Origin of the sequence: Nocardia cyriacigeorgica (assembly GCF_010868145.1) — a bacterium.
In the GTDB taxonomy this organism is placed as follows: Bacteria; Actinomycetota; Actinomycetes; order Mycobacteriales; family Mycobacteriaceae; genus Nocardia; species Nocardia cyriacigeorgica_D.
On the sequence record NZ_JAAGUY010000001.1, the window covers coordinates 113,917 to 575,289 of the forward strand.

Below are 461,373 nucleotides of genomic sequence, written 5' to 3' on the forward strand. Positions count from 1 at the left end.
GCGGACATTGAAGGAGTTGGCCGAAGCCGAAGCCGCGGCGTCCTCCTGAGCGGGCTCGATCGTCGAATCCGGGACAGCCCGGCCCACTTTCGCCGATCCACTGAATTCCTCGTTCGATGTCGTGCAATGATGTCACCCGGAAAAGCGGCCGCTGCGGCGCGGTGATCGAGATGCCGTCGGCCATGACCGGAGCACACATCGGGCTTTTCCTCGTCACACCGATCGACACTGCTCGACCACGCACCGTCGCAGACCTGATCGATAGCTCGCCGAGTCGCGCCACGCCGACCGTTCGCACTATGTACGGGACCGTGCGCTGACCACTGTTCGGGTCTGCTTCCGGAGCATGTCAACCGTTCGAACGTGGAAAGGACTGTGGCACGTGCACTACCTGGATTCATGGCCGGACGCGGCATCGAAGGCCGGTGGTCGTTCGTGACGGCCGCACACCAGATTCTCGAGTTGACCGACGATTTCTATCAGGACCCGCACGCCGTCTACCGGACGTTGCGTGAACGCGGTCCGATCCATCGGATCAGGTTGGACGGCGTCGTCGGCTGGCTGGTCGTCGATCATGAGGTCGCCAAGCAGGCCTTCGTCGAAACGAACATCAGCAAACGCATCGGGTCGCCGGAAGGTCAAGCGGTACTGGCCAAGCACGGCGCGGCCGGGATGTTCAATGCCGCGATCAACGACAACATGCTCTTCGCCGATCCACCGCAGCACACCCGGCTGCGCAGGCTGGTGTCCAAGGCGTTCGCCGGCCGCGCCATTCGCGGCCTCGGCCCGCGGATCACCGAGATCGCCGACACCCTGCTCGAAAATATGGCTGGGCGGGAGAGTGTCGACCTGCTCGACAGCTACGCCTTCCCGCTGCCGATCGCGGTGATCTGTGAACTGCTCGGCGTACCGGACGACGACAAGGACGATTTTCGTTCGTGGACAGCGGTTCTGGTGAACGAGTCGGCGCCCATCGAAGACCGCACCAGCGCCGGGATCAGCTTCTTCACCTACCTCACCGAGCTGATCGCCACCCGCACCGACGATCCGCGTGAGGATCTGCTGTCGGAGCTCATCATCGCCAAGGACGACGACGACCGGCTCGACCAGACCGAACTCATCGCCATGCTGTTCCTGCTGCTGGCGGCCGGGCACGAGACCACCGTCAACCTCATCGGCAACGCGGTGCTCGAGCTGCTGCGCGACCCCGCCCACGCCGAGCGGCTACGGCGCGATCCGGAGGCGATTCCGGCCTTCCTCGACGAGGTGCTGCGCTGTCAGGGCCCGGTGCACCTGGCCACGGCACGCTATACGACCGCGCCGATCACGTTGGGCGGCCAGGACATCGACGCAGGCGAATTCATCATGATCTCCCTCGCCGCCGCCAACCGCGACCCTCGGATGTTCGCCGATCCCGACCGCGTCGACCCCGCCCGAACCGACCACCGCCACATCGCCTTCGGCCACGGCATCCATTACTGCCTCGGCGCGGCCCTCGCCCGCACCGAAGCCACGATCGCCCTCACTCGTCTGCTCGACCGCATCCCGGATCTGTCATTGAACGCCGAGCTCGGCGAGCTGACCTGGCGGAAGAGTTTGCTCATCCGCGGGCTCGCCGAGCTGCCGGTGCGATTGGGTGTTTCGGAACCGGCCGCGTCGACGGTGGGAGATGGCGCGCAGTATTCGATGAACTGAACGGCCGGTGACGGGCCGATGCCTCGCCATCGGCCCGCATCCCGGGAATAGTTCCCGATTCGGAGGGCTTGGACTCGGTTATGACCAGTGCTGACTTGTTGATCGACGGGTTCGGCCGGATCCGGGAGAACGTGCACGGGGCGGTCGCGGGGTTGAGTGGTGCGGAGTTGGGGGCTCGGCTGGATGCGGAGGCCAGCTCGATTGCGTGGCTGGTGTGGCATCTGACGCGGGTGCAGGACGATCACATCGCGGATGTGGCTGGTGTCGAGCAGGTGTGGACCCGAGATGGGTGGGTGCGCAGGTTCGGGTTGCCGTTCGGTGAGGCGGACACCGGGTACGGGCACACCGCTTCCGACGTCGAGAAGCTCGTAGGCGTTTCGGCGGAGCTGCTGCTCGGGTATCACGATGCGGTGCATACCCAGACCGTCGAATACGTCTCCGGGCTCACCGATGCCGACCTCCCGCGGGTGGTCGATACGCGATGGGATCCGCCGGTGACGTTAGGTGTTCGCTTGATCAGCGTCATCGACGACGATATCCAGCACTCCGGGCAGGCGGCGTTCATTCGCGGCATGCTTCTTCGTCGGCGGTAGCTCGGCCGAGTCGGAGCCGGTGGGTGTGAGTGGCTCATTCGGCGGCGCGTGGCGATTACGGGCCCGCGAGATCGGGGATGGGGGAGCGGGCCGTCCAGCGGTTGTGGGCGCGATCGACTTCGACCGGATGATCGAAGGTCGCCGAAATCGATTCGGTGGTGATGGTGTCCTCGGCGGTCCCGCGAGCGACAATGCGGCCGGCGGCGATCAACAGCGCATGCGTCGTGGTGCTCGGCAGTTCCTCGAGATGATGGGTGACCAGGATCGATGCGACCTCCGGATGCGTTCGGTCCAGTGCGTCGATGGTTTCGAGCAGCTGTTCGCGAGCCGCGACATCCAGGCCGGTGGAGGGTTCGTCGAGCAGCAGCAGGCGCGGTTCGGCGATGAGGGCGCGGGCGATGAGGGTGCGGCCGCGTTCGCCGTGTGACAGCGTCGGCCACACCTCGTCCGCCTTGCCGGACAAACCGACGGTCTCGATCATCGCGTGGGCGCGATCCAGGTCGGCGGCCGAAGGATTCCAGCGCATCGGGGTGTCGACGGTGCCGGTGATTCCGGTGAGGACGACGTCGCGGACGGTCAGCGGATAGCGCAGCGGATGCCGCGGGTTCACATGTCCGATCGATCGCCGCAGCCGCTGCAACTCGACCCGGCCCAGCTGTTCGCCAAGGACCCGCACAGTGCCGGAGGTGGGATGGGTGACCGCGCCGCAGAATCCGAGCAGCGTGCTCTTACCCGCCCCGTTGGGGCCGAGTAGTGCCCAGTGTTCGCCGGCGCGCACAGTGAGCGAGATGCCGTCGAGGATCTGTTTGCCCTCGCGGCGGAAGGTCACCTCGGTCAGGTCGAGTACGGGCTGGGTCACGCGAAGGCCTCCTTCAGGGCAGTCAAGTGGGAGCGGCTGAGTTCGGCTGCCGCCGTAGGATTCCGCGCCGCGATGGCGTCGGCGAGTTGCTCGTGCGCCGCGTGATCGGCCCGTTCGGACGGGACCGGCCGGATCTCGAGCATGTCGATCATGGCCAAGCGTAGGCGCGGCAGGAAGGCGTCGAAGAGCTGCACGAGGATGTCGTTGTGCGCCGCGAACAGCACCGCGCGGTGGAATTCCATATCGGCGTCGACATGCTCGGCCACCGTCTGTCCCTCGACGGTGCGGGCGACCAGTGCTCGCCGCAGTGCGCGCAGGTCGGCGGGGGTGCGCCGGTGCGCGGCGAGCGCGGCGGCCTCGGCTTCGATGGCGATGCGCGCCTCGATCACCGAGGCGATGGTGGCGCGACGCAGCACGATGTCCCATTCCTCGGTGACATCGAGCGCGGTGACGAACACGCCAGCCCCCTGACGGCTCGCCAGCACGCCCTTACCGGCCAGTTCCCGGATCGCCTCCCGCACGGTCGAGCGCCCGACGCCCAGTTGCGCGGCCAACGTCGTCTCGCCGGGGAGCCGATGCCCCAGCGGCCATTCGCCACCGCGGATACGGCCGAGCAGCAATTCGGCCGCCTGCTCGGCCAACGGGTGACGCCGCACCTGGCTATCCATCGACGAACCTCTCTACTTGTCTGAGGAGTTGTGTATAGTCTAGGCCATGCTCGTGCGCAGCCTGCTTCTCGTCCGCCACGGCGGGGCCTGACCGATCGGCCACCCCGCCGTGGGGTTACGTCGTCGGCCGGTCACCTCATTTCGTGACGGCCGCACGGCCAGGAAGCAGACCCATGACATCGCGTGCATTCCCCACCATCCACACCCCGCAAGGCGATACCGCCGGCAACGCTCCCGCGTGGAATCGCCAACGGCATTCCCGGATGCCGTCGCATCGCTACCGCACCGTGTACGACCGCGTGGAGGTGCCGCTCGTCGATCGTGGCTGGCCTGACGCACGGATCACCCAGGCGCCGCTGTGGGTGCCGGTCGACCTGCGCGACGGCAACCAGGCATTGGCCGAACCCATGGATCCCGAGCGCAAACGCCGGTTCTTCGAACTGCTGGTCGCCATGGGGTACAAGGAGATCGAGGTCGGCTACCCGTCGGCCTCGCAGACCGATTTCGACTTCGTGCGCTTGCTGGCCGACACCGATATCGCGCCGCCGGACGTCACGATCGTCGTTTTCACGCCGGCCCGGCGGGATCTGATCGAACGAACCGTCGCCTCGGTGCGTGGAATGCGCAACGAGGTGGTGATCCACATGTACACCGCCACCGCGCCGGTATGGCGAGAAACAGTGCTGGGCAAGGACACCAGTGAACTCCGTGAGCTGATCCTGGCGGGCGGACGCGATGTGCTCGAATTCGCAGGCGATCTGTCGAATGTGCGGTTCGAGTTCTCGCCGGAGGTGTTCAACCTGACCGAACCGGGTTATGTCCGCGACATCTGTGACGCGATGACGGAGCTGTGGGATGCCACACCGCAACGTCCGGTCATTCTGAACCTGCCCGCCACGGTGGAGGTGGCCACGCCGAATGTGTACGCCGATCAGATCGAATACATGCACCGCACATTGGCTCGACGCGACAGCATCATCCTGTCGGTCCACCCGCACAACGATCGGGGCACCGGCATCGCCTGCGCCGAACTCGCGGTGCTGGCGGGTGCTCAGCGGGTGGAGGGCTGCGTATTCGGCAATGGTGAACGCACCGGCAATGTCGATATCGCCACGCTCGCTTTGAATCTGCATGCCCAGGGGGTGGATCCGATGATCGATTTCTCCGATATCGACGAGATCCGCCGCACCGTCGAATACTGCACCCGGCTGTCCGTACCGGAACGCCACCCCTACGTCGGCGATCTGGTGCATACCGCGTTCTCCGGCACCCACCAGGACGCCATCAAGAAGGGTATGGCCGAACACCGCGCCCGAGCACTCGATTCGGGACGTCATGAGCGCGAGATCGAGTGGCAGGTACCGTATCTGCCGATCGACCCCGTCGATATCGGCCGCAGCTACGACGCCGTGATCCGAGTGAACTCCCAGTCCGGCAAGGGTGGGATCGCCTACCTGTTGCAGACCGAGTACGGCATGGATCTGCCGCGGCGGCTGCAGATCGACTTCGCTCGCCACGTACAGCACCACGCCGACGGAAGCGGCGGTGAAATCACCGCAGCCGAACTGCGCGAACTGTTCGACCGGACCTACCTGGACGCGATGTCGGACGCGGTAACCCTTGACCACTGGCAGACCGGCGAATCCACAACCACCGTCACCCTGACCGCCGAAAGCCGCACGCACACCAGCGAACACCGCGGTGTCGGACCGGTCGATGCGCTGACAGCCGCGCTCACGGAGCTGGGCCGGCCCATCGAGGTGCTGGCCCTGCACCAGCAGTCGCTCGGCTCAGGTAACGACAGCTCGGCGATCACCTACCTCGAATGCCGGATGAACGGCCGAACCGAATGGTCCTGCGGCCACAGCGACTCCGTACTCACCGCGACCCTGGCAGCGGTCGTCCGTGCAGCGAACACGGTGGTGCCGTCGGCGGTGTGAAGGTGTGCGGTGCGGTGATCGATCGCGGTTGCCGCACCGCCAACTTCGGTTGGTGCCCGTGCCACCCGGGGTGCAGTGGCCCCGGTTCGGAGAAACCGAGCGAGTTACTGGCCCGTGCGTCCGTCGATGCGTTCGCGGAGGAAGTCGGCGTGGCCGTTGTGGCGGGCGTATTCCTCGATCATGTGGAGGTAGACCCAGCGGAGGGTGTATTCGGTCCCGGTCACGGGGTGGTGGCAGCGGTGGTCGAGGGGGAGGTCGGCGACGGCGGCGTCGGCTAGTTCGGTTTCGAGCCGGTAGGTGGTGAGGTCGGTGGCGGGGTCGGCGTCGGGGACGTCGTCGAAGTCGCCGTCGGGGTTGGATTCGGAGCAGTAGAGGTAGTCGAGGGAGTCTCCGGCGGCGGTGACGCGGAACCAGCCGCGCTCGTTCTCGGTCAGGTGCCGGAGCAAGCCGTGTAGCGACATCGTCGACGGTGCAACGCAGCGCTGAGCGAGTTGCGCTGGGTCGAGGCCCGCGCATTTGAGCAGCAACGTCTGGCGGTGGTAGTCCAGCCAGGACTGCAGCATCGGCCGTTCATCGGCCAGGGACAACGTCTCGATCCGATCGATCTCGGGTGCGATCCACGCCACCGGGCGACTGTACCGTGCCGTATCCGGGACGCCGGGTGATTTTCGGCCGAATTCCGCGTATCGACGATTCGAGCAGTTGAACGCTCGCGCGCACCGACAGGGGGTGTCGGTGCGGCGATGACGCAGAATGCTCAGCTCGGTCTGACACTGAGCTGAGCACGGACCAAGCGCTACCGTGCCGCGCTGAATCGGTCTGCCACCGGCCCGTGCAGATGACCGGCGGGTAAAGTGCGCCCGCACAGCACCATCAGCAGGTCCTGGGCGCGTCCGGTGAGTGGCGTGCCGGTGCCGTAACTCCAGTCGAGATCGTCGGCGCGCAGCTGGATGCCATTCAGGTCGACGCCGAAATACTTCACCTGTTTCGGCCGCACCGAATCGAGCACGAGCAGCAACCGGTCCGCTGGAACGCCCTGGTCGAGGCCGAGACCGACGGTGATGTCGAGCCCGTGGATGACGTCATGGCTGAGCGCGCCGACGAACCCACCGCCGGGTGGCTTCCACGGATGGTTCACGTTGTTGCGCAGTGAGGCGAGCAGCTGCTCCGAGGTGAGGTCGGCGGCATCGGCGCGGGCACTGCGGTCGGCCATCCGATTGAAGTCGCCGCGCGCCTTGATCATGCCGAGGACGAACCGGGGTAGCGAGAAGCGGAACGGCATCGTGATATGTGCGACGACCTCGCGTACCCGCCAGCCCTCGCAGAGTGTCGGCGCATCCCAGCCGGCGTCGTCCAGCCCGGTCAGCACGTCGGCCAGGTATGTGCGCTGCGCGGCGATCGCGGCCCGGACATCGCTGTCGGTCATCGTCAACTCCTCACCATTCGACACATGGACAGGTGGGTACACCAGCCCCTCGTGAATAGGACGTGGCGAAGCCCCGGAACTCATCGCCGACCGGCCAGTGAATCCGGCGGCCGCCACTTTGCCGCCGGTTCCGCCGATCCGGCTGGCCAGGACTCTGACCTGGCCTCCACCTCGCGCCGCAGATGGTCGTTGCGGTGATCCGAGGACGGCGCGGATCGGTTATGGTGTGCGGCAGTTTGCGTGGTGGAGGGAATTCGGGTGGATCGACGGCTGGCGCCGGGGCAGGAGTTCGCCGGATATCGGATCGACCGGCTGCTCGGGACAGGCGGGATGGGGGAGGTGTATCTCGCCCGGGATCGTGATCTGCCGCGGCCGGTAGCGTTGAAGCTGCTCAGCCCGGTGATCGGTGACGACGGTGAGGTGCGGGCCCGGTTCCTGCGGGAGGCCGATACAGCGGCGCGGCTGGCGCACCCGAATATCGTCGCGGTGTATGCCAGGGGGCAGGAGCAGGACAGGCTCTGGATGGCGATGCAATACATCGAGGGCACCGATGTGACGACCGCCCTGCGCGAGGGTCCGATCCGGCCAGGTGATGCCGTGCGGATCACCGTGGAAACCGCGAAGGCCCTGGATCACGCACACCGATCCGGTGTGCTGCACCGAGATGTGAAGCCGGCCAACATCCTGCTGGAATGGGGTCCGCAACGGCAGGTCTATCTCACCGATTTCGGTATCGCCAAGGCGCTGGACCGTGCCGACGGCCTGACCAGGACCGGAGAGTTGTATGCGAGTTTCCAGTACGCGGCACCCGAACTATTCGAGATGCGCGCCGATACCGATCACCGCGCCGATGTCTATGCGCTCGGCTGCACGCTCTACTACATGCTCACCGGAGTACTCCCGTATCCGGGAGATTCGACCGGTCAGCTCATCAATGCCCATCTCAATGCGCCGATACCGCGTCCGAGCGAACACGATCCGGCTGTGCCGTCTACCTTCGACGAGGTCATCGCCCGCGCCATGGCCAAGAACCGCGGCGACAGGTTCGGCAGCTGTGGCGAACTGGCGGCGGCCGCGCGGCGGGCGCTGACCACCGTTCCCGCGGCACCACATCCCGAACCGGTATCCCGGTGGCGCCGCGCCCGCACGCCGATCGCTGCGGCGACGGCCGCGATCGCCGTCTTCGTCTCGGCCGCCGTAGCAACAGTGGTGCTGCGCGGCGGCGATTCGGAAGCAAGCACCCCGCCCGCGGGCGCGCAGGCCGCGGCGGAGCAGGCGGCCTGCGATTACAGCAAGCTGATGGGCACCTACGACTACGACGATCCGGCCGGGTGGGAACGTAGCGTCCACGACGGCGCCACCGGGGAATGGGCGACGCAGGCGGCCGGCATCCTGCCAATGGTCGGCATGCTCGTTGGCTCCGACCCGGTCCGTTCCCGCGCCTCCGACGCCGAATGCACCGCGACCATGAGCGAGGCCGATACAGTGGCCGACGTCGATGTCCTGCTCACACAGGTCAACTCGCCTCCGGGTAAACCGGACGAGACCGAGCAGATCACCATGTCCACTCGCATGGAGCTGGTCGACGGGAAGTGGCTGTGCAGCCGACTCGTCACGCCACTGCTGCCCAATTGAGATCAGGACCGACTTCGAACATCGACACTACGGAGTCTGCTGTGCTGATATGCGCGAGCGCGGCTGAGCGGGCGTCGGTCCTCATGCCACCACGCTGTGGTTTGTGATGGTTGTCTCGACCGGCCGAAACCTTGCCTCCACCGGAGTGCCCGCTTCTAAGCTGTACGCGCTGCACAATGGAGGTTTCATCTTGACGGTCGAGGTGCCGATTCACCCTGGGGCAGGTGCGTTACGGACCGGCCAGGATCCGGCGCCACGCCACGAGCCTCCGGTATCGATGATCGAGCGAATGACGCTGATCCTGGACGCTTTCGACGGTGCGACGCCGATGCTCACGTTGCACCGGATCGTGGAACGCACCGGACTGCCGCGCTCGACCGTGCACCGCATTCTCGATCAGATGATCCGCCTCCGCTGGCTGGCCCACGCACCCGGCGGCTATCGCCTCGGGTTACGCGTGCTCGAGCTCGGCGGACTGGCCGCCGGGCACAACGAGATCCGCGATGCGGTGAGCCCGCTGCTGCACGATCTGTGCCGGCGCAGCGACCTGGATCTCGTCGGGCACCTCGGAGTTCTGGACGGCCGCGAGGTGCTGTATCTGGACAAGGTAGGCGGCAGCCAGACCGCGAACGTGCCGACTCGACTCGGCGGCCGGATGCCCGCACACAGCACCGCACTCGGCAAGGCGTTGCTCGCCGCGCTGGAGCCGGGTGTTGTGGACGCCTCGTTCCGTGACCGGCTGCCGCAGTTGACCTCGCGGACGATCGGCGATCGCGTCGAACTGCACCGCGAACTCACCCGCATCCGGCACCGCCAGGGTGTCGCGGTCGACAACGAGGAGTCGGTGCCTGGCATCGGCTGCGTCGCAGTTCCGGTGCGCAGGCGCGGGACTGCGGTGGCGGCGCTGTCGCTGAGTACCCGGATCGGGGCGGACCGGTCGGCTACCGATCTCAGCAACCAGGCCCGGATGTTGATGAGTCTCGCGCGCGAAGCGGCCGATCTACTCGCTGCCCGTTTCTGAGCGGTCAGATCCGGCGTCCATGCTCTTTGCCGGCAGATCCGGGCCGATGGCTGTCACGTCGGGGCCGGTCCGGGTGTGCCGGTCCGGCCCCGAACCATGTCAGCCCAATTCAGCGGCGATGGCGCGTCCGGCCGCGCGCCCGGAGAAGATGCATCCGCCGAGGAAAGTGCCCTCCAGCGCGTTGTAGCCGTGCACCCCGCCACCACCGAATCCGGCGACCTCACCCGCGGCGTACAGGCCGGGCAGCGGATCACCGTCCGGCTGCATGACCCGCGACTTCAGGTCGGTTTGCAGGCCGCCGAGCGTTTTACGAGTCAGGATGTTCAACCGGACGGCGATGAGCGGTCCCGCTGCCGGATCGAGGATGCGGTGCGGTTTGGCGACGCGCCCGGCCTTGTCGCCGAAGTACTGGCGAGCGTTGGTCATCGCCATCAGCTGGGCGTCCTTGGAGAACTTGTTGGCCACTTCCCGGTCGCGGGCCACGATCTGGCGTTCGAGGTCGGCGTGGTCGAGCTGGGGTCCACGGGCGATCTTGTTCATTCCGTCCACGAGTTCGCGCAACGTGTCGGCGACGACGAAATCGGCGCCGTGCTGCTTGAACGCCTCCACCGGCCCCGGTGCGCCCTTGGCGACGCGGCTCTTGAGGGTCAGCTTGAGGTCCTTGCCGGTGATATCGGGATTCTGTTCCGAACCCGAGAGCGCGAACTCCTTCTCGATGATCGATTGCGTCAGCACGAACCACGAATAGTCATGGCCGGTGGCCAGAATCGCTTTCATGGTGGTGTTGGTATCGAAGCCGGGGAAACACGGTGCTGGCAGCCGCTTGCCATTTGCGTCGAACCACAGCGACGACGGGCCGGGAATGATTCGGATGGCGTGATCGGGCCAGATCGGATCCCAATTCATGATGCCCTCGGTGTAATGCCACATGCGGTCGCGGTTGACGATGGCGCCGCCCGCGGCCTCGCTGATCCCGAGCATGCGGCCGTCCACATGCGCGGGGACACCGGAGATCATGGTCTCCGGGCACGGTCCCAGCCGTTCGGCGGGCCAGTTCTGGCGAATGAGATCGTGGTTGTGGCCGATACCGCCGGAGGTGACGACGACCGCTTTCGCGCGGAATTCGAAATCGCGGACCACCGTTCGCGACGAGGCCTTGCCGCGGTCGAGATCGGTCGGCTCGAGCACGCTGCCGCGCACGCCCGTCACGGCGCCGTCCTCGACGACGAGTTCGTCGACGCGGTGCCGGAACGCGAACCGAACCAGGCCCTTTCGCTCGCCCTCCAGCACCGGTTCGGCGAAGACCCGCACCACTTCGGGACCTGTGCCCCAGGTGAGGTGGAACCGGGGGACGGAGTTGCCGTGCCCGTCGGCGGTGGCGCCGCCGCGTTCGGCCCAGCCGACCAGTGGCGTCACTCGCAGGCCGAGCGCGTGTAGATAGTCGCGCTTCTCGGTGGCGGCGAATCGTACATACTCCCTGGCCCACTGCCTGGCCCAATGGTCTTCGTCCTCGCGGTCGAAACCGGCGGATCCGAACCAATCCTGGAGTGCGAGTTCGTAGGAATCCTTGATGCCGAGGCGGCGCTGCTCGGGACTGTCGACGAAGAACAGGCCGCCGAGCGACCAGAAGGCCTGGCCGCCCAGATTGTTGCGGTTCTCCTGATCCAGGACCAGTACCCGGCGGCCGGCCCGGACCAGTTCGTAGGTGGCGACCAGGCCGGCGAGACCTGCGCCGACGACGATGACCTCGGGTTCGTCGAGAGATGCGGACACGTTCATCCTCCGATGTCGGTGCTGTAGGCCAGCACGATGTGGCAGAAAAGGTCGATGCGCCGTGCGCGCACCACGGGGTTGTCGGGCTCCAGCAGAATCTGCACGGAGGTGCCGTCATGGGCGGCGACCAGGGCGTGGCCGAGTGCCGCGGGATCGGGCACGGTGCGGCCGACGCGGGCGAGCGCGGTCGCGATACTCGGTACCAGTGCGGCGACGATCGCCTCCTCCCGCGCCGCCATGACCCGGCTCAGTCCGGGAGTGCGCAGCGCGTGCGCGGTGAATTCGGCGGTGATGCGGTACCAGCCGTCATCGATGGGGACGGCGTCGGTGAGGCGCTCGACGGCCGTGCGCACGTCGGCGACGTCGTCGATGCTGATCTCGTCCAAGGTGGCGCGGACGTCGTCGAGCATGGTTGCGGCGCGCTGCTCCCACATGGTCAGGAACAGCTCATCGAGCGAGCCGAAATTGGAGTAGAACGCACCTCGGGTGAACCCGGCCGCCTCACAGACCTGCTCGACGGTGCTGCGACCGAATCCGACCGCGGCGAAGACCTCATACGCGGCTTCGAGTAGACGGCCGCGGGTGGCCGCGCGACGTCGCGTGACCCGTTTGGCCGGGGTTTGCGCCGTGGACGATGACACTCGGAACCTTCCGTCACGCTCTGACCGATACATCTTTGTATTCGATACGGGAATGTATCAGAACCAACCCTCCGAGTGGGGCGATTCGGAAGAGTAGGGTCCAGGCACAACCCGCAGCGCTCGCCGTCGACAAGGGGAAGTGACATGGGCGAAGCAGACCGCGAACAGGCAGCCCGGATGCGGTGTTGGCGGGTGCGCGCGCCCGGGCCGATCAGTGGCCGTCCGCTGGAATTCACCACGGCCACGCGGCCGGAGCCCGCGGCAGGGGAGTTGCTGGTGCGGGTGCTGGCCTGCGGGGCGTGCCGCACCGATCTCCACGTCGCCGAGGGTGATCTGCCGGTGCATCGGGACCGGGTGGTGCCGGGCCATGAGGTCGTCGGTGAGGTGGTCGGCGTCGGTCCATCTCGGCCACCTGATGAGGCCGTCGGCCTCGACGTGGATTTCGTGCCGGGCGACCGGGTCGGGATCGCCTGGCTGCGCCATACCTGCGGCACCTGCCGATCTTGTCGCCGCGGAGCCGAGAACCTCTGTCCCCGTTCGCGTTATACCGGGTGGGACGCCGACGGTGGCTACGCCGAATATGCCGTGGTCCCGGCGGCATACGCCCTGCGGCTACCCGACGGCTACAGCGACACCGACACGGCGCCACTGCTGTGTGCCGGGATCATCGGCTACCGGGCGCTACGCAGAGCTGCACTACCTGCCGGCGGACGGCTCGGCATCTATGGTTTCGGCGGCAGCGCCCACATCGCCGCCCAGGTGGCGATGGCCGAGGGCGCCGAAGTGCACGTCATGACTCGCGACCGAGAAGCCCGAGAACTCGCTCTCGCGCTCGGTGCCGCCTCTGTCGACGGTGCGACGGATCCGCCACCGGTGGCGTTGGATTCGGCCATCCTGTTCGCACCGGTCGGCGAGCTGGTCCCGCCCGCGCTGGAAGCGCTCGACAGCGGCGGGGTGCTGGCGGTCGCGGGCATCCACCTCAGCGATATCCCGGCGCTGAACTATCAACGGCACCTGTTCCGGGAACGCGAGATCCGCTCGGTGACCGCCAACACCCGCGCCGATGCACGCGAATTCCTGGCTTTCGCAGGGCGCCACCGTATTCGGCTGACCACCCACGCGTATCAGCTCGGCGCCGCCGATCATGCGCTCGCCGACCTGGCAGGCGGACGTTTCGCCGGCGCCGCGGTTCTGGTGCCATGACGGGCCAGCACACGAATAGGCGTTGAGTCGATATCGGTTGGTACATCTCGCTTGACCCGGCCTTCCCGCATTCGTACCTTCGCGGATACAGCCGAGCCGGTGGTGCCGACACCGGGCTCCCGGCAGGCACTTTCGGGTGTGGACGGCGGTGATCACGATGGCCGGACGACGGCTACGGATTGATATCCGTTATGCGGCAACGCTATTCGCGGCAGTTCTGCTCGTACTCGGAATCGGATCCTGGTGTGGCAGCGGGCATACGACGTGGTGGTCGGATATTCGCAGGGTGCGGTCGTGGTGCACGGCGCGCTCGGGACCGGGGTCATGGTCGCCATGCCCGGAATCCGTCAGCTGCCGCCGATGTCGGCGCCGCGGATCGCTGCCGTACTGCTCTTCGGTGACCCGCTGCGCCTCAACGCCTGGTCGGTCGCGGATATGTACGCGGGCCGGACCAGGAACTATTGCGCCCCTGGTGATCCGATCTGCCAACTCGGTGCGACCAACCCCGACGCGCATGTCGGCTACCGCGACACGATCGCCGCGGCAGCCGACTTCGCGGCCCTCATGCTCTGAATGCCGGCCCTACCAATGCAGGCCGGGAACAACCCTCGCCATCCTCGCCGCCGGCCCGGGCAGCGCCATCAATGGCAGCAGTACCGGCGACAACACCGTCAACGGACTGCGCGCGGGTTCGGCGAGCTGGTCCGCGGTCGCGGCTCCCGGACCCTCCGGCCGCAGCGTCGCGCCCGAGGCCGCCTTGGATTCGCCGAACATCCGATAACCCTGATGCATGATCGTCCGCTTGACCGATGGCATCAGCAGCTCGACGGCCTGAGCGAAGGTGCCGACCGGGGTATCGATGCGATCGGGGCGATCGACCAACGCGCGCACCACGATGGCAGCCGCCTGTGCCGGATCCGGCACAGGCAGTGAGCGGTACAGATCGGTCGGCGCGATCATCGGCGTCCGCACCAGGGGCATCCGCACCGAGGTGAAGGTGATGCCCGCGTCGCGGTTCTCCACGGCCGCGATCTCACTGAAGTTGTCCAGCGCCGACTTGCTGGCGACATAGGCGGCGAAGCGGGGCACCTTCGTCTGCACCGCGATGGACGAAATATTGACGATATGGCCGAATCGGCGTTCCCGCATCGACGGCAGCAGTGCCAGGATCAACCGGACCGCACCGAAATAGTTGACCGCCATGGTCCGTTCGAAGTCGTGCATCCGGTCGGTGGAGTTGAGCACCGAGCGACGGATCGACCGGCCGGCATTGTTCACCAGGTAGTCGACTCCGCCGTGGTCGGCGAGCACCGTCGCCACCAGAGCGTCGACGGCGTCGGCGTCGGTGATATCGCACGAGTAGGCATGGGCGTCGCCGCCGTCGGCGCGCACCGCCTCCGCCGCGGCCTCGAGTTCTGCGCGTCCGCGCGCCACCATCAGAACCGTCGCGCCACGGCGCGCCACGGCGTGGGCGGTGGCAAGTCCGATTCCGGAGGACGCGCCCGTGATCAGGACGATGCGCCCGGTAAATGTCTCCTCGGAGGAAGCAGGTCGGTGACGATCCGGATCGAGGTTGGTCCGCCAGTATTCCCACAGACGTCCGGCGTAGCTGTCGAACTCGGGCACCGTCAGACCACGCAGCAGCGCGCGGGTGGAGTCGGAGACGAACTCGGCCGAGAACGACACATGCGGCGCCACGGCGGCAGGAATTCCCAGACGTTCGAGCAGGAAATCGCGGACCGTCGGCACACCGGGCAGATGCGACAGACCGCTCAGTGCGCGTCGGCTACCTGGCAGCAGTCCGACACCCGCGGGAGCGCCTGCGGCCGTCGCGAGGGCGCCGTAGATCTCGCCGAACGGCTGTGGACGCGGATTCACCAGGTGGAAGGTGCGCCCGTCCAGCCCTGGCCGACGCACGAGCTCGACCATGGCGGAAGCGACGTAGTCGACCGGAACGACATTGGTCGCACCGAGATCCGGCAGTGGGATCGGCAGCTCGGCCGGCAGTCCACCGAGCGAGGCGATCGCGGGGAAGAAGTAGTAGGGACCGTCGATCTTGTCCATTTCGCCGGTGCGCGAATCACCGACAACGATGGCCGGCCGGTACACCCGCCATCGCACGTCGCGCGATTCCCGCACCATTTTCTCGGCGGCGAATTTGGTGCGATGGTACGGCGAGGTCAGTTGCTGGCCGAGATCGAAATCCTCCTCGAAGAACCGGCCGCGGTGATCGCCCGCCACCGCCACCGAGGAAACGTGATGCAGTATTGCGTCGAGTTGTTGTGCCAGTGCCAGAACAGAATTGGTGCCGCGCACATTGGCGGCGTGTGCGGTGTCCTCATCGGCGGTCATATCGTAGACGGCGCCGAGATGGATGATGTGTTCGGCGGGGGGTGCGGGCTCGGTCAACCCGAGTCCATCCGCGGTGAGGTCGCCGACCAGCGGGACCACCCGTTCGCTGCCACGCCACCGGGTGGCCAGCGCATCGAACTTCGTCAGCGATTCCGCGCGCACCAGAATGTGCACGGTCGCGTCCGGCTCATTGTCCAGAATTCCTTGCACGACACGGCGACCAAGAAAACCGGTACCGCCTGTCACGATAAAAGAAGCCACCGTCTTACCCCTGCTGTTCACTCGAAGCCGTTGTCGCACAGAGTTGCCCGGCATGCTGCGGTGAATGCGGACATCGAAAGATTTCGACCCCCGAAGAATCCGTCGGGTCGAGAGTAGGAACATCATCGTCCTGACTGACCGGAACATTAATGGGGGTTACCCGCCGGTAGCAAGCTGGACCGGCTGGGAAGCGTTGTGGGAATGGTCACGAAACGGTCGGTGGGGTTTTTGTGTGTTACAACAGTTTTCAGGTAATGAATATGCAACTCGCGGTGACAGATAATGGCCTTAGCGGGTATCCGGCCGCGTTCGACACCGCAGCGGACCTTCGCGCGCGGGCCGCGGTTGGTAGGTATCGGCAGCGCGGCCAGGACAGAGCCGGCCGCACTGCCATCAAGACGGGCGGCGCGTCGGGAATTCTTCGGCGAGTTCCTCGAAGACGGCGGTGTTCATCGCGAAGGCGCGCTGCCCCTCATCGAGGACGCGGCGGCGCTCGAGATCGTCGAGCGGCATGCGATCGAGCAGTGCACGATATTCCCGCTTGAACGCGGCCGGGTTACCGACCGCGTCGAAGACGTAGAACCGCACACCATCACCGCGATGGGGCAGGTTCCACAGCTTCTCGGCGGTCCCGCGGATGACCTGCCCGCCGGACAGGTCGCCGAGGTAGCGGGTGTAGTGGTGGGCGATGTAGCCGCCGGGCCAGTCGCGGGCGCATTCGTCGATCCGGGCGGCGTATGCGGCGGTAGCGGGCAGCGGTTCGAGTCCGTCGCGCCAGCCGGGCCCGGCCAGATGCGCGAGATCGCGTTCGAGTTCGGCGGTGCGGGCCAGCTCGGGACGGATGAACGGCCCGGCGATCGGGTCCTCGGCCAAACTGTCCCAGCGACCTTCCAACGCCCGGTAGACGAACCACAGCTGCCCGGTGTAACGCAGGTAGGACTCGACGCCGAGTTCGCCGCCGAGCATGTCGGAGATGAACGAGGAGTTCTCCGCCTCTTCGTGCTGTCGGGCGGTGGCGCTGCGAATCTGCGCGGAGAACGGTAAGGGCGCCGCCGGCGCCGCGGTGGCGTATTCGGTACTCGACACATCCGGACCATGCGACATATCCGAAACCACCTCACCATCACTGGGACCGTCGTGCGCAACGGGCCTTGGCCCGAATGCCGTGTGCGGCCCGTGTACTCCCGGACCGATCGTCTCGACGATACCGGCTCACCAGGGATCCTGCGATGGGCTCACTTCGGCTTGCGGAGGTTGGGCGGGAACTCCTTGCGCAGGTAGGGCGGGATCCCCACCGGACGACGCCTGCGCCGCACGATCGGCCGCTTCAGGCTGCCGAAACGGCGCAGCACCGGTGGCCGGACCACCGTCCGGTCGAACCATTCACCGAGGGTGACACCGGCGGCGAGCGCGCAGCCGACACCCAACGCGGCCAGGAGCTGATTGGCCCCGATCAGCAGTTCATCGTTGAGGGTGCCGTAGAGGCCCCGGTAGACACTGAGACCGGGCAGCAGGGGCGTGATGCCCGCGACCGCCACGATCAGCGGCGGAGTCAGCGCACGCCGCGCCATCAGACCACCTGCGAGGCCGATGATGGTGGCGGCGGCACCGGAGGAGACGACAGGGCCGAACCCGGCATGCTGGATCAGTAGATAGACGACGGTGCCCGTCGCGCCGCTCAGCGCCGCGGCGGCAAGGGCCCGGCGCTCGGCGTAAGAGGCCAGCGCGTAGGCCAGCGCCGCCACCGCGCCGGCGAGCAGCTTGACCGGCAGATCGGTGAAGACCCGCGCGGGTGTCAGATCCAGCGGTGGTGAGGTCGCTCCGAGGATCTGGCCCACCCGCAACGCCAGTGCGATACCGGCGACGATGCCGCCGGTCATCATGATCAACTCGAGCATGCGCGCGGCGGCGGTGATGGGGCTGCCGGTAATGGCATCCTGTACCGAGCCGACCAGTTGCAAACCACTGAGCAGCACCGTGATGCCCGCGGCGATGATCAGGGTCGGGTCGACGTTCATGCCGAGTGGTTCGGCCAAGGTTGCCAGCACGATCGCCGGTGTCGCGGCGATCGCGCCGCCGACCATGTGCTGAAAGAAGAACGGTAGCCCGTACCGATTGAGCACCCGATTCACTCGGTCGATCGCCGCGGTCGCGGCGAAACTGATCACCGCGACCAGGACACCGCCGCCGAGCAGGACTGCGATGGCGGCGGCCAGCAACGACCAGCCGAAGGTGGCCGTCCAGCGTGGATAAGGGTGCGGCGCCGAGGTGATGGCGTCGAGCGCCGCGCGCGCGTCCTCCGGGTCGACGATCTGGGTGCGGATCCGGCGGGTCAAGCGGTCCACCGCGGCGAGCCGGGTGAAGTCCATCCCGCGGTAGTGCACGACGCGCATGCTGCTGGCGGGCGGCAGCGATCGACCACGGTCGGCGTAGATGCGGATCGAGTCGAAGGTGACGTCGACGTCGCAGCGAGCCAGACCATAGGTGGCGGCGATGAACCGGACCGTGGTGGTGGTGTCGTTGACCGACGTCCCGGACGCGAGCACCACCTCACCCATGCGAACCGCGAGGTCGAGCACCTCGGCGACCTTCGCGTCGTCGGTGAGATCGATCGGCTGTAGCGGCGTCGGGGCAGCGACGATGGTGTCGGCGGTCGCCTGACGATCGCCGACCAGACGTCCGAATGCCTGCGTGACCACGGGCAGCTGAAGGATCCGGCGCCGTCGTGGACCGCGCGTCGCGAACTCTTCGACCGGTGGTTCGCCGGTGTCTCCTCCCGAGGGCGCGCCAATAGCCATAGCCGTGAAGGTAGTCACCTTCACCGCCCTCGCGCATCGTGATCCGCGCAACCGCGCTCACGCGGCGCATGTGCCGTGGTGACGCTGCCTTTTCCAGGGCGGCGATCAGCTGATGAATCGGCGCCGGGTGACCGATCTCGCGCCGCGATCCTTCGGCCCGCCGCGCGCGGTTGCGGCTAGGGTCGGGTCATGGCTACCGGCAGCGTATCGACGGCAGATCATCTTCGGGCGGCACTGGACGGACCGTGGGGCGCGGTCCGCGAACAGGCCAGGGAGCAACTGGCGGGGGACCGGTTCATCGGCGACCCTGATCTCGACTATCGCGCGGCGCGCGCCCGGGTTCTCGAGCAGATGCGGGCGCTGGGCGGGCTTGGTCTGGCCGAGCGCGGATTCCGCCGGGAGAACGGCGGCACCGGAGAACCCGGCGCGGCGGTGGTCGGCCTGGAGATGCTGGCCTATACGGATCTGTCGCTGTGGGTGAAGTCCGGCGTGCAGTGGGGTCTGTTCGGCGGTGCAGTGGAAAACCTCGGCACCGACCGGCACCGTGACTTCATCAAGCGGCTCATCTCGCTGGACCTGCTCGGCTGTTTCGCGATGACCGAGTCCGGACACGGCAGCGACGTCGCCAATATCGAGACCACCGCGACATACGATCCGGCGACCCAGGAGTTCGTCGTCCACACCCCGACCCCCTCCGGGCGTAAGGACTACATCGGTGGCGCCGCCGAACACGCCAGGATGGCAGCGGTTTTCGCGCAGCTCATCACCCCCGAGGGCAATCAGGGCGTGCATTGCCTGCTGGTGCCCATCCGCGATGAGCAGGGTAACGACCTGCCCGGCGTCACCACGTCCGACTGCGGGCTCAAGGGCGGGTTGCCGGGCGTCGACAACGGCCGCATCGTCTTCGACCAGGTGCGCATCCCTCGGGAGAACCTGCTCAACCGCTACGCCGATGTCGCCCCCGACGGCACCTACAGCTCCGAGATCGAGAACCCGAGTCGCCGCTTCTTCACCACGCTCGGCACCTTGGTTCGCGGCAGGGTCAGCGTGGGTGGCGCCGCGGCCGCGGGCGCAAGGGTCGCGCTGAGCATTGCCGGGCGGTACGCGTTGAAGCGTCGCCAGTTCGGCGATCCGGACGACGGCGGCGAGATTCTGCTGCTGGACTACCGCAACCATCAGCGCAGGCTGCTGCCGCTGATCGCGCGTTCCTACGCGCTGGCATTCGCGCAGAACGACCTGGTCCGGCGCATGCATCTGGTGCAGACCGGCCAAGATCTGGATCCGGGCGCCCAACGGGCACTGGAAAAGCGTGCGGCCGGTCTCAAGGTGGCCCAGACCCGTCACGCCACCCGCGCGATCCAGGAATGCCGCGAAGCATGCGGCGGCGCCGGGTATCTGACCGAGAACCGCCTGGTCACCCTCAAGGCCGACACCGACGTGTTCACCACCTTCGAGGGCGACAATGTCGTGCTCACCCAGCTGGTGGCCAAAGAGCTGCTGACCGCTTACTCCGACGAGGTGCGCGATCTCGACGCACTCGGCTGGGTGCGTTTTGCCGCCACCATGGCGGGAGATGTGGTGCGCAAGCGCTCGGGTGTGCGTCAGCTCATCCAGACCCTGCGCGATCGCGGCGACGAATCCGTCGATGAGGGCGATCTGTCCAAGCGGGCGGTCCAGCTCCAGCTGTTCGCCGACCGGGAGGACTACCTGGTCCGCACCGCGGCGCACCGGCTGCGGGCCCGGGCGGAGGAGACCAGCCCGTTCGAGGCGTTCAACAATGCGCAGGACCATATCCTCGCCGCGGGTTCGGCCCATATCGACCGCCTCGTGCTCGAGGCCTTCATCGAGGGCATCGCCGGGATCGAGGACACGGACGCGCGGGCGCTCGCGGAAACGGTCTGCGACCTGTTCGTCTACGCCACCCTCGAGGAGAACCTGTCCTGGTTCATCATGCACCGGTTCATGTCGGTGGAAAGGGGCAAGGCGGTGCGTCGCGGGGTGAACGAGCTTGTCGATCGACTGCGTCCGGACGCTCTGACACTGATCGAGGCCTTGGGGGTGCCGGAATCCATGCTGCGCGCGGCCATGCTCGAGGACGCGAGCGTCTACGAACGCAGCTGATGCGGTAGCCGAGGCCCGCGACGCCGGGGCGGGCAGCTGATTCAGTCGGCGCCGGCCATCCGCTGCCGTACCTGCCCGCCCGCGGCGCACAACAGCACCGATAGCGCGATCGCCGCGCCCGCGCCGCCGATGATGTCGGTGGCGTGGTGATAGTCCAGCGCGATCATGCCGACCGCCGCGCAAATCCACGCAGCCACCGTGCAGCAGGCGATCACCAGCCGCGCCCTGGTGGACTCGATCAGCACGACGAATGTCGTGGCGACGGCCACCAGATGCACGGTGTGTCCGCTGGGGTAGGCGAGGTAGTCGTGCAGCGGCCGCCCCCAGAACGGTTTCAGCGCCCACGTATTGAGGCCCGCCGCGACCTCCGGGACCACGACCATGGCGGTGGCGCACCACCAGCGATGCTGCCAGCCGAACCATGCGGCCCCCGCCAGCATCAATGAGATGACCACCCAGGTGTTGCTCGGCAGTGCGAGCACCTCGGCGATCCAGGGGCGCGAATCGAGGGCGGCGCTGATCGGGTCTTCGACGCGCTGATCGAGCGGGGTGGGGCCGCCGTCGGGTGGGAAGGTCAGCGGAATTGTGGCGGTGACCGTGCCCGCGACGGCCGCGGCGCCGAGTGCGACGGCCTGATCGGGTGGCGCCGGGTCGTGCGAGAGATCCGGTCCGCGCGCGGCGGGTTCGCCCGTTCCGGGAGCTGCGATCACTGCAACGACGATAGTCACCGACCGCGGCGGCCGCCTACGGCCCGTAGGTGAGGATCGCGGTGATGACCATCCACAGCACCCAGACGAAGGCGATGACCATGCCGGCCGCCAGGGTCGTCCGCATGAAGGCGCGCCCGAAATCGACGTCGCCGGTCTCGGGCGGATACAGCTTCCACGGGCTGTACCAGGGCGCCTGAATCACCTTCGACGTGTTCGCTTCCCGTTCGGCCTGGGCCAACTCCTCGGCATAGGCTTCGGCCTGCGCCTGGGCCGGGCCTCCGTGCCACAGCGTGATGTCGATCGGCCCGAGGAATCCCTCGTTCAGCAGCTCCTGCGGCGCGGGCAGATACGGAAGGATGCCGAGACCGCGGAAGGCGACCGCGATGTCGTTGGCGGTCCACAGGTGATTCTCCTGCTCGGCCAGGGTGTCGAAATAGTGCCGCAACCGCTGCGGATCGTCGCCGAGGATGGCGTCGAAACTGGGGTCGCTCCAGGCCTGTTCTATCTCGAGCCTGGCACCGCGCAACGGCACGATCAGGGCGACCCCGTGCACGGCCCGCTGGCCGAGCCCACGTGCGGCCAGCCAGTTCTGTAGCGCGAAGGTGTGATCGCGGGAGCGTTCCAGCGGGGTGCGCCGATCCTTGTTCTCCAGCGCGGCCTGCTCACCCGACACCGTCCACGAGCCGTTGAGCGGAATCTGGAGCACGCCCTCCTGGCGTGACATCAGCGCTTCGGCCTCGATCACCACACAGCTGGTCGGGGTCCAGATCACCGCGTCGAACTGATGCAGCTTGTCCTGATGGAACAGGCTGCAGTTGATGGTGGCCACGCCGTGTGGGCTGCCCGGGTCCTTCCATGTGCGCAACCAGTCGAGCAATGCCCGTTCGGCATTGGTGCCTGCGCTGTTCTGCACTCGCACGAGCATTGGCGACCGCCCTTCACGTCGACACCCGGTACCGGAAAGGATACGAGGCGGGTCCGCGCCGACCCGAGATTTCCGCACCCGCGCTGTGTCCGATGGTGGACGCGCGCGGTGCCGGACCGAAGGCTACCCGTCCGAGGGCTCCGCGGGTAGTTGTCCGGAACGCACCGCCGCGACGAGCGCGGCGTGGTCTGCCTCGGTCTGATCCGCGTAGCGCACCGCGAAGTCCGCGACGGCCTCCTCGAAACGTTCGTCGTCGCCGAGGTATCCGGCGGTCAGGCGAGGGTCGAGCGAGCGAGAATGGGCACGCGCGAGCAGCGCCCCCGCGAGCCTGCCGTAGTCGTCGAGATCCTCCGAATCCAGTTCGGCAGGGTCGATTCCGCCCTTGAGATTGCGGAACTGGCGCACCACGAACGGCAGCTCCTGCGCGGGCTCGGTGTCCGTGGCGGGCACGCGCATGCTCGTCCAGCCGAGCAGGATATCTGTTTCGGCCTGAACCAGCCTGGCGCCCTGCACGATTCGCTCACCCTCATGCCGCGGCGGAGTGTGCGACACGAACGGCGTCAGTGCGGAGGGCCTGGCCTGTTTCAACTGCAATACCAGGACCTCGCCGTCATTGCCGTAGAGCAGGGCGACGTAGCTGTGCAGGCCGACGCTGCCGGTGCCGACGATGCGAAACGCGATGTCGGACACCGAGAACCGCGCAAGCAACCCTTGGCGGGACTCGCGCAGCGTGCCCGCATAGTTCTCCAGCGCATCGATGGCCGCCTCGGTGACCGCCTCATCGACATGGGTGAGAATCGGCGGATCGTTGACGAAACGATGCCTGCGGATACCGGTTTCGTGATCGTCGAGATGTTCGGTCCATTTCGCGACCACTTTGGCGCTGGTGTTCTTACGCGCCTTCTTCGCGGCCTTCTTGAAGTCGTCGAGCAGATCGTCGGCCTTGGCCTTGCCGATCATCGACTCATCCGGAAGGGCGGTCCAGGATTCCATGAACGGCATATCGGCGAGTGCGGCGATGGTGCGGCGGTAGGACCGGACGGCGTCGCGCGCGGCATCACGGCAGTCGTCCTCGCTCGACCCGCCCTCCCGGCCCGCAAGTACCAGGCTCGCGGCCAAACGCTCGAGGTCCCACTCCCACGGGCCGGCGATGGTTTCGTCGAAATCGTTGATGTCCATGACGATGTCGCCCTGCGGGGTGCCGTAGAGGCCGAAGTTGGCCGCGTGCGCGTCGCCGCACAGCTGCGCGGTCACACCGGTGTCCGGGCCGACGGCCAGATCGGCGGCCATGAGTCCGGCCGCGCCGCGGTAGAAGGTGAACGGCGAGGTGGCCATCCGTCCGATCCGCAGTGGAATCAGATGGTCGAGGCGGCCGGCATTGCTTTCGGTCACGAACCGCACCACATCGGGTCGGTCGGGGGCCGCGGCGCCGCGATCGCGGGCGCTGAAGGGCACCTGCTCGCGCAGCGCGCTGCCACGGGCCCTGACGTCCTCGGCGGGGATATGGCTACGGAGGTCGATTCCACTGCTCATCACCGCGTACGCTACCGACTCTTGCGCAGGGTACGGGTGCCCGGTACGGGCGGATGAACACTGATGCCCCACGCGCTGGCGGTGTCGAGACGTGGGCGGACACCCGCACCTTTGACGTGCCGGGCCCGGATGGCGCCGCGGGGTGCGGATGCGGTATGCACGGGGCTGTGACAAGCGAATCGGGGACGACCGAATCCGGCCAGGGGACCGGGCGCGAACTGTTCGGTGGCGTCTTCGCCGACCGGATCCTGACCGTGCCCAACGCGCTGAGCGTGCTGCGGTTGATCGGCGTCCCGGTGTTCCTGTGGCTGATGCTGGTCGAGAAGGCCGACGGCTGGGCATTCGCCCTCCTCGTGGTCAGCGGGATCACCGACTTCCTCGACGGCAAGCTGGCCCGGCTGCTGGACCAGTCCTCCCGCCTCGGCGCCCTGCTCGACCCCTTCGTCGACCGGCTGTATCTGGTGACGACGCTGGCCGCCTTCGTGATCCGCGGGTTGATCCCCTGGTGGGTGGCCGCCATCCTGATCGGCCGCGACCTGCTGCTCACCCTCACGCTGTCGGTGTATCGACGCCGTGATCTGGACCCGCCCGAGGTGATCTACCTGGGTAAGGCCGCGACCTTCGCGCTCATGTCGGCGCTGCCGTGGCTGCTGGCCGGGCAGATGGACTGGCCGCTCGACGGTTTCGGCCGGGCCTTCGGCGGGGCACTACTGGTCTGGGGTACCGCGGTCTACGTCTGGACAGGGGCGCTCTACGCCGGGAAAGCCATCGCCGTAGCACGGGCGATCCCGCCTGCGAGCGACCACTGACAGGCGCCCGGGTCGGCGTTCGCTATAGAGTTGCGTGCACCGTGCACAACGAAAGGATGCCTTTGTGACCCAGACTCCCGAGGATCTGCGCTACACCGAAGAGCACGAATGGGTGCGTCGGATCGGTCCCTCCAGGGTCCGGGTCGGCATCACCGACTACGCCCAGTCCCAGCTCGGCGATGTCGTGTTCGTTCAGTTGCCTGCCGTCGACACCGATGTCGCGGTCGGTGACAGCATCGCCGAGGTCGAATCGACCAAGAGCGTCTCCGACATCTATGCTCCCCTGAATGCGAAAGTTGTTGGGGCAAACCAGGAATTGGAGAGTGCGCCGGAGACGCTGAATGCCGATCCGTATGGGTCGGGGTGGCTGTTCGAGCTCGAGGTGAGTGATGCCGCGGGGCTGGACACCGCACTCGGTGAACTGCTCGATGCCGCAGGTTATCAAGGAGTTATCGGGGGCTGAGGCGGCCTTCCCAGTTCTCCCTGCACGGGCCCGCCCCGGCAGGGTACGGTCAATGCCAACGGATGTGCTGCCGGCCGCTGGTGGGTTGTGCGGCCGCGACTCGAGGTCGCGGCGGTCGAGGCAGCAGCTGCCTGCATGATTATCAGGTTCGAGGAGGAGAGAAACGGTGAGCGAGAACAAAGACCCGGGTTACGGGGAGACCGCGGCCGAGACGACGTCGGTCTTCCGCGCGGATTTCCTGAACGAGGTCGACGCGTCACGCTCCGGAGAGGCGACCGGCGAGCAGCCGGTCCAGGGTGTCGAGGGACTGCCCGTCGGTGCGGCCCTGTTGGTCGTCAAGCGTGGTCCGAACGCGGGTTCGCGTTTCCTGCTGGATCAGCCGACCACCTCGGCCGGACGTCACCCCGACAGTGACATCTTCCTCGACGACGTGACCGTCAGCCGCAGGCATGCCGAGTTCCGTCAGGACGAGGATTCCTTCCAGGTGGTCGATGTGGGCAGTCTCAACGGCACCTACGTCAACCGGGAGCCGGTGGATTCCTCCGAGCTGCAGAACGGTGACGAGGTCCAGATCGGCAAGTTCCGCCTGGTATTCCTCACCGGCCCGCGTGCCCAGACCACCGATTCGGCGGCGGGTGCGGGCAGCTTGTGACAGACGGTGCGCCGATACTCGTGATCGGCGCTCTCACATGAAAGACTCGGTGTCATGACGGGCGCGGCGCAGTGGGCACGCGGAGGCATGTCGATCGGCTCCGTGCTCGACCTACTGCGGCCGGATTTCCCCGACATCACCATCTCCAAGATCCGCTTCCTGGAAGCGGAGGGGCTGATCCGTCCGGAACGGACGCCGTCGGGGTACCGCCGGTTCTCGGTGGCCGACTGCGAGCGGCTGCGGTTCGTACTCACCGCACAGCGGGATCAGTACCTCCCGCTGAAGGTGATCAAGGAGCAGCTCGAAGCGATCGACAGTGGTGCGGCGACGCTCGGTGTGCGGGAAGCCCGCGCCCGAGCGCACTCCGTGCGCCCCGACTCCGAACGCCTCCCCGGTGAGGGCGAGCGTGCCGCGACGGGGGAGCGTGCCGCCGCCCCGCGCAGGCTCGGGGTCGTTCCCGGTGAGATCTCCCCGGATGAGCTGCGCTTCGACCACGAGGTCCGGCTCACCCGTGCCGACCTGCTCGACCAGGCCGGTATCGACGAGAAGTTCCTCACCGACCTCATCCGGGCCAATCTGATCACCCCTGGTGCCGCCGGATTCTTCGATGCCGACGCAGTGACACTGGCCAAAACCGCCCGCGCCATGTCGGAGTTCGGTTTGGAGGCACGACATCTGCGGGCCTTCAAGCTCGCCGCCGACCGTGAGGCCGCCCTGGTCGCCCAGATCGCGGCCCCCATCGCCAAGAGTCGCGACGCGGGCGCTCGGGCCCGCGCCGAGGAGACCGTACGTGAGCTGGCGGCGTTGTCGCTGACCCTGCACACCAGCTTGGTGAAGGCATCGGTGCGGGCCTCGCTCGGCAACTGATTCGCTCGCGTTCTGGCCGTGACCAACACGCCGCAACGCCGTGAACTCAGCCATCGCGGCACCGTCGGGAATTCGCTTAGACTCGTGTTACGGCGAGCTCGGTAGGGACACGGCGGGCTGTCGGCGAGTATTGGGAGGCAGTGCGATGAGCGAAATGCGCGTGATCGGCATCCGTGTCGAGCAGCCACAGAACCAGCCCGTGCTGTTGCTCCGGGAGGTTTCCGGTGACCGGTATCTGCCCATCTGGATCGGGCAGGCCGAAGCCACCGCCATCGTGCTGGAGCAAGAGGGCGTCACTCCGATCCGCCCGCTCACCCATGACCTGATCAAGATCATGATCACCGACCTCGGGCACACCCTGAAGGAGGTCAGGATCGTCGATCTGCAGGAGGGCACGTTCTACGCCGATCTGGTGTTCGACAACGATCTGCGGATCTCGGCGCGCCCGTCGGATTCGGTGGCCATCGCGTTGCGCGTCGGCTGCCCGATCTATGCCGAGGAAGCGGTCCTCGACGAGGCCGGCTTGGTCATGCCGGACGAGCGCGAGGACGAGGTGGAGAAGTTCAAGGAGTTCCTCGAGTCGGTCTCGCCCGACGATTTCAAGGCCACCGACAGCTGAGCGCGGCAACTATTTTTTAGACCTTAACTACAGGTCGAGACTCTTACCGCGCGTCGCGTTTGGCCGGACGAGACTGCTCCCGAGACAATCGAGAAGAGTAATCTCGATAGTTGGGCCACGTCCGTTTCGGCAGGGTCGCCCCGGGGTACCGGTGCTCGATTCGTGGCTGTAACGGAACCGGGTCATCGATGAGGCTGAGAACGCGTCGGCGAAACAAGGGAGTGGTCAGTGGCAGAGCATTACCAGGGCGAGGTACAGCCAGGACTGTTCCCGGACGACTCGGTGCCCGACGACCTGGTGGGTTACCGCGTGCCGAGCGCGTGCCAGGTGGCCGGTATCACCTACCGGCAGCTCGATTACTGGGCGCGCACCGGTCTGGTCGTACCGTCGATTCGTGGCGCGGCGGGCTCGGGCAGTCAGCGTCTCTACTCGTTCAAGGACATCCTGGTCCTCAAGATCGTCAAGCGACTACTGGACGCGGGTATCTCGCTACAGAACATCCGCATCGCGGTCGACCATCTGCGCAGCCGCGGCGTGCAGGATCTGGCGGGTATCACCCTGTTCTCCGACGGCACCTCGGTCTATGAGTGCACCTCGCCCGAGGAGGTCGTCGATTTACTGCAGGGCGGGCAGGGAGTCTTCGGTATCGCGGTCAGCGGTGCCATGCGTGAGCTGACCGGCGCGATCGCGAACTTCCCGGCGGAACGGGCGACCGCGGCCACCGACCGGCCGGAAGACGAACTCGCGTTTCGGCGCAAGGCGCGGATGAATCGCAAGACCGGCTGACTATCGCACGAGTGTGATGAGCGCGACCGTACTCTCCAGCACGTAGTCGCGGTCCACATTGTCCGGCTCGAGTACTGCGTGCTGGGCGAAACCGGTGACCAACGCATCGACGGCGGGTGCCAGGCGGCGAGCCTGGTCCGCCGTCGTCGTGTGTGTGCCGACGGGGTCGATGCGGCGGTCGGTGCACAGCGTGATCAGGGTCGGTAGTCTGCGCGGAACTTCGGCGGCGATATCGGCTCGCAGCTGGGGGTCCCGCAGCGCGGCGCCGAGCATGTCGAGTTCGAACGCGAACACCTGGTAGCCCTGCGCACCGCCCGCCGAGCCGAGTGCGGCGTCGGCGTAGCCGCGCAGAACCTCGGCCAGGTCCAGGCTGGGATCGTCGAGGAGCGATGCAAGCGATTGCTGAAAATCCGCCATCAAATGCTGAATGGCGGCGATCATCAGCGCCTTCTTGCTGCCGAATATCGAGTAGATCGCACCGGTCGTCAGCCCGACCTGGTCGGCGAGCTCGCTCAGTCGCGTCGATTGATGGCCGCGTGCTGCGATGGCGGCAATGGTGGCCTCCAGCAGGGCCTTTCGGTTGTTCAACTGTAAGTCGGCACGGCGCACCTGCTGATGATAACGTCGTTATTGAAATAACGTGATTATCTGATCTTGATCACAGGAGGTTTGGCTCATGGACGACATCGGTGCGATCGTCGGATCGGTCGACCGGATCGACGGGTTCCCAACGGTCGATCAGCTCGCCGTTTTCCTCGCCGAGCTGGCCGCGGCACGGCCTGATCGCGTGCGCCTCACCGATATCGGACGCTCGCGCAACGGTGAGCCGATCCGCGCGGCACGAATCGGAACGGGTGAACCCCACATCATTGTGCTGGGCAATCCGCATCCCAATGAGCCACTCGGGATGGCGACGATCCGGCATCTGGTGCGCCGGCTCGTCGAGGACGAATCCGCAGTGCTCGGAGCGAGCTGGCATATCGTGCCATGCCTCGATCCAGACGGCACACGACTCAACGAAGCCTGGTTCGGTGGCCCGATGACCAGGACCGACGTAGCGCGCGGGTTCTATCGTCCGCCGAGCAGCCAACAACCCGAATGGTGTTTCCCCGTCGCCTGGCGCGGCACCACGATCGGAACACCGCTGCCCGAGACGACGGCGCTCATGACGCTGATCGACCGAACGCGTCCCGCGCTGATCGCTTCCCTGCACAATGCCGATTTCGGCGGCGGCTTCTTCTACTGCTCCGGTGGTGACCAGAGCTATTGGGCGGCCCTGACCGGGCTACTGGAAGCGGCTCAGGTCCCGGTGTACCGGGGCGAGCCCGATGCGCCCGGCTCGCGAGCTGTGGCGCCTGGAGTCTTTCGCTTGCCGAGCTTCTCGACCATGGCCGAGGCCCTTGCCGCGGCCGACGCCGATCCTGCGACAGTGCTCGGCGGTGGCGGAAGCTTGGATTATGCCGGGCGTTACGGCACAGCGGTGCTCGTCAGTGAGCTGCCGCTCTGGGTTGATGCACGCATCGACGACGATTCCCCGAGCCAACAGTGCAGCGCCGAGGTGCTCGACGCGGTGGCCAAGGCCTATCGAGAGCTCGTCGCGCTCATCGACGGCGCAGTGGAGCTGTGCCCAACGCCCGGCCGCGCGCCAGGGCCGTTCGAGCAGGCCCTTCGTGCGATGCGCACAGACCTGACCGCCATGGCGGCAGCGAAGGAGATGGGCGCCGCCCGAGCCGGCGAGCGAATCGCTACGCGTGGGGAGGTGTTCGTCGAGAATTACGTATGGATCGCCATGATGCGGCTGCGTGTCTGCGGCATGGCGCTGCGCCTGCTCGGCTCCGAGGTCCGTGACGGGACGCCGGCGGTCGCCCGCGAGCGAAGTCGGTTCGGCACGCTGTTCGACCGGTGGTCCGGTGAGATCGAGGCGGTGGCGCCCGGCGTCGTGGTGCCGCTCGAGCATCTCGTCAGGGCGCAGGCCGGTGCCATCGTCCTCGCGGCCACCCGGGTGTGTTCGGGGCTAGCGGTCTGAGGCCCATATCCGTGGTCGATGGTCGGGGCCTCTGGTACGTCGAGCGTATGCGGGTGATGAGAACAACACCTTGGCGACGGGGTCGGTGGTGCCACCGTGGCCTGAAGCCGAATAGACTGATCTGCGCGTCGCCGCCGTGCGGGAGAGTTCCGGGCCTCGAGCCCGGGCGCCGAAGGAGCAGCACCTCCCCGTCAATCTCTCAGGCAACAGGGACCGTACGGGCTTCGGCGCCTCTGGAAAGCGGTGGCTGCGGGCTGCCCGCCCATGGGGAAAGGGGTTCGGCTCCGGCCGTGACCACCGAATCTCTCAGGCGCCACGACAGAGGGGGAGGGCTGGACCCGTCGACCGCGTGGTCGATCCGCCCGACCTGGGAGTATGTTGTGAGCCGCACCTTCGCCGACCGTCACATCGGACCTGATCGCGCCGAACTCGATCGGATGTTGCCCGTCGTCGGCGTCGGTTCGCTGGACGATCTGGCCACCGCCGCGATTCCCGCCGGGATCCTCGACGATTCCGTGCTGGCGGCGCTGCCTGCCGCGGTGAGCGAACATGAGGCGCTGGCCGAACTGGCCGCCCTCGCGCATTCCAATACCGTCGCGACCTCGATGATCGGGCTCGGCTACTACGACACGCTGACCCCGCCCGTGCTGGTGCGCAACCTGCTGGAGAATCCGGCCTGGTACACCGCCTACACCCCGTACCAGCCCGAGATCAGTCAGGGCAGGCTCGAGGCGCTGCTCAACTTTCAGACCATGGTGTCGGATCTGACCGGCATGGAGGTCGCGAATGCGTCCATGCTGGACGAAGCCACCGCCGCCGCCGAGGCGATGACGCTGCTGCGGCGCGCGAACCGCTCAGCCTCTGCTCGCCTGCTGATCGATACCGACCTGTTCCCGCAGACTCGGACCATCCTCTACACGCGTGCCGAACCGCTCGGCATCGAGATCGTAGAAGCGGATCTGTCCGGCGGGCAGGTGCCCGACGGCGAGTTCTTCGGCGTCCTTGCGCAGGTCCCCGGTGCGTCCGGGCGGATCGTGGACGTGGCGCCGATCGTCGAGGCCGCACATGAGCGCGGTGCGCTCGTGGCCGTCGGTGCGGACCTGCTGGCACTGACCTTGATCACGCCGCCGGGTGAGCTGGGCGCCGATGCCTGCTTCGGTACCACCCAGCGGTTCGGCGTGCCGATGGGTTTCGGCGGTCCGCATGCCGGATATCTGTCGGTGCACGCCAAGCATGCCCGTCAGCTGCCGGGGCGTCTGGTGGGTGTCTCGGTCGACGCCGACGGCGCGCCCGCCTACCGGCTCGCTTTGCAGACCCGTGAACAGCACATCCGCCGGGAGAAGGCGACCTCCAACATCTGTACCGCGCAGGTGCTGCTCGCCATCGTCGCCGCCATGTACGCCAGCTATCACGGCGCCGACGGCCTGCGCGCCATTGCGCGGCGAGTACACGGGCACGCAACCGCCATCGCAGCTGGGCTGGACGGTGCGGTGGTGCACGAGCGGTTCTTCGACACCGTGCTCGCGCATGTGCCCGGTGGGGCGGAAGCCGTTGTGGGCAAGGCCAAGTCGCGCGGGATCAACCTGCGGCTGGTCGACGCCGATCACGTCGGTATCGCCTGCGATGAGGCGACGACCGATGCACATGTCGCAGCCGTGCTCGAATCCTTCGGCACCGCACTGCCTTCGGAGAAGCGGGACGCCGCGCCGGTGTCGATCGAGAACCGCACCTCGGAGTTCCTGACCCATCCCGCCTTCACCCGCTACCGCACCGAGACCGCGATGTTGCGCTATCTGCGCAGGCTCTCGGACAAGGACATCGCCCTGGACCGCAGCATGATTCCGCTCGGTTCATGCACCATGAAACTGAACTCGACCGCCGAGATGGAAGCGATCACCTGGCCGGGATTCGCGCGGGTGCACCCATACGCGCCGGTCGAGGACGCGCCGGGCCTGCTGCGGCTGATCGCCGACCTGGAGGGGTGGCTGTCGTCGATCACCGGCTACGACTCGGTGAGCCTGCAGCCCAATGCGGGGAGCCAGGGTGAGTACGCGGGCCTATTGGCGATCCGTCGCTATCACCTCGATCGCGGTGACACCCACCGCGATACCTGTTTGATCCCGTCGAGCGCGCACGGCACGAACGCGGCCTCGGCCGCCATGGCGGGTCTGCGGGTCGAGGTGGTGGCCTGCCGCGACAACGGCGACGTCGATCTGGACGATCTGCGTGCCAAGATCGCCGATCACGCCGACCGGCTGGCCTGCATCATGATCACCTACCCGTCCACGCACGGGGTGTACGAGCACGAGGTCGCCGAACTGTGCGCGTTGGTGCACGACGCCGGCGGTCAGGTCTACATTGATGGCGCGAACCTGAACGCGCTGGTCGGGCTGGCGCGGCCGGGCCGATTCGGTGGCGACGTCAGCCATCTGAATCTGCACAAGACCTTCTGCATCCCGCACGGCGGCGGCGGTCCCGGTGTGGGACCGGTGGCCGTGCGCTCGCATCTGGAGCAGTACCTGCCGGGTGATCCGCTGGAGTCAGGATCACATGCGGTGTCGGCGGCGAAGTACGGTTCGGCGTCGATCCTGCCGATCACCTGGGCCTACATTCGGATGATGGGCGCAGACGGGCTGCGTCGGGCGACCCTGTCGGCGATCGCCTCGGCCAATTACATTGCCCGCCGTCTGGACGAGCATTTCCCTGTGCTCTACACGGGCGAGAACGGCATGGTCGCCCACGAATGCATCCTGGATGTGCGCGAGATCACCAAACAGACCGGCGTCACCGTCGACGATGTGGCAAAGCGCTTGGCCGACTACGGTTTCCACGCGCCGACCATGAGCTTCCCGGTGGCGGGCACGCTGATGGTCGAGCCGACCGAGAGCGAAGACCTCGCCGAACTGGATGATTTCATCGAAGCGATGATCGCCATCCGCCGCGAGATCGATCAGGTCGGCGCGGGTGTGTGGCCGGTGACCGACAACCCGCTGCGCGGCGCCCCGCACACCGCTGCGAGCCTGGTCGGGGAGTGGGATCACCCCTACAGCCGCGAAATCGCCGTCTACCCGCGCGGGCTGGACCATTCCCGCGCCAAGGTGTGGCCGCCGGTGCGTCGTATCGACGGAGCCTTCGGTGACCGCAACCTGGTGTGCTCCTGCCCGCCGCTGGATGCCTACACCGACTAGAACTCGCGACCTGTGCCGCCTCGGTCCCCTCGGCCGAGACGGCGCAGCCGTTTCGGGGTAGTTCGACCGCTGGGCCGGTGGTGGTGGCGCCGCTGAACGCTGACGGTACGTTGTCGCGTATGCGGTAGCGGCGGATTGTTCCTTCTTCAGAGGGCTCCGGCGCGGGCGGCCGCAAGGGCGGCGCGGGCGGCGGCTGCGGCATCGGCCGCGGTGGCAGGTTCATGCGAGATGAACAGACGGTAGTAGATCGGGGCGATTGCGCATCGGATCACTGCTTCGGCGTCGACATCGGCGGAGAGTTCACCGCGGGCGACCGCACGGCGGATCACTTCCGCCGACTGATGGAGGCGCCCGGTGAAGAAGGCGTTCAGCGCGCTTGCGGCAGCGGGATTCTGCATGGCGGCGGCGATGAAGGCCGTGGCGACCGGGCCCGCCTCCGGGTCGGCGAATCCGGTGCGCACCAGTTGGGTGATGGCGTGCAGGTCCGCGTCGACGCTTCCGGTGTCCGGGACCGGCCATGGTTCGGTGGCGGCGAGTTCCAGCGCGTCCGCGATCAACCCTTCGGGGCTGCTCCATCGCCGGTAGACGGTGGTTTTGTGCACTCCGGACCGCTTGGCCACGTTCTCCACGGTCAAGCCTTGATAGCCGTGTGCGACGAGTTCGACGAGGGTTGCTGTGCGCACGGCGTCGCGGACACGTGCACTCCGTCCCCCGGGCCGCCTCTGAGCCTCCAAAGACAACTCCTGTTGCGTTAGATCCGCCAATTCGATAGCTTAAGGCTACACGGGTTGCGATTGCAGTTCGGCTGTGCGGTCGAACCACGCCGCGATGTCGTCGCATGAACAGAATCGAGAAGGGAATCGGCGAGCTTGGCTGACACTATTCATTCGATCGAGGTTCCGGGCGCACCGTACGGGGTCGCGATCGCCGGCGCCGGTGCCCTCTGGTTCACCATGGCGACAACCGGGGCGGTCGGCCGGTACCACGATGGCCGGGTGGACATCTTCGCCCTCGATCCCGTGGACGGGCAGCCGACCGTGATCGTCGCCGGTCCGGATGATGCGCTGTGGTTCACCGAGTTTCGCGGCAACCGGATCGGTCGGATCACTGCGGACGGCAACCGGTCGAGCATCGCGGCAGACGCGCCTTACGGACTGTGCGTGGGCCCGGACGGAGCATTGTGGTTCACCGAGTTGCACACCGGCCACATCGCCAGGCTCGGCGACGAGGGGGCGATCACCCGCTTCCCGGTCGAGGGCATGCCCTCGATGATCGTCGCGGGACCCGATGAGGCGCTGTGGTTCACCCTCAATCTCGGCAATGCGATCGGGCGGATCACCACCGCTGGTGCGATCACCGTGTACCCGCTGCCCACCGAATCGGCCAACCCGGTCGGTATCACCGTGGGCCCCGACGGTGCGCTGTGGTTTGTGGAGATCGGTGCGGGCCAGATCGGCCGCATCACCACGACCGGTGAGATCGACGAGTTCGACTTGCCCGACCGCAACGCGCGACCCCACGCCATCATCACCGGACCGGATGGTGCGCTGTGGTTCACCGAATGGGGCGCGGCCCGCCTCGGCCGGATCACCACGGCGGGCGAGATCAGTGGGATCGACCTACCCGGCGCCGAACCTCACGGACTGGTCGCGGGACCGGATGGAATCATCACGGTAGCAATGGAATCAGGAGTGCTCGCCCGCATTCCTGTCGATGAATCGGTCTGAGGCGCGGGACAGATTCCGCTGGCCAGCGGATCGCGCCGGCCCGCGCGTTCGGAGGCGAAGAACATTCTCGTCGCCGGACGGGCGGAGAGGCGAGACGCCTGCGGAGGGACGGTAAGTCCTGCCGCCCAGCGGAAGGCACGTCCCTGTGAAACAGGAACCCACCGAGAGCGCCCGTTAGGGCGCTGGCAGGAATCTCGCCCTTCAGGGGCGAGGTCGTCAAGTCGTGGTGAGGGCCTGGACCATCGCGGTACCGAAGCTGATGTCGTTGGACGTGGGCACGCGGGTGTAGGTGCCGCCGGTACGTTCGGTGACCGCGCGCAGCGTGTCGGTGCCCTCCCCGCCGACGACGATGACATCCACACGGACCGGTGTGGCGGCGTCGGTGGCGGCGGCGAGGTCGGCGAGTAGTTGCGTTCCGGTGAGTGCGGAATCGTCGTCGGGGCCGTCGGTGATCAACAGGACCGAATTGGTCCGGCCCGTGGTGTATTCCGCGACCGCGGCGCGGTAGGCGGCCAGCAGTGCGGTATAGCACTGATCGGCTTTCAGGTCGGTCGGGCGGATGCTGTCCAGCGACTCGGTGACCGCGGTCCGGTGTTCGGCGGCCAGCGGTGCGGTCGCCGCCCGCACTCGGTAAGGAGTGGTCCCGTCGAGGTTCTTGCCGAAGGTCCACACGCCGAGACCGAATTCCGGCGGCATGACGTTCATCGTCGAGCGCAGCGCACCGAGGGTGTTGGTCAGCCGAGGGGTGGAGCCGTCGTTGCCGCCCATCGACGCCGATACATCGATCAGGACGGTTGCCGAGACCCCGAGCACGGGATCGGCGAGAGTAGCGCGGACCTTGTCCAGCGCGGCGCGCGTCGGCACCGGTGCGGTCGTGGCGGGTGCTGGGCCGAATCCCACGGCGGCGAAATCCGCGGCCTGCTCGGGAGCGCGCAGGTAGTCGGCGAAAACACCGGCGACCATGTTCTGAGTGGTGTCGACCCAGTGACCGGTCATCATGGCCGCGGGATAGTCCGCGACGGGACCGGTGCCCGCCGGGACGAATGCGGTGAGTCCGCCGTGCGCGTTGACTTGCTGCTTGGTAGCGGCCACCGCGTGGAGGGTGGCATCGGCGGGCGGCGTCGAGGTGAGAGCGCCGAGGGCGGCGGCGGTATCGGGGACGTCGGGTGCGCTGGCCGCGAGGGCCGACACCGCAGCGACGGCCTGTCCTGAAAGTGCGGCCTCCTCGGTGAGCGGGTCGACGCCCGACACCCCGGACGCGACCGCAGTGGCGGCGGCCAGCGTCGCATCACCGGGCGGCACGGCCATCCGCAGCCCGCCCCAGGGCAGTTGCAGCTCGTCGAGCGAACCGCGTTGCAGGCGAGGCAGATCCGCCCAAGTGATCCCGCCACGCTCCAGTGCCGCACCCAGTTCGCCGGGCACCGCCAACGCTATCGGGCTGACCGCCACCGAGGCCGGTACGCCCTGGATGAGTCCGGGAACCCGCACCGATTCGATCTGGCGCATCGACTCGGGAATCCAGAGCGCGGGCTGTGGGCCCAGCGCCGGATCCCACGACGTATTGCTGGTGAACGCCGCGACCATCGCCGCGGCGGGCTGCGCCTCGACCTGCACGGTCACACAGTGATCGCCGACGATCGGTTCGCTGGCGTTGTACCGATCGGCAATCGTCCGCACCGTGGCGGCCAGCGACGGATCGACGGTCACATTGAGGACCGTGTCACCTTCCACGCACTCCGCGGCCGCCGCACTGGTACTACTGCTGGAGCGGTCGCGTAACTGGAACCACCCGAACACCGCTGCGACGAGTAGTAGCACAGCCACCACGGTGATAACGGGACCTTTGCTGATGCCCCGGGACCTGGAACGGCTGCGATGTGTACCCACGAGGCACGAGTGTATGCGTGTGTGGACCGCCACATACCGGCTGTGGCCCGGCGTCGATGAGACGACGACGGGTCACAGCGGGCGGATCACTCGCGGATCACCCGCCCACGGTCGAACTCGTGGCCACCCCACACGCCGGACTGGCCGGTGCGCTCGGCGAAGCCCCCGCAGGCTGCCCGGATCGGGCAGCCGCCGCAGACCGTGCGGGCATAGGCGAAGTCCTGCGACGGGTAGGGAAACCACGCCTCATGGTTGGGGTCACCGCGGCACGCGGCGCGATGCCACTCCCGGCTGTCCGACAGCGGGAGCAGGTCGGTCAAGGTAGTGACGGTCATGGCGATCCTCTCCTTCCTGCGGATCTGTTCAGGTGGTGGCGGCGAGCTGCTTCCAGATGCGTCGCTGATGCTTGGCCAAGGGATCGGGCGCCTTGGGCTCCCACAGCAGCCGCATACCCGCCTCTTCGGGGGTGCGGTCGGCCTTGGTCGTGTTGCACGGCGCGCAGCAGGCGATGAGGTTGGCCCAGGTGTTGGGCCCGCCCCGGCTGCGCGGACGGATGTGGTCGACGGTGCGCGCCCACGCCGCGCAGTAGCCACACCGGTGCTTGTCGCGGCGCAGGACGCCGGCCAGGGTGGCCCGGCTCTCGTCCCGCACTCGGGTCGCGTGCTCGAGGTAGACGTAGCGCAGCAGCCGGATCGTTTCGGGAAGCACGATTTCCAGGTGCTTGGACCGGATGGGGAAGTGCGGGTCCCGATCGGCGATCGATTCGGCGGCACCGCTGAGCAACAGCACCACCGCGCGGTCGGCGGCGATCTCGTCGATCGCCTCGTAGCTGGCGTTGAGCACCAGCACCGGGGTGTGTATCCAGTTGTCGGCAGACGGAGCCACCGCAGCGGTGGCATGGCGTATCAGCATGGGAATCACCATGTTTCGGAAGAGCGAGAAGGAATTGTCAGTGACGTGAGGATGGAGCAAGGGCTGGAATCAGCAGCCGTCCTGGAGGCGGCCGGACTCGAGTTCCGCGCTCGCGATGCCGGCCATCAGCCGCGGCTGGGCGAATACGGCCGGAGCCCACTGCTCCCACGGATTCTTCGAATGCAAAGCCACCTCCTCCTCTCCTGAGTTCTCGTCGATCACCGCCGGATGCGGTCGATCACCGAAATCATGGTGGCACACCGGATGCCGTGTTGTCGGGCCATTTTTCGGCCGGTGCGCGCCTGCGATCACGCCTGCTGGAGGACGGCCGCGCCGAACGAGACGTTGAACCGGTCGCACCAGATGGACACGCTGGTCAGCTGTGTCAGGTCGACCTCGGCCGGAATCGGATAGTTCTGGTTGCCTTTGTTGCCCCGGAGTTGGCCCAGATCGACATAGGCACCGTCATCGAAGACGCCCCAGCCGTCGCGCCCGGACAGCACCGGTGCGTCCGACAGCCAGACGTGCAGGTCGGGCCCGTCGGAGGTGTCCAGGTTCTCCAGCCGCAACACCCGGCTACCGTCGGGAAATCCGAGGACGGCGACGGTGCCGGAGGTGCCGTGCTCATGCGAGATGAGGGTGCCCCGGGCCAGCAGCTGCGGGTGCGGAGCCGGTGCACCGGGGGAGACGGACACCGCGACGGTGGGCACCGCCTCGTTGACGGTGGTACTGGTGAACAGCCGCCACGGCTGGAAATAGGCAAGGCCGATGCCGAGGCCGGTGGCAACGATCAGCGCGAGTACCCAGGTCAGCGGCGAACGTGCGATCCGTTTCACGGCCATCTCCTCGTCCTCATGGCCACGTCCGCGGAAGGCGCCCGGCCCGCCGCGGGCCCTGTGACCATTGAACTCCGTCCCTGACGTCTGCGGCACCCCGGAGATCAGAGGTTGCCGACGATGTGCTCCAGACGCTGGGCGATGTGCTCACGGGCTTGCTCGCGCAGGGCGGGCCGATACCCGGACGGGTACACAGGGTCGCCGGGCGCGTAGTCCTTCAGGACCTCTTTCGCGAGGGTGATCTTGTGGACCTCGGTTGGCCCATCCGCGATGCCCATGACCTCGGCGTAGTTCATCATGTCCACGAACGGCAGATCCTGGCTGACGCCGAGCGCGCCGTGCAGATGCAGCGCTCGCTGAGCGATATCGTGCATCACCTTCGGCATCGCGACCTTGATCGCGGCGATGTCCTTGCGCACCTTCAGGTAATCCTGTTCCCTATCGATACGCCAGGCTGTGCGCAGTACCAGCAGCCGGAACTGTTCCATGGCGATCCAGCTGTCGGCGATGCGCTCCTGGGTCATCTGGAGCCCGGCCAGCGGGCCCTTGCGCATCGGACGTGACACCGCGCGTTCGCACATCATGTCGAAGGCCTTACGCACTAATGCGACCGTGCGCATGGCGTGATGTACCCGTCCGCCGCCGAGGCGGGTCTGCGCGACGACAAAGCCCTGGCCTTCGGCGCCGAGCAGATGATCTGCCGGTACCCGGACATCGGTGAACCGCAGATGCCCCTCGTGCTCGCTGAAACCGTGCACATGGAAGTTCTTCACTATCTCCAGGCCGGGAGTGTCGGCGGGCACGATGAACATCGACATGCCCTGATACGGGCTGACATCGGGGTTCGTCACCACCATGACGATGTGGAAGGCCGCGAACTTGGCGTTGGAGTTGAACCACTTCTCGCCGTTGATGACCCAGTGGTCTCCGTCGCGCACTGCACGGGTCTTGAACAAAGTCGGATCCGATCCTCCCGTGGGTTCGGTCATCACATAGCAGGAGCCGATCTCGCCCGCCAGCAGCGGCTCGAGGTACTGCTTCTGCTGCTGTTCGGTCCCGTAATGCGCCAGGATCTCCGCGTTCCCGGAATCGGGCGCCTGACAACCGAAGACCGACGGCGCCCAGACCGACGTGCCGAGGACTTCGTTGAGCAGCGCGAGCTTCATCTGGCCGAATCCGGGACCCCCCAATTCCGGGCCGAGATGGCAGGCCCACAGGCCCTGCTCCTTCACCTTCTCCTTCAGCGGACGCATGAGCGCCATGGCCTCGGTGTCGGTGCGGTCATACGGGTTCGGGTAGACCAGATCGAGTGGCTCGACCTCGGTGCGGACGAACTCGGCGGCCCAGTCCAGCTTTGCCTGGTACTCCGGATCGGTCTCGAAATCCCAAGCCATGGTCGGCCTTTCGTCGGCTTCGGTGCTGCGGCCCGGATGGCCGGGGATCGCAGGTGCTGTTGTTGAGCACACTATCCACCGCCACATACCTCATCAAGGGTCTCGCGAACTCCCGGATGGCCCGCGATGCGCGGTAAAAGGCCCGGTAGGGTCGGTGGAGGCGGGAACAGACCGGTCGCTGCCGGTGTTGACCCCCGACGCACGGTCGTAGCACTACCGGCGGGTAACATGGCTGCGACTTTTCCTACTCGTTTCTCGACAAGTGAGGCTTAGATGACAGAGCGGATTCAGGTCGGCGGGCTCCAGGTGGCCAGTGTTCTCCACGAGTTCGTAGAGAACGAGGCGCTTCCGGGTACCGGCGTGGATTCCGCCGCGTTCTGGGCCGGCGCAGAGCGGGTCATCAACGATCTCGCCCCGCGCAACCGTGCTCTGCTGGCCGAACGCGACGAGATCCAGGGCAAGCTCGACGCCTGGCACGGCGAGAACCCCGGCGCGAACTACGACAAGGCCGCCTACAAGAACTTCCTGTCCGAGATCGGCTACCTGCGCCCCGAACCGGCCGAATTCCAGATCGCCACCCAGAACGTCGACGACGAGATCGCGACCACCGCGGGTCCGCAGCTGGTGGTTCCGGTGATGAACGCGCGTTTCGCTATCAACGCCGCCAACGCGCGCTGGGGTTCGCTCTACGACGCCCTCTACGGCACGGACGCCATCTCCGAGGCCAAGGGCGCAGAGAAGGGCACCGGCTACAACCGCGTGCGCGGCGACAAGGTCATCGAGTGGGCGCGCAACTTCCTCGACGACTCGGTCACCCTGATCACCGGCTCGCACATCGGCTCCACCTCGTACAAGATCGTCGACGGTGAACTGGAGGTCGGCCTCGAGGACGGCACCGAGATCGGCCTCGCCGATGCCTCCCAGCTGGTCGGCTACCTCGGTGACCCGGAGTCGCCGACCTCGATTCTGCTGAAGCACAACGGGCTGCACATCGAGATCCAGATCGATCCCGAGTCGCCGATCGGCAGCACCGACAGCGCGGGCATCAAGGATGTCGTGCTCGAGTCCGCCGTCACCACGATCATGGACTTCGAGGACTCGGTCGCCGCGGTCGACGCCGAGGACAAGGTGCTCTGCTACCACAACTGGCTCGGCCTGATGAAGGGCGATCTGTCCGAAGCGGTCAGCAAGGGCGGCAAGACCTTCACCCGCACCATGAACCCCGACCGCGTCTACACCGCGCTCGATGGTTCCGAGCTGGTGCTGCACGGTCGCTCGCTGCTGTTCGTGCGCAACGTGGGCCATCTGATGACCTCCGACGCGATCCTCGACGCCGAGGGCAACGAGGTGCCCGAGGGCATCATGGACGGCCTGATCACCTCGCTGATCGCCAAGCACGCTCTCAGCGGTGACACGAAGCTGAAGAACAGCCGCACCGGTTCGGTGTACATCGTGAAGCCGAAGATGCACGGACCCGACGAGGTCGCCTTCACCAACGAGCTGTTCGGCCGGATCGAAGACGTCATCGGTGTGGAGCGCAACACCCTCAAGGTCGGCATCATGGACGAGGAGCGCCGCACCACCGTCAACCTGAAGGCCTGTATCGCGGCCGCCGAGAACCGCGTGGTCTTCATCAACACCGGCTTCCTCGACCGCACCGGCGACGAGATCCACACCTCCATGGAGGCCGGCGCGATGGTCCGCAAGGCCGATATGAAGGCTCAGCAGTGGATCGCCTCCTACGAAGACTGGAACGTCGACACCGGTCTGGCCACCGGCCTGCCCGGCAAGGCGCAGATCGGTAAGGGCATGTGGGCCATGCCGGATCTGATGGCCGACATGCTGGTCCAGAAGATCGGCCACCCGAAGGCGGGTGCCAACACCGCCTGGGTGCCTTCGCCCACCGCCGCCACCCTGCACGCCACCCACTACCACCTGGTGGATGTGTTCAAGCGGCAGGCCGAGCTGGCCAAGGGCGGCGCCCGCGCCACCGTGGACCAGATCCTGGAGATCCCGTTGGCCGCCGACACCAACTGGTCGGCCGAGGAGAAGCAGCAGGAGCTGGACAACAACTCCCAGTCGATCCTCGGTTACGTGGTGCGCTGGATCGACCAGGGCGTCGGCTGCTCCAAGGTGCCCGACATCAAGGACGTCGCGCTGATGGAGGACCGCGCCACCCTGCGCATCTCCAGCCAGCTGATGGCCAACTGGCTGCGTCACGGCATCGTCTCCGCCGACGACGTGGTGGCCAGCCTGGAGCGGATGGCTCCGGTGGTCGACCGCCAGAACGCAGGTGACGCGAGCTACCGGCCGATGGCGCCCGACTTCGCGGGCAGCGTCGCCTTCCAAGCCGCCAAGGAGCTGATCCTGGAGGGCACCAAGCAGCCCAACGGCTACACCGAGCCCATCCTGCACCGTCGTCGCCGTGAGGCGAAGGCGCTCGCTGCCAAGTGATCTCCAGTGAGTGAAAAGTAGCTCCCAGGAGCTATTTCGGCGGAGGCCCCGTACCGGAGACGCCCGGTGCGGGGCCTTTGTCGTCACCCGAGATCAGCTCCCCATGGTTCGGCAATGCCAGTTGTCGGTGAGGGTGCTGGACACCCGCAGCCTCTCAGACGATGTCCTCGAGAGAGGATGTCTGTGTCGACGGGTACTGCATCCCCTCGGACTCAGCGGTGCGTGTGAGCCGGACCTGGCTTCCATCGCCCGGCTGACGGTCCCCGGTGGAGGAGGGGGACGAGCAGGCCTTTAGGCATTGATCTCGACCTCGGGGTCCGGGCCGGGGGCCGGGCCCGTCTTGCCTGATCGGCCGAACGTCCGCAGTTTGCAGCGAACGCCCCGGCCGTCCGGCCCGAATCCGGGTGGTGCGTACAGGTGCTGATCTGCTTCAATGAAGCGGTGTGCCGATGGATGGCGTACTCGGGCGAGCCGATCCTTGCCGAGGATCTGCTGTTCCGGCCGGTGCATTCACTCATCGATCAGAGCCTGCACTCACGCCTGGGCGCCACCACGACCAACGGCGACGGTTTCGGGATCGGCTGGTATGGAGCGGGGGCATCGCCCGCGGTGTTCAAGAACATCGAACCGGCCTGGAACGATCGGAATCTGCGCGAAATCGCCGGCCAACTGCGAACCCCGTTGTTCTTCGCGCACGTGCGCGCATCGACCGGAACCTCGGTGCAGCGCAGCAACTGCCATCCCTTCCGGCATGGGCGCTGGTTGTGGATGCATAACGGTGCGCTGCGCGGTTTCCGCGATATCGAGCGAGAACTGCTGCTTGCGGTGGACCCGTCCCTGTTCCCGGATATCGAAGGCTCCACTGACTCCGAGGTGCTCTTCTTCCTTGCCCTGACGTTCGGCCTGCTCGATGATCCGATCACCGCCGTCGCACGCGCGGTCGGGTTCGTCGAGGATGTCGGCCACCGTCACGATATCGACCACCCCATCCAGATGACGGTGGCGACAACCAACGGCGAGTCCATCTGGGTGTTCCGCTATTCGAGCGAGGGGAAGTCACGGACGTTGTTCTTCTCCACCGAGATCGCGAAGCTACGTGCCCTGCATCCAGAGGTTCCGGTTTTGTATCAGCTCGGTGACGAGACTCGCTTCGTCGTCTCCGAGCCCCTGCGCGATCTCGCGGGAGCATGGAACGAGATCCCGGAATCAGCGGTCGCACTGGTTCACGCCGGACACGACGACCTCCGGAGGTTCGAACCCATCAGCCCCACCTGAGATCACCGCGCGGTTCGCGATTGGGACGACGCGTCACTGGCCTTCGCCGGCGCTGCCGGTTGGCTGCGAAGCCCCCGATCCGACGGCCTTACGTGGCAGTTGCCTGGTGGCGAACAGTGCGGCGACCGCGAGCAGCGCGGTGACCGCGAAAGCCATCCGAAGGGCATCCAATCTGGCATCGGCATTCACCTCGACGATCTCGTCGGCCGCCGATTCGTCGACTCCGGCATCGACCAGGGCGCCCTGCAGGTGTGTGGTGGATACGAACGGGACTCCATCGGCCAGCTCGATGGCCGCCTGCTGCTGTACGGCGGCAGGAACGTTCGGGTTGTCCGCCAGTCCGCCGATCACCGAGCTGGTCAATGTCGCGATCAGCACAGACCCGATCAACGCAGTTCCCAACGAGGCACCGAGATTGGTTGCCGTGTTCTGCAATCCGCCCACCTCGGCGCTCTGTGAATCGTCCACCGCGGAGACGGTGATCGCACCCAGCTGTGAGGATAGTGCGCCCAGTCCGAAACCCAGAAACACCATCGGAATCATCACGACTCGGGCGTCGGCGCCGGGGTCCATGCCCGCGACGAGGATCACGATCCCGATGATCATCGATCCCAGACCGATCCGCACCACGCGGCGCGGATTTGCTCGGGGGCGGATCTTCGGTATTCCAGCCGCTGCCAGCACCAGCGCCGCCGACAGCGGCAGGATGCGCACCCCGGTCTCCAGCGCACTGAGTTCGAGGACCACCGACAGGAACAGCGGCACCGAGAAGAAGACGCCTGCCTGTACCAGAAACTGGGCGAAGAACATGCTGAGCCCGCCGTTCAACTGCCGATTGTGCAGCAACGCGGGGTCGATCAGTGGATCCTTGCCCGCATCGGCCAGGTGATGTTGCCACAGGATGAACACGTAGAGCACCAACAGCCCGGCCAAAAGCAGCCAGATCACCGGAGATGCCCCCATGATCTGTGGTCCGCCCGGTGTGGCTCGGACCCAGCCCCATTCGCCGGACCGCAGCACTGCGAACACGATCATGCCCAGCGCCACCACGGACAACACCGCGCCGAGCAGATCTATCCGGACATCGGCCGGTGCGACATCGGCGATCCGGCGCAGCGCCGCCAGGATCAGCACGACAATCACCACCTCACCGGCGAAAACGAGCCGCCAGGACGCGAAGGTTGTGACCGCGCCACCCAACAGAGGCCCCACCGCGACCGCCATCGCTCCGGCGGCGGCCACCATGCCATAGGCACCGGCGCGGCGGGCGGGAGTGAAATTCGCCGCGACCAGCGACACGATCGCTGGCATGATCAGGGCCGCGCCGATACCTTCGAGCACCGACCAACCGATCAACAACACCACCAGGTTGGGGGCAAACGCCGTCGTCAACGATCCGGCACCGTAGACGATCAGACCGATACCGAATGCCCGTCGGCGACCCAGCATGGCTCCGACCTTGCCGCCGGTGATCATCAGTGTGGCCATCACCAGGGTGTAGAGGGTGATCGCGGTCTGGATGCCGGTGATGGTCGTTCCGACATCCGTGGCCACCGAGGCCATCGACACATTCATCACCGAACTGTCGAGCGTCATCAGGAATTGACCAGCGGCCAGCACCGTCAGCACCAACCCGGAACCTGTTTTCGTGACAACCGGATCTCGTGTCATACCGCGCCGCCTCCTGAAGAACGTCTACCAGTAGTCGGTTCCATCAGAAGGTCTCCCTTCTGCCACCTGGACGGAATGTGCCGGACGACCGGGCAGCTTCGCGGCGCCCAACGGGCGCACCATTGTCGTACAAGGCTCGGCCATGACCGATGCTGGTAAGCAGCGTCGACCAATTGCCCTCGGTAGCGCGGCGAAAACCTCGCCGATGAATCGTACGTGCGGGTCCGGCGATCTCGAGTGTTTCCCGCGAGTAGATCGTCGTGTGGTGTGCTGTCATTCGTCGACGTCGTTCACCCGAATGTGCGTACGACATCGGGGAGTGCGACGGCGAGCCGGTCCACGTCCTCGACCGAGGTGAATTGTGCCGGTGTGACCCGCACGCAATCACCTCGCGCTACTCCGCCGCGTCGGACGGTGAAGATGCCGCGTTCGTGCCGCAGGTACTCCGCTATGGCTTCGTTGTCGGCCCGTGAGACGCGGCGCCGGATACGGAACGATGTGATTGCCCCGTACATCGCTCGATCTTGCGGGGTCAAGATCTCTACCGCAGGGATGTCGCGCACCCGCTGAACCCAGTAGTCGCGCAGGTACTGGAGGCGAGCCTGCTTCACCGGCGCTCCGAGTGCCGAGTGGGCGTCCAGGGCGGTGGTGATCGTCAGGAACGCGGCCGCGTTCACCGTGCCGGAATGTACCCGGGCGCGGATATCGTCGGCGGGATAGCTCTGGTCGCCGAACGCTGTGTCGATATCGTTCATTCGTTGGTTTCGGATGTAGAGGAAACCGGTGCCGAGCGGGGCGTTGATCCATTTGTGCAGCGAGAATCCGATGAAGTCGGCACCCAGATCGTCGATGGTGAAATCGAGTTGCCCCCAGGAATGGGCGACATCGACGATCACATCCACACCCTGTTGCCGGGCCATGGCGACGATCTCGCGGACCGGCAGAACCAGCCCGGTGCGGTTGTTCATGTGACTGAGCAGCATCAACTTCACTCGGGGATGTTCACGCAGCGCAGCGGAGTAGTGGTCGAGCACCGATCGGTGGGTGGCCGGCTCGGGGACGGTGGTCGTCACGATTTCCACGCCTCGTCGGCCGCGAAGCGAATCCACGGCGTACTGGCAGCTGTGGTAGTCCAGGTCCGCGTACATGACGGCGTCGCCGGGCCGCAGCTTGTTGTACCCGGTGATGAGGCTCTGCAGGGCCTCGGTGCCTCCGCGAGTCAGGGCGATCTCGTCCACCGCCGCGCCGGCGGTCGCGGCGAGCTTTTTCCGGATGTCTTCCAGCTCGGTCTTGTAGGTGGTTCTCAGCAGATATGAGCTGGACTCGTTGAGCCGGTCGGTGTTCGCCAGATAGGCCTGGCGTACCGGCGCCGACATGATGCCGTAGTAACCGTTCTCCAGGTTGGTGATCCGCGGTGTCCTCGGGAACTGGTTCGCGACTGCGGCCCAGAATTTCTCGTCATCGGCGAGGTCCTCGGGTGTGCGGCCCACGGGCGCCGCGATGATGGCCGGTGCGGGTGGATCGGACCGCGGGCGGTCGGCATACACCAGGCCGGCCGCAAGCACTCCGGCTCCTGCTCCGAGTCCGGCCAGCAGACCGCGTCGTGAGCTGATCATCTCGAAATCCTTTCGGGTGACAGTTCGGTTTTCCCGGTGCTGTCGGGTCGGCGTGGCCGATCGGAGCGGTCGAGCAGATGCAGGCCGTAGGCGGCAGCGAGGCCGATCCCGAGCAGCCCTGCCCAGATCGTCCACTCCGCGCCCGCGTCCCGCGCGGCTCCGAACACGGCTCCGGTGCCGAGATTGCCGATGAGGATGCCGATCCCGACGATGGTGTTGTAGAAGCCGTAATGGGTGGCGACGCGGCTGCCGTCCGCCAGGGAGACAACGGTGTCCATCTCGAACGGGAAAACCGCGGCAGTGCCGACAGCCAAGAGTGCTGCCGAGATCAACACCACGGCCGCGGCTACCGGTATCCCGAATCGGTCCGAGTTCGGCACCACCATCAGAGGTACGAAAGCAGCAGCCAGGATGGCCATTCCCGCCACCAAGCTCCGGCCGGTACCCCATCGGGCACGGAACCAGGCGGTGATCCGGAGTTGTCCGGCCACCGCTACGACACCGGACACCACGAACACCCCGGATACCAGGAGCTGTGAGTTCGCGCCGGCGACCGATTCGGCTTGCAGGGGCAACGCCAGATACACCTGAAACGACAGCACATACGAGCCGATCATCACCAGCGCGAACATCAGGAAACGGCGGTTGGCGACGATACCGCGCCAGTCCTGCAGCACACTGGTTCGTTCGGTCGGAGCCTCGGCCCGGCGGGCAGGAAGCGCGAACAACTGGGCGACCGTCAGCGCCGCGAACACCACCGCCGCCGAAGCTGCCGCGACCTGAAAATCGACCGCCATCAATGCCAACCCGACGAGTGGGCCGGCCAGGATTCCGGCCTGGTAGAAGATATTGAACACGGCGAAGGCTTCGACGCGTCGCGCACCGGTATCTGCGGCCAGGTAGGCCCGCACCGCGGGGTTGAACAGCGCGCCGGCGAACCCGGTGGCCGCGGACGCGATCAGCAGACCTGGCAGCGAGGTCGCGAAAACCAACAACGCGAAACCGCCGGTGCGCAGCAGACATCCGACCACGATCAGCGGTTTGTAGCCCAACCGGTCGGCCAGAGTTCCACCGATCAAGAACATGCCCTGCTGGGAGAAATTCCGCACCCCGAGAACCAATCCCACCGCCCATGCCGCCAAACCGAGCGGACCGGCCAAATATCCGGCCAGGTAGGGCATGAGCATGTAGAAGCCGAGATTGATGCCGAACTGGTTGATCATCAGCAATCGTGCGGCGGTGTCGAGCTGCGGAACTTCGCGACCACGCTCACTGAACCGACTCGTGCGCTGTAGTGATGAACGTGCGCGGATCCAACACGGTTGTGGTGCGCGTCCAGGACTCGACCACGCGCTCGGCCGGATGTGCGATGACATCGGGTTCGACCGGCTGGGTGGTAGTCAGCAGGCCGTGTTCACGGAGGTAGTCATCGTTGTAGACGGTGTCGAAATAGCGGTGGGGGCCGTCGGGGAACACCGCGGCGATCGTGGTGTCCCGGTCGTGGTGGCGTGCTGCCCACCCGGCGACCAGGCCGACGGCGCCGACGCTCCAGCCACCTGACACATGCTGGGTTGCGGCGAGGGTACGGGCAGCCCATACGGCTTCCGCTGGTGCCACCCAGTGGACTTCGTCGAAGGCCGCATAGTCGATATTGACCGGATAGATGCTCGAGCCCAGGCCGCGCATCAGTCGTGGACCCGCCGGCTGGCCGAAGATCGTGGAGGCCACCGTGTCGACGCCGATGAGCTTCAGGTTCGGGTTGGTGCGCCGCAGGACCTTCGCCACGCCGGCGGAATGCCCTCCGGTGCCGACCGCGGCCACGAGAACGTCGACCTGCCCCAGCTGCTCGATCAGTTCGAGCGCCAAGGACTCGTAGCCATCGACGTTGTCGGGATTGTTGTACTGATCCGGGGACCACGCGGTGGGGTTCTCGACGAGTAGTTCGGCGACTCGGTCCCGACGGGCCTGCTGCCAGCCGCCGACCGGATGTGGCTCGGTCACCATGTCGACCTCCGCACCGTAGGCGGCCAGCATGCGGGCGACGATGGGTTCCAGGCCGGGGTCGGTGACGAGGGTGACCGGGTGATTGTGCACGTGTCCTGCTAGAGCAAGGCCGAGTCCGAGTGTGCCGCTGGTGGATTCGATGATTCGCGCACCGGGGGTCAGGTCGCCGCGCGCTCGTGCCCGGCGCACCATGTGCAGTGCCGGGCGGTCCTTCATGCCGCCGGGGTTGAACCCTTCCAGTTTCGCCCAGAAGCCGCGACCTGCCGGCGCCAGCGGCGCCTCGATACGGATCACCGGCGTGGCACCGACCAAGCCGTCCGGGTGGGACACCGGCTCGGGGGTGCCGTCGAACGCGGCGGGGACGTTGGTTGGTGCGTCGAGCACAACCTTGTTCATGACAGTCATTCCTGTTTCGGAGCGGCCCTGTGGGGCGGGGAGCGTGAGTGGCGGCGAATTACCGGCGGATGGTTGTCAGTACCGCGCGGTTCCGGTCGTGGTGGAGGCGGCCGTCAGGGCGACGCCGCGCCCGCATGCTTCATCAGCGCCGTGGGTGAGATGTTGGGAGTGGTTGGTGGCGTTCATATCTGGCTCCTCTGGGCGAATCTGTTCGACACTCGAGAGGTTATACCCCTAGGGGGTATCTAGCAAGTCGCCGTACTCGCGGCATGTGGATCGATGCCGAGTCGCGGCCGCGAGCGCGATGTGAACACGGTCGTGGCCATGCCGATCTGGGCCAACGGTCCCTTTGGCTGGAGTTTCGGCGGACGGTCGGGCCGGCGGTGGCATCAGGCGGCATGAGATGTCGCTGTGCTCCGACTGTGGCGGACCCGGCGACGGACGATCGAATGCTCGGTTCTCCGCCCGGTACATCTAACCTCCCAAAGTTGGGAAGTGCGCAAGTTGTCGCGTTCGACCGATTCGTGCATAGTCGATCGACCGTGGTGCGGAATATGGCGAGACCGCGCTGTTCGGTATTTTCTTGCCTCGAATTCACGCGAGGCCGATCCAACGCATGGATATTCATGTCCGGGACAGACTTGCTGGATGTCATCGGGAAATCATCATCTGTTCTATGTGGCGCCACCGGACGTGCTGCTAGTTGTCATGGCTATGTCAAATAACGTTGCCGTTCGGGAACTCTCGAAGCTGTCCCCGCCGAGTGCGAGCAAACTTCGGGATCGGCTACCAGTTGCGAGATATCTATTCGAATGGCAAGCTCAGCTACCAGTGAGCAGCTCGGCTGCTCGCGGTTGTGGCACGGTGAAGAGAAGTGAGGAATAGGTGCTGGGTTCTTCCTCTGAATGGGAAGTGGGGGGCACTGACGGCGGGTGGATGACGCGTAAAATACGAATACCCGCGTACCTTTTCGTCACGGCGAAAAGGTAAAATTCACCTGGATGTCATTCGATGAACGTCGGCCAGTCCGGTTCGTGTATTCGACGGGCGCCTGAGTCGCGTTCATAGAACCCTTCAGTGGCGAACCGCGGACCCCGCGCATGTTGTGCCGATCAGGTCGACGCACCCCATTGAGCTGCCCGGTCCGACGCCCGCGGCAGGCGTGGTAACAACGCCTGCCGGGTGTGGCAGCCGATGCGATGCTACTGCCGCACGCCGCTGAGTCGTGCCGTCGGCACCACCACCGGATACCCGGCCGAACACAACGGAATTCACCGATCCCGCCCGCGCGCGGGACTCTTCGACGACCTTGCGACACCCCTGGATGTGAACGTGAATACAAGTGCCGGTGATTCATCCGAGCGCATGCTGGAGTACCTGAAGAAGGTCACCGTGGAACTCATGGCGACCCGCGAGGATCTGACCCGGCTGCGGGAACGGATCAGCGAGCCGATTGCGATCGTCGGCATGAGCTGCCGCTATCCCGGCGGCGTCGAATCACCACGCCAGCTCTGGGATCTGGTCGCCTCCGGTACCGACGCCGTCGGCGGGTTCCCGGCCGACCGTGGCTGGGACGTGGCCGAGCTCTACGATCCCGATCCCGACCGGTTCGGCAAGTCCTACACCCGCGAAGGCGGCTTCCTGCGCGGAGCAGGGGATTTCGACGCGGCATTCTTCGGGATCGGCCCGCGCGAGGCCGCCGCGATGGATCCACAGCAGCGGCAGTTGCTCGAAGTGTCGTGGCAGGCGTTGGAGGACGCGGGTATCGAACCGGCGTCGTTGCGGGGCAGTGATACCGGTGTGATCGCCGGGGTGATGTACGAGGACTACGGATACCTGGCCAGGGAAGCGGGGCCGGCGGCCGAAGGGTACGCGGGGACCGGCTCGGCGAGCAGTGTGGTGTCCGGGCGGGTGGCGTACACACTGGGTCTGGAGGGTCCGGCGCTTACCGTTGATACGGCGTGTTCGTCATCGTTGGTGGCGATCCATCTGGCCTGCCAGTCGCTGCGCCGCGGGGAGACCTCGCTGATGCTGGCGGGCGGGGTGACCGTGATTTCGACGCCGGGCCTGTTCGTGGAATTCTCCCGCCAGCGGGGCCTGTCGCCGGATGGGCGATGTAAAGCATTCTCCTCGGCCGCCGACGGTGTGGGATGGGCCGAGGGCGTCGGGATGGTGGTACTGGAACGGCTGTCGGACGCACGCCGCAACGGCCACGATGTGCTGGCCGTGGTGCGAGGTAGCGCAGTCAATCAGGACGGTGCGAGCAATGGACTGACCGCGCCGAACGGTCCGGCGCAGGAACGGGTGATCGCCGCAGCGCTGGCGGACGCGGGCTTGACCGCGGCGGACATCGACGCGGTGGAGGCACACGGCACCGGAACACCGCTCGGCGATCCGATCGAGGCCCAGGCGCTGCTCTCGGCCTACGGGCAGGACCGAGCCGAACCCCTGCGGATCGGATCGCTCAAATCGAATATCGGACATTCGCAGGCCGCCGCTGGTGTCGGCGGGGTGATCAAGATGGTGCAGGCGTTGCGGCACGAGACGCTACCGCGAACCCTGCACGTCGAAGCGCCGTCACCACATGTGGATTGGTCGGCCGGATCGGTGCGATTGCTGACCGAGGCACAGCCGTGGCCCGCGGGGCCGCGGGTGCGCCGGGTGGGTGTGTCATCGTTCGGAATCAGCGGCACCAACGCCCATGTGATCGTGGAGGAGGCGCCCGCGGTGGATGCCGCCACCGACGAGCAGGCCGCGGGGCCGCCCCGGGTCACCCTAGAGTCGGCGGATGCGCTGCCGGTGCTGGTGTCGGCGAAATCGGCCGACACGCTGCGCGCCCAGGCGGACCGATTGCGGCAGTGGCTGCTCGACGATCCGGATGCCGACCTGTGGAGCCTGGCGTCGTCGCTGGTCGACACTCGAACGCACTGGGACCGGCGCGGTGCGGTGGTGGCCCGCGACCGGGAGCAATTGATGACGGGGCTGGCGGAACTCGCGGCGGGCGCGCCGGGCACCGGTGTGGCCACGGGGACGGTCGTCGTCGGTGGCACCGCGTTCCTGTTCACCGGACAGGGGGCGCAGCGGGCCGGTATGGGTGCGCGGCTGTATCGCGCGTTCCCTGTCTTCGCGGACGCGTTGGACGAGGTCTGCGCGGCGTTCGATCCGCACCTGCCATCCGCGCGGCCGCTGCGGGAGGTGATGTTCGCCGATCCGGACGGTGTGCTCGATCGCACGGAATGGACGCAACCCGCGTTGTTCGCCTTCGAAGTGGCGATGTACCGGCTGACGGAATCGTTCGGGATCACCCCGGATGTGCTGGCGGGACACTCCATCGGGGAGCTCGCCGCCGCCTATGTGGCGGGGGTGTGGTCACTCGAGGACGCGTGTCTGTTGGTGGCGGCGCGGGGACGGCTGATGGGTGCACTGCCGCCGGGTGGGGCGATGCTCGCGGTCGCCGTCACCGAGGCGCAAGCCGTCGAGATCCTCGCGGAATACGGGGATCGAATCTCGGTCGCGGCGGTGAACACTCCCGCCGCCGTGGTGCTGTCCGGTGCCGTGGACGCCGTCGATGTGCTGGAGAAGCAGCTCTCCGGTGCGGGAAAGCGGGTCGCGCGATTGCGGGTAGGCCATGCGTTTCATTCGGTGCTGATGGAGCCGATGCTCGCCGAATTCCGTGCGGTGGCCGAAGGTCTGCGCTACCGGCCGCCGTCGATCCCGATCGTGTCGAACGTATCCGGTGCCGCCGGTACCGAGGTGACCGAGCCCGGGTACTGGGTGGACCAGGTCCGGGGATGTGTGCGCTTCGCGGCGGGCGTGCGGACGCTCGTCGAATCGGGGGTACGGCGCTTTCTGGAGATGGGGCCGGACGCGGTACTGGCGGCGATGACGCAGGAGTGCGTGGCCGGGCAGACGGACCCCGGATCGCCTGCGATGGTGGCAGCTGCGGCACGACGATCGGCCGATGAGGTCACCCAGTTCGTGACGTTGCTGACGCAAGCCCATATCGCCGGCGTCCCGGTGAGGTGGGAGCCATTGTTCGCGGGCAGGCAGACCCGGCGGGTTCCCTTGCCCACCTATGCGTTCGCACGTCAGCGCTACTGGCTTGCCCCCGGAGTCGGAGCGACGGGCGCGGCGGACCATCCGATCCTCACGAGCGCGGTGCCGGTGGCGGGCCGCGACGAATGGCTGTTCACCGGCAGGCTTTCGGCGCGGACGCATCCCTGGATCGCCGATCATGTGGTGTTCGGGTCCGCACTGCTGCCCGGTACCGGGTTCGTGGAGCTGGCGTTGTCTGCGGGCGCCCGGCTGGGCGCCGGCGTGATCGAAGAACTGGTGCTGGAATCGCCGTTGCTGCTCGATGCCGATGCGTCCGTCGATATTCAGCTCGGCGTCGAGGCGGTCGACGGTGCGGGTCGCCGTCGTTTCTCGGTGCATTCCAGGACCGTGCTCGAAACGGATTCCGTTGAGGCGGAATGGGTTGTGCACGGCACGGGTGTGCTGGCACCGCTCACCACCACCGGGGATATGGGCTGGAATGAGCGCACCTGGCCACCGACGGCTGCCGAACCTGTCGATGCCGCGCGGCTGTACGAGCGATTGGCCGGGATGGGATTCGGATACGGTCCGGCCTTCCAGGGCGTACGGGGTGCCTGGACGCGCGGTGCGGAGGTGTTCGCGGAGTTGTCGCTACCCGAGGGGGCGGACGTGCGGCGGTTCCGGATCCATCCAGCGCTGCTCGACGCCGCCTTCCACCCTGCCATCGACCGTCTTGATGCCGATGCCGATGCCGATGCGGGACGAGTACCACTGCCGTTCGCCTTCACAGGTGTTCGCGTGTACCGGGACGAGACCACCACACTGCGCGTGCGCGTCGGCCGAGATGGTGTCGATCGCATCCGAGTCGATGCCGTCGACACCACGGGCGCGCCCGTACTCGCCATCGACGCGCTGACCGCGCGCCCAGTCGATGCCCGCATGCTGCATCGTGATCGCGCCGCGCATTCCCTGTACACCCTCCGGTGGACACCGATGCCCACAGCGGCCGCTCCCGCCCGGCAGGCAGTCGCGGCCCTGGGTGGGGTGGCACTGCCCGGCGCCGATGCCGAATACGCGCAGCCCGGCGATCTGCTTGCGGCGCAATCCGTTCCGCGTATCGCGGTCTGGCATTCCGAGGACGCATCCGCTCCGCCGGATATGGCCGCGGCCGCCCGGCACCGGGTCCATACCGCCCTGCCGGTGGTGCGGGACTGGCTGGCCGATCCACGATCCGAGCACACCACGCTGGTCGTGGTGACCCGGAACGCTGCCGAGATACCAGGGAAGTCCTGCGATCCCGCGGCGGCGGCCGTCTCCGGCCTGATCGCCTGCGCGCAGTCGGAACATCCCGGACGGATCGTGCAGATCGATCACGACGACGCCACCGTGCTGACGGCAGACGCTGTGTTGCGGGCGGTCGCGCTCGGTGAGCCGCAGGTGGCGTTGCGCGATAACGGCATGCTGGTCCCGAGGCTGGTCCGGGCCGCCGCGCCCGATGCGGGGCCGCTGTCGTTCGGCAGCGGAACGGTCCTGATCACCGGCGGCACCGGCGGATTGGGTGCGCTCACCGCGCGACATCTGGTCACGACACACGGTGTGCGGCGACTGCTCCTGGTTTCCCGGCGGGGTCCGAATGCCGAGGGCGCCCGGGAACTCGCCGCCGAACTCGAAGACATGGGCGCCCACGTGCGGGTAGCGGCATGCGATGTGGCCGATCGCGACGCCCTGTCCCGGCTGCTGCGCACCATCTCCGCAGACCGCCCGCTGACCGCCGTGATCCACACCGCCGGAGTACTCGACGACGCCACTATCGAGGCAATGACCACCGAACAGGTGGATCGGGTCCTGCGCCCGAAAACCGATGCGGCGCTGAACCTGCACGAATTGACCAGCGATCTGGATCTGTCGGCTTTCGTGTTGTTTTCCTCTGCCGCGCCGCTGCTCGGTGGTCAGGGCCAGGGCAATTACGCGGCGGCCAATCGCTTCCTCGACGCGCTGGCGCACCACCGCCGGGAAGCGGGCCTGCCCGCGCACGCACTGGCGTGGGGACTGTGGACGCTCGGTATGGCGGACGCGGTCGCCGAGCCGGGCGGAGAACATATCGCCCGCCGGATCCGCACCCGCCTCGGACTGCTTCCGATCACCCCGGAGCCCGGCCTTGCGCTGTTCGATCGGGCGCTGGCCGCAGGGCACGCGTTCCTGATGACCGCGATACTCGACATGTCCGCGCTCACCGCGCTGGCTCGCTCCGGGATGCTGCCCGCGGTGCTGCGCGATCTGGTGCGCGTACCCGCGGCGGCGCGACCGGAGCAGACGAGCGGTTCGCTGGCCGAACTCCTGGCGAGGTCGCCGGAGACCGACCGCTACGACATCATCCTGCGCGAGGTCCGTTCGCTCGCCGCCGTCGTGCTCGGCCACAGCTCGGCCGAGGCCATCGACGCCGAGGTGCCGTTCGCCGAACTCGGATTCGATTCGCTGGGCGGGGTTGAGTTCCGCAACCGCCTCGCCGCGGCCAGCGGACAGGTATTGCCGTCCACGGTGGTGTTCGAATATCCGACCGCCGCCGCTGTCGCCCGGATGCTGCACGCGCAGCTGGGCGGAACGCAGGCCCCGGCGCAGGCTCCGCCCGCCACGACGGGCGTGCGGGGCACCCTCACGGAACTGGTGCTGGCCGCGCACCGGCGTGGCGAGGTGGCCGCCACCCTGCCGCTGTTGGTCGAAACCGCGAAACTGAGCGTCGACGGCGAACGCGCCGCACCGCACGGTTCTTCGGCACCGATGCTGCTGGCGCGCGAGGGCACAGGTCCCACCCTGATCTGCATTCCGTCATTCCTGGTCGGCAATGGACCGCATCAGTTCGGGCGGTTGGCGCGCGAACTCGGCGGGGAACTCGGTGTATCGGCACTGTGGTTGCCGGGCACCCGTGCGGGGCAAGCGCTGCCGTCGAGCTGGGATGCGCTGCTGGATGAACTGGCCGCCGTCACCGCCGAAGCCACCGAGGCGCGTCCCTTCGCTCTCGTCGGCTATTCGATCGGTGGCGCGCTCGCGCACGCGCTCGCCGGACGGCTCGAGGAGCACGGCCGTGGACCGGTAGGTGTCGCACTGCTCGACACCTATGCGCCAGATGGCGATGAACTCATGCGTCATGTGTTCGCCCGCGCGCTCGGCCTGGTGCTCGATCGCGGCCACGAGCTGATCGACGTCGACGACCATGCCTTGGTCGCGATGGGTAACTACGTGCGGATCTACCATGAGCGCCGCAACCGGCCGATCGCGGCGCCAACGCTGAATCTGCGCGCCACCATCGGCCTGCCGGGTCTCGAGGTCGCCGAACCGGTGCCGGGATGGCAGCACCGAGGCGACACGATCGAGATCGAGGCCGATCACTTCTCACTCATCGAAGAGCAGATCCCCGCCGTGGCGCGAGCCCTGCGGCAATGGCTCCAGTCGGTGGCGAACCCCGCCGCGAGCGTGTCATGACCCGGATCGGCGATTTTCCGCACTGCGTAGTGCGTAGCAGTTGACAAGGCGAGACAGAGGAAATCCCATGGTCGAATCGGCGAACGAGATCGCCATTGTCGGAATGTCGTGCCGGCTGCCGGGCGCTGCCGACCTGACACAGTTCTGGCGGCTGCTGCGCGATGGGCGCGAGGCCATCGGTTCGGCTCCGGCCGATCGCCCCGGTGTCGATGAGACGGCCGGATTCCTCGACACCGCCACCGAATTCGACGCCGACTTCTTCGGCGTGCCACCGAACGAGGCGCGGTCGATCGATCCGCAGCAGCTACTCGGTCTCGAATTGAGCTGGGAGGCCCTGGAAGACGCGCGCCTGCTCGATCGGCACGGAGCCCGCGCCGGAGTGTTCCTCGGCTCCACCGGCACCGATTTCGCTGAAATCGTCGCCGCGCAGGGCCGATCCGGTCTCGGCAGGCATACGCTCTCGGCCGTCGGCCGGGGGATGGCGGCCAACCGGATCTCCAACTACTACGGGTTCACCGGTCCGAGTCTCGTCGTGGACAGCGGGCAGTCGTCCTCCTTGGTCGCGGTGCATCTGGCCTGCGCGTCCTTGCGTAGCGGTGAATGCGATATCGCCCTCGCCGGTGGGCTGAATCTCATCCTCTCTCCGTTGAGCGGTGAGCGTTATGAGCACTTCGGCGCCCATTCGCCCTCGGGTAAGTGCTACACGTTCGATGAACGTGCGGACGGCACCGTCCGGGGTGAAGGCGGCGGCGTCATCGTGCTCAAACCGTTGGCGCGGGCGGTCGCCGACGGTGACCGGATCTACGCGGTGATCCGGGGCAGTGCGGTCGACAGCGGAAACGAGCGCCGGGTGCTCGGTGCACCGAGCACGGCCGCGCAGACGTCGGTCATCCGGGACGCGCTCACGGCGGCAGCCGTCGATCCGGCCTCGGTGCACTATGTGGAGCTGCACGGGACCGGCACACCCGCTGGTGATCCGGTGGAGGCGACCGCACTCGGGGATACCTACGGCGCGACGCGGTCCGCGGACTCGGCGCTGATCGTCGGTTCGGTGAAAACCAATATCGGGCATCTGGAGGGTGCGGCGGGAATTGTCGGTCTGATCAAGACCGCGTTGTGCCTGCGGCATCGAGAACTGGTGCCGAGCCTGAACTTTCACACTCCGAACCCGCGGATTCCGCTCGCCGCGCTCGGTCTGCGGGTCGCCACCGCGACCGAACCCTGGTCCGCCGCCACGCTGCGGCGAGCGGGCGTGTCGTCGTTCGGTATGGGCGGTACGAACGCGCATGCGGTGCTAGAGGAAGCGCCGGTGCCCGCTGCCGGCGAACCGGTGACCGCAGCGGAGCGGACGCGGCCGGTGGCACTGGTGCTGTCAGGGCAGAGCCCGGCGGCATTGCGGGCCCAGGCGGTGCGGTTGCGGGAGTGGCTGGCCGAGCATCCAGGGGCCGATGCCACCGAGGTAGCCCATTCGCTACTGCGCTCGCGCACTTCGCTGGAATGGCGGGGCGCGGTGGCGGGGCACCGGATCGAGGCGTTCGATGCCGGGCTGGCGGCATTGGCCGATCCGGCCGGAGCCGATGATCGCCTCGCGGTGATCGGCAGGGCGGCGAGTCGGCAGGCCGTGTTCGTGTTCCCGGGCCACGGCAGTCAATGGGCCGGGATGGGGGCGCAGCTGCTGGCCTCGGACCAGGTATTCGCGGCCGCGATCGTGGAGTGTGAGGCGGCGTTGGCACCGTTCGTGGACTGGTCGCTGACCGCGGTGCTGCGCGGAGCGGAGGGGGCGCCGTCGCTGGAACGCGAGGATGTCGTGCAGCCGGTGCTTTTCGCGGTGTCGGTCGCGCTGGCCCGGGTATGGCGCGCGAGCGGGGTCGAACCCGCCGCGGTGGTCGGCCATTCCCAGGGCGAGATCGCGGCGGCGGTGGTGGCCGGTGGATTGTCCTTGGCGGACGGGGCCCGGGTCGTCGCGGTGCGTTCGCGTGCGCTCACCGAGGAACTGTCGGGATCGGGCGGTATGGCGGCGGTGGCGCTGGCGGCCGATGCGGTGCTCGCGCGCATGAGGCCGTTCGGTGACCGGTTGTCGATCGGTGCGGTGAACGGCCCGGGGCAGACCGTGGTGACCGGCGAGCTCGACGCGCTGACGGAGTTCCTCGACGGATGCGCCGCGGCGGGGGTGTGGGCGAAGCGGATACCGATCGACTACGCCTCGCATTCGCCCGCGGTGGAGCGGATCCGCGACCGGCTACTGGCCGGGTGGGCGCCGATTCGGCCGAAAAGCGGTACCGTGCTGTTCTTTTCGACGGTGACCGCGAACTTCGTCGATACCGCTGACCTCGATGCCGGGTACTGGTACCGGGGCCTGCGCGAACCGGTGCGGTTCGCCGACGCGGTCGAAGCACTGCTGCGTGCCGAGCTGAACGCTTTCGTCGAGACCAGCCCGCACCCGGTGCTCACCGCCGCGATCGAGGTGACCGCGGACGCGCTCGGGAAAACCGGCCAGGTGGCCGTGCTCGGCACCTTGCGGCGCGGTCAGGGCGGCCCGGAGCACGTCACCGCCGCGCTGGCACGTGCCTATTGCGCGGGGCTCGAGGTGGCGCCGCAGATGCTTGCGCCGCACGCCCCGATGGTGGACCTACCGGTCTACGCGTTCCAACGGCGGCGCTGCTGGACGCCCGGAGTCGGTGCGGGCGCGGAATCGGGCGATGCGCGCCAGGCGGCACTGCTGCCGGAAGCCCCTCCAGCCGCCGATACCGCTGCGCAGATCACCGACTCGGGCCCGCTGGCGCCGCGGCTGTTCGCCGCGCCCGAGCCCGAACGTGACGCACTGGTGCTCGCGGTCGTGGCCGAACAGGCGGCGTTGATCCTCGGTCACGATTCCCCCGATGCGATACACCCCGAACTCCCTTTCACCGCAGCAGGATTCGATTCGCTGAGCGGACAGCAACTGCGGAATCGACTGGTGGCGGCCACCGGCGTGCAGCTGCCCGCGACACTGGTATTCGACCATCCCACCCCGGCCGCGGTGGCCCGGCTGGTGCGTTCGCGGCTCGAAGGCGTGGATCCGGGCATCCGGCAGGCGACGCGGCGCGTACATTCCACGGAGCCGATCGCGATCGTCGGAATCGGCTGCCGGTTTCCCGGCGATGTGGCCTCGGCCGAGGACCTGTGGGAGCTGGTCGCGGCGGGCCGGGATGTGATCACGCCCTTCCCGGCGGACCGTGGCTGGGATCTGGAGCGGCTGTTCGACGCCGATCCGGACAAGCCGGGCACCGTTTACACCCGGGAAGGCGGATTTCTTTCCGCCGCCGGCGTTTTCGACGCCGATTTCTTCGGCATCGGCCCACGTGAGGCCGCTGCGATGGATCCACAGCAGCGACTGATGCTCGAGGTCGCCTGGGAAGCCCTCGAGCACGCGGGCATCGACCCCACCGGATTGCGCGGCACCGATGCGGGTGTGTACGTGGGCGCCAGCTCCTCCGGATATGAGCGCGGGGTGACCGGGGGATACGAGGGCTATCGACTCACCGGGACCTCGCACAGCGTGATATCCGGCCGGGTGGCCTATGTTCTCGGCTTGGAGGGGCCCGCGGTCACGGTGGACACCGCGTGCTCGTCCTCGCTCGTCGCGCTGCACCTGGCCTGCCAGGCATTGCACGAGGGCGAAACCGCACTTGCGCTCGCGGGCGGGGTGAGCGTGGCGGCGAGCCCGGATCTGTTCATCGATTTCGCCCGCCAGCGCGGGCTGGCGCCGGACGGACGGTCGAAGGCTTTCGCCGCCGCGGCGGACGGCGTCACCTGGGCCGAGGGCGTCGGCGTCCTGGTGCTCGAACGGCTGTCGGATGCCCGCCGCCACGGCCACGACGTACTGGCCGTGGTGCGTGGTAGCGCGATCAATCAGGACGGTGCGAGCAACGGCCTGACCGCGCCGAACGGTCCATCGCAGGAGCGGGTGATCGCGGCGGCGCTGGCCGCGGGCGGTCTGGCGCCCGCCGATGTCGATGCGGTGGAGGCGCACGGGACCGGGACCACCCTTGGTGATCCGATCGAAGCGCAGGCGTTGATCGCCGCCTACGGCTCCGGACGGGACGAGCCGTTGCGGATCGGATCCGTGAAATCGAATATCGGTCATGCGGTCGCCGCGGCCGGTATCGGCGGCGTCATCAAGATGGTGCAGGCCCTGCGTCATGAAGCGCTGCCGAAGACCCTGCATGTGGACTCCCCGACACCGCATGTGGACTGGTCGGCGGGATCGGTGCGATTGCTGACCGAGCCCGAGCCGTGGCCCGCCTCGGACCGGGTGCGCCGGGCGGGTGTCTCGTCGTTCGGGATCAGCGGCACCAATGCCCATGTGATCCTCGAAGAAGCACCGGCGGCCGTCGCGGTCGAGGTCTCCGGTGGTGCGGATCGGCCCGCCGCGATCCCGCTGCTCCTTTCGGCGAAGACCGACGCGGCGCTGCGTGATCAAGCGGAGCGCTTGCGACAGTGGATATTCGCGCGTCCCGACGCCGATCTCGGCAGCGCCGCGAAGGCGTTGCTCGAAACGCGTGCACAGTTCGTTGTGCGCGGTGCCGCCGTCGGCACCGATCGGACGGAGCTACTGGCCGGACTGACCGAACTCGCCGCCGGAACCGGAGCCTCCGCGGGCCGGGTCACGGCCGGGAAGACCGCGTTCCTGTTCACCGGTCAGGGGGCGCAGCGGGCCGGGATGGGCGCCGAACTCTACCGTGCGTTCCCCGTCTTCGCCCGCGCCTTGGATGAGGTATGTGCCGAGTTCGATGCCCATCTGGGCGCGGTGGATCCAGCGCCGGGCCGGGACCGCGCACTGTCGTTGCGGGAGTTGATGTTCGACGACGCCGAAGGGCTGCTCGATCGGACGGAGTTCACCCAGCCCGCATTGTTCGCGTTCGAGATCGCGCTGTTCCGGCTGATCGAATCATTTGGTATCACCCCGGATCTGCTGATCGGTCATTCGATCGGCGAACTCGCGGCCGCCCACGTGGCCGGTGTGTGGTCGCTGGCCGACGCGTGCGCGCTGGTGGCCGCCCGTGGCCGGTTGATGGGTGCGTTGCCGGTGGGCGGGGCCATGCTGGCGGCGGCGTGCGGTGGCGAACGCGCGTCCGGTGCCATCGAGGATTTCCCCGGCCGGGTGTCGATCGCAGCGGTGAACGGACCGGCCTCGACCGTGCTGTCCGGGGACGCCGATGCCATCGGTGAACTGGAGCGAACCCTGGCGGCCGCCGGGATCAAGACCACTCGGCTGCGGGTGAGCCACGCGTTCCATTCGGCGCGGATGGATCCGATGCTGGCCGAATTCCGGTCGGTGGCCGAGGCGGTCGACTCCCGCCCGCCGAATATTCCGATCGTGTCGAATGTGACCGGTGACCTCGTCGGATCCGATCTGACCGACCCGGAGTACTGGGTGCGACAGGTGCGTGATCGCGTCCGTTTCGCCGAGGGGGTGGACGCTCTCGTCTCGGCGGGTGTGCGCCGGTTCGTGGAGGTCGGGCCGGACGCGGTACTCGCGGCGATGGTTCGGGAATGTCTTGCCGAAACCCCGGACGCCGAGGCGGCTGCGGTGGTGATCGCGGCCGCGCGGCGTACCGAAGTGGAGCCGACCAGGTTCGTCTCGGCGCTCGCTCAGGCCCATATCGCCGGTATCGAGGTGAAGTGGACGGAGCTGTTCGCGGGTTCCGCGGTATCGCGAGTGTCTCTGCCGACGTATGCGTTCCAGCATCAGCGGTACTGGCTGACACCCACCAGGACAGGTGATGCCAAGACCATCGGCCTCGACGAGCTTCGGCATCCGCTACTCGGTGCCGTGGTCCGGCTGCCCGAGTCGGAAAGCATGGTGGCGACCGGCCGGATATCGCTGTCGAGTCATCCCTGGCTCGCCGATCATGTGATCGGCGGTGCCGTTCTGGTGCCGGGGACGGCATTCGTGGAGTTGGCGTTGCACGCCGGTGCGATGACCGACACAGCGCATCTGGCCGAGCTGGTCGTCACGGCACCGCTGGTGCTCCCGGCGACGGGCGCCGTCGAACTGCGCGTCATGGTGGACGGGCCCGATGAGTCGGGGTCCCGGGCGGTGTCGGTGTACTCGCGTCTGCAAAGCGAGCCCGCGCCATCGGCGGTGGAGTGGATTCGTCATGCGACGGGAACTCTTGTCGCACAGTCGCTGTCGTCTGCGTCCCTCGAGGTCCCGGAGATCTGGCCGCCTGCGGGCGCCGACCCGGTCGAGATAGCGGGTGGTTACGAAGAACTGGCTCGGCGTGGCTACAGTTACGGCCCGCATTTCCGCGGTTTGGCGGCACTGTGGCGGCGCGGCGACGAGATCTTCGCCGAACTGACCCTGCCGGAGCAGGCGCATGGCGCGGCGGAGCGGTTCGGGGTTCACCCGGCATTGCTGGACTCGGCCCTGCACGCGGTCCTGCTCGGCGCCATGACCGAGCCCGTGGCACCGGGCGAGATCCTGGTTCCGTATTCGTGGGAGAACATCGCCCTGCACGCGGTCGGCGCCACCTCCGTGCGGGTGCGATCGGTACCGGCTGGAACCGGCGCCGATCGGCGCATCACGCTGACCCTCAGCGATGCACGCGATGAACCGGTCATCGAGTTCGGCGCCGTGACGCTGCGTCCGGTCTCGATCGACGCGCTCGCGGCCGCTGAGGAACGGACGGAGGCGGCACAGCTGTTCCGGCTGCGATGGGAGCCGGTGGGCCGCAGCGACTCCGCCGCCCCGGTCATGGCCACCCTCGCCGGTGGTGCCCTGGCCGGGATCGACGTGGACTTCGCATCGGTCGCCGATATCTCCACGGCCCATATCGAGGTGGATGTCGTGGTGTGGCGGATGCCCGAGTCCTCGGCGGAGGGTCCGGCGGCGGTGCGACGCACGGTGCACGACACCCTCCGGACGGTGAAGTCCTGGCTCGCGGGCGAGCACGGTGCCGAGGTCCGGCTCGCGGTGATCACCACCGGAGGAGCGGGGCTGCCCGGCGAGGTCCAGGACCCGGCCGCCGCCGCGGTGTGCGGGTTGGTCCGCAGTGCGCAATCAGAGAACCCGGGGCGGTTCGTTCTGGTGGACGAGGATCCCGCGCAGCCGTTGGATGCCGAACGCCTGGCGATGGTGCTCGGATCGGGTGAACCACAGGTGGCCGTGCGCGGCGGACAGGTACTTGCGCCGCGATTGGTGGGCGAACCGGCACCCGTCGACACCGAGGCGCCGTCGTTCGGTAACGGGACCGTGCTCATCACCGGTGGTACCGGTGGTCTCGGCGCGTTGTTCGCTCGGCATCTGATCTCCGAGCACCGGGTACACAGTCTGGTCCTGACCTCGCGCCGGGGGCCGGACGCGCCCGGCGCCGCCGAACTGGCCGCGGAGCTGACCCGGGCAGGCGCTGAGGTCCGAATTGTGGCGTGCGATGTGTCTGATCGCGATGCGGTGCGAAACCTGCTGGACACCATCGACTCACAGGGTCGGCTGAGTGCTGTCGTTCATACGGCGGGAGTCCTCGACGACGGCACCGTCGAGACCATGACCGGCGAACAGGTGGATCGGGTCTTCGCGCCGAAGGTCGACGGTGCATGGCATCTGGACGAACTGACCCGCCACCGCGATCTGTCGGCATTCGTACTGTTCTCCTCGATCGCGGGCATTGTCGGGTCGGCCGGACAGGCGAACTACGCCGCCGCGAATACCGCCCTTGACGCGCTGGCCCAACGGCGACGGGACGCCGGGTCGGCCGCCACCTCGGTGGCATGGGGGCCGTGGAACCAGGACAGTGGGATGACCGGCGAGCTGGACCGGGTCGCCCTCGCCCGGTGGGAGCGGTTGGGTCTGGGCCAGATCGGCGACGGTGAGGGTCGGCGTCTCTTCGACGCTGCCCTCAGCCGGTCGGATGCCTGCCTGGCCGCGATCCGATTCGACGCCGGTGTGCTACGCCGCACCGCCGACATCGAAGCGGTTCCCGCCGTACTGCGCGGATTCGCGCCGCGCGCCACGACGCTGACACGAGCTGCGGCAGCGGATGGTTCGCTCGGCGCCCGGTTGGCCGGATTGCCGGAGGCACGCCGTGGATCCATCGTGCTGGATGTGGTGCGCGAGCAGGTGGCCGCCGTACTCGGCCACGCGTCACGAGAACTGATCGGGGCCGACCGGCCGTTCAGCGAGATGGGTTTCGATTCGCTGGGCGGGGTGGAGTTCCGTAATCGGCTGGACAAGGCGACCGGTGTGCGACTGCCGTCGACGCTGGTGTTCGACCATCCGACACCGGCGGCTGTGGCCACACTGGTGCTGTCGAAACTCGTACCGGCGCAGGTGGAAACGGCTGCGAAGGCCGTGCGTCGGGTGCGGGCGGATGAACCCATCGCGATCGTCGGGATGGCCTGCCGGTACCCGGGCGGGGTTGAATCACCGGACGGGCTCTGGGATCTGGTCGCCGCGGGAACGGACGCGATCAGCGAGTTCCCGGCCGACCGCGGCTGGGACCTGGAGCGGCTGTTCGATCCCGACCCCGCGCATTCGGGGACCTCGTATGTGCGTTCGGGTGGATTCCTTCGGGACGCGGCTGATTTCGATGCCGGATTCTTCGGTATCGGACCCCGCGAGGCCATGGCCATGGATCCGCAGCAGCGGCTGCTGCTCGAGGTGTCCTGGGAGGCATTGGAGCACGCCGGAATCGATCCGGTGTCGTTGCGCGGCAGCGATACCGGCGTCTACACCGGCGTGATGTACCAGGACTACGAAACCGTGATCCGCCAGGCCGGACCCGAGGTGGAGTCCTATGCCCTGACAGGATCGCTCGGCAGTGTGGTGTCGGGCCGGGTGGCCTACGCGCTCGGTCTGGAGGGCCCCGCGCTCACCATGGACACCGCGTGTTCCTCCTCGCTGGTCGCCCTGCATGTGGCCTGCCGCGCTCTGCGTCAGGGGGAGAGTTCGCTGGCCCTGGTCGGCGGTGCGACCGTGATGACGACGCCCACGGTGTTCGTGGACTTCTCTCGCCAGCGTGGGCTGGCCAAGGACGGCCGGTGTAAATCGTTCTCGGCGGCCGCCGACGGTGTCGCCTGGGCCGAGGGTGCGGGCGTACTGGTGATGGAGCGACTGTCGGATGCGCGGCGGCTCGGCCACACCGTCCTGGCGGTCGTACGCGGCAGCGCGATCAATCAGGACGGTGCGTCGAACGGCTTGACCGCGCCGAACGGCCCGTCGCAGGAGCGGGTGATCGCCGCGGCGCTGGCGGACGCCGGATTGCGCGCGGCGGATGTGGATGCCGTGGAAGCGCACGGCACCGGGACCGCGCTGGGTGATCCGATCGAGGCGCAGGCATTGCTCGCCACCTATGGCCAGGAGCGGGCGGAGCCGCTGCGTCTCGGATCGCTGAAATCGAATATCGGGCATTCGCAGGCCGCCGCAGGAGTGGGTGGCGTGATCAAGATGGTGCAGGCTCTGCGGCACGAGATGATGCCGAAGACACTGCACGTGGACGAGCTGTCACCGCATGTGGACTGGTCGGCCGGATCGGTGCGGGTGCTGACCGAGGCGCAGCCCTGGCCCGCCGGTGGCCGGGTACGGCGGGCGGGTGTGTCGTCCTTCGGTATCAGCGGAACGAACGCACACGTGATCGTGGAGGAGGCGCCGCGCCCGGCGCCTGCTGGAGCCCGAGCGATTCCGAGCGGTTCGGGCGGACCGAATGGATCGAACGAATTCGACGGATCAGCCGGTACGGGGGAATCAGCCGAACGCCACGCCGAGGTGAGCGTCTGGACACTGTCGGCGGACAGCCCGGAGGCATTGCGCGGCCAAGCCGCTCGGCTCTCCGCATGGGTGGACGCCCACCCGGACGCGAACCTGACGGAGGTGGCGTCGACCCTGCTGCGCCACCGCGCCCAGCTGGAGTGGCGCGGTGCGGTGGTCGGCCGGGAGCGTGCCGATCTCACGTCCGGGCTGGCCGGTCTGGCCGAGGCGGTGGCACAACCGCCCACCGGCAACGCGACGTCGGGTCGCGCGACCACGGAGCGCCGGGTGGCCTTCGTCTTCCCCGGCCAGGGAAGCCAGTGGCCGGGTATGGCGGCGGAACTGCTGGCCGCGGGCGGGCCCTTCGCCGAGGCGATCGAGGAATGCGAAGCGGCGCTGGCGCCGTTCATCGATTGGTCGCTGACCGCGGTACTGCGTGGCGAGCCGGACGCCGCGGCACTGGAACGAGTCGATGTGGTGCAGCCCGCGCTATTCGCGGTGCTGGTGTCGCTGGCCCGGGTGTGGCGCGCGAGCGGCGTGGAACCGGCCGTGGTAATCGGGCATTCGCAGGGCGAGATCGCGGCCGCCGTGGTGGCGGGCGGGCTGTCGCTGGCCGACGGTGCGCGAATCGTGGCGCGGCGCTCCCGGATCGTTGCCGAGGAACTGGCGGGCGCGGGCGGTATGGCCTCGGTGAACCTGTCCGCCGACGCGGTGACGGAACGGCTGGCCCGGTTCGGGGACCAGCTGTCCGTGGCGGCTGTGAACGGCCCAGGACAGATCGTGATCTCGGGTGCCGCGCAGGCCGTGACGGAATTCCTGGACGAATGCGCGGCCGCCGGCGTGTGGGCGAAACGCATCCCGGTGGATTACGCTTCGCACTCCCACGCGGTGGAGTCGATCCGCGATCGGGTGCTGGCCGAACTGGACCAGGTGTCACCGATGACCGGTTCAGTGCCGTTCTTCTCGACGGTGTCCGCCGACTACGCCGATACCGCGACGCTGGACGCGGGGTATTGGTATCGCGGACTGCGCGAGCAGGTGCGTTTCGCCGAATCGATCGAAGCCTTGCAGCGTGCGGGAATCAACGCCTTCATCGAGGTGAGCCCGCATCCGGTGCTCACGATGGGGATCGAACTGACCGTCGAATCGATCGACCTGGCCGATCAGGTGGCCGTCCTCGGCACGCTGAGACGTGAGCAGGGCGGCCGGCAGCAGTTCGCCGCTGCGCTGGCGGGCGCGCACTGCGCCGGTATCGAGGTCGCGGCACAGGCGCTGGCTCCGGCCGCCGCTCGATTGGAGTTGCCGACGTATGCGTTTCAGCGTCGGCGCTACTGGCCGAAACCGGTCGGTGTGCCGACCGAACAACGGTCGGGTCTGGATGCCGTCGAACATCCACTGCTCGGTGCGATGGTGCGGATGCCGGATTCGCGGGATGTGGTGTTCGCGGGCCGGGTGTCGGCGGCTGATCAGCCGTGGCTGACCGAGCATGCGGTGGCCGGGGTGGCGCTGCTGCCCGGCACTGCCATGGTGGATCTGGTGATGCAGGCGGGAACGTTGCTCGGCTGTCCGGAAGTGGCGGATCTGACGATCGAGGCACCGTTGCCGGTGCCGTCGGCCGGATCTGTCGATCTGCGGGTGGTCGTGGCAGCGCCCGATACGCGAGGCGCACGATCGGTGTCGTTGTATTCGCTGCCCAGTCAGGATGATTCGGACGGATGGGTGCGGCATGCGAGCGGTACCGTCACCTCCGAACCGGCGACGGTACCCGCCGCGGATCTGGTCGAATGGCCGCCCACGGGCGCGGTGGCGATGCCGATCGAGGACGCCTATGCGGAGCTGGCCGACCAAGGCTACGAGTACGGACCCCTGTTCCGCGGCTTGACCACGCTGTGGCGGCGCGGTGACGAGGTGTTCGCGGAGGTGGCGTTGCCGGAGGCGGCCCGGTCGGAGGTCACCGGCTTCGGTATCCACCCCGCGCTACTGGACGCCGCGCTGCACGCGATCCTGCTCGGCGGGCTGGCTCCCGCCACCCCGGACGGAGCGATCGCCGTCCCGTTCTCCTGGGCGAACTTCACGCTGCACGCGACGGGCGCGACGGCACTTCGGGTACGCGCGGCCAGGACCGACGTCACGACCGGAAACGACCAGATCGCACTCACCCTCGCCGATCCCGCGGGACTGCCAGTGGCCGAACTGGGCGCGTTGACATTGCGGCCCATGCCGATTCACACTCTCGGCGCGGCGGGCGGACGGCCCGACGCGGTCGGCTACGCCGTGGAATGGCTCGCGCTGCCCGCACCGGGTACCGACGACACGGCGGACGCTTCCTGGGCACTCACCGCCGAGGCCGAAACCGTCACGGTCGCGGGACAGGCGGCGACGGTGCTGCGCCTGGACGAGCCGTCCGGTGCGGGCGATCTCCCCGCACTGGTACGAGACTCGGTGACCGACCTGACCGCGCGGATGCAGCGATTACTGCAAGCAGACGAACTCGTGGTGGTCGTGACCCGGCAGGCGATGGCAGTGCATCCCGGCGAACCCGTGGATCTGCCCGGCGCTGCGGCCTGGGGTCTGCTGCGCACCGCGCAGAGCGAGAATCCGGGACGGATATTCGTCGTCGATGTCGACGAATGGACGGACTATCGGCGCGGTGCGGAACTGGCAGTGACCACCGGCCGCGAACCGGAACTGGCGGTGCGCCGTGGCGTGGCGTATATGCCGCGGTTGCGGCGCGCCAGTGGGGGCATCGCCGGGGCCGCGGCGGCTCTGCGGTCACCGGGCTTGGCATTCGGTGACCGCGGTCAGGGCACGCTGGACGAGGGCAATTTCGTCTTGGCCGATGATCCGCGCGCACGGGAACCGCTGCGGCCAGGACAGGTCCGAGTGGGTGTGCGGGCGGTCGGGCTGAATTTCCGGGACGTGCTCGTCGCGCTCGGGACCTATCCCTTCCCGGACGCCAGGATCGGCGGTGAAGCGGCGGGAATCGTGCTCGAGGTCGCCGACGACGTCACCGAATTCGCCCCCGGTGACCGGGTTTTCGGCTTCCTCTGGGGCGTCGATTCGGTGGCCGTCGCCGACCGCAGGCTGCTCGCCCGGATGCCTCGCGGCTGGTCGTTCACCCAGGCCGCCGCGGTGCCCGTGGTGTATGCGACCGCCTACTACGGACTGGTCGACCTCGCCGCCGCGCAGCCGGGCCAAACCCTCTTGCTGCATGCGGCCACCGGCGGCGTCGGCATGGCGGCGGTGCAGCTCGCGCGGCATCTTGGGCTACGGATGCTGGTCACCGCCAGTACCCCGAAGTGGGATGTGCTGCGGGGGATGGGATTCGACGATTCCGTGATCGGCGATTCGCGCACGCTGGAATTCGAACGGAAGTTCCTCGACGCCACCGATGGTCGCGGCGCCGATATCGTGCTGGACTCGCTGGCCGGTGAATTCGTGGACGCATCGCTGCGCTTGCTACCGCGTGGCGGCCGGTTCGTCGAGATGGGCGTGCTCGATCGGCGTGATCCCGCCGAGGTGGCTGCCGCCCATCCCGGCGTCGACTACCGCAGTTTCGTCCTGCTCGATGTGGACCCGGACCGGCTGCACGAGATCCTGACGACATTGGTCGGCCTGTTCGACACCGGGGCGCTCGCGCCCTTCCCGACCACCGCATGGGACCTGCGGCAGGCGCCGGAAGCCTTCCGGCACCTCGGCCAGGCCCGGCATATCGGCAAGAACGTGCTCACCGTGCCCACGCCGCTGCGCTCGGAAGGCACCGTACTGATCACCGGCGGCACCGGGGTGCTCGGCGCGCTCGCGGCACGGCAGCTGATCACCGAATACGGTGTGCGGCGGCTGGTGCTGGCGGGCAGGCGTGGTCCGGAAGCGCCCGGTGCGACCGAACTGGGTGCCGAACTCACGGCATTGGGCGCGCAGGTCGACATCGTCGCCTGCGATGTGGCCGACCGGGCCGCGGTGGACGCGATGCTGGCGACCATCCCGCCCGAGCATCCGCTGATCGGTGTCGTCCACACGGCGGGCGTGCTCGCCGACGGGCTGTTCACCGCGATGACACCCGAACAGATCGCGACCGTACTGCGGCCGAAGGTGGATGCCGCATGGAACCTGCACGAGGCGACCAAGACGCTGGATCTGTCACTGTTCGTGCTCTACTCCTCGCTGACCGGAGTCATCGGTACCCCCGGCCAGGCGAACTACGCCGCGGCCAATGTCTTCCTCGACGCGCTGGCCCAGCATCGGCACGTACACGGCCTGCCCGCGACGTCGGTGGCCTGGGGGCTGTGGGAACAGAGCACCGGGATGACCGGCGACCTCGGGGCAGCCGATCTGGCCAGATTGCGGCGTGAAGGCATCCTCGCCCTGCGCGCCGAGGACGGTATGGCGCTGTTCGACGCGGCGCTTGCGACCGGTGATGCGGCGTTCGTGGCCGCACGGATCGACCGGGCGGCGCTCGCCGACACCGACGACGGCGAGGTCCGCGCGATGATGCGTGGACTGTCCGGGCCACCGCGGCGGCGCAGAGCCGCCGAGCAGAACGAATCGTCCGGTCTGCTGCCGCGAGTGGCAGGCCGGTCGGCGGCCGAGCAGGACCAGATCATCCTCGAGGTGATCCGGACCCAGGCGGCGAACGTCCTGGGGCATACCGGTGCGGAATCAGTGCTCGCGGACAAGCCGTTCACCGATATCGGATTCGATTCGCTCGGCGTCATGGAGTTCCGCAACCGGCTGCGCTCGGCCCTCGGCGTCCAGGTGCCCGCGACCGCGATGTTCGACTATCCGACGCCGGAGGCATTGGGCGCGTATCTGCGGCAGCAGATCGTGCCGGACGACGATCCCGCCGAGCGGATCGCGGCCGAGGTCGAATCGCTGGCACGCAGCTGCGCCGCGGCCGAGCTGTCGGCCACCGACCGTTCGGAGATCGCCGCCCGGTTGGCGGCCCTGCTGAGCGAGCTCGCTGACCAGGACACCGAGACGATCGACCTGCCAGGTTCCGTCGACGGCCTCGACAGCGCCGACGACCGCGAACTCTTCGAATTCATCGACCACCTATAGCTGAATCAGCACGATCAGGAGCCCCACCGATGGCCGATAACGACGAACTGCGCCGGTACCTCAAGAAGACCGCGAAGGAGCTGTACGAGACCAAACAACAACTCCGCGCGCTCACCGACCGGTTACGGGAACCGGTCGCCATCGTCGGTATGGCCTGCCGCTATCCGGGTGGCGTGCGATCGGCCGATGACCTGTGGCGAGTGGCCGCCGATGGTGTCGACGCCATCGGCGACTACCCCGCTGATCGGGGGTGGGATCTGGAGCGGCTGTACGACCCGGACCCGGATGTACCGGGCACGGTCTACACCCGTGCGGGTGGATTCCTGGACGCCATCGGCGATTTCGACGCGGCCTTCTTCGGCATCGGCCCCCGTGAGGCGGCCGCGATGGATCCACAGCAGCGGATGCTGCTGGAGGCGTCGTGGGAGGCGCTCGAGGATGCCGGTATCGATCCGGTGTCGTTGCGCGGCAGCGAGACCGGTGTGTTCGCCGGTGTCATCCACCAGTACTACGGGCCGCGGGTGGGCTCCCCGGAGATCAGCGCCGAGACCGAAGGCCATGCCTACCTCGGTGGTTCGGACAGTGTGCTGTCCGGCCGGATCGCCTACACGCTCGGTTTCAAGGGGCCGGCCATCTCGGTGGACACCGCGTGCTCGTCCTCCTTGGTCGCTGTGCATCTGGCATGTCAGGCCTTGCGGCAGGGGGACACCACGCTCGCGCTGGCGGGCGGTGTGACGGTGATGTCGGATCCCTCGCTACCGATCGCGTTCGCCCGCCAACGGGCGATGTCCACCGACGGACGATGCAAGGCATTCGCGGCGGCCGCGGACGGCACCGGGTTCTCCGAGGGGCTCGGGGTGCTGGTGCTGGAACGATTGTCCGACGCGCGACGGCTCGGCCACACCGTGCTGGCGGTGATTCGTGGCAGCGCGATCAATCAGGACGGCGCGAGCAATGGCCTGACCGCGCCCAACGGTCCGTCGCAGGAACGAGTCATCCGGCAGGCGTTGGCCAATGCCGGGCTGGATCCCTGGGATGTGGACGCGGTCGAGGCGCACGGTACGGGCACCATGCTCGGTGATCCGATCGAGGCGCGGGCCTTGATCGGTGTCTACGGCGGACGCCGGGAAGGCGCCCCGCTCGGCCTCGGTTCGCTGAAGTCGAATATCGGTCACACGTCGGCGGCTGCCGGTGTGGGTGGTGTGATCAAGATGGTGCAGGCGATGCGGCATGGTGTGTTGCCGAAGACGTTGCATGTGGATGCGCCGACGCCGCATGTGGATTGGTCGGCGGGTACGGTGCGGTTGCTGACCGAGGCTCAGCCGTGGCTGGCGGGGGAGCGGCCGCGACGGGCGGGTGTGTCGTCGTTCGGGGCCAGCGGCACCAATGCGCACCTGATTCTCGAAGAGGCTTCCGGCGATGCGGTCGCTACGCGGCCCGGCGATCAGCCGGGGCCGGTCGGGGGGCCCGATACATCGGGCACCACCACGCCGGGTGCGGCGGACTCATTGCATGGCACGCCGGATTCCGCGCGAGAGGGGGCAGGTGCCGCGCCTGGCACACCGGATGTAGCCGCACTGGTGCTGTCGGCCAGAACCGAGGATGCGTTGCGGGCGCAGGCGGATCGGCTGCGACAGAGGCTGCTGGACGATCCGGCGGCGAGCGTATGGGATGTGGCGTATTCACTCACAACCTCGCGGGCGCTGCTGGATCGGCGGGGCGCGGTCATCGGCCGGGACCGGGACGAGGTGCTCGCGGGGCTGGCCGAGCTTGCGGCAGATGGACCGGGCGCCATCGAGGCGGCGGCGAGCGCGGGCAAGACCGCGTTGCTGTTCACCGGTCAGGGTGCCCAGCGCGCGGGGATGGGGGCCGGGCTGTACGCGGCGTTCCCTGCGTTCGCGACGGCATTGGACGAGGTGTGTGCGCACATCGATCCACGGCTCGGACGGTCGTTGCGGGCGTTGATGTTCGATGGGCCCGACGAGGTGTTGGCCCGGACGGAATTCACCCAGCCCGCGCTGTTCGCCTTCGAAGTGGCGGCGTTCCGATTGGTGGAGTCGTTCGGCGTCGTGCCTGATGTCTTGATCGGACATTCGATCGGGGAATTGGCGGCGGCCCATGTGGCGGGTGTCTGGTCGCTGGCGGATGCGTGCGCGCTGGTGACGGCACGCGGCCGCTTGATGGGCGCGTTGCCGAGAGGCGGGGCGATGCTCGCGGTGGCGGTCGAGGAGCGCCGTGCTGCCGCTCTCGTCGCGGGCTCGGGCGATCGGGTGTCGGTCGCGGCGGTCAACGGTCCGTCCTCGACCGTGCTGTCCGGCGATGACGACGCCATCGCCGAGATCGAGCGGCAATTGTCCGCCGAGGGGGTGAAGACCACCCGGCTGCGCGTCAGCCACGCCTTCCATTCGGCGCGGATGGAGCCCATGCTGCACGAATTCCGTTCCGTGGCGGAATCACTCGACTACCGGCGGCCCACCGTACCGATCGTGTCGAACGTATCCGGTGTGTTCGGCGGTGACGAGCTGACCGACCCGGACTACTGGGTGCGCCAGGTGCGCGGCTGCGTGCGGTTCGCGCCGGGTGTCGCCACTCTGGTCGAGGCGGGGGTGCGGCGGTTTCTCGAGGTGGGGCCGGATGCGGTGCTCGCGGCGATGACCAGGGACTGCCTGGCGGCCGAATCGACGCCGGAGGCGGCGACCCGGGTGGCCGCGCTGACCCGCCGATCGGCCGATGAGGTGCGACAGTCCGTCACCTCGCTGGCGCAGGTCCATGTGGCGGGTACGCCTGTCGACTGGGAGCCGCTGTTCGCGGGCCGGACAGCGCGCCGGATTGCCCTGCCCACCTATCCGTTCCAACGCAAGCGCTTCTGGCTGCCCTCGACCCCGCCCGGCACCTCGGCCGCTGCGGACCATCCGATCCTGACCGGCGTCGTGGGCCTGGCGGGTACCGACGAGTGGCTGTTCACCGGCCGGTTCTCGCTGCGCACCCATCCGTGGATCGCCGATCATCAGACCTACGGTGTGGTGGTGGTACCCGCTGTGGCGCTGATCGAGTTCCTGCTCGTCGCGGCGGGCCGCATCGGTTGCCGGACGGTCGAGGAACTCACCTTGCAGGCGCCGATCCTGCCCGGCGCCGATGACGAGGTGGACCTCCAGGTACTGGTGCAGGCACCCGATGACTCGGGGCACCGCCGATTCGAGATCTACTTCCGCACCTCACCCGACGCCGAATGGGTGCACAACGCCACCGGCGCACTCGCGGCCGGACGCGACGATGACGACGATCTGGTGTCGCGACTGCGCGAGGAGCAATGGCCACCCGCCGATGCGGAGGTCATCGACGCCACAGCACTTCCGGACCGGATCGCCAAGGACACCGGACTGGAATTCGGTCCCGCCTTCCTCGGTGTGCGGGCAGCCTGGCAGCGCGACGACACCGTCTTCTCCGAGGTCGTGCTGAACACCGACGCCGCACCCGAACCCGGACGGTACGACCTGCATCCTGCGCTGCTCGATCTGGTCATGCACGCGGGTCTGTCCCGGGTGATGTGGCGCGGGGAGGATGCCGATCCCGAGACCGGCTGGCTGCTGTTCCGCTGGGGCGGTGTGCGTCTGCACAAGCCCGCACCGGCCGGACAGACCGAGCTGCGGGTCATCGCGGTCGCGACAGGTGCGGATACGGTCTCCGCCGCGGCGGTCGACCCGGACGGCACGCCGATCGTGTCCGTCGACGCGGTGGTCATGCGCCCCTACGACGTCAAGGAATTCCGCGGCGCCCTCTCGGGTGACGATGCCGGGCTGTACGAAGTGCGCTGGGAGCCCGCCGCGGCGGCGTCCGAACACCGGCCGGGACCGTCGATATCGGTACTCGGCGGCACGATTGTCGCAGGGATCACCACGGCGCACGCGTCGGTGGCGGAGGTCGTCGCCGGTGACAGCGTTCCCGAAGCGGTGGTGTGGCGGCCCGAGCCGTGCACCGATGATCCGGCGGGCGTCCGGCAGGCGGTGCACGAAACGCTGAACGTGGTGCGGTCGTGGCTCGCTGAGGAGCGCTCGGCGAACGCTCGGCTCGTGGTGCTGACGGCAGGAGGGGTGGAGCTGCCCGGTGCGGTTCCGCACGCCGCCGCCGCGGCGGTATGGGGTCTGATGCGCAGCGCGCAGTCGGAGCATCCGGATCGGTTCACGATGGTGGACGAGGATCCGGCGAATCCCCTGGACGCCGATCGGCTCGCGGACGTGGTGTTGCTGGCGGAGCCGCAGCTCGCGGTCCGGGACGCGTCCGTGCTGGTGCCGCGGTTGGTGCGTCTGCCGGAGGAGCCTGATGGTGCGCTCACCGATCGGCCAGGCCCGCACAGCGTTGCCGGTGGTGCGGTTCGCCGACGTGAATTGGTAAATACAGGCCGCACAACATCATTCGGAGAAGGAACCGTCCTGATCACCGGGGGCACCGGCGGTCTCGGTGCCTTGCTGGCCCGGCATCTGGTAGCCGAACACGGGGTGCGCAGGCTGACGCTGACCTCTCGGCGCGGCCTCGAATCCTCCGGTGCGACCGAGCTGATCGCCGAGCTGACCCGGCTCGGCGCCGGCGTCGAGGTGGTGGCCTGCGATGTCACCGACCGCGACGCGCTGCGAAACCTGTTGGACGCGATCGAGTCCGACGGCGGTCTGACCGGTGTCGTGCACGCGGCCGGTGTACTGGACGACGCGACCGCGGCATCGCTGACCGCCGAGCAGACCGAGCGGGTGCTCGCGCCGAAGGTGGACGGTGCCTGGTACCTCGACGAACTGACCAGGGACCGTGATCTCGCGGCGTTCGTGGTGTTCTCCTCGCTCGCCACGGTGCTCGGGTCGGCCGGGCAGGCCAATTACGCCGCGGCGAACGGGTTCCTGGACGCCTTGACGGCACGGCGGCGAGCGGCCGGGCAGACCGCGATCTCGCTGGCATGGGGGCCGTGGGAGCAGCGCAGCGGGATGACCGGCGCCCTGGATCGTGCCGCCGTCGCGCGCTGGCAGCGGCTGGGTTTGGGACAGCTAGAGGAGGGCGAAGGTCTGCGCCTGTTCGATGCGGCATTGGCCAGGGGCCGAGCCCATGTGGTGCCGATTCGATTCGATCCGGGTGTCTTGCGCCGTGCCTCCGATATCGACGCGGTGCCCGCGGTGCTGCGTGGATTCGTCCGGCGGCCTATGCGGGTGGCGCAATCGGCGCCGGTGCCCGCGCATGGTCGGCTGGCCGGGGTACCGGAGGCACAACGCGGTGAGATCGTGCTGGACATGGTGCGGGCCCAGGCGGCCGCGGTGCTCGGACATGATTCGGGCGAGGACATCCGGCCCGATCAGCGCTTCGACGAGATCGGCTTCGATTCGCTCGGCGGGGTGGAGTTCCGTAATCGGCTGAGCAAGACGACCGGTGTGCAACTGCCGTCCACGCTGGTGTTCGACCATCCCACCCCGGCGGCGGTGGCGGCGCTGGTGCTGTCGAAGCTCGCGCCGCCGGTGGCCGCGCCGACCGGGAAGACCGTGCGGCGGGTGCGGGCGGATGAGCCCATCGCCATCGTCGGGATGGCCTGCCGGTTCCCCGGCGGTGTCGAATCGCCGGACCAGCTGTGGGATCTCATCACCGCGGGCACCGATGCGACCGGTGAATTCCCGTCCGATCGGGGCTGGGATCTCGACCGGCTGTTCGACCCGGACCCGGACGCGCCGGGCACGGTGTACACCCGTCGCGGTGGGTTCCTCGGGGGTGCCGCCGATTTCGATGCCGGTTTCTTCGGCCTCGGCCCACGGGAGGCCTCGGCCATGGATCCGCAACAGCGTCTACTGCTCGAGGTGTCCTGGGAGGCACTGGAACAGGCGAATATCGACCCGATGTCCCTGCGCGGCACCGACACCGGTGTGTACGCCGGGGCGGGCTACTCGGGGTACGCCGAACGGGTGGGCGGCGATCTGGAGGGCTACCGGCTCACCGGTACCACTAGTAGCGTGCTGTCCGGGCGGGTGGCCTACGTCCTCGGGCTCGAAGGGCCCGCGGTCACAGTGGACACCGCGTGCTCATCGTCTCTGGTCGCTGTGCATCTGGCCTGCCAGGCGCTTCGCCAGGGGGAAAGTTCACTGACGTTGGCGGGCGGTGTGACGGTCGCGGCCACCCCGCACCTCTACGTCGACTTCGCCCGTCAGCGCGGGCTGTCCCCCGACGGCCGGTGCAAGGCGTTCTCGGCCGCGGCCGACGGCGTCGCCTTCGCCGAGGGCGTCGGTGTCCTGGTGCTGGAGCGGCTCTCCGATGCCCGCAGGCTCGGCCACCGGGTACTCGGCCTGGTGCGCGGAACGGCCGTGAATCAGGACGGCGCAAGCAACGGTTTGACCGCGCCGAACGGTCCCTCGCAGGAACGACTGATCGCGGCGGCACTGGCGAACGCGGGCCTGCGGCCCTCGGATATCGACGTTGTCGAGGCGCACGGAACCGGGACGACACTGGGAGATCCGATCGAAGCCCAAGCGTTGATCGCCGCCTACGGGCGTGACCGCGCGGGCCGACCGCTGCGGATCGGGACGGTCAAATCGAATATCGGGCATACCGTCGCCGCGGCCGGTGTGGCCGGGGTGATCAAGATGATCCAGGCCATGCGCTATGAAACCCAGCCGAAGACACTGCACGCGGAGCTGCCAAGCCCACATGTGGACTGGTCGGCGGGCGATGTCGAACTCTTGACCGCGGCCCACCCGTGGCCGATGGGTGACCGCAAACGCCGGGCAGGGGTGTCGTCGTTCGGTGTGAGTGGCACCAACGCCCACGTCATCCTGGAGGAGGCGCCAGCGCAACGGGAACCGGCGCCGCCGCAACCCGAGGACGAACCGCGAACCGGCGTCGCCTTCGCCTGGGTGGTGTCCGCGAGCACCGAAGCGGGCCTACGCGCGCAGGCGGATCGGCTGCGGCAATATCTGATCGGCGAACCCGATCTGGATGTCATGGACATCGCGCACACGCTGGCGACGGCACGGGCCCGATTGGATTGGCGCGGTGCGGCCACCGGCCGTGACCGAGACGAGCTACTGGCCGGTCTGGCCGCGCTGGCCGTGGGTGCGCCGGGCACCATCGAAGCGGTCGCGGACGCGGGGAAGACGGCATTCCTGTTCACCGGCCAGGGCGCGCAGCGACCAGGTATGGGTGCGCAGCTGTACCGCGCGTTCCCGGCCTTCGCCGCCGCGCTGGACGAGGTGTGCGCCGAATTCGATCCGGTGCTCGGCGTTTCGCTGAAGGACGTGATGTTCGACGCGGAGAACTCCGGCGGCTCGACCACACTGGACCGGACCGAATGGACGCAGCCCGCGCTGTTCGCCTTCGAGGCGGCGATGTTCCGGCTGCTCGAATCCTTCGGTATCACACCGGATCTGGTGATCGGTCATTCGATCGGCGAGCTTGCGGCCGCCTATGTGGCCGGGGTGTGGTCACTGCCGGACGCGTGCAGAGTGGTCGCGGCACGGGGTCGGCTGATGGGCGCGCTGCCCACGGGCGGAGCCATGGTGGCGGTGGCGGTGTCGGAGGAACGCGCGCTCGCGGTGATGGCGGATATCGGCCGAGAGCACGTCGGGCAGGTGTCGGTGGCGGCGGTGAACGGTCCGGGATCGGTGGTGCTGTCGGGCGCGGAAGCCGCGATCGACGCCCTCGCCGCGGCCTTCGTCCTCGAGGGTGTGCAGACCTCCCGGTTGCGGGTCAGCCATGCCTTCCATTCGCCGCTCATGGAGCCCATGCTCGATGAGTTCCGCACGGTGGTCGAGAGCGTGACCTACCATGAGCCGTCGCTGCCGATCGTGTCCAATGTGTCGGGCACCCGGGTCGGCGATGAGCTGTGCGATCCGGGCTACTGGGTCGCGCATGTGCGTGCGTGCGTGCGGTTCGCGCCAGGGGTGGACACCATGATCGCCTCGGGCGTGCGGCGATTCGTTGAACTCGGCCCGGATGCGGTGCTGGCCGCGATGGTCCGGCAGTGCCTGGCCGCGACGCCGGATATCGAGGCGAGATCGACGGTGATCGCGGCCGCCCGGCGGGCCACCGACGAACCCGGCCAATTCGTCTCGGCACTGTCGTGGGCCGGTGTCTCGGGCTCGCCGGTGGACTGGGCGCCGCTGTTCGGTGATCGCCCGGTCAGCCGGGTGCCATTGCCCACCTACGCGTTCCAGCATCGTCGGTACTGGTTGGAACCGATGGCCGAGGTAATTCGAAGCGCGACGGGTCATCCGGTACTGACCGGTGCGGTGCCGCTGGCGGGCACCGGTGAATGGATGCTCACCGGCACCCTCGCGCGCCGGAGTCATCCGTGGCTCGCGGACCACACAAGCTATGGCGTGCTGGTGGCGCCGAGTACGGCGCTGGTGGAGATGCTGCTGGTCGCGGCGCCTCGGTTGGGCTGCGCGGGCCTGGAGGAGCTGACCCTGGAGGCTCCGGTCCTGCCACCCGAGGAGGGTGCGCTCGAATTGCAGGTGCTCGTCGACCGGGCCGACGAGACGGGCCGACGGCATTTCACCTTCCACTATCGGATCGCCGGTGACGGTGACGACAGCTGGGTCCGCAATGCCAGCGGCATCCTGTCCGGCGAGCGACCAGCGACCGAACCGCTGCTGGACCGGCTCCGTGCCGAGCCGTGGCCGCCGAGCGATGCCGAATCGGTCGATCCGGAATGGATCCCCCGGCATATCGAGGCCGCGTCGGGTCTGGAATACAGCGGTTCGTTCCGCAGTACCGAACGGGCCTGGCGGCGCGGCGACACCGTCTTCGCCGAGGTCGCCCTCGACGAGTCCATCGACCCGGGCGGCTTCACGCTGCATCCGGGCTTGATGGACGCGGTCGGCCACGCCGGGCTCGCGTGTCTGATGTGGCCGGAACACGGTGGCGATCCGGAGATCGGCAAACTGCTCTTCCGCTGGGGCGGTGCACGATTCCATGGCAGCGTGCGGCCGGAGAGACTGCGGGTGATCGCCGTGTCGAAGGGCGAGGACGCCCTCGCCATCGCGGCGATGGATGCCGCGGGTAATCCGGTGCTGTCCTTCGACGAGGTCGTCATGCGGTCCTACGACGTCTCCCAGCTGCGCGGTTCAACGGTGGGTGGGGACGCCGGGGTATACGAGACGCAGTGGACGCACCTGGCCGCCCTTCCCGCCGATCCCACGCGGCGTGTGGTCGCGGCACTGGGTTCGGTCCCGGTGTCCGATGCGCGGGAGCGATATCCAGATCTCACCACCCTGGCCGGGTCCGCGGATGCGCGAGCGGAGGTGGTGGTGTGGTCGGTCGCCGCGCAGGCGCTCGCGGGCGACGGCGATATCACCGCCGCGGTGCACGAGCAGACGCGTTCGACGTTGCGGTTGCTCCAGAAGTGGTTGGAGCTGGGCGCCATGGAGTCCGCGCAGCTCGTCGTCGTCACCCATAACGGCGCCGCACTACCCGGCGAGACACCGAACCTCGCCGCCGCCGCCGTCTCCGGCCTGGTCCGCAGCGCGCAAACCGAACATCCCGGTCGGATCGTCCTGCTGGACTGGCAGCTCTCCGACACCGAGCAGCCGCTATCGGCCGATGCGGTGTTGCGAGTGCTGGCCACCGGCGAGCCGAACGTCGCCGTTCGCGGCGACACCATGCTCGCGCCACGGCTGGCGCCCGCGACGGTATCCGGCGAGCGGCGCCCGACGTTCGGTTCCGGCACCGTGCTCGTCACCGGAGGCACCGGTGGGCTCGGCGCGGTACTGGCCCGGCATCTGGTCACCGAACACGATGTCCGGCGGTTGCTGCTCGTCTCCCGCAGTGGTGAGAAAGCCAGTGGTGCGAAGGAATTGGCGACGGAACTGAGTGAACTCGGCGCACATGTCCGCATCGCGGCGTGCGATGTCACCGAACGCGCGGCGGTCAGGGCGCTGCTGGATTCGATCCCCGCCGAACGGCCCTTGACGGGCGTGGTCCATGCGGCTGGTGTTCTCGACGACGCCACGATCGGCACTCTCAGCGCGAAGCGGTTGCACCAGGTGCTCGCGCCGAAGGTCGATGCGGCCTGGCATCTGCACGAGGCGACGCGACAGCTGGATCTCTCCGCCTTCGTTCTCTTCTCCTCGATCACCGGGGTGCTCGGGCCCGCCGGGCAGGCGAATTACGCCGCCGCCAATGCCTTCCTCGACGCACTGGCAGCCCGCCGCCGGACCGAGGGTTTGCCCGCCATGGCGCTCGCGTGGGGGCCATGGGCACAAACCGGCACGGGATCGGGCGGTATGACCGATCACCTGGACGAGGCGGCGGTGGCGCGGCTGGCTCGGCTGGGCCTGCGCCCACTGTCGCATCCCGACGGCCTGCGGCTGTTCGACGCTGTCGCGGGCAGCGCGGCGGACCCGAGGGGCCCTGCGGTGCTGGTCCCGGTGTCCTTCGATGTGCACGCCCTGCGCCGGGAGGCACGGGCGGGTGTCATTCCCGCCCTGCTGCGTGGGCTCGTCCCGCGTACCGAACCGGCCAACGGGCCGGGTCGGCGAGCACAAGGGTTCGACCTGACCACGGTGCCCGTCGTGAAACGGGAGCGGGCCGTGCTCGACCTGGTTCTCGAACACGCCGCCGCCGTACTCGGGTACTCATCGGCCGAAGAGATCCGCTCCGACAAGGGATTCGACGAGATCGGCTTCGACTCGCTCGGTGGTGTGGAGTTCCGCAACCGGTTGTCGAAAGCCACCGGTCTGCAATTGCCCTCGACGATCGTTTTCGACTACCCGACAGTGGCCGATCTGGCGGGTTACCTGCACGAGCAATTGGCCGCGACGGTCGAAACGGCGCCGTCCACCGCCGCCGCGGCACCCGGCGACCTCGATCGTCTCGCCGCAATGCTCGACCACGTCCTCGCCACCGCGGGCGACGACGACGCCACGGTCACCACACTGCTCGCCCTCGGTGACCGGCTGCGATCCCACCTCGGAGACAGCGGGCGGACCGACGAATACGACGATCTCGCCGCGCATTCCACCGACGAGCTGTTCGACCTGATCGATGAGGAGTTTGGCCGGCCATGAGCACTGACAACGAGGAACGCCTCACCCGGTACCTGCGGAAGGTCACCGGAGATCTGCGCTCCGCCAACAAGCACATCCAGGACCTCGAGGAGCGGGCGCGGGAACCGATCGCGATCGTCGGCATGAGCTGCCGCTATCCGGGCGGTGTGGAGAATCCGGCACAGCTGTGGGATCTGGTCGCTTCCGGCACCGATGCGGTGGGCGGATTCCCGACCGACCGTGGCTGGGATCTGGAGCGGCTGTACGACCCCGATCCGGGAGTCCCGAACACCGTCTACACGCGCGAGGGCGGATTCCTGTATTCGGCCGCCGAGTTCGACGCGGGCTTCTTCGGTATCGGGCCGCGCGAGGCGGCGGTGATGGATCCGCAGCAGCGGTTGATGCTGGAGGCGTCCTGGGAGGCGATCGAGGATGCGGGCATCGATCCGGTGTCGTTGCGCGGCAGCGAGACCGGGGTCTTCACCGGGGTCATCCACCAGCATTACGGTCCGCGTGTAGGGTCCCCGGCTCTGTCGGCCGAGGCGGAAGGCCACGTCTACATGGGTGTGGCGAACTGTGTGGTTGCGGGGCGGGTCTCCTACACGCTCGGTTTCAAGGGCCCGGCGATGTCGGTGGATACCGCCTGCTCGTCATCGCTGGTCGCGGTGCATCTGGCGTGTCAGGCATTGCGGCAGGGTGAGGCGACACTGGCGTTGGCCGGTGGTGTCACGGTGATGTCAGATCCGGCGCTGCTGATCGCGTTCGCGCGCCAGCAGGGACTCGCACCCGATGCCCGCTGCAAAGCGTTCGCGGCGGCGGCCGACGGCACCGGCTTCGCCGAAGGGCTCGGGGTGCTGGTGCTGGAGCGGCTGTCGGACGCGCGCAGGCTCGGGCACACGGTGCTCGCCGTCATCCGGGGTAGCGCCGTGAACCAAGATGGTGCGAGCAAGGGCCTGACCGCACCGAACGGCCCGTCCCAGGAACGCGTGATCGCGCAAGCACTGGCCAGCGCGGGGCTGAGCCCGGCGGACGTGGACGCCGTCGAGGCGCACGGTACGGGCACCATGCTCGGCGATCCGATCGAGGCGCGGGCGCTGATCTCGGCGTATGGGCGGGAACGGGATACACCGCTGTGGCTCGGTTCGCTGAAGTCGAATATCGGTCACACGTCGGCTGCTGCCGGTGTGGGTGGTGTGATCAAGATGGTGCAGGCGATGCGGCATGGTGTGTTGCCGAAGACGTTGCATGTGGATGCGCCGACGCCGCATGTGGATTGGTCGGCGGGTACGGTGCGGTTGCTGACCGAGGCTCAGCCGTGGTCGGCGGGGGAGCGGGTACGCCGGACCAGCGTGTCCTCGTTCGGCGCCAGCGGCACCAACGCGCATCTCGTACTCGAGGAATCACCCGCTGATCCGGTCGTTGCGGAACAGCAGGGCTCGGAAGCGGACGCGCCGCGCGCGACAGCGGCGGAACCGCTCACGGTCCGGGGGCCGGGCACCGCGACGCCGGCAACAGTCCAGGATGTCGTGCCATGGCTCGTCTCGGCGAAATCGGCAGCGGCATTGCGGGCGCAGGCGGATCGCCTGCGGCAGCGGCTGATGAGCGATCCCGACGCCGATATCTGGGATGTGGCGCATACGCTGTCGACCGCCCGGGCCCGGCTGGACTGGCGCGGTGCGGTGGTGGGCCGCGACCGGGCCGAGCTGGTGGCCGGTCTGGCGGCCCTGGCCGACGAGTCGCCCGCCGATCGCAGCGGTGTGGTTCGTGGCGTGGTCGGCACCGGCCGCACAGCCTTCCTCTTCACCGGCCAGGGCGCGCAACGGCCGGGGATGGGTCGGGAGCTGTATGCGGCGTTTCCGGTTTTCGCGGCGGCGCTGGACGAGGTGTGCGCCCAGTTCGACGCGGTGCCGGGCCGGGGCGCTGCACCGTCGTTGCGAGAGGTGATGTTCGCTGACGATACGGCGTTGCTGGACCGGACGGAGTTCACCCAGCCCGCGCTGTTCGCGTTCGAGGTGGCGCTGTATCGGCTGGTCGAATCGTTCGGCGTGACCGCCGATGTGCTGCTCGGGCATTCCATCGGTGAACTGGTGGCGGCGTACGTCGCTGGAGTCTGGTCGCTGCCCGATGCCTGTGCCCTGGTGGCGGCCCGCGGGCGGTTGATGGGGGCCTTGCCCACGGGTGGGGCGATGCTCGCGGTCTCGATCGCCGAGGACGAGGCGAACGCTCTGGTACGCGATCACGACGGCCGGGTGTCGGTCGCGGCGGTGAACGGCCCGTCCGCGATCGTGCTGTCGGGCGATACGGAGGTCGTCGATGACATCGAACGGCTGCTCGGCGAGCGCGGACACAAGACGACGCGGCTGCGGGTCAGCCATGCCTTCCATTCCGCAAGGATGGAACCGATGCTCGCGGAGTTCCGTTCGGTGGCAGCAGGATTGACCTATCGGATGCCGACGCTACCGATCATCTCCAACGTGACCGGCGAGCCCGCCGAACAAGAACTGACCGATCCGGAGTACTGGGTGCGCCAGGTCCGCTCGGCTGTGCGGTTCGCGCCGGGAATCCGGGCACTGACCGACTCCGGCGTGCGCCGCTTCCTTGAACTCGGTCCGGATGCCGTCCTGGCGGCGATGACCCGCCGATGCCTGGCCGAGGAACCCGATATCGACGCGCGCTCCGTGGTCGCCGCGACGGCGCGGCGCGGCACCGATGAGTCCACCCAGTTCACCGCCTTCCTGGCCACCGCGTTCGCCGCGGGACTCACCGTGGATTGGCGGCCCGTCTTCGAGAGCCGGTCGCCGCAACGCATCGCCCTGCCGACCTATGCGTTCCAGCGTGCGCGGTACTGGCTGCCTGCCGGCGGCGACCAGGGAGATGTGCGCCGTGCCGGACTGCTCCCGCTCGAACACCCGCTGCTCGGCGCCGCGATCTCGGTCGCGGGCAAGGACGAGTGGCTGTTCACCGGAAGCCTCTCCACCCGATCGCAGTCCTGGATCGCCGATCACACGGTCTTCGACGGAGTGCTCTTCCCCGGCACCGGATTCGTGGAGCTGGCACTGGCCGTCGGAGCACGGGTGGGCGCCGAGGTCGTCGACGAACTGGTACTGGAATCGCCATTGCGATTGGACGAGGGAGCCGAGGCCGCCGTTCAGATCCGCGTCGAAGCGCCGGAGGCGGGCGGGCGGCGACGATTCGTCGTCGCGTCGCGGGTAACCGATGCCGGGACCGGCGAGGAATCCGACATCACGCACGCGCACGGCATTCTCGCGCCGGTTGGGGAGATCGACCCGCCCGACACCGGCGCCGAACTCCCGGCACCGGACTATGCCGCCTCCGGTTCATCGCTGTACGACGAATTGGCCGCGCTCGGGCTCGGTTACGGACCTGCGTTCCAGGGCGTGCGTCAGCGATGGCAGGACGGTGATGACCTCGTCGCCGAGGTGAGCATGGCCGCCGACACCGGAACCGACGCCGCTCGGTTCGGTATCCATCCCGCCCTGCTGGACGCCGCCCTGCACGCCGCCGTTCCCGCAATGACCACCGACCTGCCCCCGGACCACGTGCCGCTGCCGTTCTCGTTCAATGGCGTCCGATTGTTCCGGCCCGGTGCGGCGGCGGTTCGAGTTCGGCTGCGCCGCAACGGGTCTGACGGCATGCGGCTGGAAACCGTCGACGCGTCCGGTGCGCCGGTTTTGACCGTCGATACATTGCGAGCGCGTCCGGTGAGCAGCCGGGCGCTGCGCGATGACCGCTCCGCGGACCGCCGTCGGCTCTATGAGATCAGCTGGATACCAGTCGAATCCGGAGCTCGCGGCGGCTCGTCGGCGCGGCGATTCGCCGCCGCGGGCTCGTCATCGGCGCCTGGGTTCGGCGATACCTACCCGGATCCGGGCGCTGTGCTCGAGGCCATCGCCGAACGCGGTCCCGCCGCAGGCGCCGTCAGACCTACCGGTTCCGCCGCAGTTGCCGCGACCGCCGCTGCCGTCGCAGACGGTACCGCTACCGATGCCGCCGCCGAACCTTCGCGTTTCGACGCGGTGGTGTGGTTCGCCGACGAGATCGGCGCGACGGCATCGAGCACCCCCGAGTCGGTGCACAGCAGTGTCCACACGGCGTTGACGATCATTCGCGCATGGCTGCGCGCCCCCGCCACCCAGGACACCCGGCTGGTCGTCGTGACGCGCGGTGCGGCCGGTCTGCCGGGTGAAACCCCCGCTCCGGCCGCCGCGGCGGCACTGGGACTGCTGCGCAGCGCACAGTCGGAGCACCCAGGGCGAATCCTGTTGATCGACAGCGATATCGACAGTGCGGTGACACCCGACGTGGTGTCGGCAGCCCTGGACGCCGACGAAGCGCAGTTCGCGGTCCGTGCTGGCGCACTGCTCGTCCCGCGGCTGACCCGATCCGACGCGCCCGCGCCCGCGCCGGACTTCGGGATCGGTTCCGGCACGGTACTGATCACCGGCGGCACCGGCGGGCTCGGTGCACTGGTGGCCCGACACCTGGCCGAGGCGCACGGTGCGCGTGATCTGGTGCTGGTGTCCCGGCGCGGCGAACAAGCCGGCGGCGTGGCCGCTCTGGTGGCCGAACTGGCCGAACACGGGGCACGAACGCGGGTGCTCGCATGCGATGTGAGCGATCGCGCCGCCGTCGCACGCCTGCTCGACGACATCGCCGACGGACCAGGACTGACGGCCGTGGTGCACGCGGCAGGCATCCTCGCCGACGGCACCATCGAAACGCTCACACCCGACCAGATCGACCGGGTACTCGCCGCCAAGGCCGATGCGGCGCTGCACCTGCACGAGCTCACACTCGATCAGAATCTGTCGGCCTTCATCCTGTTCTCCTCGATCGCCGGAATCCTCGGCTCGCCCGGCCAGGGCAATTACGCGTCGGCGAACTCGGTGCTCGACGCCTTGGCGCGCCACCGCGCGGCCGCCGGACTCCCGGTGACATCGGTGGCCTGGGGGCCATGGAGCCCGGCCGGTGGGATGACAGCGGAACTGGGTGCGGCGGACCTGGCACGCCTGTCCCGGATGGGTGTTCGCCCCTTGGCCCACACCGATGGGCTCGCCCTGTTCGATCTGGCAGTGGGTACGGGCCGGCCGTGCACTGCCGCGATCGATGCCGATACGGCCGCGTTGTCCGTGCAGGCGCGCGCCGGTCTGCTCGCCCCGCTGCTGCGGGCACTGGTGCCCGCGGCGCGGCGCTCCGAAGGCGGTGGTGACCTCGCCCGGCGGCTCGCGGCGGCGACGCCGGACAAACACGACGGGATCGTGCTGGCCTTCGTACGCGACCAGGTCGCCGCGGTGCTCGGGCACCCATCGGGCGAATTGATCGACGCCGACAAGGCATTCAGCGAACTGGGATTCGACTCGCTCGGCGCGGTGGAGTTCCGCAACCGCCTCGCCGAGGCCACCTCCTTGCGGCTGCCCTCCACCCTCGCCTTCGACTATCCGACATCGTCGGCACTGGCCGCGTACCTGCGGACCAGGGTCGCCGGTTCCGCGGCGAACACCGGCGGGGTTCGCCGCCGGGCGCGCGCCGACGAACCGATCGCGATCGTCGGTATGGCCTGCCGTTATCCCGGCGGTGTCGAATCCGCGGACGGGCTGTGGGATCTGGTGTCCTCGGGAACCGATGCCATCAGCGAATTCCCCGCCGATCGCGACTGGCCGCTGGATCGCCTGTTCCACCCCGACCCCGACCATCCGGGTACCTCCTACGCCCGGGAAGGCGGATTCCTCACGAACGCGGCCGATTTCGATGCGGCCTTCTTCGGCATCGGCCCACGCGAGGCGATCGCGATGGACCCACAGCAGCGCCTGCTGCTCGAGGTGTCCTGGGAAGCGCTGGAACATGCCGGTATCGACCCGACCTCGTTGCGGGGCAGCGATACCGGCGTCTACACGGGCGTGATGTACACCGATTACGAGACCGTGGCTCGCGCAGCGGGGTCCGAGGTCGAGGGGTATCTGGCGACCGGTGCCGCGAGCAGTGTGGTGTCCGGGCGGGTCGCCTACGCGCTTGGGCTGGAAGGCCCGGCGCTGACCGTCGATACGGCCTGCTCGTCATCGCTGGTCGCGCTGCACGTGGCCTGTCGCGCCCTGCGGCAGGGAGAGAGTTCGCTCGCGCTGGTCGGTGGCGCGACAGTGATGTCGACGCCGACCTTGTTCGTGGACTTCTCCCGGCAGCGCGGTTTGGCGCCGGACGGCCGGTCCAAAGCATTCTCCGCATCCGCCGACGGTGTCGCCTGGTCCGAAGGCGCCGCCGTGCTGGTCGTGGAAAGACTGTCCGACGCACAGCGTTTGGGTCATAACGTGCTCGCCGTTGTGCGTGGCACCGCTATCAACCAGGACGGCGCGAGCAATGGCCTGACAGCACCGAACGGCCCATCGCAGGAGCGGGTGATCGCGGCGGCGCTGGCCGATGCGGGCCTGGAACCGGCGCAGGTCGACGTGGTGGAGGCGCACGGCACCGGTACGGCCCTCGGGGATCCGATCGAGGCGCAGGCACTGATCGCCGCCTATGGTCAGAATCGGGACCGGCCACTGCGGATAGGTGCGTTGAAATCGAATATCGGCCACACCCAGGCGGCATCGGGTGTCGGCGGTGTGATCAAGATGGTGCAGGCGTTGCGTCATGAGACCCTGCCGCGAACCCTGCATGTGGATGCGCTGTCACCACATGTGGATTGGTCGGCCGGTGCGGTGCGAGTGCTGACGGAGGCCGAACCGTGGCCCGCGGGTAGACAGGTGCGGCGTGCGGGCGTGTCGTCGTTCGGGATCAGCGGGACGAACGCCCACGTGATCGTGGAACAGGCTCCGGACCAGATCACCGAACCCGAACCCGCCACGACCGGCCCGCACCCCGAGGTAGTGCCACTGGTCATATCGGCGAAATCGGAGCATGCCCTGCGCGGGCAGGCGGGCCGATTGCGGAGCTGGCTGGCCGGGCATCCGGAGGCGGACCCGTGGACGATGGTTCGGACGCTGCTTGACTCGCGGGCGCTGCTGGATCGGCGTGCGGTCGTGGTCGGCAGCGGGCGCGACGAACTGCTCGCCGGGTTGGCGGCCCTGGCGGCGGGGACCTCGTCGGCGTCGGTGGTGACAGGCGTGCCGCGCATCGGCACGACCGCGTTCCTGTTCACCGGTCAGGGCGCGCAGCGACAGGGTATGGGCGCGGCGTTGTCGGTCGCATTCCCTGTCTTCGCGGCGGCATTGGACGGGGTGTGCGCGGAGTTCGATCCATTGCTCGGACGGTCGTTGCGTGCGGTGATGTTCACCGACCCCGAGGATGAATTGGGCCGGACCGAATGGACCCAGCCCGCACTGTTCGCCTTCGAGGTGGCGATGTTCCGGTTGCTGGCGTCCTTCGGTGCGGCACCGGATGTGCTGGCCGGACATTCCATCGGTGAACTCGCGGCGGCCTACGTCGCGGGCGTGTGGTCGCTGCCGGACGCATGCGCCCTGGTGGCCGCGCGGGGCAGGCTGATGGGCGCGCTGCCCCCTGGCGGTGCGATGCTGGCCGCGGCGATCACCGAGGCCGAGGCGTCGGCGGTCATCGCCGAGTACTACGGCCGGGTATCGCTCGCGGCCGTCAACGGACCCGCGTCGGTGGTGCTCTCCGGTGCCGCGGACGCTCTCGCCGAGATCGGCGGGCAACTCACGGATACCGGTCGCAAGAACACCCGGCTCCAGGTGTCACATGCGTTCCACTCCGCCCTGATGGAGCCGATGTTGGACGAATTCCGTAGCGTGGCAACGGGGTTGACCTATCGGGAGCCGTCGATTCCGATCGTCTCGACTGTTACCGGCGCACCGGCCGGTACCGAGCTGCTCGACCCGGAGTACTGGGTGGCGCAGGTGCGCGAATGCGTGCGATTCGCACCATCGGTCGACACCCTCAGCGCATCGGGTGTACGGCGATTCGTGGAAGTCGGCCCGGATGCGGCGCTCGCCGCGATGACTACCGAATGTCTCGCCGAACATTCGGAGGGCGCGGCAAAGTCGATGACAGTGGCATCGTCGCGACGCTCGACCGACGAGGTGGTCCAATTCGTCTCGGCCCTCGCACACCTGCTCACCGCGGGTCTGCCGGTAGATCTGCGGCAGCTGGCCGCAGGCCGCGCCACCGGCCGCGCGCAGCTACCGACCTATGCGTTCCAGCATCAGCGGTTCTGGGTGCGGCCCGCCGCCGAACCGGTGACCGGAACGTTCGGGCATCCGCTCACGGCGAATGCGGTGCAGCTCGCGGGCCGCGACGAATGGCTGTTCACGGGCCGGTTCTCGGTACGCACCCAGCCTTGGATCGCCGATCACGCGGTGTTCGGTTCGGTCGTACTGCCGGGAGCCGCCTTTGTGGAATCGGCGTTGGCCGCGGGCGCGCACCTGGATCTCGACACCGTCGAGGAATTGCTGCTGGAAGCACCACTGGTGCTCGACGGCACCACTGCGGTCGAACTGCAACTGACCGTCGAAGCGCTCGACGACGAAGGTCGCCGCGCCTTCACGATCCACTCCAGGCCCGCACCGGATTCCACCGACCCGACCCCTTGGGTGCTGCATGCGCGCGGCGTACTGGCCGCCGCCGCGAACAGCACCCCGGCCCGCCCCGACCCGGCCTGGCCGCCCGCTGAGGCGGAGCAGCCCGATCACCGATCGCTCTACGATCGCCTGGCCCAGTTGGGATTCGACTACGGTCCCGCCTTCCAGGGCGTGACCGGGATATGGCGGCACGACGACCGGACCTTCGCCGAGGTCTCCCTCGATGACGCGGTGCGCGGTTCGGCCGCCGCATTCGGAATGCATCCGGCGTTGCTCGATGCCTGCCTGCACGCGGGTGTCGAGGAGTTGATCGACGAGCTGCCCGCCGGACAGCTGCCGTTGCCCTTCGCCTTCACCGGCGTCCGGTTGTGGCGTTCGGGCACGGAGGCGGTGCGGGTCCGGCTGATCCGCCACAGTGGCGGGCAGCTGGGAATCGAGGCCGTCGACCACTCCGGTTCGCCGGTATTGAGCGTAGACGCGGTCCGCGCTCGCCCGATCGACGCGGACCTGCTGTCCGGCGCGCGCGCAGCGGGCCGCCGGACGACACCGCTGCATCTGCAATGGATCGAATCGGCGCTGCCCGCCGTCTCGCCCGGCGCGGCCGGTGTGGTGGCGACCTTGGGTTCGGTCCGGGTCGGCGGTATCGCCCACAGCTACGCCGATACGGCCGAACTCGTTGCGGCAGAGTCGGTTCCGGACGTGATCATCTGGTCTCTCGCCGATCTGGGGGATATGCCATCACCCGAACGCGCCGCCGCTGTCCGCAGCTCGGTCCGCACGGCGTGGATGGGACTGCGGTCCTGGCTGTCCGCCGAGCGGCTGGCGGACACCCGCCTGGTGGTGGCGACCCGCCGCGCGGTGGGGCTGCTGCCCGGTGAATCGGTGGGCCCCGCCATGGCCGCGGTGGCCGGTCTGGTCCGCTCCGCCCAGTCGGAGCACCCCGGCCGGATCGTGCTGCTCGACCATGACGGCGAACTGTCCGGCGATCTGGTGCGGAGGGTGCTCGACTCGGCGCAGGCACAGGTGGCTGTCCGCGATACCAGTATGTTCGTGCCGCGGCTGGTCGAGGGCAGGGCTCCCGAGCCCACCGAGCCGAGCGCGGCATTCGGCAGCGGCACGGTGCTGATCACCGGTGGCACCACTGGTCTCGGCGCGGTGATGGCCCGCCATCTGGTCGCCGCGCACGGTGTGCGGCATCTACTGCTGGTGTCCCGGCGTGGCCCGGCGACACCGGGCGCGGCGGAACTGGCCGCCGAACTCACCGCCGCCGGAGCCGAAACCCGCGTGGCCGCCTGCGATATCGGTGACCGGGCGAGTGTCGCGACGGTGCTGGCGTCGATCGGCACCGAACATCCGCTGACGGCGGTGCTGCACTCGGCGGGTCTGGTGGACGACGCCACCATCGAGAAGCTGACCCCCGAACAGCTCGATCGCGTTCTCATCCCCAAAGTCGACGGCGCCTCGCATCTAGACGAACTGACTCGCGGCCACGATCTCGCGGCCTTCGTCGTGTTCTCCTCGATCGCGGCGATGTTCGGTGCGGCGGGGCAGGGTAACTACGCTGCGGCGAACTCGTACCTCGACGGCCTCGCCCACGCACGCCGCGCCGAGGGCCTGCCCGCGCTTTCGGTGGTATGGGGCCCGTGGCATCAGGACGTCGGCATGACGGGGGCCCTCGACCGGTCGGCCGTGACGCGGCTGGAACGGTCCGGTGTCAAGGTTCTCGACACCGCCGCCGGTGTCGCTTTACTGGACGCCGCACTCGCCGCCGACGAGGCCGTGGCCGCTTGCGTCGAATTCGACCGGACGGCGCTGTCGGCGCAGGCCAGAGCCGGGCTACTGCCGGAGATGCTCGACGGCCTGGTTCCGGTACGAGCACGCCGGGCCGCTGGCGCCGGTGCCACCGGCGCCGAACTGGCCGCACGGCTTGCCGCGACGCCGGCCGAAGAGCGCGATGAGCTGCTGCTCGGCCTGGTCCGCGAACACGCCGCTGCTGTGCTCGGGTACCCATCCGCCGCTGCCATCGATCCCGAAACACCGTTCAATGACATGGGATTCGATTCGCTCGGTAGCGTCGAACTGCGCAACCGGCTGGCGGAGGCAGCGGGGACGAAGCTGCCATCGACACTGGTGTTCGACTATCCGACCGCGACCACGGTGGCGACATTCCTGCGCTCCCGGCTGGAGGTGGCTCCGGCGGCCTCCGCCGCCGACGAGCAGATCGCCGCGCTGCGAACACTTTTCGCGAGTCTGTCCGCCACCGGGGACAAGGAACGGCTGGCCGCGCGAATCCGTGCGACATTGTCCGAAGCCGTGGCGGAACCGGCGCCCGCTGTTCGCAGTGATCGCGCCGCGGTGGAGGCGGCGGGTGTCGATGAGCTCTTTGCGCTCATCGACCAGCAGATCACCGCACCGTGACAACCATCGAGTGAGGAAGAACATGACATCCAATGACGTGGCGACCATCGAAATCTCCGGCGGCGCACGGACCCTGCATATGGAATGGGACGATCCTGCCATCGCCGTACTCGGTCTGCTCGGACTGTCGAGGGAAGAACTGCTGGCACAGCTGCGCAGCGGTGAACTCGCCCAGCCGCCGCTGGCCCGTCTGCTCAACATCACGCTCGTCGACGCTGAACCGGGCCGCATGACCTTGAGTCTCACCCCGGACGAGAGGCATGTGAATTTCATCGGGGTGATCGGCGGCGGCATCGTCGCCACCGCCCTCGATATCGCCATGTGGGGTGCGGTCCATCTGTCGCTGGAGGACAAATCCATGGTGTCGACCATCACCATGAACACCACCATGGTCCGGCGTATCTCGCCCGACCAGGGGCCGCTGCGCGCGATCGCCCACGCGGTCCACGTCGGCCGCAGCACCGCGGCGGCCGAGGCTCGGCTCGTCGACTCCGCCGACAAGCTCTACGCCACCTCGACCGCAAGCTTCGCGCGCCTGGGCGGGGATCGGTAAGCATTCCGGTGCCGACACCGAAGCCGTGCACCCGCCTACCGTCGTCCACACGACGGAAGGCGGGTGGGCTTCGCATTGCGGGCCACCAACGCACTGCCCGGGCGGATACCTACGTGCGCCGGCGGTGCTGCAGCACACCGGATCATCCGGTGCGGCGACGCCGGTAGTAGGCGAAGGTGACGGCAGCCAGTAGTGGGCCCCACAGCAGGAGCGGGGCGTAGCAGAGGTAGTAGATGGCCGCCTCCCAGCCACCGGCTAGGGAAGGGTAGTCCGCGGGAGTGGGGTCGCCGCGCAGTGTGACGCCGGAGAAGTCGCAGAGGAAGGCGGCGGTCCACATGATCGTCAGCGTCGCGGCGCCGAGAGTAGCGGGGATCACGGCGACCGGTGTCGGGATTCTTCGCCCGTGTAGTCGTGGAATCCACCGCGGGAACCACTCGCCCCAGGTCGCGACCAGTCCGACGGCGGTGAACGCCAACAGTTCCGAAAGGATCGACAAGACGATTACGTACAGCTCACCAGGCATCCAGGACGGGAGATCCCCGCGCTTGCCCGAGGCTTCGTCGTCGAGGAAGGCCACGCCGATCCGCCACAGACTGGCCGGTAGCGCCGTCAACGGAACAGTGAGGGCAGCGATCCTGGCCCACCGCGGAACTCCCGCGACCGGAGTATGAACGGCCCGCCATGCGGTACGGAGCCCTCCGGTGAGCACCGGCGGATCGGCTACAGCAGTCACCTCCGCCACTCCATCACCGCGGTGACTGCACGAATGTGCCGCGTGCGCAACCGGCACTGAGCCAGCCAGGTGTCGAACATAATGGCCTCCATTACGAAAGTGTTGGTCTCGTAATCATAGTTACACACACTTGGCCACTCCGCGCGGTCCGGTTGGCGGACGGTGCGGGTCGGCCACGATCAGCGCCTCTTCAGCGCAGCATTCAGCGGCGCGGTTGGGGGGTCAGTAGTCGGTGCAGGGCGGTGGGGGTGTGGCCCAGGTGCTCGCGGACGGTGCGGGTCAGGTGTGCCTGGTCGGCGAAGCCGAGGCATGCGGCGAGGTCGGCGAGGCTGGTTTCTCCATCGGTGATGTAGTCGAGAGCGTGCCCGACCCGTATCCGGTTCCGGTAGCGGGTCAGCGACACTCCCATGTGCTGTGAGAACACTCGGCTCAGCCGGTACGGCGAGACCTTCAGCAGGACGGCAAGGGAGCGCAGCCCGGCGGACTCGGGTGTCCCGTCGATGATCGCCTCGCGGGCTGCAGTGACCAGCACACGGTCGGCGGGTCGCGGCGGCGGGATCGGCCGTCCGGCGGCGAGGGCGACGAGCCGGACCAGCTCCTCGGTCACCGCGTAGTCGATATCGCCGCCCGCGGCCGCGGTGAGCATGCGGCGGTGTGCGAGCTCGATACGCGCATCGACGTAGACCGCCTGCGGGCTCAGCGCTCCTTCCAGGAGGCCGGGATCGATCGTCACCGCGGTGCAGACGTCGCCGCCTGCGGGGTGGGCGAACCCCTCCTCTTCACTCGGTGCGCCGATGTATCCGACAGTGCGGTCCAGGTCGACGAGTTCGCTGTTGGCCTGTCGCCGAAATCTGCCCCGGCGCACGAGCACGAGCCGATGGTCGTCGCGGACTTCCGGAGCCGAGAAGTGGGTGTGGTCGGAGTGGCAGGTCACGGTGGTCACGGTGAACTCCGGCCGGGTCGCGAGGGTTGTAGCGGACAGCACTCATGGACCGTACGCCGGAGGTATGACACCAACGGCGCGCAAAAATCTTCAAGACGTGTGCGGTGCCTGGCATGAATGCTGAGACGGCAACATCGACTACACCAGGGAGAAAACGAAAAATGACCGTCCACGCGAACCTCGCCGCGATCATCATCGACTGTGCCTCACCGAAGGCTATGGCGGAGTTCTACCGCGAGGTCACCGGCTGGAAGATCACCCATACCGACGACGATTCGGCCTACCTCGGTGAGGGCCCGATCCAGCTCGCGTTCCAGCGGGTCATGGGCTACGAGGGTCCTGGCTGGCCCGATACCGCTAAGCACGCCCACCTCGACTTCACCGTCGCCGATGTACCGACCGAAACCGAGCGGCTGCTCGCGTTGGGCGCGACCGTACCCGACTTCCAGCCGGGGCAGGGTCAGTGGACGGTTCTCGCCGATCCTGAAGGCCATCTGTTCTGCATCGCCGCAGCCTGACAGGGAGGACACCATGGCATCCATTCACAAAGAATTCGTCGTCGACGCCAGCCCTGAACAGGTCTGGGAGGTCTTGGCTGATTTCGGCGCGGTGCACGAGCGTCTGGCCCCTGGCTTCGTCACCGATACGCGCCTCGACGCCGACACCCGCACCGTCACCTTCGCCGAAGGCACTATCGTCGCCGAACGACTCGTCGATCTCGACCCGGAGAGCAGGCGTGTGGCCTACTCGGTCGTCGGTGGGCACCTGCACCCTGCCCATCACCACGCATCGATGCAGGCCCTACCCGCCGAGAACGGCACAACCCGGTTCGTGTGGCACATCGATGTCCTGCCCGATGCTCTCGCCGCACCGATAGCCGAGTTGGTCGAGCAGGGATCGCCCGTCATACGACGGGCACTGCGGCGATGAGATAGCGCGAGCCATCCCGAAGGTAGGCGTTGCTTTCTGAAGTGAGACGGAGTGCTGTCGGACAGCGGGAAACGTCGTGTCAGGACGACCTTGGTCGATGTGGGCGAACTCTTCGAATTACCCGACCGCCGAAGCATGAGCGGCAACGACCCGCCAGCCACGCGAGTCGTCGTGCGCCCAGGCGCGGGTATAGCGCATCCTTGCCGCGAATGGTGATCCATGAACGGTGCCCTCGACGATGCCGAGGAACCAAGTGACCCCGGTCGTCCCTTCCACCAGTACCGTCAGCTGTTCTTCTTCGAGCTTGCTCACGATCTGAGCCCGAGTGCGGTGCAGCTCGAGATCATCGGCCTTGGTGAACGTGTCCGAGCCGAAAGTGAAGATCAACCGGTTATCGAGCAACTCGTCCAGCGCCTGGACATCCCCGGCCAGCTGTGCAGCCTGGAGTCGCCGCTCGGCCTCCCGCAAGTCATTCTCCATGGCACTCACCATGCCAGCTGAGTGCCGGTCCGGCCCTCGCGTTTCGCTCACAGCAGATCGACAGTTTCGCGCGGATTCCGGATCCGACAATCACCACAGCGCCGTCGACCCCCTGCCCCGACGGTCACCGTGAATGCGTCGTTCCCGACCGACCACGGCGCATCTACACGTCACCGCTTCGCGATGTGTACGACAGCGTGCTGGCCGGATGTGCGCCAGTTCGGCTCGATGCTGTCGAGCCCTGTGACGATGGTGGCGTCGATTCCTGCGGCGACATCGGATTTGAGTGTGCGTAGAGCGATGACGGTCGACGGGAAATAGCCTACGAGTGCGTCGAATCGGGTGGTCGGGTGCCAGTGCCGGTCTCCGACGAGGCGGCGGTAGTTGAGGTCGCCTTTCATGATCACAGTGTCGGCTTGGGCGAATTCGGCTCTCAGGTCGGCTGGCATGTCGTGAAACGGTAGGGGAGCGCAGTAGAACTCGGGCGTTCGCAGGATGAGCCTGCCACTGCGGAGGGCCGAGGTGAGGTGCTCGGCCGTCGCGTTCGCTGGTCCGGGTATGCCCCGGAGACGATTGAGGGTGGCGAGCAGGTCGGTGGTTGTGGCGTCGGATACGTAGTAGGGATACGGCTTCAGATGCAGTTGCACGGTGAGTTCGGGATGGAGCTGCAGGAGATGGTCCAGCAGTAGTAGATCGGGGATCAGTTCGCGACCCGCGTTGTCGGCGACCAGGCAGAGTGTTCCGGTCGAGTGGGCGTGAAGGTGTTCGACCGCCGGGGTGGTGTGGTCGGCGATGATGTCAACGGTCGGTGCGTCGGCGGCTGCGGGGTTCGACAGGTGGAAGCCCAGGTCGGCCCGATTGCCCCACAGCGCCTTATGTATCAAGTCGGCGGTGTGCTGCTCCAGCCCAGCGGCCGGTCGATCCGGGAGGCCGGTCAGCTCGTCTTCGAGAGCGGGATCTGCCAGTTCGATGTGCTTCTGGACGAAGGGGTCGATCCCGCACCATGGGCCCGGCGTGAAGTAGCCGATTTCTTCCAGAAGCAGGCGGTAGAAATAGCTTTCCGCCCAAAGGAAAGGCACATCGAGCCACTGTCGTCCGTATACGCCGGCGCCCCAGCGATCCCATTGACTCTTTCCGGCGGCCAGATCCGGCAGCGCCCGAATGCTGCCGGCGATCTGATTTCTCAGCGCGTCGAGCCGGTGTCGGGTCTCGGGCGGGTAGGGGTGAGCGGCGGCGACCTGGCCGATCAACGCGGGGTGACGCTGGGTCAGGACTGTCCACGCGAACGATCCGGGGGCGTTGGACAGGATGGTCTGCGCATCGGTCGTATTGGTGGACATCATTCTCCGAACCGAGGTCGATGGCGAAGGCCATCAGGACAGTGGCCCCGCGGCACCAGCAATCGTGACACAGGGCGTAAGCAATCGTCCGGGCCTCGTCGACTGCGTAGACGCTTGTGCCCCACCCTTGCTCGGATGCGCCTTGGCGCCACAGGTCCGAGGCCGGACCATTCGGAGGCGGTAAGGCACGATTGGCCGTCCGCTTTCGTTGTTCGAGCGATCGGGTCACCGCCGACGCGTATCTGTGCTGGATCCCAGGTCAAGCCAGGGAATCCACACAGACGGCTACGCCGAGCCCATCCTGCGCCGTCGTCGTCGAGAGACGAAGGCGCTGGAAAGAGCCCAGCGAATTCTTCACGGCAGTCGTAGCGGACGCTGACCAGCGGCTTCGCCATATCCGATCGAGCGGGTGCAGGAACTGAGGAAGCGCGGCGGTCCTAGTCGGACGCGCAGATCGTTTCATAGGATGTCGGTGGTCTCCGAGGTGAATCTGCGCAAGGAACTGCCTGCCTCGTCGAGGACCCGCAGCACGAAGGGCTCGGGTTCGATGCAGTCCTGTGGCCCGACCAGACCTCGGGTGGTGATCATGCCGGACAGGATGTCGTCGATCGCGACGGCGGCGGTGTGTGCCGCGAGACTGTGGTTGTGCCCGGCGAACCCGCCGAAGACGACGCGGGTGGCCCGGCCACCGGCCTCGCCCCGGGCGACGACCTGCCATGTCGACTCGGTGCGTGCGGCTTGCCCGGGCAGACATCGGTGACCGCGTGTTTTCCGGATCGCGATCTCAGGGGCGGAATCGAAAGACTGAGCGGCCCATCCGGCGATGAGATCTGTGAGTCCTGGACTGAACCCGATTCCCATCAGCACGGTGACGCCCGCGGCCCGGGCTGCGCGGTCCAATCCCGGCCCGTGAACGAGGCGGTCGGCGCCGTGGCGGCCATCGGCCGCGTCGACGTAATGCGCTCCGGCGGCGATGGTCGCGCCGGCGACGCGAAGTATGTCGGCGTCGCGGGTGGTCAGGGTGTTGAAGGCGAGGTCGGCTCCACGGCACAGTCGGCCGATCTCGCCGGCCGAGTACGGGTCGAGGTCACACGTGCGAGCGCCGATCTCCTCGGCGAGCGTCCGGCACCGTCGCGGGTCGGCATCGGCGATGACGACCTCGTGGTTTGCGGGGCTGCGGCAGATCAGCCGGGCCGCTTCGGCGGCAAACGCGCCGGCCCCGATGACAACGACCTTCATCGCCTGGCTCCTCTTTCCGCGTCCCGATCGAGTTGTCCCGCCGCGTCTTTCTGAAACAAGACATTGAATGTGTACTACGTATACATCGCTGAACAACTGCTATTGACTTGTATTAGTGTATACAACGTATATGCTTGTCCGGTATAAGTCACTAGTCGGAACACGGAGGACCTCGTGAAGGCACCGCTGACACGGACGACCCTGGCCCTGGCCGGCATCGCCATCGCTGATTCGGAAGGGCTCAAGGCGCTGACGATGCGGCGGGTGGCGAGCGTGCTCGACGTGTCGGGCATGGCGGCCTACCGCCACGTCGACGACCGTGACGATCTGCTGGTCGCGATGGTCGATGTGATCACCCGGGAACGCCGCGCGGACCTGGCCGTCGACAGCGGATGGGATGTCGCCCTTCGTGCTGTCGCCCAAGCGGATTGGGACTCGTTCGCGCGCCATCCGTGGTTGATCGAGGTGTGGTCGACACCGCGGCGCCGTGTCGATATGGGGTCCTTCGATCGGCTCGAGCATCTGCTCGACCAGCTGGCAACCGCGGGTGTTCCGAATGAGCTGTGCCTGTCGATCGTGCTCGGCGTTCTCGGAATGACGCTCGGGATGGCGGCCATGGCGATCGAAGACGCCGGCGCGACGTCGGATCCGGATCTGTCGGAGTTCTGGACGGAGTCGGCCAGAGGCATGGGGCCGGAGTTCGCTCGAAGCCACCCACGCTCGACCTGGTTCATGACTCATCTGAACGACAGCGGAGGACACGCGGCATTCGCCGATGCCCTCGACGCGTTCCTGCACGGTGTCGCCGCCCGGCACGGACTACCAGTCACCGCGAAGGCATAGCCGTCGACCGCAATGAGTCGAGAGCGGACAGCGAGTCGCTCCGGCGGCTCGAGTGAGGAATGAACAACTGTGAGTAGAGGATTCGACGACCGCGTCGCGGTGGTCACCGGCGGCGCGTCGGGAATGGGCGCGGCCTGTGCGCGTGCGATGGCGGCCCGCGGCGCGCGGGTGCTCGTCGTCGACGTGAACGGCGAAGGCGCCAGCGCGGTCGCCGAGGAGATCGGCGCGGCGGCGATATCGTTCACCGCCGATCTGGCCGATCCCGCGGCCGCCGAGGCGATGGTGGACACCGCGATGCGGGTCTACGGGCGTCTGGACATCGCGGTGAACGCCGCCGGGGTCAGCCAGAGCCCATTCGCGAAGGTCGCCGACCTCGATCTGGAGGCGTGGCGCCGGGTGATCTCGATCAACCTCGACGGCATGTTCTATGCCCTGCGCGCCGAGATCCCGGCGATGCTCGGCACCGGCGGCGGCTCCATCGTCAATATCGCCTCCACGATGAGTGTGGTGGCCAGCAGCTCAGGAATCGGCGCCTACGCCGCCGCCAAACACGGCGTCCTCGGACTGACCAGGGCAGCGGCGCTCGAGTACGCCGAGCACGGCATCCGGATCAACGCCGTCGGCCCCGGAGTCATCGAGACTCCGATGACCGAGATCTGGGACACGAAGAAGAAGGCCGCGCAGATCGCGCAGCACCCGATCGGCCGGTTCGGCCGGGTCGAAGAAGTCGCGGCGCTGGTCGGCTTCCTCTGCTCGAACGACTCGGCATTCATCACCGGCGCCTACTACCCGATAGACGGCGGATTCACGGCCAAGTAGTGCCGCCGGCGCAGCTACCACGGCGACGCGTCGCCGAACAACGGAGAGGACAACGAGAAATGACCCTGGATATGGGTGCGCCCGGCACCGGAGTTGTAGTCACCGGCGGCGCGTCCGGCATCGGCCGGGCCATCGCGCTGGCGTTGGCGGAAGTGGGCAGACCGGTATCAGTGTGGGACATCGACAGTGATGGTGCCCGAGCGACCGCCGAGGAATGCGCCACCGAGTACGGCGTCACCACGCACAGTGTCGGCATAGACCTGCGTCAGCGCGCTGCGATCCGCACAGCCGCACCGACAGCGGTGGCCGCGCTCGGCACCGTGGGTGGCATCGTGCACGCCGCCGGAATCGTCGGCGCCGATCTCACCGACGCGCTGAGCACCGACACCTGGGACGACGTGCTTGCGGTGAACCTGCGCAGCCAACTCGACCTGATCAAGGAACTCCTGCCGGCCCTGCGTGCCGCTGGTCCCGGCTCGGCGATCGTCGGCATTTCCTCTGTCGAAGGACTCATCGGCAACGGCAACATCACCGCCTACACCGCCTCCAAGCACGGTGTCGTCGGCCTGACGCGCTCCCTGGCGCACAAACTGGGACCCGAAGGCATCCGGATCAACGCCGTGTGCCCTGGATACATCGAAACGCCGATCATCGCCGAGACATTGAAGATCGCCGGCGCCCGCGAACAGATGAGCCACCGCGCCCCGATGCAACGGCTGGGCGAGCCTGCCGAGGTCGCCGCCACCACGCGCTTCCTGCTCAGTACGCAGGCGTCGTTCGTCACGGGCGTCGCCCTTCCGGTCGACGGCGGCTGGACCGCGGCCGGCGGCCACGGCACCCAAGGCCTCTGAGATTCTGGGAGGCGCTGGCCGCTGAGAACGGCTCGTAAGCGGGTCTCGCACAACTGAATCCCAGGGAACCCCGGTCGGATCGACCGGGGATTCTTGGCTTTTCGAGGGGAGGATCTACTGATGCGGTCTGTGGCTCGGGGCCGGAACGGGCAAATCCCGGGATGGCATGCTCGGTTTGCATGGCTCACAGTGAGTCTCGTCACGCCTCGTGGGTGCCCGCGCTGCGTTCGAATGGATGTGCGGCTAGCTTGGACGGGATATCGAGAGCATGTCGGGGGTGCGCAGTTCATCCCTGCCTGATGGAGGGGAACCCTTGCGCGTCCTGCTAGTCGCCAGCGCTTTCAACAGCCTCACTCAGCGCGTTCACACCGAGCTGCGCGACCTTGGGCACAAGGTGGGGGTCGAACTGGCGCTCGGCGATGATCTGCTGCGAGCGCGGGTGGCCCATTTCCACCCCGATCTCATCGTTGCGCCGATGCTCACCACCGCTATCCCGCAAGACATCTGGACCGAACACACCGTCCTGATCGTGCATCCCGGCCCCAAGGGCGATCGCGGACCGTCCTCGCTCGACTGGGCCATCGCGACCGGCGCCCGGGAGTGGGGTGTGACCGTCCTGCAGGCCGTCGAAGAGATGGATGCGGGCCCGATCTGGGCTTCGGTGCCGTTCGCGGTGCCGGACTGCGGTAAGAGCGAGCTATATCGAAACGAGGTGTCCGACGCAGCCGTCGAGGCAGTGCTGCTCGCGGTCGAACGGTTCGCTGACGGTGGATTCGAGCCCGAGCCGCTGGATTACAGCCGCCCGGACGTTCAGGGACAACTGCGCCCCTATCACTCCCAGCGGTACCGCCGGATCGACTGGTCGACCGACAGCACCGCCGAGATTCTGCGCAAACTGCGTGCGGCGGACTCCCAGCCGGGTGTGCTGGACGAGCTGTACGGGCGTGAGTATTTCGTGCACGGCGGCCACGCCGAGGACCAGCTGCGCGGGGCGCCGGGCGAGGTAATCGCCACGCGTCACGGCGCGATCTGCCGGGCCACCGTGGACGGTGCGGTGTGGTTGCCGCAGCTGCGCTCGCGCCGGGTGCCCGGCGGTCCGGCCACGTTCAAACGGCCGGCCGTCGATGCGCTGGGCGCCGACCTGCCCGCGGGCGTTCCCGAGGTGTCGGTGACGCCTGCCGAGGCGGCGGTGCGCGATACCTGGTCCGAGCTGCGCTACCGCGAGGACGGGTCGGTGGGCTATCTCGAGTTCGCCTACAGCGGCGGTGCGATGAGCACCCGGCAGTGCGAGCAGTTGCTTGCCGCCTACCGCCACGCCTGCGCCCGGCCGACGAGTGTGCTCGTGCTCGGACCGGCACGGGACTTCTTCTCCAATGGGATCCACCTCAATGTCATCGAGGCGGCCGAGGATCCGGCACTGGAGTCCTGGCACAACATCAATGCCATGAACGACCTTGTGGAGGCGATCCTGACCACCACGGACAAACTGGTCATCTCGGCGCTGGCCGGTAATGCCGCGGCCGGTGGCGTCATGCTCGCCCTCGCTGCCGACGAGGTGTGGTGCCGGGAATCGGTGGTGCTCAATCCGCATTACCGGCTGATGGGTCTCTACGGCTCGGAATACTGGACGTACTCGCTGCCGCGGCGGGTCGGTGAAACCGAAGCCGGACGACTCACCCGCGAGACGCTGCCGGTCGGCGCGAAGGCCGCCGCGCAGATCGGACTGGTGGACCGGGTGGCGCCCGGCAGTACCGGGGCGTTCCGGGAGTGGGTGCGTCGTGAGGCTGCGGTGCTGGCCGATTCGACCGAGCTGGAGGGCCGCCTGGTGGCCAAGAAGCAGCGCCGCGAAGCGGACGAGGTGGCCAAACCGCTGGCCACCTACCGCGCCGAGGAATTGACCGAAATGCGCCGCAACTTCTACGCCGACGGCGAGCCGTACCACCGGCTGCGAAACGAGTTCGTCTACGGTGCCGTCCCCGCCGCTACACCCACGTATCTGCTCGGGTGAACGGCCCGAGGGAGACATGGCGCAGTAGAGACACCGATTGGCGACGCTCGTCGCATCCGTGGTGAACTTTTCATCTTGAAATCCTCATTTCGGTGGTTCGCACACTCGTGCACCCGATCGCGGATCGGAAATCGACTAGCTACATCGGAGTACACGTGCATCTCGAGCACTTCAGCAGTGGGTGGGTAACCCCTGTCCTGGCCTATCTCATGTCGTTCATCGGATCGGTCCTCGGCCTGCGGTGTGCGGCGCACGCTCGCACGGCGAAGTCACCGGCCGGATGGCTGGTTGCGGCGGCTGTCGCGCTCGGCGGTGCGGGGATCTGGGTCATGCACTTCACGGCGATGCTCGGGTTCGCCATCGACAGCGTCGATATTCGCTACGACGTGCCATTGACGCTGTTCAGCGCCGCCATCGCGGTGGTCGTCGTGCTGATCGGCCTGGCGATCGTCGTGCGTGGTCATCGAGAGGTTGTCGCCCTGCCGCTGGGCGGCGCGATCACCGGATTCGGTGTCGCGGCGATGCACTATCTGGGCATGGCCGCGATGAACACCGGCGCCGAGATGGAGTACGACGCCGGGTTGGTCGCGTTGTCCATCGTGATCGCGGTGGTCGCCGCGACCGCCGCGTTCTGGTTCATGGTGCACGTGCGCGGTTGGGCCAACACCGCCGGTGCCGCGGTGATCATGGGTCTCGCGGTCTGCGGCATGCACTACACGGGCATGATGGCGCTCAGCGCCGACCACGGCAACCACACGGGCACACCCGAGGGTATTGCTCCGGTGGAACTGCTCACCCCGCTGATCACCACCGTCTCCTTGGTCATCGTTGGCCTGGTCGTGCTGGTCGGTGTGGCCGAACTCGAGGTCCGCAGCATCGCCGCCGCCAACAATTTCGAGCCGGAGCAACGCGAGACCACCACGTTGGCCAGTACGGACCCGGCCACCCTGGTCAGCAGTGGCCGGGAATGGCCGCGGCAGATGGTCGACAACTGACCCCACGTGCCGCCGGTCAGGGCAGTGGTTGCGCGTCGCGCTGACCGAGCATGGCCGCCATCACTCCGGACTCCTGGGATTGGCCGTGAATCATCGAGCGGGCGGTTTCCTTGACCGGCCCGGACTCGATGAGCTGATCGGCCGCCTGCGCCATGGCGACACCACCGTCGTGGTGGCGCAACATGAGCTGCAGGAACAGGATTTCGGCTGCTCGGCCGCGTGCGGCGGACAAGGTATCGAGTTCGGCCATGGTCGCCATTCCCGGCATGCTGTGGCCGGTCGGATCGTGCACGGCGGTCGCGGGGCCGCCGTGCTGATGACCGGACTCGACGCCCGCATCACGCATCCACGCCATCGGCTGCGGCGACAGCGGTGACGCGTTGGCAAGGCGCAGCCAGCCCAGCATGGTGCCGATCTCGAGGTTCTGAGTGTCGGCGAGTTGGCGAGCCAGCCGCGACACCGCCGGATCGACCGCGGGATCGAGGCGCTGCACCATCATCAATGCCTGCTGGTGGTGGGCGGTCATGTCCTGGACGAAACCGATCTCGACCGGGTCGAGAACGGGATCGGCGGGCCGGTCGTCAGTGATGACCAGCGGACGCAGTGCGGCGCCGAGCACCACCAGCAGCGCCGCGACCGCCGCGTATCCGGCGAGCCGCATCCCACGCGGCATGTTCACGATCCCACGATCGAGGACTGGTTCTGCGGCGGCGTGTAGACGCCATTGTGCAGCTCCAGCACCATGAAGCCGTTGTCCGAACAAGCCACATACAGCTGATTTCCGCGCCATTCCGGTGGCGAGAAGCACCAGTCGGTGGAGACGTCGCCGAAGGCCAGGCGCCCGGTACGCGGGGTCAGTGCGTCCATCGGATCGAATTCGCCCTCGAGGACCGCGCGCACCGCGTTCGGCGCGCTCATCAACGGGACACCGATGATCGACGCCAGCGCGTGCGGCGAGTTCCACAACTCCAGATTGCGGCCGGTGCGGGCGGGCGGATTGAAGTAGGCGATCTCGCGGATATTGCCCGGATCGCGGACGTCGAAGACCCGGATGCCCGAGGAGATCCATCCGCAGGCGAGCGCAGTGGGGTTCTCCTGCCGGTCGGCGGCGCAGTAGTGCGATTCGTAGGCGAAGGCCGAACCACCCATCGATGACCCGATATTGCTGTCGATGTTCTTCGGCAGGTTGATCTCGAGTTTGAGTTTGGCCGCCACCTTCGGGGCGGTGTCATCGGAGATATCGATCAGCTTGACTCCGCCGGAGCCGCCCTCGTCGACGGTGTACAGGTAGGGCTTGCCGTCATAGCTGACCGGGACGCTGTGCTGGGTGGCCCAGCCATCGGTCCAGAACACCCGGCCGATGTGATGCACCTGCGGATTCGGATCGCGACGCTGGACAGCACTGATATCGAGTACGGTGAATCCGCCGAGCGCGGAGATGTACATGCGGTTGCCGTCGGGGCTGACGCCGAAGCCGTGTGCCTCGATACCCGTGAGGCCCTGCCAGACGACATGTGGATTCGCCGGATCGGTGAGATCGACGGCACTGACGAAACCGGGCGCGATACCCGAGGCCCAGTAGGTGCGGCCGTCGGGGGAGAAGCCGCCCTCGTGGGTCGTGATCGGCAGCGGCATGGCCAGATTCGTGCCCGGCCCCGGGTTCAGCAGCCGCGGATGCGCGCAGTCGGAGATGTCGTACACCGACAGGTAGCCGACGCCGGTCCCCACCGGAACGCCGGTCCCGACCAGCAGTTTGCGCTCCTTGTTGACCTTCAGGCTTTCCCAGGTCCCCGCGAGCATGGCCGGTTCGGTGAGGTTGGCCGTTGGGCGCGGGTTCGCCGGATCGGATACGTCAAGGACCTGTACGCCGCGGCCTTCGCTCAGGATGTTGCCGGGGAAGAACGAGCCCATGTAGGCGCAGTGCTCGAAGCTGGTGGAGGTGATGCCCGCGCCGCGCCCGGCGAACTGTCCGACCATCGACATATTGCAGCGGTAACCCTGGGTGCTGCGTCCGTTGTCACGATCGGCGGCCGGAACATCACCCTGCAGACCGGGTTCGGGCATCGAGCCGGGGCCGCAGTCGGCGCGCGGGACCGACGTACGGCCGACGTCGAGGAATTCGCGGACTCCATTGGCGATATCGGATTGCAGATCGGCCGACGCACCCGCGGGCAGCATCATCGTGGCGATCAGTGCGACAGCGGCCAGGGCGAACGGCCTGGCACGGCGCAGCTTCATCGGACGCCTCATCGCATCCCCCAACTTCCTTCGTGTCCGGTACGCGCCGCCCCGTGAGACTTGTGTCCCAGACACTGGGGTGGGCGTTACTGAACGGAGCTTAATAGGGGTGTGGAAAGTCGGCGGTGTTTTCGCGGAATTGTCGTGCGGCACTGTGGGCTGCACTCGCGTGAACGGCTCTGACCACGCGAAATATCGCGAAACAGGGGTGGATACGGTGTCTATGGGTGTGCTGATCGACTGGATGCTGGTACGTGTGAGCAATCGGTGCAGGTGCGCTCAGCTGTCTGGGCCGTGAATCACTCGAACCGAATCTTCCGGTCTCGCTCGCGCTCAATGCATGGGCGTCGAGGCTGCCGCGAGCAACCCCTCGCATGCCTGCAGCAACTGCGCACGCAACGGCGTTGCGCGCTCGGCGAGCGCGGATTGGGCGCGCGCATACTCGGCCCGCCCGGCCGGGGTTTCGATCGCGACCGGTTCGTAGCCGTAGTCGGTGAGGTCGTAGGGGCTGGCGCGCATATCGAGTTCGCGTGCGGCGCAAGCGAGTTCGAAACACGCCATCAGCAACTCCGAACTGATGAGCGGGACGAGTTTGAAGCCCCACTTGTACAAATCCATATTCGCGTGCAGGCAGCCAGGTTGTTCGCGCAGTGGCTGATCGTCGCGCGTCAGAGCCTGGGCGTTCCGGCCGACGGCATCGGGGGTGAAGAAACGGTAGGCATCGAAATGGGTGCAGCGCAACGACATCGACTCGACGACCGCGTCGGTCCCTGAACGGCCCAGCCGCAACGGGACCGAATGCCGCACCTCGTCGGAGCGGTACACCATCGCCCATTCGTGCAGCCCGAAGCAGGACAACTGGGCAGGCCGGGTCGCAGTCGCCCGCAGCAGCCGCGCCACGAACTCGACCGTGTCGCGGCGCTTGGCCAGAAATGCCGGGTCGGCGGACGCGACGACGCTGCCGTCGGCCACTGTGCGCAGGTGATAGCCACGCGCCCCGTCGTAGCCGGCCGCTTCGGCAAGCCCCACCCCGAAACCCGGATGCCAGCGGCGCAGCTGCGCCGGTTTGTGCCCGTAGTACGTGAACAGGAAGTCGATGACCGGATGCGTCGACCCCGCAGCCCTGCGCCGCAGGTATGGCCCGACCAGTTCATCGATTCGATCCCGATGCGCCCGCGCCCGCGCCCGCCACTCGACTGACGGTAATACCCGCAGGTCGAGGGCGTGCTGGAGGTCGGCGTACGTGGTCACTCGGATATTCTCCCGCACCGGTTCGTTGTCGCCGATTCGCCCGGAGAATGGCGGCGGATGGTCGACGCGAAATTTCGCCGCTCGTCATCGGTGGTGTGCGCCATCTGGTCCGCGACGAGCCCGTTTGGCGGGTTCCGAAGCCGTCTTCCCGGCGGCGCTTCCGGCCCTCGGCATCGCCACGCACGAATGGCATCTGGCATGCGCTTTCGGGCCGCGCAGGTGGACCGTCGCGGAGTCGCGACACTGGCTCTCGAAGCCGCGAGCTCCGGATGGCTCTGCCCCTCGGCGGGCTTCGCCTCGGCGTGTCCTCGGTTGCCGTTCGGTGCCCGCCGCGGAGAATCGGAACCGAGCACACCGCTGGCTGATCAACCTCCGGGGAAGGAATGCTCATGCCGGATTCCAGGATCGAGTGGCCGCGTCTGCCGGTGGCGGAATGGGCCGATACCCGCGACACGCTGCATATGTGGATGCAGGTGGTGGGGAAGGTGCGTCTCGCGCACGCACCATTGCTGAATCACTGGTGGCAGGTGACGTTGTATGTCAGTGCGCGCGGCCTGACAACATCGGCCATCCACTACGACGAGGAAGTCTTCGACATCGAGTTCGACTTCGTCGATCACCGGCTGGTGATTCGCGCCGGCGGCGGTAGCACGCGGATGGTGGATCTCGCACCGAAGTCGGTAGCCCGGTTCTACGAGGAGATCATGCGGGCACTCGATGACCTCGGGCTCGGTACCTGGATCCAGGCACGGCCCAATGAGGTCGACCCATCGATTCCGTTCGCCGAGGATGTGGACCACCGCTCCTATGACCCCGCGGCCGTGCACGCGTTCTGGCGCCAGCTCGTGCACGCGAACAGGCTTCTCAACGAATTCCGATCCGGGTTCGTCGGCAAGACCAGCCCCGTACATTTCTATTGGGGAGCGATGGATCTGGCGTGCACGAGATTCTCCGGCCGGACGGCGCCCGAGCATGCGGGTGGTGCGCCGCATTGCGCCGACTGGGTCATGGTCGAAGGCTATTCGCACGAGCTGAGTAGCTGCGGGTTCTGGCCCGGAGGTGGTGAAGAAGGCGCGTTCTATGCCTACGCCTACCCGGAACCGAAGGGATACGCCGAGCGCCCGATCCGTACTCCGGATGCGTACTACGACCAGGGGCTCGGCGAATTCGTTCTGCCCTATGAAAAGGTGCGCACCTCCTACGACCCCAGCGGCACCGTGTCCGGTTTCCTCCGCGACACCTATGAAGCCGCGGCGGTTCTCGGCGACTGGGACCGCACCGCGCTCGAATGCGATCCATCGCGATGGGCGCATGAGCGTGCCGCCGCACGCTGGTCACAGCGCTGACCGTGCGTACCCAAGGCGACTGAGAGGGCCGGCGACCTTACTTGCCCGACTTCGATGGACCCTGAGTCGAACCGGACACGGGGCGGCGGTCGTCGGTCAGGCCGCGCCGGGCAGGTAGTCGACTCGGGCGACGGCGGGCGCGGACACGATCTGCACCGCGGCTTCGGCGGCCTGTTATGCCCGATTGTCTCGCTGAGCTCGGCGTCATGACACCGTGTCCGCGGATCGCGGTGAGTAGCTCGTCGTCGACTCGGCCACGTGAGTGCGGCACCTCATGAGCGAAACGGAGCACCGCGTCGATGCGCGGGTCCTCGGCGCGCGCGTTCCTGGTGTCGGCGATTTGCTATCCCGGCAGGCCCATTCGGCCCCGCGCGCATCATGTGGGCCATGTGCGACGGCGCCTCGTGCCGGTCACCAGGGGAGCGGAGAATATGTCCTTCCGCTCCCATGGCGGCTGTCACGGCTCGATCGGCAGGCCCGCTGCGGTCCAGTCGTCTATGCCGTCCCGATACTTGCGAATGTTGGTGTATCCCAGGCTCTCCAGTTTGGCGGCGACCTGCTCGCTGTTGGGGCATGCGGCATTCGAGCAGTACGTGACGATCGCCGCATTTTTGTCGGGAAGAAGGTGTGGGACTTGGGTTTCCACCTCTGCGGCCAGTAGTGCCACCGCTCCGGGGAGATGCTGCTTCGCGTAATAGTCGCCACCCAGTGCGTCGATCACTGTCACCGTGCCCGCCGCGATCTCCGACGCCAGCTGTTCTCGGGTGATCAGTTCGGTCATTGCTTCTATCCTTATCGGGAGGGAAAGTATGTGCGTGTGCACGCTACTAGTTGCGTGCACACGCACGCAATAGGGTTAAGCTTGGCCGTGCCGAAATCACCGACTCGCTCCCATCCGGCCGTCGGCGCCTGGGCTGCCTTGCTTCAGGTTCATGCACGGCTGGTGCCCGAGCTCGACGCCGAACTACGTCGCGCCACCGGCCTGCCACTGGTCTGGTATGACGTCCTGCTCGAACTCGACGGCCCGCGACAGTTGCGGATGAGCGATTTGGGATCACGGGTGGTGCTGAGCCGGACCAGGGTCAGCCGCCTGGTCACCGAACTCGAGGTGCAGGACCTGGTGCGGCGGGATGCTAATCCCGACGATGGCCGCTCGGCTTTCGTCAGCATTACCGAGGCGGGCCGCACGCGGCTGCGCGAGGCGGCGCCGCACTATCTCGCCGGTATCGAGCGGCGCTTCGCCGGCCTGTCGGTCCAGCAGCTCGAGGTCCTCACCGGAGCATTGCGTACGGTACTCGGCCCGGCAGAACTACCGGACCCGCAGGCAGGGGCCTGAGATAGCGCGCGCCGCCACCACTATTCGATCACCCGGTGGGTGCCGTCGCGGACGGTGCCGACGAATTCTTCCATCAGATCTTCGAGCGCGACGATGCCGATCGTGTTGCCGCGGTTGTCGACCACCCGGCCGAGGTGGCTGTTGGTGCGGCGCAACCGGGCAAGGGCTTCGTAGAGCGGTGTGCCGGCCAGCACGGTCGGCAGGGGCCGGATATCGGTGCGGGGGATCGGGGTGCCTGGACCTGCGGTGTCGTCGGCGACCAGATCGAGTACGTCCTTGACGTGGAGATAGCCGACCAGCGAGCCGTCGTCGGCGCGGACCGGGTACCGGGAGAACCCGGTTTCGGCGACAGCGGATTCGATATCGCCGAGGGTGGTGCCGTTGCCGCGCAGCGGCACCGTTCGGGTTTTGCTCAGCGGTACCATCACATCGCCGACCACCCGTTCGGAGATGCCGAGGGCCTGGGTGAGCCTGCGGTGCTCTTCCTCGTCGAGCAGGCCCTCCGAGCGTGATTCGCCGATCATCTCGGCGAGTTCGACGCTGGAGACGGTGGCGTCGAGTTCGTCCTTCGGCTCGATCCGCAGCATCCGCAGCGACAGGTTCGCCGCCAGGTTGTACACGGCGATGAGCGGACGCGCCAGCCGCAACCACATGAGATGGATCGGAACCAGCAGCAGCGCCGACCGCTCCGGCCCGGCCAGCGCGATGTTCTTCGGAATCATCTCGCCGAACAGGATGTGCAGGATCACCACAATGGCCAGGGCGACGGTGAACGCCACCGGATGCAGCAACTGATCGGGCAGGCCGACCAACTCGAACGGCCCCTCGAGCAGATGCGCCACCGCGGGCTCGCCCACCCGGCCGAGCAGGATGGAGCAGATGGTGATGCCCAGCTGCGCCGCCGCCAGCATCATCGACAGGTTCTCACCCGCCCGGATGACGGTGTTGGCGTTGCGTTTGCCCTGTGCGGCAAGGGCTTCCAACCGGTCGCGGCGTGCCGAGATCAGCGCGAACTCGGCGCCGACGAAGAAGGCGTTACCGGCGAGCAGTACGACGGTGAGTGCGACGGCGAACAGATCACCCATGGTCGGCCTCCTGCCCGTCGAGCATGTGGGCGGTCACCGGAATCAGCCGCACCCGGTCCACACGCCTGCCGTCCATCCGCTCAACCCGGGCCAGCCACCCTCCGTTGCCGTCGCCGGGACGACGCTGATGTACATGCGAATCGGGCAGCACGACGACGTCGCCGGCCTCGGGGATCCGGCCCAACCGGATCAGCACCAGACCGCCGAGAGTTTCGTATTCACCTTCCGGCGCTTCGTAACCGGTGGCCCTGGAGACCTCGTCGATGCGCATCAGCCCAGAGCAGTCCCAGCCGTCGGAGACCCGGCGCACGTCACGTTCCTCTTCGTCGTGCTCGTCGCGCACATCGCCGAGGATCTCCTCGATGACGTCCTCCATGGTGACCAGGCCCGCGGTGCCGCCGTATTCGTCGACCACCAGCGCGACCTGCATGCCGTCGGCGCGGATACGTTCGAGCACCTCGTCACCGTCGAGACTGGCGGGCACGATCGGGACCGGCCGGGCCAGCAGATGCAGTGCGAGCCCACGCCGGGATTCGGCGGGAACGGTGAACGCCTGCTTGACGTGCACCACGCCCAGGGTGTTGTCCAGATCGCCGTCGATCACGGGGAACCGGGAAAACCCGGTGCGGCCCGCGGCGGCGATGAGATCGGGAATGGTGTCGGACTTGTCGAGGGATTCGATCTTCACTCGCGGCGTCATCAGTTCCTCGGCGCTGCGCTCACCGAACTCGAGGGAGCGATCCATCACCTGTGCGGTGCGCTGGTCGAGTGCGCCGCGCTGGGCGGACGTGCGCACCAACGAGCCGAGCTCCTGCGGCGAACGCGCGGAACGCAGTTCCTCGGCCGGTTCCACCCCGAGGCGGCGCACCACCCAGTTGGCGCTGCCGTTGAGGAAATGGATCAGCCACTTGAACACGACGGAGAACGCGACCATCGGCCCGGCGGTGAACCTGGCGGTGGCCAGCGGGGCGGCGATGGCGATGTTCTTGGGCACCAGTTCGCCGTAGATCATCGACAGCGAGGTGGCCAGGACCAGGGCGAGCGCCAGCGAGATGCCGCGCGCGGCACTGTCGGCGACTCCGATCGCCGAGAAGACCGGGGTCAGCAGCCGCGCCAGGACGGGTTCGGCGATATAGCCGGTGATCAGCGTGGTGATGGTGATGCCGAGCTGGGCGCCCGACAGCTGGAACGACAGCGTGTGGTGGGCCCTGCGGACCATGCGAGCGCGCACGTCACCGTCGCGGGCATGCGCTTCGACGGTGCTGCGTTCGAGGGCGGTGAGCGAGAATTCCGCGGCCACGAACAACGCGGTCCCCGCGGTGAGTGCGATGAAACCGATCAGGCTGAGCACGGTGAGCACGACGGACACGGTCAGCACCACCCGGACCGGTGGCTGAGTGACACGGTCGTACGTGCGGCGGTGTGCTGGACGGCTGCGGGAAGGAGGACGCCGGGTCGGTCACCCGGCTCGATAGAGGAGCCCTCCTGTGCGGCGTCCTCGGACGCGGGTGACAACTGGTTCCTTTCGCATGGGAATAGGTGCCGACGGTGTCGGCAACCCTCATGCTACCGGCCCACGCGCGCGGTGGCGTTGGCCGGTCCGGCGTCGATTCACCAACCGCTCGGCAGTGGCCGGCCCTCGGCGAATCCGGCGGCGGACTGTACACCGAGCACGGCCTTGTCGTGCAGTTCGGCCAGTGAGCGGGCACCGGCGTAGGTGCAGGCGCTGCGAACACCGGAGCAGATGTGGTCGATGAGGTCCTCGACACCGGGACGTTCCGGGTCCAACCGCATCCGCGAACTGGAGATGCCCTCCTCGAACAGCGCCTTGCGGGCACGGTCGAAGCCGCTGTCGCCGGCGGTCCGTGCGGCGACAGCACGTTTGGACGCCATACCGAAGCTCTCCTTGTAGGCGTTGCCGTCGCGATCGACGCGCAGATCGCCCGGAGATTCGTAGGTGCCTGCGAACCAGGATCCGATCATCACGTTCGCCGCGCCCGCGGCCAGCGCAAGTGCGACGTCACGGGGATGGCGAACGCCGCCGTCGGCCCAGATGTGCACCCCGATCTCGCGTGCGGCGGTGGCGCATTCGGCGACGGCGGAGAACTGCGGCCTGCCAACACCGGTCATCATGCGGGTGGTACACATCGCGCCGGGGCCGACCCCGACCTTGATGATGTCCGCGCCCGCCTCGGCCAGATCGCGAGTGCCCTGGGCGGAGACGGTGTTACCGGCGACCAGCGGCACACCGAGCCCCAGATCCCGGATAGCGCGCAGGGTTTCGAGCATCTTGACCTGATGGCCGTGTGCGGTGTCCACCACCAGGAGGTCGGCGCCCGCGTCGACCAGTGCCTTCGCCTTGGCAGGCACATCGCCGTTGATGCCGACGGCGGCGGCGATGCGCAGCTTGTCTGCCGCGTCGACGGCGGGAGTGTAGATGCCGGTGCGGATGGCGCCGGTGCGGGTGAGTACACCAGCGAGGGTGCCGTCTTCGGCGATCAGCACGGCCAGGGTGGCGTGCGCGGCCTCGAGCAAGTCGAAGATCTCGCGCGGCTCGGCGGTGACGGGTGCGGTGACGAAATCGGTGGCGACGACATCGCGCAGACGAGCGAACCGGTCGACATCGGCACAGGCGGCCTCGGTCACCACGCCGACCGGGCGTCCGTGCTCGTCGACCACCACCGCGGCGCCGTGCGCGCGCTTGTGGATCAGAGCGACGGCCTCCGACACCGACTGCTCCGGGCTCAGGGTGACCGGCGTGTCCGCGGTGAGCGAGCGACTCTTGACGAAGGCGATGGTCTCGGAGACCGCGTTGTTGGGCAGATCCTGCGGCAGGACCACGATCCCGCCACGGCGGGCCACGGTTTCGGCCATGCGGCGCCCGGCCACGGCGGTCATATTGGCCACGACGAGGGGGATGGTGGTGCCCGACCCATCGGTCGTCGACAGATCGACGTCGAACCGGGACGCGACATCCGTCCGGTTCGGGACGAGGAAGACGTCGTCGTAGGTCAGGTCGTACGGCGGCTGATGTCCAGGGAGAAACTGCACTGCACCGATGGTAATCGCGCAGCGACGAACGTGTGCCGTTCTCGCGTCGGTCCCTGCTGCACCCGGTGACGCCCGGCCCCGGCGGGTCGCGAGCTCCCTTGCCCGGTCCGAGTCGGTCGTCGACGGCGGAGAACCGGTTCCGGTGTAACTCCGACGGCGACCACCTACCCTGCGCTGGGGCCAAGGCCGCCACGCTCGCGCCAGTGGTTGCGCCGCACGGCCTCATAGGTGATGGTCGATCCGGGCTTCGTGCCGCCGTGATATGCCCCGCCCGGAGCTGAGGAAAGGAGCCATCGCCATGGCGTTCACCGAGGACGAACTCGCTTACCTGGCGTCGCAACCGGTGGCCAGGGTCGCCACGCTGGGCGAGGACGATCAACCCGATCTGGTGCCGCTGTCGTACGAATACGACGGGACCTACTTCTGGATCGGCGGAGTCGGCGCAGCCGTCCTGGACACGCGCAAGTTCCGCAATATCCGGGCAGGCCGCCGCAAGGTGGCGCTTGTGGTCGACGATCTGGTGTCGATCGATCCGTTCATCGCCCGCGCGATCCGTGTCTACGGCGAGGCGGGCGACCCGGTCGAGCGAGTCGGCATGGTGGGCCCCGGCGTGTTCGTCCCCATCACGCCGACGGTGTCGTGGAGCTGGAACATGGCGGGCGAACCTGCGGGGGAATCCTGGTATCCGGCGCGGAAGACGGACCACCGTCGGGCCGACTGAGCGCCGCGGCCGGGGTACGTGGGGCGCACGTCTGTCGCCGGCTCCATCTGGTCGTATGAGTCGCGGGCATGGCGTGGAAGCCGCTGCGACCGAGCTGCCGTTGGCTCCGGCCGGGCCGATTGCCGTCCGCGCAGCCGGCCGAAAGTGCACACTGTGCCGGTTTGCTCGCGCGGCGATTCGCGCCGCCGCGACATCGCAGGCAGGTGTCCATCAGAAGCGGGCGGGGTCGACGAGCTGACGCGGCCGTCGGCGCGGATGGCGGTGCCGGGGCGAGCAGATCAGTTTGCGCGGCGGTTGCGGCGTGCTCCTGACCGGGTCGAATCTCCGGTGTGGCGTCGTGATTTCCCGGGCGTGTCGCGGGGGCGCCCTTGGCGTCGTGGCTTGGCGGACGCCGCCGATGCGGCCGTTGTGGGCGCGGGCGCGGGGATCGGGACGCCCGGCGGTGTGCGGGCGCCGGTGAGGCGGCGAAGGAGCCGATCGCCGGGCGCGACGGTGACTTCCGCGGCGTCGATGCCGGCGCGGCGGGTGAGCGCCGTGACTTCAGCGCGCTGGTCTTCGGTCACCAGGGTGACGACCGTCCCGGTGGCGCCCGCGCGGGCGGTGCGGCCCGCACGGTGCACATAGTCCTTCGCCTCGGCGGGCGGGTCGACGTGCACCACCAGCGAAATGGCGTCGACATGGATGCCTCGGGCGGCGACATCGGTGGCCACCAGCACCGGCACCGAGCCGTCGGCGAATGCGGCCAGCACGCGGTTGCGGTTGTTCTGGGTCTTGCCGCCGTGCAGCGCCTGGGCGACGATCCCGGCCTCGCGTAGGCGTCCGGTCAGTTTGTCAGCGCCGTACTGGGTGCGCACGAACAGCAGGGTCCGGCCGTCGCGGGCGGCGATCTCGGCGATCACCTCGCGTTTGTCGGCCTTGCGTAGAAAGAGCAGGTGGTGGGCCGCAGCGGGGGCGACGGTGTCGATCTCGGGCGCCGGGTCGGCGGAATGGGCGACCGGTTCACGCAGGTAACGGCGCACCACCTCGTCGACGGCGTCGTCGAGGGTGGCCGAGAACAACAGGTGCTGGGCATCGTCGGGCACCCGATCGACCAGCTCACGCACCTGCGGCAGGAAGCCCAGTTCGGCGAGATGATCGGCCTCGTCGATGGCGCAGACGCGCACCGCGTCCAGCGACAGCGACTGCTGGGCGACCAGATCGGCCAGCCTGCCGGGGGTACCGATCAGCAGGTCGACGCCGCGGCCGAGCCGCTCGGCCTGACGTTTGATCGGCAGGCCACCCACGGCGGTCCCGAGCCGAAGTCCCAAGGCCAGGGCCGCCGGATCGAGTGCGCTCTCGATCTGCGCGGCCAGTTCGCGGGTCGGCGCCAGCACCAGCCCGCGCGGCCGTCGCGGAGCCGACGGCGCACCGGCCAGCCGCACCAGCATGGGCAGACCGAAGGCCAGAGTTTTGCCGGAGCCGGTGGGGGCGCGGCCGAGAACATCGCGTCCGTCGAGCACATCCGGGATGGTCGCCGCTTGGATCGGGAACGGCGTGTCGATTCCCTCGCGGCCCAACGCGTGCACGAGCACGACCGGCAGTCCAAGGGCGGCGAATGTGGCCGGGGCAGTGGCGGGTTCAGGCACGGAACAGCCGCGTCAACTCGACCAGCCACGGAATCGCGACGGCAAGCGTCGGCACCACGAGGATGGCCAGCGAACCCAGATAGGCGGCGGCGGCGATCTTCATATCGCCGAGCGGACCGGACAACCGCTGGATGCGGATCAGTGTGCTGGGCCCGCCGACGGCAAGGGCGCCCTGCGGGGCGGAGGACTTCGAGCACGCCACCAGCGCCCGGGCCAGCGGCTTGGGCCCGGTTACCTTGACCGCTGAATCATCGGCGAGCAGCTCGATCAGCAACTTCACCGAATCCAACGCGGATTTACTGCGCACGAAACGCGGGAACGCCTCATGCGCCGCGGTGAACGCCTCCAACACCAGATCGTGGCGCGCGCGCAGATGCGAACGCTCATGACTGAGGATCGCGGTGAGCTCACGCTCATCCAGATTGTCCAGTGTGCCCGCGCTCACCACGACACGCTGGCGCAGTCCGGGCAGGCAGTAGGCGATCGGCTCGGACGCGGCGAGCACCCGGATATCGGCGGCACGGCGTTCGGGCCCGCTCTGGTCGAGCAGGTCCACCAGCATCCGATGACGGGCCCGACGGCGCCGGGTGTGCACGCCGACGCGAATGGAGGCGTAGATCAGGCGCGCACCGACCATCAACGTCAGCGCGAACACGAACACATAGGCCAGCCACAGGGGTAGCCCGAGCGCATCGATCTCATCGGTCGGCGAGGTGGTGGGCCGACCGTCCTCGCCGGGCACCAACAGCTCACTGGCGATCGCCAGTCCCGAACCGAAGGCGCTGAGCACGGCGGCCAGCGCGATGGCCTGCCACAGCACGAGCGCTGCCCGCGGGGTGCGATAGGTCCACTTCGACCGGGCGAGCAGGGCTGGGGCAGGCCCCGCGAGAAGCAATGCGAGACCGGCGAAGACCGGCGCGGTTGCGTTCATCGACTCAGCTCACTGCGTTGTGGGGCCAGGGGTCGAAGACACTGCGGTCACGGAGACGGTGGTGCGGTGTCCTCATCTGCTTCGAGCTTAGCGAGTGCCTCACGCAGCGCTGCAGCCTCGTCCTTACCGACCTGTTCCACGAAGTGCACCAGGGCGGCCGCACGGCTGCCCGCTTCCTCGGCCTGCTGCAATGCATCGACCATGAGGCCGGCCACCAGCTCGTCGCGGGTGTGGACCGGAGCGTAGCGGTGGGCGCGGTCATCGCGCCGCTGAACGACGAGGTTCTTCTTCGCCAAACGCTGCAACACCGTCATCACCGTGGTGTACGCGAGCTCGCGGCGCGCCGACAGCGCTTCGTGCACCTGCCGGACCGTTTGCGGTTCGTCGGTCGACCACAGTTGGTCCATGACCGCTTTCTCGAGTTCACCAAGTCCTGCCATTCCACAATTTTACGGACTCAACGACACTGATGCGTACTACAGGGTGTCGTAACTGGCTGGTAGCCGGTGTGGTATTGGTCATACTCCGTCGGCCGGCGCGTCGACACGGGCCGGTCCGCCCACCGTACCGACGACATGCCTGGCGCCGATCGGTACGATCATCGGCCGCCCCGACATCGGATCTTCCAGCACGGTGGCCTCGAGTCCGAATACCTCGCGCAGCAGCTCGGCGTCGATGATGTCGGCCGGCGCGCCTGTCGCGATGATTCGTCCGTCGCGCATGACGATGAGCTGGTCGCTATAGCGGATGGCCAGGTTGAGATCGTGCAGCACCATCACCACGGTGCGGCCGAGTTCGTCGTGCAGCTGGTCGACCAGATCCAGCACCTCGAGCGAATGCGCGAGATCCAGATACGTGGTCGGCTCGTCGAGCAGCAGAATGTCGGTGCCCTGTGCCAGCGCCATCGAGATCCAGGCCCGCTGGCGCTGACCGCCCGACAGCTCGTCGAGCGCACGATCGGCCAGATCGGCGATACCGGTCTGTTCGAGGGCGGTGAGCACCTCGGATTCGTCGGTGGCCGACCACTGCCGGATCCACGACTGATGCGGATGACGCCCGCGCGAGACCAGATCGGCGACGGTCAGTCCTTCCGGCGCCACGGGAGTCTGGGGCAGCATGCCGACGATGCGCGCGACGTCCTTGGTCTTCATCGACGAGATGGCCTTGCCGTCGAGCAGGACCTGTCCGTTGCTCGGCTTCAGCAGCCGTCCCAGCGATCGCAGCAGGGTCGATTTGCCGCAGCCGTTCGGGCCGATCACGGTGGTGATCACGCCGGGGGCGATATCGAGGCTCAATCCGTCGACGATGACCCGTTCGCCGTAACCGAGCGTGACGCCGTCGGCTGCCAGCCGATGTGAGCCGTTGGGTGGTGCTTCTCCGGTCTTCACAGCGTGGCCTTCCGATTCAAACGAACGAGCAAGAACAGCAGGAACGGGCCGCCGATAGCCGCGGTCACGATCCCAACCGGCAGTTCCACCGAGAACAGCGTGCGCGAGACGATATCGGCGCCGACTACCAGGATCGCACCGATCACCGCCGAACCGATGAGCGGTTCACCGGGTGTGCGCAGCACGCGGCGGGCGATCTGCGGGGCACAGAGCCCGACGAACGCGACCGGCCCCACCGCGGCGGTTGCCACGGACGCACCGATGACCGCGGCACCGATCAGCACTGCCTGCTGGGTCTGGATCCGTACACCCAGCACGCGGGTGGTGTCGGTGCCCAGCCGCAGCGCGGCCAGCGTCCTGGCCGACCCGACGGCCACCACCAGCACCACCAGCAGTGCGATCGAGGCCGGAATCAGCTTGGAATCGTCGGCGGAATTGAGCGAACCGGTCAGCCACAGCTGGGCGCGGGCGGCGTCTTCGAGGCTGGCGCGGGTGAGCATCCAGTTGATCGCTGCCAGCAGCAGCGCGTTCACACCGACTCCGATGAGCACCAGTCGCATCACGGTCACGCCGCTTCCACCGAGCGGATTACGTCCCCAGGCCAGCAGGTAGATCACCGCGGCGGTGCCGAGCCCGCCGAGCATCGCGGCGATCGGTGTGCCGAGCGAGATGGCCAGACCGGTGGTCGCGCCGCCGGTCCCGACCATCACCGCGACCGCGCCGAGAGCGGCGCCGGACGTGATACCGAGGAAGTCCGGCGCGGCGAGCGGATTGTGCAGGATCGACTGGGTGATGGCGCCTGCGATCGCGAGGGCCGCACCGACCACCACCGCCGTCATCGCGCGCGGGAGCCGGGATTCGAACACGATGAAGCGCTGGGAGCGGCTACCGCCACCGGCGAGCACGTCGAGCACCTTGCCGAAACCGAGATGCGTTTCTCCGATGGCGATGTCGAGGCAGAACAGGCCGAACAGTGCGACAGCGAGCACCGCGATGATCACGACCATGCGCGGGCGCAGCACCAGCGAGATCGGGCCGACGCGGACCGCCGCACGCAATCGCGGTGCGGAAGTCTCGGCGGTCTTGGTCAGGGAGACCGTCATACGCTCACCAGCTTCCGTCGCCGAACCAGCGCGATGAAGAACGGCGCGCCGACAGCGGCCAGCATCACGCCCACCTGGAGCTCGCCCGGCCGCGCGACGACCCGGCCCGCGGTGTCGGCGATCAGCAGGACGAGTGCGCCGAACAGTCCCGAATAGGGAATCAGCCAACGATTGTCGGGACCGGTGAACACGCGCGCGATATGCGGAACCACCAGCCCGATGAAGGCGATCGGCCCGACCGCCGCGGTCGCCGCCCCACACAGCAGCACGACCGCGAGCAGCCCGAGTGCCCGGCTGCGGCCGATGTGGACGCCGAGACCGCGCGCCACATCCTCGCCGAGGCTGAGCAGATTCAGGCTGGGCGCGGCGATCACGGCAAGCACCGCCCCGGCGGCCAGGAACGGCAGCACCTGCCAGAAGACCTCGGCACCCCGCCCGGCGACCTCGCCGACCACCCAGAACCGGTAGCTGTCGAGCGCGCTCGTGTCGAGGGTGACGATGGCATTGGTCAGCGCCTGCAGAAATGCCGTGACCGCGGCGCCGGCGAGTACCAGGCTCAATGGGCTTGCCGAACCCGCGCCGATCGATGACGCGCCGAACACGATCACTCCGGCGATCAGTGTGCCCGCGAACGCGAACCAGATGTACTGCTCCGGCGCCGTGAAGGCGAACAGATACATGCTCAGCGCCGCGAAGAAGGCCGCGCCCGCGTTCAGGCCGAGTAGTCCGGCGTCGGCCAGCGGGTTGCGGGTGTAGCCCTGGATGAGAGCACCGGCCATACCGAGCGCGAGCCCGGTGACCAGGGCCAGTGCGGTGCGCGGCAGGCGCAGCCCGCGCACGATCTCCTCCTCGGTGGACAGTGCGGAACAACTGAACGGTCCGTCCGAACAGGACAGGGCGTGATCGAGGGCGTCGTAGACGGTGGATGGGGCCAGCGATCGGGTACCGATCGCGACGCTGGCGATCAGCGTCACCCCCAGCAGCGCGGTCAGCAGCAGGAGACCGGTGATACGACGCCGCCTCATGGTCGCAAGGGCGGTCACGGCGGCGGAAGACTCCTCACTGTGTTCGAGGCAATACTTGCCAGGTCTGGTAAGGCTAACCTATCTTCCGAGTGTTACCGCGACGGAGTCCACCCCGAGGAGGTTCGATGCCCGAACTTGCGACTACTGGCACGTGCCGTACCACCCAGCCTGCCTTCGGGCGCGCCTGTCACCGGCTGCGGGCGTTGCAGCCGGAGCATCCGAGAGTGTATGCCGTCGCCGCCATGGCGGATCAAGGCAAACGTCGCTGGTGGCGGCTGGCGGACGGACTGCGTGAGGGTCGGATCGAGCTGATGTACAGGCGACATGCCGCGGAGATGATCAGCGCCGATACCGCGGCCGAAGTCGTTGCCACCGCGCTCATTCACGCCGTGATCGGCCGGGTGGTCGCGCTGCTGGTCGCCGAGGGGCGGGCCTGGGACCCTGGCCTGGAGAACCTCTGGATTCATACCGACAACGACGGCGGTATCGACTGGGCGGGCCTGGTCGACACCACCATCCGCGCGCTCGACGAGGATATGAGCGTGGGGGAGCGGGGCGTGGTCGGGCTGCCATGTGAGGAGGCGATGTTCGTCTGGCTGGCCCATCGCTGCGAGCCGTCTTTGACCCTGATCCAGGAGTGCTTGACCCGGTGTGCGGGTCTGAGTGCGCGACGGTTCTGGGGTCTGGTCGGTGAATCCGTCTCGGGCGCTGCGACATACGTGCCCGATCTGGCGCGCACCGACGCGGCGGTCGGTATGCGTCGAGGTCAGGGCCTGCTCATGGCGCTGGAGGAGCGCGGGCTACCGGTGCGCCGCGCAACGGGTGTCCTGGTGAGGTGAGTCCGCTATCGGGCAGAGGCCGTTCGGTCGAGGGTCGCAGGGCCGACGGCGGCCTGCATCGCGACCCCGTCCACATAGGAATGCTTCTCCTTGACCGCGCCGTCCTCGACCAGCACGAAGTCCGCGAGATCGACGGCCACCGGATTGCCGGTCGCGGATGTCCCGGTCAGGTGCCACTGCACCACCCAGAAGTCTTCGCCCACGCGCAACGAGACCAGACGGAAGGTCAGGTCGGGTACCAGAGCGAACGTACCCGCCGCGGCCTGGCGGATGGCGGCCCGGCCCCGTGCCGGTTCCTGCCCCGAATGCAGGTGGAAGATCGAGTCCTCGGCGTGAAACTCGACAATGCGGTCCGGGTCGCGGTCGGCCCAGCAGGCGTGATAGCGGTCGAACAGATCGCGGGTTGCAGCGCTCATATGGATGAACTCCTGTCCTGGTGTCGGGCCGGCGACATCGGCGATCGGCCCGGAAATCGGTTGTCGGTCGCTGGAATTCGACACTGATCGTGGACATCGAGTGTCTCCGGCGCCTGGCCTCCGTGGCGACGGGCGGCTGCCTCTGCTTCGCCCATTCCGTTGTGCGCCCGCACAACGGAAATTAGACTGGCTCGAGTGACCCGGGACCTACCCGCCGAGCCGACCCCGTTGCTGTGGGGGCTGCGTGCGGACTTGGCGGAAATCTCCGAAAGGGTCACCGCCAGAATCAACTACGACGACCAGGACTACAGCGCTGCCGCGTTGGATCACGACGAACTGACAACCGTCGTGTCCGACAATCTCGCTTCCATGCTCGACGCCATCGCCGGCGCACCATACTCACTCGAGCCCGCCCGCCGCACCGGTCGTCTCAAGGCCGAGCGTGGGGTCTCGCTTGACAGTCTGCTGCACGCCTTCCGCCTCGCCGGATTGGCGTTCTGGGAGATCATCGTCGAACGGGCCGACCAGGCCGACGGCCCCGCGCTGTCGCGGCTGTCCACCGTGGTGTGGGCGACGGTGGACGAGTACTCGGTCGCGGCGGCCGACGCCTACCGGCACATCGTGGCCGCAGGCGATGAACGGCCAACGCCACGGATGTTGCGAGCGTTGCTCGATCCCGACCTCCCTCCGGCGCAGCGAGCGCGCCTGTGCGAACGGCTTGGTCTGCCGGCTCGGGGCACGTTCATCATCCTGGTCGGCGATATGCGCCTCGATGTGTCCGGTGTGACGACCATCCGGACCGTCGTCGCCGACGATCCGGTGACCCTGGTCGCCGCGCGGTTTCCCGGCGAACTCGAGGACGCTCTGCGCGCGGTGCGGTCTCGGGCGGGTGCCAGCAAGCCGTTCGGCGATATCGCTGCCGCGCCCGTCGCGCTCGACCAAGCGCGCCTGGCATTCCGGTGCTTGGGCCCGGACGATGCCGACATCCACCGGTACGCGTCATCGCCGGCGCGTGCCTTGATCGCGGCTCACCCCGAACTCGCCACCGATGTTCTCTCCGAGACGATTACCGCATTCGACGGCCTCCGTCCTGACGATGCCGACGATCTGGTCCGTACCGTGTCGGCCTGGTTCGAACTCGCGGGCTCGACTGCGGCGGTCGGGGAGCGTCTGCACCTGCACCGCAATACGGTCTTGCACCGTCTCAAGCGCGTCGAACGGCTTACCGGTGTCGTGCTGGCGGTACCGGCCGACGCCACACTGCTGTATTTGGCCTTGCAGGCCCGGCTGCTCCGGGCGTCCGGCGGCCCGCCATCATGATTCCCGGAGCACCACAACGTGAGCCGTTTCGAGGGGCGACGCGCAACGGGTTGCCTAGTTAGGTAAGCCTGACCTATACTCGGTTCCGGCGTACGGATCGAGCGAGTGTCCCGAGGGCTGCGGTGACCCCCGATCCATTGCCGCGACGGGCTCCACTTCGGTGGGGCCCGTCGCTATGTCTTCCGGCTCCGCTTCCGGGAGGTGGCGCGGCCGGCTCGTTCCGGTGGGTGTAATGGTTGATCCATGACGCAACAGCAGACCCACGCGCCCGCCTCGCTGGCCGACATCACCCCCGAACTCATGACCAAGTACAGCGAAGGCACGTTCACCGATGTGATCGGGTTGCGCTATACCGCCGTCGGCCCGGATCTGGTCCGCGGCGAATGGGAGGTCACCCCGAAGCTGCACCAGCCCGCGGGCATCCAGAACGGCGGGGTGCTGTGCACTGTCATCGAATCGCTGGCCAGTGTCGGCGGCGGCGTCTGGTATGGCGACCAGGGCAATGTGGTCGGCGTGAACAACAACACCGACTTCCTGCGCGCGGTCCGCGAGGGCACGCTCGTCGGCGAGGCCACACCGCTGCATCAGGGCCGGCTCCAGCAACTGTGGCAGGTCGTGATCACCGACGAGACCGGCAGGCAGGTGGCGCGCGGTCAGGTGCGGTTGCAGAACCTGCCCAAACAGCCCTGATCGCCTGCGCGGCTGCGGCGATGCCGCGATGCCGTGGTCGAGCGACCGATCGTTCGCCTGGCTAATTTGTAGCGATCGTGAACCGCGGTCGGGGAGCGGATGGAAACTCTTCTCGCTCAGCGGCTTTGCAGCGCGGGTTGTTACGATCGCGCGGGCGTCGGCCGAGGCGCCCGGTGGCCGATGTCACCCGAAGTGAACGTGAGAAGGGTGGCGCCCCACCGGGTGGGCGCGGCCGCGCGGGAGTGAGGGAAAACGCTGTGTTGGGACTGACCAGGCGGCGCAGCCGGCAGATTCTGGCCGTGTTCGCGGTGCTCGCACTGGCCATGGGGATGCTGAGCTCGACCCTGTTCGACAAGGTGCAGGGCGGCGGATACATAGCGCCCGACAGCGAATCCAGTCGGGCCACCGAGGCATTGGCGGACACGTTCGGCCAGGCGCCGCCGAACCTGGTCCTGCTCGTCGAAGCCGACCGGCCCATCGACGATGACGAGGTCGCCACCGCCGCGACCGAGCTTGTCGACCGGCTGAAGACCGAACCAGGCGTCACCGGCGTTGGCTCCTACTGGACCGACAAGACACCGGCCATGCGCAGCGCCGATGGACGCAAAGGCCTTGTCGTGGCCAGCATCCTGGGCGACGAAGCCGAAGTCGACCGCCGCGTCGGCGATATCGCCGAACGTTTCGAAGGCACCCGCGGCCCGGTCGAGGTGCGCATCGGCGGCTACGCCATGCTGCTGCGCGAAACCGTGCAGCAGAGTGAAAAAGATGTGGTGATGGGCGAATCCATTGCCTTCCCGATCACTCTGATCGCGCTGCTGTTCGTCTTCGGCGGACTGGTCGCGGCCAGCCTGCCGCTGGTCGTCGCCGTGGTCACCGTGATGATCACCATGGGAACCCTGTGGTTGCTCGCTCTCGCCACCGACCTCGCCGCGACCGCGACCAATGTCGCCACCCTGCTCGGGCTCGGCCTCGCCATCGACTACAGCCTGCTGATGATCAACCGATTCCGCGATGAACTGGTCGCGGGCACCGACCCCGGCCCTGCGGTAGCGGCCACCATGCGCTCGGCCGGGCGCACCGTCGCCTTCTCCGCGGCGACCGTCGCTGTCGCGCTCGCGGGGCTGCTGTTCTTCCCACTACTCGCGGTCCGCTCGATGGGATACGCCGGCCTCGCTGTTGCCCTGATCGCCGCCACGGTCTCCCTGACCGTGCTGCCCGCGATCCTGTACCTGGTCGGCACCCGCATCGACAAAGGTCAGCTCGGCTGGTTCTTCCGTGCGCCGCGGCCCGCCCCCGGCGAAGGCTTCTGGCATCGGCTGGCCACGGCCGTCATGCGCAGGCCTGTGCCGATCGGCCTCGCGGTGGCCGCGCTGCTGCTGGTGCTCGGTGCGCCGTTCCTCGGCATCAAACTCGGCTTCCCCGACGAACGTTCGCTGCCCGAGTCGATGAACAACCGCCAGGTCACCGAAGCGATCCAGCGTGATTTCACCATCACCGAGCAGAGTGGTCTGTTCATCGTGCTGCCCGAGGACAAGTCCGGCCTCGACAGCTACGCGCGGGCGATCTCCGATATCGACAACGTGCAGCGCGTCGACACCGCGACCGGCAGCTACGCCCACGGCGGGCTGCTGACCCCGGCCACCGACATCCACGAACAGTTCGCTGCCGAGCCCGCCGCCTACCTGTCGGTGGTGCCGGATACGACGGATCCGGGGGCACTGGATCAGATCGTGCAGGACGTCCGCGCGGCCGAGGCGCCCTCAGCGGTACTGGTCGGCGGTGTGGCCGCTGCCAATGCCGACGCCATCGACGAGGTGATCTCGACCCTGCCGATCGCGCTCGGGTTCGTCATCCTGGTGATGCTGGTGGTGCTGTTCCTGCTGACCGGCAGCGTGGTGCTGCCGCTGCTCGCGGTCGTGCTCAGCTTCCTCAGTCTCACCGCGACCTTCGGTGCGCTGGTCTGGATCTTCCAGGACGGGCATCTGTCCGGCCTGCTCGATTTCACCGTCACCGGTGATCTGCCCGCCACGGTGCCGGTCATGCTGTTCGGTGTCGCGTTCGGCCTCGCCATGGACTACCAGGTGTTCCTGTTGGCACGGATCCGCGAGGAGTACGACCAGACCGGCAAGAACGAGGTCGCCATCGCAGTGGGCCTCGAACGCATCGGCCGCATCGTCACCGCCGCCGCGGTGCTGATCTCACTGGTGTTCCTCGGGTTCCTCGCCTCCGACATCACCTTCATGAAGGCCTTCGGTATCGGCCTGCCACTGGCGGTCCTGGTGGACGCGACGCTAGTGCGCGGGTTCCTGCTGCCCGCGGCGATGAAGGTGCTCGGCGACTGGAACTGGTGGGCGCCCGGTCCGTTGCGGCGCCTACACGATCGATACGGCTTGGACGAGGGGCCGGCGTTACCGTCGGCACCCGTCGACAGGGACGACTGGCGTCAGCCGGTCGGGGTCTGAACACGACGGTGGTGTCCGCGCGGACGCGGACACCACCGAATCGCTGGATCGATCTCAGATTCCGCCAGTGGACAGCAGACCGCCGTCGACCCGCACGGTCTCGCCGGTGATCCACCCGGACTCCTCCGACACCAGGAACGCGATCAGCCGCGCGACATCCTCGGGCGCGCCAAGTCGCTTCAGCGGATACACCTTCGCGGCGGCCTCTTCGTCGGCCGAGTAGAGGGCATCGGCGAAGGAGGTCTTCACGACGCCGGGAGCCACCGCATTCACCCGGATCTTCGGGCCCAGCTGCCAGGCCAGTTCCTCGGTGAGGCGGATCAGCGCGGCCTTGGACGCGCCGTAGGCGGCGATCACGCCGGTGGACCGGATACCGGCCACGCTGGCCACATTGACCACAGAACCGCCGTGCTCACCCATCCACGCCCGGTGGGCCTGCTGGATGTAGCCGAGCGCAGCGACCACGTTCACATCGAAGATCTTGCGCACGGCATCGAGGTCGGCCTCCATGAGCGAGCCGTACACAGGATTGATGCCGGTGTTGTTGATCAGGATGTCGAGCGACCCGAATTCGGTCACCGCGCGGTCGACAGCGGCCGCACGGGCATCGGCGTCACCGGAGTTGCCCGCCAGTGCCACGACCTCACCCTGATGGCCGAGTTCGCGCAGTTGCGCGGCCGCCTGCTCCAGCGGCTCGGCCTTACGCGCGGTGATCAGCACATTCGCGCCGCGGCGCAGCAGCTCGGCGGCCACCGCGTGACCGATTCCGCGGCTGGCTCCGGTCACCAGCGCGCTCTTGCCCAACAGATCCGTAGTCATGTGATGTCACGTTACTTCAGTCGCTGCCCGGTGGTGTGGGGCTGTGGCCAGGGGCCGGCGAGCTCGGTGGCGGACTCGTGCCGGGTGGTGGTCATGGGCGACATACCAGCTGCTGCGCTCCGAGGTGCTGGGCGGTACAGAGCCAAACCGTCGCATGCGCGGCGAGGGTAACGGCTCTCACGTCCGCCGGGTGTCCGGACGGCGGGGTACGGCAGGTAAAATCGGTGGTTCGTGTGCGCATCGCATCGCACAATCGAGCAGCATCCCCACCACGCACCTAGGAGACATCTGTGATCACCGCGACCGACCTGGAGGTCCGGGCCGGAGTCCGCACACTGCTGTCGGCCCCAGGGCCGGCCCTACGCGTGCAGGCGGGCGACCGGATCGGGCTGGTCGGGCGCAACGGTGCGGGCAAGACCACCACACTGCGCATTCTCGCAGGCGAGGGTGAACCCTATGCGGGGAAGATCCTGCGCTCGACCGATGTCGGCTATCTGCCCCAGGACCCGCGCGAGGGCAACCTCGACGTCCTCGCTCGCGACCGCGTCCTGTCGGCGCGGGGCCTGGACACGCTGATCCGCGATATGGAGAAGCAGCAGGCGCTGATGGCCGAGGTGGCCGACGAGACCGAACGTGACCGCGCGGTCCGCAAGTACGGGCGGCTCGAGGAGCGTTTCTCGGCGCTGGGCGGATACGTCGCCGAGAGCGAGGCGGCGCGCATCTGCAACAGTCTCGGCCTCCCCGACCGCGTGCTCGGCCAAGCGCTGCGCACCCTGTCCGGTGGTCAGCGTCGCCGCATCGAGCTGGCACGCATCCTCTTCGCCGCCTCCGACGGCAGCGGCGGTCGCTCCGACACCATCCTGTTGCTCGATGAGCCGACCAACCACCTCGACGCCGACTCCATCACCTGGCTGCGTGGGTTCCTGCAGAACCACGAGGGCGGGTTGATCGTGATCAGCCACGACGTCGAACTGCTCGCCGACGTGGTGAACAAGGTGTGGTTCCTGGACGCCGTGCGCGGTGAAGCCGACGTCTACAACATGGGCTGGCAGAAATACCTCGACGCCCGCGCCACCGACGAACAGCGCCGCCGTCGCGAACGAGCCAACGCCGAGAAGAAGGCCTCGGCGTTGCGCGCTCAGGCCGCCAAACTCGGTGCGAAGGCGACCAAAGCCGTTGCCGCGCAGAACATGGTCAAACGCGCCGAGCGGCTCATGTCCGAGCTCGACGATGTGCGCGTGGCCGACAAGGTGGCGCGGATCAAGTTCCCCGAACCCGCGGCCTGCGGCAAGACGCCGCTGATGGCGGAGAACCTGACCAAGGTCTACGGCTCGCTGGAGATCTTCACCGGCGTCGATCTGGCCATCGACCGGGGCAGTCGAGTCGTGGTGCTCGGCCTCAACGGTGCAGGCAAGACCACTCTGCTGCGATTGCTCGGCGGGGTGGAGAAGCCCACCGCGGGCGGACTGGTCGCCGGGCACGGGCTGAAGGTGGGCTACTTTGCTCAGGAGCACGACACCCTCGACGACAACGCCACGGTGTGGGAGAACATCCGCCACGCCGCCCCGGATGCGGGCGAACAGGAGCTGCGCGGCCTGCTCGGCGCGTTCATGTTCACCGGCCCGCAGCTGGACCAGCCTGCGGGCACCCTGTCAGGTGGTGAGAAGACCCGCTTGGCGCTGGCCGGTCTGGTCTCCTCGGCTGCGAATGTGCTGCTGCTCGACGAACCGACCAACAACCTGGACCCGGTCTCGCGCGAACAGGTGCTCGACGCGCTGCGCACCTACGCGGGCGCGGTCGTGCTGGTCACCCACGACCCTGGCGCGGCCGAAGCGCTCTCGCCCGAGCGGGTGATCCTGCTGCCGGACGGCACCGAGGACCACTGGTCGGCCGAGTATCTGGAACTGATTCAGCTCGCGTGATTTTCATCACCCGAATCCGTTGATCACGGACCGTGGAGTGCTTAGCCTGGAATGACGCTGCTCGGCGACTCGGAGGAAGCCATGAGCGACAGGCCGGCACACAGAGCCACATCGGGAAAGACCACGTTGGGTAAGGGCACACGCGTCACGGGAAAGTCGCGCGACCGCCTGCAATCGCAGTTGAAGAAGCAGTATGAGGCGGGGGCGAGCATTCGTTCGCTGGCGCGGTCCACCGGCCGCTCCTACGGCTTCATCCACAACGTGCTGGTGGAGTCGCACGTGCAGCTCCGCAGCCGTGGTGGGGCGAATCGGCGTAAAGCCCGGTAGCGAAGGTCCCGCTGCGATATCGGCATCGGCTCCGGTATCGCGGCGTTTCCGCATGCGCGAGGTCGGCGGCAGCCCTCAGCTGCCGGTGACCGATCCATCGCCGTGCACCAGCAGGTTCGCGAGACTGGTGAAGATCGGCAGTCCGGTCTTGATCTCCAGATACGCGAACTGACCCTGCGGGTTGACCTCGAGGAAGTAGTACTCGCCGTCCACGCCCAGGCGCAGATCGAGCACACCGAAACTCAGGCCGAGCGCACCCATGAGCATTGCCAAGGATTTGCTGACCGATGCGGGCAGCTGGGCGGGTGCGAACTCGACCGAGGTGTCCAGTCGCGAATCGACCCGCCCCGCCCCCGCCTGCGAATCGATGCGCACCGTCCAGGCGACGCCGTCGACCCACACCACCCGCAGATCGCATTGCGCGACGATGTAGTCCTGGAAGATGGTCGGTGCAGACCGGATTCCCGCGAGTCGGGTCAGGTCGGATTCACCGACGATCCTGGTCTCGGCGAATTCGGCGCGGCTGGTGCCGGTGCGCTTGTAAACGACTGCGGCGGGCCGTGATTCGACGAAGCTTCGGGCTTCGTCCGGATCGTTGGTGATCAGGGTCTCCGGTATCGCGAACCCGGCCCGGTGAGCGGTCTCGAGCTGCACGATCTTGCGGTTGGCGGTGCGATCGTTGCCGGGGTCGTTGACCCACAGCGCAGGGATCGACCACAGCAAGCCTTGGATGAACCCATCGCATTCGGCCTGGCGGAAGGCGTCGTCGGTGGCGCGCACCCCCGCGGGTACCTGGCTCGGATGCGGCCGACGCCACCACACCGAGCGCACCTCGTCGAGGCCGATGAGATGCGACATCGACCGCGAGGTGCCGAGCCGGTCGAGCCGGAAACTACCGGACTCGCGGGGAAAGTCGCGCACATCCAGCTGAATCGGGTTGACGCCGTGGTGTTCTCGCAGCGTCACCGCCATGGCGGTCGCGTGCAGATCGTCGGATTCGGACACGATCAGTACCGAGCCCGTCCGGGGTGCGGCCACCTGCCCGCCGCTCAGTCGAGGCTGTCGCAGTTGATGCCGTCGTCGCTGCCCGCATGCGATTTCGTCTGGCAATAGGTGAAAGTGGCGCCGGTGCCGGGGGCGTCGAGCAGCTGGAGCTCGTCGGCCCAGGATTCGGTGAGCTCGCGTAGTAGATCGTCACCGAAGGCCGGTGAGGGTGGTGCGGCCAGTGTCATGGGCCGGTCGACCACGTCGATGCGCAGCCTGCGAGTGAAGTCGGCGGTGGCGCCGGGACGGATGTCGACCAACACCGGACGACCGGGTGCGGCCGCCGAAGCATCGGATTCGAGTACCCGCAGCACATCGGTGCGCCGGAAGGTCCACGTTCCCTCGGCGACCCGGACGGTGATATCGCGTTCCGACTGGGCGACGAGCATGCCCTGCAGTGCGGGAACACGATCACCGGTCGCCGCGGCGCCGGGGAAGTGGATGGCATCGGTCATGATGGAACTCCGATCTGCTCACAATTTGCCAGGACCCCCGAGCGTGCTCCGAATCATATCGCGCGCGGGGTTGTCCACGGCCCGGATCGGGAGATTTACCGCGCCTCCGGCAAACCAGAATTATGTGCGGGAACCGCTTGCGCCGAAAGATTTTCGGTGCCGGGGCGGATACGGGCGCGCAACCGTACGGCTATCGCAGGTGGGTGGTGTCCCGCCGAGAGGTATTGCCCGAGATTGGCGTGGGGCCGCGAGGCGAGGGCGATCAGGCCCGTGAGAGTTTCAGAAAGAGCCGGCAATCCGTGACGCGCCCGGGCGCGCGATGACCAACACGCGCGTCGGCCGGCGCAGTGTCAGATCCCGAGTAGATCGGCGCGATCGGCGAGCGCGCGGAACCGGTCACGCGGATCGGCCACGAGCTTGCGTGCGGTGAGGTCGAGCAGACCGCCGGTGACCCGGAACTCGGCGGAGACAGTGCCGTCGAGCTTGCGGATCTGCTGGCGCATGGTGAAGACCTTGCCGTCCTGCCACTCGAACTCGCAGGTGATATCGACTTCGTCGCCGCCGCGCAGTTCGCGCAGATACTTGATGTTCTGTTCCAGCACGACCGGGCCAACGCCGCTGGCGATCAACTTGTCCTGGGCGACCCCTGCTGCGCGCAGCAGCTCCCACCGAGCATGTTCCGCATACTGCAGGTACACCGCCTGATTCAGGTGGCCCTGGGTGTCGAGCTCGTATCCGCGGACGACGACGGGGACGGAGAAGGTCATGCCTTGGCGAACCCCGTCGCGGCTCCAGATGTTCCCGCCGGCCGGTGATACGTGTGTCACAGCCGGTGTGTCAGTCGCGACCCGCGGTCCGTTCGCGCCACCAGTGCGGTGCGTCGACGAAATGGTTGTCGAACTCGTCCTGGGAGGCGCCGAGGTCGGCAAGGGTGGCCTCGCCCTTCGCGATCCGGTCCAGCAGGCGGAAGTATTCGAACCGTTCCACGCCCGGCATGAGGGCGATCAGGATGCGGGTCCCGGTGTCGGGGGTCGCGCCGAAGGCGTGCGGCATGAGCCGGGGGACCAGGATTGATCCGCCCGCGCCTACGGTGACGATCTCGTCGCCCGCCAGCAGTTGCAGTTCGCCGTCGGCGACGTAGAACAGCTCGTCGGAGCGGGTGTGGTAGTGCGGAGCCGCCCCGTCGGCGCCCCGGCTCATGGTGACCTCGACCGTGCTGACGGACCCGCCCGCCTCATCGGAGTCGATGAGCAGCCGCACCTGTGTGGCGTCGGTGCCGACTCGCTCGGCGTCCTGGGGCCGGCGGATGGCGGCTGTGCGGTCGGTGGTCGGCATGGCGGCTCCAGTCATTCGTTAGTCGATAATTCGCTACCGAACTATATCCTAGCGAATAGAATGCTGTCCATGACCGATTCGACAACCGACGCGGTGGACGCGATCGCCGCCCAATGGCGCCGCGAACGGCCCGACCTCGATCTGGAGGCGATGGCGGTACTCGGACGCCTGGCACGGCTGGAGGCCGTGGCCCGGCGGGAAGTCGAAGCGGTATTCACCGCGCACGGACTGCAACGCGGTGAATTCGATGTGCTCGCGGCATTGCGGCGGGCCGGGGACCCGTTCGAATTGAACCCATCCGTACTCGCCGACACACTCATGCTGTCGCGGGCGGGGATGACCGGACGGCTCGACCGGCTGGAATCGGCCGGGCTGGTACGCCGCATCGCCGACGCCGCCGACCGCCGGGCCATCCGGGTAGCGCTCACCGAGGCCGGCCGCACACTGATCGATACCGTTGTCACTGCCCACACCGCGAACGAAACCCGGCTGCTGGCGGTGCTTTCCGCCGCCGACCGGCGCGAACTGGACCGCATCGTCCGCATATTGCTCACCGGATTGGAATCCGATACCCCCTGATCCTGGGCTCGTTGCGGGCACAATGGGAGTAGCTCGCTGTTCGGGCCCCGGTCTCGGCCCGGTCATACCGTAGGGTGCCCGCGTCGATTCATCGGCGGGGCCGGTGAGGAGGGATTTCGATGATCGACATCATCACACTCCGCGGCACCGGGGAGCCGCGCGATCCCGGCGGCGCTCCAACGGGCATGCTGCGCGACGTCACGAAACTGCTGGATCCGCAGCGGTTCCGGAGTTTCGAACCGGACTGGCCCGCCTCGGTGGGCCCGTCGCCGGACGTCTGGGGCCCCTCGCTGGAGACATCGATCCGTCTCGGCACCGCAGCCGGTGTCGCGGCGATTCAGCAGTCACCGAATGTGTGTGGGCTGCTGAGCTATTCGCTGGGGTCGATCTGTGCGAGCCGGATTTTGGAGGGGGTGCGGGCCGGAACATATACCAATACCGATGGCAGCCCGCTCGAGATCGCGTTCGCGGTGAACTTCGCCAATCCACTTCGCCGCGCGGGGGAGTCGGTGGGTCATTTGTGCCCACCCGATACTTTTGGCCTGCACGGACAGCGCGGCGAGTGGCCCGACCTCGAGGTGCGTGAATATGCCAACCCGGGTGACATCATCACCTCGGTGCGCGCGGATTCACCGCTACGCATCATCGATGTCGGGATCTCGCCGTTCTCGTTCGTCGAGGGCGCGCGGATCGGGAATGTGGCACCGCTGATCTTCGCCGAACTCTTGCGCTTCCTGTTGGCCGACCCACTCGGTAATGCGGCCCGCTACGCCGAGGCGGTGCACGGCGTCATCGGCTATCTCACGCCATGGCCCGACGGTCAGCACGTGCGCTATTCGGGCCATGACATGCCAGGCACCGGTGTCCTCTGGACGACCCACGCCGCGAACTATCTCAACGCGACATTCTGAAGATCACTCCCTGCGGCGCACCGAGGCCTCGACGAGATCCAGTACCGCCGAAAGATTCTCGTTCGTATGACCCGAGGCGATTCGCGCGATGAGGCCGTCGAGCACCAGGTCCAGATAGCCGAGCAATACATCGGTCGGCACGTCGTCGCGCAGCGCGCCCGCGGCCTTGCGTCGCTCCAGACGAGCCAGCGTGGCAGCGGTCAACTCGGCCGAACGCTGGGTCCAACCGGCCCGGAATTCGGGATCGGTGCGTAGTCTGCGGGCGATCTCGAGCCGGGTGCCGAGCCAGTTGAACTGCTCAGGGTTGGCCAGCATGTCTCGCATGACCTGCACGATGCCCTGATTGGCCGCCACATCGGCCATCCGCTCGGCGTCTTCCTGGGCGAGGGCGAGGAACAACGCGTCCTTGTCCCGGAAATGATGGAAGATCGCGCCACGCGATAGCCCGATGGCGTCTTCCAGGCGGCGCACGGTGGCGCCGTCATAGCCGAATTCGGCGAAGCAGCGCCGCGCACCATCGAGGATCTGGCTGCGCCGGGCAGCGAGGTGATCGTCACTGACCTTCGGCATGGGGCGAACTCCCTTGGAGTCGGGTGTGAAACGAGACGGATCGAGTCGGACGAAGTGCGAAGGTCCGCGCACCGCGGATACGGTGCGCGGACCTCACTCTGCGCTACGAACCGGCTGTCAGCCGCGAATCATGTTGCGCAGCACATACTGCAGGATGCCGCCGTTGCGGTAGTAGTCCGCCTCACCGGGGGTGTCGATCCGGACCACCGCGTCGAAGGTGATCTTCTCACCGTCCTCCTTGGTGGCGGTGACCTTCAGCGTCTGCGGGGTGACACCCTCGTTGAGCTGGGTGATGCCCTCGATGTCGAAGGTCTCGGTGCCGGTCAGGCCAAGGGTGATGGCCGACTCGCCCGCCGGGAACTGCAGCGGGATGACGCCCATACCGATCAGGTTCGAGCGGTGGATGCGCTCGAAGGACTCGGTGATGACGGCCTTGACGCCGAGCAGGCGGGTGCCCTTGGCGGCCCAGTCACGCGATGAGCCCGAACCGTACTCCTTGCCACCGAGCACGACCAGCGGAATGCCGGCCTTCTGGTAGTTCTGCGAGGCGTCGTAGATGAACGCCTGCGGGCCACCGTCCTGGGTGAAGTCGCGGGTGTAGCCACCCGAGACATCGTCGAGCAGCTGGTTGCGCAGCCGGATGTTGGCGAAGGTGCCGCGGATCATCACCTCGTGGTTACCGCGACGCGAGCCAAGGGAGTTGTAGTCCTTGCGCTCAACACCGTGCGCATCGAGGTACTGCGCCGCCGGAGTGCCCGGCTTGATCGGACCGGCCGGGGAGATGTGGTCGGTGGTGACCGAGTCGCCGAGCAGCGCGAGCACGCGCGCGCCCTTGATGTCCTCGACCGGGGCCGGCTCCATCTCCATACCGTCGAAGTACGGCGCCTTGCGGACGTAGGTCGAGTTCTCGTCCCACGCGAAGGTGTCGCCCTCCGGGGTGTTCAGGTTCTGCCAGCGCTCATCGCCCTGGAAGACGGTCTCGTAGGACTTGGTGAACATGTCCCGGCTGATCGCCGACTTGATGGTGTCGTCGATCTCCTGCGGGGACGGCCAGATGTCCTTCAGGAAGACGTCGTTGCCGTCGGTGTCCTGACCAAGGGCGTCGGTCTCGAAGTCGAAGTCCATGGTGCCCGCGAGCGCGTAGGCGATGACCAGCGGCGGGGAGGCCAGGTAGTTCATCTTCACGTCGGGGGAGATACGGCCTTCGAAGTTGCGGTTACCGGACAGCACCGCGGTGACCGACAGGTCGTTGTCGTTGACCGCCTGCGAGATCTCCTCCGGCAGCGGACCGGTGTTACCGATGCAGGTGGTGCAACCGAAGCCACCAAGGAAGAAGCCGAGCTTCTCCAGGTAGGGCCACAGGCCGGCCTTCTCGTAGTAGTCGGAGACGACCTGCGAGCCGGGCGCCATGTTGGTCTTCACCCACGGCTTGGACGACAGGCCCTTCTCGACGGCGTTGCGGGCAAGCAGCGCGGCACCGATCATGACCGACGGGTTGGAGGTGTTGGTGCAGGAGGTGATACCCGCGACCACGACGGCGCCGTGGTCGAGCACGAATTCACCGCGCTCTTCGGACTTCACGCGCACCGGCTTGGACGGACGGCCCTCGGAACCATTGGCGGCCGACGTCACGTCGATCGCGCCGTCGTCGGCGAAGGACAGCTCGGCCGGATCCGACGCCGGGAACGACTCTTCGATCGCCTCGTCCAGCTGCGTGTGCGGGGTGGCGACGGCATCGTCGGTGTAGTTGTAGATGTCCTTGCGGAACGCGATCTTCGACTCGCTGAGCAGGATGCGGTCCTGCGGACGCTTCGGACCGGCGATCGAGGGCACCACGGTGTTGAGGTCCAGCTCGAGGTACTCGGAGTAGGCGGGCTCATGGGCCGGGTCGTGCCACATGCCCTGTTCCTTGGCGTAGGCCTCGACCAGCGCGAGCTGCTCGTCGGTGCGGCCGGTCAGGCGCAGGTAGTTGATGGTCTCCGCATCGATCGGGAAGATCGCCGCGGTGGAACCGAACTCGGGGCTCATGTTGCCGAGGGTGGCGCGGTTGGCCAGCGGAACCTCGGCTACGCCGGCACCGTAGAACTCGACGAACTTGCCGACCACACCGTGCTTGCGCAGCATGTCGGTGACGGTGAGCACGACGTCGGTGGCGGTGACGCCCGGCTGGATCTCACCGGTCAGCTTGAAGCCGACCACGCGCGGGATCAGCATGGAGACCGGCTGGCCGAGCATCGCGGCCTCGGCCTCGATACCGCCGACGCCCCAGCCGAGCACACCGAGGCCGTTGACCATGGTGGTGTGCGAGTCGGTGCCGACACAGGTGTCCGGGTAGGCCTGCCCGTTGCGGACCATGACGGTCGGGGCCAGGTATTCGATGTTGACCTGGTGCACGATGCCCATGCCAGGGGGGACGACCTTGAAGTCGTCGAAGGCGCCCTGGCCCCAGCGCAGGAACTGGTAGCGCTCGCCGTTGCGTTGGTACTCGAGGTCGACGTTGCGCTCGAGGGCGTCGGCGCGGCCGAAGACGTCAAGGATCACCGAGTGGTCGATGACCATGTCGGCGGGGGAGAGCGGGTTGACCTTGTTCGGGTCGCCGCCGAGGGTGGTGACGGCCTCACGCATGGTGGCGAGGTCGACCACACACGGAACACCGGTGAAGTCCTGCATGATCACGCGGGCCGGGGTGAACTGGATCTCGACGTTCGGCTGAGCCGAGGGATCCCAGTTCGCGATCGCGCGGATGTGATCGGCGGTGATGTTGGCGCCGTCCTCGGTGCGCAGCAGGTTTTCCGCGAGGACTTTCAGTGCGTAGGGGAGTTTTTCGGTACCGGGCACGGCCGAGAGCCGGAAGATCTCGTAGGAGTTGCTTCCGACCTCGAGGGTGCCTTTGGCGCCGAAAGTATCGATACTTGTCGTCACGTCAGCTCCACTCGTCTGTGAGGGTTGCCGTCGGCGGGGCTGTGCCGACGGCCTACGTCTTCGGAGGGCAGCCCGCACCGTCTGGTGCTGGTTCCTCGCGACTGCGACTCTAACAGTACGCTTGTCCTATGAACGCGCCGGGGCGTACGTCCGGCGCCGGTCGGCGTGGCGAGTGGCGTCGGTGCGACACTGCGTCGCGTACTGTGCCTCGTGAGCTGTCGGGGCGGCCGGTCCGGACGGACGGCCCCTTCGGCGTGCTCATCCGCAGTGTAGGAGACCCCGTCGCCTCGCGTACCGATGCGGCTCGACAAGACCGGATGGAAGATGACCCTCTCGCACACCTGGGCTTTTTCTCTCGTCGCCACGGAACTACCGGACAACACCGATCTCGGTGATATCCGCGCCGACCTGGCCGACGACGGCGTTGCCGCGCCCGAGGGCAAGGATCAGTCCGAGCTGGCCGCGATCGTGGCCCAGGCGCGGGCCGATGGCATCCCGCTCAGCGTGGTCGTCATACAGGGCAATCCGTGGCACGACTCCAGCCTGCGTGATCTGGCGACCGAGGTCGGCAAGTTCCAGCACGGCACCGTCGCGGTCTTCAGTGACGACTGGATGGGCACCTACAGCGATTCGATCAGCCGGGTGCATCTGGAATGGGCCGAGGACGCCGCGAAATGGAAGGGCGGCAAGTCCGAGGAATCGGTGCAGATCTTCACCGACCGGCTGCAGCAGCAGGAATCGGTGCCGTGGACCGCATTCACCAGCGTGCTGCTCGCGGGCACCGTCCTCGCGGTCGGCGGTCTGTACTGGGTGAAGCGGCGGCGGGCCGCGTCCACGACGGCCACCGCCGATTCTGCTGACGACTCGGCCGCAGCGTCCGTCTGAGCCCGCGCCCTTCGGTGCGCCTCGATCCGAGGCGCATTTCCTGACGGTCGGTTTGTTTTTCACGGCCGAACCCTGTGCCGCATCCGGCTAATTCCGAGCAAAGCGCAAATTACCCGTCTGTGATTCCGTTGCTGTAGTTCCGGACGTGACGGAAGTGTCGTACGGTTCGAGTGATCGCTGTTGGGGAAAGAGTGTTAACAGGGCAATTTGCCGACCACAGTGCTGCGTGGGTCGGCTGGTGCTCGTGATGCCACACCGCAGTCGGGTCGTCTGGAGGTGCGATGCGCAACACGCGAGGGGTCCGTCATCGTCGTCCCGTGTCGATCGCTCTTGGTTTGCTGGTCTCGGCGGCGATCGTCGTCACCGGCGCGCCGTCGACCGCGGTACCGCCGCCTCCGCCCAATCCCAGTGACGGTGAACTGGCCGACGCCGGGGCCAGAGTCGACGCCGGCATCGGCCAGGTGGGTGTGCTGATCAATCAGGTCGCCGCCGTCGACGAGCAGGTCCGTCAGCTCGACGACGCGGTCGCGCTGAAGCGCGAACAGGTCAACAAGGCGCTCGTCGATCTGCAGAACGCGCGTGATGCCGCGGACGCGGCCGCCGACCAGGTCGCCACCACCCAGCGTGAACTCACCGACGCAGGCGTCCGAGTGGACCAGGCGCGCACCAACTTCGACGAGTTCGCCACCCAGGCCTACACTCGGCCCGGCACCGGCTCGATGATGACCTACCTCTCGGCCGCCGACCCCGACGCCGCACTCGACCGCGCCCAGATCATCGGCCTGGTCACCAAGAATCAGCAGCAGGTGATGGACGGCCTGCGACGAGCCCAGATCGATCAGGGCAACAAGAACGCCAGTGCCCGCCAGGCCAAGACCGCCGCCGACGCCGCGGCCGCCGACGCCGAGCAGAAGAAGACCGCCGCCGAGAACGCGGTGAGCGCGGCGACCGCCGAGCTGAACCAGCAGACCGCGGTCCGCGACGATCTGCTGCGCCAGCGTGCTGATGCCCAGGCCCGCCTCGACGCGGCCAGGATGAACGTCACCGGGCTACAGGGCCAGCGCGACGCCTACCAGGCCTGGGATCAGCAGCGCCGCGCCGAGGAGGCTGCGGTCCTTGCCGCGGCCGCGGCCGCCGCTGCCCGCGCCGCCGCCGATCAGGCCGCCAGGGATCGCGCGGCCCAGCTCGGGGCGGGTAAACGGCCGCACACCCAGCTGGAGGATTCACCGCGCACATCCAAACCCAAGCCGAAACCCGGTGGTGACGAGGATGAATCCGAATCCGAATCCGAGGAAGAGGGTAGCGACGTCCCCTCGGTCACCGGCAGCGAGGCGATCGAGATCGTCGTCGACCGGGCCATGTCACAGCTCGGGGTCACCTACGCCTGGGGCGGTGGTGACGAGGACGGCCCGACCCTCGGTATCCGTGACGGTGGTGTCGCCGACAGTCATGGTGACTACAACAAAGTCGGTTTCGACTGTTCCGGGCTGATGATCTACGCCTTCGCCGGAATCGGCGTCTCCCTGCCGCATTACAGCGGATATCAGTACAACGCGGGCACTCGGGTGCCGGTGGATGAGCGTGAACGTGGGGACATGCTCTTTTGGGGGCCGAACGGAAGTCAGCACGTCGCGTTGTATCTGGGCGACGGAAAAATGGTCGAGGCGCCACAGTCCGGTGACGTGGTGAAGGTTTCCCCGGTGCGGGAATCGGGCATCATGCCCTACGCGGTACGCATCGTCACGTAACGGTGCCGTCCGCCTGCAGTCAGCGCGTGGCCGAAGCGTTTGCGGAAGTTCGGCCTCCAACTACGGTGGACGACATACCGCCGTCGGCCGGGCTCCTGCGCCCGGAATCCGGCGCCGAATCCCGGCATATCGGGTCCGGTTGCGGCGAATGCGGTCATTACCTGGAATAGTTGTGGCAACACGCACAAGACCAAGGCGAAAGCGGGGATGTTGGTGACTTCGACGGACGGTGTGAGCGGGGCAAGTTTGGCGAAAAAGGCGCCTGCACCCGGGTCGAGCACCCTCGAGCGTGATGTCCAGACTCTCGAGAAGGCGATCTACGAGGTCAAGCGGGTCATCGTCGGACAGGACCGGCTCGTCGAGCGGCTGCTCGTCGGCGTGCTCGCCCGTGGCCATGTGCTGCTCGAGGGTGTACCGGGTATCGCGAAGACCCTGGCGGTGGAGACCTTCGCCAAGGTCGTGGGCGGCTCGTTCTCCCGCGTCCAGTTCACCCCCGACCTGGTGCCAACCGACCTCATCGGTACCCGCATCTACCGGCAGGGCCGCGAGCAGTTCGACACCGAACTCGGCCCAGTGGTCGCCAACTTCGTCCTCGCCGACGAGATCAACCGCGCGCCCGCGAAGGTGCAGTCGGCACTGCTCGAGGTGATGGCCGAACGGCATGTCTCCATCGGCGGCAAGACCTACCCGATGCCGGATCCGTTCCTGGTCATGGCGACCCAGAACCCCATCGAGAGCGAAGGCGTGTACCCGCTGCCCGAGGCGCAGCGCGACCGCTTCCTGTTCAAGGTCGTCGTCGACTACCCCTCGGTGGAGGAGGAGCGCGAGATCATCTACCGGATGGGTGTCAGCGCGCCGGAGGCCAAGCAGATTCTGGAGCCGGCCGAGCTCATCCGGTTGCAGCAGCTGGCCGCCAACACCTTCGTCCACCACGCGCTGGTCGATTACGTGGTCCGGGTGATCGCCGCGACCCGCACGCCCGCCGAATTCGGCATGAACGACGTCGCCAACTGGATCTCCTACGGTGCCTCCCCGCGCGCGAGCCTCGGCATCATCGCCGCCGCACGCGCGGTCGCGCTGATCCGCGGCCGCGACTATGTGGTGCCCCAGGACGTGGTCGAGGTGATCCCGGACGTGCTGCGTCACCGTCTGGTGCTGTCCTACGACGCCCTCGCCGACGAGATCAGCCCAGAGGACGTGATCAAGCGCGTGCTGCAGACCATCGGTCTGCCGCAGGTCGCACCGCAGGCCGTCGGCCAGGGTGCACCCACCGCGCCCGCGCCTTCCCCGGCCAACGGCGTCCAGGCCAACGGCCCCGCGCCGCAGCAGGCCGCGCCCCAGCCGCCGGTGCCGCCGCAGCCGCAGGCAAGCCAGGTGCCGCAGGCCGCCGGCAACAGCCCGTCCAAGTGACGGCGACGCCGGAGCCGGTCGACCGAGTACCGATGTCATCGCACGCACCACCATCGTTTCGAGCGGGAGAGCTGACCGACCCGAAGTTGTCGGCGGCGCTGAAGACCCTGGAGCTCACCGTTCGCCGTCGCCTCGACGGTGTCTTGCACGGTGACCACCTCGGCCTGATCCCCGGCCCCGGTTCCGAACCGGGCGAGGCCCGCGCCTACCAGCCGGGTGACGATGTGCGCCAGATGGATTGGTCGGTCACCGCACGTACCACCCATCCGCACGTGCGGCAGATGATCGCCGATCGCGAGCTGGAAACCTGGATGGTGGTCGACCTGTCGGCCAGCCTCGACTTCGGTACCGCGGCCTGTCAGAAGCGCGATCTCGCCATTGCGGCAGCCGCAGCCATCACGCATCTGACCAGCGGCGGCGGCAACCGCATCGGTGCCGTCGTCGCGACCGGCGAACACCTCACCCGGATTCCCGCGCGCAGCGGCCGGGTGCACGCGCAGTCGCTGCTGCGTGGGATCGCCACCACCCCGCACGCCCGCGACGGTGTGCGCGGTGATCTGCGCAGTGCGATCGAATCGCTGCGTCGTCCGCAGCGCAAACGCGGTCTCGCCGTCATCATCAGCGATTTCCTCGGTGACATCGATTGGCAGCGTTCGCTGCGCGCGATCTCCGCGCGTCACGATCTGCTCGCGGTGCAGGTGCTGGATCCGCGCGATATGTCGCTGCCGGATATGGGCGATGTGGTGCTGCACGATCCCGAGACCGGCCGCACCCGCGAGTTCAGCGTCACCCCGGCGTTGCGGGCCGACTACGCGGCCGCGGCACGGCAGCACCGAGACCAGGTCGAGCAGGCGCTGCGCAGCTGCGGCGCGCCGGTGCTCACCTTGCAGACCGATCGAGACTGGATCGCCGACGTGGTCCGGTTCGTGTCCACCCGGCGCCACAGCCTCGGCGCCCCGACCGGGCGGGTGCCACGTCAGTGAGTATTTCGCATTTCACCGCGCAGATCTGGCTCGGCTTCCTCGCCGTCGTCGCGCTCATCGCCCTCGGTTATGTGCTGGTGCAGCGTCGCAGGCACCGGCACATGCTGCGGTTCAGCAATATGGAGCAGCTGGAGAAGGTCGCCCCGTCGCGGCCGAGCCCGCTGCGTCATGTTCCGGTCGCGTTGATCCTGGTCGGCCTGGTCTTCCTGACGATCGCGGCGGCAGGCCCGACCATGGCGCAGAAGGAGCCGCGTAACCGGGCGACGGTTGTCCTGGTCATGGACGTGTCGCTATCGATGGAAGCCACTGACGTCGAACCGAACCGCCTCGAGGTCGCCCAGAAGGCCGCGAAGAATTTCGCGGAGGGCCTCACCCCGGGGATCAATCTCGGACTGGTGGCGTTCTCCGGTACCGCCTCGGTGCTGGTCTCGCCGACGACCAACCGTGAGGCGGTCAAGGCCGCCATCGACAACATCAAGCTCAGCGAGCGCACGGCCACCGGTGAGGGCATCTTCGCCGCGTTGCAGTCGATCGAGACGCTGGCCTCGGTGCTCGGTGGTGCCGAGACTCCGCCGCCCGCGCGGGTCGTGCTGATGTCGGACGGTAAGCAGACCGTCCCCGACGATCAAGATGTCGACGACCCGCGGCACGCGTTCACCGCTGCCAGGCTCGCCAAAACCAGGAACATCCCGGTGTCGACCATTTCCTTCGGTACCGAATGGGGCGTCGTCGAGATTCCGGACGAGGATGGTGGCAGTCCGCAGCGGGTCCCGGTTCCGGTGGACGACGATTCTCTGCGTGAGATCGCCAAATTATCCGGTGGGGATTTCTATACCGCGTCGAGTCTGGCCGAACTCACCGCGGTATACGACACCCTCGAACAGCAGATCGGTTATGAGATGACCATGGGCGACGCCAGTAGGCCCTGGTTGTTGTTCGGCCTGGTATTCATCTCGGCGGGCGTGGTCACCGGGTTGGCATACCGGCAGCGCTTGCCGTAGTCGTGACGTGTACCAGGGGCCGTGCGGTCCCTGGTACACCTCGGTCGCGGTGCTGCCAATAATGTCGTGACGAAAACCGCGGGCAATTGTGTGCGTATTCGCCTGCGACGTCGAACGCGGTCTGCTATTGCTTTCCCCTGCCTTTCGGCAGACGTTCTGTGAGATACGACAGCCGGTATGTGCCCGGTCCTGGCATACGCATACCCCGGGCCGTTCACGAGCACAATTGTCCTCGACTCCGCCGACCCGGCCGTGTTTTTCGTGACCGGAACCATCAGCTAGATTGTCCGCATGTCGAACTCTGTCGAGGACAGTCGTAAGTCGGAATCGCAGAACGCGGAGCGGGCATCCCGGTCGGTGCTGGTGACCGGTGGTAACCGTGGCATCGGTCTCGCGGTCGCGCAGCGCCTCCTCGCCGATGGACACAAGGTCGCCGTCACCCATCGCGGCTCGGGCGCACCGGACGGGCTGTTCGGGGTGAAATGTGATGTGACCGATAGCGAATCGGTGGACCAGGCGTTCGCCGAGGTCGAGGCGCATCAGGGTCCGGTCGAGGTGCTGGTGGCGAATGCGGGCATCACCGACGACACCCTGCTCATGCGGATGACCGAGGAACAGTTCGAGAAGGTCATCGACGCCAACCTCACCGGTGCCTTCCGATGCGCCAAGCGCGCCAACCGCGCCATGCTGCGCGGGCGCTGGGGCAGGATGATCTTCCTCGGCTCGGTCGTCGGTATGGCCGGACAAGCCGGTCAGATCAACTACGCCTCGTCCAAGGCCGGCGTCATCGGCCTTGCGCGGTCGGTGACCCGTGAGCTGGGCTCGCGCTCGATCACCGCGAATGTGGTCGCCCCCGGCTTCATCGAAACCGATATGACCAAGGATCTGCCCGACGATCTGCGTGACATGGCCAAGAAGTTCATCCCGCTGCAGCGTCTCGGCAAGGCCGAGGACGTCGCCGCGGTGGTCAGCTTCCTGGCCTCCGAGGATTCGGCCTACGTCTCCGGCGCCGTGATCCCGGTCGACGGCGGCATGGGTATGGGCCACTGACCGGCTGTTAGTACGTCGCACATATCGAAAGCCGCGCTAACGAAATAAGGCGCGGAGCCGACAGTCTCACCGGACGCGGCACACGACATCCACACTTCAGGGAGAACCGAGAACTCATGGGCGGACTGCTCGACGGTAAGACCATCCTGGTCACCGGCATCATCACCGACGCGTCGATCGCGTTCCACGCGGCGGCGATCGCACAGGAGCAGGGTGCGAAGGTGATCATCACCGGTATCCCGGAGCGCCTGCGACTGATCGACCGGATCGCCAAGCGGCTGCCGAAGGAGGTGCCTCCGGCGATCGGTCTCGACGTCACCAGCGAAGACGACCTGGCTCAGCTGGCCGACAAGATCCGTGAGCTGGCCCCTGAGGGCCTTGACGGTGTGCTGCACTCCATCGCGTTCGCACCGCGCACGCTGATGGGTCCTGAGGCCAAGCCGTTCCTCGAGGGCCCCGGCCCGGACGCGGCGAAGGCCTTCGAAATCTCGGCCTGGAGCTACGCCTCGCTGGCGCGGGCCGTGCTGCCCGCCATGAACGAGGGCGGCTCCATCGTCGGCATGGACTTCGATCCGCGCACCGCGATGCCGTACTACAACTGGATGGGCGTGGCCAAGGCGGCGCTGGAGTCGGTCAACCGCTACGTCGCCCGCGAGGTCGGCGAGGCGAAGAAGATCCGCTCGAACCTGATCGCGGCGGGCCCGATCAAGACTCTCGCAGCCAAGGCCATCGCAGGCACCGCGACCGACGATGCCGCCAAGTTGAACCAGCTCAACACCTACTGGGATGGCGCCTCGCCGATCGGCTGGGATGTCGACGACCCGACCGTGGTCGGTAAGTCCGTGGTCGCGCTGCTCTCGGATTGGCTGCCCGGCACCACCGGTTCGATCATCTACGTCGACGGCGGAGCGAGCCACAACACCTGGTTCCCGGAGAACATGCCGGTCAACTGACCGTTCATGCACGACAGAGGAGGCACAGTGGGCCGCACGGCCGATGCGCTGCTACTGCTGTCGTTCGGTGGCCCCGAACGCCCCGAGGACGTGATGCCGTTCCTGGAGAACGTCACTCGGGGCAGGGGTGTGCCGCGCGAACGTCTCGCCGAGGTCGCCGACCACTATCTGCACTTCGGCGGGGTGTCGCCGATCAACGAACTCAACCGGCAGATCATCGCCGCGGTGGAGGACGAATTGTCCGCCGCCGGAACCGATCTCCCGGTCTACTTCGGTAACCGCAACTGGCATCCCATGGTCGAGGACACTCTCGCGCAGATGACCGCCGACGGTGTGCGTTCGGCGTTGGTGTTCCCGACCTCGGCCTGGGGCGGCTATTCGGGCTGTCTGCAGTACCAGGAGGACATTGTCCGGGCGCGCGGCGCGGTCGGTGACGGTGCGCCCGAACTGACCAAACTGCGCCAGTACTTCGACCACCCGCTGTTCATCGAGTCGTTCGCCGACGCGATTCGCGCTGCGGTGCAACAGATCCCGGCTGATCGCCGGGACCGCATCCGGTTGGTGTTCACCGCGCATTCGATCCCGATCTCGGCCGACGTGAGCGCGGGCCCGCCCGCTGACGGCGGCAGGCTCTACAGTCGCCAGGTCTCCGATGCGGCTCGACTGTGCGTGGCGGCAACGGGTTTCACTGACTACGACCTGGTCTGGCAGTCGCGGTCCGGCCCACCGCAGGTGCCGTGGCTCGACCCCGACATCGTCGACCATCTGGAAAACCTTTCTGGGAAAGGGGTCGATGCTGTCGTGGTGTGTCCGGTCGGTTTCGTCTCCGATCACCTCGAGGTGATCTGGGACCTGGACAACGAGGCCGCCGAGAAGGCCGCCGAACTCGGTATGGCCTTCGCCCGGGCGGGCACACCGGGCACCGACCCGCGTTTCGCGCAGCTGGTTGTCGAGTTGATCCGCGAACAGATGGACGACGCCCCCGCGCGATGCCTCGGGTCGGTGCCGGGATACGGCGGCACCGTCAATGGGCAAGCCTGCGCTGTCGACTGCTGCAAGCCCCCGGCGCGGCCGGGCCGCTGATCACCAGCGCGTCCGGCTGGACGCGCACGCCGCGGCTGCTCGGGCGGGGGCTCAGCCGGAAGGCGACCCGGGCCTGAACGGGCACCCGGCGGGCGCCGACGTGATCAGTGTCCGCGCGCCGAAGCGTGCACGGCGACCAGCCTGGCCGCTCGGATGGCATCCCACAGCGGGCGCAGCAGCGATTCGTGTTCGGTGACGGCGCTGGCGGAGGTAGGGGAGGAGGCCGGTTCGCGCTGTGCGACGGTGAGGATGGCGGCGACGTGGTCGGCGCTGTCGAGGATGCGGCGGGCGCGCAGCGGGATCGACTCCGGATAGTCGTGGCGGGTGTAGTCGGCAAGTTCGGCTTCGATCAGTTCCCGAGGGTCGGCGTCGCCGGAACCGAGCCCCGTTGTATGCAGGCGCATGAGGGCGTCGGCGGCGTCGCGCACCGCTTCGCGCATCGCGAATTCCGCTTCACCCAGCGACATGTCGATTCCCGTGGTGGCCGGGATGGGTGTGCTGTAGACGGTCCATTGGAGGGTGTGCTCGCCCTCCCACTGCGGAATCAACCCGGTGCCCTCCGCACCGGGAACCCCGATGAGGATCCCTTCGCCGGCCTCGATGGCATCGGCGGCGAAAGCCGTGCCGACCGGCAGGCCGCGCACATCGCCGGGGACCGGCAGCACCAGCCGCAGGTGCGTGCCCGGCTCGGCCATGGCTTCCCGAATCACCTTGAGCAGCGGCATGACTCCGGTGCCCTGCGGGCTGCCGAGCGAGGACCACGGTAGGTCGGTGCGGGCGCCACTGAACGGATCGCCAGCGGCGATGGTGTGGCGCGGGGCCCAGGCGTGCAGCGCCTCCAGTACGTCGTCGGGCGCACTGGTACCGGCCAGCCAGGAGCCGGCCCACACCGTCAGCGTGGCACTCGGGGAGCACATAATCTTCGAGCATAAAGGGTCGCCGCGAGACGTGGACACCGGTGGCCCAGCACGATACGGACGCGCTGCCCGACAATGATCACCCGGCGGTGTTGCACCCCTGTGACGGATCGCCGGATGCCGACGGCGGCAGCTGGATCAGACAGCGGACGAGATCGAGCAGCGCGGGCGCGAGGTCGGCCGAGCTGGTCGCGACGGGTGTGCGGTGCTCGGCAAGTGGGGCCGCGCTCGCGGCCGGAGCCGACCATGCCGGCAGGGTCGACGCGGCGGCTACCAGCAGTGCCGCCAGCGGCTTCGCGGACATGTCCACCTCCATACCGGGGCGGCCGGGCGGTCCGGCCGAGACCGATCGCGCAGCCGCACCGATGCGACACGCATGGCCTTCCCTGAACGGCGGACGCTACTCCGGTTCGGTGACGAAATCGATGAGCCGTTCGACCGCTCCGATGAGCGGTGGTTCCAGGTCGCGGAACGAGTCGACGGCGTTGTAGACCCGGCGCCACCCTTCCTGCGGGGTGCCCCAGCCGAGGCGGCGGCATACACCGGTTTTCCAGTCCTCCCCGCGGGGCACCTGGGGCCATTCCTGGATGCCGACGGCCGCGGGGCGCACCGCCTGCCAGACGTCGATGTACGGATGCCCGGTGACCAGCACATGGGCACCAAGGCCGGTGGTGAGCTGGGATTCCTTCGATCCGGTGACCAGGTGGTCGACCAGCACTCCGACCCGCCTGCCCGGCCCAGGGCCGAACTCGGTGAGTCGTTGCCCCAGGTTGTCCAGCCCCTCGAGATGCTCGACCACCACACCTTCGACCCGCAGGTCGTGGCCCCAGACGCGTTCGACGAGTGCGGCATCGTGCACACCCTCGACCCAGATACGACTGGCGGCGGCGACACGGGCACGCAGCCCCTCGACGCGCGTGGAACCCGATGCACTGCGGGTCTCGCGCTTCGGTGCCGCCGCGGTCGGCCGGACCAAGGTGACCGGTGCGCCGTCGATCAGGAAGGCCGCTTCCCGCAGCGCGAACAGCCGGACCGCGCCTCGCCCGTCCTCGAGTTTCACGAACTCGCCGTCGTAGCTGCGGTCGAATCCGACAACGGCGCCGCAGAATCCGCTGGCCGCGTCCTCTACTACGAGATCCCGTTCGGCCTGCACCCGCGGAACCGTGCGCTTGGTGGAGCGGGTGTGCCCGGAAAAGATGTCACCGCCGTACATGTCACGCGAACTCACCCGGCCGAAGCTACTGCAACCGCGCCGGATCGTGGCCGCGGCGCACCGTCGAATACCCGGCTCGGCGACGCATCACAGCCTCGAGAATCGTTCCCGGCCATTACAGTGGAGACGTGGCCGCAGTTTTCTGGCTGGTCGTGGGCATCCTGCTCGTGGCGGCCGAGATGTTCGTCGGTGAGCTGACGTTGTTGATGCTCGGTGGTGGGGCACTCATCACCGCGGGCATCAGTTTCGCCGCCGACACCAGCGTCGTGGCCGATGCGATCATCTTCGCGATCGTGTCCGTCGCGCTGATGCTCGGTGTCCGCCCGATGCTGTTGCGGCGCTTCGCGACTCCGCCGCCGACCCTCACCAATGTGGATGCGCTGCCGGGGAAATCGGCGCTTGTGCTCGAAGCGGTCGGCGCGCACAGCGGCCGGGTGAAACTCGGTGGTGAGGAGTGGACGGCGCGGCCGTTCGATCCGGCCGAGGAGTACCCGCAGGGAACCACGGTGTACGTGATGAAGATCGACGGTGCGACGGCCGTCGTCTGGAAAGGGCCGTAATGGCTGTATTGATCGTGGCCGCAGTGCTGGTGCTGCTGGTCGTGGTGGTGGTTTTCAAATCGATCGCGCTGGTACCGCAGGCCGAGGCGGCGGTGATCGAACGACTCGGCCGATACTCGCGCACAGTGTCGGGCCAGCTGACCTTCCTGGTCCCCTTCGCCGACCGGATCCGGGCGAAGGTGGATCTGCGTGAGCGGGTGGTCTCGTTCCCGCCGCAGCCGGTGATCACCCAGGACAACCTCACCCTGCAGATCGACTCGGTGGTGTATTTCCAGGTCACCAGCCCGCAGGCCGCGGTGTACGAGATCAGCAACTACATCGCCGCGGTCGAGCAGCTGACGGTCACCACGCTGCGCAATGTGGTCGGCGGCATGACGCTGGAGGACACGCTGACCTCCCGCGATCAGATCAACAGTCAGCTGCGCGGTGTCCTCGACGAAGCCACCGGACGCTGGGGGCTGCGGGTGGCGCGAGTCGAGCTCAAGGCCATCGATCCGCCGCCGTCGATCCAGGAGTCGATGGAAAAGCAGATGAAGGCCGATCGCGAAAAGCGGGCCATGATCCTCACGGCCGAGGGTCAGCGTGAATCCCAGATCAAGACCGCCGAGGGCGCCAAGCAGGCGCAGATTCTGTCAGCCGAGGGCGCGAAGCAGTCGGCGATCCTGTCGGCCGAAGGTGAACGGCAGAGCCGTATCCTGCGCGCGCAGGGTGAACGTGCCGCTTCGTATCTGCAGGCTCAAGGTCAGGCAAAAGCAATCGAAAAGGTATTCGCAGCAATCAAATCTGGTAAGCCGACACCGGAACTGCTGGCCTACCAGTACATGCAGACACTGCCGATGGTCGCACGCGGAGATGCCAACAAGGTGTGGCTGGTGCCAAGCGATTTCGGTAAGGCGCTCGAAGGTTTCGCCAAGAACTTCGCCACCAAGGGCGAGGACGGGGTGTTCCGGTACGAACCACCCGCCTCCGACGGCAGCGAAACCAAGCCGGAGGACGACTCGGAGGATGTCGCAGACTGGTTCGATACCGCCCCTGATCCGGCGATCGAACGGGCCGTGCGCGCGGCCGAGGCGACGGCACGCACACCTGTCGAAGGGCTGGTGCCGGGCGCGCCACCGGAGCCGGCGAACATGAACAAGCCCGTACCCGCGGCACCGCAACCACCTGCGCGAGAAGAGCTTCCGCCGCAGCAGCCACAACACCCCGGTGCGGGCGATATCCACGGCAGGCCCTGGCAACCGCCGGGTGCGCAGTACTGAGCCGGTTGCCTTCGACGGATCACTGATGAAGCGTGCGGCCGTGGTCGACGACCCGGCCGCCGTGCTGTCCGCGCGCTTGCTCGAGCTCGCGCGAAGACACGGTCGACTGGTGCCACGAGTACATCGACGCTGGTATTCCCGGCGTACCTGTCGGATTGTGCACAGCAGGCGCGGAATTGACGGACGGCGTCCGAGGTTGACTGCTGCGACCGACCAGCGGACGGCAGGTCGGGTGAGTGAGGGAACCAGATGAGCGCGTGGACGAGGCGGCGGGCGACGCCCGGGCAGACGACAACGACCGGCAGACGACGCGGCACAGTGGTGGCGGCATTGCTTGCCACGATGGCGCTGGTGCTCGCCGGTTGCTCCGACGACTCGGACGCCGGACCCGCGGACACCTGGTCCGACAGCTGGGTCACCGCACAACAGCCCGCGGTCGATATCTGGTCACCGAACTGGTCGAAGAGTGGATTCGCCGATCAGACCGTCCGGCAGGTGATCCGGCCGACGCTAGGTGGTGACGAGGTACGGATCAAGTTCTCCAACCTGTTCGGTGAGCGCCCGCTGCCGATCACCGCCGCGACGATCGCCGAACCGGGTGACGGTGCCGCGGTCCGGGCGGACAGTGTGCGACCGCTGCTGTTCGATGGTGCTGCGTCCACCGAGATCGCCGTGGGCGCGGAAACCAGCACGGATCCGGTCGGATTCACCGTCACCGCATTGCTGCCGGTGACGGTGACGATCTACCTCGCCGAGGAAACCGGTCCGGCCACCTTTCACCAGATCGCCAACGCCACCACCTACCGGGCGAACGGCGATCATGCCGCCGACCCGGCAGCGACGGCGTTCGCCGAAACCAGCAGCTCCTGGTACTATCTCGCGGACCTCGAGGTGAACAACGCAGGCTCCGAAGGTTCGGTCGTGACCTTCGGCGACTCCATCACCGACGGCGCCGAAGCCACCACCGACGCCGACAACCGCTACCCGGATGTGCTGGCCACCCGGCTGGCGGCCGACGGATCGGGCCGTGCGGTGCTCAATACCGGCATCAGCGGTAACCGGGTGCTCACCGACTCCGACTACACCGGGGAGAGCGCCACCACCCGGTTCCGACGTGATGTCCTCGACCGGGACGGCGCGAGCACCGTCATCTTGCTGGAGGGCATCAACGACATCGGGGCAAGCGAGCTCGACGAGCCCTGGGTGAAACCCAATCCCGAGGTCAGTGCCGACCAGCTCATCGCGGGCTATCGGGAGCTGATCGGTGTGGCCCGCGCGGACGGCCTGCGGGTGGTCGGCGCGACGCTGACCCCGTACAAGGGCGCGCCGTACTTCAGCGAACGGGGCGAAGCCGTTCGTGACGCCGTGAACGTGTGGATCCGGTCCTCGGGTGAGTTCGACGCCGTTATCGACTTCGAGCGTGCCCTGGCCGCCCCCGACGACCCGGATGCGTTCGCGCCTGCCTTCGACAGCGGCGACCACCTGCATCCCAGTCCGGCCGGCTACGCCACCATGGCTCAGGCCATCGCCCTCGCCGACCTCTGACCGGTCTCGCTGCGGCGCCCACCAGCAGATCTGCTGGTGGGCGCCGAATCATCTGCTACCTCCCGAGGCGATCATCGTCTCGATTGCGCTTGCGGTGAACATGCTGCGCCGGGCCGTGCCGCTGGGCATCCTGGAGGTGGCGCAGGCGCGGAGCAGGGTGGTGATCGGCATGGACGATGCCGCGATGGATGCGTACTCGCGAACGGTGATCGCGGTGGCGGCCTCGGTGACACCCCATGTCGCGAGCGTGCGGGCGCGGCGGGGGAGCGGTTCGGCGGTGGTGGTCTCCGCGGACGGGTACCTGCTGACCAACGCGCATGTGGTGGGCGGCTCCCGTGGAGGTGAGCTGGTCTTCGCCGACGGTTCGGAAACCCGGTTCGATGTGGTCGGCGCCGACCTGCTGTCCGACCTGGCGGTGCTCCGTGCCCGCGGCGGCGCGCCCGGCGCGGTAACTCTCGGCGATGCCGACACCTTGGTCGTCGGGCAGTTGGTGGTGGCCGTCGGCAGCCCGCTCGGGCTGGCGGGGTCGGTGACCGCAGGTGTGGTCAGTGCGCTCGGGCGTGCCGTACCGGTGGCCTCGCGTCGGGCGGGGCGGGTGATCGAGGACGTCATCCAGACCGACGCCGCGCTCAATCCGGGCAATTCCGGTGGCGCGCTGGCCGATTCGGCGGGACGCGTCGTTGGTGTGAACACCGCTGTCGCCGGTATCGGGCTGGGACTGGCGATCCCGATCAACGCCACCACCCGCATGATCGTGCGGACCTTACGGGCCGATGGCCGGGTCCGCCGGGCCTACCTCGGGCTGGTGGGGGTGCCCGCTCCGTTACCCGCGGAGGTCGCTGCCCGCACCGGCCAGGACGGCGGTGTCCGCATCGTGGAGGTGATCGGCGGTGGCCCGGCCGATCACGCCGGTCTGCGCCGCGGTGATCTGGTGCTGAGTGTCGCGCGCACCGAGGTCAGGGACGCGCAGGGTATCCAGCGTCAGCTGTTCGCCGACGCGATCGGCTCACCTCTGCCGGTCACGGTGTTGCGCAACGGGGCGATGGTCGATGTGATCGCGGTACCGAGTGAACTGACCGTCGACTGATCGACGACGCGTGATCCGCCCCGACGCTTCGTCAGTCGGTGGCGGGTACCGACGCGGCGTCGTGCTCGCGAGGCGCGGGTTTCCATCGCGCATCGACGGCCAATCCGACCACGCCGATCGCCAGGCAGATTCCGGAGATGACGACCATCGCGGGATGACTACCTCCGGTCAGCGCGTCCGCGAGGATCACAGTGGCGACGGTGCCGGGGAGCGAACCGATGATGGTGGCGATCAGGTACGGCCAGAACCGGATCGAGGACAGCCCACAGCAGTAGTTAACCACCGAGAACGGCGCGATCGCGATCAGGCGCAGGGAGCCGACCGCGAGCCAGCCGCGTCGCTCGAGCCGATCGTCGATCGCGCGTACCGCCGGATGAGTGAGCCGGGAGGCGACCTGGTCACGGTCGAGGGCACGGACCAGCAGCAATGCCAGCGCCGCCGCGACCGCTGTTGCCGACAGTGCCACGGTGACTCCGAGTCCGGACCCGAACAGCACCCCGCAGCTCACGGTGAGCACGGTCCGGGGCACCGGTGCCACGGCAACCAGGGCATACCCGCCGAAGAAGACCAGCGGGAAGAGGGGACCGACGCTCTCGGCCCAGTCCTGGATCTGTGCCGGATCCGGCAGCTCGATCAGCATCGCGACGACGAAAAGCGCGCAGATCCCGAGGATCAGCGCGACGGTACGCCGGTCTCGGAGCAGTCGACTCACCCGCGCAAGGTTACCGGTTGGTAGCGGTGGCCTCGGTCAAGTGCGTATTGGCGTCCCGCTAGCATCAGAGGAAACGAGCCGAATACTCGTTAACCAAAGTGTCCGCTGAGCTGGGCGGATGCACAGGTATGGGCGTGCAGGAGTGGTGCGCCCGTACTCGAATGGAAGAGGGAAAGCAGCGTATGCCGATAGCTTCAGAGCCGGTGCCCGAGTACGCCGCCTGGCGTAAGGGCGTGGCGGGTGTGCTGGCCAAGGCCCGCCGGGTCGATGCCGCGGAGCTTCCGGACGAACCCGAGAAGCTGCTCGAGGTCACCACCTACGACGGCCTCACCATTGCCCCGCTGTACACCAGCCGTGATGAGCTGCCCGAGCAGCCGCTGCCGGGACAGTTCCCGTTCGTGCGTGGCCGCGACGCCACCCGTGACGTGCACCGCGGCTGGTTCGTCGGTGACCGTTTCGCCGGCGCCGACGGCGCGAGCGTGAACCAGGAGATCCTCGCGCGCCTGGAAAACGGCATCAGCGCGGTCTGGCTGGGTGCGGGAGAGCGCGGTGTGCCGGTTGCGCAGATCCCGGCGGCCCTGTCGGGTCTGCTGTTCGAACTCGCGCCACTGACCCTGGACGCGGGCGCGGCGACGGTGCACGCCGCCGAGCAACTGTTCCAGGTGCTCGATGGATACAACACCCCCGCACGCGGCGATGTCCGGGCTTCCCTCGGTGCCGCGCCGCTGACCAGCCGGTTCGCCGGCCTCGATGATCTGGACCTCGCCGACACCGTTGCGCTGGCAGCGCAGGCGTCCGGCCGCGCCGAGACGGTGCGCGCGATCACCGTTGACGGCCGCGTCTTCCACGACGCGGGCGCCGCGGACGCCCAGGAGCTGGGCGCAGCGGTCGCCGCCGGCCTCGAATACCTGCGCGCTATGACCGGCGACCTCGGTGTGGTCGCTGCGCTCGGCCAGCTGGAGTTCCGGTTCGCCGCCACCGATGACCAGTTCGCGACCATCGCGAAATTCCGTGCCGCGCGCAGGCTCTGGGCCCGCGTCGCGCACGTGTGCGGTGCACCCGATGCCGGTGGCGCTCCGCAGCACGCGGTGACCTCGGCGGCCATGATGAGCCGCCGCGATCCGTGGGTGAACATGCTGCGCACCACCCTCGCGGCGTTCGGTGCCGGAGTCGGTGGCGCCGACACTGTGACGGTATTGCCGTTCGACGCCGCGCTGCCAGCCGATGAGCTCGGGGTCTCGCGGTCGTTCGCCGACCGGATGGCACGCAACACCCAGCTGTTGCTGCTCGAGGAATCGCATCTGGGTCATGTGCAGGACCCGGGCGCCGGTTCCTGGTACGTCGAGGACCTCACCGCCGAACTCGCCGCCAAGGCGTGGGCATTCATGCAGGAGATCGAGGCCGCGGGCGGATACCTGGCCGCGCTGGAATCGGGTCTGCTCGCCGAGCGGATCGCCGCGACCAAGGCCACCCGTGACGCCGACGTCGCGCACCGCAGGACCGCGGTCACCGGCGTCAACGAATTCCCGAACCTTGGCGAGAAGCCGCTGTCGGAAGCCGCACGCACCCAGATCGGGGTGGCGAGCTACGGCGCCGCGTTCGAAGCGCTGCGCGACCGCTCGGATGCCTATCTGGCCGCCAACGGTAAACGGCCGATCGCGCTGCTGGTTCCGCTGGGCACCGTGGCCGAACACAACGTGCGGGTCACCTTCATCGCGAACCTGCTGGCCTCCGGTGGCATCGAATCGGTCAACCCTGGGCCGTTGGACATCGACGCGATCGCCGCGGCGGCTGCCGAATCCGGTGCCGACCTCGCGGTGCTGTGTGGTTCTGATGCCCGGTACGGCACCGAGGCCGGCGCCGCCGCGCAGCAGCTGCGGTCGGCGGGCATCGAGACGGTGCTGCTGGCCGGTCCGGAGAAGGCGGTCGCCGACCTGGACGGCGCACAGCGCCCGGACGGATTCCTGACGGCGCGGATCGACGCGGTCGCCGCCCTGTCGGGGCTGCTGGAGAAGGTGGGAGCCTGATGACGACACCCGATATCGAGCACCTGATCGGCAGCTTCGCCGACGTGCCGCTCACCGAGCGGGCGCCCGAGCCCGCCGCGGTCGATGCCGCGCAGGTCGCCGACTACGTGCGCACGGCCGCACAGGCCAACAACTACACGCCCGAACAGCTGGTGTGGTCGACACCCGAAGGTATCGACGTCGCACCGGTGTTCACCAAGGCCGACCGGGATGCCGTCGCGGAGGCGGGCTTCCCCCTCGACAGCGTTCCTGGTACCGCGCCGTTCGTGCGCGGTCCGTATCCGACGATGTATGTCAACCAGCCGTGGACCATCCGCCAGTACGCGGGTTTCTCCACCGCGGCCGACTCCAATGCCTTCTACCGCCGCAACCTGCAGGCCGGTCAGAAGGGTTTGTCGGTGGCCTTCGACCTGGCCACCCACCGCGGCTACGACTCCGATCATCCACGCGTGCAGGGTGATGTCGGTATGGCCGGTGTGGCCATCGACTCCATCCTCGATATGCGTCAGCTCTTCGATCACATTCCGCTGGACCAGGTCAGCGTCTCGATGACGATGAACGGTGCGGTGCTGCCGATTCTCGCGCTGTACGTGGTCGCCGCCGAGGAGCAGGGCGTCACGCCCGAACAGCTGGCCGGAACGATTCAGAACGACATTCTGAAGGAGTTCATGGTCCGCAACACCTACATCTATCCGCCGAAACCGTCGATGAGGATCATCTCCGACATCTTCGCCTACACCAGCGCGAAGATGCCGAAGTTCAACTCGATCTCCATCTCCGGCTACCACATTCAGGAAGCCGGTGCGACGGCGGATCTGGAGCTGGCTTACACCCTCGCCGACGGTGTCGAGTACATCCGCGCCGGTATCGACGCGGGCATGGAGGTCGACAAGTTCGCGCCGCGGCTATCGTTCTTCTGGGCGATCGGCATGAACTTCTTCATGGAGGTGGCCAAGCTGCGCGCCGGCAGGCTGCTGTGGAGTGAGCTGGTCGCGAAGTTCGAGCCCAAGAGCGCGAAATCGTTGTCGCTGCGTACTCATTCGCAGACGTCGGGCTGGTCGCTGACCGCGCAGGACGCCTACAACAATGTGGCGCGCACCTGCATCGAGGCCATGGCCGCCACCCAGGGCCACACCCAGTCGCTGCACACCAACGCCCTCGACGAGGCGCTGGCGTTGCCGACCGACTTCTCGGCCCGCATCGCCCGCAACACCCAGCTGCTGATCCAGCAGGAGTCGAACACCACCCGCCCGATCGACCCGTGGGGCGGCTCGTACTACGTGGAATGGCTGACCCATCAGCTGGCCGACCGCGCCCGCGCGCATATCGCGGAGGTGGAGGCGCACGGCGGTATGGCGCAGGCGATTTCGGAGGGCATTCCGAAGCTGCGGATCGAAGAGGCCGCCGCCAGGACCCAGGCGCGTATCGACACCGGGCAGCAGCCGGTGATCGGCGTGAACAAGTACCAGGTGGAAGAGGACCACGAGGTCGAGGTTCTCAAGGTCGAGAACTCGCGCGTGCGCGCCGAGCAGATCGAGAAGCTTCGGCAGCTGCGCGCCGACCGCGACCAGGCCGAGGTCGAGCGGGCGCTGAACGAATTGACCCGTGCCGCAGGTTCTTCCGAGGTCGGTATGGAGAACAACCTGCTGGCGCTGGCCATCAATGCCGCTCGCGCCAAGGCCACCGTCGGCGAGATCTCCGATGCGCTGGAGAAGGTGTACGGCCGCCATCAGGCCGAGATCCGTACCCTGTCGGGTGTGTACCGCGACGAGGCAGGCAAGGTCACCAACATCACCACCGCCGGTGATCTGGTCGAGGAGTTCGCCGAGGCCGAGGGCCGCCGCCCCCGCATCCTGGTGGCCAAGATGGGCCAGGATGGCCACGACCGCGGTCAGAAGGTGATCGCCACGGCCTTCGCCGACCTCGGGTTCGACGTCGATGTGGGCCCGCTGTTCCAGACCCCCGAAGAGGTGGCGCGCCAGGCAGCCGACAACGACGTGCACGTTGTCGGCGTGTCGTCGCTGGCGGCCGGCCACCTCACGCTGGTGCCCGCCCTGCGGCAGGCGCTGGCCGATGTCGGTCGCCCCGACATCATGGTCATCGTCGGCGGTGTCATCCCGCCCGGTGACTTCGAGGAGCTGTATGCCGCTGGCGCGGCGGCGATCTTCCCGCCCGGCACCGTGATCGCCGACGCGGCGATCGATCTGCTGAAGAAGCTGGCGGCCGAACTCGGGCACGAGATCGGCGCCTCGGTCGAGGCAGACAGCGCCGAATGACCAAGCGCGTCATCGATGTCGACGCGCTCGCCCAGGCGGTCCGCCGTAACGAGCGGGCCGCCTTGGCGCGGGCGATCACCCTGGTCGAATCGACGAGAGCCGATCATCGGGAGCTGGCGCAACGGCTGCTGCTGCAGCTGACTCCGGCAACCGGTGCGGTGCTGTCGAACCGGGTCGGTATCACCGGCGTGCCCGGCGTCGGTAAGTCGACCTTCATCGATGCGCTCGGCATGTACCTCATCGGGCGCGGGCATCGGGTCGCGGTGTTGGCCGTTGACCCGTCCTCGACCCGTACCGGCGGTTCGATCCTCGGTGACAAGACCCGGATGGCGCGGTTGTCGGTGGAGGCGGACGCCTACATCCGGCCTTCGCCGACGGCAGGCACCCTCGGCGGTGTCGCCAAGGCGACCCGCGAGACGATCGTGCTGCTGGAAGCGGCAGGCTATGACGTGATCCTGGTGGAGACCGTCGGCGTCGGCCAATCCGAGGTGACGGTCGCCAACATGGTCGATGTGTTCTGCTTCCTGACGCTGGCCCGGACCGGAGATCAGTTGCAGGGCATCAAGAAGGGCGTGCTCGAGCTCGCCGATCTGGTGGCGGTCAACAAGGCCGACGGCAAGCACGAACTCGAGGCCAAGAAGGCCGCACGGGAACTGGCGGGCGCACTGCACCTCATCCATCCGCACGATGCGCTCTGGCGACCACCGGTCCTGACCATGAGCGGTCTGGAAGGCGTCGGCCTGGAGAAGTTCTGGTCCACGGTGCTCGAGCATCGCCGCGTGCTGACCGATGCGGGCGAATTCGACGAGAAACGCCGCCGCCAGCAGGTCGACTGGACCTGGACCATGGTGCACGACCAGCTGCTACGCCGCCTCGCCGACAACCCTCGGGTCAAGGCCCTGCGCGACGATGTCGAGAAGCAGGTTCGCGAAGGCGGCCTCACCGCGGCCCTTGCCGCCGAAGAGCTGTTGCGCGCCTTCGACAACGACTGATCGCGCCGCTTCGGCACTCGGTTCACGCGTCGTCGACCGGCGCGATGTCCGGCAGGTCGAACAGGCGCGCGGCGTTGTCATGGGAGACGGCGCGCAGCCAGTCATCGCCGAGGTCGAGGCGCTCCAGTGCCGCGACGGCGTGGTGGTACGGGTACGGGATGTTCGGAAAGTCGCTGCCGAACAGGATGCGGTCGCCCAGATCGCGCAGTCTCGGCTGGTCGGCGGTGGGGAAGGGGACCTCCTCCTCGGAGAAATCGGTGAATGCCATGGTGGTATCCAGGTGGACGCCGGGATAGCGGTCGGCCAGGTCCATGAACTCGGAATACTCGGGCATCCCCATATGCGCGACGATCAACCGGAGCTGCGGGTAGCGGCGCAGGACATCGGCCATCGGGCCCGGCCCGGTGAATTCACCGGGCGCAGGACCGGAACCGCAGTGAATGAGGACCGGCGTGCCCGCCTCGGCGAGCAACCCCCACACCGGGTCGAGGAGCGGATCGACCGGCGAGTAGGCGCCGACCTGGATATGCGCCTTGAACACTCGCGCGCCATCCGCCAGCGCGGTGGCCACATAGTCCGCCGCGCCGGGTTCGGGATAGAAGGTCGCAGTGTGCAGGCAGTCGGGGACCTCGGCGGCGAATTCGGCGGTCCACGAGTTGAGCCAGGCCGCCATCTCTGGCTTGTGCGGGTACACCAGCGAGGTGAACGCACGGACACCGAAGTCGCGCAATGTCTTCAAGCGCACCGCTTGATCGTCGCGGTAGGTGATCGGCCATTCCCGCCCGGTGAGCGGGCCCGCGGAATCGAAGTACGCCCACACCTTGCGCATCACCTGGTCCGGCATGAAATGGGTGTGCACGTCGACGATGGCGGGCAGACCGAGGCGTCGGCGGAACCCGGCGAGGTAGGTGGTGGTGTCGTCGATCATGGCGCCTCCTGAGCGTTCGCGGGGACCAGCCGGCCCACCGGGGGATATACCGCGGCGGCGAAATCACCGACCCGGCCGATCAGCCGGTCGAAGAACAGTTCCGGGTCGGTGCCGATCACGATGTCGGCATTGGGTTCTCGCCCCCACATGCCCGCCCAGTCCGCCACCGTCGTGGCGCGGGTGAGGGTCCCCGCGAGCTCGACGTCCACCGTCGCTGCACGCGTGCGCGCCAGCGTGGGGTCGAGGGCGACCGCCGCGGCGAACGGATCATGCATATGCGCCAGGTATCCGAGGTCGAACGAGTGATGGAAGTCGAAGTAGAAGCGCACCGCGTCGGTGAGATGGCGGATGATCGGATTGCTGGTGGCGGACCGGGCCTGCGGCGGGTCCGCGGGCGACACCGCTTCGGCGGGTGTACTTCCCGCGCGCTCGGCGAGCCGGACCAGATGCTCGGGACGCATCTCGATCGTCTCGGTGATGTCGAGTGCGCAAATCAGCGGGCGCCGGTCCGGTGGCGCGGCGGAGAAGGCGTCGAAAACCTCTTTGGCCGCCTCGGGATCGAGATGCACGTTCCACTCGTTGGTCGGCGTCGTATTGCCCGGATGGTTGAACGCGCCACCCATCACGACCAGGCGGCGCAGTAACCGCGGCAGCGCGGGTTCCCGCCGCAGGGCAAGCGCCAGATTGGTGAGCGGGCCCGTACACAGCCCGACGATCTCACCCGGGTGCGCGCGTGCCAGATCGACCCATAAGTCGGGAGCAGGGCGCTCCGATACCGCCCGATTCGGTGCCGGCAGCTCCGCGTATCCGACGCCGTGGGGTCCGTGGGTGTCCTCGGTGGTCCGCAAGGCGATGGCGAGCGGTTCCGCGGAGCCGAGCGCCACCTCGATATCAGGTGCCCGGCACAGGTCGAGCCAGGCGAGATTGTTGACCGCAACCTGCGCGGCGCCCACGTTGCCCGCGGTGGACGCGATGCCGAGGATCTCGGCTTCGGGGCTGGCCAGCAGGTAGAGCAGTGCCAGCGAGTCGTCCACCCCGGTATCGACGTCAACGATGATCTTCTGCCGCACACCCCGAGCCTATCGAGGCGGATTCCGGCGGCTGCGGCCCGGTCGATCACATGCGGTGCGACGGCGCCGGTGACGACCAGGTCGGCTGATCCCACCCGTATCGTCGCGCCGGTGCCGGGTAGTCGGGGTATTCGGCGAGTGCGGGGATGGCGGTGGTGACGTTGCCGTGGGCGAGGGCGTACTGCGGATCCGGTTCGGTGGCCGCAGGGTGGCGCAGTGTGCGTTCGGGTGCGGCGAGTAACCAGGACGCGGTGCGCGCCAACGACACCCGGATATCGCGGCCGATGCCGTCGGCGGCGCGGGCGACGAGCGCATCGATCACCCCGGCGGCGAGCAGATAGCCCGAGGCGTGGTCGAGCGCCTGCGCAGGCAGCGCGCTGGGGACCGCAGGTGCACCTTCGATGATGGCGATGCCGGTCGCGGCCTGCACGATGCTGTCGAAGCCACGGCGCATTCCCCATGGGCCGGTATCGCCCCAGGCGCTGACCCGCCCGTGTACGAGGCCCGGCCGGATCGTCAGCCCGGCGTGTTCGAGCGCACCGGGCCGGTAGCCGGTCACCAGGACATCGGCGGTGTCCAACAGTGCGTCGATACGCGTGCGGTCGGTGCGTAGATCGAGCACGGTGGACCGTTTTCCCTGGCAGGTGTCACGGAACTGCCACGGAATCTCTGGCAGACCGGGCGGGTCGATTCGCAGGACATCGGCGCCGAGCAGAGCGAGCGTGCGGGTCGCCACCGGACCGGCGATCACCCTGGTCATATCGAGTACCCGGACACCGCGCAGCGGCAGAAACGGCGTCGCCCCGTCCGGGAGACCGATGCCGCGTGCGTCGGCTCGGGCGGTCGAAGAAACCACCGGCCCTGCGGCGGCGGCCCGTGCCTGCGGGGTGGCCGCCCATTCGCGTTCGGTGCGCACCCGCACCGCGATGGCGCCGGTGGCAGCCGCCGCGTCCTCGATATCGGTGGCGCGGCTCATCGCGATCTGAGCTACCGCGAGGTCAAGGGGAGCGTTGGCGGGTAGGTTCAGCGCCGCCAGCAAGCGGGCCCGGTGATGCGGATAGTTGGCGTGGGTGCGGACCCAGCCATCGAAGGTCGGGAAGAAGCCCGACAGATCGGCGAACATCCCCACCGGCGCCCCATCGATGCGCAGCAGCCGTTCACTGGCGAATGCGGCCGCGACGCGCTGCGGGTCGATCCGGTGCCGTACGGGGTCGAGCCCGTGCGCAACGCGCAACCGGTTCGCCGCACCGATGACAGCGGCGATGGCGCCGGCGGCGAGCCCGGCCACGGGGAGCGCCGCGGCGAGCGCGGTACCGAACTCCGGCGCGGGTGTGACGGAATGATCCTCGACACCGATGCCATCCTGGTAGTCACGGACCAGCCGCTCGTGCACACTCACCGCACCCAGCGTAATAGCCATCGACCGGAACGGATTCCGACGTGAGCAGAACCATCACCCCCACCGCATGGCTGCGTGTGCTGCGCCCGGATCCGGTCGCGCGCCACCATGTGCTGTGCCTGCCACCGGGCGGCGGATCGGCCACCGCGTACCGGGCGCTCGCCGAGCAGCTCGGCCCCGGCTATGTGGTGGCCGCCGTGCAGTATCCGGGACGGCAGGATCGGCTGGCCGACGCCGCGATCCCCGATATCGGTGAGCTGGCCGACCGGATCGCGGCCGAACTGCTGGCACAGCCGCGGATCGAGCACCTATCACTGTTCGGTCACAGCATGGGTGCCACGGTGGCGTTCGAAACCGCGCGCAGGCTCCAACGCGACGGTCGGCCGCCGCAACTGCTGTTCGTCTCCGGCAGGCCAACCCCCGATCACCGCGAGCCCGCCCGCCTGCACCTCGGTCCCGACGACGGGCTCATCGACGACCTCGAGCGGCTGGCCGCAGATCCGGGGCCCGTCCGGATATTGCGTAACGAACCGGGGTTGGCCGACCTCGTTCTTCCGGCCGTGCGCAACGACTATCGCGCGGTGGAAACCTATGCCTACCAACCCGGCCCGGCCCTTACCGTCGATATCACCGCGTTCGTCGGCACCACCGATCCGACCACCTCGGCCGCGCAGCTGGACCGCTGGCGAGAATTCACCACCGGCGACTTCACCAGTTCGCAGTTTCCCGGCGGCCACTTCTATCTCGACGATCGGCCGACAGAACTGGCCGCGGCCATCATCAACCGACTCGACGGTCAAGCCGCCCACCGGTAAACCCGTGTCACGCGGACGATCCGGCGACCGATAAAAGCGAAATGCACGATCGCGGTGGCATCCGCAAATCGCCGGTACAGCACGCTTCCGACTCGAAGCCGCACAGCTGGTGCGAGATCACCAGGGGGAGGGCCGGTAGTCCTTGAGGAAGCAGCCGTACAGATCGTTGCCCTGCTCGCCCTGCACGATCGGGTCGTACACACGTGCAGCGCCGTCCACCAGATCCAGCGGCGCCCGGAACCCCTCGTCGGCCAGCCGGATCTTGGTGTAGTGCGGGCGTTCGTCGGTGATCCAGCCGGTATCGACGGCGGTCATCAGAATCGAATCCGCTTCGAACATTTCGGTGGCGCTGGTGCGGGTCAGCATGTTCAACGCCGCCTTGGCCATATTCGTATGCGGATGGCCCGCGCCCTTGTACGCCCGCCCGAACTGGCCCTCCATCGCCGAGACGTTGACGATGTACTTGCGCCGTGCCTGCGCCGCCGCCATCGCCGGCCGCAACCGCGATACCAGGATGAACGGTGCGACCGAATTGCACAGCTGCACTTCGAGCAGCTCGGTGGGATCCACCTCGCCCACGGTCTGCACCCAGCTGTTGGTGTGCGCCAGATCGGGCACCAGGCCACCGGCATCGATGGCGACACCGCGGGAAATGCGCTCCGGCGTCGCCGACCCAGCCACCAACGCCAGCTCGGCCACGTCGTCGGCGGACAACGTGGGGGTGAGCGAGGCGGTGAGGGCGCTGGGATGGGCCTGCATCGTCTTGCCGAAGGTCACCACATCGGGCAGTTCCCCGGCCGGCAGCGGCATGGATTCGGCGTCGACCAAGGCACTGTAGGCGCCGGCCGAGCGACGCACCGTCTGCGCGGCATTGTTGATCAGGATGTCGAGCGGGCCCCGGGCGGCGACATCGTCGGCCAACGCCACCACCTGCGCCGGGTCACGCAGATCGATGCCGACGATGCGTACTCGGTGCAACCAATCCGCGCTGTCGGGCTGGGCGGCGAAGCGGCGGATGGCGTCGTTGGGGAATCGCGTCGTGATGGTGGTGTGCGCGCCGTCGCGCAGCAGCCGCAAGGCGATGTACATGCCGATCTTGGCGCGTCCACCGGTGAGCAGTGCCCGCTTGCCGGTGAGGTCGGTGCGTGCATCGCGGCGGGCATGGCTGTCGGCGGCGCAGTCCGGGCACAGCTGGTGGTAGAACGCGTCGACCCGGGTGTAGCGCTGTTTGCAGATGTAGCAGGGCCTCGGCCGGATCAGCGTGCCTGCGCTGGCGCCGGTGGCGGTCGAGCTGATCGGGATGCCCGCGGTCTCGTCGTCGATCCGCTGGGGAGAACCCGTGGCGGTGGCCGCGACGACCGCGCGATCGGCGTTCGACACCGCATCCCGTGCCGCCGAGCGCCGCCGCTGCTTGAGCTTTTTGAACATATGCCCGACTGCGCGCTGCACCGCCACCGAATCCGGATGATCCTTGTCGAGCTGTCCCGCCTGCTCCAGCACCCGCAGACAGGTGGCGAGCGAGTCCGGATCGATCGTGGTTTCGGTCATCGGAAGTGGAGACATCCTTCATGAGCTGGGCGAGTGTCGCGCCCATTGTCTCAAACAGGGTCCGGTGACCAGCCGCTCACCTCCACCCTTGGCGGCCGATGAGGACGCGCGGTTCAGTTGCGCAGCGCGGCCAAGGTGGACTTGGCGGACTCGGTCAGCTTGTCGATGACCTCCGATTCCGGCAGGGCCCTCGCCGAACTGTTCGACGATGATGACGCGGACAGGTACTGCGACCAGGTGAAGCGGCCGATGATCCAGCCATCGCGGACCATGATCGTGACCGTGGGGGCGGGATCGCCCGCCTTGTCGGGCTCGACGGTGACATAGGCTTCATCACCGACCCCGGAGACCTTCTCGACCCGGCCCTCGGCACCCGAGTCGGCATACGGGTTCTCCCAGGTATCGAATCCAGCGATGAACTCGGGACCCGGATCGGTCTTCTTGTGGATCGTCACGCTGGAGTACAGAGACGCGTCCTCGTAGTCGTCTTCCCGAGCACCGGGGGCGAGAAGCCGTTGGGCGCAGAACATTGTGTCCCTCGCGGCGTGCTCGGTACCTGTGAAGTTCGGGTAGTCGTTCATGCCCGACATGCTCTTCGTGGAGATCGTGTAGCCGGATTCGGTGAACGGTTCGGTGTCGGCGAGGTCGCAGAAGTCATCGGAATAGGCGTAGCCGCGCAGATCCGGTTCGCCTGGCGCGACTGCGCTCGAGCCGCCGCCGAATCCGCCGAACGCGAGAACCGCGCCACCCCACACCACCGAGGCGACGACGATGCCGCCCACCCCCCACAACCAGCCCTTACCGGAGGTACCGGCGGAGGCCGGGCCACTGCCGGAACCCATCGGGCCGAACGACGGTGCGGGCTGGGCGAAACCCGGTCCGCCCGGTCCGTATCCACCTGGCGCGAATCCTTGTTCCTGCGGTGCGAAACTCTGCCCCTGCGGCGTGAAGCCCTGCCCTTGCGGTGCGAACCCCTGGCTCTGGGACGTGAACCCCGCGCCTTGCGGAGCGAATTCCTGGCCCGGTGGCGTGAAGCCCTGGCCCGGCAGGGCGGCCTGGCTCTGCTGCGCGAACCCCTGACCCTGCTGCGGTGAGAACTGGCCATATGGCGCGTTGGGCTGGGCGAAACCGGGGCCGGACTGCTGCTGTGCCGACGACCCGAAACCGGGAGCGGGTTGCGCGAATCCTTGGTCCGCCATCGCAGGACCGTACGGCGGGCCGGGAGCCACGCCGGTCGGCGGCGGTGCGGGTGCGAATCCACCCGGGGGCTGATCGAAGGAGCGCAGCAGCGTCGGATCGTGCTGCGGGTCCGGTGCACCCGGCTGGCGCAGCACCGTCGGTTCGCCGGGGGAGACCGGCGGGTGCTGAGGCACCTCGCCCGTCGGGTTCGGCTGATCGCCTTGTGCGCCCGGCTGATTCGAAGATTCCCCCGATGTCGTCATGGCGGGGAACGTACCACTGCCGCCGCCTGCGCGCCCATCCGAGCCGCACGCCGGGTGACCGGTGTTCTCGCCGGTCGTTACCCGCGCGCCAGCGCCTCGGTGACTTCCGTCGGCGCATCGGGTTCGTTCGCCACCAGGGCGGCAACGAACGACCGCGGCTCGGCAGGTAGATGCCTGGTCAGCGGCAGCATTTCCAGCCACAGTCCCTCGGCCGCAGCGATATCGACGCACGCGCCGAGGAACTGCTCGTCGTGCACCGCGGGTCGTGCGGCCAGCGTCGCGAGGGTCGCCGAACTCATGGCGCTGGTCACCGGCATCAGCGTGGCCAGCGCGTCGAGTTCGACTGCCGCCGCGATCAGTCCATCGAGTACATCGTCACCGAGTTCGGCGCAGATATCGCCCAGCCTGGCCTTGTTCGCGTCGTTCACCGTGGCGAGCAGGTCGAGGCCCTGCGCCCACAGCCGTTCGGTATGGGCGGCGCGAATGATCCCGGGCAGCCGGTCGGCGACGATCCCCATCAACGTGTCGATGGAACTCTTGTCCTCCATCAGGAATCCGATGCGCAGCAGATCGGCGTCGCCGGTGACCGCAGCGGCCGCCCGCAGTGACGGCTCGGGCACCACGCCGACGAAACGGCCCATCGTGACGTGTTCCTCGCGCGCGAGCAGCTCGGTCGCGACCGCAGCGACCTGCCGGGGCGGCACCTTGGCGATCACGTCGGCGGTGCGCCGGGGATCCAGCGCGGTCGCCGCCTCCGCCAGGAACGGTGCAGGCAGCGCGGCCGCGATATCGACCGCGCGCCGCGGGTCGACCGAGGCGGCGACGGCCGCACACAGCACCGGCCCGAAGGCATGGCCGGCGATCTTGGCGCTGATCGCCACCGGCACGAGATTGGCTGCGGCGGCGACCCGCGCGAGCTTCGATCGATCACGGTCGAACAGCATGTCGGTGCTGCGGTCCCGGAATTCGCGGATCGCGTCCGGCGGCAGATCTGCGAGGAAGTCGAGTGTGCCGGTCTCGACGCCGAGAAGCCGGGCCAGTTTCGTGGTCTCGGCGAGCGCCAACAGATGGTTGCTCATAGTCCGAGAGCCTTCTTCACCGCGGGACGCATCAGGCGCGGGATCAATCGCAATCCCGACTCGAACGCCTCGCGCATCTGGTCGGCACGACGAGCCGACGCGCCGTGCAGCATCTGGTCGAGCTGCACGAGTTGTGCGTCGGTGAGATCGGCGAAGGCCGCGGGCAGGGGAACGCCCAACGTCCGGGACAATGTGTCGGCTGCGGTGGTCATGGTGCCTTTCATCGCGAATGGCCAGAGCGCCCGGCACGGCGCCGGGTGCGGTTCAGTGCGTGGTGCGGAAGGCGGGATCGCTGTCGGCACGCAGGTCGTTGACGAAGTTGGCGATCGCTTCGCCGACCAGCAACGGTTCGGTGACCGGTAGCCAGTGGTCGGCGGGCAGTGTGTAGCACCACAGCCGATCCACGCGTTCCTGCACCGCGGCGCGCATGCCCGGGCGTGCGGCCGGGTCGGCGGCATCGAGCAGCAGCTGGACCGGGACGGCGGTGTGCTGATCGCGCGGATGCCGCAGGTGATGGCCGAGGTTGGCGCGGGCGATGCGCAGGCCCGCGACCAGATCGGCGCGCCAGGTCGGCGCGATCGGCGCATCCGCGCGGGGCGACAGTCGTGTGGCCCGCCGCAATCCGGCACGCACGCGCGGCTGATAGGCCACGCGACGTAGCAGCGACGGCGACGAATGTAGCGTCGCCCGCGCTTCGTCGAGCGCCGAGGCCACCGCAGTGGGTCGACGTCGTGCGATGCGCCGAGTGGGAGCGGGCGGTTCCGCAGAGTGGCGGCCGAGATCTGCGCGCCCGATCGTGTCGTGACGATGTGGCGCCACAACTTCCGGGCGAGACGCGCACCCGCCGCCTGCCCGCTGCGATGTCGCGAACCGGCGCACCGTGCGCGATTGCATCCGCTGCACGCTGCGTTGGGTGCGATGCCGCAGCTGATGCAACCACAGGCCGACATGGTCCAGATGCGGCGCCGAGAGCGCGGTGAACGAGGCGATACGGGTGCCCGCCCGCGGATCGGCCACCGCTTCCCATCCTTGCATCGCACCCCAGCCGTGCCCGGCCAGATGCACCGGACGACCGGGGGAGACGCTGTCGAGGACCGTGTAGAGGTCCTCGGCGAGGCGATCGAGGCGATAGGCGCCGAGACCGCTCGGGCTGCCGGAACGGCCGTGCCCGCGCACGTCATAGGTGATGACACGGAATTCGTCGGCGAGCGTCGCGGCCACCCGCGCCCAGGTCCGGTGCGTATCGGAGGCGCCGTGAACGAGCACCAGCGGATCGGCCGCCGGGCTGCCCCATTCGTAGCCGGCGATCTCGATGCCGTCGACCTCGATCGTCCACCGGCGGTCGGGCGCAGGTCCGTACATCGGGGCGCGGCGGGAGTCGCGCGGTTCGGTCATCACGTCACCTCGTTCAGCGTACTGGCGGTACGGTTGACGATACTGACAGTACGAGCCGTCGTAAATCCGCGCCGACCAGGTAGATGCTGATGTGTGATGGATCACTGAAATTTGAGGTTTGCCGAAGAAGTGTTCTGTTCGAGTAGTGCGTACCGTCAGTACGTGTATGCTCTGCCAGCAGGGTCGGTGGTGTTGCATCGAGGGGTGAACGCCGCCGCACTCGCCAACGTCTATTTCGCCGCTACGTCACCGGCCAGTCGGAGATGAACCCATCGTGAACCGCACCACCGTGCGCACCGCGCCGCGGTCCGTCGGCCGCGACGAGATCGTCGACGCGGCCATCAGGGTGATCGACCGGGACGGTCCGCGCCCGAGCATGGACGACATCGCGCGCGAGGCGGGCATCACCAAACCGCGCCTGTATCGGCGCTTCGCGGACAAGGCCGACCTGTTCACCGAAATCGGCAATCGCATGGCGAAGTCGGCATTCGCGGCCGCCGGCAGCGACCTGACCCTGATCCTGCAACCGCCGCGGGCGGCGTTGAGCACCGTGCTGACCGCCTATGCCGACGGCATCCTCGAACACCCGAACGTCTTCCGCTTCCTCGGCCAGGCGCAGACCGGCCATGATCGCGACGGTTCGGTCGTACAGGTCGACCTCGGGCGACAGGTCGCCGGGCGTCTGGCGAAGCAAGCGAGTGCCGTGGCCGGAGCAGTACCCATCGATGACAGCGGCATGGACTATCTGGCGCGCGCCATGACCGGGGTGGTCGTCTCGATCACCGATCTGTGGCTCGGCGGCGACGATCCCGGCCGGGACGTCGGCGAATTCGTGGATCAGACCACCGAATACGTCTGGGGGCTGATCGACAGCTTCCTGCGGCGCCGCGGCATCGACGCCGACCCGGCCACACCCATCTTCACCACCCTCGCCGCGGTCGACACCGACCACTGAACCCGTCCGCACTCTCTTCGGTCATCCGTGTGCACGGCTTGTTGACAGAATGCCAATAGTGCGCGAATCTGAGACAGGATGCCCGGGCATGCCGGGTGGAGTTCGAACAGAGGATGCGACGATGGCACGCCCGATATGGAGTGACGACGAGGTCGAAGCGGTGCGGGATCTCGCACGCAGCTACTTCGAGCGCGAGGTCGTTCCGCATGAGGAGAAGTTCGTCGAGCAGGGCCATCCCGACCGCGAGCTCTACCGCACCGCGGGCAAGCTCGGTCTGCTGTGCGCCGCGCTGCCCGAACCCTTCGGCGGGGGTGGCACCTTCGCCCACGAGGCCGCGATCATCGAAGAACAGGTCCGTGCGGGCGACGGCGCCATGGGCATGCCCGTGCACAGTGCGATCATCGCGCCCTACCTCGCCGAATTCGGCTCCGAGGAACTCAAGCAGCGGGTGCTACCACGGGCCGCCAGCGGTGAGATGGTGCTGTCGATCGGAATGACCGAACCCGGTACGGGCTCCGACCTGCAGAACATCAAGACCCGCGCGGTGCGCGATGGCGACGACTACGTCATCACCGGTTCGAAGATCTTCATCACCAACGGCTGGCTGTGCGACGGCATCATCATCGCCGCCAAAACCGATCCGGAACAGGGTGCCGCAGGCGTCTCGCTGCTCTTCGCCGAGGTCGGCGACGACACACCGGGTTTCACCAGAGGTCGCATCCTGTCCAAGATCGGCGGTAAGGGCCAGGACACCGCCGAACTGTTCTTCGACGGTCTGCGCGTCCCCGCGACGAACCTGCTCGGTGGGGTCGAGGGGCAGGGCTTCTATCAGATGATGCGGATGCTGGCCCAAGAGCGCCTGGTGACCGCCATCATGGCCGTCGCGATGATGGAACGCGCCGTCGAGCTGACCGTCGAATACACCAAGGGCCGCGAAGCGTTCGGCAAGCCGCTGTTCGCCATGCAGAACACGAAATTCGAACTCGCCGAGTGCGCGACCTTGACCACGGTGAGTCGCACGTTCCTCGACGAGTGCATCGCCAAGCACCTTCGTGGCGAACTCGACATTCCCACCGCTGCGATGTCGAAGTACTGGTTGACCGACCAACTGGGTATCGTGGTTGACCGCTGCCTGCAACTGTTCGGCGGCTACGGCTACATGACGGAGTACCCGATTTCCCAGCTCTACACCGGCGCCCGTGTGCTGCGCATCCTGGCGGGCAGCAACGAGGTGATGAAGGATCTCATTGCGCGGTCTCTCTGATACCCCTGCCTCCGCCGCCGACGGGCAACCGCGCCGTCGGCGGCTCGAGCCCGACGAGCGGCGGGCCCAGATCCTGGCCCAGGCCATCGAGATGTTCGGTGAGCGGCCCTATGCCGCGGTATCGACGGCCGAGCTGGCCCAGCGTGCCGGCGTGGCGCGCGGCCTGATCAACCACTACTTCGGTAACAAGCGTGACCTGTACTTGGCCGTGGTGCGCCGGATGGTGACGCTGCCGCGGCTCGACGACATGGTCGTGCCCACCGGAACCGAACGCGAACGGGTCGAGGCCAGCGTGCACTGGCTCCTGGACACCATCTCCGAGCATGGCAGCACCTGGGTCAAGGTCACCAGCCACGAGGGCGTCGGCGACGATCCCGACGTGCAGCAGATCCTCGATCAAGCCGACGATGTGGCCGCCGAACGGCTGCTGCTGATGATCGGTCTGGCCGATTCGGCACACAGTGCGTCTATGCGCGCGATGGTGCGTGCCTACGGCGGCTTGGTGAAAGTGGCCGGACGTGAATGGATCACCCGCGGCACCCTGTCCCGCGCGCAGGTCAACGGCCTGCTGGTGGACATGCTGCTGACCCTGGTCGCGGAGTCGCTACCGAAGGTCGATAGCGGTCACTGACGCTCGCCGCGGATCAATCGTGCTGTGTTCGTTACGGATAAGCCGGACATGCCGGCTTGCTATCGGGTAATGCGATCCGGGCATTCACAGGACGATTCGGCGACGGGGCTCTATCCTTCTCGGTGTCGGGGCGGGGCCGGATCTCCGGGGTTTCCGCGCGACGGTTAGTGGGAGAGGGACCTCGAATGGCAGATTCGCAGCGCTGGGCAGATGAGCGCTGGCCAGAAGTTCGGCACGACACCAAGACCGCGGCCCGCCGCGGACGAGGCGCCGTTGTCGACGACGCGCACGACGACGAATACGACCAGGACTGGCCCCACCGCGCCTACGACGAGCCCGACGCCCGCCGAATCGTCAACCCCTATGCGGTGATTGCGCTGGTCGCGGCCCTGCTGCTGCTGATGCCCGTCGCGATCGTGTTCGGGCTCATCGCTTTCAGTCATCCCCGCGGCCGTGTCATGGCGTTGTTCGCAGTGCTGATGGGTTTGGCCGAGGCGGCGATCATCGCGGCCCTGATCGTGGCGCCGGGCGACCTGCTCTCGGATGTCGCGTCGCGGACCGAGGAGCTCGCATCGACACAAACATCGCAGACCGTCGTGGCCACACAGGCTTCGGCGACCGGCCCGGGCGCCCTCGCACCGGGGGAGAACGTCGGGCCGACCGAGGCGGCGCCCACCGGCGCACCGGCCTCCGAGGCACAGCAGGCTCCCACCGGGGCGCCCACAGCCACCCTTCGCACCGCATGCCCCGAGGCCGGCCTCATCGGGACCGCCGCTGACGGATCGACACTGCTGTGCCTGACCGCGGCAGCCTCGACCACCGGCTTCCAGTGGAAGGGCCCCTACACGGTGTCCGAGGTCGTCGGTGAGGGTGGCACCAGCTGTACACCGGGAGTCGCGGCGACGGCCCGGACCGCGGACGGGCGTGCCCTGGTCTGTGAAGGGCAGGGCCGCGGCGCCACCTGGGTGCTGTGGACCGCGTGACCCACCAGTAGCGTCCGACCGGGTGATGTCCGAATGTGACAGAGACTCGTCATTGCCGTCATAGGCGGCAGCGGCGAGGATGAATGCGTGTCCATCACCCATCGAGTCGTCATCGCGGTGTTTCCTGAGGTCGATCTCCTCGACGTCACCGGCCCGGCCGAGGTATTCGCCCTGGCCAACCGGGAAACCGCGGGTCGTGCCGGGTACCAGGTACGCCTGGCCGCCCCGACGGCCGAGGCTGTGACGACGTCGGCGGGCGTGCGGCTGCTGCCGGATCTGACCTTCGACGAGGTCGACGGAAGAATCGACACCCTGCTGGTACCGGGCGCGGTCGAGATGACCGATGACGGCCCCATCGCCCGGATCGATGACGATGTGGTGGCGTGGCTGATGTCGACAGCACCACGCGCCGAGCGGGTGGCCTCGGTATGCGTCGGCGCGCATCTGCTCGCCGCGGCGGGGTTGCTCGACGGTAAGACCGCCACCACGCACTGGTCCACCGCCGCGCAGCTCGCGGCCCGCCACCCCGAGGTCACCGTCGATCCGGATCCGATCTTCGTGCGCACCGACCGCGGCCGATTGTGGACCGGCGCGGGCATCAGTGCCTGCCTGGACCTGGCGCTGGCGTTGGTCACCGAAGACCTCGGCGAGCAGACCGCGCTGGGGGTGGCGCGCCAACTGGTGATGTACCTCAAACGGCAAGGCGGACAAAGTCAGTTCTCGGTTCCGCTGAGCCGACCCGCACCCGCCCGCCGTGACATCGACGAGTTGCGGTTGTGGATCGCCGATCATTTCGACCAGGACCTGTCGACAGAGGCACTCGCGGTCCGGATGCGCCTGAGCGAACGCCATTTCGTCCGTGTGTTCAAAGATGAGATGGGTATCGGGCCGAGCGCCTATGTCGAAGCGACCCGCGTGGAGGTCGCACGACGACTGCTCGAGACCACCGACCGCAGCCTCGACCAGGTAGCGACGAGCTCGGGACTCGGCTCGGTGGAGACCTTGCACCGCGCCGTCAAACGCCAACTCGGCACCACCCCGGCGGCCTATCGCCGCCGCTTCCGCACTCGGACGGCCTGACCGCCCGAACCAACGACCTCCCCTCGGCATTCGTGCGAGGAGGGGATTCGCCATGCCCATTTCCCTTGAAAGGCTGTTCCATGACCACAACCCACTCCTCGGAATCCCTGCGCACCGTCGTCGGATTGGACAACCGGGCGCCACGGCTGGGTGAATCCGCGCTGATCATGATCGATTTCCAGAACACCTACCGGACCGGTGTCATGGTCTTGGACGGCGCGGAGGAGGCCATCGCCGCCGGCGCACGACTGCTGGAACGCGCACGCGCCGCGGGTATTCCTGTCGTGCACATCGTCAATGACGGCGGCGAGGGAACGCCCTACGATATCCGCGCCGAGATCGGCTCCATCAGCGCCGAGGTGGCACCGGTCGAAGGTGAACCGGTGGTCGTCAAGCAGTTCCCCAACGCCTTTCACGCCACCGCACTGGAGCAGACCCTGCGCGACGCCGGTGTCGAATCCGGGCGGGATCTGGTGCTCGCCGGTTTCATGACACATATGTGCGTCGGCTTCACCGCACAGGGCGCGTTCAACCTCGGCTACCGGCCGACCGTCGTCGCCGAAACCACCGCCACCCGCGCCCTCGCCGCACCCGACGGCACGGTTGTGCCCGCGGCCGCACTGCAGGCAGCGGCCCTGACGACCGTCACCGACCTGTTCGGCGTCGTGGTCCCGACCGTGGACAGGCTCGAGGACTGAGCCGACGGGTGTGCGGCCGGGGATCCGCCCCCACACCCGAATCAGTCGGCTTTCTTGGCGCGGCTCGGCTGTACCCGCGGCGGCTCGTTCGGCATCTTCGGATACTGCGGCGGCCACGGCGCATCCATGAGTCCGGCCGCCATATCGCGTCCCGACATCTCGAGCAGCGGCTCGATCGACTGCGCAGACCGATCGGCCCACGGGTCGCCGCGCTCGGCGAGCCGTTCCGGCACCGTCGCGATGGTCAGCTCCTCCGGCACCACCGAGTCGAGTTCGTCCCAGGAGATCGGTGTCGACACCTGGGCACCGACCTTGGGACGCACACACCAGGCACCGAAAACCGTTTTGTGCGGTGCATTCTGGTTGAAGTCGACGAAGACGCGGCTGCCGCGTTCTTCCTTCCACCATTGGGCGGTGATGTGTTCGGGGTGCCTGCGCTCCAGCTCACGCGCCAGCGCAACGGCCGCGGCGCGCACCTGGTATCCGTCCCATTTCGGTTCAAGCGCGACATACAGATGCAGCCCACGTGACCCGGATGTCTTGACGCGTGCGTCGATACCGAGTTCGGTGCACAGCTCCCGGGTGCGCACCGCGGCCTCGCGCAGATCATCGAAGCCGATACCGGGAGACGGGTCGAGGTCAACGCGCAGTTCGTCGGCGATACGCAGATCGTCGACGTGGTTGGGCCAGACGTGGAATCCGAGACAGCCCTGGTTGACCGCCCACAGGATATGGGCCAGATCGTGGGCGACGAGCGCGTCGCTGGTGGTGCCATTGGGAGTGGACACCTCCACCGTGTGCAGCCAGTCCGGTGCGGATTTCGGCACCCGCTTCTGGAACCACGATTTCCCCGAGGCGCCGTCGGGATAGCGTTCCAGCAGCAGCGGCCGATTGCCGATCACCCCGAGTAGCGGCTCGGCCACGGCCAGGTAGTAGCGCACCAGATCCAATTTCGTCTCACCGCGCTTGGTGAAATACACCTTGTCCGGGTTGGAGATGGTGACGCTGCGCCCGTCGACCTCGATATCGACCGATTCGCTCACCGGGCCACCTCGGAACCGAAGATGGCGGCCAGTTCGGCGGGGGCGACCTCGTCGAGCTGGGCGTAGGTGCAGGATTCGGGGGTGCGGTCGTTGCGGAAGCGGACCAGCCTGCCGCCGTGCCGGAACCGGCCCGACTGCACATGTTCATAGCGGACCTCGGCGACCAATTCCGGACGCAAGGCCTCCCAGGACAGGTCCTTGCCGCCGGTCCACCGGCTCACCCCGCCGGGCATTTTCCCGTCGGCCCTGGCCTGCGCCGCGGCATCGGCCCAGTCACGCCACGGATGATTGTCCAAGGCGCCCGCACGCCACGGTTCCAGCTCACCGATGAGCTGTTTGCGTTTGGCGGCGGTGAAGCTGCTGGCGACGCCGACATGATGCAGATTGCCCTCGTCGTCGTAGAGGCCGAGCAGGAGCGAACCGATACCCTCGCCGTCCTTGTGCCAGCGGAATCCGGCGACGACGCAATCGGCGGTGCGCTCATGCTTGACCTTGAGCATCACTCGCTTGTCCTGCAGATACCGCTGATCATCGGCCTTGACCATGACGCCGTCGAAACCCGCGCCCTCGAACCGGGTGAACCAGTCCTCGGCCACATCGGGATCGGAGGTGATCGGCGTCAGATGCACCCGCGCGAGCTTGGTGTCGAGAATGGTCTCGAGCAGGCGCCTTCGCTCCCGGAACGGTTCGCCCGTCAGATCGTCGTCGCCGAGAGCGAGCAGATCGAAGGCGACGAAGCTCGCGGGGGTTTCCGCGGCGAGCTTGGCCACCCGCGAGGCCGCGGGGTGCAACCGCAACTGGAGGGTGTCGAAATCGAGTCCGGCCTCGGTGACGATGACGATCTCGCCGTCGACAACGCACCGTGGCGGCAGCGCCGTGGCGAGCAGGTCGGCGACTTCGGGGAAATACCTGGTCAGCGGTCGGTCGTTACGGGATCCGAGCTCGATATCGGCGCCGTCGCGGAAGACGATGCACCGGAATCCATCCCATTTGGGTTCGTAGCTCAGGCCCGGCTCACGCGGCACCGCGGGCGCGGATTTGGCGAGCATCGGGCGCACGGGTGGCATCACCGGTAGGTCCACGCGATCCTCCTCGGGGTCGGTCCTCACCGATGTCGACGTCGCGGCCGACGAGGAATCATCGGTGCCGCGATCGTATGCGGCGGCACCGACAGCGTGGGGGATCCACGACAACGGCGGCGGGCGCGTCGACCGGCCACGCAGGCGGTGAGCTCAGTCGTCGAGCCAACCGTGCTCGTCGGCAAAGGCGGTGAGCCGTTCGCGAATGGTCACGATCTCGCCCGCGGTGAGCGCCGGGCTGGCATCGAGCAACAGCTCGGTGACCAGCCGGGTGTGCTCGGCGGCGCTGAGCACGACGACGCCGGACCGATCCTTGGTCCGGCCACGGGGAGCGGGCACCGGCGCGCCGCCTGCGGCGGCCAGATTGACCGCCTTCGGGCCGCGATCACCCTCGGTGATCTCGAACTCGAACACCCGGCCCTGGCGCAATTCGTCCTCGTCGAGACCGATGTCGTTCACGTGCACGAACACATCCGGGCCACCGTCTTCCGGACGAATGAATCCGAATCCACGTGAGCTGTCGAACGACACCAATTTCCCGATGGACACCACACCCGCTCCTCGCCGCCGACGCTACCGGGCCACTTTAACCCGCATTTTCTCCATCGTTGGAGGAAAGCGCCTTTTGCAGCGAACTGAACACCGTCAGTCCCTGACCGACCATTCCGTTGACCAACTCGGAGACCCCGTCGGGCCCGTTGAGCACGGTGAGGTTGGCATTGGACAACCCATGGGAGGCCTGGCGAACGATTTCGGGCAACTGCTCGATGAGCAACTGGTCCAGCGCGATCCGGTTGTTGGACGCGGCTGCCTCGGCCTGAATCCTGGTCCGGTCGGCCTCGGCCTCGGCCAGAATGCGCACCCGCTCTGCCTCGGCGGCCGCCGGTTTCACGACCTCGGCCTGCAGTTGCTGCTCGCGCAGTTCGGCTTCCTTACGGGCCTGTTCGGCCTTGGCGGTGAGTACCTCCTGCTGGGCCAGCGCCTGGGCCAGCGGTCCGGCCGCCGCGGCCTCGGCCTGAGCCTTGTCGATATCGCGTTGGTACTCGGCCTTGAGTAGCGAGGTTTCGCGTTCGTATTCGGCCTGTCGCCGCAGCGACTCCTGCTCGGCCTCGGCGGCGCGTTGCGCGGCCTGGGACTGCGCGATCTGGGCGTCACGCTGGACCGCGGCGTTATGCGGTGCGGCGAGGGCGGAGATATAGCCGAGGTTGCCGTCATCGATGGACATGATCTGGAACGAGTCCACCCACAGTCCGATGTTGCTCATCTCGACCTTCGACGCCACCAGCACCTCATCGGCGAGGCGCTGACGCTCCCGGATGATCTCCTCAACGGTCATCGAACCGACGATGGAGCGCAGGTGACCGGAGAATATCCGCCCGGTCAGCATCGACATCTCCCGTTCCTGCTCGGACAGGAATCGTTGTGCGGCATTGACGATCGACGGGGTGTCGTTGGCGACCTTGAACGCGATGACCGCACGCACATCGAGCTGAATCGCCTGCTTCGTCTCGCAGCGCTCTTTGATCTCGGCCTCGAACATCGCCAGCGACAGATACCGGACCTTGCGGAAGAACGGCACCACCCAGGCGCCGCGCCCGATGATCACCTTGAACGGCGCATTGTCCTTGCTCTTGGCGCCGCTGACCAGCATCGCCTCGTCCGGATCAGGAACGTGGTAACCCAGCACGTATGTCTCCCTTGCTGTTTCAAACGTCAGTCCAGCGGATCCGGGACGAGCGGAACCCACGCCACCACGTCGGCGATCCGGCCGGAGTCGACAGCGATGATCAGCACGGTCGCCCCGGCTTCGATCGGCTCGGTGGCACGCGCGATGTAGAGCTCGGTTCCCCCTCGGATAGCGACCAGGACCTCACCCAGCGTCCCGGCCCCCCGGATCGGCGACATCAGCGTACCTGTAGAACCCACCACCGCATCGGTCAACGTTCGAACCTCCTACGCTCACGTTACGTTTCGCGGGTGGTGGTCGGAACGAGGCGTCGTGCGCTCAGTCCTGGTACAGCCTGCGGTAGGCGGTGATCATGGCAACGAGGTGGTCGACGATCTCGTCGCGGTCGGCGCGCAGCGATCCGCCGAGCCATGCCGAGAACATGCCCGCGTTGCCGCTGGCCATGGTGACCGCGGCCAGCCGGCGGCGTACCGGATCGTCGATCTGGGAGAACAGGTGATCCTGGATGAGTCTGGTGAACGCGGGCATGACCGCGATGGTGGTCTGACCGAGCCCGGTGCTGGAGTACGGCTCAACAAGGAACAGACGGGATTTGCGCGGGTCCTCGAGCACCTTGTCCACCAGCACTTCGGACAGGCTGCGGTCCCTGGACGGATCATCGGCGACCGCGAAGGCGGTCATCGGCTCCAGGAACTCCTCGGCCACCTGCCGGTAGAGCACATCGAGCAGCTCGTCGCGGCTGGCGAAGCTTTCGTAGAAGTAGCGGTCGGTGAGGTTGGCCCTGCGGCAGACCGCCCGCATGGTGACTCCGGCTGCTCCGGATTCGCCGATCAGATCCAACGCCGCCTCGAGTAGCGCCGTCCGCCGCACCTGCTTGCGTTCGGTGAGTGTGGTTCCGCCCCAGATCCGGGGTCCGGAGAGTGGATCCGCGTGCGGGTGGTCTGAGTCCTGGCCTGTCTGCACCGTTCCACCCTAGTGCCGACCCGCTTGCGGCTCGGTCACACCGTCCGATCGCCGACCCGCCTGCTTCATGCGGCGGTAACCACCGATTAACTCGCCGTGGATAAGGTCCACGCGATGTCGGGCGCGTTGGTGAAGGTGTAGGTGCAGATGGACTCCGCTTCGGGGATCTTGGCGGGGGGAATCGGGAACGACAGATTCGGTACGGGTCCGCTGCGGGTGGTCGGACGCGCGATGGCACCGGTGGCGCGTCCACCGGTGCTGATGCGTCGTCCTCGTCCGGATCATCTCCCGCTGGCTCCCGCACAGGAGCGAATGTGGCATGCGGCGCGGATCGGTCGGTCGGCGGAGTGGAATGTCTCGCGCGCGGTCCGCATCCGCGGAGGCTCGGCCGACCTCGATGCGCTGCTAGCCGCGATCGGTGACGTCGTCGCCCGGCACGAACCGTTGCGCACCTGCTACCCGGCCACCGAACACGGGCCAGCCCAGGTTGTCGTCCCGTTCGCCGATGTCGAGGTGGACGTCCGCGTCTGCACCGTCGGGGAGCACGATCTGGCTGCGCGGCTGGCCGAGTTCGCCCAGCGCGAGTTCGACCTCGCGAACGATCTGCCGCTGCGTGCCCGGGTGTATGTCCTCGGCGCCGATGACGTCGTATTGCTGTTGGTCGGGCACCACATCTCGATCGACGGTCGCTCGCTCGCCCCGCTACTGCGTGATCTCGGTGCCGCGTACACCGCAAGGGCCCGCGGCCTGCCGCCTGTCCTGGCTCCGCTACCGATCGACTACGCCGACTACACCCTGTGGAAGCACGCTCAGCTCGGTGATTTCGCCGACGAGTCGAGCCGCGCGACCCAGCAGTTGCGGTATTGGGCCAATACACTCGCCGGACGGCGCGCGTTGTTGGAGTTTCCCGTCGATCGTCCGCGCCAGGTGGTGTCGTCGTCGGAGGGCGCGATCATTCCCGTGTGTTTCCCCGTGCCCGTGCATGCGGCACTGCTGGATCGCGCACAGCACGGCCGGGCGAGTCTGTTCATGGTGTTGCAGGCGGCGTTCGCGTTGTGTGTCGGCTGGTTCGGACGCAGCGCCGACGTCACCGTGGCGACCGCGGTGAGCGGACGCGACCATCGTTTGCTCGACGACCTGGTCGGCAACTTCGCCGATGATGTCCTGCTGCGGGTCCGGCTGGACCGTGCCGCGGATATGGACGAGCTCATCGACCAGGTCCGCCGGGTGGCGCTGGCCGCCTTCGCGCACCCGGACACCCCCAACCCGCGGTTGAAGCGGTGCCTGCTCCAGGACGCCGCCTGCCCGCTGTTCCAGGCCACCTTGATCCTCGAACGCGGCACCCTTGCTCCAGGGGCGACGACAGGGTCGGCACCGACCGTGACCGACATTCCGACCGGCGCTCTGCGTGCCAAACACGATCTGGAGTTCGGGCTGACCGAACGGTACGACGACGCAGGCATGCCGGGCGGTGTGGACGGCGTGTTCCTCTATCCCACCGCACTGTTCGACCCCGATACCGCGGAAGCGTTCGTCGGACGGTTCACCGCCGTGGTCCGTGCGCTGGCGGCCGGGTATCGAGGGCCGCTCACGGCTCTACCTGCCCTGCGTTGACCGCGCCGCGCGTTGGCTCGAGCCGCTTGACCGTCAAAATGACTGGGGCGCCACAGTATTCACAAACATGACGTCCAGTCTGTTTTGGTCGGTACTTTGGATGACGTCCAGCAGTGCGGGTACGAGCGGAAAGGACCCGGCCCCTTGGCAATCGGTGTGCTGGTCCTATCGGATCGAAGAATTCATTCGAGGCGCGCCGGCGTGCGTAGCGGAGTCCAGGCGCACGAGGTCGGCTGATGTTCACACGCTGGGGCGAACTCGTATTTCGGCTGCGGTTCGCCGTCATCGCCCTGGTGGGTGCGGCACTGCTTGGACTCGGTGTGGTCGGAATCGGCCTCGACGACCATCTGACGTCGGGCGGACTGGACGATCCGACCTCGGAATCGGCGGTGGCCGCGCGATTGTCGGATCGGGCGTTCGGTCGCAACCACGACGTCGACGTGGTCGTGCTCTACACCGCACCGGACGGTATTACGGTCGACGACCCCGAGTTCGCGCGCCGCGTGGTGGACAATCTGAACAGCCTGCCCCGCGATCATCCCGACGAGATCCTCGGCATCAACGCCGCCTACTGGCCGACCGAGACCGGAAGATTGACGGGCGCGCAGGCGGCGACCGACGACCGGAAGCATGCCGTCGCGGCCATTGCCATTCGTGGCGAGACCGACACCGAGATGGTGCAGAACTATCGGAAGGTCAAGGACGCCTTCTACATTCCCGGCATCGACGCGCAGGTCGGCGGCCTGCAAGCGGTGGCGGGGACATTGAACGACACCGCCGCCCACGACACCCGCAGGCTCGAACTGCTGGCAGTGCCCGCGGTCGCGGTACTGCTGTTCTTCATCTTCGGCGGTGTGGTGGCCGCAGCTCTGCCCCTTATCGTCGGCGGGCTCACGGTATTCGGCGCCTACGGAATCTTGCGGCTGCTCACCACAGTCACCGACGTGAATTCGTTCGTGTCGCCGGTGGTCTCGATGATCGGCATCGGACTCGCCATCGATTACGGATTGTTCGTCGTCAGCAGGTTCCGTGAGGAACTCGCCGCCGGATACGACACGCAGGCCGCGGTGCGGCGGTCGGTGATGACGGCCGGGCGAACAGTGGTGTTCTCGGCGACGATGATCATCGCAAGCCTCGGCGGCATGCTGCTGTTCCCGCAGGGTTTCCTGAAGTCCATGGGCTATGGCGCCATCGCGACGGTGTCGCTCGCGGCGCTGACCTCGATCACCCTGCTGCCTGCCATGCTCGCCGTTCTCGGACCGCGGGTGGACCTGCTCGGCTTCGAGCGGTTCCGCCGTACCAGGAGCGCCGCGGAAGTGGAGAACGGGTTCTGGGCCCGTACCACCGATTGGGTGATGCGGCACCCGCTGAAGATCAGCGTGGCCCTGTGTATCGGCCTGCTCTTGCTGATTCTGCCGATGCGCAACCTCGTGTTCGGCGGTTTCAGCGAACGCTATCTGCCGCCCGATGATCCGACCCGGGGGGCGCAGGAGACGATCGACACCCTGTTCCCGGTCCGGAAATCCGATCCGCTGGAGCTGATCTTCGTCTCGGACAACAGCACTGCGGTGGGCGAGCTCTGGGATCAGGCGAATGCGGCGCCGGGTCTGGAGGGCAGCTTCGAGATACCGTCACGGTCGACGGTGCAGGACGAGGTGTATCGCACCAAGGCCACACTGATCAACTCTGCCGAAGCGGGGGAGACCATCGAATACCTCCGGGCACTGGATCAGCCCGACGGGGTGACGATGCTGGTCGGCGGTGTCCCCGCCATCCAGAAGGATTCGATCGACGCGCTGCTGGTGCGGATACCGTTCATGATCGCGCTTGTCTTGCTGGTCACGACGCTGCTGATGTTCCTGACCTTCGGCTCGCTGATACTGCCGATCAAGGCCGCGTTGATGAGTGCGCTCGGTCTCGGGTCCACGCTCGGCATCCTGACCTGGATCTTCCTCGACGGCCACGGCGCGGGCCTGCTGAACTTCACCCCGCAGCCCATCCAAGCCAACATGCTGGTGCTGATCATCGCGATCATCTACGGCCTGTCCACCGACTACGAGGTGTTCCTGTTGTCTCGGATGGTGGAAGCCAGATCGCGGGGCGCCTCCACCACCGAGGCGGTGCGGACCGGCACCGCGCACACCGGCCGCATCATCACCGCCGCCGCCTTGATCCTGCTGGTGGTGACGGGTGCGTTCGCGTTCTCGGACCTGGTGATGATGCAATACATCGCCTTCGGCATGATCGCCGCCTTGATCATCGACGCCACGATCCTGCGCATGATGCTGGTCCCGGCGACGATGAAGCTGCTCGGTGACCGCTGCTGGTGGGCGCCGGAATGGATGAAGCGCATCCAGCGCCGCATCGGGCTCGGCGAACCGTTACTTGCCGACGAACCACCGGAGCGCGCCCGAACCGGGTAGCCGTGCGGTCGGCGGCACTGTGGATCGGTGAGGGCAGTGCGGACTGGGCGAGGTCGGCACGGTTACGCGTGGGCTTCGTCGGCGCGATCCTGGTGCCAGCAGACGAGCCGATCACCCTGGCGCAGCGCGCATCTCGGTACTCACCGACCTGCGGCAGTACCCGCAGGTCGGGGACGGATTCGGCGACAGCGACTAGACTCCGACAGTGCCGCGGCCGGTCCCGGCGGCCCGGTGAGAAGCGAGGTAAGCGGTGAGTGCGGTGGACCGGTGGCTGATTGCGCGCAGTGCCGATATGCGGGCGACAGCGGCGGATCGGGTGTTGCTTCGGCTGAGCTGGATGGCCGATCACAATCTGTTGTGGGTAGCCGCTGCTGCGGCGATGTACCTGGTCGGCGACCGCGCACAACGTCGGGCTGCCGTGCGTGGACTGCTGTCGGTGGGGCTGGCCAGCGGTATTGCCAACGGGATCGCCAAACCGATACTTCCCCGCCGTAGGCCCCCGGACGCGTCGGTTCCGTTCGTGCGCAGGCCGATGAGACCGCCGTACTCCTCGTCGTTTCCGTCGGGGCATTCGGCATCGGCGGCGGCGTTCGTCACCGGCGTCGTGCTGGAAGACCGGCGCGTGGCGGTGGCCGTGGCGCCGGTCGCCGCCGCGGTCGGGTATTCGCGGGTCCATATCGGAGTGCACTGGCCGTCGGACGTCGTCGCCGGTGCAATGCTGGGTTCCGCCCTCGCGTTGGCCACTCGCCGCTGGTGGGCGGTGCGCGCCAGGGCATCGGCCACGATGGGACCCACCCGAGCCATCGCGCCGGTACCAGGGGGTGCGGGCCTGTTGGTAGTGGTCAACCGGTCATCCGGGCTCGGCAACGGCGTTCGAATCGACGCATTGCGTGACAAGCTGCCCGCGGCGCGAATTCTCGAGTTCGATCCTGGCACCGACCTCGGCGCTCAGATCGCCGAGCGAGTCGACGCGGGCGGTGTGGTGGCCCTCGGCGTCCTCGGTGGCGACGGCACCGTCTCGGGTGTGGCCGGATCGGCGGTGCGCCACGATCTGCCGCTCGCGGTGTTCGCGGGCGGCACACTCAACCATTTCGCCCGCGATCTCGGTGTCGACGACCCGGCCGCGACAATGGCGGCGCTCGCATCGGGTGAGGTGATGCGAACAGACACCGCGCGGGTGAGCTTCGGCGCCGACGGCGAGCGCACTTTCGTCAATACCGCGAGCCTCGGCGGCTACCCGGATTTCGTGCGACTGCGCGAGAAGCTCGAACCCCGGCTCGGAAAATGGCCTGCGGCGGCGGTCGCACTGTTCCGGGTGCTGGCCCGGGCGCAGCCGTTGCACGTCATCATCGACGGCGAACGGGTCGAGATCTGGATGCTGTTCGTCGGCAACGGCACCTACATGCCCGGCCACCAGGTCCCGACCGCGCGGCCGCGCCTGCATGGCGGCACCCTCGACGTCCGATACCTGCGCGCGGATCTTCCGCTGTCGCGGGCCCGGCTGATCTGGTCGACCATCACCGGCAGCCTGGAGCATTCGCACACCTACGTGCACCGCCGCGTTGCCCAGATGCGGGTCCAGGTCGTCGGGGCAGATGTCTCATTGGCGACCGACGGCGAGGTGAACCGCCGGGTGAAGGACCTGACCATCACCAGTGAGGCCGGTGCGCTCGGCGTCTTTCGGCCGTCGGACCCCGGCGTGATTCACGGCAACGGGCGGCGCTGACCTACACAGGCTTGGCGGCAGGCCCGGCATATGTCTGTGCTCGGTGTGGTCCCTCCAGCTCGTGCCCGGCCCGGCAACGGATCACCACGTCGACGGGTTCGTCGCAGTCGCGGTGGTCGACAATGAGCGCCGGTCCTTCGGGATCGGCGCAGTATTTGTCGCCCCACTGCAGTAAAGCGAGCAGGATCGGGTACAGGTCTCTGCCCTTGTCGGTGAGCCGGTACTCACGGCGAGTCCGGCTGCCCGCGTCCCGATAGGGGACCGCGGCCAGGACACCGGCGTCGACAAGCTTGCCCAGTCTGTTGGACAGCACCGACTCCGAGATGCCCGAATGCTGCCGGATCTGTTCGAAGCGACGCACGCCGTTGAACAGCTCGCGCAGCACGATCATCGTCCACCGGTCCCCGATGACGTCCAGTGTGCGCTGAACCGAGCAGTTGGCGGTGCTGAACTCGAGCCACTCCATCGGACAAGGGTATCTGCCTTTGGGCTTGACAGTCAGCCTGTCCGGATGGCTAGCTTTGATATCGAAAGCCAGACGTCGAACTCCAGGAGCATCGCATGACAGAGACCTCAACCACCTCGCTGCAAACGCCGAGCGTGGATCTCGCCGACGCCAGCCGGTTCGTCGCCGGAAGCGGATTCGTGGTCGAGGAGCTGTCGGGCACGAGCGTGTCCGGTCACGTCGATCTCGGCACCGATCACCACACGCCGTGGGGAGTGGTGCACGGCGGTGTCTACGCGACGATCGTGGAGACCGCGGCCAGCATCGGCGCCAGCGCCGCGGTCGCCGACCGTGGCGAATTCGCGGTCGGCGTGCACAATGCGACCGATTTCCTGCGACCGGCGACCGAATGCCGAGCATCGGTGGCGGCCGAGCCTCTCCATCAGGGCCGGACCCAGCAGCTGTGGCAGGTGGTCATCACCGACGACGCGACCGGCAAAACACTCGCCCGCGGGCAGGTGCGGCTACAGAACGTGCCGTTGCCGAGCTGAAACCACAGACCTCGCCAACCCCGGCACGGCGCTCGACATTCCGGCGGCGCATATGGTGGTCGGATGCTGTGGGTGGCGGTGGTACTTGCGGCGTCGGCGATTGCGCTGACCTGGTTCGTCGTCGTCGGCGACGCCGAGCGGCTGGTGGACGTGCCCATCATGGACTGGGTGGTCGACCACCGCGTCGACGCCCTGACACCGGTGGTCGAGGTCATCACGCACAGCGGCGGCACCATCGCCATGTGGTCGGCGGCGTTGATGGCGTGCGCGGTACTCGCCTGGCGTCGACAGTGGCCGGAACTGATGGTGGTCGCCGTGGCGGGAGCCGGTTCGGCGGTGCTGATTCCGTTGCTCAAATCCGTGATCGATCGCGAGCGCCCACCCGTGGCGGACCGTCTGGTGACGGTCACCAGCCACTCTTTCCCGTCCGGGCACAGCCTCGGTTCGGCGGTCGTCGTCGGTGTGATCGCCGCCGTTATCGTGGTCGGACTACGCGGGGGCGGGCTGCGCTGGGCGGTCGCGGGAGCTGCGGCGACCTTCGTTGTTCTGGTCGGCCTGTCCCGCGTGTACCTCGGCGTGCACTGGCCCACCGATGTCCTCGCCGGCTGGATGATCGGGCTGCTGTGGCTGACCATCATGCTGGCGGGCTACCTGCGTTATCGCCACACCCAACCGGGGGATGAAGAGGAAGCGACGGTTTCTCCGACGCCGTCCCATAGCGATTCGGTCTGACGCGGTATCGCATCGGTTCGGTGCGTCGTTGTTGCGAGCGTCGACTATCCGGCGACCGACTCGCGCAGCGCCGCGTGTAACCAGCGCTGCGCGCTTCCGGTCGTGTTGGTGGTGCCGAGGATGTCTGCGGTGAGCGTCCAATATCGGGTGGTCGCCGGATGCAGGTCAGGAATTCCGGTGGCCAACTCGCGGCGAAACGCCGAGGTGTCGGATCGGCCGCGGACCTCGGCGTGCGCGGCGACGTATCGATCGAGTTCGGCGCCCGCGGTAGGCCGATCGTCGGCGAGCACTCGTTCGGCCACCGCTGTGTGCGCCTCGGCCAGTCCGAGGACCAGGGCGCGTTTGTCACGGATCTGATCGGTCTCCGATCGCCAGAGCTGCCGGGTGACGACCCGGCCCAGTTCCGGTGTGCTGACCAGCTGAGCCAGCTCGGCGAAGACGAGGACTTGATCCGGTGTCGGATTCGCCGGTATCCGCGGAACGTCCATCTCGACGAATCCATCGAACATCTCCGCAGGCATGGCGGCGAGTACGCGACGCCAGAAGTCGATGATCGTGCCCCGGACGGCAGTCCGATCCGCGGCGTTCGCCAGTAGCGCGATCCTGGTGGCGCGTTCGGCGGGCGGGGCCTGTTCGATGGCGAGCAGTGCGGCGTGCCGCCACGACAGCGCGTCGAGTTCGGCTCGCGCGCGTGCCCGTTCCTCAGCCACCGCGTCCTCGATGGCCAGCGCCCCCGAGGCGATTGCGGTGATCGCGTCCAATCCCAGCCCTAGTGCCCGCAATCTGCGGATGGCCAGCAATCGGTCGACGACGTTCGGTTCGAACACGCGGTGTCCGCCCGAGGTGCGCCGGGACGGCAGAACTCCCTCGTCGCAATAGAACCGGATGGTGCGCACCGACACACCGGTGCGCCGGGACAGTTCACCGATGCCCAGCAGATCACGGTGATGTGTGTCGTGCGTCACGGTCACTGGAACCTCCACCCGGCTGGAGTTTCTACGGTACCGGTAGCCACTCACACAGGAGGAACACCGATGGCACAGGCCCACAACCCGTCTGACGAGCAGGTATGGCAGGCGATCGCCGCGGAACGAAGGCGCCTGGTGGAGCTGCTCGCCGCGCTCCCTGACAGCGACTGGAACCGGGATTCGCTGTGCGCGGGATGGCGGGTGCGCGAGGTCGTCGCCCACGTGGTGATCAGCTCCGGTTCATCGACGAGTTGGTTGCTGTGGCAGCTTGTCCGGGCCCGCGGCAGTATCGATCGGCTCAACCACGACACCGCCGTCCGCCTCGCCCGACAGGTCAGCACCGCCGAACTGCTTGACCTGCTCCGCGACCGCATCGATACCCGGTTCACGCCGATCCGTACCACACCCACCGATCGCCTGATGGATCTGCTGGTCCACGGCCAGGACATCGCCGTACCGCTCGGCCTGTCTCACGAGATCCCGGCGGAACCGGCTCGCTGGTCGTTACACCGGCTCTGGACCATGGGATGGCCGTTCCACGCCGAACGACAGCTTGCCGGGTATCGACTCAGCGCCACCGACACCGACTGGCGGGTGGGGGAGGGCACGCTGATCGCCGCTCGAGCGTCGACCCTGTTGCTCCTGCTCACCGGCCGAATCACGCCGACGGTTCTGGTCGGCGACTGACCATCCGCTGCTCATGCGGTACGTCTCAACTGCCGCGTTCCAGCGGTAGACCGGCATCTCGCCACGCGATCAATCCACCAGCGAGGCTGTAGGAGCGGTGCCCGGTGCGGCGGGTAGTGGCGGCGAAGTGGCGGGACAGGTCGCCGGTGGGACAGATGAACACCACCGGTCGCGAAGCGGAGAACGGGGTGCCGTGGGTGAGCAGGTCGCCGAGATGGTCGTCGGGGATATTGAGTGAACCGGGGACGTGCCCGATCCGGTAGGCCATGGCGCCCCTGGTATCCACCAGGATCGGATGCTCGGCGGTAGACAGTTCGGCGAGCTCGGCGGGAGTGAGCACCGGCACCTCCGCCAGTTCTGCGGGGGTCGGCGCGTGCCGCCGCTGGGTGCCGCCGAACAGGTCAGGCCTGCGCTTTTTGATGTAGGACAGATACGGTTCGATCCGATCGCAGACGACGAGCACCGCAACGATCGGCTCCGGGCCCGAACGATCCAGGGCCGCAAGCGTATCCACTGCTGCCGCGTAGGCCGCGCCGCTGGTCGGGCCAGCGAGAACTCCGTATCCCGAGGCCAAGGCAAGTGTCGCCTCGACCGCGCGGGTCGAATCCACGGTGACGATGCGGTCGTAGAAGTCGGGCTGGAACAGTCCCACATCCCACATCTCGTGCTCGGAACGGATACCAGGGATGAAATCGGATCGTTCCGACACCACCGCGATCGTGTGTAACTCCGGATGGTGTTTGCGCAAATAGGTGGCGGTACCGCGGGTCGATCCGGTGGTGCCGAGCCCGCCGATCAGGTAGTCGACACGATCGATGCCCGCGGCGGCCAGGTCGTCGTGGATCTCGCGTCCAGTGCCGTCGTGGTGGGCCTGCACGTTCTTGTCGTTGGTGTATTGCGAGGGGTGATGAAAGGCGCCGGGACGCTCGGACATCGTTGATTCGATCACCGAGTACACGTCGTTCGGTGTGGTCGGGTCCGGGCATTCGGAGAGCCCCGGCAATTCGACGATCTCGGTGCCGAGCAGCCGCAGCAGATCTCGGACCTCCTCGACCTTGATCCGATTGGTCACCGCCCGCAACCCGATACCGTGCACCGCACCGAGCACCCGCAGCGCCTTGGCGGTGTTGCCGCTGGAGGCTTCGATGAGAGTCCGGCCCTCGGCTCCGATATCGGTGATCTCGTCGCGGATCATCGCCCACGCCACCCGGTCCTTGACCGAGCCGAACGGGTTGTGTGACTCCAGCTTCGCGTACAGCTGGACTCCGTCGAGTCCGTGCACAGCGGGGTCGAGGCGCAGCAGGGGAGTGTTGCCGATGAGTTCGGTGATGTGGTCGTAGGGCATCAGGTCAGTGCACCTCCGATAGCCCGGCGGTCGAGGTGGCCCGGAACTCGGCATCGGCGCACGTCCGGAACCCGTCGGCGTCGCCGATGACGGCGACCTTGGCCGGTGGTGGCCGCATCGATGCGGACGCCGCCGATAGATCCATGTGGTAGGCGGCGGTATTCGGGAAAACCACCAGATCACCCGGTCGCGGCAACCAGGGCAGGGCCACCACACGGTTGGTGATCAGATCCCGCTCGAGGCACAGTCGCCCGGCGAAATACACCTGTGCCGGAGCATCCACCACTGCCCGCCCGTCACCGGGCAGTACCAGCGGATCGACCATGACCTCTTGATCGGCCGGTGTCACCGCGTCCCGGCTGATATCGAGATCGACCAGGGTCGTGCCATCGGCGGCCTCCTTCACCACCTCGACCGTGGCCACCGTGACGCCCGCATGATCGACCAGCGCCTTGCCGGGTTCCAGCCACAGCTCGAGCAGGTTGTCGGCGGCGACCTGCGCGACGGTCCGCCCACCGTGTCGCTCCAATGGCGCATCCAGCAGTTCGGCCAGCATCCGATCGGCCGCAACGGTATTGCCGTACTTGTGGAACACCGGTACACCCCGCACCGACCCGCCCTCCACGTGGAAACCGAAGGTGGTGTTCCCCCAGCTCATCGGCGCGCCGTCGCCGGCAAGCGAGGCACGCAGCGCCTGCACATACTGTTCGAAGCCGGCGGCGTCGGCTGTGAACACCTGCCGCAGGCCGCCGCCGATGTTCAGCACCGATGGGGACAGGCCCAGCTCGTAAGCGCGCTCGGTGAGGGCGAGGCACCGGTCCACAGCGCGCACCCGTTCGCCGACGTCACCGGAATCGAGGTGGAAGGCGAACCCGCGGAAGCTGATCCGGTCCCGATGCGCGGCCGCTGTCGCCAGTGCGCGGTCCACCCGGGCCAGTGGTATCCCGAATCGACTCACCCGGCCCGCGTCGAGGCCCGATACCCGCAGCAGCACCGGCACCGGTGCGGACCGGGCGGCCAGCTCGGTGATGGTGTCGAGCTCCCACTGGTTGTCCACGTTCACCACGACACCGTCGCCGATCAGCTGCCGCAGGAAGGTGGCGCCCTTCGGTCCGGTTGCCTCGATCCGTCCGGATGCGAATCCTGCGCCCCGCGCGCTGTCGAGCTCGCCGACGGAGGCCACATCGATGCCGATCCCCGCGCTCGCCGCGGCATGGACGAACGACCCCGCCTGGTTCACCTTGTGCGCGTAGCAGATTCGATATCGCGCCGGTCGTTGCTCCAGTTCGGCTCGTAATCGGGTGAGATTCTGTGCGAATACCTCGGGGAACACCAGATTCAACGGGGAGCCGTACATCGCCAGCGCGGCATCGAGCGCCCTGCGCTCGTCGAGGAATGCCCGCACCATCGGATCGATCAGTGCGGGCAGAGCGGGTGCGGTCATCGGGTGGATTCCGCTGAGAAGGTTGCCTGCTCCTTGTTCGCGCCCGACGCGGCCTCCGTCCGCACCGGCGCCGCCGACGGGTTGTATCCGCCGTCGCGGATTGCCTCGAATGCGCGGGCCCGATTGCGTGGGCTGCGGAATTCGGCCACCACCCGCTTGCTGACCAGATCGATATCGGCCACTCGGATACCCATCGACTCCAACACGCCGCCGATCGTGCGCACGCAGTGCTTGCAGGTCATATCGGACACGTAGAAGACCTGATCGTCGGCGGCGATCGGACCGTCGCTGTCCGGCCTATCCACGTCGCCGGACACCGGTGTGACGACGAGACCGGCGTGGATCGCCACGAAGGCGGCCACGAACCGCTCGGCCACCACCGGAAGAATGCTGTAGTGCTCGTCGGCGATTCGGTGCGGCATGGCCGCCAGGCACGCCGGCCGCGCGCCGGAGGGCAGCAGCGCGTACTGGCGGGAGATGAGATCGAGATCATCGTGGTACTTCTCGATCGCTGCGGCCACAGTGAGACCTTCGGGCCCGGTGGCGCGCCGCATCACCGTATGCGCGTCGGCGATCGTGGCATCCTTCATCGCCCGCAACACCGCCACCGTCTCCGCCGAGTACCGCACCGTCGCGTCGGGCTGGGCGAGCAACGTCACCGGGATCATGCCGCGCCGATAGGTGGAGGCCTGCAATTCCCAGTACCACCGTGTCGCCACTGCCGCGAATATCCCGGAATCGAGTATCCCGCGCGCGAATTCGGCGGCGTCGCGATAGGGCGTCTGGCGGGCCAGCAGGGCATGCTGAGCCAGAGTGCGCCCGGTAGCCTCGACACCGACGCGGAAGATTTCGACCGGATCGTGGTCGGTAGTGGTCCCGGCCAATAGCGCGTGTGCGCGGCCATCGAGCTCGGCGGCGCGCTCGGCGAGCAGGCTGTTGGCCGCCAAGCCATCCCAGAGCTCCAGGACGGCCTCGCGGGCGGCGATCGGCACGGAAGGGCCGAGGCCGTCGTCGCGATAGTGGCCGGTATTGGGGATGCCTTGGCTATCGGTCCAGGTGATGCGATGACTGGCGCTGGTGACCTGATCCTGGCGGCATGGCTGCATGAATCGCTCCAGGTACAGCCGTTGCGAGAGGGTGAGGCGACGGCCGGGCTCGGGCGTCAACGGAGTGCTGGTGTATTCGAGACGCCGGGTGCGCGCTGCCGCCGCTTCGGCGAACAGGCCCGGCTGGGCGAGCTCGGCGAGGACCCTGGAGGCAGCGCGCCGGTCGTAGCGGGCGGTGCCGCCGGTGCTACCGGCTGTCGATGCTTCAGTCATAGGACCTCCTCGGCGACCTGCCGGACGCAGTCGGTGAAACGATCGATCTCCGTACGCGTGTTGTAGATCTGGGTGCTGACCCGCACCGACTCGATGTCCGACGTCGATCCCGCCGGATCGCCGGGCACACAATGTGCCCCGGTGCGGACCATGAAGCCGGATTCGGCGAGGACGAAGCCGAGGTCGTCGGCCGAGATCCCGTCGAGGGTGAACGAGACGATGCCGTATCCGGTCACACACGGCGCATGCGCGGGCCCGGGCAGGAATCGCACACCGGGGACCGTGCGCAGGCCGTCGAGGAGCCGAACGGTGAGGTCGCGGTTGTGCTCGGCGATTGCGGACAGGCCGAACGAATCCAGGACGTCGAGTGCCGCGCCGAGCGCCAGCAACGCTGGGATATCGGGTGTCCCGCCTTCGAGCAGACCTGGCATCACGGCCCGGCCGTCGCCGGTTGTCCGGCCACCGGAATGGCCGCCGGGCAGGAACGGAATCAGCTGATCGTGCACGCGGCGATGGCAGTACAGGACCCCTGCGCCTGGTGCGCCGAACATCTTGTGCGCGGCGAACACCGCGAAGTCGGCGCCGAGTTCGGCGACGTCGACGGGCAGATGACCGGCACTCTGGCTGCAATCGAAACACAGCAGCACGTGCGGCGGGATCCGCCCGCGTAGCTCCTCGAGCGTGGTGACGGCGCCGTACACATGGTGCAGGTGGCTGGTGGTGATCAGCCGGGTCCGCGGGCCGATCTTGTCTGCGATATCGGCGATATCGGCCTCACCGAGGTCGGTGACCCGATATGGCACCAGTTCGATGTGGCTACCGAACCGGGCCAGGATCTCGCGCAGATGATGCCAGGGCACCACATTGGCGGCGTGATCGTTCGGGTTGAACAGGATCTGATCGCCGTCGGCGAGCGCAGCCAGACCCCACGACAGTGCGACGGCATTGAGGGCCGCGGTGGCGCCCCCGGTGAACACCACCTCGTCGGTGTGGCTTGCACCGATGAAGCGCGCCATCCGTGTCCGCACCTCGGCGATCCGGCCGGCCAGTTCGGTGGACCACCGATACGCACCGCGCCCGGCGTTGGCGGTGCGCGCGCGGTGATAACCGGTCACCGCGTCGATGACCGGCCACGGTTTCTGTGTGGTTGCGGCGCTGTCGAGGTACACCTCCCTTGTGTCCTCGAGCGCAGGGAACAACGCGCGCGCCGTGTCGATGGCGCGATGAGCGGGCGCGAAGGGATGTGCGTTGTTCGGCACCGATACCGAGTGCGACGCTTGCGCAGGTGACCCCACCGTGACGCTCCCTCCGCCGGACGCGCTGGATAACGCCCAACGATACGCACAAACCGCACAACCTTCGAACTTTTCTCCCACCCAACAGTTTTCACACTCGTTGGGGGTGTCCGGAGAGCATCGCGCGGTGCCGTGGCGCAGCGAATACGTCGGTGGCCGGGCGTAGGGTGCCGACCAAGCCCGTCACCCGCGTCGAGCCGATGACCGAGGCGGACAACCGGGAAATGGCCGCCTTGTTCCTGCCCGCCGAGAACGTGGAGGGCTATGTGCGCGCGTCAGGACGCTTCGGGGCGCAGATCGTGGTGTTCATGCGCCCCGTGCACTGGCCGTCCGCGGATCTGGGCGATACCGCCGAGTTGTCGCGAACTCAGTAGGTGCCCTGCAGGTAACCCACCAGATGTTCGCGTTCGGTCGCGAGCTCGGAGATCGCGCTCTTGACCACATCGCCGATGCTGACGATGCCGACCAACCGGCCATCGCGCACCACCGGCAGATGCCGGACGCGGTGGTCGGTCATGGTGCGCCGCAGGCCCTCGACCAGATCATCCGGGTCGCAGGTCCGCACGTCGGCGGTCATGATCTGCGATACCGGGGCGTCGAGCAGATCGGTGCCGAGCAGATGCAGGCTGCGCACAACGTCGCGTTCGGAGACGATGCCGGTGATACCGACACCATCCGAGGAAACGACCACCGCGCCGATATTGTGCGCGGCGAGGGTCGCCAGCAGCTCACGCACCGTCGAGTCGGGCCGGACGGTCGCTACCTCACTGCCTTTCCTGCGCAAAATTTCCGCGATTCGCATAGTTCACCATCCAAGAGGGACACTCCGCCTATTAGGATCCCTCTTCGGCGACGTCGTGACCAGCACGAATCGGCATCGCCTAGGGGCGGGCGGCGGAACCGCGATCCAAATCCCGCGCCAGCAGCGCGATAGCGGCCTGCGAAATGCCGGCCGAAGTCGCGAGGTCGACGGTGGTGAGCTGGGCGATCCGACGCAGCCGGTAATCAACGGTGTTCGGATGCACATACAGCTGCCGCGCGGTGAGCTGGCGGTTCATATCGTTGCGCAGATACGCCCGCATGGTCGCGAAAAGCTCCGGATGGTCGTCGAGCGGTTCCAGGATGGTCGCGATCCGCCGGGTGGCCGGCCCGCCCCTGGTGAGCTGGTATTCCACCGCGAGGTCGGTCATCTGATACAGGCCCGCCGGACGTTCACCCGCCCGCACCAAACCGAGCAGTTCATGGGCCTGATCGGCGGCCTCGGGTACTTCACCGGTGGTACTGGCCACCATCGCGGCGGTGACCGGCACCTCGGCGGCGGTCGAGAGCCGGACCAGGACGTCGTCGGTCAGTTCGACCTCGCCGTCGAGGGGGATGAGCAGCGTGCCGCCCTGCGGGCTGAGCAGGGCCAGTACCGTCGATTCGAAAACGACAGCCAACTCCGATTGCACCCGGCGCAGTTTGCGCCGCGCCGCCACCCGGGTATCGACGCGCAGGTCGCGCTCATCGGGATGCGGCGGAATGAACAGGGCCACTACCTGATAGCGCTCGGCGACGGGGATCCCGGACTGCAGCGCGAGGGCGGCATGCGAGCGGCCGCTCAGCAGCGCCGAGGCAAGGGTTTGGGTGGCAGTCTGATGTTCCCGCGCGACCAGCTGTTGTTCGTGGGCATAGGAATCCGAGACCGCGACGGTCAGGGCTTCGAGTAGTTCGAGGATCAGATCAGTGGCAGCGATGACCTCGTCCACGTCATTGGCCGCGGCACGTGCGGTGACGAGACCGAAGGCGATGCGCACTCCCTCGTGATACGCCCGCACGATGGTGCCGAGCGGTACACCTTCGCGCGCCCATTGCGCGGCGGCCGAACGCACCTCGGTGAAGGCCTTGTCCTCGGGAAGGGTGCGCCGGTCGAACATCTCGGCGATCAGGGCGAGACAGTAGCGGGTCACCTCGGTGACCTCACCCCGCATTTGTTCTCCCGGGAGCGTGCGGCACGGCGCGACGCAGGTGGCGAAGTAGTCGACCATCCGGGACGCGACCCGGTCGGTGTTCTGTAGTGGCACCGATGCCGGCTGGCCGCCGATCTCGAGAACCGTGTCGTTATCGCCGACCGAAAGGTCGAGCGCGGAAAAGCTCATGTAGTTCGCTCCGTTGCCACCTCGGATGCCAACCCGCAGCATCCGGTTCGTTCGCCTCACTATACGAGTGGACGGACGTCCAGAAAGGGGTTCGTCTCAGATCGGCCGAACCGGTGGCGACGCATTCGATTTCGTCGGCGGGCGGTGACTCACTCGTCGTCGAGGCCGGCCGACAGGTACGCGGCGGCAGCGAGCCATTGCCGGCAGCGCGGGCCGTGCACCTCGTGTACCCGCAAGATTTCGCGTGCTTGGCGATAGGTCAGGCCGGGTGGCTCGGAGCCGCAGTCACCGGTCACGGTCTCGGGTGCCGGGAAGTGGCTCAGGGCATCGGGAAGGTGCCGCAGGGCCTCGACACCGGCGGAACCGGTGACCGCGACTCGGCGGGGAGTTCGGAATGGCTGGCTCATTTCGACCGCCCCTCGCGTCAGAACGTGGGGGGAGGTGTGATGGCAACGCCGGTGTGAACTCCGGCGTACCTCCCCGACTCTCATGATCGAGTTTAGGGCTCTGTAGCTTGCAAATGCAAGTACATTTGTAGCTTACATTGAAAAGAACATCTCGGAGCCGACGAGCCGATCGACCGGTGATCACCGCTGTGCCGCATGCGGTTTGCCCGATCGCTTCCGCCCTGGTGCGAGACCCAGTCATACACAAGTAATAGCCCACCGTCGCCGATCTGTGCGTGCGTCCTCGTTTCGTGACCGAGATGACGCCTGCCGGCGATCAGTCGTCGATATCCGGCCGGGTTCTGGCCGGTCGGATCGCGTGGATTGTGAAAAGTCGACCCGCCGTGGCCTGTATGCGGTCACTGTGTCGAGGGGGAGCTTGGCGCGGATCTGCTGTTTCCCTGCCACGGCGGCCGCACCCCCGATGTCGAAGACCGTGTTGCCCGCTACTCGATGCGGCGCCTCATTGATCACCGCTGAATAGATATTTCATTGCAGCAGAGTGCGATTCGGCCCGATGGCGCAAGCGTCGCGGGACACTGACCGGATGCGGCCTCGCCGGTGTCGCAACTGCTGGTCGCACGGGTTGCGCCGAGGTCGCGGAAGGGTGCGAATCCACAGGCGCGAACGGTCGCGCATCGTGCTATGGTCCAGATGAGGGTGCAAATGCAAGAACATTTGCGTGTGCATCTGCAAACACTGCGTCGCAAGTAACGTCGTAACCGAGGAGTGGGTCCAATGGCGGAGTCAGTCACCAATCACGTCGCCGGAGCATGGCGCAAGAGCACATTCAGCAATCCGAGTGGTAACTGCGTGGAGATGGCGGAGGCCACCAACAACCTGGTCGCCGTGCGGAATTCGCGCGAGCCCGAGACGGGGATCCTGTTCTATACCCGTCCGGAGATCGACGCGTTCATCCGCGGCGCGAAGGCCGGAGAGTTCGACGATCTGGCTAGCTGAGAGGTAGCATGGGCCGTCGGTGCGGTGTGTTCGCGGTCTCGTTTGTGACACACTGTGGGTAATTCCCGAGTATCGGAGACGACTCCATGATCGCAGAGCCCGATGACGATGGTCGTGTGCAATCCGTTGTCGCGGAACGTGGTCCGACAGTGCTGCGGATCGCGCTCGGTGGCCAGCTACGCAAGCTGCGGGAGGGTAAAGGCATCACCCGCGAGGCGGCAGGCGACGCCATTCGCGGATCCCACGCCAAGATCAGCCGCCTCGAGCTCGGCCGCACCGGTTTCAAGGAACGGGATATCCGGGATCTGCTGACCCTCTACGGTGTCCACGATCCCGAGGAACGCGAGACCTTCCTGGAGCTCGCGCGTAAGGCAAACGAACCGGGATGGTGGCATCGCTACAGCGATCTGCTGCCATCCTGGTTTGGTACATATCTGGGGCTGGAGCAGGCCGCCACGAAGATCCGCACCTATGAGGCCCATTTGGTGCCGGGCCTGCTGCAGACTCCGGAATACACGCGTGCGGTGGTCACTCTCGGCTACGAGGACGCCAATACCGATCGCCGTGTCGCGGTGCGTCAGCGCAGGCAGGAGATCCTGCATCGGTCCGATCCGCCGATCGTCTGGGCGGTCATCGACGAGGCAGCGCTGCATCGTCCCGTCGGCGGCGCAGACGTGCATCGCGCGCAGATGGCTCATCTCGTCGAGCTGTCGCGGCTGCCCAACGTCACCATCCAGGTGGTGCCGTATTCGGCGGGTGAGCATGCCGCAGCAGGCAGTTCGTTCAGCATCCTGCGTTTCGCCGAGGCGGAGCTACCCGACATCGTCTATCTCGAGCACCTGACCAGCGCGTTGTACCTGGACCGGCGCGAGGATCTGGCGTTGTATCTCTCCGTGATGGATCGGCTCAGCGTGCAGGCCGCCCGTCCGGAACGTTCGGTCGAGATCATCAGCGACTACGCGAAGGGCCTGTGACCAGGCTCCCCATCCCACGAATTCGGCCGTGAGCGCTTGCCTTGCAAGCGATCACGGCCGGTGTTGTGTCGGGGTTCGGAGTGCCGCCGAGCGGGCAAGCGTCATCGCGGGCGATGCCGCGACCGGAGTGGGCCCGGCTACTCCTTGATGAAGCTGGACGCGACGCGCCAGAAGGTGGCTCTCTGCAACCCGGTGAAATCCCAATCATCGGCCAGCGCGTGTACGGTGGTCACGATCTGGTCGATATCGAAATCGTAACGTGTTGCCGCACCGGTGGATTCGACCGCATCGATCACGAATGCGACAGCGTTCTCTCTGGTATGGGTGCGGATTCGCCGGCCGCCGGTGGCCGAGATAGTGCTCATATCAATACCGTTCGCCGACCGGGCGGCCGTGACGGTATCGGCAACTGCGAACCGGCCGCTTGGTAGTGGTTGTTGCATGAACGCCCCTCATGGTCAGGCGGCAGCGAACCGATGGTGATCTCAACCGCCGGCGCGCTTACGCGGCCTTCGTGGTTGTCCCCTGTAAAAGCGTCGTAGGACCGAGTTTAAGTTGATGAACCTTTCAGATGCAAGCACATCTGCACGATCTAATGAACGCGCTCGCTTCGGTTTTGGCAGGGCAAACCTTCAGCGTTCGAGGGCTGCCACCGCGGCCGCGACGGGGGTGTCGCCGCCGACCAGCTCCAAGGTCATGCCCGCGGTGTGGCGGGCGGGAAGCAGTTCGGCGAGCACCGCGGCGACATCGGCCCTGGCAATATCGCCGCGCGCGAGCCGTGGCGGTGCGAGCGTGACCTTGCCGGTGGCACCGTAATCGGTGAGCACGCCCGGGCGCAGGATCGTCCAGTCGAGGTCGCGGGCCCGCAGATCGTCTTCGGCCTGGGTCTTGGCATCGATGTAGGCAGCCCAGACCTCGTCGCGCCCTGGGGCAGGCGGCAATCCGGCACCCATCGTGGAGATCTGCAGGAACCGGCGTACACCCGATGCCTCGGCAGCGTCGGCCAGCAGCACCGAACCGTCGCGGTCGACGGTGTACTTACGTGCTGCAGTGCTGCCGGGCCCCGCGCCCGCAGCGAAGATCACGGCGTCCGAACCCTGGACGGTCGCGGCGAGATCAGCGACGTCGGCGCGTTCGAGATCGATGACGACCGGCTCGGCGCCGACGGCGTACACCTCGGGGGCGTGGCCGGGATTACGGATCAGCGCGGCGACGCTGTGTCCGCGCCCGGTGAGCAATTCGGCCAGCAGCAGCGCGATCTTGCCGTGCCCACCTGCCATGACGATGCGCATGATCGTGTCCTTTCCATCACCGTTCCGGTCCACCAGGATTGCAGCGCGCCTCGACGACGGCCAGGTAGCCGACGTCGGGTCGCCAGGGTTCCAGGTTCCAGCTGGGCTTGTCCGGCGCGACGATGCGTGCCCAATCCCAGTGGCAGATGAACTGATCGCGCATACCGGGGCTGCCCGCCTCGGGGGATTGGGCCAGCACCTCCTGCCAGGCGCGTTCGTCGGAGCCGGGGTAGGTGGTCTTGCGACCGGCGACGGTGGGGTGGACCAGCAGGCGAGGACCGTCGATGTTCTCGGTCCAGACGACGTGGTCGATCAGAGGTTGGCCGGCATACGGGTCGACGGTCGGCGCCGAGGCCAGCGGTGTTTCTGCGGGGGCGCCCGGGGCCGGGGCCGCGGGTGTCGTCGTAGCCGGCAGCGTCGTGGTGGATGCGGCGATGGTGGTGGTGAGCTGGGCGGCGGGGGAGTCGTCGGATCCGCAGCCTGCCAGCGCGAGCGCGGCGGGTAGAAGGAGCGCGCAGACCGCCCCTGCGGTTCGTCGCCCCATATGCCGATCCTCCCGAGCTCGTCGACGGCACCACCTGCCGTCCGATCGAGCTTAGTAGTTGCCGCGGCGAATGGCCCGATCGCGACCCTGCCGGCCCCACCGATTGTGGTGTCTTGCCCGAGGGGCCGCGCGGTGGCGATAGTCGGTCGGTGAAGCGGACTCGGATCATGACGGCGACAGCGGGGGCGGTAGTCGCGGTGACTGTCGTCTTGGCGAATCCGGTGGCCGCGGCCCAGCCGGAAGCGCCGGGCACGGTCACCGGATCGGTGACGCTCTCGGGGCGGTTGCTGGTGCCCGAGGCGGCGTCGGCGCAACGGCTGACCTACTGGTCGCGTGGACCGCGCGGGCCGATGCAGAGTACTGCCGCGGTGTATCTGCCCCAGGGTTCGCCGCCTTCGGGTGGCTGGCCGATCGTGGCGTATGCGCATGGTTCGGTCGGTATCGCCGACCACTGCGCGTTCACGCTGAACCCGCGTGACTACTATCTCGACACCGTCTATCCGCTGCTGCTCGACGCCGGCTACGCGGTAGTGGTCTCGGACTATGTCGGACTCGGAACACCGGGCATCCACCCCTACCTGGACGGTCCGTCGCAGGCGCGCAGTGTGGTCGACGCGGTGCGGTCCGCGCGGACCGCGGTGGCCGACCTGAGCACGCGGTGGGCGGTGCTCGGTCAATCCCAGGGTGGGCAGACCGCCTTGTTCACCGCGCAGCTGGCACCTGCCGATGCGCCGGAACTCGATTTCCGCGGTGCCGCGGCGACGGGCGCGCCGTCGAATCTGGAGCTGGCGGTGCCGCTGGCCGGTCCATGGATTCCGCAGCTGCCGTTGCGCCGGACCACCACCTACTTCGGTCTGCTGCTCGCCGGGCTGCGGGTTACCGCGCCCGAGCTCGATATCGACGGCTATCTGACCCCGGTTGGGCAGGACGTGCTGCGGATCGTGGAGTCCGAATGCGTGAGCGAAGCCGATGAGCGGGTCAAAGACATCGCCATCGGCGCGATGCTGCGCCGCCCACTCGACGATCCGGCGCTGTTGGCCGCCGCCGCGATGACGCGGATCCCGACCTCGGGATATTCCACACCGTTGTTCGTGGCCCAGGGCCTCGCCGACTTGGAAGTGCCCGCGGCGTTGAGCGCGAAACTCATCGCCGAGCTGCGATTGTCGGGCACCGACCTGCAGGTGGAGGTCTATCCGGGCGGCCATCTCGAGGCAGCCGATCAAGCGTTCCCCGCGGTGCTTGCTTTTCTGCACCGGATCCTCGGCCGGGCCTGAATAGGCAGGGCAGCGGCGCGGTCAATGCCACAGCGAACTGCACGGCAATCGGCGCAGTCCGGGCCGGACCATTCCGTCGACGGTGACGGTGAGTCCGGCGTGTACCGCGGCCGAGGTGAATTCCCATGCCTCGGTGTTGGTTGCGGCGTACTCGAGGATCAGCGCGTCGTCCGGCGTCGGACCGTCGAAGTAGACGGTGACGCGCCGCGTCGGCGCCTCCACGTGGCGGGTGCGGTAGGCGAATGCCTGTGCTGTGCCGTCCATATCACCGTCTCCTTCCGCGGCGTCGGCATCGGCGCCGGTAGGTGTGACGGTAGGTCCTCACCATTGCCGAGAACATGTTGCAGCGAGCGTGCTGGACAATTCACAGCGGCACCCGTGGCAGTGTCGGAGATTTTCACCAGGGGCCACCACCGTCGATCACAGGTGGAGCGGCTCACACTTGTGAATTGTCAAAAGGGCTGCCCGGTAACAAGCCGGAGCGGGCTGCCACGACACAGCATGTTCACAAAACTGATCGCGTATTTCGGGAGGCTCGACGTCGATGTGGCAGGCCAAACCTTCGACTGGAAAGGGACGGCCGCGTCGGCGGCTGCTGCGTGCGGCGGGCGCGTTGGCCGTCGGTGTGATGATGGCCGTAGGCACGGCCGTACAGGGGAACGCCGCACCGCTGTATCCCGCTCCCGACCCTGATCCGTTCTATGCCGAACCGCCAGGGCTGGCCGACAAGCAGCCGGGCGACGTTCTCGCGGTACGTCAGATGCCGCCGCTGGCGATCTTCCCGGATGCGACGGTGACCGTGGTGCGGTTCCGCTCCACCAATTCCACCGGTAAGCCGATCGCCGCGACCACCACGGTGCTGACCCCGCGCGCGCATCGCAAGGACGGGCCGCTGCTGTCGATGCAGCACATCATCAACGCGCTCGGAGCCCAGTGCTCGGTGTCGCGGGTGCTGTACACGACCGATCCGGACCTGATGGTGCGTGAGGCACCCGCGTGGAACATGCTGCTGCAGCGCGGCTGGAGCGTGGCGCTACCGGACCACCTCGGTCCGCAATTCGCCTACGGTGCGGCGAAATTGGGTGGGCTGGTGACCCTGGACGGAATCCGTGCGGTCAAGCAGGTGCGCGAGCTCGAGGTCGAGCACAGCCCGGTGTCGATGGTCGGCTACTCCGGTGGCGGAATGGCGACCGCATGGGCCGCGGCACTGCAACCCAGCTACGCCCCGGAGCTGAAGATCGCCGGGGCCGCGATGGGCGGCGTGCCGATGAACCTGGTGAAGATGCTCGAGGGACTCGGCCTCGGATCGCATCCGGTGTTCGGGCTGGCCTTGGCGGCCGGACTCGGCTTGGAACGGGAGTATCCGAACCGCTTCCCGCTCAGTGAGCAGCTCAACGCACGGGGCCTGGCCGCACGAGCCGCGATAGCCAACAGTTGCACCAATGGCATTCTCACCACGGGTGCAGGCCATGGAGCGCTGGATTTCGCCAAGACGACGTCGATGATCGACGATCCGCGGGCGCGCGGCGTGGTCGAGAAGAACAGCCTCGAGCTCTATGACGGCGCCCCGACGATGCCGGTCTTCGAATGGCACTCGCCGATCGACGGCCTGGTTCCGGTCGACTCGATCGTGAACACCAATCGGCGCTGGTGCGCGTCCGGCACTAAGGTGCAGGCCGAGACGGTGGCCGTACCGGACCACCTGACCGCGGCCGTCCTCGGCCTTCCCGCGGCGCTGGTCTGGATCGATGCCAGATTCCGTGGCGAACCCGCGCCGAGCAATTGCTGAGGCCGGGCACCGAAAATCGCTGGGCGACCTCGTAACCGCACTGATCGTCACGATCCGGCGTCGCGAAGCACACAACTCGGGCACGACGCGGTGTCCGGGTGTGTGCTGCCGCGTAATCTGGTCCTCCGGCCCTGGACCAGAAGGGGGTTTCGGGGGTTCGACAACCGCATCTCCGGGCGCCGGCGTTCGACGTCGCTGCAAGAGGCGGGTGCCATGAGATCCTTACGAGCCGCCGTCGTCGCGGCCTTGGTCGCGGGGCTACTCTCGACCGGGCCCGCGATGGCCCAGCCGCCTGTTTCCGCTCCGCCGCCGGCCGCGCCCGCGTGGGGTGTCCCGTTGCCGCGGCCACCGGCGTTACCCGATCCGGCGACGATCCTTCCCGGCATCCAACAGTGGATCGACCAGGTGATACCGCCACCGCCCATTCCCGCACTGCCGTCGAGCCCGGTGCCGGGGGCCGCACCGGCGCTGACATCCCCGGAGCCGGCGTCGCCCGCGTTGGCGGCGCTGTATCAGGCGGTGTTGCCCTCGCCGGTGGGCGATCCGATGTTCGATATCTGGCCAACGGACCTGGCAGCCCACTCCAACGGCCAGGTGCTCGCGGTGCGCGATATCACCGCCACGGCCGCACCACTGCTGACCGTGCCGATCGCCAGGGCGCAGCTGGTGAAGTACCGCACCGAGGACGCACACGGCCGCCCGTCGTTCGCGACTGCGACACTGGCGGTGCCGGCCGCTGCGTGGACCGGCCAGGGAACGCGCCCGGTGGTGGTGAACAACTTGCCCATCGATGCCCTCGGCCGCGACTGCACACCGGGATACACACTGGCGCACGGCTTCTCGCCGCATACCGCACTGACCGATTTCATTCCGCCGACCTCACAGTTGGCGCTGCTGCGTGGCTACGCGCTGCTGATCCCCGATCATGAGGGTCCGCGGATGGCCTACGCCGAACCCTATGTGGCAGGCCACGCCGTCCTCGATGCGATTCGCGCTGTCCGTTGGCACGCCCCGCAGGAGTTCGGGACGAGCCGCTTCGGCATCACCGGCTATTCCGGCGGTGCCATCGCGACACACGGCGCGGTGAAACTCATCGACGGCTACGCCCCGGAACTTGCGCCGGTGATCGTCGGTGCCGCACTGGGTGGTGTGCCTGCCGACTACGAGGTGCTCGCGCGCAGCATGAACGCCAATCTGGCCTCGGGGGTGTTCATGGCCGCGGTCTTCGCCATCGGCCGGGAACGCCCAGAGATCCTGGACCGGATGAATCATCTGGCGCAGTGGGTGGCCACCTCGCCGATGAAGGACCAGTGCGTGTCGGTGTTCGCGCTGCCGGGCATCCTGCATCTGCCGATCGATATCGCCGCCGATATGGCCGATCCGCTGCGTTCCCCACTTGCCGCCGATATCTATCGGGTGACAAGGATGACGGGCACGCGTGCGGGTACCCCGCTCTACATCTATCACGGTGAACAGGAGTTCTGGCTGCCCGCCGACGCGGCGAAAGCACTGTTCGACGAACAATGTGCGCTCGGTGCCACGGCCGTCTACCGCAGCGTCTTCGGTGAGCACATCGTCGCCGCCGGGCTCGGCTATCCGGAAGCGATGCTGTGGCTGGACGAGCGACTGCGCGGTGTACCTGCGGTCAGCGAGTGCTGAAGGGCAGCGTGTGATCGTCGACGACACCGGTGATCGCTGGTTGTCGTCGTGCCCAGTGCCGCTGGTTCGAGTGCGGGCACCCGGGCGATGGCTCTTTCAGGAGGACCCCGGCGGCGATGTCGGTCGAGGCGGGTATCGGAGTCTGATACCCGCCGCTGACAGGTCGTGCCGGAGCGTGCCTATCTCGAGTAGTTCGTGGATCCATGTCGGCGCGGAGAACGGGCGGCGTGCCACCTCCCGGACCGTGGTAGCGGCGACTGCTGCCGTGGCCAGGGATTGTCCACGGCCGGTGGCCCACCGTATTGGTCCATTGGTGGGTCGGGCGAGGACCACCCATCTGTCGCTGCCGGGCATTCGCCGTGGAGCCAGCGCCCGTAGCGCAGGAGCCCATGTGAGAGCGGCCAATCCGGTGGTGGCGAGACGGGAGTCCAATCTCAGATAGGCGCGGACGGGGACCGCGTATTCGTGGGTGAGCCGGTGTTGGTCGGCGAAGTCGGCGCGCAGCGCGGGAAACGGTTGGTATCCGGCTTGTTCGGGAATCGTGAAGTGCGCGGGCTTGGTGAAGTTGCGAACAATGGCACCGCTGGGGTCGGCGAAGTGCTGTCCCATCAGCCGGTGGGTCCAGGCTGTGGCCGCGGGGCCGTGGTGTTCGCCGGAACCGAGCCCGATCATGATGTCGACCGGGCCGGGGTCGCCCGAGAGCGCGTCGACAGCGAGCAGCGTCGTCAGGCCGGGCGCCAAACCGACACCGAGTACTACCGGCCCTTCGACGTGCTGTAATGCCTGCACGTAGTCGGACGTTGCCGAGATCTCGACGAACACCACCCCGCGGCGGGTGCACTCCTGGGCGAGCCGGACGTCTTCGACGCCCGCGCAATTCACCACGATCGACACCCCGGTCAACGCCGTTGTGAAACTGTCCATCGCGGCGACATCGACCACCCGGTCCGCGCGGGCGGCATCGCGCCCGGCCGCAAGTACCGGGATACTGTGCGCGCGCAGCAATCGCACCAGGTGAGCACCGACGGCTCCGTATCCGCCCAGTACCAGCACACTCATCGAACGTCCTCCAGTGTGGGCACTCCCATGGAGTCCAGCGGGACCCTCCTGGCGGGAGCAACGGCAGAGTGTGGGCGTCGGTGGCCCAGGATTCCCACTTGGCATCGGTCCAGCCGCGTTCGTGGACGAGTAGGCGATAGGTCTCGGGCGCCAGTATGGCGAGAGCGATGTCGGGCGCGTGGGCGGCGGGGAGGCCAGCGCACGGCGGCGTCTTGGCGGCGAGGGCCTCGGCCAGGCGAAGTTGGACCAGGTGACGCTGGGCGATGTTGGTCTGCCAGAGCTCGGTGAGTTCGGCGTCGCCAGCGATCTCGAGGTCGAGTAGTTCGGACAGGATCGCGCGCTTGGTCGCGAAGATGAAGTACAGCGTCTGCGCTGTCGTGTCGGCCTGATCCGCGATGGCCTTCATCGTGGTCGGTGTATAGCCGCGGGTGGTGAACAGTTCCTGTGCCGCTGCCATCATTTTGCTCGTTCGGCCGTGGTCTTGGCCGCCCGCACACCGGTGTTTTGCCTGTCATGCCACGGATACTACTTGACTAGAGTAGAACTCTAGTGAATTCTGACTGTAGTGATGCTCTAGCGAAAGGTTGTGCTCATGCAGAGCACAGGGTGTACTCGGGGCGAGGGGCCGTTCTGCTGCTCGCCGATGTGGTGGCCAGGCAATCCGCAGCAGCCGACGCCTACCGGACTGAACCTCGCATTCGCGGCCGCCGCCCTGGCCGCGACAGGCGCCGTGCTGACCGTCGCCCTGCTGCGCACCAGTCCGGCGCCGGCCCCGGAGCCGAAGTACGAAACCCCAGCCGCAGTACACAATTGATGGGAGAACCCTGATGACAACCGACAAGCGTGGCTTGAAATGGATTCGCGCCGAGATCGAACGACTCGATCCCGAGGTAGACAGCGAACGGATCGTGAGATTGACCAGCTGCCAGCTCCTACCGAAGAGCCTGCTCGTGGTGCACCTGTTCTACACCGTCGGATTCGTCCGCTTCGCCGGTCCACCTGTTTCGGCGGAGTCGGTGGACCGCAACGGCACCGGGATGCTCTATGACCACGGAATCCGACGCGCCGACGAGACCATGTTCCACCTCTTCGCGTGGGTCGATGACGGAGTGTCCAGCCCCGCCAGCATCGAAAGCCTCGAATACGTTCGGAATTGGCACTCCGGCGTCGCCCGGAACTGGCCGATGCCCATGCACACCTTCCAGCACAGTGCCGCAGTCTTCACCCTCATCTACGACCGGCTCCTGCGACATGTCGCGGGTGCTCCCGGGCTGAGCGACAATGAGCGCCGCGCCCAGCTCATCCACTGGCGAAACGTGTCCGAACGCCTCGGCGTCGCCGATATCCCGGACACATGGCAGGACATGGAACAGCTCCTCGAATCCTACGAATACGGCGCAGACTTCGCGTATTCGCCGGCCGGCCAACGGCTGGCGAACGCGCTCATCGACCAGTTCGCGACCCGCTGGTTCCCGCGGCCACTGCGCTGGTTCGGACGTTGGCTGGCGCTGGCATTCTCCGAAGAACACGTTATCGACACCTTGCGTATCCCGCGGCCACCGGCCGCGTTCAGTTACGCAGTGCGCCGCCTGGCCCGAGTCGCCGTATTCGCCCAACGTCACCTGCTCCCGGATCCACGTGAGGTGTTCCGGCTCAGCGACATCATCACCGAGCACAAGGAGTCGGCACTGGTCAAACCATCCACTCCGGCATCTGAAACCACACGGAGAGGACGATGATCCAGCACTGGGTCCCCGCGCGGTATGCGCGGACTGCCGAATACCTGTTTCCCGCGTCGCAGCGGGCGGTGGCAGGATTGGGGCTGCGTCACGGTGATGTTCTGCTGGATAGCGCTACCGGTACGGGAAACGCTGCCGTGGTTGCTCTTCATCATGGGGCACGAGTTATCGGTGTGGATTCCTCACCCGCGCAGATCGCCGCGGCCCGTGAACGACTCCCGACCACGGATGCCGAGTTCGTCGTGGCCGATGCCGAAGATCTTCCGTTTCCTACCGCGTATGCCCACGCCGGGGTATCGGTATTCGGGATCATCTTCGCGCACGATCCAGCACATGCTCTCTCGGAGTTGGTGCGATGCGTGCGCCCCGGTGGACCAGTAGCGTTCACGACACTCAGTGCGGATGGGTGGCCGAACGAGGCACGGCGGATACTCGCCAACGAACTGAATGCGCCACCACCGCCCTTCCCGAGCGTATGGCGCGATCCCGAAGCCGTCGGGGAAGCTGCGGCGAATGCCGGGCTGGAAACGATCGAGGTCCGATCCCACTCGTTGCGATTGCGGCTGGATGATGAGCGCAGCCTCGCTGACCAAGTCGCCGAGCGGATGGGCGGCCTGGCGGCCATGCGAACGCAACTGGAGACCCTTGACCGGTGGCATCAAGCGAGCGCCCGGCTGAGCGAATATCTCTATGCCTGTCCACATTTCGACACCAACACTTCCGAATTGGTCGACCCCTATCTCTTGGTGACAGGGCGCAAGCGCCGAACGGAGTAGAGACGCGCTTGTCCGTAGATTTGACCCTCCTGGACGCCGCACCGGCGGCCAGGGACGGCGCCGAACCTCGCCTCCCGTCCTCCGCCGTGTGCGTCAACTGACTGTGGCGAAGCTGGTGCAGCGTGCACGGCTCGCGCGTGAAGTCGGCGGTGACGCACTATGGCGTCCGGTTCGCAGGTTTCGCCCCGATCGAGCCCGTGCGTGCCGGGGTGATCGCATTCACGGCCGTATCGCGGCGCCCGATCCGCGCCGACGGTGGCGATCACCGCGAGATGCGGTGGTCGCACATTATTCGGAAGGGCCACCGCCGAGGTGCTGCCGTGCTGATAGGCCCCGGTGAACCGCTCGGATACCGTTACGCGCGAATGTTTTTCGTGTCGGTGCGCACCTGGATCCGTGGGAGACTCGAAGGATGGGTGCCTCGCAGCTACGTTCTGTCCCGGCCGACGTTCCACGGGGAGCAGGGGAGCGGACCCCCGCGATCGACGGCGGGCCGACGGTCTTACGGATGGTGCTCGGCGGCCGGTTACGGCGTCTGCGCGAGGCGGGCAACTTCTCCAGGGAGGCCGCAGGCGAGCACATCCGTGGCTCGCATTCCAAGATCAGCCGGATCGAGTTGGGCCGTACCCCCATCCGCGAACGTGACCTGGTGGATCTGCTCGACCTCTACGGCGTCACCGACCCGGCGGAGATCGACGAATTCCGACGGCTCGCCCACGAAGCGGGTACCTCTGGGTGGTGGCATCGCGACAACGATTGGCTGCCCAAATGGTTCGACATGTACCTGGGGCTCGAGCAGGCCGCCTCGATGATCCGCGGGTACGAGCCGCGTGCGGTACCGGAACTACTGCAGACCGCCGAATACGCGCGCGCCCTGATCCGACTCGCCCATCCGGCCGAATCCGAGGACGCCATCGAGCGCCGGGTCGCGCTGCGGATGCGGCGCCAAGAGATCCTCACCCGTCCTGACCCGCCCCAGTTGTGGCTGATGGTGGAGGAGGCGGCGTTGGGCCGCCGCATCGGCGGGTCGGCGGTGTGGAACGAACAGCTCGACCGCGTGATGGCGGCCGTGGAGCAGCCCAACATCACCGTGCAACTGCTGGCCGACCATGTGGGCGGCCCCGCGCTCACCGAGGGCGCGTTCACCGTCCTGCGCTTCGCCGAGTCCGATCTGCCCGACATCGTCTACATCCAGCAGCTCACCGGCGCACTGTACCTGGACAAACGCGCCGACCTCGATGCCTACCGTGCGGTGGCGAATCAGCTGTTGGTCCATGCGACACCGCCGGAATGCACCCCCGGCCTGCTCCGGGGGTTGCGCCGGCGTCAGCCGCCGATTTTGCGGCACCCGAGCGAGGAATCGTAACCACCGAGGGGAGTGGCGTGCCCGACGAGCAAGGGTAGGGAACGAACTCGCCGGGCAGGCCGTGCGCCCGGTCGACGCGGCGAACGAGAACCGGGCACGGCACCGACGTTAGAGGAACCCGGGCCCTGCGGCATCGCCCGGCGCATGTTCTCGGACATTCTCCTGCGGCCGACGGAAACGGTTGTGAGTGAACACAACTGGCCTACACGGGGAACAGGCTGTGCTTGCGCGGATCGTGTTCGGCGACCGTGCCTTTGTCGCGCAGCAGCTGCAAAGCGCGCCGGATCTCGAGCCGGGTGTCGGCCGGCTCGATGACGGCGTCGATGTAGCCGCGTTCGGCCGCGATCCACGGCGTGGCGGTGGTGGCGTTGTACTGGTCGATCATGTAGTCGCGTACGGCCTCACGCTGATCGGCGGGCACCATCGATAGCTGTTTGCGACCGACGATGCTCACCGCGCTCTGCGCGCCCATCACGGCGATGCGCGCGGTCGGCCAAGCCAGGCTGATGTCGGCGCCGAGCTGTTTGCAGCCCATCACCGCGTACCCGCCGCCATAGGCCTTGCGGACCACGACCGTCACGATCGGCACCGTCGACTCGAGCACCGCGCGGAAGAAGCGTCCACCGCGCTTGATGACTCCGCTGCGTTCTTCTTCCACCCCCGGCAGCACACCGGGAGTGTCGACCACGAACACCAGCGGCAGGCCGAAGGCATTGCACAGGCGGATGAAGTGGGTCGCCTTGTCCGAGCATTGGGCGTCGATGGCGCCGCCGAGCGCCATCGGCTGATTGGCAACCACGCCGATGCTGCGTCCGTCGACCCGGGTGAACCCGGTGATCAGATTCGGTGCGGTAGCGGCGCTGATTTCATGGAACTCGCCGTCGTCGAAGATCCGCAGCAGGATGTCGTGCATGTCGTAGCCGTGCGTATCGGAGTCCGGGATGATCGAGTTCAGCTCGACGTCGGAGGCGGTGCGCTCGGGTTCGAGACCGGGGTTGACGATCGGAGGCTGCTCCAGGCAGCTCGACGGCAGGAAGCTCAGGTAGTTGCGCGCCCAGTCGAAAGCGTCCTGCTCGGTTGCCGCGACATGGTGCACGGTGCCGTTGGCGGCCTGCACATGGGCGCCGCCGAGCTCCTCCATGGTGACCTCTTCGCCGGTCACCTCTTTGATGACCTCGGGGCCGGTGACGAACATGTAGGACTTCTCGGTCGCGATCAGCACATCGGTGTTGACCGGGGCGTACACCGAACCTGCCGCGCATTTGCCCAGCATGATCGAGACCTGCGGGACGAAACCGGACAGCTTGCCCTGCCTGCGGCTCATCAGCGCGTACCAGGCCAGGGAGGTGACCGCATCCTGGATGCGGGCGCCGCCGGAGTCGTTGATCGCCACCACCGGGCAGGCATTGTCGAGGGCGAAGTCGAGCGCGGCGGCGACCTTGCGGCCGAACATCTCGCCCACCGACCCACCGAACACGGTCTGATCGTGGGCGACGACCACCACCGGCCTGCCGTCGATACGACCGCGGCCGGTGACCACGCCGTCGCCGTACATGGCGTCGGTGGTCGCCGGCTGGCGCACAAGTGCCCCGATCTCGACGAAGCTGCCCGGATCCAGCAGTGCGCGGACTCGTTGTCTGGCGCTCGGAATGCCCTTCTGTTTGCGCTTGGTGATACCGGCTTCGCCGGCGGGTTCCTCGGCGAGCTCCAGGATGCCCTGCAGCTGTTCCAGCTTTTCTCGAGTTCCGCTCATTATCTGTGGATCCAGCCCTTCACACTCGCCTGCGGCGGATAGCTATCGCGCGGCCGAGCCGTGCGGTGGCGTGGTTCTCGATGCTAGCCCGGTGGAGGGCGCGCGCACAGAGGCGGTACCGATCTCATGGGACTCCTCACAGCGGACAGGTGTGACTCTCGATCCGACCACGCCAAGAATCCCTCGCGGCCGGTCGGATTTTGTGTGTGATCCCTGACCGGGAAGGCGGCGCTGGTGATCGTTCCCGAAGGCGGTGCCGACCGCTGTCACCTGCGGCTGCGCGGCCGTACAGTGACCGCGACGCGGCGCCGGGAAATGCGCGGCCGGCGCCGTGTCCCATAAATTCCCCGGCCCTGTGCCGCTGCCCGCGCGGGCCATCGTACCCGTGCCCCGTTATCTGATTGTGATTCCACCCAACAGGTCACTATTGCCCTCATGACTTATCCGATTCCCCTCCGCTGTGGGCAATTTCGGCGCGGATCACCGATATCGTCCGATAGTCATGATGGGCACACAGGCCGGCACGGATATCTCGAGCCCGGAAGCGAAACTCGTGCGATTCCTGATGCGCCGAAGACGGGGTACCAACGGTGCCGACATCGCGGCAACGGTGCGCCACTGCTTGGCCGAAGCCGTGCAGCAGCTGCAACCGTGCGGCGCGCGTCCGGGCGCAGGCGCGGACGCTGTGGCGGGATCGGCGGCGCGCTGGGCGCGTGAAGGCGTCGCGCTCGAAACGGTGCTCGGCGCCTATCACGAGGGGATTCGCCAAGGGCTCGAATTCCTCGCCGACCACGCCGACGGCAACGACGGTGCGGCGGCCGAGCTGCTCGCCGGGACCCAGCTCATGGTGCGGGTCCTGGAATTGGTGACGGTGACCGCGTCGGCGGCCTACCTGGACGAGCACCGCCTCGTCGCCCGCGAGCACCAAACCGCCGCGCAAACACTGGTATCGGCGCTGCTGAGCGGTCACGGGGTCAGTGCGCTCGCCCGGCGTACCGGTATCGCCGTGGCGCCCGCGTACCAGGTGGTGGCGCTGGCGATACCGCCGCATCCGGAGGAGCGCGGCGCCGGGATCGGCGCGGTGTCGGCGGGCAGGCGCAAGCTGCGACGGGTGCAGGCAGCGCTGGCGGCGCCACTGGGGTCACGGTCGTTGTCGCTGTTGTCGGCCGACGGTGGAACGGTGCTGATCCCGCAGGACGCAGCGTCTGCGTTCGCGCCAATGCCCACGATGACCGGCGAGGTACTCGAGGTAGTCGGCGAAGCCGCCGAGGTCCACCTCACCGCCGCGGTGATTTGTGGCTCGACCGAGCGGATCCCGGAACTGGCAGGCCGCGCCCACGACGTGCTCGACCACATCCGCGGCTCGGGTCACCCGCCGGGGCTCTACCGGATCACCGACGGCAGCGAGACCGGCGGCTGTGACTGTGCCCAGATGCCCCACCGCCCGGTAGTCGATGCCCCCAACGACGTGCGAATCGGCCGATCGGCCTGATCACCCACGCATATCGTCGACTTCGCCCGGGGGACGGGCGGGACAGGAGAACGTTGTGACCACCGCGCTGACCGATCGCGACATTCTGCGTGAATTGGCACCCATCGCCGAACGCCAACTCGCTTGTCACGAACCGATCGTGGAACGTATGCTCCAGCGAATCGCCGCCGACGAAAACCTGCACATGATCTTCTATCGCACAATCAGTGGCGCCGCCTTGGATTTCGCGCCCGACGATATGGTGCGCGCCATTACCGACGTGGTCACCCGTTTCCAGATGACCGGGCTGACCCAGCCGGATTTCCGGCGTAACTCGGTGGTACTGGCCAAGAACCAAATCTTCCACCTGCGCCAGCACGTCGATGTGGTGGTCCGGCCGGTGCTGCGGGCCACCCGGTTCGAAGAACGATGCGAGGCGGCGGCCGCGCATCGTGCGGAACGGACCGCCGCGGCCGGATGAGAGTACGGATACCGGTGACGGCGGCGGCGATGGCGATGGTCGCCGCCGTCTGTGCGACCCCAACGGCGGCCGTACCCGTCGCGCCGATACTGCGGGCGCCAGGGGGCACACCAACGGCCGAATCAGCCTTCACCCGAACATCGTTGGTGCGCATCGAGGTTCTCGGCAAGCAGCGCATCCGGCTGCACATCGCGTCTGCGGCTATGCGGCGGGTCATCGCGATCGACACCCTGATCGGCACAGGTCCGGCACCCCGCCCCACGCTGTACCTGCTCGACGGAGTCGATGGTGAAAAGACCTCGGGCTGGCTCACCAAAGGCGGTGCCGACGAATTCTTCGCCGACAAACCCGTCGACGTAGTGCTCACCACGGGCGGCACCGGCAGCATGTACACGGACTGGGTGCGCACCGACGCCGCGCTCGGGCTGAACCGGTGGGAGACTTTCCTTACCGAGGAACTGCCGCCGTTGGTGGAAACCTATCTCGGGGGCACCGGTACACGCGCGATCGCCGGCGTGTCGATGGGCGCGCAGGCGGCGATGATGCTCACCCAGCGTCACCCGGGGATGTACCGCGCGGTCGCGGGGATGAGCGGATGCTATTCGACTTCGGACCAGTTGGGCCGCGCGGTCACCACCATCACCGTCGCCTCGCGCGGTGGTAACCCGGAGAACCTGTGGGGCCCGCCCTCCTCACCGGAATGGGCCGCCCACGACAGCCTGCTCGGTGCCGACAAGCTGCGAGGGACGGCGATCTATCTGTCGGCCGCCACGGGCGCACCGACCGGAGTCGACCTGGCGGAGGTGGCGCGGGCGCCCGATATCGTTGCGGCGCTGGGGGACATGGGCGGTGGCGCGGCGCTGGAAGCCGGTGCGCGCGCATGTACCGAACGACTCGCCACGCGGTTGGCGGAACTCGGCATCCCGGCCACAGTGGACCTATTGTCCGAAGGGATGCATACCTGGCCGGACTTCCGGGCTCAGCTGCCACTGACCTGGCCGACCCTCGCGAAAGCGCTCGGCCTCCCGGGCCCGGCGCCGCGCTAGCCCTCAACCGCCCGCATTCGGCGGCTACGCGGCAAACCGCACGTCGGCGGCCGCATAACCGAAGAGTTTGCGGCCGTGTGAACTCGCCTCGATGGCGACGGTGCCGCGACGCCGCTGCGTGTCCAGAGAGGTGACCCGGCCGCCGAACTCGATCGGGCAGGACGCCAGCGCGGGAATCCGCAGACAGTGCGTGTAGTGGGCGAATTGGGCGCGTAGGCGGGTCACCGCGGCCGGGTCACCGAGCCATGAGCTCAGGTATCCCGCGGCCAGACCCAGTTTGAGCATGCCGGGCGCGACCACCGTCGGCAGATCGGGCTCGATCGCGGTGCGTTCATCGAACAGTGCCGGGTTCGCATCGCCGGTGACGCCCGCGTAGTTCACCAGATCGCCTCGGGACAGGCGCAGCGTCGTCGGCGGTAGCGCGGCGCCGACCCGCAGGGTGGCGGGATCGACCGCGACGCGCGGGGTATGGCGCGGATGCATGACGGTCACCGGCTCGGTGGCCGCGGCGGTCACTGTGCCAGGCAGGGGTTCGGCCGGGCAATCGGACATCGCCACCCGGCGGACCGCGTCACCGAGCCGAGCGGATTCGCCGGTGCGGGCGAGCAGAGCGGTGGAGCCGGTCTGGACCACATCACCGCCAACGTCGGTGAGCAGGCTCTTGATCGCCACCACGTCGTAATCGGCGAAATGGCGAAACGATTCGAAGTAGATGTCGCAGGTGAGTTCGTCACCGGCGATGAGCGGCCTGCCGATGTCGATCACTTGATCGGCGTGCAGAATCCGGGCCGGGTCGTAGCCGGTAAGGACGGTGTCCAGAATTTCGCGGTGCACCCGCAGCAGAATGATCGAGGCGAACGTCGAGGGTGCGATCAGCCCGGGATATCCCAGTGCCGCCGCGTCCGGTTCGCGCCAGTGCGCCGGATGCCGGTCCTGCACGGCGCGGGCGAATTCGCGAATCTTTTCCCGGCCCACGGTGTACCGGTGCGCGGAGCGGTACCGGTGGTCGAGCAAGGCCCTGACCTGATCGGCGGGGGCGAGGGTGGTGGCTGTCTCGAGCATGTTCGCTCCTTGATTGCGCTCGGATCGGAATTCATGACGCGAGTGTCAGCGCATCGGCCCGAATACCCAGGCAAAGGCGGGAACATGGTCGGGGGTGACGGCGGCAGCGACCGCAACACCAGCGGCGACGAAACTGGCGACGGCGCGATCGATATGGTCGGCGGAGGTCACCACGACCGCGTCGGTGACACCGATATCGTGCATGATCCGCGCGGAGTGCTGAGCGTTCTGGACCGTGTCGACCGCGGCCGGATCGAGGTGAACGCGGTGGGCCGGAATCCCGTGCCGGACGAGCCAGTCCGCCATCACGACCGCCTCACTCACGCCGTTTCGTGGGTTGCCGCCGGTGACGATGATCGGCGAGGCCGGTGCCAGCAGGGCCTGGACGTATCCGGCGTGTAGCCGGTCGATGAGCTCGGGCCGCATGGTGCCGTCGGGTAGTAGTCCGTAGCCGAGGACGACGATCGCGGTACCCGGCCCGTGGACCTGTGCCAGTGGCCCGGACACGAACTCGGCCGAACCCGTCGAATCCGCGGTCGCAGCCGGCGCGTGCAGACCTGCGCCGACCATGGTGGCCGCGCCGAGCACAGCGAATGCGGTGAGCCGCAGGATCGGTCGCCTGCGGCGGGCCCTTGCGCAGGTACGTGGATGGGTCGGCGATGCCATCGAGTCGAACATGGGCGCTCCCAAGAGTTTGCCGGGCGGTGACCACCGGAGGCGGGAAATGTATTGCTCCATGATTCGGCACGCATCGGCACATATGTCGTGATTTGTTGGTTATCTGGAGGATTCACCGATTCCCTGCGCCCGATGTGGTGTCGGCCCACGTCAGGTTGTGATGCGGGACCTGCCGCCTGGTTGCGGGACTGTGAGATTCACCGTGCGGGGTTCCGTAGCCGGCGGATGTGTCGGGTCGCAACGCATCCGGCCGTTCGGTGGGCATGCGGCGTTTCGGCTGCCAGCTTTGGCCATACCGCAGTGGCCGAACGCATACGATAGTGACAGGTGTAGCTGTCAGTGATTATTGCGGGTACGCGCGAGAAAAGAATTGTGGATAGCTACGACTAATTCGCGGAGTCCGGCTGAAGAATACGAATTCGGCCTCGGAGGGGGCTGCGGTTCGAAATATCGTGTTCTGATGGGGTGGTCCCGAACCTGGGATGCGTTACAAAGCACAACCGAGGATTACCTTATGAATTCCAGAATCATCCGTCCGTTCGCCATCGCCGGGCTCGTGCTGTCTGCCACCACACTGGGTGTCGGCACCGCCTCCGCGGAGGCGGGCACGGCCGCGCCCGTCTCGGGCTCTGTTGAGGTGTGCGCCCCCATTCCGATCGGGCCGCTGGAGCTCAGCCTCTGCCTGTAGTCGGCGGGCCAGAATCGTCTGCGGCGGTGGTGAACTCGCACGGGTTCGCCACCGCCGCGTGGCTCGCCCTGACGTCGCCGCCGACCAGACGTTCTGGCACGTTGTTGGAAACCATAAGCGATTCCGCTATCCGTTCCTCCTTGTCACAATCGAAGGTCCGGACTGCACGATCCGTCCTCGCGGTAGCGTGAATCCCTGCCCCAGTGGCCTGTGGGTGGGAAGGAATCACCATGTCTGTCGCAACCTCCGCCGAGCCGTTTCTCACCGCTTCGGGTGGCCTGGTATCCACCCCGCTGAAGGACGTACGGACCATTTCCCGCCAGATGGTGGGCCATTTCGTCGAGAACGTCGTGCCGTGTGCGACATTGCCAGGAGAGGCGCTCGACGGGGATATCACCGCAATAACAAGGGTGTGCTTGGAATTGACCAAGAGCATGCTCGACGGGCGGGATCTGCCGGGTCGTACCGAGCGGGTGCAGGACGCCGCCGCCGACTGGGCGCGCGAGGGCATCCCGATCGATACCATCCATCACGCCATCCACGAAGGGTTCAAACTCGCCTTCGACCTCCTGCTGGTGAATGGCACACCCCATGATCACGCCACCGTCGTCGGCGTCGCCCGGCGGTTGATGGACGCCCTCGAGATGATCAGCGCGTCGGTATCGGTCGCCTACGTGCGCGAACTACGTTCTGCGGTCAGCGAACACCACACCGCCGTGCACACCTTGACCTCGGCGCTGCTGGGTGGCCAGAGCACCTCGACCATGGCAAGGGAGTGTGGCATCGAGGTCGCCGACCGCTATCACGTCGTGGCCCTGGAACTCCCGCCGCATCCGGAGGAACTGGACTCCGCCCTCGATGCGAAAGTGGTTGCGCGACGGAAGTTGCGGCGAGTTCAGGCAGAACTCGCCGATCGGTGCGGTGGAAAAGTGCTGTCACTGATGAGTGTCGACGGCGGGACGCTGCTGCTGCCCGATTCGGAGTTCGCCGATCCGGATCTGGACGGGCTGATCGCGCATCTGTCCGCAGCGGCGGAAGTGCCGGTCCGGGCGGTGGCGATGGAGGCGGCGCCTGCGGAGATCCCGCGGGTCGCCGAACAAGCCCATGAACTCGTCGATATCGTCCAGCGGATCGGCGGCGAGACCAAGGTGTATCGCCCACACGAACTGGCATTCGAGTACCAGCTGACCCGACCCGGACCGGCCCGCGACTACCTGAGCTCGGTGCTCGATTCTCTCGAAGCCCATCCGGACCTGCTACAAACACTCGAAGTGCATATGTCGACGAACATGCAACGCTCCCGCTCGGCACGGAAACTCTACGTCCACACCAATACGGTCGATTACCGATTGAAACGGATCGGACAGATCACCGGATTCGACCCGAACGACGTCACGGGTCTCTGCTACCTTCGAGCCGCGCTACTGATCCGAGCCCATCGCGGAGGGAACACCGCCGAGGTGGCGCGTCGCGCGAGTGAGGCCGGAACCTACGCGGTCTGATCGAGGACGGAGCGGCGCCGATCCTTCGAGATATCGCCGACGATCACCATGATGACGACGGCGTTCCGGCCGGTGACCATCGGCCCTCGATCAAGGGCCTGAAGCCCATAGGCGCCGCGCGGCGGCGGGGCAACACTGGAGCCATGATGGACAGCAACGCCCACGTGGCGACCTTGGCGCCGGATCTGCCGACCGTCCGAGCGGCACTGCGACGAGCCTGCCGTGCGCCCTCGGTGCACAACACGCAGCCATGGCGGTGGGAGTTCGACGGGACGACGCTGAGCCTGTCCCGCGACGACGACCGGCGATTGGCCGCTGCGGACCCGACCGGACGTCAGCTGGTGATCAGTTGCGGCGCGGTGCTGCACCACCTGCGTACAGTTCTGGCCGCGGGTGGATGGCGAACCGACGTGGAACGTGCGCCGGACCCTGCGCGTCCGGATCTGCTGGCTCGCCTGACCTTCCGGCGGTGGGCCGATCCTCCGGACGCAGTGGTGGCCCGTGCCGCCGCGATCGAAGCGCGGCGCACCGATCGGCTACCGCTGGCAGCGCCCGCCGGGTTCGAGGAGGTGGCGCGGTCGGCGCGGATGCTGGCGAGCCCCCATGAGATCGAGGTGGACGTTCTCGATGACCGCGCGCGGCCACTGCTCGCCGAGGCCTCGCGGGAGGCCGATGCGAAACGGCGGTACGACATGGATTATCACGCCGAACTGCATTGGTGGGCGGGGCATTCACCGGACCGCGACGGTATCCCACACACCGCATTGCCTTCCGGCGCGGAAGCCGGCCACGTACCGGTTGCGCGCACATTTCCTCCGCCGGCGCATTCGGAGCGCCGCCGCGACATCGACGACCAGGCGAAACTCGTCGTACTCAGTTCGGCGGGCAACAGCCTGACCGATTGGCTGCGTGTCGGTGAAGCGCTGTCGGCAGTCCTGCTGGAATGCACCCGGGCAGGCCTGGCCACATGCGCCTTGACCCATATCACCGAGCTGGTCGGTGCCCGCGCAACACTCGAAGGGCTCATCGCCTGCGACGGGGTGTCTCAGGTGCTCCTGCGCGTCGGTGCCGCGCCGGCCGACCCCGCTCCCGCACCGCCGACGCCGCGTCGGCCGGTCGGCGAGATATTGACGATTCTCCCGCCGATGGCCAGGGATATGGACTGACAGCCGCCGCAATGCCACCCCCGTCGACCGGATCCGCGACATGCCGGACGGTCGCCGGCGCCGGAATCCCGCCGGACTCGTCGGGGCATGGTTTCCTGAGATGGTGACCGTTTCCGTTACCGACCTCGGTAAGCAACGGGGGTCGAACCTAGCGCTCGCGACCTGGGTGTCCGCGATCAATTTCTGGGCCTGGAACATGATCGGCCCACTGTCCACCACATATGCCGGCGATCTGTCGCTGAGCAGTGCCGAGACGTCGATGCTTGTCGCCACGCCGATCCTGGTGGGTTCGCTGGGCCGGATCGCGGTCGGCGCCCTCACCGACCGGTTCGGCGGGCGAGTCATGTTCATCGCCATCTCGGTCGCATCGATCCTGCCCGTGCTCGCCGTCGGCGCGGCGGGGGCGGCCGAATCGTATCCGCTGCTGCTGGTCTTCGGTTTCTTCCTCGGCATCGCTGGCACGATCTTCGCCGTCGGTATCCCGTTCGCCAACAACTGGTACGAACCGTCCCGACGTGGTTTCGCGACCGGTGTGTTCGGTGCCGGAATGGTCGGTACCGCGCTCTCGGCGTTCTTCACACCCCGGTTCGTGAACTGGTTCGGTGTGTTCCCGACCCATGCGATTGTGGCGGTGGCACTGGCGATCACCGCGGTGGTGTGTGTTCTGGTGATGCGGGACTCCCCGGAATTTCATCCGAACACCGATCCGGTGGTTCCGAAATTGGTTGCCGCCTTGAAGCTGCGCGTGACCTGGGAGATGTCGTTCCTGTATGCGGTCGTGTTCGGTGGTTTCGTCGCCTTCAGTAATTACCTGCCCACCTACATCAAGACGATCTATGGGTTCTCCGCCGTCGATGCCGGTGCGCGGACGGCGGCCTTCGCGCTGGCCGCGGTGATCGCCCGCCCGATCGGCGGGGCGCTGGCCGACCGGATCGCGCCGAAGTATGTGGTGCTGGTGTCGTTCGCAGGGACTGCGGTGATGGCGTTCATCGCGGTGTTCCAGCCGCCGCCGGATGTGTGGTCGGCGACCGATTTCATTCTGCTGGCCATTTTCCTCGGTATCGGCACCGGTGGTGTGTTCGCCTGGGTTGCGCGCCGTGCGCCCGCCCGGTCGGTGGGGTCGGTCACCGGCGTGGTGGCCGCCGCAGGTGGTCTCGGTGGCTACTTCCCGCCGTTGGTCATGGGCGCGACCTACGATCCGGTCGACAACGACTACACCGTTGGGCTGCTTCTGCTCGTCGCGACGGCGATCATCGCCTTGATCTACACGGCCACGAAATTACATGCGAGAGAGCAGGTTCCAGCCGAAGTGCGATAACAGGCCGCGGGCGTCATGGTCGCGGTCTAGACGTCGGGGCCGGACCGGGTGCTCCCACCCGTCGCCCGTCCCAGTGTCGCCCTGCCCTACGGACGCCGGCGCCCCACCAGAAAAGCCGCAATGCGGCGGCGATGTAGAGCGCAACCGCGCAGTACACCAGGGGAGCGCCGTAGTCCGCGGCCCATCCACGGATCTGGCCCCCGGCCACGACCGCGGCGGCGAACAAGAGAACGGCGATGACCATCGCTGGAGCGCCCAGCGGCGCCGCGGGGTCAGGTGCTGCGTCGGAGTCACCGAGGGCCGCGCTGTCGGACATGGCGTGACCTTCCTGCCTCATCGGCTCCGTTCGGCCTGATGTCTGAAGGCTAGGCAGGATGGCGTGCCGCTCGCTGCGGTCCTAGGTCACCGCTGTCGAGGACCAATGGCAGTTCGTCGGACCTCGGCTGCCGGCAGGTCTTGGGGCACCTACCGGCGCATCGAACCGCTTCCGGAACCGCCGCGACACCCAGTCGAGGAACGATTGTTGCTACTCGATGTGGACTGAACGGCCGTGCAGGATCATCCGTGGGTTGTCGAAGGCAGGTGTTGGGCGCAGATCGCCTCGACGAACTCGCCGACGGTCTGATCGGGGAGCCTGCGGGCGAGGTCGGCTTCGGTGATGATGCCGACGAGTCTTCCCTGCTCGGTCACCGGCAGCCGGCGAATCTGGTGCTGCTCCATCAGCGCGATTGCCTCGGTGATGTCGGTGGCGGCGTCGACGGTCAGCAGGTCATCGCCTTGGGCGAGCTCGCCCGCGGTGGTGGTTTTCGGGTTTTCGCCGAGCGCGATGACCTTGATGATGATGTCGCGGTCGGTCACGATCCCGACGGGGCGTCCTTCGCCGTCACAGATCGGCAGCGCACCGACGTCGAGTTGGCGCATGCGTTGCGCTGCGGTCTCCATCGTGTCGCGAACGGTAATGCAGGCCACGTCGGGATGCATTACCGCCTCGGTATTCGTCATTAACTGCACCTCCGTACTCGTGGTCGACACTCCCTGCCGGACCCATCATCCGCCTGCAGCGGCCTCGCGACCAGGGGCATCACGAGGATTCTGTGCGGACCATTCGTGTGGAACCTGGACATCCGATGACTATCGACCCCCTACGCGGAACCAGTGCCCGTCCATGCGGCCGCATCCCGATATCCCCGGCTACGGCGGTGGCGGTACCTGAGGCAACGGCACGGACCAGCGAAGGATCGTGCCACCGGAAGGATTCGGTTCCACCCCGAATGTTCCTCCGGCTTCCTCGGTGCGTGCCGCCATATTCGCCAGGCCGCTGTGGCGTTCGATGATGTCAGGGAGACCGACGCCGTCGTCGATGACCTCGAGGACGACGTCGTCGCCGATCGTCAGCTTGACGGAAACAGCGCTGGCACGTGCGTGCCGGACAACGTTGCTGAGACCTTCTCGGAGCACGGCCTCCACATGGTCGAACATGGTGGGGCTCAGCACCGATACGGGTCCGGACAGTCTGATGGACGTGCGGAGGTCCGTTTCTGCGGTCATCTCGCTGACGAGGGCGTGTAGCCGTTTGCGTAGGACTGGTGTCTCGGCGGTCGAACCAGCGTGCAGGTCGAAGATCGAATGCCGGATGTCTTGCACGATCGACTGGATGTCATCGATGGTGTCGGCGAGCCGGGATTTCACCTCGGGTGCGCGTGCACGCTGCGCTGTTCCTTGCAGGGACAGGCCAACGGCGAAGAGGCGCTGGATAACGTGGTCGTGCAGGTCGCGTGCGATCCGATCGCGTTCTGAGACGACATCGAGATCACGCATCCGTCGCTGTGTATCGGCGAGTTGCAGTGCGAGGGCGGCTTGGTCGGCAAAGGCGGTCATCATTCTTCGCCCGGTCGAATCCAGCACTGCCATGTCCGCCGGGCGCACCGTGACCAGCACTCCGATGACCGAGTGTCCTGCTCGTAGTTGCGACGTTTCCGTCGACGCGCCCGCGGCATCCGATACGGGTGGCAGGTCCTCGGCTGCGGGCGAGTCGGCAATGCGCTGGAACCTCAGGTCCGCCGCCGACCAGCGAACCGGGATGCGCTGTCCTATCATGTCGGCGTCAGCACCCGCCGCCGACATGACCACGAGCTCGGTGACCTCCTCGCTCGGTGTGTCCGGGTCCTCGGGGAGAGCGAGGTAGGCCGCGGCCGACCGCGTCAATGCCAGTGCGCGCGCGGTGATCAGTTGGAGAACATCGATGGGATCTGCATGGGCGAGGACAGCGGTGGCGACCTCCTGCGTCGCCTCCAGCCACTGCTGGCGGACTCGGGACTCCTCATAGAGGCGGGAGTTGGCGATCGCGATGCCTGCCGCGGCCGCCAAGGCCTGGACGACGACCTCGTCATCCGCGGTGAATTCTTGGTCGTTGGCTTTCTCGGTCAGGTACAGATTGCCGAAGATCTCGTCACGAACCTGAACGGGAACACCGAGGAATGTGCGCATCGGTGGATGGTGCGGGGGGAATCCGACCGACGACGGATGCTGGGACAGATCGGTGAGCCGGATCGGTTTGGGCTGTTCGAAGAGGAGACCGAGGACACCGTGGCCCTGGGGTAGGTCGCCGATCAGAATGCGGGTGTGGTCGTCGATGCCTTCGTAGATGAATTCGGACAGTCTCGTGGAGCTCTTGTCGGCTTCCTTGACGCCGAGCGCGCCGAAACGGGCGTCGACCAGCTCGATGGCGGTGTGCACGATCGATCGCAGCGTGTTGTCCAAATCCAGGCCGGCGGTAATGACCAGCATGGCCTCGATGAGCCGGTCCATCTGGTCGCGCACACCGATGATCTCGGAGATGCGATCTTGCACCTCGTTGAGGAGTTCGCGCAGTCGCGTTTGGGCCAGTGTCTCGATCACCGGGGGTCGGTCGTTCTGGCTGGAACCCGCCGAAGGACCATCCATACCCGCATTCTGGCATTCAGAATCCCGCCGAGCGGAGTGATGCTCGGAATGAGCGCGGCCCGCGCCGCTCAGGGCGTGTCCTTTCGTGATGGATCGAGCTTGGATGCCAGCAGCGCGGCCTGTGTGCGGCGCTCAACGCCCAGCTTGGTCAGCAGCCGGGAGACGTAGTTCTTCACCGTCTTCTCGGCCAGGAACATCCGTGCGGCGATCTGCCGGTTGGTCAAACCTTCGCCCAGCAAGGCCAGCAGCTTCCTTTCCTGTCCGGTCAGACCGGCGAGGGGACCCTTCTGTTCTTCCGCTTCGGTTCTGAGCTTGGCCATCAGCGCGGCGGCGGCGCGATTGTCGAGCAAAGATTTCCCCGCGCCGACAGCACGGATGGCGTCGACGAGATCGGTCGTACCGATGTCCTTCACGACGTATCCACTCGCCCCGGCAAGAATCGCATCGAGCATGGCTTGCTCATCGGTGAACGAGGTCAGGATCAAGCATCGCAGATCGTTATCGTGAGTGAGCAGCTCGCGGCACAGCTCGATGCCGTTACCGTCAGGCAGCCGGACATCCAGCACAACGACCTCCGGCCGGGTGGCGGGGATGTGGGCCAGCGCATGATCGACGGTGCCTGCCTCACCGACGACCTCGAGGTCGGGTTCGGCGCTGATCAGGTCGCCCACGCCGCGTCGCACGATTTCGTGATCATCGACCAGGAATACTCGGACCATCGGCCGACTCCTTTCACCGATGCCTCCAGCTTACGAAGAATGCAGGTCACAGAGGTATCGCCGAGTCGTGGACGTGACTTCGCTTAGTGCGCAGCGTCGTCCTAGGCGCCTTCTTCGATGTCATCGAGTTCGGCCTCGAAGCCCTCTTTGAGCTCCTTGAGACCCTCACCCGCGCCGATTACGGCTATCAGACTGCCGAGGATGACATCGATCCATCTGAGCCAGCGTTTGAGGGGGCCTGGCGCCGGGGCTGCGCGGCCTGCTCCACGAGCGTTGCTCCACCCTGCACGTTTGAACGCCAGTTCAGCACCGGAGAGCCCTGCTCCGTCGAGTCTTTCGTCGTAATCCCCGCTGTTCACCGCCGCTATCAAACGACCGATGTCGTCGCGTTGCTGCACTGCATGCCAAGCCGGCCACAGACTCTCCACGATCACGCCAGGCATATCCCGACCGCCCACATCGAAGATCATGGACAGGTCGTCGGATGTTGCGTTCAAGAACTGGACGAGAAACTCACGATCCGCGGAGTCCATAGATCGAAGCTACCCGCGTTCCACAGGGAAGGGCAGGGATTTCGGCGGGTGTCTTCGCCGGCGTTTCACCTTGCGGCTGTGGGAATTCGGGCTTACCGACGAGCTGCCCGGGAACGACGAACCATCGTTTCAGATGGAGCTCAGCGCCGCATCGAAAGGCTCTGACCTCGGTATTTACCCGCGAGGTGTCGGAGTAAGGAGCGTAAAGTAGTCCTGGCCCGAGGTGTGTCTGCCGGTCGCGAGGATCGCGTGAGACCGTCGCTGGGCGTGCCGAAGTATGAATCGTCGGTCACGGATGCGCCCCGGAACCGGACGTCCGCGGATGAACGGTCGTCCCTATTCCCTGATGATTGGTCCGTCGGTTCGGCGGACCGGTCCAGTGAGAGGCGGAACGCTATGACAGGTCGGGTTGTGCACTTCGAAATCCCCTATGACGACGGTGACCGCGCGCGAGATTTCTATCGTGACGCGTTCGGCTGGCAGGTCAACGAAGTGCCGGATATGGACTACACGCTCGTCATGACAGGGCCGCTCGGCGCGGACGGCATGTCGTCGGAGCCGGGCTACATCAACGGAGGTTTGACCGCGCGTGGTCAGGTGGCGGCGCCGGTAGTGACGGTCGATGTCGACGATATCGACGGCGCTCTTGACAAGATCCAATCACTGGGCGGCAAGATCGTCGGCCCGAAATTTCCTGTGGGGGAGATGGGTTTCGCGGCGTACTTCGCCGATCCTGAAGGCAATGTCGTCGGATTGTGGGAGTCGGCTCAGGAAACGTGAGAGCAGGTCGTACGTCGAAGGTCTCCTGTTCGCGCCTCGCGCGAGGCGGCGGAGACAACGCACGACGCTGTCAACAACCTGCCGCAACGCGCAGTGGCGGGATGCTTGTGCTGTGTCTCTAGACGTGAACGCGGGCGTTGGTGATGTGTCCAGATCCGATCTTGTTCGTCCGGTGATGTGCTCGGCGGGTTCTAGGTTGGTGCTGATTCCCCCGCAGTCGACCAGCTGGAAGGTGCAGGGCGCGAGCTGCGGCCAAGACAGGAGCTTCACGTCTCATGATCGGATCCGAAACAGCCCGCCGGACGGTGGCGATCGCGGTGGCCGTGGTGGGCGCAGCGTCGGGTGTGGCCGCGGTGACGCCGAATGCGACGGCCGAGCCGACCTCATCGATCACCGGCTCGTGGGCCGTGGACGAGCGCACGGTGCAAGTGCGGGTGCATTCGGCGTCCATGGACACCGACATCATGGTGGACGTGTTGCGGGCGGCGGATCGGTCGAAGCCTGCCCCGACGTTGTATCTGCTCAACGGCGGTGGCGGCGGAATGGACAGCGCGACCTGGCAGCAGAACACCGACGTGACGGATTTTCTGGCCGACAAACAGGCGAATGTGGTGCAGCCGATCGGTGGGCGCTGGAGCTACTACACCGATTGGCGTGCGCCGGATCCGAAACTGGGTGTGTACAAGTGGAAGACGTTCCTCACCGAGGAGTTGCCGCCGCTGATCGACGCCGAATTCGGTACCACCGGTGTAAACGCGATCGCGGGTCTGTCGACCTCGGGTACCTCGGTATTGCAATTGCCGATCGCGAAGCCGGGCTTGTATCGCGCGGTGGCCGCCTACAGTGGGTGCGCGCAGACCAGTGATCCGATCGGTCAGCAGTTCGTGAAACTGGCGGTGGAGTCGTGGGGCGGTGGCGATACCGAGAACATGTACGGGCCGCCGGGTGACCCGATGTGGGCGGCCAACGATCCCTATGTCAACGCCGAAGGGCTGCGTGGGCTGAAGCTGTTCATCTCGACCGGGACACGCGTTCCCGGGATGTATGACACGTACAACGGTGAATATGCGCAGCCGGGCCCGCGGGGTTTCGCCAATCAGCTGGCGCTGGGTGGGTTGATCGAGGCCGCCGTGAACTGGTGCACGCACAACCTACAAGGCCGGCTGCAGCAGCTGGGCATCCCTGCCACCTTCGATTTCCAGCCGACCGGTACCCATTCCTGGGGATATTGGCAGGAGGCGATGAAGAACTCCTGGCCGGTCCTGGCGGAAGGCCTGGGGTTGCCGCGATGAGCGGGCGCGCACGGGTGGTCCGCGGGTGATCGATATGGGTAGCATCGTCCCGGCCGAGTCGGCCCGGGAAACCCGGGTCTTGCCCGGCCCGTGCCTTGCGCTGGATGGTGTGCTGGCCGCACCTGCCGGGTTCGGCGCGGCCACAGCGATGAGAAACCGATAGGGGCGCCGAGATGCAACCGGCACTGCGATGTCTGGTCTGGGAACTGGACAACACGCTGTGGGACGGCGTCGTCTACGACGGCACCGTCGGGGCACTGGATCATTCAGCATTGCGCACACTGCGCATTCTGAGTGAACGTGGGATGTGGCATGCCGTGGCCAGCCGCGGCGATCGCGGCCGCACCGCGGATATGCTGCGCAAGCACGGATTGCACGAGATGTTCTCGGTGGTGGAGATCGGTTGGGGTCGTAAGTCGTCGGCCATCGTCAGGATCAGCCACACTCTCGGCCTGCGCTTGGACTCGATCGGGTTCGTCGACCCCGAGCCCGTCGAACGTGCGGAGGTCGCACGGGCACTGCCGCTGGTGCGCTGCTACGCCGCCCGTAACGCGGGGAGCCTGCTGAATCACCCGGACTTCCGCCCGGTGGTTCGCCCCGACCGCGACCTCACCCCGCCACTCGGGTTCGCGAGGGTGCCTGCGCGGTAAACCCTTGGGGGAGTAGGTCAGCCGACTCGGTCACTCAGCTGCACGCGCCGATGAACACCTCGCACTACCGTCAGGTCGACAGCACCCGCGGCGTACCCTTCGACCGGACCGGCACGTCAGGCGATGGCGGAGAAGACCCGCCCTCGATGCGCGTTGAGGTTCGGCGCTTTCGAGGGCGGGCTGTGAATCTCAGCGGTGTTTGCCGCGCCGAATGAAGGTCGCCGCCTGTTCACCGATGAGGACCGACGGTGCGTGCGTATGTCCGCGCACCAGGACCGGCATCACCGATGCGTCGGCAACGCGCAGACCCTGCACACCACGCACCTCGAGCTGAGGGGTGACGACGCTGGCGGAATCGGCGCCCATCCGGCACGTGCCCGCCGGGTGGTACAGGGTGTGGGAGTAGCCGTTGAGCGCCAGCGCCAAGGTGTCCTCGATATCGGCGGGAGCCTGCGGCGGGTAGATGATCGGTCCGAGTACCGATTTCAGTGCCGGGGACTCCGCCAACCGGACACAGGTCCGCAAGCCGGACAGGAGCGCTGCCCGATCGGCACCGTCGGCGTCCGACAGATAGCGGGGGTCGATGATCGGCTTGGCCGCCGGATCCTTCGACGCGAGGTTGATCCGGCCCCGGCTGTGCGGGCGCAACAGCACCGTCGCCAGCACCACACCGTGCTCGGTGGGTTCGCGCAAGCCCTCGTAGAAGAACGGGGCGGGCGCGAAGACGAGCTCCAGATCGGGCAGCTCCAGCTCGGGGTTGCTGCGCAGGAAGCCGTACGCCTCACCGACATTGGAGGTCAGCATCCCGCGGTGACGCAGCAGATAGTCGAGCAGCTGCCGTGGCTTCTCGGCCGCGAAGAGGGAATCGCCTCCGACTCCGTACCCGACCGCGGTGACCAGATGGTCCTGGAGATTGGCCCCGACCTCCGGCGCGTGATACACGGTCTCGATGCCGTGGCGGCTCAACTCCTCCCGGTCGCCGATGCCCGACAGCATGAGCAGCTGCGGGCTGTTGATCGCCCCGCCACACAACACCACCTCGCGGCGCGCGTTCGCGGTGACCGTGGCCTCGCCCTGCCGGAATTCGACGCCGGTGGCGCGGGTGCCGTCGAACCGCACACGCGTGGCAAGCGCCTCCGAGCGGACGATCAGATTCGGCCTGCGCAGCGCCGGTCGCAGATAGGCGTCGGCGGTGCTCCAGCGCCTGCCACCGTGCTGGGTGACCATGGTCTGGCTGAAACCTTCCGGCTCCGGCCGGTTCGCGGGCTCGACCCGGTAACCGGATTCGCGCACCGCCTCCAGATAGGCGGCGGTGACCGCGCGCGGGCTGCGCTGATGAGAGATGTGCAGCGGGCCGTCGGTTCCTTGGTCGGGATACTGGGCGTCCTCGACGTTCTCGATGCGCCGGAACTGCTCGACGACCTTGGCGAAACTCCAGTCCTCTCCCGCCAGCAACGCCCACTCGTCATAGTCGGCGCGGAACCCGCGCACCCACATCATGGCGTTCATCGACGACGACCCACCGAAGGTCTTACCGCGCGGCCAGTAGATCTGCCTGCCGTCGAGCTCCGGTTGCGGTTCGGTCAGATAGTCCCAGTCCACTTCGCTGCGGAACAGCTTGGAGAAGCCGGCCGGAATATGGATGAACTTGTTCTTGTCCCGCGGCCCCGCCTCCAACAGCACCACCGTGGTATCCGGATCGTCACTGAGCCGCGCAGCCAGCGCCGCACCCGCCGACCCCGCCCCGACGATCACATAGTCCGCAGTGACCTCACCAGTTCCCACTGTTCATCTCCGATCTCGCTATGTACGGCAAACATACGAGCACGTGGCGGCCACCGGGCCGGATTTCCGGCATCTGGCCGGATCGTGCGCGGCCGGCAGCGCACGATCCGTGTGCGCCCCGCAGACCAGGGCCTGCGGGGCGCACACGGGACGATCGATCAGCCTGCCGCTGTGGTGCTGTCGCGGCGGGCGGGGATGGTCGGCAGCTTCAGCGCGGTGGGAGCGTTGGCGGGGACGACCGGGTTGTGCGGAGCGATGGGGGCGATGCGCTGGTAGGGGTTTCCCTGCGCGGGGCGCTGGTCTTGCTCGCCTTTGTTGGGCCAGTAGGCGGCGGCGCGCTCGGCTTGGGCGGTGATGGTCAGCGACGGGTTGACGCCGAGGTTGGCCGAGACGGCGGCACCGTCGACGACGCTGAGCGTGGGATAGCCGTAGACGCGGTGGTAGGCGTCGATGACGCCGGAGTCGCGGTCGGCGCCGATGGCCGCGCCGCCGAGGAAGTGCGCGGTGAGCGGAATGTTGAATACCTCGCCCCAGGTGCCGCCTGCGATGCCGCCGATCTTGTCGGCGACCCGGCGGGTGACGTCGTTACCCGCGGGAATCCAGGTCGGGTTGGGTTCACCGTGCCCCTGCTTGGAGGTGAGTTTGCGCCCGAACAGTCCGCGTTTGGTGTAGGTGGTGATGGAGTTGTCCAGATGCTGCATGACCAGCGAGATGATCGTGCGCTCACTCCAGTTGCGCACGCTCAGGAAGCTCAGCAGCGTCAACGGGTGCAGCAGGGCGATGCCGAGGAAGCGCAGCCAGCGCGGGACACGTCCGCCGCCGTCCACCATCAGGGTCTGCAGCAGGCCCATCGAGTTCGATCCCTTGCCGTAGCGGACCGGTTCCATATGGGTGTCGGGGGTGGGGTGGATCGAGGACGTGATCGCCACGCCCTTGGTGAAGTCCCGTCCCGGCGTGACCTTCTTGGTCGCCGCGCCGACGATGGATTCGGAGTTGGTGCGGGTGAGCACACCCAACTGATCCGAAACATCGGGCAGCACGCCCCGATCACGCATCGCATGCAGCAGTTTCTGTGTGCCGAGGGTGCCAGCGGCGAGCACCACATGGCCCGCGGTGTAGGTGGCGGGGCTCTTGCGCACCCATGCTCCGGTCCGTTCGGTCGATACCTCCCAGGTGCCGTCGGCCTTGGGGAGCAGCGCGGTGACCGTCGTCATCGGAATCACCTGTGCGCCCGCCTTTTCCGCGAGGTACAGGTAGTTCTTCACGAGCGTGTTCTTAGCGCCGAACTTGCAGCCGACCATGCAGTCACCACATTCCAGGCAGCCGGTGCGATCGGGACCGACACCACCGAAGTAGGGGTCTTCGACGGTCTTGCCCGGCTCTCCGAAGAACACGCCGACCGGTGTCTGGACGAAGGTATCGCCGACACCCATGTCCTCGGCGACCTGTTTGAACACCTCGTCGGCCGGGGTCATATGCGGGTTGCGCACGACGCCGAGCATCTTCTGGGCCTGCTCGTAGTACGGGGTCAGCTCATCGCGCCAGTCGGTGATATCGCGCCACTGGGCGTCCTGGAAGAACGGCTCCGGCGGCACATACAGGGTGTTGGCGTAATTGAGCGATCCGCCACCGACGCCGGCGCCGCCGAGGATCAGCACATCACGCAGCGGGTGGATGCGCTGGATGCCGTAGCAGCCGAGCTTGGGCGCCCACAGGAACTTGCGCAGATCCCAGCTGGTCTTGGGCAGTTCGTCGTCGGCGAAGCGGCGGCCTGCCTCGATGATGCCGACCTTGTAGCCTTTCTCCACCAATCGCAGCGCCGTAACGCTGCCGCCGAATCCGGACCCGACGATGAGTACGTCGTAGTCCGTCGCGTGCTTGGACATGGGGTAACTCCTCGGTCGGCGTCGGCAGTGACGCCGGTTACGCTAATGACGACAGTTGGAACTGTCAACGAAGGGTGCGCTTGGTATCTATGCTGGTCGAGTGTCCCGATACAGCCGCACCCAGCTGGCCGAACTGAGTGGCGTCCCGGCGCGAACGATCCGCTACTACCATTCGCTCGGTTTGCTCCCCAAGGCCGAACGGGTCGGCAAGGAAGCCCTCTACCGCGACGAACACGTCGACCGGCTGCGCGACATCCTCGCCATGCAAGCCCGCGGGCTGCGCCTGGACGCGATACGTGAAGTGTTCGCCGCCGAGGCCGGACAGGGCACCGCCGACTGGCGTGCGGTGTTCGATCCCCGCCAGCCCGGCCCGTCTGATCAATCCGCCGTCCTCGATGACGACGAGCTCACCGAACTCCTCGGCGACCGCCGCCCCGAGATTCTCGACGAGCTGCTGGCCGCGCAGTATCTGGAGCGGCGCGGCAACAACTGGGCGATCCCGGACCTGCCGATGCTCAAAGGGGCTCTGATCCTCTACGACGTCGGCACCGACGTCACCCTCAGTGGCGCGTTGCGCAAGGTGATCCGGGCGCGCATCGCCGAACTGGCCGACGAAATGGTGCGCACCTTCCGTGACGCCGCCGCGACCAGCTATGGCGGTGAGGGTATCGGCAGTGACCTCAGCCGATTCCGGGAACGCTTCCGTGCCGCCGCCTGGGAGGTCGGTGGCGCGACATTGGCCGACGAGATCGAACGCGCGGTCGCCGAACTCGACGAATCCGGTCGCTGACGCTCGATCACGGGGGAGCGGTGATCACTATTGTTGACATCGCTCTCTGAAATGCGCCAGGGTGACACCCATGACCACACCCCGAGCACGTGCCCGCGCCCAGACCATGGAGGACATCAAACGCATCGCGCGCACCCAGCTGGCCACCGAGGGTGCCGCGGCGCTGTCGCTGCGGGCCGTGGCGCGTGAACTCGGCGTGGTCTCCTCGGCCGTCTACCGTTACGTCCGCAGCCGCGACGAACTGCTGACGCTGCTGGTGGTCGACGGCTACGACGCGCTCGGTGACGCCGTCGACGCTGCGATCGTCGCAGCCCCCGCCGACCCGGCCACCCGGCTGCGTGCCGCCGCGCACGCCGTCCGGGACTGGGGCCTGGCCGAACCCGCCTGGTACGGATTGCTTTTCGGCACCCCCGTCCCCGGATACGCGGCACCCGCCGACCAGACAGTCACGCCGGGCACCCGCGTGATCGCGACGCTGCTGCGCAGCATCGAAACCGCCCACCGCGACGGCGCACTCACCGCACCTGCCGCATCACCCCCGATCTCGCCCGCCACGATCGCCGACTTCACGCGTATCCGCGATGAATTCGACATCGAGCTGCCGGATCAGCTGTTGGCGCGTGCCCTCGTCCTGTGGAGCGCACTGTTCGGCGCAGTCGGCTTCGACGTGTTCGACATGTACGGGTCGGACACCTTCACCGACCGCGCCGAGGTGTTCGACCTGCAATTGACCGGCTGGCTGGAACTACTGGGCCTCCACTAGGCGCCTGTTCCTGGGCGCAGACCACCGCACAGGATGAGCGCCGTACGGGTGAACAGCGGTGCCAGCTCCGGCAATTCCGCGGCCCCTCGCTCGGAGAGGCAGGCCACGATGCGATCCCCGATGCCGCCGATGAGCATATCGATCAGTTCGGGCTCCGGCTCGGCGGGAATCTCGCCGCGCTCGGCACCGATCCGCCCGACGGCCGTGATGTGCTCGGCGAACAGGCGATGCACCCGCGCCCGATGCTGCATCAGCGTGGGACCGGCCGCCAGGATCTCGATGTAGAGCGCACGCGTGGCAGCCGGTTGTGCGGCCAAGATTTCGAGAAAGACCCGGAACGAGGTGTGCACTCGATCGGCGAATGCCGTGTCCTCGCTCAGTGCGATGGTCTCGGCGAGCTTGCGCAGGCAATCGGCCACTGCGTTGTCGTACGCGGCGGCGAAGCATTCCTCCTTGCCGCCGAACAGCGCGTAGAAGGTTCGCCGCGCGACCCTGGCCCGGCCGACGATCTCGGTGACCGTCGTTGGCGCGTAGCCCAGCTCGCCCACCGCCTCCAATGCGGCCGCGCACAGCCGCAGGTACTGGGAGTTCTCGACCTCCTCGCGGGTGAGGCGGTGCGGGCCATGGGGCAGCCGATCAGGTGCTCCTTCAGTCAGCACGGTCATATGTTCAGGATATGAGGCGAGGCGACACCGAACGCCGTTCGTATCCTCGATCCTGGTGAGACTCAGGCCATAGTTGCCACCAAATGTGATCCATCCTATGGTTACCCGAGAGTCAGGAACGACGAAGTTCCGCTCTGTCGGGATGAGGGACACATGATCAGATATCGACGTCTCGTCCGGAGTGTCGTGGCATGCCTGGTGAGTATCGTCGCGGTCACTACCGCGCTGGTGGCAGCCCAGACCGGCCAGGCGCAACCGGACGGCGGCGCGCTCGGCGCACACTGGACCGCCACCCACGACGGGCCACGCGCCTATCCGAACGTGCACATCGACTGGGACGTGCCGATCACCATGAGCGACGGCACCGTCCTCAAAGGCAACGTCTACCGTCCGGCGGACGCCGCGGGCAGGCCCATCGAGGACAAGACGCCGACCATCGTCAACCTGACCCCGTACACGAAACTCGTCGGCAATATCCTGGACTCGGCACTCACCTTCCCGGTGCTCGCCGACGCCCTCACCGAGATCTTCAAGACCTTCGACCTGTCCGCCTTCGGCCTCGGCGGCCTCACCGAAATCACCAAGGCCATGCCCGCGGGCACCCTGCGTTCCTTCGGCGTGGACCGCGAACTCGTGCAGAGCGGCTACACCCAGGTCGTCGTCGATGTCCGCGGCACCGGGTTCTCCCAGGGCACCTGGCAGGTCTTCGGAGAACGCGAGCAGCTCGATGGTGTGGAAGTGGTCGACTGGGCCGCGGCCCAACCCTGGTCCACCGGCAAGGTCGGCATGACCGGCATCTCCTACTCGGCCATCAACCAGCTGCACACCGCCGAACGCAAACCCGAAGCGCTACAAGCGATCTTCCCGATCGTGCCGGGCAGCGACCTGCTGCGCGACATCGCCGCCACCGGCGCGGGCGTCGGATTCGGCTTCCTGCCCGCCTGGCTGCTCGCCGTCAACACCTCCAAGCTGATTCCCGACGTCACATCGATGGTCGATGGCACCTTCGACTGGAAATGGCTCGCCGACCGCGTCCAGGACCCGATGACGTTCTTCAACTACTTCCTGGCGGCACTGACCGTGCCGAGCGTCGACGCCATCCCGCCGCATCTGATGGAACTCATCCAGGACGACAGCCCTATCCGGAAATCCTGGCTCGGCCACCCCGACAAGGTCGACATTCCGACCTTCGTCTACGGCGGCTGGCACGACATCTTCACGTACTCCTCCCCGCGGGTCTACAACGCCGTCGATGTCCCCGACTCGCAGAAGAAGCTCATCATGGGCGACATCTACCATCTGACCACCGGCAGCGGAAACGGCCTTCCCGGCGCGCCACCGCGGTTGGATGTGCTGCAACGCGCCTGGTTCGACAAGTGGCTCAAGGGCATCGACAACGGCATCGACACCTACGACAACGTCACCCTGTGGCAGCAGGGCGGCGGCTGGACCAGCACAACCGCCTTCCCGCGCCCCGGCATGGACTATCGCCGCATGTATCTCGACGCCGCCCCCTCCGGCACCGTGGCAAGCGTCCACGACGGAAGCCTCACCACCGCCCCCGGCGCACCGGCTCAGCTCACCGTCGCACCCGGGCTCGCGACCCTGTGCTCGCGCGATTCGGCCACCGGCACCGCGGGCATCACCGGGATCCTCGACGCCTGCGCCAAGGATTCGCGTATCAGCGAAACCAGCGCACTGACCTTCACCAGCGCACCCGTCCAGGGCGCGACCCAGATCTCGGGTCCGATCAACCTGCACCTCAACGCCGTTCACGACGCGACCGATGGCTACTGGTCGGTCACCGTCAACGATGTCGCACCCGACGGCCGCTCCACCGTGCTGACCAGCGGCCAGCTCACGGCCTCGCTGCGCAAGGTCGACGAGGGCAAGGCGAGTCGCTCCGCCAACGGTGACTACACCGATCCGTACCCGGTGCTCACCCTCGACACCAGGCAGCCGCTGGTCCCCGGGCAGCCGACCATCATCGATATCGGACTGACCGCGACCGACGCCATCCTGCAGCCGGGCCACCGGCTGCGGGTGGATGTCTACGCCATGAACTTCCCCCGTGGTCTACCACTGCGCCCGCTGCTCAACGAAAGCGAGCTCAAACCGCAGCATGTGCGCCTGGACCCGGCGCAGCCGAGCTGGATCAACATCCCTGTCTCGGGCACACCAGGCTGGTGACCCGGCACGGTCGGGATCGATCAGTTCAGCCGAACCCGGTGCTCCCGCCGCATCTCTGTGCGGCGGGAGCACCGGATCGTGCGTCTGGCTCGGCCAGGACGATTCCGCGAAACCAGCACCATCGGTCGCGTGGTCGATGATCGTTGTCCCTCGGTGGAACTTGCCGCAATCGACGACGCTGTGCTGGAAAGGCTCATCCGGATCGCGGTCACGGATACCGCCGCAGCCGAGGTGACGCCACCGATCAGGCACCGTCCGCGCGGAACGTCGCCGCACGCCGTCGTCGACGGCCGATCCGGACGGCGGCCATCCATATCCGTCGTGCTCAATCCGTCGCCGGCGTGAGATCCGATCCTGTGTTCTCGGGTGGTGTGGTCACCACATCGATCTGCTCGCCCACATAACGAATCACCACCGCGACCACTGCCGCCACCGGCACCGCGAGGAAGGCGCCGGTGATTCCGTACAGCGCGCCACCACCGGTCACCGCCAGCAACACGATCACGGCGTGCAATTTCATGCTGCGGCTCTGTAGCACCGGCTGCAGCACATTGCCTTCCAGCTGCTGCACCGCGATGATGATGCCGAGCACGATCAACGCGGTGGTCACACCATTGGCCACCAACGCGACCAGCACTGCCAGCGCGCCTGCGACGAATGCACCCACCATCGGAATGAACCCGCCGAGGAAGGTGATCACCGCAAGCACCAGGGCCAGCGGAACGTCCAAGATCACCAGTCCGAGTCCGATCAGCACCGCATCGATGAGACTGACCAGCGCCTGGGTGCGGATGAACCCTCCGAGCACGACCCACACCCGGGCCAGGACCTCCTCGAGATGCCGCCCGCTCGAGGAGCCGACCGTGCTGTGCAGCCACGGCATGAAACGCGGCCCGTCCTTGACGAAGAAGAACGACAGGACCAGCACGAGGAACAGCGTGATCAGCGCCGACGTCGCGGCACTGACACCGCTGAACACACCGGTCGCGATCTGCTCGGCACTGGACTGCAGCCGTGATACCAACGCCTCGACCGCCGAATCCAGCTGCTCATCACGCACATTCAACGGCGGACCCTGCAACCAGTCACGCACCTGGTTGATGCCCTCGGTCGACTTGTCGGCCAGCGCGGGCGCCTGATCGACCACCGATGGCACGATCAGCGCGATCACTCCGGACAACACCGCGAGGAATCCGATCACCGTGATGGACGCGGCCGCGGCCGGACGTAACCGGTGCTGGATCAGCCAGCGAGTCGGTGGCCACAGCACCGTGGCGACCACGATCGCCAGCAGCACCGGCAGCAACACCACCCACAGCTTGGCGGCGATGTACCCGATCACCCAGATACCCGCCGCGATCGCGACGATGCACAACGACCACTTCGCCAGCCACAGCACGCCGACACCGATGACATCGCCGCGATCCTGCGTCGGAACGCGGTCGGTCTCGCTGGTCTCGGTCTTACCCTCGTTCGGCCCGTTCACGCCGCCAGTCTTACATGGATCCGGCGACCGGACCGTGTGCGACAACCGCCGCGGTCACCCGACCGTGCCGACGAGGTGCGAACAACGACCGGCCACCGGACAGCGGCGCCGCGCCGAGCTTCTCCGGTGCCGTGCCGGTCAGCGCGGCACCGTCACCGGATCGACACAACTGGCGACGGCATCGACGAATGAACATGAGGCAGGGCCGCGGGTCGGACGATAGCCGGGGGAGACCCCGCCCGCGCGAGTGATCTCGGTGTAGGCGGGAACAGCGTCGGTGGGGCGGCGTGTCAGGGTGGGGTCGATCAGTACGTCGACGGTGTATAGCCCGAACCTCGGGGTGTAGGAACCCCACTCGTAGTTATCGGTGAGGCTCCAATAGTTGTAGCCCATCAGATTCATACCGTCGGCCTTCGCTCGCTGCAGCCAGTACACGGTGTCACGCAGCAGATCGGCACGGGTGTAACCGTCTGCTCTCGGGTGCCCGTTCTCGGTGGGCATGCCGTTTTCCACGATGTAGAGCGGACGGCCGGGGAATTGGCGCGCGTAATGCCGCAGGGCGTAGTAGATGCCTTCGGCCTGTAACGGCATCGTCCACAGCTGCTCGATATTCGGCAACCCCGCGAACAGCGACTCGGGGGAGAAGCCGTAGTAGTAATCGATGCCGATGTAGTCCAGGTTGGCGCCGATCCGGTCGATGAGTGGTTTGTTCACCACATTCTCGGCGGTGGGGATATAGGCGACATTGCTGGAAACCATGGCACCCGGGTGAACGCTGTGGATGTGGTCGTAGATCGTGTTGTGTGCCTGGGCGATACGGTCCTGCATGGCGGCCACGTCGCCGAGACCGATGCCGCCATGCCGGAGCTCGTTCACGATGTACATCGCCGGCTCGTTGAAGGTGATCCACAGCGGATCGTGGGCGGCATAGCGGTCGACGACTGTTCGGGCGTTGGCCAGCCAGTCGGTCACCATCTCGGGGTTGCGCCAGCCGCCGCGGTCGACTTCCCAGCCCGGATACACCCAGTGGTCCAAGGTGAGCATGGGGCGCATACCGGCAGCCTCGATCGCGGCGATGACGTTGTCGTAGAACCGGAATCCCGCGGGGTCCCATTCACCCGGTCGCGGCTGCAACCGAGCCCATTCGATGCCGATGCGGTAGACCCGCACCCCCAGCCGCGCGGCGAGCGCGATATCGGACTGGAAACGACCAGAGAAGTCGATGGAATTCAGATAGGGGTCCTGCGTCTTGCCTGCCGCGATATAGCGCATCCAATTGCTATCGGGCGCATTGCCTTCGGACTGGAAGCCGGATGCCGCGACACCCCAGAGGAAATTCTCGCCCAGCGGAGCGACGGTGTGCGGTGCGGGCGGACGGGCGCCGGCGGGAACGCCGAGCAGTGTGGTGACGCCCGCCGCGGCGAACCCGGCGAGAACCTGGCGGCGACTGGGTGATCGCATCGAACTCCTGCTCGTCAGGTGACCAGTGCTCGTGGACCCGCGGTGCGCGAGCGCGGGGGAGGGCGGACCACGCGATCAGCCTAGCGACCGATTGGGCGGCGGGGTGGGGAAGTGGGCCTGGAAAGTCGAGTCGGTTGGGTGGGGCAGTAAGGGATTCGGGACGGAGAACAGCGGGAGCGCGCACTCATACGCCCGAGTTCCAGCGTGGATCTCCGGAGACCTCGGCCGAACAGCAATGCCGATACGTAGATATGCGCATCTAACTATGTATCTCACCTTTACCTCCAAAAGTCCTGTTCAGGACCGAACCGCACCTACCAGCGCATTACACGGAAAGGGAAGGGACACGAGTACTCAGCGCCTCCTCGATCGGGGCCGGCGGCGCAGCGGCTGTGAGGCGGCGGGTAGGGGATTGCCGGGTGACCCACTTCACCCATCCACGTTGTCAGGAATTCGGGCGCTGTCTCGTTCAAGGTGCACGCGAACCAGACAGGAGCGGATCATGAAGCATCGAATCGTTGTCCTCGGAGCGGGGTACGCGGGAGCGTTCTCCGCCGGATATCTCGCCCGCAAACTTCGTTCCGACGACGTCGAGATCACCGTTGTGAACGCCGAACCCGATTTCGTCGAGCGGCTGCGCCTGCATCAACTGGCTGCCGGGCACGTTCTTCCTCACCGCCCGCTCACCGAGGTGTTCGCGGGTACCGGGATCGTGGTTCGTATAGCGCGGGTGACGGGGATGGATGTCGCACGTCGGACAGTCGAGATCGCCGACGGCGGGGCTGTTGACCTGCTCGAATACGACACTCTCCTGTATGCGCTCGGCAGTACTGCCGCCGACCACGGCGTTCCTGGCGTCGCTGAGCACGCTTTCCATGTGGCCGCACGGCCGTCGGCGTTGCGCCTGCGTGCCCGTCTTGCGGAGCTGGGCGAGGGCGGGAAGGTGTTGGTGGTCGGTGGCAATCTCACTGCTATCGAGGCGGCCACCGAGATCGCGGAGGCTCACCCGGAACTTCGGGTCACGATTGCGACGAGCGGAGAGCTGGGTGGCTGGCTGGGGCCGAAGGCGCGCGGTCATCTGCTGCGCGCCTTCGATCGGTTCGGCATCGCCATCCAAGAACACACTGGTATCGCGCGGGTGGAGGAAACGGCCGTACTCTCGGCCGACGGCGCGATCTTCGCCGCGGACGCTACGGTGTGGGCCGCGGGTTTCGCCGTCCATCCGATTGCTGCGGCGAGCGGCCTGCACACAGAGCCCGATGGCCGGATCACGGTCGACCGGCAGATGCGGTCGGTCTCGCATCCGAATGTGTATGCAGCCGGTGACAGCGTTTTCGTGATCGGCGCGAACGGTCAGCCCTTGCCGATGTCCTGTGCCTCGGCGGGTTACACCGGTACGCAGGCGGCAGCCGCGATCGTCGGCGACCTGACCGGGCGCAAGATCAAGGCGACCACGCTGAGCTATGTAGGCAACCACATCAGTCTCGGTCGCGAAGACGCGATCTTCCAGTTGGTCGACGGTGATGCGCGCGCGAAATCCGGTGCCCTGTGTGGTCGGCCGGCCGCCCGGGTGAAGGCTGCCATTGTCGGGATCAGTGGTTGGGCCGTCGGTCGGCCGACCTTCGGGTTACCGAGTCGCCACTACCGTTTGGTCCCTGTTCGGCGGCAGTCATCCCAGGTTGTTGCGGCCTAGAGTCGTGCTCATGGACTCTGCCACCGTGGCGCGTTTCGAGGCCAGCCGCGATCGGCTGGCCTCGCTCGCCTATCGTCTGCTCGGTTCGGCCGCCGATGCCGAGGACACGGTGCAGGATGCGTTCCTGCGGTGGCAGGCAGCGGACCGGGGCTATGTCGAGGTGCCGGAGGCGTGGCTGACCAAGATCGTCACCAATCTGGCGCTGGACCGGCTGCGTTCGGCCCAGGCGCGGCGTGAGCGCGCGGTGGGTGCGTGGATGCCGGAGCCCCTGTTGGACGGTGATCCGATGCTCGGTCCGTCGGAGACGGTCGAGCAACGCGAATCGGTGACTCTGGCCGTGCTGACGTTGATGGAGCGGCTGTCGCCGGTGGAACGGGCGGTGTACGTGCTGCGTGAGGCGTTCGCGTACAGCCACGCCGAGATCGGTGAGATTCTTGGCGTCAGCGAGGCTGCCAGTCAGCAGCACGTGCACCGGGCGCGGCGTCGGATCACCGCCGTGCGCACCAACCTCGATATCGATCGTGCTGCCGCCCGCCGGATCGTGGAGGCGTTCGTCGATGCGGCCGCTTCGGGGCGGACCGAACGTTTGATATCACTGCTCACCGTTGACGCGACCGGTGTTTCCGATGGCGCAAGGGGATCGGCGGCGCAGCTGATCAGGTTCTCGACGCCGCAGCGGCTGGCGGAGGCGATACGGGCCGGCTTCCGGCCGTCGGCGGCGAAACGGCGGCTGGCCGGTGGTTCGCCATCGATTCATGCCGTGGTGGTGAACGGCTGTCCAGCGGTGTTGTTCGCGCTCGAGGATCGGGTGCTCGGCGTCGCGATTCTGGAGATCCGCGACGGCAAGATCGCCGGCATGCGCAGCATCGCTGCCCCGCATCGGCTGGGCCGGCTCACCGTACGGTGGCTGGGGCGTGAGCATGACGCGGCGCTGGTCGACTCGTGGTAGCCGGGAGTTCGGGCGTCCGGACTGTGTGATGAGGTCCGGCGTGAGTGCCGGGGCGGCGGTTCCGGGCGCATCGACTTCGTTTGTCACGGCGATTCATCTCGGTGGATTACCTGGTGTGGAATCAGCCGAGCATATTGTTGTTGTCAGCGGAATCGACTGATTGCGTAGTCGTGACCAAGCCGCATTGCGTCCACGCGGTATTCGTTCTTCAGGGGTGCGGATGGACGCGTGAATTCGGGGAGACGAATGCGGCCGGATAACCAGGTCGTGCGATGCGGCTTCGGTCGGGTGCGGTGGGTCAGGCGTCGAATGGGGCGGGGTTCGTATGGCCAGTGCCAGGGTTGCGGCAGCGATGAATATCGCCGCTTCGTAGATGAGCGTGTGTCCGAAAGCGGTCGCGGGTAACGCGGGGACGGCGAAGTAGCACAATCCGGCGAGTGTGATGCCGACGGTGCCGCCGAGTTGCTGGGCGGTGGGTAGGAGGCCGGACACCGAACCTGCGGCGGAGTCGGGCGCTGTCGCGAGGATTATCCCGAATACCGACGCGGTGAAGATCCCGAACATGCCACCGCCGACCGCCAAGATCGGCAGCCACGTCCACAGGGGTGCCGCGGTGGTGACGAGAAGTGCGAGCGTTCCCATCACCGCCGCGAGTGACAACGCCGCAGCGGCCAACACGCTCGCGCGGTAACGATGCGTGAACCAGGGTGCGGAGCGGGCGCCGAGAATCGCTGCCCCGAGCGGCCGCAGACCGACACTGGACTGCAGATAGTGCATGAGCAGCAAGGTGAACGACGGCACTGCGGCATTGAAGACGAAGACAGCGGCCAACCCGCGACGAACCATTCGTGCCCGCAGGACCCGTGGGTCGAGCAGCGGGCGGCGCCCCCGAACTTGGGTGCCGACGAATCCGGCCAGCAGCCCGGCTGCGGCGGTGAGGCACCCGGCGGTCCACGTCGGCCAGCCCAGTTCGTGTCCCACCGCGAGCGGATAGATCAACAGCGCTGCGCCGGCCACGATCAGTGCGGCACTCAGCAGGGGGATCGGGCGTTGGTCGGCGCCCGCCGTTATGGGTATCCGCCTGCTGCGCACCAGGGTGAACAATCCGATCGGGAGGTTGACCACGAACAGCAGCCGCCATCCCAGACCTGCGGCATCGACGGCGAGCAACAGCCCACCGGCGATCGGGCCGAGCAGTGACGCTATTGCCATGGTGGACCCGTACCAGCCCATCGCGCGGGGCCGCCGCGTGGCGGGTAGCGCCGTCTGGATGATCGACAACACTTGCGGCGCAAGTACGCCGCTCCCGAGTCCTTGTAGCACCCGGGCGGCGATCAGCATGGTGATCGTCGGCGCCGCACCGGCGGCAAGGGAGCCGAGTGTGAACACGCCCATGCCGATGATGAACATTCGGCGGTACCCGTACCGATCACCTAGTCGCGCCGCCGGAATCATGATGCACGCGTACGGCAGGGTGTAACCGGTAATCACCAGTTGTGCCACGCCGCCGGTGGTGTCCAGTTCATGTTGCAGCACTGGGAGTGCGACCTGCACGATCGTCACGTCGAGCAGTTGGACGAAGGTCGCGGTCAGGACGATGGGCAGCACTACGCCCACCCGTCGAGTGCGGCGAGGAATCGGTTCACGTTGTCGGTGTGGATGAAGTGGCCGGTGCCCGGCACGGTCCGGGTCTCGAAACCGGCCGCGCGATACTGCGCTGCCCGCTGCGGAGGAATCAGAGCGCTCGGGTCGGCCATCAGAATCCGTGAAGGCACCAAGGGAAGCACTGGGGCGTAGGCGGTTTCGAGGTAGCTCATGCGGGTCGTATCCGGATCCCATGCGGCCAGTTCGTCGAGCCGCGCCCGCACGCTGCCTTCGCTCCAGTGCGGCGCTGCTGCCCCGGATGTCGTCGGCGCTCCACTGTTTCGCGGAGGGTTCGATGTGCCGGTAAGTATGTCGACGTTGTCGCACCACCTGAAGGTGCTGCGGGAAGCCGGTCTGGTCCGGGTCAGCCCAGAGGGCAGCCACCGCCGGCACGAACTCCGTAGCGACGAGTTGGAGGGCCGGTACCCTGGCGTGCTCAGCAGCATCATCTCCGCCGCTGGTAGCGAATAATCAGCCCTGCGGGATCCCGGTAGTAGCCGCCGAAATACACGCCGATATTTCGCCGGGTAGGGGCTGCCGACCTACACCCACGGCGTGGCACAGGTGATTTCGGGCTCTTCGACCTGCTGGGGATGCAGCTCTCGCCACGGATCCGGGACCTGGGCCGGATCACCCTGTACCGGCCGTTCGGGGCGTAATCGGCTATTGCATCATCTGGATGTGTGGGTGCCCAGATGATGCCGGGCAGACTCGGATGATTTCAGCGTTGTTGTCGGAGACACAGATCCGGGTCGGACTTTTCGGGCCGCCCTGGACAGGACCCCACGCGAGGTCGGCGGCCTGATCCTCGTACGGGATCCAATGCTGGACTCTGGAGTTCCACTCACTGCCGGATATCGTCAGCAGCGGCTCGGTCGGGGTGGCGCAGGTGGGGCAGGGGTTCGGATATGGATCTGTCATGCCCCAATTGATGTAGCCGCCGACCTTGAAGCCGGGCGCGATACACAAGTTCGAGTACTCGATGCCGAGCTCGTCGATCGCCCACTGGTCCAGTCGTTCCCGTATCTCACGCCCGAGTTCGAGCGAGCTCGGGTATTCGGTCACCTGTTCCGGATGGATGAAGCACGGCTCGGGTACGTAGTCCGCGCCGTCCACGGCTGCCGGTTGCGGTGGGGTGAGCAGGATGTCGGTCACCGCAGCCGCGGACCGCCAGAACACTGCGGTCGTGGGCATTCCGTCGGCATGAAATTCGAACGGGCACCACAACACCTGCAGTAGATCCGCACCCTCGGGTGGCTGTAGACCGGGCACGTCACGCAGATACAACTGGGCGATCGGCAGCATCGCGATGGGGCCCTCGGGGACGTCCGCCTTCTCGATCCGTTCGAGGAGCGCCCGCTCCTCAGTGGTGTATCCCCATTCCGCCCTGCTTTCTCCGGCCAAGTCGATACGCCGCCGCAGCCTGACCTCGGCCAACGAGATCGGCGGGATCGGTCCCGCGTTGTGGCCGTCCTCGGAACAATGCGGCCATGGCTCGCTCGCCGGCCACAACAGTGGGCCGCCGATCGAACTGTCATGGGGCGAGGGGGCTCCCGGACGCGGGTGCAGTCGAGTCGCGGTGCGGGCCAGTGGCGCCAGCTCAGGAAAGACGGCCGCGAGATCGGCCGGACGGGGCGGGGTGGTGCGAGTCATGCAACGACCAGCTCCTCGAGACCTCTGCGCGAGATACATTCCTCGCTCCACAACGCCAACCACGCTCTCCAGTTCATTCCGCGAACCCTACGACCGGCCACCGACAAGTTCGGCATGCGTGCAGGCCGAGAATTGGTGCGAGCAGCTACTTCTCCGGCTCTGCTTCGACACCTCCGTAAATGCCGCGAAGTGCGTATTCGGCCATTGCCCCAAAGCCCCTGTTACTCCGATAGTGGCCTGTTATCCGGGCGATCATGGGCATCGACTTGGGGCGGACCGCCGTTATGGTGACACGAAGCGCCCCTGTTGTCCGGGACAAGGCTGAGCTGGTGCCGCGGTGCCGGCCACGCTGAACATGTCCTCGAGACCGTGTACTGGCACGCCGGAACCGCTCGGCTGCCACCCCGGCTCATCAAGGGCCGCATCCGGCGGGCGTGATCGGGCATGCCACGGGCTGTTGTGCCAGAACTCGGCAACGCAATCAGCCGAGTTCTCTTGTTAAAGCCCGAGTTTGGTGACGGCGTTGTCGTCCAATGGGTTTGCGGTGCGGATATAGCGGTGCACGGTGCGGGGGTTGGACCAGCGGCCCTGACGCATGATTTCGCGGTCGGCGGCACCGCCGAGGGCGGCTTGGGTGGCGAAACCCGCGCGCAGAGAGTGGCCGGAGAACAGGGCGGGGTCGAGGCCGGCGCGGGCGGCGTAGCGTTTGACGAGTTCGGCGATCGCGCGACCGGACACGGGGGTGGCGCCGATGCCGCCGTGGCGGGTGATGGCGGGGAAGAGGGGATGGTCGGCGCGGATGGTGTGCGGGGCGGCGCCGAATCCGTGGCAGCGGTGGATTTTCGGGTCGGGTGGGGCTGTGATGGCAAGTTGTGCGCGGACGGTGTGTGGATCGGTGGCGTGCAAGTGGAGTAGTTCGATCCAATCGGCGAAGGCGCAGACCGGGCAGGTGTGCGGGCGGTTGCCGCGGGGGAGCGCGACACGCTGTTCGGCGATGCCGGTGGCGTCGGTTTTGCTGGTGGGCAGATGAATGAGAAGTACCGGCTCGCCGGTGGTGTGATCTTGATCGACGTGGATGTCCTGGATGCGCAGGGCGGCGAGTTCGCTGCGGCGCAGTGCGCCGGCGAAACCGACGAGCAGGGCGAGGGTGTCGCGGCGGCGGGCAGGTTCGGTGGGCCATTCGGGCGCGGGAAGTTCGGCTAGGAGTTGTTCGAGGGTGTGCAACAGGATGGGGCGTTTGCGGATCGGCCGGGTGCGGCGGGTGCGGCGGATGCCGCGCAGCGTCAACCGGACGACATCACTGCGGGTGGGTGCGGGCAGGCCGTTGGCGGCGTGCACGGCGGCGATGGCGGCGGATTTGCGTTCGATGGTGGCGGGGCGGAAGACGAATTCGCCGTTGCCGCGGCGTGCGTCGGCGGCTGAGGCGAGGTAGACGGCGAGGTCGAGCGGATCCGCGGGAAGCGCCTGTCGGCCCTCTGCGCCACACCAGGCCGCCCAGGCGATCCAGTCGCTGCGGTAGGCCCGCACGGTGTTGTCCGATTGCGATGCTTCGAGGTAGCGGCCGAGCGTGTCGGCCTGGTCGTCGGTGAATCGTTCGCGGACACGGCGTAGTGCGGCGGCGTCGATGAGGACGCTGCCGACGCCACGTGTCAATTGCGCCCGCACCGGTTCGGGGATGGCGAGGGCGGCCTCATGGTGGGCGTTCGGCTGCTCGGCCATCGGTCCCCGTTCGGTAGAAAGGATCTGAGCACGATCGAATGTATCCGGCGGCTGCGCGGGCGTCCGGTTCGACACCGAATCGGATGCAGTGCTGACGAACTCGGATTGTCGTCGGGTGGTCCCGCGGAGGCCCACCTCTGTCCGAGGGGGCCGTTGGGCGCCGGCGTCTACCTGGCTCGCGTGCAGCGCAGGACACGCCGCGCGAGTAGCGAGATCGCAACGGTTGATCTACTGGCCCAGCGTGATCGGGTTGACGTCCAGCGGTGCAGTGACCATGTGGTCGATATCGAGGGTGAGTTTCAGCGCGTCCATTGTGCTGTCCGGGGCGATGTGGTTGTCGGCGTCGCCACGGAGGACCGCCAGGACGTGGTCGATCATCGCGGTGTACTGGTCGGCGGGCGGCAGGTTCAGGTGGTGGGCGCCGTCGGCGGTGTAGGCGGTGACGGTGGCGGTGGGCTTTCCGTCGAATCCCATCGTCGAAGTGGATTCGAGGACCCCGTCGGTGAAGGTGGCGGTGTATCCGCCGCGCGCGCCCCAGGACATCGGCATCAATGACGACACCGAGTCGCGGGCGATGGCGCCGTCGAAGTGCAGTGTCGCTTCGATGGATGCACTGTCGGCGTCGCGCGCGAGGGTGGTGACCTCGATCGACCGCGGCAGGCCGAGGGTGCGGGTGATGATGTCCATGTCGCTGTGCATGGCTTCCACTGGCAGTGTCATCAGGCCGAGGGAAACGCCGGGCCACAGGTGCGCGGTGAGGTTCCACATGCTCAGCTGCTCCAGCCGCCCATAGGTGCCGGTGCCGACGGCCTCGACCAGGGCTCGGTCGGCCGGGATGAATCGTTCGAACATGTCGACGAACACGTGCCGATCGCTGTGTGCTGCGGCGTCGACGACCCGCTGCGCGTCGGCCAGGTCGGCTGCCAGTGGCAGCTCGACGAGGGCATGCTTATCGGCCGCGAGTGCGCGCAGCACGTGGTCGGCGTGCAATGGGATCGGCAGGCAGATATCGACCAGGTCGATCGAAATGTCGTCGAAGGCGGCGTCGATATCGGTGCTGGATGCGAACCCGAACCGGTCGGCTACCGCTGCGGTTTTGTCGGGATCGCGACCGAAAATTGTCACTTCGACGTCGTCGCGGGCGGCGTAGACGGCGGCGTGCGCCTGCCCGAATCCGGTGCCAAGCAGTGCGATCTTCACGGTGACTCCTCGGTGCGCGACCCGCCGAGTGCCTCAGGTAGTCACCCGGTCATTTCCTACGCTAGAACCCTTTGCGGTCAGATCCTGGCCGCAAATCAGCGTGTGGTCAGGCGGTGACGGCGGGGGCGAAGATGCTGGTGATCACGAGCCCGATTTGGGTGACGGCGCGATCAATGGGGCCGGTGGGCTGGAACAGGTGGCTCAATGCGAGCCGGACGACGGCCTCGACCATGGTGTCGAGGTCGTCGTCGGCGATGTCGTGGAGGCCGTATTGGTTGCGGACCACGGCGGTGAGGGCGGGGATGGCGCGGCCGAGCACGGGTTCGGGCTCGGTCATCAGGACGGGCAGCAGGCTGGTGTCGGCGCTGGAGCGTCCGGCGAGTACGGCTTTGAGCAGCGCGTTATCGGCGCCGGTGCGCAGGGTGTATTCGACAGCGGCGGTGAGGCCGTCGATGACGTCGTCGGCCTGGGTTGCGATGGTGTCGGCGATGCCGGTGAGGAAGGTGTCGAGTTCGTTGGCGATGACGACGTCGGCGAGGTCTTGTTTGGTGCCGATTTCCTTGTAGAGCACGGGTCGGCTGACGCCGACTTCCTTGGCGACGCGGGACATGTTGACCGCGCCCCAGCCTTCGGTGCAGACCAGGTTGCGTGCGGTGTCGATGACGCGGGCGCGCAGGACCTGGCGCATCTCGGTGTGAAAGTTCGGCGCTTCAGCCACGAAAGTCATCGTACATGAATGGCCGTAACGTTCCATCGTTGACAATTATGGCTCAAGTGTTTCTAATGAATACACATCGCGACAAAGTGTAAACGCGCCTGGTCCGGTCTATGTGCGGGCCGTTCGCTCACGAAGCAAGGAGAACGACGATGACGACGTCTCGGATGGGGGAGCGGGCCGATGCGGCGACACCGCAATGGCGTGATCGCAAGCGCTACCTGTGGCTGTTCGGGCTGATTCCGCCGACCGCGCTGGGATTGGCGGCCGCGCTGGTGTGGGCGTTCAACCAGCTGGGCTGGCAGCAGGTCGCGCCGGTGTGGTGGTGGATCGGGCCGCTGCTGGTGTATGTGCTGCTGCCGATCCTGGACCGGTTCTTCGGCCCTGACGGGCAGAACCCGCCCGATGAGGTGATGGAGTATCTGGAAAACGACCGCTACTACCGCTACTGCACCTACGCCTACATCCCGTTCCAGTTGGCGAGCCTGGTATTCGCCGCCTACTTGTGGACGGCGACGGATCTGTCGTGGCTCGGCATCGAGGGCGGACTCGGTCTGTGGTCGAAGATCGGCGTGGCGTTGAGCATCGGTGTGATGGGCGGTGTCGGTATCAATACCGCGCACGAACTCGGGCACAAGAAGGACGAGCTGGAGCGCTGGCTGTCGAAGATCACTCTCGCCCAGACCGGATACGGCCACTTCTACATCGAGCACAACCGCGGCCACCATGTGCGTGTCGCGACACCCGAGGACCCGGCCAGCTCGCGGTTCGCCGAATCCTTCTGGACTTTCCTGCCGCGCAGTGTGTGGGGGAGCCTGCGTTCGGCGTGGGAGCTGGAGCGGACCCGGTTGCAGCGGATGGGCAAGGGCCCGTGGACCCTTCGCAACGATGTATTGAACGCGTGGCTGATGACCGTCGTGCTGTGGGGTGGTCTGGTCGCGGTATTCGGTCCTGGTGTGCTGCCGTTCCTGCTGATTCAGGCGGTGTACGGATTCTCGCTGCTGGAGACGGTCAACTATCTCGAGCACTACGGTCTGCTGCGGCAGCGGACCGCGGGCGGGCGATATGAGCGGTGCACGCCCGAACACAGCTGGAACTCCGATCACATCGTCACCAATATCTTCCTGTACCACTTGCAGCGACACAGCGACCATCACGCGAATCCGACCCGGCGCTACCAGACCCTGCGCAGCATGGACGGTGCCCCCAACCTGCCCAGCGGCTACGCCAGCATGATCGGCCTCGCCTACTTCCCTCCGCTGTGGCGCAAGGTGATGGATCATCGTGTCCTGGCCCATTACGGCGGCGATATCAGCCGCGTGAACATCCAGCCCGCCAAGCGGGATCAGGTGCTGGCCCGCTACGGGGTGGCGTGATGGCCGTCTACAGCTGCCCGGTGTGCGACTACTGCTACGACGAATCGGCCGGTGCGCCCCGCGAGGGCTTCCCGGCGGGCACGGCGTGGTCGGCGATCCCCGACGACTGGTGCTGCCCCGACTGCGGGGTGCGCGAAAAGCTCGACTTCGACCCCGTTTCCACGACGACAGGAGCATGAGATGAACACCGACTACAAGCTGTTCCGTTGCGTGCAGTGCGGTTTCGAATACGACGAGGCAGTGGGCTGGCCCGAGGACGGTCTAGCCGCTGGCACTCGCTGGGACGATATCCCCGAGGACTGGTCGTGCCCGGACTGCGGTGCGGCCAAGGCGGATTTCGACATGGTCGAGGTCAGCCGGGCATGAGGGGACGCATCGTCATCGTCGGCGCCGGGGTCGCCGGGGCAAGCGCGGCGCGCACGTTGCGCAAAGAAGGCTATTCCGGGCAGATCGTCGTGCTCGGTGGGGAAACGATGCTGCCGTATCGGCGGCCCGCGGTGTCGAAGGAGGTGCTCGCGGGGACAGCGGTCGAAGCGCGGTTGCTGATCGATTCCGCCGAGACGTGGCGTGCGGCCGAGGTCGAGGTGCGGACGGGTACGTGGGTGGAGGCGATCGAGCCCGAGCATATGCGGGTGCGGTTGGGCGATGGCGGTGTCGTCAGCTACGACAGCTTGTTGTTGGCGACGGGGGCGCGGGCACGCACACTGCCCGGTCAGCATCCGTCGGCGCGGACGGTGCGGTCGATCGCTGATGCGCAGATGCTGCGGGCGTTGGTGTTCGATGGCGGTTCGTTGCTGGTGGTCGGCGCCGGGCTGATCGGCTGTGAGGTCGCGGCGACTGCGCGCGGTCTCGGTGCGGCGGTGACCGTTGTGCATGCGGCGTCGGCGCCGTTGGAGCGTGTCGTTCCCTCGGTTCTCGGTGCGCACATGGAGCAGATTCATGCCGGCCATGGCGTCGCGATCCACAACGATGTCACCCTTGACAATCTCGAGCACCATGACGGCGGTGTGACGGCCACCGCGAGCGACGGCCGCAGCTGGGGCGCGTCGTCGGTGCTGGTGGCGATCGGTTCGGTGCCGGAGACCGCGCTGGCCGAGACCGCAGAAGTGGAGGTCGACAACGGGATTCGCGTCGACGAGCACTACCGGACGTCGGTGTCGGGGATCTATGCCGCAGGCGATGTCGCCAACCGCTACACCCCCGAAGTGGGTGCGTTCGAGCGCAGCGAGCACTGGAACAGTGCGCAGGCCCAGGGTGCTGCGGCGGCGCGGTCGATGCTCGGCGCCGCGCCCGTGGAGGCCGAGGTGCCGTGGGGTTGGTCCACCCAGTACGGGGTGAATCTGCAATTCGCCGGTCGTATCGCGTCCGCGGATGAGCTCGTTGTTCGTAATGGGGGCAGTGAGGCGCCCGCGGTGCTGGCGTTGCGTGCGGGCAGGCTGGTCGGTGCGGCGGGGGTGGGGTGCCCGGCCGACATCCGGGCCGCCCGCGGCCTGATCGCGCGCCTGGCGTACCTCGACGCCAAGGCGTGCGCACAGGGGCGGCTCGAATCCGCGGTCTGCGCTGTCGAATAGGCCTATCGGGTCCAGCGACGATGAGGGTCGCGATGGGTTGTGCCGCCCCGCGACTACTTGACTAGAGCGCAACTCTAGTTAATTCTCGTTGTAGTAGCACTACAGTGAGAGGCGTCGCTCATGGCGGGTATAGGCGTACGAGAAGCGAGAGGCCGGTTGATCGCGGTTGGCGAGCCGGATGTCTTCCTGGGCTCGACCGTGCCCAATGTGGCGTTGACCTGCATCGGCGCGGCCGTGGTTCGCCCTCCTCGGCCGACCTCGCTCGCCACAATCTTCCCTGCCTTCGACGTGCGGAATCGCACCTTCGAGGTCGAGCGCCATGGGCCTGCGGGTGCAGCCGTCGGCACCGGGGACCACTCACCAACCCGTTCGGCCGGCCGGCGATCGCGCCCGTACCCCAGAACTCCACGGCAGCCGACACCGGTATTCGATACCCCAACCGCAGCATATGAGCGACGGAGGCTCTGATGGCAACCAGCAAACGACACTTCAAATGGATTCGCGCCGAGATCGAACGACTCGATGCCGAGACCGACAGCGAACAGATCGTCCGACTGACCAGCTGCCAGCTCCTACCGAAGAGCCTGCTCGTCGTACACCTCTTCTACACGGTGGGATTCATCCGCTTTGCGGGCCCACCAGTCTCGGCCGAGTCGGTGGACCGAAACGGCACCGGGATGCTCTACGACCACGGCATCCGCCGCGCGGATGAGACCATGTTCTACCTCTTCTCGTGGGTCGACGACGGCGTGTCCAGCCCCGCCAGCATGAAAAGCCTTGATTACGTGAGGAACTGGCACTCGGGTGTCGCCCGGGGCTGGCCCATGCCAATGCACACCTTCCAGCACAGCGCCGCAGTCTTCACTCTCATCTATGACCGACTTCTGCGAGGCATCGCCGGGGCTCCCGGACTGAGCGAGAACGAGCGCCGGGCCCAACTCATCCACTGGCGCAGCGTATCCGAACGCCTCGGTGTCGCCGATATCCCTGACACTTGGCAGGAGATGGAGAACCTTCTGGAATCCTACTAACACGGGAGGGAATTCGCCTATTCGGTGCCAGGGCAGCGCCTGGCAAACGCGCTCCTCGACCAATTCGCGGCCCGGTGGTTCCCGAAGCCACTGCACTGGTTCGGTCGCTGGCTGGCGCTGGCGTTCTCCGAAGAACACGTTGTCGACACCCTCGGCATCACGCGGCCGCCGACCGCATTCAGTTACGCGGTACGCCGCCTGGCCCGAGTCGCGGTGTTCGCCAAACGACACATACTGCCGGATCCGCGTGAGGTGTTCCGGCTCAGCGATATCATCGCCGCGCACAAGGATTCAGCGCTGGTCACATCATCGACTTCGGCGTCTGCGACATCGCGGAGCCGGAGATGAACCAGCGCTGGAACCCGACGCGGTACGCACGGACCGCCGAGTACCTGTTCCCAGCATCGCAAGTAGCGGTCGCAGCGTTGGAGTTGTGTGAAGGTGCGGTGCTGCTGGACAGCGCCACAGGTACCGGAAACGCCGCCGCGGTGGCCCTTGCTCATCGAGCACGAGTCGTCGGGGTGGATTCATCGCCCGAGCAGATCGGTGAGGCCCGTGACCGACTCCCGACTGCCAATTTCGTCGTGGCCGACGCGGAAGATCTTCCCTTCCCGACAGCGTCTTTCGACGCTGGCGTGTCGGTATTCGGGGTGATCTTCGCCAATGATTCGATACGTGCTCTCTCGGAGCTGGTGCGATGCGTGCGTCATGGTGGACAAGTCGCGTTCACCACACTCAGCGAAAACGGCTGGCCGAGCAAGGCTCGGGTGATACTGGCCGACGAACTGGATGCACCGCCGCCGTTCTTCCCGAGTCGGTGGAGCAGTGCCGAAGCGGCCGGGCAAGCAGCGGCGCACTCCGGGCTGGAAACGATCGTGGTTCGAACCCACACATTGCGATTGCTACTGGATTCCCAACGAAGTCTCGCCGACCAGGTCACCGAGCGGATGGGTGCACTCGCTGCCATGAGAACACAACTCGAGGCGCAGGACCGGTGGCACCGGGCGCGCGCCCGACTGGACGAATACCTCAATGTGTGTGCACATTTCGATACCAACGGTCCCACGCTTTCTGATCCCTATATCGTGGCGACCGGGCACAAAGCCCGGACCTGAGCAGAGAAAACGCTCATTCGTAGGTGATTCTGCCCGGGCAGAAGGTAGCGGAACCAGACTCGACACCACAGGACATGGCGAAATGCGCGGCTGGGCACTATCAACCGCGTATTTCGTCGGTTACTTCAGGCGATGTCCGGCCTAGGTCTACCAGTAGCCGGCGACCAGGACCAGCTCACCGGTGACCGGCGTCGGCGCGCGCCGAGCGGACGAGATTGTCGAAGGTCTGGGTCGGCGGACCGAGCATCTCACTGATCCTCGTCCTTCACGGAAGCTGTGGCTAGCATCTGACGGCGTAAGCCACGTTGTTCGATCGGATAAGCCGGGGTGAGACTCGGCGCGGGAGGGGTGGGATGCGCCAGATCCTGTTCGCGGCGATGATCGCACTGGCGGTGTCGATCATCTTGACGCCGATGCTGATCAAGGTGTTCGCGCGCCGCAGGCTCGGCCAGGAGATCCGGGTCGAGGGCCCCCAGAGTCATCAGTCCAAGCGCGGTACGCCGACCATGGGGGGGATCGCGATCTTGGTGGGACTGTGGGCCGGCTATGTGGGTTCGCATCTTGTCGCGATGGGGGAGGACGGACAGGGGATCACGGCGTCGGGGCTGTTGGTGCTCGGGTTGGCCACGGCGCTGGGTGTGGTCGGTTTTCTCGACGATTTCATCAAACTGAGCAGGCGACGCAATCTCGGGTTGACCGCGACCGGGAAATACGTCGGCCAACTCGGAGCTGCGGTGATCTTCGGTGTGCTGGCGTTGCGGTTTCCCGACAGCGCGGGGTTGACCCCGGCGAGTAAGCAGCTGTCCTATGTCCGGGATGTCGCGTCGGTGACGTTGCCGTTGATCGTGTTCCTGCTCGTGGCGTGTTTCCTGGTGGTGGCCTGGTCGAATGCGGTGAACCTCACGGACGGTCTCGACGGGTTGGCGGCCGGGACCATGAGTTTGGCGTTGGGTGCGTATGTGATTATCACGTTCTGGCAGTACAGCAATGCCTGTTCGACGGAACCGGACGTCGGCTGCTACCAGGTGCGTGATCCGCTGGATCTGGCGATCGTGTGCGCGGCGGGTGCGGGAGCATGTGTCGGGTTCCTGTGGTGGAATGCCGCGCCTGCGAAGATCTTCATGGGTGACACCGGTTCGCTGGCGTTGGGTGGGTTGCTGGCAGGGTTGTCGATGACCAGCCGCACCGAGTTCTTGATGGCGGCCGTCGGTGCGGTGTTCTTCGCCGAGATCCTGTCGGTGTTGTTGCAGATCGCGGTGTTTCGCACCACCCGTCAGCGGTTGTTCAAGATGGCGCCTTTCCATCACCATTTCGAGCTCAGTGGCTGGGCTGAAACGACGGTCATCATCCGTTTCTGGTTGCTCGGTACTATCGCCGCAGCGGTGGGGCTGATGCTGTTCTACGGCGAGTATCTGTCCGCTGTCGGATAGCGCCCATACTGGTGATCACCGCAGGGTGAGCGCGGTTTCGGCGTCGAGGTGGGTCAGTTTCTGCGGGTTGAGGACGAAGTAGATGCCGGTGATGCGGCCTGCGGTGACAGCGAAAGCCATCACGCCTTCGACTGCGCCGTCCACGCACATCAACAATGCCGGGTGGCCGTTGACGGTCGTGGGTTCGCAGGTGAGTGCGGCGCCGAGTTTGTCGATGCCGCTGAGGATGTAGCGCACGACCTTGTCGACGCCGATGACGGGGCGTTGCGCGGCGCGTTTGATGCCGCCGCCGTCGCTCATGAGCACGACCTCGGGGGCGAGGACGTCGAGCAGGTGTTGCGGGTCGCCGGTGTCCATCGCCTGCCTGAATGACTCGACCGCCGCGCGGGTCTGGTTCGCCGACACCGCTGAACGTGGGCGGCGTGCGGCGACATGCGCGCGGGCGCGGTGCGCGATCTGGCGCACCGCGGCCTGGCTTTTGCCGACTGCGTCGGCGATGTCGTCGTAGCCGACGTCGAATACCTCACGCAGCACGAACACCGCGCGCTCGGTCGGTGCGAGGGTTTCGAGGACCAGCATCAGTGCGATCGACATGCTCTCGGCCAGCTCGACGTCCTCGGCGACGTCCGGTGCGGTGAGCAGCGGCTCGGGCAACCAGGGACCGACGTAGGCCTCTTTGCGGCGTTTCATGGTGCGCAGCCGGTTGAGCGCCTGCCGGGTGGTGATCCGCACCAGATAGGCGCGGTGATCACTGACTTGGCCGGTGTCGACCTGGACCTACCGCAGCCACGTCTCCTGCAGCACGTCCTCGGCGTCGGCGGCCGAACCGAGCATCTCGTAGGCGACGGTGAACAGCAGGTTGCGGTGGGCGAGGAACATGTCGGTTGCCGGGGCGGTGGTGTGGTCGCTCATCTGTGGCTTCTGTCTGTGGTCCCTGGTTGTCGAGGCTGCCGCTCATGCTGCCGGTTGCGCCTCGGTGGGGGTCCGGCGGCGCTTCGCTTCGAGCAGCTGCCTGCGCTTGCCGCCTCCGGAGACGCGGTGCAGGCGATACGAGCCGGGCTTGTGCGCTTCCTCGGCCAGTTGTCCGACGATGCCTCGGCAGATGTATTCCTTTATTGTCGCGCCGGGCCGTCCGCCGATATGCAGCCACACGGCGACGTCGTAGCGGTGCGCGAACTGGAAGATGCCTGCCTTCCGGCCCAAGCTGATGCATTGGCCGGCGAATGCCTGGTTGAGGGTGGCGGGTTGTTCACCGTCGATGTGGCTCAGGACTGTGTCGGCGGCCCGCGCGCCCAGTGGGATCGCGGCCTGGCAGCTCATCCGCAACGGCATATCCGAGGGTGCCGCCGAATCGCCGGCGGCGACGATGTGCGGATCGTCGATGCTGGTCAGGGTTTCGTCGGTGAGGAGGCGGCCCGCGGCGTTGGTGCTCAGTCCGCTGCGTGCGGCCAGATCGGGTACGCCGAAGCCTGCGGTCCAGATGGTGAGGTCGCTGCGCAGGGTGTGCCCGCCGCTGAGCCGGACGGTGTCGGCGGTCACGCCGGTCACCTCCGCGTTCGGGCCGTCGAGGACGGTGACCCCCAGCGCGGTCAGCCGCTTGGCAACTGAACGCCGCCCCCGGGTGTGCAGGTACGGTCCGAGCATCGCACCGCACACCAGGGTGACGGTGCGGCCCAGTTCGGCCAGTTCGGCGGCGGTTTCGATGCCGGTCGGGCCGGCGCCGACTACCGTGATCGAGTCGGTCGCGGGTGTGGTGTCGAGGATCGTCCGCAGCTGTTGCGCGGCTTCCAGAGTGGCAAGGGGATAGGCGAATTCGGCGGCACCCGGCACCTGCGGGTCGGCGCTGCCACTGCCCACCGCATAGATCAGGTAGTCGTAGCCGACGACGCCGCCCGAGGCCAATGCCACGCTGCGCTCGGCGGCGTCGATCCGGGTCACGGAGTCGACCACCAACTCGATGTCCTCGGCGAGTACGTCGCGGTAGTCGACGACCGCGTCGCCGGTTCGGCCCACCAGTTGATGCAGGCGGATCCGCTCGACGAAACTCGGCCGCGGATTGATCAGGGTGACGGTGAGGTCGTCGCGCTGAGTGAGGCGGTTGGCCGCCATGACGCCGGCGTATCCGCCGCCGATCACCAGCACATCGGTGTGCGCGGTCATGGTGTTCTCCTTCGTTCGAGGGGTTCGTGCACAAGACACCGACCGGCCCACCACTGTGACAGTTATATGAGGTGGATCACACAACGGAGTGGTGTGGGGATGTCGAGAATCGGCGCGCGGCGCCGTCCCCTGGGTGAATGCGGCCACAATGGGCCGTACCGACCAAGGAGAACATGATGGCCAAGTACCTGCTGCTCAAGCACTACCGTGGCGCACCGGCATCGGTCGAGGATGTGCCGATGGATCGGTGGACGCCGGAGGAGATCTCGGCCCACGTGCAGTACATGCACGACTTCGCCGCACGGCTGGAGAGCACCGGCGAGTACGTCGACTCGCAGGCACTGTCGCCGGAAGGCACGTTCGTCCGCTACGACGGCCCAGGGCGCCCACCGGTCACCGACGGCCCCTTCGCCGAAACCAAAGACCTGATCGCCGGATGGATGATCATCGACGTCGACAGCTACGAGCGGGCGTTGGCATTGGCCGGCGAGTTGTCCGCAGCTCCCGGCGCGGGCGGTAAGCCGATCCACGAATGGCTCGAACTGCGTCCGTTCCTGAACGAGCCCCCGACCATCACGGAATGACCCACCGTGGATGAGGCGCTGCTGCGCACCCTCACCCCCGCGGTGATCGCGATCCTCGTCCGCCGCGGAGCCGATTTCGCGGCAGCCGAGGATGCCGTGCAGGAAGCCCTGATCGAGGCGGTGCGGGTGTGGCCGGACGATCCACCGCGCGACCCGAAGAGCTGGCTGGTGGCCGTGGCCTGGCGCAAATTTCTCGACACCACCCGCGCCGACACCTCCCGGCGACGCCGCGAGATCCTCGTGGATGCCGAGCCAACGCCCGGTCCCGGTCCGGTCATCGACGACACACTCCAGCTGTACTTTCTGTGTGCGCACCCGTCGCTGACACCGGCCTCGGCGGTCGCGCTCACCCTGCGCGCGGTGGGTGGTCTGACCACACAGCAGATCGCGCAGGCCTACCTCGTGCCCGAGGCGACCATGGCCCAGCGCATCAGCCGGGCCAAACGGACCGTGGCCGGCGTCCGGTTCGACCGGCCAGGTGATCTCGCCACGGTGCTACAGGTGCTCTACCTCGTGTTCAACGAGGGCTACACCGGCGAGGTCGACCTCGCCGCAGAGGCGATCCGGCTCACCCGCCAACTCGCGGCCCACACCGACGATGAAGAGGTGGCGGGCCTGCTCGCACTGATGCTGCTGCACCACGCCCGCCGCCCAGCCCGCACCCGCCCCGACGGCAGCCTCGTGCCGCTCGCCGAGCAGGACCGCAGCCGGTGGGACACGCGCCTGATCGCCGAAGGCGTCGACATCCTCCAGACAGCGCTCGGCCGTGATCGGTTGGGGGAGTTCCAGACCCAGGCCGCGATCGCCGCGTTGCACGCCGACGCCCGCACGGCCGGCGAGACCGACTGGGTGCAGATCGTCGAGTGGTACGACGAGCTGCTGCGCCTCACCGACAACCCCGTGGCGCGCCTCAACCGCGCCGTCGCGGTCGGTGAGGCCGACGGCCCGCGCGCCGGGTTGGCCGCCCTGACCGAACTCGACCCCACCCTGCCCCGCTACACCGCCGTCGCCGCCTACCTGCACGAACGCGATGGTGACCCGGCCACCGCCGCGGGGCTCTACACCGAAGCAGCCCGCGTAGCGTCCAACCTGCCCGAACGCGACCACCTCACCCGCCAAGCAGCACGACTCAACGCGCAACTGCGCCGTTGACAATTACGTTGCCGTCGGCAGCTCAGCACAACCGCGCCGTCGCCACCCAGGCCAACCGGCGCATCCAGACCCGGATCGACGTCATCGACCAGACCAGCGTGCGCTGCACGGCCCCGACGAAGTCCGCCAGGCCGTGCGGTATCGAGCCGCTCGCCGGCCGCAACAAGTGTCATGTGCACGCGCCGGACCGGCAGCGTGGTGCGACGAACATGTCCGCATCCACGGCAAGGGCGGTTCGGTGCGCACCGTGCTGCTCGACGACCGCGGCTACGCATCCACCGAAACCACCCAGATCTACACCCTGCTCGCCGACAAGGTCGCCGACGACGAACGGTTCTGCCGCCGCCTAGGTGCACGACAGTCGGATGCCCCAGGGGCCGAATGGAAGCCCCGCGGGTGCGCCGGGTTCGGCGTGCGAGTGAGCCTTTCGCTCTTATCGAGGACCGGTGCGGGAATTAGATCAAAGCCTGGTACAGGCGTGGTCGCGATCGAACGAGCCGGCGCTTCCGGTGCCAGTGGGGAGATTGCGGGTGGCGTCTGCGACTGCCTCCCCTGGGGTCGGCCCTTTACCGAAGCCCACGATCGGGAACCCTGCGACGATAGCGAGCGGACTCGTCACGACTGCACCACAGCCGTTCGCGAACGTCACCATCGCCCGACAGTCGATGATGCCTTGACCCTTGCACGCTCGGTCTGCGGCTCGAATAGCGTCGGCTTCCGTCGGGTGGTTGACCGAAAACGCGTAGACGTTGCCCCACACGCTGAGGGAAACGGCGCCCCAGTTGACCGGGTCGGCGGTGGCGGGCGGTGCCGCGAGGATGGCAGCGGCGCTCACCGAGAGCACGGCGGCAGCAAAGGACTTTTTGAACATGTGGAGCGTCTTCCTGTTCGCGCCGGCTAGTGCGGCGATCGCATGGAAGATACCGCAGTGCATGGACGCGAGGTCACTCCAAAAGTCTTGGGTCACGACAAAGATCCCCGTCTGAGGACGGTGGCCGTTCGTTGAGCTGGGGGTGCTGGTGACACGATCCCTACCAGCACCCCCATAGCCGGAGGTCGGCAGTCGCGCCACCCCGGGAACTGTCACGCTTGCACCAGCACTGGCCCACACCAACCGACATGCAAAGAGAAGACGATGGCTCCTGTAATCACTGGTCTGAGTCGAAGCAGCGCCTTACAGAAGGGCGGTGAACAGCTCGTCGTGACCGGCTCCGGCTTCCGCGGCACCAACCACGTCTATGTCATCGTCAACGGCCAGAAGTCGACCACGCCGTTGGTCGCAACCGTCGTTCCCGACGGCGACAAGCTCAGTTCCGCAGGGACACAAGGAGTCACCTCGACAACCAAGCTGGGCGAGAACAACCGCATTCAGGTGGTGGAGGACTACCTGCGCAGAGAGATCGACGTCGAAGATGAGGACGGATTCATACAGACCATGTATCTCACCGAAGAGGAACTGCAGGTGATGCTCGACGAAAGATCATCCTAGCGACCCTCCGGCCGAGCCGTGGCGGCGGAAACCTCCCCCGCCACGGCGGCGTAAATCGTCGTCGGCTGGATCAGCGGAAACGGCACCATGTCCGCGACATTCGGATGCTCTGCTGGCCGAGGAACGACGCCGCGATGGGTGGGTCAGGGGCGCAGGAAGGCCTCGGCGATCAGTCCGGCGGTGTAGCGGCGTCCGGTGATGGTGGGGTGGTAGGCCAGGGCTTCATCGCCCGGGCCGACGCCGGTGATCGAGACGTGGCGTTGCCCGTCAGCGGCGCAGACGGAGTTGGCGCCGTCCTGCCATCTGTTGACCATGACGAACCCGGCGCGTTCGGCGGCGCGGGCGACTTCGTCGTTGAGCCGGCGCTGGATGCGGTTACCGAAATCGACGACGTCTTGGCCCATGGTCATCTCGACGATGCAAGCCGCGGCGCGGTCGGGTAGCAGCCGCAGGTAGCCCAAGACGACGATTGTGGCGTTGGGGGCCGCGGCGCGGACGGTGGCGTAGGTGCTGTCGAGGCGGGCGCCGAGGCGGTCGAGTTTGTCGTCGGCTTCCTGGCGAGCCTGGGCGGTGCAGTTGGTTGCGGTGATGAAGCAGTTCTGCAGCAACCCCATGTAGAAGTCCTCGTTGTTGCCTCCAGTCGAGATCGACACGTAGCGCGTGGCCGGGGAGAGCGCGGCCGAACTCTTCTCCACCAGGTCGGCGGTGGTGCCGCCGCAGGCCAGATCGGTGAACCCGACCCCGGGCAGTTGCGCGGCGACCAGGTGGCCCACATCGTCACTGGCTTGGGCACAGTCGGAGGTCATCGAGGTGGTCAGGTAGGAGCCGACCGAGATGAACGAATCTCCCAGCGACACATACTCCGAGCCGCTGGCCGGTGCCGGTTGCGCCGACGCGACGGCGCTGGCACTCAGGCCAAGGACCAGCGCAGCGGTGGCGAGTCCGCGGGTAGTCGGAAGACATTTCATGGACAGCTCCTCAAAGAGATGGTGGTGCGGGGCGCCGCCGACGAGGCGGCGCTGGTGATGACCCGGCCGAGTGAGGGCACGGGTGATCGCCGGCCGTGCAGGCCGGTGGCTTGCGGAGCGCGCGTGAACCTGCCGGGGCTCAGGCCTCCCGGTCCGGGCGCTGCGGCCGAGTTCGGGCGAGGACGGTCTGGACGCGGCCCAGGCGATCGGCGAACTGCGCAGGGTCCAGTGGTTCGGGGGCATCGATGATCCACTGAGCGAACGACATCGTTGTGCCGGCGGTGAAGTAGGCGCCGATCTCGGCGGCGAGGTGGTCGTCGAGGTCATCGAAGAGCTGCCGGGCCGCGGCCTGGCTGAACGGCGCGAACAACTCACCGACTTGCCGGTGCGCCGCATAGGCGCACGAGCCGGTCAGTAGCGCGCGGTAGAAGCGGCGGTGCGCGGCGAAGTGAGCAGCGAACTCGGCGATCGGCACGGACTGCTCGCCGGCTGGTCCGGTCGTGGCACGGGCCAGCTCGATCATCGCCGGGGCCAGCTCGCGCGTCATCAGCTCTACCGCTGCCGCGACCAGCAACCCGTCCAGATCACCGAAGTGCTGATACAACACCCGGCGGCTCACCCCGGCGGCATCGGCGAGCTCGGTCACCGAGAAATCCGTGGAGCCGTGCGCGGTCACCACGGTCACCGCCGCGGCCAACAACGCCGCTCGGGTGCGGCGCACGCGGGGATCAGAGCTCGTGTCGGGATCGGTGTTGTGCGGCGGTTCACTCACACCATGATAATGCACAACTGTTACTAAAATGACAAGTGTTACTTAATTTGGCTCGGCTGGTTCGAGGCGATCGAGACAAGCTTCCGATTCATAGCCTGATGCCCTGGAACGCCGGTCAAGGTTCCAGAGCATCGGCCGGTATAGGGGTGCTACCGGCTGAAACCGCGCCACTGCCTGCGGTAGCTATCCCGGCCGGTCAGGCCCTCGAACAGGTGGCCGGGGATCGGTTGCGACACGCGAACTGGCGGACGACGGCCTGCTGAGCGACCCAAACCGGCCCAGTCTGACGCCATCGGCAAGCGGGTCCGGCGCGCCTGCTGTCGCTCAGCTTCGGAAAGACGCATCAGGTTGTGCATGAGTTCCATTTCCTCTCTGCGGGAACCCCGCTCGGCCACTGCTCGCAGTACCGCTCGCTGCATGCGCAGGATCCGGATCTGGACGTCGAGAGCCTCGGCGTGAGCCGTGGCGACAGCGGTCACAGAGGTCTCGTGCGCCAGCACCGGGCCACGGTAGACAGACCGATCCCCAGTTCGCGCAGGGTGCGCACCAATTCCAGGCGTGCGGCGGCATCGGCGTCGTAGAGTCGGTAGCCGGTCGGGCTGTGGGCGGTCGGCGGCACGATCCCCTTGTCGGAGTAGAACCGAATCGTCTTGACCGTCAGCCCGGTCCGCTCGGCCAGGGCCCCGATCGTGAAGAGCATGTCGTCGTCCATTCCCCAACCTTCCCGTCTCCCCTTGATGGAGACTCGAGCTCGGGCGTGAGCTCGTGCGCGAGCCGGTCGTAGGTTCCCGCTGTGCCTGCTCGTGGGCGTGAGCCATATGTTCCACCAGGACCTCGTTGTCCATTCGGAACACCTGACGACGGGCCTGCGGATGAACCCGTCGCGGCGGGTGCCCGTCGTGCCATTCGGTCGCAGATACCCTGCGCAATGCCCTCGGCGGAAGCCGAGAACACCACCGCCGCCGACGGTTTGCCACCTGCCAGGCGTGTGCTCACAGGAGGCGACGCACGGCTTCGACGATCGCGCGGCGGCGGTCGTCGGTGCTCTCGGTCGCGGAGGCGGGCATGCTGGTGGCGTTGCTCGGGTTCCACGCAAGAGCAATGCTCAGGACGAAGGTCAGCAACGCGGTGGGGGAGAAGTCGGAGCCTGGGCCGCCCTCCTTCTGCACTGCGGCAAGCGCCTCCAACTTGGCCTCGCGCGGCGGCGATGTGCCGGCAGGGTCCCGGTCGCCACGCTCGAGGCGCTGCCACGTGGCTAGTCGGATGACCTCGGGGTGCTGCTGGCAGTAGTCGAAGATCCGTCCCGCGTATTCGGGGAGGTCGTCGGGGGTGAAGGGGACCGAGTTCAGGCCGTGGGTGACGTGGGCGTCGAGGACCGCGTCGAAGAGTTGCTCCTTGTTGCAGAAATAGATGTAGATGAGGTTCTTGTTGGCCGCCGCCGTTTTGGCGATCCGATCCACCCGGGCTCCGGCGATTCCGTACGTGGCGAACTCGTCGGTGGCGGCCTGGAGGATGCGGGCCTTGGTGGCGTCAGCTCGGGACATATGGGCCATCGTAATTGGGACTAACTAGTTAGTTGCGCGCTCGTTGGCGGCCCCGCCGGCCCGCCGTGTCAGCCGATCCCGAAGACGGCGAAGGCTGCATCCGACGCGAAGAGCAGCACCGTGCACCACAGGGCGATCCCGGTCATCAGCGAGCGGATCAGCCGCCAGCGGGGGATGCCAAGCGCGGCACCGAGCAGCGCTGAGCCCCAGGTGCCGAAGAGTGCGGGACCCGCGATACCGAAGCCCACCACGCCGTACCGGTCGAGGACTCGCCGTGCCCGTCGACCCGCGCCGCCCGAGAGGCGGGCATCGCCGGCGGGCGCCTTTCCGGGACCCGCACTGACGGCGACTGCCGCGCCCTTCGCCGAACCGCCTGGTAGCGCGGCCGAGTTCCATCGGACACGCCAGGACCGCCAGTGCAGCCGGACGCGTTCCATGGCGAACACCGCGAAGACGACACAGCACGCCGCCCCAAGCAGCACTGCGAACATTGCGACCGGGCCGGGCAGGGAGAGCGAGAGGCCGATGGGGACAGCGGGGGTACCGAGTGCAAAGCCTGCGAGCAGAGTCCAAACGAATCGCCCCATACGGATTCCTTCCAGCTGCATCGTGCGCTCCGCTGAGCGGCTCCAACGACCATGTACCTAACTAACTGGTTAGTATATGTCCATGGAACACATCGACACGGCGCTGAGCGAGTTGGCGGCCGGCAAGTACCTACTGCTCACCACATTCCGCCGGGACGGTAGGGCGGCCCCCACCCCGGTCTGGGTGATGCGCGACGGCCAGGCGCTGGCGGTGTGGAGCGCGGCGGACGCCGGCAAGGTGAAGCGGATCCGCAACGGGGGCCGGGTCACGGTCGCCTCCTGCGACTGGCGCGGCAAACCGCTCGGCGCCTCGATGCCTGGATTCGCCGAAGTGCTTGCGCCGGACGCAAGTGCGCACTTCATCGATCTGATGAAGCGCAAGTACGGACTGGTCGCTCGGGTCGGGCTGCTGGGCAGCGCGCTGCGCGGGGGCTCCGAGCGCATGGCGGGCATTCGGATCCGGCTGGACGGGTAAGCGAGTGCTGCTCGACCCCGGTCCAGCAGACCTGCCTCGGTTGCCATGCGTGCGCCCGGCGGTATCCGTTCCGCGGATCCGCGCGACCCGATCCCGGCTCAACGCTTTGCTGGTGTCCGGCGGCGCGGGCGGGCTCGCAGCAGGACCAGGGGATCATCGACCAGCCGCTGCTGCTCGCGCCAGTAGGGTGCCGTTAACAACCGTGTCACCCAATACATGAAGCCGCGGTGGGCCTGGTAATCGCTACCTCACTCCTGTTCGGGCGTCGGTGTGCGGTAGCGGTGCAGTGATGCCTTGGGGATGCTGGTCCTGCTCGTGATCTCGCCGAGGCAGCTTCCCTGCTTGCGGATCAGCCGGGCGTAGTCGATCTTGTCGTCGGGCCAGGCGACGGGTCGGCCGCCACGGCGGCCCTTGGATTCGGCGACGGCGCGGGCGTGGGCGGCGCGTTCGGCGGTGAAGGTGCGTTCCATCTCCGCGAACAGCGCAAGGAGTAGGAAGGCGATGCTGGCCATGATTCGTCGGACTCGGCGGGTCAGTGCGTGATCGTGTCCGGGAAGCCGAACATTGCGACCAGCGCCGGATCGTGGAACTTGATCACGTGGGAGACGCCGGTGGCTGTGGGTGCCAGGACCACAACTCCGTCTGCTCGCAGCGTGCCGTCCGCGTCTCGGTGATACACGACGGCTGCCGGTTGACCGTTGGCGGTGGTCGCGATCATCCGCCAATCGCCGGGCGTGCCCAGCACGTACGCATCGAGTATGTGGATGCACATCGCCCGGCCCGACTGCCAGTCGCCGAACGGCGTCGCCTCCAGGGTGGCGTCGATGCGCAGCACCTGTGCGAGCAGGCTCGCATCGGAGCGCTCGAACGCCGCGATATAGCCGTCGAGCAGCGCCCGCGCCCGCTGGTCGGTCGGCTCGAGCAGTTTCTCCGGCTCGGGCTCCAACTCGTCCAGCCGGGCGCGGGCCCGCTGCAGGCCGCTCTTGACCGCCGCAGTGGTGGTGCCGAGGATCTCTGCGGTCTCGGCCGCCGAGAACGCGAGCACCTCACGCAGGATGAGCATCGCTCGCTGGCGGGCAGGCAGATGCTGCAGACTCGCGATGAGCGCCAGCCGCAGCGCTTCGCGTTCGACCACCACCGCGGCCGGATCGCCATCGAGTGGTGCGATCTGTGCGTCAGGAAACGGCTCCAGCCACGAGACCTCCCCCGGCGCAACGGGACTCGGCGCACGATCAGGTCCGTCGTACGGGCCGGCCAGACCTGACGGCAACACCCGAATTCGACGCCGCTTCAACGCCTTCAGACAGACATTGGTGGCGATCTTGTAGAGCCAGGAACGAATCGACGCTCGGCCCTCGAATCCGGAGTAGGACCGCCACGCCCGCAGATAGGTCTCCTGCACCAAGTCCTCGGCGTCGTGCGCCGAGCCGACCATGCGGTAGCAGTGCGCCAGCAGTTCCCGGCGGAACCGTTCGGTCTCGACGGTGAACTGGTCTCGATCCGGTGCCGCCCGCAGATGCGATGTCACGCCGCCAGCCTAGTGATCAGACTTCGTTGAGCTGCAGAACCACGCCGCGAAAGGTCGCGTAGAGGGCCAGGTTCGCTCCGGGGTCCTCGGCAGTACATCGGCCGACGGCTGATCCGAGCGCGGCCTCCGAGGCAGTCATATCGTCCCAGTCCAGCATCACGACCATTTGGCACGGCTCGCCGATCGCGGCTACCGGCTCGTCACCGCGCGTGTACCGGCGTAGGCCCGGATACTGTTTCGCCAACGGGATGTGGACATCGTTGAAGTGACGTTCGAATGCGTCGATGTCGGTGCGAGTGTCATACATCACGACGAATCGGGCCTTCTGTTTTCTGGCCGGTCCACGGGTTGCGGTCATCGGTCTTCAACTCCTGTCATGGGCATTTTCCGGTGCGGTATAGCACGACAACGGCACTGGTCATCGTGATGGCCTCCAAGCCGACTCGGCGGGTCCGTCCCGGAGCCGGCAGCAGTCGTCGTCTTCGGCGAACCGGTACTGTCGCCCAGCTCTGCTGCGTACCTGGTGACCGAGCCGACACGACCTCCACCACCATGACATTCAAGCTTTCAGGGCAGCAGTGCCAGCTTGCCGACGGTGGCCCTGCTCTTTAATTCCGCCAACGCTTTCGGTCCGTCGGCCAAGTCATAGGCGGTGGGCTGGGCGGGGGCAAGCACACCGGCGGCTATCAGCATGGATAGCTCGCCCATGACCTCGCCGAAGATCTGCGGTGCGGCGTGGATCAGCACGCCGATGTTGAGACCGATGAGATGGACCTGATGCTTGTACACAAGATCCCAGTTGGTGATCGCGGCTTCACCGCCCGCCAAGCCGTAGACGACGACCCGACCGGTGACCCGCTTGGCTGCGGCCAGACTGGCCTCGAAGGTGGCGCCGCCTGCCGATTCGAGCACCACATCGACGCCGGCTCCACCGGTCCGCCTCAACACCTCGGCGGCGAGGTCGCCGCGGACGGAGTTCAGAACGTGGTCGGCGCCCAGAGCCAGCACTGTCTCATGCTTGGCCGGCGAGGCGGTGGCGACAACTGTCGCGCCATAGTGCTTGGCGATGGCGACCGCGGCCTGGCCGGTCGCGCCCGCCGCGGCCTGGACCAGCACGGTCTGCCCGGCGGTGATGCCGCCCAGGGGCTTGAGTGCAGCCAGCGCGGTGGGCCAGTTGACCATCAGCCCCAGCGCCTGTTGCTCCGTCCAGTTGGGTGGCACGGGCACCGCCGCGGCCGCGGGCAGCACCATGTACTCGGCGAAAGCGCCGTCTGCGACACCGACTACACGAGTCCCCGGCTGCGGGCTTGTCACCGCCTCGCCTACCGCGACAACCTCACCGGCGGCCTCGAAACCCGCCAGATACGGTGGCCGCGGGCCGTCCCCGAACGTGCCGTGGGATTTCGAGATGTCGGCGAAATTGACACCGGCTGCGGTGACGCGGATCAGAACCTCGCCCGGACCGGGGCTCGGTACCGACGCGTCGGTGATCAGACGCATGTCCTGCGGGCCATTGAGGGAGGTCTGCTGCAACGCGCGCATGGTCGCGGGAATGCTCATCGGCGATCAGCCTTTCTTTCTCGGCATACATGATCGAGACCGGCCTGTCGCGCGGGCCGCGCCTCCACCATGTAGACCCCGGCCACCGTAGAAAGGAATCGACAGCTCCCCAACCTCAGTTAGCTTCCGCTGGGGGTGAGCCGGCTGGTCATGTTGAGCTTGACCTCGCCGTAGGCCAGGACGTGTTCCCAGAACAGTGGTGGCACCCCGCGTTTGTCGGCCGCTGTGACGAGAACCTCGCCGGTGTGGGGGTCGTCCATCAGGTCCTGGATCATCAGGGTTTGACGTAGACCAGCGAGGCTTGCACGCCCGGTTCCTGCTCGTCGGCCCGGTTGGATGACAGTTCGCCGGTCTTGCCGTAGTAGATGACGCTGGTTGGCGCGGTGACACGACTCGATGACGTTGAGCCCTCCCTCGACCTACCGCTGAAGTTCTCGGCTGCGCAGGTACCGGCACCGAAAGATTGTCTTCTGTGCCCGGCCGGGCGCGTCATCGCCGGTGCGAGACCTGGCCACAGCCCGGGTTCGCCGGCTGCGGGCCGGTACAACTTGCACTCTCATGAACGCTCTCGGACCCCCGGGTCTGATCCCGCCATAGAATTGGTACGTCTGTACCAGCGGCCACAGTTTTCCTTCCGGCCCCCATTGCCGTATTCGGCGTTGCGTGGCGACTGAATCCACCCCAGCGCGACGATCTTCATCGGAAGGGGCGCATAGTCCTGACCACCGATAAGGTTCACTTATCGGCGGTCAGGAAGTAAGGGTTCATCAAGAGTCTCACCAGGTTTCGTTTCCGTAATTGCGTCGCCACAAACGAAACAAACGCTACGATTCTCGGATGGCGAACGTATGCAACTATCCAAGCTGTGCCCGACCGGTGGTCAAGGGCGGCGGTCCGGGCAGGCCGTCGGAATACTGCGATCTGCCCGAGCACACGCGGTGGCGGGCGTGGCGGGAACGTCAACGGCAACAAGGGGAGTCGACGGCACCGGGGGATTCCGTCACTGTGACGCAGCCGGGTCCGGCGGTGGCCGCGCGTGTGCGTGCCGATGAGCTGCTCGAACAATTCCGCGGGCTGGCCAAGCAGTTGGGTGCGACAGTCGATGCGGCCGTCGCCGAACTCGCGACCCTGGCCGATCCATCGGTGGCCGAGGTGCAGATCCAGCAGATCCAAGCCGACGCCGCCCGCCGCATCGCCGACGCCGAAGTGGCCACCGCGGATGCAGAACAAGCGCGCCGCGACGCCGAGGAGCGGCGCAAGCGCGCGGAAGAAGCCGCCGAAGACGCCATCGCGGCCACGGAAGCGGCGGAGGCGCGTATCGGCGCCGCCGAAGCCACGGCCTCCGAGGCGGCGGTCGCGCGCGATGACGCGCTGCGGGAAGTCGAATCGGTGACCACCCGAGCCGCTGATGACGTCTTCGCCGCCCGCAGCGCCGCCGAAGCCGAGATCCGTGCTGTCCGTCAGGAAACCGCCGTCGAAATCGAGCGTCTGCGCGAGCAGGCCCAGGAAGAGATCGACCGTGTGCGCAGTGCCGGTGCCGCCGAGATCGAGCAGATCCGCCGCACCGCAACCCAACAGGTGACCGCGGCCGCCGCCGAACGCGACCTCGCCGTCCAACGGTTCGCCGATGCCGAACGTTCCGCCGAACGCTCCGAACGCACTGCCGCCGAACGCGCGGAAGCGATCAAGGACACCCGCTCGGAACTGCATCGTGTGCGCACCGACCTCGATCGCAGCCGCGCCGAGCTCGACCGGGTACGTTCCGACCTCGCGGACACCCGCCTCAGCACGGCCGCCGACCTCGCCGCCGCCCGTGCCGAGGCCGCCGCGGCGATCGAAAAGGCCGCGGACGACACCGCGCAACGCATCGCCGCCCTCGACGACGCCCGCGCCCAGACCTTGGCGCGCGCCGAACGTGCGGAGCGTCAACTCGACGCACTGATCGGGACCGGCGCACGACCACGGGAGTAGAGGGGTCGCTAAGTCGGCGCGGGGCCTCAGCGTCGGCGGCTACTTCTTTACTCCTCCGAAGGGGCACTACCCCTGCTGACGGGTCGACCGAGATACATAACAGACCTGTGTCGGGGTTCTACATCGCGCTAGGAAATCTCCTCGAGCTCGCTTGGGCGCCATTGCTTGTCGAACCAGGGCTGAAGTGGTCCATACAGGCGCAGTATCGGGAACCAGCTCTTACCGGGAAGTGTCTGGATCCAGTTCCGTTCCTTGCCGGCAGGTGCGGTGGGGCCGAACCAGAGCGCGATCGATCCGTCGGGCTCTTTCTGGACAGTGCCACTGAGGCTCATCAGACTCGGATACGGATTGTCGGTCTGCAGGAGGGATCTGGTTTGGGTGTCGTAGACGTCAACGGACCAGAAGTTCTTCGCTGGAGGGTTGGCCGGCAGCGTCAGCTTGTAGGTCGTGGAACCGTCGAGAATGCGGCCCTGACCGTCCTCGGCGGTGTAGGCGTAGGCCGAACCGGCACCGACCTGGGCGTGGGCCATCGCCGGTGTGATCACGGTGGCGAAGTAGTGGAACTGAGTGCGGGCGTCGAGCAATCGCGCGTGTTCATGGAGGAACTCGTAGCTGCCGCCGACAAAGGCTTCTTTCCATGACGACCCATCGAACACGAAGGCCTCCGGATCACGGGGGAAGTAGACGAGGGCGCGGCTCATGCCGGCGGCCGTCTTCGCCGCCGCGTCGAGGATGCCGCGGAGTCGCTCGTCGGGCTCGAATCGCTTCCCGTGCACGATCCCAATGGCGGCCAGTTGACCGGCCCGCTCCGGATCGAGTGCGGTCGACGGCTCCTCCTGGACCAGTTCGGCGATCTCTTCGAAGAAGCTGAAGTCGTTGGCGTGCACGGTGTTGAAATTCTTGTCCGCGACGTTGACGAAGTTCAGGGCTGGCGGGTTCTCGGCATCGGCCAGCGGATAGACGCGAGTGTGCTTGACCGACTCGACCCCACCGAGCGTCCTGAAGACCACCCAGTTGGTGAAGGTCGCAGGCCGGTACACAAAGTATCCGTCGGGGACGTCGCCGCCGTACCCGGGCGGTAGGTACAGGTACTTGCCGCCCTTGCCCTGGTCGGGTCCGGCGATGCCCATGTCCGCGACGTAGCGGAACCAGAAGTCGTCGACGACGCACAGCGAGTCCGTGGGTGGCTCGATGACCACCGGGCCGATGCGCAGGTCGATGAACATCGTCGCGTAGGTGGTCTCGGTGTTCGGGGTCAGGAAGTAGCTTCTCGAGTTCGCCCGGGGTTCGGTGTAGGCCACCGTGTTCAGTCCGTCGAGCCCGATGCTGCGAAAGCCCCGCCGCATCGCCACCAGCGAGGCGCCGGGTACCGCGTTGAGGAAGACCTTCACACCGCGGAGGAAGTCCAGGCCGTCGTAGAGAGTACGGACTGTGTCGGGAAGCGGCACGCCATCGAAGAAGTCGAACGTGCCGATCGGGGTCGACACGTGATCGGGAATGCCGATCCGGGTCAACTCCTCGGCGAGCGGGGTGTCGGTGTTGCCCATGGTAATTCCTTACGAGTCGGCAGGTCTGGGTGGGGGTGCGAGGTCAATCCGCCGGCAGGATTTCTGAAGGCGGCCGGCTTCGGTCGAAGAACTGTGGGGTGCGGCTGTAGAAACGCAGGATCGCGAACCAGCCGCGACCTGGCCCGGTCTGGATCCAGTTGCCCCGCGCCACACCTGCTGGCTGCTCGGGTGCGAACCAGAGGACCGTCGAGCTGTCGGCTTCAGCCACCGCGGCCGGCGTGGGATAGGCCTGTGACCCGGCCCGGGGGAACCGCTGGTCGGTGACGAGCATCGAACGGGTCTGATCGTCGTAGAGGGTCATCGACCAGAACTTCGCCGCGGGTATCCCAGAAGGAAGAACCAGCTTGTAGGTCGGGAGCCATCGAGTTCGGGGTGGTCAACCCCGCTGAAACATTCGGGCCGATCTCGCTCGCCATGGGCGCCCCTATCAAGTCGCGCGTTGCCTCGTCTCGATCTACTCTGGTCGCCGTCAGAAGCGACCGCATCACCCGCAGGGGGTGGTCTCGCCCGGCTCACTGAGCCTTTGACCACGATGGCGCTGCACGGGCGCGGTGAAAGACTTCTACCGCTGGTCACCCGGAGTGCGCATCGCAACGATCGTCACCACACCGCCTTTCGACACGTCACCGCGCCGGTGAACGGGGCGCCGGGGACCAGGTCGAGTCGGGTGACCGGGCCTTGTTCGGGCGGTGACAGGTCGAGGATCCAGTCGCCGAAGCGTCGGATGGTGTGGGTGAAGTCCGGGGAGATCGTGGCAAGATCGTCGGGGCGTGCGGGTTCGCGAACGGGTCCACCCCGGCCACGGCGATATCGGCCCGAGCGCAACTCGGCGGCCAGATGGGAGAACACGCACACCTCCAGATGGCGGCGCACCAGGATCCCCGGACGGTCCGCGGCGCGGAGGATCGGCTCCCTGCTGGGCCCGGCGTAAGGCACGGCCCGCTCGATCGCTGGCTATGACCACGGCCCGTTGACGGCGAGCGGCGGCCCGGTCAGGGACAAACGTGGCTCGCCGCAACCGATCTGGAGCCGATACCGGTTGCCGAACGTCCTCGTGACCTGACGAAGACTGACATCGCACAGTGGTTCCCTACTCGTGGATACGAGGTGAACGCCATGTGTCGGTTCGGGGTCGAGCGTCTCGATCATCCTGTCGACCACCAGCTTCCGTGTTGATGAGCGAAACCGTCTCCTATCAGATCGAGCCGCCCGCCCGCTCGAAGAATATTCCCTAGGATGAGAATTCTGTTCCGATTGACAGGCGTACCACCTGTCGATACTGTCTGCTTTGTTACAGCACGTAACGTAATGTCAGACGAGGAGTAGTTCGACACCGATCGGGAATTCATCACCCACTGAGCATCCACCTTCCCGGTATCGCGGTTCATCCGCGCTCGATGCTGCGTGAACGTCGACAATGGTTTGTCCGTTCTCATTCTTCTTTCTTACTTCGTTGATAAACAGCTATTCTCATCAGCTTTCTCTGATCGAGTTGAGATAGATCGCGAGCTCATATGGCGCCCCCAGGCCAGGTTGGTTTCGAGAAGAGAAATGCCGAGGAACCGATAGCCGTCACGGTCGTCAATGACACGGCGGGCTCGAGATCGATTCCCGCCGAAGTATGGTTCGCCTCGATTGCCGCATTCCTCAACCGGACGACAGGGTTCCTGGCACTATTTTCGGCAGTCTTCTATAAGTCGATGGAACTGAGTGCTTCGGCGATATCGTTGGCACTGCTGGCGGTGGGAGTTTCCGGTGTCCTCGGCTCGCTGGCAGGTGGCTGGTCGGCGCTGCGGTTCGGGCCGTTGAACGTGATGATCGCCGGTTCCGTCCTCAACGCGCCGCTGCTGTTCTCGCTCGCGTTCGTGCCGACGGAACCCATGATCACCATCGTCATCGCCTCGCTGAGCGTGGCGGTGACACAGTCATTCATCGGACCCGCCGCGACCGTTGTGACGGAGTCGACTTATGCGGGCAGCACGCTGACGGCATTCGCCTTCTACCGCATCTTCTTCAACGTCGGAACGATGGTCGTTCCGGCCGTCACCGGTATCGTCGGCACGCACAACTTCGCGCCGATCTTCGTCCTGTCGTCGATGGGATCGCTGGCGACGGCGATCATGCTGTCGCGTCAACGGTCGCGAATCGCGGCAGCGATGGGGTATGCCGGGCGGCGGCGTAGCCGTGAGTCGACCTCGGCGTCGGAGCCGGACCGGTCATACGATCCCTACCGTCGGGTACGACTGTGGGCCATCGTCATCGTCTTCGGCATCGCGATGCTCATTCATGCCACCAGCCTGAGCAGTATTCCGCTGTCGGTTCAGAGACTGGATCAAGGTGACCGGCTCTATACCATTTTGTTCCTGATCAACCCGGCCGTCATCATCTTTCTGGAACTGCCACTGAGTTTCCTGGTGGCCAAAATCAGATGGAATCATGCCTTCGGGCTCGGGGTCTTCATCAACGGCGCCGGACTCGCCCTGTGTGGCATCGGGACCGACTGGGCCGTCTGCATCATCGGATTCGTAATCTTCTCCATCGGTGAAGCTATTTTCGTCCCCCTGGTGAACGCATCCGTGGCGAACATTTCATCCGGTTCCGAGAACACGCGTTTCCAAGGTTATCTGTCCGGTGCGCAGTCGATCGGATTCGCGACCGGACCTGGCATCGGGGCCTTCGGCGTTCTGCACAGTCCGTCGATTTTCTGGATCGCCATCGTGCTTTTTTCGCTGTTCGCCGGAGTGGCGGCGACAGTATCGGGAATCAAGATGCGGAGTAACCATGTCGAATAACTCGGTCGCGAGCTACATTTCCCCGACGGCCACGATGAATGCGCGGTCGTGTATCGGAAAGCGATCCGGGGTGGACTGGGTGAGCCTGTACGACGACGTCGACGAGTGCGCCAGCCGTTTTCCCGAGGCGCCAGGTCTGATCTCGTGGATCGAGGACTATCTGATCCGCCCGCACCAGAGTCTCGGCCGCACCGGCGCGGTGTGCCCCTTCGTGAAGCAGGCCGTTAAGGGACACACCATCTGGACCGCGTTCGTCTCCGGCGACACCGATCCGACCGTGGAGGCCATGCAGGACATGGTCGATGACGCCATGGACATCTACATCGATCTCATCGACACCGACAACAACACACCGCTGCACACCGTGGTGACGATTTTTCCGGATCTGACCGACTGCCGCCTGATCGAAGCGGTGCAGTCTGCCCGCAAGTCGCAGTTCGTCCAGCGGGGACTCATGCTCGGTGAGTTCTATCCGGGATGCCAACAAACCGGGTTGTGGAACAAGGACTTCTTCCCGCTGGACTCGCCCATGCCGATGCTGGTGGTTCGGAAGATGATGAAATCGGATTTCCCGTTCCTGGCCAGCAGTCCGGAATGGCTTTACGCCTATCTGTCGCAGTACGCCCCGGACCTTCCGGCCCGGTTGCGCCGCGCCATCGCCGAGCGGCTCCACGTGCACGGCGACCTGACCGAGGCGATCGCTGAACTCCGCATCCACGAAATCAACCAGCGACTGGACTAGACACGGCCAGGCTGGTGTCGGATCTGAGTCGCATGATTCCGTGCAGCGGCGATAGCTCCCTGACCGGGCGATTGTGGCAATTATTCGGCAAACGATGTGTGCCGGCCATATCATGTCGCTATGCCCACCTACGAGGATTCGGGTCCGGTGTCGGTGTTGGGTCGCGGTGTGCGGCAGACGGTCCTGGTGATCGGTATCTGCTCGGTGCTGCTCGGGGTCGCGGTGATGATGTGGCCCGATAAGTCGGTGAAGACCGTCGGGACTCTGGTGGGTGTGTATCTGCTGTTGGGAGCGGTGCTGCAGTTGACGATCGCGTTCGGGTCGCGGTTGGGGCGTTTTCCGAGGTTCCTGATGTGCGTCGGGGGTGTGGTGTCGGCCGTCTCGGGTGTGTTGGCGTTCCGCAGCGGGGACTGGGTGCTGCTGGTGGCGATGTGGCTGGGCGTGGCCTGGGCGGTGCGCGGTGTCGTGCATGCGATCGCCGCGGTCTGGGACGAGGACGACACCCCCGGGCGCGTCGTGCAGGAGATCATCGGACTGTGCACGCTGACCGTCGGCATAGTCGTGGCGATCGTTCCGTTCGATTCGGTCGACATCCTGGCCGCCACCGCCGGTAGCTGCATGATCGCTCTCGGTATCACCGAGATCCTCACCGCCCGTAAGGCACCGGCCGACGAACCGCCCCATATGGAACCGGTGCCTGCGCCACCGCCGCCACCTCGGTCCGCCTCCGATACCACCATCGTCATGCCACCCGGCAGCGGACACGCCATCGGGCACTGAATTGCCGAACTGCTGGCGGGCCGGCCGCGCAGCGGGTTGACTTGCCGCATGGGATCACCAGATCAGCGTCGTAATTCGCTCGGGCCGTCCGGCTTCCGGCCGCCGCCACGCACTCCGGCCGAACTGGTCGTCGTCACCCATGGCGCCGCCACAGCCATCGACACTGCCGCGCTGCGCGAGACCACCTCGACCGAGACGCGGCTGGGGGAGCTGCTACCGAATGCGGCGTTGACCCGGGTCTTCGGGCCCGCGCGGCGCCTGGAGCATCGGTTGGTGGGCACCGCGCAGGAACCCGGCGGCGGCGAGCTGCTGAACTATTTCACCGTCCGCGGCGTCGAGGGCGATCTGGATGCCGAGGCCGACCGGTTGCGTGCCGATGATGCTGTCGCGGCCGCGTATGTGAAACCGCCGGCCGAACCGCCCCTCGCGCCGCCGATCAGCAGCACCGTCGCTGATGTGGCTGCTCGCACCCTCACCGAACCGCCAGCGGTGACACCGGATTTCGGGCCACGGCAGGGCTATCTGGGAGCCGCACCGGAGGGGGTGAACGCGCAGTGGGCGTGGACGCGTCCCGGTGGGCGCGGCGCAGGTGTCCGTGTCATCGATGTCGAGGGCGCGTGGCGGTTCACCCATGAGGATCTGCTCGACAATCAGGGCGGGGTCATCGGTGGCAGTCCATCACCGGATCTGGGGTGGCGCAATCACGGCACCGCTGTCGCGGGGCAGATCAGTGGCGACGTCAACGGATTCGGTGTCACCGGCATCGCGCCGGAGGCGGGGATTCGGGCGGTGTCGGTGTTCGGCGGTGGTGGGTCAGCGGCGGCGATCCGTTCTGCGGCCGACGCATTGGGTGCCGGTGACATTCTGCTGATCGAGCTGCATCGTCCGGGGCCGCGCCACAACTATGCCGGGCGGCCTGATCAGCGCGGCTACATCGCGATCGAATGGTGGCCCGATGACTGGGCTGCCATACGCTACGCCGTGGGCCGCGGGGTTGTCGTGGTGGAGGCCGCGGGCAATGGTGGTGAGGATCTGGACGCGGCGCTCTATGACAGCAAGCCTGCCCAGTTCCCGTCGTCGTGGCGCAATCCGTTTCGTGGTGGCGCCGCCGATTCCGGCGCGATCGTCGTCGGGGCGGGCGCACCACCGCCGGGCACCCATGGCCGCGATCACGGTCCGGCGCGCTCGCGGTTGGACTTCTCCAACTACGGCACCCGCCTCGACGCGCAGGGCTGGGGCCGTGAGGTCACCACCACCGGCTATGGCGACCTGCAGGGCGGCGCCGACGAGGACCTCTGGTACTCCGATACCTTCAGCGGCACCTCCAGCGCCTCACCCATCGTGGTCGGTGCGCTCGCCTGCTATCAGGGCCTGCTCGCCGCCGGCCCCGGCCGTCATACCCCAGCGCAGCTGCGTGATCGGCTGCGCGCCACCGGTTCCGCGCAGGCCGAGGCGCCGGGGCGGCCGGCGAGTCAGCGCATCGGCTCGCTGCCCGATGTGCGCGCGTTGATCGGAGATTCCGCGGCGGATTCGTGACCGTCGTCGGCGCGTGACGTGACCGAGATCAACTATACGGTGGCGTATGGATGGGGTTACATTCTTTCTGTACGCCACCGGATAGATCGGCAGCGCCGACCGGCCGAGGAGGCCACATCATGGACAACCAGCCACGCACCGACCACATCGAGGCCCCCGAACAGTCCGGCGACGGCCCAATCGCGTTCCAGGAACACGAGATTCCCACCGACATCCGCGCCCTCTTCGCGATCGCCGACCCCGATTACACCGACCTGTTCATCCTGCCCACCGACGCGACGTCGGCGGGCACGCCACATCAGTGGGCTCGCGCAGCGCTCGACGACGTCGCCGGGCGTGCCGGACAGTTCATCTGGCGTGTGCTGCTCGGGCTGCGATTGTCGTCGAGACGATCACCGACCCACATTGCCGGGTGGCCGATCGTCGGCAGCGGCGAGAACTGGCTGGTTCTGCAAGCGCGCTCCTGGATGCTCACCGGAAACCTGGTGATCTATGTCGATGCCACGCAGTGCGCACTCGCCACCGTCATCCGCTACGACCGGCGAATCGCCGAACCGATCTGGAATACCCTCTCCGCCAAGCATCGCAGCCTGGCCCCCGCACTTCTTCGCGACGCGTGGGCAGTCGTGCACCACTGAGCGCGAGACCCACCCATCCGCTGCGATCGGCGAACAAGCAGATTCCGCCGCCGGCCGCCGCGCAGTCACGCCATTCAGGGGCCACCCTGACCCGTTTTGGGGGACGATGCCGGATGTGTGGGCGCACTGGCGGTCGTAACGTCGGCCGTATGAGGTCAACCACGATGCCACTTGCAGCCATCGGCACCTATGCGACGGTTGCCAGTCTCGTTTTCGCGGTCACTGCCGCCGAGACGATCTTCTTGTATCCGAACATGTTTCGAGACATACCGGAGTCGCTGGCGCTGTCCGAAGAGTTCATGACCGTGGTGGATATCGGAGCTGTGATGCGCCCGATGGGCGGGGTGATGACACTGTGCGCGATGATCGCGATCGTGGTCGCGCTGTGGGCGCGGCAGGCGCGGGGGTGGATCACCGCATCGCTGGTATTCCTGGTCGGTAGTCAGTTCCTGTCGATCCTCTACCAGTGGCCGCGGGCGAGCATCTTCGGCGAACGAGACGAGCACACCCTGCAGGAGGTCGAGAAGGCGGCGACGGAATTCCTCGTAGGACACGGATTCCGGATCGCCGCATCGCTCGCGACAGCGGTATTGGCGATAGCTGCGGTGTTCTCGATCTACCGTGCCCGCGTGCTGGCGGAGGCGCGAGCGAGTTCCTCGGGCGAGCATGCCCTCGTGAGTTGATCTTCAACCACCGGGTTTGCGCAGATTGCGGTGGCGCGGGCGTTCTGGTCCGCGATCACCGGTCGAACTTGCCAAGCCGCAGCTGTGTGATCGTCTGCGCGCCACCGGTTCTGCACAGGCCGACGGAGCCCGACCACCCGGGCACCTGGTCGGGGCCGGTGGTCGGGCTCGGCGACTTCGACCAGCAACTATTCATCGACGCCGCGAACACACCGGCCCTGCACGCCGCCTTCGACACCCTCGTCGGACCACAACGGTGGCGGCCACGAAACGATCTCGGCGGCTTCGTGATCCGATTCCCCGCCGACTACACCGCCGTCCTGGACGGCTGGCACGTCGATGTCAGCTATCCCGGTGCCGAATCCGCCCCAACCGACTACCTCACCTGGCGTGCCAACATCGCCTCCCGCGACCGTGCCCTGTTGATGCTGTTCCTGTTCACCGATTCCGGTGAGCAGGATGCGCCGACCCGCCTGCGTATCGGTTCACACCACGACGTCGCACAAGTCCTCGCACCCGCAGGCGAGGAAGGTCTCGACGCCCGCACCCTCGCCGCCCGCGCCGATGCCGCCTCCGTCCATCGCGAGGTCACCTATGCCACCGGCGCCGCAGGTGACGTCTACCTGTGTCACCCGTTCCTCGTCCACGCCGGTCAACCCAACCGTGGCTCGGCGCCCCGCATCCTCAGCCATCCCAAACTCGCTCCTGCCGAACCACTGCGCCTCGGTGGACCCGAAGGGCATGTTCACCGGTCGAACTCGCCATCCGGCGAGCGTTACGCCGCTGACCAGGACTGTTCGGATATTCTGCGACGATGGCGACCAGTGCAACCGTGCGGATCTCCCGTTTGCGCGCGCTCATCGAGCACCCCAACACCGGCGACGGTGAACGCGCCACCGCCCAGCGCATGCTCGACCGGATCCTGGCCAAGGCCGGGCACGAGCCCGTGGGTGATCGCACCTACGGCAATCGGCACCACCGTGTCGGCCGGCACGCCGATATCGACCGTATCGCCGATATGATCCGCGACGACATCGTCCTCGCCCGCGCCACCTTCGCCCCAGGCGCCACCCGCCCGGGTGAACCCGCCCTGCGCGACCCGCTCGGTGATGCACCATCCCAGATCACCTACACCGTCGACACGCCCCATCACAGCTGCATCGACGTCACCATCGACAACATCCCGCCGGACTGGGGGTGGGTGCACGAGGACGGCATCGACATCATCAGCCCCGCTCTCCAAGAACTCGCCGACGAGCTGGCCGAGATCATGAACGGCTACAACCGCGATGGCAGTGATATCGACAAACGCTTCTTCGGTCGCGTACGGATCCCGCATTTGACCCTGGTCTGGTAGGCCGGACCGCCCACCGGCGGAGCGAAGTCACGCGATCAGCAGACCGGCGCGCATCACCCCTTGTCGAACACTGGTGTACGAGTTAGGCTCGTTACTCGTACGTTGTAGTACGGGTTTCCGGAGGAGGCGGAGATGACGCACACGACGAAACCCACCGCGCCGGAATCGGAATCCGTTGCGGGCGTGGTGAAGGGATTCGTACGCCACTAGGCGATGGCTGACTGATTCGACGAGCACCCGAGGAGGGCAACATGACCGTGACCTACACCTTCGACGTCTTCTCCAGTCTCGATGGCTTCGGTGCCGCGGGCGGTGATTGGACCGGCTACTGGGGCAAGCAGGGCCCGGAGTTGCTCGAGCATCGAGCCGGGCTGTTCGATGATGCGCAGCGGATGGTGCTCGGCGCGAACACGTATCGGTTGTTCGCACAGATGCTGGCGGCGAGCACCGAGGACTCAGAGGTGCGCGACCCGTGGGTGACCCGGATGGTGAACATGCCGGCGACAGTGGTGTCATCGACATTGACCGGGCCACTCGACTGGCCGGATGCGACCATCGCCAGCGGTGACGCGGTCGATGTGGTGGCCCGGCTGAAACAGGAGTCGACGGTGCCGTTGCGGTCGCACGGCAGCTTGTCGATGAACCGGGCATTGATGGCGGCCGGGCTGGTCGACCGCGTGCAGGTGACCCTGTTCCCAGTGATCACCGGCGCAACCGGACTGGCGCCCATCTTCGAAGGCGCAGCCGATTTCGACCTCGACCTGATCGATACCCGTACCCTCGACCACAACATCCAAGAACTCACCTACCGACCCACCCTCCACCCCTGACCCGCGAGGGCCTACGGGTCGTTCGGCGGCGCAACGGCGAGAATCGACTGCACGGTGGCAGTGACGACGCGGTTGGCCTCCGAATCCTTCAGCCTGCCTGCCCGCAGGTCCTCGGCGGCACCGTGTAGGACGTGGTGGACGACGTCAACCAGCCAGGTGATCGGGAGGTCGGTGCGGAACACTCCTTGGCCCTGGCCACGGCCGATCAGATCCTGGATCCGAGCCGCCGCCGCCCCGTGCAGTTCGCGCACGCGCCCGGCCGGTAACACACCCTGGGCCGCGGTGGCCAAGGACGCGGACTCGGCGACCAGCGTCCAACTGGAGTCCAGCAGCCGGGCCAACGCCGCGCGCGCGTCTCCGCTGAGGTCGACGGCAGCCAGCGCCTGCTCACCGACCCGGAACGCCTCGACCAGCGCTGCCTCGACCAGTTCCGGGCGGGTACGGAAGTGTCCGTACAACGTCATCCGTCCTACCCCGGCAGCCTTGGCGATCTCGTCGGTCGTCGCGTCCGGGTTGCTGCCGAGGGCGGCACGCGCGGCGGCGACGATCCTGGCGATGTTGCGTTCGGCGTCGGCGCGCCGACGCGGGCTGGAAACAGTCGACATACCACCACCCTATCTCGTACAGGAGTGTATGGGTTAGCTCGGGAGATGGCGCGGCGATTCACCACACCCCGGCGGATCGGGCATGGCATCGTGGACGCCACCAGCATCGAGCGGGAGGCATGCGATGAAGGCTCTGCAATACGCGACGGTCGGGGCAGAACCCGAGGTCCGCGAAGTCACCACGCCGCAGCCGGGACCAGGCCAGATATTGCTGAAGGTCACCGCTGCCGGGGTGTGTCACTCCGACGACTTCGTCATGTCACTGCCTGCCGAGGCCATCGGATTCGAACTGCCGCTCACCCTCGGGCACGAGGGCGCCGGCACCGTCGCGGCAGTCGGGGCCGGTGTCACCGGGCTCGACATCGGCGACGCCGTCGTCGTCTACGGACCGTGGGGGTGCGGCACCTGCTGGCACTGCGCACAAGGCGCCGAGAACTACTGCTCGCGGGCAGCCGAACTGGGAATCTATCCACCGGGTCTCGGTGCGCCCGGCGCCATCGCCGAATACATGATCGTCGATTCGGCACGGCATCTCGTCCCGATCGGTGACCTCGATCCGGTCGCGACGGTGCCGCTCACCGACGCGGGCCTCACCCCGTACCACGCGATCAAACGGTCACTGCCCAAACTAGTTCCCGGATCATCGGCGGTGGTGATCGGCAGTGGGGGACTCGGACACGTCGCCATCCAACTGCTGCGGCACCTCTCACCCGCGCGAGTGATCGCCTTGGACGTCAACGACGACAAACTGGCCTTCGCCAAGTCGGTCGGCGCACACGAGGCCGTGCTCTCCGACGCCTCGGCCGCCGACAACGTCCGCAAGATCACCGGACCGAGTGGGGCGAGATTGGTGCTGGACTTCGTCGGCTACCAGCCGACCGTCGACACCGCCATGGCCGTGGCCGGCGTCGGTTCCGATGTGACGATCGTCGGACTCGGTGACGGAAAATCCGCCGCCAGAGTCGGATTCGGAATCAGCCCCTACGAGGCGACGGTTACCGCACCATACTGGGGCTCACGCAGCGAACTTATCGAACTCATCGACCTCGCCCACGATGGCGTCCTCGACATCGCCGTCGAACGGTTCACCCTCGACGACGCCCCCGAAGCCTACCGGCGCCTCGCCGCGGGAACACTGCGCGGCCGCGCGGTCATCGTGCCCTGAGGTTTCGGCTATACCGGGTCGCTGATGGCGTGCCGGAACAGGCACGCCCCTCGTGTCAACCGCGCGAAGCGACACCCGCGCCGTGAGCGGGGGAGTCGGCGACCGGCCCGAGAGCCGGTCCCCGACCCGCCATCACTTCAGATCGAACCGATCCGCATTCATCACCTTGTCCCACGCGGCCACGAAATCGCCGACGAACTTCTGCTCCGCATCATCGGTGGCATACACCTCCGCCAATGCCCGCAGCTGCGAATTCGAACCGAACACCAAATCGACCCGGCTCGCAGTCCATTTCGGCGCACCCGAAACCCGGTCGGTACCCACATAGCTGCCGTCATCGGCAGGCGACGGCTCCCACTTCGTGCCCATATCCAGCAGATTCACGAAGAAATCGTTGGTCAATGACCCCGCCGCCGAACCGAACACACCCAGCTGCGACTGCTTGTGATTCGCGCCGAGCATCCGCAACCCACCGACCAGCACCGTCATCTCCGGAGCCGTCAAGCCCAGCAGATTCGCCTTGTCGATCAACAGATACTCCGCCGAGAGCTGATTGCCCTTGCCGTAATAGTTGCGGAACCCATCGGCATTCGGCTCCAACACCGAAAACGACTCCACATCCGTCTGCTCCTGCGTGGCATCGGTGCGCCCCGGCGCGAACGGCACCTGAACCTCGACACCGGCATTCTTGGCCGCCTGCTCGATTCCCGCACAACCACCGAGCACCACCAGATCGGCGAACGACACCCGCTTGTTGCCGCTCTGCCCGGAATTGAACGACTCCTGGACACTCTCGAGCACGCGCACCACCTGTGCCAGCTCATCGGGCTCATTGACCTCCCAGCCCCGCTGCGGCTCCAGCCGGATACGTCCGCCATTGGCGCCACCACGCTTATCGGTGCCACGGAACGACGACGCCGCCGCCCACGCCGTCGACACCAACTGCGCCACCGACAGACCCGACGACACAATCTGCGACTTCAACGCCGCGACATCACCGGCATCGACCAACTCATGGTCCACCTCCGGCACCGGGTCCTGCCACAACTGCGGCTCCGGAATCCACGGACCCAGATACCGCGACACCGGCCCCATATCGCGGTGCAGCAACTTGTACCAGGCCTTGGCGAACTCCTCGGTCAACTCCTCCGGATGCTCCAACCAGCGACGCGTGATCCGCTCATACACCGGATCCAGCCGCAACGACAGATCCGTCGTCAACATCACCGGCGGATGCGACTTCGACCGATCATGCGCATCCGGAACCGCATCAGCCGACGCACCATCCTTCGGAATCCACTGCCACGCACCGGCCGGGCTCTTGGTCATCTCCCACTCATGCCCGTACAAGGTCTCCAAGAACGAGTTGTCCCACTGCGTCGGCGTCGGCGTCCACGTCCCCTCCAAACCACTGGTGATCGCATCCCCACCGACACCCGAACCGAAGCTGCTCTTCCACCCCAGCCCCTGATTCTCCAACGGCGCCGCCTCCGGCTCCGGCCCCACGTTCTCCTCCGCCGGACCCGCACCATGAGTCTTACCGAAGGTATGGCCACCCGCGATCAACGCCGCGGTCTCCACATCGTTCATCGCCATCCGGGCAAACGTCTCACGAACATCGCGCGCAGCGGCAATCGGATCCGGAACACCATTGGGCCCCTCCGGATTCACATAGATCAAACCCATCTGCACCGCCGCATACGGCTTGGCGAGATTACGGTCACCGCTGTAACGCTCATCGCCGAGCCACGTGTCCTCCGGACCCCAGAACACCTGATCGGGCTCCCAGATGTCGTCCCGACCGAACGCAAAACCGAACGTCCGGAAACCCATCGACTCCAACGCACAGTTACCGGCGAACACCAACAGATCAGCCCACGACAACGCGCGGCCGTGCTTCTGTTTGATCGGCCACAACAACCGGCGCGCTTTGTCCAAACTCGCGTTATCGGGCCAGCTGTTCAACGGCGCGAAACGCTGCGACCCCTCGCCACCGCCGCCGCGCCCATCGGCGATCCGATACGTGCCCGCCGCATGCCAGCTCATCCGGATGAACAGCGGACCATAGTGACCGTAATCGGCAGGCCACCAATCCTGAGAGGTCGTCATCACCTCGAAGACATCGCGCTTCAACGCCTCGACATCCAGCGACGCGAACTCGCGCGCATAGTCGAAATCGGCGCCGAACGGATTCGACAACTCCGAATGCTGATGCAAGACCTGCAGATCCACCTGATCCGGCCACCAGTCCCGATTAGACCGCGGCCGACTCGCCTTGGGGGTAGGCGAGGGGATTGCCGGGCTCTCGCTTTCGCTGACGCTCGCAGTGTGTTGCTCAGTGGTAGACGACTTGTCTGACACAACGATCCTTTCGGGAAGGGGTGAATCGGGCTGCGATCACCGGTGTGAGGGCAGGGGAGGAGGCGAAGGTGAACAATCAGGGCACACACCCCAATAGATGACCTCGGCCTCATCGAGCACGAAACCGTTGTCATCGGATGCGGTCAGACACGGCGCCTCGCCGACAGCGCACTCCACATCGGCGATCGCACCGCACGACCGGCACACGAGGTGATGATGGTTGTCACCCACCCGCGTCTCGTAACGCGCCACCAACCCCATCGGCTGGATACGACGCAACAGACCCGCAGCCGTCAACGCACGCAACACGTCATAGACGGCCTGATGCGACACCGAACCGAGCATCTCGCGCACCAGGCCGAGGATCGAATCGGTATCAGCATGCGGATGGCGATGCACCACGCTCAGTACAGCCACCCGCGCAGCCGTCACCCGCAGCGACGCCCCGCGAAGCATCCGCTCGAAGTCCGAGGTGGTGGACACATTCCGAAGTATGACCCATTCAAGTCTCGACCGGGAGGGGTTCGCGAAACCCGATGCCCCTGCCCGCCGCGCCGCCCCGGAACCACCCTGCATGCTCAGCGACTCACCGCGATCTCCTGCTCCATCCGCGACAACTTCTCCGGATTGCGCACCGAATACAAACCCGTGATCAGCCCATCGTCGATCCGCAATGCCATCACACTGTCGAGCTCCCCATCCAGCCGCAAAATCAACGCCGGACACCCATTGACCTGCGCGATCTCGAACGACGCCGCAGCACCCACCCGATCCCAGGTCACGGCGAACAACCTGGCCACCGGCGTTGCCCCCACCACCGGCCGCGGCAACGCCTGCTTGACCCCGCCACCATCACCGAGCAACACAACATCCGGCGCCAACATATCGAGCAACCCCTGCAGATCACCCGTCTCCACCGCACGCTGAAACGCCTCCAGCACACTGCGCGTCTCCGCAGGCGACACCACCCCGCGCGGACGGCGCGCAGCCACATGCTCACGGGCACGATGCGCGATCTGACGAACCGCCGCAGGACTCTTGTCCACCGCATCAGCGATCTCGTCATAGGCCAGCGCGAACACCTCACGCAACACGAACACCGCCCGCTCGGTCGGCGTCAACGTCTCCAACACCAGCAGCATCGCCATCGACACACTGTCGGCCAACTCCACATCCTCGGCCACATCCGGCGCGGTCAGCAACGGCTCCGGCAACCACGGACCCACATAGGACTCCCGGCGACGACCCAACGTACGCAACCGCGACAACGCCTGCCTGGTGGTGATCCGCACCAAGAACGCCCGCTGATCCCGCACCGTGCCCAGGTCGACACCCGCCCACCGCAGCCACGTCTCCTGCAGCACGTCTTCGGCGTCGGCAGCCGAACCGAGCATTTCGTAGGCGACGGTGAACAGCAGGTTGCGGTGGGCCAGGAAGGTCTCGGTCGCCGCGTCGGGGCGGTCGCTACCCGGCGGTGTACTGGTCATGAGCGGCTCCTGCTTCTCATTCTCGACTGTGTCACCCCACAAGACGCTCGGGCCCGTCGATATGTGACACAGAGACCGCGACGCGGGGGAGCGCTCCATGAATCCGGGACATGAAGAGACCCGGCCATCAGTGAGGCCAGGTCTCGGGTTGACGCCCGTGAAGGGGCGGACTCAGATGCAGAAGCTCACCGACACCGAGCCGAGCGGAATGTTGAGGCAGATAACCACCGGGCCGAGTGCGGGGGTCGTCTCGGGCGACGGCGCGGCTGATGCGGTGGGTGCGGCGATGGTACAAACGGACAGCGAGATCACAATTGCGGCGACCGCCGCGGCAGCCTTGGCAAGCATTTCAAGGGTCCTTTCTGAGATGACAACGACAACAACCGGGGCTTGCTACGATCGTGCGCCGCCGCGACGGCGGAGACAAGGCCTGCCGGCACATTGCGCGGGTACCCGGTTGGCTCGGCGTTTCAGCGCGGCGACCGTCACGAGGGCGAAGAGTCGTCCGGGGAGGGTGGGTCTGATTCATCTGATGCAATACCCAGCCTTGTACTTAACATAATGTTGATTATCGGTAGTTATACGGTGGCGCCGGAAGGGGCTGGGATCCGACGCGGCGAATGCGCCACATTTGCCGCCCCCGAGGTATCGGGGCGGCCCGATGTCTGAGCCCTTCTGAGCCTTGTGGACGCAACATTCGGTGCAGGGACGCACGGACTGCGCCAACGGTAGCCGCGCCAAAACGCCCTCATCGTTATGTCAGGTCGGCCCGGTGTCAGCTTCGGATTCGGGTCGTGTCACAGCCCCGCGGATGTCACACGACTTATCTGCGCCTCGATGCAGGGTTGCACACGCTGCCACCGCGGGCGAACGCACAGCCGTAGCCTCGATCCTCTGATACCTGCTTACGCCACCCGCGCCCACTCCCCTCTCGCCCGGGCACCCTCCCGCAATACGTCACAGTGACGTATTGCGGGAGGGTGCCCGGGCGACGATGTGACGGCATTTTCGGAACGTGAACCCGACCCGTCCAACTAATACTTCGGCGCCGTACCACTAACGCGTGTCTGCTGCGAGATCGGGCGCAATATCCAGCACCAACAGCGCCGCGGCGACGTGCGTGGGGTTGTCTTCCACCTTGACCACGGAGAGTTCGTTTGCGCGCGAGACTCGGCGCTCGACGGTATTCCGGTGGGCGTAGAGGTTGGCCGCCGCCCGAGTGGTGTTGAATCCGCACTGTACGTAGGTCAGCAGCGCCTGGCGTAATGCTTCGTCGGCTTCGGCCAACGGACCGAGGGTCTTGGTGACGAACCGTTGCGCGCCGGCCCGGTCCTTGGTGAGGGTGTCGATGAGCTCGACGTCCGCGTACGCCGTAAAGCGCCGGGCGGATCCGAGTCGGATAATCATTGCCTGGGCCGCGAGGGCGTCTTGGTGCGTGGACCTGAAGCCCTCGAGGCCGCGTCCAGGCCTGCCGACAGCTGCTCGAACGTCCTCGGGCTTCGATACGACTTTCTCGACGTGATGCAGGTCCGGGGCCGCTGCCCCGGATAGCCAGATCCAACGCGACGTCGCGCTTGCCCGAGCGACGAGGGCGCTCCCCTCGCTCGACGCAGCGCGCACGGCCGCGACGACCTCGTCCAGGGCGCCGGCCTGCTGCGGATTGTCGGTCCACAAAACGAGTCCTACGTGCGAGCGCGACATCCGGTACCGCAGGCGCCCCTCCGCGAGGTCCTCGGTCACCCGCGCTCCACTGGCGATCATTTGGATCAGTGCGATCGCGTCGGCGTCCGCGTTGCCCATCGCGGCCGCCAGGCTCGCCTCGCGCAAGGCTGTGACCGAGTCGAGGGCGTATTGCACCAACGACGTTCCCGACACGTCGAGGACAGCGACGAGGAGAGCAGGGTCTGTACAGTGCGCCACGCATTCTTCGAGCCAGCGGCGCCAGCCGATACCGAGTGCCGCCCGCCAGCCGCCGGCGAAGTCGGGCGCGATACCGCGAGAGACGAGATCGCTGATGTACGCGGCTATCCCCGGGCCGATATAGGGCTCCACCCTTTGCCCCGGATGCTGGATGTTCGAGGTGAGCCACTGGACGAGATCGGAGCGGTTGAGCAGCCGGTCCCCCTCCACCAGCGATGCATCCGGAAGCAGATCGGGACCGTATTGCACCACGAGGGCTGCCCCCGCGATCGCTTCGGCCAAGGCGTCGGTGTCCTGTAGCAGACGCTGGCACACTGACCGGATCGCCTCAGCGACCTCGCGGTCGGGCAGGGGCCACAGTTGCTCCATATCGACAGTCTTCCCTGAACCTGCGGGAACGGAGTGCCTTATGCCGAGGCTCGTTGCTCGGCGGTGGACAGGTGGCCGATGTGTTCGGCGGCTCGCAGACCGGTCGCGATGGTGGCTTTCATGCAGCGGCCCTACGATATTTCGACATGGTTTCCGCCTCCGCTCACGCGGGCCGCGTGTTGCGAAATGTAGCGGGTGATGGGGTCGACCAGGGCTGCTGGAATGTGATGGCCCATGCCGGGAATGACCACGTGCTGGGCCGAGCGGATTGCGGCGACCGTTGCGGTGCCGCCACTCGGGTTGACCATCAGGTCACGATCGCCGTTGATGACCAGCGTTGGGGCGACGATCCTGCGCACTTGGGCAGTGCGGTCTCCGGAGGACTGGATTGCCTGAATTTGGCGAGCCACGCCGGAGGCCTGGTCTCCCCGGCTGCGATCCCAACCGCGCGCCGCGATGGTGGCTTCCTCGGCGTCATCGATGGGGTATGCCGTGCCCGCGATGTGCTTGGTCAATTGCAGGTGGTTGCGCACGGCTGCTGTTCTGTTCTTGGGTGGCGAAGCGACGAGCAGCCCCATCGTCGACAGCGCCGGCTGGCCGACGTTGCTCGCCCCAGTGGTCGAATAGATGGACGTCAGGGACAGCACTCGCTGAGGTTCTGTCGCAGCGATCGTCTGAGCGATCATTCCACCCATCGATCGTCCGACCAGGTGAATCTGCGCGATCCGTAGATGGTCGAGCAAGCCGACACAGTCGCTCGCCATGTCCGACAGCGAGTAGGCGTCGCTGCGGGGGCGACCGATCACTTGACGCCACAGCGCGGGCGCCGGAGTAGCCGCGAACGTGGATTGACCAACGTCGCGGTTATCCATCACGATGACCCGAAATCCTTGGGCGACTAAAGATTCGATGAACGAGTCGGTCCAGAAGGTGAGGTCCTCGCCTAGCCCGGCGATGAGCAGGATCGCGGGATCGGCTTTGTCACCGGAGTCGCGGAAGCAGATCGTCGTCATGGACGAGAGGGTGGCGTACTGGTCAGACATGTGCCCGCTGCCTTTCGTTTCGGTGGATGCCGAACTGGAGGTTCTCGTCGGCGACCGGACCGCGCAGTGCCTTGGCGTCCTCTTGGTATGACATCGCCATCCGCCACGGCGCCGTCGGCCCCTGTTTGGGCAGCATTTTCGCGCCGCGCTTGGCGTAGCCGGACTCGAGGTCCATCACTGGCCTGCGGTCCATTCCCGGAAGCGGGATCGGGACCGCCCGGTCGTATCCGTGAGCATCCATGTGCTTGACCAGGTCGATGAAGTAACGGCACATCAGGCTGATCTTCAGAGTCCACGACGATGTCGTGTACCCGATGGCCATCGCCCAGTTCGGGATTCCGCTCAGCAGCATCCCGCGATAGGCGAAGGATTCTGCGATGTCGACCTTCTGCCCGTCGACCACGATCGGCATTCCGTCGAAGAGCCTCATGTTCAACCCGGTCGCGGTCACGATGATGTCGGCTTCGAGTTCCTCGCCCGACTCGAGCACAATTCCGCGCTTGCTGAATCTCGCGATCGAGTCGGTGACGACGGAAGCGTTGCCGGAGCAGATCGCGTCGAAGAAGTCGCCATCAGGGGCCGCGCACAGCCGTTGGTCCCACGGGTTGTAGGGCGGGTTGAAGTGCTTGTCGACGTCGAATCCGTTGGGAAGCCGTTTGACGTTCTCGCGCCGGATCAACCACCGGCCTGTCTTCGGGAACGTCCGAAGACCCTTGACGATCGCCCGTTCGGTCCAGATGTTCTTGAACCTTGTCGCCGCATATCCGCGTGTGGCGCCGAGAATGTTCGTGAGCGCGACAGCGACTCTGTCGACGCGAGGAATCGGCATGATGTAGGTCGGAGTGCGTTGGAGCATGGTGACGTGTTGGGCCGCACCAGCGCCGGTCGACATCGCCGGTACCATCGTGACCGCGGTCGCGCCGCTGCCGATGATGACGACCTTCTTGCCGCTGTAGTCGAGGTTCTCGGGCCAGTGCTGCGGATGAACCAGCAGACCTTCGAAATCGTCGCGGCCCGGAAACTCCGGGGAGAACCCGTGGTCGTACCGGTAGTAGCCGGTGGCCGCGAAAACCCACCCGGTGCGGATCGTCTTCGTGAGGGTCGAGCCGGTGACGGGGTCTGTCGCTTCGACAGTGAGGGTCCACTTCGAGTCCGCTGAGGACCATTCCGATCGCACGACTCGGTGACGGAACTGGATCAGACGCGCCAGGTTGTTCTCGTCGATCGTCTCCTGCAGGTACTCCCGGATCAGGTGCGCGTCCGCGATCGCCGACTCGTGGCGCCACGGCTTGAACTCGTATCCGAAGGTGTGCAGGTCGGAGTCGGAGCGGATTCCGGGGTAGCGGAAGAGATCCCACGTGCCGCCGATGTTGTCGCGGCCCTCCAGAACGATGAGGGACTTGTTCGGAAGCTTGCGGCTGAAATACGTTGCCGCACCGATTCCCGAGATTCCCGCTCCGATGATGACGACGTCGAACTCCGCGACCCCGCTCAGTACCTCAGCTGTCATGGCTGCCAACTCCTCGTTCTTCCCGTCTTGATGGGTCCACTGTCGCCAATCCGAGACCTGGGTCACAACGACAGCGCGCACCTCCTTTCGGCCGATCGGGTGCAGCGTGCACCCGGGGGTGCATGTTGCACCGCCGGCGACTCGAACAGGTGCGCAGTGTCGTTGTGACCGCAGTCACTGGGTGGCGACAGTTGGGCCACCTGAATACGAAAGGGGCCAAGGCAATGAAGGACCTGCTTTTCCTTGTGGCCGATGTCTGGTTATTGGTCGTCGGCTTCTGCTTCGGATGGAAGTTCATCCGCAAGTACGGCAACTACATGCTCGGCCTGGAATGGATCGTCGTCGGGGTATCAGCCAGCAACTTCCTCGTGGGGTCGCTTCTCGGCGCCGATGAGGGCGGCGTCCCCTACTCCATTGCTTACTTCCTCGACGCGTTCTCACGATCATTCGGTTTCACGCTCGTCCTCGTGTTGGGCCTGATGGCTGTGACCCATCGGTATAAGCCGCCCCTTGCCGTCGAGATCGGCGCGTTCGGGCTCGCCATCGTGGGCGGCCTGTACCTGGGGCGGTTCCATGACGAGACGCTGCATCTCGGCCCGGCCACGTTCTATCTCGTGGTCAACCTGCTCACGACGCTGTTCTTGGCCTACTTCGCCAAGCGGCTCTGGGGTATCGGTGCCAGACGGCTTGCCATCTGGACGGCGTTGGTCACCGCTGCGGCGACCACCATCGCCATCACTTACGACTTCTTCCCCTTCCCCTTCGACGACGAAATGCGCACGGTGTTCTACACCGCGGCGCTGGCGACGTGGGGAGCGCAGGGCTTGGTCTACTACTTCGCGTACCGGGCGCTGCACGCCAACAACGCGGCTGCCGACGCACATCGGAGGGTCGGACTCATCATCGGCAGGCGGGTGCCGGATTCGGGAATGCGGAAGTAACGACCTTTGGCAATGCGTGTGGGCCAGAACGTCACATCGTTCTGGCCCACACGATTTTCAGTTGGTAGTCGCCGAATCCGAACGGAATGTCTGTAACGTCAGAGGGCGAGGTAGTCGGCGAGTTCGCTGTAGTCGACCTGCCACAGTCCAGGCGAGCCGGTCGGGTACTGCGAGCGGAATCCGATGAGACGCTGAACGCGGGGTGGGAGTGATCGTGCGAGTTCGCGGTCGACCAGGAACGGGTACGCCTCCTCGCCGACAAGGAAACCCGGGTTGAGTGCGAAGCTGACCGCACGGCGGTACTCGTCGGAAGTGCGGTTCGCGCCGCCGCCGTGGGCGGTCTTGCCGCTGAAGAACAGTGCATCGCCTGCGCTCATCTCGGCGGCGACGGTCTGTTCGGGGGTGCCGCGGTCCTCGAAGTCTTCCCACTTGTGGCTGCCAGGGATCACCCGGGTAGCGCCGTTCTCCTCGGTGAAGTCGGTCAGGGCGATAAGGAAGTTGACGGTCACTTCGGGCCCAGCCGGGCCCATGCCGACGAACGGAAACCAGTTCTCCAGATCGCGGTGCAGCATCTGGGCGGCGTTGCCCGGCCCGATCTCGATCACCTGAGCGGTCGTCATCCAGTAGGTTCCCGATTCCTCGAGAAACACCGCGTCGGCGAGCGCATGGACGAGGTCGTGATCAATCACATCGCGACGGAACGTCTCGCTCCGGCTGACGAGGTTGGTGAGCCTCTTGGTGTTGCGCCCGTGGAATTCGGCAACGATCTCGTTGTCGTGCTTGGATCCGGCGCTCAGCTCTTGCAGGGCCGGCTCGACCTCGGTGTTGAAGCGTGCGACCTGATCCGGCGTGAGCAGTCCCTTGACGATCACGCCGCCATCCTCGCGGACGATCGACAGAATCTCGTCGATGGGAGCAGTACTGGCGATCGCGCGCAGCTTCGTGGTGGCAGTTACAGACATGGCGGCGATACTTCCTATCAATGGTTGGTGTGATCTGGGTCTCCACAATGGGCGAACCTCGGCGTGCGCGACTACACCATCCGGTCGCAGATTTCGGTGGTTGGTGTGCAGACTGCACTCCCCGGAGGGCCAATGGGAGGCGGTTCTGTGGAATCCGGCAGACGCCATCGTTGACCTCCCCCATCGCGCATCAAAGCACTCGCCATCACACGGGCGTCGGGACGGTGGTCCTGAGCAGCCTGGCCACCGTCGCGCGGTTTTGCCAATGTGTTGTGGGTGCAGGTATAGGGTCCCCGGCGCGTTAGCTGCGACATTCGAGGATGCACATGAGACCCTGACTGGATGGCTCGTCACCGATGTGACGTTCGAGTCCACCGGATTGCGGTGTGTCGCCACAGTCGGCGAGGAGACCGAATGACCACGATCGAATCAGAAGCCGCCGAGATGTCCGTCGCGTGGAATCGGCTCGCACGCACAGCCGGATACTCGAGCCGTCCGAGGTTGTCACGGCTCACACTTCTCGCGGGAGGTTCCTGGTGTCTGTGGTGGTTCGAGGTCTCGGATGGTTCGCGCTGTACGTAGCGGTTGCCGTGGTGCCACTCGTTTTCGCCGTGATCGGACCCGTCGAAGGCGGCCGTGGGTTCTGGGTGGAGTTCTCGGTGGCACTCGGGTTCGTCGGAATGGCCATGCTCGGCACCCAATTCGCGCTCGTCGCCCGCTTCCGTGCCATGGCGGCACCGTTCGGTGAAGACGCGCTCGTGCAGTTCCACCGCCAGGTCTCCTATGTGGCGCTCACGTTCATCCTGGCCCATCCGGTCCTTCTGCAAATCGGCGGGATCGACATCGTCGCTCTGCTCAATCTGGCCGAGGCGCCGTGGCGTGCCCGCTGCGCGATCGCATCGACCGTGCTGCTGTTGACCGTGGTCGCGACCTCGGTGTGGCGGCGGCGGTTGCGGATCCGCTACGAGGTGTGGCAGTTGCTCCACGGTGCACTGTCGGTGGCGGTGGTGGCGCTGGCGTTGGCGCATATGCTGCTGGTCGGCTACTACGTCGATACCGTGTGGAAGGTGTGGCTGTGGACGGTGATGACCTCAGCTCTGGTCGGCCTGCTGGTGTGGGTACGGGTCGTCGCGCCGCTGCGGCGACTGCGGCGGCCGTGGAATGTCGAACGGGTCACCGCCGAACGCGGTAACGCTCACACGCTGACGTTGACCCCCGCTGGGCACGATGGTTTCCGTTTCGAACCGGGACAGTTCGGCTGGCTGACCGTCGATCGGTCCCCCTTCGCGGTCACTGCTCACCCGTTCTCCTTCTCCTCGAGCGCCGAGGATCACGACCGCATCGAGATCACCATCAAAGCGCTCGGCGATTTCACCTCCACAATCGGCGACATCACCCCGGGCGCCCGCGCCTTCCTGGACGGCCCACATGGGGTGTTCACCCCCGACCGTCATGAAGGGCCCGGATTCGTGCTCATCGCCGGCGGAGTCGGCATCACTCCGATGGTTTCGATCCTGCGGACCATGGCCGATCGTGGTGACCGGCGCCCATTTCTGCTGTTCTACGCGGTCCGCACCATCGCCGAGCAGACCTTCGACACCGAAATCTCGGCCTTGGCGAAGCGTCTGGACGTGACGACGGTGCTCGTACCGCAGGACCCGCCGGTGGGCTGGGACGGCGAAGCTGGGTTCGTCGACGAGGCATCGCTGCAGCGACACCTTCCGTCCCGGTACCGGCGCTGGCAGTACTTTCTCTGTGGCCCCGCACCGATGGTCACCGCTGTCGAGGACGCTCTGGCCGGCCTGGGGATCCCGGCGGAGCGCGTCCATACCGAACGCTTCACTTTCGTCTGAACCCTGGAGATCCCATCGTGCGACACACGTACACCACTCGCGCCGTCTGGATGATCACGCTCGTTCTGCTTGCCTGTTGCGCCTGGTTCGCTCTGGCGCTGGCCTGACCCGTTTCGGGCCGCGATTCTTCCGGAGGTTGTTGCCGCTCTGATTCGACCGCCCCCGCGCTTGCGTGGGAATCAATTCCGCTGAATCCGGCTCGCACCACCGACAACCACTCCCCTCCCAGTCCGTATCATGCGCGACCCATGGTCACATCCAATTGGGCGATATGGAATCCCATGGAGGTCACCTCGACGGAGGTGTCGGTGAAGCGATGTGCGCCCAGCGTGTTTCGGATGAAGTCGCGGACGGCGGCGGATTGCCCATCCGGGTCGGCGAGTATGTCGGCGGGTATCTCGATCGTTCCGTCGAAACGGCGCGGCTGGTCGGAGATTCCCAGCTGCTGCGGAGTCTGGCGTAATCCGTCGACGGTGTGCAGGATCAGGTCCAATTGGGTGCCGTCGCCGAAAAGTATGTGCAGTGGTGTCGGAGTGACCGCGACGTCGAAGGTGTCTATCCGCGCGCTCCAACCATACGTGGACTTGCCGGCATAGTTGTACGGCGATGGAGCTGCCAGTGTGTCCAGTGAGCGGTCGGTCGATGGATTCTCCAGCCGAGTCCCGATCAGCGGCTGATCGGTGTGGACGAACGTCCAGGACTCAGCCGTGAGTTGTTTGACCCAGTAGCCATTTCGGCCTCCGTCGCGCCCTTCGACGCGCAACTCGCGGGCCTCGGAACTGGGGCCGGTGCGGTGGATGGAGATTCGGTCGGTGATCTCACCCGGAACCTTCGGCTGGCGCACCCAGTCGGGCGCGGGCAGTTGGATGGCGGCGTAGCGGGGGTCGATGCGTTCCGACACCATGTCGGGAGCCTCGGACAGGTGGCTCTGGTCGTCGTAGGAGTAGCGGAAGAAGACCTTGTCGGCGCCGGAGATGTCGAAATCGTAGAGACGCGTGTAGAAGTCGCCGAACCGGTTGACGATCAGTGAGGTCGAGGCGCTCGTGGACAGTGCCACGGCCTGGAAGCGGCCCGCGTGCGGTGTGGCCATCTCGTAGCTGTGGTCCACGGGCAGCCAGGGGTCGATGTAGCGGATGCGGTGACCGCCGTGGGTGAGGGTGAAAACGTGGGAGACCTTCGCACCGCCGACGGGGTGATCATTGCCCGCAGTGTCGCGCCAGAGGTGATCTTCGCTGGGTGAGAGCACCGACCAGGACCAAGTTCGGGTGTCGGTGGGCAGGGTGTTGCCGGGGCCTGTCCACAAGGGCGTGCCGTAGCGGCTGCTCCAGTTCCAGTCTCGTGGCGCGCTGAGCGCGTGATCCATGGTGAAGAATCGGCCGTCGCGGTCGATCATCATCACTTCGTCGTCATCTGCGGAGAGGCCGGTGATGCGGCCCGCGAGGCATCCGGGGAGGGCGACGGTGCGCCAACCTCCCTCGGCGGCGGTTTCTTTGACGTAGACGTGCCCGTCGCGGGTGGCGAAAGTCCAGCGTCGGTTGAACGACTCGGTGGTGGTGCGGAAGTAGATCCGGTCGGGGAGGTCGATGGTGGCCGGGGTGAAGTTTTCCAGCCCGGCATCCGATTCGTCGACGGTCACTTCGGGGGTGCCGACGGTGCCGATGAGGGTGCAGCTCGGCTCGGCGGTGGTCATCGCATCGGTGGTGATGCCGGTGATGACGAGTCCGGCGGCGGCGATGAGCGCGGTTCTCCGCATGGTGTGGGCGCGCATCACAACCATCCTGCGGCGCCGAAGGCGATCAGCGCGACGGCGTTCACGCCGAAGATCGCGCCGACGGTCCATGCTTTGGCGCGCACGGTGGGCAGGTCGTGGACGAAGAAGCAGACGGCGAAGAACGGTACGTAGCCGATGAGCCAGATGAGGAAGGGGAAGCCTGGCTGCCACCATGACCATTCCCAGCTGAGTACTCCGGCTTTGTTGAGGAGCACTTCGACGCCGACGGCGGCGGCGGAGTTCGCGGCGATGAGGATAGGCCGGTTGGGTAGGCCGAAGATGCGGGTGTCGCGGGGTGGCAGCATTTTTGCTGCGGCGATGCCCATGATGGCGAACATGAAGCAGATCTCGATATTGAGGCCGATGAGAATCTGATATGCGGTGGGTCCGATGGCCGCCCAGACGGGTGCGCGTCCGGTGGCGTGGAAGACCAGGGCGTTCCAGATTTCGTTGAACCAGTCCATGCCCCACAGTGCTAGCCCGGCGAACAGGACATTCCAGTTCCGTCGTTCGACTTCGACGGAGTAGATGTAGATGACGATGAGCAGCAGTGGGATGACATACCACTTGAACTGGCTCGCGTCGCGGAGAAGTTCAACTGCTACTTGGGCGTTGTCTGTCAACGGCGGTACCTGGCCTCTCGTGTCGCCGGGGCCAGGCGAGTATGACATGTAGACACTGAATGTAACGCTGTATCGGGTACTTGTGGTCGTGGGTAAGAAGTCCGCGGCGGGCGACACTAACTGTGCATGATTGGTCATCTGCCGCCGCAGGCGTCCCGCGGAGGAGTTCGCGGGTTCTCGGCCGAAGTCCGGGCCTGGCGTCGTCGCTGGCTCGTGGAGTCCGGTTTCCCTGCGCGTTTGGCAGACGCTGTGGTCGCCGATCCCGGGTTCGATCTGCATGCGTTGTTGCAGCTGGTGGATAGGGGCTGCCCGCCGGAGTTGGCGGTCCGCATTCTTGCGCCGATGCCGTCGCGGGAGGGGCTACTGTGAGCACTGTGAACCCCACGACCTCCGGCGTGGCGCACCCGCGGGCCGATGAGCAGTGGCAGGCCGATCTGTCCGGCGACGGTCCCGCCGGTCGTGACGCGGTGGCGCGTTTGCGTGAGGTATTGCTGCGGGCGACCCGGCATCAGGTGTGGCGGCTGCGTGATCAGCTGCCCGGTGTGGGTGCCGGAGATCTGGAGGATCTGGCTCAGCAATGTGCCGATGACGCCGTGGTCGCCGTGCTCCGCCAGCTCCCCACGTTCGAGGGACGCAGTCGTTTCACCACATGGGTCTACAAGTTCGGGGTTCTGCACGCCGGTGTCGCTGTTCGTCGCCAGGCCTGGCGGCATCGCGAAATCCCGTTACCGGACGCGCTGACTTCTGTTGCCGACGGGTCGGCGACCCCGGAAGCAGTGCTGGGTGCCACCGAGCTCGCCCATGCGGTCGAGGCCGCGATTGCCAGGGACCTCACCGCGCATCAGCGGCGGATCCTGGTGGCGTTGGTGGTGGAGCAGGTGCCGATCGACGTGTTGGCCGACCGATTGGGTAGCACCCGCAATGCCCTCTACAAAACGTTGCACGATGCCCGTCGTCGGCTGCGGGCCGCCCTCATCGACAGCGGGCATCTCGATCCCCGCCCCGACCGGAGCACCTCATGACCGATCCGACAGCGGCTTCGAACGCTGAGATGATGGCGGGCTTGTTGGCCGACACCAGCCCGTACCTGTCCTGCGACGACTGCTTCGACCGACTTGATGAGTATGTCGAACGCCGTCTCGATGACCCTCGGTACGAGGATCTCGCGATGCAGACGCATCTGGCCGGTTGTGGTGCCTGCGCCGATGAGGCGCAGGCGTTGCAGGAGCTGCTCGATCAGCAGCCCGAGCAGTAGCGATAGCGCCCGCCGAACGCGACTAGTGCTATTCGGCCGGTAAGACCTTCGCCGACACGGCCACTAACAGTGTGACCGTCAACGTCGAAGGAGAAAACAGATGACTGTGCACACCGACCGGAGCGGGCATGCGGCGTCGCTCGCCGATCCCGGTTACCAGGCTTTTTGGGCGCTGCGGCTCGGCTTTGGTGTCCTGCCGATCCTGTTCGGGCTCGACAAGTTCGTCAACGTCCTCACCGACGACTGGACCCGCTATCTCGCCGACTTCTTCAACGACCTGGTTCCCGGCGATGCCGCCGCCGCGATGAACGTTGTCGGCGTCGTCGAGATCGTGGCAGGTATTGCTGTCCTCGTGTTTCCCCGCCTTGGTGCGCCCCTGGTTGCCGCCTGGCTCGGCGGCATCATCATCAACCTGTTGCTCGTCGGCGGGTACGGCGATATCGCATTGCGTGACTTCGGTTTGATGGCGGCAGCGCTCGTGCTGACCCGTCTGGCGTGGGCTTACCCGAACGGAATGCCTACGCGGCAACCCTGATTCGGGCGGGGCGGTGCTGGTTGAGCAGGCGCCCGGCTCGTTCGCAATGGTCTGGAAGTCCTCGCCATGGGCGCTGAAGCGGTGCACTCCCCCAGTGTTGGGGGGGAGTGCACCGTCGGGCTCAGGCGCCCACGTAGGTCGCGAGGTGTTCGCCGGTGAGGGTGGAACGGTCGGCGACGAGGTCGGCGGGAGTTCCTTCGAAGACGACCTTGCCGCCGTCGTGGCCTGCGCCGGGTCCGAGGTCGATGATCCAGTCGGCGTGTGCCATAACGGCTTGATGGTGCTCGATGACGATGACCGACTTGCCCGCCTCGACGAGCCGGTCGAGCAGGCCGAGCAGATTCTCGACGTCGGCCAGGTGCAGTCCGGTGGTCGGTTCGTCGAGGATGTACACCCCGCCCTTCTCACCCATATGGGTAGCCAGTTTCAGGCGCTGGCGTTCGCCGCCGGACAGCGTGGTCAGCGGCTGGCCGATGGTGAGGTAGCCGAGACCGACGTCGGCGAGTCGCTGCAGGATCTTGTGGGCGGCCGGTATCCGCGCGTCACCGGAGCCGAAGAACTCCTCGGCCTCGCTGACGGGCATGGCGAGTACTTCGCTGATGTCGCGGCCGCCGAGCTTGTAGTCGAGCACCTCGGCTTGGAAACGCTTGCCTTCGCATTCCTCGCAGGGGGTTTCCATGCTCGCCATCATGCCGAGGTCGGTGTAGATGACACCGGCGCCGTTGCAGGTGGGGCAGGCGCCTTCGGAGTTGGCGGAGAACAGTGCGGGTTTGACGCCGTTGGCTTTGGCGAACGCTTTGCGGATCGGTTCGAGCAGGCCGGTGTAGGTGGCGGGGTTGGAGCGGCGGGAGCCCTTGATGGCACCCTGGTCGATGACGACGACGCCGTCGCGTCCGGCGAGGTTGCCGTGGATGAGTGAGCTCTTGCCCGACCCCGCGACGCCGGTGACGACGGTCAGGACGCCGGTGGGGACGTCGACATCGACGTCGACGAGGTTGTTCTGTGCGGCGCCGCGGATTTCGAGTGCGCCGTCGGGTGTGCGGACCGATTCCTTGAGTGTGGCCCGGTAACCGAGGTGGCGGCCGGTGTGGGTGTCGCTGGCGCGCAGGCCGTCGATGTCGCCTTCATAGCAGACGGTCCCTCCCCCGGTGCCTGCTCCGGGTCCGAGGTCGATGACGTGGTCGGCGATGACGATGGTTTCGGGTTTGTGTTCGACGACGAGGACGGTGTTGCCCTTGTCGCGCAGGCGCAGCAGCAGGTCGTTCATGCGCTGGATGTCGTGCGGGTGCAGTCCGATGGTCGGTTCGTCGAAAACGTAGGTGACGTCGGTGAGGGCCGAGCCGAGGTGGCGGATCATTTTGGTGCGTTGGGCTTCACCTCCCGAGAGGGTGCCTGCGGGGCGGTCCAGTGACAGGTAGCCGAGTCCGATCTCGACGAATCCGTCGAGGGTGTGGCTCAGGGTGGTGAGCAGTGGTGCGACGGAGGGTTCGGCAAGGTCGCGCACCCATTCGGCGAGGTCGCTGATCTGCATCGCACAGGCGTCGGCGATGCTGATGCCGTTGATCTTGGAGGAGCGTGCGGCTTCGCTGAGGCGGGTGCCGTCGCATTCGGGGCAGGTGGTGAAGGTGATGGCGCGGTCGACAAAGGCGCGGATGTGGGGCTGCATCGCTTCGCGGTCCTTGGCGAGGAACGATTTCTGGATGCGTGGGATGAGGCCTTCGTAGGTGACGTTGACGTTGTCGACCTTGATGCGGGTGGCTTCTTTGTAGAGCAGGTCGTTGAGTTCGCGTTTGTTGTATTTGCCGATGGGCTTGTCGGGGTCGAGGAATCCCGAGCCCATGAAGATGCGCCCGTACCAGCCGTCCATGCTGTAGCCGGGGATGGTGAGTGCGCCTTCGGCGAGTGATTTGGTGGCGTCGTAGAGCTGGGTGAGGTCGAAGTCGGAGACTTTGCCCATGCCTTCGCAGCGCGGGCATTGGCCGCCGGTGATGTGGAAGCTGCGGCGTTCTTTGACGGCGCGACCGGCTTTTTCGATGGTGACCGCGCCGGCGCCGCTGATGGAGGCGACGTTGAAGGAGAAGGCTTGCGGTGAGCCGACGTGGGGTGTGCCGAGGCGGCTGAACAGGATGCGCAGCATGGCGTTGGCGTCGGTGGCGGTGCCGACGGTGGAGCGGACGTTGGCACCCATGCGTTCCTGGTCGACGATGATCGCGGTGGTGAGTCCGCCGAGGGCGTCGACGTCGGGGCGGGCCAGGTTGGGCATGAAGCCTTGAACGAAGGCACTGTAGGTCTCGTTGATCATCCGCTGCGATTCGGCGGCGATGGTGGAGAAGACCAGTGAGCTCTTGCCGGAGCCGGAGACGCCGGTGAAGACGGTGAGTCGGCGTTTGGGGATGTCGACGCTGATGTCTTTGAGGTTGTTCTCGCGGGCGCCTTGGACGCGAATGGTGTCGTGGCTGTCGGCCAGGTGCGCGGCTGCTGGTGCGGTGGCCTTCGTCGTGGCCGGGCTCATGGTGTCTCCATCTGTGGGCGGGGCGCGGTCGCCGTGGTCGTGGTGTGATCGGGTTTTCGGTGTCGAGCGCGATGTTATTCGTCGCCGCGGGTCGCGCGTGTACGAACGGGTCCCCGCCAGCGGTGGTGCGTGGCGTCGGCGGGGACCCGGTCGCGGAATCGTTGCCGGTGGTTGGCTGGGTCAGCTCGCCTGCTGGATGCGCAGCAGGTTGCCCGAGGGGTCGCGGAAGGCGCAGTCGCGGACGCCGTAGGGCTGGTCGGTGGGTTCTTGGACGACTTCGGCGTCGCCTGCTTGCAGGCGTTCGAAGGTGCCGTCGACGTCTTTGCTGGCGAGCACGATGCTGGCGTAGGTGCCTTTGGCCATCATTTCGGCGATGGTGGCGCGTTCGTCTTCGGTGAGGCCGGGGCTGGCTTCGGGCGGGTAGAGGACGATGGCGGTGTCGGCTTGGTCGGCGGGGCCGACGGTGATCCAGTGCATGCCGTTGTAGCCGACGTCGTTGCGGACTTCGAAGCCGAGGGTGTCTCGGTAGAAGACGAGGCTGGCTTCGTGGTCGGTGTGCGGGAGGAAGCTTGCGCTGATGCTGATATCCATGCTGATCAGGCTAATTGCGGATCGGCGGGCTGCGCTTCTCGATTCCTGATCGGTCTGGTGACCTGTTTGGCCACGCAGGAGGGCATCCCTGCGGTCGCTTCGGCGGCGTCGCGACGGTACACGCTGGGTGGCGTGCCGACAAGTTCGGTGAAGCGGGTGCTGAAGGTGCCCAGTGACTGGCAGCCGACGGCGAAGCAGACTTCGGTGACGCTGAGTTCACCGGCGCGCAGCAGCGCCATGGCGCGTTCGATGCGCCGGGTCATCAGATACGAGTAGGGCGATTCGCCGTAGGCCTGTTTGAACTGGCGGCTGAGGTGTCCGGCGGACATGTGGGCGTCCCGGGCGAGCGCTTCGACGTCGAGGGGTTGGGCGTATTCGCGGTCGATGCGGTCGCGGACACGGCGCAGTCGCGCGAGGTCGCGCAATTGTTGCTCCGTGGGTGTGCTCACCTTGCCGATAGTGCCATGTCGGGCGCGGGTTGCCCAGCGGCAGCGGCGTCCGGTGAGTGTCCGGAAGGGGGTGAACATTATCGACGACCATGCTGTCGGCCAAGGTGCGCTGGGGTATAGGAGTCGGTGCGGGTCTCGCTCTGGTGCCAGGCGGCAGCGACGGCCATGTAGTGCCGGTCGTCCTCGGCTGCGGTCACACGGAGAGCGGGCAGGTTCGGCCGCGTGCCGGCCTCGATGGCCCGGATGTCGCGCTCCTGCGCGCGGCTGCCCGATGGACTCGGCGAGAGCCCAGACAGTGACGGCGCCGGTGCGCTCCGCACAGGCCGCCACGAAGGCGCCGGCCTGCTCGGGGGAGGCCGAGAAGGCAAAGCCTGTCACCCTCTCCGACAGCTCCACGTGGCTCACCTCGCTCCTGCTTCCATCCTCGATGTCGCCGGGGCCCACAACTTAGAAACGGACTCCGGGAGTCGGCCCGGCTACAACGGTGGCGGTTCGACGTCGCAGCTGCCGCGACGGCGGGCTGTGGCCGCGTGACAGTCGGGGTGGTCGGCGCCGAGGGCGCGGGGGTAGCGGTCGAGGGTGTCGGCTTCGAGTTCGTCGGCCTCGGCGTGGCGGCCGAGGGCACGCAAGTCAAGGGTGAGGTTGACCGCCGTTTGCAGGGTGTAGCCGTGGTCGGCGCCGCGGATGCGGCGGCAGCGGTCCAGCACGGTGGCGCCGAGTTCGACGGCTTCGGTGAACCGTTCGAGGCCTGCGAGGTCGGAGGCGAGTCCGGTGTGGGCGGCGAGGGTGTAGGGGTGTTCTGCGGAGAGCCGTTCGGTGAAGATGTCGACGGCCTCCTGGTCGAGGGTCAACGCGTGCTCGTAGCGGCCGTGGGCGCGCAGCGCGGCGGCGTAGTTGACCGCGCAGGCGGCGGTGTACTGGTGGGTGGGTGATCCGGACGAGCAGCGCCGATACGCTTCGGCGGCGTGTTCGAGTGCCTGGTCGTGGTCGCCGGTGAGGCGGTAGTCGTTGGCGACGTTGGTGCGGGCGGCGATGGATTCGGGATGGTCGGGGCCGTAGACGTCGACATGGTCGGTGAGCACATCGCGTTGCATGTGCAGGGCGTCGGTGTAGCGGCCGGCTTTGCGGTAGGACACTGCGAGGTTCTTGCGGGCGCGCAGGATGTTTTGTTGGCGTGGGCTGCCGAGCAATTCGATGAAGTCGGCGAGCACACGTTCCTGCAGCGCGACCGAGGCTTGGTAGTTGCCGAGTTCGCGGTGGTTGCGGGCGACATTGTTGACGCAGTGCAGTCGCAGGATGGGGTCGTCGGCCAGCATCGGATCATTGCGGAACCGTTCGTAGTTTCCCGCGTCGAGTTCCATCGCGGCCGCGAATCGGCCCATCACCCGGTAGGACACGGCCAGGTTGTGGGCGGCGCGCACGGTTTCGATGCTGCCTTCCCCCAGGCATTCCTGTGCCCACGCATGCGATTGTTCGTTGAAGGCGACCGCACCGGCCCAGTCGCCCGCGGTGCGCATGCACGCGGCGATCAGGTCGCTGGACCAGACGTATTCCTCCGGGTAGGTGCCGCGGACCTGCTCCACGCCGGACAGTGCGGCCATGGCCGCATCGCGGGCGCGGGCCCAGTCGCCGAGCTGCCACAGGGCGTTGCCGGTCACGATCCAGATCCGGATGACGCCGATATCGGTGTCGCCGAGTATCGGAGTCCATGCTTCGGCGGCATGCACCCCCAAACCGGCGGCCGCGGTCAGTTCGCCCTGCACCCGCAGTGCTTCGACGACGTGGCGGATCAGTTCCGGCAGTTGGGCGCAGGGGTCGCCGGGGTGGGCGACGTGGGTGCAGGCGAGAACCTCGGTGTGGGCGATCTGCTGCCACAGCCACAGGTATCGGCTCCACAGTGCGGGCAGGTCGGTGCGTTGCGGGTCGGCGTCACACAGCACTTGGTGGGCGATGTGGCGGTTGGTGTCGGCGACGGTGGTGGGAAGGAAGTCGCGGATCCCGTGCCAGGGCACGGCGTGGATCTTCAATGCGCGCCCGCGTTCGGTGAGGGGATCTGCGCAGACCTGGGCGACCGAATCGCGGGTGATGAGGTCGAGGACGTTGCGGCGGCGATGTTCGTTGGCGAGGGCGTCGGCGAGCTGGTCGGGCAGCCGCACGCCGGTGCGCCGTTCCGAGCCGGGCAGTGTCGAGGTCAGCAGGGCCAGCGAGATCGCCTGGTCGGGGCCGAAACTGGTGAGCAGGCGCAGCAGCTGTCCCGCTGCCCACCCGTCCGAGCCGGCGGGTTCGTCGATCAGGGGGCGCACGGAGTCACCGATGATGGAGGCGGCCCGCTTGTAGGAGGCGGTGAGTTCTTTGTCCAGCAGCGTGAACGGTGTCGAGCGCATCCGGCGCAGCAGGGCGTCGTCGACGGTGTCGATGCCGCGGGATCCACGGTGGGCCAGTGCATTGAGCAGGACGGGGCTGCCGTCGACGGCGTCGCTGAACTGGCGTGCCATCGGTTCGGCCATATCGTCGACGTGACGGCGCAGGAAGTCGGCGCCTTCGGCGGTGGTGAACATGGGCACCGTGAGCGGTTGCGGGTGGTCCCAGTCGGTCACCTTCGAGGTGAGCAGCACATGTCCTGGACCGTCCCAGGGCACCATGTCCGACAGCAGCGCCGGTTTGCGTGGCAGTGGCAGGTGTTCGCGGCCGGTGCGGAAGCGGTCGGGGGTGACGTTGTCGTAGACGAGCAGGTAGCGGGTGCCGGATCGGCGCAGCGCGTCGACGACCTCGAGGTGGCGGGTGGCGCGTGGCAGCGATTCGGGCAGCCCGAGGGGGCCGGCGAGCTGGCCGAGTTCGGTGCGCATCACCGCGCCGTTCTCCCCGGAAATCCAGGCGATGAGGTCGTATTGGGAGCGGAAGCGCCGCACATAGGCGGCCGCGAGCCAGGTTTTGCCACTGCCGGCGATACCGGCCAGGACGCAGGCTCCTGCGGTGTCGAGTTGCCGGCGGAGGGTGTCGAGTTCGTGTTCGCGGCCGTAGAACCATTCGGGTTGATGCTGCGGCATCGTTTTGGACTGGTAGCCGACGAACATTTGCTGGCTCGGGTAGCGCACCCGCATCTGGTTCGCGCGTTGCAGAGTGTGTGGCGCGGTGGCGGTGTCGTTGTGGCCGAGCGCGTGCAGGATCTTGGTGCGGGCCTGGGTTTCGTCGGGCAGCAGACGCAGATCGACGGCGCGGAGGTGCTCGGCGTCGGCCGGGATGGTGGCCGTGGCGACGATGACCGCGAGCACCGCGTCTGGGGTGGCGACGTAGCGGGTCCAGTCGTGCGCGGCAGTGTGGCGCATGAAGTGGTCGCTGATCACCAGGACGAGCATGCGGCCGGAATCCGGTTGCGGCAGTGCGGTAGCGGTGTCGACGCGGTGCAGGCGCAGGTCGAGTCCGGCGTCGGTACCGATCTGCTGTAGCCACAGCGCCCAGACCGCGTCTTCACCGGCGTGGGCGACGACGATCGGTGCGGCGGTCGTCGAAGGCGGAGGCGTGGCAGCCACGTTCGCTACTCCTATCGCAGGGTCGCTGCGGCCGGGTGGCCGTCGCTGTCGGTGAGGGCGGTGTGCCGCATCAGGGTCACGAAATGGCGTCCGGCCGCGGTCAGCCGGTCGGTGTCGAGCAGGGTGTCGCAGGCGGTGAGCGTTTGCCGGCGGACCGGATCGGCGGCGGGAACGGAGGTGGCGGTGGGGTGCCCGGTGGCGCGGTGCCAGAACCGGGCGACCGCGAGGTGGGCGTAGACGCCGTGCAGCAGGGCACTGGGTGGGCGGAGTTCGGTGCGCCACGGTGAGGGCAGGTCGGCGGGGCCGTCGGTGCTGATCAGCGGACGCATCTCCATCAGCACGGCGAGTTTCGAGTGCTGGAATTCGTGCAGCAGACCGGTCGCTGCCGCCACGGGGTCGGCGGGCAGCACCATGGCGGTGGCGCCGAAAGCGTCGACGAGGGTGGAAGTGCGGAAGGCACTGACCACCCGGTCGCGTGGCAGTACGGCGCGCAGGCCGTTGGTCAGTGGTGTGGCGAGTTCGGGCACGACCTGGGCCAGTAGCCGCATCGCCGCGCCGAACAGTTGCTGCCAGCTGCGGTATTCGGTGTCACTCCACGGTGTCCAGCGGGTGCCGGGCCCGGGTGGCGGCAGGTCGGGCCAGGCGGACGGAGTGGCAGGCAGGTCGTCGAACTCGACGTCGATGCGCCCGGCGGGCAGCTGCGCCGACAGTCTGCGCAGCGGCGTCCAGTGCCAGCCGTCCAGGTGTGCGGTGTCGGTGCCGCGGTAGCGAATTCGTGGGTCGGTGGCCGCGGGCCCGGTCCAGCAGCCGAGCCCGGGCACGACCACCGCGTCGCCGACGCGTGGCAGCGCCAGATCGAAGTCCATCCGTGCGCGTATCGCGGCGGCGGCGGCGAACGATGCCAGATGTGCCTGCGGATCGGCGGCATCGGCTGCGGACTCGACCGCGCAGACGGCGGCCCACGCCCCGAATCGGGGATGCTGCAAGATCTCCCGCGCGGCCTCGGGGGCACGACGCTGCACCTGCACCAGCAGTTCGAACCCTGCCCGCGCCTGCGGTGTCAGACTGCTGGCGCCGCCGCGCAGGACTGCGGCGAGGAAGGCGATGTTACGGCTGAGACGGGCGCGCCGCAGCACCGCCAAGGTGCCGGGGTGGTCGGTGAGGGTGGCGAGGGCATCGAATTCGAGGCCGGAGACGGTCAATTCACCGGCGGCGGCAGCGGGGTGGGTGTGCGGTGGTGGGGTGTGGGAGGTGTCGATCACGCGCCTCCGCCCGCATTGTGGCCGGCGAAAATGATCCCGACGGCGGCTCTGCGGCGGCGCGCGGTGTGGAAGGCGTGCGTCACATCGGGACGACGATCGCCGAGCAGATCCTCGAGCGGTGTGTCGGTCAGGTCGGGTAGTCCCCGGGTGTCGTCGGATTCCATCGGGTCGTCCCCCACTGCTGAGCCGGGCTGATTCGGTCCACCGGAGCGTATGGCGTCGTCGGTGCGTCTCGTGCTCGGCGCTTTGTTCATGACAACTGATTTCAACATATCCGACACATCCAATTGCTGGTAACGCCTTGACAATTGGTTCGGTTTCTGGCTGGGGAACAAGGTGATGTCGCGAGTGCAGGCGGCGGCGATGATCACCGCGAGCACCAGACCCAACGGCGGCAGGTGATATCCGGCGACCTCGGCCGTGAACACGATCGCGGCCAGCGGTGCGCGAACGGCCGGGCCCAGACATGCTGCGAGCCCTGCCAGCGTGCACGCCGCCGCGGGGCCCGGCGCCAGGCCCGCGTCGGTGGCCAGCCGCCAGCACAGTGCTCCGGACGAGGCTCCTATCACCATGGCCGGCCCGAACACCCCGCCGACTCCCCCGGCGTGCAAGGTGACGACGGTGGTCGCGATTTTGACCAGCGGCAAGGCGAGCACCATCCACAGCGGTAGCATCGCGATTCCGGTGGAGGTCAGTTGCAGTGAGACCGTCCCGTAGCCGGTGCTCAGCGCCATCGGCACGAATATCCCGACGATTCCCACCCCGGCACCCGCCACGGCCGCGGTCACGAAGGGGCGGCGGCGTGCCGGGGCGAGCAGGCGGCCGACGCGGTGAAAGCTCACCACATACAGTCGCGTCGTCACCGCACAGACCACGCCGACACCGACAAGTACTGCGGTCCCGGTCGGATCCCACCACGCACCGAGGTCCTTGACCCCGAACATGGGCTCATATCCATACAGTGCGATGAACACGCCGAACGCGATCGGTGCTACGGGCAGCGCGAACAGCAAGGCCTGCCAGTCGATTCCGCGTCGGCGCAACAGTTCCGCGGCCAGCAGCGCACCGCCGATCGGGGCCTGGAACAGTGCTCCGACACCGGCGCCGAGCGCGGCGGTCACCACCAGGGCGGCCTCGGCGTCGGCCAGCCGCAGCCGCCGGGTGAGCATCGCGCCGAGCGAGGCCGCGATCTGGGCGACGGGGCCTTCGGTGCCGCCGGACCCGCCCGAACCCAGTGTGACCGCGGTGCCACCCAATTTGACCGCCGCACCCCGCACGGTCAGCCCGGTCAGGTCGCGGGTGTTGACCGCCGCGATGACGCCGTCGGTCCCGTTGACCTGCCGCCCACCCCACCGCGACAGCAGCGTCGCGCCCATCATGCCCGCCGCGACCAGCAACGGCACCAGCAGGACATGCTCACGCAGCGGTCCGACCGGGGTGCGCCATTGCCCGTCGGTGACCGCGATGAGTTCGACGACCGAGCCGAGCAACATGTGGGTGGCCGCATCGAGTACGAAACGCAGTGTGGCGGCGCCGAGTCCGGCCGCGACCCCGGCGAGCAGCAGCGCGGCACCCACCGCACCCCACCGGCCGACGCGCCGACCGTCGGCGGTCATGGGCCGTCGCTGCCGTCGACGGCAGCGAGGACCCGTCCCGCCTCGAGCGTCACCGGGCTGTGTGCCGCAGCGGGCAGGGTCGCCAGGATGGCGGCGAGTTCCGGTGCGAGCCGAGCAGGCAGGGCACCTGTCTGGATGGCGGGCGCCACTCGAGTGGCGGTGTCGAGCAGGGCCGCAGCGGCGATGTCGGCCGGTGCGCCGACCATGCGCGCGACCGCATGCCGGAACTGTTCGACGATCTGGCCTTCCAGCTCGCTCGGCGGATGTTCGGACAGGGTCGCGATATCGAGGTAGGCGCGGGTGATCTTGAACATCAGGACCGCGTCACGGTCGGTGGCCTCCTCGTCCTGTCCCGCCGCCACACACAGGTCGATCGCCTCCCAGGCGTAGAGCGGTTCACCGGTGACCTCGCTGCGGCGCAGCAGGGCGTCGGCGAGGCGTTCGGATAGCTGCGCCAGGCTCGCATCGTCGGGTTCGGTGGCGTCGAGCGCGGTGCGCAGCACGCGCGTTGCGTCGGTGAGGAAGTCGGCGCCGCCTGCCACGTCGAACCGGTGCAGCAGCAGCTCGCCAAGGCGGGTCAAGCCTGCGGCGCCCGCGTCGGTGTCGTCGAGTTCGGCGAGTGCGGTTTTGGCGATGGCGATGGCTTCGTCGAGGTCGCCGGTGTCGCCGCTGTATTCCCAGCGCCGCCGCAGCAGTGTGGTGAGCTGGTCGAGCAGGCCGGTCCGCTGCGGGTGCGCGACCGGCAGCGTTTCCAGTGCGTGTCGTGTCGAGGCCAGTGCGGCCTCCACGTCACCGTCGCGCATGTCCGCGGCCGCCGCACCCACAGCCTCGGCGTAGCGGCGTTCGTCGTCCGCGCTCGGTGGCCCGGTGGGCGGGTCGGGGAAGTTGGGGGCGATGCGGCGCAACGTTTCCGGCGACAGGTAGGCGAACGGGGCGCCTGCCCCGGCGGCCGGCTGGGAGACCGCGGCCCGGAACACCGGCCCCGGCACGTCGTAGCGTTCGGCGATGAACCGGGAGGTGGCGGCCAGGACCTGCGCGGCGTCGCTGCGGGGGATCGCCTCGCGCAGAACTTCGGCGACATCGGGCCGGAACGCGAAGACGCGGCTGTCCTCGGGAACGGTGTAGGGCGGTGCGGTGCCTGCGTCGGCGTCCTCGATCAGACCGCCGGCCAACACCTCGGCGAGCACACTGCGTTTGCTGCCCGGCAACACCGCCTGCTGCACCAGCCGCATGATCGGCAGCAACAACGGCACCTGGGCCAGGCTCGCGGCCAGCCGGAACGCCTCCGGTGAGGACGCCGCGCGGAAGCGCCGCACCCGTTCGATCGCACTGTGGCCGAGTTCCTGGTTCTGGCGTACCGACAGAGGTTGCGATCGTTGGCTGGTCGGCGGTTGCGCGCGGCGCAGCAATGGATAGCCGGCCGAGCGGCGTTCACCGGCCAGCAACTGGGCCCACGGCCGGATCCAACCGCGGGTCAACTCGAGCACCGGGATGGCTGTGGTCGTCGCGGTCGCGGGTGAGAGCACACGCAGGGGCGAGGGGCGGTCGGGGATCACCGCTGTTATTCGTCCGTGGCCCCAGTCCAGACCGGTCCGGCGCCATAATTGGTTCGGTAGTGGCTGCACGATCGCCACCGGAGAGCGTGCGGCGAGCCGTTCCAGTTCGGTCGCCGCGGTCCCCCACGCCCATGCATCGCCGAGGCAGGCGCTGAACACCATGATGACGCGGCGTCCGGCCGGGTCGCGCAGCACCGACAGCGGCCGGTCCGGTGCGCCGTGCGCGTGGGTGGCCAATCGCAGTGCGCCCGTCTCGTCTTCGTCGAGGTACCACTCGGTGACGCGGCGAAAGCCCACCGAGTCGACCAGTGTCCGGATGGCTGCGCCGAGCCCGCTCCAGGCCGCCATCGACGGATGCCGGTCGAAGACCAACGCCACTTCGCGTTGACGCACCAGCGCGGGTTTGGTCGCGGGCCACGCGACCGCGGTGCGGGCAACGCGATCGACGGAGGCGTCCTCGTCGAACACCTGTCTGCGCGCGTCGGGCACCTTACGTGCCAGGGGCCGCAGTTCCCCCAGCAGATCGGCGCCCGAGTCGAGCGGTGACGGTGCGGGTACCGCGACCTCGGTGCGGTAGGGCCACACGGTGTGCGGTCCGGGTAGCGACCGGGCGGGCGCTTCGCGCGGCAGCAACGGTTGCATGGTGGCGGTGTCGGCGGCCGGGGCGCCGGAGTCGGCGTCGAGTGCCGGGTCCGGTGTGTGGGTGGGGGGTGGAGCGTGGTTCGGATGATCGTCGATATGGCCGGCAAGCCAGAGCGCCTCGGCGACGGTGCCACCGTCGACATCGAGTTCACGCAGTGCGTCGAGGAGTTCGGACAGGCCGGACATGATCAGCCTCCGGTGTCGGTGGGCTGCATGAGCCGCTCCGCCAGTCGCTGGCGGTCCACCCGGTCGGCGCCGTCGACGAGGGTGGCTTGGGTCAGCACGTGCAGGGCGATGAGCAGCCGGTCGGTGGGCAGGGCGCCCAGTTCGTTGCGGCGGCGCAGATAGTTGTCGATGATGTCGCCGTACTCCTCGGCGACGCCGGTCCCCAGGTGGGCGGCGACCACTCGTTCCAGCTGCGGGCGTTCGGGTTTGTCCAGCTGCAGTTGCAGACAGCGCCGCAGAAACGCCGGTGGGAATTCCCGTTCGCCGTTGCTGGTCATGATGACCACCGGGAAAGCGTTGCATTGGACGAAACCGTCGCGGACCTCGACCCGTTCGCGGCCCTCATGGGTGAACACGTCGACCCGCGGCCGGTGCGCGCGAATGCGGCGCAGCTCATCGATCTGGTATTCGCCGTTTTCGAATACGTGCAGCAGGTCGTTGGGCAGATCGATATCGGCCTTGTCGATTTCGTCGATCAGCAGCACCCGCGGCCTGCGGTAGGGCAGCAGCGCGGTCCCAAGGGGTCCGAGGGTGATGTAGTCGGCCAGATCCGCAGACCCGCCCTCGGATCCGGCGGTCTCACGCAGCTGTGCCTCTTCGAAACGGCGCAGCGCGTCGTAGTGGTAGAGGCCGTCGTTGAGCCCACTGCGGCTGGTGATCGGCCAGTGCAGCACCGGACCCAATCCCAGTTCGCGGGCGATCAGATAGGCCAGCGACGATTTGCCGAGCCCGGGCGCGCCGGTCACAAGCAGCGGCCGCCTGCACAGCAGGGCGGCATTGATGACGTCGAGGTCCTCGGTACGCAGCTGGTGGGCGCCGATGCCGTCGCGGCCCAGTTTGCGGTCCATCTGGGCCGGTTGGTCGGGCTGTGGGTGCGGCGGCCCCAGCGTCGGAAACCCCGTGAAGGTGCGGGCGATCATCGGTGCAGGCACCGCATCCCACGCATCCGGGCGCGGCTCACCCGAGCCGCGGAACACATGCCATCTCGGCGTTGTCATAGCCACTCCCGTCTCATGGCCCCCGGCCCGGCGAGCGGAGGCGGGCGTCGTCTGCTCTGTCCGGGAACGTCGAGAACGCAGATGATCTTGCGCCAGAACAGATCCCGCTCCTCGGAATGTTCGTGTTCGCGCTGCTCGTGCCAGATCGCAGAGTACCAATCGGTCGGCGGATGAGGCGCCAAACGTGCAGCAAGTGCGGTGCGGAACACGCTGCCGTCGCACTCCGGCGCCTCGCCGGGGTGGGTGGGGCAACCCTCGGTGCGCCACAGGGTGATCGGCAGCGCGTTGGACGCCGACGCGGTCAGCACCTCGGCGGTCGGTGGTTCGGTGACCGCGACACCGTCGGGTGGGTCGGCGTCGGCGAACAACCCTTGCAGGGTGGGAAGGGCTCGGGCGCGTGGATCGGCGCACCCCAACCAGACCAGGCTGTCGGCGCCTTGGCTGCGCAGCCGGTTCCAGCGTGCGTCGAGTTCGGCGATCTGTTCGCTGCTCTTCTCCCAGGTGCTGCTGCGTCGCAGCCGCATCCGGAACTTGCTGAAGGGGCGTTCGTCGGTACGTCGCCACTCGAACAGTGGGTCCTCGCCGAGTCGATCATCGGGCAGCGCGACAACGATTTCGACGGCGTCGCGTGGTTTCTCGATAGTGCTCAACGCGACGTCGAGCGCGTATTTCAGTTCTCGTTTGGCGTGGTCGTAGCTGGCGCAGCGGCCTGCGGGCTCGAGGGTGATGATCTCCTGGTCACCGGATTTGCGTGCCAGTTCGTATCGGTGCGGTATCGGGGCGCGCTCGTCCAGACGTGGCCCTTCTTCGGGCACGATGATGCCGAACAGCACGGTGACTTCGGTGCTGTCCTGTTGCGTGGACAGGAAACGTCGCTCGAATTGCGGATAGTCGCGCGGCAGCAGCATCTTCTTCGGCAGCTCGCGTAGCCCTTGCGCGACGGCGGGGTCGACGGGCAGATGTTTCGGTGCCAGCGCACAGAATCTGGCCAGGTCGAAGGTCGGGTTCTGACTTTCGGTGCCGAGGTATTCGGCCAGGTCGCGCAGCGTGAGCAGATCGCCCATATCGGGCAGGAACGAGTCGCGGAACAGTTCATCGACCAGCCCGACCGGTACCCGCCGCTCGGCTGCGGTCGCGATCTCGGCCAGCAGCCCTTGCAGTTCGACCAGCCACCGCCGCACGGGTGCTTCGGCACCGACAAGGCGATCGACCCAGGTGTGATCGGCGTGATGGTAGGCGTCATGCGCGGTGACGATCTCGTCGTACAGCGTCCGCGCACCCACGCGCAGACCGTCGAGCAGGTAGGCGATCGCTCCGCCTTGGGCGGAGTCGAGGTTCTCACTGGCCTTGACGAAACCGACGACGCCGCCGTGGGGTACCGACCACACCGGCGCACCCGACATCCCCTGGATGACGGAGCGGTCGCCGTCGATGGTGAAGAACCGTTGATGCATATCGCGCACCCGGTACCCGTGGTAGATCTCCGTCACCCGGTCGACGTAGGTGGGGTTCAGTGCGCAGACGAGTAGTTCGTCCTTGGCGGTGAGCACGGGTTCGGCCATCAGCACGCACGGTGCCCCCACTCGGCTCGGCTGGTCGATGCGCAGCACCGCCAAATCGTCGAACCCCCACCGTGAACCCTGCGCAGGCGGCGGGGACGCGACGACGACGTCGGCGGTGCAGGCACTGTCCTCACCGAACACCAACCGCACCCGACCACCCGCAGCGTGCGCGACATGGGCTGCGGTGACCGCATAGTCGGGGGTGACGCGGAAGGCCGTGCCGATCCGCTCCGCGCCGGGCCGGTCCGCCGAGACCGCTGCGGCGGCAGCGCGCAGCAGATCATCGATATCGGCATGGACCGGCATGGCGCTGTTGCTCTTTCGCTACCGCGGCGTGCAGGAGCCGCCGAGGTCCACGTTGATATGCGCCATATCTACCCCCGCATTGTCGTTCGGCCGCAGATCTACCATACGGGCTGCTCACCGCGTGCGCTGAACGAATGCGTGAGCGCAGCCCGCGCTCGCCCGGTGGCGGGTCTCCCCCTCCGGAACATCCGGCACGCTATCACCGAGTCCTGTTGGGCGGCAATGAGTCCTGTGCCGCATACGCTGTTGTGCCGGACTGGCCCGGCACAACCGGCGCGAGGGATCGCGGTCAGGCGAACGATTCCTCGACCGCGCGTCCGGTGCGTGAATCGGCGACGGTGCGGCGTACGGAGTCGGCGGTCGCGTCGTCGAGGTAGCGGTGGGCGTCGCGTTCGGCGGCGACACGGGCGGTGTAGAGCTCGATTTCGCGGGCGATGTCACCGGCATCCCAGCCGAGGTGCGGTGCGACCAGTGCGGCCACCTCGGCGGCCACGGCGGTTCCTCGGTCGGTGGTTTCGATGGACAGGCGGGTGCGGCGGGTGAGGATGTCGTCCAGATGCAGTGCACCCTCGTGGGTGACGGCGTAGACGATTTCCGCGCGCAGATAGGGCGTGCCGTCCAGTGGCTGCGCTAGTCGCGGGTCGGCGGTGATGAGTTCGCGCAGTTCGGTGAGGGCGCTGCCGTATCGGCCGAGCAGGTGCTCGATCGTGGTCGCGGGCAGGCGCAGCTCTTCGGCCAGGCGTGAACGCGACAGCGACAGTTCGGAATAGCCGTGCGCCCCCACCAGTGGCACTCGGTCGGTGCGGGAGGGCCCGACCCGGCCGGGCAGGTCGGCGACGGCTGCGTCGACGGCGTCGGCGGCCATCACCCGGTAGGTGGTGTATTTGCCGCCTGCGACCAGGACCAGCCCGGGAACCGGTGTGACGACGGCGTGTTCACGCGAGAGGGTGCTGGTCTGGTCGGAGTTGCCTGCCAGCAGCGGACGCAGCCCGGCGTAGACGCCGACGATGTCGTCGTGGCCGATCGGATGCTCGAGCAGCCGGTTCACCTGGGTCAGGATGTAGTCGATATCGGCGCGGGTGGCGGCCGGATGAGCCAGATCGTGGTCCCAGGGGGTGTCGGTGGTGCCGATGATCCAGTGCGCTTGGCTCCACGGGCAGGGGATGACGAACAGCAGGCTCTTGTCGGTTTCGGTGATCAGACCGGTCGTGGCGTCGATGCGGTCGCGCGGGACGACGATATGGACACCCTTGGAGGTGCGGATCCGGAACTGCGGGGTGGCGTCGAGCATGGCCTGGATCTCATCGGTCCACGGCCCGGCGGCGTTGATGATGCGCTTGGCGCGGATGTCGAGATGCCGTCCGGTTTCGAGATCTTCGACGACAGCGCCGACGATGCGGTCGCCCTCACGCAGGAAATCCACCACCCGAGTACTCGATGCGCACAGTGCGCCGTGGGTGGCGGCGGTGCGGGCCAGCATCATGGTGTGCCGTGCGTCGTCGAGCTGGCCTTCGTAGAAGCTCACCCCGCCGCGCACGCGCCCGCGTTTTGCGCCGGGGAATCGGGCCAGGGTGCCGCGGCGGCCGAGGTGGCGGTGATGGGCGGGCACACCGCGGCCAGCGCCGAGCACGTCGTAGACGCCGATCCCCGCGCCCGCCCACGCACGGTCGAGCAGCGGACGTTCCAGTGGGTAGACGAATTCGACGGGTGTCGCCAGGTGTGGGGCGAGGGTGTCGAGGATGAGCGAGCGTTCCCGCAGCGCTTCGAAGACGAGCCCGAAGTCGAGTTGTTTGAGGTAGCGCAGCCCGCCGTGGACGAGCTTGGAGGAGCGGCTCGAGGTGCCCGAAGCGTAGTCGCGGGCTTCGACCAGGCCGACACGCAGACCGCGGGTGACGGCGTCGAGTGCGGCGCCGGCGCCGACCACGCCCGCGCCGATGACCAGGACGTCGAGTTCGGTGGTGGCCATGGTGTGGAGGGCGTGCTCGCGGGTGGTGGGGCTCAGCGGCAGCGGTGTGGTGAGCGAACGGCCGGTCATGGAATGTCCTTGTGTCGAGGGTGTGGTCAGGGGGTGGCCCAGTCGAGGGTGCGGCCGACGGCTTTGGTCCAACCGGTGTAGCCGTCGGTGCGTTGGCGTTCGGTCCAGGTGGGTTCCCAGCGGATGTCTTCGCGCCAATGCCTGCGCAGTTCGTCGGTGTCGCGCCAATAGCCGGTGGCCAGGCCCGCGGCGTAAGCGGCGCCGAGGGCGGTGGTTTCGGTGACGACGGGTCGGCTGACGGGCACGCCGAGGATGTCGGCTTGGATCTGCATGCACAGGTTGTTGGCGGTGACGCCGCCGTCCACGCGCAGCACCTGCAGTCCGACACCGGAGTCCTGCGACATGGCGTCGGCGACGTCGCGGGTTTGGTAGCAGATCGCTTCGAGGGTGGCGCGGGCGATATGCGCGTTGGTGGCGTAGCGGGTGAGCCCGACGATGGCGCCGCGGGCATCCGAACGCCAGTGCGGTGCGAACAGCCCGGAGAAGGCGGGCACGAAATAGACGCCGCCGTTGTCGGCGACTTGGGCGGCGAGGGATTCGCTGTGGGCGGCGCCGGAGATGATGCCGAGTTGGTCGCGCAACCATTGCACCGCCGACCCGGTGACCGCGATCGACCCTTCGAGGGCGTAGGCAGGGGGTTGGTCGCCGAGCTGATAGCAGACGGTGGTGAGCAGGCCGTTGGCCGAACGCACCGGGGTGGTGCCGGTGTTGAGGAGCAGGAAGTTGCCGGTTCCGTAGGTGTTCTTGGCTTGGCCGCGGTCCAGGCAGACCTGGCCGATCATGGCGGCCTGCTGATCGCCCACCGCCGCGGTGATGGGTACCGCGGCGGCAAAGGGGCCGTCGGCGCTGGTGTGGCCATATCGGGTGGGGTGGGAGGAGGCGGCGATCGCGGGCAGCATGGCGCGCGGGATGTCGAGCAGGGCGAGCAGTTCCTCGTCCCAGTCGAGGGTGTCGAGGTCCATGAGCATGGTGCGGCTGGCGTTGGTGACGTCGGTGAGGTGCAGACCGCCGCGGGTGCCGCCGGTGAGGTTCCACAGCAGCCAGGTGTCGATGGTGCCGAACAGGGCGTCGCCGCGTTCGGCGGCGGCGCGCAGTCCGGGCTGGTTGTCCAGCAGCCAGGCGATCTTGCCGCCGGCGAAGTAGGTGGCCGGGGGTAGTCCGGTGCGGTGGCGTACGAGTTCGCCTGCGGTGGAGTCGAGTTCGGCGGCGATGTGGTCGGTGCGGGTGTCCTGCCAGACGATGGCGTTGTGGTGGGGGCGTCCGGTGTGGCGGTCCCAGACGACGGTGGTTTCGCGCTGATTGGTGACGCCGACGGCGGCCAGGTCGCTCGCGCGCAGGCCGTGGCGGCCCAGTGCGGTCTGGATGACCGCGCAGCTGCGTTCCCAGATCTCGACCGGATTGTGTTCCACCCATCCCGGGCGCGGCAGTATCTGCTCGTGTTCGAGCTGGTGGCGGGCGATGACGGTGCCCGCGTGGTCGAAGACCATGAAGCGCGTGCTTGTCGTGCCCTGGTCGAGGGCGCCGATGAGGTCGGTCATCTGGTCTCCGTTGTCCGGCTCGCCGGTCCCTCGGGCGAGCTGCCACTGCCGAACCTAGAAACCCGGCCCGCCACCCACAACGGTGCGCGTTCGACAATGTCGAACGATTTCGCGGGTACGGTGGGTGGATGCCAGGGCCCATCCAGTCGATCGAACGCGCCGCCGCGATCATGCGGCTGGTGTCGCAAGCGCCCTTCGGCATCGGGGTCAGCGAGCTCGCGGGGGCGTTGAGCCTGCCCAAGGCCACCGCGCACGGTCTACTGCGCACCTTGCAGGGGGTGGGTTATGTGGAGCAGGACGCGCACACGGGCAAGTACCGGATGGGTATGGTTGCCGCCGGCCTCTCGGTGGCCCGGATGGACACCAATGTGCTGCGCTCGTATGCGATGAACTGGGCCGACACCCTGGCTGCCCGTTCGGGGGAATCGGTGCGGATGGGAGCGGTACACGACGACGGCGTACAGATCGTGCATCACGTCTTCCGGCCCGACCGCTCCCCGCAACGGCTGCGCGTGGGTGTGGTGTTGCCATTACATGCGACCGCGCTGGGCAAGGTTGTGCTGGCACACACCCCCGGCCTCGGTGAACGCGCCGCGGGAACCGACCTGCTCGCCTACACCCGCCGCACCACCACCGCATCACGGGCACTACAGGCGGAAGCAGCGCAGGTGCGAGCACGCGGGTTCGCCACCGATATCGGCGAATTCAGCGCCGAGCGGGCCTCGGTCGCGGCACCGGTCCGCGACCCGGGGGGACGGGTCGTTGGCGCCATCGGCGTCGTTGGCGCGGTGGACCGGATCATCGCTGGTGCGGCCGTGCGGACGCCGATCGTCGAACTGGTGCGCTCGGCAGCGTCATCGATATCAGCCGATCTCGCTGCCGACCGCACACGGGTGCGGCGATGAGCGCGGCAGGGCGGTCGACGAACCGGTATGTGCTGGCCATCGATCAGGGCACGACGTCGAGCCGCGCCATCGTCTACGACGCCGCGGGCCAGCTGGTCTCGGTGGCCCAGCGCGAGCATCGTCAGCTGTATCCAGCGGCCGGGCACGTCGAACACGACGCCGCCGAGGTGCGCCGTAATGTCGAAGGGCTGATCGGGCGGGTCATCACCGCCGCCGGAATCCAGGCACGGCAGGTCGTCGGCCTCGGGATCGCCAACCAGCGCGAGACGACTGTGCTGTGGGATCGACACACCGGGCGGCCCGTGCGCAACGCCATCGTGTGGCAGGACACCAGGACCGAGGACTTGGTGGCACGCCTGGCGCAGCGGCCGGACGCGGACGAGGTGCAGGTCCGGTGCGGTCTGCCAGTGCTGAACTACTTCGCCGCACCGCGCATCCGATGGTTGCTCGACAGCGACGAACGTCTGCGTGCGCGCGCCGAACGCGGCGAGGTCCTGTTCGGCACCATGGACAGCTGGCTCATCTGGAATCTCACCGGCGGCGCCAACGGCGGAGTGCACGTCACCGACGTCACCAACGCCGGGCGCACCCTGCTGATGAACCTGCACACCCTCGACTGGGACGAACGGCTCCTCGAGTTCTTCGAAATACCGCGCGCGATGCTGCCCGAGATCCGATCCAACGCCGAAATCTACGGGTACACCGCGATCGAGCCCGCCGGTATCCCGATCGCAGCCGCGCTCGGTGATCAGCAGGCGGCACTGTTCGGTCAAACCTGTTTCGCCGCCGGCGAAGCCAAATGCACCTACGGCACCGGAAGTTTCCTGCTGTCGAACACCGGAACCGCGCCCGTGCGGTCCGGGCACGGCTTGCTGACCACCGTCGCATTCCGCATCGGCGACGAACCCGCCCACTATGCGCTCGAAGGATCGATCGCCTCCACCGGTTCCCTCGTGCAATGGCTGCGTGACCGGCTGGGGCTCATCGAATCCGCGCCCGAAATCGAAACCCTCGCCGCCACCGTCACCGACAACGGCGGATGCTATGTGGTGCCCGCGTTCTCGGGCCTGTTCGCGCCACGTTGGCATGCCGAAGCACGTGGCGTCATCGCCGGACTCACCTCATACATCACCCGCGGCCACCTGGCGCGGGCGGTGCTGGAAGCCACCGCATGGCAGACTCGCGAAGTGGTCGAGGCGATGAACGCCGACACCGGGCAGAGCTTGCGGGAACTGCGCGTGGACGGCGGAATGACCTCGAACAATCTGTTGATGCAACAGATCAGCGACGCCCTCGGCGTCCCGGTGGAACGCCCACTGTTCGCCGAAACGGTGTCCCTCGGCGCCGCCTACGCCGCGGGGCTCGCGGTCGGGTTGTGGCCGGATATGGAAGGGCTGCGCCGCAACCGCCACACCGCCGCCCGGTGGCTCCCCGCGCTGACCGCCGCCGATCGGGACCGAGAATACCGGCATTGGAGCCGGGCGGCGGCTCTCAGCTACCACTGGACCACGGAAACCGGCTCGGCCCCAGGCGATGAGAGGCTGCGGCCGCCGTATACGGTCCGCACCACAGCCTCGTCCGACGCGCCTGCGAGCGACCGGCCCTAGAGGCTGCCGCCGCCACCGAGCAGCCACGGGTTGAAGGTGCACACCAGGCTCGGATGGGCGCCCGGATCGAGGGCGCGCAGCACCATCGATGTCGCGCGTGGGGAGTACATCATCGTCAGGTGGTCCGACAGGTCTTGTTCGCAGCCTTCCTGCAGGGTCAGGTTGGTGACGGTGGCACCGGGGCCGGGCTGTAGGAAGGTCCAGTCGTACGGGTTGACGATCTCGTCCCAGCGGGTGCCGATCACGGTGTAGTCGACCCCGGGGATCGTGTCACCCTCGGCGTTGAGCCGCGTGAGGAACGGCGAACCGAAGACCTGCTCGATATTGGCCGGGCCGACGAACAGCTGGTTGAACCCGAGGATGTCGAGCCCGAGGTTGTTGATGGCGCGTCCGAGCGCGGCGATCCCCAACAGGCTGGTGCCGTGGTGGGTGGCACCGAGGGTGACCAGCTTGGTGACCTTGCCGGCGCCACCATCGAACTTCAGGTACTGGTCCGACACCGCGCCGCCCTGGGAATGGGCGACGATGTCGACGGAGTCGGCGCCGGTCGCCGCCAGCACGACGTCGACGAAATCCGCGAGCTGACGCGATGATTCCGCCATCGGCCCCACCGCATTGCGCCCCGGCAGCAGTGGACCGAGACCACCACCCTCCAACACACCTGCCTGCCCGTAGTTCATCGCGAACACACAGAAACCGGCGCGCTTTATCCGCGGAGACAGATACGCGAAATTGTCGTAGGCATTCATCCAGGAACCGTGCATCAACACCACCGGACGCGGATGCTGCGGTGTGGGACGGCAATTCCAGTCATTGGCGCCCGGTGGCGCCGCATTCGGATGCAACAGTCCGTAACCGAATGCCGCCAGCGCCGCCGTCACCTCCGGGCCCTCCCCCGCCGCCACCGTCGACCGGCTACCCGCCGCACCCGCGCTGCCGGTCGCCGTCACCGCGGTCGCGCGACCCGGATGCGTCGCGACCTGGCGGCCGGCGTTGATCTGGTCGACCAGCTGCTGCTCGCTGACCGGTGCCCCAGGATCCGCGTGCACGCCGCCCACCGAGCCTCCCGCGACGAGCACCGCCGATCCCGCGGCCACCGCCGCGGCCAGTGCGGCGCGTCGTATTCCCCAACCCATGTCATGCCCTCTCACGCACACCGGGCGATCCACCATGATCAGCAGAATTCGCGGTGATCGCGCCGGCTTTCTTCTTCGAAATTCGTGGCGACGCTATGGGTTCTCGTGGACGGTGCGGAACATTTTCGCGGTGAATCCGAGCATTCCCACCGCAACACCGGTCGCCGGTTGGAGGAAAGCACAATCGAATCCGGGTGGGCAGTTCGCGCTCCGGTTCCGGCTCGGATCGAGCCGGTACTGTCGTCGGAGAGGACGTGGGACATGACCAATCAGGGGCGATCATGAGCGTGGACACCACGCACATCGTGGGTCGGGCACTGCTGAGGCTCGCCGAACCGGCCGGGCGGGTCGACCCTTATCTGCTGTATGAGCAGTTGCGTGCCTGCGGGCCCGCGGTAGGCGCCCCGGACGGGACGATCGTGGTGACCGGGTATCGGTTGGTGTCGGCATTGGCACGCGACCATCGGCTGGTCAAGAAGCCGCAGACGTCACTGGTCGCCAACGGGTTCCCGGACTGGCGGGACCGGCAAGGGCTGCGGCTGATCTTCGGCAGCATGCTGGTGGCCAACCCACCTGAGCACACCCGGCTGCGGCGGCTGGTGTCGGGTGCGTTCACCACCCGCCGCGTCGCCGGGTTGCGACCGGCGATCGAACGGCTCGTCACTCAACTGCTCGACCGAATGGACACCGCCGGATCGGACGGCGACATCGACTTCATCGACGAATTCGCGTTCCCGCTGCCTGTGACCGTGATCGGCGAACTACTCGGCATCCCCGAGTCGGACCGCATGCGGTTCCAACCGCTGGTGCGGGACTGGACCGCGGTCCTGGACCGGCTCGACGAATCCACCGTCACCGCCGCCGACGCGGCCGCCGACACCATCACCGACTACCTGGCGGACCTCATCGCACGACGACGCAGCGACCCTGCCGACGATCTGCTGTCCGCCCTCGCCACACCCGAGGACGGTCTGCCCGACGACGAACTGATCACTATGGCCGCCCTGCTGTTCGCCGCCGGATTCGAGACCACCACCGGCCTGCTCGCCAACGGGCTCGTCGCCTTGCTCGAGCACCCCGAGCAAGCGAAACAGTTGCGCGAACAACCCGAACTCGCCACCTCCGCGGTCGAAGAGCTGCTGCGCTACAACTCCCCTGTGCAGCTGCTCACCTCCCGCACCGCACCTGAAGCCATGGAGGTCGGCGGGCTCGGCCTGTCCGCAGGCCAACGGGTCATCATGCTGCTCGGCGCCGCCAACCACGACCCGGACGTCTTCCCCGACCCCGACCGGCTCCAACTCGACCGCGACGGCGAACCACCCCTGTCCTTCGGTGGCGGCATCCACTACTGCCTCGGCGCACCCCTGGCCCGACTCGAAGCCCAGGTCGCGTTCCCCGCACTCCTACGCCGATTCCCCGACCTCACCCTCGCCGCCGACCCGGTCCCCCGCGACGGGCTGGCCCTGCACGGCCTCGTCTCGATGCCGATCCGCACCACCTGACCCGTCCACCTGCTCCGCACCGCTGTCCTCCGAGGACTGATCCGGCGCGGACCGGGTCAGAAGCTCCAGCGGGCGATCCGGGCCAAGCGGCGCAGTGGTGGGATGAAGCGGATCAGACAACCGGTCGAAGTCGTAATCGATACGGCTCAGCGCGTCTTCGGCGGCCTGATCACCAAGGATCGGATGCGGCCTGCGGTTGTGCGCACGGCGATCGGGCGACCTGATGGTTGTCGCCATGGTAGTGGAAAACCCTTGGCTGCCAATGCTCTTGGAAGACGCCAGTGCGCAAGCGTTGCGGGATGATCCGTCCGCCCAGGGCAACACTCCACCTCGCCGGTCGACTTGACCTGAAGAATAGTTGAGCTTCTATGGTCGGTTCCGTGAATGTGCATGAGAACGCAGAACAAGTGGCAGTCGCGGTACTGGGGCTGGGCGAGATGGGGTCGGCGCTTGCCGCCACCCTTGTCGATGCCGGCTATCCGGTCACCGTGTGGAACCGCTCGCAGAACAAGGCCGACCCGCTCGTGGCCAAGGGTGCGCGGCGGGCCGCAACGCCAGAGGCGGCCATAGGTGCGGCCGAGGTTGTGATCATCAACGTCAAGGGCGGCGCAGTGGCGGCGGAGCTGCTGCGCGCGGCAGGGTCGGTGTTGCCGGGACGAACCGTCATCGATCTGACCGACGGATCATCCGAACAGTCCAGGGCCACAGGGCAATCGGCGATCGAGCGCGGCGCAAACTATCTGCACGGCCAGATCATGACCATCGCCCCGGCGATCGGCTCGCCGGACGCAGTGGTGTTCTACGGCGGCCTCCGCGAAGTGTTCCACCGACACGAAGCCCTGCTGCGGGTCCTCGGTGGGCGTGCCACGCACGTCTCCTCGGACCCGGGCGCGTCCGTGCTGTACGGGATGGCCGTCCACGACATCATGTGGGGCCTGCTGAACGGCTACCTGCACGCCGCGGCACTCCTCGGCAATGCCGGGATCTCGATCGGAGACTTCAGCCGGCAGGCGGAGCCCTCCTTGGCGGCACTGCCGTCGCTGTTTCCGATGCTTGCCGAGGAGATCGATCGCGCGGAGTTCGCTACCCAGTACGGCGCACTCGAACATCACCTGCCCTCCATCGACGACCTGATCGCCGAAAGCCGAGCCCGTGGCATCGACGTCGAACTGCCCACCTACACCAGAAATCTCGTCGCCAAGGCACTCGACGCAGGTCATGCCCATGACAGCTATGCCAGGCTGGTGGAACGCTTCGGTGTCGGTGAAGAACACGGATAGGCTCGCGCTGGGCGGGGCCTCCCAACCACCGACATCGCATCGCGACGCGATCGTCTGGGGCGGATATGTCGAACTCGGGTAGACGAATGGCTCGGCACCGCTCAGGAGACGGCGAACGAGTAATTCGCCGCTGAGCGCACCATTATCCGGCGAGGGTCTTCTCGACCAAATCCAGGAAGGCATCGACCTCGTGTTCGTCGTACCCACGCTGACCGAATCGAGGTCGACGGAACGCGATGTCGCGGACTTCGGACGCGGTGAGCCGGTCGGCGCCGCGCAAGGTGGCTTCGACCCGGTCGAGGAAGGCATCGACCTCGTCCTCTCGATAGCCGCGCGCGCCGAATGGCGGCCTGCTGAATGCGATCCCGCGTACGTCGTCTGCGCTGAGACTCATCGGTGCCTCCTCGGGCGGCTGATCGGTCCATTGTCGTCGCCCCGCCGCCGCTTCGCGGTGCGTTCGGAGAGACGGTCGCGGGCCAGGATATGCGTGGGGTTGTCCGGATCCGGTTGCGGCGGCACCGGTTCCTCAGTCACCACACCTTCTCCTTCGCGTCTTCTCGGTTGACGGTGCGGTAGACGGTAAGCCGGGAGATGCCGAACAGCTCGGCGAGGTCGGTGAACGAGTAGTCGCCGGTGTCGTGCATCCGGTGCAGCTTCGTCCGCTGCTCGGTCGACAGCGTCGAGTCGGAACAGTCTTCTGGGTTGATGTTCGACCAGAACTGCGGCGTAAGCGCACGGCGCTCTGGTCCCGATCATGTCCGTCCGCGATCCACGCCAATGGCGGGGACGTCTACAGCGCCGAGGAAGCCACCGACTGGCTCCACGCCACCGGCTGGCGCTACCTCGATCGACAGCCGCTGGCCGGGCCGATCAGCGTCATCGTCGCCGAAACCGCGTGAACGAAGGAGCGTGGTCATGAGCTCGTACCAGGTCGCCATCATCGGCGCACGCACCTCCGGTGTGTCGGCGGCCGTGGCTCTCGCCGATCGTGGCGTCGAGCCCCTGGTCGTCGACCGGGCCGACCAGGTCGGCTCGTCGTGGCGCAACCGCTACGACCGACTGCGGCTGAACACCGGCAAGCAGTTCTCGCATCTGCCGAACCGGCCCTACTCACCGGGAACACCCACCTTTCCCACCCGGAATCAGGTGATCGACCACCTCGAACGACACGCCAACGAAGACGGCATAGAGCTCCGTCTGGGCTGCACGGTTGAACGGCTCGACCGCGCCGACGATCGTTGGCGGCTGACCACCTCCACCGGCGTCGTCGACGCTCCCGAGGTGGTGGTCGCGACCGGCTTCGATCACGACCCCTTCCAAACAGGCCCGACGCGCCGCCAAGGCGATTGCCCGGGAGCTGCGCAATGACAGCCGGCAGCGCATCTCGAAACCGATCGACCGCAACCCCGGCCGTGTCGACGGGTGAACCCGACGCATGCAACAGATCGTCAACGCGCGGCAGCGGCAGACCGAGCAGATGGGTGTCTGACCGTGGTTACCAATGCGATCGTGTGCTGGGCCACCGAAAGGGTTCCTACGCCGTATCCTCACGAGGGTCGGCGAAGGCAACGTCGACCCCAGGCACACCCGCCATGTCGGCCAACACCTGGGCGGCACGCCCGACCCGCAGGCGAAAAGTAGCGGTGGGCGCGCCGAAACCGGTCACCGTGACCAGGTTCTCATCGCGCCGATAGCGCCAGATGCCCACCACCTCACCGGCATCGAGCACCGCACCGGGAGACACCGGCCGCCATACCAGTCTGCGATGGGCGGTATCGGGCACGAGCAGAACCCGATCGGTGTGGCGTAAATACGGATCATGCGCTGGCACAAGGACGGTGCCCATCGCCGGAGGTGCCGCGAGCAGGTCGTCGGTGCTGGCGGCGGGCAGGCTGTAGCGGCGGCCGTCGACGGTGACCGGCACGAGATCGGCTGCCTTCCACACGGTGTCGATATCGACCGGCTGCACACCGAGCCACTCGGCGAACAAGGCTCGCGTGGTCGGACCGTTCACACGGAAGAAGGTGTCCAGCAGGGTCGCGCGCGGCTGTCGCGGACGTTCGCGTGCGTGCGCGGGCGCGGGCGACAATAGGGTGCCGCGCCGTTCGTCCGGGCCCACCAGGATCTGGGCTCGACAGCCCGCGGTCCGGAACAATCCGTCCGGGACATGCCGTGCCCGGCAGCGTTCGCACCACGTCACCAACTCCGACGGCACGCGTTCGGTAACACGAGTGCTGGCTTCGGACTTGGCGATCGGGCGGGTGACCACCGCGCGTAAGGCTGCGGCGACGGCATCGACCGCGGAGACCTCGTCCGCGCCACCGGTGTCGGAGGGTAGTGGCGTATTGGCCGCGCTGACGAAGTCGAGTCGGTCGAGTCGATGCACGTGCGGTGCACCGCGCATCGACCACATCGTCACCAGTGGTCCGTCCGGGCCGATGGTTGCGGGTGCCGACCTAGCTCTCAGTGACCGCAGTGCACCGTCGGGCCGCCCGTCCTGGACACCGAGCAGGAGCAAGTCGTCCAGGTACGCTTCGCCGCCGGAGAAGCCGTGGCGACACCAGCGGTGACCCAGCCACCGCTTCCGGTCGACGACGAGCGCACCCGCCATGGCCCCACTCTAGGAGTTGGCGGCCACTCGCCGGGTGTGGGTGTAGATGAGGCGCGCGTACTCGGTGAGCAGCCGGTCCAGCCCGATCGGCTGCTCACCGGTCGCGGTCTGCTGGTACCCGATCAGCATCGCCATGCCCAGTTCGGTGACCACGGCGGCGGTGTCGTCGTCGCCCACTACACCCTTGATCGCCTTGTGCACGGTGCGTCTGCGGGATTCGTCGACCCGTTTGACCGCCAGGTTCACCGATTCGTCGTTGGCCGCCCATGCGCGGATGGCGGCTTCGGCGGCGTGATGCAGACCGAGTGCCAGATCGGACATGGCGCGCACGTCCTCATCGGGGTGACCCTGGTTGAAGTTGAGCGTGCGCAGGATGAGGACCTGGCGGTTTTCCCAGTGTTCGAGCAGAGCGTCGACGAATCCCTGCCAGCTGCCGAAGTGGTGATAGAACGAGCCGCTGGTGACACCGAGGCGCCGGCACAGCACACCGATATTGAGGTTTTTGAAGCCGAGTTCGGCCAGGACTTCCAGTCCGGTGTGGAAGTACTGCTCCTTGGTGACCACTCGTGACATACGGCGCCGTTCTTTTGGTATGGACTGGGTGGAAGGGCCGAACGGTACCCCATCGTGTCGTCGGCTGGCCCGAGGGTAGCGGAGTCGGCTCCCCGATTACAGAGTGTCGTCAGGTATCAGTTACTAGTCGAAACATTAAGTGCCGTAAGGCGACAGAGTCGCACCCGGCGCCCGTACACACCTTCTCGAATAACAGAGCATTTGCTCTGTTATGGTGGTGCCATGCCACGCCCACGGACCCACGATCCCAACGCCGTCCTCGACACCGCCGAGAATCTGGCGGCGCGGTCGGGACCCGCGGCGGTCACCATCCGTGCCGTCGCTGCCGCCACCGGCGTCTCCAATGGCGCGATCTACCATTCCTTCGGCTCCCGCGCCGAACTGCTGGCACGCACCTGGCTACGCGCCGCGCACCGGTTCCTCGCCCTGCAGACCGAACTGGTCGATGCGATCCTCACGCCCGGGCAATCCGCGAAGATCGGCTCCGAGACCAGCGTCGACGCTGTTGTCGCCGCCGCGGAAACACCGGCGGTGTTCGCACGCAGACACCCGGACGCCTCGACGTTGCTGCTTGCGATCTCGCGCGATCAGCTACTCGGCGACGACCTACCCGACACCCTCACCGCGGAACTCGCCGACACCGACCGCGCATTGGTGAGGCTGATGATTCGGCTCGCGCAAGCGATGTGGGGCCGCCGCGACGGACGCGCGGTCGCCGTCATCACCACCTGCCTGGTCGATCTGCCAACCGCGATCCTGTTGCGGCGCAATCAGATCGATTCGCCGCACGCATTGACGCAGTTACATGCGGCGGTGCGGGCGGTCCTCGCCGTCGGACCACCCGACTGAAACCAGAGAAAGAAGAAGGAGCTCCGATGCCCACCCTCGACTACCACGACAAGATCGCCGTTCTCGACCTCGGTGACGGCGAGAACCGCTTCTCCCCCACCTTCCTCGACGAGATGAACACCCACCTCGATGCCGTACTCGCCGACGGCGCACACGCGCTGATCACCACCGCGAGCGCCAAGTTCTACTCCAACGGCCTCGATCTGGACTGGCTCTCGGCCAATGGTGAGCGCGCCGACTGGTATGTCGACCAGGTGCACGGCCTCTTCGCGCGGGTGCTGACCCTTGGCGTACCGACCGTCGCGGCCATGCCAGGGCACGCGTTCGGGGCCGGTGCGATGCTCGCCATCGCCCACGACTACCGGATCATGCGCGCTGACCGCGGCTATTTCTGTTTCCCGGAGGTCGATATCCACATCCCGTTCACCCCGGGGATGGCGGCACTGATCCAGGCCAAGCTGACCCCGCAGGCCGCGGTGGCGTCGATGACGACCGGACGTCGCTGGGGCGGTGTGGACGCCGCGGCGGCGGGCATCGTCGACGCCACCGCCGCCGAAGGCGAACTCGTCCGGGCCGCCACACAACTGCTGGCCCCGCTCGGTGCGAAGGACCAGGGCACTCTCGCCGCCATCAAGCAGACAATGTTCACCGAAGCCATCACCGCGCTCACCGGCCACCGATGATGACGTAGCGCCAGGATCGTTGTCCGCTGGCAGGTACCGGCCCGCGGCGGCACATGGAGCGGTACATACGCTCCCGCGAACCACGAGAACCCGACCCGCAGTGCCTACTCGCTGATCCCGCCTCGAACCGGTAGGACCAGCTGGGCGCCGGTGACCGGATGGTCGAGCACCTCGACCGGATACTGATAAACCCGTGTCAGCAATTCGGTGGTGAGAATGTCGCGTGGCGGACCGTCGGCGGCGATGCGGCCGCCGTCGAGCACCGCGACCCGGTCGGCGTAGGCGGCGGCCACACCCAGATCGTGCAGCACGACCACCACCGCCGAGCCGGCCCGCGCACGTTCGGCCGCCAGCCGCAGCACTGATTCCTGGTGACCGAGATCGAGTGCGGCGGTCGGTTCGTCCAACAGCAGCGTCGAGGTGCTCTGGGCCAGCACACGCGCCAACGCGACCCGTGCGCGCTCACCGCCGGACAATGTGGGGAACGCCTGTTCAGCCAGATGCGTGACGTCGGTGGCGGCCATGGCGGATGCGACGATCTCGTCGTCGTGTTCGCGCATCGCGGTCCGCTGCCACGGTGCACGGCCCATCGCAACTACCGCGCCCGCCGAAAACGGAAAGCCGACGGTATGGCTTTGCGGCAGCACGGCGCGCCGCCGTGCCATATCCAGCGGCGACCAGTGCGTGACGGCCCGGCCGTCGAGTTCGACGACACCGTCGGCGGGAGCCAGTTCGCCGGCCAGCACGGCGAGCAGCGTCGATTTACCGGCGCCATTCGGGCCGACCAACGCCACCACTTCGCCTGCGGCCACCGCGAAATCGACCTCGGTCAGCACGCGGCGCACCTTCGCGCCGCCGCCGCGCCGGTCCACGCTCACGCCCTTCGCTTGTAGCGTCACCGCTCCCGGCGCGGGTGCCGACGGCAGATCATGCGTGCGCGCGAATACCGTCTCCAAGCCGTCCTTCAGCCCCGTCACGCGGCCACCACCCTCGATGAACCGCCCATCGGATTCGGCATCGCAGCGTCCGAACGCACACGGTCCGGCGCGTCGGCCGCACCGCGGTGCGTGGTAGGAACGCGGTCGCCGGGCGGTCGGCAGGTGTGTGCATCGAATGCGGCCCGGCACACGAGGCAACACACGCCGAAGTTTGCGGCGTCACCCTCAGATCTCTGACAGCTCATGCCCAACCTCCCGACCGTGCGCGGGTGCGGCGCAGCAACCAGAAGAAGAACGGTCCGCCGATCAGGGAGGTCAGCATGCCAAGCGGTAGGTCGGCGTTGTCGACCAGCGAGCGCGCGGCGACATCGGCGGCAAGCAGCACCACCGCGCCGATCACCGCACTCAGCGGGATCAAGATCCGATGTCCCGGCCCGACCAGCATGCGCACCAGGTGCGGAACGATGAGCCCGACGAACAAGATGATGCCGCTGAACGCCACGCCCGCGGTGGTCAGGATCGCCACCATGACGATCACGTTGCGCCGCAATCGCTCCACATCGACACCGAGGTGGCGGGCCGCGGACTCACCCAGCGCCAGCAGGTCCAGTTTCGGCGCGACGATGATCGCCGCGAAGACACCGATCACGGTGAGGATCGCCACCACCCACACCGCCGACCACGTGGCGCCGTTGAGGCTGCCCAACTGCCAGAACACGATCTGATCGCGGGCCGCGGGCGAGGCGACGAACAGCAGGAACGCGATCAGCCCGCTGGCGAAGGCGTTGATGGCGACACCGGTCAGCACCAGGGTCACCACTTCGGTGCGCCCGTTGGATCGGGCCAGCAGATACACCAGCGCGGTGGTCGCAAGACCGGCCACGAACGCGGCCGCGGCCACCGACCAGGCGGCGACGAACGCACCACCCACCACAATGACCGTCCCCGCGCCGACCGCCGCACCTGCTGACACCCCGATGACGCCCGGTTCGGCCAGCGGGTTGGCGAACACGCCCTGCAACAATGCACCTGCTGTCGCCAGCGCGGCACCAACCAGGATCGCCAGCATCACCCGCGGGAACCGGACCTCCCACAACGTCACCTCACCGGCCGGATGCGCGGGCATGGGTCCCCAATCCAGCCCGATTCGGTGCAGCACCGACCCGGCGACTTCGGCGATGCTGGTTGGCACCTGCCCGATCGCCGCCGACGCCAACGCCAACACGACCAATGCTGCGATCGCCACGGCGAACACGACGGTCGTGCGCGACCAGCGCGGGGTTGCCGGGCGTCGCTCGGCCACCTTCACCCGCTCGGTCATGAAGCCACCTCGCCGGCGCTCGGCGCGCTCACGAACGACTGCTCGTCGGTTCGCTTCCTCCAACTCCTCGCGCTGCGCGTACCGCCGGACCAGTAGTTCCCAGGATCACCGCTCATGCTCCTGCCGGCCCGTAGACGGCTTCGCTCAGCGCTTCGATGACGCGCCCGGTGTTGGGGCCGAAGCTCAGCAGCACCGCATCCGACATGTCGACGATGCGCTGATTGCGGCCCGCCGGAGTCTGCGCGATCCCCGGAATCTTGGCCACGCCCTCGACACCGCCCACAGATTTCAACCCATCGGTCATGACCAGCAACACATCAGGGGCTGCGCTGATCATCGCCTCGCTGGTGATGGCGGTGAACGGTTCGGTCACGCCCGCTTCGGTGCCCGCGTCGCGCCCGCCGACCGAGGCGATGAGCGCATCGGCGCCCGAACCGGGCCCCGCGAGCATCGTGATGGCCGTGGACCGCAGATACAGGAATGCGATCTTCAACGGCGGGTTCTGCGCGGGCACCGCAGCGGCGGCGGCGGCGATCTCGTCGCTGGTGCGCTGAGCCAGCGCCTGACCCCGATCGGGCACGCCGAGCGCGGCGGCGACCGCCTCGATCTGGGGCACCACGCCCTCCATCGTGCGCTGCGGATCGAAATAGACGACCGTGACGCCGGTGGCGCGCAACTGTTCACGCACCGCGGGCGAGGCGCTGGTGGTGTCGGTGAGGAACACCGTCGGCCGCAAGGCGAGGATCGATTCCACGTTGAGCGACCCGTTGCCGCCGGTCACGTTGGGCAGATCGTCGACCGCGGGGAAGACTCCGGCGGTGGACCGTCCGACCAGGTTCGGGCCCATTCCCAATGCCCAGACGGTCTGCACGAGCGTGCCGTACCGGTCGGCGGCGATGATGCGATCGGCGGAGGTGACGGTGACCTCGGTGCCGTCGAAGGAACGCACTGTCGCGGGCAGCGTCGGCGTCGGTTCCGGGCCGATCGGGACCGGCGCCATATCGGGCAGTGCCGCGGTGGTGGGTCCGCGCTGCCCGTCGATGGCACCCTGGCCGCTCGCACCGCAACCGGTCGATACGAGCAACACACCCAAGACGAGCGCGGCGAGGACGGTGCGCACCCACCCGGATCGGACACGGTCATACCTCATGTAGGCAAGCCTAACGGGCGCTGCCTGAGGTCGTCCGGCCTCGCTCCGCTCAGCCGCACCCGACAGGAAACCCGCCGCAGCCCACGCGGACACCGCCGAGGTCATTCCGTGCGCGCGCTCACATCATCGAGGGCCGCAGCGATCGCGCGTGGCAGCTCCAGCGTTTCCGCCGCGAGGACACCGGTCAGCTGACCGATGTCACGCGCCCCGACGAACATGCTCGCGACGCCCGGCCGGTCCCGGATCCAGGCCAGCGCCACCGCCAGCGGGGAAGTCGCCAAACCGTCGGCGGCGGTGACCAGCGCGTCGACGACCCTGGTGGCGCGGTCGTCGAGCCTGCCGCGGATCTCGGCGGCGGTCGCTTCATCGGCACCGCGCGAATCAGCGGGTACGCCGTCACGGTATTTGCCGGTGAGGATGCCGCCGGCCAGCGGCGCGGTCGCGATCATCCCGACGCCATGGTGGGCGGCGGCGGGCACCGTATCGTCCTCGGCGCCGCGCGCCAGCAGCGAATAGGGCGTCTGCGTGACGCTGATCGGTGCGAGCGCGGCCAGGCTCGCCAGCTGCCACGCTGTGAAACCGCGCACGCCCGCGTAGCGCACCCGGCCCGAACGCACCGCCAGCTCCACCGTGGCAGCGACCTCGTCGAGTGGGGTGCGCGGGTCCCAGGCTGCGATATGCCAGATGTCGAGATGGTCGGTACCCAGTTCGAGCAGTGTGCGATCCAGCTGCCGCAGCAGCGTCCGGCGCGAGGTGTCCACGCCGATCCCCGGCACCTGCGGAAGGGGTGGGGCCCCGTCCGCGGCGGGGGGCGCGGGTCGCGGATACAGACCCGCGCAGCCGCTGAGCACCAGATCGTCACGTGAGACCAGGTCACCGAGCAGATCGGCCAAGATTCGCTGGGCTGCCCCGCCGGCGTAGGCCGGGGACGTGTCGACGAGGGTGCCGCCCGCCTCGACGAACGCCACCAACTGCACCGCCGCGTCTTCGGCGTCGGTCCGGCTGCCCCAGGTGTGGGTGGCCAGCCCGATCCGCGAGACCCGCAGGCCGCTGCGACCGACCGTCCGTTGCTCCATCACCGTGTCCGCGCATTCGTCACGGCGCCAAGCGTAGAGCCTGGTCCGGCCGCGCGGCCCCTCCTGCGCGCCTGTTCGCGCGTCGTGTGGGCCACACTGTCGGTGCATGCTCGCGCCTCAACCCCGCCCCGCACCGTCCAGGTCAACACGGTACTGTCGCTGCGAGATAGCGATCCGAACGCCGGGTTCACCCGCTGATGAGCCAATCGTCTACTCGGAACGGACATTTCGGCGCAGTACAGGAGGGTGAGTGATAGGCGAGTCGATGACCTGGTTCCAGGCGATAGTGCTCGGCCTGGTCCAGGGGCTGACGGAATTCCTCCCGATCTCCTCGTCGGGACACCTGCGAATCGTCTCGTCGGTGTTCTTCGGCGACGACGCGGGCGCCTCATTCACCGCCGTCACCCAGCTCGGCACCGAAGCCGCCGTGCTGGTGTACTTCGCCAAGGACATCTGGCGCATCGTGCGGGTGTGGTGCGCCACGGTGTTCGAGAAGCTGACCCAGCGCTCCCGGGAACTGGTACCGCTCAGCGAACAGGTCACCACCAAACTTCCTGTGGTCACCGGATCCGGGCCGATCGGCTACGACCCTGACGAGGACGCACAACGCGAACTCGACTACCGCATCGGCTGGTACGTGATCATCGCCACCATTCCCATCGGCGTGCTCGGGTTCCTGTTCAAGGACGTCATCCGCACCGGCGCCCGCAACCTGTGGCTGGTGGCGTTCATGCTCATCGCGTTCGCGCTGGTGATCGCCGCCGCCGAATATTACGGCCGCAAAACCCGCCCGATCGAACAGCTGACCACCCGCGACGGCCTCGTCATGGGCTTCGCCCAGTGTCTGGCGCTGATCCCCGGTGTCTCCCGCTCCGGCGCGACATCGAGCGCGGGCTTGTTCCTCGGCCTCGAACGCGAGGCCGCGGTGCGGTTCTCCTTCTTGCTCGCCATTCCGGCGGTTACCGCATCGGGTCTGTTCAGCCTGCCCGACGCCTTCGAACCCGCCGGTGAGGGCCTCAATGCCAGCGGCCCGCAGCTGCTCGTGGCGACCCTCATCGCTTTCGTCGCCGGGTACGCGTCGGTGGCGTGGCTGCTGCGTTTCGTCAGCAACCACAGCCTCAACTGGTTCGTCGGCTACCGCATCGTCCTCGGCTTGATCCTGATGGGCCTGCTCGCGGGCGGCGTGGTGTCGGCGACATGATCGCTAGGCTGGCCGCATGACGGTGATCCTGCTGCGCCACGGTGTGTCGACCTCCAATACCGCCCACACCCTGGCCGGCCGCAGTCCCGGCGTCGAACTCACCGAACGCGGCACCGAACAGGCACGCACGGTCGCCGAACGCCTGGGTGGGCTACCGATCCAGCGGATCGTGATCTCGCCGATGCTGCGTTGTCAGCGCACCGTGGCACCGCTCGCGGACAAGACCGGACTCGAGCCCGTCGTCGAACAGCGACTCGCCGAAGTCGACTACGGCGACTGGACCGGCCGTCCCATAGGCGAACTGCTGACCGAACCCCTGTGGAAGGTCGTGCAACGGCACGCCTCCGGTGCGGTGTTCCCCGGCGGTGAGGGACTCGCCGACGTGCAGACCCGCGCGGTGGCCGCGATCCGCGAGCACGATCGCGCACTGGCCGAAGAACACGGCGGTGACGTGCTGTGGGTGGCATGCACGCACGGTGACGTCATCAAATCGGTCCTCGCCGACGCACTCGGACTGCACCTCGACGGTTTCCAGCGCATCGTGGTGGAACCGGCCTCGATCAGCGTCGTCCGCTACACCCCGACCTCGCCGTACGTCACGCGGATGAATGACACCGGATCCGACCTCGACGGTCTGGTTCCCGCGCCCGCCCAGCCCTCGGCGCAGTCGGGTCCGGTGCCCGGGGGTGAGATCGGCGCGCCCGGGAACACGGATAATGGGAATGCGCGGCCCAGCGATTCCTTGTAATGAGTAGTCGGCCGAACCGAGCAATCGCCGCTGCGTCGCCCCGGAGACGGGCGCCGCGGGCCGAACATGATCACGTAGCAGGAGGTGCATGTGTCACGAGCAATCCATGTATTTCGCACCCCCGAACGTTTCATCGCCGGAACTGTCGGTGAACCGGGCGATCGTGCGTTCTACCTGCAGGCCGTGGAAGAACCGCGCGTGGTCAGCGTGTTGCTGGAGAAGCAGCAGGTGAAGGTGCTCGCCGACCGCATGGGCCTGCTGCTGGACGAGGTGGCGCGCCGCTTCGGCGCCGAGGTGCCGCCCCAAGCCGACAACGTCAGCGACAACGACCCGCTGGTCACGCCGATAGACGCCGAATTCCGCGTCGGAACCATGGGCCTGGGCTGGGACGCCGATGCGGGCGCGGTCGTGGTGGAACTGCTGGCGATCACCGAAACCGAGGTCGATGAATCGGTGGTGCTCGACGACACCGAAGAAGGTCCCGACGCGGTGCGGGTGTTCCTCACCCCGATCCAGGCCAGAGAGTTCGCGCTGCGCTCGGCGCGGGTCATCGCGGCGGGCCGCCCACCGTGCCCGCTGTGCGGGGAACCGCTGTCGGCGCGCGGGCACATGTGCGTGCGCACCAACGGCTACAAGCGCGGCGATATCTTCGGCGCCACCGAGCTGGAGGAATGACCCGTGCCCGCGGCCGGGGACGAGTTCTACACCGGTGAGCTGACGGTGATCGGGCGGGTGACCACCGCGAGCAACTTCACCCTCGTCTGCGATATCGGCGACGACGACACGCCGCTGCGGGTGGTGTACAAACCGGTACGCGGCGAACAGCCGCTGTGGGATTTCCCCGACGGCACCCTCGCGGGCCGCGAGGTCGCCTCCTACCTGATCTCCGAAGCGCTTGGCTGGTCGGTCATCCCGGAAACGATCCTGCGCGACGGACCGTTCGGGCCGGGCATGGTGCAACGCTGGATCACCGCCGCCGACAATCACACCGACCGCGGCCATCGCCTCGACCTGGTCGATCTGTGCCCGCCGGACGCGGTCCCCGAGGGGTTCTGCGAGGTACTGCGTGCGCTCGATCCCGAGGGCAACGAGGTCTCGCTCATTCACGCCGACGACCCGCGGCTGCAACGGATGGCGGTGCTGGACGTGCTGCTCAACAACGCCGACCGCAAGGGCGGGCATGCCCTCGAAGGCACCGACGGCCAGGTGTACGGCGTCGACCACGGCATCTGCCTGCACAGCGAGCACAAACTGCGCACCGTGCTGTGGGGGTGGGCCGGACAACCCATCGACGACGGCCTGCTCACCGACATCGAGGCCTTCACCAACGCGTTGCCCGGCACGCTCGCCGACACGCTGGCGGCTCATATCACCGACGCCGAGATCGCCGCGCTGCTCGACCGCGCGAAACGGTTGCTGGACGAGCCGACGATGCCGCTGCCGGTGACCTCACGCCCGATCCCGTGGCCCGCGTTCTGAGCTCACCACCACCAACGATTCTGCTCGAGCGCAACCCTTGACATCGGCGCAACGCCGGTTCTGCCCAGGTCCGGGCGCGCGTATCGCATGTCCGGCCACGTGCGTGCGCCGGGGTGGGCGCCGATGGCCCCCACCACACCTTTACCCTCGAAGAATGCAGTCCTGGTCCGATACCCCGATCCCGACGGTCCCCGGAGCAGGACCCCCGTTGCGGTTGCACGACACCGCCGACCGCCAAGTGCGTCCGGTGACGCCCGGCGCCACCGCCACCATGTACGTCTGCGGCATCACCCCCTACGACGCCACCCACCTCGGCCACGCCGCGACCTACCTGACCTTCGACCTGATCAATCGGCTGTGGCGCGATGCGGGCCACTACGTGCACTACGTGCAGAACGTCACCGACGTCGACGACCCGCTGTTCGAACGCGCCGCCCGCGACGGCGTCGACTGGCGTGACCTCGGTACCGGCGAGATCGAGCTGTACCGCGAGGACATGACAGCGCTGCGCATCATCCCGCCGCGCGACTACGTCGGCGCCATCGAGTCCGTCGACGAGGTGGTGGAGTTCGTCGGCAAACTCGTCGCCTCGGGCGCCGCCTACACCGTCGACGACGCTGAATTTCCCGATATCTACTTCCGTGCCGACGCCACTGAACAGTTCGGCTACGAATCCAGCTACGACCGCGCGACCATGGAGCGGCTGTTCGCCGAGCGCGGTGGCGACCCGGACCGTCCTGGCAAACGCGACCCCATCGATGCGTTGCTGTGGCGGGCGGCCCGCCCGGATGAACCGTCGTGGCCGTCGCCGTTCGGCCCGGGGCGTCCCGGCTGGCATATCGAATGTGCCGCGATCGCGGTGAACCGGCTGGGCACCGAGTTCGATATCCAGGGCGGCGGCAGCGACCTGATCTACCCGCACCACGAGTATTCGGCCGCCCATGCCGAAGCGCTGGCCGCCGGACGCCGATTCGCCCGCCATTACGTGCACGCCGGGCTGATCGGGCTGGACGGCGAGAAGATGTCGAAGTCCAGGGGCAACCTGGTGCTGGTGTCGAAGCTGCGCCGCGCCGGGGTGGATCCGGCCGCGATCCGTCTCGGTCTGCTCGCAGGCCACTACCGCCAGGACCGCATGTGGACCGACGCCGTGCTGGCCGAGGCCGTGGCCCGCCTGGACCGCTGGCGTCGCGCCACCGCCCTGACCGCCTCGGGCGACGCGACCGACACCATCGCCCGGCTGCGTCAGCACCTGGCCGATGATCTCGACACCCCGAAGGCGCTCGCCGCGATCGACAACTGGGCCGATGAGGCCCTCACCTACGGCGGGACCGACACCGGCGCCCCAGCTGCAGTGGCGACCGCGATCGACGCCCTGCTCGGCGTCCAGCTGTAACCGACCGCCCGTTCAGCCCGCGCCGGTATCGACCCGGACCAGGACCTGTTCGGTGCCGTCCAGCGCGAACCGGTCGGCGGCCGAGCGGATATAGGTGTTGAACCGGGCCAGCTGCTGCGCGGTCAACGGCTCGACCATCGCGGTCCCGGTCCGCCAGCGCAGCCCGGTGCGCAGCCGCACCCGCGGGTCGGCTTCGATATTGCGCACCCAATCCGCGCGCCGACCGTGCACCGACACCAGCGATATCACCGTGCCGTCGGTGATGCCACGCGCCAGTGGCATCCGCCGCGGCAGTCCGGATTTTCGACCGGTCGTCTCGATCACCACGAAGAACGGGTTGATCGGCGCGAGGAACTTCGCGCCGGGGCCGGATAGTCGCCAGAAGCGCAGCACCCCAGCGGGTCTCGTTGCTTTCGCCATCGTGTCACCGTAACCGCAGGGACCCCGCTGACCAGGAACGCCAGGTCGAGGCCGGCGACCTTCATGCTCGTGCGCCGCCCGACCCGCTGGTTATGCGGCCGGCCTTCGCCGCGGTCGACCGCTCCCCGGTAGGGGTATCAGGACCAGGCGAACTGGCCCGGCTCGACTCGACCGGACACCGCCCGCTCCGGAACCTGGAGCCGTCTCGACGCCGTCCGTTCGATGATCGGTCAGTAAGCGTCATGGGAGTGAAGTCGTTGCCTCGTGCGGGGTGTCTACGGCAGTGCTGCTGCGATCTCGGCCACCATGGACGTGATCCGCTGAGCTTGGGACCGGTCCGGGTCTTGGTCGGGATCGTAGATGGTCATACTGAAGCCGACGCAGCCTCTTGACGACACCGCGGCGGTGAGCGCCTGCGTCAGCTGGTCCCATGTGAGACCGCCGGGGATGTCCTCGACGTCGGGCAGACCTTGGGCATTGAAGACCGAGGGGTCGAGCACGTCGAGGTCGACGTGCAGCCACCAGCGCGAGCAGCTGTGTTTCAGATGACGCACTGCCTCTCGCGCGCAGTGCTGTGGTGCTCTGGCGAGCCCGTGGCAGGCGCGCAGCCATACGCCGGCGTCACGTAGCGAGCCGACGTTGAACTGACGTCGCCACTCCACGTCGCGAGGGCCGAGGATTGCCAGCTCGGAGCGGCGCAAAGCGGGTAATCGGTCGGCGAGAGTCCCCCGGAGAAGGCCTCCGGTAACGCCGAGCAGGAGCCCGATCTCGGTGTTCGCGGCCTCGCCGTCCTCGGACACGTCCAACGGCATCGTGTCTTCGTGGCCATCGACGAAGAGTAGACCGATACCCTCTCGGCTCAACGCCGGTATGGTCCCCAGCAACGTGGTGCAGTCGGCGCCGACCACACAGGGGAAGCGCCCCGCCGCCACGGCCGCCGGTATTCGAACGTCCAGGGCGTCGACCATCGCAATCAGCGCGGTCTCGTTCATCAGCGATGTGTTTCTGCCCCGGTCAGGAACCGGAGCAGGCAGCTCGAGATCGTCGTCGCTCACCACGGTGTGGCGCGACCACGCATCGCGCAGACCGGCCGAGCGCAACACTGCGGCGGCCTCGGCCTGATGGCCCGGGCGTCCGTAGCCGTCGAACGGGACCCCGATCAATGCGATATCGGCCATGCTTCATGCAATCACACGCTGTTGCGCGGGAAGTCGTTTCCCGTGCACCGGATCTACCTCGACCACGGGTACACCGGCACTACCCGAGCCCGCCCTGGCCTCGACCAGGCGCTCGCCGCGGTCCGGGCGGCGACACCTTCGTCGTGCCGAAACTCGACCGCCTCGACCGCTCGGGCCCCGACGGCCTCGCCGCCGGCGGCCCTATTCGGACAGGTCTACGACCCCACCGGTCGGAGCCTTGTCGAATGGTGGCCGACGTGTTCTTGTACATGGGTGTGTGAGGTGACGCGGCAGATGGTGAGCAGGCGGAGCGTGCTGGGTGGGGCGCTCGGCGGCGGCGTTCTGGTGGCGTTGGGCGCGGCGGTGGCAGCTGGTGCGCCGCTGAAACCGCGCACCGTGGCGGCACGGCAGCGATTTTTCGGCGCCGACGTGGTCGATCCTGGAACGGGCGCGGTGCGGCCGGATCGGGTAGTGCTGTCATGGGTGGGGTGCGCGACTTATGCGGTCGCGTTCGGCGGCACGGTTCTGCTGCTGGACGCGTGGGTGCCGCGATTGAGCAGCGCCGGATACGTGCCCGCGACCGCGCAGGATCTCGCTGATCTACAGCCCGCGGCGATACTGATCGGACACGGCCATTTCGACCACGCGGGAGATGCGGGACGGATCGCGCAAGCCAGCGGAGCGGTCGTGCACGGCACCGCCGAACATTGCGCGACGATCCGCGCGCAGGTACCCGACCCGCGGTTCGGCACGGTCGCGCTCGGTGATGCGGGCACCGCGCCGGGACATGTTCACGAATTCACCATCGGCGATATCGACGTGATGGCGGTGCGGCATCTGCATTCCGGTCCGACCGCGCCCGACCGGGCGAACGGTTCGCCGCCGTTCTTCCCAGTCCCGGATCTATGCGCGATCGCCACACATCCGCCGACCCTCGACGACCTAGGCGTCGGCCTGCCCCGGCTCCGCGACGAGGAGGGCGGATGTCTGCTGTATCAGCTACGCGTACCGGGCTTTTCGCTGGTGTGGCACGATTCGGCGGGCCCGCTCACCGAGAAGGCGCCACAGGTATTCGACGTCCTCGCCGCATTAGCGCCGACCGATGTGCAGGTCGGCGCCATTCAGGGGTTCAACCAGCTCACCAACGGCCTGCGCGACCCACGCACCTACATCGACGCGATCGGCCCGCGGATCTTCGTCCCAGCGCACCACGACAATTGGCTGCCCGGCTTCACCGCCCCGGCCGCCACCTATGACCAGCCATTGCGTGCGGAGCTCGACCGTCTGCCATCCGAGCGTCGCCCGGAGTTGCGATCACTGCTCGACCCGGCCGACTACATCGCGCCGGCCCGGCTGACCTTCTCGATCTGAGTCTCGTTCCGGTCGAGCGTGTGGATCCGCCGGAACCGCCACCCTCGATTAATTGTGTTGCCGCGCAACCGGCCGGTCCGTACGCTCCACCGCATGCCTTGCCTTTGCTTCATTCGCATCCGCCACGGCCGGGCTCTGGCCCGCTAGCGGACCCCAGGTCGCGCTGGCGCGCCCGGGCCCATCGAGAGACCGTCATTCATCTCGAGGACCCAGAAGGGCAGCAGCCGTGGCTTCGCAGTCATTCGCACACGGAAACTATTCACACACGCAGAAGAAGGCGCGAGTCAAGGGCGGACACACGCCCAGAGACCGAGCCAGGCACGGGCTCTCGCCCAGCTTCTTGACCGACGGGCCTGCCGTCGAGCAAGTAGTCGAGGCGGCCAGACCGACCGGCCTCATCCTCGACCCACGATCCGGTACGGGCGCGCTCACCGCCGCGCTGGCCAGAACCGGCGCCGAGGTCGTCGGCTACGAGACCGACCCGCTGCTCGCCGTCAAGCTCAAGGCCAGGACCGGGTTCGAAGTCGTCAAAGGCGACCCCACGACCGCACGGTCCCCGCGCGAGCCGTTCGCGGTGGTCGGCAACATCTCCTTCCCGGACACGCCGAAGATCATCGACTGGTGCTGGCGTGCGCCGTCACTGACGTCGGCGACGCTGGTCACGCCATGGGAGTACGCACGCACACAGTCCGGCGACTCCGGCCACTGGAGCCAGATCACGGTGCAGAGCTGGCCGTGGTTCACGTGGGAACAACTCGGAGTGATCGACAGGGAAAACTTCCGGCCGAAGCCGTCGGTCGGCTCGGCGATCCTGCGAATCGAGCGGCGACCCGAGCCACTGGTGACCGAAGAATCCGTCCACCAAGACGTGGTGCAGCTGGGTTTCTCGGGTATCGGAGGGTCGGTGCACGCGTCGCTGTCCACGCGGTACGGCGGAGTGGACAGCGCCTTCGACGGAGCGGGGATCGCCCACGACATCGCGGCGGCGCGAGTCCATCCGGATCAGTGGATCACGTTGGCCGGACTGCTGATTCGCTGAGCGGACGCACCCGGGTATCGAGTTCGGTGCCCGGGTGCTGCCACCGCTGCCCAGGATCAGGCGGCATTGCCTGCCCACCCGTAACGTCCGGGAAATGGCTCATGGGTCACGACGCCCAGCTCAGGGGTCGCGGGGATCGTGCGGCAGGTACTGCGGCCCAGTCTGTCCGCGAACCCTTGGCTGCGAGCAAAGAATTAGCGCGCTACCGTCACACCCTACCGTGCTGCCGTTGGCGATGACGACCTGTGAATACATGCATTGGGGTCCAACCGTAGGTGTGTCAGGTCCTCCCCGGCTTCACCGCCCCGGCCGCCGCCTACTATCGCGCGCCGCGCGCCGAACTCGACCGGATTCCTGCCCGAGCATCGCCCGCAGCTGCGACCGCTGCTCGACTCGGCCGACTACATCGCACCGGCCCGACTGACCTTCTCGATCTGAACATCCGTCAAGGGTGTGAGAAGGGTGCCAGTGGTACCGGATGGCCGCATCCAGCATGATCGAGTCGTGAGGACGACGATGATGGTGGCTGCGGGCACACCGGTCCATGTCGGTGTCGATGGCCCCGACGACGCACCCGCGATCGTCTTGATCCACGGGTTCAGTGGATCACTGCACTGGTTTCACCATCTGACCGGGGAACTTGCCACCGGACATCGAGTCATCCGCGCAGACCTGCGAGGCCACGGCCGCACCGGCGGACACACAGGGCTCGTCCCCGAATCGCAGGCGGCCACGCTGGATGCGCTCCTGGACGTTCTCGGCGTCAGCGGCGCGATTATCGTCGGTCATTCGTTCGGTGCGGATGTCGCGCTGGCGCTGGCGCGGCGACGCAGCGACGTACGCGCAGTCTCGATCATCGGCCAGGCGCCTGATTACAGCTACGCCACGCTGCCGCCCGGCGGAGTGGTGATGACGCTGCCGGTGCTCGGGCCGGTCCTGCATCGTCTGAGCCCGCCGACGGCAGTGCGCCTCGGCATGCGCACGGGCTTCGCCCCAGGTTTCCGGAGCGACAACGCATTCGATCACCCGCAGCGTCCGGTGCTGGACCATCGCGCGATGAGTCCGGCCATGTATCGCACGGTTCTCACCGAACGTCGGGCCCGGTTGGCCGCCGATCCGCTCGACGCGCAGGTTCACGCGCTCGGACTGCCCACGTTGGTACTGCACGGCGATCGCGACCAGATGTATGACGTCGCCCGCACTACAGCCGCTACGCCGCCGTTGGAGCTCACGTCGAGGTCGTCACCGGATCTGGGCATTCCCCGAATGTCGAGCGCCCCGAAGAGGTTGTTCGCCTGCTCAGCGCGTTCGTCGCCGAGCACGGGTGATCTCCGCACCCAGTCCGAACAGCGCCCCGAACTGCGATCGCTGGTCGACCCTGCCGACTACATCACCCCCTCCCGATTGACCCTCGCGATCTGAGATCGAGGTGCTTTGCACCACAAGCACTTCCGATGAGATTCGGCAGATCACTCCCCCGCCGTGCATCCCGGAACCTGATCGCGCATCAGCTCCGCCCCCTGAACGGCGGCGGGTCACGTTTGCCGTAGCCGTGCCAAACTGCCCGAATGATTGTCAGACCTGCAGTGGAGCAGGACTTACCCGCCTTCCTCAGCCTGGCGGCCGAGGTCGAGCACTGGTTCGGCCCTACGGTCAACGACCTGGATTCCACCGTGCGGTGAGCAGGCACATCATCCGGTCATCAGCACTCGTTGCAGTTTCGTCGAGTGGCGCAGTCCAGCCCGATGGTGATCGCAGCTGAGGGCCTGCGGCGTAGCGGGGCCAGGAGGCGGTGACTTGGGCGGCGGCCCCGGTCGGCGGTGGCCCAGGAACACCGGGCCTCCTCGGGTAGTCAGACCCCACGGTCCGAAATCCAGTATTCCCCTTGACTGTTGGCGGGCAGCTGCGAAATCCGAGGCGCGGAGGGTGCCGTTATCGGCTGCCGCAGGATCCTGCTGGCATGACCTGATCTAAGCCGTCACCACCGGAAGTGCGACAGACCCGTTGTAATTACCGTCCCGCGGCCCCGCTGTTGGAATGAGATGCCGCGCGGGATCAAGCACGGCGGATCGGCTGATAGGTGGGAGTCGCGTCGGCGCTGAGGAAGTCGCCGACGAGGCGGTAGACCTCGGCGGGCTTCTCCACGACGAGCAAGTGCGAGGTCCGAGGCACGATCGCGAGCTCCGAGTCGGGGATTGCGCGGTACATCGCAACGGTGTGTTCCAGACTCATCGCGTCGTCGTCCGCAGCGAGAATCAGTGTGCGGCTGGTGATGGTGGCCAGATCCCGCACTGACAGGGTGGGCTCGGCCCGCGCCATCCGCAGCAGCTTGTCGACGACGACACCGAAATGCGCTTCGCCGTCCGGGGACACCTCACCGTAGCGGCCCGCGAGGCGCCGCAGCGGTTCCTCGTGGGCAAAGCCGTCGAGTACACCGGGCAACAGCCCGTCGTGGTGGAAATTTCCGCTGATCGAGACGAGTTTGCCGACCAGGTCGGGTCGTCGGATAGCAATGAGGACCGCGACAATCGCCCCGTCGCTGTAGCCGACAAGGTGGGCGCGGCCGCCGATCACCTTGTCCAGGAACGCAATCGTGTCCTCGGCCATCAGGTCGTAGGAGATCGGACCTTCGACGTCGGGCGTGCGTCCGTGCCCGCGTCGATCCATTCGATAGACATGGAAGTGCTGGGCAAGCCCGGCGACGGCGGGATCGAACGAGCGTGAATCGACGAAGCCGCCGTGCAGTAGCAGCACAGGGTCCCCGGTACCGGTCTCGTCGTACCAGGCTCGGACATCGCCGAGCTGAACATCAGTTGCCATGAAACGATCATGCGCGCCGGAGCAGGCGCCGTATCGGGCAGGGGCGCTCAATGTTCCTCAACCCCCGTACCTCACCACCGGTGATCGGGCGGCGGCGGCGCACCGATGGCTACGGCATATCCGTTGATTCTTCGCGGTAACTACCCCGACGATGATGGACCTTCCGCTAACGGGAGGGACCAACGCAGCGAGATCACGCCCGCCCGATTCGCTTATTTGCGCAGCGACGCGGTGGTGTCGTTGCTCGGCGCATCAGCATCGCGCGGTCGGCGCGCCGGACCCCGATCACGCCAGATAAGCTTCAGCAGCGCGGGTGTCAGCATCAGTCGACGCGGCGATCGTGCGGATCGAGCGGCGGCCCGAACCGCTGGTCTCCGAAGGGGCCGACCACCAGGGCATGGTGAAGCTGGGTTTCTCGGGCGTCGGCGAGTCATTGCTCGGGATGGTCACCATCCTCACGATGTCGGATACACCCTGTCATAGAGCTGTTGCGCTCGGTGCACATCTACTCTCTCGCGACCGTCGAGCTCGAGGAAGTACTCGCACTGCCACTTCTGAGATCGCCTCGCTTGCCTGTTTCCTGTCGCGGACCACGGCGGATACACGCGAAACCCGCGCTTGCCGCGGCGGCCTTCCACAGAAACGATCCCGTGCTCAACCAACACGGTCTTCGGGAACACGAACTGACCGAAGCACTTCCCCTCTCTGGCAGTGACCACCAGCAGATCGATCCCGTCCTCGGCGGCCAACGGCTCCGTCGACCCATCCTCGGCACGCCTCCACACGGTGACGAACAAACCCACCTTGGCCGGCGTCAGCTTGCCCACCCGGAATCTGACCGACCCGCGACCCACTCTGGACACGAACGCTCCGTACTCGGCATTCTCCTGCTCAGGAACCGGAGCGGAAATCTTCAGATCCAGACATTCGAAAAGTAGCCTTGCCTCGGCTACATCAGGATGCACGCCGGCTGGCGACAATCGAACCAACTCCTCACCGTGGGCGCGGACCCAACCCGCCCGATCTGGGCGACGCCGATGAGTCTCATTCTGCGCTTCGATGTCGTGCCCGACGAACGGGTACATGAGCTTCGCGATGCCCTCCGCGCGGCTACGAATCCGTACTCCCCGAACTCCCCGACGATTGGGATGCGAACTCCCACTCATCGTGCTCGACAGGGAGTTTGTCGACCAGTTCTTGGCCCTGGTGCTGAATGTCGGGATCCACCAGGTCCACGACGGCACGTGGTGCGTTGCCCGCGCACTCCGCAATCGAGTCCGGGTGTCCCGCGATGAGGTGATCGAGGGCTTCGGGGATGGGCGGGCCCAATCGACGCACCGGTTGTCGAGATCGTCCTGATGCGCCGGGGCGTGTTTGCGCGCTATATCGAGGCCGCCGAGCTGCTGAGCAGGTTCGGGTTCGAGGTGATCGGGCTGCACCCGATGTATGCCTGGATCCTCGACCGAAACCGCGCCGCGATCGCAGCTTGCGCGGTCGTCGGTGCGGTCCGAGAGGGCGTCGCCCGCAAGGCCCGGTTCGTCGACGGCCACCATAGCGATCTCATGCTCTACGGCGTGCTGGCGGAGGAGTTCGCGGCCGCAGCCGACCGCGCACGCCGGCGACGTCCATTGCTGAAACGCAACACCACGGTCAGCTAGGAGCCGGGAATGCTCGACATTGCGCAGACAGTCCTTGAATCCGCTGTGCGGGTTATGACGGCCCCTCGATCTCCGTCGAGCGCACTTCATCGAGGTTGCTCAACGCCTGCATCGCCTCGTACTCGATTCGCGACAGGTCGCCGAGGATAGTGCCCGCGTCGACCAGGGGCTGCGCATCACCTGATGGACCGGCTGCCGCGATCAGGGCGGCGACTTCGGTCCATAGCGCGGCGGCCTCGGTGTAGAGCCGGTGGCCGGTGCGCAGATGATCGCTGTCGACCAGTTCGGTGCATTCGGCGAGGAAGTCGCGGTAAAGGTTTCGGAACAGGGCGCCGCCGGTGCCTGCCTTCTCCATCAGGAGAGCAGCCTGCGGTAGGTCGCGCTGTGGGATGTCGGTCCGGTCGAGCCAGGTGGGTATCAGCTTGGCGGCCTTGGTGATTCCCCGGTGGCCGAGGTTGGCGATCGGCGGGTGCAGGAAGGCGTGGGCGCAAGCGGTGATCGCCGGGACGATGTGTTTTCGCGGGGAGGGCAAGCCGTTCGCAGCGGTGAGAGTGAACGAGCGATGCTTGGCGGTCATCGGACCCCGCGCTGCCCTGGCCGCCGCGAGACTGGTCAGGCTGGTGGTAACTGTGCCGCCTTGCTGGTCGGTGTCCACCAGATACGCGTCGTGGTCGTCGTAGCCGTACATGGCGACGACGTGCCCGCCGAAGTGCACTTTCGAGCCGAAGTAGTCCAAGTGGTAGCTGTCGAGCTGGAGTCCGACGGGGCGTCCACCGTCGATGACGCCCACCACGTTCTCCCAGGCCCGGCGTGCCGACGTCGTTTCCTGAACTGTCAGCTCGAGCCCGAGTAGCCCGGCCAGGTTCCTCGTGAGCTCGAACGGCTTGACCCGTCCACCGAGGAAGGGAAAGCCGATGTTCTTGCTGTCCCAGTAGATGAACGACAGACCGGATCCTAGACCGAAGAGCATCGGCTCGGACAGATCCAGGCCCTGCTGCCGCAGCAGCACTCCCAGCGCTGTCGTCTCGCAGTGCTGCATTCCGCGGGCATTGATGCCGGTCACCGTGGTCATGCCACGATTGTGGACCCTCCGCTAACCGGAGAGTCCAACTCCGCAGCGAAAACACGCCCTGGCGATCATTTCCGCAGCGACTCGGCGGTCTCGGGACCGGGCGCCTCGACCGCCTGCGAACGGCGCGTCGAGCCTCGATCACGCCAGATCAGTTTCAACAGCGCAGGCGTGAGCAGCATCCGCACCACGGTCGCATCGATAACCAGGGCCGCGATCATGCCGTAGGCGATGTATTTCATCAGCACCAGATCCGAGAACCCGAACGCTCCGGTGACGACGATGAGTATCGCTGCCGCCGAGGTGATCACTCCACCGGTGTGGGCGATGCCGTAGCGGATGGCCTCGGGTGGGTCGGCGCCGTCGGCGCGTGCCTCCGACATCCGTGACAGCAGGAACACCTCGTAGTCGGTGGACAGGCCGAACACGACCGTCACGATCAGGACCAGGACGGCGAACATCAGCGGGCCCGGTGTGAATTCGAACAGATCCCCGCCGTGGCCTTCGACGAAGATCCAGGTCAAGATGCCAAGGGTGGCGCCGAGGCTCAGTGCCGACATCGCCACCGCCTTGATCGCCAGCACCATCGACCGGAACGCCAGATACATCAAGGTGATCGCGGCCGCGATCAGGATCGCCACCAGAAGCGGCAGCCCGTCGATGAGCCCGTTGATGCTGTCGCGTTCGAGTGCCGGCACACCGGCCACCATCACCTGCACACCCGGTGGTGCCTCGATGGCGCGCAGAGCGGCGATCGCGGTGTCTGCGCTGCGGTCATCGACCAGCCCCGCGTTCAGGACGTTGATGCCGTCTTCGGTGGGTGCGGCCGGTTCGAACGGCCCCGTCAATCCCGGTGTGTGGTTGGCCTGGAAACGGATGTCGCTGAGCTGCTGCGGATCCGCACCAACCACCACCAGTTTCAACGGTTCCGTGCGGAACCCGGGGAACATCTCGTCGAATTGTTCCTGCGCGACCCGGGCGGGGTTGTCGTCGGCGAGATAGCGTTCGCTCAGGCCCCCGAATTCGATCTGGCGGAACGGCACGATCAGCGCCAGCAGGGCGAGCACGATCGGCACGATCACGATCCACGGCCGTTTCATCGCCAGTACGGCGAGCCGGGAGAAGAATCCGGCGTCGATCTCCTCGGCGGTCTTGGTCTTGGCGAACCGATGCCAGCCCCACAGATCGATGCGATGGCCGACGATCCCGAGCACCGCGGGCAGCGCCGTCACCGACAACACCGCCGCAAGCAACACCGAACTGATACCGCCATAGGGCACCGACCGCAGCACACCGTTCGGGTAGATGAGCAGCGCGCCGAGGCTGGCAGCGATGATCGCCGCGGAGAACAGCACAGTGCGGCCCGCGGTGGCGACCGTGCGCGCCACAGCGTCCTCGACGCTGCGTCCGGCGGCCAGTTCCTCCCGGAACCTGGTCACGGTGAACAGCCCGTAATCGATCGCCAATCCGAGGCTGACCAACGTCACCACGGCGCTGGCGAACACATTGACTTCGATATGGTCGGTGAGCAGCCGCATGATGCCCTGGGTGCCAAGGATCGTCATCCCGCCGATCAGCACCGGCAACAGTGCCGCGATGACGCCGCCGAACACGAAATAGAGCAGGATCGCCACGAGCGGCAGCGCGATCAGTTCGGCGCGGTGAATGTCGTCCTGCATGCCGGTGTTGATGCCCTCGACCACCGGTTGCAGCCCGGCCAATTGCACGGTGGTCCCCGCGGGCCCGCCACCGGGGACGCCCGCGCGCAGGTCGGTTTTGATGGCGGTGTAGTTGTCGACGGTGGCGGTGCCTTCCCCGCGCAGGCCGACGCTGGCGAACGCATGGGTGCGGGTGTCGTCGGCGAACCCACTGGTGAAGGCGCTGTCCCAGTAGCTGTCGATCTTGAGGACACGCTCGGGGTGCTCGGCTAGCAGGCCAGCCAGCTGAGCTGTGACGGCCTCGCGGACCGCGGGATCGTCGACGGTGCGGCCCTCGGGCGCGGTGTAGAGCAGGATCAGGTCGCTGTCGGTATCGCGACCGAAGGTGGCGTCGGCCAGTTTCGACGCGGCGACCGATTCACTGGATTCGTCGAACCAGCCCTCCTGGGTCAGGCGGCCGGCCAGATCACGGCCGTAGAAGCCGGACAGGGCCACGGCCAGCAGGAAGACGGCGAAGACGAGGTAGCGGTGGCGGTGGACGAACCGCCCCCACCGTTGCGGGCCAGTGGAGATCATGGGTATCGGTGACGTTCCCGCGGCCGGATCAGCCGCAGGCCGGGGTGCGGTAATCGGCCGAACGCAGGATGCCGCACAGATCGGTGCGCGAAATCTTCCAGCGTCCGTCGATATACACGAAATGCACGACCGTGGTGCGGATCTGGGTGCCGGTGCCGTCCTTGTCCAGCCGCATGGTCGCGGTCAAGGTGCCATCGTGGTTGTCGAACACCGGGTCGGTGACGCCGTAGACGGCGTGCGGGTTGTCCTGCAACGCCTTGTACATGTCCGGGATGGCGTCGCGGAAGGCTTCACCGTCCTCGATGAGCGCTGTCCGTTCGGCGTCGGGCAGCGCCGGGTCCAGCGCCCGCTTGATCTGGGCGTCGAGTTCGGCGGCGGTCGGCAGAACCCGCGCGGCGATCGAGGAGGAGGTGGCTGCCGCCGAGGACGACAGCGCCGCGTTCGCCGCGGAGCGTGCCGCGGCGACGGCATCGTCGTCGACTCCCGAACCACAGGCCGAGGTGGCGGCCAGTGCGACCAGTGCCGCGGCCGCCAGTGCGGCGCGGACAGGTCTGTCGGCGCGGGAGAAAGGTGTGTAACGCATCACTACCTACATACCATCGATCACGGAGCTGATTCGGCCGAGCAGGGCCCGGACCGTGGTGACGTCGCGGTCGGCGACGGTGGGAACGGCGTCGGGGATCAGATCACGCACCAGTGCGACGACGCTGCGGTCATCGTCGAGATCGATATCGGTCACCTTGACCTCGGCGACCGCGACGACGTCTTCGGGTGCGGGAACATCGGTGTCGAGGTCGGGACGGTAGATCTCGAGGCGCAGCGTGGAGCGGACAGTGCGGAAGGCGAACGGCCGGCCGTCGTCGGTCGTTCCGAAGCCGTGAGCAAACGAACCAATCGTTAAGTCATCGATCGAAAATCCCGAGGGATGTTCTGATTTCAACCGGAACTCCTGACATTGGACGCTGTGCGGACTCAACCGTAACTCCCCATCACAATTATCCGTTCGACGCGGTCACAAACCCCCTCCCGCGTAGTCACCGCAGCGTCGTGGTCAGATTGTGAGGTTCGCGGTTGTGTCATCGGTAGAAGGAGTTCGTGGATGCGCCCACGTGGCTCGGTCCCCGCATTACTGGCAGGTGTGGCGGTGCTCGCGCTGCTGACCGGTTGTTCGTCCGACACCGACGCCGACAAGGTGCCCACCCGCGATCCTGCCACCGCCGCCGTCGCGCCCGAGCAGAGTGCCGTACCCGCCGGTGCCGTCGTACCGGTGGCCCAGCCGATCCGCGCGCTGCTGGCCGAGGCGAAGACCGGCCGCATCGCCGCCCTCGACGCACGCGGTGACACCGCCGCGGTCTACCTCATCGATCCGGCGAACGCCACACCCGACACGGGCACGACGACGGTCGCCTTGCCCGCCACCGGCGCCGCAGTGGCCCAGGGCGCGCCCGGCGAGGTCCTGATCCCTGCCACGGACCGGGTGCTGCGTGTCGATGTCACCACCGGCGCCGTCACCGACGTCCCTGTCGACGGCGACGCGCGGTCGGTGCAGCTGGGAGCCGACGGCGGCCTGATCGTCGGCACCGCCGACGGCCGGGTGCTCTGGCTCGACGCACAGGGCCGGTCGAGCGACAGCGTGGATGGGCTGATCTCGGCGGATGCGCTGGCCGTTGCCGGTGACCGGGTCGCCGTGCTCGACCGTCATCAGACGTCGATCACCGAGATCGACCCCGCCGAAGACCACCTCGGGCTGGCGTTGCGCACCGGCGACGGGGCCACCAACATGATCGCCGACCGGTTCGGCCGCATCGTCGTCACCGACACCGCAGGCGGTGAACTGCTGGTCTACACGACCGGACCGCTCGTCCTGCACCAGCGTTTCCCGGTAAGATCATCGCCTTACGCGCTCGCCTACGACCAACGGTCGGACACCGTGTGGGTGACGTGCACGCAGAGCAACGAAGTCGTCGGTTTCGATCTGTCGACGGGTATACCGGAGGAAGTGGGCCGCTACCCCACCGTCGGGCAACCGAACTCGGTGACCGTCGATGAGCGCAGCGGCGATCTGTTCGTCGGGTCCGCGACCGGTGACGGTCTGCAACGGATTCGCGCGGACGAGCGGAAGAGAGGGCAGTGATGGCAGCGAGCCGGCGCGCGGCGCTACCGGCGGGCTGGGAAACCAGCACCGATGACTACGAATACGTGCCGCTGCGGCTGCCGCCGGACGTGACCAGGGTGACCGCGTCGATGCGTCTGGCCATCCAGGCCGAATACGGCGGATGGGAACTATCGCGGGTGCGCGCCTACACCGATGGCAGCCGCCGTGTCCTGCTTCGCCGCCGCCGCACCCCGCTGACCAGCCCGGTCACCGCCGAGCCGGGGATGTGAGCTCGATGCTGTACCGATTATTGCTGCGGTTGATGTTCCTGCTCCCCCCCGAGCGCATCCATCATCTCGTCTTCGCCGCCCTGCGTGCGGCCACCGCCTTCCCGCCATCACGCGCCCTGCTGAACCGGCTGCTGGTGAGCAACGATCCGATTCTGCGCAGCACCGCGTTCGGGGTCGAGTTCCCCGCACCCCTTGGACTGGCCGCAGGATTCGACAAGAACGCCACAGGCGCCGATGCCTGGGGTGCGATGGGGTTCGGTTTCGCCGAGATCGGCACCGTCACCGCGCAGGCCCAGCCCGGAAATCCCGCTCCGCGACTGTTCCGGCTGCCCGCTGACCGTGCGCTGATCAACCGGATGGGGTTCAACAACGAGGGTGCGGCCGCTGCCGCGGCCCGCTTGCATGGCCGTCGCCGTCCGACGGTGCCGATCGGCGCCAATATCGGTAAGACCAAGATCGTCGAACCCGAGCGCGCCGCAGACGATTACGCCACCAGTGCGCGACTGCTGGGGCCGCTCGCCGATTTCGTCGTGGTCAATGTCAGCTCCCCCAATACCCCGGGGCTGCGGGATCTGCAGGCGGTGGAGTCGCTGCGCCCGCTGCTACGCGCGGTGCTCGACACCGTCGAGGTACCGGTGCTGGTGAAGATCGCACCGGATCTGTCCGACGACGATATCGATGCGGTCGCCGATCTGGCGGTCGAGCTCGGCCTGGCCGGGATCGTGGCCACCAACACCACCATCGGCCGCGACGGTCTGGCCAGCGACGCCGCACGGGTCGCCGAGATCGGGGCAGGCGGGCTGTCCGGCCCCCCGGTCGCCGACCGCTCCCTCGAGGTGCTGCGCAGGCTGTACGCGCGGGTCGGTGACCAGCTGGTGCTGGTGTCGGTAGGCGGTATCGAAACCGTCGATCAGGCATGGGAGCGCATTCGCGCCGGAGCGAGCCTGTTGCAGGGCTACACCGGTTTCATTTACGGCGGCCTGCTGTGGACCCGCCGCATTCATCGCGGTCTGGCGCAGAAGCTGCGCGATAGCGGTTACGCGAACCTGGCCGAGGCCGTTGGCTCCGACCACACCGCGCGCGCCTGAACACAGGCGCGGCGGCGCGATCAGCTGAGTACGCACGGTGGGCCGCCCGCGAACCGGAAATCGTCGTCCAGGTCCGCGGGCACCGTGGCGCCCTCGAGCAGCCGGGCGCTGAGGCGCTTGTAGAGCAGCACCACGGCGTGTTCCCAGAGCAGGCCGAGCACGCCCGCGTAATTCACGCCGCGGGCCAGGGCGAGTTGATCGTGCACCAGGCTCGGATCGCTGACGATCTCGTCGAGCTCCATACCGGCGCGGGCCTGTTCGACGCTCAGGCGTCGATCCGGTAGCCAGCTCAGACGCCAGGGCGTCTCGGTGTACCCCGGCACACGATGGGCTGTCTCGGGGGTGATATCGCTGGTCATCGACCAGTCGGTGAAATAGATGGTCACAGCTGCCTCCTGACGTACTCCGGCACCGAGACCGGGCCGGAGGGGCCGGCGCGGCGTCGCTACCGTCGTGCGGAGCGGGATGGGTTGTGGGCGCTACACCGCGGGTGTGGATGCGTCCGGGTCCGTCCCGATGTGGCCGGCGGACTGTGTTTGCCTGCGCCGGCGGCTGCGGATCATCAGCGTCGTTGTCATCACCAGGGCCTCCCGTCCGTCTGGTGCGGCGCTTTCTCGCCACCCAGTGTGTCATTTGCCGGGACTGGCGGTCAATTGCCGTTGCGATATGGTAATTGCCGGAAGTGCTGGTCGTTAAACCTCGTTCACGACCGGGAAATGCCGAAAGGGTGGACGCCATGGTCCAGCAGGACTCGGGCATGGTCGCCGTGCGCAATATCCTCACGCGCCTGTGCAAAAGGTCCGGGCTCAGCCCAGAACGACTGCGCACCACCGAGATCGATGTGGGTCCGCTACTTGACCTGCCCGCGGTGCGCCGCCACGCGCGCCGGGCCGGGCTCACACCCGAGCATGCGGTGCTGCCGGTCGTTCGCGACCTCGCGCGGCATCTGCCCACCACTCATCGCCTCATCACCGATGCCGAATTGTCACTCGGGCTGCTACGCGACCCGGCGCCCGATGGCGTCGATCTGGATCTGCTCTACGCGCAGGATCTGGGCGAGCGCCGCGAGTACCTGACCCGGCAGTGGCAGCTGCTGCACGAGATCGCCGGCGCCGACCAGATCCCGCCCGCCCCGACGGTGCGCTCGTTGCGTGCCAGCCCGGAGCGGCGCGCATTCAGCGCGCTGGCCGGCCTGCTGACCACCGGCCCGGTGTTCGGCACCCCACCCGAGCATCGGGTGGAAGCAGCGGCGGGCACGGGCGAGCCGAAGGTCGCGCCGGGCGTTCTGACGGTGATCGGTGACGCCGTCATCGACCACATCTACCGCGTCGATCACGTCCCGGCCGCTGGTACCTCCACCCGCGGCAGCTTCGAGGAGCACCCCGGCGGCAAGGGCCTCAACCGAGCCGTCGCCGCAGCCCGCCTCGGTCTGGACGTACGGCTGGTAGCCGCGGTCGGTGACGACGAGGCCGGACGCCGCATCCTGGACTATCTGCGGGAGGAGAACATCGACACCGAACTGGTGACCGTCGTGCGCGATGCCGCTACACCGGTGACCTCGGTGATGATCACCGCCACGGGCGTGGCGGCCAGCATCGGCTGCAAGGATGACCGCATCCGGCTCGGTGAACGCGAACTCACCGGCCCCGCCCTGCACGCCGCGCTCGCCGCCTCCGATGCGGTGCTGCTGACTTTCGAGCAGCCGCTGCCGGTGATCGAACAGGTCATGTCGCGGGTGCGGCGGATGCGGCCACGGCCGCTGCTGATGGTGCATCCGGCGCCGCCGGTGGACGCGCCCCAACACCTGTATCAGCATCTGGGGGCCGTCGACTATCTGATGGGCGCCACCTGGGAACTGGATGAAATGGTGCCCGAGGTCAAGGCCACCTCCGGCGATCACATCGCCAGGCATCTGCGGGCGCTTGGCGTCCGAACCGTTTGTGTCATCGATGATTTCGCGTGCACGGTGCGCTCAGAGGACGTCGATATCGACGTCGGCCGCTTCCCCGCCGCACTCAGTGATTCACCGGGCGCCCGGGCCGCATTCGCCGGAGCGCTGGCGTATAGGCTCCTGTCGGCGCGCCGACCCGCACAGGAACAGGACTACGTGTGGGCGACCGCTGCGATGGTGGCGACCCAGTCCTTCGGCGACATCCCGGGCGCCATGCCGCTGGCAGGCGAGATCGACCGTCTCGTCCGGCTCGGGCCGGAAGAGCGGTAACCACACCACTGGAGAGGCTCGGTACGGCCGCGATCGCGCTGCACGCACCGAACCGGCGGGGCACCACCCCGTACGACACAGGAGGCGCGTTGACCATAGTTGCGGTACCGACCGGCGACACCGGTCACCGGTTCACCCGCGGCGGGCGCGACATCAGGGTTCGGGTTCAGGAAGTGACCGGCGGCGCCGAGGACGGGCATGTACTCGTCTTCGGCGAACCCGGCAACGGCTGCCTGGTCCGAGTACATTCGCGCTGCCTCTACGGCGAGGCTCTCGGTTCCCAGGACTGTGACTGCGGTCCCGAACTCACCAAGGCGCTCGACGAGATCCAGAACGAGGGCGCGGGCGTGCTGATCTACCTCGAGCAGGAAGGCCGCGGCTGCGGTTTGGTCGCCAAGGCGCACGGCTACCGCGAAAGCGAACGCTCCGGCACCGACACCTTCATCAGCTATGAACGCCTCGGCCTGCCCGCCGATGCCCGCACCTACACCCACGCCGCGACCAGTCTGCTCGACCTGGGTGTGACCCGGGTGCGGCTGCTCACCAACAACCCCGACAAGGTCGCAGCACTTCGCGAGGCCGGTATCGAGGTCATCACGGTCCCCCTGGCCACCACACCGTTGAGCGACCGCGCGGCCCAATATCTGGAGGCCAAGCGGCAGCGGCGCGGGCACTGGATCCCTGCCGATGCCGCGTCGGCGTCGGATTCCGCGCTGCTCGACCGGCCCGAACCGCAGCATCAGGGCCACATCTAGAGCGCGTCGATGCCGTTGCGGGAGCGTCTGGCCGCGCCCGCAACGCATCGGCGCAGTTTCGTTACCCACGTCACAATGTCCGATTTGCCGCTACCATGAGTGAGCCGCGTCACTCGGTGCCGCGCCATCGGTAAGCCGGTATGACGGCAGATGCCGTCGCGACCGTCTCCGATGGGCCGAGCGCCGCGACGCTCGGCTCATGCAGCGACATCGGGAACGGAACATGACCACAACAGACATCGGCTACGCGCACCCCTCTGGCACCACCGTCTACACGGTGCCGCAAGCCTTTCAGCAGACCATCACCCTGCGCCCCGACCAGGTCGCGCTACGCACGGTGGGCGGCACCCAGGAGATCACCTGGCGCGAATACGGCGAACGGGTACGTGCTCTGGCCGCGGGGCTTGCGGCGCTGGGTGTCAGCCGTGGCGACACCGTCGGCATCATGCTCACCAACCGGCCCGAGTTCAACTTGATCGACACCGCGGCACTGCATCTGGGTGCCACGCCGTTCTCGATCTACAACACCAGCTCCGCCGAACAGATCACCCATCTGTTCACCAACGCCGCCAACAAGGTCGTGGTCACCGAACAGAAGTTCCTCGACGTCATCACCGGATCCGGTGTGCCGATCGAGCATCTGATCGTCGTCGACGGGCCGGTCACCGGTGCGATCACCCTCGAGGATCTCGAGTCCAACTCCGCCGACGATTTCGATTTCGACGCTGCCTGGCAGGCCGTACAGCCAGACGATCTGGCCACACTCATCTACACCTCCGGCACCACCGGGCCCTCCAAGGGCGTGGAGATCACCCACCGCAATGTGCTGGCGCAAGTGATCGCGCTCGTCAGCGGCCCGCTCTCGGTGGGAATCGATGACCGGATCGTGTCGTATCTGCCTGCCGCCCACGTCGCCGACCGCATCTCCGCGCATGCGATGAACCTGCTCACCGGTATCCAGCAGACCACGGTGCCCGATCCGCGCGAGGTCGCCGCCGCGCTGCCGGATGCGCGGCCCACCGTGTTCTTCGGGGTGCCGCGGGTGTGGCAGAAGATCAAGGCCGGTATCGAAGCCAAGCTCGCCACCGAGTCCGGGGTGAAGAAATCACTGGCCACCTGGGCGATCGACACCGGTGTCGCCGCGGCGCGCGCTGATCTGGCAGGTTCCGGGCGCAGTCTGCTGCTGCGGGTGCAGCATCCGATCGCCGATGCCCTGGTGCTGTCGAAGCTGCGGGCCGCGCTCGGGCTCGACGAACTGAAGGTGGCGTCCTCGGGTGCGGCGCCGATTCCGGCGGAGACCCTCGAATACTTCCTCGGCCTCGGCTTCACGGTGTCGGAGGTATGGGGCATGTCCGAAACCACCGGCGTCGGCACCTACACCGAGCTCGACAAACCGCGCCCCGGCACTGTCGGGCGCCCCGTCGACGGCCTCGAACTGCGCCTGGACGCCGACGGCGAAGTGCTGGTGCGCGGGCCCATCGTCACCCCCGGCTACCGCGATATGCCGGATAAAACCGCTGAGGCCTTCGACGATGACGGCTGGCTGCGCACCGGCGATGTGGGCACTCTCGACGCGGACGGCTATCTGCGCATCGTCGACCGCAAGAAGGAACTCATCATCAACGAGGCGGGCAAGAACATCGCCCCCAGCAATATCGAGAACTCGGTCAAGGCGGTGTCGTCGCTGATCGGGCAGGTCGTGGCCCTCGGCGACGCCAAACCCTATATTTCGGCGCTGATCGTGCTCGACCCCGATATCGCGGCCGTCCGCGCCAAGGAACTCGATGCCGCCGACGCCGATATCGCCACACTGGCCACCCGCCGTGAGATCGTCGACGAGGTGCTGGCCGCGGTGCAGGCGGGCAACAAGAAGCTCTCCCGGGTCGAGCAGATAAAACGATTCACCGTGCTCCCCGCGGTATGGGAGCCCGGCGGTGACGAACTGACGCCGAAGATGTCGCTCAAACGTCAGCCGATCGCGGCGAAGTATGCGAGCGAGATCTCCGCCCTCTACGCCGAAACCGTCGCCGAAACCGTCATCGACGTGAAGTAATCCCAGACCTGCTGAAAGCGCTGTGGCCCTGAGCGATCACGCCCAGGGCCACAGCCGTATCCGGGTCAGTTCTGGGGGTAGCCGTAGCATCGGCCGAATTTCGGGCGGATATGGCGTAACCCGCTGGTAGTGGTGGGGTTTGGTGTTGTCGCGCTGCGGGATTGGGTTGTTGGTGCTTTGCTGGCTGGCGTTGTGGTCGGTCGGTGTGGTGGAGGGTGAGGGTTCGTGGCGACGCGGGTGTTCGCGGACGAGGAGCTGGAGCGTCTGCGGGAGTTCCCGGAGATCGGTCGTGAGGAGTTGTTCCGGTTCTTCACGTTGACTCCGGCGGATGTGGCGTTTGTGGATCCGGGGCGTGGTCGGGGTCCGGCGGATCGGTTGGGGTTGGCGATCGCGTTGTGCACGTTGCCGTGGTTGGGGTTCGTTCCGGACAGGTTGGTGACGGCGCCGCCGGTGGCAGTGGCGCGGTTGGCGCAGCAGTTGGGGGTGGATCCGGTCGAGATCAGCTCCTACGGTCGTCGCGCCAAGACGCGGACCGAGCATGTGCGGCTGGCCGCGCGGTATCTGGGTTGGCGCAGCGCGGGGGTGATGGAGTTGAAGGAACTCGACGAGTTCCTGTTGGCGCGGGCGCTGGAGCACGATTCCCCGACGCTGCTGTTCCGGTTGGGGTGCGATTTTTTGGTGTCGGCGCGGGTGATCCGGCCGGGGCCGGTGATGGTGATCGAGCGGGTCGCGCACGCTCGCGCCCAGGCTCAGGCCGAAACCTACGATCGGCTCGCCCACGAGTTCACTGCTGAGCGGTGCGCGCAGTTGGACGGGTTGCTGGTCAACGACGCGTAGATCGGGGTGTCGCGGTTGCGGTGGCTGTCGACCGGGCCGGTGGAGGCGTCCGCGTCGGCGGTACGCGCGGAGGTCGACAAACTCGGGTTCCTGCGCGGTCTCGGCGCCGACGAGCTGGATATGTCGGTGCTGCCCGCCGAGCGGCGCCGGTTCCTGGCCACGATGGGCCGCCGGTTGACCGGCCAAGCCCTCGAACGTCGTGACCCGCAGCGGCGGTATCCGATCCTGCTGACGGTGCTGGCGCAGTCGGGCACCGATGTGCTCGATGAGGTGGTGGGGCTGTTCGATCAGGCGCTCTCGGCGAAATTCGGTGCCGCCGAACGCCGTATGCAACAGGAGTTGGCCGAGCGCGGCAAGACCGGCGAGGACCGCCAGGCCCTGCTCGACGATCTCCTCGAGATCGTCACCGACCTCGGGATCGGCGACGAGCAGATCGGCGGGCTGATCCGCGGTGAGCGGATCGGGTGGGAACGGTTACGGGCGGCGCTCGCGCAGGCCAAACCCCGACTTCCGCGTGATCACGGGCATCTGGCCGCGCTCGACGCCTCGTATTCGTATCTGCGCCAGTTCACTCCTGCGGTGCTGTCGACGGTGCGTTTCGCGGGCGGCACCGCGGCGACGAAGTTGCTGATCGCGGTGCACATGCTGCGCGAGTTAAACGCGACCGGCGCCCGCAAGGTCCCCGCCGAGGCCCCGACAGGGTTCATACCGACGAAATGGCGCGGCTACCTCGACGAAGCCCGCAAGTCCGGCAGCGCCACCGCGTATCGGCACTACTGGGAGCTGTGCGTGCTGCTCAGGTTGCGCGACGGGCTGCGCAGCGGGGACGTGTTCGTACCGGGGTCACGCCGCTACGCCGACCCGGCCGCCTACCTGCTCACCGCTGAGCAGTGGGAGCCCCAACGAGGTGAGTTCTGCCGTCTGGTCGGCAAATCCGCCGACCCCGCCCAAGCCCTGGCGGCGGCGACCGACGAACTGCACACCGCGGTCGCCGAGCTGGAGACCGTCCTCGCCGCTGGTGAGGGCCCGGTCCGCCTCAACGAGGCCGGGGATCTGGTGATCTCGCCGTTGACCACCGAGGACGTCCCGGCCGAGGCGGTCGCGTTGAAGGCCGAGCTGACCGAGATGCTGCCGTTCGCGCCGATCGTGTCGCTTCTCATCGAGCTGGACAAACGCACCGGCTACCTGGACTGCTTGACCCACGCGAGCGGAAAGCAGGCCCGCACGCCGGAATTGAAACGCAACCTCATCGCGGTCCTGCTCGCCTACTCGACCAACCTCGGACTCACCAGGATGGGTGAGGCGTGTGGAATCTCCTACGACATCCTGGCCTGGACCTCGGAATGGTACGTGCGCGAGGAGACCCTGCGGGCGGCGAACCTGGCCATCCTCGACTACCACCAACGCCTGCCGCTGACGGCGGTGTTCGGCGCCGGAACCCTGTCCTCCTCGGACGGGCAGCGGTTCCCGACGCGCGGCAAGTCGATCACCGCCCGCGCGTTGAGCCGCTATTTCGCCAACGAGGGCCTGTCGACCTACACCCACGTCACCGACCAGCACGCCACCTACGGCACGAAGATCATCGTCGCCACCCGCCGCGAGGCGCACTACGTGCTCGACGAGATCCTGGGCAACGCCACCGATCTCCCGATCACCGAACACGCGACCGACACCCACGGCGTCACCCTCGTCAATTTCGGATTGTTCGACCTGCTCGGGATGCAGCTCTCGCCCCGAATCCGGGACCTGGGCCGCATCACCCTCTACCGGCCGGACCGCGCGCCGACGCCGAGACCAGGTTCCCGCGCACGGGCCCGCTGATGACGCGCAAGCTGAACACGGAATTGATCGCCGAACACTGGGACGACCTGCTCCGGTTGGCGGGGTCGTTGAAGTTCGGGCACGCCACCGCCTCGCTGCTGGTCGGGAAACTCTCCGCATCCGGGCGTCAGAACGCCCTCGCCGCGGCGCTCAAGGAATACGGGGCGCTGCGGCGCACGATCTACGCCGCGAAATACCTCGCCGACCCCGACTACCGGCGCAAGATCTCCCGACAACTCAACAAGGGAGAATCCCTGCACGCGCTGCGCCGCGACCTGCTCTACGCCCATGAGGGCATGATCCGGGCGCGGCACCTCGACGGCCAGACCGAACAAGCCTGGTGCCTCACTCTGGCCACGAACGCCGTGATCGCCTGGACCACAGAGTATTACGGTCTCGCCGTGGAGCAGATGCGACGGTCCGGCCGCCGAATCGATGACGATGTGCTCGCCCACATCAGCCCCGCCCACAGCGCCAACATCAATTTCTTCGGCGCGATCGAGGTCGACATCGACGCCGAACTCGCCGCACTCGGCCCAACCGGATATCGGCCGTTGCGGGTCCGCGACACCTTGTTCTGATCGCTGCCTCGGGCGGGATCCATAGGGCTTGCAGGTGTAGAGCGCGTCCGTGGTCACGACGGTCGCGCCGAGGGTATAGCGCAGTGTCGGCGTCCATCTCGGGCATCGGCTCCGGATCCGACTGGCGAGCCCGACATATGCAGAAGTCAGGACTTACTGCGTGCGAAAAGAATCGCTTGCTGAGCTTTCGCGTCCGGGTCGAGTAGCATCTGAGCCTCGACCACGAATCCGGCATCGCGCAGCCAGGATGCCACCTGGTCAGGCTGACGGCGGTGGACATGGACATTCATCGGGTGACCGCCATAGCCGTCGGTCTTCAACAACGACTCGTCGCCGACGTGAAACAGCAGCTGCAGCGGTCCGCCGGGACGCAATGCTCGGTGGAAGTGCCCGAACACGGTCGGCACCTCGTCGTCAGGGATGTGGATCAACGACTGCCAGGCGAGCAGGCCGGTCACCGAAGCGTCGGGGAGGTCCAGGTCCGTCATCGAGCCCACCTCGAACCGCAGGCCGGGGTGGTCGCGCCGGGCCACGTCGATCATCGCCGGGGAGAGGTCGACACCGAAGGCGTCGACACCGAGCTCATGTAGGTGGGCGGTGACTTCACCGGGGCCGCAGCCGACGTCCGCGACCGGCCCGCCGCCAGCGATCCGCACGCTGTCGGCGAACAACGCCAGAGCGGCGCGAAGGTACTGGTGTCCGGCGAGGGCGCCGCGCACTTGGTCGGCATAGCTGACCGCGACCGTGTCATAAGAGGTTCGGGTGTCGGCCAACCAGTCATTCGTGGTCATGACCGGCACGATATTCCATGATCACGACCTCGTGGACGGCCGACGCAGAGAGAACCGATCATCGGCCCGCCGACTGGCCCTGAACTCCGCCGCGTTTCCGCGGACCGCAATGCAGGAGAGCACACCATGGCGCTGGCCACCGAACAGCGTCGCCGTAACAAGCCGGCATCCGTGCTGCGATAATGTCGTCAAATGACCCTTTGACGACACCCATCGGGGGCGGCTCCCGGGCCGCGTGGATCGTGCGGAAACAGCACTCCCGATCCATTGCCGTCCGTTCCGTATTGACGACAGGGTTTGACGACAGATAGAACGGTGAACGGAGAGCAACCGGATCGAAAGAAGGGGCGCTGCGGTCATGGCCGAACTCGTCTACACGCGGGTCTCCACCGACGAGCAGAGCACCGTGGGCCAGACCCACCTGCTCGCCGAGGCCGGTCTCGTCGACGGCGCGCTCGGTGTGCGACTGTTCGCCGATCCGGCCACCTCATCCAAGATCCCCGCGCTGCACCGCGACGGCTTCCGCGAGCTCGCCCGATACGCGCGCCCCGGCGACCGGCTCACCGTGTCCGAGCTCTATCGGTTGTGCCGCGACCTCGCCGACATCCTCGCCGTGCGCGACTGGTGCCAGCGGCACCAGGTGAAACTGCGGGTGCTCTCCGGCGCGCTGTCCGGCATCACCGACCTGGCCGCCGCCGACGCGACCACCACCATGCTGGTCAACGTGCTCATCTCGGTCGGCCAGTTCCAGCGCGACCTGCAAAACGAACTCACCCGCGAGGGCCTGGCAGCCGCCCGCGCCAACGGCGCGATATCGGGGCGCCGCCCCCAGGTCGCCACGAACGGGGACCTCGAACAAGTCCGCCGCCAATATCGAGAAGGCGCCAGCATCGCCGCCCTCGCCCGACAACACCGAGTCAGCCGCGTCGCGATCCGCACCGCACTCGCCGACCTGCTGCCCGACCGGCCCGAACAACCCGCCCCCACCGATATCGACGAACCTCGCCCGATCCGAATCGAGATGCCGGGCAAGCTCGCCCACCACCTCACCGCCCACACCGCCGACCTCGGCGAAACCGAACGCCACGCCCTACGCGACGGCCGGCAGATACGGCGAGGCCAGGGCTACAGCCTGCACGTCACCGCCCCACCACACATCCACCAGGCACTGCTGGCCGCCGCCGAACCCCTCGCACACAGCACCGCGGCCGCCGACCGCAAGGCATATCGGATCTACCGCGACCGCCTCACCCAACAACCCCCCGGCCTGACCGGCACCCAGCGCGCGTAACCCGCCCTCTACCAGCGGGTTACGCCATATCCGCCCGAAATTCGGCCGATACTACGGCGACCCCTTCTGCTCGTAGGTGGCGACCAGCGTTGCGCGCGCCAGCGAATGCGAGAACAGGTTGAAGCCGAGAAAGGCTGGGCTGGCTTCGGCCGGGATCTCGAGTGCGTCCACGTCCAGGGCATGCACGACGACGAAGTAGCGGTGCGGCCCGTGTCCCGGCGGCGGGGCGGCGCCGACGAAACCGGTGAACCCGCCGTCGTTGCGCAACTGCACCGCACCTGCGGGTAGCTGCCCGCCCTCGCTGCCGGCACCGGAGGGCAGCGAGGTCACCGATGCGGGGATGTCGGCCACGGCCCAATGCCAGAAACCCGATGCGGTCGGTGCGTCCGGATCGAAGATCGTCACCGCGAAACTCTTGGTCTCGGCCGGGAATCCGGACCACGACAGCTGCGGCGACACATCTTTGCCACCGGCGCCGAACACACCGCTGACCTGGTCGTTGCCCCACCTCTGACCGTCGGACACATCGTCGGAAGTCACGGTGAAGGCCGGGACCTGCGGAAGTGCGTCATAGGGGTTGTAGCTCATTGGCTCCTCATCTCGGATCGGTTCAGCTGTGCAACAGGAAGTGTTCCAGTACCCGGGTGCCGAATTCGAGGGCGTCCACCGGGACGCGCTCGTCGACACCGTGGAACAGGGCCGCGAAATCCAGCTCCGGCGGCAGCTGTAGCGGGGCGAAGCCGAAGCAGCGGATGCCCAAGCGAGCGAACGCTTTCGCATCGGTGCCGCCGGACAGCATGTAGGGCACGGTGCGGCCCTGCGGGTCGTGGGCGAGGATGGCGGCGTTCATCGCGTCAACGAGGTGTCCGTCGAAGGTGGTTTCGTAGGAGTCGAGCTTGGTGATCCACTCCCGCTCCACGTCCGGTCCGATCAGTTCGTCGACTTCGCGTTCGAATTCGGCCTGCCGACCGGGCACCACCCGGCAATCCACCACCGCTTCGGCGGTTTGCGGGATCACATTCGCCTTGTATCCGGCGTTCAGCATCGTCGGGTTGGCGGTATCGCGCAGCGTGGCGCCGATGATCCGCGAAATCGACCCGAGTTTGGCCAGGGTGCCCTCGATGTCGGGGCCCGACGGGTCGAACTCGAGACCCGATTCCTGCGAGACCGCGGCCAGGAATTCCGCGACCGAATCCGACACCACGAGCGGGAAGGTGTGGGTCCCCAGCCGTGCGACCGCGCCGGCGAGGATGGTGACCGCGTTGTCCTCGTGCAGGAACGAGCCGTGCCCGGCGCGTGCCTTGGCGCGCAACCGCATCCAGCCCAGGCCCTTCTCGGCGGTCTCCACCAGATACAGCCGCCGCTCACCGCCGTCGGGACGGGGCACCGTCAGTGAGAAGCCGCCGACCTCCCCCACGGCTTCGGTGATGCCGTCGAACAGGTCGGGCCGGTTGTCGACCAGCCAGTGCGAGCCCCATTTGCCGCCGTTTTCCTCGTCGGCGAGGAACGCGAACACCAGATCGCGCGGCGGAACGGTGCCTTCGATCTTGAACTGGCGGGCCACCGCCAGCATCATCCCCACCATGTCCTTCATGTCGACCGCGCCGCGGCCCCATACGTAGCCGTCGCGGACCGCGCCGGAGAACGGGTGCACGCTCCAGTCCTCGGCCTGTGCCGGAACCACATCCAGGTGACCGTGCATGAGCAGCGCACCGCGGGAGGAGTCGGCGCCCTTCAGCCGGGCGAACACATTGCCGCGGCCCGGCGCACCGGATTCGACGTATTCGGTGGTGTAGCCGACCTCGCGCAATTGTTCGGCCACCCATTCCGCGCATGCCTGTTCGCCCTTGGTGGTGGCCAGCTCGCCGGTATTGGAGGTGTCGAACCGGATCAGCGTGCTGACCAGCTCCACCACCTCCGACACCGCGCGAGAACGTTGTTGTGAACCCGGTACTCCGCCAGTTGCCGACACGTACCCTTTCCTACCATCTACCGCAGGGGTTGCCAGCGCTTCGGTGCACCGCGCGGCGTCGCCGACGCATTGCGGAAACAGCCATGACCGGCGCGTCCGGGCCTTTACGCTGTCCACATCGAGCCGGCCGACAGAACGGAGGGCGGGTGAGCGAGAGTCCAGCCGAGATCAAACGTCACGGCAAGCACTACACGCCCACCGACCTCGCACGGTTCCTGGCCGAACGCGTCGTCGAACATCTCGACCCACACCGTCGCGAGGTGCGGGTTCTGGACCCGGCCTGCGGTGACGGCGAGTTGCTCTTCGCTGCCTACCGGGCCGTCACCGACCGTCGACCGGGCGCGCGGGTAGTGCTCACCGGCTACGACCTCGACCCCGATGCGCTGAGGATCGCCCGGTCGCGTGCGCAGCGCCTCGGCATCGAGATCGGGCTGCACACCGGCGATTTCCTCGACGCACGAACCGATCGCGGGGCCGGCCGCTTCGACGCCGTCATCACCAATCCCCCGTACGTGCGTGTCCAGCAGCTCGGGCAGGCGACCGCGCGACTGCTGGCCACGCGGTTCGCGTTGCGCGGCCGTATCGACCTGACCCATCCGTTCGTGGTGCTGCTGCCGACACTGCTGCGGCCCGAGGGGGTGGTGGGGCTGCTGTGCTCGAATCGGTTCCTCACCACCCGCGCCGGCGCCAATGTGCGCGCGGTGTTCCAGCAGTCGTTGCAGCCACTCGAGCTCTACGACCTTGGCGACACCAAGCTGTTCACCGCCGCCGTACTGCCCGCGGTCGTCATCGCACGGCACCGGGCGCCGCAGGATTCGGCGCGGTGCGTGTTCATGTCCGCCTACGAGGACGCGTGTGCCGCCCCGACCAGCGCGATCGGCCTGTACGAGGCGTTGATCGAGGGTGGAGACACCGTTATCGACCATGCCGGGCGCACCATCGCGATCCGCTCCGGGCACCTTGTGCCGCCCGCGCAGGCGCAGCGGCCCTGGCGGCTGTCGCATACCGCAGGGGATGCCTGGTTGCAGCGTGTGCACGCGGGCACCTGGCGCACGTTCGGTGAGCTCGCGCGTATCCGGGTAGGTATCAAGACGACCGCGGATCCGGTCTTCATCTCCGACCGCTGGCATGAGTGCTCGCCGTGCCCGGAGGAGGAGTTGCTGCGGCCGTTGCTCACCCAGCACGATCTGATGCCGTGGCGGATCTCGCCCACGCCCGCCACGCGGGTTCTGTATCCGTACGCGCTCGACCACACCAAACGCACACTGATCGATCTAGCCGACTATCCCGCGGCCCGCGCCTATCTCGAAGCGCACGGCGAGCGGTTGCGCGGGCGCCGGTATCTCGCCGACGGCGGACGCGAATGGTATGAGATCTGGGTGCCGCAGCAGCCCGCACGCTGGGCCTCACCCAAGATCGTGTTCCCCGATATCAGCGCCACCGCCCGTTTCGCCCTCGATCGTTCCGGGGCCGTGGTCAACGGTAACTGCTATTGGATCTCGGTGCCCGATCTGGGCGATGAGGACCTCGCCCATCTCATGCTGGCGGTGGCCAATTCGCGGCTCGGCCTGCGCTTCTACGATGAGGTCTGCGGTAATCGGCTCTATTCCGGTCGCCGCCGCTGGATGACGCAGTATGTCGCCGAACTGCCACTCCCGGCACCGGATTCGGCTGCGGCGCGCCAGATCGTCGGCATCGTCGCCGACATCCTCGCTGCGGACACGGTCCCCGTTGCCGAGCAGACCGCAATGATCGACGCACTGCTCGACGCCGCGTTCTGCCTGTGACGCGTCCGTCAGGGCCGGATTCGGCGAGGACACACCGTGACCGGTCGATCCGCAACCCTCCAGTCCGCGCCTTGTTCACACTCATCGAGACGTCGGCTCGTATCTCATCCAGTGGGAGCATCGGCCACCCCGGGCTGGCGCCGCGGACAGTGGTGCGATGATGGCGGCGTGACTGCGTGGCTGCCCCTCATCAGTTCGGTCGTTGTCGTCGTTGCGCTCTCGCTGACGATAGTGGCCGCCAACCGCTCTCATCGCCGCGCGATCATCGCCGCCGACGAGCGCGCAGCGACGGCACTCGAGGCTGCGCAACGCACGACCGAGGCCACGCATGGTGCTGCGGCGGGCCGCGACCACGACCGGTGGCGGCGCGAGAAGATCCTCGACGCGGTCTCCGACATCCTCGCTGTCTCCGAGGAAGTCACCGACCGGCTCGACCGCCGCGCCGATTGGAGCGCCGACACCGTCGACGAGGCCGAGAGCCAGATCCTGCAGACCCTGGAACGACTTCCGGTGATGGTCAATGTCATTCGGCTGCTGGCTGACGAGGCGCTCCTCGAGGAATGCGACAAACTCGGTCAGGCCCTCTATTCGGTGACTCGTGCCGCCGCCGCTACCGTGGCGCGTGAGCCGATCGCCTTCGACGAGCACAAGAAGCAGATCGAGCACTACATCGCCAGCTACCGCGCCATCCAAGCCGTCGAACTCGACCTCGTCGCCGCCGCTCGAACCGAACTCGGAGCCACACTGGTTCGCGTCGGCTGAGCGCGCGGTGTCCCGTCGCGCACTGGCGGCGGTGCACCTCAGGAGGCGAGGTGCACCTTCTGCGCGCCGACGCGAGTGATCCGCTCACGCCCCCACGCCCCCAACGGTTCCAGTGCCGCGTTCAACTGCACACCGAGCTCGGTGAGCCGGTATTCTACTCGTGGCGGCACTTCACGGAACACTTCGCGCTCGATGACGGCGTCCTCTTCCAGTTCACGCAGCTGCTGGATGAGCATCTTCTCCGACACCCCGGGCAGCCCGCGGCGCAGCTCCCCGAAACGGCGCACGCCGTGGTTCTGCAACTCCCACAGGATCAACGATTTCCATTTGCCGCCGACGACGTCCATTGCCGCGTCGATGCCGCAGAAGTATGGTCCGGATCTCTTTGTGCCCATGCCGTGCCCTCGCTACCTGTTCACACACCAAATTGTAAGTACCGAACAGAATAGTGGGTACTTGTCGAGTGTGCGGGTGGCGAGCACGCTTGGTTCACACAACGAACAACGGCACTGCTGAACCAAGGAGACACCTTCCATGCCGAGCACCACCACCACTCCGGTCACCATCCTCGGCCTCGGCGCCATGGGCAAGGCGTTGGCGACGACGCTGCGCAAGAGCGACGTGCCGACGACGGTCTGGAACCGCACACCAGGCAAGGACGCCGACCTGGTCGCCGCAGGTGCCACGAGCGCCGCCTCAGTCGGCGCCGCGATCGGGGCGAGCCCGGTGATCATCGCCGTGCTGCTCGATCACGCGTCGGTGCATGCCACCCTCGACCCGGTCGCACAGCAGCTGGCGGGCAAGCAGTTGATCAATATCACCAGCACCACGCCGGAGGAGTCGCGCGAATTGGCGTCGTGGGCAGCCGGTCACGGCATCGCCTATCTCGATGGCGGCATCATGGCGGTCCCGCCGATGATCGGGCAGCCGGGTGCGTCGATCCTCTACAGCGGCTCCCAGCAGGTCTTCGACGACCACCGCGACACGCTGGAATTGCTGGCGTCCGCGGAATATTTCGGCGACGACGCCGGTCTGGCCTCGACGCTCGACTTCTCGCTGCTGTCGGCGATGTACGGCATGTTCGGCGGCTTCTTCAACGGTGTGGCGATGACGCGCCGGGCCGGCGTGTCCGCCCACGCCTACGCCGAACGCGCGGCGGCCTGGGTGACGGCGATGGCGCAGCTGCTGCCCGATTACGGCAGGCTCATCGATGACCGTGATTACGGAAACGGCGTCCAGGACATCGCCTTCCACAAACCCGCCGTCGACGCCATCGTGCGTGCGACCCGCGACGCGGGCGCGGTCCCCGATTTCCTCACTCCCCTGCAGCACCTGATCAACCGTCAGATCGCCGAGGGCAACGGTGCGCGGGCGTTCGAGCGCACGGTCGAGGAAATCGCCTGATCATCAGGTGCCCGTGGGCGTCACGCGATCTCGTCTCGAAAGGAGTCGACTTTTCATGTCCGATACCGAACACGGACCCGTGACTGTTCTCGGCCTCGGCGCGATGGGCCGGGCGTTCGCCGAAGCCCTCCTCGCCGCAGGCCACACCACCACCGTCTGGAATCGCACACCGGGCAAGGACACTGACCTGGTCGCGACGGGAGCGACAGGTGCTGCGTCGGCGGCCGAGGCGGTAGCGGCGAGCCCGGTGATCATCGTGCTGCTGCTCGATCATGCGTCGGTGCATGACACCCTCGACCCGGTGGCCGAGCAGCTGGCCGGTCGCCAGGTGATCAACCTGACCAGCACCACACCCGAGCAGGCGCGGGAGCTGGCGTCGTGGGCGTCCGCACACGGCATCGACTATCTCGATGGCGGCATCATGGCCACCCCGCCGATGATCGGGCAGCCGGGCGCGTCGATCCTCTACAGCGGCTCCCAGCAGGTCTTCGACGACAACAGGTCGACGCTGGAGTTGCTGGCGGCAGCCGAGTACTTCGGTGCCGACGCCGGTTTCGCCTCGACCTACGATTTCGCGCTGTTGTCGGTGATGTACGGCATGTTCGGCGGGTTCCTCAACGGCGTGGCGCTGCTGCGGTCGATCGGTGTCTCGGCGCAGGATTTCGGTGTGCGGGCCGCCGCGTGGGCGACCGCGATGGCGCAGGTGATGCCGATGGAGGGTGAGATGATCGACGCTCGCGCCTATCACGGCGAGGGCCAGAACATCTTCTTTCTGAAGGCCGCCGTCGATGCCATCGTCCGCGCCGGACACGACGCGGGCGTTTCCCAGGAGTTCCTCAGTCCCCTGCAGAACGTGGTCAACCGTCAGATCGCCGACGGCCACGGCGAGATGTCGGTGCTGCGCACGGTGGAGGCGATCGTCTGACCGCCCCGGGGCGTGATGTCGCCGGATCTTCCCTCTCCATCGACATCACGCCTGTCCGGGACGGGTCCGGGCAATGGTCGCAGAGAATCCCACTGTCGTTGTGCTGTGCAATGTCGCAGGGCACACGACACCCGTTTGTGGGCCGACTGATACGTGTCCGCGCGGCAACCCTCAGGACGACATCCGGTAGCAGGTGGCGATCGCGGTGGCGCGGTTGTGCAGGGCGGTGCGCAGCCACGGCGGGGCGAGGGCTTCGGCGTGCGTGGCGAGCTGCCACAGCGCCCATTCGGCGTGTCTGGGGTCCTGGAAGGTGACTTCCATCCGTAGCCGGCCGTCTGCGTCGGTGTCTTCCGCGCGGACGGCCAGCGCGGTGTCGACCAGTTCCTCTCGCCGCGCCGAGTCCACCCGGACCAGCACGGTGACTTGGTCGCCGCCGGTGCGAAACCGTGCGCTGCGTTCCTGCCACGCCTTGCCCAGGTCGACCCGGTCCGGGCGCTGTGCCGGTTCGGTGAGTTCCTCGGCAGCCGAGATCCGCGACAGCCGGTAGGTGCGGTCGGCGCCGGACCTGGTGGCCAGCAGGTAGCCCTGATCGCGAACGGTGACCAGGCCGATCGGGTCCACCGTGCGCCACCTCGGGGTCTGGTCGACAGCCGCATAGTGGATGCGCAGCTTGTGTCCGGCGAACACCGCGCGCCGGACCTCGGCCACCACGGTGTCGGGCACCTCCTCGGCGATCAGCTTGCGCGAGAGCAGGTCGGTCTCCGGGTCGATGAGCAATCGCTGCGCCACCCCTGCCGCGGTGGCTCGATGGCTTTCGGGGAGCGCGTCGACCACCTTGAGCATCGCCGAGGCCAGCGCCGAGCCGAGCCCGAAGGCCTGTGCGCCGCGCCGTGATCCGGCGACGAGCAAGGCAATCGCCTCATCGTGGTTCAGCCCGGTGAGCTCGGTCTGGAAACCGGGCAACAAGGCGAAACCGCCGTGTCTGCCGCGCTCTGCGTAGACCGGGACACCCGCTGCCGACAGCGCCTCGATATCGCGCAGCACTGTCCGGGTGGACACCTCCAGCTCGCGTGCCAGTGCCGTCGCGGACAGTCGACCGTGTCGGCGCAGCAGCAGCACCAGCGAGACCAACCGGTCGGCGCGCATACGACAAAACCTAGCAGGAATACATGACACAGGATGTCGTGATTCGTTGGAAGGCTTGTCTCCACGGCGTCACGGACTGCGACTATCGGGCCGATGGGCGTCGTAGGTCAAACGATCAAACGATTCGAATGGAGCTGATGTGGCAGTGGAACGAACAGCGGTCAACCCGGTGACATGGTCGGTGGAGATGGGATTCAACCAGGGTGAGATCGTCTCCGGGCATACCCGGACCCTCTACTGCTCCGGGCAGACCGCGATGAGCAGCGACGGAAAGCCTCAGCATGACGGTGACATGGCGGCACAATTGGCGCTGAGCCTCGACAACGTGGAGGCAGTGCTGGGTGAGGCAGGCATGTCCCTGGCGAACCTGATCCGGCTCAACGTCTACACCACCGATGTCGATCTGCTGTTCCAGCACTACGGCGTGCTGGCAGGGCGGTTGGGCGCCGCACAGGTGGCACCCACCACCACGATGCTCGGGGTGACGCGGTTGGCGATTCCCGGCCAGATGGTCGAACTCGAGGCAACGGCGGTCGGGTAGGGCTTCTCGCCGCCTCCGGCCGGGGCGCCGGAGGCGGCGACAGCGTGGAAGACGGGTGGTTTCCCGGTGCCAAGAATCGTGACAATCGGCGTCTATGGCTTCACGGCCAACACCTTTCTCGACGAGCTCACCAGCGCGAACGCGCGGGTGTTGTTCGACCTGCGCCAGCGCCGCGGCGTGCGGGGCGCCGACTACAGCTGGGCGAACTCGGCGCGGCTGCAGCGTGCACTCGCCGCGGCCGATATCGGATACCGGCACGTGCGGAAGCTGGCGCCGACGACCGAGCTCCGCCGGCTCCAATACCGCGAGGACGACCGCCAGGGTGTGGGCAAGCGCAACCGCCGCACCCTGGCGCCCGAGTACATCGAGCGCTACACCCGCGACATCCTCGACCCATTCGACCTCGACGCGCTCATGGCCGAGCTCGAGAGTGACTCGGTGGTCGCCCTGTTCTGTGTCGAGCGCGATCCACTGGCATGCCACCGCGGGCTCGTGGCCGCCCGCCTGCGCGTCGCGAACGGCCTGGCGGTCACGCACCTGCTCCCGGGGTGAGCGCGCTACCCCAGCGACCGTCACCGGTGCGGGGTGCCGTTGGGCGTGGGATGAACGCGCTGCTCGGCAACCCCGTGAGGAGACGATCGTCTCCCGCGAAATGGATGTGTGGTCCGGGCCTCACAACGCAGGCGGTTAGCGTGTGAGGTTCGGCCGGTGAACTTCCGGTCGGCCGGTGTCCGAGGTGCGCCGGCCGATGCCGGGTGACCGCGTGCGGTCCGGCCGTGGATGCAACGACGACGACAAGGAGTCCGCGGGTGGCTGTCCTGGACGCGAAGCTGAGCGACATCTACGACGAGGTGTTGCGCCGCAACCCCGGCGAAACCGAGTTCCACCAGGCCGTGCACGAGGTGCTCGACAGCCTCGGCCCGGTGGTCGCCAAGCACCCGCAGTACGCCGACGCGGCGGTGATCCGCAGGTTGTGCGAGCCCGAACGTCAGATCATCTTCCGGGTGCCGTGGGTCGACGATTCCGGGGCCGTGCAGATCAATCGCGGGTTCCGGGTCGAGTTCAACTCCGCGCTCGGCCCGTACAAGGGTGGGCTGCGGTTTCATCCCTCGGTCTATCTGGGCATCGTCAAATTCCTCGGCTTCGAGCAGATCTTCAAGAACTCGCTGACCGGGCTGCCCATCGGCGGCGGCAAGGGCGGGTCGGATTTCGACCCCAAGGGCCGGTCCGAGGGTGAGGTGATGCGTTTCTGTCAGGCGTTCATGACCGAGCTCTACCGCCATCTCGGTGAGCACACCGATGTCCCGGCCGGCGACACCGGCGTCGGTGGCCGCGAAATCGGCTACCTGTTCGGCCAGTACAAGCGCATCACCAACCGCTACGAGTCCGGAGTGCTCACCGGCAAGGGCCTGACCTGGGGTGGCTCGCAGGTCCGCAAGGAGGCCACCGGTTACGGCGCGGTCTATTTCGTCAACGAGATCCTTGGCGCTGCGGGCCGGTCGCTGGAGGGACAGCGGGTGGTGGTGTCGGGCTCGGGCAATGTCGCCATCTACGCCATCGAGAAGATCCACGAGCTCGGCGGCACCGTGGTGGCGTGCTCGGATTCGGGCGGTTATGTCGTCGACGAACAGGGCATCGACCTGGAACTGCTCAAGGACATCAAAGAGGTGCGGCGCGCACGCATCGCCGACTACGCCGAGACTCGTTCGGGTTCCGCGCGATTCGTGGCGGGCGGTTCGCTGTGGGAGGTGCCCTGCGATATCGCGCTGCCGTGTGCCACCCAGAACGAACTCGACGGCGTTGCGGCGGGCAAGCTGATCGCCAATGGCTGCCATATCGTGGCCGAGGGTGCGAACATGCCGTGCACGCCGGAGGCGGTGCGACTGTTCGGTGAGGCGGGGGTGATCTTCGCGCCCGGTAAAGCCGCCAACGCCGGTGGTGTGGCGACCAGCGCACTGGAGATGCAGCAGAACGCGTCCCGCGACTCGTGGAGTTTCGAACACACCGAGGAGCGGCTGGCGGACATCATGCGCGGCATCCATGACCGCTGCCTGGCCACGGCCGACGAGTACGGCATGCCGGGTAACTATGTGGCGGGTGCGAATATCGGCGGTTTCATCCAGGTCGCCGATGCGATGCTCGCTCTCGGCGTCATCTGACGGGAGCAGAACACAACAGTGCGGGCGGGAGTTTCCGGACCGTTGCCAGAATCCCTCTGACTCACTGGGCTCGGTGTGATGTGAGCCCCGATGCGCGCGACATCGGACGCATCGGGGGCGCACCGCTGCACGATTCGAGCCGCATTCACGACCCCGATATGCAATGTTGTTACCACACAACGGCATTCGGGGTCGTCCTCGTGTGCCGAGTAAGCACCGGGCAAGGGGGTGCGACGCAAGCATGATGTCGCCGAACAGATCCGCGCCCGGCCGCCAGCAGCGGCCGGGCGAACCACGCTGGCCGGGGATGCTTCCGTCCCAGCGCGGCGGCCCCATCCGGGCACCGCGGACTCCGCGGCCACCACGGATCCGCCGGAAGCGTCGGCGACCGAACATGCGACGTCCGCTGCTGCTCGGTGCGAGCGTGGTGCTGGTGTCGCTGACGGCGGCCGCGGTGGTGCTGGCCTATATCGCGGCGGCCGAGGATCCACGTCAATCGGCCACCGCAGCCGATCCTGCGCTCGGCGGCGGCCCTGGTTGCGCGCCGACACGCACCGAGCAGCTCGTGCGCGGCAACGGCGCCGGTTCGGTGACCTCGGGCCCCGATGTGATCCTGGCGTTCCAGTACGCCTACTACGTGACCCGCTCGGGTGCGGCGGCACGCGCGCTGACCACCGCACAGGCATCGGTATCGAGTCAGACGGTGATCGAGGCGGGGATCGCATCGGTCCCGGCAGGCACCCGCCACTGTGTGCTGATCACAGCGCTGTCGGTGGACCGATTCGATGTGGTGGTCACCGAGATGCGGCCGGGCACCACAGCCCGCACCTACCGTCAGTTCGTCACGGTCACCGCCGGCCCCGAGGGCGTCGAGATCACCGCGATCGGGCCGCCGGGCTGACCGGCCCGCACCCGGCCGTACCCTGGGGTTCATGCCCGATCACACCGCCGCGCCCGCCGATGCCGATCGGCTCGCACAGCTGATCGCGGGCCGCAGGGTCGCGGTGCTGACCGGTGCCGGAATATCCACCGACAGCGGAATCCCCGACTACCGCAGCCCTGACGCTCCGCCCCGCACGCCGATGACCTACCAGCAGTTCATCGGCGACGACGCGTTCCGGCAGCGCTACTGGGCGCGCAATCATGTGGGCTGGCGGCACCTGGATGCCTCGCGCCCCAATCCCGGCCACCGCGCCCTTGCCCGGCTGGAACGGCTCGGCATCGTGACCGGGCTCATCACCCAGAATGTCGACCTGTTGCACACCAAGGCGGGCCACCGCCGGGTGATCGACCTGCACGGCACCTATGCGCGGGTGCGTTGTTTGGGGTGCGGTGATCTGGTCTCGCGCATGGCGCTGGCCGAGCGGTTGGAGGCGGCCAATCCCGGGTTCGCCGAAACAGTCACCCTCACGGGTGTGGAGGTGGCGCCCGACGCCGATGCGGTCGTCGACGATACCGACAGTTTTCGGATGCTCGGGTGTGTGCGCTGCGGCGGGATGCTCAAACCCGACATCGTCTATTTCGGTGAGAACGTGCCCAAGGAGCGGGCGCGCGCCGCCTACGACCTCGTCGACGATGCCGAGGTGCTGCTGGTGGCCGGTTCGTCGCTGACGGTGATGTCCGGTCTGCGGTTCGTGCGTCACGCCGCCAAGACCGGCCGACCCGTCGTCATCGTCAACCGTGGCCGTACCCGCGGACACGAGCTCGCCACCCTCACCGTCGACGCGGGCTGCTCCCCCGTGCTCACCGCGCTCGCCGATCGGCTCACGGCGAGTGTCGCCGTGTCCTGACCGCTGCGTGACCGCCTCGCCTGCGGGTATGCGCCAGATATGACGTTGGTGGTTGGCACCTCTGGATGGCAGTACCGGGATTGGCGCGGTGTGCTGTATCCGCAGGGAGTGCCGCAGCGGCTGTGGCTCGAACAGTATGCGACCGCATTCGCCACGGTCGAGATCAACAATGCCTTCTACCGGCTACCCAGCGCCGAAACCTTCGCCGCATGGCGGGCCCGTACCCCGGCCGGGTTCCGGATCGCGGTCAAAGCCAGCCGTTTCCTCACCCACATCAAACGCCTGCGCGACCCTGAGGAGCCGGTGCGGCGGCTGATGGGCCGGGCCGAAAATCTCGGCGACCGGTTGGGTCCGATCCTGCTGCAACTGCCGCCGACACTGCGCGCCGATCCGCCGTTGCTCAACGATTGTCTGCACTGTTTTCCTGCCGGTACCCGGGTCGCGGTCGAACCGAGACACGAGTCATGGTGGACCGACGACACGCGCGCGGTACTCGAACACAACGGTGCGGCGCTGTGCTGGGCTGATGCCGACGAACGTCCGGTGACACCGTTGTGGCGCACCACCGATTGGGGCTATCTGCGCCTGCACCACGGGACGGCCGAGCCGCGGCCGCGCTACCACGGCCCGGTGCTGACCGAATGGGTACACCGCGTGGCCGAGGCCTGGCCCGAATCATGCGAGGTCGACATCTATTTCAACAACGACCCCGGTGGTGCGGCGATCTACGACGCTGCACAGTTCGCCCGCACGGCGGCGGCGATCGGAGCCAGGGTCACTCGTACACCCGATATTCGTGCGTCGACCAGATCGAGTTGATGGCAGACCGCATGGTCGTGCACGACACCGAGTGGAGCCCAGCGATAGCGTTCGAAGGGCTCGATTTCCGCCGCTGTGACAGGATCGCTGCGTGTCGAACTCTTCACCAATGACCTACACGCGTGTCGGCGCGGTTGTGCACGAGATCGGCATGGTGTCCGAGGCGAAGCTGCGCAGCGCCCTCGCCGTCCTCGCCGATGACGCCGACAGCACAGTGGACCACTACTCGGCGGCATGTGCCCTCGAATCGTTCGGCGTGGCGATCCGGGTTCATGCCGACGACGTCGACTGTCTCGACCGCGGCTATGAGAGCCTGCTGGCCACGGCCGCCGAGATCGCCGGTGGCGCGGTGACCATTACCAATGTTCGGCTTGTCGAGGATGACGACGATGTCGAGGAGAGCCGCCTCGAGCGTCTGGAATTCGAACGCAACGGCACGCTCGTGTCCATCGTGGCCGAGCACTACGCCGACGGCTACTACGACCACACGGCGGCCTGCGAGGCCATCGCCGCGACGGCCGATGACGATGATCCCAGGTCCTGGCGCATCGTCGACTTCGAACGCGCACCGAATCGCGGCTACGACAGCATCATCGCCCTCGCCACACCCGAGCAGGCCCAGGCTCTCGGTGAACACCTGGGCTTCACGCTGACCTGAGTCGCGGCGCCCTCGCCGGCTCGGACGAGCGGCTCAGGACACGGTCGAGCGCTGCACTGCCGGGTGTCCAGTGCCGGCGGATCGGTGCCATGACGCACCGTCGGCTATCCGGTCCACGCTGAGCACGCCGGCGCCGCAATCGTCATACATTTCGCGGGCTTCGAGGGCCTGGAGTTCGGTGAGGGCCGGTGGTCGCCCACAGCGGGGAGGGTGGGTCTCGAACGATCGTTCTCGCCCCTTGCCACATCGCGGTACAGCGCAGGTAGCTCGCGGTCTGACCGGTGCCTGAAACCGGGGGTTGACTCTGAGTACGGTAGGCAGTGTGCCGCGAGAGACGTTGACCAAGGAGCAGGTCCTCAGGGCTGCGGTGGAGGTGCTGGATGAAGCGGGAGTGGCCGGTCTCAACGTGCGACGACTCGGTGCTCAGCTGGGCGTGGCATCGACGGCCATGTACTACTACGTCAAAAACAAGGACGAACTGATCACACTGGCCGCCGACCTGGTGTGGAACGAAATCGAGTTGCCCGACCCCGCGACTACCGATTGGCGTTCGGCTGCAGCGGTATTGGCGCGCGAGGTGCACGAGATGATCGGTCGGCATTTCTGGTTGTTGGCGGCCATGAGCACGCATGTGATCTACGGGCCGGCCAAGGCGCGTTTCGACGAATGCGGTTTGGAGGTATACGAGGGCGCGGGTTTCGCCGGTCGCGACGCGGACCGCGCGGCGGCGACGGTCCTGATGTACGTGATCGGCGCGGCGCAGGGCTCGGCCGCCGAGCGCGCATGGGAGGCACGGCTGCGACGCGACGGTGGCGACGTAGGTTCGCGCCGACCCGATGCGCTGGCCTATGTCACCGAAGCTGCTGTGCAGTTTCCCCGGCTACGGGCCCGTCTCGACACTCCGACGCCGGACGCGGTCGAAATTCTGCCCGGCAGTACCGGTTTCGAATTCGGCTTGCAGACCGTGCTCGACGGCCTGCAAGCCCGGCTTGCGGCCGCTCAGGAGTAGTAGCTGCCAGCGGCGGGCAACGTGAGCGCGACGATCACGACCAGTGAACCCACGGTCGCGAGCAGCCATCTCAGTACGGTCGCCGGTCGGTACCAGGACGGCAACGCGGCGACAGCGGCTCGCAGCACGGCCCGAACATCGAGGCTCCGCGCTCGCGGATCGTCGAGCTTCGCGAACGCCGACGCGGTCATCGGGATGGCGAACACCTGAATCGTGGTCACGTAGCCGACGCCGAGGAGCACCAGGGGCTGCACCACCCAGGTCGATATCCGCCCGATCTCGCTACCGGCCAGATTGAGAGCAGCCAGCACCGTGAGTACGGCGGCGATCGCATAGCCCGCGACGAACCCCCACCGGCCCTCTTCCAATCGGACCCCGTGCTCTCCGAGCACCTCCGGATCCGCGTCCTGGCGGGCTGTCTCCGCCTCCGCGGCCCTTTGTGCGCGAGGACCGGCGGTCCGGTAGGCGGCGAGCATCACGACGAACATCCCGGCCAACGCCAACTGCAACAGCCCTGCGAGAGCCACGGGGATCGGCACAACATCTCCTCCGGCAGTTTTGAACAAAGATAAAATCCAGATTAACCGGGCTTTTATCTTTGTTCAACAGAAGGTCCCATCGCGCTGCCCTGGGCAACTGGGATCGCCCCCTTTCCACAGAACTGACCGTCCGGCAATCGGCTGTTGTCGATGTGTCCGCCTCAGCCGTTGGCCCGGATGAGGGCCGCGATCTCGGACTGTCCACGTTGGACGGCGTTGTCCAGTGCGGTGTTGCCGTCGCTGTCACGGATGTCCGGATCGGCGCCCGCGTCGAGCAGGGCCGTGACGACCTGCTGGTAGCGCTCGCCGCCGTCGCCGTAGACGACCGCTTCGTGCAGGGCCGTCCAGCCGGGGGTGTTGACGTGGTCGACATCGACTCCGGCCTCGATCAGCCGGCGCACCGTGGCGACCGAGCCGTGTTCGGCGGCCGGGATCAGCGCGGTGCCGCCGTAGCGGTTGACGCTGGCCAGGTCGGCGCCATGGGTGAGGGTCAGTTCGAGGATGCTGTCGAGACCCTCGGCGCCCGCATACAGGTAGGCCGAATCCTGTAGTGCGTCTGTGGCATTGACGTCGGCGCCGGCTTCCACGAGCACGCGGGCGGCTTCGGTGGCGCGGTTCTTGGTGGCTTCGATCAGCGGAGTGCGCTCATGCTGCCCACGGGCTTCGATGTCGGCGCCGCGGGCCAGCAGATCCCGCACGCGGGCGGCGTCATCGGCGGCGGCCGCGGCCAGCAGATCGTCGTCCAAGGCGGGGTCGCGTGGCGGTGTCGCGGCGGTGGTCGCCGGTTCAGCAGTAGGGGCCGTCGTCGAGGCCGGGACCGACGTGGGCACTGTTGCGGGCGCGGGATCGGCGGTGCAGGCCGCGAGTGCCGCCAGCACGGCCGCCGAGGCGACGACTGCGCTGCCGGTCCGCGGCGTCCGGGCATTGCGAGGGATCCTTCGACCGAGCCTCATCGAGACCTCCTAATTTTGGTATACCAACCATCCTGTCGACCGACGTGGTGTTTGTCCAAGTCCCCGCGCGGATAGCGGCTATCGACACCACTAATGACCGATTGCGGTATACCAAAATGGGTATCGTGGGTTCATGAGCGAATCAGGCGACCGCTATGTCATCACCGACCGAGACCGGAACTATCTGCGCCGATGTGTGGAACTGGCTCGCGCCGCCCTCGATGACGGTGACGAGCCGTTCGGTTCGATCCTGGTCGACGCCGAGCAGACGATCCGGTTCGAGGCACGCAACCGCATCGTCTCCGGTGATCCGACCCAGCATCCGGAATTCGAGATCGCCCGCTGGGCCGGGATCCACCTCACCCCCGAGCAGCGGGCGGGCAGTGTTGTCTACACATCGGGCGAGCATTGCCCGATGTGTAGCGCCGCCCACGCGTGGGCGGGGTTGGGGCGCATCATCTATGCCGCCGACTCAGCCCAGCTCGGGCAGTGGCAGCGCGACTGGGGCCTTGCTCCCGGACCGGTCGCCGCAATGCCGATCACACAGGTCGCGCCATCGGTGCCGGTCGCGGGGCCCGAACCGACACTGGAGGCGGAGATCAAGGCGCTGCACGCCGAACTGGCGGCCCGGCGTCGCACCTGAAATACCTCCCGCTTCGGTCGCCGGGCCTGTGGGGTCGGGCTCGGACGGTGGGTGGAGCCGACGGCCCGGTTCAGCCCGTTCAGCCCGTGGCGCTGCGGTCGAGCGCTTCGGCGGTAGTGCGTTGAGCCGCCTGGGCACGGCTGGTTTCGATGTGGGCCGCGGCCAATGCTTCCACCCGGGCGACGTCGCGGTTGGCGATGGCGTGATACAGCTGCTCGTGTTCGCGTGCGACGGCGGCGAGGTCGTCATGGCGGCCCAGCAACCAGCGCATGCGGCTGCGCAGTGTGCGTTCGAGTTCGCCGAGCAGGTCGTTGCCGGCGAGCCTGGTCACCGTCTCATGGAAGTCGGCGGCCGCCCGGCGTGCACCGACCGCATCGCCGGCGCGGGCGGCATCCCATTCTGCGTCCAGGTCGTGGCGCAGTTCGTCGAGGCCCGCGCGGGTGGCGCGTTGTGCGGCGAGCCGGAATGCCAGCACCTCGAACGCGGAGCGCACCTCGATCAGGTCGGCGATATCGGTGGCGGTGAATTCCCGCACCACCGCCCAGGTACGTGGCCGCGGAGTCACCAATCCCTCTGCGACCAGGGTCTTCAACGCATCGCGGACCGGCAGGCGGGAGACACCGAGTTCGGCCGCGAGATCGCGTTCGACCAGTTTGCTGCCGGGGGCGCGCACGCCGTCGACGAGCTGGTCGCGCAGTAACCTGGTGACCCGTTCGGATTCGGACAGGAACGGCTGCGACGCATTCATGCGGACATCCTCCCACCACCCGGCGACCATTTGGTATCCCAATTATGGGTTGCGGGTCAGAGTCCGGGCCCCGCCGAAGGCGTCGGAGAAGGCCGCCACCACCACCACGATGCCGACCTTCACGACCACGGCGATCTCCACGACCCCCTCCTCCGCCGCGACGGCGTTTCCCGCGGCACCGTACGACCAATACGCCTGCCGTGATTCCATGTGCGTGGGTGTTTCCTCAGAAGGCGACCGATTGGAGCTGACGATGACGGCCTCCCCCGCGATCACCGAGCTTTCGCTCACCGAGAGGGCCGCCCTCGGCAGCGGCGCCGATTTCTGGACCACCAAGGCGGTCGGGCCGGTGGCATCGATCCTGTTGACCGACGGCCCGCACGGGGTGCGCCGACAAACCGGCGCCACCGACCATCTCGGTCTCGCCGACAGCGCACCCGCCACGTGTTTCCCGCCCGCGGTCGGGTTGGGGCAGAGCTGGGACACCGCGTTGGTGGGCCGCGTCGGGGAGGCGCTGGGTCGTGAGGCCCGCTCGCTCGGGGTGGATGTGCTGTTGGGGCCGGGGATCAATATCAAACGTGACCCGAGGTGTGGCCGCGTCTTCGAGTACTACTCCGAGGACCCGTTTCTCACCGGCGTGTTGGGTGCGGCGTGGGTGCGCGGAGTGCAGGGCACGGGGGTGGGTGCCTCGCTCAAGCATTTCGCCGTCAACAATGCCGAACACGATCGGATGCGGGCGAGTTCGGATGTCGATGAGCGTCCATTGCGGGAGATCTATCTGCGCGCGTTCGCCCATATCGTGCGCAGCGCGCAACCGTGGACGGTGATGTGTTCCTACAACCGCATCAACGGGGTGTATGCCGCGGAGAACCGTTGGCTGCTCACCGAATTGTTGCGCGGTGAATGGGGTTTCGACGGGCTGGTGGTCAGCGACTGGGGTGCGGTCGCGAACCGGGTCGCGGCGGTCGCGGCGGGCTTGGATCTGGAGATGCCCGGCGGCAGTGGCGCCTCCGATGCGGCGGTGGTGGCGGCAGTGGAGTCCGGTGCGCTCGAGGCGGCCGCGGTCGAGCGGGCCGCGTCGACGGTGGCCGCGTTGGCGGCGAAGGTCGTCGCCGGTCGTGCGGCGGCCGGTGCGGCCGCGGATCTGGATGCCCATCACCGGTTGGCCCGTGAGGTCGCGGCACGCTGTGTGGTGTTGCTGCGCAATGACGGCGATCTGCTGCCGTTGCCGTCGGGGCAGTCGCTGGCGGTGATCGGCGAATTCGCGCAGACGCCGCGATATCAGGGTGGGGGCAGCTCCCATGTGAACCCGACCCGGGTCGATGTGGCGCTCACCGAGATCGCGGCCGCGGCCGCACCGGGCCGGGTGCGCTACGCACCCGGCTTCACCACCGACGCCACCTCCGGCGAGGACACCGTGCGCTCCGAAGCGGTCGCCGTCGCCCGCGACGCCGAAGTGGCGATCGTTTTTCTGGGTCTGGGGGCCGGGCAGGAATCGGAGGGCTTCGACCGCGACGACATCGAGGTGCCCGCCGATCAGCTCACATTGCTGGCCGAGATCGTGGCAGTGCAGCCGAAGACCGTGGTCGTGCTGTCGCATGGTGGGGTGCTGCGACTGACGCCGGTGGCCGATCTCGCGCCGGCCATCGTCGACGGCGCACTGCTCGGACAGGCAGGCGGCGGTGCGCTCGCCGACGTTCTGTTCGGGCGGGTCAACCCGTCGGGACGGCTGACCGAAACGGTGCCGATGCGCCTGCAAGACGTCCCCGCCTACCTGAACTTCCCGGGCGAGAACTCACATATCCGCTACGGCGAGGGCATATACGTTGGCTACCGCTGGTACGACGCCCGCGATCTCGAAGTCTGCTATCCATTCGGACACGGCCTGTCCTACACCAGCTTCGACTATTCGGATCTGTCGGTCGAGTCCGAGGAGCAACAGCTCACGGTCCGGGTCACCGTCACCAACTCCGGTCGTCGTCGCGGACGTGAGGTCGTGCAGATCTATACCGCGCTGCCCGGGTCGGTGGTCAGCCGCCCGCCCCGGGAACTGAAGGGGCACTCGGTCACCACGGATCTGGAACCCGGTGCCAGCGAACAGGTGTCGGTCACCATCGAACGCGCCGATCTCGCCTACTGGGAGACCCGCACTGATCAATGGATCGTCGAGGACGGCACCTATCAGGTGATGGCCGGTGCATCCAGCCGCGATATCCGCGCCACTGCGGCCGTCGAGGTGGCCGGGGATGAACTGCGGATTCCGATCACCGCGCAGTCCACGCTCGGTGAGACACTGTCGAATCCGGCGGCGGCGGCCGTGGTGGCGCAGATGTTCGCCGGGATGACCGACGGCGGCGACGGGCAGGTCCTCGGGGTCGACATGATGCGCATGCTCGCCTCCATCCCGCTGGACCGGTTGACCGGGTTCGGGATGGCACCCGCCGACCTCGACAAGCTGCTTGCCGCTACCGCCGAGGGCAGCTGATCCACCCGAGACGGTTGGCCGGAATTCTCGATTTTCTGGCCGACAGTCCTTGCTGTCAGCGTCGCGCCCCGCCCTACGCTCGAACAATTCGACAATGGTGACGGAGGGCAGGATGGCGTTCGACTACGACGTGCTGGTGATCGGTTCTGGTTTCGGCGGCAGCGTCACCGCGCTACGCCTGACCGAGAAGGGCTATCGAGTAGGTGTGCTCGAGGCCGGGCGCCGCTTCGCCGACCACGAATTCGCCGCCACCTCGTGGCGGGCCCGAGAGTTCCTGTGGGCGCCACGGTTCGGTTGCTTCGGCATCCAGCGGCTGACGCTGCTGAAGAACACGTTCATCATGAGCGGCGCCGGTGTGGGCGGCGGATCGCTGGTCTACGCCAACACCCTCTACGAGCCGCCCGCGGCGTTCTACGCCGACAAGCAGTGGGCGGCGATCACCGATTGGCGCGCCGAGCTGGCCCCGCACTACGACCAGGCCAAACGCATGCTCGGAGTCACCACCAATCCGGCGACCACGCCCAGCGACCGGATTCTGCGGGAGGTGGCCGAGGAGCTCGGCGTCGCCGACACCTACCGCCAGACGCCGGTCGGGGTCTTGTTCGGCGGTGCCGGAGTGCGACCGGGTGCGGATGTGCCCGACCCGTTCTTCGGCGGCGTCGGCCCGGCCCGGCGCACCTGCACCCATTGCGGTGAATGTATGACCGGATGCCGCCACAACGCCAAGAACACCCTCGTCAAGAACTACCTGTATCTGGCCGAACAGGCGGGAGCGACCGTGCACCCGTTGACGACGGTGGTGGACGTGCGGCCCCGACCCGGCGGCGGCTACACCGTGCGCACCCGCGGCACCGGCCGCTGGGTTCGCAAGAACGAGCGCGTGTTCACCGCCGAGCAGGTGGTGTTCTCCGCGGCCGCACTCGGCACCCAGAAACTGCTGCACACGTTGCGCGATCGAGGGTCCTTGCCGCATATCTCGCCGCGGCTGGGTTATTTGTCGCGCACGAACTCCGAGGAGCTGCTGTCGGTGCGCAGCCGCCGCGCCGATGCCGATTTCACCAAGGGCGTGGCCATCACCTCCTCCATCCACCCCGATGACCACACCCATATCGAGCCGGTGCGCTACGGCAAGGGAAGCAACGCGCTGGCTCTGATCACCACGGCCATGGTCGGCGATGACGGTGTCAGTCCGCGGTGGCGGCAATGGTTGCGGCAGATGCGACGCAACCGCCGCGACCTGCTCGCCATGCACAACCCGCACCGATGGTCCGAGCAGATGATCGGGCTGCTGGTGATGCAGTCGGTGGACAACTCCATCACCACCTACACCACACGCGGCCTGTTCGGCCGCAAGATGACCACCAAACAGGGCGAGGGGCAGCCCAATCCGACCTGGATTCCGGTCGGCCACGAGGTCGCCGGCCGCGTCGCCGACAAGATCGACGGTTTCGCCACCGGCGCCACGAGCAGCATCGTCAATATTCCGGCGACCGGGCATTTCATCGGCGGCTGCGCCATCGGCGACTCCCCCGCCACCGGTGTCGTCGACCCCTACCACCGCCTCTACGGGCATCCCGGCCTGCACGTCATCGACGGTTCGACGATCTCGGCCAATCTGGGGGTCAACCCGTCGCTGACCATCACCGCCCAAGCCGAGCGCGCGATCGCCCTGTGGCCGAACAAGGGCGAGACCGATCCGCGCCCCGCGGTGGGCGCACCGTATCGACGGCTGACTCCGGTGGCCCCGCTCGCGCCGGTTGTGCCTGCGCAGGCACCCGCCGCGCTGCGATTGCCGATCGTCGAGATCTCCAGCGCAGATGCTCTGGTGGAGCAGGACAACTGACCCTCCGGGAAGGGGTTCCGGTAGTAACCGCCGAAAACGCGGCCGAGGTCCACGGTACCCCGGATAACAGACTGTTATCCGGGGCCCGGTGAGTTCGGTCCCGCGGTGTCGAAGAGTCTGTCGAGGTAGTCGGTCAGCAGCGTGAGTGCGAGCTCGGGGCTGTGCTGGCCGATCAGCACGCTGGTGCCCAGACCATGAGTGAGCATGACCAGCCGGATCGCCTCGGCGGTGACGTCGAGGTCGCCGGAAATCTCCCCATGTGCCTGCGCGCGTGAGAGCGCTTGGGTGAGTTGGTGTTCGAGCCGGTCGATGCCCGCGACGAAGGGGTGTTGGGCGAGGTCGGGGTCGGTCATCGCCAGCACGGCGTAGGAGGTGGCGACTAGCTGGAAGGCGCGGCTGGCGGTGTCGGTGGGCAGGGCTTCGGCGCAGAAGGCCTCGATCAGGGCGCGGGCCGGGGGCGGATCGAGCAGACCGGCCAGGCGGCGGTTCCAGCGGCGGCGGCTGAGGGATTCCAGATGGTCGAGGGTGCCGGTGAGCAGGTCTGCCTTGGTCGGGAAGTAGTACTGCACGAACCGCAGCGAAACCCCGGCCTCGGCGGCAACAGCGCGGATGGTGACCGCGTGCAGGCCGGCGTGGGAAGCGACAGCCACCACAGCGTCGGCCAGCTGGGCGCGTCGTTGGGCGTGGTCCACGGTCCGGGGCACGGTCACCTCTCTCGACATCACCGTAAAGTTGGTGATACAGATGTATCGGATACAACTGTATCAATCCTGGGAGGTGGGTGTGCGGCGACCCGGCACAGACGACAAGGCGGTAGCACCGGCCCCCGCGGCCGCGCTGCTGTCGGTGGTGTGCGCGGCGCAGTTCATGGTGGTGCTCGATATCTCGGTGGTGAACGTGGCGTTGCCGTCGATGCGCACGTCACTCGGTTTCACCGACACCGGGCTGGCGTGGGCGGTCAACGCCTATGCGCTGGTGTTCGCGGGTCTGCTGCTGGTCGGTGGCCGGCTGGCCGACCTGTTCGGGCGCAAACGGGTCTTCCTCGCCGGGCTGCTGGTGTTCACCGTCGCGAGCCTGGTCGGTGGGTTGGCCTCGACGCCGGGGGGGGTTGATCGGCGCTCGCGCTGTCCAAGGGGTGGGCGCGGCGGTGCTTGCGCCCGCGACGTTGACGATCCTGACCACGACCTTCACGGAGGGGCCGCGGCGAACGCGGGCGCTGGCGGTCTGGACCGCGCTCGGCTTGGCCGGTGGGACGGCGGGCAATCTGCTCGGCGGTGTCCTCACCGAATTCGCGTCGTGGCGGGCCACCTTGCTGATCAACGTGCCCGTCGGCGTACTCGCACTGGCGGTGGCGGGGGCGGTCATTGCCCCGGACTCCGCGCATCATTCCCGGGTCCGCCTCGATGTGGTGGGGGCGGTGCTGGTCACGTGTGGGCTCGCCGCGATCGCCTACGGGTTCGGTGAATCCGCGACGAGCGGATGGTCGGCACCGGTGACGATGCTGGCACTGGCGACAGGAGCGGCGCTGATGGCCGTGTTCATCCTTGTCGAGACGCGGTGGGTTCAATCGCCACTGATCCCGTTGTCGTTGCTGCGGATCCGCTCGGTCGCCCTCGGCAATGTCGCGATGCTGCTGGCTGGGGCGTGCCTGAGTCCGATGTGGTTCTTCCTGACACTGTCGATGCAGAATGTCCTGGGCTACACCCCGATGCAGACCGGACTCGCGTTCTTGCCGCACACGCTGGTCACCATCGCTGTCGGCACCCAGGTGACCCCTTGGCTGATGCGCCGGGTCGAGGCCCGGGTCCTCATCGCCGCCGGGGCGATGCCGGCCGCGGCTGGCTTCGCCTGGCAAGCCCAACTCGGCCCCGACAGCACCTACCTGACCGGCATCGCGGGCCCCGCCCTCGTTTTCAGCATCGGCGCGGGACTGCTGAACACCCCGCTCACCGCGGCCGTGACCGCGGGGATCCCGCTCGCGGACGCGGGCGCGGCATCGGGGCTGATGAACACCACCAAGCAAATCGGCGCGGCCCTGGGTCTGGCCGCGCTGATCACGGCGAGCGCGGGCTCGGCCGACGGCTACGAGCGAGCGTTCTTGCTGATCGCGGCGGCCATGATCGTCGTCGCCGCGACCGCGGTCGGGCTGCCCGCGCACCGCGACCGATGAACGGGCAGCCATTCCATTCACCGGCCGGGGTCGGCTCCCCGCTGGTGTTCGAGCCGCTCACCGCAACCACCGGGCGGCGGGCAGTGGTGAGATCACGGCGGGGAGTCCGACGCCCGTGTCGAGAGCAGCCCGGTGAACTCCTCGGCGTAGGCCAGGTGGCGGCGCAGCCGGTCGGCGCTGGCGGCGGCTTTGTCACGGAAGGCGAGCAGCTCCGCCTGCGCCGCCGCGCGCGCGACGGGCTCCGCCGCGGTGTCGTCGAGGACCTCGATCGCCTCGAGTACCTGTTTCATCTCCGCCAGGGTGAACCCGAGGGGCTTCATTCGGCGAATGAGCAGCATCCGGGCGACGTCGGCTTCGGTGTAGAGGCGGAAACCGCCCGCCGAGCGGGCCGAGGGCTGGACCAGCCCGACCTCGTCCCAGTGCCGGATCGACTTCAGTGACAACTCGGTGCGCTCGGCTACCTGCCCGATCTGCAGGTAGCTGGGGGTGTCGGTGCCCACCTCAGTGCCCACCCACCAGGTGCCCGGACAACCGGTCGTGGCGCGCTTCCGAGGCCGGGTTTAGGCCGATGATCTCCACCGTCTTGCCCTTGGCGGCGTATTTGGTGGTGATCGCGTCGAGGGTCGCCACGGTCGAGGCGTCCCAGATGTGTGCGTCCGACATGTCGATCACGATATTGGCCGGATCGCCGGTGTAGTCGAACTGGTAGACCAGGTCGTTGCTGGAGGCGAAGAACAGTTCCCCGCGCACCTTGTAGACGCGGGTGTCGATCGCGCCGTCGTGATCGGCATCGGCCTCGCCCACTTTGTCGACCTCGGTGAAATGCGCGACTCGATGCGCGAAGGCGACCATCGCGGTCAGCACGCCGGCGATCACGCCGTAGGCGAGGTTATGGGTGGCCACGGTGACCGCGACGGTGACGGCCATGACGGTGGTCTCGGCGATCGGCAGGCGTCGTAGGGTCTTCGGTGCGATCGAATGCCAGTCCATCGTGCCGACAGAGACCATGATCATCACCGCGACCAGCGCTGCCATCGGGATCAGCGCGACCACGTCACCGAGCCCGACGACCAGGATCAGCAGGAACACACCGGCCAGGAACGTCGAGAGCCGGGTGCGGGCGCCGGAGGACTTCACGTTGATCATGGTCTGGCCGATCATCGCGCAACCACCCATGCCACCGAAGAACCCGGTCACCACATTGGCCACTCCTTGACCCCAGCCCTCGCGGGTCTTGTCCGAATGCGTGTCGGTGATGTCGTCGACCAGCTTGGCGGTCATCAGCGATTCCAGAAGACCCACCAGCGCCATCGCCACGGCATACGGGGCGATGATGCCCAGGGTCTCCAGGTTCAACGGGACATCCGGGAGGAGCAAGCTCGGCAGGCTCGACGGCAATTCGCCCTCATCGCCGACGTTGGGCACATTCAGCGAGAACACGATGGTCGCCGCGGTCAGCAGCACGATCGCCACCAGCGGCGCCGGAACCACCGTGGACAGTTTCGGCAGCAACACCATGATCACGATGCCGATCGCGACCATCGGATACACCAGCCACGGCACCCCGATCAGATGTGGGATCTGGGCGGTGAAGATGAGGATGGCCAAGGCGTTGACGAAGCCGACCATCACGCTGCGCGGGATGAACCGCATCAGCCGCGCGACGCCGATCACGCTGAGCACGATCTGCAATACACCGGCCAGGATCACCGTGGCGATCAGATAGTCCAGGCCGTGCTCTGCGACCACCGGCGCGATCACCAGCGCGACCGCCCCCGTCGCGGCGGAGATCATCGCCCGGCGACCACCGACGATCGCGATCGTCACCGCCATGGTGAAGGAGGCGAACAGCCCGACCCGTGGATCGACGCCGGCGATGATGGAGAACGAGATCGCCTCCGGGATCAACGCCAGCGCGACCACCAGACCGGCCAATATCTCGGTCCGTAGCCGTGCCGGGCTGCGTAGCGCGGCTAGCACTGAACCCTCGTCGGCCGGCCGCTGTTTCGTCGACACCATCAGGAGGAACTCCATTCCTTGGGCTCACGTGCATGCGGGCGCACCCGAGCCTCGAGAAACGTCGCCGGGGAGAAGATCGTCAGGAGCGCGAGTGGATGGCCCCAGCACGGGGTGAGGATCTGATCGTTTCGGCCGCGTTGCCGGGCACATCAAGATCAGCTACCACTTAGCGAGCAAAACTCTACCCTTACGGGAGGGTAGAGTAGCAAGCGGGAACGGCCGATCGTGTCCTACCTCTCACCGCCGCCACACCCGCCATCACCACCTCGACCCAGTGCGGTGGCCGATCAGAACAAGGTGTCGCGGACCCGCAGCGGCCGGTAGCCGGTCGGTCCGAGTTGGGCGAGCTCGCCCTCGATGTCGACCTCGCCCACACCGCAGACCGAACCAGGCTTCATCGGCGATCAGCTGTGGCTTCGCCATATCCGTTGGTTTTTCGGCGGTTACTACCGGAACCCCGCGAAGGTCTCCCCGCACATGCCCGGAATCGCAGACGAGCGCTCAGCGAAGGTAAGGGGTTCGACTCTGTCGGTGATCGCACCGCGCGTTGGTCTCGCCCGTGGGTCGACCCGGCGGCAGACTGGTCCGGGTGAGCAATGTCCCGGTGGCAGCCGTGGTGTGTGCGTTCATCGCCGCGCTCGGGTTCGCGGTGGCGGCGGTCGCTCAGCAGCGGGCGGCCGCGCAGGTCCCGGCCGGTGCGGCTTTCCTCGCCGGCCTGATGCGCAGCCCACGCTGGTGGGCGGGCATCGTCGGTGACGGCGGCGCGTTCTTCTTCCAGATCGTGGCGCTGGCATTGGGTTCGGTGCTGATCGTGCAGCCCATCCTGGTCAGCTCGCTGATCTTTGCGCTGCCGCTGGCCGCGCGCTACAACGATGTCCCCGTCACGCGTGTGGCCTGGGCGTATGCGATCGCGTTGTCGATCGCGCTGGCCTGTTTCCTGATTGTCGGCGACCCGTCCGCAGGGGTGCGTGATGCGCCGTGGGCGCGGTGGATGGGTCCGCTGTCGCTGGTACTGGGTCTCGTCGTCGCGGCAGTGGCAGCTGCTGCGCTGGTGCCGGTGACGGGGTTGCGGGCGATGCTGCTCGGTGTGGCCGCGGGCCTGTTGTTCGGTGTGTCGGCTGCGCTCACCCAGCATGTGGTCGAACTGTTCGGCGACGGGGTGGGTGCGGCCCTGAGCAGCTGGGAGCTCTACACCATGGTCGGCTCGGGTCTGCTGGGGTTGTATCTGCAACAGCGCGCCTATCAGGTGGGTGCGTTGTCGGCATCGCTGCCTGCGTTCACGGTGGCCGAGCCACTCGGCGCGATGTTCCTCGGCCTCACCGTGCTCGAGGAGCGGCTCAACACCGGGCCTGTCGGGATCACGGTGGTGGCGGTGTCGGTGGTGGTGATGTGTGTTGCGGCAGTGCAGCTTTCCCGCGTTCAGGCGCAGGGCGCGTTGCCGGAGCCCGAGCGCGTCGGCTGAGGGCTCCTCATCCGCACCCGATCTCGGATAGCCCATCGATTGCCGGATGCGCTAGCTGTCGCCGATGGGCGGGGTGCCCATCTCGTTGTGAATCCGTTGTCGTGCTGTGGGCCGCCCTGTGAGTCTCGGCTGGTTAGAGTTTCCGGATGATTGCCATCGATGCGCGGATCCGGGTGGACAGCGAGTTCGCGACATTGCGGACGGTGGTGGTGTCGCGATGTGAACTCCGGGCACCGGACAGTCCGGCGATCCTCGGCCATCAGATGCCGGTCGAGCCCGAAGCAGTCCACGTCCTGGAAGGGACGTGGGGCCAAGAATTCGGGGCGGTCTTTCCCGACAAGCAGCGCCTGTGGGAAGTCGAACGCGACAATCTAGCCGCGGTGTTGACCCGCTACGGCGTCCGTGTGCTGCGACCGCGGCTGTTCACCGAGGCGGAGAAGGTGGCCGCCGGGCCCAACGGTTACGCGAACTTCTTCGTCCGTGACCCCTGGTTCACCATCGGTGAGCACGTGATCGAAGGGACGCTGCAGTTCCGGCATCGCCGCCTCGAGGTACTGACCAGCCGTTCACTGCTGCTCGATCAGGTGCTGCCCACACCGGCTCGATACGTGTCGCTCCCGATCCCGGAGGTCGGCCGCGATGGTTCGGCAGGCCCGGGACCGTTTCTCGAAGGCGGTGACGTGCTCGTCCTCGGTAAGGAAGTGTTCGTCGGCGAATCCGGGATGGCCACCGACCGCACCGGCACCGAATGGCTGGCGAAATACCTGCGCCCCGACGGATACTCCGTCACGCCGGTGCCGTTGAAACCCCATGTGTTGCATCTGGATTGCGCCATCGGCTTGGTGCGCGAGGGGTTGATGATCGTCTGCCCGGATCGGCTTCCCGACGGTGTGCCCGCGACTGTGCGGAACTGGGAACGCATCGAGGTCAGCGAAGACGAGGCCGCCGCCATGGCCACCAACGGACTGTCCATCGACGCCGACACCTATATCACCGACCCGCAGTTCGAACGCGTCGGACAACAATTGCAGTCCCGTGGCATCACCGTCGAATACGTCGACTTCTCGGTGTCGAGGCTGTTCGGCGGCGCATTCCGCTGCTCGACCCAGCCACTGGGCCGGTTCGACTGACCGAACAACCACCTACCCCTGGTCGGCGGGCACGATGTTCGCCACCAAGGCGTCGGAGGCGATCCGGGCGATGGCGCGCGCGAGATCCGGTGCGCCGGCGGGATCTTCGTCGAGCATGATGAGCCAGGCGAACAGCGGACCCAGCAGCAGTACATGAACCACCGCCGGATCCGGGCGACGCGACAGTTCACCCCGGGAGACCGCGCGATCGAGCAGCGTGGTGATGATGGTGCGCTCGACGGCCAGGTAGGTGCCGGCGAACCGGTCACCGAGGGAGGCATCGGCCCGCACATCCGCGAGCAGACCCGTCATCACGTCCGAGCTCGAGCGGCTCAGCTGCTCACCGATTCGTTCGGCGAGTGCGCCGAGGTCTCCGCGCAGCGAACCGGTGTCGCCGGGTGGGTCTTCGCGCAGGTCGTGCAGCAGGACAGCGAAAGTCATCTCTTGTTTGGTGGCATAGCGGCGATAGATCGCCGCCTTGCTCACTCCGGCCCGCGCCGCGACCGCGTCGACGGTCAACGATGCGTATCCGCGTTCTTCCAGCAGTCCGCGCACGGCCGCTGCGATCGAGTGATCAACCCGACTCTCCCGCGGGCGGCCCCCCGCTTGTTTCGTCGTCGCCATGCTGGCATCATACGAAACCATCAGTTTCGATACCGTGAGTCTCGTAACTCGTGGACCGAGGAGGCAATCATGATCAACTGGGCCGGACGGATTCTCGCGTTCCTCGGCGCCGTTCACCTCACCGCGGCGACGGTGTTCAGCTATCGCCACTTCGCCGAATGGTTGTCGTTCGGGTTGTGGTCGCTCGATGCCGACATCACCGAACTGCCCGCCCCGATCGGCGGCTTCTGGTTCGGTCCCGGCAGCTTCGGCGCACCATTGCTGCTACTGGGTGTGATGGTGATCTGGATGGACCGCCGCGCCATCACACCACCGGCGTTCCTGGCCTTGGCGCTGCTCGCCTGGACCGCGGTCTGCGCGCTCATTTTCGAACCCGCCCCGTGGGTGGCGGCCACGGCCGCTGCGGTCATGCTGCTGGTCGGCATTCGGCGTGCAGGAAGCCCGGCATCGACCGCTACCCGGGAGGTTGCGCGCGCTCAGCGATGAATCGGCCGACGATCCGCCGCAGCCACCGTGGCGTGGGCTGCGGCGGACGGCGTTATCAGAACGGTCTGGTCGGCAGGTACTTGCCGTCGAGAGTGATCACCGCGCGCTCACCGCCGTCGGGGTCGGCGACCTTGGCGACGTCGAGACGGAAGTTGATGGCGCTGATGATGCCGTCACCGAACTGTTCGTGCACCAGGGCCTTGAGGGTGGTGCCGTAGACCTGCAGCATCTCGTAGAAGCGGTAGATGGTGGGGTCGGTGGGGATACCGCCGGGGATGGATCCGCGAGTCGGGATCGCCTGCAGCTGCACCGCCGCATCGTCGCCGAGTTCGAGCAGCCGCGCGACCGCCTGCGCGGACTCCAGGGGCAGCGCGTGCTGACCGAGGACGGCGGCGGTGACGAACGCGACCGACAGGCCCGCGGCATCGGCGATCTGCTGCCAGGTCAGATCCTTGGCGATCTTCGCCGCCACCGCGTCTTCGGCCACTTGGTTGCGTGCGGTCTGAGTGAATTGTGCGTGCATTGAGTTTCCTTTCCTATCAACAGATGACACAGTCAGACGGTGAGCGCGGACGCGGGTTCGGCAGGCGACACCGAACCCGTGGCGATGTCGTAGACCCAGCCGCGGACCTCGACCGCACTGTCGGCGACAGCGCGCGCCACACTCGGGTGGGTCAGCAGGTTGTCCAGCTGTTCGGCCACGTTGTCGCGCACCAGCGCGGCAACCGCAGCGGCGCGGGACTCACCGTCGGCATTCGCGGCGTTGACGTGCCCCAACCACGCCGCCACCGACGGCATCGCGGCCAGATCGGCACCGGTGGCCACTGCCGTCATCGCCCCGCAGGCGGAATGGCCGCACACCACGATGGTGGACACACCGAGGGCGGTGACGGCGTATTCGATACTGGCAGCGACCCCGTCGGCGTCGCCGCGGTAGACGGGCACGATATTGCCCGCCGTCCGGATGACGAACAGCTCCCCCGGTTCGGATTGGGTGATCAGTTCCGGCACCACGCGCGCATCCGAGCAGCTGATGAACAGCGTGTGCGGTGCGTGGTGAGTGGCCAGCCGCTGGAACAGGCCGGCCTTGCGTGGCAGCACACGCTCATGGAACCGTGCGACTCCACCGTCGAGATCCTGCATGGCCATCCTTTCGGGGGCTGTTTGTCCGACAGCTCCACGATGCGCCAGCTGGACCTATAGAGTCCAAGACTTGCTGACTCATGCCAGCATTGGTTTCACCTATAGGATGGGTGCGGAAGGCTAGGCGAGGCGTAGTAGTTCGACGCGCCGACGACAGCGAACCTTCGTCGCCCCCTATGTCTGCGAGATCAATCCGTGCAGACGCAGATCGGAGACGTACTTGGCGATCAAATCCGCTGTCAGGTGCGGAATATCGGCGTCGGCGCCGAGTGCGGCAGCGCGGACCGCGGCACGGAATTCGCCCGCGGGGACCGCCGATCCGGGGTGCGATGGCGCCGGACGGGCGAACGCGTGCAGCAGCGGCAGCACCGAGGCCTGGCGCTGCTGTTCGGGCAACGCACGCAGCGCCGCCTCGAAGCGGGTCAGCCAGTCGCTGTATTCATCGATGCGCTCGATGCGGATTCCGGCCTCGATCATCCAGTCGACAACGACGTCGAGTGAGATCCCGTCATCGTGTGGGTTGACCACGTCGAAACCGACATGGCCCGCCTCGAGTGAAGCACCGAGCACGGTGATCGCCTCGGCGGTGAAATCCGCAGGCAGACCGTCATAGTGGGCCCGCGCCCGCCCGCCCTCGGGACCGGCCGGATAGAACGACGCGGGTGCGATGCCGGTGGCCGCCAGCCCGATCAGCAGGCGCGTGAACATATCCGGGACATTGAGCTGCCCGGCGTAGTGCGGGTGGGCAAGGATCATGTCCGACCGGAACACCGCCACCGGTAACCCACATAGTTCGTGCACTTCGCGCAACAGCACTTCACCGGCCCATTTGCTGTTGCCGTAGCCGGTGGCGTACCCGTCGCCGTTGCGGCGCACAGGACTACCTGCCCGGATATCGCCGCCCTCGGTGAACGCCGCGCGGTCGACGTCGGCGGCCACCGCAACCGTCGACAGATAAGTAAAGGGCTTGAGCCGGGCGGTGATCGCCAACCGGATCAGCTCCGCGGTGCCGACCACATTGGGCCCGAACAACTGTGCGTAGGGCAGCACATGATTCACCAGCGCCGCACAATGCACGATCCGGTCGACGCACCGCGCCAAGTCTCCCCACGTCTGCGTATCCAAGCCCAGTCGTGGCGCGCTGATGTCACCGACGACGACGTCGAGATGGTCCACCGCCAGTTCCCGGTACCGGCGCAGCAGATCCGGATCGCCGGAGTCGAACGCCGCATCCAGCCTGCGCCTGGCGGCATCGGCGTCCTTCGCGCGCACCAGACACACCACGCGACCCCCGACGGCTTGCATGCGCTGCAACCATTGCAGGCACAGCCAGCGCCCGAGATAGCCGTTGGCTCCGGTGATCAGCACCGTCTCGGTTGTCGTCACCACCGGCAGCCCTGGCGCCGCTGCCAACGTCTCGGCGTCGATGAACCGTTCAGCGGTCAGATCCTCGGCCCTGACCTGGCGAGCTCCCGCGCCGTGCACGCTATCGAAGGACACCACCTCGGCATCGGATTCTCGTGCGGTGCGGATGTATTCGGCCAGATCGCCCAACGAGGTCGCCGGGCTGGTCACCACGCTCACCGGCACGTCGACACCGAAGATCTCCTTCAGGACGTTCGCCAACGACAAGGCCGACAGCGAGTCGCCACCGAGATCGGCGAAATGGGCCTGCGGCGTCGATTGTGCTGCCGTGCAATCCAACAGCGCACACGCCGCCCGCCGCACCGTCTCCACGATCGGCACCTCGGCCGCGCCGGTGTGCAACGCGAGCAGCTGCGCCGACCGACCCTCGGAATGGTCGCGATAGATCTCCTCCAGGCGCGGGCCGTATCGCCGCTCGAGCGCGGGACGTAGCAGTTTCCCGATCCCGGACAGCAACCCGTTCTCGATGGTGAACGGCTCGGTCTCGATGATGAGGTCGCGAGGGATCTCGTATGGCTCCAGCCCAGCCTCGGCAGCGATACCGCGCACCGACGCCGCTACTGCATCACCACCGGCGGCGAGTGCCTCATCGGTCGGTACCACGACCGCGAGCAGGTAGGCGCGCACACTGCTGCCGTAGACGAAAATCTGTCGGATCAATGGGCTGCCCGCATACACCGCCTCCAACTGCGAGATCGCAACGAACTCACCCTGCGACAGCTTCAGTACGTTGTTGCGGCGATCGAGATAGCGCAGCTGGTCCGGGCCGAGCTCGGCGACGATGTCACCGGTGCGATAGAAGCCGTCGGCATCGAAGACCTGCGCGGTGATGTCGGGGCGCCGATAGTAGCCGGGGATCATCGCCACGGTCTTGAGCAGCAGCTCGCCGCGCGGATACGGCTGATCGGTCGAGAAGTAGCCGAGTTCGGGGACATCGCGCAGCTTGTAGTCGATGACGATCGGTCTGCGGACCCGGTTGTCGACCACCAGCCCGCCGCCGGCTTCGGTGGAGCCGTAGGCGTCGTGTAACTCGATCTCGAGCAGCGACTCCATGAATGTTCTCAACTCCGGTGCCAGCGGCGCACTGCCGGTGGAGGCGGAGATGAGCCTGCCGCCGAGGACGTCGCGGCGCAGCCCTACCCGCACCTGCTCCGCGCTTCGCCCACCCGCCGCCAGTTCACTCTGAAACCGCTGGAAGATCATGTCGCTGACCCGTGGCACGAACACCATCTCGGTGGGCCGCACCAGCGCGATGTCGTCGAACAGCGTCGACATGTCCGCGGCTGCGGTGAAGTAGGCGGTACCGCCGCGGACCAGCACACCGGTCAACGCCAGTCGTCCGGCGAGATGGCTCATCGGCATGTAGTTCACGCTGATCGCCGGCGGGTTCGAGCCGGCCTTGCGCGCCAAGCCCTGCAACCAGATCCCCGCGGCCAGCCGATCGGTATACATCGCGCCCTTGGGTGTTCCGGTACTTCCCGAGGTGTAGATGAGCATCGCCAGCGGGTCATCCTGCGCATCCGCGAAATACGTTGCGGCCCTCGGGATCTGGCGTCCGGACTCGATCACCTCGGCCAAAGTGTCGACGGTGACCGTCGGAGCGGCCGCGGCCAGCCGCTCGCGCGCCCCCGCAAGTGCGGTGCGGTGCGCGTCCAGTTCCGGAACATGATCGAACACGACAAGTCGGCGGGTCGCCGGTGCCGCTACGACGCAGTCGACGGCGACCTCGAGCAGCTCGGGTGTCGTCGCCAAGATCCGCGGCTCGGTCTCGGCGACGATCAGCCGTAGCGCCGCGGCCGTCGCGCCGGCTTGCAACGGCACCGCGACCGCACCGAGCCGCGCACAGGCAAGGTCGATCACGGTCAGGTCGACACCGGCCACACCGAGGATGCCGACCATCTGCCCCGGCCTGATCTGACCGTGACTCGCACGCTGCCAGGCCGCGGCGAGCGCTTCGACCCGATCGCCGACCTCGCCGTAGGTGAGAGTCTCGAAGCGGTCCAGCCAGCGGCGCTCGCACCGCCCGGTCACCGGATCGGTCACGGTCTCGAAGGCGCGCTGCCCGAGGGCGGGCCGGTCGGCATAGCCGGCCAGCACGCTGGCCACGATCTGGGCGACGCCGATCCCCGGGGTGCGCACAGAATCGAGAACCGCCTCGTCCGGCGCGGCGGCGCGGGCCTGAAGATCGTCGGCGTAGAGCTGGGCAATCCGCTGCTTCCGCCGCGCCGCGGGCGTCTCGATCGACATGATTGGAGCCTCCCTGCCCGGTCGAGCAACGCCCGAAAATTACTGTTACCGCGACTAACAACATGCCAGCAGGGCGCCGCGCCACAGGCGAAAGTTCGTTGTGATCCCGACCACACCATAGGGAATGCATGGTGGGTGGGGCCGTCAGAGGCAGCCCGTCAACCACGCAACACGGAGGACCCCTACACGCGAGAACCCCGGCGGGCAGGTAAGAGCACCACCACCCAGCCGGGGTGAGGATTATGCGGCCGCCGGTTCGGCCAGCGCCTGCTCACGCAGCGAGGCGAGGGTGCGCGACAGGATGCGCGACACCTGCATCTGGGAGACGCCCAGACGTTCGGCGATCTGATTCTGCGTCATCGCCCCGTAGAACCGCCACACCAGCACCTGCCGTTCACGGCTCGGCAACGCAGCGATGAGCGGCCGCACCGCCATGGCGTCCTCGAGCAGCCCGTAGCACGGCTCCTCGTTACCGAGCCTGCGCTGTACCGCACTACCGGCGTCATCGTCGTCACGGGCGATCGATTCCAGCGAATTACTGGTGTGCCCGTTGGCGGCGACCATCGCCTGGGTCAACTGGGGCAGATCGACCTCGAGTTCGGCGGCCACCTCACGAGCGGTCGGCACCCGCCCGAAGCGCTGAGACAGGGCTTCGGTGGCCGGGCCGATGCGCAACTGGATGTCTTTCATCGTGCGCGGCACCCGCACCGCCCATGTGCGGTCACGGAAGTGGCGACGCACCTCGCCCATTATGGTCGGTACGGCGTAGGCGAGGAAGGTGCTGCCGTGCGAGAGGTCGAAGCGATCCACGGCCTGGATCAACCCTATGCGGGCGACCTGCTGCAGGTCGTCGAACGATTCGCCACGTCCACCGAAACGGCGCGCAATGTGCTCGGCCAGCGGTAGGCACAGCTCGATGATCTCGTCGCGAATATGGGAACGATGCGGATCGTCGGGGTCCAAAGCCTCGCGCTTATCGAACCAGGGCTCGATATTTTCGTAACTGTCCGAAGAATTTCCGTCTTTCCCCGCCAGGCTTTCGCGCGATCGGGACATCGGTGCGGATCCGATGGTCTGAGCTTGTATCGACTCATTCATTGGGCCTCCTCGGTCCCGAATCGGCTGACTCTCGGCTCGACCTGAATAAGGGGTACCCACCTGCGCCGTGATCGAAAAGTAACCGGCCCAGATCGACAGTGATACCGGCTCTGACCTGGAGCGTCGACGCCACCCACAATCGAAGGCCGGCCACCCACGCCGGATTCGAGGACAGCCCCTAGGTGGTTTGCCGCCCAGGCGAGCCAGACCCACCCGGCGCTGTGGCGTGAGCGGCCAACAACCGTTCCCGCTTGCGCGGTGCAATATTCGCCAGCGTCACATCACCCGCGTAGTGATCGAGCACCCGCGGATCCATCACCCAACGCCACAGCGGCGGGATGGCTGCCAGCAGGATCATGGTGGCGTAGCCGGCAGGCAGTTGCGGAGCCTCGCTGGTGCTGCGCAAGGTCTGGTAGCGACGGCCAGGGTTGGCATGGTGGTCACTGTGGCGTTGTAGATGGAACAGGAAGATGTTGGTGACCAGCCGGTCACTGTTCCAACTGTCGCGAGGTGAGCAGCGTTCGTAGCGACCGTTCGGGCGACGACGCCGCAGCAAGCCGTAATGCTCGACGTAATTGACGGTCTCGAGCAATGCGGCGCCGATAACCGCCTGCAGCAGCAACCACGGCAGCACCGACAAGCCGAACACGGCGGTCAAAGCGCCGAACAACACCACCGTCATCGCCCAGGCCTGCAGGATGTGGTTGTGCGGCGACCACCACCCGCGCCCCTGCCGCTGCAACCGATCACCTTCGAGCGTAAGAGCCGAACGGAACCCGCCCGCCACCGTCCGCGGCAGAAACTCGTACAGTGACTCACCCAGCCGTGCGCTGGCCGGATCCTCGGGCGTGGCCACCCGCACATGATGTCCGCGGTTGTGTTCGACGAAGAAATGCCCATACCCGGATTGGGCCAGCGCGATCTTGGCCAGCCACCGTTCCAGATGCTCCACCCGATGCCCGAGCTCATGCGCGGCATTGATACCGATCCCACTGACGAAACCGAGCGTGACCCCCAAACCGAGCTTGTCCACGAAACTCAGCTCGTCTCCCGCCCACATCGACGCGGCGATCACCAGACCAACCAGCTGGATCGGCAAGAACATGTAGGTGCACCAGCGGTAATAGTGATTGTTCGACAGTGCCTCGTAATCCTCATCGCGGGGATTGCTGCCGTCCTCACCGACGAGCACGTCCAGCACCGGGATGGCGATCAATACGATGATCGGCCCGATCCACCAGAACACTTCGGATCCGGTGCGCAACACCAACTGCGACGGCAACAGCGCACACGCTGGGGCGATGAGCCCCAATATCCACAGATACTGTTTCCGGTCCCGAGAACCTTGTGATTCACCCGCCGCTTGCACTGAGACCAACTCCGAGTGTCGCGTTATGAAACCCCGACAACGAATAAATACAGTTGTCCACTCGACCTGTTACAGCAGAAGCAAATATCCAGCATACGCCCTTCGTGTCCGTCCAGCACAACGGTGAACGTGCTGCAATCTGACTCCCCCACAGAGTCAACCAAGCGACCATTCGATTACAACGCCGCGATCCTCCGCATTGCCTCCCCACAACCCGGCGGACGACCTTCCCGCCATCCCGCTCACGCCTCGTTTCGTACCGCAATCTCACTGACACGCACAGAGAACCGATACGAAACAACCGCCATTGCGAAAAGCCCGAACCCCACATTCACGAGCGCACCGAACCCCTCGGTAGCGAAATCCACCAACGCGTTGAGCACCGTGAACACCAACGCCGCAATCCGCAACGCCTGCAACGGCCACAACGGGCCATCACTGCGCATCTTGAACATGGCCGGACCCGCCAGCAACAACGTGATCAACGCACTCACGAACAGGATCGCCCCGGAAATCCCCATCTGTTCGATCTCGATCGACGTATCGGAGGTATCGATATCCAGCCCGCCGGTCACGAGCTGAACCACACCCACAATCACACCCGCCGCCGACGCCACCACCAACAACCACCCCACCACCGACACCCACCGCGGACTCCGAAAGAACCCAGGAATCAACCGCGGCAGGAACTGACGCAGTGCATACAGCCGGTCCTCGCGATGATCTGCCGCCTCGAGCAACAACCGAACCCCCTGCACAGCCGTCACGTCCGCGCCACCGTCCTCGGCTCGATCCAGCATCCGCACGGCGGCATCGCGACGGTGCGCCGCCAACCCGCCCGCCACACCATCCGCCGCAATCGCAGCGGCATTGGCCAGATACTCCTCGGTGGTCGGCACACGGAACACCCGCACCGCCCGATTCGCCAGCAACACAACCAACACCAGCACATACATGATCTCCGCGGACGGACCGTAGAAATAGTCGTTGTCCGCGGTGACGAACTTGCCAACCTCGTCGAGGAACAGACCGAACCCGATACCGCCGACCACCACCGACGCGATCCGAGCGCCGAAACCAAGCACCATCCACCCGATGAGCAGCGCCACCATCATCGCCGCACCCCCGTACAACGCGTGCGCGATATGCAGCGTCCCACCGCCGACCTGCGGGTAGTCGGTCAGCACCAGATACAGCCGGGTCAGCAGAATCGTCGCGATCGCGATGATCAGAAAGGCTTCGGCACTCGAACTGCCGGAGGCGCTACGCACGAACCCGGTAGGTCGTCGGCCGGGCGCGGAGCCCGCCGCCGCGTCGCGATCGATCGGCACACTCACACGCACCACCTCGCGAAGAACTCGAGCTCCGGGACAGCTCATATGCTCGCACAGCGTCGACCACCGGACCCGCAGATGAGAGGTCCCGCCGCGCGCGAATCAACCACTCGTGACGCCCTCACCTACTACAGTTCCAGTAGGCACACCGTGAGCGAACGACAACCAGGGGCGCGTGGCGAATCGCCCATTCAGTAGTCCATAGGCTGCCACCACTCCTCGGGGAAGGGACCGCACCCATGTCCTGCGGCCACACCGGTCGGCGAACGCGGGAACCGGGAGCCCCGCGGTGACACACTGGTTCTCCGACACCATCGTCGACAACGGACGTCTGCCCCTGTTCTTCCTCATGGTGGCATTCCTCCTGACATTTCTGTTCATCCGGATCAGCACCAGGATGATTCGCGCCGAGGTCTCCTGGTGGCCCGGCAACGTCACCCCAGGCGGCTTGCACATCCACCACGTAGTCTTCGGCCTCGTCACCATGCTGATGTCGGGCCTGCTGCTCGTCGCCCTCGCCGCGCACGAAACCCCCGTCCTGAACTGCGTGCTCGCCACATTCTTCGGCATCGGGTCGGCGCTCGTGCTCGACGAGTTCGCGCTGGTACTGCATCTGCGCGACGTCTACTGGGCCGAGGAGGGCCGCAGCAGCATCGACGCGGTCATGGTCGCCTTCGCGATCTCGATGCTGTTCCTGCTCGGCATCCACCCGCTCGGGCTCGCCAACGACTTCGACGAATACACCGACGACGGCGAAAACGCGACGCTGATCGTCTCGATTGCCGGGCTGGCCGTGCAATACGGCCTCGCCGTCCTCACCCTGCTCAAAGGAAAATTGTGGACCGGGTTCCTCGGACTCTTCTTCCCGTTCCTGCTGATCGTCGGCGCGATCCGACTGAGCCGACCCACCGCGCCGTGGTCGCGCTGGCGCTACCCCCCCGACTCGACCAAACTCGCCAAAGCCATTGCACGCGAAGCCCGCTACCGCGAACCGGTCATCCGCGCGAAGATCGCCGCACAAGAGTTCGTCTCCGGCCGGTTCACCCCGCACGTGCCGGGCACCGGCACAGACGAACCCGCGCAGACACGAGCAGACAGCAGGCAGGAGACCTGAAGCGGTCATCTGCTCTCCCCCGCCGGCTATTTCTGATCGCAGGGATCTCTCCCGTCCATGTGTTTTTGACGTGATGTGCGTATCGGAGGTTTTGAAGGAAAGAGAGTGTACATGCATAGATGCGCATATCTACGTATCGCAAATTGATGTCAGCAGATCCAGCCAAGACCGGCTTCTCCCTCTACAAGGCCCCCGCTGCTGATACCACGCCGGCGAACGGACGCGACCGTCGCTCTGCGCGTTGCTCCCCCGAGTCATCCAAGACGGCGAACAACTAGCCCGCTCCCCCGCGATACCGAATCCCTCGATGCGCAGAACGCGACCTGCGCATCGGCGCCTGCCGCGTATGCGGCCCGCTCACGACTCCCGATCGAAGGTCCCGAGCCCTTCCTTGTCGTAGTACTCCAACACGAGCCGGTTGTCGTCGAAAGTCGCCTTGGACACCGTCCCCGGGGTCGCGTTCTCCCCAGGTGGCGTGAAGATGAAGGTATCGCCGTCCCAGTGGGTCAGTGGGAAGTCCATATCCTCCGGGCCGAGAGTCAATGTCAATGCCCCGCCCATCTCGCTGACGGTCGCCGGCCCGTAGTACGCGTTGGCGTAGACGCCCGCGTAGCTGGGGAGCGAACCGGCCGGAGCCGGGTCGGCGGGCGGCGTCGCACCGGCCAGTTCGCCTATCGGAGCGCCCATCGGGGAGATTGCTTGCTGATAGAGCGCGTACCAGTCCTGTCGGATCTCACCGAACTGCACGAGGTCGGCGAACTCGGCGTTGAGAGTCTCGGGCACGCCGATCGGTGCGGAGTTGGTGAGGGTCACGATGCCTACGTCTGCGGAGGGGATCAGCGTGAACGCGGTCGCGGCCCCGAGCTCGAATCCACCCGAGTGACTGAGCACCACGCGTCCGGCGGACGATTCGCTGACGTTGAAGCCGAAGCCGTAGAAGCCTGCGCGCGCGTCCGGTGCCTGCGGCGGGGACGACACCGACTGCGGCGAGATCGCGGGGAGCAGGTCGTTCGGGGCGACGACCGTCCGTCCATCCGCGGTTCCGTCTGCCAGCACCATCGTCATCCATTTCGCCATATCGGTGACCGAGGAGCTCACTCCCCCGGCCGGCGATTGCGCATCCGGCTGACGTGCCGGGTTCGATACCCGGTACTCACCGTCGACGAGGACGTGGCCATCGGCGCGATCGGTGCGGTCGGCGAAGTCGCTGTAGCGCGAACTCGTCGCGTTCATCCCGAGCGGCGCATAGAGGGCCTGCTGCGACAGCGTTTCCCAGTCGGTGCCGCTGCGCTGTGCAACGGCTTCTGCGGCGGCCGTTAACCCGAAGTTGGTGTATTCGTAAGAATCCCGGAACGGCCCAAGCGGCAGCAGGCCTAATCGCTCGAGCACCTGCGCACGGTCGTATCCGAGGTCTTCGAGCAGATCACCGGCGTGATCGGGCAGCCCTGACCGGTGTGCGTACAGGTCGCCGACGGTGACATGGTCGGTGACATACGGGTCGCTCAGCGCGAACGAGGGCATCAGCTGGTCGATGGGCGTATCCCATTCGACGTTTCCGGCCGTCACCTGCTGTGCGACGACCGTTGCCCCGACCGATTTCGATACCGACGCCAGCTGGAATACGGTGTCGGGGCCGACCTCCGTTTTACTATCGACGTTGCCGACGCCGAACCCGTCGCTGTAGATCACCCTGCCGTCGTGCACCACAGCGACTGCCATTCCGGGGATCTTCGATGACGCCATCAGCTCTTCGGCCAGTCCCCCTAGCCGATCGACGGCATTGCCGATCCGGTCCGCCGGTATGTCAACGCCCGCGGCCTGATTTGGCATGACCGAGGCGGTCACCGAGGGTGTCGCACTCGCCTGCTCGCCTGTTCGGTCATCATCGCTACAACCACATACGACCAGCCCCGCGACCGTGGCCGCCGCGATGGGCCCGAGCACTGTCCGCCGACGCATCATGACGTCGCCTCCTGGGTGGTGCCGTTGCCGACATGACCCCCGATCGACACTAATGCACATACTTACGCTGCGGAAGATGGCAATTGCGCTACTCCGGGCCGCACAGTTGCCGACGAGCGATGGATACGGTGTGATCTTGTCACTATCGGATCTGGGAGGTATCGCACGTGGGGGCATTGGAACCGGGATCGGTGTTCGCCGGATACACCATCGAACGCCTACTCGGTGTCGGTGGCATGGGCGAGGTCTACATCGCCCGACATCCACGGCTACCCCGCTCCGACGCGATGAAGGTGCTTGCCGCGCAGTTCACCCGCGACGACTCATACCGCCGCCGATTCGAACGTGAGGCCGACCTCGCCGCATCTCTGTCGCATCCCGGCATCGTCAGCGTCCACGACCGCGGCGAGGCCGACGGGCGGTTGTGGATCGCGCTGGAATTGATCGACGGCATCGATCTATCCGCGCTCCTCACCACCTCGCCGGGCGGATTGCCCCCTGCCGAGGTGGCACGCGCGATCGCGGAGGTCGCCGATGCGCTCGACTATGCGGGTGCTCGCGGCATGGTCCACCGGGACGTGAAGCCCGCCAACATCCTGCTCGCCAGGACCGGCCACTACCTGCTGACCGATTTCGGCATCGCACGCATGGGACCGGAGAACTCCGATCTCACCGGAACCGGCATGACCATCGGCACCATCGCCTACGCCTCCCCCGAACAGATGCGGGGGCTACCCGTCGAGCCGCGATCGGACCAGTATGCCCTGGCCGCCACCGCCTTTCATCTGCTCACCGGCGCGCAGCCGTTCACCGGTACCAGCCCCGTCGCGGTCATCATGGCGCATGCCCAGCAGCCCGTCCGTAGTGTGCGACAGCATCGCCCTGATCTCCCCCTGAACGTCGATGCGGTATTCGCCCGGGCGATGGCGAAGAGCCCTCAGCATCGCTTCGCTACCAGTAGGGACTTCGCGGCTGCCTTCGGTCAGGCGCTCGCGGTGTCCGCACCGCACCCTCTGGCCGGGACCGCGAACTCCGACCGTCACGCACCAACTGTCGTCGGTCCGGGCCCGATCGGACCCGGCCGGCGTCCGGTCGCGCCGAGGCCGCAGGGTGCCGGTATCGCTTCACCGCGAACCGCACCACGCCGCTATGCGGTCCTGGTCGGCGGGGCGCTTGCCGTCGTGATGGTTCTGGTTGTCGCAGGCGTGCTCGGTGTGCGGGCATTCCGGAACGACGCGGGTGCGGCGGAAGCGGCGCAGCTGCCTCGCCGCCCTGTCACACCGGCACTGCCGGCACTCGATAAACGGCCGGATGCCCCGGTCTGGACGCTGCAGGACATTCCGGGCCCTCCCGGTTCGCAGGCGGAGACGGTGTCGGCACTCGGCGGAGATTCCGACATCGTCCTTGTCGGCCACACGGCCCGCTTGCCCGATTACGACACCATCGGCTACCTCGACATCGTCGATGCGAATACCGGTCGGCTCCGGGACGGCGCCCAGCCGATCGTGGTGGACACCAGCGAACGAAGCCTGCGCAGCTGCGTCGTCGGTGCCTCCCATGCAGCCGCCGCATGCCACCTCGCCGGCTCGTCGATCCGCTCCGATGCGGTGATCGTGGTCGATCTCGCGGCAGGCCGGATCATCAACACCGTGACCACGCCGGGAAATATCGACAGCCTGACGGTCGCAGGTGAGCGTTTCGTCTTCGTGGACAGGCCGGATCGGCCGAACCCGCCGGCACTGCGATCGATCGGTATGGATGGCATGGAACTTCCGGCGATCAGCTGGTCCGATAACCGGCCGAGTGTCGGGTCGATGGAAACGCGGCATTCGATCGACGTCTTCGGCCAGGTCCGATTGGCCATGATCGAGTCCGCCCCTGACCCCGCACAACCATTGTCGAAGTGGGAATTCCGGGTGATCCGGCTCGAAGACGGCACAGAGGTGCTGCGGCGTGAGACGCTCGACAAGATCCCCGACGACAACTGGAACGTCTTCATCGACGGGTTCGTCTTCGACGACGGTCAGTCACCGACCGGGATCTTCGATCGCAACGGCACCAGAACCGCGGATCTCCCGTCGGGCTGGCGACCCAGCGTGCGACCGACGCTTGGCGAGGCGGGGCTTGCGGAGACATCGGTGCCGACCGCCATCAAGACCGACGGCAACAAGACGACCTATGCGGGAATCAGCCCACGTAACGGGACCGTTTTGTGGCAGAACCAGTCCTACGGCGCCGACGACGATCCCGAGCGACTGGTGCTGCGTGGCCTCGGAACCCTCATCATGACCTACGATATGAGCCGCATGGTCGACGCCTATACGGGTGAGTATGTGATTCATCCTGCGTCACCGTCGGACTGCACTCCGCTCGGCACAGACGGCAGCCGGGTCGCCGTCGCCATCGACTTGTCGTATACGGGCAAAAGACTCGAAGTGTGGGACGGTGACGGTGACCTCTGGGAGATCACCAGCGAGCAGATGCCGGTGGCGATCGGCGGCAAGGTCTACCTCGGAAACCTGCGGTTGTTCTGAACGCACCTGACGCCACGTGGCCGTCGGGTCACTGACCGATACCCGGGCACACCGTCATTCGTTGCTGTCCACATGCTCCTCGAGTGGCAGTGGCCACTGATTGATGCTGGTCCGCGGCGCGACTCCGAACTGCCTGATCGCCTGGAGCACATACCCATCGGCGGTCTGCGCGCCGGGACTGAGCCGAAGGGCGTGGGCGAGCCAGCCGGTTGCCTCTTTGACCGCGGCACGTGTCGATCGTTGTGGATTCGGCCCGAGCACGTCGTCGGCGCAGCGCGGGTCGACGATCACCGCCGTCGCAAGATGCTGGAGGCAGCGGGCGACGGCGTGATCATCGCACAGCGAGCGGTGCGCGGTGAGCGAGAGCCGCCAGCATCGCAGGGCGCGGGTGCCTTCGCCGCGGGCCCACCAGACGTGCCCGAGGACCTCGTGCATATGCGCGCGACCACCGGGATCACGGCCCTGCCTGGTCAGTGCTTCGGCCAGTTCCACGCGGTCATGCGCATCGTCGAGGCGGCCTTGGCGCAACAGGACCACGCCCAGGTTGACCAGGGCACACACTTCGCCGGGAATGTCCTCGCGCGGCAGCATCCACCAGACACGTTCCAGGTCTTCACGGGCCTGCTCCAGCCGCGCCGGATCGGCAGCGGGCGACGGATCGGGAAGCTCGCGCAGTACCTTCGCGTGTTCGCGGCGCGCGGCGAAGTCGGCGTATCGACCGTTGTCACCGTTGCGTGGCGACGGTGGTGGCGGCTCGATGCCGGCACGCAGCATCACTTGCGCGGCATGTGCGCCGAACAGGTCTGGAGCATGCAGCAGTGGAAGCAGTGTCGTGGCCAGCTCGGCGTCGGCATCCCTGGTCCTCGCATGCCAGACATCGAGTGCGTCGGTGATACGGATCAGGCTGGGTGTCGCGGGTCGCGGTAGATCGTCGACGAAGGACGCGCACCCGATCACCAACCGTCGCAGGAAGGGCTCCTCGGCCTCGAACCAGCGGCGCGCGGCGGGTGCGAAGCGCGCGGTGCCGAGGCCGATCGCCCACCGTTCCGCCTGGTCGGCGTGGTGTCGGGCGAGTGCGGTGACCGCGGCCTTCCATTGCACCCGGTGCCGGATATCGGTCGCTGTGCCCGTATCCGGCACCGTGACAACGCGGTACTGCTGCACGCCTACGGCCTGGATATAGCCCTCGCCTTCCAGGTCTGCGAGCAACAGCGGCGCGGTCCGGCTCACCGGCTCCTCGGCGGAGGGGATGCGGGTGGGTGCGTCGAGCATTGCGGTCAACACTTCGAGCAGTGCGGCAGCGGTATATTCGTGCACCGGCAGCGCACCCAAGACCTTCGCCTCGATAGATCCGATGTCGTCCGAAACATTCACGGGTTGCGGCGCGCACGTCGTGACACCGATCGGCGTCCGAGCGTCGTCGATATGAGCCAGTAACTCGAGCTCTCTTGCCGTGTAAGGGCTTTCGCGCAGCCTGCGCCGTTCGACCACCATCCATCGGACGATCAGGAACACGACAACGCCCACGCCGATCGTGAGCAGGGCAACCGAGATCAGCAGGCCGATACCGCGTTCGAGAAACAAGCTCGACACGATATTGATGACCAACCCGAGCAGAACCGCCCCGGCCAGCGCACCGCCACCGCCGAATCGTTGGAGGAACCCGGTGGAGGGCGCGGCCCGCACCACGGGAGATCGTGGTGGCGTCCGGCCGGTCACCGCAACACTCCCCCGGTCAGAGCCGGGACGAGGTACCGCCGCCAGGTCGCCAGCAGTAGGGCGACCGGCACGACGGCGAAGACCAGCGATCCGGCGGCCAGTTGTGGCAGATTCTCTTCGAAATGGCGGGCCTCGCCCCACAGCAGCAGCGACCACGGGCTCACTCCCGCCCCGCTGATCATCAGGCTCACAAAGAAGTCGTTCCACACCTGGATGAACTCCAGCACCGCCGCCGCGACGATCGCGCCCCCGGCGCCCACCCACAGTCGGCGCGCTACTGCGCCCGGCCGTGCCAGACCGTGCGTGGCGGCCCCGCGTGGGTTCTCCTCGGCCGCCCGCAGCGCACCGCGCAGGATCAACACGGAGACCGGCAGGCCCGCCGCGCCGTGGACCAGCATCAGCGGATACTGCGTCCCGGACAACCCGAATGCGTCACTCACCTGGTCGATCGGGCCGAGGTACATCTGGGCGGGCAGCACGGCCAGTACCACGAGACCCGTGATGGTGATCCGAAACCGCCAGCTGTTCGAGGGCGCTGCCGACAACCACCGCGCCACCGGGAGGGCGGCCGACACTGCCAGCACCGTCGCGACGGTCGCGACCAGCGCCGTCACGCCGAGCGTCGAAGGCAGCCCGGCCTCCCAGACTCGACCGAGCGCGGGCCAGCCGTGTCCACCACTCGGCCTGCGGGTCGATACCCACACCAGCACGATCAAAGGAGTCGCGAACGCGATCGCGACCACACCGGCGAAAACCTTGGCAGACAATCCCGTTCGTGACGCACCGTACGGTTCGTCGGATCGCGGACGCAGCGGCAATCGAATCTCTCTGGCACCACCCACCTTCCACAACGCGACCGCGCACACGCCAACGAGGACGGCCAACGGCACCGAATACACCGCGGCGTCGGTGGGTGCGCCTTCGCCGGTCACCAGCCGCCACCAACGCACCGTCGCGCTGTCGCGGTGGATTTGGTAGGAGGCGGGCACACCGATGAGGATCACGTCGAACACGCGCGCGGCGGCGACCACGACGGCGATCCCGGTGATCAGCAGCACGGGCTGCATTAGCCGCAGAATGCGCAAGGGCAGCACCATCGGCCAGAAGGACGTGCGTTGTCCGGTGAGATAGCCCCACCGGACGGAATCCGCCTCGATGGCGCGCAGAGCCGCCGCGAACATGCCGGCGAGGAATCCGAACCATGTCCACCAGAAAGCCAACAGCGGCATCCATCGGTACCCCGATTGGAACGTCGCGACATCGCCCGCAGGCACCGCCTCCTCGAAGATCACCCGGAACGCGAGTCCGGAGACGAACGCGGCGACGCCGAAGGGCACGACCAGCGGCAACCACAACCAGCGCACCCCGCGACCGAACCAGGCGGCGATCAGCGCCAGGACCATCAGTATCAGACCGGCAGCAACGAACAGCAGCGTCCGGGTGTAGACGCCCAGTTCGTCTGCGCTTGCTTCGATGCAGAACAGCAACGGACCGGGCAGCAGCACAACGGCATACGTCGCCGAGGCGACGGAGCGGGCCCGGATGTGGGCGAACCTGCGTATCGCGAACACCACCGCCACACAGCAGCAGAACACCAGCAGCGGCGCGGCTACCCGCACACCGGCGGTCACCACCGTCCACCCCGAGGCCGACAGCACCAGACCCGCGAGAACCGCGGCAGGCATCAACTGGACCCGCTCCCAGCCGCGCCACGGGTGACGCCCGCCGATCAGCGCCCCACGCATCCGGCGGGTCGCGAGCTCGAGACGCAATCCGTTGCTGGAGAAACCGGGAAGTGCGCTCATATCCCGCGTTCACCGCCCGGCAAGCGCCGTGACGGCATCGTTCACCGCGCGTCCGACGTGGGCGCGGTCGGCGTCCACCGCGATGAGGAACTCGGTGAGCACTTGCCACAGTTCGTTCCGCCCACCGATAGGCCGGATCCGGTCGGACAGATCGAACACCATCTCGCCCCGCAACCGTTCGGCCGAGGAACGAAGGAACGGCGAGTAGGCCGCGTCGGTTCGCAGATTCGGCGCGAGGAAACCGTGGAACATGTTGATCCACTGCAGCGGAGCCGAGGGGGCGGCCAATGTCACGAGCGCCCGTTCGGCGCGTTCGTCAGCGCCCTTGGTCAGCACGAGGACATCGCCACCGACGATGCGCGGCGACGGCCACGCAGCCTCGACACCAGGGAAGCCCGTCACACCGACGACGTCGTACGGATTGCGCCCGGATGCCGCGACGGCCTTACGCACGATCGGCTCGGCGAAATCGGGTGCCACTACCAGCACCGCCCGGCGTCGTTCGAAAACCTCTCGGACCGCATCGGAAAACTGCATGGTCAGCGCTGTTCCGACACCGCCGGGATAGGCCGAATCGTGGGCGGACCAGGCGCCGAGACGGTGCAGTGCGCCGCGCACCGCGTCCCGTTCCCATACCGCGAAGTCGCCATCATCGGCCAACGACGCATAGGTCTGCGGGGATTCCGCGTACAGCAGGTTCTCGAACAGGTCCGTCAGCGCCCAGCCATCGGCTGCGGCGAGCGCGAGTAGCCGCATCTGCTTCCCGGCGAGGAACTCGATGCGTGTGAGCCAGTCCTCCAAGGTCCACAGGAATGGATTGCCGATCTCGGATTCCTCGGCCGATTCGCGGTCGAACCAGACCAATGACTTGTCCGCGGCCTTGAACGGCACCCCGTACGGTCGTCCCTCGTGGTAGAGCAGGTCGTGCCACACCTGCGGATAGCATGACGCCCGGGCCTCGTCGACCCACAGTGACTCGGGGACATCACGCAGCGCGCCACGTTCGGCGAACTCGTGCACCCGCCCCGCCGTTGGCAACATGACCAGCTCCGGCGCCGAACGTCCACCGGTCAGCGCCGTGTCGATCTCGTCGCCGAGCGGGATCACATCCACCGAGCCGGAAAGACCCAGTGCCTCCAGCACCGTGCGAAAAGCAGCCAATTCCGAACCACTCCAGGCTACTGCGACTCGCACCGTGCCCCGCGTACCCAAGACACCCTGGCCGCACGCCGACAGCGGCGCGACCATCGCCGCCTGCAACAGCGCCCTACGAGTCAGCATCGCCCCCCATATCCCGGTGATATCCCCTTGGCCGCCTATTATGCTATGCAGCAGGAGATTTCGTCCCACGGTCTCGAAGATCGTTCTGCTCCCATGACACCGCCCCTTTCGCGGGCAGCGACCGCATCGAGTATTCGTCGTGTCGAATCCTCGTGGCATGCGGTAGGTCGCTACGCTGTCGCGTGACCTGCGAAAGGAGCGTTCATGAACGCCGCCACCGCCGTCGACCGGTTGGCAGAGATCGCATTTCCACTGACGCCGTGCCCGGATGAAAACCGAGCATTTCATGAGCAATGGCCGGTACGCCTCGGGGACACCGATGGTGATGAGCGACTGCGGCTCGATGCGGTGGCCCGGTATCTGCAGGACATCGGCTACGACCATCTGCAGGTGGTCGACGACGGGGATCTGCATCCGGGGTGGATCGTGCGGCGCACCGTCATCGATGTGCTCACGCCGATCGAGTTCGGCGACCAGGTCCATCTGCGGCGGTGGCCGTCGGCGCTGTCGAACCGGTGGTGCAATATGCGCATCCAGGTTCGCAGCGAGAACGGCGGGCTGATGGAGACGGAGATGTTCCTCATCCACGTCGACATCGACGCCGGGCGCCCGGCGCGAATGACCGATCGTTTCATGGCGCCGATGCTCGCGGCGACCACCGACCACCGGCTGCGGTGGCGGGCCGCTCTGCGGGAACACTCGGGCGCCGACACCGAGCCGCAGCCGTTCCCGCTGCGAGTAACCGACGTCGACCGCTACGGGCATGTCAACAACGCCGTGCACTGGGAAGCGGTCGAAGAAGCCCTCGCACGCTTCCCCGATGTGCAAACAACGCCGTACCGGGTGATCCTCGAACACGCCGGGCCCGTCATGGGAGGTGATGATGTGCTGATCAGCGCCTGGCGGGGCGAGGGCGCAGTGCACGTACAACTCGAAGTCGATGGCAGCGCTCGAACATTGGCGCGCATCGAGTCGCTCACCATCCCGCCGCGGTGACGTTCGCGCACTGTCTTGCGCCTCCCGCACTGGAGCCGACCCGACCCGACGCCGTAGCCAGGACCTGTTCCGCTGACTCGTCTCGGCCCGGCGCTCAGCCTTGCACGTGCAGCCCGAATCCAGTACGGCCCGCGGGCTCCACTCCCGGCTTCAGCTGCAGCGAGGGGATCTCGTAGTCACCGAAGTTCTGCCGCCGGAACGCGATCGGTTCGGTCGACTCCAGGGTGCGCAGGCGCTGCTCCCAGGCCTTGGCGACATCGGTGTAGTCGTCGCTGGTCATCCGGTCGGCGCCGTACAGTACGAACGGCGGCAGCGATTCGATGCCCGGGTAGTAGAGGATGCCGTGATGAATCGGGAACAGCAGATCGTCGATGGGGCCGTTGATCCCGCGAGCGGTGTAATGCGACTCCGGGCCGCCGACGGTCACCGATAGCAGCGCCTTCTTGCCCGCGAGTGTCCCCTCGCCGTAGCGCTCGCCGTATTTGGTATCGCTGTGCTCGCCGACGCCGTAGGCGAACCGGTAGGTGAACACGCGGTCCACCCACCCTTTGAGGATCGCGGGCATCGTGTACCACCACAGCGGGAACTGGAAGATGATCATGTCGGCCCACAGCAACTTCTCCTGCTCGGCGCGGACATCCGGGGTGAGTCTCCCGGCCTCGAAGGCCCGGCCCGAGTCAAGGGCGACCCGCAGCGGACTCGAGGCGTCGGGACCGTAGTCGTCGGCGTCCACGACCGTCTTCCAGTTCATCGCATACAAATCGCTCACCCGCACCTCATGCCCCGCACCCTCCAGGGTCGCCACCGCAAGGTCTTTCAGCGAGCTGTTGAGCGACTTCGGCTCCGGGTGGGCATGCACGATCAACGTCTTCATCAGAACTCCTTCGAATGGGGTGCCTTCGATCCTTGGCGCCGCAGCGCCCGGCGTTCAGGGGCGCGTCGACCGTCGGACGGGACTTCCTGGTATCGGCAGGACCACCTTCACGGTCACCGGCGAAGCCATACTGGGGAAATGGACGATCTTGCGGGCTTCCTGCGAACCCGGCGCTCCCGGGTCGATCCGGCGTCGGTCGGAATCCCCACCGATAGGCACCGCCGGGTCGCAGGGTTGCGCCGCGAAGAGGTCGCGCACCTGTCCGGAGTCAGCGTCGACTATTACGTGCGCTTGGAGCAGGGCCGCGCGAGGCAGCCCTCCGAGCAGGTCCTCGATGCGCTCGCCCGCGTCCTCGGGCTGGACGAGACCGAGCGCGGGCACCTCTACCGGCTCGCCCGGCAACGCCGCCGCCGCGCGAAAGCTCCGAGCGGGCGGGTCCGTCCCGAGTTGCTGCGTGTCCTCGACCTGGTTTCCGGTGCACCCGCGCTGATCATGAACCACCGATTGGACGTGCTCGCCGGCAATCGCCTCGCCGAGCTCCTCTACGGCCGGCCGATGCACGGCCTGAACACCGCACGGCATATCTTCCTCGACGAAGCCGAGCGCGGCCTCTATGCGAAGTGGGAGACGTGCACCCTCGACGTGGTCGGGCACCTGCGCCTGGCCGCAGGCAAATACCCCGACGATCCACGCCTGGCCTCACTCATCGGCGAACTGTCGATGGCCAGCGAACGCTTCCGCCGCCTCTGGGCCCGCGCAGACGTCTGCGCCCGCACCCATGGACCCAAAACCTACCGGCACCCGCTGGTCGGACTGCTCGAACTGCACCAGGAGAACTTCGCGCTACCGGACGAATCCGGCCTGGAGCTGATAGTGCTGTCCGCAGCCTCCGCCAGTCCCGCAGAAGACGGACTACGCCTGCTCGCGGGACTCGGCGCGGACAGCGATGACCCGTCTTCGACGACGACCGCTCAGGCCTGGGAACCGCTCGACGATGCCAACCCACCGCCGGGAACGCCACGGCACTGACCGCTTCCCGGCCTGCTGTGCCGCCGGTGGCTGTCGGGCGGGACTTCCGGGTGCCGCACCGCGGTCTGTCGGTGGACTTACCGGGCGGGGTCAGCCGGCGCCCCGATCACCGCCGCCGCGTGGACTGGGCGGCACCGGCTCCGTATCGGTCAGTTCGGGCAACGCTGTGTCGGCCCCGAGCCCCTTCTCCTCCGCCGCAGCTCGGATCGCATCCACGACGAGCAGTAGCGCTGCTCGTCGCGCCGTATTCGTCCGGTAGGCCAACGACACTGTGCGGGTGAGGATGTCACCGAGCACGATGACGTCCACTCCCGGCGGGCGCAGCGCCAGGCCCAGGTCCGACACCAGCGTCACGCCCAGTCCGGCCGCGACCATCGCCATCGCGGTCGCCTGCTCCTCCACCTCATGGTCGATTCGTGGCTGGACACCGACGGATTGGAATGCCAGCCGGACCGCATGCCCGAAGTGTGAACGGGCGGGCGCGAGGATCCATGGGTGCTCGGCCAGCTGGGCCAGCGTCACGCTCGCCGACGGCACCGCACCGGCCGGCACGGCGGCGTAGAGCCGCTCCACCGCGATGACCGCGCGCTCGAGGCCGCTGTCCCAGGCCATCGGGTAGTTCGAGTAGTCGAGCACGAAGGACAGATCGAGTGCGCCGTCGCGCACCGCAGCGGCGGTCGATTCCGGAGCGAGTTCGCGTGTCCGCACCAGGATGCCCGGGTGGGTGCGCGCCAAGGCGGTGAGCGCGTCGGGGAGCAGACCGGAGGCCACCGAGGCCCACACGCCGGCTGTCAGCTTCGCCGTCACCGATTCACCCGCGTCCTCGAGCGCCTGAGTCGCACGCTCGACGGAGGCGAGGATCTCCTCGGCGTGCTCGGCGAGCAGCACCCCGCGGTCGGTGAGCTGCACCCGCCGCCCGCGCCGCTCCAACAGCCGGGTGCCGACGTCGCGTTCCAGATGGGCGAGCTGCTGGGACACCGCGGACGCCGTGTAGTGCAGAGCGGTCGCGGCGGCCGTGATCGTGCCGCGGCGGTGCAGCTCACGCAGCATCCGCAGCCGGGCGAGCGACAGTTCCATGGCACCGAGCGTAAGCGTTGTGCAGGATCGCTGAACACTGCCGTGAACGAACCGTAAATGGACGCGTGAGTGGGTGCGAATGCACGCTTGGGGCACCCGGACGCACTGCGGCGGCTCGGGGACGACGAGGGCCGGACAGGAGTTCGCACGACGCGGCATTTCCCTGTGGTGACCGGCATCAGCACGAACAGGGAGGTGTCCGCGATGACGATGATGCACGACCCGGCCGCTGGTACAGCGCAGACGAGCGCACGTGCCCTGCCGACCATCCCAGAGCACGTGCCCGTCTCCCCCGCGCTGCGCCGTTGCGACCCATATCTGCGCCTGCACTGGACCGACTCGCTCACCGGCGCGGTCGGCTATCTCGTCGTGCACACCGTGCGCGGCGGCTTGGCCACCGGCGGCACCCGGATGCGGGTCGGTTGCACATTGAGCGAGGTCGAGGATCTCGCTCGCGGCATGGCCGACAAGACCGCTACCTTCGACCTGCCGGTCGGCGGCGCCAAGGGCGGGATCGATTTCGACCCGAAAGATCCGCGTGCCGTCGACGTGCTGGCGCGCTTCTGCGAGGCCATGCGCCCGTGGCTCGATACGCATTGGGTCACCGCCGAGGATCTGGGAGTTCCGCAGCACCTGCTCGACGAGGTGTTCGACGAAATCGGCCTTGGGCAGAGTTACCACGCCGCGATCAAGCGTGCCGACGACCCGGCCGCGACCCTGGAACGGGTGCGGAAGGGGCTCAACGCCGCGGTCGAAGGAGGCTTCCTGCTCGGCGATGTGGTCGGCGGCTACGGAGTCGCGCACGCCTGCCTCGCCGCCGCGGTCTGGTGGGGTCGGGCGCCCGCCCGGACGACCGTCGCGATCCAGGGCGTTGGCACCATGGGCGGGGCGGCGGCGTACTACCTCCACGACGCCGGGATGAAGATCACCGCCGTCGCCGACGCCGCGGGCACACTGCACTGCGCCGACGGGCTCGATATCCCCGCGCTGCTCGACCTGCGCGACGGCTACGGCGAAATCGACCGCTCCCGGCTACCCGAGGGCATCGAGCAGCTGCCGCGTGCCGCAGTCCTGGCCGCCGATGTCGACATCCTGGTCCCGGCGGCGATCTCCTATGCGATCGCTCCGGACAACTCGTTCGACGTCCGGGCTCGCATCATCGTCGAGGCCGCGAACGCCGCCACCACACCGGAGGCCGAGGCAATGCTCGCCGCCCGCGGTATCCCGGTGGTGCCGGACTTCGTCGCCAACGCCGGGGCCGTGGCATGGGCCTGGTGGCTGCTGCTCGGCCAGGTCGACGACACCCCGGAGAACTCGTTCGACCGGCTCCGAACCGTCATGCACACCAAAGTCTCCCAGTTACTGGCCACGTGGGCGGAGCAGGGCGTGACGCCACGCGAGAGCGGCCATCGCTGGGCCGATGACCCGGCACCGATCTCGGGCCCGATCGTCATCCCTTGAACACATCGTGGTCGTCACAGCGGGCTCGTGCCCGCATCAGCCGCACATCATCTGAAGTCGCCAGGAACGATGCGGTCGCGGTGCGCGTGATCAACAGCGTCCAGCGGGTCAGCTCGTCATCGACGTCATGCCTAGACTGCGGGAGGTCATATCGAGCTCGATCACGAAGGAGAACCATCGATGACGTCTCCCACCGCGCGCGCACAGATCGGGGTCACCGGCCTTGCGGTCATGGGTAGCAACATCGCACGCAACTTCGCCCGGCACGGCTACACCGTCGCACTGCACAACCGCAGTATCGCGAAGGTTGACGCCCTGCTGGCCGACCACGGCGGCGACGGCGACTTCGTGCGCACGGAGACGATCGAGGAGCTGATCGACGCACTGGAGAAGCCGCGTCGAGTGCTGATCATGGTCAAGGCCGGCGACGCCACCGACGCGGTCATCGAAGAACTCGCCGCCGCCATGGAACCGGGCGACATCATCATCGACGGCGGCAACGCCCTCTACACCGACACCATCCGGCGCGAGGCATCGCTGCGCGAGCGCGGGCTCAACTTCGTCGGCGCCGGTATCTCCGGCGGCGAGGAGGGCGCACTCAACGGCCCGTCCATCATGCCGGGCGGCCCTGCCGAGTCCTATGAATCGCTCGGCCCGCTGCTGGAATCGGTCGCCGCGAAGGTCGATGGCACGCCGTGCTGCACCCACATCGGGCCGGACGGCTCCGGGCATTTCGTGAAGATGGTGCACAACGGCATCGAGTACGCCGACATGCAGCTCATCGGCGAGGCCTACCACCTGTTCCGCGACGCGCTCGGCTTCGATGCCAAGCAGATCGCCGACGTGTTCACCCAGTGGAACACCGGCGACCTGGAGAGCTACCTGGTGGAGATCACCGCCGAGGTGCTCGAGCAGGTCGATGCAAAAACCGGTAAGGCGCTGGTCGACGTCATCGTGGATGCCGCCGAGCAGAAGGGCACCGGACGCTGGACGGTGAAGTCCGCCCTCGATCTGGGCATTCCCGTCACCGGAATCGCCGAGGCGGTCTTCGCCCGCGCCCTGTCCGGTTCCCGTGCTCAGCGCGCCGCCGCACAGGGTCTGGCCTCGGGCACGCTGGCCGAGAAGCCGACCGACGTCGAGACCTTCACCGAAGACATCCGGCGTGCTATCTACGCCTCCAAGGTGGTCGCCTACGCCCAGGGATTCGATCAGATCGCCGCGGGCAGCGCCGAATACGGCTGGGGCCTGCGTCCCGGCGACCTGGCCACTATCTGGCGCGGCGGTTGCATCATCCGGGCCCGCTTCCTGAACCGGATCAAAGAGGCCTATGACGAGAACCCGGAGCTGCCGAGCCTGATCCTGGCGCCCTACTTCCGCGACGCCATCGAAACCGGTATCGACAGCTGGCGCCGCGTCGTCTCCACCGCGACGCTGCTCGGCATCCCGGTGCCCGCCTTCGCCTCGTCACTGTCCTACTACGACGCACTGCGCGCCGAGCGCCTGCCCGCCGCCCTCACCCAGGGACAGCGCGACTTCTTCGGAGCGCACACCTATGAGCGCACCGATGCCGAAGGCAAGTTCCACACGCTGTGGAGCGGTGATCGCAGCGAGGTTCAGACGAGCTGAGCTATTCGCCCAGGAGAGGGAAGGCGTCTCGCCGTCCCTCTCCTGGCTCCCGGGCGTGGGACGGCAGAGTTCGGCGAGCCGGCGGGGCCTCCGACCCCTGCACCCGCATCGTGGACAACCGCGGGAGCGCACGTTTCCGTTGCCTCGGCCTTGACACAGCGCGGGTCGCGGCATTGACTGACGTGCAGCTTGTGTTACCTCATCCGACGGTGCTCTGAGAGGTCGACATATGCACACCACAATCTCAGTGCGGCGCGGGCATCGGCGTCGGTCGGCTGTGCGCCGCTGGACCATCTCGGTATTCGCACTGATATGCACGTGCCTGCTCTCCTTGGCGGTCAGCCAGACAGCACGCGGCGAGCCGACGGGGAACGCCGCCGACACAGGGTTCGCCATCCCCTTCTCCGGGGCACCCGGCTACGAGCATGTGGCGCCGGCGAAGATGACCGGCCCGGATCAGCTCAACCAGCCACTCGGTCAGACAGCGGCCGACGCGATCGCCGCTCAGGTGGGTCTCAGCAGAGCCGACGCGCTGACCGAGCAGCAGTATCGCGATCTCAGTACCGGTGGCGGAGTCGGCGGCAGCCTCGAGGCGGCCGATGTGATCAATGCCTGCGTCGAGATCCTCACCAATACGGTCGGTCGTCCCATCTATTCCCAGGTGAACGGCCAGAACACGCCGTCGGTACTCGCCAGCTACGGGTTGTACGTAAATCCCGGCGGACTGCTCGAGAGTCCGGCCAACGCGGACGCGCCCACCAGACAGGTGAACACCTTGATCGCACCCGGCGGCTATGTCGGCACCTGGTTGCGCGACAACGGTGCGGTGCACACCCTGGTAGCGCTCTACCGGTCGGCCTACACCGTGCAAGCCGTTTACGGCTTTGCCGCACAACAGATGTCGGGCGCGGCGCAACTGGTGACCAACACCAAGGATGGTGTGAATTCCGAGGTCGGCATGTCGATGGCGCCGCCGCTGTGGATAGTGAACTTCGCCCTGATCTACGTGTTGAACCCGTCGCTCGCCGCCATGATGCCCGCCTACTGGACTCCCATACCAGTACAGGTCGCCGACGCCATCAAGGCGAGTCCTACCGGGCAGGTCCCCTTCAGCGACTACGCGTCTTACCTCCGGTAGCGAGCGAAGGTGACCCCGCAGCCGTCTCACCGCGCCAGGATCGCGTCGTTTTCGGTCCTACCGACCTTCACGAGTTCGGCTGCGGCCGTATGGGCTTGTCGATCTGTTCGCGAAGGATATCGCCGTGGCCTGCGTGCCTGGCGAATTCTTCGCTCATCATGAGCAGGGTCCATCGCATACTCACTGTTCCTTCGCCAGGGATGTCCAGTGTGTCGTCGAGGTCGAAGCGGGACGCGATCGTTCGTGAGCGTTGACTGGCCCGCTCGAACTCGGCGATGACGTCCTCCAGCGACTCGTCGGCTTCAACCGCGAAGGTGCCCTCGTCTCGGCGCGAGTATCCATCGCATTCGGATTCCTCCAGCCCCGCCCAGAACCGTTGAAACCAGATCCGTTCCGCGGCAGCGGCATGCTTGATCAATGAGATCGGTGTGGTCAGCGATGCGACGAGCCGCCGGCGAGCATCGTCCTCGGACAGACCGCGTGCGGTCCCGATGAGCGCTTCACGGTTGCGGTCGAGCAGGCTCTCGATGATCGCTCGCTCGGATCCATCGGTAATTATATTGGTAATCATAGTCTTTCACTCCATTCTGTTGTGCGGATGAGGCCTGTGCGGTGTGTCGCGATAGGGCTGCATTGAGACAAGGCGCGGCGCAGCGGTCGATCTTTGGAGAGTGACGAAACGTCCGAACGTCAGGAACGACCGGGAGGGAAAGGATTCGATCCGCCCATACCGCGGATTACGAAGCGGGGCTGTTCAACACCGCAGTCCAGGCCTGTCAGAAGGCACTTCTACCGAAGGATAACGCAAGTTTCGATGTGGTTAGGGTTCGCTTGCGCGTACACCGACCGGACGTGCACGTCTGCGGACCATGTCCGCCGATCCGCTGGCCGAATACCACTGCGTTCGACGACCCGGCACCGCCCTTGCCTACCTCGCGACCCACCGACGCTTCCGTCTATGTAGCGCTGCCGGAGATCGTGAGCCGAGCACATATAGTTGCGCCGTCAAACCAATTGGTTCTAACATCAAACTATGTCGAGTGAGCCGCCCCCGCGCCTAGAGGTAGACCGCCTGCAGAACAGCGTCGTCGGCTTCGTGCGAGCCTTCGGGTTGCACCAGCCCGACACGACGCCCTGTGGGCAGACCGTCCCGGTCTCCCAGGCGTACGCGCTGACCGAACTGGCCATGCGCCAGCCGATCAACCAGTCCGAGCTCGGCATGATCCTGCGACTGAGCAAGGGCACGGTCAGCCGCATGGTCGGCCTGATGGAACGCCGCGGGTGGGTGGAGCGGGTCCGGGGTAGCGCAGCCGACGGCCGCATGGTCCTCCTGCGGCTCACCGACACCGGCGAAGACATGGCCGCGAATATCGCGGCCGCCCGGCGCGCGCGGATGGAGACCTTCCTCGACCGCATTCCGGCGGCGCAGCGAGACGCCGTGATGCAATCACTTTCGATCCTGATAGAGGCAGCAGATGATCACTGACAGCATGTCCCGCCGTACCCGCACCGTGGTGGTGGCCCTCGTCGCATTGCTCGCCGCCGCCGCCGGCCTGTGGTGGGTATCAGCGCGAGAGACCGCCCCGATGGACGGGACCGAACGGCGGGCCGAGGTCGCCGAGCGCGGCGCCGCAGTCATGCCGTTCGATCTGGCCAAGACGACCCACTCCTTCGCGCCTACTCCCGACGGCGGACGCCAAGCCGTCACCGCGAATGATCCCGCCGACACCACACAGACCCGCCTGATCCGTGACCACCTCAGCGCCGAGGCCACCAAGTTCACCGCAGGCGATTTCACCGATCCCGCAACGATTCACGGGGACCAGATGCCCGGTCTCGCCGAGCTCCGAGCCGGTGCGAGCCGCCTCACGGTCCGCTATGAGGAACTTCCCACCGGTGCAACCCTGCACTACACCTCGACCGACCCCGCCCTGATCGCCGCTTTGCACCGATGGTTCGACGCCCAATCCAGCGATCACGGCACCAACCACCACGCCCACGACGTCGGCGTCCGGTGAACCGGGTCAGAGATCGACGAAACCGACGCTGACGCCTTGGTTTCGGCCTTACCGGCCCTGCCGATGATGGTGGCGACCGCGAGGCCCGCCATAGCCGCCACCGCGCAACGCATCGACGTCATCGCGGTCTGCGAAGAGGGCTGGCTGTACTCGTTCCCGATCGATCGCGTCAACCCGGCGATCGGGGACGCGCAGGCAGTGGGCCTGTCGGTATTGGTGAGCAGCTTCGCCACGACCGCCCTTGTCCGGGCCGGCACCCGGTTGGTCGCGCTCGCCGTCGACATCGAGGGGCAATTGCGTGTCGCCCACAAGGACGACGGCGGCGTCTGGTCCACCATAAGCGTCGTCGCCGGCGCAGTGCTGAGCCCATGTGGCGGCGTGAGCGCCGCAGCAGTGTCGACCGGAATCGCCGCCGTTGCGATGACCTCCGACGGCCAACCGTGCTGGACTACGTCCACGGAGGGCACGGAGTGGACCGCGCTCATGCCGGTCGACATCTATATCCTCCGACGGGCAGATCACCTGCCAGAGCATCATCCGACTCCAGCCCGACAGCCACGGCTGAACTAGAACATGGTGGAGGGTGCGCGCTTCGGTCGATCTGGCGCGGGGCGACGAGAAGCAAACTTGAACCTACAAGTAGGTGCTCCATACGAATCGGAACCGCCCCGTAACACACCCACAGAACTACAGGTCAGGGCGCGATTTGGTGCATCAGCACCCCATCCGATAATCTTGCTGGGCACACCGGTCCGGGTGGCGGAATGGCAGACGCGCTAGCTTGAGGTGCTAGTGCCCTTTAACGGGCGTGGGGGTTCAAGTCCCCCTCCGGACACAATGCTTTTCAACGTATCATCCTTCTGACCTGCACATATAGATGTGGGTCGATGGCGCAGCCGAGTCATGTAAGTCGCAAAACCGCAGGCAGGAGCCTGTGGGGGTTCAGGACGGGTCCAGCTGAGAGATCCTTGAGAAAACGACGACCTTTGCGGATCATGCATCCTTCAGCCTCAGAGGGCATCAACCGATCGCGTCCACCGCAGGAGCCCTGACTAGACCACCACGTCTGAAGGTGGACCCATGCAGAAACCAGACCTGCCCCAGAACTCTCCACCGACGCACATCACCCGCCGAGACGCCAGCACGGAACGGCAGAGCTCGAAATCATCGTCCCGACGAATCTGTCCAACCTGACGCCCGCCGCGGCTCGAGCATTGCCGGATCTCCTCACCAACCTCGCGACCAGGCCGCTGGAGCCGAACCCCGCGACAACAGATGTCGATCCCCACGCCTCATACTGCATCCACGCCCGCCGCGACGAGCAACCCGAGCACCGCCGCAGCTTCGGCCGGGTGGCGACCAGGAGCGCTCGAGTTCAGCATGTTGGTCGACAACACCCCGGATCCATATCTGAGACTTGCCTCTTCAGGCTTGACAGGATTTCAACCTGCGACCACCTGGCGAGCGTTCCAGTTCTCTGGAGCATGCTCAATATTGCCCAATGCCACCTAGCACCAACATCTTTCACGAAGGCTCCGTCCTCGACAGTTCTCATGAATCAGCATCTTTCTAAGGTCGTCGGGGTGCGTGGTCATGTCAGCGAGGTCCACTCCGGTGGTGTACGCGCCGAGCCATCGGACGATGTCGGGGTCTTGGAGCCAGAGGTCGACGGCGACCAGTTCATCGGCGGTGGTTCCAGGCCGTCCTCACCTTCCCATCTGATCGTCCCGGACGACTCCCACCACCGCCCTGACCACCGCATCAGGGATGGACCGGCCCGACAGCCTGCGGCCAGCTGTCGGGGCATTTGCAGCTCCTCGTCCGGTCGCCCCAGTATCGTTCGCATCCGGCGGACTAATGCAGAAAGCATTGCGTTTGAGGCGCGTCGGCCTTAGCATCGGACAAAAGCAGATGTTCTGTGACATCGACGTTCCGGAGGATCCACAATGACCGTGTCCGACCTGATTCAGCGAGCGATTGTGACCGCTTGCGCCCTCACCCACACGACCGAGAGGGCGACCCACAGGTTCGGCCCGGTGCCGTTTCTGCCACGACTGTTCGCCGACCGGTTCACGCACCTCGGAGGCATTTCGGACGAAGAGTTCCGCGAACAGCTGGAAGGTTGCCGATCGTTCGAAGACCTTCGCTGGACCCGCTACTGGGAGGCTTTCGCGGACCGGCACCTAGCGGCCGCGGACCCCGCGCTCGGTGCACTGGGAGGTCCCCGCACGAGCGAACTGCTCGACGGCGGCGCGGTCGATGTCCGCGCATTGGGCGAACTGCTCGCCCCAGCAGCCGCGATCCTGTCCGAACGCGGGGCCGTCGCCGACCCGAACGCCGTCGACCGCTTCTGCGAGGAGCATCCCGCCCACGCCAACGCGGCGATCGCGCTCGACAGCTTGATCAAAGCGATGGTCTACGAGTTCGTCGCGGCATGGCCGGGCTGGAGCCCACTCCGACTCCGCGCATACGAACGCTCCCACGTGCTCGGCGAGATCCTCCTGACCGCGCTGGCACCTGCGATGGATGTGACCATCGAGCGGGTCGAGATTCCCTTCGGCGACGACGACCGGGTTCGCGGCTACTTCATGATTCCGAGCGGAGCGAAGAATCCGCCGGTCGAACTCGTGACCAACGGCGTCGAGGGCACACTGGCCGAGGTGCTCCTTCCGATGCTGAAGTACCGATCCGAAGGCTTGGCAATGTTCATCATGGAGATGCCGGGCACCTACTCCTACCGCGAACCGCTCTCGCCCGATGCCGAGCGCGTCTTCACGAAAGTCATCGACTTCCTGGTCAGCGATCCCCGCGTGGACGGCGAACGCATCGGGATGATGGGCCTCAGCTTCGGCGCCCACTGGGCCACCCGCATGGCGGCGGTCGACCCACGGCTGCAGGTCGCTGTCGCGAACGGGGCGCCCACGAACCGAACCTTCAAACCGCTCGCATCCATCGGGGTGCCCGAGATCATGGTATCGACACTCCGAAACGCCACCGGCGCAACGAATATGGCCAACCTGATGAAGAAACTCGCCGCGATGTCGATCGCCGACTATTACCCGCGAATCCCCATCCCACTGTTGGTGATCAACGGGGCCGAGGACACCCTCGTCAGCACCCAGGACTCGATCGACATCGCCATCGGAGCACCCTACGGCCAGCTCGTGCTCTACGCCGGCGACGACCACTGCGCCATGGGGCATGGTGAACAGTGGATGCGATTGTCACAGGACTTCCTGCGCAGCCACCTGCTCACGGCTGTCGAGAACTGGGCAGTGCGCTCATGACCCAGGCCGCAATTCGGCGGCTACTCAACCGCGCCGGCCACAGTATCGATGCGCAGACCGACACCGGTGCGGGTTGGCAGGCGACTGAGCAGCTCGCTTGGCAGTCGCCATTCCAGCCGGATTTCGAACTGGAACGGTACGCGGACTTGCCCGAGGGTGCGGGGGTGCTTCCGGTGTGCCCCGCGTCCTTTCGTGACTTCATGGTTTTCGAGAAGCACGCGATCGATGCCGCCCGCGGACTCGCCCGACGATTCATGCCCGCGGTCTATCCGGTCGCACGCACCTTCGAACGAGTGACCGGCGGGACTTTCCCGCTGTTTCGGCCGCACTCGTTATGGTACCGCCAGCCGATCTATTACATGTCCAACGCCCTCACGATCGTCCCGTCCGGTGTGCCGGTGTGCGCACCGGCATACACCAAGGCGCTCGACTTCGAACTCGAGCTCGGTGTGGTGTTGGCGAGGCCGTTGCGAGACGCCTCGGCCGAAGAAGCCTCGGCGGCCATCGGGGCCGTCGTCGTCATCAACGATTTCTCCGCCAGAGACGTACAGCTGGCGGAAATGCGATCAGGTTTCGGACCGCAGCGGGCCAAGCACTTCGCCACCTCCATGTCGTCGACCGCAATCACCGGGCCGAACGTCGCCCACGATCTCGATCGCCTGACTGCGACCGTCACGATCGACGGCAAGGTCATCTCGGAAACCGGAACCAAGGGCATGCGGTACTCACTGGGCGAAGCGATCGCGCACTGTTCGCAGGGCGAACAGCTCTTTCCCGGTGAGCTGTTCTCGACAGGTACGTTGCCCGGCGGATCCGGGATGGAGTTGGGTCGCTGGCTCGCCCCGGGAGAGAGGCTGCGCCTGGAGATCGACGGCGTGGGGGTGATCGAGCACCTCATCGATGGCCAGGCATGAAATCGACCGAGTGTTCGGCCCGGTCGATGTTGCCGGAAACGAATGTCAGTTGGGTGTTTGGTGGACGAGGGAGTCCGGTTATCCGGCGACGCACTGGCCGGGCGCCCGCTGAGCCGGCGTTCCGGGCCGCGGATCTTGCCCGCGGTATTCGATCACGACGAAGTCCGAACACTGGCCTGCGCACAACTTCTCGAGAACCCGTGCCGCCCACACGATCGCCCCCGGAAACGGGCCATCGATCCGAGTGAATCCGGAGTCCGAATGAACGACAAGTCCGCATATACCAACGGAATGGCAACCCGACGGCAGGTGATGGGCGACGAATTCGTCGATCGAGCCATCGACCGAACAACAGGCACGGCATCCGAGGAGTTACAGCGGCACATCACCGAACACGTGTGGGACGGCGTCTGGAACCGCCCCGGCCTCAGCCGCCGAGATCGAAGTCTGCTCAACCTCGGCATGCTGACCGCACTGCGTGCCTACGAAGAGCTGGCCGGACACGTCCGCGGGGCGCTCACCAACGGCTTCACCCGCGACGAAATTGTCGAGGCGATCATCCAGACCGCAGGATACTGCGGCGCGCCCGCCTCGCTCGCCGCGATGCGCACGGTTCAGCAAGTATTCGACGCGACCGATTGCTGACACATTCACCCGGCCAGTCCCGACACACGAGAAGGTCGCCTCCTGTTGGTCCGGGCCCAATGCGGCGGCCTCGATCGCAACATCGCGATCGAGGCTGCCCGCGAAGTCTTCGCCCCGCAAAGCGCCGACGACCGACAGCCAGCATCACCGCCGCCGGCACACGCTGCCGACCACTACACGCCACCGCTGTGCACGGACCCCGCCATCACCTCTGCAGACACTTCCCGACGCTGACGGCAATCTGTCCGCCGCGGACCACCGATGTGCAGGCCGGACCGAACGTAGTCGCGGGCGAAGCGACACTTTTCGCGATCGCTTCTCACTTGACGCGCTTGCGCACGGAGCGGCGAGCATTCAGCGGTCGGAGCCGTGCTGTTGCCCGCCGAGCTCGTCCCCCCAGTCGGCCGTCAACGCCTGCGCAACATGAGAAGCAACGCGATCGGCTAGACCGCCGTCGACTGGCTGGCGGGTAAGCGCCGCACGGAAATGTATGGGCCCGATGAGCAATTCGAGTGCGAATCGGACATCAACACTCGGCGGGATTTCACCCCGCGCGACAGCCCGTTCGAACAGTGGCTGAACCGCGATGTATCGACTGTCCCAGAATGCATCCCGAGCCACGGCCATCTCTTCGGTGTCGGTGACGTAGGAGAGCGCCCGGGTCAATCCTGCCCCAAGAGGTGTGTCCAGGTAGGCCATCAGGCCGGCGGCGAAGACAGCCAGGTCGCCGCGCAACGTCCCAGTGTCAGGAAGCGGCATCGTGCGACTGCTGTACTCGAGCAGCACCTCGAGGAGCAGGTTCTCTCGACTCCCCCACCGCCGGTAGATCGAACTGTCGCGGACCCCCGCACGACGACTGACGTCGGGGATGCCCACACCGTCGACGCCGTGCTCGACGATCGCGTCCAGCACCGCCTGGTGGACCGCCTCCCGTACTCGCGCAGAGCGCCCGCCAGGTCGGCGTTGCCGCGCCGCTTCCTCTTCTGCAGTCACCCATCAAGCGTAAGGCAGAAGAGCTTGCGTTTGTTCCTCGACCGTAACTAAGCTCACTGAAGCAGATTATTCTGCCTTTCTTGGACTGCGCAAGAGGGAAGGCCCACCATGACATAGCGGTCAGTGCTGGCGAAGAGTCGCTAGTCAGCCCCATTACCGCTGCACGGTCAACTGAGCGTGCAGCGACGACGTCGGCACCTCGCACAACCTTCGCCTGCGCCGACCTGCCGGCAACCACTACACCTGTTCCCGCACGTAGAAAGGGCGCGAGAGATGGTGGTCGCGTGAGCGAACCACCACCGCTTGTGATTCGACGCGCACTCGAAATCACAGCTCGACGTGTCGATGCTCAGCAAATTTAGCGCGTTGTGCGCCACAGTCGGCCATGCCGAAACTGCGAACCCCTTGGGATAGCCGAACAAACAGTCCGTCTGCGCTAGTCGAATCACCCGCACCGTAGACGCGAATCAGCAGCGGCAGCACCTACGCCGAATTATCTCACGATAAGGACATGAGAAGACCTGTGAAGATTGATCAAGTTTCCGACTCGGTGTACGTCGTCGCCGGCACGAATGTCAATTGGGCGTTGGTCAGCAGCGGTGCGGGCGTCACGATCGTTGACGCGGGCTATCCTGCCGACACGCCCCAGGTCCTGGATTCGGTTCGCCAGATCGGCCACGAATTGGTCGACGTCGCCGCGGTCGTGCTTACGCACGCGCATCTCGATCACATCGGCGCGATCCCGACGCTCGTGGATACGATCGGAATGCCGGTCTACACAGGAAGAGAAGAAGTTCGGCACGCCAAACGTGTATACCTGCAGCAGATCACCCCCGTCCAAATGCTACGGACGCTGCTGACGCCTGGTGGACTGCGATGGGTACCGCAAACCTTGCGCGCAGTTCGCGGCCACATGCATACGGCCGTCCCGACAGCAGTCGCGGCAGCGCCGTCACTGCTGTCCGAACTGCCGGGTGGGTTGATCCCGATCCACACCCCAGGTCACACCGATGGACACACCGCCTACTTGATGCCGTCTGAAGGGGTTCTCTTTTCCGGAGATGCGCTGGTGACGGGTCATCCGCTGTCGAAATTTACTGGACCACAGCTACTTCCGTCCGTGTTCAATCACAACAGCATCGGCACACTCGCCAGCGCACGGATGCTCACGCGACAAGAAGCGCACATCCTGGTACCAGGGCATGGGGACTCTGCTCGACTCACACTTCCCGATTTCACCGAGCGATTTCGGTAGCTCGAGAAATTCCACACTATTGCGATTCGTCGCTGATTCGGCCCGATCGCCAACTGTCGGCACCGCTCGAGAACAAGTCGGGCCGGACAGACATTGCACGACCGGAGGTGTTTGTTGCGCATCGGGTCGACACCGACGATGACAGGAGCCGAGGTGCAGCCGCAATGTATCCATTTCCCACTCCCAAGAGAAAACACCGACAACAGAATTCTCCTCGTTCGCCAGGCGTGTACGAGGGCAGTGACGTCATGGTCCTCGGACTGGCCGTCGGCAAGGTCGACAAGATCGTCCCCAAGGGCACCTACGTCGAGGTCCACATGACCATCGACGGCGGGGTGAAAATCCCCAAGGAAGCGATCGCCGCGATCATCTCCCCCTCGATCGTGACCGACCGCCACATCGAGATCACCCCGCCCTACACCGGCGGCGACACCCTCGACCAGCTCAACGCATTCCTGGCCCACACCTCCACGATGTTCGGTCAACACGCCGACGAGCTGTCGACCCCGCTGACCGGTCTGACCAACGTCACCAACCAGCTGCGCGCCAACTCCGGCGCGATGGTCGAGATCGTCGACATCGTGCCGCTGCTGATGCAGAACATCGACGGCGTGATCGACAAGGAACGCCGCTTCGCCCGGATGCACGCCCTGATCGGCACCGGCCTCTCGGGCGAGATCGTCAGCGTGTTCTGTGAGCGGATCCAGATGAAGTCCGATGGCTGCCGCACCGGGAACATGCAGGACTTCGGCCCCGACTACGGGCTCACCGCCGCACTGCTCGGACTGACCAAATGACGACGCGAAGGAGCGACCGAATGACCACCGACCTGGGCACCCACGTGCCCGCCTCGAGTCGACCACTGTGGGAACCTACTGAATCCGACATCGCGACCGCGCGGATCACCGACTTCGCGCGCTTCGTCACCGACCGGACCGGGATCGACTACCCGGCCTACCGTGAATTGTGGCAGTGGTCGGTGGACTCGCCCGCGGAATTCTGGCGGGCCCTGTGGGACTACTTCGACCTCGGTGACGTCGCCGGTGCGACACTCGGCAGCCGGGAGATGCCGGGTGCCGAGTGGTTTCCGGGAACCCGGCTGAACTACGTCGACCGCCTGGTCAGCCAGGGCCGAAGCGACCGTCCGGCGATCCTGGCGGTACACGAGGACCGCGAGCCCCGGGCGATCTCATGGGCCGATCTGCTCGGGCAGGTGGGCGCCTGCGCAGCGACCCTGCGCGAGCTCGGTGTCGGCCCTGGTGACCGCGTCGTCGGCTATCTGCCGAACATTCCCGAGGCAATCGTCGCGTTCCTGGCCACCGCGAGTATCGGGGCGGTGTGGAGCGTGTGCGGACAGGACTACTCGGCGAAGGCGGCGCTGGACCGGCTCGGCCAGCTCGAGCCGAAGATTCTGGTGACCGCCGATGGCTATCGCTACGGCGGCCGAGACCTCGACAAACGCGCCGAGATCGCCGAGCTGCGCCAAGGTTTGCCCGGCCTCGTCGCCACGATCGTGGTCCCCCAGCTGGGTTTGGACGTGACCGGCGGGCTGCCCTGGGCGGCGGCCGTGGCAAGCGATGCCGAGCTGGTCACCACACCGGTGCCGTTCGAGCATCCGCTGTGGATCGTGTTCTCCTCCGGCACCACCGGACTGCCGAAGGGCATCGTGCACGGGCACGGCGGGGTGCTGCTCGAACACCTCAAAACCATAGCGCTGCACGCCGATGTCGGACCGGACGACATCTTCTTCTGGTTCACCAGCCCGAGCTGGATGATGTGGAACCTCCAGGTCGCGAGCTTGCTGACGGGCGCGACAGTCCTCACCTACGACGGCAGCCCCATCGCTGGTGGACCGGATGCGCTGTGGCGCATCGCCGCCCGGTCCGCGGTGACGACACTGGGTACCAGTCCCGGCTATGTCCTCGGCTGTATGAAGGCCGGGGCGGAGCCCGCGCGCGAGCACGACCTGTCGTCGCTGCGCAGCGTCGGCGTCACAGGCTCGACGTTGCCGGTGACGAGCGCGATATGGCTGCAGGAGAATGTGGGTGGACACGTCCGGGTGAATTCGACCTGCGGCGGCACCGATGTGGTGTCGGCGTTCTTCGGCGGTTCGCCGACGGTCCCGGTGTGGGCAGGTGAGCTGTCGGCACCATATCTCGGCGTGGCCGTCGACGCGTTCGACGACCGGGGCAACCCGGTGCGGGCCGAGGTCGGTGAGCTGGTCGTCACCGCGCCGATGCCGTCCATGCCGCTGCGGTTCTGGCGGGACCTGGACGGAAAGCGTTATCACGAAGCCTATTTCGGCACTTTCCCCGGCGTGTGGCGGCACGGCGATTGGATCACCCGCACCGAACATGGCAGCTTCGTGGTGCACGGACGCTCCGACTCCACGCTCAACCGGCACGGCGTCCGGATGGGCAGCGCCGACATCTATCAGGCTGTCGAACGACTGCCCGAGATCACCGAGGCTCTGGTCATCGGCGTCGAGCTACCCGATGGGGGCTACTGGATGCCGCTGTTCGTGGTACTGGCCTCCGGCGCCGACCTCACCGACGACCTGCGCGAGCGGATCACGCGCGTGATCCGTTCCGAGGTCTCCGCTCGACACGTTCCCGACGAAATCCGTGCGGCACCGGGCATTCCCCACACCCGCACCGGCAAGAAGCTCGAAGTTCCCCTCAAAAGACTCTTCCAAGGGGCCGATCCCACGCAGGTGGTCGAACGCAGCGCCGTCGACGATCCCGACCTGCTCGACTGGTACGCGGGGATCAACCCACCCCGCTGACCTCATGACAATTCCACCTTGCACCCAGTGCGATTCCGTCATTCGGGTGCAAGGTGGAAGGCGGTTGCGATGCCAGCCCCTCGGTGATTTCGGCACGGCTCAATCCGTTGCTCGGTTTGGTGTATCCGTTTCGGGTTGATGCGTCCAGGCAGGGTGAGAGTTGTCGACGAGTCCGATGACCGACATACGACAGCCGATCCGAGTGCCGAGCAGTAGCCCGCTGGGTCGAATTCGACCGGGCGTTCGCGTTCAGCGGGGAACCTGTCGCGGCGCTTCCAGCCCTGGAGAAGGTCGCTCAGGCCGTTCCCGGAGAAGTTGCGTTACGACCACGACGCGCACAGGGTTCCGCAAAGGCTCAGCCGACGCGCCGGACACCGACCCCAGAGTGGAGGCCGCGTGCCCGACCGTGCTGGCGCACGGTGGCCGGATTGCGAGACCGACAACTCTTCGCCGCACCGAGCCGAGCCGGGGGTGACCGGCCGAGCCTGCGGGCCTTACGGAAGCCACATACACAGAACGTGACCCGACTACGCCACCAACACCACACCCCTACTCGAGCAATGCGAATTCGGCGGCACGGAACGTCCCGACCGACCAGCAGAGCGAGATCTGTTCAGCCTCAGTAGATCTCGACGCCGCCCCCCAACGCCCGTCAACGCACCATCCAGAATCGACCACGCGCTCGATAACCGGCACCCGGTAGCGCACCTGCCGGACCCGTGCGCGACGACCCACCACCGACATTATTGCAGAATCTATTGCTTTAGACCGAACGGGCTCTTACCGTGGCAAAGCAGTAGCAGATGCGTCACGGTGGAAAGGCCACCGACGTGGGCACGAAGGGGTGCGATGTTCGAGTACAGAGACGGTATGCGGATCGGGTTCGATCTCGAGGTGCCGATGGCCGACGGGGTGAGCCTGCGGGCAGATGTGTATCTGCCCGTAGACCACGATCCCGTTCCGGTGATCATGACCATGGGCCCCTACGGCAAAGGACGTCGGTTCCAGGACGAGCCCTACGCCTACCGATGGAACCAGTTGATCGAGGAACACCCGGAAATCCTCGAGCACTCACCGTGTGACTACATGACTTACGAAACAGTCGACCCGCAGCTGTGGACCGCCGCCGGATACGCGGTCGTGCGGGTGGACTCGCGCGGCAGCGGCGCCTCACCGGGACACTTGGAGATCTTGTCCGATCAGGAAACCCGAGACTACTACGAAGCGATCGAATGGGCCGGTGTGCAACCGTGGTCGACCGGCAAGGTCGGGCTGTGCGGCATCTCCTACTACGCGATCAACCAATGGCGGGTCGCTGCCCTACAGCCACCGCACCTGGCCGCGATCTGCCCGTGGGAAGGCGCACTCGACAATTACCGCGATATGACCCGCCACGGCGGCATCCTGTCCAATGTCTTCTACGAGCTCTGGTACCCACTGCAGGTCCTGTCGAACCAACACGGCCTCGGTGACAACGGTCCACTCAACCCCTGGACCGGCGCCCCCGCCACCGGAACCCCCACCCTCACCGAAACGCAGCTCGCGGCCAACCGCACCGACCCGTTGCCGCACCTGCGTGAGCACGCTCTCGACGACTCGTGGCACCGTGCCCGCACTCCCGACCCGGCTAACATCCAGGCACCCATCCTGTCGGCGGCCAACTGGTTCGGCCAAGGCCTGCACAATCGCGGCAACTTCGAAGGTTTCACCCGCGCCGGCTCGACCGACAAATGGCTCGAAGTCCACCCCGGACGGCACGAGGAATGGTTCTACCTGCCTGAAAGTGTTGCCTTGCAACAGATGTTCTTCGACCACTACCTCAAGGGACACGACAACGGGTTCACCGCCGAACCCCGCGTCCGGATGAGCCTGGTCGATCCTGACGGCGGTCTGCACCGGCGCACCGCCCGGCAATGGCCCCCCGAAGCCACCGCCTGGTCCCAGCTGCACCTGAATGCCGACCACTGCCTGTCCCGCACCCCTGCGGACACGACAACCGAGGCCACCGTCGACATCGATTCCGCCGGTGTCACCTTCACCACCGAACCCCTCGAGTCCACCATCGATCTCATCGGCCCACTCGCCGCCCGGCTCCACGTCTCGACCACTGCCGCAGATGCCGACCTGTTCCTGACATTGCGCGCCTTCAGGCCTGACGGCAGCGAGGTCACCGTCATCGGATCCACCGCTTCCCTGCAACCGCTGTCCAACGGATGGCTGCGCCTCTCGCATCGCGAACTCGACCCCCAGCGCAGCCTGCCCTGGCGGCCCTGGCACCCCCACCAGCACCGACTACCGGTGGAACCCGGACGGATCTACGAGATCGATGTCGAGATCTGGCCGACCGGGATACGTCTGCCCGTCGGCCATCGCCTCGGCCTGACCGTCGCCGGTGGCGACCTCGCCCGGCCGGGCGAGCACCCCTTGCAAGCCTCGCTGTGCCTACACACCGATATCCACGACCGAGCAGCGGATACACCCGACGCGACCACCACACTGCATTTCGGACAGCACCGAGCCAACACACTGCTCGTCCCGACCTCGACCGTCGAAGACACCGCCGCGCAGTGACCGCATTCCGCCTCCGCCGGGCTTGCTCCTGACACGGCGCTCGGTGAAGCCGGTTCCGTCCACCGTGACCACCTCGATGTTCTCGAATAAGACCCGACACCTGCCTGCGCTGTGCAGACAGATCAGCCCAGCGCAGGCAGGCATGCAGTCGATTAGCTAATTGCAACAGGATCTGTTTTAAATGGATCCATGAGCGAACCCCTGAACGCCGCGCCACAACGCCGGCCGGGAGGACGTGCGACCCGGGTCAAGGAAGCCGTCCACCGCGCCGTGCTCGACGCCGTCATCGAACACGGGGTCGACAAGGTCGGCATCCCCGACATCAGCCGCCGCGCCGGTGTGCAGGACAGCTCGATCTACCGACGCTGGGGAACCCGCGAAAACCTGATCCTGGACGTGATGCTCACCTTCAGCGAGCAGACGTTCGGATTGCCCGACACCGGCACGCTCCGCGGTGATCTCACCGCGCTCGCGACCGCGCTGATCGGCTACCTCGAGACTCCACTCGGCGACGGCCTCGCCCGCTCGTTGGCCTTCGTCATCGACTCCGACGAGATCAGCCAAGCCCGCAAAGCCTTCTGGGATTCCAGATATCACACGAACAAGCTGCTGATCGAGCGAGCCATCGCTCGCGGCGAGCTGCCCTCGGGTATCGACCCGCACCTCGCCATGGAACTGCTGGTATCGCCGATCCATTTCCGGCATCTACTCGCTCGCGAACCCGTCGATCCCTCGTTCGTCGATCAACTCGTCTCCCACGTGATCAGCGCCTTACGTCACGCCGACGAGGGAACACCGCAGCCATAACCGTCCCGTCCACGATCCTGGACCCCTGTCGGAAACGACCCTTCTGTTGAGCCTGGCAACTGTCGCGGAGACGGTGAACGTCGCTGGCTCCGCGGCGTGGTCGAACTGGTCCCAGGATGCGCCCGACGCTTCTGCGGGACGCACCCGGAGCCAAGAACCAGGTCGACGACATCGGGCACGAGCCGATCGCGCTTCGAGCCATGGGTATATCTGGGGATTCCCCGGAACCTCGTTCCCCGCCAGCCACTCCCGAAGCTGAGCACGCAGGCCATCCAGGCGGTCCCGCACGATAGCTTGGGGCCTGGATTTGCGTCTGCGCATCGGGGCCGGTCGGTAGGACGTTCCCCGAGAGGGGAGCAGATGCCAGGTCAGGACGCCCACCATGGCCTACACATAGTCGAGCGCCACACCCACCCGCGTGTTGTCGGCCGCGAGCCGACCGGAATCGGTACCGGGTCTACTGCCTCATGGATCTTCCCGGCGATATGCGCCAGCGCGACATCCTGATCGCGAGCGATCTTGCGGAAGACGAACTGCTGCGACTGGATCGCGGTGGTGCCCCCGCACGGCGAATCGATCTTGGCGTCACGGATATACTCCGCGATCGGGTAATCCTGCCGGCAGCCCACAGCCGGGAGACTCACGCTTCGCGGCAGATCCGTTGGCCTCGAACCTGCCCAGTGAATGTCAGCTCAGGGTGACCGCGCTCGAGGTGCCGTCGTGGAACTTGTCGGGATCGATCTCGCTGCCCGACGGCGAGTAGTAGGCGCCGGTGATCCACGGGCCTCGAACTTCCAACTCGCCCAAAGCTTCTCCGTCGTTCGGCAGCACCGAACCGTCATCACCGACCAGGCGCGCCTGCACACCAGCCGGGAATCGGCCCTGGGTGCAGCGGTAGCTCCAGGCCTCGTCACCCTCGGCGCGGGCGGGTGCGTGCGCCACCGAACCCAGCGGCGAGGTCTCGGTCATGCCCCAGGCGTGCAGCAGTGTCACGCCGTGCCGCTCCTGGAACGCCCGCATCATCGACGGTGGGACGGCCGCGCCGCCGACCACGCAGGTGCGCAGGTGCGAGATGTCCTGCGGCTGCGCCTTCAGGCCGGCCAGTACGCCGCCCCAGATGGTCGGCACGGCGGCGGCGAACGTCGGCTTCGCCTCGGCCATCATCTCCAGCAGAGGCGCCGGCTGTAGGAAGCGGTCGGGCATCAGGACATTCGCGCCAGACAGGAGCGTGGCATACGGGATGCCCCAGGCGTTGGCATGGAACAACGGAACGATGGCCAGCACGGTGTCAGTCGCGGTGAAACCCATGCCGTTGGGCGAGACCACCTGCATGGCGTGCAACCAGTTCGAGCGGTGCGAGTAGACGACACCCTTGGGGTCCCCGGTGGTGCCCGAGGTATAGCACATACCGGCGGCGGAACGTTCGTCGATCACCGGGAGTCGTAGGTGTCGGACTGGGCGTCGAGCAGCTCCCGGTAGGAGTGCACGGTGACGCCCTCGGGAGGCTCCAGCGTGGCGGCATCGCCATTGGCGACGATGACGTGGCGGACCGTCGTCAGGTTCGGCAGGTACTGCGCGAACATGGGCAGCAGCGAGCCGTCCACGATGACGACCTGGTCCTCCGCATGGTTGGCCACATACACCAGCTGCTCAGGGAAGAGCCGGATGTTCAGTACGTGCAGTACCGCGCCCATGGCCGGTACCGCTGCGTAGGCGACCATGTCCTCGTTGTTGTTCCACATGAACATGCCGATACGGTCACCGACACCGATGCCCAGAACACGCAGGGCATTGGCGAGCCGGGCCGCGTCCTGGCCGAGTTCGCGATAGGTCTGGGTGCGTAAGCCGTTCCCGGTCCGCCGTCAGCGCCGACGACGTGGTCTTGCCTGCCGGACTGACACCGATTCTGCAGATCTTGCCCGCGGTGTTCAATCACGACGAAACCCGAACGCTCGACAGCCCACGGTTTCTCGAGAACCCGTGCCGCCCACACGATCGTTCCTGGAAACGGGCCATCGATCCGAGTGAATCCGGAGTCCGAATGAACGACAAGTCCGCATATACCAACGGAATGGCAACCCGACGGCAGGTGATGGGCGACGAATTCGTCGATCGAGCCATCGACCGAACAACAGGCACGGCATCCGAGGAGTTACAGCGGCACATCACCGAACACGTGTGGGACGGCGTCTGGAACCGCCCCGGCCTCAGCCGCCGAGATCGAAGTCTGCTCAACCTCGGCATGCTGACCGCACTGCGTGCCTACGAAGAGCTGGCCGGACACGTGCGCGGGGCGCTCACCAACGGCTTCACCCGCGACGAAATCGTCGAGGCGATCATCCAGACCACAGGATATTGCGGCGCGCCCGCCTCGCTCGCCGCGATGCGCACGGTTCAGCAAGTCCTTGATGCGACCGATTGATGACACATTCACCCGAGTAGTCCCGGTACGCGAAAGGGTCGCCTTCGGCTGAACCGGCCAATGCTCGACTGGACCAGCTGAGATGCTGTATCTACCGGCGGCCAGAATCTTGCTGTTCGGATCGATGGCTTCGATGGCGGCCGAGCGTTCGCGTGGATCCATTCCGATGATGACGGTCATCGCCGCGCCCTTCCGAGTTGACGAACATCGTGGTATCCGTGCCGGAGGGCACCGCTAGGTGGAGCATCGGGGCAGGCCCCTCTTCAGCCACTCCCTGCACGGTGACCGGTGGGGGCAAGCCAGAAGGGAGCCACACCAATGCACGATAGCCGGGTCCGAGCCTCGGCCCGCTGGGCCGAATTCGCCTTGGGCACACACTCTCGGCGGAGCCGACCACGCACAGCACCCGGCAGTGCTGTCGACGGTGGTGGCAACCAGCCCTCGTTCTGGGCGCGCGCGGTGCCCACATCCCGACGGTGGTGGTGGCCGAGGAAATCTGGCACCAAATCATGTGGGAATCAATCGGTTTCGCCGCTACTAGAGGCGATGAGTCCGCGTCGGTGCGGAAGGCGCTGGCCAAGGGGACGCGTTCGACGATGCAGTCCTGGACGAAGGCGTCGATGTCGCCGCGGTCCGCGGAGGCAGGCGAGCGATGTGGAGTCGGTCGCGGCCCTCCGCGGATCGAGGCGGCATCGCACGTCGACCTGGGGGACGCGGCGGCTATGACGTCCCACCCCGGTAGCAATGCCGGTTTCCGGGGATCGGCACCGCGCCGGTCGGGTGGGCGGTGCTCGCCCGGCGAGCGGGGAAGGGGGCGCGGCGGTCATGGTTGTCTCCGTGGTAAGGGGGCGGCGCGCTGTCATCGACGGTGTGTGGCGCAGCGGTGCGGATCCGAGCGGTGTCTGGCGGCTCGCACGCTGCGCGGTGAGTGAGAGCACCTCCACGGTCTTCTCGCCGACCTCGCGGTGGTGACCGGACCGATAGGGGCGCAAGTTATTTCGTCAGTCCCAGCAGGGCGGCCATCAGTCCGAAGTCCGGTCCGAAGTCCTCGATTCTGCCGGTACGGCAGCCGTCGGACTTCATCTGAATCCGTTCGCAGAACAGGCTGACGATCTCCCCCGACAGCGATGCTCCCAGCACCAGATGGCTGCGCAGATATCGGCCTTCACGGTTCACCGAGCGATCGATGCTGTCCAGGAGCATCGGTGCCACGTCGACAACTTCGATGAGCCCGGCAGCGTTGGCGCGCAACTGGTTGGTGACCGTGGTCAAGCCTGTCAAGGTTGCGTTGAGCTGGTCGGAATGCTGCGAGAACACACCGGAGGTATTGGCCAGGAACGCGTTGAGCTGATCGAGAGTGGCTTGCAGGCCGGGTGCCTGTTCGGCCAGCAGTCCCGACATCTGGGTCATCTTGTCGCTGAAATCGCGGACGGACTGGTCGTTTTCGGCGAGCATGGTGGTCAGGTCGTTGAGTTTGACAATGATCGTGGAGACGGCATCCTTGTTGTCGAGACCGAGTTTCAATGCCCCTGAGAGCGCGTTGAGCGTCTCGCGCATCTTCTCGCCGTTGCCGTTGAGCATGGGGTAGAGCACGCGGCCCGACAACGGACCCAGACCCTCTTGTCCCTCTTGCGGTTTGAGCGCTGCGGCGAAGGCGTCGATCGTTTTGAGCATCGTGTCCAGCTCGACCGGAGTGCGGGTCTGCGTCACGGTCAGGTGCGCATCCTCGCCCAAGGTTTCGCCGCCGGTGTAGCGGGGGGTCAGCTCGATGTGGCGGTCGGTCACGATCGACGGTGAGATGATCGCGGCTTGCACGTTCTTGGGGATCTCGACGTCGTGGTCCACGCTCATGTGCACCTCGACGTAGGGTCCTTTGGGCACGATCTTGTCGACGCGGCCGACGTCGAGGCCGAGCACGGTGACCGGGTTGCCTTCGAAGACGCCGGCGACGCTGAGGAAATCGGCGGTGAAGTGTTGCCGAGGTGCGATCGGGTTCGACACCGACGAGCAGCCCGCGGTCAGCAGCACCGCGATCACCGAGGATGCCGACAGTCCGGCACGAGTCGAGCGTTTCATCGCCGGGCCTCCTGCGATGGGTGGGTGATCGATTCCGGTTTCTGAGGAGACTGAGCGACGTTGCTCATGGCATTCCTTCCTGGACGTCACCGGGCCGCGGACGCCGCTCGGCGGTGGGTGGAGGTCGTCGGGTCCTGGGGTCTACCCGCCCACCGGCAAGCGCGCGGCGGAATGTTCGATCACGGCGAGAGCGCCCGTGACCAGCGGTGCCGGGGATCGCGCCGGTGGTGCCAGGGCCGTGTCCGCGAGGTCGTCGCGGTGGCGGCACCCGCCGGTAGGGTCAGCGCAGGAAGGTTCTCGAGGCTGCGAGGACCGCGGACGGGTTCTCTATCTGGGGGCGATACCCGGTGGCGGGAGGGGTGTCGAGTACCACGAGTCGGGCGTGGGGCAGGCGTTCACGCAGGCGGGGCAGCACGTGCGCGCCGCTGACCGGGTCGGCGGAACCCCAGATCAGCAGCATCGGTCCTGGGTAGCCTTCGAGGGCCGCGCGCCACCGTTCGGCGTCGGCGATCCGGTTGTCGATGTAGCGCAGCAGTGCGTTCCGTGCACGAGCGTCACCGGGGATCCCTCGACCGGGCCGTCCTGGCGGTAGAAGATCTGGTGATCACCCATGCGCAGGTAGCGGCCGCGGTCTATCCAGTCGGCGAGGGTAGCTGTGGTCGTGGCCTGCTCACCATGTCCATCGACTGGCCTTCACCGGCGGTGTGAGCTGCTCGGCCAAGTCCACCGTCTCGAGGTCGAGGGGCGGGCCGTGGCCAGGAACCAGGACGCGGGCGGGCTGGGCCGCCAACTCCACGGCAGTGACGTAGGTGGCAGCTTCGTCGTGATTGAACACCGCCGGCAACAGCTGCGGGCCGACGTGAGCGACCAGTGGATGCCCGGTGATCAGGGCGTCACCGGAGAACAGCACCGATTCCGAAGGCATGAAATAGGCGGTGTGGCCGCTGGTGTGGCCGGGTGTCGGCACCGCGACCAGCCCGCCGGGCAGCGCGGCCAACGCGGTCGGGCCGGCGGCTGTCGCGGTCGGCACCGTCATGCCGATATGGCCGCGGATCGCGCACAGCGTGTGCGCGACCCACCGACGCCCGCGCGCGGTGACCAGCTGACGGGCCATCCCGACCGCGTCCATTTGTTGCAGATACTCGCGTTTGGCGTGGCGGACCTCTTCGGCGCCGGTGTAGACCGGCATGCCCACCTGCTCGACCAGGGTCGGGATCGCGCCGATGTGGTCGAGGTGCGCGTGGGTGATGAGCACCGCGGCGACGTCGGGGAGCCGGTGGCCGATCTGACGCACCGAGTCCAGGACGTCGCCGGTGTCGGAGGGATACCCGGCATCGATGACCGTGACGCCGGACCCGTCGGTGACCAGCGCCCAGTTCACGTTGGTGCCCGCCACGACGTACACGGAGTCGGAGACTTGATCGATTTTCATCAACGCTGCTCCCCTACTGCTGGATTCGGTGTTCGATGACGCCGATACAGTCGATTTCCAGGCGCAGCTCGTCCCCGGGTGCCGGCCAACGCCCCAGCTCCATCCCGCACCCACCGGGCAGCGGCCCGAGGGCGGCAGCTCCCCAGGGGCGAGCTGGTCGAGGACCGCCGGGCCCGACACAGCGGTCGCCGACATCGAGCTGATGAAGTGTTCGGACCGTTGCGGCCCGAACCCCGACCGCATTTCCGCCAGCTGCACATCGCGGGCGCAGAAATCGTTGACCACCACCACCGCGGCGATCGCGGCAGCGGCTTCTTCGACGGTGGCGTTCTTCAGCGGCGCGCCCAGCACGACACCGAGCTCGAGCTCGAAATCGAGGGCGTTGGTGTAGGGCCGTGCCGAGATCGGCACGCCCGACAGCGTGGCCCATGGCGCAGTGGTCGTCGTCTGCGTAGAGCACCACTTGCGCGTCGGGCGCTTCGGCGGCGGTATCGATCGAGTCCTTGGTGTCGGCGAGTGTGTCGCGCGCACCATTGATGACCGGGATCGGGCAGCTGATCCGCCGGTAGTGCTGTGCCAGCGAGAGTTTCGCCATGCATCGCGACAGGTCGGCGGTGGTGGTGGCGCCGAGGGTGCGGTGCAGGCTCGACACCAGGATCTCCGGCGAGCCGATCGAACTGCGCAACCCCAAGCCATGGTGGATGGGCGGGCCGTTGGCCACCGCTACCTTCAACCACGGGTCGAGGGCGGCCATCCGGGTCGCCCAGTAAGCACCGAAACTGAAGCCCACGATATCGATCCGGTCGGCATCGACGCGCGGGGCGGCGGCCAGGAAGTCGATCACCGTCGAGTGGGCGCGCTCGGAGTCGACGCTCAGCGGCCGGTCGTAGGAATAGGTGCCGGGCATCTCCATGAAGAACGCGCCCCCGCCGTTGTCGCGTTGCACCAGTACCGGAAGCAGCAACTCGGCCAGGGCGCCTTCAAGCCCGTTGGCGGTCAGCACCGTCGGTACCGACGGCCTGCCGAACTCGGCCTTGTCGATCCCGCCCAGGTGGGTGAACCGGTCGGCGAACAACCGGGGAAGAAACGGTGCAACACCCACACGGTGAGCTGCGCCTTCGGTGGTGTGGCTCATCGCTGACGCGGTGATGCCCACGCGTTTCGCTACATCGAGCACCGACGTCATTGTTGCGCCTCTCGCCATGATCGTTTCTTGCAGAAATTCCCGCTTTAGTGAGCGTAGGCGCTACAGGTAGGTAAATGCAATACCATCTGCTTTAGCATTCGGTATGACCGTAGTCGAGAACGCCCCGACGAACCGACAGCCCCGGCGGGTCGTGCCGCACGGGTCACCGAAGCGGTCCACCGGGCCGTGCTCGAGACCGTCGCCGAACACGGCGTGGACAAGGTGGGAATTCCGGACATCGGCGGTCGCGCCAGCGAACGCGACAGCTCGATCTACCGTCTTCACCTGCGCCACTTCCTCACCCGCCGTCCCTGTGATCGAATCCGAACTCGGGGCCTCGGCGGACAAACGGGCACCGATTCCACACCGCGCATCCCGTCGCCGTGCGTCCACACCGGCAGCTCACCGCGGCGGCACCGTCGCAGTACCCGGCACCCGGCGACGCCGCGCCCGTCTGCCCACGACATTGCATCACCGACATAGAACGGACATCATGACCACGACAAAACTCGTCGCCTCCGCGGCCGAGGCGGTCGCCGACATCGGCGACGGTGTCTCGCTCGCGGTCGGCGGATTCGGTCTCTGCGGGATCCCCGCCCAACTGATCACCGAACTCGCCGAGTGCGGTGTCGGCGACCTCGAGGTGTACTCAAACAACTGCGGAGTCGACGACTGGGGGCTGGGAATCCTGCTGTCCCAGGGACGGATTCGACGCGCTACCGCCTCCTACGTCGGGGCGAACAAAGAATTCGCGCGCCAGTACCTCGCCGGCGAACTCGAGGTGGAGCTCACCCCGCAAGGAACCCTCGCCGAGCGGATGCGCGCCGGCGGTGCCGGCATTCCCGCCTTCTACACCCCCGCCGGGGTCGGCACCCCTGTGCCATCTACCCGAGAGCGTGAAGGTGGTGTTGCACTCGGAGAACGGGATCCTGGGCACCGGCCCCTACCCGACCGGCGATCATGTCGACCCCGCGCGAACTCGCACCCGATGTCACCGTTGAAGACGTCCTCGCTGCCACCGCAGCACAGCTGGACCTCGACCCCGCCCTGTCAGGTCCCTCGACGCGGTAACGGAGTTCGCCTCGACCTGCCCACAGGCCATCGCCTCACCGCAGATCGAGGTGCATCCAGAGCAGTGAGAACCACGACGCCAACCGTGTGGACAGCAATCGGTTCCCGCCACGGACGCACACAAACACGCTCAGGACCATGTCGATTACCGTCGATCGCACTGTCGCGGAGTCGGTTTGGACGCGACAGCACACTGCGGCGTTGGCTGAGAAGCAGTGACGACTTCACTCTGGTGACTGACGATCTCGAGCGGGTCGAGGATGACCGCATCGGCGAACTGGACCAGCCCCAACACCGAGCGGCGCCCGAGACGGCGGGTGCTGGGTATGAGAACCACGGCAATGCCCAACCGCGATACCATGATCGGCAATCGCGCATCGGGCTGTCGGTACGAGCTGGAAGACCAAAGAGGAATCGACCACAGCAGATGTCGGTGCCACCTCCGATGAAGACCGCCGCGCTCCACCGACGTGGAAAGCGTTGCAGCACATCAGCAACCTCGACGACGAACGCCTGAGCACCGGATCTTGAAGTCGTGGTGCCGGGACCAGCCGGCCGCGTTGGGCGGGCACATTTCCGTCGACGAGCATCAGGTTGGGGAACGCAGGACCGATGTCTACGCGGAGTTCGGGCACCAAGCGTTTGCGGTCGGGGTTCAGTGGTCCGCGCGTGAGTACGCCGGCGTCTCCAAGTTGAGCAAGCTTCAGCAGTTCGTCGGCGACCGGGGCCGGTGCCGCCGCTCGTGAGATCGGCTGCGCGGCGGGCGCTTGCGACTGTGAGGCGGTGCCGAAGTCTCGATGTCCGCGAACCAGTCTTCGATCATCTGAGCAGTGCCGTCGTCGATCGCGACTTCGGCAGTGTAGTGCCCGAGCTCTGCACGGTCCGCACCTGCCGGTGATCACGATGTCGGTCAGCAGAGCCAGCGAGGCCTGCGGGTCCACGACCCCGGCACCCGGACGGCGTTTACGGGCTTGATCATGCCCATCGGCACGCCACAGCAGTGAGTGTTGAGTCAACCCCTTGTGTAATCCCGAAGTCTGAAACGATGACGCGTTCTTGGTCACCGTCTTGGTCGATAAGCAGGTCCTGAGTTCAAGCCGCTTGACCCGTTCCGCTTCCGCAACATGATCAAGATCCACATCGGTGTCATCAAGCAGGACCTTCAGTGCCACATGTGGCCGCAGCTCTCACTCTCTGTTGGAGCCGCGGTGTGCCAGACCGGGTAGTCGATGTAGCCTTCGTCGCCGCCGCTGTAGAACTTCTCGCGGTGGGGTTCGGCGACAGGTAAATCCTCGATGAGCCGCCGCGGTAGATCCGGGTTCGCGATGAAGGGTCGACCGAAGGCAATCGCGTCAACGCTGCCGGATTCGACCGCGCGCGTGGCCGTCTGCGCGGTATATCCGCCGGCGGCGACGATGCTTCCCGCGTAACGTTCGCGAACCCAAGCGCTATCGATCGGCGAGGACTTTTCGAAGCGGGCATCACGCCAGCCATCGATGCCGGGCTCTACGACATGCAGGTAGGCCAAGTCGTGCTCGGACAGGACGCGCAGCACATGCTCGAACAGGCGATGAGGGTCGGAGTCGGCCATGTCCTGGAAGGCGCTCGCCGGTGAGATCCGTACTCCGACCCGTCCCGGGCCGACCGCGTCGAGAAGAGCGGTGACGATCTCGCCGAGGAGCCGAACCCGGTTCTCGATACTTCCGCCGTACCTGTCGGTGCGTCGGTTGGCGTTGTCCTGCAGGAACTGGTCGACGAGATAGCCGTTGGCCGAGTGCAATTCGACAGCATCGAACCCGGCCTCTCGAGCATTGACCGCAGCTCGCGCGTACTGGCCGACGATCTGCCCGATCTCCTCGACATCGAGCGGTCGCGGAGTCACGTAGGGTGTACGACCGTTTCGGGCGAAGGTCAGGCCGTCGATGGCGATCGGGGACGGCCCCACGGGGAGCTGTCCTTCGGGTTGCAGGCTGGGATGCGACGCTCGGCCGGTATGCCATAACTGCGCGGCGATCACACCGCCGGCTTCGTGCACGGCACTGGTCACCGACTGCCAAGCACTCGTTTGCGCTCGCGACCACAAGCCCGGAACCATCGGGTTCCCGACCGCTTCCGGCGCAATACAGATGCCTTCGGAGACAATGAGTCCCGCGCTCGCGCGTTGGGCATAGTACGTTGCGATGGATCGTCCGGGGACCCCGTCGGCGCTCGCACGGCTCCGCGTCATGGGGGCCATGACGATCCGATTGGCGGTTTCGATCATCCCGAGTCGGATCGGGTCTGACAACACAGCGTTGATGGCAGTCTTCCTCTCACAGTTGGTGGCCGAACTCGGCCTCGTCGCTTGTTACGGCTACGTGGCGCGACGGGCCCTCAGTGCGCACGAGACTGTTTACGGGCGGTCGCTACGCATCGTGTTCAGCGACGCTGGCTACTGTCCTGCGGAGTTCGTCGGGGTGGTCGGTGCAGAGTTGCCGAGGTGTGAGGTCGTACTTCAGACAGAGCATGGCTGCGGCCGCGGTCGCGATCGCGTGCTGGGCGCCGTTGCCCATGAACTTGGCGACCGAACCGGCGATGTGGGTGACGCTGATGTGCTTGCCGGCCATCATGACGTTGTCGAGATCCGCAGAATACAGGCAGCGGAACGGCACCTCGAAGGGAAGGCCGTCGCGGGTGTCCCACTTCCAGTCCTTGAGCCGGAAGTCGTAGTCGTCATCGATCGGATAGTGCAGGCAGAAGGGGCCGGAGTTCATCGCGACGGCGTCCGGGAAGGCCCGGTGTTCGCGGATGTCGTTCTCGGTGAGGACGTAATCGCCGAGATACCGCCGGAACTCGCCCTGCCCGGCGACGAACGCCACCCAGTCGAGCGCGAGGTTCGCGTAGGTCTCCGGTTCGATCTCCTTGACGTTGGCGAAGGTCCCGTACAGGGCGCACAGCAGATGATCGCGGATGTGCTCACCCTGGGTGTACGGATCGAGCCACTGGCCGTACTCCCAGAAGTGGGTGGCCGGAACCAGCATCCGCCTGCGGATCTCCGGATCCGGCGTGCGGAATCGGCCTGCCACGGGTCCGGGGGCGTTGTCTTCGCCGGGCTTGACCAGCTGGCCGCTCAGATTGGCGTAGTCCTTGGCGACTTCCTGCGCCCACGGGACGTCCGGGAAGGGGGTCTCCTCGTCCGAGTCGCGGGTCCGGAAGAACAGCGTGTGGCCGTGGTGTTGATCGAGGTGTTCGGCGGGCGCCGTCGCTTCCCCGTATTCGGCCGTCGATTCATGGCCGAAGAGGGTGCGAGCGCCTGCCAGCAGGCCGACGATGGCCGTACCGCTGCAATCGATGACAATCGGCGCCGAGAACCGTCGCTCGAGGCCCGTGCGCGTGTCGCAGGCGTCGATCGCGGTCACTCGCCTCCCCTCCACGACGACGTCGAACACCTCGTGCTCGGTGAACACGGTCACGTTCGGCTCGCCGTCGAGGACGTCGTGCGCCGTCAGGTCGCCATCGGCGTGTCGTTTCGTCAGTTCGTGGACCAGTGGACCGGTCTCCCCTCGTGGAGTGAGCCCGATCTCGACACTGGCATTGCCGCCGAGCACCGGCCGGTTCTGGATCAACGCCACCCGCAGGCCCAGGCGCGCCGCGGCGAGCGCACCCGCGGAACCGGTGACACCGCCACCCACGACCACCACGTCGAAGTCTCCCGCGTGTTCCGGCATCGCGGGCAGGTCCCGCAACCGCCGCCGCCAGGCCCGCGTGATGGCGTTGTGCCCGTCCGGCGGAGGCACGTCGCCCAGACTCAGGTAGATCGCGTCGCACCGCCCGTCGAAGCCGGTCAGATCGTGCAGTTCGACGCGGGTTTCGCCAGTGGAGAGCTGGACGGCGCCGGCACGTTCCCACGACCAGTCCTGACCGCTGGCACCGAATTCCTTCGCGAGAGTGTGTCCACCGATGGTGAGGGTGAACCGCCCCGGATGGTGCGCGGGCACCCAGTCCTTGGTGCGAACCCATACGTGGTAGGTCCCGGCCTGCGCGATCTCGACCGTCGCGGTGGCATCAGCGACCGGAACTCCCAGTCCGTGCGCGAGAAGATACGACGCGCCCATCTGGGCACGGAACTGCGAGTCGAGTACCCAGCCGCCCCGGTCGTCGAAATCCGTCGCTTGGACGAGCAGGTCTCCAGTACTCATTGGGTGAACCAATCTTTTCGTGGTGGGCGGGCATTCCTGTTGCCCGAGGGGTGAATTCGGGCGCCCGCTTCGCGAGGGAGGCGGCGGCTCCGCGGCCGCGGCGACGATGATGTCCGATCGATGCTGACTTCTCTCAAAGAAGTTAGCCAGACCCGAGGCTAGCTGTCAATACCGAAGTGAGACGCATCGACGGTGCCACGGATCTGCAACCTATTTCGAGTACTGGGCGATCCAATCCTCGTAGTAGGCGGGCATTTCGGAAGCACGGGAGGTGAATTCGGGCGCCCGCTTCTCGAGGAAGGCGGCGACGCCTTCCTCGCCGTCGCCGACACTGGCCCAGAACAGGCCGAGAGACTCGATCCGGTGCGCGTCGGCAGGATGCGGCAAGGCCCCGTTGCGACGCACCATCTGCTTGGCCTGGGCTACCGCGACCGGGGAGCGGTTCCGCGTCCACGCGTCCGCGATCTCGACGGCGCGGGCGAGCAGCGCGTCCGGTTCCACGACCTCGTCCACCAGCCCGACGGCCGCGGCGGCGTCCGCGTCGATGATGTCGGCACGCAGCACCAGATCCAGCGCTGCGGCCTGGCCGACGATCCGCTCGAGAAACCAAGTGGAGGCCGCCTCCGGAGTCACCCCGATCCGCCCGAAGATCAGTCCGATCCGCCCTCGGGTGGAGACGAGCCTGCGATCCATGGCCAGGGTCATGGTGGCGCCGACACCCACCGCCGCGCCGTTGATCGCCGCGATGACCGGCTTGCGGCAATCGTGGATCGCGAGGGTGAGCCTGCCTCCCGGATCGCGCACCCCTGCGGCGCTCGGATCGTCCAGGTCCGCCAGGTCGGCCAAACCGGGATTTCGCGACCCGTCGAGCCCGAACACGTTTCCCTCGCCGTTCAGATCCATCCCGGCGCAGAAGGCGCGGCCCGCACCGGTGACGATCACCGCGCGGACGTTGTCGTCGTCATTGACCTCACGGAACGACCGCTCCAATTCGTCCCCCATTGTGACAACGAAGGCGTTGAGGTTCTCGGGGCGGTTCAGCGTGATGGTCAGAATGCCGTCATCGATGCGGTGTGTGATGGTCTCGAACATACTCGCTCCTGGTTGCTTCGTTTCGACGGAAAACCACGTATCTCGCGTAAACCGCTCTCGCGCAACGGGTTTCCATCGATCGACCGTCATGCGAAGGAGGTTCGCCAAGAGAGTTGGCTTCTGCGATGGAAGCTAGCTATGATCGATCTGGCTGTCAATATCGAAGTGAGGTGCATCGTGGACTGGCTCAGCCTGGACACCCAGAACTGCCCCGTGAAACGAACACTGGACATCGTCGGCGAGAAGTGGAGCCTGCTGGTCATTCGCGAGGCGATCAACGGCGTCCGGAGGTTCGATGACCTCCGCGATCACCTGGGGGTTTCCGAAGCGGTCCTGGCAGACCGGCTCCGCAAGCTCGTAGCAGCGCAGATCCTCGAAACTCGCCCTTATCGACCGGCAGGCGGCCGAACGCGCCACGAATACGTGCTCACCGACAAAGGGTGGGATATGTGGCCCATCATCGTTTCCTTGATGCAGTGGGGCGACAAGTACGCCGCCGACCCCGAGGGCACCTTTCTCGATGTCCGCCATGCCGACTGCGGCTCCCCCGTCCGGGTGGTGGTCGAATGCAGCGACCACCACGAAGCGATCGCCCACGATCAGGTCGTGGTCAGCGCGGGAGCATCGGCCCGCGAACGCTAGTCCCGCCGACCATTCGAAGGAACAGCTATGGCCGAAGATTTCCCACATCTGGATCTGTCCGCCGACGAGGTCCTCACCACCACCCGGTCGGTACGCAAACGCCTCGACCTGGAGCGACCCGTACCACTGGAGGTGGTGACCGACGCACTCGATGTCGCACTGCAGGCACCGTCGGGCAGCAATATGCAGTCCTGGCATTGGCTCGTACTGACCGACCCGGAGCCGAAGAAGATCGTGGCGGAGTACTACCGCAAGTCCTACTTCGCCTACGCCGAGGCAGGCGCGGCCACCCGGGCCGCGAAACCACCCAAAGACCTCGAAACGGCGGAGAAGGTGGCCTCCAGCGCCACCTACCTGGCCGAAATCATTGGCGCTACAACGACTCCCCCACGCACCACCGTTCTACGCGGGCTTCGCACCGGTGCTCTGGCTCGTCGTCCCCGGCGCGGCCGGGTTGCAAGGCGCACTCGACCTCAGCAGGCAAGCGGCCGCGGCCGCCCAGATCGGGCTCACCGGCATGATCTTGGTGGCGATCGCGACCGGCATCCTGGTCGCGACCGTCATCATCTCGACCCTCTGGAACCGGCCGGTGACCTCCCTCGAGTGATTCACGCATCGCGCGCCGAGTACGTCGTCGACGACGCCGTGGGCGCGCCACCGGGTCGGTGGCGCGTCCACGGTTGGTTCCGTGTCGTATTCGGGGTTCAGTTGATGGTGATGCCGCCGTCGACGGCGATCGTCTGGCCGGTGACATAACCGCCCGCGTCGGAGGCCAACCAGACTAGGGTGGCCGCGAGTTCTTCGGGATCACCGATCCGGCCGAGCACCACTCGCTCGGTCATGGCGTCGAGGTAGCCGTCGGCGTACTGGTCGGTCATCTCCGAGCGGAAGAATCCCGGTGCCAACGCATTGACCCGGATGCCCTTGCGAGTTCCCCACTGCTGGGCCAGGTCCCGAGTCAAGCCGATCAGACCGGCCTTGCTGGCGCTGTAGGCAGCTTGGGGCAGCCGGGCCGTGGTCAGCCCGAGGATGCTGGAGATGTTGACGATCACCGAACCCGGACGCATCACGCGCCCGCAGGCCTGTGCCACCCAATACGCGCCGTTGAGATTGAGGTCGATGACCGCACGGAACTGCTCGGGGGTCTCGCGGGTGGCCGGGTGGGCGGTACCGATACCGGCGTTGTTGACGAGGATGTCGACGTGGCCGAATTCCTCCATCGCGGTGTCCACCAACCGTTGCCCGTCCTCCGGCTCGGTGACGTCGGTCGGCACACACAGCGCGCGTCGTCCGGCCCGGCGCACCAGCTCGGCGGTGTCTTCCAGCTTCTCCACCCGCCGCGCGGCCAAGACCACATCGGCACCGGCCTCGGCCAGCGCCACGGCGAACGCGACACCCAGACCGGAGGAGGCGCCGGTCACCACCGCGACCTTGCCCTCCAACCGGAAACGGTCCATAACTCCCATGACGTGCCTTTCTGCTGCTAGGGCGCGGTGTGGTCGAGGAAACGGGTCACCGTCTCGGCGACGCACACCGGCTTGTCGGAGCGATCGGACTCGACCCGCACCACGACGGTGGTCTGGATACCGCCGGGGATCTCGCGCACCTCGGCCAGCTGCCCGTGGCCGCGGACGCGGGCACCGGCCGGAACCGGGGCGGGGAACCGAACTCGGTTCAGGCCGTAGTTCACCGCCATGGCGACTCCCTCGACCCTCAGCAGCTCCTCGAGAAAGGCCGAGACCAGCGACAAGGTGAGGTAGCCGTGCGCGATGGGCGCACCGAAGGGTCCCGCCGCCGCGGCGACGGGATCGGTGTGGATCCACTGCCGATCCTCGGTGGCTTCGGCGAAGGCGTCGATGCGAGGCTGGGGAATCTCGATCCAGCGGCTGTGGCCCAATTCGCTGCCGACCGCCGCGCGGACCTCGTCCAATCCGGCGAAACTGGTCATATCGAGATGCCCCCGTCAACGGGCAGGACCGTCCCGGTGATGTAACCGGCCTGCGCCGAGGCCAGGAATCCGACGGCGGCGGCCATCTCCTGCGCAGCGGCGAAGCGGCCCAACGGAATCTGCGCGATCAGCTCCGCGCGCTTGGCGTCCGGGATCGAGGCGATCATGCGGGTCTCGGCGTTCGGCGAGATGGCGTTGACGGTGACGCCGAAACCGGCGAGTTCCTTCGCCGCAGTTTTGGTGAACCCGATGATCCCCGCTTTGGCCATCGCGTAGTTCGACTGGCCGATATTGCCACGCAGGCCGGTGAACGAGGTGACATTGACGACGCGGCCGTACTTCTGGGCGCGGAAATGCGGTGTGCAGGCGCGGGTGAACCGGAAGGCGCCACCGCAATGCACCGCCATGACCTGCTCGTAGTCCGCGTCCGAGAGCTTCCACAACACGCCGTCGCGCAGGATGCCCGCGTTGTTGACCAGGACGTCGACGCGGCCGGTCTCCTCGACCACGCGGTCGACGACCGCCTGCACCGAACCGGTGTCGCCGACATCGGCGACCGCACCCCGGCAACCCAGCTCCGCGGTCGCCTCGTCGAGGGCATCCCGGTCGAAGTCGACGAGATACACGGTGGCACCGGCATTGTGGAAGAATCGCCCGATCTCGAACCCGATACCGCGGGCGGCGCCGGTGACGATCACACTGTGACCGGCGAAGTCGAATTCCAGGTTGGTCTCGCTCGTCCGCGAGGGGACGGGAATGCTGGTCATGGTCAGCTGAGCCTTTCGAAAATGATCGCCATACCTTGTCCGCCGCCGACGCACATGGTCTCCAGGCCGAATTGCTTGTCTCGTTCCCGCAGGGTGTGCAGCAGGGTCGTGGTGATCCGGGCGCCGGTCGCACCGAACGGGTGGCCGAGCGCGATGCCGCCGCCGTTGACGTTCAAGCGCTCCAGCTCGATGCCCAGCTCCCGATAGGACGGAATCACCTGCGCCGCGAAAGCTTCGTTGATTTCCACGAGGTCGATATCGCCGATCGACAGCCCCGCCTTGGCGAGCGCGCGCTGTGAGGCCTCGACCGGGCCCAGGCCCATGATCTCCGGGGACAGTCCGCTGGCGGCGGTGGCCACCACCCGCGCCAGCGGTGTCAGTCCCAACTCGGCGGCCTTGCGGTCGCTCATCAGCACCAGCGCGGCCGCACCATCGTTGAGCGGACACGCGTTCCCGGCGGTGACGGTGCCGCTGTCGCGGAACACCGGCGACAGCCCGGCCAGCTTCTCGACGGTCGTCCCCGCACGCGGACCGTCGTCGACACGCACGACCGTGCCGTCGGGCAACGTGACCGGGGTGATCTCGCGCGCGAAGAACCCATCGGCAATGGCCTTTTCCGCCAGCTGCTGCGAGCGCACGGCGAACTCGTCCTGTTCGGCGCGGGTGACACCGCGGTAGCTCGCGACGTTTTCGGCGGTCTGCCCCATCGTGATGTAGACATCGGGCAGCAACGACTCCGCGCGCGGGTCGGTCCAGGGCGCGCCGGTCTCGGCGAACTGGGCGGTGCGGGCGCGTGCCCGGTCGAACGTCGGGTTGTGGAACCGCTCGTCACCGGCGCCGACACCGTTGTGCTGGGGATACCGCGAGACACATTCCACCCCGGCGCTGACGAAGATCTCCCCGTCCCCGGCCTTGACCGCGTTCGCGGCCATCCGGGTGGTCTGCACGCTCGAGGCGCAGGCCCGGTTCACGGTGGCTCCCGGTACACCGTCGAGCCCGAGCTGAACGGCGACCCGGCGGGCGATGTTCTCGCTCTGTTCTCCGGTGTGCTCCCATGCCCCCAGGTAGAGGTCCTCGATCGCGTGCGCGTCGCACTCGGGAATCTGATCGAGCGCGGCCTTGATCGTCTGCGCGGCCAGATCGTCCGGTCGCATCCCGGTGAGCGAACCCTTGCCCGCACGCCCGATCGGCGATCGGGCGGTGGCGACGATAACTGCTTCTGTCATGGTGTTGCCTTCTTGTGGAACCGGAGATCACAGCGCGAGATCGCGGCCGATGAGCTCTTTCATGATTTCGTTGGAACCAGCCCAGATCTTGGAGACCCGCGCGTCCATCCACGCTCGCGCGACGCGGTATTCGCGCATATAGCCGTAGCCGCCGTGCAGCTGCACACAGTGATCGAGAACCTCGTTCTGCACGTGCGCCGACCACCATTTCGCCTTCGCGGCGTCGACCGCGGTGAGCGTGCCCGCCGCGTGGGCGGCGACCGCGGCGTCGACATAGGCTTGCGAGACTTCGATCTTGGTGACCAGCTCGGCCAGCAGGAATTTGTTGTGCTGGAACGAACCGATCGTCGCGCCGAACGCCTTGCGCTGCTTGGCGTATTCGATGGTTTCGGTCAGGATCTGCGCGGCGTGCGCGATATTCGACACCGCCGCGCCGACACGCTCCTGCGGGAGTCGCTGCATCATGTAGGCGAACCCGCGGTCCTCCTCACCGAGCAGGGCCTCGGCAGGCAGCCGCAGCCCGTCGAAGAACAACTCCGCGGTATCGGCTTCCGGCTGGCCGACCTTGTCGAGCTTGCGACCCCGCTCGAACCCGGGCAGGCTCGCGTCGACCAGGAACAGACTGATACCGCGGGCGCCCTGCGCCGGATTCGTTCGCGCGGCGACGACCACGAGGTCGGCGGTGTAGCCGTTGGTGATGAAGGTCTTCGACCCGTTGAGAACCCAATCGGACCCGTCGCGGACCGCGGTGGTCTTCAGGTTCGCCAGATCCGATCCCGCCGACGGTTCGGTCATCCCGATCGCCGAAATCACGTCCCCGGTGGCCATGCGCGGCAACCACTGCCGCTTCACTTCCTCGTCCGCGAGGTCGACCACATACGGCGTGACGACATCGAAGTGGATGCTCAGGCTCGACGCCAACGCCATCGTGGCCGCGGCCAGTTCCTCGATGGCTACCGCGTTGAAGCGATAGTCCCCCGCTTCGCCACCGCCGTAGACCTCGGGAATCTCCAGCCCGAGCAGGCCCTGCCTGCCCGCCGCCTGCCAGACCTCCCGCGCGATCAATCGGTCGCTGATGAAGTCCTCTTCGTAAGGCAGCACCTCGCGGGCCACAAACTCACCCACCGACTTGCGAAACTGCTGATGGTCGGCGGTAAAGACTGATCTGTGCACTGATGCCCTCTCGGCTCGGAACCCACCCCGCTAAGCGATTGCTTAATATGCCGGGTGTGGTGTGGAATGTCAACGACACATCACCGCCGAGGAACCGACATCGAGGATGGACGCCACCGTGCCCGCACCGACCGCCGACACCAACGGCCCCGCGCCCCAAGGTTCCGCGGCCGAGGAACGATTGCTCGCCGCCGCGCGCGCCGCCTTCGCAGACAAGGGCTACTACGGCACGAGCACCAGGGAGATCGCGGCGGGCGCCGGGATGAGCCCCGCCGCGATGTACATCTGCTTCCGGTCCAAGCAGGACATCCTGATGCGCCTGAGCATCGACGGCCACAGCGCCGCACTCGAAGCGCTGCGCGCCGGCACCTCAGTGGCGGGAACTCCGACAAAACGCCTGCGTGCGGCCATTTACTCGTTCGCCTACTGGCATGCCGAGCACCACACGACCGCGCGCATCGTCCAGTACCAACGTCACGCGCTCACCGAAGAGAACCACGCGCAGATTCGCCGCATGCGCCGGGAAACCGTCCAACTGATGCGCGACGTCATCGCCGAGGGGGTGCGAGTCGGCGAGTTCGCCGCCGAGAAAATCGACGCCAGCACCCTCGCGGTGATGTCGCTGTGCATCGATATCGTCCGCTGGTTTCCCTCCCGCGAACTGTCCACCCCGGAGGCGGTCGCCAGCTACTACGCCACTCTCGCCGGACGCATGCTCGGGGCCGCGGGATAGCAATGCGAGCCCCGATCCAGATTTAAGCAATCGCTTAATTGTGTCACCGTGGCGGAACCAGCCGGACAGGGGCCGCTTCGCCCCGTCGGCGTCGTAATCCGACGAAAGTGGGAAGGACCCGGAGATTCCGGCAGGAACCCAGGAATCCACAGCCACATCGGACGCAGCGCTGCCGCGTCCTCGTCAGCCGTGAAGAGGCGACCGTCGCGGCGGGCATCCAGCCATACGACCGTGGGCGCACTTGCCGAACGAACTCAATCACCCGCTAGTACCGGCGTGACGGTCCACATCGCCGGGCAGCATCGGCACTGCAACAGCCCAGCCTCGTCTTCACGCCCGACCTGACTCTCCACCAGGCAGGACCGGGGAAGCGCTGTACCAGCGCGTCCCCGATCTACCGCCGCATTCGGGCCCTCACCACTCAGCTGAGTCCTGAATCCGCTACGGCCACCAGCCGCGCCATCCGCGTTCCTCGTCAAATCGCATAGAAACCGGCGATGACCAGGTGTTTTCCGGTTGCCCATGTTTTGTGTATCCTGCCGGGAATTCCTACCTGCGACCACGCCGCCCGGGTTGCGGATCACATTCCTCGGTCGTCAATGACCAACCGTCCCTGCCTCCACAGCACGTGTGCGTAGTGGTCCACTCGCCCTCCGGACACAATCACTACGCCGTCTCACACTCTCTACCTGCAGGTATTTGCCTCAGTGGTGATCAGCTGGCGACACGGCTCGAGATAAGATCGCAGGTAGGGGCGCGTGGGGGTTCAGATCGGGTCAATCTGAGAAAGTACTGAGAACCCGCGGTCGGCGTCGTTAGCCATGGATCGACAATTACAGTGGCATCGCTGGAAACCGTGTACCGAAACGGCTACGGCGAACTCGCGGTGGCCTGCACGCAGTCGGCTGGCGAGACTTCGGCTCAGGGACGCTCGACCCGATCGTGGACGCGCTGCATCGGCTGCGCCCGCCCGGCCGCTCGCTCGACGAAACCTGGATTACCATCACCGGCTCTGCACCAGGCAATGACCACCGAACCGTTGTAGGGAAGCACCATCCGGCGCAGTGCGGCATCTTCGGCGCAGCGAATAGTGTCTCCGCCCAGGCACTCTGGTGGTCCCGTCAGCTGGAGCTCGCCCTCGAGATCAATGACTGACACATAGGACCCGCTGCGAGATCACGTGGTGGACAGCTCGTCGAATGCAGCCACGAACGCAGGGTGGGCCCGGACCACGATCTCGGTGTCGTTTCGGATCGGTCTACTGCCTCATCGACCCGCGCATCCTGCCCGGACCGCCAGTTCGTCCACAGATCGTTGAATCCCCTGCGCCAGAACATCGATATCAGCAGTCGTGTCGTAGTCGCCGGTGATACCGAACGCCAGCTTGTCGTCATAGCTGAGGATTGCGATCGCAGTGCGCAATCGTAGCGCGATCGGGACCGCGGGCAGCAGTTCCAACACTCGCCGCCCGTGCAGCGTGAGCGCGTGTCGAGGTCCGGGAACGTTGGTCGCTAACGCGCCGACACCCCGCTGGGGCAGCTTCGCCACGAGTCGCAGAGTCCACGCCACAGGCGCGAACGGAAACCACCGTGCCACCGACAGCACGGTGTGTTCGGCGCTCGACGCGCCGCTCGACTTGTGCGCCTGCATCGTCGAGTGGACCGCACGGAGACGGCCGACCGGATCGGCGTGGTCGACGGGGAGATACGGCAGCACCGCAGATACGCGATTGTCCAGAACGTATTTGGCATGTTCGGCGCGCATCGAGACCGGCACCAGGATCCTCAGTCCGCGCGGTGTCGGCTCCTCGCCACGCTCGAGCAGCAGGTCCCGGTATCCCCCGGCGATCGCGGCGAGAACAACATCATTCACGGTGGCTCCGTATCGCTTACCGATTCCGGCCACGACCGGCAGCGAGACCCGCACCGCTCGGTAACGGCGCTGGTGCCCGATCGGGCCGTTCAGCGACGACACCGGCCCAGGCTTGACGACGGCCGCTCCGACTGGCAGCAGACTACGCACTGTCGTGACCAGTAGCCCCGGCATCGCCATCGGTAAACGCAGCAGCCCCGAGAAGCCCTTCTGCTCATGTACTTGTGGCGTCCCATGAACGGCGGGGCGCGCATCGCCGGAGACAGGCTCGCAGAGCTGTTCGAACATCGCGACCCCGGATACGCCATCGAGCAGACTGTGATGGGCTTTCACGATTACCGCCCAGCGATCCTCGCTCAACCCTTCCACCACCACGCACTGCCACAACGGGCGGTCTCGGTCGAGTCTCTCTTCGAGTTCGACAGCCATCAGCTCCCACAGCGTCGCGTCGTCACCCGGCGCGGGTAGCGCTGCCCAGCGCAGGTGGTGCGCGAGGTCGAAGTGTGGATCGTCCTCCCAGTTCGGGGTGGCCATGTCCAGTGGCGCGCGGTGCACCCGCTGACGCAGCCGGGGCACATCCTCGAGCCGCCTTCCCAACGCACACGCGAAGACTTCCCGAGGTGGCGGCGAACCCGCCATGATCGCGACGACACCGATCCCGAGACTGACACGCCAATCGGCGTCCTCCAGCTCGATGAACCCTGAATCAAGCGGCCGTAGCTCAGTCATGGCCTGCCATCCCGTTGCTGCTGATGGAGATCGACCCGAATCGATCGGATACATCGAGGATCCTCCGATTCCCGTGTGAAGCGCTGTGGCCGATTGTCATCAGCACCAGGGACCGTCGTCGCATCCTCGACCCTGCCACCGCGACCGATCGAAATGATCCTCGCGGGCTGGAAAAGTAGTCATTTGCCGCGAGTACATCCGGCTCCCGTACCAGTGACTTTCGGGACTGCCGCGAAGGCTCCGACGCGACCATCGTGGAG

General features: G+C 67.0%; 386 protein-coding genes, 1 tRNA gene, 14 pseudogenes and 1 riboswitch (1 of these 402 only partly in view). Of the genes and pseudogenes, 198 read left to right on the top strand and 203 right to left on the bottom strand.

Annotation, left to right across the window (positions count from 1 at the left end):
• The 3 genes from GV792_RS00545 to GV792_RS00555 all read left to right on the top strand — a co-directional run.
• Window positions 1-49: the final stretch of a hypothetical protein gene (locus tag GV792_RS00545; protein ID WP_163821606.1), read on the top strand. Its footprint begins 443 nt before the window's first position; only the last 49 of its 492 coding nucleotides appear in the window; its start codon lies beyond the left edge, outside the window; it ends in the stop codon at window positions 47-49.
• Between the two features lie 326 nt (window positions 50-375).
• On the top strand, window positions 376-1,695 hold the full coding sequence (locus tag GV792_RS00550; protein WP_218579811.1) for a cytochrome P450 family protein: 1,320 nt from the start codon (window positions 376-378) through the stop codon (window positions 1,693-1,695).
• An 80-nt stretch (window positions 1,696-1,775) separates the two neighbouring features.
• On the top strand, window positions 1,776-2,288 hold the full coding sequence (locus GV792_RS00555; protein WP_163821607.1) for a mycothiol transferase: 513 nt from the start codon (window positions 1,776-1,778) through the stop codon (window positions 2,286-2,288).
• 55 nt (window positions 2,289-2,343) lie between these two features.
• Here GV792_RS00555 and GV792_RS00560 read toward each other — a convergent pair whose 3' ends face one another.
• Entirely contained in the window at window positions 2,344-3,147 is an 804-nt protein-coding gene (locus tag GV792_RS00560; protein WP_163821608.1) for an ABC transporter ATP-binding protein, read from the bottom strand.
• Entirely contained in the window at window positions 3,144-3,815 is a 672-nt protein-coding gene (locus tag GV792_RS00565) for a FadR/GntR family transcriptional regulator (protein ID WP_163821609.1), read from the bottom strand. The genes GV792_RS00560 and GV792_RS00565 overlap by 4 nt, the downstream gene beginning before the upstream one ends.
• 173 nt (window positions 3,816-3,988) lie before the next feature.
• Here GV792_RS00565 and GV792_RS00570 point away from each other — a divergent pair, with 173 nt between their 5' ends.
• On the top strand, window positions 3,989-5,755 hold the full coding sequence (locus GV792_RS00570; RefSeq protein ID WP_163821610.1) for a 2-isopropylmalate synthase: 1,767 nt from the start codon (window positions 3,989-3,991) through the stop codon (window positions 5,753-5,755).
• A 104-nt stretch (window positions 5,756-5,859) separates the two neighbouring features.
• On the opposite strand, the gene GV792_RS00575 is transcribed toward GV792_RS00570, so the two are convergent.
• Window positions 5,860-6,381, bottom strand: coding sequence for a DinB family protein (locus tag GV792_RS00575; RefSeq protein ID WP_163821611.1), 522 nt, complete (start codon window positions 6,379-6,381; stop codon window positions 5,860-5,862).
• A 170-nt stretch (window positions 6,382-6,551) separates the two neighbouring features.
• Window positions 6,552-7,181: a maleylpyruvate isomerase family mycothiol-dependent enzyme gene (locus GV792_RS00580; RefSeq protein WP_163821612.1), complete on the bottom strand. Its 630-nt coding sequence runs from the start codon at window positions 7,179-7,181 to the stop codon at window positions 6,552-6,554.
• A 258-nt stretch (window positions 7,182-7,439) separates the two neighbouring features.
• Between GV792_RS00580 and GV792_RS00585 the strand changes: the two genes are divergently transcribed.
• Window positions 7,440-8,816, top strand: coding sequence for a serine/threonine-protein kinase (locus GV792_RS00585; protein WP_309138633.1), 1,377 nt, complete (start codon window positions 7,440-7,442; stop codon window positions 8,814-8,816).
• 145 nt (window positions 8,817-8,961) lie between these two features.
• Window positions 8,962-9,837: an IclR family transcriptional regulator gene (locus tag GV792_RS00590; RefSeq protein ID WP_309138634.1), complete on the top strand. Its 876-nt coding sequence runs from the start codon at window positions 8,962-8,964 to the stop codon at window positions 9,835-9,837.
• A 99-nt stretch (window positions 9,838-9,936) separates the two neighbouring features.
• Here the strand turns inward: GV792_RS00590 and GV792_RS00595 are convergent, their stop codons facing one another.
• Both GV792_RS00595 and GV792_RS00600 read right to left on the bottom strand, forming a co-directional pair.
• Window positions 9,937-11,610, bottom strand: coding sequence for an FAD-binding dehydrogenase (locus GV792_RS00595; RefSeq protein WP_309139056.1), 1,674 nt, complete (start codon window positions 11,608-11,610; stop codon window positions 9,937-9,939).
• 2 nt (window positions 11,611-11,612) lie between these two features.
• Window positions 11,613-12,251, bottom strand: coding sequence for a TetR/AcrR family transcriptional regulator (locus tag GV792_RS00600; RefSeq protein WP_309138636.1), 639 nt, complete (start codon window positions 12,249-12,251; stop codon window positions 11,613-11,615).
• A gap of 177 nt (window positions 12,252-12,428) precedes the next feature.
• On the opposite strand from GV792_RS00600, the gene GV792_RS00605 reads away from it, so the two are divergent.
• Together GV792_RS00605 and GV792_RS00610 are read left to right on the top strand one after the other, a co-directional pair.
• Entirely contained in the window at window positions 12,429-13,454 is a 1,026-nt protein-coding gene (locus tag GV792_RS00605; protein WP_163822169.1) for a zinc-binding alcohol dehydrogenase family protein, read from the top strand.
• Window positions 13,455-13,697: 243 nt separating this feature from the next.
• Window positions 13,698-14,027 (top strand): cutinase family protein, encoded by a 330-nt coding sequence (locus tag GV792_RS00610; RefSeq protein WP_309138637.1) that lies wholly within the window; start codon window positions 13,698-13,700, stop codon window positions 14,025-14,027.
• A gap of 9 nt (window positions 14,028-14,036) precedes the next feature.
• Here the strand turns inward: GV792_RS00610 and GV792_RS00615 are convergent, their stop codons facing one another.
• The 3 genes from GV792_RS00615 to GV792_RS00625 all read right to left on the bottom strand — a co-directional run bounded on the left by GV792_RS00615 (window position 14,037) and on the right by GV792_RS00625 (window position 18,865).
• A complete protein-coding gene (locus GV792_RS00615) occupies window positions 14,037-16,067 on the bottom strand; it encodes an SDR family oxidoreductase (RefSeq protein WP_163821615.1) in 2,031 nt (676 codons plus the stop codon).
• A 393-nt stretch (window positions 16,068-16,460) separates the two neighbouring features.
• Window positions 16,461-17,153 carry a biliverdin-producing heme oxygenase gene (locus GV792_RS00620; protein ID WP_163821616.1) on the bottom strand — a complete coding sequence of 231 codons (693 nt, stop codon included), beginning with the start codon at window positions 17,151-17,153 and terminating at the stop codon, window positions 16,461-16,463.
• Between the two features lie 149 nt (window positions 17,154-17,302).
• Window positions 17,303-18,865, bottom strand: a complete 1,563-nt coding sequence (locus GV792_RS00625) for a threonine/serine exporter family protein (protein WP_256668218.1) — start codon at window positions 18,863-18,865, stop codon at window positions 17,303-17,305.
• A 189-nt stretch (window positions 18,866-19,054) separates the two neighbouring features.
• Between GV792_RS00625 and GV792_RS00630 the strand changes: the two genes are divergently transcribed.
• A complete protein-coding gene (locus GV792_RS00630; RefSeq protein WP_163821617.1) occupies window positions 19,055-20,986 on the top strand; it encodes an acyl-CoA dehydrogenase family protein in 1,932 nt (643 codons plus the stop codon).
• Between the two features lie 41 nt (window positions 20,987-21,027).
• Here the strand turns inward: GV792_RS00630 and GV792_RS00635 are convergent, their stop codons facing one another.
• The 3 genes from GV792_RS00635 to GV792_RS00645 all read right to left on the bottom strand — a co-directional run bounded on the left by GV792_RS00635 (window position 21,028) and on the right by GV792_RS00645 (window position 24,154).
• Window positions 21,028-21,696, bottom strand: a complete 669-nt coding sequence (locus tag GV792_RS00635) for a phosphatase PAP2 family protein (protein ID WP_163821618.1) — start codon at window positions 21,694-21,696, stop codon at window positions 21,028-21,030.
• Between the two features lie 34 nt (window positions 21,697-21,730).
• Window positions 21,731-22,609, bottom strand: a complete 879-nt coding sequence (locus GV792_RS00640) for a nuclease-related domain-containing protein (protein WP_309138638.1) — start codon at window positions 22,607-22,609, stop codon at window positions 21,731-21,733.
• A 135-nt stretch (window positions 22,610-22,744) separates the two neighbouring features.
• Window positions 22,745-24,154 (bottom strand): DUF2252 domain-containing protein, encoded by a 1,410-nt coding sequence (locus GV792_RS00645; protein ID WP_163821620.1) that lies wholly within the window; start codon window positions 24,152-24,154, stop codon window positions 22,745-22,747.
• Between the two features lie 218 nt (window positions 24,155-24,372).
• Here GV792_RS00645 and GV792_RS00650 point away from each other — a divergent pair, with 218 nt between their 5' ends.
• From GV792_RS00650 to GV792_RS00675, 6 genes are all read left to right on the top strand, one after another.
• Entirely contained in the window at window positions 24,373-24,963 is a 591-nt protein-coding gene (locus GV792_RS00650) for a CDP-alcohol phosphatidyltransferase family protein (RefSeq protein WP_163822171.1), read from the top strand.
• Between the two features lie 64 nt (window positions 24,964-25,027).
• Window positions 25,028-25,426: a glycine cleavage system protein GcvH gene (gene gcvH / locus GV792_RS00655; RefSeq protein WP_163821621.1), complete on the top strand. Its 399-nt coding sequence runs from the start codon at window positions 25,028-25,030 to the stop codon at window positions 25,424-25,426.
• 166 nt (window positions 25,427-25,592) lie between these two features.
• Window positions 25,593-26,078 (top strand): oxoglutarate dehydrogenase inhibitor Odhl, encoded by a 486-nt coding sequence (gene odhI / locus GV792_RS00660; protein WP_036536402.1) that lies wholly within the window; start codon window positions 25,593-25,595, stop codon window positions 26,076-26,078.
• 54 nt (window positions 26,079-26,132) lie between these two features.
• Window positions 26,133-26,945: a transcriptional regulator FtsR gene (gene ftsR, locus GV792_RS00665; RefSeq protein ID WP_163821622.1), complete on the top strand. Its 813-nt coding sequence runs from the start codon at window positions 26,133-26,135 to the stop codon at window positions 26,943-26,945.
• A 145-nt stretch (window positions 26,946-27,090) separates the two neighbouring features.
• A complete protein-coding gene (locus GV792_RS00670) occupies window positions 27,091-27,564 on the top strand; it encodes a bifunctional nuclease family protein (RefSeq protein WP_163821623.1) in 474 nt (157 codons plus the stop codon).
• A 228-nt stretch (window positions 27,565-27,792) separates the two neighbouring features.
• Window positions 27,793-28,350, top strand: coding sequence for a MerR family transcriptional regulator (locus GV792_RS00675; protein ID WP_163821624.1), 558 nt, complete (start codon window positions 27,793-27,795; stop codon window positions 28,348-28,350).
• Here the strand turns inward: GV792_RS00675 and GV792_RS00680 are convergent, their stop codons facing one another.
• The gene (locus GV792_RS00680; protein WP_163821625.1) at window positions 28,351-28,959 is read right to left on the bottom strand and encodes a TetR/AcrR family transcriptional regulator; all 609 of its coding nucleotides are present in this window, start codon (window positions 28,957-28,959) and stop codon (window positions 28,351-28,353) included.
• Between the two features lie 67 nt (window positions 28,960-29,026).
• On the opposite strand from GV792_RS00680, the gene GV792_RS00685 reads away from it, so the two are divergent.
• Entirely contained in the window at window positions 29,027-30,376 is a 1,350-nt protein-coding gene (locus GV792_RS00685) for a M14 family zinc carboxypeptidase (protein ID WP_163821626.1), read from the top strand.
• Between the two features lie 129 nt (window positions 30,377-30,505).
• A riboswitch (glycine riboswitch) is annotated at window positions 30,506-30,602 on the top strand.
• Between the two features lie 154 nt (window positions 30,603-30,756).
• Window positions 30,757-33,564, top strand: coding sequence for an aminomethyl-transferring glycine dehydrogenase (gene gcvP, locus GV792_RS00690; protein WP_163821627.1), 2,808 nt, complete (start codon window positions 30,757-30,759; stop codon window positions 33,562-33,564).
• Window positions 33,565-33,710: 146 nt separating this feature from the next.
• Here the strand turns inward: gcvP and GV792_RS00695 are convergent, their stop codons facing one another.
• The gene (locus GV792_RS00695) at window positions 33,711-34,247 is read right to left on the bottom strand and encodes a TetR/AcrR family transcriptional regulator (RefSeq protein WP_309138550.1); all 537 of its coding nucleotides are present in this window, start codon (window positions 34,245-34,247) and stop codon (window positions 33,711-33,713) included.
• 186 nt (window positions 34,248-34,433) lie between these two features.
• On the opposite strand from GV792_RS00695, the gene GV792_RS00700 reads away from it, so the two are divergent.
• Entirely contained in the window at window positions 34,434-35,291 is an 858-nt protein-coding gene (locus tag GV792_RS00700) for a Vgb family protein (RefSeq protein WP_163821629.1), read from the top strand.
• Between the two features lie 216 nt (window positions 35,292-35,507).
• Here the strand turns inward: GV792_RS00700 and GV792_RS29995 are convergent, their stop codons facing one another.
• From GV792_RS29995 to GV792_RS00725, 6 genes are all read right to left on the bottom strand, one after another.
• On the bottom strand, window positions 35,508-37,178 hold the full coding sequence (locus GV792_RS29995; protein ID WP_309138551.1) for a VWA domain-containing protein: 1,671 nt from the start codon (window positions 37,176-37,178) through the stop codon (window positions 35,508-35,510).
• Window positions 37,179-37,264: 86 nt separating this feature from the next.
• On the bottom strand, window positions 37,265-37,513 hold the full coding sequence (locus tag GV792_RS00710; RefSeq protein ID WP_163821630.1) for a WhiB family transcriptional regulator: 249 nt from the start codon (window positions 37,511-37,513) through the stop codon (window positions 37,265-37,267).
• Between the two features lie 28 nt (window positions 37,514-37,541).
• Window positions 37,542-38,090: an HNH endonuclease gene (locus GV792_RS00715; protein ID WP_163821631.1), complete on the bottom strand. Its 549-nt coding sequence runs from the start codon at window positions 38,088-38,090 to the stop codon at window positions 37,542-37,544.
• Window positions 38,091-38,159: 69 nt separating this feature from the next.
• Window positions 38,160-38,282 (bottom strand): hypothetical protein, encoded by a 123-nt coding sequence (locus tag GV792_RS29345; RefSeq protein ID WP_256667909.1) that lies wholly within the window; start codon window positions 38,280-38,282, stop codon window positions 38,160-38,162.
• 116 nt (window positions 38,283-38,398) lie between these two features.
• Window positions 38,399-38,932 carry a DM13 domain-containing protein gene (locus GV792_RS00720; RefSeq protein WP_163821632.1) on the bottom strand — a complete coding sequence of 178 codons (534 nt, stop codon included), beginning with the start codon at window positions 38,930-38,932 and terminating at the stop codon, window positions 38,399-38,401.
• 98 nt (window positions 38,933-39,030) lie between these two features.
• Window positions 39,031-40,320, bottom strand: a complete 1,290-nt coding sequence (locus GV792_RS00725) for an acyl-CoA dehydrogenase family protein (RefSeq protein WP_163821633.1) — start codon at window positions 40,318-40,320, stop codon at window positions 39,031-39,033.
• Between the two features lie 273 nt (window positions 40,321-40,593).
• On the opposite strand from GV792_RS00725, the gene GV792_RS00730 reads away from it, so the two are divergent.
• Both GV792_RS00730 and GV792_RS00735 read left to right on the top strand, forming a co-directional pair.
• On the top strand, window positions 40,594-42,774 hold the full coding sequence (locus GV792_RS00730) for a malate synthase G (RefSeq protein ID WP_163821634.1): 2,181 nt from the start codon (window positions 40,594-40,596) through the stop codon (window positions 42,772-42,774).
• A 453-nt stretch (window positions 42,775-43,227) separates the two neighbouring features.
• Window positions 43,228-44,049 (top strand): class II glutamine amidotransferase, encoded by an 822-nt coding sequence (locus tag GV792_RS00735; protein WP_163821635.1) that lies wholly within the window; start codon window positions 43,228-43,230, stop codon window positions 44,047-44,049.
• A 33-nt stretch (window positions 44,050-44,082) separates the two neighbouring features.
• On the opposite strand, the gene GV792_RS00740 is transcribed toward GV792_RS00735, so the two are convergent.
• The 4 genes from GV792_RS00740 to GV792_RS00755 form a co-directional block, all read right to left on the bottom strand.
• Window positions 44,083-45,720 carry an MFS transporter gene (locus GV792_RS00740; protein ID WP_163821636.1) on the bottom strand — a complete coding sequence of 546 codons (1,638 nt, stop codon included), beginning with the start codon at window positions 45,718-45,720 and terminating at the stop codon, window positions 44,083-44,085.
• A 290-nt stretch (window positions 45,721-46,010) separates the two neighbouring features.
• Entirely contained in the window at window positions 46,011-47,336 is a 1,326-nt protein-coding gene (locus tag GV792_RS00745) for an aminotransferase class V-fold PLP-dependent enzyme (RefSeq protein WP_163821637.1), read from the bottom strand.
• Complete coding sequence (locus tag GV792_RS00750) at window positions 47,333-48,559, bottom strand: MFS transporter (protein ID WP_163821638.1); 1,227 nt, start codon at window positions 48,557-48,559, stop codon at window positions 47,333-47,335. Before GV792_RS00750 ends, GV792_RS00745 begins: the two co-directional genes overlap by 4 nt.
• A 46-nt stretch (window positions 48,560-48,605) precedes the next feature.
• A complete protein-coding gene (locus tag GV792_RS00755; RefSeq protein ID WP_163821639.1) occupies window positions 48,606-49,736 on the bottom strand; it encodes a PLP-dependent cysteine synthase family protein in 1,131 nt (376 codons plus the stop codon).
• Between the two features lie 1,332 nt (window positions 49,737-51,068).
• On the opposite strand from GV792_RS00755, the pseudogene GV792_RS00760 reads away from it, so the two are divergent.
• From GV792_RS00760 to GV792_RS00780, 5 genes and pseudogenes are all read left to right on the top strand, one after another.
• A pseudogene (locus GV792_RS00760) lies at window positions 51,069-57,200 on the top strand (type I polyketide synthase); the annotation flags it as partial.
• A gap of 118 nt (window positions 57,201-57,318) precedes the next feature.
• A complete protein-coding gene (locus GV792_RS00765; RefSeq protein WP_163821641.1) occupies window positions 57,319-72,036 on the top strand; it encodes a type I polyketide synthase in 14,718 nt (4,905 codons plus the stop codon).
• Between the two features lie 29 nt (window positions 72,037-72,065).
• Window positions 72,066-83,063, top strand: a complete 10,998-nt coding sequence (locus GV792_RS00770) for a type I polyketide synthase (protein ID WP_163821642.1) — start codon at window positions 72,066-72,068, stop codon at window positions 83,061-83,063.
• Complete coding sequence (locus GV792_RS29140) at window positions 83,060-94,009, top strand: type I polyketide synthase (protein ID WP_163821643.1); 10,950 nt, start codon at window positions 83,060-83,062, stop codon at window positions 94,007-94,009. The genes GV792_RS00770 and GV792_RS29140 overlap by 4 nt, the downstream gene beginning before the upstream one ends.
• 22 nt (window positions 94,010-94,031) lie before the next feature.
• Window positions 94,032-94,562, top strand: coding sequence for a PaaI family thioesterase (locus GV792_RS00780; RefSeq protein ID WP_163821644.1), 531 nt, complete (start codon window positions 94,032-94,034; stop codon window positions 94,560-94,562).
• Window positions 94,563-94,704: 142 nt separating this feature from the next.
• On the opposite strand, the gene GV792_RS00785 is transcribed toward GV792_RS00780, so the two are convergent.
• Both GV792_RS00785 and GV792_RS29350 read right to left on the bottom strand, forming a co-directional pair.
• A complete protein-coding gene (locus GV792_RS00785; protein WP_163821645.1) occupies window positions 94,705-95,295 on the bottom strand; it encodes a hypothetical protein in 591 nt (196 codons plus the stop codon).
• Window positions 95,296-95,497: 202 nt separating this feature from the next.
• On the bottom strand, window positions 95,498-96,280 hold the full coding sequence (locus GV792_RS29350) for a helix-turn-helix transcriptional regulator (protein WP_163821646.1): 783 nt from the start codon (window positions 96,278-96,280) through the stop codon (window positions 95,498-95,500).
• 119 nt (window positions 96,281-96,399) lie between these two features.
• On the opposite strand from GV792_RS29350, the gene GV792_RS00795 reads away from it, so the two are divergent.
• Together GV792_RS00795 and GV792_RS00800 are read left to right on the top strand one after the other, a co-directional pair.
• The gene (locus GV792_RS00795; protein WP_163821647.1) at window positions 96,400-96,756 is read left to right on the top strand and encodes a VOC family protein; all 357 of its coding nucleotides are present in this window, start codon (window positions 96,400-96,402) and stop codon (window positions 96,754-96,756) included.
• A 13-nt stretch (window positions 96,757-96,769) separates the two neighbouring features.
• Window positions 96,770-97,168: an SRPBCC family protein gene (locus GV792_RS00800; protein ID WP_163821648.1), complete on the top strand. Its 399-nt coding sequence runs from the start codon at window positions 96,770-96,772 to the stop codon at window positions 97,166-97,168.
• 117 nt (window positions 97,169-97,285) lie between these two features.
• On the opposite strand, the gene GV792_RS00805 is transcribed toward GV792_RS00800, so the two are convergent.
• The 3 genes from GV792_RS00805 to GV792_RS00815 all read right to left on the bottom strand — a co-directional run bounded on the left by GV792_RS00805 (window position 97,286) and on the right by GV792_RS00815 (window position 100,227).
• The gene (locus tag GV792_RS00805) at window positions 97,286-97,648 is read right to left on the bottom strand and encodes a nuclear transport factor 2 family protein (RefSeq protein WP_163821649.1); all 363 of its coding nucleotides are present in this window, start codon (window positions 97,646-97,648) and stop codon (window positions 97,286-97,288) included.
• Between the two features lie 170 nt (window positions 97,649-97,818).
• A complete protein-coding gene (locus GV792_RS00810) occupies window positions 97,819-98,991 on the bottom strand; it encodes a damage-control phosphatase ARMT1 family protein (protein WP_256673722.1) in 1,173 nt (390 codons plus the stop codon).
• Between the two features lie 456 nt (window positions 98,992-99,447).
• Window positions 99,448-100,227: a saccharopine dehydrogenase NADP-binding domain-containing protein gene (locus GV792_RS00815; RefSeq protein WP_163821650.1), complete on the bottom strand. Its 780-nt coding sequence runs from the start codon at window positions 100,225-100,227 to the stop codon at window positions 99,448-99,450.
• A gap of 174 nt (window positions 100,228-100,401) precedes the next feature.
• Between GV792_RS00815 and GV792_RS00820 the strand changes: the two genes are divergently transcribed.
• The 5 genes from GV792_RS00820 (at window position 100,402) to GV792_RS00840 (ending at window position 105,743) form a co-directional block, all read left to right on the top strand.
• Window positions 100,402-101,070 carry a TetR/AcrR family transcriptional regulator gene (locus GV792_RS00820; RefSeq protein WP_163821651.1) on the top strand — a complete coding sequence of 223 codons (669 nt, stop codon included), beginning with the start codon at window positions 100,402-100,404 and terminating at the stop codon, window positions 101,068-101,070.
• Between the two features lie 69 nt (window positions 101,071-101,139).
• The gene (locus GV792_RS00825) at window positions 101,140-101,889 is read left to right on the top strand and encodes an SDR family NAD(P)-dependent oxidoreductase (protein ID WP_163821652.1); all 750 of its coding nucleotides are present in this window, start codon (window positions 101,140-101,142) and stop codon (window positions 101,887-101,889) included.
• Between the two features lie 59 nt (window positions 101,890-101,948).
• Entirely contained in the window at window positions 101,949-102,740 is a 792-nt protein-coding gene (locus GV792_RS00830) for an SDR family NAD(P)-dependent oxidoreductase (RefSeq protein ID WP_163821653.1), read from the top strand.
• A gap of 313 nt (window positions 102,741-103,053) precedes the next feature.
• Complete coding sequence (locus tag GV792_RS00835) at window positions 103,054-104,748, top strand: hydrogenase maturation protein (protein ID WP_175583848.1); 1,695 nt, start codon at window positions 103,054-103,056, stop codon at window positions 104,746-104,748.
• A 155-nt stretch (window positions 104,749-104,903) separates the two neighbouring features.
• Window positions 104,904-105,743, top strand: coding sequence for an MHYT domain-containing protein (locus tag GV792_RS00840; RefSeq protein WP_163821654.1), 840 nt, complete (start codon window positions 104,904-104,906; stop codon window positions 105,741-105,743).
• A 16-nt stretch (window positions 105,744-105,759) separates the two neighbouring features.
• On the opposite strand, the gene GV792_RS00845 is transcribed toward GV792_RS00840, so the two are convergent.
• From GV792_RS00845 to GV792_RS00855, 3 genes are all read right to left on the bottom strand, one after another.
• Window positions 105,760-106,416 (bottom strand): DUF305 domain-containing protein, encoded by a 657-nt coding sequence (locus GV792_RS00845; RefSeq protein ID WP_163822175.1) that lies wholly within the window; start codon window positions 106,414-106,416, stop codon window positions 105,760-105,762.
• 2 nt (window positions 106,417-106,418) lie between these two features.
• Window positions 106,419-107,981 carry an LVIVD repeat-containing protein gene (locus GV792_RS00850; RefSeq protein ID WP_375154445.1) on the bottom strand — a complete coding sequence of 521 codons (1,563 nt, stop codon included), beginning with the start codon at window positions 107,979-107,981 and terminating at the stop codon, window positions 106,419-106,421.
• A 333-nt stretch (window positions 107,982-108,314) separates the two neighbouring features.
• Window positions 108,315-109,196, bottom strand: coding sequence for a 3-methyladenine DNA glycosylase (locus GV792_RS00855; RefSeq protein ID WP_163822176.1), 882 nt, complete (start codon window positions 109,194-109,196; stop codon window positions 108,315-108,317).
• 425 nt (window positions 109,197-109,621) lie between these two features.
• On the opposite strand from GV792_RS00855, the gene GV792_RS00860 reads away from it, so the two are divergent.
• Window positions 109,622-110,578, top strand: coding sequence for a DUF5996 family protein (locus GV792_RS00860; RefSeq protein ID WP_256670368.1), 957 nt, complete (start codon window positions 109,622-109,624; stop codon window positions 110,576-110,578).
• 457 nt (window positions 110,579-111,035) lie between these two features.
• Here the strand turns inward: GV792_RS00860 and GV792_RS00865 are convergent, their stop codons facing one another.
• Complete coding sequence (locus tag GV792_RS00865; protein WP_163821657.1) at window positions 111,036-111,359, bottom strand: rhodanese-like domain-containing protein; 324 nt, start codon at window positions 111,357-111,359, stop codon at window positions 111,036-111,038.
• An 87-nt stretch (window positions 111,360-111,446) separates the two neighbouring features.
• On the opposite strand from GV792_RS00865, the gene GV792_RS00870 reads away from it, so the two are divergent.
• Window positions 111,447-111,914 (top strand): MarR family winged helix-turn-helix transcriptional regulator, encoded by a 468-nt coding sequence (locus GV792_RS00870; protein WP_218579809.1) that lies wholly within the window; start codon window positions 111,447-111,449, stop codon window positions 111,912-111,914.
• A gap of 20 nt (window positions 111,915-111,934) precedes the next feature.
• Here GV792_RS00870 and GV792_RS00875 read toward each other — a convergent pair whose 3' ends face one another.
• The 3 genes from GV792_RS00875 to GV792_RS00885 form a co-directional block, all read right to left on the bottom strand.
• The gene (locus GV792_RS00875) at window positions 111,935-112,999 is read right to left on the bottom strand and encodes a hemolysin family protein (protein WP_163821659.1); all 1,065 of its coding nucleotides are present in this window, start codon (window positions 112,997-112,999) and stop codon (window positions 111,935-111,937) included.
• On the bottom strand, window positions 112,992-114,368 hold the full coding sequence (locus tag GV792_RS00880) for a hemolysin family protein (RefSeq protein ID WP_163821660.1): 1,377 nt from the start codon (window positions 114,366-114,368) through the stop codon (window positions 112,992-112,994). Before GV792_RS00880 ends, GV792_RS00875 begins: the two co-directional genes overlap by 8 nt.
• Window positions 114,369-114,610: 242 nt before the next feature.
• Entirely contained in the window at window positions 114,611-116,050 is a 1,440-nt protein-coding gene (locus GV792_RS00885; RefSeq protein WP_163821661.1) for a GuaB1 family IMP dehydrogenase-related protein, read from the bottom strand.
• Window positions 116,051-116,348: 298 nt separating this feature from the next.
• Between GV792_RS00885 and GV792_RS00890 the strand changes: the two genes are divergently transcribed.
• Window positions 116,349-116,771, top strand: a complete 423-nt coding sequence (locus tag GV792_RS00890; RefSeq protein WP_163821662.1) for a PPOX class F420-dependent oxidoreductase — start codon at window positions 116,349-116,351, stop codon at window positions 116,769-116,771.
• A gap of 278 nt (window positions 116,772-117,049) precedes the next feature.
• Here GV792_RS00890 and GV792_RS00895 read toward each other — a convergent pair whose 3' ends face one another.
• The 6 genes from GV792_RS00895 to GV792_RS00920 all read right to left on the bottom strand — a co-directional run bounded on the left by GV792_RS00895 (window position 117,050) and on the right by GV792_RS00920 (window position 122,861).
• Window positions 117,050-118,396, bottom strand: coding sequence for a DEAD/DEAH box helicase (locus GV792_RS00895; protein ID WP_163821663.1), 1,347 nt, complete (start codon window positions 118,394-118,396; stop codon window positions 117,050-117,052).
• Window positions 118,389-119,327 carry a M56 family metallopeptidase gene (locus tag GV792_RS00900; RefSeq protein ID WP_163821664.1) on the bottom strand — a complete coding sequence of 313 codons (939 nt, stop codon included), beginning with the start codon at window positions 119,325-119,327 and terminating at the stop codon, window positions 118,389-118,391. The genes GV792_RS00895 and GV792_RS00900 overlap by 8 nt, the downstream gene beginning before the upstream one ends.
• A 47-nt stretch (window positions 119,328-119,374) precedes the next feature.
• Window positions 119,375-119,767: a BlaI/MecI/CopY family transcriptional regulator gene (locus GV792_RS00905; protein WP_163821665.1), complete on the bottom strand. Its 393-nt coding sequence runs from the start codon at window positions 119,765-119,767 to the stop codon at window positions 119,375-119,377.
• Between the two features lie 78 nt (window positions 119,768-119,845).
• Entirely contained in the window at window positions 119,846-120,715 is an 870-nt protein-coding gene (locus GV792_RS00910; RefSeq protein WP_163821666.1) for an ABC transporter ATP-binding protein, read from the bottom strand.
• A complete protein-coding gene (locus tag GV792_RS00915; protein WP_163821667.1) occupies window positions 120,712-121,818 on the bottom strand; it encodes a FecCD family ABC transporter permease in 1,107 nt (368 codons plus the stop codon). The genes GV792_RS00910 and GV792_RS00915 overlap by 4 nt, the downstream gene beginning before the upstream one ends.
• Window positions 121,815-122,861 (bottom strand): FecCD family ABC transporter permease, encoded by a 1,047-nt coding sequence (locus GV792_RS00920; RefSeq protein ID WP_163821668.1) that lies wholly within the window; start codon window positions 122,859-122,861, stop codon window positions 121,815-121,817. The genes GV792_RS00915 and GV792_RS00920 overlap by 4 nt, the downstream gene beginning before the upstream one ends.
• A gap of 107 nt (window positions 122,862-122,968) precedes the next feature.
• On the opposite strand from GV792_RS00920, the gene GV792_RS00925 reads away from it, so the two are divergent.
• Window positions 122,969-123,682 (top strand): hypothetical protein, encoded by a 714-nt coding sequence (locus GV792_RS00925; RefSeq protein ID WP_163821669.1) that lies wholly within the window; start codon window positions 122,969-122,971, stop codon window positions 123,680-123,682.
• Between the two features lie 5 nt (window positions 123,683-123,687).
• Here the strand turns inward: GV792_RS00925 and GV792_RS00930 are convergent, their stop codons facing one another.
• Window positions 123,688-124,098 carry a nuclear transport factor 2 family protein gene (locus GV792_RS00930; protein ID WP_163821670.1) on the bottom strand — a complete coding sequence of 137 codons (411 nt, stop codon included), beginning with the start codon at window positions 124,096-124,098 and terminating at the stop codon, window positions 123,688-123,690.
• 195 nt (window positions 124,099-124,293) lie between these two features.
• Between GV792_RS00930 and GV792_RS30185 the strand changes: the two genes are divergently transcribed.
• From GV792_RS30185 to GV792_RS00945, 3 genes are all read left to right on the top strand, one after another.
• On the top strand, window positions 124,294-125,418 hold the full coding sequence (locus GV792_RS30185; RefSeq protein ID WP_163821671.1) for a PucR family transcriptional regulator: 1,125 nt from the start codon (window positions 124,294-124,296) through the stop codon (window positions 125,416-125,418).
• A gap of 243 nt (window positions 125,419-125,661) precedes the next feature.
• Entirely contained in the window at window positions 125,662-126,108 is a 447-nt protein-coding gene (locus GV792_RS00940) for a PaaI family thioesterase (RefSeq protein WP_163821672.1), read from the top strand.
• Window positions 126,109-126,365: 257 nt separating this feature from the next.
• A complete protein-coding gene (locus tag GV792_RS00945) occupies window positions 126,366-128,570 on the top strand; it encodes an MMPL family transporter (RefSeq protein WP_163821673.1) in 2,205 nt (734 codons plus the stop codon).
• 54 nt (window positions 128,571-128,624) lie between these two features.
• On the opposite strand, the gene GV792_RS00950 is transcribed toward GV792_RS00945, so the two are convergent.
• On the bottom strand, window positions 128,625-129,389 hold the full coding sequence (locus GV792_RS00950; protein WP_163821674.1) for an SDR family oxidoreductase: 765 nt from the start codon (window positions 129,387-129,389) through the stop codon (window positions 128,625-128,627).
• A gap of 290 nt (window positions 129,390-129,679) precedes the next feature.
• Here GV792_RS00950 and GV792_RS00955 point away from each other — a divergent pair, with 290 nt between their 5' ends.
• Both GV792_RS00955 and GV792_RS00960 read left to right on the top strand, forming a co-directional pair.
• A complete protein-coding gene (locus GV792_RS00955; RefSeq protein ID WP_163821675.1) occupies window positions 129,680-131,311 on the top strand; it encodes an ABC-F family ATP-binding cassette domain-containing protein in 1,632 nt (543 codons plus the stop codon).
• Between the two features lie 81 nt (window positions 131,312-131,392).
• Window positions 131,393-131,638, top strand: coding sequence for a helix-turn-helix domain-containing protein (locus GV792_RS00960; protein ID WP_163822177.1), 246 nt, complete (start codon window positions 131,393-131,395; stop codon window positions 131,636-131,638).
• A gap of 75 nt (window positions 131,639-131,713) precedes the next feature.
• On the opposite strand, the gene GV792_RS00965 is transcribed toward GV792_RS00960, so the two are convergent.
• From GV792_RS00965 to GV792_RS00980, 4 genes are all read right to left on the bottom strand, one after another.
• Window positions 131,714-132,643: a hypothetical protein gene (locus tag GV792_RS00965; protein ID WP_309139057.1), complete on the bottom strand. Its 930-nt coding sequence runs from the start codon at window positions 132,641-132,643 to the stop codon at window positions 131,714-131,716.
• Between the two features lie 44 nt (window positions 132,644-132,687).
• Window positions 132,688-133,137, bottom strand: coding sequence for a hypothetical protein (locus tag GV792_RS00970; protein WP_163821676.1), 450 nt, complete (start codon window positions 133,135-133,137; stop codon window positions 132,688-132,690).
• A 350-nt stretch (window positions 133,138-133,487) separates the two neighbouring features.
• A complete protein-coding gene (locus GV792_RS00975; protein ID WP_163821677.1) occupies window positions 133,488-133,904 on the bottom strand; it encodes an acyl-CoA thioesterase in 417 nt (138 codons plus the stop codon).
• Window positions 133,905-133,974: 70 nt separating this feature from the next.
• On the bottom strand, window positions 133,975-134,487 hold the full coding sequence (locus GV792_RS00980) for a cupin domain-containing protein (protein WP_256667907.1): 513 nt from the start codon (window positions 134,485-134,487) through the stop codon (window positions 133,975-133,977).
• 54 nt (window positions 134,488-134,541) lie between these two features.
• Here GV792_RS00980 and GV792_RS00985 point away from each other — a divergent pair, with 54 nt between their 5' ends.
• Window positions 134,542-135,051, top strand: coding sequence for a MarR family winged helix-turn-helix transcriptional regulator (locus GV792_RS00985; protein WP_163821678.1), 510 nt, complete (start codon window positions 134,542-134,544; stop codon window positions 135,049-135,051).
• A gap of 119 nt (window positions 135,052-135,170) precedes the next feature.
• Entirely contained in the window at window positions 135,171-135,962 is a 792-nt protein-coding gene (locus GV792_RS00990) for a hypothetical protein (protein ID WP_163821679.1), read from the top strand.
• Between the two features lie 3 nt (window positions 135,963-135,965).
• Here GV792_RS00990 and GV792_RS00995 read toward each other — a convergent pair whose 3' ends face one another.
• Together GV792_RS00995 and GV792_RS01000 are read right to left on the bottom strand one after the other, a co-directional pair.
• Window positions 135,966-136,532, bottom strand: a complete 567-nt coding sequence (locus GV792_RS00995) for a TetR/AcrR family transcriptional regulator (RefSeq protein WP_163821680.1) — start codon at window positions 136,530-136,532, stop codon at window positions 135,966-135,968.
• A 117-nt stretch (window positions 136,533-136,649) separates the two neighbouring features.
• On the bottom strand, window positions 136,650-139,454 hold the full coding sequence (locus tag GV792_RS01000; protein ID WP_163821681.1) for an aconitate hydratase: 2,805 nt from the start codon (window positions 139,452-139,454) through the stop codon (window positions 136,650-136,652).
• A 297-nt stretch (window positions 139,455-139,751) separates the two neighbouring features.
• Between GV792_RS01000 and GV792_RS01005 the strand changes: the two genes are divergently transcribed.
• From GV792_RS01005 to GV792_RS01040, 8 genes are all read left to right on the top strand, one after another.
• Window positions 139,752-140,339 carry an Rv1476 family membrane protein gene (locus tag GV792_RS01005; protein ID WP_256673723.1) on the top strand — a complete coding sequence of 196 codons (588 nt, stop codon included), beginning with the start codon at window positions 139,752-139,754 and terminating at the stop codon, window positions 140,337-140,339.
• 281 nt (window positions 140,340-140,620) lie between these two features.
• Complete coding sequence (locus GV792_RS01010; protein ID WP_163821682.1) at window positions 140,621-142,087, top strand: NlpC/P60 family protein; 1,467 nt, start codon at window positions 140,621-140,623, stop codon at window positions 142,085-142,087.
• A 207-nt stretch (window positions 142,088-142,294) separates the two neighbouring features.
• Window positions 142,295-143,497 (top strand): AAA family ATPase, encoded by a 1,203-nt coding sequence (locus GV792_RS01015; RefSeq protein WP_163821683.1) that lies wholly within the window; start codon window positions 142,295-142,297, stop codon window positions 143,495-143,497.
• 32 nt (window positions 143,498-143,529) lie between these two features.
• Window positions 143,530-144,480 carry a DUF58 domain-containing protein gene (locus GV792_RS01020; protein ID WP_163821684.1) on the top strand — a complete coding sequence of 317 codons (951 nt, stop codon included), beginning with the start codon at window positions 143,530-143,532 and terminating at the stop codon, window positions 144,478-144,480.
• On the top strand, window positions 144,477-145,481 hold the full coding sequence (locus GV792_RS01025; RefSeq protein WP_163821685.1) for a VWA domain-containing protein: 1,005 nt from the start codon (window positions 144,477-144,479) through the stop codon (window positions 145,479-145,481). Before GV792_RS01020 ends, GV792_RS01025 begins: the two co-directional genes overlap by 4 nt.
• Before the next feature lie 291 nt (window positions 145,482-145,772).
• The gene (fabG1, locus tag GV792_RS01030) at window positions 145,773-146,531 is read left to right on the top strand and encodes a 3-oxoacyl-ACP reductase FabG1 (protein ID WP_163821686.1); all 759 of its coding nucleotides are present in this window, start codon (window positions 145,773-145,775) and stop codon (window positions 146,529-146,531) included.
• Window positions 146,532-146,647: 116 nt separating this feature from the next.
• Window positions 146,648-147,484, top strand: a complete 837-nt coding sequence (gene inhA / locus GV792_RS01035; RefSeq protein WP_163821687.1) for an NADH-dependent enoyl-ACP reductase InhA — start codon at window positions 146,648-146,650, stop codon at window positions 147,482-147,484.
• A 6-nt stretch (window positions 147,485-147,490) separates the two neighbouring features.
• Window positions 147,491-148,567 carry a ferrochelatase gene (locus GV792_RS01040; RefSeq protein WP_163821688.1) on the top strand — a complete coding sequence of 359 codons (1,077 nt, stop codon included), beginning with the start codon at window positions 147,491-147,493 and terminating at the stop codon, window positions 148,565-148,567.
• Between the two features lie 104 nt (window positions 148,568-148,671).
• Here GV792_RS01040 and GV792_RS01045 read toward each other — a convergent pair whose 3' ends face one another.
• The 3 genes from GV792_RS01045 to GV792_RS01055 form a co-directional block, all read right to left on the bottom strand.
• Entirely contained in the window at window positions 148,672-149,484 is an 813-nt protein-coding gene (locus GV792_RS01045; RefSeq protein ID WP_163821689.1) for a hypothetical protein, read from the bottom strand.
• Between the two features lie 79 nt (window positions 149,485-149,563).
• Window positions 149,564-149,788, bottom strand: a complete 225-nt coding sequence (locus GV792_RS01050; RefSeq protein ID WP_163821690.1) for a hypothetical protein — start codon at window positions 149,786-149,788, stop codon at window positions 149,564-149,566.
• A 96-nt stretch (window positions 149,789-149,884) separates the two neighbouring features.
• Window positions 149,885-150,697, bottom strand: coding sequence for a DUF3097 domain-containing protein (locus tag GV792_RS01055; protein WP_163822181.1), 813 nt, complete (start codon window positions 150,695-150,697; stop codon window positions 149,885-149,887).
• Window positions 150,698-150,825: 128 nt separating this feature from the next.
• Between GV792_RS01055 and GV792_RS01060 the strand changes: the two genes are divergently transcribed.
• From GV792_RS01060 to GV792_RS01075, 4 genes are all read left to right on the top strand, one after another.
• The gene (locus GV792_RS01060; protein ID WP_163821691.1) at window positions 150,826-151,257 is read left to right on the top strand and encodes an NfeD family protein; all 432 of its coding nucleotides are present in this window, start codon (window positions 150,826-150,828) and stop codon (window positions 151,255-151,257) included.
• Entirely contained in the window at window positions 151,257-152,516 is a 1,260-nt protein-coding gene (locus tag GV792_RS01065; protein ID WP_163821692.1) for an SPFH domain-containing protein, read from the top strand. Before GV792_RS01060 ends, GV792_RS01065 begins: the two co-directional genes overlap by 1 nt.
• 249 nt (window positions 152,517-152,765) lie before the next feature.
• Window positions 152,766-154,061, top strand: coding sequence for an SGNH/GDSL hydrolase family protein (locus GV792_RS01070; RefSeq protein ID WP_163821693.1), 1,296 nt, complete (start codon window positions 152,766-152,768; stop codon window positions 154,059-154,061).
• 169 nt (window positions 154,062-154,230) lie between these two features.
• Window positions 154,231-155,148, top strand: coding sequence for a S1C family serine protease (locus GV792_RS01075; RefSeq protein ID WP_163822182.1), 918 nt, complete (start codon window positions 154,231-154,233; stop codon window positions 155,146-155,148).
• Between the two features lie 31 nt (window positions 155,149-155,179).
• Here the strand turns inward: GV792_RS01075 and GV792_RS01080 are convergent, their stop codons facing one another.
• Window positions 155,180-155,860 carry a TVP38/TMEM64 family protein gene (locus tag GV792_RS01080; protein ID WP_175583288.1) on the bottom strand — a complete coding sequence of 227 codons (681 nt, stop codon included), beginning with the start codon at window positions 155,858-155,860 and terminating at the stop codon, window positions 155,180-155,182.
• 182 nt (window positions 155,861-156,042) lie between these two features.
• Between GV792_RS01080 and GV792_RS01085 the strand changes: the two genes are divergently transcribed.
• Genes GV792_RS01085 through meaB form a run of 3 tightly spaced genes read left to right on the top strand, consistent with a single transcriptional unit; the run spans window position 156,043 to window position 161,155 of the window.
• Entirely contained in the window at window positions 156,043-157,887 is a 1,845-nt protein-coding gene (locus GV792_RS01085; RefSeq protein ID WP_163821694.1) for a methylmalonyl-CoA mutase family protein, read from the top strand.
• A complete protein-coding gene (scpA, locus tag GV792_RS01090; RefSeq protein ID WP_163821695.1) occupies window positions 157,887-160,163 on the top strand; it encodes a methylmalonyl-CoA mutase in 2,277 nt (758 codons plus the stop codon). Before GV792_RS01085 ends, scpA begins: the two co-directional genes overlap by 1 nt.
• Window positions 160,160-161,155: a methylmalonyl Co-A mutase-associated GTPase MeaB gene (gene meaB, locus GV792_RS01095; RefSeq protein WP_163821696.1), complete on the top strand. Its 996-nt coding sequence runs from the start codon at window positions 160,160-160,162 to the stop codon at window positions 161,153-161,155. The genes scpA and meaB overlap by 4 nt, the downstream gene beginning before the upstream one ends.
• Before the next feature lie 22 nt (window positions 161,156-161,177).
• On the opposite strand, the gene GV792_RS01100 is transcribed toward meaB, so the two are convergent.
• From GV792_RS01100 to GV792_RS01110, 3 genes are read right to left on the bottom strand one after another with little or no spacing between them, the layout of a single operon-like run.
• Window positions 161,178-162,083, bottom strand: coding sequence for an amidohydrolase family protein (locus GV792_RS01100; protein ID WP_163821697.1), 906 nt, complete (start codon window positions 162,081-162,083; stop codon window positions 161,178-161,180).
• On the bottom strand, window positions 162,080-163,153 hold the full coding sequence (locus GV792_RS01105) for a nucleoside hydrolase (RefSeq protein WP_163821698.1): 1,074 nt from the start codon (window positions 163,151-163,153) through the stop codon (window positions 162,080-162,082). Before GV792_RS01105 ends, GV792_RS01100 begins: the two co-directional genes overlap by 4 nt.
• A 46-nt stretch (window positions 163,154-163,199) precedes the next feature.
• A complete protein-coding gene (locus tag GV792_RS01110; protein ID WP_309139058.1) occupies window positions 163,200-164,552 on the bottom strand; it encodes a CoA transferase in 1,353 nt (450 codons plus the stop codon).
• 41 nt (window positions 164,553-164,593) lie between these two features.
• On the opposite strand from GV792_RS01110, the gene GV792_RS01115 reads away from it, so the two are divergent.
• Window positions 164,594-165,367, top strand: coding sequence for a thioesterase II family protein (locus tag GV792_RS01115; RefSeq protein WP_163821700.1), 774 nt, complete (start codon window positions 164,594-164,596; stop codon window positions 165,365-165,367).
• Window positions 165,368-165,484: 117 nt separating this feature from the next.
• Here GV792_RS01115 and GV792_RS01120 read toward each other — a convergent pair whose 3' ends face one another.
• The 5 genes from GV792_RS01120 to GV792_RS01140 all read right to left on the bottom strand — a co-directional run bounded on the left by GV792_RS01120 (window position 165,485) and on the right by GV792_RS01140 (window position 170,831).
• Complete coding sequence (locus tag GV792_RS01120) at window positions 165,485-166,915, bottom strand: SDR family NAD(P)-dependent oxidoreductase (protein WP_163821701.1); 1,431 nt, start codon at window positions 166,913-166,915, stop codon at window positions 165,485-165,487.
• A 113-nt stretch (window positions 166,916-167,028) separates the two neighbouring features.
• Window positions 167,029-168,357, bottom strand: coding sequence for a hypothetical protein (locus GV792_RS01125; RefSeq protein ID WP_163821702.1), 1,329 nt, complete (start codon window positions 168,355-168,357; stop codon window positions 167,029-167,031).
• Between the two features lie 77 nt (window positions 168,358-168,434).
• Window positions 168,435-169,436, bottom strand: a complete 1,002-nt coding sequence (locus tag GV792_RS01130) for a hypothetical protein (protein WP_175583061.1) — start codon at window positions 169,434-169,436, stop codon at window positions 168,435-168,437.
• Window positions 169,433-169,648, bottom strand: coding sequence for a hypothetical protein (locus GV792_RS01135; RefSeq protein ID WP_163821703.1), 216 nt, complete (start codon window positions 169,646-169,648; stop codon window positions 169,433-169,435). The genes GV792_RS01130 and GV792_RS01135 overlap by 4 nt, the downstream gene beginning before the upstream one ends.
• A 52-nt stretch (window positions 169,649-169,700) precedes the next feature.
• Entirely contained in the window at window positions 169,701-170,831 is a 1,131-nt protein-coding gene (locus GV792_RS01140) for an alpha/beta fold hydrolase (protein ID WP_163821704.1), read from the bottom strand.
• A 274-nt stretch (window positions 170,832-171,105) separates the two neighbouring features.
• On the opposite strand from GV792_RS01140, the gene GV792_RS01145 reads away from it, so the two are divergent.
• The 6 genes from GV792_RS01145 to GV792_RS01170 all read left to right on the top strand — a co-directional run bounded on the left by GV792_RS01145 (window position 171,106) and on the right by GV792_RS01170 (window position 176,442).
• Window positions 171,106-171,786 (top strand): TetR/AcrR family transcriptional regulator, encoded by a 681-nt coding sequence (locus GV792_RS01145; RefSeq protein ID WP_309138561.1) that lies wholly within the window; start codon window positions 171,106-171,108, stop codon window positions 171,784-171,786.
• 121 nt (window positions 171,787-171,907) lie between these two features.
• Window positions 171,908-173,050 carry an acyl-CoA dehydrogenase family protein gene (locus GV792_RS01150; RefSeq protein WP_163821705.1) on the top strand — a complete coding sequence of 381 codons (1,143 nt, stop codon included), beginning with the start codon at window positions 171,908-171,910 and terminating at the stop codon, window positions 173,048-173,050.
• Window positions 173,034-173,681 carry a TetR/AcrR family transcriptional regulator gene (locus GV792_RS01155; protein ID WP_163821706.1) on the top strand — a complete coding sequence of 216 codons (648 nt, stop codon included), beginning with the start codon at window positions 173,034-173,036 and terminating at the stop codon, window positions 173,679-173,681. The genes GV792_RS01150 and GV792_RS01155 overlap by 17 nt, the downstream gene beginning before the upstream one ends.
• Before the next feature lie 185 nt (window positions 173,682-173,866).
• On the top strand, window positions 173,867-174,664 hold the full coding sequence (locus GV792_RS01160; protein ID WP_163821707.1) for a hypothetical protein: 798 nt from the start codon (window positions 173,867-173,869) through the stop codon (window positions 174,662-174,664).
• A gap of 87 nt (window positions 174,665-174,751) precedes the next feature.
• Complete coding sequence (locus GV792_RS30190; protein WP_163821708.1) at window positions 174,752-175,744, top strand: GlxA family transcriptional regulator; 993 nt, start codon at window positions 174,752-174,754, stop codon at window positions 175,742-175,744.
• A gap of 80 nt (window positions 175,745-175,824) precedes the next feature.
• Window positions 175,825-176,442, top strand: a complete 618-nt coding sequence (locus GV792_RS01170; RefSeq protein ID WP_163821709.1) for a cysteine hydrolase family protein — start codon at window positions 175,825-175,827, stop codon at window positions 176,440-176,442.
• 41 nt (window positions 176,443-176,483) lie between these two features.
• Here the strand turns inward: GV792_RS01170 and ligD are convergent, their stop codons facing one another.
• The 6 genes from ligD to GV792_RS01200 form a co-directional block, all read right to left on the bottom strand.
• Window positions 176,484-177,485 carry a non-homologous end-joining DNA ligase gene (gene ligD / locus GV792_RS01175; protein WP_163821710.1) on the bottom strand — a complete coding sequence of 334 codons (1,002 nt, stop codon included), beginning with the start codon at window positions 177,483-177,485 and terminating at the stop codon, window positions 176,484-176,486.
• On the bottom strand, window positions 177,482-178,567 hold the full coding sequence (locus tag GV792_RS01180) for an ATP-dependent DNA ligase (protein ID WP_178124411.1): 1,086 nt from the start codon (window positions 178,565-178,567) through the stop codon (window positions 177,482-177,484). The genes ligD and GV792_RS01180 overlap by 4 nt, the downstream gene beginning before the upstream one ends.
• Window positions 178,568-178,717: 150 nt before the next feature.
• A complete protein-coding gene (locus GV792_RS01185) occupies window positions 178,718-179,116 on the bottom strand; it encodes a cold shock domain-containing protein (RefSeq protein WP_163821711.1) in 399 nt (132 codons plus the stop codon).
• 34 nt (window positions 179,117-179,150) lie between these two features.
• Window positions 179,151-180,251 (bottom strand): SPFH domain-containing protein, encoded by a 1,101-nt coding sequence (locus tag GV792_RS01190; protein ID WP_163821712.1) that lies wholly within the window; start codon window positions 180,249-180,251, stop codon window positions 179,151-179,153.
• Between the two features lie 26 nt (window positions 180,252-180,277).
• Complete coding sequence (locus GV792_RS01195; protein ID WP_163821713.1) at window positions 180,278-180,469, bottom strand: hypothetical protein; 192 nt, start codon at window positions 180,467-180,469, stop codon at window positions 180,278-180,280.
• A 100-nt stretch (window positions 180,470-180,569) separates the two neighbouring features.
• Window positions 180,570-181,214 (bottom strand): TetR/AcrR family transcriptional regulator, encoded by a 645-nt coding sequence (locus GV792_RS01200; RefSeq protein ID WP_163821714.1) that lies wholly within the window; start codon window positions 181,212-181,214, stop codon window positions 180,570-180,572.
• 147 nt (window positions 181,215-181,361) lie between these two features.
• Here GV792_RS01200 and GV792_RS01205 point away from each other — a divergent pair, with 147 nt between their 5' ends.
• The 3 genes from GV792_RS01205 (at window position 181,362) to GV792_RS01215 (ending at window position 186,977) form a co-directional block, all read left to right on the top strand.
• Entirely contained in the window at window positions 181,362-182,828 is a 1,467-nt protein-coding gene (locus tag GV792_RS01205) for a condensation domain-containing protein (protein ID WP_163821715.1), read from the top strand.
• 236 nt (window positions 182,829-183,064) lie between these two features.
• Window positions 183,065-185,251, top strand: a complete 2,187-nt coding sequence (locus GV792_RS01210; RefSeq protein WP_163821716.1) for an MMPL family transporter — start codon at window positions 183,065-183,067, stop codon at window positions 185,249-185,251.
• Window positions 185,252-185,501: 250 nt separating this feature from the next.
• Window positions 185,502-186,977, top strand: a complete 1,476-nt coding sequence (locus GV792_RS01215; RefSeq protein ID WP_309138560.1) for a bifunctional phosphatase PAP2/diacylglycerol kinase family protein — start codon at window positions 185,502-185,504, stop codon at window positions 186,975-186,977.
• 1 nt (window position 186,978) lies between these two features.
• On the opposite strand, the gene GV792_RS01220 is transcribed toward GV792_RS01215, so the two are convergent.
• The gene (locus GV792_RS01220; protein WP_163821717.1) at window positions 186,979-187,443 is read right to left on the bottom strand and encodes a winged helix-turn-helix transcriptional regulator; all 465 of its coding nucleotides are present in this window, start codon (window positions 187,441-187,443) and stop codon (window positions 186,979-186,981) included.
• Window positions 187,444-187,538: 95 nt separating this feature from the next.
• Here GV792_RS01220 and GV792_RS01225 point away from each other — a divergent pair, with 95 nt between their 5' ends.
• Window positions 187,539-187,973 carry a PaaI family thioesterase gene (locus tag GV792_RS01225; RefSeq protein WP_163821718.1) on the top strand — a complete coding sequence of 145 codons (435 nt, stop codon included), beginning with the start codon at window positions 187,539-187,541 and terminating at the stop codon, window positions 187,971-187,973.
• A gap of 63 nt (window positions 187,974-188,036) precedes the next feature.
• On the top strand, window positions 188,037-188,705 hold the full coding sequence (locus GV792_RS01230) for a phosphatase PAP2 family protein (RefSeq protein WP_163821719.1): 669 nt from the start codon (window positions 188,037-188,039) through the stop codon (window positions 188,703-188,705).
• Window positions 188,706-188,749: 44 nt separating this feature from the next.
• On the opposite strand, the gene GV792_RS01235 is transcribed toward GV792_RS01230, so the two are convergent.
• Entirely contained in the window at window positions 188,750-189,670 is a 921-nt protein-coding gene (locus GV792_RS01235; protein WP_163821720.1) for a helix-turn-helix domain-containing protein, read from the bottom strand.
• A 69-nt stretch (window positions 189,671-189,739) separates the two neighbouring features.
• On the opposite strand from GV792_RS01235, the gene GV792_RS01240 reads away from it, so the two are divergent.
• Window positions 189,740-190,360, top strand: coding sequence for a maleylpyruvate isomerase family mycothiol-dependent enzyme (locus GV792_RS01240; RefSeq protein ID WP_163821721.1), 621 nt, complete (start codon window positions 189,740-189,742; stop codon window positions 190,358-190,360).
• 25 nt (window positions 190,361-190,385) lie between these two features.
• Here the strand turns inward: GV792_RS01240 and GV792_RS01245 are convergent, their stop codons facing one another.
• From GV792_RS01245 to GV792_RS01260, 4 genes are read right to left on the bottom strand one after another with little or no spacing between them, the layout of a single operon-like run.
• Window positions 190,386-191,705, bottom strand: coding sequence for a pyridoxal-phosphate dependent enzyme (locus GV792_RS01245; protein WP_163821722.1), 1,320 nt, complete (start codon window positions 191,703-191,705; stop codon window positions 190,386-190,388).
• 4 nt (window positions 191,706-191,709) lie between these two features.
• Window positions 191,710-193,149: a decarboxylase gene (locus GV792_RS01250; protein ID WP_163821723.1), complete on the bottom strand. Its 1,440-nt coding sequence runs from the start codon at window positions 193,147-193,149 to the stop codon at window positions 191,710-191,712.
• Entirely contained in the window at window positions 193,146-194,468 is a 1,323-nt protein-coding gene (locus tag GV792_RS01255; RefSeq protein WP_163821724.1) for a heavy-metal-associated domain-containing protein, read from the bottom strand. The genes GV792_RS01250 and GV792_RS01255 overlap by 4 nt, the downstream gene beginning before the upstream one ends.
• On the bottom strand, window positions 194,465-195,727 hold the full coding sequence (locus tag GV792_RS01260) for an aminotransferase class V-fold PLP-dependent enzyme (RefSeq protein WP_175583286.1): 1,263 nt from the start codon (window positions 195,725-195,727) through the stop codon (window positions 194,465-194,467). Before GV792_RS01260 ends, GV792_RS01255 begins: the two co-directional genes overlap by 4 nt.
• Before the next feature lie 203 nt (window positions 195,728-195,930).
• On the opposite strand from GV792_RS01260, the gene GV792_RS01265 reads away from it, so the two are divergent.
• Window positions 195,931-196,137 (top strand): hypothetical protein, encoded by a 207-nt coding sequence (locus GV792_RS01265; protein WP_175583285.1) that lies wholly within the window; start codon window positions 195,931-195,933, stop codon window positions 196,135-196,137.
• Here GV792_RS01265 and GV792_RS01270 read toward each other — a convergent pair.
• The 3 genes from GV792_RS01270 to GV792_RS01280 all read right to left on the bottom strand — a co-directional run bounded on the left by GV792_RS01270 (window position 196,131) and on the right by GV792_RS01280 (window position 198,308).
• Window positions 196,131-196,565: a CBS domain-containing protein gene (locus tag GV792_RS01270; protein ID WP_163821725.1), complete on the bottom strand. Its 435-nt coding sequence runs from the start codon at window positions 196,563-196,565 to the stop codon at window positions 196,131-196,133. The genes GV792_RS01265 and GV792_RS01270 overlap by 7 nt on opposite strands.
• A gap of 79 nt (window positions 196,566-196,644) precedes the next feature.
• Window positions 196,645-197,901 (bottom strand): PucR family transcriptional regulator, encoded by a 1,257-nt coding sequence (locus GV792_RS01275; RefSeq protein ID WP_163821726.1) that lies wholly within the window; start codon window positions 197,899-197,901, stop codon window positions 196,645-196,647.
• Window positions 197,902-198,050: 149 nt separating this feature from the next.
• A complete protein-coding gene (locus GV792_RS01280; RefSeq protein ID WP_163821727.1) occupies window positions 198,051-198,308 on the bottom strand; it encodes a hypothetical protein in 258 nt (85 codons plus the stop codon).
• 777 nt (window positions 198,309-199,085) lie between these two features.
• Here GV792_RS01280 and GV792_RS01285 point away from each other — a divergent pair.
• Complete coding sequence (locus tag GV792_RS01285; protein ID WP_163821728.1) at window positions 199,086-199,307, top strand: DUF397 domain-containing protein; 222 nt, start codon at window positions 199,086-199,088, stop codon at window positions 199,305-199,307.
• An 86-nt stretch (window positions 199,308-199,393) separates the two neighbouring features.
• A complete protein-coding gene (locus tag GV792_RS01290) occupies window positions 199,394-200,281 on the top strand; it encodes a helix-turn-helix domain-containing protein (protein ID WP_163821729.1) in 888 nt (295 codons plus the stop codon).
• Between the two features lie 137 nt (window positions 200,282-200,418).
• Here GV792_RS01290 and GV792_RS01295 read toward each other — a convergent pair whose 3' ends face one another.
• The 3 genes from GV792_RS01295 to GV792_RS01305 all read right to left on the bottom strand — a co-directional run bounded on the left by GV792_RS01295 (window position 200,419) and on the right by GV792_RS01305 (window position 202,117).
• Entirely contained in the window at window positions 200,419-200,646 is a 228-nt protein-coding gene (locus tag GV792_RS01295) for a hypothetical protein (protein WP_163821730.1), read from the bottom strand.
• 267 nt (window positions 200,647-200,913) lie between these two features.
• Window positions 200,914-201,573, bottom strand: coding sequence for an SDR family oxidoreductase (locus tag GV792_RS01300; RefSeq protein ID WP_163821731.1), 660 nt, complete (start codon window positions 201,571-201,573; stop codon window positions 200,914-200,916).
• Window positions 201,574-201,589: 16 nt separating this feature from the next.
• Window positions 201,590-202,117, bottom strand: coding sequence for a DUF2599 domain-containing protein (locus tag GV792_RS01305; RefSeq protein WP_163821732.1), 528 nt, complete (start codon window positions 202,115-202,117; stop codon window positions 201,590-201,592).
• 149 nt (window positions 202,118-202,266) lie between these two features.
• On the opposite strand from GV792_RS01305, the gene GV792_RS01310 reads away from it, so the two are divergent.
• Entirely contained in the window at window positions 202,267-203,391 is a 1,125-nt protein-coding gene (locus GV792_RS01310) for a lipase family protein (RefSeq protein WP_309139059.1), read from the top strand.
• A 21-nt stretch (window positions 203,392-203,412) separates the two neighbouring features.
• Here the strand turns inward: GV792_RS01310 and GV792_RS01315 are convergent, their stop codons facing one another.
• Window positions 203,413-203,655: a hypothetical protein gene (locus GV792_RS01315; RefSeq protein WP_163821734.1), complete on the bottom strand. Its 243-nt coding sequence runs from the start codon at window positions 203,653-203,655 to the stop codon at window positions 203,413-203,415.
• Between the two features lie 280 nt (window positions 203,656-203,935).
• Between GV792_RS01315 and GV792_RS01320 the strand changes: the two genes are divergently transcribed.
• Together GV792_RS01320 and GV792_RS01325 are read left to right on the top strand one after the other, a co-directional pair.
• A complete protein-coding gene (locus GV792_RS01320) occupies window positions 203,936-205,180 on the top strand; it encodes a lipase family protein (RefSeq protein ID WP_163821735.1) in 1,245 nt (414 codons plus the stop codon).
• A gap of 213 nt (window positions 205,181-205,393) precedes the next feature.
• Entirely contained in the window at window positions 205,394-206,839 is a 1,446-nt protein-coding gene (locus tag GV792_RS01325) for a lipase family protein (protein ID WP_163821736.1), read from the top strand.
• Between the two features lie 96 nt (window positions 206,840-206,935).
• Here GV792_RS01325 and GV792_RS01330 read toward each other — a convergent pair whose 3' ends face one another.
• Window positions 206,936-207,898, bottom strand: a complete 963-nt coding sequence (locus GV792_RS01330; protein ID WP_163821737.1) for an NAD-dependent epimerase/dehydratase family protein — start codon at window positions 207,896-207,898, stop codon at window positions 206,936-206,938.
• Between the two features lie 379 nt (window positions 207,899-208,277).
• Window positions 208,278-208,358 (bottom strand): annotated as a pseudogene (locus GV792_RS30000) (TetR family transcriptional regulator); the annotation flags it as partial.
• A gap of 132 nt (window positions 208,359-208,490) precedes the next feature.
• Between GV792_RS30000 and GV792_RS01340 the strand changes: the two are divergent.
• From GV792_RS01340 to GV792_RS01355, 4 genes are all read left to right on the top strand, one after another.
• Window positions 208,491-208,712 (top strand): hypothetical protein, encoded by a 222-nt coding sequence (locus GV792_RS01340; protein ID WP_163821738.1) that lies wholly within the window; start codon window positions 208,491-208,493, stop codon window positions 208,710-208,712.
• 13 nt (window positions 208,713-208,725) lie between these two features.
• Window positions 208,726-209,637, top strand: coding sequence for a DUF2236 domain-containing protein (locus GV792_RS01345; protein WP_163821739.1), 912 nt, complete (start codon window positions 208,726-208,728; stop codon window positions 209,635-209,637).
• On the top strand, window positions 209,634-210,413 hold the full coding sequence (locus GV792_RS01350) for a class I SAM-dependent methyltransferase (RefSeq protein ID WP_163821740.1): 780 nt from the start codon (window positions 209,634-209,636) through the stop codon (window positions 210,411-210,413). Before GV792_RS01345 ends, GV792_RS01350 begins: the two co-directional genes overlap by 4 nt.
• A 508-nt stretch (window positions 210,414-210,921) precedes the next feature.
• On the top strand, window positions 210,922-211,779 hold the full coding sequence (locus GV792_RS01355; RefSeq protein ID WP_163822188.1) for a helix-turn-helix domain-containing protein: 858 nt from the start codon (window positions 210,922-210,924) through the stop codon (window positions 211,777-211,779).
• A 202-nt stretch (window positions 211,780-211,981) separates the two neighbouring features.
• On the opposite strand, the gene GV792_RS01360 is transcribed toward GV792_RS01355, so the two are convergent.
• Window positions 211,982-213,532: an acyl-CoA carboxylase subunit beta gene (locus GV792_RS01360; RefSeq protein ID WP_163821741.1), complete on the bottom strand. Its 1,551-nt coding sequence runs from the start codon at window positions 213,530-213,532 to the stop codon at window positions 211,982-211,984.
• Window positions 213,533-214,034: 502 nt separating this feature from the next.
• Between GV792_RS01360 and GV792_RS01365 the strand changes: the two genes are divergently transcribed.
• From GV792_RS01365 to GV792_RS01375, 3 genes are read left to right on the top strand one after another with little or no spacing between them, the layout of a single operon-like run.
• On the top strand, window positions 214,035-215,024 hold the full coding sequence (locus GV792_RS01365; RefSeq protein WP_256673724.1) for a transcriptional regulator: 990 nt from the start codon (window positions 214,035-214,037) through the stop codon (window positions 215,022-215,024).
• 55 nt (window positions 215,025-215,079) lie between these two features.
• On the top strand, window positions 215,080-215,484 hold the full coding sequence (locus tag GV792_RS01370) for an acyl-ACP desaturase (protein WP_309138559.1): 405 nt from the start codon (window positions 215,080-215,082) through the stop codon (window positions 215,482-215,484).
• On the top strand, window positions 215,481-216,530 hold the full coding sequence (locus GV792_RS01375; protein WP_163821742.1) for an alpha/beta hydrolase: 1,050 nt from the start codon (window positions 215,481-215,483) through the stop codon (window positions 216,528-216,530). The genes GV792_RS01370 and GV792_RS01375 overlap by 4 nt, the downstream gene beginning before the upstream one ends.
• 24 nt (window positions 216,531-216,554) lie before the next feature.
• Here GV792_RS01375 and GV792_RS01380 read toward each other — a convergent pair whose 3' ends face one another.
• Window positions 216,555-217,592 (bottom strand): fused (3R)-hydroxyacyl-ACP dehydratase subunits HadA/HadB, encoded by a 1,038-nt coding sequence (locus GV792_RS01380; protein WP_163821743.1) that lies wholly within the window; start codon window positions 217,590-217,592, stop codon window positions 216,555-216,557.
• A gap of 45 nt (window positions 217,593-217,637) precedes the next feature.
• On the bottom strand, window positions 217,638-218,258 hold the full coding sequence (locus GV792_RS01385; RefSeq protein ID WP_256668460.1) for a YdcF family protein: 621 nt from the start codon (window positions 218,256-218,258) through the stop codon (window positions 217,638-217,640).
• A 526-nt stretch (window positions 218,259-218,784) separates the two neighbouring features.
• Here GV792_RS01385 and GV792_RS28980 point away from each other — a divergent pair.
• The 4 genes from GV792_RS28980 (at window position 218,785) to GV792_RS01400 (ending at window position 222,944) form a co-directional block, all read left to right on the top strand.
• Window positions 218,785-218,958, top strand: a complete 174-nt coding sequence (locus tag GV792_RS28980; protein ID WP_175583058.1) for a hypothetical protein — start codon at window positions 218,785-218,787, stop codon at window positions 218,956-218,958.
• A 230-nt stretch (window positions 218,959-219,188) separates the two neighbouring features.
• A complete protein-coding gene (locus tag GV792_RS01390; RefSeq protein ID WP_163821745.1) occupies window positions 219,189-220,460 on the top strand; it encodes a PucR family transcriptional regulator in 1,272 nt (423 codons plus the stop codon).
• Between the two features lie 143 nt (window positions 220,461-220,603).
• Entirely contained in the window at window positions 220,604-221,626 is a 1,023-nt protein-coding gene (locus tag GV792_RS01395) for an Acg family FMN-binding oxidoreductase (RefSeq protein ID WP_163821746.1), read from the top strand.
• 100 nt (window positions 221,627-221,726) lie between these two features.
• A complete protein-coding gene (locus tag GV792_RS01400; RefSeq protein WP_163821747.1) occupies window positions 221,727-222,944 on the top strand; it encodes a nitrate/nitrite transporter in 1,218 nt (405 codons plus the stop codon).
• Between the two features lie 558 nt (window positions 222,945-223,502).
• Here the strand turns inward: GV792_RS01400 and GV792_RS01405 are convergent.
• The 4 genes from GV792_RS01405 to GV792_RS01420 all read right to left on the bottom strand — a co-directional run bounded on the left by GV792_RS01405 (window position 223,503) and on the right by GV792_RS01420 (window position 227,139).
• Entirely contained in the window at window positions 223,503-223,946 is a 444-nt protein-coding gene (locus tag GV792_RS01405; RefSeq protein WP_163821748.1) for a CBS domain-containing protein, read from the bottom strand.
• Between the two features lie 189 nt (window positions 223,947-224,135).
• Window positions 224,136-225,887, bottom strand: coding sequence for a sensor histidine kinase (locus GV792_RS01410; RefSeq protein ID WP_163821749.1), 1,752 nt, complete (start codon window positions 225,885-225,887; stop codon window positions 224,136-224,138).
• Window positions 225,888-225,955: 68 nt separating this feature from the next.
• Window positions 225,956-226,606: a response regulator gene (locus GV792_RS01415; RefSeq protein ID WP_163821750.1), complete on the bottom strand. Its 651-nt coding sequence runs from the start codon at window positions 226,604-226,606 to the stop codon at window positions 225,956-225,958.
• Window positions 226,607-226,707: 101 nt separating this feature from the next.
• Entirely contained in the window at window positions 226,708-227,139 is a 432-nt protein-coding gene (locus GV792_RS01420) for a hypothetical protein (RefSeq protein WP_163821751.1), read from the bottom strand.
• A gap of 396 nt (window positions 227,140-227,535) precedes the next feature.
• On the opposite strand from GV792_RS01420, the gene GV792_RS01425 reads away from it, so the two are divergent.
• From GV792_RS01425 to GV792_RS01435, 3 genes are all read left to right on the top strand, one after another.
• The gene (locus GV792_RS01425; RefSeq protein ID WP_163821752.1) at window positions 227,536-227,919 is read left to right on the top strand and encodes a VOC family protein; all 384 of its coding nucleotides are present in this window, start codon (window positions 227,536-227,538) and stop codon (window positions 227,917-227,919) included.
• Window positions 227,920-228,194: 275 nt separating this feature from the next.
• On the top strand, window positions 228,195-229,211 hold the full coding sequence (locus tag GV792_RS01430) for an alpha/beta hydrolase (RefSeq protein WP_163821753.1): 1,017 nt from the start codon (window positions 228,195-228,197) through the stop codon (window positions 229,209-229,211).
• Between the two features lie 173 nt (window positions 229,212-229,384).
• A complete protein-coding gene (locus GV792_RS01435; protein ID WP_163821754.1) occupies window positions 229,385-229,861 on the top strand; it encodes an HAD-IIIC family phosphatase in 477 nt (158 codons plus the stop codon).
• 189 nt (window positions 229,862-230,050) lie between these two features.
• Here the strand turns inward: GV792_RS01435 and GV792_RS01440 are convergent, their stop codons facing one another.
• Window positions 230,051-231,646, bottom strand: a complete 1,596-nt coding sequence (locus GV792_RS01440) for a GMC family oxidoreductase (RefSeq protein ID WP_163821755.1) — start codon at window positions 231,644-231,646, stop codon at window positions 230,051-230,053.
• Between the two features lie 158 nt (window positions 231,647-231,804).
• Entirely contained in the window at window positions 231,805-233,532 is a 1,728-nt protein-coding gene (locus GV792_RS01445) for a GMC family oxidoreductase N-terminal domain-containing protein (protein ID WP_163821756.1), read from the bottom strand.
• A 100-nt stretch (window positions 233,533-233,632) separates the two neighbouring features.
• Here GV792_RS01445 and GV792_RS01450 point away from each other — a divergent pair, with 100 nt between their 5' ends.
• Together GV792_RS01450 and GV792_RS01455 are read left to right on the top strand one after the other, a co-directional pair.
• A complete protein-coding gene (locus tag GV792_RS01450) occupies window positions 233,633-234,322 on the top strand; it encodes a MerR family transcriptional regulator (protein ID WP_163821757.1) in 690 nt (229 codons plus the stop codon).
• Between the two features lie 70 nt (window positions 234,323-234,392).
• The gene (locus tag GV792_RS01455) at window positions 234,393-235,085 is read left to right on the top strand and encodes a TetR/AcrR family transcriptional regulator (RefSeq protein WP_163821758.1); all 693 of its coding nucleotides are present in this window, start codon (window positions 234,393-234,395) and stop codon (window positions 235,083-235,085) included.
• On the opposite strand, the gene GV792_RS01460 is transcribed toward GV792_RS01455, so the two are convergent.
• Window positions 235,082-235,750: a TetR/AcrR family transcriptional regulator gene (locus GV792_RS01460; RefSeq protein WP_163821759.1), complete on the bottom strand. Its 669-nt coding sequence runs from the start codon at window positions 235,748-235,750 to the stop codon at window positions 235,082-235,084. The genes GV792_RS01455 and GV792_RS01460 overlap by 4 nt on opposite strands.
• 153 nt (window positions 235,751-235,903) lie before the next feature.
• Between GV792_RS01460 and GV792_RS01465 the strand changes: the two genes are divergently transcribed.
• The gene (locus tag GV792_RS01465; protein ID WP_163821760.1) at window positions 235,904-237,940 is read left to right on the top strand and encodes a CocE/NonD family hydrolase; all 2,037 of its coding nucleotides are present in this window, start codon (window positions 235,904-235,906) and stop codon (window positions 237,938-237,940) included.
• A gap of 325 nt (window positions 237,941-238,265) precedes the next feature.
• On the opposite strand, the gene GV792_RS01470 is transcribed toward GV792_RS01465, so the two are convergent.
• Together GV792_RS01470 and GV792_RS01475 are read right to left on the bottom strand one after the other, a co-directional pair.
• Window positions 238,266-239,426 (bottom strand): AI-2E family transporter, encoded by a 1,161-nt coding sequence (locus GV792_RS01470; RefSeq protein WP_163821761.1) that lies wholly within the window; start codon window positions 239,424-239,426, stop codon window positions 238,266-238,268.
• 138 nt (window positions 239,427-239,564) lie between these two features.
• Window positions 239,565-240,887, bottom strand: coding sequence for a family 1 glycosylhydrolase (locus GV792_RS01475; protein ID WP_163821762.1), 1,323 nt, complete (start codon window positions 240,885-240,887; stop codon window positions 239,565-239,567).
• 502 nt (window positions 240,888-241,389) lie between these two features.
• On the opposite strand from GV792_RS01475, the gene GV792_RS01480 reads away from it, so the two are divergent.
• Both GV792_RS01480 and GV792_RS01485 read left to right on the top strand, forming a co-directional pair.
• Window positions 241,390-242,580 (top strand): NAD(P)/FAD-dependent oxidoreductase, encoded by a 1,191-nt coding sequence (locus tag GV792_RS01480; RefSeq protein WP_163821763.1) that lies wholly within the window; start codon window positions 241,390-241,392, stop codon window positions 242,578-242,580.
• Window positions 242,581-242,590: 10 nt separating this feature from the next.
• The gene (locus tag GV792_RS01485; protein WP_163821764.1) at window positions 242,591-243,529 is read left to right on the top strand and encodes a sigma-70 family RNA polymerase sigma factor; all 939 of its coding nucleotides are present in this window, start codon (window positions 242,591-242,593) and stop codon (window positions 243,527-243,529) included.
• 93 nt (window positions 243,530-243,622) lie between these two features.
• On the opposite strand, the gene GV792_RS01490 is transcribed toward GV792_RS01485, so the two are convergent.
• The gene (locus GV792_RS01490; protein ID WP_163821765.1) at window positions 243,623-245,137 is read right to left on the bottom strand and encodes an MFS transporter; all 1,515 of its coding nucleotides are present in this window, start codon (window positions 245,135-245,137) and stop codon (window positions 243,623-243,625) included.
• On the bottom strand, window positions 245,137-245,397 hold the full coding sequence (locus tag GV792_RS01495; RefSeq protein WP_163821477.1) for a hypothetical protein: 261 nt from the start codon (window positions 245,395-245,397) through the stop codon (window positions 245,137-245,139). Before GV792_RS01495 ends, GV792_RS01490 begins: the two co-directional genes overlap by 1 nt.
• Between GV792_RS01495 and GV792_RS29370 the strand changes: the two genes are divergently transcribed.
• Complete coding sequence (locus GV792_RS29370) at window positions 245,345-245,644, top strand: ArsR/SmtB family transcription factor (protein WP_163821766.1); 300 nt, start codon at window positions 245,345-245,347, stop codon at window positions 245,642-245,644. The two genes, GV792_RS01495 and GV792_RS29370, sit on opposite strands and share 53 nt — an antisense overlap.
• Before the next feature lie 69 nt (window positions 245,645-245,713).
• Window positions 245,714-245,820 (top strand): annotated as a pseudogene (locus tag GV792_RS30275) (Tn3 family transposase); the annotation flags it as partial.
• Window positions 245,821-245,836: 16 nt separating this feature from the next.
• On the opposite strand, the gene GV792_RS01510 reads toward GV792_RS30275, so the two are convergent.
• From GV792_RS01510 to GV792_RS01525, 4 genes are all read right to left on the bottom strand, one after another.
• Window positions 245,837-246,826 carry a hypothetical protein gene (locus tag GV792_RS01510; protein ID WP_163821767.1) on the bottom strand — a complete coding sequence of 330 codons (990 nt, stop codon included), beginning with the start codon at window positions 246,824-246,826 and terminating at the stop codon, window positions 245,837-245,839.
• Window positions 246,827-247,324: 498 nt separating this feature from the next.
• Window positions 247,325-248,545, bottom strand: a complete 1,221-nt coding sequence (locus tag GV792_RS01515) for a site-specific integrase (protein ID WP_163821768.1) — start codon at window positions 248,543-248,545, stop codon at window positions 247,325-247,327.
• Between the two features lie 228 nt (window positions 248,546-248,773).
• Window positions 248,774-249,745, bottom strand: coding sequence for a Gfo/Idh/MocA family protein (locus tag GV792_RS01520; protein WP_163821769.1), 972 nt, complete (start codon window positions 249,743-249,745; stop codon window positions 248,774-248,776).
• A gap of 106 nt (window positions 249,746-249,851) precedes the next feature.
• On the bottom strand, window positions 249,852-250,463 hold the full coding sequence (locus GV792_RS01525) for a TetR family transcriptional regulator (protein ID WP_309139060.1): 612 nt from the start codon (window positions 250,461-250,463) through the stop codon (window positions 249,852-249,854).
• 149 nt (window positions 250,464-250,612) lie between these two features.
• Between GV792_RS01525 and GV792_RS01530 the strand changes: the two genes are divergently transcribed.
• The 8 genes from GV792_RS01530 to mraY all read left to right on the top strand — a co-directional run bounded on the left by GV792_RS01530 (window position 250,613) and on the right by mraY (window position 256,983).
• Window positions 250,613-251,836 carry an alkane 1-monooxygenase gene (locus GV792_RS01530; protein WP_163821770.1) on the top strand — a complete coding sequence of 408 codons (1,224 nt, stop codon included), beginning with the start codon at window positions 250,613-250,615 and terminating at the stop codon, window positions 251,834-251,836.
• On the top strand, window positions 251,836-252,015 hold the full coding sequence (locus GV792_RS01535) for a rubredoxin (RefSeq protein WP_163821771.1): 180 nt from the start codon (window positions 251,836-251,838) through the stop codon (window positions 252,013-252,015). The genes GV792_RS01530 and GV792_RS01535 overlap by 1 nt, the downstream gene beginning before the upstream one ends.
• A 1-nt stretch (window position 252,016) precedes the next feature.
• Window positions 252,017-252,202, top strand: coding sequence for a rubredoxin (locus tag GV792_RS01540; protein WP_163821772.1), 186 nt, complete (start codon window positions 252,017-252,019; stop codon window positions 252,200-252,202).
• Window positions 252,199-253,407 (top strand): NAD(P)/FAD-dependent oxidoreductase, encoded by a 1,209-nt coding sequence (locus GV792_RS01545; RefSeq protein WP_163821773.1) that lies wholly within the window; start codon window positions 252,199-252,201, stop codon window positions 253,405-253,407. Before GV792_RS01540 ends, GV792_RS01545 begins: the two co-directional genes overlap by 4 nt.
• A 467-nt stretch (window positions 253,408-253,874) precedes the next feature.
• The gene (locus GV792_RS01550; RefSeq protein ID WP_163821774.1) at window positions 253,875-254,438 is read left to right on the top strand and encodes an oxygenase MpaB family protein; all 564 of its coding nucleotides are present in this window, start codon (window positions 253,875-253,877) and stop codon (window positions 254,436-254,438) included.
• 24 nt (window positions 254,439-254,462) lie between these two features.
• Window positions 254,463-254,786, top strand: a complete 324-nt coding sequence (locus GV792_RS01555) for a hypothetical protein (RefSeq protein ID WP_163821775.1) — start codon at window positions 254,463-254,465, stop codon at window positions 254,784-254,786.
• Window positions 254,783-255,553 (top strand): class I SAM-dependent methyltransferase, encoded by a 771-nt coding sequence (locus tag GV792_RS01560; protein ID WP_163821776.1) that lies wholly within the window; start codon window positions 254,783-254,785, stop codon window positions 255,551-255,553. Before GV792_RS01555 ends, GV792_RS01560 begins: the two co-directional genes overlap by 4 nt.
• A 353-nt stretch (window positions 255,554-255,906) precedes the next feature.
• Window positions 255,907-256,983: a phospho-N-acetylmuramoyl-pentapeptide-transferase gene (mraY, locus tag GV792_RS01565; protein WP_163821777.1), complete on the top strand. Its 1,077-nt coding sequence runs from the start codon at window positions 255,907-255,909 to the stop codon at window positions 256,981-256,983.
• A gap of 15 nt (window positions 256,984-256,998) precedes the next feature.
• Here mraY and GV792_RS01570 read toward each other — a convergent pair.
• Both GV792_RS01570 and GV792_RS01575 read right to left on the bottom strand, forming a co-directional pair.
• Window positions 256,999-257,895: pseudogene (locus GV792_RS01570) on the bottom strand (RNA polymerase sigma-70 factor).
• Window positions 257,896-257,937: 42 nt separating this feature from the next.
• Window positions 257,938-259,143, bottom strand: coding sequence for an NAD(P)/FAD-dependent oxidoreductase (locus GV792_RS01575; RefSeq protein ID WP_163821778.1), 1,206 nt, complete (start codon window positions 259,141-259,143; stop codon window positions 257,938-257,940).
• Window positions 259,144-259,319: 176 nt separating this feature from the next.
• On the opposite strand from GV792_RS01575, the gene GV792_RS01580 reads away from it, so the two are divergent.
• The gene (locus GV792_RS01580; protein ID WP_163822192.1) at window positions 259,320-259,727 is read left to right on the top strand and encodes a YciI family protein; all 408 of its coding nucleotides are present in this window, start codon (window positions 259,320-259,322) and stop codon (window positions 259,725-259,727) included.
• A 6-nt stretch (window positions 259,728-259,733) separates the two neighbouring features.
• Window positions 259,734-260,879, top strand: coding sequence for an RNA polymerase sigma factor (locus GV792_RS01585; RefSeq protein ID WP_163821779.1), 1,146 nt, complete (start codon window positions 259,734-259,736; stop codon window positions 260,877-260,879).
• 460 nt (window positions 260,880-261,339) lie between these two features.
• Here the strand turns inward: GV792_RS01585 and GV792_RS01590 are convergent, their stop codons facing one another.
• Entirely contained in the window at window positions 261,340-261,846 is a 507-nt protein-coding gene (locus tag GV792_RS01590) for a DUF4189 domain-containing protein (RefSeq protein WP_309139061.1), read from the bottom strand.
• A gap of 168 nt (window positions 261,847-262,014) precedes the next feature.
• On the opposite strand from GV792_RS01590, the gene GV792_RS01595 reads away from it, so the two are divergent.
• Window positions 262,015-262,368, top strand: a complete 354-nt coding sequence (locus GV792_RS01595) for an IPT/TIG domain-containing protein (protein ID WP_163821780.1) — start codon at window positions 262,015-262,017, stop codon at window positions 262,366-262,368.
• Between the two features lie 143 nt (window positions 262,369-262,511).
• On the opposite strand, the gene GV792_RS01600 is transcribed toward GV792_RS01595, so the two are convergent.
• The 6 genes from GV792_RS01600 to GV792_RS01620 all read right to left on the bottom strand — a co-directional run bounded on the left by GV792_RS01600 (window position 262,512) and on the right by GV792_RS01620 (window position 266,239).
• Window positions 262,512-263,336 (bottom strand): SGNH/GDSL hydrolase family protein, encoded by an 825-nt coding sequence (locus tag GV792_RS01600; protein ID WP_163821781.1) that lies wholly within the window; start codon window positions 263,334-263,336, stop codon window positions 262,512-262,514.
• 139 nt (window positions 263,337-263,475) lie between these two features.
• Window positions 263,476-264,108, bottom strand: a complete 633-nt coding sequence (locus tag GV792_RS01605) for a TetR/AcrR family transcriptional regulator (RefSeq protein ID WP_163821782.1) — start codon at window positions 264,106-264,108, stop codon at window positions 263,476-263,478.
• Window positions 264,109-264,257: 149 nt separating this feature from the next.
• Window positions 264,258-264,608, bottom strand: coding sequence for a hypothetical protein (locus GV792_RS29375; RefSeq protein WP_256673726.1), 351 nt, complete (start codon window positions 264,606-264,608; stop codon window positions 264,258-264,260).
• Window positions 264,584-264,820 (bottom strand): MerR family transcriptional regulator, encoded by a 237-nt coding sequence (locus GV792_RS29380; RefSeq protein ID WP_256668634.1) that lies wholly within the window; start codon window positions 264,818-264,820, stop codon window positions 264,584-264,586. Before GV792_RS29380 ends, GV792_RS29375 begins: the two co-directional genes overlap by 25 nt.
• A gap of 280 nt (window positions 264,821-265,100) precedes the next feature.
• Window positions 265,101-265,652 (bottom strand): TetR family transcriptional regulator, encoded by a 552-nt coding sequence (locus tag GV792_RS01615; protein ID WP_163821783.1) that lies wholly within the window; start codon window positions 265,650-265,652, stop codon window positions 265,101-265,103.
• Between the two features lie 68 nt (window positions 265,653-265,720).
• Entirely contained in the window at window positions 265,721-266,239 is a 519-nt protein-coding gene (locus GV792_RS01620) for a hypothetical protein (RefSeq protein WP_163821784.1), read from the bottom strand.
• 82 nt (window positions 266,240-266,321) lie between these two features.
• Here GV792_RS01620 and GV792_RS01625 point away from each other — a divergent pair, with 82 nt between their 5' ends.
• A complete protein-coding gene (locus GV792_RS01625) occupies window positions 266,322-266,714 on the top strand; it encodes a PPOX class F420-dependent oxidoreductase (protein WP_163821785.1) in 393 nt (130 codons plus the stop codon).
• Window positions 266,715-266,962: 248 nt separating this feature from the next.
• Here the strand turns inward: GV792_RS01625 and GV792_RS01630 are convergent, their stop codons facing one another.
• The 6 genes from GV792_RS01630 to GV792_RS01655 form a co-directional block, all read right to left on the bottom strand.
• On the bottom strand, window positions 266,963-267,226 hold the full coding sequence (locus GV792_RS01630) for a hypothetical protein (protein ID WP_218581177.1): 264 nt from the start codon (window positions 267,224-267,226) through the stop codon (window positions 266,963-266,965).
• 20 nt (window positions 267,227-267,246) lie between these two features.
• Entirely contained in the window at window positions 267,247-268,230 is a 984-nt protein-coding gene (locus GV792_RS01635) for a sigma-70 family RNA polymerase sigma factor (protein ID WP_175583903.1), read from the bottom strand.
• Window positions 268,231-268,258: 28 nt separating this feature from the next.
• Entirely contained in the window at window positions 268,259-268,600 is a 342-nt protein-coding gene (locus tag GV792_RS01640) for an EthD family reductase (protein WP_163821787.1), read from the bottom strand.
• A gap of 209 nt (window positions 268,601-268,809) precedes the next feature.
• The gene (locus GV792_RS01645; protein WP_163821788.1) at window positions 268,810-269,802 is read right to left on the bottom strand and encodes a zinc-binding dehydrogenase; all 993 of its coding nucleotides are present in this window, start codon (window positions 269,800-269,802) and stop codon (window positions 268,810-268,812) included.
• Between the two features lie 119 nt (window positions 269,803-269,921).
• A complete protein-coding gene (locus GV792_RS01650) occupies window positions 269,922-270,062 on the bottom strand; it encodes a hypothetical protein (protein ID WP_163821789.1) in 141 nt (46 codons plus the stop codon).
• Window positions 270,063-270,076: 14 nt separating this feature from the next.
• Complete coding sequence (locus tag GV792_RS01655) at window positions 270,077-270,295, bottom strand: hypothetical protein (RefSeq protein ID WP_163821790.1); 219 nt, start codon at window positions 270,293-270,295, stop codon at window positions 270,077-270,079.
• 344 nt (window positions 270,296-270,639) lie between these two features.
• Between GV792_RS01655 and GV792_RS01660 the strand changes: the two genes are divergently transcribed.
• A complete protein-coding gene (locus GV792_RS01660; RefSeq protein ID WP_256673727.1) occupies window positions 270,640-271,773 on the top strand; it encodes a hypothetical protein in 1,134 nt (377 codons plus the stop codon).
• Window positions 271,774-271,901: 128 nt separating this feature from the next.
• Here the strand turns inward: GV792_RS01660 and GV792_RS01665 are convergent, their stop codons facing one another.
• The 3 genes from GV792_RS01665 to GV792_RS01675 form a co-directional block, all read right to left on the bottom strand.
• A complete protein-coding gene (locus GV792_RS01665) occupies window positions 271,902-273,320 on the bottom strand; it encodes a DUF1254 domain-containing protein (RefSeq protein ID WP_175583850.1) in 1,419 nt (472 codons plus the stop codon).
• 43 nt (window positions 273,321-273,363) lie between these two features.
• Entirely contained in the window at window positions 273,364-273,684 is a 321-nt protein-coding gene (locus GV792_RS01670; RefSeq protein WP_163822196.1) for a DUF1214 domain-containing protein, read from the bottom strand.
• 257 nt (window positions 273,685-273,941) lie between these two features.
• Window positions 273,942-274,277, bottom strand: coding sequence for a hypothetical protein (locus tag GV792_RS01675; RefSeq protein ID WP_218579806.1), 336 nt, complete (start codon window positions 274,275-274,277; stop codon window positions 273,942-273,944).
• A gap of 578 nt (window positions 274,278-274,855) precedes the next feature.
• Between GV792_RS01675 and GV792_RS01680 the strand changes: the two genes are divergently transcribed.
• The 9 genes and pseudogenes from GV792_RS01680 to GV792_RS01720 all read left to right on the top strand — a co-directional run bounded on the left by GV792_RS01680 (window position 274,856) and on the right by GV792_RS01720 (window position 282,699).
• Window positions 274,856-276,133: an MFS transporter gene (locus GV792_RS01680; protein ID WP_163821791.1), complete on the top strand. Its 1,278-nt coding sequence runs from the start codon at window positions 274,856-274,858 to the stop codon at window positions 276,131-276,133.
• A 79-nt stretch (window positions 276,134-276,212) separates the two neighbouring features.
• A complete protein-coding gene (locus GV792_RS01685; RefSeq protein WP_309138650.1) occupies window positions 276,213-276,875 on the top strand; it encodes a DUF6875 domain-containing protein in 663 nt (220 codons plus the stop codon).
• Between the two features lie 120 nt (window positions 276,876-276,995).
• The gene (locus GV792_RS01690; RefSeq protein WP_163821792.1) at window positions 276,996-277,655 is read left to right on the top strand and encodes an HdeD family acid-resistance protein; all 660 of its coding nucleotides are present in this window, start codon (window positions 276,996-276,998) and stop codon (window positions 277,653-277,655) included.
• Window positions 277,656-277,703: 48 nt separating this feature from the next.
• Window positions 277,704-279,191: a S8 family serine peptidase gene (locus tag GV792_RS01695; RefSeq protein WP_163821793.1), complete on the top strand. Its 1,488-nt coding sequence runs from the start codon at window positions 277,704-277,706 to the stop codon at window positions 279,189-279,191.
• A gap of 119 nt (window positions 279,192-279,310) precedes the next feature.
• Window positions 279,311-279,829, top strand: a complete 519-nt coding sequence (locus GV792_RS01700; protein WP_218581178.1) for a hypothetical protein — start codon at window positions 279,311-279,313, stop codon at window positions 279,827-279,829.
• Window positions 279,830-279,993: 164 nt separating this feature from the next.
• Window positions 279,994-280,512, top strand: coding sequence for a DUF1772 domain-containing protein (locus GV792_RS01705; protein ID WP_256673729.1), 519 nt, complete (start codon window positions 279,994-279,996; stop codon window positions 280,510-280,512).
• A gap of 425 nt (window positions 280,513-280,937) precedes the next feature.
• A pseudogene (locus GV792_RS30280) lies at window positions 280,938-281,132 on the top strand (phytanoyl-CoA dioxygenase); the annotation flags it as partial.
• Window positions 281,133-281,326: 194 nt separating this feature from the next.
• A complete protein-coding gene (locus GV792_RS01715) occupies window positions 281,327-281,869 on the top strand; it encodes a hypothetical protein (protein WP_163821795.1) in 543 nt (180 codons plus the stop codon).
• A gap of 251 nt (window positions 281,870-282,120) precedes the next feature.
• Window positions 282,121-282,699 (top strand): dihydrofolate reductase family protein, encoded by a 579-nt coding sequence (locus GV792_RS01720; RefSeq protein WP_163821796.1) that lies wholly within the window; start codon window positions 282,121-282,123, stop codon window positions 282,697-282,699.
• 11 nt (window positions 282,700-282,710) lie between these two features.
• Here the strand turns inward: GV792_RS01720 and GV792_RS01725 are convergent, their stop codons facing one another.
• On the bottom strand, window positions 282,711-283,304 hold the full coding sequence (locus GV792_RS01725) for a TetR/AcrR family transcriptional regulator (protein WP_163821797.1): 594 nt from the start codon (window positions 283,302-283,304) through the stop codon (window positions 282,711-282,713).
• Between the two features lie 124 nt (window positions 283,305-283,428).
• Between GV792_RS01725 and GV792_RS01730 the strand changes: the two genes are divergently transcribed.
• Window positions 283,429-284,469 carry an NAD(P)-dependent alcohol dehydrogenase gene (locus GV792_RS01730; RefSeq protein WP_163821798.1) on the top strand — a complete coding sequence of 347 codons (1,041 nt, stop codon included), beginning with the start codon at window positions 283,429-283,431 and terminating at the stop codon, window positions 284,467-284,469.
• Between the two features lie 132 nt (window positions 284,470-284,601).
• Here GV792_RS01730 and katG read toward each other — a convergent pair whose 3' ends face one another.
• From katG to GV792_RS01760, 7 genes are all read right to left on the bottom strand, one after another.
• Window positions 284,602-286,764, bottom strand: coding sequence for a catalase/peroxidase HPI (katG, locus tag GV792_RS01735; protein ID WP_375154449.1), 2,163 nt, complete (start codon window positions 286,762-286,764; stop codon window positions 284,602-284,604).
• 102 nt (window positions 286,765-286,866) lie between these two features.
• Window positions 286,867-287,286 carry a Fur family transcriptional regulator gene (locus tag GV792_RS01740; protein WP_175583907.1) on the bottom strand — a complete coding sequence of 140 codons (420 nt, stop codon included), beginning with the start codon at window positions 287,284-287,286 and terminating at the stop codon, window positions 286,867-286,869.
• Between the two features lie 122 nt (window positions 287,287-287,408).
• Entirely contained in the window at window positions 287,409-288,317 is a 909-nt protein-coding gene (locus tag GV792_RS01745) for an RNA polymerase sigma-70 factor (protein ID WP_163821801.1), read from the bottom strand.
• Between the two features lie 171 nt (window positions 288,318-288,488).
• Window positions 288,489-288,665 (bottom strand): hypothetical protein, encoded by a 177-nt coding sequence (locus GV792_RS28985; RefSeq protein WP_175583239.1) that lies wholly within the window; start codon window positions 288,663-288,665, stop codon window positions 288,489-288,491.
• Window positions 288,666-289,373: 708 nt separating this feature from the next.
• A complete protein-coding gene (locus tag GV792_RS01750; RefSeq protein WP_163821802.1) occupies window positions 289,374-290,606 on the bottom strand; it encodes a PucR family transcriptional regulator in 1,233 nt (410 codons plus the stop codon).
• Between the two features lie 131 nt (window positions 290,607-290,737).
• Complete coding sequence (locus tag GV792_RS01755) at window positions 290,738-291,619, bottom strand: alpha/beta fold hydrolase (RefSeq protein WP_256668593.1); 882 nt, start codon at window positions 291,617-291,619, stop codon at window positions 290,738-290,740.
• A 22-nt stretch (window positions 291,620-291,641) separates the two neighbouring features.
• The gene (locus GV792_RS01760; protein ID WP_163821804.1) at window positions 291,642-293,159 is read right to left on the bottom strand and encodes a flavin-containing monooxygenase; all 1,518 of its coding nucleotides are present in this window, start codon (window positions 293,157-293,159) and stop codon (window positions 291,642-291,644) included.
• Between the two features lie 224 nt (window positions 293,160-293,383).
• Here GV792_RS01760 and GV792_RS01765 point away from each other — a divergent pair, with 224 nt between their 5' ends.
• Entirely contained in the window at window positions 293,384-294,100 is a 717-nt protein-coding gene (locus GV792_RS01765) for a transporter (protein ID WP_163821805.1), read from the top strand.
• Window positions 294,101-294,198: 98 nt separating this feature from the next.
• Here the strand turns inward: GV792_RS01765 and GV792_RS01770 are convergent, their stop codons facing one another.
• Window positions 294,199-295,062: a phytanoyl-CoA dioxygenase family protein gene (locus GV792_RS01770; RefSeq protein ID WP_163821806.1), complete on the bottom strand. Its 864-nt coding sequence runs from the start codon at window positions 295,060-295,062 to the stop codon at window positions 294,199-294,201.
• Between the two features lie 545 nt (window positions 295,063-295,607).
• On the opposite strand from GV792_RS01770, the gene GV792_RS01775 reads away from it, so the two are divergent.
• Window positions 295,608-296,915 carry a ferredoxin reductase family protein gene (locus GV792_RS01775; protein ID WP_218581179.1) on the top strand — a complete coding sequence of 436 codons (1,308 nt, stop codon included), beginning with the start codon at window positions 295,608-295,610 and terminating at the stop codon, window positions 296,913-296,915.
• A 235-nt stretch (window positions 296,916-297,150) separates the two neighbouring features.
• On the opposite strand, the gene GV792_RS01780 is transcribed toward GV792_RS01775, so the two are convergent.
• Window positions 297,151-298,683 carry a hypothetical protein gene (locus GV792_RS01780; protein WP_163821807.1) on the bottom strand — a complete coding sequence of 511 codons (1,533 nt, stop codon included), beginning with the start codon at window positions 298,681-298,683 and terminating at the stop codon, window positions 297,151-297,153.
• Window positions 298,683-299,309 (bottom strand): hypothetical protein, encoded by a 627-nt coding sequence (locus GV792_RS01785; protein WP_218579803.1) that lies wholly within the window; start codon window positions 299,307-299,309, stop codon window positions 298,683-298,685. Before GV792_RS01785 ends, GV792_RS01780 begins: the two co-directional genes overlap by 1 nt.
• 126 nt (window positions 299,310-299,435) lie before the next feature.
• Between GV792_RS01785 and GV792_RS01790 the strand changes: the two genes are divergently transcribed.
• The 4 genes from GV792_RS01790 to GV792_RS01805 all read left to right on the top strand — a co-directional run bounded on the left by GV792_RS01790 (window position 299,436) and on the right by GV792_RS01805 (window position 301,099).
• Entirely contained in the window at window positions 299,436-299,678 is a 243-nt protein-coding gene (locus GV792_RS01790; RefSeq protein WP_163821809.1) for a hypothetical protein, read from the top strand.
• A 5-nt stretch (window positions 299,679-299,683) separates the two neighbouring features.
• On the top strand, window positions 299,684-300,331 hold the full coding sequence (locus GV792_RS01795; protein ID WP_309138705.1) for an RNA polymerase sigma factor: 648 nt from the start codon (window positions 299,684-299,686) through the stop codon (window positions 300,329-300,331).
• On the top strand, window positions 300,328-300,564 hold the full coding sequence (locus GV792_RS01800; RefSeq protein ID WP_163821811.1) for a hypothetical protein: 237 nt from the start codon (window positions 300,328-300,330) through the stop codon (window positions 300,562-300,564). Before GV792_RS01795 ends, GV792_RS01800 begins: the two co-directional genes overlap by 4 nt.
• A 100-nt stretch (window positions 300,565-300,664) precedes the next feature.
• On the top strand, window positions 300,665-301,099 hold the full coding sequence (locus GV792_RS01805) for a DoxX family membrane protein (RefSeq protein WP_163821812.1): 435 nt from the start codon (window positions 300,665-300,667) through the stop codon (window positions 301,097-301,099).
• Window positions 301,100-301,220: 121 nt separating this feature from the next.
• Here GV792_RS01805 and GV792_RS01810 read toward each other — a convergent pair whose 3' ends face one another.
• From GV792_RS01810 to glpK (GV792_RS01860), 11 genes are all read right to left on the bottom strand, one after another.
• Window positions 301,221-303,611: an ATP-binding cassette domain-containing protein gene (locus tag GV792_RS01810; protein ID WP_163821813.1), complete on the bottom strand. Its 2,391-nt coding sequence runs from the start codon at window positions 303,609-303,611 to the stop codon at window positions 301,221-301,223.
• A 180-nt stretch (window positions 303,612-303,791) separates the two neighbouring features.
• On the bottom strand, window positions 303,792-304,202 hold the full coding sequence (locus tag GV792_RS01815; RefSeq protein ID WP_163821814.1) for a VOC family protein: 411 nt from the start codon (window positions 304,200-304,202) through the stop codon (window positions 303,792-303,794).
• A gap of 5 nt (window positions 304,203-304,207) precedes the next feature.
• Window positions 304,208-304,651, bottom strand: coding sequence for a helix-turn-helix transcriptional regulator (locus GV792_RS01820; protein WP_163821815.1), 444 nt, complete (start codon window positions 304,649-304,651; stop codon window positions 304,208-304,210).
• 476 nt (window positions 304,652-305,127) lie between these two features.
• Window positions 305,128-308,181, bottom strand: a complete 3,054-nt coding sequence (gene fxsT / locus GV792_RS01825) for an FxSxx-COOH system tetratricopeptide repeat protein (RefSeq protein ID WP_163821816.1) — start codon at window positions 308,179-308,181, stop codon at window positions 305,128-305,130.
• Window positions 308,182-308,192: 11 nt separating this feature from the next.
• Entirely contained in the window at window positions 308,193-309,443 is a 1,251-nt protein-coding gene (locus tag GV792_RS30005; RefSeq protein WP_163821817.1) for an aKG-HExxH-type peptide beta-hydroxylase, read from the bottom strand.
• On the bottom strand, window positions 309,440-311,059 hold the full coding sequence (locus GV792_RS01835) for a chloride channel protein (protein ID WP_163821818.1): 1,620 nt from the start codon (window positions 311,057-311,059) through the stop codon (window positions 309,440-309,442). The genes GV792_RS30005 and GV792_RS01835 overlap by 4 nt, the downstream gene beginning before the upstream one ends.
• A complete protein-coding gene (locus GV792_RS01840) occupies window positions 311,056-313,443 on the bottom strand; it encodes an SAV_2336 N-terminal domain-related protein (protein ID WP_163821819.1) in 2,388 nt (795 codons plus the stop codon). Before GV792_RS01840 ends, GV792_RS01835 begins: the two co-directional genes overlap by 4 nt.
• A gap of 2 nt (window positions 313,444-313,445) precedes the next feature.
• Entirely contained in the window at window positions 313,446-314,480 is a 1,035-nt protein-coding gene (locus tag GV792_RS01845; RefSeq protein ID WP_163821820.1) for an AAA family ATPase, read from the bottom strand.
• Window positions 314,477-316,348: a VMAP-C domain-containing protein gene (locus GV792_RS01850; RefSeq protein WP_163821821.1), complete on the bottom strand. Its 1,872-nt coding sequence runs from the start codon at window positions 316,346-316,348 to the stop codon at window positions 314,477-314,479. Before GV792_RS01850 ends, GV792_RS01845 begins: the two co-directional genes overlap by 4 nt.
• A 289-nt stretch (window positions 316,349-316,637) precedes the next feature.
• Window positions 316,638-318,383: a glycerol-3-phosphate dehydrogenase/oxidase gene (locus GV792_RS01855; protein ID WP_163821822.1), complete on the bottom strand. Its 1,746-nt coding sequence runs from the start codon at window positions 318,381-318,383 to the stop codon at window positions 316,638-316,640.
• A 26-nt stretch (window positions 318,384-318,409) separates the two neighbouring features.
• Window positions 318,410-319,921, bottom strand: coding sequence for a glycerol kinase GlpK (glpK, locus tag GV792_RS01860; protein WP_163821823.1), 1,512 nt, complete (start codon window positions 319,919-319,921; stop codon window positions 318,410-318,412).
• Window positions 319,922-320,049: 128 nt separating this feature from the next.
• Between glpK (GV792_RS01860) and GV792_RS01865 the strand changes: the two genes are divergently transcribed.
• Window positions 320,050-320,826: an IclR family transcriptional regulator gene (locus tag GV792_RS01865; RefSeq protein WP_163821824.1), complete on the top strand. Its 777-nt coding sequence runs from the start codon at window positions 320,050-320,052 to the stop codon at window positions 320,824-320,826.
• Window positions 320,823-322,433: a glycerol kinase GlpK gene (gene glpK / locus GV792_RS01870; RefSeq protein WP_163821825.1), complete on the top strand. Its 1,611-nt coding sequence runs from the start codon at window positions 320,823-320,825 to the stop codon at window positions 322,431-322,433. The genes GV792_RS01865 and glpK (GV792_RS01870) overlap by 4 nt, the downstream gene beginning before the upstream one ends.
• Here the strand turns inward: glpK (GV792_RS01870) and GV792_RS01875 are convergent.
• Window positions 322,430-323,569 (bottom strand): esterase/lipase family protein, encoded by a 1,140-nt coding sequence (locus GV792_RS01875; RefSeq protein ID WP_163821826.1) that lies wholly within the window; start codon window positions 323,567-323,569, stop codon window positions 322,430-322,432. The two genes, glpK (GV792_RS01870) and GV792_RS01875, sit on opposite strands and share 4 nt — an antisense overlap.
• 281 nt (window positions 323,570-323,850) lie before the next feature.
• Between GV792_RS01875 and GV792_RS01880 the strand changes: the two genes are divergently transcribed.
• Window positions 323,851-325,071, top strand: a complete 1,221-nt coding sequence (locus tag GV792_RS01880) for a cytochrome P450 (RefSeq protein ID WP_163821827.1) — start codon at window positions 323,851-323,853, stop codon at window positions 325,069-325,071.
• 380 nt (window positions 325,072-325,451) lie between these two features.
• Window positions 325,452-326,351 carry an NAD(P)-dependent oxidoreductase gene (locus GV792_RS01885; protein WP_163821828.1) on the top strand — a complete coding sequence of 300 codons (900 nt, stop codon included), beginning with the start codon at window positions 325,452-325,454 and terminating at the stop codon, window positions 326,349-326,351.
• 142 nt (window positions 326,352-326,493) lie between these two features.
• Here the strand turns inward: GV792_RS01885 and GV792_RS30010 are convergent, their stop codons facing one another.
• Both GV792_RS30010 and GV792_RS01895 read right to left on the bottom strand, forming a co-directional pair.
• Window positions 326,494-326,745, bottom strand: coding sequence for a DivIVA domain-containing protein (locus GV792_RS30010; protein ID WP_163821829.1), 252 nt, complete (start codon window positions 326,743-326,745; stop codon window positions 326,494-326,496).
• A 136-nt stretch (window positions 326,746-326,881) separates the two neighbouring features.
• Window positions 326,882-326,995 carry a helix-turn-helix domain-containing protein gene (locus GV792_RS01895; RefSeq protein ID WP_163821830.1) on the bottom strand — a complete coding sequence of 38 codons (114 nt, stop codon included), beginning with the start codon at window positions 326,993-326,995 and terminating at the stop codon, window positions 326,882-326,884.
• Between the two features lie 3 nt (window positions 326,996-326,998).
• On the opposite strand from GV792_RS01895, the gene GV792_RS01900 reads away from it, so the two are divergent.
• Together GV792_RS01900 and GV792_RS01905 are read left to right on the top strand one after the other, a co-directional pair.
• Window positions 326,999-327,250, top strand: a complete 252-nt coding sequence (locus GV792_RS01900) for a hypothetical protein (RefSeq protein ID WP_163821831.1) — start codon at window positions 326,999-327,001, stop codon at window positions 327,248-327,250.
• Window positions 327,251-327,266: 16 nt separating this feature from the next.
• Window positions 327,267-327,668, top strand: a pseudogene (locus GV792_RS01905) (NAD(P)-binding domain-containing protein); the annotation flags it as partial.
• 217 nt (window positions 327,669-327,885) lie between these two features.
• Here GV792_RS01905 and GV792_RS01910 read toward each other — a convergent pair.
• Complete coding sequence (locus tag GV792_RS01910; RefSeq protein WP_163821833.1) at window positions 327,886-328,962, bottom strand: DNA glycosylase AlkZ-like family protein; 1,077 nt, start codon at window positions 328,960-328,962, stop codon at window positions 327,886-327,888.
• A gap of 9 nt (window positions 328,963-328,971) precedes the next feature.
• Window positions 328,972-329,535, bottom strand: coding sequence for a TetR/AcrR family transcriptional regulator (locus GV792_RS01915; RefSeq protein ID WP_163821834.1), 564 nt, complete (start codon window positions 329,533-329,535; stop codon window positions 328,972-328,974).
• A gap of 222 nt (window positions 329,536-329,757) precedes the next feature.
• On the opposite strand from GV792_RS01915, the gene GV792_RS01920 reads away from it, so the two are divergent.
• Both GV792_RS01920 and GV792_RS01925 read left to right on the top strand, forming a co-directional pair.
• Entirely contained in the window at window positions 329,758-330,384 is a 627-nt protein-coding gene (locus GV792_RS01920; RefSeq protein WP_163821835.1) for a TetR/AcrR family transcriptional regulator, read from the top strand.
• Between the two features lie 26 nt (window positions 330,385-330,410).
• Window positions 330,411-331,067, top strand: a complete 657-nt coding sequence (locus GV792_RS01925) for an enoyl-CoA hydratase-related protein (RefSeq protein WP_163821836.1) — start codon at window positions 330,411-330,413, stop codon at window positions 331,065-331,067.
• A 104-nt stretch (window positions 331,068-331,171) separates the two neighbouring features.
• On the opposite strand, the gene GV792_RS01930 is transcribed toward GV792_RS01925, so the two are convergent.
• The 4 genes from GV792_RS01930 to GV792_RS01945 form a co-directional block, all read right to left on the bottom strand.
• Entirely contained in the window at window positions 331,172-332,044 is an 873-nt protein-coding gene (locus GV792_RS01930) for a heme ABC transporter ATP-binding protein (protein WP_163821837.1), read from the bottom strand.
• 202 nt (window positions 332,045-332,246) lie between these two features.
• Complete coding sequence (locus GV792_RS01935) at window positions 332,247-333,326, bottom strand: FecCD family ABC transporter permease (protein ID WP_163821838.1); 1,080 nt, start codon at window positions 333,324-333,326, stop codon at window positions 332,247-332,249.
• 112 nt (window positions 333,327-333,438) lie between these two features.
• The gene (locus GV792_RS01940) at window positions 333,439-334,476 is read right to left on the bottom strand and encodes a heme/hemin ABC transporter substrate-binding protein (RefSeq protein WP_163821839.1); all 1,038 of its coding nucleotides are present in this window, start codon (window positions 334,474-334,476) and stop codon (window positions 333,439-333,441) included.
• 101 nt (window positions 334,477-334,577) lie between these two features.
• Window positions 334,578-335,552, bottom strand: a complete 975-nt coding sequence (locus GV792_RS01945) for an aldo/keto reductase (protein ID WP_163821840.1) — start codon at window positions 335,550-335,552, stop codon at window positions 334,578-334,580.
• 265 nt (window positions 335,553-335,817) lie between these two features.
• On the opposite strand from GV792_RS01945, the gene GV792_RS01950 reads away from it, so the two are divergent.
• The 5 genes from GV792_RS01950 to mshC all read left to right on the top strand — a co-directional run bounded on the left by GV792_RS01950 (window position 335,818) and on the right by mshC (window position 340,373).
• On the top strand, window positions 335,818-336,753 hold the full coding sequence (locus GV792_RS01950; RefSeq protein WP_163822201.1) for an undecaprenyl-diphosphate phosphatase: 936 nt from the start codon (window positions 335,818-335,820) through the stop codon (window positions 336,751-336,753).
• Between the two features lie 16 nt (window positions 336,754-336,769).
• A complete protein-coding gene (locus GV792_RS01955) occupies window positions 336,770-337,501 on the top strand; it encodes a histidine phosphatase family protein (protein WP_163821841.1) in 732 nt (243 codons plus the stop codon).
• A gap of 90 nt (window positions 337,502-337,591) precedes the next feature.
• Complete coding sequence (locus tag GV792_RS01960; protein WP_163821842.1) at window positions 337,592-338,176, top strand: DUF3090 domain-containing protein; 585 nt, start codon at window positions 337,592-337,594, stop codon at window positions 338,174-338,176.
• A gap of 3 nt (window positions 338,177-338,179) precedes the next feature.
• Window positions 338,180-338,980, top strand: a complete 801-nt coding sequence (locus tag GV792_RS01965; RefSeq protein WP_163821843.1) for an SCO1664 family protein — start codon at window positions 338,180-338,182, stop codon at window positions 338,978-338,980.
• Between the two features lie 154 nt (window positions 338,981-339,134).
• A complete protein-coding gene (gene mshC, locus GV792_RS01970; RefSeq protein WP_163821844.1) occupies window positions 339,135-340,373 on the top strand; it encodes a cysteine--1-D-myo-inosityl 2-amino-2-deoxy-alpha-D-glucopyranoside ligase in 1,239 nt (412 codons plus the stop codon).
• Window positions 340,374-340,385: 12 nt separating this feature from the next.
• Here mshC and GV792_RS01975 read toward each other — a convergent pair whose 3' ends face one another.
• Both GV792_RS01975 and GV792_RS01980 read right to left on the bottom strand, forming a co-directional pair.
• Window positions 340,386-340,793, bottom strand: coding sequence for a nitroreductase family deazaflavin-dependent oxidoreductase (locus GV792_RS01975; protein ID WP_163821845.1), 408 nt, complete (start codon window positions 340,791-340,793; stop codon window positions 340,386-340,388).
• A 275-nt stretch (window positions 340,794-341,068) separates the two neighbouring features.
• Window positions 341,069-341,971 carry an arginase family protein gene (locus GV792_RS01980; RefSeq protein WP_163821846.1) on the bottom strand — a complete coding sequence of 301 codons (903 nt, stop codon included), beginning with the start codon at window positions 341,969-341,971 and terminating at the stop codon, window positions 341,069-341,071.
• A 294-nt stretch (window positions 341,972-342,265) separates the two neighbouring features.
• On the opposite strand from GV792_RS01980, the gene GV792_RS01985 reads away from it, so the two are divergent.
• From GV792_RS01985 to GV792_RS01995, 3 genes are all read left to right on the top strand, one after another.
• Window positions 342,266-343,342: an MBL fold metallo-hydrolase gene (locus GV792_RS01985; protein WP_163821847.1), complete on the top strand. Its 1,077-nt coding sequence runs from the start codon at window positions 342,266-342,268 to the stop codon at window positions 343,340-343,342.
• Between the two features lie 226 nt (window positions 343,343-343,568).
• On the top strand, window positions 343,569-344,381 hold the full coding sequence (locus tag GV792_RS01990; protein WP_163821848.1) for a ribosomal RNA small subunit methyltransferase A: 813 nt from the start codon (window positions 343,569-343,571) through the stop codon (window positions 344,379-344,381).
• Window positions 344,382-344,885: 504 nt separating this feature from the next.
• A complete protein-coding gene (locus GV792_RS01995; protein WP_163821849.1) occupies window positions 344,886-345,803 on the top strand; it encodes an alpha/beta fold hydrolase in 918 nt (305 codons plus the stop codon).
• 633 nt (window positions 345,804-346,436) lie between these two features.
• Here GV792_RS01995 and GV792_RS02005 read toward each other — a convergent pair.
• From GV792_RS02005 to GV792_RS02015, 3 genes are all read right to left on the bottom strand, one after another.
• Window positions 346,437-347,201 (bottom strand): alpha/beta fold hydrolase, encoded by a 765-nt coding sequence (locus GV792_RS02005; RefSeq protein ID WP_163821850.1) that lies wholly within the window; start codon window positions 347,199-347,201, stop codon window positions 346,437-346,439.
• Window positions 347,202-347,486: 285 nt separating this feature from the next.
• Window positions 347,487-347,654 (bottom strand): hypothetical protein, encoded by a 168-nt coding sequence (locus GV792_RS02010; RefSeq protein ID WP_163821851.1) that lies wholly within the window; start codon window positions 347,652-347,654, stop codon window positions 347,487-347,489.
• 2 nt (window positions 347,655-347,656) lie between these two features.
• Window positions 347,657-348,286 carry a MepB family protein gene (locus GV792_RS02015; RefSeq protein ID WP_163821852.1) on the bottom strand — a complete coding sequence of 210 codons (630 nt, stop codon included), beginning with the start codon at window positions 348,284-348,286 and terminating at the stop codon, window positions 347,657-347,659.
• 273 nt (window positions 348,287-348,559) lie between these two features.
• Between GV792_RS02015 and GV792_RS02020 the strand changes: the two genes are divergently transcribed.
• A complete protein-coding gene (locus tag GV792_RS02020) occupies window positions 348,560-348,859 on the top strand; it encodes a GNAT family N-acetyltransferase (RefSeq protein ID WP_163821853.1) in 300 nt (99 codons plus the stop codon).
• 52 nt (window positions 348,860-348,911) lie between these two features.
• On the opposite strand, the gene GV792_RS02025 is transcribed toward GV792_RS02020, so the two are convergent.
• The 4 genes from GV792_RS02025 to GV792_RS02040 all read right to left on the bottom strand — a co-directional run bounded on the left by GV792_RS02025 (window position 348,912) and on the right by GV792_RS02040 (window position 353,102).
• On the bottom strand, window positions 348,912-349,931 hold the full coding sequence (locus GV792_RS02025; protein WP_163821854.1) for a BtrH N-terminal domain-containing protein: 1,020 nt from the start codon (window positions 349,929-349,931) through the stop codon (window positions 348,912-348,914).
• Window positions 349,932-349,996: 65 nt separating this feature from the next.
• The gene (locus tag GV792_RS02030; RefSeq protein WP_256673730.1) at window positions 349,997-352,162 is read right to left on the bottom strand and encodes an MMPL family transporter; all 2,166 of its coding nucleotides are present in this window, start codon (window positions 352,160-352,162) and stop codon (window positions 349,997-349,999) included.
• A 28-nt stretch (window positions 352,163-352,190) separates the two neighbouring features.
• Entirely contained in the window at window positions 352,191-352,745 is a 555-nt protein-coding gene (locus GV792_RS02035; protein WP_163821855.1) for a hypothetical protein, read from the bottom strand.
• Between the two features lie 6 nt (window positions 352,746-352,751).
• Window positions 352,752-353,102, bottom strand: a complete 351-nt coding sequence (locus GV792_RS02040; RefSeq protein WP_163821856.1) for a hypothetical protein — start codon at window positions 353,100-353,102, stop codon at window positions 352,752-352,754.
• 159 nt (window positions 353,103-353,261) lie between these two features.
• On the opposite strand from GV792_RS02040, the gene GV792_RS02045 reads away from it, so the two are divergent.
• The 3 genes from GV792_RS02045 to GV792_RS02055 are packed head-to-tail and all read left to right on the top strand — an operon-like array spanning window position 353,262 to window position 355,635.
• Window positions 353,262-354,296, top strand: a complete 1,035-nt coding sequence (locus GV792_RS02045) for a YncE family protein (RefSeq protein WP_163821857.1) — start codon at window positions 353,262-353,264, stop codon at window positions 354,294-354,296.
• Window positions 354,296-354,547, top strand: a complete 252-nt coding sequence (locus GV792_RS02050) for a DUF5703 family protein (RefSeq protein ID WP_163821858.1) — start codon at window positions 354,296-354,298, stop codon at window positions 354,545-354,547. The genes GV792_RS02045 and GV792_RS02050 overlap by 1 nt, the downstream gene beginning before the upstream one ends.
• Window positions 354,548-354,555: 8 nt before the next feature.
• Complete coding sequence (locus GV792_RS02055) at window positions 354,556-355,635, top strand: quinone-dependent dihydroorotate dehydrogenase (RefSeq protein WP_163822202.1); 1,080 nt, start codon at window positions 354,556-354,558, stop codon at window positions 355,633-355,635.
• Window positions 355,636-355,655: 20 nt separating this feature from the next.
• Here GV792_RS02055 and GV792_RS02060 read toward each other — a convergent pair whose 3' ends face one another.
• Window positions 355,656-356,021: a hypothetical protein gene (locus GV792_RS02060; protein WP_175583046.1), complete on the bottom strand. Its 366-nt coding sequence runs from the start codon at window positions 356,019-356,021 to the stop codon at window positions 355,656-355,658.
• Between the two features lie 350 nt (window positions 356,022-356,371).
• Between GV792_RS02060 and GV792_RS02065 the strand changes: the two genes are divergently transcribed.
• The 4 genes and pseudogenes from GV792_RS02065 (at window position 356,372) to GV792_RS30015 (ending at window position 363,903) form a co-directional block, all read left to right on the top strand.
• Window positions 356,372-357,856 carry a PfkB family carbohydrate kinase gene (locus GV792_RS02065; RefSeq protein ID WP_163821859.1) on the top strand — a complete coding sequence of 495 codons (1,485 nt, stop codon included), beginning with the start codon at window positions 356,372-356,374 and terminating at the stop codon, window positions 357,854-357,856.
• Window positions 357,857-357,945: 89 nt separating this feature from the next.
• The gene (locus tag GV792_RS02070; RefSeq protein ID WP_163821860.1) at window positions 357,946-358,611 is read left to right on the top strand and encodes a GTP cyclohydrolase II; all 666 of its coding nucleotides are present in this window, start codon (window positions 357,946-357,948) and stop codon (window positions 358,609-358,611) included.
• 223 nt (window positions 358,612-358,834) lie between these two features.
• Window positions 358,835-360,664, top strand: coding sequence for an AMP-dependent synthetase/ligase (locus GV792_RS02075; RefSeq protein ID WP_163821861.1), 1,830 nt, complete (start codon window positions 358,835-358,837; stop codon window positions 360,662-360,664).
• Window positions 360,665-360,889: 225 nt separating this feature from the next.
• Window positions 360,890-363,903, top strand: a pseudogene (locus GV792_RS30015) (Tn3 family transposase).
• Window positions 363,904-364,049: 146 nt separating this feature from the next.
• On the opposite strand, the gene GV792_RS02085 reads toward GV792_RS30015, so the two are convergent.
• Complete coding sequence (locus tag GV792_RS02085; RefSeq protein ID WP_163821862.1) at window positions 364,050-364,694, bottom strand: class I SAM-dependent methyltransferase; 645 nt, start codon at window positions 364,692-364,694, stop codon at window positions 364,050-364,052.
• A gap of 358 nt (window positions 364,695-365,052) precedes the next feature.
• On the opposite strand from GV792_RS02085, the gene GV792_RS02090 reads away from it, so the two are divergent.
• The gene (locus GV792_RS02090) at window positions 365,053-365,985 is read left to right on the top strand and encodes a recombinase family protein (RefSeq protein ID WP_163821863.1); all 933 of its coding nucleotides are present in this window, start codon (window positions 365,053-365,055) and stop codon (window positions 365,983-365,985) included.
• A 51-nt stretch (window positions 365,986-366,036) separates the two neighbouring features.
• Here GV792_RS02090 and GV792_RS02095 read toward each other — a convergent pair whose 3' ends face one another.
• Window positions 366,037-366,573, bottom strand: coding sequence for a YbhB/YbcL family Raf kinase inhibitor-like protein (locus GV792_RS02095; protein WP_163821864.1), 537 nt, complete (start codon window positions 366,571-366,573; stop codon window positions 366,037-366,039).
• Between the two features lie 22 nt (window positions 366,574-366,595).
• Window positions 366,596-367,957, bottom strand: a complete 1,362-nt coding sequence (locus GV792_RS02100) for a M20/M25/M40 family metallo-hydrolase (RefSeq protein ID WP_163821865.1) — start codon at window positions 367,955-367,957, stop codon at window positions 366,596-366,598.
• Window positions 367,958-368,103: 146 nt separating this feature from the next.
• On the opposite strand from GV792_RS02100, the gene GV792_RS02105 reads away from it, so the two are divergent.
• Window positions 368,104-369,744 carry an N-6 DNA methylase gene (locus GV792_RS02105; RefSeq protein WP_163821866.1) on the top strand — a complete coding sequence of 547 codons (1,641 nt, stop codon included), beginning with the start codon at window positions 368,104-368,106 and terminating at the stop codon, window positions 369,742-369,744.
• 168 nt (window positions 369,745-369,912) lie between these two features.
• The gene (locus GV792_RS02110) at window positions 369,913-370,506 is read left to right on the top strand and encodes a hypothetical protein (protein ID WP_163821867.1); all 594 of its coding nucleotides are present in this window, start codon (window positions 369,913-369,915) and stop codon (window positions 370,504-370,506) included.
• Window positions 370,507-370,544: 38 nt separating this feature from the next.
• On the opposite strand, the gene GV792_RS02115 is transcribed toward GV792_RS02110, so the two are convergent.
• Complete coding sequence (locus tag GV792_RS02115; protein WP_163821868.1) at window positions 370,545-370,901, bottom strand: winged helix-turn-helix transcriptional regulator; 357 nt, start codon at window positions 370,899-370,901, stop codon at window positions 370,545-370,547.
• A gap of 139 nt (window positions 370,902-371,040) precedes the next feature.
• On the opposite strand from GV792_RS02115, the gene GV792_RS02120 reads away from it, so the two are divergent.
• Both GV792_RS02120 and GV792_RS02125 read left to right on the top strand, forming a co-directional pair.
• The gene (locus GV792_RS02120; RefSeq protein WP_163821869.1) at window positions 371,041-371,910 is read left to right on the top strand and encodes an NAD(P)-dependent oxidoreductase; all 870 of its coding nucleotides are present in this window, start codon (window positions 371,041-371,043) and stop codon (window positions 371,908-371,910) included.
• A 55-nt stretch (window positions 371,911-371,965) separates the two neighbouring features.
• Complete coding sequence (locus tag GV792_RS02125; protein WP_163821870.1) at window positions 371,966-372,835, top strand: NAD(P)-dependent oxidoreductase; 870 nt, start codon at window positions 371,966-371,968, stop codon at window positions 372,833-372,835.
• A 171-nt stretch (window positions 372,836-373,006) separates the two neighbouring features.
• Here the strand turns inward: GV792_RS02125 and GV792_RS02130 are convergent, their stop codons facing one another.
• Window positions 373,007-373,981 carry a helix-turn-helix transcriptional regulator gene (locus tag GV792_RS02130; RefSeq protein WP_163821871.1) on the bottom strand — a complete coding sequence of 325 codons (975 nt, stop codon included), beginning with the start codon at window positions 373,979-373,981 and terminating at the stop codon, window positions 373,007-373,009.
• A gap of 145 nt (window positions 373,982-374,126) precedes the next feature.
• Here GV792_RS02130 and GV792_RS02135 point away from each other — a divergent pair, with 145 nt between their 5' ends.
• From GV792_RS02135 to GV792_RS02170, 8 genes are all read left to right on the top strand, one after another.
• Complete coding sequence (locus tag GV792_RS02135) at window positions 374,127-374,522, top strand: RidA family protein (RefSeq protein ID WP_163822203.1); 396 nt, start codon at window positions 374,127-374,129, stop codon at window positions 374,520-374,522.
• 78 nt (window positions 374,523-374,600) lie between these two features.
• Window positions 374,601-375,074, top strand: coding sequence for a DUF488 domain-containing protein (locus GV792_RS02140; RefSeq protein WP_309139062.1), 474 nt, complete (start codon window positions 374,601-374,603; stop codon window positions 375,072-375,074).
• A 257-nt stretch (window positions 375,075-375,331) separates the two neighbouring features.
• Complete coding sequence (gene gdhA / locus GV792_RS02145; RefSeq protein WP_163821873.1) at window positions 375,332-376,681, top strand: NADP-specific glutamate dehydrogenase; 1,350 nt, start codon at window positions 375,332-375,334, stop codon at window positions 376,679-376,681.
• 394 nt (window positions 376,682-377,075) lie between these two features.
• The gene (locus tag GV792_RS02150; RefSeq protein WP_163829189.1) at window positions 377,076-377,582 is read left to right on the top strand and encodes a hypothetical protein; all 507 of its coding nucleotides are present in this window, start codon (window positions 377,076-377,078) and stop codon (window positions 377,580-377,582) included.
• 31 nt (window positions 377,583-377,613) lie between these two features.
• Window positions 377,614-378,471, top strand: a complete 858-nt coding sequence (locus GV792_RS02155; RefSeq protein ID WP_163821875.1) for an NAD-dependent protein deacetylase — start codon at window positions 377,614-377,616, stop codon at window positions 378,469-378,471.
• Between the two features lie 39 nt (window positions 378,472-378,510).
• On the top strand, window positions 378,511-379,290 hold the full coding sequence (locus GV792_RS02160; protein WP_163821876.1) for a DUF72 domain-containing protein: 780 nt from the start codon (window positions 378,511-378,513) through the stop codon (window positions 379,288-379,290).
• A 109-nt stretch (window positions 379,291-379,399) separates the two neighbouring features.
• On the top strand, window positions 379,400-379,948 hold the full coding sequence (locus tag GV792_RS02165; protein WP_218579802.1) for a hypothetical protein: 549 nt from the start codon (window positions 379,400-379,402) through the stop codon (window positions 379,946-379,948).
• A 322-nt stretch (window positions 379,949-380,270) separates the two neighbouring features.
• Window positions 380,271-380,957 (top strand): TetR/AcrR family transcriptional regulator, encoded by a 687-nt coding sequence (locus GV792_RS02170; RefSeq protein WP_163821877.1) that lies wholly within the window; start codon window positions 380,271-380,273, stop codon window positions 380,955-380,957.
• Here GV792_RS02170 and GV792_RS02175 read toward each other — a convergent pair.
• Together GV792_RS02175 and GV792_RS02180 are read right to left on the bottom strand one after the other, a co-directional pair.
• Window positions 380,948-381,496 carry a hypothetical protein gene (locus tag GV792_RS02175; RefSeq protein WP_163821878.1) on the bottom strand — a complete coding sequence of 183 codons (549 nt, stop codon included), beginning with the start codon at window positions 381,494-381,496 and terminating at the stop codon, window positions 380,948-380,950. The genes GV792_RS02170 and GV792_RS02175 overlap by 10 nt on opposite strands.
• A gap of 161 nt (window positions 381,497-381,657) precedes the next feature.
• Entirely contained in the window at window positions 381,658-382,449 is a 792-nt protein-coding gene (locus GV792_RS02180) for an ankyrin repeat domain-containing protein (RefSeq protein ID WP_163821879.1), read from the bottom strand.
• A gap of 133 nt (window positions 382,450-382,582) precedes the next feature.
• Between GV792_RS02180 and GV792_RS02185 the strand changes: the two genes are divergently transcribed.
• Window positions 382,583-383,092 (top strand): nucleoside deaminase, encoded by a 510-nt coding sequence (locus GV792_RS02185; RefSeq protein WP_163821880.1) that lies wholly within the window; start codon window positions 382,583-382,585, stop codon window positions 383,090-383,092.
• Between the two features lie 79 nt (window positions 383,093-383,171).
• Here GV792_RS02185 and GV792_RS02190 read toward each other — a convergent pair whose 3' ends face one another.
• Complete coding sequence (locus GV792_RS02190; RefSeq protein WP_163821881.1) at window positions 383,172-383,840, bottom strand: GntR family transcriptional regulator; 669 nt, start codon at window positions 383,838-383,840, stop codon at window positions 383,172-383,174.
• Between the two features lie 42 nt (window positions 383,841-383,882).
• Entirely contained in the window at window positions 383,883-384,050 is a 168-nt protein-coding gene (locus GV792_RS02195; protein WP_163821882.1) for a hypothetical protein, read from the bottom strand.
• A gap of 43 nt (window positions 384,051-384,093) precedes the next feature.
• On the opposite strand from GV792_RS02195, the gene GV792_RS02200 reads away from it, so the two are divergent.
• Window positions 384,094-386,325 (top strand): glycoside hydrolase family 3 C-terminal domain-containing protein, encoded by a 2,232-nt coding sequence (locus tag GV792_RS02200; RefSeq protein WP_163821883.1) that lies wholly within the window; start codon window positions 384,094-384,096, stop codon window positions 386,323-386,325.
• Window positions 386,326-386,437: 112 nt separating this feature from the next.
• The gene (locus GV792_RS02205; protein WP_163821884.1) at window positions 386,438-388,168 is read left to right on the top strand and encodes an FAD-dependent oxidoreductase; all 1,731 of its coding nucleotides are present in this window, start codon (window positions 386,438-386,440) and stop codon (window positions 388,166-388,168) included.
• Between the two features lie 74 nt (window positions 388,169-388,242).
• Here GV792_RS02205 and GV792_RS02210 read toward each other — a convergent pair whose 3' ends face one another.
• Together GV792_RS02210 and GV792_RS29415 are read right to left on the bottom strand one after the other, a co-directional pair.
• The gene (locus GV792_RS02210) at window positions 388,243-388,890 is read right to left on the bottom strand and encodes a TetR/AcrR family transcriptional regulator (protein WP_175583852.1); all 648 of its coding nucleotides are present in this window, start codon (window positions 388,888-388,890) and stop codon (window positions 388,243-388,245) included.
• A gap of 42 nt (window positions 388,891-388,932) precedes the next feature.
• The gene (locus tag GV792_RS29415; protein ID WP_256673755.1) at window positions 388,933-389,103 is read right to left on the bottom strand and encodes a hypothetical protein; all 171 of its coding nucleotides are present in this window, start codon (window positions 389,101-389,103) and stop codon (window positions 388,933-388,935) included.
• On the opposite strand from GV792_RS29415, the pseudogene GV792_RS29420 reads away from it, so the two are divergent.
• Window positions 389,081-389,200 (top strand): annotated as a pseudogene (locus GV792_RS29420) (hypothetical protein); the annotation flags it as partial. The gene GV792_RS29415 and the pseudogene GV792_RS29420 sit on opposite strands and share 23 nt — an antisense overlap.
• A 115-nt stretch (window positions 389,201-389,315) precedes the next feature.
• A complete protein-coding gene (locus GV792_RS02215) occupies window positions 389,316-390,338 on the top strand; it encodes an MFS transporter (protein WP_309139063.1) in 1,023 nt (340 codons plus the stop codon).
• A gap of 92 nt (window positions 390,339-390,430) precedes the next feature.
• Here GV792_RS02215 and GV792_RS02220 read toward each other — a convergent pair whose 3' ends face one another.
• A complete protein-coding gene (locus GV792_RS02220) occupies window positions 390,431-390,838 on the bottom strand; it encodes a MerR family transcriptional regulator (protein ID WP_163821885.1) in 408 nt (135 codons plus the stop codon).
• A gap of 1 nt (window position 390,839) precedes the next feature.
• The gene (locus tag GV792_RS02225) at window positions 390,840-392,357 is read right to left on the bottom strand and encodes a SulP family inorganic anion transporter (RefSeq protein WP_163821886.1); all 1,518 of its coding nucleotides are present in this window, start codon (window positions 392,355-392,357) and stop codon (window positions 390,840-390,842) included.
• A gap of 589 nt (window positions 392,358-392,946) precedes the next feature.
• On the opposite strand from GV792_RS02225, the gene GV792_RS02230 reads away from it, so the two are divergent.
• Complete coding sequence (locus tag GV792_RS02230; RefSeq protein WP_163821887.1) at window positions 392,947-393,819, top strand: DMT family transporter; 873 nt, start codon at window positions 392,947-392,949, stop codon at window positions 393,817-393,819.
• A 146-nt stretch (window positions 393,820-393,965) separates the two neighbouring features.
• Window positions 393,966-394,949: a dimethylarginine dimethylaminohydrolase family protein gene (locus GV792_RS02235; protein ID WP_163821888.1), complete on the top strand. Its 984-nt coding sequence runs from the start codon at window positions 393,966-393,968 to the stop codon at window positions 394,947-394,949.
• A gap of 12 nt (window positions 394,950-394,961) precedes the next feature.
• Here GV792_RS02235 and GV792_RS02240 read toward each other — a convergent pair whose 3' ends face one another.
• Window positions 394,962-395,573, bottom strand: coding sequence for a TetR/AcrR family transcriptional regulator (locus GV792_RS02240; protein ID WP_163821889.1), 612 nt, complete (start codon window positions 395,571-395,573; stop codon window positions 394,962-394,964).
• A gap of 69 nt (window positions 395,574-395,642) precedes the next feature.
• Between GV792_RS02240 and GV792_RS02245 the strand changes: the two genes are divergently transcribed.
• Window positions 395,643-396,059: a DUF6463 family protein gene (locus GV792_RS02245; protein WP_163821890.1), complete on the top strand. Its 417-nt coding sequence runs from the start codon at window positions 395,643-395,645 to the stop codon at window positions 396,057-396,059.
• 55 nt (window positions 396,060-396,114) lie between these two features.
• Here the strand turns inward: GV792_RS02245 and cynS are convergent, their stop codons facing one another.
• The 6 genes from cynS to GV792_RS02275 all read right to left on the bottom strand — a co-directional run bounded on the left by cynS (window position 396,115) and on the right by GV792_RS02275 (window position 404,612).
• Window positions 396,115-396,582 (bottom strand): cyanase, encoded by a 468-nt coding sequence (gene cynS / locus GV792_RS02250; RefSeq protein ID WP_163821891.1) that lies wholly within the window; start codon window positions 396,580-396,582, stop codon window positions 396,115-396,117.
• Window positions 396,583-396,614: 32 nt separating this feature from the next.
• The gene (locus GV792_RS02255) at window positions 396,615-397,202 is read right to left on the bottom strand and encodes a carbonic anhydrase (protein ID WP_163821892.1); all 588 of its coding nucleotides are present in this window, start codon (window positions 397,200-397,202) and stop codon (window positions 396,615-396,617) included.
• Window positions 397,203-397,376: 174 nt separating this feature from the next.
• Window positions 397,377-400,874, bottom strand: a complete 3,498-nt coding sequence (car, locus tag GV792_RS02260) for a carboxylic acid reductase (RefSeq protein ID WP_163821893.1) — start codon at window positions 400,872-400,874, stop codon at window positions 397,377-397,379.
• A 240-nt stretch (window positions 400,875-401,114) separates the two neighbouring features.
• Window positions 401,115-401,972: an RNA polymerase sigma factor SigF gene (locus tag GV792_RS02265; protein WP_375154446.1), complete on the bottom strand. Its 858-nt coding sequence runs from the start codon at window positions 401,970-401,972 to the stop codon at window positions 401,115-401,117.
• Between the two features lie 178 nt (window positions 401,973-402,150).
• A complete protein-coding gene (locus tag GV792_RS02270; RefSeq protein ID WP_256673732.1) occupies window positions 402,151-403,350 on the bottom strand; it encodes an alkane 1-monooxygenase in 1,200 nt (399 codons plus the stop codon).
• A 233-nt stretch (window positions 403,351-403,583) separates the two neighbouring features.
• A complete protein-coding gene (locus tag GV792_RS02275; protein ID WP_163822208.1) occupies window positions 403,584-404,612 on the bottom strand; it encodes a hypothetical protein in 1,029 nt (342 codons plus the stop codon).
• A 412-nt stretch (window positions 404,613-405,024) separates the two neighbouring features.
• Between GV792_RS02275 and GV792_RS02280 the strand changes: the two are divergent.
• A pseudogene (locus tag GV792_RS02280) lies at window positions 405,025-405,732 on the top strand (hypothetical protein); the annotation flags it as partial.
• Between the two features lie 414 nt (window positions 405,733-406,146).
• Here the strand turns inward: GV792_RS02280 and GV792_RS02285 are convergent.
• Window positions 406,147-407,751 carry a serine hydrolase gene (locus tag GV792_RS02285; protein WP_163821894.1) on the bottom strand — a complete coding sequence of 535 codons (1,605 nt, stop codon included), beginning with the start codon at window positions 407,749-407,751 and terminating at the stop codon, window positions 406,147-406,149.
• Window positions 407,752-407,918: 167 nt separating this feature from the next.
• Between GV792_RS02285 and GV792_RS02290 the strand changes: the two genes are divergently transcribed.
• Window positions 407,919-410,285: a serine/threonine-protein kinase gene (locus GV792_RS02290; RefSeq protein WP_163821895.1), complete on the top strand. Its 2,367-nt coding sequence runs from the start codon at window positions 407,919-407,921 to the stop codon at window positions 410,283-410,285.
• A 54-nt stretch (window positions 410,286-410,339) separates the two neighbouring features.
• Here GV792_RS02290 and GV792_RS02295 read toward each other — a convergent pair whose 3' ends face one another.
• From GV792_RS02295 to GV792_RS02305, 3 genes are read right to left on the bottom strand one after another with little or no spacing between them, the layout of a single operon-like run.
• Window positions 410,340-412,004: a tetratricopeptide repeat protein gene (locus GV792_RS02295; protein WP_163821896.1), complete on the bottom strand. Its 1,665-nt coding sequence runs from the start codon at window positions 412,002-412,004 to the stop codon at window positions 410,340-410,342.
• On the bottom strand, window positions 412,001-413,809 hold the full coding sequence (locus GV792_RS02300; protein ID WP_163821897.1) for a hypothetical protein: 1,809 nt from the start codon (window positions 413,807-413,809) through the stop codon (window positions 412,001-412,003). The genes GV792_RS02295 and GV792_RS02300 overlap by 4 nt, the downstream gene beginning before the upstream one ends.
• Window positions 413,810-413,818: 9 nt before the next feature.
• Window positions 413,819-415,090 carry an ABC transporter substrate-binding protein gene (locus tag GV792_RS02305; protein WP_163821898.1) on the bottom strand — a complete coding sequence of 424 codons (1,272 nt, stop codon included), beginning with the start codon at window positions 415,088-415,090 and terminating at the stop codon, window positions 413,819-413,821.
• Window positions 415,091-415,294: 204 nt separating this feature from the next.
• On the opposite strand from GV792_RS02305, the gene GV792_RS02310 reads away from it, so the two are divergent.
• Window positions 415,295-416,086, top strand: a complete 792-nt coding sequence (locus GV792_RS02310; protein WP_163821899.1) for an acyl-[acyl-carrier-protein] thioesterase — start codon at window positions 415,295-415,297, stop codon at window positions 416,084-416,086.
• A gap of 94 nt (window positions 416,087-416,180) precedes the next feature.
• On the opposite strand, the gene GV792_RS02315 is transcribed toward GV792_RS02310, so the two are convergent.
• Entirely contained in the window at window positions 416,181-416,960 is a 780-nt protein-coding gene (locus tag GV792_RS02315; protein ID WP_163821900.1) for an NAD(P)H-dependent oxidoreductase, read from the bottom strand.
• A 138-nt stretch (window positions 416,961-417,098) separates the two neighbouring features.
• Between GV792_RS02315 and GV792_RS02320 the strand changes: the two genes are divergently transcribed.
• Complete coding sequence (locus GV792_RS02320) at window positions 417,099-417,989, top strand: helix-turn-helix transcriptional regulator (protein WP_163821901.1); 891 nt, start codon at window positions 417,099-417,101, stop codon at window positions 417,987-417,989.
• A 90-nt stretch (window positions 417,990-418,079) separates the two neighbouring features.
• Here the strand turns inward: GV792_RS02320 and GV792_RS02325 are convergent, their stop codons facing one another.
• Complete coding sequence (locus GV792_RS02325; RefSeq protein ID WP_163821902.1) at window positions 418,080-419,066, bottom strand: LysR family transcriptional regulator; 987 nt, start codon at window positions 419,064-419,066, stop codon at window positions 418,080-418,082.
• Window positions 419,067-419,270: 204 nt separating this feature from the next.
• Between GV792_RS02325 and GV792_RS02330 the strand changes: the two genes are divergently transcribed.
• The 3 genes from GV792_RS02330 to GV792_RS02340 all read left to right on the top strand — a co-directional run bounded on the left by GV792_RS02330 (window position 419,271) and on the right by GV792_RS02340 (window position 423,291).
• Window positions 419,271-420,527, top strand: a complete 1,257-nt coding sequence (locus tag GV792_RS02330) for a glutamate dehydrogenase (RefSeq protein ID WP_163821903.1) — start codon at window positions 419,271-419,273, stop codon at window positions 420,525-420,527.
• Window positions 420,528-420,707: 180 nt separating this feature from the next.
• Window positions 420,708-422,153 carry an NADP-dependent phosphogluconate dehydrogenase gene (gene gndA / locus GV792_RS02335; protein ID WP_163821904.1) on the top strand — a complete coding sequence of 482 codons (1,446 nt, stop codon included), beginning with the start codon at window positions 420,708-420,710 and terminating at the stop codon, window positions 422,151-422,153.
• A 229-nt stretch (window positions 422,154-422,382) separates the two neighbouring features.
• Window positions 422,383-423,291: a hypothetical protein gene (locus GV792_RS02340; RefSeq protein ID WP_163821905.1), complete on the top strand. Its 909-nt coding sequence runs from the start codon at window positions 422,383-422,385 to the stop codon at window positions 423,289-423,291.
• Window positions 423,292-423,358: 67 nt separating this feature from the next.
• Here GV792_RS02340 and GV792_RS02345 read toward each other — a convergent pair whose 3' ends face one another.
• Window positions 423,359-423,862, bottom strand: a complete 504-nt coding sequence (locus GV792_RS02345; RefSeq protein ID WP_163821906.1) for a DinB family protein — start codon at window positions 423,860-423,862, stop codon at window positions 423,359-423,361.
• A gap of 462 nt (window positions 423,863-424,324) precedes the next feature.
• Between GV792_RS02345 and GV792_RS02350 the strand changes: the two genes are divergently transcribed.
• The 7 genes from GV792_RS02350 (at window position 424,325) to GV792_RS02380 (ending at window position 430,155) form a co-directional block, all read left to right on the top strand.
• Complete coding sequence (locus tag GV792_RS02350; protein ID WP_163821907.1) at window positions 424,325-424,777, top strand: MarR family winged helix-turn-helix transcriptional regulator; 453 nt, start codon at window positions 424,325-424,327, stop codon at window positions 424,775-424,777.
• A complete protein-coding gene (locus GV792_RS02355) occupies window positions 424,767-425,309 on the top strand; it encodes an aspartate carbamoyltransferase (protein ID WP_163821908.1) in 543 nt (180 codons plus the stop codon). Before GV792_RS02350 ends, GV792_RS02355 begins: the two co-directional genes overlap by 11 nt.
• Window positions 425,310-425,345: 36 nt before the next feature.
• On the top strand, window positions 425,346-425,879 hold the full coding sequence (locus tag GV792_RS02360; RefSeq protein ID WP_163821909.1) for a hypothetical protein: 534 nt from the start codon (window positions 425,346-425,348) through the stop codon (window positions 425,877-425,879).
• A 180-nt stretch (window positions 425,880-426,059) separates the two neighbouring features.
• Window positions 426,060-426,144, top strand: a tRNA-Leu gene (locus GV792_RS02365).
• Window positions 426,145-427,255: 1,111 nt separating this feature from the next.
• Entirely contained in the window at window positions 427,256-428,596 is a 1,341-nt protein-coding gene (locus GV792_RS02370; RefSeq protein ID WP_175583853.1) for an alpha/beta hydrolase family protein, read from the top strand.
• Window positions 428,593-429,510: a fumarylacetoacetate hydrolase family protein gene (locus GV792_RS02375; RefSeq protein WP_163821910.1), complete on the top strand. Its 918-nt coding sequence runs from the start codon at window positions 428,593-428,595 to the stop codon at window positions 429,508-429,510. Before GV792_RS02370 ends, GV792_RS02375 begins: the two co-directional genes overlap by 4 nt.
• A 261-nt stretch (window positions 429,511-429,771) precedes the next feature.
• Entirely contained in the window at window positions 429,772-430,155 is a 384-nt protein-coding gene (locus GV792_RS02380; RefSeq protein ID WP_163821911.1) for a carboxymuconolactone decarboxylase family protein, read from the top strand.
• A gap of 354 nt (window positions 430,156-430,509) precedes the next feature.
• Here GV792_RS02380 and GV792_RS02385 read toward each other — a convergent pair whose 3' ends face one another.
• A complete protein-coding gene (locus tag GV792_RS02385; RefSeq protein WP_309139065.1) occupies window positions 430,510-431,067 on the bottom strand; it encodes a TetR/AcrR family transcriptional regulator in 558 nt (185 codons plus the stop codon).
• Window positions 431,068-431,659: 592 nt separating this feature from the next.
• Here GV792_RS02385 and GV792_RS02390 point away from each other — a divergent pair.
• From GV792_RS02390 to GV792_RS02410, 5 genes are all read left to right on the top strand, one after another.
• Window positions 431,660-432,403 carry an MBL fold metallo-hydrolase gene (locus GV792_RS02390; protein WP_175583854.1) on the top strand — a complete coding sequence of 248 codons (744 nt, stop codon included), beginning with the start codon at window positions 431,660-431,662 and terminating at the stop codon, window positions 432,401-432,403.
• A 164-nt stretch (window positions 432,404-432,567) separates the two neighbouring features.
• Window positions 432,568-433,200, top strand: a complete 633-nt coding sequence (locus GV792_RS02395; RefSeq protein ID WP_163821913.1) for an MlaD family protein — start codon at window positions 432,568-432,570, stop codon at window positions 433,198-433,200.
• Between the two features lie 20 nt (window positions 433,201-433,220).
• Window positions 433,221-435,188 carry an acetoacetate--CoA ligase gene (locus GV792_RS02400; protein WP_163821914.1) on the top strand — a complete coding sequence of 656 codons (1,968 nt, stop codon included), beginning with the start codon at window positions 433,221-433,223 and terminating at the stop codon, window positions 435,186-435,188.
• Between the two features lie 849 nt (window positions 435,189-436,037).
• The gene (locus GV792_RS02405) at window positions 436,038-437,759 is read left to right on the top strand and encodes a CocE/NonD family hydrolase (RefSeq protein ID WP_256667954.1); all 1,722 of its coding nucleotides are present in this window, start codon (window positions 436,038-436,040) and stop codon (window positions 437,757-437,759) included.
• Window positions 437,760-437,948: 189 nt separating this feature from the next.
• Window positions 437,949-438,566, top strand: a complete 618-nt coding sequence (locus GV792_RS02410) for a TetR/AcrR family transcriptional regulator (RefSeq protein ID WP_163821915.1) — start codon at window positions 437,949-437,951, stop codon at window positions 438,564-438,566.
• Between the two features lie 714 nt (window positions 438,567-439,280).
• Here GV792_RS02410 and GV792_RS02415 read toward each other — a convergent pair.
• Window positions 439,281-440,422 (bottom strand): annotated as a pseudogene (locus GV792_RS02415) (AMP-binding protein); the annotation flags it as partial.
• A 185-nt stretch (window positions 440,423-440,607) separates the two neighbouring features.
• On the opposite strand from GV792_RS02415, the gene GV792_RS02420 reads away from it, so the two are divergent.
• A complete protein-coding gene (locus tag GV792_RS02420; RefSeq protein ID WP_163821916.1) occupies window positions 440,608-440,988 on the top strand; it encodes a carboxymuconolactone decarboxylase family protein in 381 nt (126 codons plus the stop codon).
• Window positions 440,989-441,981: 993 nt separating this feature from the next.
• Here the strand turns inward: GV792_RS02420 and GV792_RS02425 are convergent.
• The 5 genes and pseudogenes from GV792_RS02425 to GV792_RS02445 form a co-directional block, all read right to left on the bottom strand.
• The gene (locus GV792_RS02425; RefSeq protein ID WP_163821917.1) at window positions 441,982-443,064 is read right to left on the bottom strand and encodes an MCE family protein; all 1,083 of its coding nucleotides are present in this window, start codon (window positions 443,062-443,064) and stop codon (window positions 441,982-441,984) included.
• 280 nt (window positions 443,065-443,344) lie between these two features.
• Window positions 443,345-443,524, bottom strand: coding sequence for an alpha/beta fold hydrolase (locus GV792_RS02430; RefSeq protein ID WP_163821918.1), 180 nt, complete (start codon window positions 443,522-443,524; stop codon window positions 443,345-443,347).
• Window positions 443,525-443,734: 210 nt separating this feature from the next.
• On the bottom strand, window positions 443,735-444,496 hold the full coding sequence (locus GV792_RS02435) for an MBL fold metallo-hydrolase (RefSeq protein ID WP_163821919.1): 762 nt from the start codon (window positions 444,494-444,496) through the stop codon (window positions 443,735-443,737).
• A 216-nt stretch (window positions 444,497-444,712) separates the two neighbouring features.
• Window positions 444,713-445,030 (bottom strand): annotated as a pseudogene (locus tag GV792_RS30195) (fumarylacetoacetate hydrolase family protein); the annotation flags it as partial.
• 16 nt (window positions 445,031-445,046) lie between these two features.
• Window positions 445,047-445,700: pseudogene (locus GV792_RS02445) on the bottom strand (alpha/beta hydrolase); the annotation flags it as partial.
• Window positions 445,701-446,175: 475 nt separating this feature from the next.
• On the opposite strand from GV792_RS02445, the pseudogene GV792_RS02450 reads away from it, so the two are divergent.
• Both GV792_RS02450 and GV792_RS29435 read left to right on the top strand, forming a co-directional pair.
• Window positions 446,176-446,592: pseudogene (locus GV792_RS02450) on the top strand (CoA transferase subunit A); the annotation flags it as partial.
• Window positions 446,564-446,653: pseudogene (locus GV792_RS29435) on the top strand (succinyl-CoA--3-ketoacid-CoA transferase); the annotation flags it as partial. The pseudogenes GV792_RS02450 and GV792_RS29435, both read left to right, overlap by 29 nt.
• Before the next feature lie 1,262 nt (window positions 446,654-447,915).
• On the opposite strand, the gene GV792_RS02455 reads toward GV792_RS29435, so the two are convergent.
• The 3 genes from GV792_RS02455 to GV792_RS02465 all read right to left on the bottom strand — a co-directional run bounded on the left by GV792_RS02455 (window position 447,916) and on the right by GV792_RS02465 (window position 452,023).
• Window positions 447,916-449,043 (bottom strand): alkene reductase, encoded by a 1,128-nt coding sequence (locus GV792_RS02455; protein WP_309139066.1) that lies wholly within the window; start codon window positions 449,041-449,043, stop codon window positions 447,916-447,918.
• Window positions 449,044-449,158: 115 nt separating this feature from the next.
• Window positions 449,159-450,931: an FAD-dependent oxidoreductase gene (locus GV792_RS02460; RefSeq protein WP_163821920.1), complete on the bottom strand. Its 1,773-nt coding sequence runs from the start codon at window positions 450,929-450,931 to the stop codon at window positions 449,159-449,161.
• A gap of 210 nt (window positions 450,932-451,141) precedes the next feature.
• On the bottom strand, window positions 451,142-452,023 hold the full coding sequence (locus GV792_RS02465) for a crotonase/enoyl-CoA hydratase family protein (RefSeq protein WP_163821921.1): 882 nt from the start codon (window positions 452,021-452,023) through the stop codon (window positions 451,142-451,144).
• A 138-nt stretch (window positions 452,024-452,161) separates the two neighbouring features.
• Here GV792_RS02465 and GV792_RS02470 point away from each other — a divergent pair, with 138 nt between their 5' ends.
• Both GV792_RS02470 and GV792_RS29440 read left to right on the top strand, forming a co-directional pair.
• Complete coding sequence (locus GV792_RS02470; RefSeq protein ID WP_175583855.1) at window positions 452,162-452,665, top strand: winged helix-turn-helix transcriptional regulator; 504 nt, start codon at window positions 452,162-452,164, stop codon at window positions 452,663-452,665.
• Window positions 452,666-452,692: 27 nt separating this feature from the next.
• Window positions 452,693-453,421: a nitroreductase family protein gene (locus GV792_RS29440; RefSeq protein ID WP_256670357.1), complete on the top strand. Its 729-nt coding sequence runs from the start codon at window positions 452,693-452,695 to the stop codon at window positions 453,419-453,421.
• Here the strand turns inward: GV792_RS29440 and GV792_RS02480 are convergent.
• The 5 genes from GV792_RS02480 to GV792_RS02500 are packed head-to-tail and all read right to left on the bottom strand — an operon-like array spanning window position 453,370 to window position 457,779.
• Window positions 453,370-454,131 carry an SDR family NAD(P)-dependent oxidoreductase gene (locus GV792_RS02480; protein WP_163821922.1) on the bottom strand — a complete coding sequence of 254 codons (762 nt, stop codon included), beginning with the start codon at window positions 454,129-454,131 and terminating at the stop codon, window positions 453,370-453,372. The genes GV792_RS29440 and GV792_RS02480 overlap by 52 nt on opposite strands.
• A gap of 17 nt (window positions 454,132-454,148) precedes the next feature.
• A complete protein-coding gene (locus tag GV792_RS02485; RefSeq protein WP_163821923.1) occupies window positions 454,149-454,613 on the bottom strand; it encodes a MaoC family dehydratase in 465 nt (154 codons plus the stop codon).
• The gene (locus GV792_RS02490) at window positions 454,610-455,380 is read right to left on the bottom strand and encodes an SDR family NAD(P)-dependent oxidoreductase (protein ID WP_163821924.1); all 771 of its coding nucleotides are present in this window, start codon (window positions 455,378-455,380) and stop codon (window positions 454,610-454,612) included. The genes GV792_RS02485 and GV792_RS02490 overlap by 4 nt, the downstream gene beginning before the upstream one ends.
• A 2-nt stretch (window positions 455,381-455,382) precedes the next feature.
• A complete protein-coding gene (locus GV792_RS02495; RefSeq protein ID WP_163821925.1) occupies window positions 455,383-456,606 on the bottom strand; it encodes an acetyl-CoA C-acetyltransferase in 1,224 nt (407 codons plus the stop codon).
• A 27-nt stretch (window positions 456,607-456,633) separates the two neighbouring features.
• Complete coding sequence (locus tag GV792_RS02500; RefSeq protein ID WP_163821926.1) at window positions 456,634-457,779, bottom strand: acyl-CoA dehydrogenase family protein; 1,146 nt, start codon at window positions 457,777-457,779, stop codon at window positions 456,634-456,636.
• 106 nt (window positions 457,780-457,885) lie between these two features.
• Here GV792_RS02500 and GV792_RS02505 point away from each other — a divergent pair, with 106 nt between their 5' ends.
• On the top strand, window positions 457,886-458,512 hold the full coding sequence (locus GV792_RS02505; protein WP_163821927.1) for a TetR/AcrR family transcriptional regulator: 627 nt from the start codon (window positions 457,886-457,888) through the stop codon (window positions 458,510-458,512).
• Window positions 458,513-459,454: 942 nt separating this feature from the next.
• Window positions 459,455-459,667: a hypothetical protein gene (locus tag GV792_RS02510; RefSeq protein ID WP_163821928.1), complete on the top strand. Its 213-nt coding sequence runs from the start codon at window positions 459,455-459,457 to the stop codon at window positions 459,665-459,667.
• Between the two features lie 111 nt (window positions 459,668-459,778).
• Here the strand turns inward: GV792_RS02510 and GV792_RS02515 are convergent, their stop codons facing one another.
• A complete protein-coding gene (locus GV792_RS02515) occupies window positions 459,779-461,113 on the bottom strand; it encodes a wax ester/triacylglycerol synthase family O-acyltransferase (protein WP_163821929.1) in 1,335 nt (444 codons plus the stop codon).
• Window positions 461,114-461,373 lie beyond the last annotated feature (260 nt).

Coding starts and splice junctions, on each gene's coding strand:
- GV792_RS01695 (WP_163821793.1), top strand. CDS start 277,704: ATGGGATCACCAGATCAGCGTCGTAATTCGCTCGGGCCGTCCGGCTTC.
- GV792_RS00795 (WP_163821647.1), top strand. CDS start 96,400: ATGACCGTCCACGCGAACCTCGCCGCGATCATCATCGACTGTGCCTCA.
- GV792_RS01385 (WP_256668460.1), bottom strand. CDS start 218,258: ATGGCATCGCCGACCCATCCACGTACCTGCGCAAGGGCCCGCCGCAGG.
- gndA (WP_163821904.1), top strand. CDS start 420,708: ATGACGTCTCCCACCGCGCGCGCACAGATCGGGGTCACCGGCCTTGCG.
- GV792_RS01015 (WP_163821683.1), top strand. CDS start 142,295: ATGTTGGTGACTTCGACGGACGGTGTGAGCGGGGCAAGTTTGGCGAAA.
- GV792_RS02400 (WP_163821914.1), top strand. CDS start 433,221: ATGACCACCGACCTGGGCACCCACGTGCCCGCCTCGAGTCGACCACTG.
- GV792_RS02425 (WP_163821917.1), bottom strand. CDS start 443,064: ATGAAACGCTCGACTCGTGCCGGACTGTCGGCATCCTCGGTGATCGCG.
- GV792_RS01755 (WP_256668593.1), bottom strand. CDS start 291,619: ATGACGACGATCTGCTTCCGCGACTCCGGTGACAAAGCCGATCCCGCG.
- GV792_RS01120 (WP_163821701.1), bottom strand. CDS start 166,915: ATGACCGAAACCACGATCGATCCGGACTCGCTCGCCACCTGTCTGCGG.
- GV792_RS01720 (WP_163821796.1), top strand. CDS start 282,121: ATGACCGTGACCTACACCTTCGACGTCTTCTCCAGTCTCGATGGCTTC.
- GV792_RS01150 (WP_163821705.1), top strand. CDS start 171,908: ATGGCACGCCCGATATGGAGTGACGACGAGGTCGAAGCGGTGCGGGAT.
- GV792_RS29380 (WP_256668634.1), bottom strand. CDS start 264,820: ATGGACGACGACATGCTCTTCACGATCGGGGCCCTGGCCGAGCGGACC.
- GV792_RS01355 (WP_163822188.1), top strand. CDS start 210,922: ATGGTGCTCGGCGGCCGGTTACGGCGTCTGCGCGAGGCGGGCAACTTC.
- GV792_RS02380 (WP_163821911.1), top strand. CDS start 429,772: ATGAACGACAAGTCCGCATATACCAACGGAATGGCAACCCGACGGCAG.
- GV792_RS02200 (WP_163821883.1), top strand. CDS start 384,094: ATGACGGCCTCCCCCGCGATCACCGAGCTTTCGCTCACCGAGAGGGCC.
- GV792_RS01945 (WP_163821840.1), bottom strand. CDS start 335,552: ATGGAGCAACGGACGGTCGGTCGCAGCGGCCTGCGGGTCTCGCGGATC.
- GV792_RS00800 (WP_163821648.1), top strand. CDS start 96,770: ATGGCATCCATTCACAAAGAATTCGTCGTCGACGCCAGCCCTGAACAG.
- GV792_RS01730 (WP_163821798.1), top strand. CDS start 283,429: ATGAAGGCTCTGCAATACGCGACGGTCGGGGCAGAACCCGAGGTCCGC.
- GV792_RS01465 (WP_163821760.1), top strand. CDS start 235,904: ATGATCAGATATCGACGTCTCGTCCGGAGTGTCGTGGCATGCCTGGTG.
- GV792_RS01760 (WP_163821804.1), bottom strand. CDS start 293,159: ATGACAGCTGAGGTACTGAGCGGGGTCGCGGAGTTCGACGTCGTCATC.
- GV792_RS01910 (WP_163821833.1), bottom strand. CDS start 328,962: ATGGCGGGTGCGCTCGTCGTCGACCGGAAGCGGTGGCTGGGTCACCGC.
- GV792_RS00830 (WP_163821653.1), top strand. CDS start 101,949: ATGACCCTGGATATGGGTGCGCCCGGCACCGGAGTTGTAGTCACCGGC.
- GV792_RS02355 (WP_163821908.1), top strand. CDS start 424,767: ATGATCACTGACAGCATGTCCCGCCGTACCCGCACCGTGGTGGTGGCC.
- GV792_RS00670 (WP_163821623.1), top strand. CDS start 27,091: ATGAGCGAAATGCGCGTGATCGGCATCCGTGTCGAGCAGCCACAGAAC.
- GV792_RS01020 (WP_163821684.1), top strand. CDS start 143,530: ATGTCATCGCACGCACCACCATCGTTTCGAGCGGGAGAGCTGACCGAC.
- GV792_RS01815 (WP_163821814.1), bottom strand. CDS start 304,202: ATGGATATCAGCATCAGCGCAAGCTTCCTCCCGCACACCGACCACGAA.
- GV792_RS02195 (WP_163821882.1), bottom strand. CDS start 384,050: ATGGAATCACGGCAGGCGTATTGGTCGTACGGTGCCGCGGGAAACGCC.
- GV792_RS01390 (WP_163821745.1), top strand. CDS start 219,189: ATGTCTGTCGCAACCTCCGCCGAGCCGTTTCTCACCGCTTCGGGTGGC.
- GV792_RS00605 (WP_163822169.1), top strand. CDS start 12,429: ATGCGGTGTTGGCGGGTGCGCGCGCCCGGGCCGATCAGTGGCCGTCCG.
- GV792_RS02305 (WP_163821898.1), bottom strand. CDS start 415,090: ATGCTGACTCGTAGGGCGCTGTTGCAGGCGGCGATGGTCGCGCCGCTG.
- GV792_RS01955 (WP_163821841.1), top strand. CDS start 336,770: ATGACGGTGATCCTGCTGCGCCACGGTGTGTCGACCTCCAATACCGCC.
- GV792_RS00715 (WP_163821631.1), bottom strand. CDS start 38,090: ATGCTGATACGCCATGCCACCGCTGCGGTGGCTCCGTCTGCCGACAAC.
- GV792_RS02185 (WP_163821880.1), top strand. CDS start 382,583: ATGAGCGAATCAGGCGACCGCTATGTCATCACCGACCGAGACCGGAAC.
- GV792_RS01305 (WP_163821732.1), bottom strand. CDS start 202,117: ATGGGGCGACGAACCGCAGGGGCGGTCTGCGCGCTCCTTCTACCCGCC.
- GV792_RS01100 (WP_163821697.1), bottom strand. CDS start 162,083: ATGATCGACGACACCACCACCTACCTCGCCGGGTTCCGCCGACGCCTC.
- GV792_RS01950 (WP_163822201.1), top strand. CDS start 335,818: ATGACCTGGTTCCAGGCGATAGTGCTCGGCCTGGTCCAGGGGCTGACG.
- GV792_RS00950 (WP_163821674.1), bottom strand. CDS start 129,389: ATGACTACGGATCTGTTGGGCAAGAGCGCGCTGGTGACCGGAGCCAGC.
- GV792_RS02205 (WP_163821884.1), top strand. CDS start 386,438: ATGGCGTTCGACTACGACGTGCTGGTGATCGGTTCTGGTTTCGGCGGC.
- GV792_RS02350 (WP_163821907.1), top strand. CDS start 424,325: ATGTCGAGTGAGCCGCCCCCGCGCCTAGAGGTAGACCGCCTGCAGAAC.
- GV792_RS01320 (WP_163821735.1), top strand. CDS start 203,936: ATGTGGCAGGCCAAACCTTCGACTGGAAAGGGACGGCCGCGTCGGCGG.
- GV792_RS02430 (WP_163821918.1), bottom strand. CDS start 443,524: ATGCTGCTGATCTGGGGTTCCGCCGACCCGGTCAGCGGCGCGCACGTG.
- GV792_RS00940 (WP_163821672.1), top strand. CDS start 125,662: ATGACGCAACAGCAGACCCACGCGCCCGCCTCGCTGGCCGACATCACC.
- GV792_RS02015 (WP_163821852.1), bottom strand. CDS start 348,286: ATGTACCCGTTCGTCGGGCACGACATCGAAGCGCAGAATGAGACTCAT.
- GV792_RS28980 (WP_175583058.1), top strand. CDS start 218,785: ATGAATTCCAGAATCATCCGTCCGTTCGCCATCGCCGGGCTCGTGCTG.
- GV792_RS01195 (WP_163821713.1), bottom strand. CDS start 180,469: ATGTCGCCGATCCGGGGGGCCGGGACGCTGGGTGAGGTCCTGGTCGCT.
- GV792_RS01790 (WP_163821809.1), top strand. CDS start 299,436: ATGATTGGTCATCTGCCGCCGCAGGCGTCCCGCGGAGGAGTTCGCGGG.
- GV792_RS01880 (WP_163821827.1), top strand. CDS start 323,851: ATGAGCGTGGACACCACGCACATCGTGGGTCGGGCACTGCTGAGGCTC.
- GV792_RS00750 (WP_163821638.1), bottom strand. CDS start 48,559: ATGATCAACCAGTTCGGCATCAATCTCGGCTTCTACATGCTCATGCCC.
- GV792_RS02325 (WP_163821902.1), bottom strand. CDS start 419,066: ATGGAACTGTCGCTCGCCCGGCTGCGGATGCTGCGTGAGCTGCACCGC.
- GV792_RS02005 (WP_163821850.1), bottom strand. CDS start 347,201: ATGGCAACTGATGTTCAGCTCGGCGATGTCCGAGCCTGGTACGACGAG.
- GV792_RS01400 (WP_163821747.1), top strand. CDS start 221,727: ATGGTGACCGTTTCCGTTACCGACCTCGGTAAGCAACGGGGGTCGAAC.
- GV792_RS02045 (WP_163821857.1), top strand. CDS start 353,262: ATGCGCCCACGTGGCTCGGTCCCCGCATTACTGGCAGGTGTGGCGGTG.
- GV792_RS01485 (WP_163821764.1), top strand. CDS start 242,591: ATGGACTCTGCCACCGTGGCGCGTTTCGAGGCCAGCCGCGATCGGCTG.
- mshC (WP_163821844.1), top strand. CDS start 339,135: ATGCAGTCCTGGTCCGATACCCCGATCCCGACGGTCCCCGGAGCAGGA.
- GV792_RS01850 (WP_163821821.1), bottom strand. CDS start 316,348: ATGCCGGTCCATGCCGATATCGATGATCTGCTGCGCGCTGCCGCCGCA.
- GV792_RS01455 (WP_163821758.1), top strand. CDS start 234,393: ATGACCACACCCCGAGCACGTGCCCGCGCCCAGACCATGGAGGACATC.
- GV792_RS00730 (WP_163821634.1), top strand. CDS start 40,594: ATGACAGAGCGGATTCAGGTCGGCGGGCTCCAGGTGGCCAGTGTTCTC.
- GV792_RS02310 (WP_163821899.1), top strand. CDS start 415,295: ATGAACGCCGCCACCGCCGTCGACCGGTTGGCAGAGATCGCATTTCCA.
- GV792_RS00755 (WP_163821639.1), bottom strand. CDS start 49,736: ATGAACAAGGTTGTGCTCGACGCACCAACCAACGTCCCCGCCGCGTTC.
- GV792_RS02320 (WP_163821901.1), top strand. CDS start 417,099: ATGGACGATCTTGCGGGCTTCCTGCGAACCCGGCGCTCCCGGGTCGAT.
- GV792_RS01550 (WP_163821774.1), top strand. CDS start 253,875: ATGGCAACCAGCAAACGACACTTCAAATGGATTCGCGCCGAGATCGAA.
- GV792_RS01530 (WP_163821770.1), top strand. CDS start 250,613: ATGACGACGTCTCGGATGGGGGAGCGGGCCGATGCGGCGACACCGCAA.
- GV792_RS02375 (WP_163821910.1), top strand. CDS start 428,593: ATGACCCAGGCCGCAATTCGGCGGCTACTCAACCGCGCCGGCCACAGT.
- GV792_RS30010 (WP_163821829.1), bottom strand. CDS start 326,745: ATGAGTCTCAGCGCAGACGACGTACGCGGGATCGCATTCAGCAGGCCG.
- GV792_RS01345 (WP_163821739.1), top strand. CDS start 208,726: ATGACAACCGACAAGCGTGGCTTGAAATGGATTCGCGCCGAGATCGAA.
- GV792_RS02485 (WP_163821923.1), bottom strand. CDS start 454,613: ATGACCAGTTTCGCCGGATTGGACGAGGTCCGCGCGGCGGTCGGCAGC.
- GV792_RS00770 (WP_163821642.1), top strand. CDS start 72,066: ATGGCCGATAACGACGAACTGCGCCGGTACCTCAAGAAGACCGCGAAG.
- GV792_RS02165 (WP_218579802.1), top strand. CDS start 379,400: ATGACCTACACGCGTGTCGGCGCGGTTGTGCACGAGATCGGCATGGTG.
- GV792_RS01225 (WP_163821718.1), top strand. CDS start 187,539: ATGACAGAGACCTCAACCACCTCGCTGCAAACGCCGAGCGTGGATCTC.
- GV792_RS00625 (WP_256668218.1), bottom strand. CDS start 18,865: ATGGCTATTGGCGCGCCCTCGGGAGGAGACACCGGCGAACCACCGGTC.
- GV792_RS01925 (WP_163821836.1), top strand. CDS start 330,411: ATGCCCACCCTCGACTACCACGACAAGATCGCCGTTCTCGACCTCGGT.
- GV792_RS02155 (WP_163821875.1), top strand. CDS start 377,614: ATGCCCGATCACACCGCCGCGCCCGCCGATGCCGATCGGCTCGCACAG.
- ftsR (WP_163821622.1), top strand. CDS start 26,133: ATGACGGGCGCGGCGCAGTGGGCACGCGGAGGCATGTCGATCGGCTCC.
- GV792_RS00980 (WP_256667907.1), bottom strand. CDS start 134,487: ATGACTGGAGCCGCCATGCCGACCACCGACCGCACAGCCGCCATCCGC.
- GV792_RS01615 (WP_163821783.1), bottom strand. CDS start 265,652: ATGTCCCGAGCTGACGCCACCAAGGCCCGCATCCTCCAGGCCGCCACC.
- GV792_RS01935 (WP_163821838.1), bottom strand. CDS start 333,326: ATGACCGAGCGGGTGAAGGTGGCCGAGCGACGCCCGGCAACCCCGCGC.
- GV792_RS01240 (WP_163821721.1), top strand. CDS start 189,740: ATGGCACAGGCCCACAACCCGTCTGACGAGCAGGTATGGCAGGCGATC.
- GV792_RS02370 (WP_175583853.1), top strand. CDS start 427,256: ATGACCGTGTCCGACCTGATTCAGCGAGCGATTGTGACCGCTTGCGCC.
- GV792_RS02025 (WP_163821854.1), bottom strand. CDS start 349,931: ATGACCACGGTGACCGGCATCAATGCCCGCGGAATGCAGCACTGCGAG.
- GV792_RS02330 (WP_163821903.1), top strand. CDS start 419,271: ATGACGATGATGCACGACCCGGCCGCTGGTACAGCGCAGACGAGCGCA.
- GV792_RS01460 (WP_163821759.1), bottom strand. CDS start 235,750: ATGACCGTGCTGACTGAAGGAGCACCTGATCGGCTGCCCCATGGCCCG.
- GV792_RS02265 (WP_375154446.1), bottom strand. CDS start 401,972: ATGAATGAGTCGATACAAGCTCAGACCATCGGATCCGCACCGATGTCC.
- GV792_RS01725 (WP_163821797.1), bottom strand. CDS start 283,304: ATGTCGACTGTTTCCAGCCCGCGTCGGCGCGCCGACGCCGAACGCAAC.
- GV792_RS01805 (WP_163821812.1), top strand. CDS start 300,665: ATGACTGTGCACACCGACCGGAGCGGGCATGCGGCGTCGCTCGCCGAT.
- GV792_RS00720 (WP_163821632.1), bottom strand. CDS start 38,932: ATGGCCGTGAAACGGATCGCACGTTCGCCGCTGACCTGGGTACTCGCG.
- GV792_RS01745 (WP_163821801.1), bottom strand. CDS start 288,317: ATGACCAGTACACCGCCGGGTAGCGACCGCCCCGACGCGGCGACCGAG.
- GV792_RS02050 (WP_163821858.1), top strand. CDS start 354,296: ATGGCAGCGAGCCGGCGCGCGGCGCTACCGGCGGGCTGGGAAACCAGC.
- GV792_RS01050 (WP_163821690.1), bottom strand. CDS start 149,788: ATGTCCGCGAAGCCGCTGGCGGCACTGCTGGTAGCCGCCGCGTCGACC.
- GV792_RS01275 (WP_163821726.1), bottom strand. CDS start 197,901: ATGAGCTTTTCCGCGCTCGACCTTTCGGTCGGCGATAACGACACGGTT.
- GV792_RS01895 (WP_163821830.1), bottom strand. CDS start 326,995: ATGCACGACACCGGCGACTACTCGTTCACCGACCTCGCCGAGCTGTTC.
- GV792_RS01475 (WP_163821762.1), bottom strand. CDS start 240,887: ATGCGATCACCCAGTCGCCGCCAGGTTCTCGCCGGGTTCGCCGCGGCG.
- GV792_RS00975 (WP_163821677.1), bottom strand. CDS start 133,904: ATGACCTTCTCCGTCCCCGTCGTCGTCCGCGGATACGAGCTCGACACC.
- GV792_RS01280 (WP_163821727.1), bottom strand. CDS start 198,308: ATGAGCCAGCCATTCCGAACTCCCCGCCGAGTCGCGGTCACCGGTTCC.
- GV792_RS00990 (WP_163821679.1), top strand. CDS start 135,171: ATGATCGACATCATCACACTCCGCGGCACCGGGGAGCCGCGCGATCCC.
- GV792_RS01800 (WP_163821811.1), top strand. CDS start 300,328: ATGACCGATCCGACAGCGGCTTCGAACGCTGAGATGATGGCGGGCTTG.
- GV792_RS02255 (WP_163821892.1), bottom strand. CDS start 397,202: ATGCAGGATCTCGACGGTGGAGTCGCACGGTTCCATGAGCGTGTGCTG.
- GV792_RS01290 (WP_163821729.1), top strand. CDS start 199,394: ATGATCGCAGAGCCCGATGACGATGGTCGTGTGCAATCCGTTGTCGCG.
- GV792_RS01170 (WP_163821709.1), top strand. CDS start 175,825: ATGACCACAACCCACTCCTCGGAATCCCTGCGCACCGTCGTCGGATTG.
- GV792_RS01580 (WP_163822192.1), top strand. CDS start 259,320: ATGGCCAAGTACCTGCTGCTCAAGCACTACCGTGGCGCACCGGCATCG.
- GV792_RS01980 (WP_163821846.1), bottom strand. CDS start 341,971: ATGGCCGATATCGCATTGATCGGGGTCCCGTTCGACGGCTACGGACGC.
- GV792_RS02130 (WP_163821871.1), bottom strand. CDS start 373,981: ATGCGCGCCGACCGGTTGGTCTCGCTGGTGCTGCTGCTGCGCCGACAC.
- GV792_RS01415 (WP_163821750.1), bottom strand. CDS start 226,606: ATGGTCCGAGTATTCCTGGTCGATGATCACGAAATCGTGCGACGCGGC.
- glpK (WP_163821825.1), top strand. CDS start 320,823: ATGAGCGCGGCAGGGCGGTCGACGAACCGGTATGTGCTGGCCATCGAT.
- GV792_RS01750 (WP_163821802.1), bottom strand. CDS start 290,606: ATGGAGCAACTGTGGCCCCTGCCCGACCGCGAGGTCGCTGAGGCGATC.
- GV792_RS01250 (WP_163821723.1), bottom strand. CDS start 193,149: ATGACCGCACCCGCTCTGCCCGCACTGATCGATCCGATGGTGCGGGCA.
- GV792_RS01220 (WP_163821717.1), bottom strand. CDS start 187,443: ATGGAGTGGCTCGAGTTCAGCACCGCCAACTGCTCGGTTCAGCGCACA.
- GV792_RS00930 (WP_163821670.1), bottom strand. CDS start 124,098: ATGAGCGCTGCAACCCGCGATCTGTTCGACCGCTATCACGCCTGCTGG.
- GV792_RS01770 (WP_163821806.1), bottom strand. CDS start 295,062: ATGTCTGTAACTGCCACCACGAAGCTGCGCGCGATCGCCAGTACTGCT.
- GV792_RS00765 (WP_163821641.1), top strand. CDS start 57,319: ATGGTCGAATCGGCGAACGAGATCGCCATTGTCGGAATGTCGTGCCGG.
- GV792_RS02490 (WP_163821924.1), bottom strand. CDS start 455,380: ATGACCAGCATTCCCGTCCCCTCGCGGACGAGCGAGACCAACCTGGAA.
- GV792_RS01845 (WP_163821820.1), bottom strand. CDS start 314,480: ATGACAACGCCGAGATGGCATGTGTTCCGCGGCTCGGGTGAGCCGCGC.
- GV792_RS01480 (WP_163821763.1), top strand. CDS start 241,390: ATGAAGCATCGAATCGTTGTCCTCGGAGCGGGGTACGCGGGAGCGTTC.
- GV792_RS01810 (WP_163821813.1), bottom strand. CDS start 303,611: ATGAGCCCGGCCACGACGAAGGCCACCGCACCAGCAGCCGCGCACCTG.
- GV792_RS01420 (WP_163821751.1), bottom strand. CDS start 227,139: ATGGACTCCGCGGATCGTGAGTTTCTCGTCCAGTTCTTGAACGCAACA.
- GV792_RS02235 (WP_163821888.1), top strand. CDS start 393,966: ATGATTGCCATCGATGCGCGGATCCGGGTGGACAGCGAGTTCGCGACA.
- GV792_RS00970 (WP_163821676.1), bottom strand. CDS start 133,137: ATGACCGATGCCATCCACTTCCCCGGCGCCGCGGCGACCGGTGATCGT.
- GV792_RS01425 (WP_163821752.1), top strand. CDS start 227,536: ATGACAGGTCGGGTTGTGCACTTCGAAATCCCCTATGACGACGGTGAC.
- GV792_RS00645 (WP_163821620.1), bottom strand. CDS start 24,154: ATGAGCAGTGGAATCGACCTCCGTAGCCATATCCCCGCCGAGGACGTC.
- GV792_RS02120 (WP_163821869.1), top strand. CDS start 371,041: ATGCCGAGCACCACCACCACTCCGGTCACCATCCTCGGCCTCGGCGCC.
- GV792_RS02125 (WP_163821870.1), top strand. CDS start 371,966: ATGTCCGATACCGAACACGGACCCGTGACTGTTCTCGGCCTCGGCGCG.
- GV792_RS00890 (WP_163821662.1), top strand. CDS start 116,349: ATGGCGTTCACCGAGGACGAACTCGCTTACCTGGCGTCGCAACCGGTG.
- GV792_RS02075 (WP_163821861.1), top strand. CDS start 358,835: ATGACCACAACAGACATCGGCTACGCGCACCCCTCTGGCACCACCGTC.
- GV792_RS00915 (WP_163821667.1), bottom strand. CDS start 121,818: ATGACGGTCTCCCTGACCAAGACCGCCGAGACTTCCGCACCGCGATTG.
- GV792_RS01350 (WP_163821740.1), top strand. CDS start 209,634: ATGATCCAGCACTGGGTCCCCGCGCGGTATGCGCGGACTGCCGAATAC.
- GV792_RS01630 (WP_218581177.1), bottom strand. CDS start 267,226: ATGGCCAGCATCGCCTTCCTACTCCTTGCGCTGTTCGCGGAGATGGAA.
- GV792_RS00565 (WP_163821609.1), bottom strand. CDS start 3,815: ATGGATAGCCAGGTGCGGCGTCACCCGTTGGCCGAGCAGGCGGCCGAA.
- GV792_RS02420 (WP_163821916.1), top strand. CDS start 440,608: ATGAACGACAAGTCCGCATATACCAACGGAATGGCAACCCGACGGCAG.
- GV792_RS01160 (WP_163821707.1), top strand. CDS start 173,867: ATGGCAGATTCGCAGCGCTGGGCAGATGAGCGCTGGCCAGAAGTTCGG.
- GV792_RS00685 (WP_163821626.1), top strand. CDS start 29,027: ATGGACGACATCGGTGCGATCGTCGGATCGGTCGACCGGATCGACGGG.
- GV792_RS01085 (WP_163821694.1), top strand. CDS start 156,043: ATGCCGATAGCTTCAGAGCCGGTGCCCGAGTACGCCGCCTGGCGTAAG.
- GV792_RS01985 (WP_163821847.1), top strand. CDS start 342,266: ATGGTGAGCAGGCGGAGCGTGCTGGGTGGGGCGCTCGGCGGCGGCGTT.
- GV792_RS01920 (WP_163821835.1), top strand. CDS start 329,758: ATGCCACGCCCACGGACCCACGATCCCAACGCCGTCCTCGACACCGCC.
- GV792_RS02030 (WP_256673730.1), bottom strand. CDS start 352,162: ATGATCTCCACTGGCCCGCAACGGTGGGGGCGGTTCGTCCACCGCCAC.
- GV792_RS02465 (WP_163821921.1), bottom strand. CDS start 452,023: ATGTTCGAGACCATCACACACCGCATCGATGACGGCATTCTGACCATC.
- GV792_RS02180 (WP_163821879.1), bottom strand. CDS start 382,449: ATGAGGCTCGGTCGAAGGATCCCTCGCAATGCCCGGACGCCGCGGACC.
- GV792_RS01365 (WP_256673724.1), top strand. CDS start 214,035: ATGATGGGCACACAGGCCGGCACGGATATCTCGAGCCCGGAAGCGAAA.
- GV792_RS00875 (WP_163821659.1), bottom strand. CDS start 112,999: ATGGGTGATCTGTTCGCCGTCGCACTCACCGTCGTACTGCTCGCCGGT.
- GV792_RS01645 (WP_163821788.1), bottom strand. CDS start 269,802: ATGAGCATTCCCGCGACCATGCGCGCGTTGCAGCAGACCTCCCTCAAT.
- fabG1 (WP_163821686.1), top strand. CDS start 145,773: ATGTCGAACTCTGTCGAGGACAGTCGTAAGTCGGAATCGCAGAACGCG.
- GV792_RS01560 (WP_163821776.1), top strand. CDS start 254,783: ATGAACCAGCGCTGGAACCCGACGCGGTACGCACGGACCGCCGAGTAC.
- GV792_RS02210 (WP_175583852.1), bottom strand. CDS start 388,890: ATGTCGAGAGAGGTGACCGTGCCCCGGACCGTGGACCACGCCCAACGA.
- GV792_RS01010 (WP_163821682.1), top strand. CDS start 140,621: ATGCGCAACACGCGAGGGGTCCGTCATCGTCGTCCCGTGTCGATCGCT.
- GV792_RS01245 (WP_163821722.1), bottom strand. CDS start 191,705: ATGCCCTACGACCACATCACCGAACTCATCGGCAACACTCCCCTGCTG.
- scpA (WP_163821695.1), top strand. CDS start 157,887: ATGACGACACCCGATATCGAGCACCTGATCGGCAGCTTCGCCGACGTG.
- GV792_RS01875 (WP_163821826.1), bottom strand. CDS start 323,569: ATGGGTTGGGGAATACGACGCGCCGCACTGGCCGCGGCGGTGGCCGCG.
- GV792_RS01140 (WP_163821704.1), bottom strand. CDS start 170,831: ATGACCGAACCGCGCGACTCCCGCCGCGCCCCGATGTACGGACCTGCG.
- GV792_RS01780 (WP_163821807.1), bottom strand. CDS start 298,683: ATGCGCGCCCACACCATGCGGAGAACCGCGCTCATCGCCGCCGCCGGA.
- GV792_RS02390 (WP_175583854.1), top strand. CDS start 431,660: ATGAGAAGACCTGTGAAGATTGATCAAGTTTCCGACTCGGTGTACGTC.
- GV792_RS01285 (WP_163821728.1), top strand. CDS start 199,086: ATGGCGGAGTCAGTCACCAATCACGTCGCCGGAGCATGGCGCAAGAGC.
- GV792_RS01135 (WP_163821703.1), bottom strand. CDS start 169,648: ATGACCACCGCAGCCGACACATTGTCCCGGACGTTGGGCGTTCCCCTG.
- GV792_RS02240 (WP_163821889.1), bottom strand. CDS start 395,573: ATGGCGACGACGAAACAAGCGGGGGGCCGCCCGCGGGAGAGTCGGGTT.
- GV792_RS00985 (WP_163821678.1), top strand. CDS start 134,542: ATGACCGATTCGACAACCGACGCGGTGGACGCGATCGCCGCCCAATGG.
- GV792_RS02395 (WP_163821913.1), top strand. CDS start 432,568: ATGTATCCATTTCCCACTCCCAAGAGAAAACACCGACAACAGAATTCT.
- GV792_RS00780 (WP_163821644.1), top strand. CDS start 94,032: ATGACATCCAATGACGTGGCGACCATCGAAATCTCCGGCGGCGCACGG.
- GV792_RS01205 (WP_163821715.1), top strand. CDS start 181,362: ATGGACTCCGCTTCGGGGATCTTGGCGGGGGGAATCGGGAACGACAGA.
- GV792_RS01430 (WP_163821753.1), top strand. CDS start 228,195: ATGATCGGATCCGAAACAGCCCGCCGGACGGTGGCGATCGCGGTGGCC.
- GV792_RS01540 (WP_163821772.1), top strand. CDS start 252,017: ATGAACACCGACTACAAGCTGTTCCGTTGCGTGCAGTGCGGTTTCGAA.
- GV792_RS01330 (WP_163821737.1), bottom strand. CDS start 207,898: ATGAGTGTGCTGGTACTGGGCGGATACGGAGCCGTCGGTGCTCACCTG.
- GV792_RS01065 (WP_163821692.1), top strand. CDS start 151,257: ATGGCTGTATTGATCGTGGCCGCAGTGCTGGTGCTGCTGGTCGTGGTG.
- GV792_RS01395 (WP_163821746.1), top strand. CDS start 220,604: ATGATGGACAGCAACGCCCACGTGGCGACCTTGGCGCCGGATCTGCCG.
- GV792_RS00860 (WP_256670368.1), top strand. CDS start 109,622: ATGCCGGATTCCAGGATCGAGTGGCCGCGTCTGCCGGTGGCGGAATGG.
- GV792_RS01535 (WP_163821771.1), top strand. CDS start 251,836: ATGGCCGTCTACAGCTGCCCGGTGTGCGACTACTGCTACGACGAATCG.
- GV792_RS02480 (WP_163821922.1), bottom strand. CDS start 454,131: ATGGGAGTTATGGACCGTTTCCGGTTGGAGGGCAAGGTCGCGGTGGTG.
- GV792_RS01665 (WP_175583850.1), bottom strand. CDS start 273,320: ATGGGCAACACCGACACCCCGCTCGCCGAGGAGTTGACCCGGATCGGC.
- GV792_RS01545 (WP_163821773.1), top strand. CDS start 252,199: ATGAGGGGACGCATCGTCATCGTCGGCGCCGGGGTCGCCGGGGCAAGC.
- GV792_RS02515 (WP_163821929.1), bottom strand. CDS start 461,113: ATGACTGAGCTACGGCCGCTTGATTCAGGGTTCATCGAGCTGGAGGAC.
- GV792_RS02020 (WP_163821853.1), top strand. CDS start 348,560: ATGCGCCGGGGCGTGTTTGCGCGCTATATCGAGGCCGCCGAGCTGCTG.
- GV792_RS00960 (WP_163822177.1), top strand. CDS start 131,393: ATGAGCGACAGGCCGGCACACAGAGCCACATCGGGAAAGACCACGTTG.
- GV792_RS01600 (WP_163821781.1), bottom strand. CDS start 263,336: ATGAAATGTCTTCCGACTACCCGCGGACTCGCCACCGCTGCGCTGGTC.
- GV792_RS00570 (WP_163821610.1), top strand. CDS start 3,989: ATGACATCGCGTGCATTCCCCACCATCCACACCCCGCAAGGCGATACC.
- GV792_RS02085 (WP_163821862.1), bottom strand. CDS start 364,694: ATGACCACGAATGACTGGTTGGCCGACACCCGAACCTCTTATGACACG.
- GV792_RS00580 (WP_163821612.1), bottom strand. CDS start 7,181: ATGACCGACAGCGATGTCCGGGCCGCGATCGCCGCGCAGCGCACATAC.
- GV792_RS02460 (WP_163821920.1), bottom strand. CDS start 450,931: ATGAGTACTGGAGACCTGCTCGTCCAAGCGACGGATTTCGACGACCGG.
- GV792_RS01210 (WP_163821716.1), top strand. CDS start 183,065: ATGTTCACACGCTGGGGCGAACTCGTATTTCGGCTGCGGTTCGCCGTC.
- GV792_RS01045 (WP_163821689.1), bottom strand. CDS start 149,484: ATGTGCTCCCCGAGTGCCACGCTGACGGTGTGGGCCGGCTCCTGGCTG.
- GV792_RS29440 (WP_256670357.1), top strand. CDS start 452,693: ATGGCCGAAGATTTCCCACATCTGGATCTGTCCGCCGACGAGGTCCTC.
- GV792_RS02345 (WP_163821906.1), bottom strand. CDS start 423,862: ATGATTACCAATATAATTACCGATGGATCCGAGCGAGCGATCATCGAG.
- GV792_RS01445 (WP_163821756.1), bottom strand. CDS start 233,532: ATGTCCAAGCACGCGACGGACTACGACGTACTCATCGTCGGGTCCGGA.
- GV792_RS01940 (WP_163821839.1), bottom strand. CDS start 334,476: ATGAGGTATGACCGTGTCCGATCCGGGTGGGTGCGCACCGTCCTCGCC.
- GV792_RS02315 (WP_163821900.1), bottom strand. CDS start 416,960: ATGAAGACGTTGATCGTGCATGCCCACCCGGAGCCGAAGTCGCTCAAC.
- GV792_RS01575 (WP_163821778.1), bottom strand. CDS start 259,143: ATGACCGCGCACACCGATGTGCTGGTGATCGGCGGCGGATACGCCGGC.
- GV792_RS01690 (WP_163821792.1), top strand. CDS start 276,996: ATGCCCACCTACGAGGATTCGGGTCCGGTGTCGGTGTTGGGTCGCGGT.
- GV792_RS01300 (WP_163821731.1), bottom strand. CDS start 201,573: ATGCGCATCGTCATGGCAGGTGGGCACGGCAAGATCGCGCTGCTGCTG.
- GV792_RS01340 (WP_163821738.1), top strand. CDS start 208,491: ATGCAGAGCACAGGGTGTACTCGGGGCGAGGGGCCGTTCTGCTGCTCG.
- GV792_RS01740 (WP_175583907.1), bottom strand. CDS start 287,286: ATGCTTCGCGGGGCGTCGCTGCGGGTGACGGCTGCGCGGGTGGCTGTA.
- glpK (WP_163821823.1), bottom strand. CDS start 319,921: ATGACCGACCTCATCGGCGCCCTCGACCAGGGCACGACAAGCACGCGC.
- GV792_RS00740 (WP_163821636.1), bottom strand. CDS start 45,720: ATGACACGAGATCCGGTTGTCACGAAAACAGGTTCCGGGTTGGTGCTG.
- GV792_RS01515 (WP_163821768.1), bottom strand. CDS start 248,545: ATGGCCGAGCAGCCGAACGCCCACCATGAGGCCGCCCTCGCCATCCCC.
- GV792_RS02340 (WP_163821905.1), top strand. CDS start 422,383: ATGCACACCACAATCTCAGTGCGGCGCGGGCATCGGCGTCGGTCGGCT.
- GV792_RS01640 (WP_163821787.1), bottom strand. CDS start 268,600: ATGACCGCAACCCGTGGACCGGCCAGAAAACAGAAGGCCCGATTCGTC.
- GV792_RS02495 (WP_163821925.1), bottom strand. CDS start 456,606: ATGACAGAAGCAGTTATCGTCGCCACCGCCCGATCGCCGATCGGGCGT.
- GV792_RS01680 (WP_163821791.1), top strand. CDS start 274,856: ATGGCGCCCCCAGGCCAGGTTGGTTTCGAGAAGAGAAATGCCGAGGAA.
- GV792_RS28985 (WP_175583239.1), bottom strand. CDS start 288,665: ATGCTTGCCAAGGCTGCCGCGGCGGTCGCCGCAATTGTGATCTCGCTG.
- GV792_RS02285 (WP_163821894.1), bottom strand. CDS start 407,751: ATGATGCGTCGGCGGACAGTGCTCGGGCCCATCGCGGCGGCCACGGTC.
- GV792_RS01055 (WP_163822181.1), bottom strand. CDS start 150,697: ATGTACGGCGGTGACATCTTTTCCGGGCACACCCGCTCCACCAAGCGC.
- GV792_RS01075 (WP_163822182.1), top strand. CDS start 154,231: ATGGACGATGCCGCGATGGATGCGTACTCGCGAACGGTGATCGCGGTG.
- car (WP_163821893.1), bottom strand. CDS start 400,874: ATGTCGATCGAGACGCCCGCGGCGCGGCGGAAGCAGCGGATTGCCCAG.
- GV792_RS29370 (WP_163821766.1), top strand. CDS start 245,345: ATGCGGGTCGTATCCGGATCCCATGCGGCCAGTTCGTCGAGCCGCGCC.
- GV792_RS01315 (WP_163821734.1), bottom strand. CDS start 203,655: ATGGACGGCACAGCACAGGCATTCGCCTACCGCACCCGCCACGTGGAG.
- GV792_RS01700 (WP_218581178.1), top strand. CDS start 279,311: ATGGACAACCAGCCACGCACCGACCACATCGAGGCCCCCGAACAGTCC.
- GV792_RS00905 (WP_163821665.1), bottom strand. CDS start 119,767: ATGGCAGGACTTGGTGAACTCGAGAAAGCGGTCATGGACCAACTGTGG.
- GV792_RS00925 (WP_163821669.1), top strand. CDS start 122,969: ATGCCCGAACTTGCGACTACTGGCACGTGCCGTACCACCCAGCCTGCC.
- GV792_RS00710 (WP_163821630.1), bottom strand. CDS start 37,513: ATGACCGTCACTACCTTGACCGACCTGCTCCCGCTGTCGGACAGCCGG.
- GV792_RS01230 (WP_163821719.1), top strand. CDS start 188,037: ATGCTGTGGGTGGCGGTGGTACTTGCGGCGTCGGCGATTGCGCTGACC.
- GV792_RS01130 (WP_175583061.1), bottom strand. CDS start 169,436: ATGAGCAACCATCTGTTGGCGCTCGCCGAGACCACGAAACTGGCCCGG.
- GV792_RS00555 (WP_163821607.1), top strand. CDS start 1,776: ATGACCAGTGCTGACTTGTTGATCGACGGGTTCGGCCGGATCCGGGAG.
- GV792_RS01410 (WP_163821749.1), bottom strand. CDS start 225,887: ATGGATGGTCCTTCGGCGGGTTCCAGCCAGAACGACCGACCCCCGGTG.
- GV792_RS01650 (WP_163821789.1), bottom strand. CDS start 270,062: ATGGACGACCCCCACACCGGCGAGGTTCTCGTCACAGCGGCCGACAAA.
- GV792_RS01380 (WP_163821743.1), bottom strand. CDS start 217,592: ATGCTCGAGACAGCCACCACCCTCGCCCCCGCCGATCAGGTCAGGGCC.
- GV792_RS29140 (WP_163821643.1), top strand. CDS start 83,060: ATGAGCACTGACAACGAGGAACGCCTCACCCGGTACCTGCGGAAGGTC.
- GV792_RS02190 (WP_163821881.1), bottom strand. CDS start 383,840: ATGAATGCGTCGCAGCCGTTCCTGTCCGAATCCGAACGGGTCACCAGG.
- GV792_RS00810 (WP_256673722.1), bottom strand. CDS start 98,991: ATGATGTCCACCAATACGACCGATGCGCAGACCATCCTGTCCAACGCC.
- GV792_RS01660 (WP_256673727.1), top strand. CDS start 270,640: ATGGCGAACGTATGCAACTATCCAAGCTGTGCCCGACCGGTGGTCAAG.
- GV792_RS00845 (WP_163822175.1), bottom strand. CDS start 106,416: ATGCCGCGTGGGATGCGGCTCGCCGGATACGCGGCGGTCGCGGCGCTG.
- GV792_RS02410 (WP_163821915.1), top strand. CDS start 437,949: ATGAGCGAACCCCTGAACGCCGCGCCACAACGCCGGCCGGGAGGACGT.
- GV792_RS00865 (WP_163821657.1), bottom strand. CDS start 111,359: ATGACCGAACTGATCACCCGAGAACAGCTGGCGTCGGAGATCGCGGCG.
- GV792_RS02090 (WP_163821863.1), top strand. CDS start 365,053: ATGGCCGAACTCGTCTACACGCGGGTCTCCACCGACGAGCAGAGCACC.
- GV792_RS02300 (WP_163821897.1), bottom strand. CDS start 413,809: ATGAGCGCACTTCCCGGTTTCTCCAGCAACGGATTGCGTCTCGAGCTC.
- GV792_RS01765 (WP_163821805.1), top strand. CDS start 293,384: ATGAAGGACCTGCTTTTCCTTGTGGCCGATGTCTGGTTATTGGTCGTC.
- inhA (WP_163821687.1), top strand. CDS start 146,648: ATGGGCGGACTGCTCGACGGTAAGACCATCCTGGTCACCGGCATCATC.
- GV792_RS02150 (WP_163829189.1), top strand. CDS start 377,076: ATGCGACGTCCGCTGCTGCTCGGTGCGAGCGTGGTGCTGGTGTCGCTG.
- GV792_RS01435 (WP_163821754.1), top strand. CDS start 229,385: ATGCAACCGGCACTGCGATGTCTGGTCTGGGAACTGGACAACACGCTG.
- GV792_RS00745 (WP_163821637.1), bottom strand. CDS start 47,336: ATGATCAGCTCACGACGCGGTCTGCTGGCCGGACTCGGAGCAGGAGCC.
- GV792_RS02505 (WP_163821927.1), top strand. CDS start 457,886: ATGGACGCCACCGTGCCCGCACCGACCGCCGACACCAACGGCCCCGCG.
- GV792_RS01270 (WP_163821725.1), bottom strand. CDS start 196,565: ATGCGAATCGCGGAAATTTTGCGCAGGAAAGGCAGTGAGGTAGCGACC.
- GV792_RS02245 (WP_163821890.1), top strand. CDS start 395,643: ATGATCAACTGGGCCGGACGGATTCTCGCGTTCCTCGGCGCCGTTCAC.
- GV792_RS01865 (WP_163821824.1), top strand. CDS start 320,050: ATGCCAGGGCCCATCCAGTCGATCGAACGCGCCGCCGCGATCATGCGG.
- GV792_RS01715 (WP_163821795.1), top strand. CDS start 281,327: ATGGCGACCAGTGCAACCGTGCGGATCTCCCGTTTGCGCGCGCTCATC.
- GV792_RS00900 (WP_163821664.1), bottom strand. CDS start 119,327: ATGAACGCAACCGCGCCGGTCTTCGCCGGTCTCGCATTGCTTCTCGCG.
- GV792_RS01620 (WP_163821784.1), bottom strand. CDS start 266,239: ATGGGGCGATTCGTTTGGACTCTGCTCGCAGGCTTTGCACTCGGTACC.
- GV792_RS02065 (WP_163821859.1), top strand. CDS start 356,372: ATGGTCCAGCAGGACTCGGGCATGGTCGCCGTGCGCAATATCCTCACG.
- GV792_RS02405 (WP_256667954.1), top strand. CDS start 436,038: ATGTTCGAGTACAGAGACGGTATGCGGATCGGGTTCGATCTCGAGGTG.
- GV792_RS00805 (WP_163821649.1), bottom strand. CDS start 97,648: ATGGAGAATGACTTGCGGGAGGCCGAGCGGCGACTCCAGGCTGCACAG.
- GV792_RS00995 (WP_163821680.1), bottom strand. CDS start 136,532: ATGCCGAAGGTCAGTGACGATCACCTCGCTGCCCGGCGCAGCCAGATC.
- GV792_RS00815 (WP_163821650.1), bottom strand. CDS start 100,227: ATGAAGGTCGTTGTCATCGGGGCCGGCGCGTTTGCCGCCGAAGCGGCC.
- GV792_RS01510 (WP_163821767.1), bottom strand. CDS start 246,826: ATGACTCGCACCACCCCGCCCCGTCCGGCCGATCTCGCGGCCGTCTTT.
- GV792_RS00630 (WP_163821617.1), top strand. CDS start 19,055: ATGGCTACCGGCAGCGTATCGACGGCAGATCATCTTCGGGCGGCACTG.
- GV792_RS02435 (WP_163821919.1), bottom strand. CDS start 444,496: ATGAAAATCGATCAAGTCTCCGACTCCGTGTACGTCGTGGCGGGCACC.
- GV792_RS01360 (WP_163821741.1), bottom strand. CDS start 213,532: ATGAGCGGAACTCGAGAAAAGCTGGAACAGCTGCAGGGCATCCTGGAG.
- GV792_RS02160 (WP_163821876.1), top strand. CDS start 378,511: ATGACGTTGGTGGTTGGCACCTCTGGATGGCAGTACCGGGATTGGCGC.
- GV792_RS01070 (WP_163821693.1), top strand. CDS start 152,766: ATGAGCGCGTGGACGAGGCGGCGGGCGACGCCCGGGCAGACGACAACG.
- meaB (WP_163821696.1), top strand. CDS start 160,160: ATGACCAAGCGCGTCATCGATGTCGACGCGCTCGCCCAGGCGGTCCGC.
- GV792_RS00725 (WP_163821633.1), bottom strand. CDS start 40,320: ATGGCTTGGGATTTCGAGACCGATCCGGAGTACCAGGCAAAGCTGGAC.
- GV792_RS01705 (WP_256673729.1), top strand. CDS start 279,994: ATGCCACTTGCAGCCATCGGCACCTATGCGACGGTTGCCAGTCTCGTT.
- GV792_RS01040 (WP_163821688.1), top strand. CDS start 147,491: ATGCACGACAGAGGAGGCACAGTGGGCCGCACGGCCGATGCGCTGCTA.
- GV792_RS01655 (WP_163821790.1), bottom strand. CDS start 270,295: ATGACGCGCCCGGCCGGGCACAGAAGACAATCTTTCGGTGCCGGTACC.
- GV792_RS01855 (WP_163821822.1), bottom strand. CDS start 318,383: ATGACCGGCCGTTCGCTCACCACACCGCTGCCGCTGAGCCCCACCACC.
- GV792_RS01375 (WP_163821742.1), top strand. CDS start 215,481: ATGAGAGTACGGATACCGGTGACGGCGGCGGCGATGGCGATGGTCGCC.
- GV792_RS02035 (WP_163821855.1), bottom strand. CDS start 352,745: ATGCGTTACACACCTTTCTCCCGCGCCGACAGACCTGTCCGCGCCGCA.
- GV792_RS02225 (WP_163821886.1), bottom strand. CDS start 392,357: ATGGTGTCGACGAAACAGCGGCCGGCCGACGAGGGTTCAGTGCTAGCC.
- GV792_RS01915 (WP_163821834.1), bottom strand. CDS start 329,535: ATGTCACGAGTGGTCACCAAGGAGCAGTACTTCCACACCGGACTGGAA.
- GV792_RS02010 (WP_163821851.1), bottom strand. CDS start 347,654: ATGGTGACCATCCCGAGCAATGACTCGCCGACGCCCGAGAAACCCAGC.
- GV792_RS02115 (WP_163821868.1), bottom strand. CDS start 370,901: ATGGGCACAAAGAGATCCGGACCATACTTCTGCGGCATCGACGCGGCA.
- GV792_RS01625 (WP_163821785.1), top strand. CDS start 266,322: ATGGAACACATCGACACGGCGCTGAGCGAGTTGGCGGCCGGCAAGTAC.
- GV792_RS01975 (WP_163821845.1), bottom strand. CDS start 340,793: ATGGCGAAAGCAACGAGACCCGCTGGGGTGCTGCGCTTCTGGCGACTA.
- GV792_RS01835 (WP_163821818.1), bottom strand. CDS start 311,059: ATGACCGCCGACGGTCGGCGCGTCGGCCGGTGGGGTGCGGTGGGTGCC.
- GV792_RS01295 (WP_163821730.1), bottom strand. CDS start 200,646: ATGAGCACTATCTCGGCCACCGGCGGCCGGCGAATCCGCACCCATACC.
- GV792_RS02470 (WP_175583855.1), top strand. CDS start 452,162: ATGATCGATCTGGCTGTCAATATCGAAGTGAGGTGCATCGTGGACTGG.
- GV792_RS01125 (WP_163821702.1), bottom strand. CDS start 168,357: ATGACGACATCGGGGGAATCTTCGAATCAGCCGGGCGCACAAGGCGAT.
- cynS (WP_163821891.1), bottom strand. CDS start 396,582: ATGCACGCACAATTCACTCAGACCGCACGCAACCAAGTGGCCGAAGAC.
- GV792_RS00735 (WP_163821635.1), top strand. CDS start 43,228: ATGGCGTACTCGGGCGAGCCGATCCTTGCCGAGGATCTGCTGTTCCGG.
- GV792_RS01325 (WP_163821736.1), top strand. CDS start 205,394: ATGAGATCCTTACGAGCCGCCGTCGTCGCGGCCTTGGTCGCGGGGCTA.
- mraY (WP_163821777.1), top strand. CDS start 255,907: ATGCGCCAGATCCTGTTCGCGGCGATGATCGCACTGGCGGTGTCGATC.
- GV792_RS02095 (WP_163821864.1), bottom strand. CDS start 366,573: ATGAGCTACAACCCCTATGACGCACTTCCGCAGGTCCCGGCCTTCACC.
- GV792_RS01255 (WP_163821724.1), bottom strand. CDS start 194,468: ATGACTGAAGCATCGACAGCCGGTAGCACCGGCGGCACCGCCCGCTAC.
- GV792_RS01005 (WP_256673723.1), top strand. CDS start 139,752: ATGCGGCTCGACAAGACCGGATGGAAGATGACCCTCTCGCACACCTGG.
- GV792_RS01840 (WP_163821819.1), bottom strand. CDS start 313,443: ATGTCCGGCCTGTCCGAACTCCTCGACGCACTGCGTGAACTCGATGTC.
- GV792_RS00850 (WP_375154445.1), bottom strand. CDS start 107,981: ATGAAGCTGCGCCGTGCCAGGCCGTTCGCCCTGGCCGCTGTCGCACTG.
- GV792_RS01595 (WP_163821780.1), top strand. CDS start 262,015: ATGGCTCCTGTAATCACTGGTCTGAGTCGAAGCAGCGCCTTACAGAAG.
- GV792_RS01405 (WP_163821748.1), bottom strand. CDS start 223,946: ATGACGAATACCGAGGCGGTAATGCATCCCGACGTGGCCTGCATTACC.